The sequence below is a fragment of the Methylohalobius crimeensis 10Ki genome (assembly GCF_000421465.1).
Lineage (GTDB): Bacteria > Pseudomonadota > Gammaproteobacteria > Methylococcales > Methylothermaceae > Methylohalobius > Methylohalobius crimeensis.
Genome location: NZ_ATXB01000001.1, coordinates 565,269 through 1,026,641, shown reverse-complemented (window position 1 = coordinate 1,026,641; position 461,373 = coordinate 565,269). Strand labels below are relative to the sequence as shown.

The following is a 461,373-nucleotide window of genomic DNA, read 5'->3' as shown; positions in this document are numbered from 1 at the left end:
CAGCCGATTGGGCAAGTCGGTCAAATGATCGAACCGCGCCAGTCGTTCCATCCCTTCTTGCCGCACCGACAGCCGCGACAGATCGGAAAACACCGCCACGTAATGGCTTACCTGCCCGTCGTCGTCGGTCAAGGCGCTGATGTGCAACCATTCCGGATACTCCGAACCGTTTTTGCGCCGGTTCCAAATTTCCCCCTCCCATTGGCCATTCTCGTGCAGCGATCGCCACATCCGGCGATAGAAGGCTTTGTCGTGATGGCCGGAACTGAAAATTTGAGGGGTTTTACCGACCAATTCCTCGGACCGGTAACCGGTGATCGTGGTCAAGGTTTGATTAACCATCAAAATCCTGGTGTCCGCATCGGTCACCAGGATCGCCTCGGCGCTTTGATTGAACACCTCGGCGGCGATCTTCAATTGCATTTCATTCTCGCGTTGCCTTTCCCTCTCCCGGCTGTTTTTCACCGCCACCGCCAAGATGGTGGCAAACTCCTTGACCAGCGCCTCGTCTTCGGCGGAAAAAGGCGTCTCGTCAAGGCGGTCGCATAAATAAACCCTGCCGTAACATTCTCCCCGATGCTCGATCAACGCCGCCACCAAGGATCGCATCGGCGGATGCCCCTGCGGAAATCCGACCGCCCCGGGATGTTCGGCCATATTCTCCAAGCGCAGCGTACCCGTTTTGCCCAAAACATCGATGCTCAACAACCCTTTTCCCTCCGGAAGCCGACCGATTCGATCGGCCGCCTCGGAACCCAACCCGGCATACACGAAATCCTCGATATCACCCTTTTCGTCGAGCAAGGCGACCGCGCCGTAGCGGGCACCGATCAATCGTCTCAGCATTTCGATACCGTGCTGAACCACCTCCCGTTCCGCATAGGTGTAGACCACGGTTTGCAGCAATTGCTTGGAGGCGTTTTGGAAATCCCTCAAATGACTGGTGTGATCGACCAAACGCTGGTGTTCCTCTCGACATCGCGCAAGCAAGCGCCGGCCATCCCGGCTCAACTGAAATTCCCGGGCCAGGGATGCCTCCAATAGGCTCAACAGGGTCACCGCTCCGACGAAACGATCGTCTTCACCCAAAACCGGCAAAGCCCCTACTCTCTCTACCTCCAAACGGCGTTTCGCCACTGCTACCGGCGTATCCGGCTCCAGTGGAGAAGGCGCCGGCTTGGGCAAAAGGTCGACTAGAATCCGGTCCGGATGAGCCGCCACTTGTTCCGCGGTCACAAGCCCTAAAAAAATTTCCAACTGGTGGGAGGTTTCAAAAACCGCAAATACCGAATAGTCGGGCAGCTGCTGCAAAACCGGTCGATCTTCGGGAGCGGCGTAGATCACCTGGCCGCTTAAAGCTTCACGGACACAAAGCGGTTGGGTAAGAGAAAAAAAATTGTTTTGTATATCCATATACTTTAGATTCGAAACCTTCTTGCCAAGTTTCGCAATTCGATGGCCAAGTGGGTCAAATCATCGCTGGCGGACGCCGTTGACTCGGCCTCACCGGCAATCCGGTCGGTTACTTGATGAATTTCCTCCACACTGCGTTTGATTTCATCGGATACGTGAGACTGCTGTTCCACGGCGCTGGCTACTTGGAGATTTCTATCCTTGATATCGACGATCCGCTCGATCACCCGACTCAAATTATCGGCCGCGGACTCCGCCCGGCTGACGCCCTGTTGTGCTTGTTCCCGACTGGCGCCCATCACCTGGACGGCTTGCCGCGAACCTTCTTGCAAGCGTTCCACCAATTGCTGAATTTCATGGGTGGAATTTTGCGTACTGGAGGCCAATTTACGCACCTCGTCCGCCACCACCGCGAATCCGCGCCCTTGCTCTCCGGCTCGGGCCGCCTCGATGGCGGCATTGAGGGCCAAAAGATTGGTCTGATCGGCAATATCGCGAATCACGCCCACCACCATGCCGATGGCATCGCTCTCCTCTTCCAATTGTCGAATCACCGCTGCAGCTTGCTCTATCTCATCGGCCAAAACGGTGATCACTTGCGCGCTCTCCCGACTGGTATCGACCCCTTCCTCAATCACGTCATTGGCGTTTTCCGCCACATCCGCCGCATGCGCAGCGTTTTCAGCGATATTATGGATGGTCTGATTCATTTCATCCATGGCACGGACCAAAACATTGGTGGAATCCCGCTGACCTTGCAAGATCCGACTGGTGTTCTCGGACGCCGTGTGATTTTGTTCGGCCCTCGCCGCCATTTGCCGGGCCATTTCCTCGAAGCGCCCCTGCATGGTGCGTATCCGCGCCTGCATGGCCAAAAACGCAGTCTCCAGTTGCGCGGCCTCGTCGCCGCGTCCGGTATATACCAAACAAGCGACGGGATCGTCGATAAACCGGCGCGACCGGGTCACGACTTTTTGCAGCGGCGCCGAGACATAGCTGCACAGGCCCCAAGCTGCAATCGCGGTAAATATCCATGCTGACCAAAACCAGACCGGCGATCCCCACTGATAAGCGGCGGCAGGGAAAAGCAGCAAAATGCCAAAGCCGAGACTCGGTTTTCCACCCATTCCCAGCCGCCAACGCGGCAATGATTTACCTGCGCGGATTCGCCGGTATAAATTTTCAGCGCGGTGTTTCCACTCGCTTCTGGGACACACTCTAACCGATTCATAGCCGGTGATTTGCCCATCTTCGATGAGAGGAGTCACGAATGCATCAACCCAATAATGATCACCGTTCTTGCAACGGTTTTTAACCAATCCCATCCAAGATTTGCCCGCCCGAATCGTATCCCAGAGGATTTGGAACGCCTCCGGAGGCATATCGGGATGACGGATGATATTGTGGGCCTTGCCCATCAACTCTTCTTCAGAAAACCCGGCGATCTCGATGAAATCGCGGTTGACATGAGTAATCCGGCCTTTGAGATCGGTGCTGGATATGAGTTCCCGCTCATCGCCGAAATGCCTTTCCTGGTTGGTGACCGGCAAATTGCGCCGCATGTAGCCCCCTTCAAACTGAATATCCCGTTAATTTATATGGGAATTATGGAAGAAGGCACGGCGATTGCTATAAGAAATATCCTTAAATTTCAGGTTCCACCAAGCCGCAACGAACCGCCAATAAAACCAGATGGGCAATATTGGGAAGATCGAGCTTTTTCAAAATCCGGGTCTGATGGACGCCCACCGTTTTGGAACTTAAGTGGAGCAAGCTTGCAATCTCGTTCACCGACCGACCCTGGGCCAATAGTTGAAACACTTCGAATTCACGCGCCGTCAAACGCTGGAGCAGTTCATGGGGAGGGAAGGAAACCGCTTGTTCCAGACGCGATTCCACGTATCGCTCACCTTGCATCACGCGGCGCACTGCTTCCATCAATATCGGCGGACCGCAGCGCTTGCTGAGATAGCCCCGGGCCCCTGCTTCCAAGGATTTTCTTACGAGAAGAGGGTTATCGTGAATGGTGAATACGAGCACCTTGGCATCCGCAAGCCGTTGCCGGATCCGCCTAAGCACCGCCAGGCCGCTCACGTCCGGCAGACTGATGTCGAGCACGGTGATATCGGGCCGACAGGCAATGAAGGCCTGATACGCCTCGCTGCCATCGCTGGCCTCGGCCACCACCTCGGTATCCGGCGCGCTTTTCAAATAACACCGGTAACCCTGGCGCACCACCGGATGATCATCCACCAACAGCAGCCGAATCGGCCTCATACGAATCCTTCAAAGGCAATTCAATCGCCACGCAAACTCCTTGATTGAGAGGGCTTTCGAGCAAAAAAGTCCCGCCCAGCGCCTCTACCCGTTCCCGCATGCCCGCAAGGCCTAATCCTTTAGGAGAAAGCTGCACCGGCAAGCCCTTTCCGTCATCGCAAACCGTCAAATGGACAACTCGGCGATCGCGGGGCGGGGGAAAATAGCGTCGGCATAAATTTCGGGGAGAATCGGGCAAATGGCATATACATATTTTCACCTGGCGAGCTTCAGCGTGGCGGATCACATTGGTCAAGCATTCTTGCACGAGCCGATACAAGGCGAGTTCCCGCTCCTCATCCATTTCCTCGAGACTGCCGTAAATCTCCAATCCGAACGTCATCCCGGGATATTGACTCTGGTATTCTTCGATGAGCCCCCTCAGCGCTTCCTCCAGACCCAAATGATCCAGAAGTTCCGGGCGCAATCGATGTATCATGCCACGCACCACACAATAAAGATGATCCATCAATTGGTTGATGATATCGATCTGGCGTTGGAGCTGCGGCTGATTGTTGCCAAAAACAGCCAAGCAATCCAGATTCGCCCGCAAGGCGGCCAGGTATTGCCCCAGCTCGTCGTGCAATTCCCGGGACAAATAGCGTCGCTCCTCTTCTTGCAAGGAAAACAGCCGCCGAGTCAGACGCTGATTTTCCTCCAACAAAACCTTGAGTATTCGCGAACGCGTGACCGCACCCATGAATTCCCCCAGCCGGTTCACTACCGGGAGATACCAACAATCCAACTCTTCCATGCGCCGATACACTCGCGCGAGAGGCGTGTTTTCGGGTACGGGAGACGGCGCTAGCTTGGGAAGCAGATCGGCAAAAATCCGGTGCGGTTGTTCCGCAATTTCCTTGGCCGAAACCAAACCCAGGAAGCGTTGGGGATCGTCCACGGCAAATACCGCGTATACGGTTTTCGCGAGGTCCTGATCAATTTGAGGACGCGCCTCCTCCGATACGCACACCAACCGGGTTGTCAGGGCATCGCTTGCGGTAAGGAACATCAATCGGTTTCCGGATTATGATTTTCGGTTCGCTCCCGATCGATCATCCGAGCATCGAATAAAACTTCCGTATCGATTTCCAAATGCAAAATCTCCTCCTCTCCCATCATCGGTTTGACCTGCTCCAGAACGAAGGCGATCAGTTCCTGCCGAGGAAAGCGTCGCAGTACCGCCTGACGCACGATAATGTCGCTGATCACCTCGTCGTCCAGCTCGATATGGACGAAAGGGGTCGCCATCAATAAGTGCAGCGCTTTGCGAATCGCATAACAGCCGATGGAGGCTTTGCGACCCAGCACCACCCCATGGCGGACCGGAGGAATCTGGAACTCTCGGACTTTAATGTGTACCTGGCGCTTGGTCCGTAAGTTTTTATCCGAATTTTTTGTCCGAGCGTCGGTTTTCCCATTCATGATCTTGCCTTCTTCAACGCTTCCAGCAAATACTCCAACTCCGCATCCAGCGGGGCCTCCAAGCGGAGGCGGGAACCATCGGCCGGATGCGGCAATTCCAAACGCCAGGCGTGTAAAAACAAGCGTTTGAGCCCCTTTCCCCGCCAACGGCGATTGGCTTCTTCGTCGCCGTAGCGGGTATCGCCGAGGATGGGATGTCCCAAGTAGGCGGCATGCACCCGAATCTGATGCGTCCGCCCGGTCAGCAGCCGAGCCTCCACCAGGGTGGCCTCCGTGAACCGCTCCAAGGTCCGAAATTCGGTCCGGGACGGTTTTCCCTCCCGATCTACCTTGACGAATCGCTCCCCGCCGCGGAGCACGAATTTACGCAGCGACACGTCGACCATCTCCCGAGGCCGCCGCCAAACGCCGTTCAACAAGGCGAGATAGCGCTTGTCCACCCGGTCTTCGCGGAAAATCCGATGCAATTCCCGCAATGCCTGTTTTCGCTTGGCGATCAAAAGACAACCGGAAGTGTCCTTGTCGAGTCGGTGGACCAATTCCAAAAACCGCGCCTCCGGCCGAACCTGGCGCAAGCCTTCGATCACGCCTCCCTGAAGCCCGCTTCCGCCGTGAACGGGCATGCCCGAAGGCTTATTGATCGCCAGCAACTCGTCGTCTTCGTACAGGATGCACTCTTCCAATCGCCTTCCCATCATCTGGATCTCGGGACTTTCCTCCTCTCGCGCCCGGGCGGGAAGCGTCATCGGCGGCAAGCGGATCCGATCTCCGGCGCGCAGCCGGTAATGCGCCTTGATCCGCCCCTTATTGACTCGCACCTCTCCTTTACGCAATAAGCGGTAAATCCGGCTTTTGGGCATCCCTTTCAGCCGAGTGATTAGAAAATTATCAATTCGCTGTCCCGAGTCATGGGTATCGATCTCGATGAATCGCGGCCCGTTTTCTTTGGCTTGCTCAGTCATGTCCACCTTGTGGCCTTCCCGAAGGGGATGCATGGATTTTGCGCTTTCCCGCGTTTATAATGAATACTACGATGCGTCATTGATTCCTCACCATAATATACTTGATGAAACGACTCGACCGGGCACCCAGACAACCGGGAGTGGCACCGGCAGGGGGCCCGGGCGGAGCTTCTACCCTCCCTGCCCAGAACAAAGCGCCGATCCTCGAGTCATAAAAGAATAAAGCCTGTGACAAAAGGCGCAAATCGATTTTTATTGGGTTCAAATCATCACCTGGATAAACAAACATATAATACGAATGAAAGAAACCTCTGGAAGCAGGGTCAAGCGGAGAACTCCAGGGCATGGTTCGAGCGCGCCCGACAAAGCTGCGCTCACCACTCTTTCCGCGGACGCCATTCCGTCCCTACCCGCTTCCAACTCATTCGCTCGGACGCAAAAGGAATATCAGAATGAAAAGAATGCTTATCAATGCGACGCAGCCGGAAGAGCTGCGCGTCGCTCTGGTAGACGGCCAAAAGCTTTACGATTTCGACATCGAGGTTCCCTCCCGAGATCAAAAGAAAGCCAACATCTATAAGGGCACCATCACTCGGATCGAACCCAGCCTGGAAGCGGTATTCGTCAACTACGGCGCGGACCGCCACGGCTTCCTGCCGTTCAAGGAAATCGCGCCGGTCTATTTTTCCCATCCGCTAGGCCCGGATCAAAGTCGATCCGAGATCAAGGATTTGATCCGCGAAGGCCAGGAATTGGTCATCCAAATCGAGAAGGAAGAGCGCGGCAACAAAGGCGCCGCCCTGACCACCTATATCGCCTTGGCCGGCAGTTATCTGGTGCTGATGCCCAACAATCCCCGGGCCGGCGGCATTTCACGCCGGATCGAGGGAGAGGCCCGTGGCGACCTGCGGGAGATCATCGCTTCTCTCGACCTACCCGAAGGCATGGGCTTGATCGTCCGCACCGCGGCCAGCGGCAAAAGCGCCGAAGAATTGCAGTGGGACCTCAACTACCTGCTGCAGCTTTGGGAAGCCATCGAACGTTCCGCCGAACAGCGGTCGGCACCCTTTTTGATTTTCCAGGAAAGCAACGTCATCATCCGGGCCCTGCGCGACCATTTGCGCGCCAATATCGACGAGATTCTCATCGACAATCCGTCCAATTACCGGATGGTGCGCAACTTCCTCCAGCAAGTCATGCCGCACTTTATCGGCAAGGCCAAACTCTACGAGGATACCGTGCCGCTGTTCAGCCGCTTTCAGATCGAAAGCCAGATCGAACTGGCCTATCAGCACGAAGTGCCTCTGCCTTCGGGCGGAGCGATCGTCATCGATCATACCGAAGCGCTGACCTCCATCGACATCAACTCGGCCCGCGCCACCAAAGGCGGCGACATCGAAGAAACCGCCCTCAACACCAATCTGGAGGCGGCCGAAGAGATTGCCCGCCAGTTGCGTCTCAGGGATCTGGGCGGGCTGTTTGTGATCGACTTCATCGACATGATCTCGATGCGCAACCAACGCGCCGTGGAGCAAAAACTTCGGGAAGCGGTGAAAAGCGATCGGGCCAAGATTCAGACCGGTCGCATCTCGCGCTTCGGCTTGATGGAAATGTCGCGCCAAAGGCTGCGCCCGTCGCTGGGAGAATCCAGCCTCATCCCCTGCCCCCGCTGCCAAGGCCAAGGCACGATTCGCAGCACCGAATCGCTGGCGCTGTCGATCCTGCGCATCGTGGAAGAAGAAGCCATCAAACCCAATACCGGCCGGGTGGTGGTCCAACTTCCATTGGAACCGGCGACCTACCTCCTCAACGAAAAACGCGAGGCGCTGGAGCAAATCGAAAAGCGCCACGAGGTGAGCATCATCATCCTCCCCTCCAAGCACCTGGAAACGCCGGCCTACGAAATCCAACGCATCCGTGCCGGCGAAGAAACCGAGCAGCCCAGCTACACCCACATCCCACAGGAGAAAGGCGAAGTCCCTGCCTTCGTCACCGAAGGTGCGCGTAAGATCGAGCAACCGGCGGTCAGGGATTTCCTTCCCACCACGCCGGCCCCGATCCGCAGCCGGGCTTCTTCGGCCGAACTGATCAAACGGTTTTGGCAGAAGCTCATCGGCGGCGCCCGACCCGCCGAATCCCCGCCGGAACCACCCGCTCCCCAAGCCGCCCTTCCCCCGCCCCGGCGCACCCCGACCCAAGGGCAACCCAATGGCCGACGCCGGGGACGGCGACCTCAGAATCAAAGCCCGCGCCGGGAAAGCGCTCGATCAGCGGCGCCGCCCAAAGCTGCAACCGAAGGAGACAATCTCTCTCCCAAGCTATTGGATTCGGGCAAAGAGGAAAACGGCACGCCGCCCAAACCCCGGAAACGCCCCGGGAACCGTCGCGGTTCGTCCCGGAGACGGCGCGGCGGCCGGCGCCAGAGCCCACGCACGGCACCGGAGCAATCGGCCAATAGCAATCAGCCTCCTGCAGAGTCGGAACACGCGGAAAAGGGCACGCCCGCCACCTCCAAGTCCAAGGAGGTCAACAAGCCGGCATCTGAAGCACCGCCTAAATCCTCGGGAACACCGGCGGAAAAGAACGTGCGCCGGCCGAGGAAAGCCGAGAGGGAGACGGCAGAACCGTCCAAACCTCAAGCAAAGTCGGAGCCGGCGGGCACCAACGAAGCCCCGCCGAAGGGGGAAAAGCAAAAGTCACCGCCCGCCGATTCTTCCAAAGAGAACGCCGACCAGACGGTCAAGCGGGTACCGGAACCGGAACCCGGCGATATGGACTGATCAGGCATAGAGGCTCAACAGGCGGCCGCCGATTTTCACCGACGGCCGCCCGCCCTCTTGGCCTGATTCTGTAGATGCCATATTTTCCGTTTCGCGTCGGTAATGCCGGGGCGAAGAGCCGGACTGCTCCTGCCGGGTCTGGGAATGGTTCCGATCTTCGAAAGACTGTGCGGCCACCTCCACATGATCCAGCTGCAATTGCTGCGTATTGAATAACTCTCGCAAACGCGGCAGCGCCGACTCGATGGCTTCCCGCACCGCCGCATGGGAAGATGCGAATTGAACGCTGGTCTGATCTTCGTGTACTTGAACTCTGACCTCTACCGGTCCCAATTGGGGCGGATTGAGGCGCATCTCGGCGGCCTGAACCGATTTACCGCGCATCCAGATCAGCCGCTGGCCCAACTCGTCGGCCCATTCGGGATGATCCAAGGGACGCTGTAACTCCAGCCCGACGCTCTTCGAATCCGTCGCCGCTCCATTGCCTCCCGGGGCTCCGAGCGCCGGACGCACTGAACCGTCCGCACCCAGGACCGAGGGCTGCTCCATCGACGGGGAATGGCGCAGGGAGGACTTGGTCGCTTCGCTCAAGACAGCGGGCTCTCCGGCGGTTTTGCCGGAATCCGCGTTCCCCTCGCTTTGTTTGCCGATCTCCGTGGCGTCGGCCTTCGCCTCGCCAGCCACATCCCCGGATGAGGAAGACGCGGCTCGAATCGCCTCGAAACCTCGCGCCATCGAGGAGGACGAAGCGCGCTTCTCTTCTCGCACAGTGACCGCATCCTCGGCATCGATCTCCGCTTCAAAATACGCCAGTTCCTGAGCAACCGGGCGGGACACTCGGGCGCCTTCGACCCCGGTCTCGGACGCCCCTTCACCGGCGGCCATCTGGTTTACCAATTCGCGGATTTCCCGCTTGATCCGCTCAATTAGATCGGGTGCATCCGAAAGCGGCAATTCCCCACCGCCAGATGCTCGCTCCTGCATTCCGAGCCTGGCGCTCGATTCATCCGGTAGGCCTCCTGATTGGTGAGATTTTCGCCCCGATTCGATCGCCGCCTCGGCTAACTGACCGACGAGTAAAAGCATTTTCTCGCCGACTTCGCTCTCCTCCTTGACGCTTCCCTCCTCTCCTCGAAACCGACCCGACGATTCCAGGCGATCGCTTAAATCTTTCAGTTTCGCCAGCAAGGCGTCCATTTTGCCAAGCTGTTTCGGAGCGGAGGATTCCGTGACGCCCATGCGGCCTTCCTCGCCGCGAGGCATTTGGCCCGTCTCCCTGGCCGTGGTCACGCTTTGCGCGGACAATCTTTGCAGCGACGCCACCAACTGATCCCGTATCGCCTTCAGATCCTCCAGAAGCATGCCCTTCTCTCCGCCGGGTGCAGAGGAGTCGAGCCGCAACCGGCCCCGCTCGAAGGCTTGTGTCCGGCCATTCATCAACTGCTCGGAAACCATTTTGGCCAGGGACTCGGGGTTCCGCGGATCTTCCTTGCCGGATGCGGCAAACAACCGATTCAAAATACCGTCAAACACCGCTCCAAAGTCTTCCGACTCCGCCCCCGCTTCCTTGGGGACTTCCGAAGATCTTCCCGCTTGAGGCAACCATTCCGTCAAAACCGAAGCCAACCCGCCGCTCAAATCCAATTGCATGATCTCATTCTCCCCAGCGTTTACCCGCCAAAATATAAGCAAACATCAAGCCATTCCCACCTCAAACTTGAAGATGGATCGCGCTCAGTCTCTTTTTTGCCGCTTGATCGCGGCGCGATCGTCCAATTCAACCTGGATTCGCCGCTCCCGCGCCTCTTGCTCTCGGCGGCGCAGATCGGCATGCACCTTTCCGATTCCGCGATGACGGCAATAAATTCGCTGCCAGCGTTGTTCCAAGGCGGCATATTCTTGCCGCAGTTGTTGCAACGCCGCCTCCTGTTCCTCGATCGCCCGCCCCAGATTGCTCAAGAAGGCCCGCAACTCGCCCAAGTGGAGGGCGCTGATGGCTCCCTGTTCCTGTTGGTAGCGTTCAGCATATTCCGTCCGGAAGCGGCATAGGGACTGCAGCTGTGCTTCGGACTCCTGCAATCGACGGCCGACGTCAGCCAGATGCTTGGCGACCTGTTTTTCCTCCCTGGCGGTCAGTTCCGCCAATTGCTCAAGCCGACGAACGCGGGTCATATAACCTCATGCTCAAACAGACAAATCGGCCGGCAATAGGGATTGCAAGGCGGCCGCACTGTCGTTCAAATCCACCGCTTCATTCATACTTTGCTGAAGAAATGGGGTGATCTTCGGTTGCAAAGCGATCGCCTGATCGATGCGCGGGTCGGAGCCCCGTTGATAAGCCCCCACGGCGATCAAATCCCGATTGCGCTGATACAAGCCGTAACATTTCTTGAGCTTCCGGGCGGCCTCGAGCTGCGCCTCCGGAGCGATATCGGCCATTACCCGGCTGATGGAAGCCTCGATGTCGATCGCCGGATAGTGACCCGCCTCCGCCAATTCCCGCGACAACACGATGTGGCCGTCCAGAATCCCGCGGGCGGCGTCGGCGATGGGATCGCTGGCATCGTCCCCCTCCACCAGCACCGTATAAAAGGCGGTGATGGAGCCGGTGCCTTCCTCGCCGCAGCCGGCGCGCTCCACCAGACGCGGGAGCTTGGCGAACACCGAGGGCGGATACCCCTTGGTCGCCGGCGGTTCGTCGATCGCCAGGGCGATCTCCCGCTGGGCCTGGGCGTAGCGAGTCAAGGAATCCATCAACAACAGAACGTCTTTACCCTGGTCGCGAAAATGCTCGGCGATGGCGGTCGCCAAGAACGCACCGTGCAGGCGCATCAAGGGCGGCTGATCGGCGGGAGTGGCCACCACCACCGCGCGCGCCAATCCCTCCGGACCCAAGATCTTGCGTACGAAATCGTTGACTTCCCGCCCCCGCTCACCGATCAAGCCCACCACCACCACATCGGCCGAGGTGAAACGGGTCATCATTCCCAGCAGCACGCTCTTACCCACCCCGGTACCGGCGAATAATCCCAATCGCTGTCCCCGACCCACCGTCAAGAGCGCATTGATGGCCCGAACTCCGACGTCCAGGGGATCTTCCACCGGTTGGCGCAAAAGCGGGTTGAGCGGGCGTCCCTGCAGAGGCCGTGTGACTTCGTAGGCCAGCGGACCTTTTCCGTCGAGGGGATGACCGGCGCCGTCGAGCACCCGCCCCAACAGTCCCGTGCCGACCTTCGCGGCGCAGGCGCTACCGCTGGGAATGACCCGACAGCCGGGCTCCAATCCGTGGACATCGCCTACCGGCATCAGATAGAGACGCTCGTCGGCGAATCCCACCACTTCGGCTTCGATTTTGGCGCGATCGGCGGTTTCCACCCAGCAGCGCTCCCCCACCGGCGCCTGACAACCCACCGCTTCCAGAGTCAACCCCACCATGCGCGACAGTTTGCCCTCCACCGTCACCGAGGGAGGACGCTCCAACCGACCGCGCACCGCCCGAAGCCGCCGGGACCATTCTTGGGTACGCTGGGGAGAAGGCGTTGGCGCCGGACGTTCCACCGTCGGCGTCGGATCCTCAATCGCCGCCGACATTTCCTACCTCCCGATCCTCGGCGCGCTCTCCTCCCAAGGCGGCGGCGATCACCGTCGCCATGCGGGTTTCCACGGTGGCATCGATACGGGACACCTCGGTTTCCACCCGGCAACCTCCCCGGCTAATCAGCGGCTCCTCGACGATCCGCCAGGGCACATTGGCCTCATCGAGATGCAATGCCGATCGAACCAATTCGGCATCCTGGGGATGCATGAACAAGGTCACTTGGCGCTGGGACATGGGAAGTGCGGCCAGCGCTTCCCGCACCACTGCGACGATCTGGCCCGGATCTGTTTTCAATTCCCGCCTCACCAGGTGTTTGGCAACCGTCATCGCCAGCGTGGTCAATTCCTTCTCCACCTGGTCGTCCACCTGGGCCAACGGCTCGCTCAAGGCTCCCATCAACTGGCCCAGATACGCCACCTCGTTGTCCAGCGCCCGCTTCGCCTCCGCCCGGCCTTCCGCCGCTCCTTTTTCTCGACCCTCCCGGTAACCTTGCTGAAAACCCTCGTTATAGCTTTCCTTGTAGCCGTCCTGACTCCCTTTGTCGTAGCCTTCCCGATAGCCGGCCTCGCGTCCCGACCGAACCGCTTCCTCGAAGACCTGTTGGTGCATGGCCGCCAAACCTTCGGAAGCGGCCGACTCGGCCGGAGGTTTTTCCTGCCCTTCCTCGGCGTCGTTCAAATCTTGCCGCAAAATCGCGACAAAATCCTTGGAGAGTTGCGAATCGGAGGGGGAATTCTCCAAGGAAGGGGATTCCGGAACCACTTCCGGCCATTGCAGCGGGGCGGCCGTCTCAATTTCTTCGGAAGAAAATGGGTTCTTAGACGAGCTCATCTCCCCCTCCGCCTAACATGATTTCTCCGGCATCCGCCAAACGCCGGGCGATTTGCAAAATATCCTTCTGGGCCGCTTCCACTTCGCTCAGCTTGGCCGGAGGCGCCGCCTCCAGATCGTCCCGCAGCATTTCCGAGGCCCGCCGCGACATGTTGCCGAAAATTCTTTCCTTGAGGGCTTCGTCGGTTCCCCGCAGGGCCAGCAGCAAGGTATCGGTGGACACCTCGCGCAACAGAGTTTGAGTGCTGCGATCGTCGAATTGGGCCAGATCTTCGAAAACGAACATTTTGTCCTGGATCTGCTGCGCCAAATCGGGCGCTTTTTCCTCCAGTTGCTCCATGATGCCGTTCTCGATCCCGCTTTCGGTGACGTTGAGGATTTCGGCGGCTCTCTCCACACCGCCGATATTGGAAGACTTGAGATTGGTCTTGCCCATCAATTGCTCCTCCATGATCGCATCCAGTTCCTTGAGTGCGTCCGGTTGCACCGCCTCGAGTCCGGCTATCCGCATCACCGTGTCGTAGCGCATGTTGTCGGGCAAATACTCCAGCACCGCCGCGGATTGGCCGGCGTCCAGCAATGACAACAAAATCGCGACGATCTGGGGATGTTCGTTGCGCAGCATTTCGGCGATGGCGCGCGGCTCCATCCACTTAAGCTGCTCGATTCCGCGGCTGTTGCGGTTGAGCAGGATCCGATCGATCAGTAATTGTGCCTCGTCCTCGCCCAAGGCTTCCATGAGGACGCTGCGGATATATTCCTCCGGTCGCACGCCGATGGACGTTTGCCCGCCGATGTGTTCCAGGAACATCTCCACCACTTCCTCTACCGCATCGGTGCGGATATCCTCCAGTCTCGCCATGGCCAGGCTGACCATGTGCACGTCCTTGGGTCCCAGACGCCTCATGACTTGGGCCGCGTTTTTATGCCCGACCGCCAGCATCAACAAACCGGCGCGATCGATTCCGTTTAATTCCTTATTTTCTGCCATCTTCGCTAATCCAGTTCTTGATGACCTGCGCGACCCGATCCGGATCGTTTTCGATCAGGCGATGGACAAATCCGAGCCGCTTTTCATAAGTTTGCGGACCCGTCAGGCGCAGCAATTCCTCGCTCTCCTGCTCCAGGGTCGAAGGCCGATCTTCCTCATCGATTTCACTCTCGACTTCCGCCTTGATCTCGGTTCTCGCCTGCTCGCTCGTTGGTTTTTCCGGCGGCGGAAACAGCGCCCGCAGGAGCGGCCGCAAAACCGCGAATATCAAAATCAATACCACGATCAGAGCCGCCAATTGCTTACCCAGATTCCAGAGCCAGGGCTGTCGCCAAAGCGGTAGCGGCGGCGGGGGGGCAATGGCCTCGTTGCCGCGGAAAGCCACGTTGGTGACCGTCACCTGATCGCCGCGGTCGGCATCATAACCCACCGCCTGCTGCACCAGGGCAACCAGGCTATTGAGTTCTTCCCGAGTATAGGGGCGATGAGTCACTGTGTCGTTTTCCCCGGGCACTTCGATGTTGTCCACCGCCACCGCCACGGTCAGGCGGCGAATCTCGCCGCGGGACTGGCGGATATGATTGATGGTGCGGTCCAATTCGTAATTACGGACGCGCTTCTTATGAAATTCTGTCGGCGCGGATTTTTCCCCCTCGCCGGTTTGTGCCTCGGCGGCGGTCTCTTCCGGGGCGGTGCCCGCCGCCGGTGGCTGATTGGTGAGGGCACCCGGCACGCCTTGCGCACCCTGGTTGCGCGTCTGCCCTTCCTCCAGCTGCTCGCTGCGCAAAGCGGAGGGATCGGGGTTGTAAAGCTCCTCGGTTCGCTCCGCCTTGGTGAAATCGATATCCGCCGCCACCTGGGTTTGCAGAGATTCCCGCCCCACCAGCGGACTCAACAGATTCTCGATCCTTTCGGCAAGGTAGCTCTCCACTTTTTTCTTGTATTCAAACTGCTTGTCGGTGAGGGACAGATCATCCTCGTCCGGCTCGTCGGAATTGAGCAAATGCCCGTATTGGTCGACTACCGTCACCTGTTCCGAAATCAAACGCGGTACGCTGGAAGCGACCAGATGCCCGATCGCCTGCACCTGTTCACGCCCCACCTCATGACCCGGAATCAATTGCAGCACCACCGATGCGCTGGGAGGTTTGCGCTGGCGAACGAAAACCGATTCCTTGGGGAGCGCCAGATGCACCCGCGCCGCCTTTACCCCCTCGAGGGTCATGACGGAACGCGCGATCTCTCCTTCCAAAGCCCGTTGATAGCGGGCCTTTTCCAGCGTCCGACTGGTCCCGAAACCGGATTCCTTTTCCAGGATTTCATAGCCGCCTTCATCCCGGCGAGGTAAACCTTGCGCCGCCAACCGCAGCCGCAGCTCGTGGACCGCGTCCGCCGGCACCATGATGGTTCCGCGGCGGCGGTCGATTTTATAATCCGCCTCAAGCCGGTCCAAGGACTCCAGAATTTCTCCGGCTTGGTCCTCGTTCAAATCGATATAGAGCGGCTTGTAGTCGGGGGTCTGGGCCCACAAAAGTACCGCCACGGCCAAGGCGACAACCACGGCGATGAGTGACACGAACCCCAACTGCCGCTGCCAGGACAGTTCCCGCCAGCTTTGCAGAACCGAATTCGGCGATGGTGATTGGTTGCCTTCCTCCACCGACATCAGCGCCCCTTCCTTGGATCGGGTCATTTGTTTACTCTCCGTGGATGCGGGAACGCCGCTGTGATTGCTGTCCGCCAATTCCATGCTTCACTTTGGTTATCAAGTTTATTCGCCTGTTCGCGGTAGCGACCGGGAAAAGCTCACATTGGCATGTTCATGATGTCCTTGTAGGCTTCCACCAACTTGTTGCGCACCTGGACCATGGCCTGGAAGGATACGTTGGCTTTTTGCAGGGACACCATGACTTCCGCCAAGGGAACATCTTCCTCTCCGCGCTCGAAAGCTTCGCTCAAATTACCCGCCTGTTGCTGGGTTTCATTGACCGTATCGATCGAATCCTTAAGCAGAGCGGAGAAATCCGTTTCGGCCGCTTCCCGGTTGGGCTTGCTCGGTCCCGGCTGATCTTGCAGCACCCGCATTTGCGCCAGAATGCTGTTGATATCGGTTTGACTCATCGGCTTTTACCTCGTCCATACCCGCTTAACTTTTGATGCGCCCCATTCATAGCGCGCACCCTCCGGGCGCCGCTTCGCGGCGTCCCGTTCTGCTCCCGGCAGAACGGTCAGGCATATGTTTCGCAGTTTTCATGCCATCCATATGCGACGCCAAATGCATCAACCCGGCACCGAAACGCCGGCTTCGCGCATTTTGGCGATCTTGTAACGCAGGGTTCGGGGACTGATGCCCAAGCGCTTGGCGGTGGAGCTGCGGCTACCGTTTTCTTCCCTCAGCGTGGTCAAAATAATTCGCTCCTCGGCGCAGCGCACGCTCTCCTCCAATTTAGTCGCTCCGTTTCCACCGCGACCGCCGGCCTCGGAGAGCATGGGTTTTATCCCCTCTACACAGGTGTCGTTTTGATCAAGGATAGTCCGGGAATCCTCGGCCGACACGCAATCCGGCTCGTCGAAGATCAAGTCCGAAGGCCGAATCCGGTCGTCACCGGTCAAAATCAAAGCGCGTTGGATCACATTCTCCAACTCGCGCACGTTGCCAGGCCAGGGATAGGATTGCAGCTTCTTCACCGCCTCCTCCGACAAGGACGGCAAGCGATTGCCGTCGGCATGCCGCTTCAACAACACCTCCGCCAAGGGGACGATATCCCGGCGGCGGTCGCGCAGGGGGGGGATCTGCAGGGGAAATACGTTGATCCGATAAAATAAATCTTCCCGAAATCGACCCGCGGCGACTTCGTCGCGCAAGTTACGGTTGGAGGTCGCCAACACCCGGACGTCCAGCTTCAGGATTTGACGCCCCCCGATCCTTTCCACTTCACGCTCTTGAAGCACCCGCAACAATTTGGCTTGAAGCGCGGGGACCATCTCCGAGATTTCATCCAGGAGAATGGTGCCGCCGTGAGCCATTTCGAGCTTGCCGGGAGTGGATTGGTAAGCACCGGTGAAAGCTCCCTTCTCATAACCGAACAACTCCGCTTCCAGCATCTGATCGGGTATCGCCGCGCAGTTAATGGCGACGAACGGCCTCCCTTGCCGGTAGGAATGCCGGTGCAAATAACGGGCGAGCACCTCCTTGCCGGTGCCGGATTCGCCCAAAATCAGCACCGTCGCATCGGTGGGCGCGACCCGCCGGGCCAACTCGTACATCCGCCGCATGGCCGGAGCGGCCGTCGACTCGCAATGGGAGTGGGTGGATAGGGAAATATAGCGTTCGACCTGCTTTTTCAGCACTTCCGACGAGAACGGCTTGACCAAATAGTCGCAAGCGCCGGCTTGGATGACACGCACCGCCTGCTCGATGGTGCCATAAGCGGTCATCAACAAGACCGGCAACTCCGGCCAGCGGCGTCTAATATTCTGCAACAGGGTGCGTCCGTCCATGGGCGCCATCTTGACGTCGCTGAGCACCAGCTTGACCGGATACTTGTCCAATTGAGCCAAGGCATCGCCCCCGTCCACGGCGCATCGCACCCGATAACCGGCCAATCCCAGGGTGTCGCACAAGGCTTCGCTCAGCGTCCGGTCGTCCTCCACCACCAGGATATCCGATTCAAACCGTTCGGAAGCTGATCCCGTCATCGCTTACCTCCTGTTTCCGGCCCGACCGTCGTGATACCCACCCGGCAGAGGGGCATCTTCCTCCGCCGGCGGCAAGTGGATGTGGAACGCCGCTCCGCCCCCGGGCGAAGTATCGCAGCGCATAAAACCTCCGAGCGCGCGAACGATGCCGTCGACCACCGCCAATCCCAACCCCGTCCCGCTGGCGCGGGTGGTAAAAAAAGGCTCGAAAATACGCGCTCGAACCGCCTCATCCATGCCCTCGCCGTCATCGATCACGCTCAGAACAATCCATTCGCGCGCGCGCTGCGCGCGGATCTCTACCCGGCCGCGTTCGCTTACGGCTTCGAAGGCATTGTTGAGGAGGTTAAGAATCCCCCCCTCCAAAACCTCCGCGTTCCCTCGAAACCGCTCGCCGCCGAAAGTCTGATTGTTGAACACCAACTCGACCGAAGTCGGAACAAAAAGCGGTTCGGCCGCTTGCCGAAGACATTGCAGGAAATCCTCCACCGAAACGCTCTCGGTGGCCAAGCGCCCCTTGCGAGAGTAAATCAGCATGTCGTTGACCTGGCGTTCCAGATGATGAAGGCGATCCACAATCTTGCCGGCGAAACGGCGGCGCCTCTCCTCATCCACTTCATCGCCCTGCAGGTGGGATGCATAGAGAATGGCCGTCGCCAAGGGCGTTCGCACTTGATGGGCCAGTTCCGCGACCATTTCTCCCATGGCCGAGAGGCGCTTATGTTGATCCAGCAATTCCTGCAGGGTACGCATTTCGCTCACGTCGGCGAGCAGCAAAATTTGACCCCGGCCGCTTTCCAAAGAACTTTCCGACTCGAAAAGCTGGGAAGCAGAAATACTGACGGTTCTGCCATTGGTTAAGCGCCGTTCGTGAGGATTGTCGCTTTCCTCGGCGAAACGGCTGGCGCTGATGTCCGTCCAAAACTCTCCCACCAAAGGCGCTCCCAACAATTGCACCGCGGCGGGATTGGATTCGTTGATACGACCTTGGCCATCGAGCACGATCACGCCGCCCGGCAAGACCTCGAGCAAGCGTTGCAGCTTGGTGGCCAACTTCTCCTTTTCGGTCAGCGCTTTTAGGCGCTCGCTCCGGGCCGCGGCCAATTCCCGGTTGAGCCGCGCAACCTGGCCCTCCAGTTCGCGATACGAATCGGTCAAGGTCCGGGAAAGCTGATTGAATAACTCGAAGGCGTCTTGGAGTTTTCTATATTCCGTTTCCTTGCCGTGGCTTCCGTCGGCTATCCGGATTGCCTGTCGTGCCGATTTGCGAAGTTCGATCACCGTCTACTCGCTTATTCGTTCGTCCACTTTCCGAACGTAAATATTGCAAGGACGATGCCAATAAATAAATATAAGTTACATCAAAAACTTAAGGGCAGGGACTCCAAGAACGATCGGTTCGCGTTCCCCTACGAAAGGACCGATTGGCGTCGTTTCGTGACGCCCGGGTGGTTCTAAGTCGGAAATTTGACACCCGCCAAGCCGGCAGGCAGATCCGGCGCGCCTCTTTCTCACTCTTCACGCAAGTTATATTTGCGCAACTTCTCCACCAAGGTGGTGCGGCGCATCTTCAAGCGCTGAGCGGCATGGGCGACCACCCCTTGAGACTCCTCCAGGGCTTGGCGGATCAAGTCCTTCTCCAGCGCACTCAAGTGTTCCTTCAAATCCAGCCCCTCCTCAGGTAAGCGGATTTGGGACGTCCCGGTTTCGATGCTCGCCGCTTGGCGCCCGGAACTCCCCTCCTCCGCCGGTTGATCCTCGGCGATACTCGGGGGCGGGGAATCCCTCACAGTAGGCTCGGCCTCTCCGCCGATCCGAGGCAAGATCTTTTCCGGCAAATCTCCCACATCCACCACGCCGTAGGGATAAAGCACCGTCAAGCGCTCGATCAAATTGGCCAACTCGCGGACATTGCCGGGCCAATCATAGTGTTTGAGCGTTTCCAGAGCGGCGGCGGTCAATCGAATGGAACCGCGTTTTTCATATTCGATTCGCGCGATCAGATCCGCCACCAGCGAGGGGATGTCTTCGCTGCGTTCCCGCAGCGCCGGCACTTCGAGGGGAAACACGTTGAGGCGATAATACAAATCCTCCCGGAAACGCCCCGCCCCGATCTCTTCCTCCAGATTTCGATGCGTCGCCGCGATGACCCGCACATCGCAGTCCACGGACCGGCTGCTGCCGACCCGCTCGAAGCAACGTTCCTGAAGTACCCGCAATAATTTGACCTGCATCGCCAAGGGCATGTCCCCGATTTCATCCAGGAACAGGGTTCCCCCTTCGGCCATTTCGAAGCGTCCTTGACGCGAGCTCAAGGCACCGGTGAACGCGCCTTTTTCGTGCCCGAACAATTCGCTTTCCAACAGTTCCCCGGGAATGGCTCCGCAATTAACCGGAACGAAGGGCTTGCTGCGGCGAGAAGAATGATAATGTAAATTGCGCGCCACCACTTCCTTGCCGGTCCCCGACTCGCCCAGAATCAACACGGTCACTTCGGTGTCGGCAACCTGTTCGATCAACCGCCAAGCCCGCTGTATCGCGGTACTGGTTCCGCTCAAACTGCGAAACAATTCCAATGGCCGCCGCTTTTCCGCTACCTCCCGAGTGGAAAGATGGCCGCTGCGCGGCGCGGTCCCGTTTCCATCGATTCTATCCCGGCGCCCTCGCAACCGATGCATCAATGCCATCAATTGCGGATAGGTGGTCGGCCAATCCAGCGTTGCAGTAATCTCGCTTTCCACCGGCGAGGGCAAGGGGGTCCCATCATTCCGTTTTCGCATGATCACGAGCGGAACATCCGGCGTAGTTTGGCGCAATACCCGCACACTTTGAGCCAACCCCCCGCCGCTTATCAGGATGGCAGCGTAATAATCCCCCCCTTCCATCAACGCCGACTCCAAAGCAGCCGGCTCCGCCAGGCGGACCGAATATTCGCTATACTCCAGAATAAACTGGATTTGGCTTTGCTCCTCCCCCTCGGGCGCCACGAGCAATATGGATGGTGCTTTCATCGCTGCGATAAGGTTATATGGCATCGGAGGGAGGAAAGTAAATCAGCCCCCTTCGAATGTCAAAATTTTGCCGCATTCATTCCGAGGGCGAAGCATCCCAACTTGACATCCTCTTACTCAAGCCTTAGAAATCTTCACTCGTATAACAAACACGGAGTAAATCTCCCCTTGAACGATATCCCGCTGAGCGTATTATTCGGCGCATTAGCTGTTTTAATCCTGCTGTCCGCCTTTTTCTCCAGCTCCGAAACCGCCTTGATGGCGCTCAACCGCTATCGGCTCCAGCATCTAGCCAAGAAAAAGCAAGCCAGCGCACTCCGCGCGCGCAGGCTTCTGGACCGTCCCGACCGGTTGATCGGCTTGATCCTGTTGGGCAACAACTTCGTGAATATCCTGGCTTCCTCCCTGGCCACGGTAATCGCTCTGCGTATTTACGGAGAAGCGGGGATCGCCATCGCCACCGGTGCTTTGACCCTGGTGATCCTGATCTTCGCGGAAGTCGCCCCCAAAACCGTCGCCGCCACCCATCCGGAAAAGGTTTCCTTCTTCGCCGTCTGGATTCTTCTGCCACTGCTCCGGCTATTCTATCCCTTGGTGTGGCTCGTCAACCTGCTGGCCAACATCGTGCTGTTTCTGTTCGGCATTCGGCTCAAACACGGCACCAGCGACCTTCTGTCCACCGAGGAACTGCGCACGGTGGTCGCGGAAGCCGATGCCCGCCTGCCGGGGCGTTATCGCAATATGCTGCTGACCATTCTGGATCTGGAAAGCGCCACCGTGGAGGACGTCATGGTGCCACGGCAGGATATCCAAGGCATCAACCTGGACGACCCCATCGAAACCATCCTCGAGCAGATTAAAACCAGCCGCCACACCCGCTTGCCGGTGTTCAAGCAGAATTTCGACAGCCTCGTCGGCGTACTCCATATCCGCAGCCTGCTTCCCTTAATTTCCACCGAGCTTCCCACCAAGGAAACCATCTGCCAAGCCCTCGATGAAATTTACTTCGTGCCCGAAAACATGCCGTTGCACCAGGCCCTGGCGGATTTTAAGCGGCAACGCAAACGCCTTGCCCTGGTGGTGGATGAATACGGCGATGTCCAGGGATTGGTGGCCTTGGAGGACATCATGCAGGAATTGGTCGGGGAATTGACCGGGCATCCCAGCCAAGTCAAAAAAGAGACCGAGGAAAGCTATCTCGTCGATGCCGGCATCTCGGTGCGGGAACTCAACCGTATCACCGGTTGGCACCTGCCCACCCGCGGCCCCAAAACCCTGAACGGCTTGATCATGGAGCACTTGGAAATGATCCCTACTTCCGGAACCAGCCTTAATTTGAACGGATTCCAAGTGGAAATTCTGGAAATGGAAGGCAACGCGGTCAAACAGGTTCGCTTCCATCTCGCCAAATAATCGATCCGTCGCTGCCGATCACATTTTTGGCGAACTCAATCGTCTATACTTGCACAAAAAAGATCGAGCAACGAGGTCCCAATGGCGAAACTGACGGTAAGCTTCAAAGGCAAGTTGGTCCGAGCTCACCAATTCGACAGCGGCGTCGTCACCGTCGGGCGGGATCCCGACAATACCATTTGCATCGACAGCCTCGCCATCGCGCCCAAGCACCTGATCATCGATCTTGAGCATCTCGACGGTCCCCGCTTGATGCGCGAGGACGAACGCTTCCCGGTGGAAGTCAACGGACACGCCATCGACCGGCACCGGCTCGCCTCGGGGGATGTCATTCACCTGGGCAAGCACACGCTTCATTACGTTGCCGAAAAAGCGGGCGCATCGGGCGGCGATATCCAGGCAAAAATGCCACCGAAGCAAGTGGAGGCGAGCCTCCAGATCCTCAACGGAAAAAACATCGGCCGGGTGATCCCCTTGAAACGCGCGCTGACCAGGCTGGGTTCCGACGGTTGCATTGCGGTCATCGCGCGCCGTCAAAACGGCCATTTTCTGTCGAGCCTCGAAGGCGGCGACCAAATCAAGGTGAACGGCGATCCGTTGGGGACCCGGACGCTCCTACTCAACCCCGGCGACAGGCTGACGATCGCCGCCAATTTTTTCATTTTTCACGGCGGATAAATCGGCCGCCTTCCCACCGAGTCTTGGCGGCCTTATTACAAGGCGCTTCCCATCCGCGTCTCGTCCACGAAACGCTCGGTTCCCTCGTCAATCTCCCGACTACGGCGCCCGGCTACGGCATGAACGTAGAGCGATTTGACGTCCACCGTTTTTTCGGCCGGCGGCGGCAAGGGAATTTCATATTTCACCGGTTTGTCGTGATCGGCCAACAATAGATCGGGGTTGAACACGCTGTCGAACTTCCACAAGGATTGGAAAAAATTGGTCTGCCCCCGCAATAGAAGCCCCGCCGTGGTGCCGAACATGTCCACCAGAGAGCGCCATCCCATGTGTTTCTGCGCCATCACCCGCTGAGTTTCGACCAGTTCCCGATAAAACTCGTCCAATGGCAGCTTGGTGGGAAGCACCACATGCTGAATATCGAACAGCCGATAATCGCGGCTGATCAGCTTGCGGGATTCGGTATGCCAGGTTTCGGTGCCGGGATAGGGGGTGTTGACGCTGATATTGACGATCTCCGGAATTTCCATGCACCACTCCCGAACCGCCCGGAACCGCTCCTTGTCCCAATCCGGATCGGCGATGAGATTGACGGCCACGTGAATCCCCAGGGAACGGGCGAACTCCAACGCCTCGAAATTGCGGCCCAAGGGGACGCGTTTGCGGAATTTTTTCAACCCTTCCTCATCCAGGGCTTCCAGCCCCAAAAACATGTATTCCAGGCCCAGTTCCTTCCAAAACTTGAACACTTCCTTGTTGCGCAGGAGCACATCCCCGCGTGTCTCCAGATAATATTTTTTCTTCAGCCCCTTGCGGGCGATGGCTTCACCGATTTCAAAACCGTGCTTGGATTGAATGAACGCCACATCGTCGACGATGAAAATCCCCCGTTGATCGATGGATTCCAGTTCCTCCACCGCCACCTCCGGACTCAGCTTCCGATAGCTGCGACCGTAAAATGTCCAGGCGCTGCAAAAGGAGCAATCCCAGGGACACCCGCGCGAAAACTCGATCGACGCACAGGGATCCAGGGTGCCGATGAAGTATTTTTTGCGGTGACGCAATAGGTCGCGTGCCGGGCGAAAATCCTCCAGCCGCTCGACGAATCCGGGAGGCGGCCCCTCTCCGTCGAGGGTCACCGCGCCGGGAATTCGAGTGACAGCGGTGGGATCGTCTGCGACGACCGCGAGAAAATCGGCGATCACCGCCTCGGCTTCGCCCTTGAGGATGCAATCGATGGCGCCGTCGGCATGCGCCAGGAGGGTTTGCGCGGTAAACGAAGCGCTGTGACCGCCCACGAACACGAAACAGGCGGGCCATTTGACCTTGGTCGCTTTAGCCAGATCGACGATCTCCGGCACGTTGGCCAAATAATTACAGGAAAAGGCCACCACATCGGGCCGCCAGTCCTCGATCAGTTTGAAATAATCTCGATGATTTTCCACTTGGAGGTCGATCAAGCGTACTTGATGGCCCGCCTTACGCGCCGCGCCAGCGATGATTTCCAGACCGAGGGGCTCCAAGCGCAAAAAAACCTTGGTGTACATCAAAGGGCCCGGGTGGACAGCTAAGAATCGCATAGCTCCCTCCTGTTTTTATTGATTGACAAGGGTTTTCCAAAACCGCCAAGAATTGTGACCCGCGGTTATGCTCGGACGTTCCACCGTAGGGCCCGGGAATCCAATGCCGCTTTTTATATCACCAAGCGTCCCTTCTCCCTTGCCACCGCCCGGATTCGATCCTGGCGCAGTTCGCGGCCCAGCGCCTCCCCCCGCAGGCCCTTGGCCAGCAGCGGAGCGGTTTCGACCGCCATCGCCGCGCGCCGAAACGCCCGCCACCAGTCGGCCTGGGGATAGGGACGGTCCTCCAAGCCTTTGCGACCCAAGGCGTCGGCCATGCAGGCCAGCAAGAATTGCTCGAAGTCTTGATTGTCGTGGAAAGCATTCACGCCAGACAGAACATCCACGATGGTGCCCGGGCGCAATTCGCGCACCCGGTGGCAATGACCGTGATAACGCATCACCCGTTCCGCCAATCGGTAGTAGGCCTTTGGCGCCTTGAAGCGTCGGCACAACTCCGCCAGCGGTTCCAGTCCCCGGGTTTCATGGCCCCGGTGTCCGGGCCAAATGTCCGGCGGGGTCAAACCCTTGCCCAAATCATGCGTCAGGGCGGCGAAGCGCACCACCGTGTCGGGGGTCAACCGTGCCGCCTGATTCACGACCATCAAGATGTGAACACCGGTATCGATTTCCGGGTGCCATTTCGCCGGCTGGGGCACCCCGAACAGGCGCTCGATTTCCGGAAACAGCCGCGCGTTGGCTCCGCATTCTCTCAGCACCTGGAAAAACACCGCCGGCGTGTCTTGTTCCAAAGCCTTGATCAACTCCTGCCAGACCCGCTCCGGGGTCAAGGTTTCCATCTCCCCCGCGCCGACGATCCGGCGCATCAATGCCATGGTTTCCGCCGCCACGCTAAAACCCAGACCGGCAAAGCGGGCGGCGAAGCGGGCGACGCGAAGAACCCGCAGGGGATCCTCGGCAAAAGCCGGTGAAACGTGGCGGAGGATTCGATTCTCCAGATCGCGCGCGCCCCCATAGGGATCGATCAAGCGCCCTTCCGCGTCCATGGCCATGGCGTTGAGGGTCAAATCCCGGCGCCTCAAATCCTCCTCCAGGGTGACATCGGGGGCGGCATGGACCACGAACCCGCGATGGCCCGGCCCCACCTTACGCTCGGTCCGAGCCAGGGCATACTCCTCATGGGTTGTCGGGTGCAGAAACACCGGAAAATCCTTACCCACCTGCTGAAAGCCGCGCCTTTCCATGGATTCGGGGGTTTCCCCCACCACCACCCAATCGCGCTCCTTCACCGGCAACCCCAAAAGTTGATCTCTGACCGCGCCGCCGACTAAATATACCTTCATGCCTCTCCTCGAGGGATTTACTAACCGTCCAGGTTAAAGTATTTTAGCGTTTTACTGTTTTGTCTTGCGCCCCATGCGGCAGATTTACCAAGCCGACGACATCCTAGAAGCCAATATCGTCAAGGGAATGCTCGAACACCACGGGATCGACGCCCATATCCACGGCCAGCATCTCCAGGGAGGAATCGGCCTTTTGCCGGTCACCGGCCTGATCTCCCTCTGGGTTGAGGACGACCAAGTTTCCGCCGCCCGCCAATTGATCGATCAATATCTCGTCTCCTGATGACAGGCCGGCGAGGGAGCGTCCGGCTACTCCTGCTTTTAGCCGCAATCATTTGGAACGGCATGCTTTCGGCCGACGATCCCAAACCGGATATCCGCATCGAAGGGGTGGAAGGAGAACGACTCGCCAATATCGAGGCACAATTGTCGCTGCTCGATGAAAGCTGCGATTCTCCCAGGTGGCGTGTGGAAGATTCCTTTTCCTTGGCCAAACGCGAAATCGGCAAGGCGCTGCGGGCATTGGGGTATTATCAACCGGTCATCCGCACCGATTTTTCTTTCACCCCGGAGTGTTGGCAGGCCGAGATCTTTGTCGAACCCGGCCCTCGGATCGAGTTGGCCGAGGTGGATCTGAAAATTTCCGGAGAGGCCGCCGACGATCCGAAGTTCCAGGCAATCCTCCAAAATCCCCCCTTGAAAGCGGGAGATCCGCTCCATCACGGCCGCTATGAGAATTTGAAAAGCCGCCTCATAAATCTGGCCGAACAGCGCGGCTACTTCGACGGCCGCTTCTCCGTCCATGAATTGAAAGTCGATCCCTCCCGGGGGCTTGCGTGGATCCGGCTTCACTACGACTCCGGACGGCGCTATAGGCTGGGGGAAATCGAGATTCGGCAGGACATACTGAATCCCGACTTCGTCCGCCGCTATCTCCCCGTCAAAGCCGGGGAACCCTATAGCGGCGCCCAGATGGCCGAAACCTACCAAGCGCTGGCCGACAGCGAATATTTCGCGGATGTGGAAATTCGCCCCGCGCGAGAGGAGATCCGCGAGGGGCAAATTCCGGTAACTATCCGGCTCTTTCCCCGCAAACAGCATTATTTCAAGATCGGTGCGGGATTCGACACCAACACCGGTCCCCGCTTGTCCCTGGGTTACGAGAACCGCCGCGTCAACCGCCGCGGCCATCGGCTGGAGATCAACGGACGGGCTTCCCCGGTACGCTCGGAACTCAGCGGTCGCTACCTGATCCCCTGGACAAACCCGGTTCAGGAAACCTTGAGTTTGCAAGGCGGTTATTTACACGAAGAGACCGATACCCTGCGCACCGACAGCGCCGTATTCGGCGCCCACTTCGTCCATCCGCGTCGGCGCTGGACGGAACAATTCGGCCTGGATCTGAAATACGAAAGCTCGAACATCGAAGGCGACGAAAACCAATCCTCATTGCTGCTGATCCCCGCGATCCGCTGGAATCGGGTAAAAGCCGACGACCGCCTGCGCCCCAAACGAGGCTGGAAAATCGATTTGTCATTCGAAGGCGGCAGCAGCCTGCTGGGCGACCCGGTCCACTACCTTCAAGCGCATACCTATACCAAGGGGGTATATCAACTGCCCTGGCGGGGACGCATCCTATCGCGGCTCGAAGCCGGCGCCACCTGGACCGACCGCTTCGCCAACCTGCCCGCCAGCAGTCGTTTTTTCGCCGGCGGCGACACCAGCGTGCGCGGTTACGGCTACAAACGCTTGGGCCCCGAGAACAACGACGGCGACGTCGTCGGCGGCCGCTATCTGGGGGTGGCCAGTCTGGAGTACGAACAGATGTTTCTGGAAAAGTGGGGAGCCGCGCTGTTCATGGACGCAGGCAATGCCTTCACGACTTTTGACGAACCGGTCAAAATCGGCGCCGGTCTGGGTATCCGCTGGTATTCGCCGGTGGGTCCCATTCGAGTAGATCTAGCCACGCCGGTAAACGACGGCGACTTCAAACTGCGCGTCCACGTATCCATGGGACCGGAGCTCTAAGGCGATGAAACGGTGGCTTTACTTTAGTGCGATCGCGATTCTCATGATCCCGTTGACCGCCGCCGGTCTCTTGGGACTGGCGGCGACCCAAACCGGTACCCGCTGGATCGCCCACACCGCCGTCCATATCGTTCCCGGAGAACTGACCATCGGCAAGACGCGCGGAACCCTCTTGCGCCACCTCGAATTGGATCAGGTCCGATATCGGCTCCCCCCCTATGCAATCGATTTAGACCGTCTAAGTCTGACCTGGCACCCCAAGGATTTGTTTTCCAAGCGCTTGACGATCGAGAAAATCGTCGCCACCAGCTTGCGTTACCGGGGTGAGACGGAGGCGGAGCCGGAGACCGCGGAACCCTCCCCCCTCACCCTGCCCACCATTCGCTTGCCCGTCGCCGTTGCGATCCGCCACGCCGAATTGAACGACGCGGTCATCGTCCAAGGAAAGATGCATCAGACGATCGAGCAGATAAGGCTGGCCGCCGAGTTGACGGAAGACCGGCTCGTCCTACAGACCCTCGAGGCTCGAGCTCAACCCTGGACACTCATTGCCAGCGGAAAAGGGCGGCTTCAGGGGGACTACCCCTTGACCCTGAATGTCGACTGGCGCGGCAAGATCGAAGAAAACGTCTTAAACGGAAAGGGAACGGTGACCGGCAACCTGCGCGAGCTCGTCATCGATCATCGACTCACGGCGCCTTTCCAGGTCGTAACCCGCGGCAAGGCGAACGTGGTGGATCCGGAGCTTCCGTTTGCTATTCACGGCGACTGGAAGAATCTCGCTTGGCCGCCCGATGCCCCAAACTACCAAAGTCCGCAAGGTGACTATCGCGCGGACGGAACGCTCAGCGATTACCGGATCGCACTGAACGCCCTCGTGACCGGCAACACCATACCCGAACTCAAGCTCCGCCTCCAAGGCCGCGGAAACACCGAATCCTTGGCGCTGAAATCGCTCGAGGTGCTTCCCCCCGAAGGCCAACTGACCGCCACCGGTCAAGTGAGCTGGTCGCCGGCCTTGGCTTGGGAGCTTTCCCTGGAAGGGCGCGATCTAAATCCCCAATCTTTCGTTCCTGAGTGGCCCGGGGATTTAGAGCTGCAGGCCTCGAGCAGCGGAAAGTTGGAGTCCTATCAACTTCAGCTCGATGCCCGATATGCAGGCAAAACCATTCCCTCGCTCCAGCTCCGCCTCAACGGCCAGGGCAATGCCGAATCCCTGGCGCTGAAGTCGCTCGAGCTGCGCCCCCCTCAAGGCCGGTTGAACGCCACCGGCGAAATCGGCTGGTCGCCGGCGCTGAGCTGGGATCTTACCCTGGAAGGGCAAGATCTGAATCCGCAACCCTTCGCGCCCGATTGGCCCGGCCATCTGGAATTGGCGGCATCGAGCAACGGCAAGTGGAATAAAAAACGGCTTTTCACGCTTCAAATCGACCACCTTCGCGGCAGTTTGCGTCAGCAACCGGTGGACGCCGCCGGCGCCGTCGAATTCCGAAACGGCAAATGGCGCTTCGATCAGTTCAATGTCAAAAGCGGCGCCAACCAACTCCGGATCACGGGCAGTTACCAAGAAACGCTCGACCTGAACTTCGCCTTCGACGGCCCCCGCCTGCATGAGCTTTGGCCGGATCTCGGCGGGTCTCTGACAGCTCAGGGACAAGTGACGGGAAAACCCGACCTTCCCAACATCCGAGCCGAGGCCCGGGGCCGGGATTTGATCTGGCAGGAATATCGCCTGAAATCGCTCCAAATGTCTCTCCGTTTCGACCCCGACGATCCCGCCTCTCGAGGCGATTTCCGCCTGCGCCGATTGCAACTTCCCGATCAACGAATCGAGCGCTTGGATCTGGCCGCCCGAGGCGGATTCGATCAACATCGATGGAATCTCGAGCTGGAAACTCCGCAAGGCAAACTGGCAACGGCTTTATCGGGCAGTTACCGCGACGGCATCTGGCAGGCGCGTATCGACGACGGCATCAGACTAACCAGCTCCGAAGGCAGGCGGATCGAATTGCTCCCCCCGAAAGCTTCGACTGCCGGCGACGGTATTTTCGAGGCCGACTGGCGGTTGAATTTCAACGCCCGTCCGATCGGTCTCGACAGCCGGCTTCAATTGGAAATCCCCGATCTCGCCAAGCTGGCGCCGTGGCTGCCCCAAGTGGCGGAGCCCGAAGGGCAAATCTCAGCCAATCTGCATATGGACGGCCCGATCAGCAATCTAAAGCCGCAAGGCCGACTGCGATTGACCGGCGCCGCCGCGACCATTCCGCCGGCCGGCATTCGCCTCACCGCCATCGAAACCACCATTCGCGGCGACGAGAAGCGCTTGAACCTGAAAGGAAGCCTTCAATCCGGCGAAGGCCGCGCGGATTTTTCCGGCTGGGCCCAATTGCCGGGAAAACTTCACTTCATGCTGCGCGGTCAGAATCTACAAGTGGCGAGACGCACCCAGGCCAAGGTCAGCGCCTCGCCGGATCTGGTATTCGACTTGTCCGATCAAACCGCACGCCTGGAAGGGACAGTCACCATTCCCGACGCGGATATTCAGCTCAAGGAATTGCCCCGGGGAAGCGTGACGGTGTCCGAAGACGAAGTCATCGTGGGAGCCGATAGCCAAACCGCGCCCCCGCCTTTCCAGCTTACCAGCCGGGTGGAAGTCATTTTGGGAAAATCCGTACGCCTTGAAGGGTTCGGCTTGAAAACGGGCTTGGCAGGCAGTATGGAAGTCCGCAGCCGCAATGCCCAAACCAGCGCCTACGGAGCGATCGATCTGGAGGAAGGCACCTACAAGGCCTACGGACAGAACCTGACCATCGAAAAAGGCCGGTTGATCTTCAACGGCCCGGTGGACCAGCCTTATCTCGACCTCAAAGCGGTTCGAACCATCCCCGACGAGGACGTCACCGCCATCCTGGAGGTGCGCGGCCCGGCTCAAAACCCTATCCTCAAGGTCAGAAGCCAGCCGCCCTTGCCGGAAACCGAAGCCCTGGCCTATCTGTTGACCGGCCGTTCCTTCAAGAGCAGCGGCCAGAGCGAACAAGCCATGATCGCCAAGGCCGCCTTGTCCATGGGAGTCGACCTGGCCATTCCCTGGATCAAGCAATTGGGTTTGGACGAAGTGGAGATGAGAAGCGGCACCACCCTCGAAGAAACCTCCCTCGCCCTGGGAAAGTACCTGACGCCCGACCTCTATGTGGGGTATGCTTTCAGCTTGTTCAACGGGATCGGAAAGGCGCTGCTGCGCTACCGGATCAATCGCTTCTTCACCGTCGAAGCGGGCGCCGGAACCAGTCAAAGCATCGATCTTTTCTACACCCTTGAATCCGACTGATTCATCCACATATTTTACAGAGGACAGCCATGACCGGAGTACGCACGCTTTCATTGATCGCCTTGACCCTGCTGCTGGCCGCCTGCAGCAAGGTCACCCCGGAAAACTATCAGAACCTGGAGTTGGGCATGGATTATCAGGAAGTGGTCAAACTTCTGGGCGAACCGGACGAATGCGAAGCGGTGCTCAACGCCGAAAGCTGCACCTGGGGCAAGCCGAAAAAAAACATCAAGGTCCGCTTCATCAGCGACAAAGTGGTACTGTTCTCGAGCGAAGGCTTGTAAACCGCATCGATGGAATTCAAGGATTATTACAAAACCTTGGGCGTCTCCCGAGACGTCGGCCAGGATGAGATCAAGCGCGCCTATCGCAAGCTGGCGCGCAAGTATCATCCGGACGTGAGCAAGGAACCCGACGCCGAGGCGAAATTCAAGGAAGTCGCCGAGGCCTACGAGGTGCTCAAGGATCCCGAAAAACGCAAGGCCTACGATCAAGTGGGCCGCCAATGGAAACCTGGCCAGGGGTTTCGTCCACCGCCGGACTGGGAGGAACAATTCGGTTTCGGCAAAAGAGAACATCCCCGGGGCGGATTCGGGGATTTCAGCGAATTTTTCGAGTCCCTGTTCGGCGGCGGTTTCCGCTCCCATGCCCGCAGCGTTCGGATGCGGGGAGAGGATCTGCACGCCAAGGTGCATATCGACCTGGAGGATGCCTACCGCGGCACCACTCAAACCATCACCCTGAACATCCCCGAAACGGACGCCGATAGCGGCCGGATCGTGGAGAAGCCCAAGCGTCTGCACGTCAAAATCCCTCAAGGGATTCAAGCGGGGCAGAAAATCCGCCTGACCGGACAGGGTGCTCCCGGAATCGGCGGGGGACCGGCCGGCGACCTCTACCTGGAAATCCACTTCAAACCGCATCGTTTATTTCAGGTGGAAAAGAAAGACCTGTACTTGAATCTTCCCATCACCCCCTGGGAGGCGGCACTGGGCGCCAAGGTGGCGGTGCCGACGTTGTCCGGCAAGGTAACGCTGACCATTCCCGCGGGATCGCAAACCGACAAAAAACTTCGCCTCAAGGGCAAAGGACTGCCGGGAACGCCGCCGGGGGATCAAATCGTGGTGCTGAAGATTCACGCCCCGCCGGCAGATACCGGCGCCCAGCGACGCTTCTATGAGGAAATGGCCGAAAAGCTTCCGATGAACCCACGCCAGGGTATGGGAGTGTGAGTATGCGGGAGGAAAAGGTACTGTCCGGCGTGGTGCTGGACGAGCATTTCCGCCTGACGCTGGTGGAAATCTGCCGGGTTTGCGAAATCCAACCTGAAACGGTGATCGAACTGGTCAACGAAGGGGTGATCGAGGCGGAAGGACTCCAACCTTCCGAGTGGCGCTTCGACGCCGCCGCCTTTCAGCGACTCAGGATCGCGCTACGCTTGGAGCGGGATCTGGGAGTCAATCCCGTCGGCGCAGCTTTGGTGCTGGACCTTCTGGAAGAACTGAACCGGCTGCCGCGCAGCCGGTTCTGATTATCTAAGGCGCCTGATTGGTAGGGGCGACCGGCCGGTGATTGGTAGGGGCGACCGGCCGGTCGCCCCTACTAGGTCTTGAACTGCCCGACAATCTCGGCAAGCTTGCCGGCCTGTTCCTGGAGCAAGGTGACGGCCTGACGGGTCTCTTCCATCTTGGCATAGGCCGACTCCACGCCTTCGTTGACCCGGGCGACGTTTTGGTTGACCTCCTCGCCGACCATGCTCTGCTCTTCCACCGCGCTGGCGATTTGCGCGTTCATTTGCTTGACTTCGTCGATCATGCCGGTGATATTTTCGAGCACCGTGTTGACGCTGTGGGCCTCTTCCCTGCTCGCATGCGCCTGCTCCTTGCTTTCGGTGATCACCTCCACCGCCTGGCGCGATCGGTTGCGCAGACGCTCGATGGTCTGCTGGATCTCGGCGGTGGACTCCTGAGTCCGGGAAGCCAGGGTACGGACCTCCTCGGCCACCACCGCGAATCCGCGTCCTTGCTCTCCGGCCCGGGCCGCTTCGATGGCGGCGTTCAAGGCCAAAAGATTGGTCTGATCGGCAATGTCGCCGATAATCTTCAGCACTTCGCCGATGCTGTCGCTATCGCCTTCCAATTCCTTGAGCACTTGCGCCGCCTTGTCCACTTCCGAGGTCAGCCGGTCGATCTTGCCGATCGCCGTCTGCACCACCTCCTGCCCCGACTTGGCCTCCGTATCGGTGGATTGGGACGCATCCGCCGCCTTGGTCGTACTGCTGGCGATTTCCTGCACCGCCACCGCCATCTGCTGCATGGTGGCGGCCACATGACTGAGTTCGTTCCGTTGACTGGCCGCCCCTTCCTCGGTGACCGTGGCCAAGCGATTCAAATTTTCGGTTTCCTGGGCGAGATACTGACTGCTGTCCTTCAGGGTCAGCATCATCTTGCGCAGCTTCTTGACGAACTGATTGAAGCTATGCGCCACCCAGGCGAATTCGTTCTTGCCTTTGACTTCCAAGCGGGCGGTCAAATCTCCCTCGCCTTGGGCGAAGTCCTGCAACCTCAAGCCCAAAACGGTCAAGGGGTCGACCACCATCCGTTTGGTGGCGAAAAACAAACCGCCGGCAACGATCAAGACGACCATAAAGATCAAGCCCGCCCCCTTGAATACATTGGCGGCGATGATACTATCGGTCTCTTCCATGGAAGAGATCACCTCGAAAGCCCCATGCAAATCGCCGGCTTTTTTGCCGTCCATGGGATAGCCGAGGATGTCCCGCCCGTCGTTTCGGCCCCACAGATTTTGCGAGTTCCTCGGATCCCCGTGACAAATCAGACATTGTTGCTGTAAACGCACCGGCCTAAAATATCGCAGAGCTTCGGTTCGCTCGTCGAGCACCTGGTATTCGGTCGCTTCGGGATGACGGGTGAAGTATTGCAAGGCCTCTGCTTCCAGCGCGTCTGGAACGTTTTTTGGGTTGCGCGGATTCTCGCGCGGTGTACGCAGCTCGATGCCGTTTTCCTCCGCCCTGGATTGAATCACATGCCAAGACATCACCACCGGGACCGTGGATAGAATCTTCGCCCTCGCCTCGGCCTCCGGCAGGGTCTTAAACTCGCGCAACATCTCGGGAGTGAATGTCCCCACCTCCCATTGAGTGGCCATTTCATTGCGTACCGATTCGGCGATCATGAGCACATTTCTGGCCTTCCGCACCTCGGCCTCGATCGCCGTAGAATGTTGCTGATAGGCATAAGCCCAAAGCAACCCTGCCGCTCCCAGCAGCAGGAGGCCTGCCACCACCCATACCAAACGCATGCCCACGGAATTCCAGTTCATAACCTCTCCTCCTTTCTTAAACCGGTATCTTCCGGCTCTAGTTCATATATAAATGTGTTAAGTCTGTTACAAACTATAGCCCAAGTTTTTTTTCCTTTACCGGTTAGGAGCAAAGAGTCGGTATATAGTCGATGAGAAACCACCACCTGCTGCCTATCGGGCGCGCAGCCTCCAAATTCATTTCCGGCCAATTTGTCAGGAATCACCTTGGCTTTATTCCTCAGGGGTCTTGGAATCCGCCACCCGAATCCCTTTCAGACTCTGAAACGACACTTGGCGCGCGGTTTCCAAAAATTCCTTCAAATAGGCCAGATCCCCTTCTTTTTCCCTTAAGGCCGCATAGAGCGTCCCCCAAATCGGCTCCGGCCCCAGCGGCCTTGCCGCTACATAATCTCGGGCCAGGTATTCGGCCAAGGCCCAATTGGGCAACACGCACACTCCGCGGCGACTGGCCACCAGTTGCAACATCATCGCGGTCAACTCGCAGGTTCGCTGACCGGCCGGCTGCCCACCGGCGGGGTCCAGGAACTTGGAGAAGACATCCAGGCGCTCCTTTTCCACCGGATAGGTAATCAAGGTTTGCTCGCTCAGATCCCGAGGTTCGATCCAACGCTTGGCCGCCAAAGGATGGTTTTTGGCCATCGCCAGCATCGCCTGAAAAGCGAATAAGGGTATGTATGCGATGCCGGCGATGGGCTGGGGATCGGAGGTGATGACCAAATCCACGTCCCCTCTAACCAATGCCGGCAATGGTTCGAAGCTGAACCCCAAAGTAAGGTCCATTTCCACGTCCGGCCAGCTTTCCCGATAGACGTCCATGGTGGGCAAGAGCCATTCGAAACAGCTGTGACACTCGATGACGATGAACAGCCTTCCCGCCTGACCGCCGCTGAGACGGGCCAAATCCCGTTCGGCCGCCTGCATCGCCGGCAACACCTGATCCGCCAAGATCAATAGGCGCTGACCGGCAGGCGTGAACGTGAGGGGACGGCTTTTGCGGATGACCAGCGCCGTCCCCACCCAATCCTCCAGCGCCTTGAGCTGGTGCGACAAGGCCGATTGAGTGAGATGCAGGCGCCGGGCGGCGGCCACCAGGCTGCCGGTCTGTTGAAGCATTTTTAAAGTGCGTAAATGTTTGATTTCGATATACATGAATATTTATCAATTTATACTGAGAAACTATCAATTGAGTTCATAAACTTATCTGGCCATACTTTTGCTCTTTAATGTTGAATTTATCTTTTTTTGCCACTTTCGAGGAGCATTATATGACCACCACCCACAATCTCGGTTTCCCCCGCCTCGGGCTCAGGCGGGAAATGAAAAAAGCCGTCGAGGCCTATTGGCAAGGCACCATAAACGCCGACCAACTGGCGCGCACCGGCCGAGACCTCCGCCGACACCACTGGGAGATTCAACAACAGGCGGGCATCGATTGGATTCCGGTGGGGGATTTTTCCTGGTACGACCATGTGCTGGACACCAGTTGTTTGTTGGGCTGTGTGCCCGAACGCTTCGCGCATCCCGGCGGCGCGGTGGCTCTGGACACTTATTTCCGCATGGCCCGCGGCCGCGCGCCCAGCGGACAACCCCGGCCGGCGTGCGAAATGACCAAATGGTTCGATACCAATTATCACTACCTGGTGCCGGAACCGACCCCGGATCAAGCGTTTTCCTTGTCCTCGGAGAAACTGTTCGAGGAATTCGCCGAAGCCCGGGAAATTCTGGGGGATAAAGCCAAACCGGTGCTCCTGGGACCGTTGTCTTGGTTGTGGCTGGGCAAATGCCACGCCGAGTCCTTCGACAAACTCACCCTGTTACCGCGCCTATTGCCCGTCTATGGCGAAATCCTCCAACGGCTCAAGGATCAGGGCGCTCAATGGATTCAAATCGACGAACCGATCCTGGCGTTGGACCTGCCCCCTTCGTGGCTGACCGCCTTCGAGCAGAGCTATCACCAACTGCAGATCAAAGGGCTGAACCTCCTGCTTGCCGTCTACTTCGGCCCCTTGGCGGGGAACCTGAAAACCGCCTGCAGCCTACCGGTAGCCGGGCTCCACGTGGATGCGGTGCGGGCGCCGGAGGAACTGAGCCGGGTCGCCGATTGGCTGCCGGCGCACAAAGTCCTGTCGGTGGGGATCGTCGACGGCCGCAACGTTTGGCGCAGCGATTTGGACGAGGCCCTGGAGGCCTTGGCTTCTCTCCACGATCGCCGGGAGTTGTGGCTGGCGCCTTCCTGCTCCCTGCTCCATACCCCCGTGGATCTGGACGCGGAAACCGGGATCGACGCCGAGCTGAAAACCTGGCTCGCTTTCGCGGTGCAGAAACTGGAAGAACTGACGCTCCTCAAACAGGCATTGGACCACGGTCCGGAAATCGTCGCCGACCCATTGGAAGCAAGTCGCCGGGCCATTGCTTCCCGGCGGGCCTCCAAACGGGTCACCGATCCGGCGGTCCGTCGGCGGCAGGCGGAAATCACCCCGGCCGCAGAACGGCGTGCCAACCCCTATCCGGTCCGACGCGAAGCGCAACGGGCCAAGCTCGATCTGCCCCTGCTGCCCACCACCACCATCGGCTCATTTCCCCAAACCCCGGAAATCCGAGCCCGGCGCCGGGATTTCAAGCAGGGTGAAATCAGCGCGGACGATTACACCGCCTTTCTAAAGAAACAGATCGCCTTCTGCGTGCAAAAACAAGAAGCATACGGATTGGACGTCTTGGCTCACGGGGAACCGGAACGCAACGACATGGTGGAATATTTCGGCGAACAGTTGGAGGGTTTCGCCTTCACCCGCAACGGCTGGGTACAATCCTACGGATCGCGCTGCGTCAAACCGCCGATCATTTACGGCGACGTCTCCCGCCCGCGGCCGATGACGGTGGACTGGATCCGTTACGCCCAATCCCTGACCCCCAAACCCATGAAAGGCATGCTGACGGGGCCTGTGACCATGCTGCAGTGGTCGTTCGTGCGCGACGACCTGCCGCGCCGGGACACCTGCCTGCAGATCGCCTTGAGCTTGCGGGACGAAGTGGCCGATCTGGAAGCGGCCGGCATCGGGGTGATCCAGATCGACGAGCCGGCCCTGCGCGAAGGATTGCCTCTTCGGCGTAAAGATTGGCCGGCCTATCTCGACTGGTCGGTAGGCTGCTTCCGCATCGCCTCCTCGGGCGTGCGCGACGAGACTCAGATCCACACCCATATGTGCTATGCCGAATTCAACGACATCATCGAAAGCATCGCCGCCCTCGACGCCGACGTCATCACGATAGAAGCGACCCGCTCGAAAATGGACCTTCTGGACGCCTTCGCCGGCTTCGAATACCCCAACGAAATCGGACCGGGCGTTTACGATATTCACTCCCCCAACGTTCCCAGCGCCGAGGAAATGGCCACCCTGCTGGAACTGGCCGCCGGGAAAATCCCGCTGGAACGCCTCTGGGTCAATCCCGACTGCGGCCTCAAGACCCGCCAGTGGCCGGAAGTGGATGCTGCCCTGGGCAATATGGTGGAAGCGGCGCGCATTCTGCGGCGCAAATATTCTTAAATCTTGACCGGGCGGCATCGGCCGATGCCGCCTATCCTTCCCTAATACCTTGCCATCGTCGACGCTGATGCAGTCTGTGACATGATTGTTTTTAGCCTGCCCTAGTCGGCTCATCATATTTGGTAGAATCGATATTTTCGACCTAGCTGTAATGACTACAATAGTGTTGAAACCACATTAGAGACTCTCATGGAAACATCGGTCCGGGAACTCAAAGCCCATCTTTCCGAGTACCTTCGCCGCGTTGCAGAAGGCGAAGAAGTGACTGTCAAAGTGCGCGGCAAACCTGTGGCGCGCCTCACTCCAATCCTCTCTCCGAAACCCGAGCAACTTGAAAACGAAGCTGTCGCTCGCCTGGATGCATTGCCGTGGATCAAGGCCGAAAAACGAGGGGCAGTACGAGGATCGGATCGGCCTATTGCCTGGCCGGAAGACCAAAAGCCATTGTCCGAAATCGTCGCGGAAGAAAGGGAGTGATTCTATACCTCGATACATCCGCCTACCTCAAGCTCTATGTCCAGGAAGCGGAGTCCGATTTTTTGCACGCGGACGATTTCGTCATCCGGCGTGCCGGCGACTTGGACGAACAATTCTCTCTGCGGGCTACGACAGTATTCATTTAGCCGCGTCAAAAGCGATCTGGCGCACCCTGCCTGGAGTGGATTTCCGAGTAGCCGTATTTGATGGCCAGCTTACTCGAGCAGTCAAGGCGCTTGGAATGACCCCGCTCGACTAGAAGAAAGTTGCTACATTTATACTGCAAGGAATAGAAAATTTTATGCCGGAGTGTTTGAAACCCGCACGTGATGAAATTCTTCGCCCATTCAACGGATAATGTCGACCAATCGGACTGGCAACCCCTGTCTTCCCACCTAACAGCAGTCGGAAAACTCGCCGCCGAAAAAGCGGAAAGATTCGGAGCCGCTGACTATGCGCGTATCGCTGGTCTATTGCACGATCTGGGAAAATATACAGAAGCATTCCAGAAACGACTGACCGGCGACTTTCCGAAAGTCGATCACTCCACATGGGGAGCGTGTGTCGCCTGCCAGCGCTATGACCAGATCGGAAAACTGCTCGCCTACAGTATCGCTGGTCATCATGCCGGACTGGCGGACGGACGCGAATCGGGCAAACGTGGCTCACTCGCCGAACGCCTGAAAGCCAAGGGGCTCCCGGAATTATTGCCGGACTGGCAGCAGGAAATCGAATTGCCATCCGCCGATTCCTTGCTTTCGCCGAAGGGATTCCGACCTCACCGAAAACGCCAGATTTTCCAACTGGCTTTCTTGACCAGGATGATTTTCTCCTGCCTGGTAGACGCGGACTTTCTCGATACCGAAGCGTTTTATCGAAAACTCGACGGCAAAAGGAACCTTCGCGATGTAGAAGTCCCGGATCTAACTGAACTGCGGGAGGCATTGAAACACCACCTTTCCCAATTCAAACCCGATACGGCCGTTAACGAAATTCGCGCTGACATTCTTCGGCACGTTCAAGCCAACGCCATCCTCGAACCCGGCATTTTCTCTCTGACTGTCCCCACCGGCGGCGGCAAGACGCTAACCTCCCTTGCTTTCGCGCTGGATCATGCGATTCGACATGGATTGCGCAGGGTCATCTATGTCATTCCGTTTACCAGCATTGTGGAGCAAAACGCCGCCGTTTTCCGCGAAGCGCTCGGCGAACTCGGTGAACAGGCAGTGCTCGAACATCACAGTGCCTTTATCGATGACGATAGAAAAAAGCCGGAGTCCCGAGAAAAGCTCAAACTGGCCATGGAAAACTGGGATGCGCCGATCGTGGTGACGACCGCGGTTCAATTCTTTGAGAGTTTATTCGCGGACCGGCCGGCAAAATGCCGCAAACTGCATAACATTGCGGGCAGTGTCGTGATTTTGGATGAAGCCCAGGTGCTTCCCTTGAAACTGCTGCGTCCATGCGTGACCGCCCTCGACGAACTCGCCTGCAACTACCACACCAGCATCGTGCTCTGCACCGCCACCCAACCCGCGTTGAAATCCCCCAAGTTCAAAGACGGCTTCGAGGAAGTGCATGAACTGGCACCGGAACCGGAGCGGATATTCCGTCGCCTCGAGCGCGTACAGGTGCGACATGTCGGGCTGAAGAGCGATGCTGAATTAGCCGAAGCAATGGCCGACCACGAGCAGGTGCTGTGCATCGTCAACAACCGCCGCCACGCGAGAGCACTCTATGAATCCATCTCGGACCTTGCCGGTACTTACCATCTCACGACTTTGATGTGCGCCAAACACCGTAGCCAAGTGCTTTCGGAAATCAAGCGAAAACTCGTTCAAGGCAAACCATGCCGGCTTGTCGCAACCTCCCTCATCGAAGCAGGCGTGGACGTGGATTTTCCCACCGTATTGCGCGCGGAGGCGGGGCTGGACTCCATCGCCCAGGCGGCCGGGCGCTGTAACCGCGAAGGCAAGCGCCCCGTGGAAACCAGCGAAGTATTGATCTTTTCGACCGGAGATGAATGGAAGCCTCCTTTGGAGCTCAAACAATTCGCTCAGGCGGGACGGGAAATATTCCGACACCACGCCGATGGTCCGCTTTCCTTGCAGGCGGTGGAAAACTATTTCCAAATGCTCTATTGGCAGAAAGGCGAGCAGGCATTGGACGGACACGATTTGCTCGGGCGATTCAAGGAAGGCAACATTGACGGCCTGCCCTTCGAAACCGTCGCCAGCAAATTCCGAATGATTGAGAACACGCAAATGCCCGTTGTCGTTCCGTTCGACCAGACCGCCCGGACGGCATTACGCGATTTGGAGTACGCCGAACACGCTGGGGCCATCGCACGAGATTTGCAACCCTATATCGTCCAACTGCCCCGCCAAGGCTACGACGCCCTACGAATGGCGGGCGCGATTCAGCCAGTGGCCGAGGCCAAATTCGGCGAACAATTCATGCGACTCGTCAATGAATCTCTTTACGATAAACGGGTGGGACTGACCTGGGATGATCCCGTGTTTATCCGTGCGGAAAAGCTGGTTTTCTGAGACGGTTTGAAAAGTCGCTGCAAACGCAGCGTGGATAGTGGGAGGAAAAATGGCATATGGCGTACGACTATTGGTCTGGGGCGAGCGGGCGTGCTTCACCCGTCCGGAGATGAAAGTGGAGCGCGTCTCCTACGACGTGATCACGCCTTCGGCGGCCCGCGGGATTCTGGAGGCGATTCACTGGAAGCCCGCCATCCGCTGGGTGGTTGACCGCATCCACGTCCTCAAACCCATTCGTTTCGAGTCCATCCGCCGCAACGAAGTGGGTAGTAAAACATCCGCGCGCAATGTCGGAACGGCGATGAAGGCGGGCCGTACCGACGGCTTGGCCACCTATGTGGACGAAGACCGGCAACAGCGCGCGGCAACGGTCCTGCGCGATGTGGCGTATGTGATCGAGGCCCACTTTTCCCTGACCGACAAGGCGGGCCCCGAGGACAACGAAGGCAAGCACCTGGATATCATCAATCGAAGAACCCGCAAGGGTCAGTGTTTCCACCGGCCTTATTTGGGGACTCGGGAATTTCCCGCCCATTTCAAGTTGCTCGAACCCGACGAACCCGTGCCGGAGACGCATGAATCGCTCCAGGGAGAACGGGAGCTCGGCTGGATGCTGCACGACATCGATTTTGCAAATGAGATGATGCCCCGATTCTTTCGTGCTCGTATGTGCGACGGGTTGATCAAGATACCGGCCTTTCAAGCGGAGGAGGTCAAGGCATGATCCTTCAAGCGCTAAATAGTTACTACCAGCGTCTAGCAGATCGCGAACAGATGCCTCCATTCGGTTACAGCGAAGAAAGAATTAGCTATGCCCTGGTTATTTCACCTGATGGAAGTCTGGTAAATGTGGATGATGTCCGCGATTCGTCCAGCAACAAACCAAGGACGAGAACTATAAGAGTCCCGCAAGAATTGGAGGAGAGAACCTCCGGCATTAGGCCACATTTTCTTTGGGACAAGTCGAGTTACGTGCTGGGGGTAACCGCAAACGAGACCAAATGCGCTGAAAAGCATGCAGCCTTTAAACAGCTCCATAAGAAAGTCCTAGAAGGTGAGTCTGATGAGGGACTTCACGCATTATTGGCGTTTTTAGAGAGATGGGAGCCGCATAAATTCCAGGCACCCTTTTTTAATAAAGAAATGCTGGATGCCAATTTCGTTTTTCGCTTGGATAATGAGCGGGAATACCTACACGAACGACCTGCTGCCAAGGATATCCGTGAGCGCCTGTTAGCAATCAGTGATGCCGAGCAGGGGGAGTGCCTTGTAGCAGGCAGACAAGCACCACTTGCCCGGGTACATCCCCGTATTAAGGGCGTTGATGGAGCACAAACCTCTGGAGCATCGATCGCATCATTCAACGATGATGCGTATCTCTCATACGGGGGAAAAAAGAACGATACAGGCACCAATTCCCCTGTTTCTGAACAAGCCGCGTTCGCGTATACAGCCGTATTGAATCACCTTCTCCGAAGAGATGATCACAACCGCCAGCGCCTGCAAATCGGTGACGCCACGACCGTATTCTGGGCAGAAGCGGATAGCAAAGAAAAAAGTGAGGCAGCGGAACTTACTTTTGCGGATATGCTGAACCCACCGAGTGACGACACTCAGGAAGCGGCCAAACTGCGCCCAATTTTGGAGGCGGTTTCCAAGGGCAGGCCTCTTAACGAGCTTAACCCGCAACTTGATGAAAATACAACGATCTATGTTCTTGGTCTTGGTGCACCAAGCAAATCTCGACTGACAGTTCGTTTCTGGGAGATAGGCAGCCTCAATCATTTCGCACACCGATTGGCGGCACATTACGACGACCTGCTACTTGAACCACGGCCTTGGAATATAGAACCTGCTGCATGGCGCTTGGTACAAACAACCGCACCGTTCAGAAAGGATAAGAGACCCAAAACTACCGATATCCCATCACAACTCTCCAGCGAGGTCATGCGTGCCATTCTCACCGGCTCGCGTTATCCCCGCAGCTTGCTAACGAACATAATCATGCGATTTCGCGCAGACGGAGATATTTCCGGCCTGCGCGTAGCCTTGTGTAAAGCCGTCTTGACACGCGATCGCCGCCTGGGCGTAAAAGCAATCAACGAGGAGATTCCCATGAGCTTGGATAAGCAATCGACCAATCCCGGCTACCGGCTGGGCAGACTATTCGCGGAACTGGAGAACGTACAAAAAGCCGCACTTGGCTCGAATGTCAACGCGACCATTCGCGACCGCTACTTTGGCGCCGCCTCGGCCACGCCCGCATCCGTATTCCCCGTCCTGTTGCGTAACACTCAACATCACCTGGGACGGCTGCGCAAAGACAAACCGGGACTCGCATTCACGCTGGAAAAAGAAATTGGAGAAATCATGGACGGCCTGGGTACCCAGTTTCCCCGCAGCCTGCGCATCGAGGACCAGGGCCGTTTTGCCATCGGCTATTACCATCAATCCAATGCCCGCTTTGCCGGTAAGGATAAACGAGCTGAAGACGAAACCGAAATCGACACCGAAGAATAAGGAGACCCAACGATGAATCCCATCAACCACCGCTATGAATTCGTTTACTTGTTCGATGTCACCAACGGCAACCCCAACGGTGACCCGGATGCCGGCAATCTGCCCAGATTGGATCCGGAAACTAATTGCGGACTTGTTACAGATGTTTGTCTAAAGCGGAAGATAAGGAATTTTGTGCAATTAATCGGCGAAGGGGGTCAGGATATCTTTATCCAAGAGAAGCGTCCATTAAACCCATTGATCGCAGAGGCATGTGAGGCGAAAGAGCAACCGAGTTTCAAAAAGAAAAATGGAAGCTGGGATAAGGACAAAGCTAAAAGCCGTTCTGCTAAAGACATTGGAGATCTGCAACGTTGGCTATGTAATAAATATTATGATGTCCGAACTTTCGGTGCCGTTATGTCGACGGGACCTAATGCAGGACAGATACGGGGTCCAATTCAATTTGGCTTTGCCAATAGTATCGATCCAATTGTCCCGCTCGAGGTGTCCATTACTCGCGTTACCGATGTGGATAAAGAAGAAGGTGAAATGGGCCGCAAACACATCGTCCCGTATGGCCTCTACCGCGCCCACGGTTTTGTTTCCGCCAAGCTCGCCGAACGCACCGGATTTTCTGAAGACGACCTGGAGCTTCTTTGGAACGCCCTGATCAATATGTTCGAGCACGACCGTTCCGCTGCGCGCGGAGAGATGGCGGCACGCAAGCTACTTATTTTTAAGCATGAGAACGCCATGGGTAACGCGCCAGCCCATATCTTGTTCGACAGCGTTAAGGTTGAACGCAGCAGCGGTGAGCCGGACACGCCAGCGCGCAACTTCGGAGACTACCAAGTCATTATTGATAGGGCAGCCATTCCATCTGGCGTGGAGTTAATCGAACGTCTTTGAAGCGTGTGGACGATTATCTCGCCATCTCCGCCCTGCAGCATTACGCCTACTGCCCTCGCCAATTCGCCCTAATCCATATCGAACAGGCATGGTCGGAGAATCGGTTGACAGCGGAAGGCAGACTCTTGCACGAACGAGTCGATGCAGGATATGCGGAACAACGGCGCGGTGTGCGCTACGAGCGCGGTGTTTTATTGGTCTCTCATCAACTGGGGTTGACCGGAAAAGCGGACTTGATCGAAGTTCACTCGCCAAATGAGGGCAAACAGGAGTCACCCCGGTATTTCCCGGTCGAATACAAACGCGGCCGACCGAAAATCGAGGACTGGGACCGCATTCAGCTATGCGCTCAAGCACTTTGCATCGAGGAAATGCGAAATACGCAGGTGACCGAAGGGGCGATCTGGTATTGGCAGGTTCGGAGGCGCAAGCCGGTCATCATCGACGCAGCCTTGCGACAAACCACTTTGGACGTCATCGAAGCCGCAAGGAGAATGCTCCTATCCGGTGAAACGCCTCCACCGATCGATGAGCGACGTCGATGCAAAGCGTGTTCCCTGGCGGAACTATGCAACCCCAAAGCGTTTGCCCGCGATCGCTCCGTATCCTATGTCAATGCGATCTTTCAGGAGTCGGACGACCCCAGCGAGGATAGCCAGGAATGAAGAAACTCCTGAATACGCTCTACGTGACCCGGCAAGAAAGCTATCTCCATAAAGAACGGGAAACCATCGTCATCAAGAATGGCCCCGACAAACTGGCTCAATTTCCGGCACTTGCCATCGGCAACATCTTCTGTTTCGGCCAAATCTCCGTTTCCCCATTTCTGATGGGCTACTGCGCTGAGCAGGGAATCGGCTTGGCGTTTTACACGGAATACGGACGCTTTCTTGCCCGCGTCCAGGGGAAGCCGACAGGCAACGTACTTCTTCGGCGCACCCAGTACCGCTGGGCGGATGATCCCGACAAAGCTACCGACGTAGCTCGTTTAATGGTGGCCGCCAAGATCGCCAACTGCCGATCGGTGTTACTGCGGGATTTACGTAATCATGGCGAAAACTCATCCCTCAAACAGGCGGCCAAAAAGCTTGCGGTCAGTTTGCGCCAAGTCCAAAGCGCCCACAGCGTAGAAACAACCAGGGGCATAGAGGGGGAGGCGGCAAACAGCTATTTTTCCGTATTCAATGAACGCCTGCGTGGCAGTCATTTTAGATTCGACGGACGCATACGCCGGCCGCCCACCGATCCGGTTAATGCCCTGCTCTCTTTCGCCTACTCCCTGGTGACCCAGGAATGCGTTTCCGCCCTGCTTGGCGTCGGGCTCGATCCCTACGTGGGTTTTCTTCACAGCGACCGGCCGGGACGCCTCAGCCTTGCACTCGATCTGGTGGAGGAATTTCGTGCTTCGTGGGCGGATCGATTCGTCCTGACGCTGATAAACCGCCGCCAAGTTTGTCCGGAGGACTTCGAAACAGAAGCCGGCGGCGCTGTTCGTCTCACCGAGAAAGCGCGGAAAGAGCTGCTCGTCGCTTATCAGGAACGCAAGCAGACGGAAATTATGCACCCTTATCTACATGAGAAGGTACCTATCGGCCTGTTGCCGCATTGTCAGGCAATGCTGCTGGCGCGGCATGTCCGGGGAGATACGCGATATTATCCACCTTATCTGGTGAAATAAGCCATGTTGGTACTGGTCACTTACGACGTCAACGTTACCAGTGAAACCGGTCAAAAACGCCTACGTCAGATTGCGAAGGTCTGTCTGGATTACGGGATGCGTGTACAGAATTCTGTGTTCGAATGTGAGGTGACGCCTGCGGAGTTTACCGTTCTGAAAACCAAGCTCATGGAAATATTCGATCCCGAACTTGACAGTTTGAGGTTCTATTTTCTCGGCAAGAAAGGACGCAACAAAGTCGAGCACGTTGGCGCCAAAGTTGTTCAGGATCCGATTGGCGATGCATTGATTTTATAACGCGCTAACCATCGGTTCTCATGTCCTTCCAGGAAGGTTAGCGACACTGTAATCAGTTGAATATAAAAGGTTTTAGAAATCAATATTCGTCCATTCGCTCTTTAACAACTTGGAAACCTGAGTTTAGCGCTCCAAAGCCTTTTTTATTTTCTTATTCAGAAGGTTAGAATTGAACGGTCGCGCCCCACGCGGGCGCGTGGATTGAAACATACCGTCGCGATCGTTTCTCGCGGCAGCACTGGTCGCGCCCCACGCGGGCGCGTGGATTGAAACGGCTTAATGGGAGTATATGCATGAAGCTAAATCCCGGTCGCGCCCCACGCGGGCGCGTGGATTGAAACAATTATTTCTTTGGCGTGGTCATCACCATGGCGGGTCGCGCCCCACGCGGGCGCGTGGATTGAAACTTTTACTGGGAGGCTTATAAATAGCACTACGTTAGTCGCGCCCCACGCGGGCGCGTGGATTGAAACTCCGTCCACGTCATCCAGGAATCGGTCGTAATCCGTCGCGCCCCACGCGGGCGCGTGGATTGAAACACCTTGCTCCAGTCACCCGTTAGGAGTTCATAAGGTCGCGCCCCACGCGGGCGCGTGGATTGAAACCTACTACCTGATTAAAGCCGTCGTCGTTACGAACGTCGCGCCCCACGCGGGCGCGTGGATTGAAACACTACATGATCGAGCCGGCCGAATGCCTCACATCGGTCGCGCCCCACGCGGGCGCGTGGATTGAAACAGCTCTTAGTGCTCCCAGCGTCAGCCCGCTGCTCAGTCGCGCCCCACGCGGGCGCGTGGATTGAAACGGAGAGTCTGTTCCGGTTTACCGAGCCGAAAACAGTCGCGCCCCACGCGGGCGCGTGGATTGAAACACCGCCTTGTTTTTCGGCGAGGTGACGATTATTTGTCGCGCCCCACGCGGGCGCGTGGATTGAAACCTCTTACGTTACGGCTGGAAATCACCGAGCGATCGGTCGCGCCCCACGCGGGCGCGTGGATTGAAACACAGATAAATACCATCTTTGCTGACCCCTACGCCCGTCGCGCCCCACGCGGGCGCGTGGATTGAAACCCTTTACAAAAGACAACCTTTCCGATTTTTAGATAGTCGCGCCCCACGCGGGCGCGTGGATTGAAACCGCCGTGAAACAGAATGTCGGGATCGAGTCCTGGGGGTCGCGCCCCACGCGGGCGCGTGGATTGAAACTTGGCGGACGCCGCGGCGCGCTCGGCCGACTCCTGTCGCGCCCCACGCGGGCGCGTGGATTGAAACTTTCTTGGTCATGGATTAGCTCCTAGTCGTTGGGGTCGCGCCCCACGCGGGCGCGTGGATTGAAACTCGGATCGCGCGCTGGAGGTCCTCCAGCGTTGAGTCGCGCCCCACGCGGGCGCGTGGATTGAAACGCCCCGACCCAAGCCCCCGCCGGTCCGCTATCGGAGTCGCGCCCCACGCGGGCGCGTGGATTGAAACCGAACGCTGTCACATCGAGCGAATAACTCGTTCCGGTCGCGCCCCACGCGGGCGCGTGGATTGAAACCGGCAGAGGAAATCGAACAGCAGCTTGCCACCACGTCGCGCCCCACGCGGGCGCGTGGATTGAAACAGGCATCCTTGCCCACGAAGGCGGCCTTTCCCAAGTCGCGCCCCACGCGGGCGCGTGGATTGAAACTGGTACATTGGTGCGGTCGCGGGCGCGCTAATTCCGTCGCGCCCCACGCGGGCGCGTGGATTGAAACGATGTGCTGGTGGTCGGCACAATCCTGCATTACGAGTCGCGCCCCACGCGGGCGCGTGGATTGAAACTCGGCTGAGGTCGCCAATCGCATCAGCAGCATCTGGTCGCGCCCCACGCGGGCGCGTGGATTGAAACGAACTCCATCCCGGCGGCTTCCTCAAGCAACGCCTGTCGCGCCCCACGCGGGCGCGTGGATTGAAACGTTCAGGATCTGTCGCACTTGGACGTGAGCCGGAGTCGCGCCCCACGCGGGCGCGTGGATTGAAACTTCATAGTCATCCAGCGTATTCGAATTGCCACGTCGCGCCCCACGCGGGCGCGTGGATTGAAACACCGAGCCGGCGAGCCGTAGCGGCGAGGCAGACGGTCGCGCCCCACGCGGGCGCGTGGATTGAAACCGCCTGGAGTTGTCTACCTCCTCCCCTGTCCACGTCGCGCCCCACGCGGGCGCGTGGATTGAAACTCAAGCGGGAGCGGCAGCGGGCATTGTGACCGGGTCGCGCCCCACGCGGGCGCGTGGATTGAAACCGCCAATACTGGACGGAGAAATGCAACCTATTGAGGTCGCGCCCCACGCGGGCGCGTGGATTGAAACGAGCTATTGGTGGCTGAGCATGGCCTTGAAACCGGTCGCGCCCCACGCGGGCGCGTGGATTGAAACTTGCACGCGCGCCAAGGTCTCCTCAATCTCGCCTGTCGCGCCCCACGCGGGCGCGTGGATTGAAACGTCAATCACTTGGATAGCTGCGTCCGGGTGATATGTCGCGCCCCACGCGGGCGCGTGGATTGAAACGCTGCATTTCAGCAGAACGTGCCATCCAGATCGAGGTCGCGCCCCCGTGGGCGCGGGGATGGAGGGCTAATTACACTTACCCTTCCCGCCGATACCACTCCATCAATTCCCTCGCCGCCTGCCAACCGGCATAGACGATCACCGGCGCAACCAATGCTTCCGGCCAGCCTACCCGGCCCGGTGTATGGTCCACCAGAACCATCAGAAAGCAGCTGGCCACCAAGAGCATCAAGGACGTAAGCACGCGTCCGAACATCAGCAATCCCCCGTGGCTCTTTCCAAAGACTTTGATTTGGACTCGAAACTTACTCCAGGATTCCTGATCCACCCGCCTTGGATCGCTCCGGCATTACTCGAATGCAAGACCAACCATGTAGATATAGGCTGCAATTCAAAATATTTCTCCGTTTCTAGATCCCAGCCATACCTTGTTCCCGCAACAGCGGCATCAACGCCAGCAGCAACTGCCGCTCCCGCTCCATAATCCGCTGCCGCATCCCATAGGGATAGCGGTCCACACACGCCGCGGCAATATCCAGACAACACATAAATACCGCTTGCCCCTTATCTTGGGATTCGGAGCGCCGATGCATTCGCCGACAGGCGATTTCGCGCAGGGACGCCAATAAATCCCGAGGCGGCCTTTGTTCTCCATAACGCCTCAGGAAATCCTTCAAATCCGCCGGGGTGACCACTTCCGCCCCCACAATCTCGTTCAACTCCTCCATATGGTCCAAGGCAAAATCGGACAGGATGCGCAACTCTTCCCGTTGATTGTGGCCATCCGCCCAAATCATCTCCACCAGAGGGATCAAATCCAGAAAATAGATGTCGCTTTCCTTCAGTCCATAGGTGTCGCACAAGTGATTCAATTCGATGGATTCCATGACAAATAAGCTCCCAGCAAACTCCGCCAAGCCGATGATATTGCTTAAGGATAGCCGAGAAACTTAAACCAAGTGCTTTACTTGGGAATTATTCAGGACTAGAATAGTCCTAATTAAAAATTACTTGAAACCATGTTACGCCTGAGCAAACTCGCCGATTACGCCATCGTGATCGCCAGCCACAGCGCCCGGGAGCCGGAGCGAACCTACACGGCGGCGGAAGTCGCCGAGACCGTCAATATCGCTTTGCCCACGGTGCAAAAGGTTTTGAAACACCTGGGCCGCGCGGAAATTTTCCGATCCGAACGCGGCGCCCACGGCGGTTATCGCTTGGCCCGGCGACCGGAAGACATCCACATCGCGCAAATCATCGCCGCCCTGGAGGGCCCGATCGGCCTGACCGAATGCAGCTTGGCGGAAAACCACTGCCAGCAATCGGATGACTGCGATATTCGCGGCAATTGGACGCTCATCAACCGGGCCATCCGCACCGCGCTGGAAACGGTCACCCTGGCGGACATGGTCAAGCCCGCCCCGCGGGAGATGCCTATTTCCCTCAGCGGCCTTCGCGCCAACGTCCGCTGATTCATTTTTGGAGAGTACCCATGGCAGCAAACAGCACCGAACTGGAAAAACTGATCCGCCGGGAATACAAGGAAGGCTTCATTACCGACGTGGAGGAAGAAAGCCTGCCCCCCGGACTGAACGAGGATATCATTCGCGCCTTGTCGGCCAAGAAACGCGAACCGGAATGGATGTTGGACTGGCGCCTCGAAGCCTATCGCAATTGGCTGAAGATGGTCGAACCCCATCATTGGGCGCACGTCAGCTATGAGCCGGTGGATTATCAGTCCCTCAGCTACTATGCGGCGCCCAAGTCCCCCGACGATGCCCCCAAAAGCCTGGACGAGGTCGATCCCAAACTGCTGGAGACCTTCGAAAAACTCGGCATCCCGCTGCACGAGCGGGAAAAGCTGGCGGGAGTGGCGGTGGACGCGGTCTTCGACAGCGTCTCGGTGGCCACGACCTTCAAGGGCACCCTGGAAAAGGCGGGGGTCATCTTTTGCTCCATTTCCGAAGCGATCCAGAAACACCCGGACCTGGTGCGCCAATACCTGGGCACGGTGGTGCCCGCCGGGGACAATTTCTTCGCCGCCCTCAACTCGGCGGTGTTTTCGGACGGTTCCTTCGTCTACATTCCCAAAGGGGTGCGCTGCCCCATGGAGCTGTCCACCTATTTCCGCATCAACGCCGCCAAAACCGGGCAGTTCGAACGCACCCTGATCATCGCCGAGGAAGGCTCCCACGTTTCCTATCTGGAGGGATGCACCGCGCCCATGCGCGACGAAAACCAGCTCCACGCGGCGGTGGTCGAATTGATCGCTCTCGAGGACGCCCAGATCAAGTATTCCACGGTGCAGAATTGGTATCCGGGCGACGAGGAAGGCCGCGGCGGCATCTACAATTTCGTCACCAAACGGGGAGACTGCCGAGGCGACCGGTCCAAGATCTCCTGGACCCAGGTGGAAACCGGCTCGGCCATCACCTGGAAATATCCCAGCTGCATCCTCCGCGGCGATGATTCGGTGGGCGAATTCTATTCGGTGGCGGTCGCCAACAACTATCAACAGGCCGACACCGGGACCAAGATGATCCACATCGGCAAGCGCACCAAAAGCACCATCATCTCCAAGGGGATTTCCGCCGGCCGCGCCCAGAACACTTACCGGGGACTGGTTAAAATCCTCAAAAACGCACAAGGCGCGCGCAACTATACCCAGTGCGATTCGCTCCTGATCGGGGATCGCTGCGGCGCTCATACCTTCCCCTACATCGAGGTGAAACAACCCAGCGCGGTGATGGAGCACGAGGCCACCACCTCGAGGATCAGCGAGGACCAATTGTTCTACTGTCAGCAGCGCGGCATCTCCGCCGAAGACGCGGTCTCGATGATCGTCAACGGTTTCTGCAAAGAGGTCTTCAAGGAGCTGCCGATGGAATTCGCGGTCGAGGCCCAGGCGTTGTTGGGCGTCAGTTTGGAAGGGAGTGTTGGATAAAAAACAGGCTCTGAGGTAGCACCATGACCAAACTTTTGGAAAAAGCATTCGCAGAAGCGTCGAAATTGCCGGAGTTGGAACAGAATGCTCTGGCTCACTGGCTGATCGAGGAGGTGCTGGCCGAAAAAAAATGGGAGGTCACTTTCGCGGAATCGGAAGATGCCCTGGCGAAATTGGCGGAAGAAGCCCTTGCCGAACACGAACAAGGCATCACCGAACTACTGGATCCCGATCGACTGTGAAATCCCGGACCACGAAAAAATTTCGCCAATTGCTGGCCGAATTGCCTGCCGAGATTCGAAGACAGGCGAAGGAAGCCTATTTCCGATTTCAAGATGATCCCTATTATCCGGGATTGCGTTTCAAGCGGGTCCACTCGAAAAAATCGATCTATTCGGTGCGCATCACTAAAAATTACCGGGCAGTGGGAATTCAACAGAATGATGAAATGATCTGGTTCTGGATAGGTTCCCATGCAGACTATGAGAAAATTCTCGAACAATTTCTGAAGCATTGAACTCATGAGCAACAATCCCCTTTTGAAAATCGAAAATCTTCACGCCTCCGTGGGAGGCAAACCCATCCTGAAGGGCATCGACTTGACCGTCGACTCCGGAGAAGTGCACGCCATCATGGGCCCGAACGGCTCCGGCAAAAGCACCTTGGCCAAGGTATTGGCCGGGCGCGAAGGTATCGAGGTCACCGGGGGCCAAGTGTGGTATCAAGGGAAAGACCTGCTGGCCATGCCCGCCGAGGAGCGGGCCCGCCAAGGGACCTTTCTGGGATTCCAGTATCCGGTGGAAATCCCCGGGGTCAGCAACATCTATTTCCTCAAGGCCGCCCTCAACGCGGTCCGAAAATATCGCGGGGAACCGGAAGTGGATGCGATGGATTTCCTCCAGCTGGTGAAGGAAAAGATGCGGTTGATGGATATGGAGGAACAGTTCCTGTACCGCGCCATCAACGAGGGGTTCTCCGGAGGCGAGAAAAAACGCAACGAGATCCTGCAGATGCTGGTGTTGGAACCGGCCCTTTGCATCCTCGACGAGATCGACTCCGGTCTCGACATCGACGCCCTCAAAATCGTCTCCCAAGGCATCAACGCCCTGCGCTCCCCCGAGCGCGGCTTCCTCATGGTGACCCACTATCAACGGCTGCTCGATTACGTCCAGCCGGACGTGGTCCACGTTTTCTCCGGCGGCCGCATCGTCAAATCCGGCGGTCCGGAGCTGGCCCGGGAACTGGAAGCCGAAGGCTACGGCTGGATCGAACAACCCACGGAGGCGCTTCCGTCATGACCATGCCCGCATCCGTCACGCCTTACCAAAGCCGCGCCGAGTCCCTGGCGGCAAGCAGCCCCGACTGGCTGGCCAAGCTGCGCCGCGGGGCATTGGCCCGGTTCGCCGAGCAAGGATTCCCTTCCCTTCGCGAAGAGGAATGGAAATACACCAATGTGGCCCCCATCGAGCGCAAGCGCTTCCCCTTGGCGGAAGCGCCGGGCCAGGTCGACCCGGCGTGGGCGCAAGACAAGCTCTTGCCCGATTGCTGGCATCTGGTATTGATCGACGGCCACTTTGCCCGCGATCTTTCTTCCCTGCCGGAGCGGACCGGAGAAACGGTCATTTGCGATTTCAACGAGGCATTGGATCGGCATAGCGAATGGCTGACCCAAGGGTTCGGACGGGCGGTGGACGTCGACCACGGCTTCATCGATTTCAATACCGCCCTGTTTCAGGGAGGCGCATTCATTCATCTGAGCGCCGGCGCCCGGTTGGAAAAGCCGATCCAAATCCTCCACCTCCAGACCCAAGCCGCCGCGGCAGCGAGCCGGCATTTGATACTCCTGGAAGAAGGCGCCGAGGCCACGGTGATCGAAACCTACGCCGGTTCGGATGCCGGCCTCACCGCCCACATCGGCGAAGTACTGCTGGAGAAGGAAGCCCACCTGCAGCATTTCAAGATCCAGGAGGAAGCCGAGCGAAGCTTTCACTTCGGCGGTCTGTACGTGAAGCAAGCCCCCCATTCGCACCTGACGCAAAATCAATTCGCCCTGGGAGGTTTTCTCGCCCGCAGCGAAATCCACGTCACCCTGGACGAGGGCAGCGCATGTCATCTGGACGGGCTACACTGGGCTCGCGGCCGCCGGCATCTGGACAGCCATACTCGGATCGTTCATGCCGCCCCTAACGGCACCAGCCGGGAAAATTACAAGGCCCTGGCGGATGACTCGGGCCACAGCGTCTTTCAAGGCCGGATTCTGGTCCAGCCCCATGCCCAAAAAACCGATTCGGCGATGCATAATCGGAATCTGATTCTTTCCGACAAAGCCGAGGTGGACAGCAAACCCCAGCTGGAAATCTATGCCGACGATGTTCAGTGCGCTCACGGCGTCACCGTCGGTCAATTGGATGACGACGCCCTGTTCTATCTCGAGACTCGCGGTCTCGATGCGGACGCGGCGCGACAGCTTCTGATCTACGGCTTCGTCAACGAGCTGATCGAAGCGGTGCCGGTGATGCCCTTGCGCGCATACTTGCATCGACAGCTGGACCCTCAATTCAACGCCATCGATTTGAAAAACCCGCTATGAACCAAACCGCACCCCACGTAACCCCGGCTTATCCGATCGAGCGCATCCGCGCCGATTTCCCCGCCTTGCATCAAGAAGTGCACGGCAAACCGCTGGTTTACCTGGATAATGCCGCCAGCGCGCAAAAGCCGCGTCAGGTGATCGACACCCTGGCCGAGTTCTACGCCCGGGATTTCGCCAACGTCCACCGCGGCGTCCACACCCTGAGCGAACGCGCCACCGCCCGCTACGAGGGCGCGCGCGACAAGGTCCGGGGGTTTCTGAATGCCGCCCGGATGGAAGAGATCGTCTTCGTGCGCGGCACCACCGAGGCCATCAACCTGGTGGCGCAAAGCTACGGCCGGACGAATCTGAAAGCCGGCGATGAGGTGCTGATCACCGCCATGGAGCACCATTCCAACATCGTCCCGTGGCAGATGGTCTGCCGGCAAACCGGCGCCAAGCTCAAGGTCGCCCCCATCAACGACCAGGGCGAGTTGATTCTGGACGAATTCGAAAAATTGCTGGGACCGCGCACCCGGGTGGTGGCGGTCAGCCATATGTCCAACGCCCTGGGCACCGTCAATCCGGTGGAGGAAATCATCGCAATGGCCCACGCCCACGGCGCCGTGGTCCTATTGGATGGGGCTCAAGCGGCGCCGCATATACCGCCGGTGGATGTCCAGGCTTTAGACTGCGACTTCTACGCATTCTCCGGGCATAAGCTTTACGGTCCCACCGGCATCGGCGTCCTCTACGGCAAGTGCGAACTGCTCGAGGCCATGCCGCCGTGGCAAGGGGGCGGGGAGATGATCCGCAAGGTGACCTTCGAGGAAACCGAATATAAGGCCCTGCCCTACAAGTTCGAGGCCGGCACGCCGGCGATCGCCGAAGCCGTCGGCTTGGGCGCGGCGATCGATTACATGGATAGCATCGGCCATGCCGCCATCGTCGCCCACGAGCAAGAACTGCTCCGATACGCCACCGAAAGAGCTCTCGAAATTCCGGGGCTGAGAGTGGTCGGCACCGCCGCCCATAAAGAGTCGGTCCTTTCCTTTACCCTGGACCGGGTCCATCCCCACGATATCGGCACCTTTCTCGACCACTTCGGGGTGGCGGTCCGGGCCGGCCATCATTGCGCCATGCCGGTGATGGATTTCTTCCAGGTACCGGCCACCGCGCGGGCGTCGTTCGCTCTGTACAATACGCACGAGGAAGCAGATCAACTTATCTACGCCATCAAGGAAATCATCAAGGTATTCGGTTAATGCTGGACGAATTGAGAGATCTTTATCAGGAAGTGGTCTTCGATCACAATCGCAACCCCCGCAATTTTCGGGTAATCGAGGACGCCGACCATAAAATCGAGGGCTACAATCCCCTCTGCGGCGACCGGCTCACCCTCTACATCAAGCTGGACGGCGACACCATCGCCGACATCAGCTTTCAGGGGCAGGGCTGCGCCATCTCCACCGCTTCGGCCTCCCTGATGACCGAGATCGTCAAGGGGAAAACCCTGGCGGAAGCGGAAAAACTGTTCGATGCCTTCCACAAAATCGTCACCGGCCAGAGCGACGACCTCAAGCTGGAAGGGCTGGGCAAACTGGCGGTGCTGGCGGGCGTGCGCCAGTATCCTTCGCGAATCAAATGCGCCACCTTGGCTTGGCACTCCCTGGAGTCGGCCTTGACAGGCGAGGCAAAATCGGTCAGTACGGAGTAGAAAGCATGTCCGATTGGGTCGATGTATGCCAAGCCGATGCGTTGAAACCGGACGAACACGCCGTCGTGGATCTGGAAGGCACGGAAGTGGCGGTATTCAATCTCGACGGTCAATTCTACGCCATCGAGGACGTCTGCACCCACGACGGCGCCGAAGTCGCCAGCGGGGAATTGGAAGCGGACGTGATCGTCTGTCCCCGCCACGGCGCGCGATTCTGCATCAAAACCGGCGAAGTTCTATCTCCCCCCGCCTACGAGGATATCCACACCTTCCCCGTACAAGTGGAAAACGGCGTCATCCAGGTGCGCGACGACCGCTGGGATTAGTGAGTCTCGACGACGCCATCCTCGATGGGTTGCGCCAAAACCATCCGGCGTAGTGCTTGTGGCACTCGGGTCAGGCGTCCGGTATGAGGAAGCAATTAAATCCGATCCGTTCATAACCCTCCTCGGCCATGAGGATGTCCAAGGAAAGCGTGGCGAGATCGTCGGCAAGGGGATCGATCGGCGGCTGCTTTTCCCGGTTCATCATCTTGAGGTAGGTTTTGCATTCGGTGCAGGCTTCCGCCTTGACGGCCTCGTCCGAACCTTCGATGCCGTAATACGCCACATCTTTACCGGAACCGCAGTTGACGCACTGGATGCGGGGCCGGTTCCATTGGGTGCCGCACAGACCGCAGCAGAGATAGCGCAAACCCTGCACATCGCCGCCGCTTCGGAGCACGCTGGCCACCGGCAGGGAGCTGCAAACCGGACAGAGATGGGCGAATTCTCCCGGGCCGATGCCTCGCCCATCGATCCGGCCCGCCAGCACGGTCCATCGGACCTGCAGGGCCGCAGCCACGAACGGGGCGAGCCCGGAATCGAGATTTTCGAAGTCGGCGCTTAAAAGCCGTTCCGCCCAACCTTCCAACACCTCGTCCGAAGCCGCGCGGAGACGATCGCGTATCGCGGCGAGCGGCTCGTCATTGGGGGCGAGCCCTCCGGCGATGGCGCGCAATACCGCCCGCCAGGCCGGGCCGTGGGACCGGTTCGCGATGTCCAGGGGGCATGTGCGGGCGGACACATCCGGCGGGGGCGTCAGGGACGATTCCTCGACTTGACCGTGCTGCAAATCCGACAGCTCCGCCATCAGCGTCAGATAACCGGCCAGGGAGGGATGGTTTGTGGCGAGCTGCCGCAATCGGTCGGCGCGGGCGCGGAACAGGGTTTGCGGCGTAGGCAAATGCAAATGGATGGAAGGGATTTCCGGGGCCGGACTTGCCAAGGAATTCAACGCCCCTCTCCCTTCATCACCCGCTTGTACCAACCCCGATGGTGCTTAGCGGCCCAGGCCCGGGTGACGGTGCCGCGGACCATCGCCCCGACGCTGCCCTTTATCCAGATGGCGGCGTAGATGTGGACGATAATGCCGGTCATGATGATGAAGGCCGAGACGGCGTGCAGCAGCACGGCGATGCGTACGATGTCGATGGCGAAGTAGCCGGCGAACCAGGGGCGCCAGATGACGATGCCGGTGACCAGCAGCACCGGAATGGTGACGACCATGGCCCAGAAAAGCACTTTCTGGCCGGCGTTGTAGCGATCCACCTCCGGCAGCCGGTCCTCGCGATTTCTGAGCACATCCTTGATGCGCTTCAGCCAGCCGAAGTCGTCGTGAGTCAGGAAGTTGTGATGCCAGAACTGCAGCGCCAGCCCCGCGAAGGAGACGAACATCACGATGCCGATGTAGGGGTGCAGAATGCGCGTCCAGGTCGGCCCGCCGAAGAACTGGGTGAACCAGAACATGGACGGATGAAACAGCGCCAGCCCGGAAAGGCTCAGCAGAATGAAGGTGATGGCCGTGACCCAGTGATTGAATCGCTGCAGCGGCGTGTAGCGCTGGATCAAATTGGAGGAATGCTGACCGCTCATGGCTGGTCATCCTCTTCCTCGGTTTCGTTGGGACCGACGGTGACGTAGTGGAAGAACCCGGCCAGGATCGTGAAGCACATCGCGGCGGTGGCCAGCGGCTTGAAGATGCCTTTCCACAGGCCGACCATCGCGCTGATGGTCGGATTCTTGGGCAACTCGTTGTAGAGTTCCGGCTTGTCCGCGTGCTGCAGCACATACATGACGTGGGTGCCGCCCACGCCTTCCGGATCGTAGAGCCCGGCGTTTTCGAACCCCCGCTCCTTGAGATCGTCGATACGCTCGTTGGCGTGGTGGATCATGTCTTCCTTGCTGCCGAAGACCAGGGCCTGGGTCGGACAAGCCTTGATGCAAGCCGGTTCCAGCCCGATCGCTACGCGGTCCGAACACAAGGTGCACTTGTAGACCTTGCTGTCGGTTTTCGACAAACGCGGGATATCGAACGGGCAGCCGGCGATGCAGTAACCGCAGCCGATGCAGTTTTCCTGGTGGAAATCGACGATGCCGTTGCTGTACTGAATGATGGCGCCGGGCGAAGGACAAGCTTTCAGGCAGCCGGGATCGGCGCAGTGCATGCAGCCGTCCTTGCGGATCAGCCATTCCAGGGTGCCGTTCTGTTCGGTCTCGGTAAAGCGCATCAAGGTCCAGCTGTTTTCGGTGAGATCGTGGGGATTCTGATAGGAGCCGACGTTGGTGCCGATTTCCTCGCGCACATCGTTCCATTCCTGGCAGGCCGACTGGCAGGCCTTGCAGCCGATGCACTTGCTGACGTCGATGAGCTTGGCCACCTCCGTCATCTGCCGCTGCTGCGGACTGGGTGTGGTGGTGGCGGAGCGGCGGACGATGTCCAACGATTGCAGTGCCATGATGCTATACCTCCGTGCTGCCTTTCAGTACGCGCATCAGCCAGGAGGTCCGGGGCATCGCGCCCGGCCCCTTTTCGGCTTCCGGTCGTTCCCCGGGCTGTTCGTCCGGCGCTGGGATTGGGGGCAACGGCGTACTCGAGGCTTTTTCCACCTTGACCAGAAACGCCTTGAACTCCGGCGTCTGGGTGTTGGCATCGCCCAGATAGGGGGTCAGGTTGTTGCAGAAAAACCCCTTGCGGGTCAGGCCAATGATGCCCCAGTGGACCGGAATGCCGATCTGATGCAAGGTCCGCCCGGCGACGGTCAAGGGTTGGATGCGCTTGGTGACCACGGCCACGGCTTTGACGAAGCCCCGCTTGGAGCGCACCACGACGGCTTCGCCATTGGCCACGCCGAGCTCCCGGGCGAGGGCCTCGCCGATTTCCACGAACTGTTCCGGCTGCAGCGAGGCGTTGATGCGCACGTGGTCGGTCCAGGTGTTGAAAAGTTCGGTGATGCGATAGGTGGTCGCGACGACGGGGTATTCCTCCTTCGTGCCGAGCATCGCTCTGTCTTCCGGGAACACCCGGGCCACCGGATTGCTGATCACCTCGGGATGCAAGCGATTGGACCCCACGGGGCTCTCGAACGGTTCGTAATGCTCGGGAAACGGCCCGTCGGCCAAGGCGTCGACGGCAAATAGCCGGCCCACGCCTTCCGGGATCATGACGAAAGGCATCATGTCGCTGCCGGGCGGAACGTCCGCCTTGTAATCCGGAACGTCCAGGCCGCGCCATCGGCTGCCGTCCCATTCGATGATCTTGCGGGATTCGTTCCAGGGCTTGCCGGTCGGGTCGCAGGATGCGCGGTTGTAGAGTATCCGGCGGTTGTCCGGCCACGACCACGTCCAGCCCGGCGCGATGCCCATCCCGGCCGGGTCGGCGGTCTCGCGACGCGCCATCTGGTTGCCTTCCTCGGTCCAGGCACCGCTGAAGATCCAGTTGCCGCAAGCGGTGCTGCCGTCGTCCCGCAGCTGGGCAAAACCGGACAGTTGCTGGCCGGCCTTGATCAAGACCTTTCCCGGATCCTCGGGATCGGCGATATCGTCGATCGCGTAGCCGTTGTATTCCCTGGCCAGCTCCTCCGGCATCGGTTCCTCCGGTCGCCGGTAGGGCCAGTGCAAGTTCAGGACGGGATCGGGAAACGCGCCGCCTTCGGCGCGATACATGGCCTTCAGCCGCAAGTAGAGATCGGACATGATCCGGATATCGTTGCGGGCTTCCCCCGGCGGCTCGGCCCCTTTCCAGTGCCACTGCAGCCAGCGCGAACTGTTGACCAAAGCGCCGTTTTCCTCGGCGAAACAGGTGGTCGGCAGGCGGAACACTTCGGTCTGAATTTCCGCGGGATTCACGTCATGATATTCGCCGTGGTTCCGCCAGAATTCGGACGTGTCGGTGGCCAGCGGGTCCATGATCACCAGGAATTTCAACTTGGTCAGAGCTTCCGCGACTTTGTCCTTGTTCGGATAGGAGGCCAGGGGATTGAAGCCCTGGCAGAGGAAGCCGTTGACCTGACCCCGGGCCATGAGATCGAACATGCGCAGGCTGTCGTAAGGCTTGTCCAGCTTCGGCATCCAATCGTAGCAATAGTCGTTGTCCTGTGTCGCCGCCCTGCCGAACCAGGCTTTCATAAGGCTGGTGTGGAACTTGGGCGTGTTGGACCAAGAGCTCAATTGGTCCGGACGCAGCGGTTCGAGGGTCCGCTTTTCCAGATAGGCGGCCCTGGTGGTTTCGTGATCGCGCGGAAGGGTCATGTAGCCCGGCAACATCTCGGACAGCAGTCCCAGGTCGCTCAGGCCCTGGATGTTGGAATGGCCGCGCAAGGCGTTGACGCCGCCGCCGGACATGCCGATATTGCCCAGCAAAAGCTGGATCATGGCCATGACACGAATGTTCTGCACGCCCACCGAGTGATGGGTCCAGCCCAGCGCGTAGAGACTGGTCAGGGTGCGATCGGTGACGGCGGTGGAAGCGACCCATTCGCAAACCTTGAGGAAGGCGTCCGTGGGCGTGCCGGTGATGTCGGTAACCACTTCCGGCGTGTAGCGGTCCACATGGGCTTTTAGCAGATTGAACACGCAGCGGGGGTGCTGCAGGGTCTCGTCCACCCGGGCGAAACCGTTTTCGTCAAGCTCGTAGGCCCAGGTCGTGCGGTCGTAGCGCGCCTCGGGATTGTCAGGCTCGTAGCCGCTGAACAAGCCATCCTCGAAACGGAAATCCTCGCGCACGATGAAGGCGGCGTTGGTATAGGCCTTTACGTAGGCGTGGTTGACGGCATCCTTTTCCAGCAGATGACGGATCACACCGTTGAGGAATGCGATATCGGTACCGGCCCGAATGGGCACGTACAAATCGGCGACCGCCGCCGTGCGCGTGAAGCGCGGGTCCACGACGATGAGCTTGGCCTGGTTCTTCGCCTTGGCCTCCACCGCCCATTTGAAGCCCACCGGATGGGCTTCCGCCGGATTGCCGCCCATGGCGATGATCACATCGGCGTTCTTGATGTCCATCCAGGTATTGGTCATGGCGCCCCGACCGAAACTGGAGGCCAGGGCCGATACCGACGGCGCATGGCAGATGCGCGCCTGACTGTCCAGCATCACGATCCCCAAGGCGCGCGCGATCTTGCCGGTCAGATAGCCGGTTTCGTTGGACGCCGCCGAGGCCGCTAGAAAGCCGACGGAAGCCCAGCGGTTGACCGTCTGGCCTTGTGCATTCCTGGCGATGAAATTGCGATCCCGGTCCTCTTTGACCCGCTCGGCGATGCGCCCCATGGCCCAATCCCAGGAGACCCGTTTCCATTCATCGCTTCCGGGGGCGCGGTATTCGGGGTAGCGCAGGCGCGAGGGGCTGTGCACGAAATCCAGGAGTCCCGAGCCCTTGGGGCACAGGCTGCCGCGGCTCACCGGATGGTCCGGGTCACCCTCGATGTGGATGATGTCGGCCTTGGCGTTTTTCGCCTTGTCGCCGAGGCTGTACATGATGAGGCCGCAAGCCACCGAGCAATACGGGCAGGTATTGCGGGTTTCCGTGGTGCGCGTCAGCTTGAATGCGCGCACTTCCGCCAGCGCTTCCCCCGGCGAAAAACCCAAGGCCGCCAGCGTGGAACCTCCGAGCGTTGCGGCACTCAGTTTGAAAAACTGGCGCCGTGTGACTTGCATGGTTGCCCACCTCCCCTAACGGAAAAGCCGACTAAAATGGACAGGAATTGCAACGTTTTCTTCCCGTCCATCTCAATAGCGACCGTACTCCATGCCGATCTGTTTGGCAAGGCTTTTTGATCGCTCCTTCGGTCTCCGAGGATGGGCGAATGTAGGGGCGACCGGCCGGTCGCCCCTACTTAATCCAGAATTCTCCCAAGCGGTCCAGCCGTTTTGACTTCTTGAGGAATTTGCGCCGCAGTTTCTCCTGCCGCCGCTCCAATAGGCGAAGCAGATAACCGATCACCGCCGCGGTGTGCTTGGAGCGCTTCTCTTGGGTTTCCAGATAATCCCGCAAGCGGTGCATTTGCACCGCCGCATCGTTGTAGTCGCCCAGGAGGGTCTGTATTTTCTTGAGGCCACCAATCGCCTCCTTGGCCCGTGGATCGTCGGTTTCTTGTTGCGCAAATTCCAGCAGGTAGCGCAGCTTTTTGCAGGCGATGCGCAGCCGGTGCATTTCTTGCGGCGAACTCTTGGCGGTGATTTTTCGGGCGCGCTTCAATACTTTGCCTATTCGGCGTTCAACTTTTCGCTCAATCGCCGATTCCAGAGCCCTGTCTTTCCGCCCCTTTTCCGAAAAGCCTGAATCGGCGGCCAGATCGACTGAATCCGCAACCAACCAGTGCTCCCAATCGGACTTGAGCTTTCGGTAGGTCGGAGCGGCAAGCAGCGCCGACACTTCTTCGTGCGCCTGAAGCCGGCGACCTTCCAGGTCCTTGCGAATACCTTCCAAACCCGGCTGCAGGAATGCCGGCAGCCAGGTCCGGTAGGTCGCCAGATCCGCGAGAAACACGTCGGCATCGCGCGCCGGGTTGGTGGCCCGGGCAACTTCCGCCATGTCCTCGCGCAGCGCCGCCAAGTCCTCCAACAGATAATCGCGCATCTCTCCCAGAAGCGCCCGGCTGCGGCGCAGAGCCACGCGGAACTTATGCAGGCACTCGGGATCCCGATTCTCCGAAAGATCCGTTTCCCGGGCCGTCAACGCCCGATATTGGCCGTCCAGATAGCGGCGCACCGCCTCCCCCACGGAAACATAAGACTTCATGATTCAACCACCCATTCCAGTTTTTCCCGGCAATGCTTGCAAACATAGGTCCGCTCGCCTTCTTGGATGCGCCGGTGCCGGATACTGGTGAGATCATGCTCCCGGCAGCCGCAGCGATAAGTGAACCGTTGCAGGCGCCGCACTTGGGCATGAGTCACATCGTAATCGTGACAGCGACGAGGTTCAAGGCCGAATAAGGCCATGATCGATTGCCATTCCTCTCCATGGGGTTGGATCTTCTTGCCGTACACCCAATACGCCACCGCGTGCGCCAGTTCGTGGGCCACGGTCACCCGCAGGAAGTGTTCGCGGTTATCGCGCATCAAGACGGCATTGAAACGCAAACGGACTTTCCCCTGGCGTATTTGCATCTGGCCGGCGGCCTGCCCCTTGAGATCGAACCCGACCTCGAATCCGGGCAGGATCCGCCACTGGAAACGTCTGGCGGCAATCGCCAAAAGTTCGCCCAAACGTTCATAGACCGCCGCCATTTGCGCGCTATCGATCTGACTCACATTCCGCTCCTCTAAGACAAGCCCCGTTATAATAAAACTTACCGCCGCCAAACCCGTCAATTAAGGTAGAATTTCAGAATTTAATTTTTTGGAGATTTCATGGAAACACTGGAAATCAATACCTTGACCCGCAAAATCGAAGACCTCCAGGGCCGGACCGATGCCCTGAGGGGGTATCTTTGACTACGAGGAAAGAAAAGAACGCCTTGAGGAAGTGCTAAGGGAGCTCGAAGACCCCGAAGTCTGGAGCGATCCCGACCGGGCCCAAGCGTTGGGGAAGGAAAGAGCGCAACTGGATGAAATCGTCCAGACCGTCGACCATCTGACCCAAGGGCTCGAAGACGCCGGCGAGCTGTTGGAAATGGCCCTGGATGAAGCCGACGAAGACACCGTGGCCAGCATCGCCGGAGACTTGGAGAACTACGAGAAAACCGTTGCCGAGCTGGAATTCCGGCGGATGTTTTCCGGGGAAATGGATCCCAACAACGCTTTTCTGGATATTCAAGCCGGCTCAGGCGGCACCGAGGCGCAGGACTGGGCCGATATGTTGATGCGCATGTATCTGCGCTGGGCCGAACGCAAAGGCTTCCAAGCCGAAATCATCGAACTGTCGCCGGGGGAGGTCGCCGGCATCAAGAGCGCCACCCTCAAGGTGGAAGGTTCCTACGGCTACGGCTGGCTGCGCACCGAAACCGGGGTTCATCGGCTGGTGCGCAAGTCCCCGTTCGATTCGGGGAATCGTCGCCATACGTCCTTCGCGGCGGTATTCATCTCCCCGGAAGTGGAGGAAGACATCGACATCGACATCAATCCGGCGGATCTCAGAATCGATGTGTATCGCGCTTCGGGCGCGGGCGGCCAGCACGTCAACCGCACCGAATCGGCGGTCCGGATCACCCACCAGCCCACCGGCATCGTGGTCCAATGCCAAAACGACCGCTCCCAGCACAAGAACAAGGCCACCGCCATGCAGCAGCTTCGCGCCAAACTGTATGAACTGGAAATGCAAAAGCAACGGTCCGAGCAGCAGCAGTTGGAAGAGTCCAAGGCCGATATCGGTTGGGGGAGCCAAATTCGATCCTACGTCCTCGACCAGTCCAGAATCAAGGACCTGCGCACCGGCGTGGAAATCGGCAATACCCAAGCGGTGTTGGACGGCGACCTGGACGCCTTCATCGAAGCCAGCCTCAAAAGCGGACTGTAACCTCAAACCATCGACGACATGACTGATAAAAGTACGCAAGATTTGACCGCGCAACGCAGAGCCAAGCTCGCCGCTTTACGTGAAGCGGGCATCGCTTATCCTACCGACTTCCGGCGCGACAGCGTCGCCGCCGAGCTTCACGCCAGATACGGCGAAGAAGCGCCCGAGCTCTTCGATCAGACCCCTTTGCGGGTACGGGTCGCCGGGCGCATGATGACCCGCCGGATCATGGGCAAGGCCAGTTTCTGCCACCTCCGGGATTACTCCGGACAAATGCAACTCTACGTCACCCGGGACGGACTGCCGGAAGGCCTTTACCGGGAATTCAAGAAATGGGATATCGGCGATATCGTCGGTGCCGAAGGGGTTCTGTTCAAAACCAAAACCGGCGAGCTGAGCGTCAAGGTGGATGAAATCCGCCTTCTGGCCAAGTGCCTTCGTCCTTTACCGGAGAAATATCACGGTCTGACCGACCAGGAAATGCGCTACCGCCAGCGCTACCTCGATCTCATCATGAACGAGGTGACGCGCCGGACGTTCCAAATCCGCTCCCAGCTGGTGCAAGAGATGCGCAGATTTCTGATCGAACGCGATTTCTTGGAGGTGGAAACGCCGATGATGCAGGTGATCCCGGGAGGCGCCGCCGCCCGGCCGTTCGTCACCTATCACAACACCCTCGACATGCAGCTGTATCTGCGTATCGCGCCCGAGCTCTACTTGAAGCGCCTGGTGGCGGGAGGATTCGAGCGGGTATTCGAAATCAACCGGAATTTCCGCAACGAAGGACTTTCCACCCAGCACAATCCGGAATTCACCATGCTGGAATTCTATCAGGCCTATGCCGAATACAAGGACTTGATGGATCTGACCGAAGTGATGTTCCGGGATCTGGCGGAGACGGTGCTGGGCAGCGAAAGAATCGTCTATCAGGACCAGGAAATCGATTTCGGCAAATCCTTCCAGCGGTTTACCTTGCTCGAGTCCTTGATTCGCTTCAATCCGGGCCTGGCCTCCGAGGACGTGGACAACCTGGAGTCGGCCCGCCGAGTGGCGGAAAAATTGGAGATCCCCATTCTGCCGGGCTTCGGTTTGGGCAAAATCCAAACCGAAATCTTCGAGAAAACGGTGGAGCCGAAACTGCTCGACCCCACCTTCATCACCGAGTATCCGGTGGAGGTTTCTCCGCTGGCCCGTCGCAACGACAAAAATCCGGAGGTCACCGATCGCTTCGAGCTGTTCATCGCCGGCCGCGAAATCGCCAACGGTTTCACCGAGCTCAACGACCCGGAGGAACAGGCCGAGCGCTTCCGCAGCCAGCTCGAAGCCCGTGCCGCGGGAGACGAGGAAGCGATGCACTTCGACGAAGATTACATCACCGCGCTGGAACACGGAATGCCGCCCACCGCCGGGGAAGGCATCGGCATCGACCGGTTGGTGATGCTGTTCGCCAACGCCCCCTCCATCCGCGACGTGCTGCTTTTCCCGCACATGCGGCCCAAAGCGTCCAGCCCATCGTCGGATCAAACGGAATAACGCCGCGCTTTGGGAGTCAGGGCACCTTGGCAAGGTGCCCTGACTTTAAATTTTGATAAAGTCTGAGCCGCCATGGCCGAATTCAATTACAGGGGTATCTCAACTAAACTCGGTTTTATGCAATCACCCATGCCTGCTCTATTCGCTTGATGTCCATGGTCTCATCGACAGATCCTTTCGCCATGTCCGAGGGGACCTCTCCCGCCGTTTCCGACCGCTTCCTGCGGCATTGCTATCGAGCACTGAAGGAAAATCAACTGGTCCTCCCGACCATTCCGGATATTTCCATCAAAATACGCCGAGCCATCAACGACCCCAAGGCCAACAACGCCAGAATCGCCCGGGTCGTGCAGATGGATCCGGTCATCACGGCGCGGCTGATCCAAATTTCCAACAGCCCCCTCTATCGAGGACGGCGGCGCATCGAGAGTTGTCCTCAAGCGCTTACCCGGCTCGGGCTGAAAGTTGCCCAGCGCCTGATTACCAGCTTTGCCCTCAAGGCGGTTTTCAAGGCTAAAAGCCGTGTCGTCCAAAAGCGCATGCAGGAATTGTGGCAGCACAGCAGTTATGTGGCCGCCATCTGCGCCGTACTGGCGCACAAGACGCCCGGCTTCGATCCGGATCGGGCCATGCTGGCCGGCTTGATTCACGATATCGGGGCGGTGCCGGTCCTCACCTTCGCCGATAAGCACATGGACTTGCTGGAAAACACCGAGGAGCTGGCTTATACGATTGACAAACTGCGCGGCCCTGTCGGGTCGGCCATTATGCGAAAATGGGGGTTTCCGGAGGATTTCGAAGCGGTCACCGTGGCGTGCGAGGATTGGTCTCGCGACAATATACCGCAGCCGGATTACGTGGATTTGGTGCTCGTCTCCCAATTGCACAGCTTCGTGGGGACCCCGAGGCTCCATCAATATCCCCGCATCGATGAAATCCCGGCCTATCGCAAGCTCCTGGCCGGACGCCTGGATGCCGAAACCAGCCTCAATATCCTGGAATTGGCCAAGGAAGAAATCTGGCAGATTCAGAACATGTTATCGGTTTGATCCGTGAATATCGGGTTGCCTCGAATCACCCTGACCCAGACGCCCGACCCCGGTGCCTTAAAGCTTTCCGCGATAGGCCTGAGAGCCGGTGAGCGCCTGGAAGCTCGGGTCCTGGCCCAATCCTCTCCCCGGCAATTGCTTCTGGAGGTGGGAGGTCGCCGTCTCCAGGCCGAAACCAACCTGCTGTTACGCCCGGGGGATCAATTACGCCTGGAGGTGGTTCGCGCAGGTCCCCAGCCGCATTTAAAAGTCCTGGCTCACCACCGCCCCGAATGGACCGATAAATCGGCGCTGCGCCATGCCTTGCCCCGACAAATACCGCTGGATCGGGCGCTGCAAAACCTAAAAGAGATATTCGATCGTCCCCAATCCCAAAGCTTGCTCCCCTCTTCGCTGCACAGCCAGCTCAAAACCCTGATGCACTCCCTTCCTCGGCTAACCGCCCTCACTCAAGCCGATACCCTGCAAGCGGCCATCCGACGAAGCGGTCTGTGGGCGGAAACCTTGGCCGCCTCGCCGCACTCGCCGTCCACCGGCAGCGGCGATCTGAAAAGCCATTTACTTCAATTGGCCGTCAAAATCAGCGGCCACGTCACGCAAACCGACACCGCTTCACCCGTTGCCGGTCAACTCAAGGGGCCGCCTTCCGGGCCTCCATCGCCAACCGCTCAGTCGGAATTATTGGCGGAATTGGGGGAAAAGGTCTCCGGAGCCCTGGCGCGGATCGTACTGGATCAGCTCGCCTCGCTGCCCAAGCCGGATAACCCGACGCTCACCTGGCATTTCGAAATTCCGTTTCGGACGGGCGAATTCGTCGATACGCTTCGTTTGACCGTCCACGGAGATAAGACGGCCTCCAAGGATCCTCGCGAGAAGGCGCCTTGGGCCGTCGACCTGGAAATGGAGCCACCCGGCCTGGGACGCATTCGGGTAAAACTGGTGCTGCAAGGGGAAAACATCAGCAGCTATTGGTGGGGAGAACAAGTGCATACCGCCCGCTTGCTCGAACGCCATATGGATACCTTGGCGCAACGTTTTCGTTCCGCCGGCCTCCAACCGGAGCGTTTGCAGACCCTCGCTGAAATTGAGGCTCAACCGATTTCGGAGGCGATTATTAAAGGCCCCCTATTGGATGAAAAGATATGAGCGACAAACGCTTGTTTAATCCACGCGACATTGCCGTCGCCTTACGCTATGACGGGACTTCAGCGCCGCGCGTCGTCGCCAAGGGCCGCGGCGAGACAGCCGAACGGATTACCGAGACGGCCGAGGAACATCAGGTCCCGTTACATGCCGACCCTCGGTTGGCGAGCGTTTTGGCCCAAGTTCCATTGGGAGATGAAATCCCGCGCGAACTTTACCTCGCGGTAGCGGAAGTGATCGCATTCGCCTATTGGCTCAGCGGAAAGGAGACTTTGCAGAAGAAAACCAGCGCGCGGGATCAAGCATCCGAATAGCTGCCTTTGCCGGCAACCCCGTCGGCACGGTGCATTCGAATCAACAATTCCGCTTCTTCGCGGCTAAAGCCCCACTCGCTCACCAGCTCTTCCACATCCGCGCCCTCGCGAATGCGCTCGATGGCGGTTTGATAGGTCGATCCTTGTTCATGACCCGCCTCCTGAGTCCATTGCTGAATCCCTTCCAGACGTCCGGACAACTCCAGAAACCGTTCGTCCATCCTCACCGCCGCCGCACACAGACCGGCCAGATCACGCTGAAGCCGCTCCTGGTTTTTTTGCCACTGATCGACTCGCCGTACCAAACGGCTCTGGCGTCGCCATAATCCGATCAAGATTCCGGCCAGGCTGAGCACGGCACAACTTAAGATCCCCAACGCTAGGTAAAAAATGGGCCCATCCATCAAGCATATTCATCAACATGAGGAGACTCGCCATCTTCTTGGACTGCTGGGCTTTGTTCTCCCGGTTGAGTCCCCGACGGATCGATCACCGGATCGGGACGATCATCGGGCGTTCTAGATCGCGATCTATCGTGAGAATCAATATGCCCGATCGGGGCGGTTTTTTCCAACGGTTTAACCGGCGACATGGTCAGAAGTGTCAATTTTTTTGACATGGGCGATCATAATCATTTCCCACCCCAGCTATATCTTTCAAAAAAACATGTTATATCAAAAAGATAAGATATATGGCACGAGTTATGCTTTGATAAATAACAATAAATTCTTCAGTGACAGATCATGAAAGCACCATCAGCAAATCATCATGCGATGCATCGCAACGATGCCTTTGATAAGTGTAATACATTCTGCAAATCCAGTTTTCCGGCTAGGCTTTTTATCCAACCGATTATCCTAGCCTCATTAACGCTGTGGGCCGCTCCGATTCTCGATGAGCCGGAAAAGCGCTTAATCGCGGATGTTTTTGCTCGTCCCCCCCTAACCCCGAATAGACAACTTGAAACCACACAATGGGAGATAGATACGACCTTGCCTCCGGAAGCGGTTTCCGATGGATCGATTTTTTTCGTATCCGACGGAAGTTTTCAAGAAGCGGCGCTCGATGATTTAGCACCGGCAGCCAGCACGGAATCCGCTTTTACCATCCTGGCCACATTACAGAACCCTCAAAATAGACTTTACCTGGATTATTCGGGGGTTTTTTCCACCGCTCAAACCTTTTCCCATACGAACGCGATCGCTGCGAATTTCTCCAACCCAATCGCTCCGAACGCTCACATCGCCACTGGTGGCAGCTCGGTCGACGTCTCACCCACTCCCTTTCTTTACAACGGCGGGGTCAATATCGCCACCATCTCAAATAGCCATAACACCAATGCATTCGCAAACGCCAGCGAACCCCTCATCGCGAAAGCGGTGACCGGTAGTCAAGGAGCGGTCACGGGGATCGGCATTCAGACCGACGCCACCTGCCAACCGGAGACGGATACCAATACTTTGCTGAATATCGCTTGGAATGCCCATCAATTGGATCTCCAGGCCCATCCTACCGTCGCGTTCGCCATTATGAGGGATACGGTGAACGTGATTCAGCAGGTTGGAGATCAAGTCTCCATCAACACAGTGGGGTTTGTCATTTATGTGGAAAACGGCGAAACGACCCGGATTCCCATCGGTTCGCCGAACAGCCATCAAAGCATTGAAGATTGGTTTCAGCAGAACCTGAGCCAATCCGAGGAAGGGGTAAGCCTGAACGGCGGCTCTTCTCCACTCAACGTTCCAGTCGTTCTGATGGACCCTTGCAATCCCCAAAACAGCACCGTGGTGAGCATTCAGAACACCCATACCGAGGGCTCCTACGAGGCTCCGCCAAGAGCGGTCCCTCAAGTTGCCGAAAAGGCTGGCTACATCCCTCCAACCTCTAGCTCGGGACCCAATATTCATTGGAATCCGAACACCAATCTCCTTTCCTTCGACCCGGTACCGATCAATGTTTTAACTGGCGGACCTCGAAATACCGTCAGCCCTCGCTACCGAAACGACCCCTTGAACGGCGGCACCCTGGAAATCGATCCCTTGCTCCGCTTCACCAACCATGATGGCCGGGAATATTTCACCGGGGACGAGCTGCGTATTTTCGACAAGGACGGAAACTTGCTGCTGCAAACCACTCTGCCCACCTTGGTATATGAAGATACCTTGGGGGACGAACAAGGCTTCAACCTGTTCGGGCCGATTCTAAATATCGAACAAGCCCAAACAGGTCAATCAGACTGGCTGGACGAATTCCTAAGCGAACTGACCCCGGATTCCGATCTGATTCCGGAACTTTTCGTCGGCCTGGATTTCACCGATGAAGACCTGTGGGAAGAGGCCTTCGACCAACCCGGCAAAGTATTTCTCTCTTTCGCCGGTCTCGCACAGGTGCCGGCACCTGCGCCGTTGATGCTGCTCCTCATCGGCCTGCTCGTCCTCTTCAAAAATCGACGTCTATCTTACAAAAGGCATGTTGAATCGCAGCGGCACTGATACGTTGATGAAATAATCCGGGGCGTCTTCCGTCAAACCGATGCCACCGAAGACGGAAAGCAAAAATCCTCTTCCAAGAATCGACGAAGCTCCGAACACGAAAGAACTGGAAACCCGATCGCTTCCCTTAATGGTGCGGCCATTCAATTTAACTTCATCGATAAAGCTCTGTTCTATGGAGATACTCAGGGACGTTTCGGGACTAGCCGCCAAAAGCGCTCCCACTGAAAACCCAAACCGATCTCCGGGATTATTGTTGTTTTCGTCAAACGCCCCCTCATAGAAAAAACTACCCGTAAAGGCTAAAGGATCCTGACGCTTCAAGGCGGTTAACGAACCTCTTAGACGGTGAAAACCGCCCCCCAACTCCACGCCGTCGTGGATTCGTCTGCCGGTTGGTGCGAACCAGGTCAAACGCGCGATCAGATCCGGTCGCCATTTTCTTTCTCGAAACAGAGTCTTGGCGATACCGACCTGAATATCGCCCAAGTGGGAGGCCGAGTCTTTGCGTTCGGTAGATTGCCTCGTATTGAAACTCGGTGTATTAGTAAGGGTCCGATCCACTATGGTATAAGGAATACTCAGCTCTAGCTGAGCATCCATGGGCAATCCCAAACGAGAAAAGATACCTGAATTAAACCGATCTTGCTTGATTTCTCGGCTCCCCACCCCCTGCAACTGTCCCTCCTCATTGACAAACAAGATGGGACGATCAAATTCCTGACGTGTATACACGAAAAAAGGCTGGATTTCAGCACGGCCGAAAGGCAATAGCAGCGCCCCGACCTGGGTCAAGGTACGCTCCAAGGCATGTTCCGCCGCCTCTTCATCGACTTCAAACGAGCCTGCTCCCCCTTTTTGTTTTTTTGGCTTCGGCGGCGGTGTCGCTTGGGCTACTTTATGGTCCGTGGCTGGTTTCTTCTCAACCTCCTGATGGCGGCGGGCTTGCTCGGTTGGGGGTGAATCCTTTCTCGCTTTTTCACCAACCAGTTTCTCCAGATGGGTCACCCGGCGCTGCAAATCAGAAATTAATCGGTCACGTTCTTCCAGCTTCTCCAACAGCGTTTTTACGGGGGGATCGGAATGATCCACCCCCCATGCGGAAAATGTGAAGCAAGCCAATATCCCCGCTCCTGCCAGCTTCCTCAATTTTTTCACGATTTTTCATTCCTTTTATCTCAGCATCACGAAATCTTCAGGGCGCGGCGCCAACTGATTGGGCGGATCCCCCCCATCCTCTCTTTGCACCATAAAGCCTACCTGTCCGAATTGAGGGTAATCAATCCACGCATCCACGAAGCGACGGACGGTCATGGTTCGATTTCCCCAAGCGGGATCGGCCAATAATACTCGATTCCCTCGCATTCCACGAAAAACCACAAAATGATTATAGCCGTGCAGATTGAGAGGAACGATCATTGGAGCCTTTTTGAGCAGCCCTTCTAGATCCAGTTTACCGTAACCGACGCCTTTATAACCACGGGCATCCACATAGCGCTTCAAATCCAACAGGGAAAAACCCTGGCGGATCTGAACCAGGCGCGGATTTTTCAAATATATTTCCCGTTTAATCAAACCTTTTGCAACTTCTTTTTCCGATACCGAGTCTCCATACTGATAATTGAGCAAGGTCGCCAAGGTTGCGGCACCACAGCTCAAGTCCCATTTTTGAATGACTACATGCTCATGACGCATTTCCAGCAAGGACTTGACCGTACGTCCCTGTCCGGGCAAAGTCCACATTAACAGAGCCAACCAAACAACAACTCCTCGCCATCCCCAATCGCTAAAGAGACGCTTTTTCATGACGGTTTGTTCGAATCGGTATTCAAAACTTCTAGTAATGGCTTGATATGTTTGGCATACCGCTGCCACCGTTTCACCGACTTGGTATAGATGGGTTGGCGAACTTGCCAGACACTGGCAGTGGAAACATTGCGTCGGGTTTTGTGGAAATTTAGGCAATTATCCTCCCACTCGAGGCCGATGAAGTCGATGATACGACGGCTTTCCCGTTGCGGAGTGTCCACTAGACGCTCGTATTCGACCTCCAATATCGGCATGGGAAGGACGGATTTCCAATGACGAGCGATTCGTTCTGTCTCCAGGTAAAATTTTCCTGAATCTCTGAGATCAGTAGAGTACGGAACTTCATCCGTGAATCTTTGAAAGAAACAGGATAGACAGATATCCTTGGGATCGCGCCGGCAGTAGATGATCTTGGCATTTGGGAACATCATCGCGATCAGACCCAATTGCCAGATATTGTTGGGCATTTTGTCGGTGATCCGCTCCGTCGGCCCAGCCAAATGGGTAACGTAGTCCAAATACTCATTGGCCGCACCTTTTACCATTTCGTGATCCAACCGGGATATTCCTTCAGGATAGAGGCCACACCCCAGCCGTTCTTGAAGCTTAGCTACGATCTGGCTGATCTTTTTGAGCTCGCCGGCGCCGAAAGCACGGGAATGGCTGGCGATGATTTGCTCTACCAGGGTAGTGCCTGAGCGAAACATGCCTACGATGAAAACCGGAACCTCGGACTCACTTGCCCGCGGCACGTCGCCAGAGAAAAAACCTTGTGGAAAGGCTTCTATGATATTGTCGACGTATTTTGAAAATTGATCCATGTCAAGGGCTTTATTGCGGGAATCCAAATCCGCTCTCCATAAGCGATTGGCTTCGGCATAATTCATGAATGCTCGATCGAAATCGCCGATGTCATCATATGACTTACCCAAGGCAAAATGCAGGGGAATGCGCTGAATAGGCAATACATTCGGGTCCTGCAACAAGGACTCGATCTGCTGGATTTCCTCGCCCTCGGCCTTGATCTTGTAGCAATTAACCAAATGCCGATAGGCTTCTCCCTGTTTGGGCAGAATGCGGATCGCTTCTTTAAAACATTTTGCTGCCTCGGTCATCTTCCCCTGCTGTTGCAGCACCACCCCCAAATTACTGTGGGCGCTTGGATGGTCAGGATTGAGTTCTAATGCCTGGCGAAAATAATTCACCGCCTCCTCTGGCTGGCCTCTATTGAGGTATACCGCCCCCAAGTTATTGTATGTATCCGCGTGATCTGCATTTATGGCCAACGCCTGGCGAAAATACTCTTCTGCTTCAACCAATTGCCCATCATTCAGGTAGGTCGTACCCACATTATTGATGGCCTCGACAAACCGGGGATGGATGGCCAATGCTTTGCGGAAGCATTCCCGCGCATCCTCGAATTGATTGTAGCTTAAGTAAATCTGGCCAAGGTTGTTGAGCGCCTCGGAGGAGTCAGGCTTGACAGTCAATGCCCGCTCCAGATATTGGACCGCCTCGGCCAACCGGGAATCCTTGAACAACAAGCCGCCCATGTTGTTATTGGCATCGGCGTGATCCGGATTAATCGCCAAGGCTTTCCGGAAATGCTCCACGGCTTCTTCGGGTAAGCCTTGACGCATCGCCACACTCCCCAGATTGTTATAGGCATCGGCGTAATCGGGACGGAGGGCTAATGCTTTGCGAAAATAATCGGTCGCTTCCTTCAATTTCCCTTCATTAAGGGAAATAACCCCCAGATTGTTGAGTACTTCAGGATTGGTAGGTTTGACTGCTAACGATTGACGGAAACATCCACCGGCTTCTACCATACGCCCCTTATGCTGGTGGATGAATCCCATATTGACCAGAGCTTCGGGATGGTTTGGGTTAATCGCTAACGCTCGAGAAAGGAATTCTGCCGCTTTTTCGAGGTCGCCTTGAGCCATATGAATGATTCCCGAGTTGGTTTGGGCATCGGCATGCTTAGGTTTGATGGACAATACTTGCTGAAACTGTTCACCGGCCTCCATCAAGCGACCTTGATTCATCAAGATAATACCGAGATTATTACCAGCATCGACGTGCTCAGGCTGGTTTGCCAGCACTTGCCGAAAACAATCTTCCGCCTCCGCAAGTCGTCCTTGACCTAGCAGAATCACGCCCAGATTGTTAAGCGCGTTAATGTGATCCGGATCCAGTTCGAGGACCTTTCGAAAACATTCGCCAGCCTCCTCAAGGCACCCTTGGTTCAAAAAAACGATCCCCAAGTTATTGCGCGCATCCGGGTAATCTGGCTGGACAGACAAGGCCTTGGCAATCCATTCCACCGCTGCTCGATGATCGCCCTGTCGCGAAGCAACCACCCCGATAAAATGAAACGCTACCGGATGGTCTGGACATTGCGCCAAGACCTGTCGATACAAGATCTGGGCTTCTTCAAGCTGCCCATGATCAAGCAATTGTCCGGCCTGCTTAAGTATTGCTTCCGGATCCTGGGTTACCGCCGGCTTGTCAAACGTATGTTGATGATCCATTTTCATAAGCAAAACCGATTTTTGCGTCTATACTTTTTGATGTGGGGGGCGTAACTCTATCGTCCTAGAGCATTTAGCCTTTGGCTTTAAAAACCTCGCCGCAGTGATCCTGCGGCGAGGTCTTGCCCTCCACACTGCTTAAGGGCGTAACTCTATCGTCCTAGAGTTCAATTGACAGCAGCAGCGGCTCCGCTGGCAGAAGTTGCTGCTGCACCGCCTGTTCCCCCCGCACCGGTTACGGCGGAGATACCAATGCTGGTATCACTAGATTGACCTAATGCGAAGACATAGGTGGTAGTGGAAGTGGACGTCGCAGCAATAGCCGAGGTAGCACTCAAAACGCTACCCGATGCGGCCCCCAGGGCCGAGGCGGCAGCTACCGCAATAGGCAGGACGGTGGCACCCGCTGTGATGCCATCCATCTGGGTATCGCTTAACGCCAGGGGTTGAGCATTCACGCCTCCGGCAATTGCCAGCACAGAAGCTCCCGCCACGAGAGAAGTTACAGTCTTCATTTTCGATTCTCCTGTATTAATTCAGATTAAATGTTCGCTTCAAAGCGCCGTTACTGCGATGCCGAAGCCGAAGCTGCGGCCGCAACAGACACTGTCGGCAGCAGTTGCCCCCCTTGGGTGGGGATGGCGGGCAAAGCCACCACATAAGCGATAGTGGAAGTAGAGGTGGCCGCGAGAATCTGACCAACTGCTGTTGCTGCAGCAGTGGCAGCGGCACTACCTGCAGCAGTCACCTTATCCATTTGGGATGCATCCAACGCTACCGGCTCACTTGCCGATACAGCGCCGGCAGCGGCCAGCATCGCGCCTGAAACAACACTGCTTACCATTTGCTTTTTCATCTCAATTTCCTCCTGATAAGGATTGAAGGTTAGACACATCCGGTCCTGGCATATAAGGACCGGAGACCTGAAGCCGCCCAGCCACCCGGCTGGAGGGCTGCAGATTCTGATTACGGGAAGTAGCCCAGCCCGACGATTCCGACTTCTACGGCTGCCCCCGAACTTATTTCAAGAAAACCGACTTCGGTGGTCGAACCCAGCGAGATCGTCATGGTGCCGTCCTTGGATCCGGAATTGTTCGCATGAACTATCGGTTCGACCGAAGTTTCGGTCGTGGAGCCTTCGCCTATTCCGACGGCAATGGCCCCTCCGCCTGCCCCTACCGCAGATCCGGAGATCCCTGAGTCCGGGTTGGAAACGCTCGACACCGCAGCGGTATTAGTGTTAGTGAGCGCAATAATGGGAGAGGTGGCCGTCGCGTTTGCAGTGACCACCGCCACGCCTCCAGCACTAATCCGGTCCATCTCAGCACCTGTCAATAAGGTTGGCCCTATAGGATCGGCCATTGCAGCAGACGCTATTAATCCAGCACCTGCACCTAAAGCTAAGACTTTATTCATGGCAAACCTCGGATAACAGAAAAACATGATATTTTTGACATCTTTATTTCTATCTCCATTTCTATCTCCCAGAGACGATGGGATGCCCTTCATCAAATAATCTTGCATACTGCATGCCAATAATTTTCACCCAAACTGTAACTTACTGTTTTTTTAAAAGAAAATACACCTATAATCCATATCAACAGAGTCTTTTTTTAAGAAATTTCTACAATCATGCTTATAGCTATGTAAAAAACCCTGACATATCTCTAACGGAATACATGCTTGCAGCGCCAAACAATAATTATTTATCAAAATTAAACAATAAAAATCAACACATTGATTTAACTGGATTTTCTCATAAAACCCAACCAAAGACTTTGGTCAAATACCTACTGTAATCTGTAAAAAAAAATGACATCGGAAGATGTGATTTCAATTTTTGATATAAATCAATTTCTACCCTTATATCGATACTCTTAATACAAGCCTTTGATTTTAATGGATTCAAAATATAGCCCAAGACAAAAACAGCTATAAATTAATTCTGACACTGTAAGCAATTGCTTACACATATATCCCCATTTTTTCTTAAAAAGAAATAATTCAAAACGTTTTCCCCACTCCTTGTCTGTTTTTTTTACATAGAATTTTTAAACAACTTCGCAAGCCAAAAAGTTAAAAAAACAACTTTATTAAACCCATTAGACAACCCCCCATAACTAATAGCATCGGCCAAGCTCTTTACTAAAACCTCGACAAAAGAAAAACTTCGACTTGGCTTGATATTTGCTTTTACAAAAAGGGAGGGGTAGTCATTTTTTGAAGCGTCTGATCGACATGACGCTTTCGCAAATAAGGTTATGAGCTTCTACCCGCCTTACCGGCTCCGAAAGCGGGAAATATCAACTTTATTGCCATCAACCTTCTACCCCGTAATTCGTGCCTACATTACAAGCAAACTACTTGGCCGAGCTAAATAATTAGCCAGCAACCGAAACTCGATTGATATGGAGGAATCCATGAGACATAAACATCTTCTTTTGCTCTCTCTGACCCTTGGCTCTTTTTGGTCCATGCCTTCCCAGGCATTGACACTTCCACCGATAGGCGGAGGAGGCGGAAGCACACCTAGCGCACAGGGCGTCATAATGGCGGTGTGCAAGCCCGTAGCCTCTACAGATTCTACTTCGGGATCTTGTTCTTCTTCAGGGGAAGGTTCCAGTAGCTGCTCAAGCAGTGCCGGAAGCGCAAGTGCCCCGACACCGAGCCGAATCACGGCGATGGAATTCGGGCCCAATGTGTCCCAAGACACCCAAACGGTTCTAGAAAATGAAATCGGAAACCCATGCACGAATTTCCTTGAGGAAATCGATTCCAGCCAATGCGCTTTTACTTCCGGAAATCCCATGAATATAATCTGCAAACTTCCATAATAAACACTGTTGCCATTACAAAATCCAGCACAAAAAAGCAGGTAGTCCCTGCTTTTTTGTGCTATTTTCCTAAATAACGACTTAAACGGATAAACACTCAAATTTACAGGAAAACTGTAATGAGTTTCTCACATCCTAGCGTTATACTTACTGCCATATGGATTCTGGCAATCTTTTTTAACATTCCCATTCAGGCGAAAGATTCAAGGAATTCCTCCACGATCAGTTCCCCGGCTTATTCGACATCCCACCGATGGATTTGGTATGACGGCAACCAGAGACGTACATTCTGGCTTGCCTCCAGTGAAATCGCTGTTTTCTCTAAAACACGACACATCCAACCAGAAGAGTGGCCTCGGTTAATACAGGTTTTTCCAGATGCAAGTCTGATCGAAGCAAATGAACTCTATGCACGAATTCACCTGTCAAAACCATTGATTCGAAAAGAATTCGACCGGCTGCTCAAGCAGAGTCCATCCTCTGAAATCGAACGGATTGCCCCTGTGTTTCATCCGTCTCCTGAAACTAGGAAGTGGGGTTTTGTCCTCCTACCGGAAGTCATCGTTCAATTTACTTCTTCGAAATCTGCCAAGGAAGTTAAACGCTGGGGAAAAAATTATGACTTGTCACTCAAACGCAAATTATTGCCGAATAATACCTTCCTCTTTTCCTGCACCGGCCTGGACTGCATAAGGAAATCTCGGCAAATATACGAGCAGGACTCCTCGGTGCGTTATGCCTACCCGAATTGGCTTCGCCCTCGCCAAACACGCCTTGTCTTTAATGCTGATTTGCAAATCGAAAAAACCGCCACGCCGAAAATCGCAGTTCAAGGACAACCGCTAACCTATTTAATTACGATAAAGAACAACGGCCCCGATACCGCCAGAAACATTCATATAACGGATACACTTCCGTCAAGCACGACGTTCATATCGGCAACCGCTTCCAATGGCTTTTGCTCCGGCTCGGTCACCGTTGAGTGCACTATCGGTTTTTTGAAAAATGGCGGAACTGCCACGATAAGCCTGCAGGTCATTCCGACAGCAAGCAAGGAAATTACCAATACGGCTCAGATATCAGCCATTGGTAACGACCCCAATCCGGCCAATAACGCTGCCACGATCACGACTTCGGTTCCCCCCGGCGAGGACAACGACGAAGCAAGCTGGAACGACCCTCTATTCCAGGACCAATGGCACCTGGACAACACCGGCCAAGGCGGAGGAATGCCCGGGGCCGATATCCATATCACGCCAGCTTGGGCCGAAGGGCTTACCGGCGAGGGCACACAAATCACCATCGTCGACGACGGTTTGGAAATTAATCACGAAGATCTCAAGGCCAATACAGCTTCCGCGCCCCATTATGACTATGTGGGAAACGACGGAGATCCCACTGCCGGTAAACATGGGACTGCTGTGGCCGGAATCGCCGCCGCCAACGGCGATAACGGACTGGGAATCGTTGGCACCGCCCCTAACGCCGATCTTATCGGGCTAAGATTACTCGGCGCGACCAGCGACACCAATGAGGCTGCTGCATTGAATTATCGCCCTGACATCGTCGATCTATCCAATAACAGCTGGGGACCGCCGGACGGAGGTGAACTACTGGCGGGACCCGGCCCCCTCACTGAGACGGCCATCGCCGACGGAGCCACCAACGGCCGGAATGGCAAAGGTATCGTTTACTGCTGGGCGGGCGGCAACGGTGGAGACAACGACAATTCCAACTACGACGGATACGCCAATTTACGCTACACCATAGCGGTCGCCGCTTCCACCAACGAGGGGACACGGGCATTTTATTCCGAAAAAGGCGCCAACCTGCTTGTTAACACGCCTTCCAGCGGAGGCACTTTAGCGATCACCTCCACCGACCGATCCGGATTTTCGGGCTACGATTTCGGCAACTATACCGACGCATTTGGCGGCACTTCCGCCACCAGCCCTCTCGCATGCGGTGCGCTGGCTCTCTTGCTGGAAGCCAACCCCAATTTAAGTTGGAGGGATGTTCAACACATCCTGGCCACAACCGCCATACAAAATGACCCTCAAGATCCAGATTGGACGGAGAACGGCGCCGGTTATCCCATTAATCATCAATTCGGCTTCGGTCGGATCGACATCGCCGCAGCGGTGGAAACCGCTCGCAACTGGCCCCTCCTGGGAGATGAAATCACATTAAATGAGAATGCGTCACCGAATATTCCGATACCCGACGACAACCCCGGCGGTGTCAGTTCCCATGTGGAAATCTCCCAAGATATTCGGGTCGAATCGGCGGAAGTGATTTTCAATGCGGACGACCATCCTCAATGGGGGGATTTGGATATTCGCCTGATTTCGCCCGCCGGCACCGTTAGCGTGCTAGCCGAGCAACATGACTCGGGCAGTAACACCTCCCATTACTCCAACTGGCGCTTTACCTCCGTCCGCCATTTAGGCGAATCCTCTTGGGGTACCTGGACGCTCGAGGTTCGGGATCTGGCGAGCGGAAACACCGGCACCTTCCAAGCCTGGCGCCTTAATCTCTATGGTTCAGATTCTGGCGCACCGCCACCTCCTACCGAGGAAGCCGACCTCTCCATGACTCTGACAGATGAGCCCGATCCCGCAAGCATAGGTGAAATACTAACCTACACGGCGACGGTCGTTAATCACGGACCCGATGCTGCCACCGGCGTGACCGCTTCCCTTTCATTGCCAAGTCAGCTGGAGCCAGTGGAAATATCTACCAGCCAAGGCAATTGCACAGGCGAAATAAACACCTCCTGTATATTAGGAAACATAGCGACCGGAGAGCAAGCCACAATCACCCTCATTACCACTCCCACCAATGCCGGCGGCATCAGCGTGAGCGCCACTGCAACCGCCGACCAACCAGATCCGATCCCAGACAATAACAGCGCGACCGAAGCCACTACGGTTGATAGCAAGCAAATAGGCCACCTTCTGGCGGTACGGATTATTGGTACGGGCAGGGTAATCAGCGAACCTGCCGGTATCGATTGTCCAGAAGACTGTATGGAAACTTATCCCGCCAATACTTTTGTGACTCTAACGGCGGATCCCGCCGCAGGAAAAGAAGTCCTGTGGCTAGGGACCTGCAGCGGCACGCAACATACCTGTAGCGTCGAGATGACAGCCAAAAGAAGTGTAACCGCCTGGTTTCGCTAGAGCAATTCGTTAAAAAGTTTCCAGCTCGGCGATTTCCTCTTCGGTCAGGAATTTATTCAAGTCCACCAGGATCAAAAGATTCCCACCCCGACTGGTAACGCCTTGAATATACCGCGCGCTGTCTTCATTACCGACATTGGGAGCGGTCTCGATCTCCGTGGCGCGCAGCTCCACCACCTCGGCTACACTGTCCACCAAGATGCCGATGACCTGTTCGGCGGACTCGATAATGACGATCCGGGACATTCCATCGCTGGGCTTGGGCGGCAAACCGAAACGACTCCGAGTATCTACCACGGTCACCACGTTGCCGCGCAGATTGATGATCCCGATCACATAATCCGGCGCCCCAGGAACCGGCGCGATCTCACTGACCCGAAGCACTTCCTTCACTTGCATCACGTTGATGCCATAGGTTTCGTTCCCTAGTCGGAACGTCACCCATTGGAGCAGCTCGTCTTCGTTTTTTTCTCCGCCATTTCTCTTATGTTCCGCTGCATCTGCCATCTCAGGTACCTCCACCTCGTCCGGACTGCAAATCTTGCACTAATCTTGTCAAATCGATCAGGGGACATGGCTCTTTCAACGTCATCCCCAGCAACCAGGGGCGACGATTTCGGTCGGCGCGCCAACGCACTCCCGCCGGCAACCAAACGGAGAGCTCTTCTACTTTCCGGCAGACCAGAACCATATCGCCCACGGTAGGAAACAATAGCCCCCCATACGGTCCGCCGATGGATTTACCCGGCAAGATCCATTCCGCCGGATCCACCGCCCACATCTCGCGCTCGCCGACACTCACCCGCCCCATCGACCAATCGGGCCCCTCGGCTTGAGTCTCGATCTCACCTTCCCATTCAATCGCATCTCTAAGCTGCTGCTTCGGCACGGCGAAACGTACATTTCCCAGCCGGAACAACTGGACCGAAAATTCTTCTCGTATCCAATCGGGGCATCCTTCCGGTAAGGCGGGAGAGACCTGCAGCGGCCGGGAGTCCGTTTCGGTCAGCAAACCTTCAAGATAGTCGGCCAATACTTGCTCTTCCATCTTCATATCGATAGGGTCCCAGTTTGTTCTCCATAGCGTTTCGAGCCCATGCCTTTCTTCTCCTGCCTCCCCCCATGCTTTTTCAAGCCAGTCTCCTCGCTGTCACTGTCATCCAATCGCAATAAGGATTCCAACAAGTCGCCATACGCCTTCGCCGCCCGACATGAGGAACGATATAAAGAAACCGGCAAATGCGCCTGACTGGCCTCTCGCACTTTGGTATCGAGGGGGATGACGCCACCCCAGACATTTTCTCCGTAGCGATCCTTCAGGGCCTGCAGACTATCCGCGGAAACCTTGGGCCGCCGGTCGTACAAGGTGGGGACGATGGTAAAGGGAAGCGGCTGCTTGCGCGATCGTCCGATCATTGCCAGTGTCCTCTGCATACGTTCCAAGCCCCGCAGGGAGAGAAAGTCGGCCATCACCGGGATGATCAAACGGTTACACGCGGCCAGCGCATTGACCATCAACACCCCCAGCATCGGCGGACTGTCGATCAATACATAGTCGTAATGATCCACCAGTCTGAGCACGGCCTGGCGAATCACCAGGCCGAATCCTTCCACCGTTCCCGCCTGACGTTCGACGGTGGCCAACGTCATCACCGCGGGCAGCAGATCCAGCTTCTCCACCGATGTGGATTGCAGGCGGGCCGTCGGATCGGGCGGCTTACCCGCGGCCACGTCCTGAAAAAGCTCGTAGACGCCCGCGCCGGCGCTTTCCAGCGAGATGCCGAAATAGCTGGTCAGAGAACCGTGGGGATCCAAATCCACCACCAGCGTCCGCAGGCCGCGTGCGGTCAGCAATCCGGCCAGGCTTGCCGTGGTCGTGGTCTTGCCGACCCCGCCTTTTTGATTCGAAATCGCCCATACGTGCATCGATCGCCTCATTCGCTTGTTTGCTGCGGCGCGCTCGCCGCCAATAATCGCCCCCGTTCTCCGGCCGTCACTTGATAACGCGCCAAGTTTTTGGCTTGCAGCACCATCACCACACGTCGGTTGCGATAGCGCCCCGCTGCCGTCGCATTACCGGCCACCGGATGATTTTCCCCGTACCCGATTGCCGCCATACGGCGGGAAACGATCCCGTAATCGGCCAATCGCCTTACCACACTGGCCGCGCGCGCCGCCGACAATTCCCAATTAGACGGAAATGCTCGGGTATGAATGGGAACGTTATCGGTGTGGCCTTCGATATAAATGGGATTGGCCGGCATCTGGCGAACGATCTCGGCCAGCTTGGTCAACACCGGATCGGCTTCGTCGGAAAGCTCCGCACTCCCGCTGGGAAACAAAATCCCGCTTTTCATTTCCACCGCGATCCAATATTCATCGCGCTCCACCGTGACCAGATCGTCATCGATATAGGGAGCCAAGACCTCCTCGATCTGCTTCGCCAATCGCTGTAGGTTGGCCGATTCCGACACACCATCCACCTGAATGGGATCGCTGGTGCGCGGAATTTCTCCCACCTGGATTGGATCCGGCACTTTCCGCACCGACGCTTTTCGGTCCTTGAATACTTTTTCCAGCGACTCGGACAATACTTTGTACTTACCTACGTTCACCACGGAAATGGCATACATGACCACAAAAAAAGCGAACAGCAAAGTAATGAAGTCGGCATAGGAGATCACCCAGCGCTCAGGGGAATCCGATGCTTCTTCCAGCCGTCGCCGTCGTAAGCTACGCAAACTCATTCCAAAAATCCGCTCAGTTTGATTTCGATGTTGCGGGGATTTTCCCCTTCGGCAATGGCGATGATTCCTTCGATGATCAAAATTCTGCCCAGCGTCACGGCACGCACATGGGCCTTGAGCTTATTGGCAATGGGCAGGAACACCAAATTGGCCACCCCCACCCCGTATATGGTCGCGACGAAGGCGGTGGCGATCCCTTGCCCCAGTCTTTCCGGATCGGTCAAATTCTGCATCACCTGGATGAGCCCCAATACCGCACCCAGGATGCCCAAAGTAGGCGCATACCCGCCCATGGCTTCGAACACCTTGGCCGCATGCACCTCCTGCTGTTCCTTGGCATCCATCTCCAATTCCATCGCGTCGCGAATCACTTCGGGTTCATTGCCATCCACTAAAAGCTGGAGCCCTTTGCGGACAAAGCCGTCCGGTTCGCGATCGAGCTCGTCTTCCAACCCCAGCAAGCCTTCTCTTCTGGCCAAGGCGCTCCATTGCGCGATCTTGCGAATCCGCTTTTCCAGATCGATTTTAGGGGGCACCATCACCTGTTTGACTCTTTTCAGCGCACGCCAAAACAAATGCGGCGGCGTTTGCAGCAATGCCGCCCCCAGCGTCCCCCCCAATACGATCAATATCGCCGGTCCGTTGAGTAAGAAGGCGAGATTGCCACCCTCCAGCAGGTTGCCACCGATAATGGCACCCACGCCCAACAACAACCCGACCAAGCTCAGGGGATCCACAAGCTACATCGCTCCGAATAAACCGGCGATGGTCTCCAGGGAGAGCACCTGATCCACCACCCCCGCTTCCACCACCGCCTTGGGCATTCCGTAAATCGTGCAACTGGCCTCGTCCTGGGCCCAAATCTGGCCCCGGACGGCTTTCAAACGCTGGGCACCCAGCGTCCCGTCCATGCCCATTCCGGTCATCACCACCCCCAAAACCCGGCCACGGAAATGCTCGGCCACGGAGGAAAACGTGACGTCCGCGCTGGGTTTGTAGGTCTCCCCTGGATGGCCCGGACGAATCAGGATGCGTTTGCCCGAGATCAATTCCATCTGCAAACCGCCCGGCGCCAACAGCGCCACCCCCGGCCGAAGCCAATCTCCGTCCACCGCCTGCCGAACCTGGATCGCGGACAATTGATTCAAGCGTTCGGCAAAGCTGGGGGTGAAATGGCCCGGCATATGCTGGACCAGCAAAATCGGAAACCTCACCGAGGCCGGCAATTTCGGCAGGATTTTCTGTAACGCCAGGGGACCGCCGGTGGAAGCGGCGATGACCAACAGCTGCACTTGCTTTGCCTGGGACTCCAGTGCCGATCGCGGCTCCTGGCGGGGGCTAGATGCTTTCGGATTGACTGCGGGAACGGCGGACCGACGAACTTGGGAGCCCAGCACCCGCACCCGGTGGCGCAAGACCATTTTGGCCGCCTGGCGGTCATTATGGATATCCTCCAGCCGCTTGGGGATGAAATCCATCGCGCCCGCTTCCAGAGCCGCCAGGGTGGCCTGGGCGCCGGCCCGGGTGAGCGCCGACAACATCAGGATCGGGGTAGGACGCCGCCGCATGATCTGTCTGACCGCTTGTATGCCGTCCATGACCGGCATTTCCACGTCCATGGTGATCACATCCGGCTGAACGGTCACTGCTTTGCGTACCGCCTCCGCGCCGTCCCGCGCCACCTCCACCACTTCGATATCCCGATCTTCCTCCAGAATCTCGGCGATGCGCCGACGCATGAAGGCGGAATCGTCCACCACCAAAACTTTCACGGTCATCGGACGTCCATCAGGCCGCATACTTTTGCATCAGACCGGGCACATCCAGAATCAGGGCGATCATCCCGTCGCCGGTGATGGTAGCCCCGGCCAAACCGTGCAAGCCGTGGAGTTTGGCACCCAAGGCCTTGATCACCACTTCTTCCTGGCCGACCAAGTGATCCACCACGAAGCCCACGTAACGTCCACCGACATTCACCACCACCACATGTCCCGATTCATCCTCGTTCAAGCGGCGATCTCCTTGGATCAACCAATCCTTCAGATAAAACAAGGGCAAGGTACGATCCCGGACGATCACCACTTCCTGCCCATCCACCACATTGGTTTTCTTCAAATCCAAGTCCATGATTTCGACCACACTGGACAAAGGCAGCGCAAAAGGCTGGTTATCCAACTTGACCATCAAGGTGGGCATGATCGCCAGAGTCAAAGGCACCTTGATGGTGATCTTGCTTCCCTTGCCCTTGACCGAATCGATCTCCACCGTGCCGTTCATCTGATTGATCCGGGTTTTGACCACATCCATGCCGACCCCGCGACCGGAGATATCGGAAATTTCGGACTTGGTGGAAAAACCGGGCATAAAAATCAGTTGACAACACTCCCGCTGGTCCAGACGCGCTGCGGTTTCCGCATCCATCAGCCCTTTTTCCACCGCCTTTCGACGCAGCACATCGGGATCCATCCCTTTGCCGTCGTCCTCTATGGTCAGCTCGATCCGATCCCCTTGCTGGGCGGCACTGAGGATCACCAGCCCTTCTCGAGCTTTACCCATCTGCTCGCGTTCCTCGGGAGTTTCAATGCCGTGATCCACCGAATTGCGCACCAAATGGACGAGGGGGTCGGCCAATGCTTCGACCAAATTCTTATCCAGATCGGTCTCTTCTCCCCGCATCTCCAACCGGACTTCTTTATCCAGATTGCGGGCCAGGTCGCGCACCACCCGCGGAAACCGGCCGAACACGCGCTTGATCGGCTGCATCCGGGTCTTCATCACCGCTAATTGAAGATCGGATGTGACCACATCCAGGCTGGCCACCGCCTTGGCGATATCCTCATTATCCAGGGCGGACCGCAAGGTTTTGAATCGATTGCGCACCAACACCAGCTCGCCGACCATGTTCATGATCTCGTCCAGGCGTTGGGTATCCACCCTCACCGTGGAATCCACCCGGGAAGGCCTGGAATCCGCCGAGGGCTTCCCCTGGTCGCCGGACACCGCTTTCAATGCCGGTTTGGCTTGCGTCTGAATCTCTCCCTTCCCCGATACGCTTGGGGCAATATCCTTGCCATCCGATGCCAACGGCTGGATGGGAACGCCCCGATGTTGGCCGGGACCGTGGAGCTGATCGAGAAGTGCGTCGAACTCCTCGTCGGTGATATGCTCGCCCGCCGCTTCCTCGCTCGTATCGGCCGCCTCCGTCGGCGCAGCCGATTTTTTGCCCGGCGCCCCGCTGGGGCCGTGGAGGACATCCAAAAGCTTTTCGAATTCCTCCTCGGTGATATGCTCTTCCTGGTCGGAAGCGCTGTCGTCGACCGTCTCTTGATGGGGCTTATTCGCATCTGAAAGTTCGTCGCCTTCCCCACCATCGGCGCCTTGCAAAAGCGCCTCGAATTCAGCCTCCACCGGATCTTCTTCCTGATCTCCTCCCGAGTCGGTAGGGACTTTGTTTTCTTCCCCTGGTGGATCGTAGGTTCCCTCGCTTGTCGCGCCATCCTCTCCCCCGCCGGGAAAGTCGGCGGCATCGGTCGCCACGAGTCGCTGCAAGGCCGCCAAAAGATCCGGATCGGCAGGCGCGGGTTCTTCGCCTGCCCGGATGCCTTCCAGCATCGCATTGACCCCGTCCAAGGCTTTGAGCACCGCATCCATCAAATCCGGATCGACCTTGCGCTCGCCTTGGCGCAAGACGTTGAATACGTCCTCGGCTCGATGGCACAAATCCACCAGCGGCGTAATCCCCAGAAAACCCGCTCCGCCCTTGACGGTATGAAAGCCGCGAAAGATCGTATTGAGCAGATCCGCGTCCTCCGGCGTGTCCTCCAGGGCCACCAATTGTTCCCCCATCTGTTCCAGAATTTCGCCGGCCTCGATGAGGAAATCTTGGAGAATTTCGTCGTTGGGATCGATTGCCATGGGCGTTCCTAAAATCCGAGACTCGAAAGGAGATCGTCCACATCGTCCTGACTGGTGACGGCGGTCCGGTCCACTCCGGGAACCACCGGTCCTTGCGCGTCGGTCGCAGATTCTTGAGCGAGCTTTTCGGGAGCCGACTTTTGCTGAGTGGCGGTTTGCAACTGCATCGCCCCCTCGCTCAGGGCGGAGAAGCGGATCAGCTGAATCAAGCTGCCCTCGATCTGCTGGACCAGGTCGATCACCCGGCGGATGATTTGCCCGGTCAGATCTTGGAAACTCTGCGCCATCACCACCTCGTTGAGTTGTCCCTGAAATTGCTGCATGCCCTGATTCAGGTCTTGCAGAAATACGGTGATTTCGCGGCTGAGTTCCTTGAACTCCTCATAGGGCATTTCACGCTGCAAGAACCTGTCCCATTGGCTGGACAAGGTTTTGGTCTTGGTCCCCAAATCCGCAGCCATCGGCAGAATCTCGTCCGCCGCGTTGAGCGTCGTGGTGGCCGCTTGTTCGGTCATCGAGATCACATAACGCAGCCTTTCGCGGGCATCGGGAATATCGTTTTCGGTCAAATCGGACAATTTGGAATCCGTCATGAAACCGGCCATGGCATCGTGCAGTTGCCGGGTAAGCCGGCATATTTCCTGAAACATTTTGCTCTCGCGCAGCCGCCCGATTTCCTCATCCAGAATGCGGTCGGCTTCCGCTTCGTCCCCCCGTTCCAGGGCGGCAACGACGGCGCGGGCCTGTTGCAGGCGCGCCTCCAGGGAATCGTCATGATGATCGGCCACTTTTCCCCCCCTTCTTAGGCTTGTAAGCGCTCAAACATTTTTTCCAGTTTTTCCTCCAGCGTCGCCGCGGTGAAGGGTTTGATGATATAGCCGTTGACCCCCGCTTGGGCGGCCATGACGATCTGATCGCGGCGGGCTTCGGCGGTCACCATGAGCACCGGCAGCTCGGCCAATTTTTCGTCCGCTCGCACCGCCTTGAGCAAATCGATGCCGGCCATGCCGGGCATATTCCAATCGGTGACGAGAAGATCGAACTCTCCGGCCTGGAGTTTCGTCAACGCCGCCTGCCCCTCTTCCGCTTCGGCGATGTGGCTGAAGCCCAGTTCGCGCAGCAAGTTTTTGATGATCCTCCGCATGGTGGCGAAATCGTCCACCACCAGAATTTTCATGTTTTTATCCAAAACACAACCTCACTCATCCGTTATCCTCTCGTTCTTATAACTATAGTCAATCAACCAGTCAGCCAATCGCGCATTCGGGCGCGCAGACGCAACATCGCCTGGCTGTTGATTTGGCAAATCCGGGATTCGCTCACCCCCAATACTTCTCCGATCTCGCGCAGATTCATCTCTTCCTCGTAATACAAGGAGATGACCAAGCGCTCGCGTTCCGGCAAGCCGGCAATGGCGTCGGTCAAAGCCTCCTTGAAGCACTCCTGGGAAAGTAAATCGACCGGGCCGGTTTTTCCGTCGTCGTGCCCCTCCCAAAAGGCATCCCCTTGCTCGGCAAGCTCCTCCACACTGAACAAGCGACATCCGGCCGCATCCTGCAGGGCTCGATGGTATTCCTCCTGAGTCATGCCCAACTCCGCCGCCACTTCAGTATCCCGGGCATCGCGTCCGACGCGCCGCTCGATGCGATACATGGCCTCGGAAATTTCGCGGGCCTTGCGGTGCACCGAGCGGGGCGTCCAATCGTAACGCCGCAATTCGTCCAACATCGCGCCCCGAACGCGAATGCCGGCATAAGTTTCGAAGCTGGCCCCCTGATTGGAATCGTATTGGCGCACGGCCTCCAACAATCCCACCATGCCTGCCTGGACGAGGTCGTCGAGTTGGACGTTCGCCGGCAGACGGCCTTTCAGATGATGGGCGATGCGTTGTACCAAGGGCGCGTACTGTTGCACCACCGCACCCAGATCCAATGCTTGCGCCGCGTAGGCCGCCACTCCTTTCACGCCCATTCTTCCGCACTGTAGTGAATCATCCGTTCGACAAAAAACTCCAGTTGCCCCGAAGGGGTATTTGCCACCGGCCACTGTTCCACCTTGCGCGCCAAGGATTTCAATGCCAAAGCGGCAGGGCTGGAAGGGAAAGCGCTGAGGACCGGTTGTTGTATCTGAACCGATTTGCTCACGGCTTCGTCCTTGGGCACGGCGCCGAAATAATTCAAGCTGACATCCAGATACCTTTCGGTCACCCGATATAATTTCTCGTACAGCATCCGCCCCTGGGAGGCCGTCCGCACCTGGTTGCACAAGATCTGAAAGCGGAATAAGCGGTAATCCCGGCTGAGCAATTTGATGAAAGCATAGGCGTCGGCAAGGGAAGCGGGTTCGTCGCAGACGACCACGACCACTTCCTGGCAGGCGCGCGCGAAGTTGACCACCGGGCCGGAAATGCCCGCGGCGGTATCGACGATCAATACCTCCAAGGGGACGCGCAACTCACTGAAGGCACGGATCAACCCCGCCTGCTCGGCAGCCGACAGTTCCGCCATCCGCTGCAGTCCGGAAGCCGCCGGTACGATTTTGAGACCGGCCGGCCCGTCCACCAAAATTTCATCCAAGGTGAGCATACCGTCGATCACATGGGACAAATTATGGCGGGGATGCAATCCCAACAAAATATCCACGTTGGCAAGCCCCATGTCGGCGTCCAACAGCGCCGTCGCCCGGCCTTGCTGGGCCAAGGCCACCCCCAAATTGACGGCAACGTTGGTTTTGCCGACCCCCCCCTTGCCGCTGGCCACCGCAAATACTCGCACGGGCTGCGGAAGACTCATACGCCGAATTCCGGCGGCTTGATCCGAATTATGCGCTTGCATGGGCGATCCAATCCTCAACATCAAAATCCATATCGGCAGCTTGCAGAGAAAACCGAGCGGCATCGAAACATCGGCGAATCAGGGTCTCCGATCTCGCCGGATGCAAATCTTCCGGCACCTGTTGACCGTCGGTGAAAAATGCCGCCGGCATGCCTCTTTCAATCAGGGCTGACAAGGCCGGACCCAGGCAACCCGTTTCATCAAGCTTAGTCAAAATACAGGCCCGGGGTCGGCATCCGGCAAAGGCATCGATCGCTTCATACAGGCTGGACGACTGGGCGGTGGCCGACAAAACGAGGTAGGTTTCGATCGCCATGTCCGTATCACGCAGCAAAGCGAAGCGTTCCGCCAAGCGAAGATCTCGCGGACTCATTCCCGAGGTGTCGATCAAGATCAGTTTTTTATCCAGGAAGCCGCGCAAAATCGACTGCAGTTCTTCGGAGTTGCCGGCGACACGAATCGGCACGCCGAGAATCCGGGCATAGGTGCTGAGCTGTTCGTGGGCGGCGATGCGATAATTGTCGGTCGTCACCAGGGCAATTTGGCGAGGACCGTGTTTCAGCCGGCAGCGAGCGGCCAATTTGGCGATGGTGGTGGTTTTCCCGACGCCGGTCGGTCCCACCAAGGCGGCGATGCCACCGTATTCCAAAAGCGGATCGTCGTAAACCGCCACCTGTTCGGCCAGCATCTGCCTCACCCGACCTAAGGCGTCTTCCAAGTCCTCGTGAGTTCCCGCACGCTTGGCCAAATCCAGCGCCAAAGATCGGGCGAACCCGAGTTCGTTGAGGGCGCGCAGAAGGTCGAGCCGAGTGGGATGGTCGCCCATCGCCTCGCGCCAAGCTTCGCGGGAAAGATGGCGATCCAGCAGACGGCGCATTTGTTGCAATTCGCGCCGGAGCGAAGCAAAGGATTCGGCCGCCGGCTCACTGCCAGGGGGCTCGATCCTTCCCCCGGCGGGCCGCCTTTCCATCCCGGTCGCCGCAGGCGCGGAAGAACTTTCCCTCGGTGTCTTTGCCGACCGCGGCGTAGATGAGGCGGGCGCTGGTCGGCGACGAATTTTGTCCCGGCCGGTGGCATCGGCTACCGCCCCATACCCTCGGGCGGAGAAAGCTGGTTGGGGAGTGACGGGCGATCTCGGCGGCGTCTCGACGGAGGGTTTGGATTCGCGGGATGCCGACCTGTCTTGGGCGACCGTTTCCATATCGAAATCCAGGGTGGCGATGATCTCCACACCCTGATCGGTCCTGCGGTTGGATAAAATGACCGCATCCGAACCCAATGCCTCCTTCACTTGTTGCAGCGCCTGCCGAGTATCCGGCGCTAGAAAACGCTTGATCTTCATCCCTTTTCCACCTCATCGTTTCAAGTTTGCTGGCCGACCACACCGACCACCTTGATTTGTTGGTCTTCGGGCACTTCGTTATAGGCCAGTACATGAAGCCCCGGGATACTGTGGCGAACGAAACGCGAGAACCAAGCCCGCAACAACGCCGATACCAACAATACCGCCGGCTTGCCGGTTGCCTCCAAGCTTTGGGCCTGCTGTTCCAACAGTTGGTGCATGCGTTGAGCCAGGCCCGGCTCGATGCCCGCTCCTTCGGCGCCGGCGTTCTGTAAAGTTTTCTGCAACAACTGTTCCAACTCCGGATCCAGCGTGATCACCGGCAATTCATACTCCAAACCATTGATTTTCTGAACGATGGCCCGTCCCAAGGCAGTCCGCACCGCGGCGGTGAGAGCGTCGGAATCCTGACTGATACCGCCGTGCTCCGCCAAAGTTTCGGCAATGGTGATCATGTCGCGGATGGATATCTTCTCCTTGAGGAGCCGTTGTAGGACTTTTACCAACACGGTGAGGGGAATGATTTGAGGCACCAGCAGTTCCGCCAGCTTGGGCGCCACTTTGGCCAAGTTGTCGAGCCATTGCTGCCCCTCTTCATGGCCGAACAACTGGTGGGCGTGGTCCTGAAGCACCTGGCTCAAGTGGGTGGCGACCACCGTTTCCGAATCGACCACCGTGTAACCCAGAGCCTGGGCGTGGTCTTTTTGCGCCGAGTCGATCCACACCGCATCCAGACCGAAGGCCGGATCCTTCCCTTCCACCCCTTGAATCGAGCCGAACACCTGTCCCGGATTGATGGCCATTTCCCGATCCGGATGAATCTCGGCTTCCCCCGCCGTTACGCCCAGAACCTGTAGCCGATAGGCATTGGGCGCCAAATCCAAATTGTCGCGAATATGCACCGACGGAATCAGAAAACCGAGCTCCTGCGACAGCTTTTTGCGCACCCCTTTGATCCGGCTCATGAGCTGCCCGCCTTGTTGCTTATCCACCAGGGGAATCAAGCGATAGCCGACTTGCAGTCCGACCCGATCCACCGGCATGACATCTTCCCAACTCAGATCCCGCACTTCCGGTTCCGGCGGAGACGACTCGGCCTCCAGGTCCTCGCTGGCCTGCCGGCGGCCGCGCTGGGTTAAATACCAGGCGCTCCCCCCCAGTATCGAGGCCAAGATCAGGAACGGCAGATTGGGCATCCCGGGAATCAGCCCCAAGGAACCGATGACGCCGGCGCTGATGGCCAGGGGTTTGGGGTGATCGAGGAACTGGGCGCTGAATTGCCGGCCCACGTCTTCGTCGCTATTGGTAACCCGCGTCACCAAAATGGCCGAGGCCACCGACAGCAACAAGGAAGGAATCTGCGCCACCAGCCCATCGCCGATGGTCAGCAGAACGTAGCGCTGCAGCGACTCGGTGATGGACATTTCGTGCTGGGCCATGCCCACCACCAGCCCCCCGATGATGTTGATGAAGAGGATCAAGATGCCGGCGACGGCGTCGCCGCGCACGAATTTGCTCGCCCCATCCATGGCGCCGTAGAAATCCGCCTCCTGCGCAACCTCCGCCCGCCGGACCCGGGCCTCGTCCTGGGAAAGCAAACCGGCGTTGAGATCGGCGTCGATGGCCATCTGTTTCCCGGGCATGGCATCCAAGGTGAAGCGGGCGCTGACTTCCGATACCCGGCCGGCCCCCTTGGTAATCACCACGAAATTGATGATCACTAGAATCGCGAATACCACCAGCCCCACGGCGAAATTGCCTCCGATGACAAAAGCGCCGAACGCCTCGATCACCCTGCCGGCGGCATCCGGGCTGGTATGCCCCTCCAGCAACACCACCCGGGTCGAGGCCACGTTCAACCCCAAGCGGAGCAATGTCGCCACCAATAGAACCGTCGGAAACACCGCGAAATCCAGGGGGCGGGCGGTGTAGATCACCACCAGCAAAATGATCAGCGAAAAGGCGATGTTAAAGGTAAAAAACAAATCCAATACGAACGCCGGCAGGGGCAGCACCAGCAGCATCAGCATCAGCAGAACCAGGATCGGCGCACCTAGGCCGAGACCGCCGATCCCTTTGAGCCGGCGCATAATCGCGGATGGATTCATGTGTTCAGTCTCCCTGGTCAATTTTCCTGTAGATATTCTTCCGGCACGGGCAAATCGGACGGCGGTGCAGGTGATTCGTGGGGCGTTCGAGCCGTCTTCAGCTGGTATACATAAGCCAATACTTGAGCCACTGCCAGATAGAGGGCTTCGGGGATCTCTCGCTCCAACTCGGTACTGTGATACAAAGCCCGTGCCAACGGCGGCGCAGCCACCAGGGGAACGCCGGCGGATACCGCCTTGTTGCGGATTTGCGCGGCAATCAGATCGACCCCCTTGGCCACCACCCGCGGCGCCCCGCCGCGGGTCTGGTCGTATCGGAGCGCGACCGCGTAATGGGTCGGGTTGGTGACCACCACGTCGGCCTCGGGGACTTCCTCCATCATGCGCTGCTGGGAACGCTCGCGCTGAAGTTGTCGGATTTTTGACTTCACCTCGGGACGGCCCTCCGACTCCTTCATCTCATCCTTGATCTCCTGCAAGGTCATTTTGAGCTTGCGGCGATGATCCCAAAGCTGATAGGGGACGTCGATGCCGGCCAACACCGCCAGCGAAGCGCCGAGCAAGAGGGTCGACCACCATAAATCCTTCAACCCGTCGGCGACCGCCGCCGCCAGATCCTCCCCCGCCAAAGCCAAAACATCCGCCTCGAGGATCCGCAGGATTCCGTAAGCGACCGACCCCAGCAAGAGCATCTTGAGCAGCGACTTGGCCAACTCCATCAAACCGCGCACGCCGAACATGCGTTTCAATCCTTCCGCAGGATTGAATTTGCTGAATTTCGGCTGCAGACTTTCCCAGCTGAACAGCCAACCGCCCAAGAGGAGAGGCGCGGCCACGGCGGCAACCACCATGATTGCCAACAACGGCGTCAGCAGCAGCAAGGCATCCAACAGAGCCGCCATGGCGTGTTCCAGCACGGCGCCGGGTTGAAACAGGGTTTCCCGGGGGAGGCGGAAATTGGTGGTCATTACCTGAGCCAGCCCCTTGGCCATATAGCCGCCGAACACGCCGCATCCGAGTATTCCCGCCATCAGAACGACGAAAGTATTGAGTTCTCGCGAACGGGGAATCTGCCCTTTCCGGCGTGCGTCGTCCAACCGTTTCTGGGTCGGTTCCTCGGTACGTTCTTGTCCGCTTTCCTCGGCCATCCTAGATCCTGAGCAATTTTCGGATCAGCTCGTAGACGGCCGGCAGTTCTCCGGCGAACTGTTCGAGTACCAGAGGAAAAGTCACCCAGATCAATCCCAACCCCAAGCCCAGGGTGATGGGAAAACCCACCGAAAAAATGTTGAGCTGCGGAGCCGCCCGGGTCGCAACTCCCAGGGCGATATTCACGAAAAGCAGCGCGATCACGATAGGCAGCGACAAAAGCACACCACCGACGAAGACATTGCTGCTCCAACCGATAAGCGTCCAAATATCGTCGCGATCGAACCCCGACAGCCTCACCGGCAAAGTCTGGAAGCTTCCCGCCAACAAATCGATCAAAAGTAGATGACCGTCCAGACCGAGAAACAACAAGGTGCCGAATAGGAGGTATACCTGGGAAACGATGGGTACCTGTACCCCCAACTGGGGGTCGATCATGGCGGCGAACCCCAAACCCATGCTGTAGGCGATGCTTTGTCCGGCGAATACCAAAACGGCGAAGGCCATCTGCATGATAAAACCGGTCGCGGCGCCGATTAAAATTTCCCGCACCGCCACCATGACGGCCTGCAAGCCAAGTAAATTCAACGACGGAACCGGTGGTAGGGTGGGCATGACCACGGCGGTGACGGCGACCGCCAAAATCACTCTAACCCGCAGCGGCACCGAATGGTTGTTGAGCACCGGCAGGGTCATAAAAAGCGATCCGATACGCAGAAACGGCCAGAAAAAACGCCCCAACCAATCGATCAGCTGCGCATCAGTCCAGTGCATGGCCAAAATCTGTTGCTCTTCGTAAGAGGAACCGGAGGGAACGCCCCGAAACTCGCTGTAAATACCTCCGTGTACGCTCGTATCGCAGCCTCCCTGCTGCGAACGGTTCCGGAGCGTTCCCTCCGGCTCCCAATAAATGCCTGGAATGACTAAAGGTCATCATTTCCTAGCCGATCAAGGAGGGAATACTCTCAAACAACGCCCGGGTGTATCCCACCACCAGACGCAGCATCCAGTGCCCCGCCACCACCAGGACGATGGCGACCACGATTAGCTTGGGAACGAAGGTCAAGGTCATTTCATTGATCTGGGTGGCGGCTTGAAACATGGCGATCAACAAGCCGACGGCCAGCACGGCAATCAGAATGGGAGCGGCCAGCTTCAAGGTCACCCAGAGCATTTCATGGGCGACGGTCATGACGGTATCGGCGTCCATCTCCCTACCCCGTATAAAAACTCGCCGCCAGGGTTTCCATCACCAAAGCCCAGCCATCCACCAAAACGAACAACATCAGTTTGAACGGCAGGGAAATGATGACCGGCGACAACATCATCATCCCCATGGACATCAACACACTGGCCACGACCAAATCGATGACCAGAAACGGCAAAAACAGCAGAAAGCCGATCTGAAAGGCGGTTTTCAGCTCCGAGGTCATGAAGGCCGGCACCACCAAGGTCATGGGCGCCTCTTCTATCGAGGTCAAATCCTCCCGCCCCGAGAGCCGCACAAACAAGGCGAGATCGGTTTCCCGCGTTTGCCGCAACATGAATTGGCGCACCGGCACCAGCGATCGCCGCAAGGCCTCGCCGGCTTCGATCTTTTCCTCCAGGTAGGGAGCCACGCCGGTTTGGTAGGCTTTATCGAACACCGGCATCATGATGAAACCGGTCAAGAGCAGGGAGATTCCCAGCAATATTTGGTTGTTGGGCGTCTGTCCCGTTCCCAATGCCTGACGCAGAATGGCCAGGACGATCATGATGCGGGTGAATGCAGTCATGGAAAGCAGCAATGCCGGGAGCACCGTCAAGGCGGTCATCAAGGCCAGCACCTGGATGCTGATGGAATAGGTCTTCCCCCCATCCCCCGAGGAAATCACTTGCACCGCATCCATCCCCGGTGCCGCAACCACCGCCAAGGGGGCAAGCGCCAATCCGATTCCCCACCAAATTCTCATGCGTCTTTCCCCCGCTGGGCCAAAGCCTGCCTGAGCTGTTTGCCGAACCCGCCCGCTTCCGCTTGCGACAGGCGTCGATCCCCTTCCAGGACATGCAAGGTTTGTACCCGGCCGGGCGCCACGCCCAAGACCAACTGGGTTTCTCCCAATTCGACCACGACCATTCTTTCCCGATGCCCCAGGGACAAACCGCCCAGGAGGCGAATTTGCCCACCGCCGGGCGCGTTCCAACGATTCAAGCGCTGAAGCAGCCACAGGCATGCAAAAACCAGGATCAATACCAGCACCAAGCCTCCCAGCCATTGGCCGGCAAGCGCGGGATTCAAACCGTGCGGGGTCGGTGCCGCCCACGCGGCGGGAGCCACCCAGCAGCTGACGAACGGCCATTTTTTGTTCATCGCAACCTACGCACCCGTTCCGCCGGGCTGATGACATCGGTCAAGCGGATCCCGAAGCGGTCGTTGACCACCACCACCTCACCGTGGGCGATCAAGGTACCGTTGACCATAATGTCCATCGGTTCGCCGGCAAGCCGATCGAGTTCCACCACCGAGCCCTGATTCAGCTGAAGCAGATTGCGGATGCTGATGCGCGTTCGGCCGATCTCCATGGAAAGCGTCACCGGCACGTCCAAGATGACATCCAGGTTGAGATCTTCCGAAGTCGATCGGCCGCTCGGTTTGTCCTGCTCGAAACGATCGTAGGTGGCCGGCGTATATTCCTCATCGCCGGAGGATTCCTGTTGATTGGTCTGCTCCGCCAGCGCCGCCTCCCAATCCTCCTCCAGAAGTTCGCCGTCCTCGCCCGTGGAATCCTCTGGTTGGGTTTCCCGGATCGATTCCCTGGGTTCAAGCTCTTCGTTATCACTCATCGACCTCTCCTTTCCCTTGCGCCTGTTCGCCTAACAGCGCGGGGGGCTTGGTCTCCGGCCCCCGCGCGACCTTATGTTCGATCTTGACCGCGTAACTGCCGTCGGCCACCCCCACCTGACCCAAAAACAGAGGGACCTCTTCGGAACACAACATCACCTGCTCGGGGATATCCACAGGAATAATGTCGCCGGGTTCTAAGTCCAGTACCTGAGCCAAAGTCATTTGCTTCTCCAATAAAATGCCGCACACCTCCACCGAGCTGTCCATGACCTCGTAGTGCAGCGCTCTTCGCCAGCGCTCATCCACATCCCCGCGATCGCTCTGAATGCTGTCCAGCCGATCCTTAATCGGCTCGAGCATGGCATAAGGCAAGGCGACGTGAAAATCCCCACCGCCACCTTCCAATTCGATGTGGAGGGTGGAATTGATGACGATATCGGAAGGACTCACGATATTGGCGAATTGCGGGTTGACTTCCGATTGGACGTACTCGGGTTTAATATCCATCACCGGTTTCCATGCCTCCTGGAGGTCCCTGAATGCCAGATCCAGGAGGATACGAATGATCCGCATCTCCACCGCGGTGAACTCGCGCCCTTCCACTTTGTTGTAGAACTGCCCTCTACCGCCGAAATAATTGTCCACCGCGGTGAATACCAGCATGGGATCCATGGCGATGAGCGCCCTTCCCCGCAGGGGATGGAAACGGATCAAATTGAGATTGGTGGGCACGAATTGACTGTGCACGAATTCCGAAAACTTGAGCACCCGGGCACCGACGACGGTGACTTCCGCGGTTCGCCGCAATAGATTGAATAGACTGATCCGAAAATGCCGGGCGAAACGCTCATTGACCATATCCAGGGTCGGCATCCGTCCCCGGACGATGCGATCCTGACTGGAAAAATCGTAAGATTGAATCTCGTTCTGGGAAAACGCCGGCGGCTCCTCCTCCGTTTCAACCTCTCCTTCATCGACGCCGTGAAGCAGAGCGTCGATTTCCTCCTGAGAAAGCAGATCATCCAGAGACATGACCTACTGCATCACAAACTGGGTGAAAAACACCGACTCGATCCTTCCGCCGCTTTCCGTGCGGAGTTCGAGCACCTTCTGAATTTCCCCGGTAATTGCTTGCCGCAACGCTTCCTTGCCCTCGACGGATTGCAAATCTTGCGGCCGATAACGCCCCAAGAGCAACAACAAATTATTGCGAAGCATGGGCGCGTGTTTTTCCATCGCTTGCGCGGTTTGCTCGTCGTAGGTGAGCACGCTGAAACCGATTTGCAACAACTGCGCATCGCTGTCGGCGGGGAAATTAACCACGAAAGGTTCGAATTTATAAAATTTGGCGTCCTTGGACGGTTGCGATTCGCCGGAATCGACTTCTTCCTCGGCATTCGATTTCGCCGAATCTTTGCCGAAATGCAGCATGCCGTTTAAATACAGGGCGGCGCCTCCTCCCAGCAAAAGGATCGCGACGACACTCGTGATGATGAGCCATTTTCGCGAGGATTTTTGATCCTCGCCCAAATCCAAATTGTCCTTTTCTGCCATATCTAACACCTCCCGAAGATATTTTTAGCAAGAAAAAGGCCAATAAAGTATTTTTTATTTTTCAATAACTTGGAAGATAAGAGGCAGAGAGCGTCGGGACCGAGTCAAAAATCCGGCATGAGGTGGACTTCCGCCTCTAGGGATGAGGAGAGAAATGCAGGGATGAAATGGGATCGGAAGGTACGCTTTTGCTCAGAGGAATCCGGGAACGCCGACATCCCGGATTCCTTTACTTGGGTAAGAAGTGGTTTTTTAGGAGGCCAACCCCAATTGATCCAAAAGGGTTCGGGCTTCCTCTTTTTGTTGCTCGCTGCCACGGGAAAAGACATCTTCCAGGATTTCCTTGGCTGCATCCACATCCTCCATGTCCACATAGGCCCGAGCGAGATCCAACTTGGTATCCAATTCGTCCAGATCACTTAAATGGTAATCATCCTCGGCGCTCGATTCGTCTTCCTGAAGACCTTGAGTTTCCTGATGATCATCGCCGGCGATAGTTTGCTTGGACTCGGCGTCATCTTCTTCCGATGAGTCCAAGTCAAAATCGAACGCCAATCCATCGGCATTCTCATCTTGTTCGCGAGATTCGGGCGAATTGGCCTGGTTTTCAACCGATTCCAGATCCAAATCCCCCAGATCGAAATCCAAACCATTGGAATCGTCGCCGGCTTCGTCCTCGGCTTCGGTTTCCGATGCCTGCTGTTCGGTCGGTTGATCGGATTCGGTGGCAATCTCCTCCTCCGGCATACCGGTTCCGCTATCCGAGGCTGCGAGATCGAAATCCAATCCCGCTTCCGCTTCCGCTTCCCTTGCCAAACCGGAATCCGAGTCTTTATCGTCCAAACCCACCGCCGGGCTTGGGTCTTCGTCACGATTCGATGGGGCCGACGCCTGCGCCTGTTCCGCAAACAAGGACGACTGGGGACATAGCTCCCGCCCCATTTCCGCTACCTTTTCCCAAAAATCGGTGTCCTGGTCGGCGCCGTCGGCTTGCAATTCCTGCGCATAGACATCGTAAGCCTCGGAATCTTCTTTCGCATAGAAGATTTCCAGTAATTTCAAGCGCAGATCGGAACGTTTCGGGTTCTCGTCCAAAACCTGCTTGATCAGATCTTCCGCTTGCTGGTAGCGGCCATATGCCAGATAAACGTCGGCTTCCGCGATCGGATCGACCGAAGCGCTTTCCCCTTCCAGAATATCGAAATCGCTGGGAGTGAACTCGCTCAGGAAGGAATTTTCGGCCACTTCCATCCCGCCCATTCCCGGCGCAACCTCCGCCGGCACCGCCTCGGTAACGCCTTCGACAGATTCCGAATCCGCCTCCACCAAGAGGCTGTCGGCCTGCTCCGCGGCCGCCTGACGCCGCCGCCAAATCATCCATCCGGCGATACCCAGCAGAATCAGACTGCCGCCCCCCAGAGAAAGATAAAACGGTTCGTCCAGCATCTCCCCGGGAAAAGACGGAGATTCACTGACCGGATTTGCACGAGGGGGCTCCGGCGCTTTAGGCGCGGGCTTGGACGGCTTGGTTTCGGCGGATTGATCCTTTGTCTTTGGCTCCACCGTGTCGGGTTTGGCTGCCTTACCGGGCGCACCGGCGGACGTCCCGCTCGACTTTTCTGACGGTTCAACCGGGGCGGGCATTGATCCGGCAGAGGCTTGCTCCTCCACCGGCGCGACAGGCTCCTTTTCTACGGTGGATGCTTCGGTTTCCTCCGAATTCGACTCCGGAGCGGATGGCGCGACCGCCTCGGCCCCTTCCTCCACGTCGACAATCACCGCCTCCGGCGCTTGCCCTTGTTTCTCAGCTTGATCCTCTCCCGGCTGCTGCAGGGCCTGCATCCGAGCGCTTTTTATTTCCACCAGGGCCGCTATCTGCTCTTCCAGGGCTTCTAGCCGGTCCCGCAGGGCTTGATTCTCCTCCTGCAAGGATTCGACCAGGGCCTGGGTTTCGGAATCGACCGAACTCGGACTTTCCACCACCGGGACTTCCACTTGCGAAGACTCCAGCTCCTCCTCGGCGGGAACCTCCAATTTCAGCTGGCCCTGTTCGATCTGGTCGATGGGTTGATTTTGAGCAATCGGGTTTTCTTCCGGCCGCGCTTCCGATTGGGCTTGATTTTCTTGCTCTTGAGCCGATTCGGTGGCGGCGGGATCGCCGGCCGTGCGCGTTGCCATCCAAGCGTCATAGTGGCGCCGAAACTCGCGTCTGGCCTGAGCGGGAGATAACTCGATCAAAGTCTCCCGGTTCGGTTGCTTGAGCGTGACGCCGGCTTTTAAAGCGTTGACGTTGGCTTCCAAAAAGGCATCCGGATTGGTCTTGAACAAAGCCATCGCCATCTGTTCGGTGGTGATCGAAGGATCCGGTTTGAGCTGATTGGCGATCGACCACAAAGATTCGTTGCGTTGCACCGGCCCATAACCATCGCTTTTTCCGATCGGTGTCGTCGCTTCGGTGGGAGCAGCCGGTTCAGCGGAAGGAGATGCCGCGCTGGGCGCGGCTTGGGTCACCCGGACGGTATCCTCAAAGGTAATCGGAGGATCCAACAACACCGTGAACTCGCGCAGCATGCGGCCCTGGGGCCAATCCACCTCCAGCAGGAAATCCAAAAAAGGCTCCCGGATTACTTCGTTGGAGGTGACTTGAATAACAACGGAGCCATCCGCTCTGCGAGTGGGCTTGAAGCGCAAATTCGACAAGTAGTAGGGCCTGGGCAGGCCTGCTTTGCCGAAGGCGGCGGAGGGAGCCAGATTGACCCGGATTTGGGAGACATCTTCGCCGGAAGAAACTCGAAGCGGAATCTCCGCCAAGAGTCTTTGATTAAGCGCCGAGTGCAACTTAATCTCGCCCACACCGATGGCATTAACGCCGGCCGGCGTGATCACACCCACCACCGCCAGGGTCTTCGCGAATTTGCGCACGTTGGTCTCCTTTGAACTAATCTTGCCTTCCCTGTAAGAATAGCTCAAATATATTTTTTGACCAGGAGCTCCGCAATTTGCACGCTGTTGAGTGCGGCGCCTTTGCGCACATTGTCGGCGACCACCCAGAAATTCAGGCCGCGGGAATGGGAGATGTCCTCCCGGATACGCCCCACATAAACGGGATCTCTGCCTGCGGCTTCGGTCACCGCGGTCGGATAACCGCCCGCTTCGGGACGATCCATCACCACGATTCCCGGCGCCTGCTCCAGCAGCCGGCGCGCCTCGTCGGCGCCAATTTTGTCCCGCGTTTCCAAATGGACCGCCTCCGAGTGGCCGTAGAACACCGGCACACGCACGGCGGTGGGATTCAGCTGAATGGAGTCGTCCTCCATGATCTTCCGGGTCTCCCATACCATTTTCATTTCCTCTTTGGTGTAGCCGTTGTCGAGGAATACGTCGATATGAGGTAATACATTAAAGGCGATTTGCTTGGGATAGACCTTGGGCTCGATCGGCTTGCCGTTGAGCAACTGGGCGGTCTGCATGGCCAACTCCTCGATCGCCTCCTTACCCGAACCGGATACCGCCTGATAGGTGCACACATTGAGTCGTTCGATGCCGACCGCATCATAGATGGGCTTCAAGGCCACCAGCATCTGAATGGTGGAGCAGTTGGGGTTGGCGATTATACCCTTCTGCTTGTAGGCTTCGACGGCGTCTGGATTGACTTCCGGCACCACCAGGGGAATGTCGTCGTCGTAGCGAAACTGGGAAGTGTTGTCGATCACCACGCACCCGGCCTCGGCGGCCTTGGGCGCATATTCGGCGGAGATGGAAGCGCCGGCGGAAAACAGGCCGATCTGGGCTTGGCGAAAATCGAATTCGGCCAAATCCTGCACCACCACTTGTTTATCGCCGAATTGAACCCGCTTTCCGGCCGATCGGCTGCTCGCCAATGCGTAAACTTGATCGATCGGAAAATTCCGCTGTGCGAGAATTTCCAACATCGCCTCGCCTACCGCACCGGTAGCGCCGACGACCGCAACGCTGTAAGTCTTGGCCATAATTTCCTCCGTTCGTCAGTTTGCCCGGGCTCTAAGCGCGGCCACCACCGCATCCCCCATTTCCGCAGTGCTGACCCGACGCATCCCCGGGGAGTCGATATCCGCGGTGCGGACGCCTGAATCGAGCGCCGCCGCCACGGCCCGATCGATCCTGTCGGCAGTGGTCTCATCGTGAAAGGTGTACCGGAACAACATGCCCAAGGAAAGAATCGTGGCAAGGGGGTTGGCCAGATTTTGACCGGCGATGTCGGGCGCGCTGCCGTGGATCGGCTCGTACATGCCCTTGCCCGCCTCGTTCAAGGACGCCGAAGGCAGCATGCCGATGGAACCGGTCAGCTGCGCCGCACAGTCGGAGAGGATATCCCCGAACATATTCGTCGTCACCATCACGTCGAACTGTTTGGGCGCCCGCACCAACTGCATGGCGGCATTGTCCACGTACATGTGGGACAAGGCGACGTCGGGATATTCCTTGCTCACCTCGGTCAACACCTGGCGCCATAGTTCGGTGCTCTCGAGCACATTGGCCTTGTCCACCGAACACAACCGACGGTCGCGCTGCATGGCGGTCCGGAACGCCGCATGAGCGATGCGGCGGATCTCCGACTCGTTGTAAATCAGGGTATTGACCCCGACCCGCTCGCCGTTATCCAAAGTGCGGACTCCGCGAGGCTTGCCGAAGTAAATCCCCCCGGTCAATTCGCGCACGATCATAATATCCAAACCGGAAACCACCTCCGGCTTCAGGGTCGAGGCGTCGGCAAGTTGGGGATACAGAACCGCCGGGCGCAGATTGGCGAACAGGTTCAACTCCGAACGCAGTCCCAGCAAAGCCCGTTCCGGACGCACCGAATAATCCAAGGACTCCCAGCGGGGGCCGCCCACCGCGCCCAGCAAAACGGCATCGGCGTCCTTGGCCAGGGACAAGGTGGCGTGGGGCAGCGGATGGCCCTCGGCGTCATAGGCGACGCCACCCACCAAGGCATCTTCGGTTTCCATGGCTACGCCAAAATCTTGACGCAGGCAATCGAGCACCTTCAAAGCTTCGCGAACGATTTCGGGTCCGATGCCGTCACCGGGCAAAACAGCGATTTTTTTGGTCATAAATTTCCGTTAATTCAAGGTTGCAGAAGCAAACAGCCACGGTGCTTCCTCGCGGCGTCGATCTTCAAAGCGGCGGATCTCATTCGCATCCCGAAGGGTCAGATCGATGTCGTCCAAACCTTCCAACAGGCGCTGCCTGCGGGACGGGTCGATCTCGAAATCAAAAACGGCGCCGTCGGGCAAAGTGATGGTCTGGGCGTGAAGATCCACGGTCAATTCGTAGCCGGGACCGACTTCCTGGAACAATCGATCGATTTGCTCCGTATCCAAAACGATGGGAAGCAAACCGTTCTTGAAACAGTTGTTATAGAAGATGTCGGCGAAACTGGGCGCGATGAGGACGCGAATACCGTAGTCGGCAAGCGCCCAGGGCGCGTGCTCGCGGGACGATCCGCAGCCGAAATTTTCGCGGGTCAGAAGAATCCGGCCGTGGGCGTATTCCGGCTGATTGAGCACGAAATCCGGGTTTCTCGGCCGGTTGCTGCAATCCATGTCGGGCTCGCCCCGATCCAGGTAACGCCATTCGTCGAACAAAAACGGGCCGAACCCGGTCCGGCGAATGGATTTCAGAAATTGCTTGGGAATGATGGCATCGGTGTCCACATTGGCCCGATCCAAGGGAATCACTTGGGAGGTAAGACGTTGGAACGCTTGCATGACTTAAAAATCCCTCACATCGACGAAATGACCGGCAATCGCTGCCGCCGCCGCCATAGCCGGACTCACCAAATGGGTGCGGCCGCCATAGCCTTGACGTCCTTCGAAATTGCGGTTGGAAGTGGAGGCGCAGCGCTCGCCCGGTTCCAAGCGGTCGGCGTTCATGGCCAGGCACATGGAACAGCCCGGATCGCGCCACTCGAAGCCCGCCTCGCGGAAGATCCGGTCCAAGCCTTCCGCCTCGGCCTGGGTCTTGACCCGGCCGGAGCCAGGCACCACCATGGCCAATTTGATCGAAGACGCCACTTTGCGGCCTTCGACCACCGCGGCGGCGGCGCGCAGATCCTCGATGCGCGAATTGGTGCAGGAACCGATGAAGACTTTGTCCAGGCGGATTTCCTGAATCGGCGTGCCCGGCTGGAGATCCATATAATCCAAAGCGCGCGCCATGCCTTTGCGTTTGGTCGCATCCGGTTCCGCCGCCGGATCCGGCACCGCCGCACCGACGGGAGCCACCATTTCCGGCGACGTTCCCCAGGTCACTTGGGGCTCGATCTCGCCGGCCTCCAATTCCACCACCTGATCGAAGGAAGCGTCCGGGTCGCTATGCAGGGTCCGCCAAGCGGCCACGGCGCGATCCCACATTGCTCCTTGCGGCGCCAAGGGCCGGCCGGCCAAGTATTCGATCGTGGCATCGTCCACGGCGATCAGACCCGCGCGCGCGCCGGCTTCGATGGCCATGTTGCAGATGGTCATCCGCCCTTCCACGGACAGGGCCTGGATCGCTTCACCGGCGAATTCGAGGGTATAGCCGGTGCCTCCTGCGGTTCCGAGACGGCCGATCACCGCCAGAACGATGTCCTTGGCGGTCACGCCGGGCCCCACCTGGCCATTGACCCGGACCAGCATATTCTTGGCTTTTTTCATCCACAGGCACTGGGTCGCCAGGACGTGTTCCACTTCGGACGTCCCTATGCCGAAGGCCAAAGCCCCCAAAGCCCCATGGGTGGACGTGTGGGAGTCCCCGCAAACCAAGGTGGTCCCGGGCAGGGTGAAGCCCTGTTCCGGACCCACCACGTGCACGATGCCTTGGCGCGCATCCGCCATGGAGAACACCGGAATGCCGAATTCGGCACAGTTGTTTTCCAACGTCTCCACCTGAAGCCGGGAAACGGGATCGGCGATGCCGCGATTGCGGTCTTTCGTGGGAACGTTATGATCGGCCACCGCCAAGTTGGCCCGGGGATTCCACGGTTTGCGGCCGGCCAGGCGCAAGCCTTCGAAGGCCTGGGGCGAGGTGACTTCGTGGATTAACTGGCGGTCGATGTAGAGGAGCGAAGTGCCGTCTTCGGCGGTCCGAACCTGGTGTGCATCCCAGATTTTATCGTAGAGCGTTTTTCCCATCTGCAGTCCTGCGCTTCAATGCAACAAGTCATTTTAGGATTTCGGGCCTGGATTCACAATCGATAGGCCCGTACCACTTTCAACTATCGGCGGATTCATGGCGAATCTAAAAATAGGATCTGTCGATATTTACCACAGCTCCTAGCGGATGCTGAAGTCGGTCAATGTCAACCGGTCCTAATTAGATGCAATATTTTCGACCCGGCAACAAGGGATAAAGTTGCGCCGGGCCGGATCCGGGAAGTCTTATTCGCCTGCCAGAATTTGGAAGATCTGGTCGCGAATGGATTCCACGCTCCCCGTGCCGGAGACGGTGGAGAAGCGGACCTGCCCCGTTTCCGCACGCTGGCGGTAGAAATCCACCAAAGGGGCGGTCTGGGCATGATAGACCTCCAAGCGCTTTCGGACCGTTTCTTCTTTGTCGTCGTCGCGCTGAATCAAGGCTTCCCCGGTGACATCGTCCTTCAAGTCTTCCTTGGGAGGATTGTACATGAGGTGATAGACCCGTCCCGAGGCGGGATGAACCCGACGGCCGCTGAGGCGCTTGACGATCTCCTCGTCGGGCACTTGAATTTCAATCACGTTGTCCAAGTTGACACCCATTTTCTCCAGGCCTTCCGCCTGCGCGATGGTACGGGGGAAACCGTCGAGCAGAAAGCCGTTGTCGCAATCGGATTGGGCGATGCGCTCGGCGATCAGATTCAAAATGATATCGTCGGGCACCAATTCGCCGGCATCCATGATGGCCTTGGCTTTGCGGCCCAATTCCGTTCCCTCCCGAACCGCCGAGCGCAACATGTCTCCGGTGGAAATCTGGGGGATGCGGTAACGCTGGCAAACGAATTGCGCCTGGGTTCCCTTGCCGGAACCGGGCGCCCCCAAAAAGATCAACTTCATTATGACTCCCGATGTAATGACGGACTTTTAATCGCTTATGCCAAAGGGTTGGGCGCTTCAGGAAATTACCTCTAATCCACCCATATAGGACCTCAGTGCTTCCGGAACACGGACGCTACCGTCGGCTTGTTGGTAATTTTCCAAGATTGCCACCAGAGTTCTGCCCACGGCCAAGCCGGATCCGTTCAAGGTATGCACCGGTTCGGGCTTGCCCGTTTCCGGATTACGCCAGCGCGCCTTCATGCGTCGCGCCTGAAACTCGTGAAAATTACTGCAGGAAGAGATTTCCCGATAGCGGTTCTGCCCCGGCAACCATACTTCCAGATCGTAAGTCTTGGCGGCGGAAAACCCGGTATCTCCCGCGCACAAGAGCATTTTTCGATAGGCCAGCCCCAAGCGCTTGAGCACGACCTCGGCATGACCGGTCAATGCCTCGTGGGCCCCGGCTGAATCATCCGGCCGAGCAATCTGCACCAATTCCACCTTATCGAACTGATGCTGGCGGATCATCCCGCGCACGTCCTTCCCATACGAGCCCGCCTCGGAGCGAAAGCACGGCGTGTGGGCGACGAATTTCAAGGGCAACCGCTCGGCATCCACGATTTCTTCGCGGACCAGATTGGTCACCGGCACTTCGGCAGTGGGAATCAGATACCAAGGCGGATCGCGATGGGTCTTGAAGAGATCCTCCTCGAATTTGGGCAATTGGCCGGTCCCCTGCAGGGTTTGCTCATTCACCAAATAGGGAACGTACACTTCGCTATAGCCGTGCTCGAGGGTGTGAACATCGAGCATGAATTGAGTCAACGCCCGATGCAAGCGCGCCACCGCCCCTTTCATGACCACAAAGCGCGCGCCGGTGATTTTGGCGGCCGCGTCGAAATCCAAATAGCCGAGACCGGTTCCCAAATCCACGTGGTCGCGCGGCTGGAAATCGAAGGTGGGCGGATCTCCCCAGCGACTGATTTCAACGTTTTCCTCTTCCCCGCGCCCTTCGGGGACCTCCGACGCCAAGATATTGGGCAGGCCGAGTAGAAATTGATCCAGTTCATTCTGAACCGCGGTCAACGCCTGTTCACATTCCTTCAGTGCATCGCCCAAACGTCCCACTTCGGCCAGCAAAGGCTGTATATCCTTGCCTTCCGCCTTGGCCCGTCCGATGGCTTTGGAACGCAGGTTGCGTTCGTTTTGCAGATCTTGGGTTCGGACTTGCAGTTCTTTGCGCTTTTCTTCCAGCGCCGAATAGGCTTCCCGATCCAGCTGGAAGCCCCGTCGGGCCAATTGATCGGCCACTTTAGCGGGGGATTGGCGCAATTGTCTTGGATCCAACACCGTTCCTTACCTCTTCCCTTTGGCTTGAGAGGCGGCCTGGTTGACCCGCTCGCGCAAGTCCTTGCCGGCCTTGAAATGGGGCACGTGCTTGGCCGGCAGGGCCACCGCCTCCCCCGTGCGGGGATTGCGACCCATGCGCGGCGGCCGATAACGCAGGGTAAAACTGCCAAATCCGCGGATTTCTATTCGCTTCCCTCCCGATAAGGCATCGCTCAAATAATCGATGATATTCTTAACCGCCAACTCCACGTCTTTAGCATTCAGCTCGATGCCCTTTTCTGTCTCCAATCGCTCGACCAGGGTTTCGATCAATTCGGATTTGTTCACAGGACTTCCCCCCAAATAAAGAGGGGGCGGTGGGCCGCCCCCTCGGCGTTCAACCCCCGGTGGGAATTATTCCTTTTCCTCCATCTGTTCCTTGAACAGATCGCCCAAAGTAGGCGCTCCCGCCGGTTGCTGAGTATAGTCCTTCAGCGCCGCTTTTTCCTCATCCTCATCCTTGGCTTTGATCGACAACAGAATCATCTTGCTCTTCTTGTCGATACCGATGAATTTGGCATCGATCTCGTCTCCTTCCTGAAGCAAGCTTCGCGCGTCCTCCACCTTATCCCGTTTGATTTCGGAAGCACGCAGATAACCCTGCACGCTTTCGGCCAGTTCGACCACTGCGCCCTTGGCGTCCACTTCCTTGGCCACCCCTTTGACCACGCTGCCGCGCTCGTGGGCCGCCAGGAAGTTCTGGAAGGGATCCTGTTCCAGCTGTTTGATGCCGAGAGAGATGCGCTCCCGCTCCGGATCGATCGCCAGAATCACCACTTCGATCTCGTCGCCCTTCTTGAATTCGCGGATGGCTTCCTCGCCCGGCTCGTTCCAGGAAATGTCGGAGAGGTGAATCAAGCCATCGATGCCGCCTTCCAGGCCGACAAAAATCCCGAAATCGGTAATCGACTTGATCGCGCCGGTAATTTTTTCGCCTTTCTTGTGGAGTGCGGCGAATTCTTCCCAGGGATTGGGCTTGCATTGTTTCATGCCCAGCGAAATGCGACGGCGCTCCTCATCGATATCGAGCACCATCACTTCCACCTCGTCACCCATTTGAACCAGCTTGGCCGGATTGACGTTTTTGTTGGTCCAATCCATTTCCGAAACGTGGACCAAGCCTTCTACGCCGTCTTCCAACTCGACGAAGCAGCCGTAGTCGGTCAGATTGGTCACCTTGCCGATCAGGCGGGTCCCCTGCGGGTAGCGGCGAGCGATGTCCTTCCACGGATCTTCGGTCAGCTGCTTCAAGCCCAGAGAGACGCGCTGCTTTTCCTCGTCGAACTTGAGCACCTTGACTTCGATTTCGTCTCCCAGCTGAACCACTTCCGAGGGATGACGGACGCGCTTCCAAGCCATGTCGGTGATATGCAGCAGACCGTCGATTCCACCCAAGTCGATGAAGGCGCCGTAGTCGGTGATGTTCTTGACGATCCCCTTGACCACGCCTTCTTCCTTGAGCTTCTTCATCAGCTCTTCGCGCTCGGCGCTGTACTCCTGCTCCACCACCGCGCGGCGCGACAGCACGATATTGTTGCGCTTGGGATCCAGCTTGATCACCTTGAATTCCAGGTCATGGCCCTCCAGGTGGGTGGTGTCCCGAACCGGCCGGACGTCCACCAGCGATCCCGGCAAAAAGGCCCGCAGCGGACCCAGTTCCACGGTGAAACCGCCGCGCACTTTGCCGGTGAGGCGACCGGTGACGGTTTCGCCCTCTTCGTGGGCTTCCTCCAGCTTTTCCCAAGCCCGCAAGCGTTTGGCCTTTTCCCGCGACAACAGGGTCGATCCGCGCCCATCCTCGACCAAGTCGAGGGCGACCTCCACGTCGTCGCCGACCTCGACCTCCAATTGGCCGCTATCGTCTTGAAACTGCCATTTGGGAATGATGCCTTCCGATTTCAAGCCGGCATCCACGATGACCGCGTCCTGGGTGACATCCACCACCCTGGCATGGAGCAAGGTCCCCGGACGCATTTCGGTTTTCGCTAGACTCTCTTCGAATAATTCCGCAAAGCTTTCGCTCATGTTGACTACTTCCACGCCCCGCTCACGCCGGGCTACAAAAAACGATCGATTCGTTCTGATTAAACTTCACCGCCGATTAAACAACCGCGGCACCTCAAATTATCTCCGGTATCTCAAGGCAACAACGCCAGGACCCGGTCGACCACCTCTTCCACCGACAAGGCGGATGAGTCGATCTCGACCGCGCCCTTTGCCGCCACCAACGGTGCCTCCTTGCGCTCCCGGTCACGCCGATCCCTTTCTTCCAAGTCCTTGATTATTTGATCAAGATTAACATCTAAACCCTGGCCTTTCAACTGAAGAAAACGGCGCCTGGCCCGCTCCTCGGGCGTCGCGGTCAAAAATACCTTATAGGAAGCCTCGGGGAACACCACCGTGCCCATGTCGCGGCCGTCGGCCACCAAGCCCGGCGATTTTCGAAATGCCCGTTGTTTTTCCAGCAATGCCCGGCGCACCGCGGGAAATGCGGCGATTTTCGAGGCCACCCGGCCGCATTCCTCGGTATACAGGGAATCGGTCACATCCCGGCCGTCCAATTGGATTTGGACGTCTTCATCGCAGATAAATTCCAAATCCATTTCCGAAGCGACCCGGGCGACCGCCTGTTCATCCCCGGTATCCGTGCCCCGGGTCATCACCGCCCGAGCCAGGGCACGATAGATGGCACCGCTGTCGAGAAAATGCCAACCTAAACGCTTGGCGATGGTCCGGCTGACCGTCCCCTTGCCCGCGCCGCTGGGCCCGTCGATGGTAAGCACCGGAATCGGATCAGGCATGCCGTACCACCTCCACATTCAAACCCAAGCGGCGGGCGAGTTCGGTAAAACCGGGAAACGAAGTATTGACGTTGGCGCAATCGTCGATTTCAATGGGACCGGAGGCGCGCAGGGCGGCGATGGCAAACGCCATGGCAATGCGATGATCGCCGTGGGAGGCCACTCGGCCGCTGCCGATTCGACCGCCGCGGACGATCATTCCGTCCGGCGTGGGGCAGGCGTCGATACCCAACGCGCCCAGGCCATCCGCCATGACCTGGATGCGATCGCTCTCCTTGACCCGGAGCTCCGCCGCGCCGGTCAGGACGGTTTCCCCCTCGGCGCAAGCCGCGGCGACGAACAGCACCGGAAACTCGTCGATGGCCAAGGGCACCAGCTTCTCCGGAATTTGAATCCCTCGAAGAGGCCGGGAGACCACCTTGAGATCGGCCACCGGCTCTCCTCCCACCATGCGTGAATCGAGCACTTCGATTTTGGCCCCCATCAGGCGCAGGATATCGATCACCCCGGTCCGGGTGGGATTGATCCCCACGTGCTCCAGAACCAACTCCGAATCCGGCGCGATGCTCGCCCCCACCAGAAAAAACGCCGCCGAGGAAATATCGGTCGGGACATCCAGCTCGGTGGCGGTCAGTTTGCCGCCGCCTTGCAGAGTGACCCGGCTGCCCTCCCGGCGTAACGGATAACCGAATCCCGCCAGCATGCGCTCGGTGTGGTCCCGGGTCGGGGCGGGCTCTTCCACGGAAGTTTCCCCTTGTGCATACAGACCGGCCAACAGCAAAGCCGATTTGACCTGGGCGCTGGCCACCGGCAGGCGGTAATCGATGCCGTGCAGCGACTGCTTCCCGAAAATCCGGATCGGAGCGGTACCTTCGGCGGTGGTTTCGATTGTCGCCCCCATTCGCCGTAAAGGCTCGGTGACCCGCCGCATGGGACGGCGCGAAAGGGAAGCATCGCCGGTCAGGACCGAATCGAACGGCTGACCGCTCAACAAGCCGCACAACAGTCGCATGGACGTGCCGGAATTGCCCAAATTCAAAGGTTCCGACGGCGCCTTGAGGCCGTGCATTCCCGCCCCGTGGATGGTCATTCGGCCGTCCACCGGGCCTTCGACGGTCACACCCATTTGCCGAAAAGCCCCTAAGGTCGCCAAGGCGTCTTCCGCCTCCAGAAAACCGCTCACCCGGGTAACGCCCTCGGCGATCGAGCCCAGCATCACCGAACGATGGGAGATGGACTTGTCGCCGGGCACCCGCGCCCGCCCTCGGAGCGCTCCCCCCGGCGCCGCTACGTAATCGATTTTCATGGTCATGATGTGTCCCTGTATCGGTCCAAAAAACGCTGCCGGGCCGATCTGGCTTCGGCAAAATAATGCAGTATCGCCGACCGGTCACCGCCTTCCAACAGATGTCCGAAATCGTGCAATTCGCCCTCGAAACGGCGCAGCAAAGCCGTAATCTCCGCGGCATTGGCCAGGCAGATATCCGCCCACATATCGGCATCGCTGGAGGCGATGCGGGTGAAATCCTTAAACCCTCCGGCGGCGTATTGGAAGATTTCGTCTTTTTCGTCTTTACGGCCGAGCAGATGCGTCAGCGCATAAGCGACCACATGGGGCAGATGGCTGGTGGCCGCCAGGACATGGTCGTGATGGGTCACGCTCATATCGTGCACTTCCGCTCCCAGCGCCTGCCAAAAACCGCGCACCCTTTCCAGCATGCGCACGTCGGTTTCCGGCACCGGCGTCAATATCAGCCGTTTGCTCTCGAACAGATCGCCGAGCGCCGCTTCGACCCCGCTGAGCTCCCGGCCGGCGATGGGATGGGCGGGAACGAAATTGGCCGGCATCTTCCCGAATACGTGCTCCGCGGCACGGACCACATTGGTTTTGGTGCTGCCCACGTCGGTATAGAAAGCTTGTGTTGACCAGACCGGGGCCAACGCTTCGAAAACCGCCTGAACCTTTCCCACCGGGGTGGCGATGACCACCCCGTCGGCCTTGTATACGCCCTCGGCCGCCGTCTGAAATCCTACGTCGATGGCACCCAGCGCTTTCGCCTGACGCAGAGTCCCGGGATCTCGGTCCACGCCCACAATTTCCCGCGCCAAGCCTTTCGACCGGGCGGCCAGGGCGACGGAACCGCCGATCAGGCCGACGCCGATAATGCACAGCCGATCAAGCACCGGTCAATACTCGATCCAGCGCTTCGATAAAAACGCCGTTTTCCGCTCGGGTGCCCACGGATACGCGCAAATGATCGGGCAAAGCGTAACCGGCCAAAGGTCTGACGATCACGCCTTCGCGCAGCAAGGCGTCGAAAACCGGACCGGCGTCCCGGCCCACATCCACGGTCACGAAATTTCCCGCCGAGGGAATAAACGCCAATCCTCGAGCCCGGAAGGCTTCGGTTAACTGGGCAAGGCCCGCCCGGTTCATCTCCCGGCTCGATTGCAAATACGCCTCGTCGTCCAGCGCCGCTTCGGCCGCCGCCAGCGCAAGGCTATTTACGTTGAACGGTTGACGGACGCGATTCAACAGATCGGCCACTTCGGGACGGGAAATCCCGTAACCGACCCGAAACCCCGCCAAACCGTAGGCTTTGGAGAAAGTGCGCGTAATAATCAGATTGGGAAAGCGGTCGAGCCAAGGCAGGGTATCTGGATAATCGTTCCCCTCGGCGTATTCGAAATAGGCCTCGTCCAACACCGCGATCACCCGTTCCGGCAGGGCCTCGAGAAAATCCTCCAACTCGTCCGCGCCGACCCAGGAGCCGGTGGGATTGTTGGGATTGGCGATGAACACGACCGAGGTGTCCTCCGCCACGCGCGCCAACATGCCCGCCAGATCGTGGCCGTAACGGGGACCGCGGCTGCCGTCGTGGGCCGGAGCGATACGCGCCGCCGCCCCCACCGCCTGGGTGGAAATGGGATATACCGCAAACGCATGTTGCGCAAAAACCGCACTCCGCCCGGGGCCCAAAAAAGCCCGGGCGACTAGATCGAGCACATCGTTGGAACCGTTGCCCAGCGTGATCTGGGCCATTTCCACCCCCAGCCTGGCCGCCAGTTTCTGCTTCAACTTGAAACCGTTTCCATCGGGATAACGGGCACTCTCGGAAAGCGCCATTTGTACGGCTGAGAGCGCACCGGGACTGGGTCCCAAAGGGTTTTCGTTGGATGCCAATTTGACGATGCGCGCAGGGTCCAACCCCAACTCTCGCGCCAATTCCTCGATCGGCTTGCCGGGCTGATAAGGCGTCAAGCCCGTTACCGGCTGCATCGCCAAGGCAGCAAAATCACACGACATGGGAATACCTCAAATTCAAATCACCGCCCTCGGATAAGACCCCAGCCACTTCACCATCTGCGCCCGTTCCTCCAGCGCCGTCAATGCTTCGGTCACGCGCACATCGTCACGGTGGCCTTCGATATCGATGAAGAACACATATTCCCACATGCCTTGCCGACTGGGACGCGATTCGATCTTGCTCATGCTGATTCGGTGGTCGGCGAAGGGTTGCAACAAGCGGTACAAAGCGCCGGGCGCATTGCGCGTGGAAACCACCAGGGAAGTCTTGTCGTCCCCGGTGGGGCCGACGGGTTGTTTACCGATGACCAAAAAGCGAGTGGTGTTATCGGGGTCGTCCTCGATACTGGATTCGAGCACATCGAGCTCGTACAGCCGGGCAGCCACTTCGCCGGCGATGGCGGCGCTATTGGGAACAATCGCCGCGAGCCGGGCACCCTCGGCGTTGCTGCTGACCGGGGTACGCTTGGCGTGGGGCAGGAAACGGTCGAGCCATTCTCGGCACTGGGCGAGGGATTGTTGATGGGAAAATACTTCTTCGATCGCCTGCAACTCGGCGCGACGACTCATCAGATTATGGTGAATGCGCAGCACCACCTCGCCCGAGATCAGCAAGGAAGTGTTGAGAAAGCTGTCGAGGGTATGGGTGACCACCCCTTCGGTGGAATTTTCCACCGGCACCACGCCGTAGCCGCAAGCACCGCCCGCCACTGCCCGGAAAATCTCATCCACGGCCGGCAGCGGCAAGGCCGCGATGGCCTGACCGAAATGCTTGTAGGCCGCCTGCTGGGTGAAGGTGCCCTCCGGTCCCAAAAAAGCCACCTGAAGCGGCTTTTCCAAGGCCAGGCAGGCGGACATGATTTCGCGGAAAATCCGTACCGCCACATCATCGTCCAAGGGCCCCGGATTTTTCGCTTTGATCCGACGCAGCACCTCCGCTTCCCGGTCGGGCCGATAGAAACAGTCGTCGTCGCCGGCAGCCCTTTTCACTTCCGCCACTTGCAGGGCCAGCTCGGCGCGTTCGTTGAGCAAGCGCAGCAGTTCCGCATCGATGGCGTCGATTCGGCGACGCAGCTCCCTTAATTTGTCCCCCGTTTTCATTCGCTGCTCTAGGAATTGTCGACATTCGCAGGTAGCACCGGAGAGGGCGTTCCGGAACGTCCTCCCCGGCTCTCACCATGAACGCTGGATTTACTCAATGTCTACACCCTAACTGTGACAAAAAATTTTATTTTATCACCCGCGCCGAAAGCACGCCCTCGAGCGATTGGATGCGATGCACGACTTGCGGATCCACCGGTCCTTCCGCGTCGATGAGGGAATAGGCCGCCTCGCCTTTGGATTTATTCAAAAGCTCCAGAATATTGATCTCGGCTTCTCCCAGACACGCGGAGATTTTGCTCACCATCGCCGGGATATTGGCGTGGGGAATGGCGATGCGGGTGGTATCGGGGGCGCGCGGCAGGATCACTTCGGGGAAATTGACCGAATGGCGAATGTTGCCGTTTTCCAGATAATCCCGGACTTGGTCGGCCACCATCACCGCACAATTTTCTTCCGCCTCGTTCGTGGAAGCGCCGAGATGAGGCAAGGCGATCACTTTGGGATGATCTTTCAGCCGAGCGGAAGGAAAATCGGTCACATAGGCGTGCAGCCAGCCGCTATCCAGCGCTTCGAGCAAAGCCTCCTCGTCCACCAGTTCGCCGCGGGAGAAATTCAGCAAGACCGCGCCTTGCTTCATTTTGCGCAAGCGCTCGGCATCGATGGAATGGCGGGTTTGGTCCGTCAGGGGGATATGCAGGGTGATGAAATCGCAGATGGAGAGCAACTCATCCAGGCTGGACGATTGAATCACCGAGGACGACAACTGCCAGGCCCGCTCCACGGTGACGTAGGGATCGTGGCCGCTGACATACATGCCCAGAGCCAAGGCCTTATTGGCGACCCGCACGCCGATCGCGCCCAAACCGACCACGCCGAGCATCTTGCCGCTCAACTCGAAGCCACGGAAGCGTTTTTTGCCCGCTTCCACCTGCCGGTGGAGAGTTTCGTCCCCGCCTTCCAGGTTCCGGACGTATTCCCACGCCTGGCAGATATTGCGGGAGGCCAGCAGCATCCCCGCCAACACCAACTCCTTGACCGCATTGGCGTTGGCGCCCGGGGTGTTGAACACCACGATGCCGCGCTGGGTGCATTTCGCCACCGGGATGTTATTGACTCCGGCCCCGGCGCGACCGATCGCCTTGAGCGCCTCCGGCAAGGGTTCCCCGTGGAGTTTGTGGGAACGAAGAATGATGGCGTCGGGGTGCTGGATCTCCGAAGCCACTTCGTATTTTTCCCGGGGGAAACGCTCCAGCCCGGTGACGGCGATATTGTTGTAGGTGCGGACTTTGTAATCAGCCATAACGTCGTTCAAACTCCTGCATGAAATCCACCAGCGCCTTGACTCCCTCGATGGGCATGGCGTTATAAATACTTGCGCGCATCCCCCCGACCGAGCGATGGCCTTTGAGATTCACCAGCCCCCGCTCCGAGGCTTCCTTCAAGAAGGTCGCATCCAACGCCGGATCGGCCAGGGTGAACGGCACATTCATCCGCGAGCGGTAACGGGGATCGACCGGGTTGCGATAAAAGTCCGAGGCTTCGATCGCTCCATAAAGCAATTCTGATTTCTCGATATTGCGCCGTTCGATGGCCACCAAGCCGCCCTGTTCCCGCAACCATTCCAGGACCAATCCCACCAGATACCAGTTATAGGTGGGCGGGGTATTGAGCATGGAACCGGCTTCGACTTGTTTGCGGTAATCCCATATGGAAGGGGTGCCGGGCAGGGGATCGCGCAACAGGTCTTTGCGCACGATCACCACGACAATACCGGCTGGCCCCATATTTTTCTGGGCGCCGGCGTAGATCAGCCCGAAACGGTTCACCGCCACGGGGCGCGACAAGAAATCGGAGGACATATCCGTCACCAACGGACAATCCGCTTCCGGGACGAAGGGGAACTCCACTCCGCCAATGGTTTCGTTGGTGGTGTAATGGAGATAGACGCCTTCGGGATCGACCCTCCAGGATGCCGGATCGGGAATCGTGGTGAAATTTTCCGCCTCGCCGGTGGCGGCGATGCGAACCTCGCCATACTGCTTGGCTTCCGCCGCGGCCTTCTTGGACCAGGAACCGGTTACCACGTAATTCATCTTGCGCTTATCGTCCAGCAGGTTCATGGGGATGGCGGCGAATTGGCCGGTCGCCCCGCCCTGCAGGAAAAGACAATGATAATCTTCCGAAACGCCCAGCAACTCGCGCAAATCGGCTTCGGCGGTTTCCGCGATTTGCTTGAAATGGGGGCCGCGGTGGCTCATTTCCATCACCGACATGCCGCTTCCCCGCCAATCCAGCATTTCCTCCCGCGCCCGGACAAGTACCGCTTCCGGCAATACCGCTGGCCCCGCGCTGAAATTGTACACTCTCATGGTTTTATTGTTCCTCCAGCAAACTTTCGATTCGATCCACGCCCACCAACTTCTCGCTTTTGCTCAGGCGAATGATGCGCACCCCTTGCGTATTACGCCCCAACACCGAGATCTCGCTGACCCGGGTGCGCACCAGCGTACCGCCGGTGGTGATCAACATAATTTCATCGTCATCCTGAACCAGCACCGCCGCCACCAAGGCGCCGTTGCGCTCGGAAGCCTGGATTGCGATCACCCCCTGGCCGCCGCGTTTGTGACGGGGAAATTCGTCCAAGCGGGTGCGCTTGCCGTACCCTTTCTCGGTCACGGTCAGCACCGTGCCTTCGGTTCCGATGAGCAGCGCGATCACTTTTTGTCCTTCCGGCAACTTCATTCCGCGCACACCGCCGGCGGTGCGCCCCATGGAACGCACCTCGGACTCGTTGAAGCAAATCGCCTTGCCGCCGCTCGAAAACAGCATCACGTCCTGCTTGCCGTCGGTCAGGGTGGCCTTGACCAACACATCCTTGGGCTTGAGGTCGATGGCGATCTTGCCGTTGCTGCGCAAATGCTCGAATTCCTCCAGCGGCGTCTTTTTGACCACGCCCGCGGCGGTGGCCATGAAGATGAAGGCCCCGGCGGAAAAATCGCGCACCGCGAGCACCGCGTTGATCCGCTCCGCTTTCTCCAGGGGAAGCAGATTCACGATGGGCTTGCCGCGCGAGATGCGGCTCGCCATGGGCAGTTCGTAGACCTTCAATCCGTACACTTTGCCCAAGCTGGAAAAGCATAACAGTGTGTCGTGGGTGTTCGCGATATGGAGCCTTTCGATGAAATCGGCTTCCTTGGTGGCGGTCGCGGATTTGCCCTTGCCCCCGCGCCGTTGGGCCTGGTAGACCGACAAGGGCTGAGCCTTGATGTAGCCGGCGTGGGTCAGGGTGACCACCACGTCTTCCTCGCTGATCAAATCCTCCACCGACAGGCTGCGCTGCTCCTGAAGAATTTCAGTGCGCCGCTCATCCCCGAATTGATCGCGCAGGGCGACCAATTCTTCACGAATCACTTCCAACAGACGCCGGTCGCTCCCCAGAATCTCCAGCAGCTCGTCGATCTTGTCCAGCAAGCTCTGGTATTCGTCGATGATCTTGTCCTGCTCCAAGCCGGTCAGGCGGTGCAGGCGCAGATCCAGAATCGCCTGGGCCTGGACCGGAGACAAGCGGTAACCATTCTCGGCCAGGCCGAAGCCTTCCGCCAAATCCTCCGGCCGGGTACGCGCCGCGTCGGCGCGCTCCAGGTAGGAACCCACGACTCCCGGCGACCATACCCGCGCCAACAATTGTTCCTTGGCCTCCTTGGGGCTGGGCGCGGCCTTGATCAGGGCGATGATTTCGTCGATGTTGGCCAAAGCCACCGCCAGGCCTTCCAAGATATGCACCCGCTCGCGGGCCTTGCGCAACTCGTACAGGGTCCGCCGGGTCACCACTTCCCGCCGGTGGTCGACAAAGGCCTCCAGCACTTCCTTCAAATTCAAGCATCGCGGCCGCCCGTCCACCAGGGCCACCATGTTGATCCCGAAGACGTTCTGCAGCTGGGTGTGTTGATAAAGATTGTTCAAAATCACATCGGGATGCTCGCCGCGCTTGAGCTCCACCACCATTCGCATGCCGTCCTTGTCGGATTCGTCGCGCAAGCCGGAAATGCCTTCCAGCTTGCCTTCCTTCACCAGCCCCGCAATTTTCTCGATCAGCCGGGCCTTGTTGACCTGATAGGGCAATTCGGTCACGACAATGCTCTGGCGGCCGCTGTCCTTGCTGGTCTCCACATGGGAGCAGGCCCGAAGATATATACGGCCGCGCCCGGTGGTGTAGGCCTGGCGAATTCCCTGGGCACCGTTGATCACCGCGCCGGTCGGAAAATCCGGCCCGGGAATATGGCCTATCAACTGCGTGACGGTGATCTCCGGCTGCTCGATCAAGGCCAAAACCCCGTTGATGACTTCGACCAGGTTATGGGGCGGAATATTGGTCGCCATGCCTACCGCGATGCCGGCCGAACCGTTGATCAAAAGATTGGGGAGCTTGGCCGGAAGCACTTCCGGCTCTTTTTCGGATTCATCGTAGTTGGGAACGAAATCGACGGTTTCCTTGTCCAGATCGGCGAGTAGCTCGTGGGCGATGCGGGCCATACGAATTTCCGTATACCGCATGGCCGCCGGCGGATCTCCGTCCACGGAGCCGAAATTGCCTTGCCCGTCCACCAACAGGTAGCGCATGGAAAACGGCTGGGCGATGCGCACGATGGTGTCGTAAACGGCGGCATCTCCGTGGGGATGATATTTACCGATCACGTCCCCTACTACGCGGGCCGATTTTTTGTACGACTTGTTCCAATCGTTACCCAGTTCGTGCATGGCGTACAAAACGCGCCGATGAACCGGCTTGAGGCCGTCTCGAACATCGGGCAGCGCCCTACCTACGATCACGCTCATGGCGTAATCCAGGTAGGATTGTTTCATCTCATCTTCGAGATTGACGGGAAGAATTTCTTTGGCGATTTCGGACATGGCAGTGTTGTTCCGCTACCGCAGGGGCGAATGTTTATTCGCTCCTGCGGGGGCATTGATTAATTTCTGTTGATAAATTTTGTAATTATATCATCCCATTGCCGGAAAGATGCGACTAAACAAAGCGCATTTTCTCCGTCAAGCTTTGATGAAGTTATTCCGGTAGTATTTCAGTTCCTCGATGGACTCAAGAATGTCCGCCAGGGCCTCGTGGGCGTTCCGCTTCTTGAATCCCTGCTTGAGATGGGGCGCCCATAGCCCGGCCAATTCCTTGAGCGTGGAAACATCCAGATTACGATAATGGAAATAGGCTTCCAGTTGCGGCATCGCCCGATACAAAAAACGTCGATCCTGGCAAATACTGTTGCCGCACATGGGGGATTCCCCCGGCGGCACCCATTGCTTCAGAAATTCCAGCGTCTGAATCTCGGCCTCGCGCTCGTTCACCCCGACTCGACGCACCCGGTCGATAAGTCCCGATTCGCCATGATGCTTCTGATTCCAACTATCCATCGTCGCCAGGACGGCCTCCGGCTGCCGAACCGCCAATACCGGCCCGGTGGCCAATACATTCAAATGCTTGTCCGTAACGACAGTGGCGATTTCGATGATGACGTCCCGATCCGGATCCAGACCGGTCATCTCCAAATCGATCCAGATCAGGTTGTCTTTGGGGTGGGTCATACAATTATTTCCAGGCTGAGATTATTGTCAGATACAGCCGCAAAGGCTAAGCTGTTCTGTCAGTTTTTGCAAAGTCGACCGTCTATTCATGAATAGCTTCACGATCATTTTTCTGCTCGCTTTGACCGTATCCTTCGCCGTTGAAATCTGGCTTGCCCGGCGTCATGCGCGCCATGTGAGCGCCCACCGCGACCAGGTTCCGGAGGCGTTTCAAGAGGCCATCAGTCTTAGCGCTCATCAAAAGGCCGCCGATTATACGTTGGCCAAGCTCAAAATCCAGAATGCCGGCCGACTGCTCAACGCGGTCTTGCTGCTCGTCTTTACCGTGGGCGGCGGCATCGCGGCCCTCGATCGCGGATGGATGCAGTTCGAGCTCGGCCCCGTCACCCACGGCATCCTGCTGATCCTGTCGGTGATGTTTTTGACGGCGGTGGCGGAACTACCGCTCTCCCTTTATCAGACATTCGGGGTGGAGGAAAAATTCGACTTCAACCGTACCACGCCCCTGCGATTCATCAAGGATTTAGGCCTTCAGACGGTTTTGGCATTGGCCATCGGCGCTCCCCTTCTGGGAATCGTTTTATGGGTCATGGACAGTACCGGCCGCTGGTGGTGGCTGCTCGCCTGGGCGATTTTGATGGCTTTCTCCCTCTTGATGAGCTGGGCCTACCCCACCTTGATTGCCCCTCTGTTCAACCAATTCACTCCCCTGGAAGATCAAACCCTCAAGGCCCGCATCCAACGATTGCTGGAACGCTGCGGCTTTCACAGCAAAGGGATTTTCGTGATGGACGGCTCCACTCGATCCGGCCACGGCAACGCCTATTTCACCGGGCTCGGCAGCAATAAGCGGATCGTGTTTTTCGACACTTTGATGGAAGCTCTGAAACCGGAAGAACTGGAAGCGGTGCTGGCTCACGAACTGGGACATTTCAAGCGCCGCCACGTGATTAAAATGCTGATGACCAGCGCCCTCTTGAGTCTGTTCGGCTTCGCCCTCCTCGGCTGGCTGGCCGAGCAACCGACATTTTACCAAGGACTGGGCGTGCCGAGGGCCACCCACGCCGCAGCTCTTCTGCTATTCATGCTGATCATGCCGGTATTCACCGTCTTCCTGCAGCCCTTGATCGCGGGTATTCAACGCAAATACGAATTCGAGGCGGACGAATTCGCCGCCTCCATGACCCAACCTCAGCCGCTGATCCGCTCGCTGGTGAAGCTCTATCGCGACAACGCCGCCACCCTGACCCCGGACCCCTTATACGCGGCCTTCCACTACAGCCATCCCCCGGCGGCGATTCGGATCGAGCATTTAAAGGCGACGCAAAAGACTTCCGGATGACCCGCGCTCCGAAGATCCGCCCACGCATGAATCCGCCCCGCACCGGTCGAGTGGTCGCCCATTTCGGCAAGAAGTGGGCGGTGGAGGAAGAAGCGGGACGGATTTACCTTTGCCATCCTTTGCGCCGCAGCCAAGAGCCTTGCGTCGGCGATCGGGTTCACTGGGAAGCCGCCGACGCCCAACACGGCCGCATCCTCGAGGTTCTGCCTCGGGACACCCTCCTCACCCGCCCCGGCCGCGGCGGCAAAACGCGTCCGGCGGCGGCCAATGTCTCCCAGGTTCTGGTGGTTCTGGCGCCCGAACCTCCCTACGATTTACTGCTCGTGGATCAATACCTGGTGGTGAATGAAAACCGGGGCATCGATACCCGCCTGCTTTTCAACAAGTCGGACTTGCTCACGAAAGCGTCACGAAGAGGCGTAGATGCGAATCTGGCGCCTTATCGCGACCTGTATCCGCTTTTATTTATCAGCGCCGAAACCGGTGAAGGTATGGAAACTCTCAAGGCCACTTTAAAAGACAAGATCTCCATGCTGGCCGGCCAGTCGGGAGTAGGGAAATCCTCCCTCTTGAAAAATTTGCTCCCCGACTTGGATGTTCGCATCGGCGGCTTATCCGACGGCACCCGGCGTGGCCGCCACACCACCACCAGCGCCATGCTGTTTCATCTGCCGGGCGGCGGCGATCTCATCGACACCCCGGGCGTGGCGATCTTCGGCTTGGCCGATATCGATTCCCGCCAATTGGCCGAGGGCTACAAGGAATTCCGGCCCTTCATTTCTTACTGCCGGTTCAACGATTGCCGGCATGTGGACGATTTGGGATGCGCGGTCAGAGAGGGCGTGGAAAAAGGAGAGATCAGCAGAGCACGCTACCGGCGCTATTTGAAATTGCTGGAAAAACTGCCCCGGATATCTTAAACCACCCGTCGACCTTGAAACGCGTGTACCAACGTGTTGGCGTCGAGATACTCCAACTCGCCGCCGACCGGCACCCCGTAGGCGATGCGGCTGACCGATATCTCGAAGCGGCGAGCCAAATCGGCGATGTAATAAGCGCTGGCCTCCCCCTCCACGGTGGAGTTGGTCGCCAGAATCAACTCCTTTACCTCTCCCTCGGCCAAGCGCTTCTCCAGCAAGTCCAATCCCAGCTCTTCCGGACCGATGCCGTCCAAAGGCGATAGCCGTCCGTGGAGGACGAAATACAGACCTTTATATACCGTGGCCCGATCGATCGCGAACACGTCGGCGGGCGTTTCGACCACGCACAACTGGGACCGGTCGCGGCCCGGATCGGCGCAAATCCGGCAGGTTTCCAGTTCGGTGAGCGTCCGGCAGGAACGACAACGGCGAATTTTCTTCAATGCCTCGTCCAGGCGCTCCACCAAGCGCCGGGCACCTTCATGGTCGTGCTGCAGGAGGTGGAACGCCATGCGTTGAGCGGATTTTGGACCGACCCCGGGCAGACAGCGGAGCGCCTGCATGAGTCGCTGGAGACAATCGCCTCGCTCCATGCCGAAATCAGGTGCTATTGATATTCGCGGCGCTTGAATTATGCCGAAACAAATCCATATCGACCTATGGCCTAAAACGGCAAATTCATCCCGCCGGGCAATTGGAAACCGCCGGCCAGCTCTCCCATTTTCTCTTCCTTGAGCTTGGCTACCTTGTGGACCGCATCGTTGACCGCCGCCGCGGTCAAATCTTCCAGAATTTCCTTGTCCTCTTCCTTGATCAAGCTGGGATCGATGGCCAAGCGCAACACCTCGCGCTGGCCGTTCATCACCACCTTGACCAAGCCGCCACCAGCCTCTCCCTGCACTTCCGCCTTGGCCAACTCTTCCTGAGCTTGCTTGAATTTTTCCTGCATTTCTTGAGCCTGTTGCATCAAGGCTCCCAATGGGTTTTTCATCCGCACATCCTCCAAATGACTGTTACTTCACCGGCTTCACCGTACCCGGCACGACCCGGGCGTCGAAGGTTTCCATCAAGGTCCGAACCGTCTCGTCCTCGGCGATGGCCTTTTCCGCCGCGGCCAACTCTTCTTCCTGGCGCCGCCGATGCAGCATCGCCGGCGTCTCGCTACCGCTTCGGCCGACTTGAATCTCCAGTTTCACCGACTGCTTAAGGACCGCCTGCAAAGCTTGCTCCAACCGCGCATGCCAGCGGTCGTTCTTCAAATGCTCGAAACCTTCGTCCAGCATCAACACACAGCGGCGATCGTCCAAATGCTGCATCACGCAGTGATGGGCCAACTCTTTGGCCATGCCGGACAAACGCATGCGCTCCAGCAAAGCGGCCCATTCCAATGATCCAGCGCCCTCCAAGGCGGGCGGGTCTTCCGCCGGAACGGCTTGCTCCCGGGTTTCGACCTCAGAGGTCGGTACCGAATTCCCCGCCTTCCGGCCCGGGGAAGCCGAAGCCTTCGGCGCCGGCACACGCTGCTCCGCCACTTCCATCGGCCGAAACGCAAGCATTCGTAAAAGAATCATCTCCAAGCCGGTGCGCGGATCCGGTGCCCAGGGCAAATCCTTTTGCCCCATCAAGCCGATCTGATAGTACAACTGCACATCCTCGGGTGACAGCGCTTCCGCTTGGGCCAGAATCCACTTCCGTTCCTCGTCTTGATCGGCGGTTTCCGGTAATTGCTGGGCCAAGGCGATTCGATGGAACAAACTCAACAACGCTTTCAACACTTCGGCAAAATCCGGAGCCGCCTCTGAAAGTCGGATCACCTCGGCCATCACGGCCTGCGCATCTCCCGACACCAGCGCTTCCACCATTCCCTTGAGGGAATGCCGGGCCACGCCGCCCAACATGCCTTCCACATCCGCCGCCCGGACTCGACCGCCCCCGTAGGCGATGGCCTGATCCAGCAGGCTCAAGGCATCGCGGAGACTGCCTTCGGCCGCACGGGCCAACAAGTGCAGCGCTTCCCCGTCGAAATCCAACGCCTCGGCTTCCAGCACCTGAGTCATACGCGATTCGATCTGATCCGCAGGCAGCTTTTTCAAGTTGAACTGGAGACAGCGCGACAGCACGGTCACCGGGACTTTTTGCGGATCGGTGGTGGCAAGCAGGAATTTGATGTGCGGCGGGGGCTCTTCCAGAGTCTTTAACAAGGCGTTGAAACTGTGCCCGGAGAGCATATGCACTTCGTCGATCAGGTAGATCTTGTAACGCCCCCGGCTGGGAGCGTACTGAGCGTTTTCCAGCAACTCGCGGGTATCTTCCACTCGGGTGCGGGAAGCGGCATCCACTTCGATGAGGTCGACGAAACGCCCCTCGTCCACCGCCAGGCAGATCTCGCAGCGACAGCAAGGTTCGCCGTCCAGGGGCTGCTCGCAGTTGAGCGCCTTGGCCAAAATCCGGGCAATGGTGGTCTTGCCCACGCCGCGGGTGCCGGTGAACAAATAGGCGTGATGCATGCGGTCGTGCGCCAACGCGTTGCGGAGCGCCCGGACCACATGGGACTGCCCTGTGATCTCGGAAAAGCGGCGCGGCCGCCACTTGCGGGCCAGGGCTTGATAGCTCATGGGGAAATCTTTAAATATTAGGGCGGCAAGCCGCACCAGCCACACCCCGGCACACGAGTCGGCTGCTACCGTTGCTCCCTTCCGGGCCTGGCGGGGTTTACAGCCTATCGTTGCGAGGGGACCGACACGGCCCACCATCAATCGTTCCTCCCGGCATGCCGTGCCGGGAAACACCCTATTATCCCGATCTGATTTCCGCATTGCAAGTTCGACAAAGAACCGCCAAGTCACCACTGAAACGTAGCCGTATTCCATGCCAGCGGAAAAAAGCCTATCATCCTTCTTCAAAGGCCGAAGTCGGCGGACGATCCGTGAGGATATAAAGGACCGACCCCATGAAAGCCGAAAATTCTTTTGCGTTTAACCCAACCGGTCCGCTCATCGCAATGTTTGCGATATGGATAACGTTGAACGGATGCACGTCACCCGACAAATCGACCCTTCCCCGGCTTCGCTGGTACGTGTTCGACGAACCGTCGGGGACTTTCGCCGAGGCGGCCAAACATTGCTCGTCAGCCTCCGGCGGGGCATACCAGATCAAGCTCGTCCCGCTGCCGGCCGATGCCGATCAGCAACGGGAACAATTGGTGCGGCGCCTGGCGGCGAGCGATTCCGATATCGACATCATCGGCATGGATGTCATCTGGACGGCGGAATTCGCCCAGGCCGGCTGGATCTTGCCCTGGACCGCCGACAAGGCCGCAACGGCGAGGCAAGGACGTCTCCAGCCTTCCATCCTAAGCGCGACTTATCAAGGCAGACTTTGGGCGGCGCCTTTTACCGCCAACGCCCAATTGCTTTGGTACCGGAAAGACCGAATCGAGCATCCGCCCCGAACCTGGAACGAGATGATCCGCATGGCGGAGGCTTTCGGAGAGGAGGGAGCAGTGTTGGCCCAAGGCGAACGCTACGAAGGCTTGACCGTCTTTTTCACCTCGCTGCTCGCTTCCGCCGGTGGATCGGTTCTGGATGAAACCGGTCGGCACGTTGCACTTGCTCAACGCCCCACCCGGCAGGCGTTGGCGATCATGCAACGGCTCGCCGACTCACCCGCCTCCGACCCCGCCTTGTCCACCGCCCGCGAGGATCAAGCGCGATTGAGATTCGAGACCGGGAAGGCGGTCTTCATGATCAACTACCCCTTCGTCTGGCCGAGCGCCAATCAGAATGCGCCCGAGGTGGCCGTCCACATGGGCTGGGCGCGCTGGCCCGGGGTGACAGAAGACAGACCCAGCCGGGTGGCCATCGGCGGTATCAACCTCGGTATCGGCGCCTATTCCCGCCATCCCGAACTCGCTTTTCGCGCAGCCACTTGTCTCGCCGGACAAGCGCATCAAAGAATGGCGGCGATTCGCGCTGGCTTGCCGCCGACGATCGAAGCCCTCTACGACGCCCCCGAAGTCAGGGCGAAACTCCCATTCGCCGATTTGCTGCGGGCTACCCTCAAAGACGCAGTGCAACGCCCCCCGACTCCGCTTTACAATGACATTTCCCTGGCCATCAGCCGCACCCTGCATCCGATGAAGGCGATCGTCCCCGATCGAGACATTAAACGCCTGCGCGCGGCGGTGCGCCGCGCCTTGCGCTCGGAGGGACTGTTGTGAATCGGCAGCAGCGGCTGGGATGGTGGCTTTGTCTACCGGCGGTCGGTGCAATGCTGCTGGTGACCGCCTACCCTCTCGCCTACGCCTTCTGGTTGTCTCTCTACCGCTACGATTTACGTTTTCCGGAGCAACGGGCATTCGTCGGCGGGGCCAACTATGCCAGCGTGTTGACCTCGGAAGTGTGGTGGCAAGCGCTGGCCAATACCGTCCTGATTACCGCGGGCTCGGTGATGATGGAATTGATGCTGGGATTCGCCCTGGCGCTGCTCATGCATCGCACCCTGTTTGCACGGCGCACCGTACGCACCGCCATTCTCGTCCCCTACGGCATCATTACGGTGGTCGCCGCCTTGGCCTGGAAATTCGCGTTCGATCCCACCACCGGATTTATCAACGCCTTGCTTAACTTGGACCAACCCTGGCTGAACGAACGCTGGTCGGCGTTTTGCGTGATCATCGCCACCGAAGTCTGGAAAACCACGCCTTTTATGGCCCTGCTGCTGATGGCGGGACTAACCTTGGTACCCCAGGACTTGCTGCAAGCGGCGCGAGTGGACGGCGCATCCAGAATCCAGCGCTTTTTTCAAATCACCCTGCCCTTAATGAAACCGGCGGTGGCGGTGGCGTTGCTGTTTCGCACCCTGGACGCTTTCCGCATCTTCGACACCGTGTTCGTCCAGACCCGCGGCGCCCACGGCACGGAGACGGTTTCCATCGTCGCCTACCATACCCTGATCGCGCGCCTCAATCTGGGCTTGGGTTCGGCGGTGTCGGTATTGATCTTCGCCGGCGTCAGTTTAATCGCCATCGGCTTTATCAAAGGCTTCAAAGCCCCGCTCATACACCGGGAGGACTCCCAATGACTTCCGAATCCAACGCCCTGGAGCGGATATTTTGGATTTTCGGCAGCCTGATCGTTATCGTCTACGCGCTGATTCCGGTCGCCTGGATCTTGTCGCTCTCCCTCAAGCCCCCCGCCGATCTGAATGATCGGCGTTTTATCCCCAACTCGATCACCTTCGAGCATTATCGAGCCATCTTTCAAGACCTCCAGTTTCCGCATGCCCTCTGGAACTCCCTGGGCATCGCGTTCCTGTCCACGCTGCTGGCGGTCGTTCTCGGGGCGATGGCCGCCTATGCCATCGTACGGCTGGACTTTCCGGGCAAACGGGTGGTCCTCGCCGGCGCCCTGGCCATCGCCATGTTTCCGCCTATTTCTATCATCGGACCGCTGTTCGAAATGTGGCGAGCGATCGGCCTTTTCGATACGTGGCCGGGACTCATGCTGCCTTATATGACTTTCACCCTCCCCCTGTCGATTTGGACTTTGTCGGCATTTTTCCGCGACGTTCCTTGGGATCTGGAAAAAGCGGCGCGGATCGATGGAGCCACCCGCCTCCAGGCTTTCACGCATGTAATCGCTCCCATTGCAGCCCCCGGCGCGGTCGCGGCGGGGCTTTTGATTTTCATCTTCGCCTGGAACGACTTTTTGTTCGCCATTTCCCTGACATCGACCAACAAGGCGCGCACGGTCCCCGTCGCCATCGCCTTTTTCACCGGCAGCTCGCGGTTCGAACTGCCCACCGGTTCCATCGCCGCCGCCTCGGTCGTGGTGACCGCCCCCATCATCCTTCTGGTCCTGATCTTTCAACGCTGGCTCGTCACCGGCCTCACCGCCGGAGCGATCAAAGGGTAAATGGGGTTATATTGCATCATTCCACATTCAAGATCCGGTAAGTCCCCGCCGGGACACGCTGTAAATACCTCCGTGTACGCTCGAATCGCAGCATCCCTGCTGCGAACGGCCCCGGCGGGGACTTACCGGATCTCAGCCTCCTCATCAAATAAAACATCAACCAAATACGGATATGGCGGAAATCCAACTTGAAGGCATCACCAAGCGCTTTGCCGACGGCACCGAGGCGGTGAAAAATGTCAGCTTCACCATCCGGGACGGTGAATTTTTCATTCTGGTGGGACCCTCGGGGTGCGGCAAATCCACGTTGCTGAACATGATCGTAGGTTTGGAACGGATCTCCGAGGGAAGACTTTTACTGAACGGCCGCTGCATCAACGACCTCGACCCCAAGGATCGCAACATGGCCATGGTCTTCCAAAGCTACGCCATCTATCCTCACATGACGGTGCGCCGGAACATGGCGTTTCCCCTGAAGATGGCGAAACGATCGAAGGCGGAAATCGAAAGACGGGTGGAGGAGGTAGCGCGCATTCTGGAGCTGACCGAATTGCTCGAGCGCAAGCCGGCCAATCTGTCCGGCGGTCAACGCCAACGAGTGGCCATGGGCCGGGCCATGGTCCGAGATCCCGAAGCGTTTCTGCTGGACGAACCCTTGTCCAACCTGGACGCGAGGCTGCGCGTCCAGATGCGCACCGAAATCGCGCGCCTGCAGAAACAGCTTGGCACCACCATGGTATATGTCACCCACGATCAAACCGAGGCCATGACCCTGGGCGAACGGATCGCCGTCTTGGAGCGGGGCGAAGTACAACAAATCGGCACCCCGAGAGATCTTTACGAGCGTCCGGCAAACCGCTTCGTTGCCGGATTCATCGGTTCGCCCACCATGAACTTTCTGCCCGCAACAATCGAAAATGGCCGTCTCCAGTTGCCGATGGTCGAATTGGAACTGCCCGACTGCTTCCGGAAACATCGACCACCGATTCAAGGCCCCGTGATTGCCGGCATCCGACCGGAGCATCTTTTAAGCACGCCGCCCCGGGATAAATCGAGTCCAAGTTTCCGGCTCCCGGTGGAGCTGGTCGAGTGGCTGGGTGCCGATTTGTTCGTCCATTTACCCTTAAGCGTGGACCGCCGCCCGCCGCACGAAACCCGGCTCCCGGAAATCGGTCAAAGCTTCAAGTTCTATTTGATCGCCCGACTCGACGCATCCATTCAAGTAAATAAAAGCCAGCCCATCGAATTATGGCTGGCTCCCGACAAACTGCATTTGTTCGACGTCCATACGGGCGACCGCCTGATCGCCTCCGCATGACGACCGAGCTTTTTTGCTAGGCGGCGCTGCCGTTAGACGATTCCAGCGCTCATTGAGAGCTGGAGAGCGCGTTCTCTCCGGCTTACCCTGATGAACCAGGATTGTTGAGCATACCGGGAGACGGTTGGACTTTCCTTTCCGAACCACGATAATATCGAAGATTCTCATCCAACGGAGGTTGAATTCATATGAGCCGAGTACGCGTTTTATCCCAAGCCGAAACCCGAGCTGTCGCGACCAACAAGGTCCTACGCAACACCTATGCCCTATTGGCCATGACCCTGCTGTTCAGCGCCGCAACCGCGGGCCTGTCCATGGTATTGAATCTACCTCATCCAGGCATGATCGTGACCTTGGTGGGGTATTTCGGATTGTTGTTTTTAACTCAAAAATTCAGCCAAAGCGCCTGGGGCCTGCTGTTCGTCTTCCTGCTGACCGGTTTCATGGGGATGACCCTGGGACCGATCCTGAGCATGTACTTAAAGTTCATCCCCAACGGCCACCAAATCGTGATGACGGCGCTGGGAGGCACCGGCGTGATTTTCCTGGGAATGTCCGCTTACGCCCTGACCTCGCGCCGGGATTTCAGCTTTTTGAGCGGATTCTTGTTCGCCGGCATCCTGGTCGGTTTCCTGGCGGGGCTGGGGGCGATTTTCTTCCAAATGCCGGGGCTGGCCCTGGCCGTATCGGCGATGTTCGTGCTGCTGATGGCGGGCTTGATTTTGTTCGAAACCAGCCAGATCATTCACGGGGGCGAAACCAATTACATTTTAGCCACCGTCACGCTGTATGTCGCCATATACAACTTGTTCACCAGTCTGTTGCATTTGCTGGGTTTTATGGGAGAGGAATAATAAAATCCATTCTTAAGCCGGCAGTTGAAAAGGCTATGCAAACCACAATCGCATAAATCAACCTTTATTGGAGGCCTCGCTATGATTCTTTTAACTGCATCTCTGGCCGTTTTCACAGTGGTGGCCCTGCTGGGCCTGACCATCGCACTGGACCTGTTCCGGGGCTATCCGGTGGACCGGCGCGTCGTTCTCACCCACGCCGGCTTGGCGGTTTTCGGGGCGGCTTTGGCCGTCGGCGCGGCGCTGCTGGGGGATAAGCGCGTCTATGTCAATATCGCCTTGGTGGTGGTCATCGTGATCTTGGGCTTCCTGGCGGCGAGCCGGCGCTACAAAACCGGCCAAGTCCAGAAGGGACTGATCGTCGGCCATGCCAGCATGGCGGTGATCTGTTATCTGATTCTGGCCGCGGTTGTATTCGGGCTCAATCTGATGGGCTGAGTCGCGTCGCGGCAGAGCTAAGAACGACAAATCAATGCCTGGATTCCCAAACCCGGCCTCGGCCGGGTTTTTTATTCTTCCTCCTCTCCGTGAGGAAGATGGCCGCCCCGCCAAATGGAAATCAGCAGCCACACACCGCCGATGCCGGCACCGGCGAACCCCAACACCCCCAACATGGGCAAACCCCACAAGGTGGGCCCGCCGGAAACGGTCATCACGATGGCCGAACCGATGATGAGCGAAGAGGTCACCATCCCCACCGTCAGACGACTGGCGGCCCGATCGATGATCCAGCCGAAATAACCGAGCTGGTTGAGATCGACGTTAAAACGGAGATTACCACTTTTGAGCGCCTTGATCAGGCGCCGCATATCGTAAGGAAAAGCGGCGAGGATATCGAACACGTCACTGGCGGTCCGCCATCCCCGCTTGAGCACGATATCCGGCCGATAACGCATCATCAACGCTTTGCGCACATGGGGAGTCGCCGCAGCGATCAAATCGAAATCCGGATCCACCTGCCGCCCCATGCCGTCCAAAGTCAAAAGCGCTTTGAAAAGAAGCGCCAAATCGGGCGGTAATACCAAATGATAAGTACGCATCAAAGCGGTCAAATCACCGAGGATATTAGCGATTTTAAGCTGCTTCAATGGCAAGCCATGATAGGTATCGATGAAGATATCCAAATCGATCAACAGGGCGTCCATATCCACTTGGGCGTCGCTGGCCCAATCCAGTAGCACGTTGGCGGCGCCGCGTACGTCCCGATCGATCACCGCGGCCAATAGGTCGACGATCTGATGCCGGCGCGTCTCGGACAAACGGCCCACCATGCCGAAATCAATGAAGGCCATCCGGTTGCCGGGCATGAAAATGATATTACCGAAGTGGGGATCGGCATGAAAGAAGCCGTCCATGAGAATCATCTTCAACACCGCATCGGTGCCCCGCCGAGCGAGGATCTTGCGGTTCAGACCGGCGGCTTCCGCCCGCTGTAGACTGCGAGCGGGAATCCCTTCGATGAACTCTTGAACATTGATGCGTTCGGAACAGCAATCCCAATACATTTTAGGGATCACGATCGATTCGTCGCGGGCGAAATTGGCCGCCATACGTTCGGCGTTGTGGGCCTCGTTCTCCAAGTCCATTTCCCGCCGCAAGGAAGCGGCGAACTGGTGGACAATCTCCAACGGCCGATAGCGGCGCAACTCCCGCACTTCGCTTTCAACGATCCGGGCCAAGCGCTCGAGCAGCCTGAGATCGGCTTCCACCACATCTTCAATTTCCGGCCGGCGGACCTTGACGATCACTTGCTCGCCGCTGAACAGTTGAGCCCGATGCACTTGCGCAATGGAAGCGGCTGCCAGCGCCTCGGTTTCGAACGCGGCAAACACTCGATCCACCGGTGCCCCCAAGGCCTCCTCCAATTGCGGCCGCAATTGCTTATAAGCCATGGGGGGGACTTGATCCTGAAGCCTTTCGAACTCGTCGATCCAGTCTTCCGGAAAGAGATCCACTCGGGTCGCCAGAATCTGGCCCAGCTTAATGAAAGTGGGCCCCATTTCCTCGAGCGCCCGGCGGATTCGCTGGGCCGTGGTCAGTTGAACGATTTCCTCGACCGCCTTCCAATGCAGCGCCTTGCCCGCCTGCTCGAAGGCGTGGGCGAGTCCCAATCGACGGACAAATCCGGCGAAGCCGTACCGAATTAGAATGATGGCCAGATCATACAGACGACCGAAATCATGGACAGCACTGACCGCTTCCCAAAGCATTTAGCTTAATCTTGCTTAGGTTTTTTGGCCTGCTGCTTTTTTTGGGACTGCCGATCCAAAGTGTCGGCAATCCCTGCCAAAAATCCGCTGGCGATGGCCGCCAGTTGAGCCCCGGTGGATCGGGCGGTTTCGACGCCCGCCTTGAACCCCCACTGGCCGGCTTCCTGAAGCTTGCGCGGCAAAGTTTCCATGACCTGAGTTAGATACCCACCCACGCTGGTGCCGCTGTGGCGGGCATGCCGGACCAAATCGGTCAAGATTTCCCGGCTTTGCTCACCCCCTCGTTTGGCCACATCGGCCAAGGTATCGATATAAAGCTTTTCCAATTCCACCAACTGGTCGAATGCCTGTTTGACTTCACGCTCGGTAAACTCATCCGCGCGGCTAGCCGCCTCCTCTAGGGAGAGTTTGGACGCTTCGGCAGCCTTGACCAGACCGTCTTCCAGCCCTTTGAGCGCTTCCTCCAGGCTCTGCCGCGCTCGCCCTCCATGGGTTTCCATCCCCTCGCTGGCTCCCTTCACTACCGTCTCGACGACGGTCTTTACTTGGCCTCCGTCCAATTTACCCTCGGCCAGAGCCTCCACGGTCAAACGGCGCACCTTTTCCCGAATGGACGCTTCACTCTCCACCGCCTCTTGGACCGAAGACTGCAAGTCCTCCATCGAACTTTGACCCTCCTGCAGAGGGGGAACCTCTGGGGCTCTATCCTTTTTCTCGCTAGATTCGCCGGCAGCCGGCTGGGCCTCTTCTTTAACTCCCTCGGAATCGGTAGAATTATGTGAACTCATGATTGTTTCCCCGATATTTTGTCAAGTTCCTGATTCGCTTCGAAGCTATGGTCGCCAAATCCTCTCCAAACTGCAAGCATACCCGGTGGCTCGACCGCATAATCCAGTTACAATAACAAACCCTCTTTCCAGGCTGTCATCTAGCATGTTAAAAAACCCCTTACGTCGGCGTATCCTAGGCGCCATTTTGATCTTTCTCGGCGCTTTATTGATGTGGTTGGCGCCTGAAATATGGTTCGGAATCGTCATGGTCCTGATCGCCATCGCGCTGGAAATTCTCGGAGTGGCTTTGGAACACAAAAAAAACTCGAAACAGCTCTGACGATCGACATAACCGCCGATTTGGGCGTACAAAGCACACCCGCAAAAAAGGCGAGCCATGGATGGCGAGCATCACAAATCGGCAGGATAGCCGATTTGGACGCACAAGGTGCGCCCCGCAGAGGGAGCGAGCCATGGATGGCGAGCATCAAATCGCTTGCATGCCTCATCCATGCGTTGGATAATGGCAACATTCCGTTAGTTTCGCGCCAACTTCCAGTACTTGTACGGACGCCATGATCGATCATAAACAGTATCCCTTCCTCAGCCGCCTCAATTCCCCCCACGATCTGCGTCAGCTGGACGAGGAGGAATTGGAGAGGCTGGCCGAAGAGCTCCGGCATTACCTCTTGGAAAGCGTCAGCCGTTCCGGGGGACATCTGGCCGCCGGGCTGGGCACGGTGGAGCTGACCATCGCCCTGCATTACGTTTTCCAAACCCCTTATGACCCCCTCGTCTGGGACGTGGGCCATCAAGCTTACCCCCACAAAATCCTCACCGGACGCCGCGACCAACTTGGGACCATCCGCAAGCACGGCGGACTGTCGCCGTTTCCCAAGCGCACCGAGAGTTCCTATGACGCTTTCGGCGTCGGCCATTCCAGCACCTCCATCTCCGCCGCCTTGGGGATGGCGATCGCCGCCTCGATGGACGAGCGCGACCAACACGCGGTGGCCATCATCGGCGATGGAGGATTGACCGGCGGGATGGCATTTGAAGCGCTGAACCATGCCGGTACCCTGGACGCCAATCTGCTGGTCATTCTCAACGACAACGAAATGTCCATCTCCCCCAACGTCGGGGCGATGACCAACTACTTCTCCAAAATTCTCTCCAGCAAGCTTTACACCACGGTGCGCGAGGGCGGCAAGCAAATCCTCAAGCAGGTGCCGGAAGTGTGGGAGCTGGCCCGCCGCGCCGAGGAACACGTCAAGGGCATGGTTGCGCCCGGGACTTTGTTCGAGGAATTGGGATTCAACTACATCGGCCCCATCGACGGCCACGATCTGGAACATTTAATCGCCACCCTCAGAAATATCCGAGGACTCCAAGGGCCTCAATTCCTTCACGTGATCACCAAAAAAGGCAAGGGATATCTGCCAGCAGAACGCGATCCGGTCGCCTATCACGGGGTGAGCCCTTTCGACCCCAGCCAGGAAACCTTGAAGAAAGCGCCTTCCAAAGGCATGACCTACACCCAGGTATTCGGTCAGTGGCTGTGCGACATCGCCGAACGCGAACCGAAACTGGTGGGAATTACGCCGGCCATGCGCGAGGGTTCCGGCTTGGTGGAATTTTCCGAACGCTTCCCCAAACGCTATTTCGACGTGGGAATCGCCGAACAGCATGCGCTCACCGTGGCCGCCGGCATGGCCTGCGAAGGATACAAGCCGGTGGTGGCGATCTATTCCACCTTCCTGCAACGAGGATACGATCAGTTGATTCACGACGTGGCGGTGCAGAACCTTCCGGTGTTGTTTGCCATCGACCGCGCCGGGCTGGTGGGCCCCGACGGCCCCACCCACGCCGGCAGCTTCGACTTGAGCTTTCTCCGCTGCATTCCCAACATGGTGGTGATGGCCCCTGCGGACGAGAATGAATGCCGCCAAATGCTGACCACCGGCATCGAATACAACGGACCGGCGACGGTGCGTTATCCGCGCGGCACCGGCCCCGGCATCAAGGTGGAACGGGAATTGTCCACTTTACCCATCGGCAAGGGAGAAATCCGGCGCGAAGGAAAAAAAGTCGCCTTGTTGGCCTTCGGCTCGATGGTGGCGCCGGCTTTGGACGCGGCCGAAGCGCTGGATGCCACGGTTGCCAACATGCGCTTCGTCAAACCGCTGGACGAAGCACTCGTCCTGGCACTGGCCCGGGATCACGAATATTTGGTGACAGTGGAAGAAAACGCCATCATGGGCGGCGCAGGCAGCGCGGTTAACGAATGCCTTGCCGCCCACCGCTGCCTGATGCCGATTTTGAACCTGGGGTTGCCGGATCGCTACATCGAACACGGCAGCCGCGACGAGCTCTTGGCCGGCGTAGAGTTGAACGGCGAGGGAATCCAACGCAATATCGAGCGGTTTCTGCAAAAGAAAAATCACCTACAGGTCATCGCGTGAATCCATTCGATTGGCGATCCAGGCTAGGGGAAAAAATCCGCAATATCCCGGATTTTCCCGAACCCGGCATCCAGTTCAAAGACATCACTCCCCTGGTCAAGGATCCGACCGCGCTTCGGTTGGCAATCCACCATTTGATTCATCCTTTCGTGAACCTGTCGGTCACCGCCGTCGCGGGCATGGAGGCGCGCGGCTTTATTTTCGGCAGCCTCGCGGCATGGGAATTGGGGGTGAGCTTCGTACCGCTGCGCAAGCCCGGCAAGCTGCCCTACGACGTACAAAGCGTTTCCTACGCCCTGGAGTACGGGGAAAGCACATTGGAAGCCCACGTCGACGCCGTGAGCCTCGGCGATCGGGTACTGTTGGTGGACGATCTACTGGCTACCGGCGGAACCGCGCAAGCCAGTTGCGAACTGCTGGAAACCCTGGGTGCTCAAATAGTCGGTCTCGCTTTCGTCATCGAACTGGAAGCCCTCAAAGGCCGGGAACGCTTGGCCGGTCAGAACATCCACAGCCTGCTCCCTTTATGATTTGAGTGACTCGTTTCACAGCGTGTTTTGGCGCGCTCTCTCGACAGCGCCCCTCCCGGAAGTCTGCGAAGTCTGCCGATCGTCACTGGCATAGACCCGCCCCTTCCAGCAGCTTCGCACACCACGCCAATAGCGCCAGGCCGAATCCCAAGTCATCGCCAGATAAAAGGTTCCAATAACAGGTAATGCCAAGCCCCAAATTGGCGACAGGCGATAAAAACGCAAGATAGGCTGGTAGGAAAAGGCCATCATCCCCCATGCCAGCGCTCCCAGCCATCTCGTTTCCGGCACGATCAACGCCGCCGCCGGCGCCCAAAACATACCCCCCATCATTACCGTGCACAAAAGCAGCAGTAACAACGAGTAATGTAACTGAGTAAAAGCGGTACGCGCCACCATTTCCCAAATCACAACCGGATTTTCGCAGACCCGCCGACTCAGCACGCCATGGGAAAGGCCGATCCAAGTGCGGTATCCGCGCCGCTTGACCTGTTTCGCCAGGGTGCAATCGTCAATCAATGCATCTTTGAGACTGGCGAATGCGCCGCAGGCACGCAGAACCTCCGTGCGAGCCAGGATGCACCCACCCGCTGCGGCGGAGAAACGCCGCGAACCGGAATTGGCCAAAGCAAACGGATAAAGCTGCTTAAAAAAATAAATAAAGGCGGGAAGCAAAAATTTCTCCCAAAACCCGGCGGTTCTGAGCCTGGCCATGATGGACACGAAATCCAGGTTCTCGCGCGCCCGCTTATCGAGCAAGGCGTGCAACATGCCTGGCACAAGCCGGATATCGGCGTCGAGCAGCAATACCTTGTCCGTCCGAACCTCACGCAACCCCTGTTCCAGAGCCCAAAGCTTCCCGCTCCAACCTTCGGGCAGCGGCCTTCCAGGGATGACGGTCAACTGTACATGATCAACTTGACCTGCGACGGAGGCGGTCTCGTCTTCGGAATTGTCGTCCACCACGATGACCTTGAGCCCGGGCGCCTGGGAAGCCAACGCCTCGAGTGTCCCCCCGATTAGCTCGGCTTCGTTACGCGCCGGAATGAGAACGGTCAAGTCTTCATGGGCAATAAGAGCGGAATCATCAGGCGCAAGCACCTCGCGAGTCCGCCAAGACTGCCACGGAACAATCAATAAACAACCCCAGAGAACAGTGGCCGCTGCGACCACCCAAGCAAACCCATCCATGGCGACGGAACGGTTTACTTCATTGCTTCGACCGGGTCGGTCAGCTGCCGATTTTCCTCGCGCTCATAGACCGGAACCGGCTCGGGCGTCATTTCCCCTTCGGTACGCGGCCCCGACAAAGCGACCCAAGCCGCCCGAAGAGGATGCGTCAAAGCGTCTTCCACCGCCGTGGGTTCATAGCCGCAATGGGCCATACAATTGGCGCACTTGGGGTTTTGGGAGGTCCCGTATTTCTCCCAGGGAGTGGTTTCCATCAATTCCTTGAAGCTTGCGGCATAACCTTCGTCGGACAACAAATAACACGGTTTTTGCCAGCCGAACACATTACGCGTCGGATTGCCCCAAGGCGTGCAGGCATAAGACCGGTTGCCGGCAAGAAAATCCAGATACAGACTCGAATGGTTCAAGCGCCACTTTTTACCCTCGCTTTTGCCGAGGCGGAACAAACGCCGGAACAGCTCTTTGGTGTCCGAATTGCGGATGAAAATGTCTTGGCGCGGGGCATTCTCGTACTGGAAACCGGGCGAGATGGTGGCCGCTTCCACGCCCAGATCCATGCAGAAATCTAGAAATTCGGCGATTTCCTCGGCGTTTTCCCCCTGAAACAAGGTGCAATTGACCGTGACCCGGAACCCTCGGGATAAAGCCTCCCGAATGGCGTCCACGGCCCGCTCGAACACGCCTTCCTGACAAACCGACGCGTCGTGACGCGCCTTCAAGCCGTCCAAGTGCACGGAGAAGGTCAAATAAGGAGAGGGAGTGTAATCTTTCATGCGCTTCTTCAATAACAGCGCATTGGTGCACAAATAGATAAATTTCTTGCGTTGGATGATGCCCTCCACGATCTTGGGCATGTCCTTGTGCAGCAAGGGTTCCCCGCCGGGAATCGAAACCACCGGCGCGCCGCACTCATCCACCGACTGCAAACATTCCTCTACGCTCAGCCGCTTCCGTAGGATATCATCGGGGTGATCGATTTTGCCGCAACCGGCACAAGCCAGATTACACTGAAACAAAGGTTCCAGCATGAGTACCAATGGATAGCGGCGGACCCCCTTGATTTTCTGGGTCAGAAGGTAGCGGGCGATGGCAAATTTCTGCCTAAAAGGAATGCTCATTGGGCCTTCTCCTTAGAGTTTCTTGGTATCGTCCGATCGTATTCCCGACTATTTAGCTATGTTTAAGGACTAAAAGCAAGCCCTTGTGATAGACGGGGGGCTTGGGCAGCCTCAGCTTGTTGCCCAAAAGCCACAATCCATTGCGCCTTGACCGGAGAATCAGGAATGCTAGTTTAACCGGATTAGACAAAAATACAACATATCTTGACGGTATAGGCAAAATCCATAGAATGGACCGCATTTCAGCAATTTTGCCCGGTCATCCAAAATCTTTGGGGGAGAATCCAGCAGTTTATGAATGGCACCACAACTCTCGGTGAGAGTAAAGATCTCGATCGCCTCACCGACGATGCCTTCCAGGCCTATTTGCTCGATGGGGTCTCCCGCACCTTCGCCCTGACCATTCCGCAACTGCGAGAACCCATTCATCAGGTGGTTGCCAACGGCTACCTACTTTGTCGCATCGTGGATACCATCGAGGACGAGGCCACGCTGAACCGGGAGACGAAACGTCGCTTGTGCGAACGTTTCGTGTCGGTGGTGGAAGGAAACGAAGATCCGGTGGCATTCTCCCGGGATTTCGGCGCCCGCTTATCCAAGCGAACCCCCGCGGAAGAACACGAGCTGATCCAGGTCGTTCCACGGGTGATCGCCATCACCCACCGGTTTTCCGAGGCTGATCGCCAAGCCCTCGCCCGCTGCGTGGCGATCATGGGTCATGGCATGGCCGAATTTCAGGATCGCGACTTGAGCGCCGGCGTGGAGACACTTGCGGACATGAATCGCTACTGTTATTTCGTAGCGGGCGTGGTGGGAGAAATGCTGACCCAGGTATTCTGCAACCATTCTCAAGAGCTTTCCGGCCGGCGGGAACGCATGATGTCGCTGGCGGTTTCCTTCGGTCAAGGATTGCAGATGACCAACATCCTCAAGGACATCTGGGACGATTTAAATCGTGAGGTATGCTGGCTGCCCCGCGAGATCTTCCAATCCCACGGTTACGATCTGGGCGATTTGCGCCCCGGCCATCAAGATCCGGCTTTCGTCGCCGGCTTGCAGGATCTGCTCGCCATCGCCCACGGCCACTTGCGTAACGCCTTGGAATATACCCTGCTCATCCCTGAATACGAAACCGGCTTGCGCGATTTTTGTTTGTGGGCCTTGGGAATGGCGGTACTGACCTTGCGCAAGATTCATCGCGATCCCTATTTCAGTCGCTCCGATGCGGTCAAAATTACTCGCCGCAGCGTAAAAACCACCATACTCACCACCCGCATGTGTCATCGCCATGACGCATTACTGCGGTGGCTGTTCGACTTTGCCAGCCGGGGCTTACCCGGGCCTGCGCCCGCGGACCAGATCGAGCTGCGCCCCCCCGGCATCTGTGTTCACCTCGTCCCTTTCCGTGTAACCAACCATCAAGAGGCCAATCGATGACTCAGCCATCCACCGTCACTCAAAAAACGCCCGGCGAAACATTCGAGAGCCTGTTGGAACAGGCCGTCGCCAAGGCCCGGGACGCCTTGCTCGAGCACCAGCACGAGGACGGGTATTGGTTGTTCGAATTGGAGGCCGACTGCACGATTCCGGCCGAATACATCTTGATGATGCACCACATGGACGAAGTGGACGAGATTCTGCAAGCCAAACTGGCCAATTACCTGCGCGCCCGGCAACAGGAAGATGGCAGTTGGTCCCTCTACACCATCGGCCACGGCGATATCAGCTGTTCGGTTAAGGCCTATTACGCCCTCAAGCTGGCAGGAGATTCCCCGGACGCCCTCCATATGCGGAAAGCCCGCGAATTCATCCTGAACAAGGGAGGGGCGGCGAAAGCCAATGTATTCACCCGGATCATGCTGGCCATGTTCCAGCAGATTCCCTGGCGCGGGGTACCATTCGTCCCGGTGGAAATCATGTTGCTGCCCAATTGGTTTCCTTTCCATCTGAACAAGGTCTCCTATTGGTCACGCACCGTCATGGTACCGCTGGCCATTCTGTGCTCGCTCAAGGTCAAGGCGAGGAACCCCAAAAACATCTCGGTACGAGAGTTGTTCGTCACACCGCCGGAACAGGAAACCGGTTATTTCTCCCACGTTAAAACCCCACTGGGAAAATTCGTCCTGTTTCTGGAGCGGATCGGGATGCGGCTGGAGCCGTATATCCCCTTCCGGATCCGCCAGCGCGCCCTGGAAAAAGCGCTCCATTGGTTCCTGGAGCGGCTCAATGGGGAGGATGGCCTGGGAGGCATCTTCCCCGCCATGGTCAATGCCTATGAGGCGATGGACGCGCTCGGCTTTCCCCCGGAGGACCCGCGTCGCCAGATCGCCAAAAAGGCGCTTCAAAAGCTTTTGGTGCATCGGGAGGACGATTCGAAGCATCCCGGCGGGGAATCGTATTGCCAACCCTGCCTGTCTCCCATTTGGGACACCGGTTTAAGCCTGCTCGCCCTGCAGGAAACCCAGCGGGCCGAAGACGATCCTCACACCGCCCGCGCCATCGACCAGGCACTGGATTGGCTGGTCGACAAGCAACTGCGGGACGAACCCGGCGATTGGCAGGCGCGCCGCCCTCACTTGGAGGGCGGCGGCTGGGCCTTCCAGTTCGACAACGCCCATTATCCCGATGTGGACGACACCGCGGTGGTGGCCTACGTCCTCTTGCAAAGCGACCGCCCGGAGCATCGCGAAGCCGCCTACCGGGCAATCCGCTGGATCGCCGGGATGCAGTCCAAGAACGGCGGCTACGGTGCGTTCGACCCGGATAATATGTATTATTATCTCAACCACGTCCCCTTCGCCGATCACGGCGCCCTCCTGGACCCTCCGGAGGCGGACGTGAGCGCCCGATGCGCCATGGTATTGAACGCTGCGGGCGAGGAAGTGCCCTATTTCCGGCAAGTCGTGCAAAAGTGCCTGGATTTCCTCTGGAAAGAACAGGAACAAGACGGCAGCTGGTTCGGCCGTTGGGGCACCAATTACATCTACGGCACTTGGTCGGTGCTGGTGGGTATCGAACACTGCGGCATTCCCCAAGACGACCCGCGCATCCGCAAAGCGGTGGCATGGCTGAAAAGCATTCAACGGGAAGACGGCGGCTGGGGAGAAAGCAACGACAGCTACGAAGACCGTAAGGACCCCGCCATCCGCGGCCGTTTCCATACCAGCATGGCGTGCCACACCGCTTGGGCGCTGCTGGCCTTGATGGCGGCCGGGGAAACCGAAAGCGACGCGGTTCGAGATGGCATCGACTATCTACTCCGGACCCAGGAGAATAACGGTCTGTGGCGGGACGCCTACTTCAACGCCCCCGGCTTTCCGCGGGTCTTCTACCTGAAATATTACGGATATGATAAATTTTTCCCGCTCTGGGCATTGTCCCGTTACCACAACCAAATCGCGGGCAGGTGCTAGGAATCGTCGTAGCCCTCCCCGCCGAATGCCGCACTTTGACCCGGCAGCGCGCATCCGTGGGGCAACTTGTCCGATTGGCGCCCACCGCCATGATTCAAGTGGCGGGGATGGGGGCCGAACGAGCATTGGCGGCGGCCGATCTTTTGTATCGCGCCGGCGCCAGCGCCGTTCTCAGCTGGGGGGTTGCCGCCGGCCTGCAACCGGGATTGACGGCGGGCACTCTTATTTTGCCCCAATGCTTTCTTCTTCCCACAGGGGAAGAGGTTACGGCTGATCCCCACTGGTGGTCGAACCTTCGCCGTAATCTGGCCGACTCCCCCTCGTTGACGACCGCCCCTCTGGCAAGCAGCGACCGCATTGTAAACACGCCGGCCGACAAGAACATTCTGTTCGAAACCACCGGGGCCGCCGCAGTGGATATGGAAAGCGCTTTCCTAGCCCGTTGGGCGATTCAAAAACGGATCCCTTTTGCCGCCTTGCGGGCAATCTCCGATACCGCCGGCACCGCCCTTCCCGGCTCCGTATTGGCCGCCGCCGGAGACCAAGGCGACGTTTCCATCCCTCGTCTTTTGGGGCAGTTACTCCGCCATCCCGGGCAGATTCAGGATTTGATCACCTTGGGCCGACAATTCAATGCAGCCCGGCTGCAATTAAACCGGACAGGGAAACGGCTCGTCGGCGCCAACCGATTCTGCCTGCCATGATCTCATACTTACGTTCTATTGCGGCCAGTGCTGCCCGATGGGTCTTGCTAATCCATCCCGTCTGGCTGTTGATCGGGTTGATCCTGGGTGCGGGAATCAGCGCTTATTACGCCGCCACCCACCTGAGCGTGGATACCGACACCGCCAAAATGCTGGACCCCGATCTGCCGTTCATGCAGCAACGCGACGAGGTGGAAACGCTTTTTCCGCAAGACAAGAACTCCATTCTATTGGTGGTGGATTCGCCCATACCGGAAGTCAGTGAAACCGCGGCTCGCCGCCTTAGGGCCCTACTCAGCCCCCATTCCGAAGCCATCCAATCGGTTTATCTGCCCACCGTTCATCCATTCTTCGACCGTCAGGGTCTGCTTTACCTGGAAACCCCCGAACTGGAAAGCCTGGTGGGCGACTTGGCCAAGGCCCAGCCTTTCATCGCCCAACTATACGAAGATTTCAGCCTGAAAAGCCTCGTGTCCCTGCTTGCCAAGGCGCTCCGTTACGAGGAACAGCTGCCCGTTTCCTTGAACCCGGTGGCGATTAAAATTACCCAGGCCATCGAAGCGGTGACCGCCGGGCAACCTTATCTTTTGTCGTGGCAGAACTTGCTGTTCGAGCCCCGGCAGGCGATCGGCCACACCATGCAATTCGTGATCGTTTCGCCGGTATTGGATCACGACCAGATGCTGCCGGCGAAAAAGCCGGTGCAAGTGATCCGAAACGCCATCGACCAGGTCAAAGTCATCGACGGCATCCCGGTGAAGGTGACCATGACCGGGGAACCGGTATTGGAATACGAGGAACTGATCAGCATCAGCCGTGGAACCGAAATCGCCGGCATGGTCTCGTTTGTCTTGATCTGTCTGGCCCTGTTAATCGGCTTTCGCTCCTGGAAACTTACCCTGGCCACCCTGATTACTTTGACCATAGGGCTGGCCTATTCGGTCGGCTTCGCCGCGCTGACGGTGGGTTCGTTGAACCTCATTTCGGTGGCTTTCGCGGTACTCTACATCGGCATCGGGGTGGATTACGCCACCCATCTGGCACTTCGTTACCGAGAATACCTGCTGGAAGACGCCTCGACCGGGGAAGCGCTTTTCCATAGCCTGCGCACCGTATCCCCCTCCCTGTTCATGTGTGCCCTGACCACGGCACTGGCCATGTACGCTTTCATTCCCACCGCCTATCGCGGTATTTCGGAATTGGGCATCATCGCCGGGTCGAGCATGTTCATCGTGGTGCTGGTGACCCTAACCATCATGCCCGCTTTATTGGCGCTCCTGCCGCTAAAACGACCGCAAAACGCCAAACCGCACCGAACTTTGTTTTTGCCCCCCGCATTGGCAAGCTTCCCCCAGCGGCATAGTCTGGCCATCAAGCGTCTATCGTTCTTTCTGCTTTTGGCCGCCCTAGGGCTCGTCTGCGGCGTCGAAGTGGACTTCAATCCGGTCAACCTGCGCGATCCCAACAGCGAGTCGGTGCAAACATTCAAGGAGCTGCTGCGTACCCAGGAAACCTCCCCCATGTTTTTGACCACGCTGGCTGAAGGCGAAGCGGAAACCAAGCTCCTGGAAAACCGCCTCAAGCAGTTGTCGACAGTGGAAGCCGCGGTGTCGGTCTTCGACCTGATTCCTTCCAATCAGGAAGAAAAACTGATGATCATCGACGACATGGCCCTTTTTCTCGGCCCGCAACTCCAACGTCCCCTCAAGCTGAAAGCGGGCGCCACCACGCTCTCCGACCTGCGCAATTTCCTCAAAGAACTGAACCGACAGTCGGACACCACTGCCATCGAACCCGAGATCTACCGCCGGCTGACCCAATCCCTGGACCGTTTCATCGAACGTTGTCGAAGCTTGCCGAAGGCGCAGTGTCAAACTTTGGTAGACCGGCTGCAATTCAGTCTTTTGGCCACCTTTCCCCGAGTGATGGGCAAGTTGAGCGAAGGCCTGAACGCCAGTCCATTCGGTATCGAGGATTTGCCCGAGGACATGCGCGCGCGTTGGGTTGCCCCGCCGAATATTTACCGCATCGACCTGTTTCCAACCCATGATATGAACGTCCTCGACAATGTCCGCGAGTTTGTTCGCGAAGTGCGCGAGGTCTATCCCCAGGTCACGGGTTTGCCGCTTATCTATATCGAATCCATGCAGGTCATCGTCAATTCATTCATTCAGGCCTTTGCGACCGCGGTGATCTTGATTACCCTGCTGCTTTACCTCATTTTGCGCAACGGCCGGGATGTCTTTTTGGTCCTGCTGCCCCTGGTGACGGCCACGGTTTTCACCGGCGCCGCCACAGCGATAATCGATCTGCCCTTCAATTACGCCAATATCATCGCCCTTCCCTTATTGTTCGGGCTGGGGGTGGACAGCGGCATCCACATGGTCCACCGCATGCATCAACTGCCCGAAGACCGGTCGATCCTGACCACCAGTACCGCGCGCGGCATCTTTTTCAGCGCTTTGACGACCCTGTTCAGCTTCGCCAGCCTGGGGCTGGTTTCACACGTGGGCATCGCCAGCATGGGTAAACTGTTGGGGCTGGGACTGACCCTCACTTTGCTGTGCACCTTCTTCATTCTGCCCGCGTTTGCCCACGATTCCCCCCGTTCCGACTCGAAAAGCTCCGAAGGAGACATTTGACGCCATGACACTATCCATCGCCGAATTGATCAAAACCCATCGAGGCGAAAACTTCGCCCTCCATGAGCGATATCTCAACACCCAGATGGTGCGCGTCCTTCAAACCATCGGCTACGACCGAACCTACACCCACGCCCGGGGACCGTACCTTTACGACCAGGAGGACAACGAATACCTGGATCTTCTGAGCGGTTTCGGCGTCTTCGCCCTGGGACGCAACCATCCGACCATCCAGTCCGCCCTCCGCGAAGTCCTGGATCTGGATTTGCCCGACCTGGTTCAGATGGACGTTTCCATCCTCTCGGGCCTGCTCGCGGAAAAACTGGTTCAGGTCACCCCCGAACCGCTCACCAAGCTGTTTTTCTGCAACTCGGGGGCCGAGGCGGTGGAGGCGGCGATCAAATTCGCGCGCTATACCACCGGCCGCAGCCGGATTCTCTACTGCGAGCACGCTTTCCACGGACTGACTCTGGGAGCGCTGTCCCTCAACGGGGAAGAAGTCTTCCGCCAAGGTTTCGGCCCCTTGCTGCCCGACTGCGATGCCATCCCCTTCAACGATCTGGAGGCCCTGGAGCGGGCGCTCAAGGAACAACCCACCGCCGCCTTCATCGTCGAGCCCATCCAGGGCAAGGGGGTCAACCTTCCGGATGACGATTATTTGACCGAGGCCGCCCGCTTGTGCCGCAAATACGGCGCCCTGTTCATCGCCGACGAAATCCAGGCCGGCCTTGGCCGCACCGGCCGCCTCTGGGCCATCGAGCACTGGGGGGTGGAGCCGGATATGCTCCTGATGGCCAAGGCGCTGTCCGGCGGGTTCGTCCCGGTGGGCGCGGTCGCCATGACCGCTCACGTCATGGACAAGGTGTTCAACCGCATGGACCGCGCGGTGGTTCACGGTTCCACCTTCTCCAAGAACAATCCGGCGATGGCCGCCGGCCTGGCCACCCTGAGCGTCATCGAAGAAGAAAAGCTCCTTGCCAATGCCGCCCGACAAGGCGAGGCTTTGATCGGTGGATTGAACGCATTGACGGATAAGTACGAATTCTTCCAGGCAGTCCGCGGCAAGGGACTGATGCTGGCGTTGGAGTTCGGCAAACCCCGGAGCCTGAAGCTGAAAACCGCTTGGAGTCTTCTCGAGACGGCCAACAAGGGATTGTTCAGTCAGATGGTCACCATCCCCTTGTTCAAACGCCACCGGATTCTCAGCCAGGTGGCGGGCCACGGGATGAACGTAGTCAAGTTCCTCCCCCCGCTGGTCATCGGTGCGAAGGACGTGGAATGGATCGTCTCCGCCATGGACGACGTCCTGGCCGACTGTCACCAGGTTCCCGGAGCGATCTGGGATCTGGGCAAGACTTTGGCCGGCCATGCCATGAAAGCCCGAAAAACCGCCTAGCGCACAGCCCTAGGCAGCAACTCAAGGTATTACGATGCGCGCCAAATTCCTTATAATCACAATGGTAATTTCTTTGATTCCGGCAACGGTCCTTCATGCTCACGCGGTGGTGATCCGTTCCTCCCTGGACAGTCGACCGCCGCAGCCCAATCAGGCCGCGCCGGTATCGTTGATATTCAATTCCGAAATCGAAACCAGCTTATCGAGCGTCAAGCTGGTCACTCTAGGAGATCGCAAACAAGCTGTACCCATGCGCCACGGCAAGCAGCGCGGCGAAATCGTGGTTGAGCTCCCTCCCTTGGCTCCCGGAGAATACGCGCTCCAATACAAGGTTTTCGCCGCCGACGGTCATTTGACCGAAGACGTGGTCAAATTTTTCGTTCAGGAGGACAACTAACCATGCCCACCCTCGCTACCGGCGGACTGGAAGGCCTGGCCAATTTTCTCGACGATTTCATGGGCGGAGTCGAATTGATCAGCTTTTCCATTGCTTTGGGGGCGCTGATCTGGGTCCGTCTTGTTCTGCCCCAATTGGACCGTTCGACGACTCCGGCAGAATCCGATCAAGAAGCCTCCATGAGCACACTGATCGGCCATGGTCTTCGCTGGCTCTATCTCGGGGCTTATGTGCTGGCCGTCAGCCATGCCATCGCCTTGTTGGCCAAAGCCTGGGTGTTGCAGGAAACCCTGGGCCATTTGCCCTGGGCGGCTTACATGGGAACGACCCAATTTCAGGCCGGCTTCTTGAGAATGCTGTTCAGCATCGGCTTGGGCATCGCCACCCAAAATTTGCATCGGCATCCCCAAGATCCGATCCGCTGGCGCGTGGTCATGGGACTCATGGCGGCGGTGGCCCTCTGCGGCGCGTGGTTGACCCACGGCGTGGGCCGATTCGAGAACCGGGAAATGTTGATGCTGTTCACCCTCATCCACCAAATCGCCGGCGCGGTCTGGTTCGGAGGGGTGGTTCAACTGATCGTATTTTGGCGGGTCGCTCGCCATTCTCCCCCGCTGCGCTCGCTTTGGCCTCAAGTACTGCGCCGTTTCTCCAGTCTCGGCTTGATCGCGGTGGCCACCTTGCTGTTTACCGGCCTTCCCCTCGCCTGGAGCTACGTGAACAGCCTCACCGCGCTGATCGGAACCGGCTACGGAAGTTTGCTACTCACCAAAGTCGTCCTTTTGGCGGTGGCTTTGGGACTCGCCTGGCTCAATTATCGGGCGGGAAAACGCTGGGAAAAGGGACACTCCGGCCCCGCCTTGCATAGGACCATTCCCCATATTATCGAGGCCGAGTCCTTCATTCTGGTGAGTCTACTGTTCGTGGCCGCGACCCTCTCGAGCCAACCGCCGGCGGTCGACATTCCTCATCTGACCGTCTCGCCGGCGGAAGTTTGGAACATGTTCAGCCCCAAATGGCCTCAGCTGACCTCTCCCACCCATGAAGAACTGCTCATCGGCGAGGTTCAGCGCGCCACCATCGTGGGCAAGGAACCGCCCATCGCCGCCTCGGCTTGGTCGAACTTCAACCATAACGTATCCGGCCTATTCTTGACGGTGATGGCGTTGATCGGCCTGATCGGCTATTTTCGAAAGACGCCCTGGCCACGCTATTGGCCGGCGGGGTTCATCGGCTTGGGAATTTTCCTGTTCTTCCGTTCCGACGCCCAGGCGTGGCCGCTCGGCCCCCTGGGTTTTTGGGAAAGCACTTTCAGCGACGGGGAAATCCTTCAGCACCGGATCGCCACTTTATTGGCCTTCGTTTTGGGAAGCTTGGAAATCCGTGCGCGAACGAATCCCAATGCCCGCCATCTGCGCTACATGTTCCCTATTCTCTGCGCATTCGGGGGGATTCTTCTTCTCACCCATTCCCACGCCGGCTTCGAACTCAAAACCGAATATCTGATTCAATCCACGCACACGGTTATGGGTCTGCTCGCCGCTCTGATGGCGGCCTCGCGATGGCTGGAATTGAAGCTCGAACCGCCCGCGGCCACTTGGGCGGGTATCGCGGCGATCGGATCGATGGGATTGATCGGACTGATATTGATGTTCTACGACGAACCGATCTATTGATTCGCTGCGAGGTGCGCTCTCCGGCTCCCCATGACCGTTGGCATGACTATCCGAACGACGCGCGCCGGCGTGAAGACTTCCGCCGGCGCTTGATTCGACAGCCTCGCTCGGCTTATAAGGCCATCTAACAGTCTGTTTCAAAACTCGATATACCGTACAAGCCTAGAGCATGATGCCCCCTTAATTCCCTCTCCGTCCGGGAATGACTCAAGAAGCGTCCCTTCTCCCGCTGGCGGGAGAAGGTTAGGATGAGGGTAGATCTAATTGAAATGAAAGACTTTTTTATTTAACCACCCTCACCCCTGCCTCTCCCGCCAGCGGGAGAGCAACCGTGTTTAAAGTCAAGTGTTTTGTGGCTGCCAAGGGGTATTATTTTTCAACATGGCATTCATGATGGTGAGCAACTTCCTCATGCAGGCGACGATGACGACCTTGGGCGGTTTGCCGGCGTTTTTGAGGCGTTCTGCAAAGGCGCGGATGACCGCATTACAGCGTATCGCCGAGATCGTGGCCATGTATAGCACGGCGCGAACCTCGGAGCGACCACCCCAGATGAAGCGCTTGCCGCGATACTGGCCACTGTCGTTGGCCATCGGCGCCACGCCGACCAGCGCGGCAATCTCGCGCCGGTTGAGGGTGCCCAGCTCCGGGCATTTTGCCAGCAACGTGACAATGGTCACCGAACCGACGCCGGGAATGCTCTTGAGCAGATCGTCCTTGGCCCGCCAGGCGTCCGACTCGCGCAACCGCCGGGTCAGGTCCCGGTCGTTCTGGTCAATCTGCTTGTCCAGCCAGGTGATATGCTTTTTCAGACTGGTTTGCAGCGGTTTCGTCGTGGCCCCATTCAATCGGAGGACCTCTTGAACCCGGATGCCGATCAACTGCCGCCGCCGATCCACCAGATCGTCCAAAGCGCGGGTGTCCGCATCCTTGAGCGGACGCGCCTGGGGACGGATGGCCCGGGCAAACGCCGCCAGCACCCCGGCATCCACCCGATCGGTCTTGGCCAGCCGGCCACTGGCCTTGGCAAAGTCGCGCACCTGGCGCGGATTGACCACCGCCACCGGCAATTCCTTACCCGCCAAGGCAGACGCAATCTGGGTTTCCAAACCGCCGGTGGCCTCGATGACGATCAAGGTCGGCCCGATCTCTTGCAACTGCAAAACCAGCTGATCGATCCCCTTGGCATCGTAGGCCACCTGCCATACCTGACCTTGAGGCTCGACCGCCCCATCCAGCGTCGCTTTCGACACGTCAATACCAACAAACTGTTCTGCATTCATTTCGTTCATGATTCCCAACCTTGCAAAAATACGGGCTTATCTGCCCAAGCAACCGTCCGGGGTATCCATGAAAACCGGTGCGACGCTCATCGCTCTCCCACGGGCTTGGTGTCCCAAGGGAGTTTCGAACTGCCGCACCGGGCCAGACATAAACCTACTCAAACAACCACTGTCCAGCAACACAAAACATACAAGGGGGATAATGGCATGCGCATTTACTCTGACCCTCGCACGAGTTTTGAAACAGACTCTAAAGGTTACCCCTCTTTTCCGCCTTTGGCGTAATTGTCGATCTTCTCATCCAGTTTGGCCAATAAACGATCAAACCCTTCTTTGGCGAGAATGTCGGCGAATTGCCCCCGCTTCAACGCTAAATCGCTAACCCCGTCGTAACGCACATCGATAATTTTCCAGCCCTCCCGGGTGGGACGTAGGATATAGACGAATTCCACGTCTTCCCCTTCGGGGACTTCCAGCATCGCTCTCACGACCCGAAAACGCGTCCGAAACGGCTCCTCCGACAGAATATTGAATTGTTCATTGGCATAATCATCAAACTGCGCAGCATAAGAGGCAATGCCGTATTCGGTCATTTTGGCGATAAAGGTTTCTTTTTCCTCCTTCGTCAGCCGACTCCAATGGGAACCCAAAACGTAACGGGAAATGGCGGAAAAATCGTAGACCTGCTCAACCACCGGCTCGAGCAATTGATAACGCCCCGAATAACCTAACGCCTTGGCCCGCCGCATGATCTCCAGCAAAGTTTGATTGAGTTTCGCCACCACCGCAGTGGCCTTCTCCGTCGAGGAAGCGGCCTCTTGCGCTTGCGAAGGAGGCTGGGAAGATTCTTCTTCGACGGATTGCCCCTCATCCTCCGATTCTGCAGGAGATGCGGCCTCCGATTCCGGTCCGTTCTCAGCCGGCTCATTTTGCATCGTAGCGGAACCCTCCTCCGCCGGCGCCCCATCCGCCTGCTGCGGCCCGGCCATCAAAATTCCAGGCAAGAAAATCCCCAACACCCCCAACCATTGAATCGGTCGCATCGAAATTCCTCCATCGCATGTTAATTATCGCCGCGCTCGGATTTGTTCTAGCGGCGCCTGGCAGAGTATTTTACTGTTTCCACGCAATGGTTTGGACCCAATGGCACATCCGTCTCATATCATCGGATTCGACGACACGCCCTTCGCGAAAACACACCGGGGGGACGTGACCGTGGTGGGGGCGATCTTCACCCTGACCCGGCTGGATGGCGTGGTATGCGGAAAAGTGCGCCGAGACGGCGCCAACGCCACCCAACGACTGGCCACGCTCGTTTCGGAAAGTCGCTTTCGAGATCACCTGCAACTCATCATGCTGCAGGGCATCGCCTTGGGCGGTTTCAACGTGGTGGACATCCACCGCCTGTTCGACGAAACGGGGCTTCCCGTCATGGTGGTCTGCCGAAAGCGTCCCGATCTGGCCGCCGTCCGACGCGCTTTAATGGAAAAGGTATCCGGCGGCAAACGCAAGTGGAACCTGATCCAAAAGGCGGGAGAGCCGCAACCGATGGCCGGGGTCCATGTCCAGCGGGCGGGAATCGACGCCGAAACCGCCCTTCGGGTCATCGGCTGCACCGCCGTTCACAGCACCGTTCCGGAACCGCTTCGCACGGCGCACATCATTGCCAGCGGCATCACGCCACGCCGGAGCCGACAGCGGGTGTGACTCGTTCATCAAACTTTCATGTTTCGATGGGATAATAAGCCACAAATCCGTTGTTTGATGCGCATAGAAAAAGCGCTTTGCTTTTGAAATGTTTCTATTATGGAAACAAAGAATTACGAATTCTCAAGATTGTAAATGAAATTACAAAACCTATAATTTAGACAAGGGTTACATTAAGCCGGGGCAATGCCATGATCAACACACTGGAACTCGTACTGCTTTCCGCTTTTGTATCGACTGTCATCTTCTCGATCAGATTTTGTATTCATCATTATCGTAAAAAGTGACTGGTTACTTCCTCCTCCTCTAGCGTTAAACCTCCTTTCTTGCACTTGACGCTGTTGACCCGCCTTCGAGCGGGTCTTTTTTTGTCCGCCAGAACCGCATGGATCGAATCAGCCTCTTTCAGCCAAAGGCGCGATGCCCACCGCTTTTCGCACTTCACGCATGAAAGGCACCGCCACTTCCCGCGCCTTGGCCGCTCCTTCCCGGAGTTGACGCTCGATTTCGCCGGGATGCCGCAGCAAATCCTCGTAGCGCTCGCGGGCTTCGCCGAAATGGGCGTTCAGATATTCGAACAAAAATTGTTTCATTTCTCCCCAGGCAATCCCTTCCCGATACCGCTGGCGCAGCTGCTCCACTTCTTCCGGGGTGGCGAAAGCCTGATAGATGCTGAACAGCGTGCAGGTGTCCGGATCTTTCGGCTCACCCGGCTCCAGGGAGTTGGTTTTGATCTTCATGATCAATTTCCGCAATCGTTTTTCCGGAGCGAAAATGGGAATGGTATTGTTGTAGCTCTTGCTCATTTTGCGCCCGTCCAGCCCTTGCAGGACGGAAGTCTCTTCCCGCACCACCGCTTCCGGCAACACGAAATGCTCTCCGTAAATGTGATTGAAGCGGGCGGCGATGTCGCGGGCCATTTCCAGGTGTTGGATCTGGTCCTTGCCCACGGGGATTTTTTTCGCCTTGAAAAGTAAAATATCGGCGGCCATCAATACCGGATAGCTGAACAGCCCCATGGTGATGCCCTTGTCCGGATCCTTCTCCCCCGCCTCCTGGTTTTCGGCCACCGCGGCTTTATAGGCATGGGCGCGATTCATCAAACCCTTGGCGGTGACGCAGCTGATCACCCAAGTCAGCTCGGTGATTTCAGGCACATCCGACTGGCGATAGAACACGGCGTTGGCGGTATCCAAACCCAGCGCCAACCAGGTGGCGGCGATCTCCAGAGTGGATTGCTGGATGCGCTCCGGCTCCTGGCACTTGATCAAAGCATGATAATCGGCGAGAAAATAAAACGGCAGTACATTCTGATTATGGCTGGCATCGATGGCCGGCCGGATCGCTCCGACATAATTGCCCAGATGGGGCGTACCGGTGGTGGTGATCCCGGTCAGGGTGATTTCTTTGCTCATGATTCCCTCACGTTTAAAACCTGAGGACCATTATAATAAAGTTTTTTTATCCCACAGCCCTTGGAGTCGCCCTCCTTCTATGACCTGGACCATTCAAGACGCCAAAGAGACCTATGCCATTCGCCACTGGAGCGACGGCTATTTCGACATCGCCGAAAACGGCCATCTGCTCGCCTGTCCCCGCCGCGACCCCAAGCAAGGCCAAGTCGATCTGGAGGAAATCGTCCGACAGGTGGGGCGGGAAGGACTGTCCCTCCCGGTCCTGGTCCGCTTCAATGATATACTTCGCGACCGGGTCTCCCGCTTGTCCGAAGCTTTCGCCGCCGCCCGGACCGAGTACGACTACCGCGGACAGTACACCCCGGTCTACCCCATCAAAGTCAATCAACAGCGCAGCGTGGTGGAAGCCATTCTCCACAGCCAGGTACCGCGCATCGGCCTGGAATCGGGGAGCAAACCGGAATTGCTCGCCCTGTTGGCCCTGGCCCCCTTGGGTACCACGGTGATCTGCAACGGTTACAAGGACCGCGCCTATGTCCGTCTGGCGTTGATCGGCCAGCGCTTGGGTCTCAAGGTGTTCATCGTGGTGGAAAAACTTTCGGAACTGCAGCTGATTTTGGAGGAGGCCGATAACCTGGGGATCGAACCCCGACTGGGGGTCCGCATCCGCCTGTCCTCGGTCACCACCGGAAAATGGCAAAATAGCGGCGGGGAAAAAGCCAAATTCGGTCTGACCGCCGCCGACGTCCTGCGTCTGATTCAACGTTTGGAACAGCGCCAATGCTTAAACCGGCTCCGGCTGATGCACTTCCACGTGGGTTCCCAGGTGGCCAATATCAACGACCTCAAAATCGCCCTGCGGGAAGCCGGCCGTTATTACGCCGAACTGCGGCGCCTGGGAGCGCCCATCGCCGTCGTCGACGCCGGCGGCGGTTTGGGCGTCGATTACGAAGGCACCCATTCCAACAGTTTCTGCTCGATCAACTACGGCCTGGAAGAATACGCCCACAGCCTGGTGCGCGCGCTGGCCGAAGTGTGCGCGGAAACCGAACTGCCCCACCCGGAGATCATCACCGAATCGGGCCGAGCGCTGACCGCCCACCATGCGGTGCTCATTACCGACGTCATCGAAGTGGAGCATACTTCGGAGGCCGAACCCCCCGCCGATGAGGAACCGCCGGCGGTGGTGGCCGACTTGCGCCGCGCCCTGGACCGCTTGGCGCAGGACGGACCACTCAGCACTTTCCACGACGCCCAATTCGACCTGCGCGAAGCCCGGACCCTTTACTCCCAAGGGCAACTCTCCCTGGCCCAATTGGCGGAGGCGGAACAGCTCAATATCGCCATCTGTTACCAGATCCGCGCCAAGCTGGATATGCGCCTGCGCACCCATCGAAATCTTTTGGACGATCTCAACGATCGCTTCGCCGACAAGGTTTTCTGCAACTTTTCCGTCTTCCAATCGATGCCCGATGCCTGGGCGATCGATCAGATTTTCCCGATCCTGCCCTTGCAGCGATTGGACGAAGCGCCGACTCGCCGCGGCCGGATCATGGATCTGACCTGCGATTCGGACGGCAGTCTCAAGTCCTACGTGGATCGACAAAGCATCGAAACCACCCTGCCCCTGCATAAGATTCATCCGGGAGAACGGTATTTGATCGGTTTTTTCATGGTGGGTGCCTACCAAGAAATCCTGGGGGACATGCACAATTTGTTCGGCGACAGTCATTCGATCAACGTGGAACTGGACAGCCAAGGAGGTTGGCGCTTGACCGATCCGGCCCGAGGCGATCATGCCGCCGATCTGCTGCGGTACGTCCATCTTCCCCCGGAAAGCTTGCAGCAAGCCTTTCGCCGGAAACTGGCACAAGCCGAACTTCACCCGGCCCAGCGCAAATTGTTCGAACACGAACTGATTTCGGGGCTCAACGGTTACACCTATTTGGAGGATTGATCATGCGCAAAGTCGGAATCATCGGCCTGGGCGCCATGGGAGCGCCGATGGCCCGCAATCTGGCCCGAGCCGGATTGCTGCAAGGCATATGGAATCGCACCTTCGACAAGGCCCGGGAACTCGCTCAAGCACTGGAGGTTCCAGCCGCCGCCACGCCGGTGGAACTGGCCCGGCAATGCGACGTCATCATGCTCTGCGTATCCGCCGACCGGGACCTGTTGGAAGTCGTGGACGCCTTGGCGGACGGCCTGCAGCCGGGAAGCGTGGTGGTGGACCATTCCACCGTCGGCGTCGATACCGCCCGCCGGGCGGCGGAACAGGTGGCCGGCTGCGGCGGGGAGTTTCTGGATGCCCCCGTATCGGGCGGCGTGGAGGGCGCGCGCGCCGGCACCCTGGCGATCATGGCGGGCGGCAGCGAAACCGCCCTGAACAAAGCGCGTCCGGCGCTGGAAGCGATCGGCGGCCTGATTCAGCACATGGGCCCGGTGGGAAGCGGCCAAGCCACCAAGGCAGTCAATCAAATCCTGTGCGCCGGCATCAACCAGGCGGTTACCGAGGCGCTGGCTTTCGGCCAAAGCCAAGGCTTGAATCTGGACCGGGTAATCGAAGTGGTTTCCCGAGGAGCCGCCGGCAATTGGTTTTTGGAAAAGCGCGGTCCCACCATGATCCGCAATACCTTCCACCCGGGCTTTAAACTCGCCCTCCACCACAAGGATCTGCAAATCTGCCGGCAAATGGCCGAGCAAGCCGACGTTAACCTCCCCTTGACCGCCCGAACCATTGCCGATTACGAACGGCTGATGGCCGAAGGTCATGGCGACGAAGACATCTCCGCCCTGTTTCGGCTCAAGCAATAACGCGGATGCGATTGAAGCCTATTCATAAATGGGTCACCTTGGGGCTCCAGACGATTTTGCTCGTCGGGGTGGTACTGGCCATCTGGGAACAGCGTTGGTCGACCGCAGCCACGACGACAGTCATCATTTTAGCCACCCTTGTCCCTTTGCTCCTGGGCAAACGCTTCCGGGTTTTCATTCCGCCGGAGTTCGAACTCCTGGCGACGCTATTCGTCTTTGCCTCCCTCTTTTTGGGCGAGATGCGAGGTTACTATGTCCGGTTCTGGTGGTGGGATATCGTCCTCCACACCGCTTCGGGTTTTTTGTTCGGAATCATCGGATTTTTGCTCGTCTACGTCCTGAACGAGAAAAAAGAAATCGATCTCCACATGAATCCCGGCTTCGTCGCCCTGTTCGCTTTCATGTTCGCACTGGGGATAGGGGCGCTTTGGGAGATCTTCGAGTTCGGGATAGACCAATTTTTCGGGATGAATATGCAAAAGGCGATGCTGGGCGATTCGTCGGGCCTGACCGACACCATGTGGGATTTGATCGTGGATGCGGTGGGAGCCGCGGTAATCGCGATTATGGGGTACGGCTATCTGAAAACTGCGGGGACTCGTTCGTTTTTGGAACAATGGATCGAGGCGTTTGTGGAAGCTAATCCGCACTTCTTTCGTCGGGACCGATAAGGGAGAAATCCGCATTGACGCGGCTACGAAAAGCGTGCGGAAAGATCCGGATCACGCACGGAGCTTGTCCGGAACCATCTATTGGTTGCCGACGCGATGGCTGAGACGCTCGGTCAGCCGCCGCATGGCCGGTGAAGCATCGTCCGGCGATAAATGGACGTTGATCAGACTGGGACAGCCGGTTTCGGCCAGGGCGCGGGCCAGTGCCGTTTCAAAAGCGTCTTCGGTCTTGGCATCATAGCCGTGCAGCGGCCCGAACACCTCTCCGAGGCGATCGAAGCGCCATGCCGCGATGTCGTTGAAAGGACCTTCCAGGATATTGCGTTCCGTGCTGTAGCCTGCGTTGTTGAAGACGATGATGATCGGAGCCAGGTTGAGCCGCGCGTGGGTGGAAAGCTCCGTCCCGGTCATCTGGAAGGCGCCGTCGCCCACCAGGATGAGCGCGCGCCGGTCGGGCCGCGCCACCTGTGCTCCGAGCGCCGCGGGAACAGCGAAGCCCATGGTGGTGTAGTAGGCGGAGGCGAGGAATTCACTGCGCTCGCACACCCGCAACTCGATGGCGGCAAACAGGCAGTCGCCCACATCGCTGACCACAATCATTTCCGGGGTCAGGGCGCAATTCAGCCGGGCAATAAGGCGTGCCGTGGTCATCGCCTGTCCGGGGACAGGAAAAGCCGGGCCGCTGTCGACGAAGGGCTGGCTGGGCAATGCCTCGCGCCGCGGCGAAACCTGACGGGCAAGCGCGCCAATAAAGTCCTGAAGTTGAACGCGCGGATAGCGGTGGTAGCGGATGTTGACTTCCCCCTGGCTCGCGCGCACCAGCCGGTGCGGATCGAGATTGGCCGTATAGACGCCGGTGTCCACGTCATTGAGGGTCACGCCGAGCATAATGAGCACATCGGCCCGTTCGACCATCTGGCGCGTATGCTCCGAACTCGCCGCCCCTTCGTAGACGCCGATGTAAGCGGGATGTCTTTCGCCGACCACCGATTTTCCGGTCAGCGTCGCGGCCACCGGGAGCCCGGCACGCACGACCAGGTCCACCAGCGCGTCCTGCAATCCGCATCGGTGGACTTCGACGCCGGCGATGAGTACCGGCGATTTGGCTTGGGCCAAGAGTGCCAGGGTTTCCGCCACCGCCTCGTCCAACGTGGCGGCATCGCTTGTCTCTTGGGGGGTCGCCTCCGCCACGGCGGGGAGCGGCACACCGGCCACCGTCACCCGATCCCGGGGCAGTTCGATGTATACCGGCTTATGTTCGCGCTGCGCTGCGGCGATGGTGCGATCGATCTGGCGGAAGGCGGTGATCGGATCGTCGAGGACGGTGGTGGCGCAAGTGATGCGATCGAAGATCTCCCGTTGGAAGGTGTAGGGGCCGAAACGATGATGCAGCAAAGGGTCTTCCCGCTGTTCCCACACCCCGGGCGCGCCGCTGATGACCACCACGGGGGAGGATTCGGCATAGGCGCCGGCAACGGCGTTGACCACATTGAGCGCCCCCACGCCGTAGGTGATGGCCATGGCGCCGATGCCCTGGCAGCGGGCGTAGCCGTCGGCCGCAAAGGCGGCCGTGTCTTCCCGGGTAGTCCCGATGTGCCGCACCGGCCCTTGGGAGATCTGTTCGTAGAACTTCAGGATGTAATCGCCCGGCACGCCGAAGATATGATGGGCACCCGCCTCATGGAGCCGCTGAAGCAGATACTCGCCGATGCTGGTCGTGGAGTTTCTGGTGGCCATGTCGCCTCCTGTTTCCTGATTCACTCAGCCCATCCGATCTTGCCCTGCGATAGAAAGGCGAAACTTTCGCTGCTTAGGCTGCACGTCGGGGCCGGTAAGGATGACGACGTTTTCATCCCACCATGATGCATTTCGACCCACCCCTCTCGTCAGGCACCGGCGTCCCGTTCGGTCGACTGCATAGGAAATTCAATGGCACTTTCCCACAGATCGTCGTCACGACGTTACTCCAAGCCGATTTGTTTGGCAAGATTTTGTATTCGTTTCGCCGGGATCCAAGGATGGGGGGTCCGTGCTTGTGTGATCGTTGGTTGGAAACGATGTGCCTTGACTTCCGGCTGCCTTGCTTCCGCGCCCCCGCCGAGGGCTTTGTACATGGCGATGAGATTGGTGGACGCCGCCGCTTCCGAACGTGCCAACTCGATTTCTGCGACATAGAGTGCCCGCTGGGCGTCGAGCACGTCCAGAAACGATATCACGCCTTCATGATAACGCAGTTGCGAAAGCCGGACCGATTCGCGAAGATCAGCCACCGAGCGACCCAGAGTCTGGCGCCGGATCTCCTCCTTGAGATAGCGGGTCAGGGCGGTCTCGGTCTCCCGGAGCGCCTCCAGCACCGCCTTTTCGAAAGCCAGATAAGCTTCCCGCTGGCGCGCCTCGGCCAGGTCGATTCCGGCACGGATGCGGCCGAAGTGGAGCAGCGGCTGCAGGAGGTTGGCGGCGACGCCGTAGGAGAAGGCGGCCGATTTGAACAGGGATTCGATATCGGTGTTATGCAGCCCCAGGAAAGCTGAAAGCGACACTTTGGGAAACAGTTCGGCAATGGCCGCGCCTTGGAGGGCGGTGGCGGCGGCAAGCCGGCGCTCGGCGATACGCAGATCGGGACGATGGCGGATCGTCTGCGCCGGCGTCGCCAGAATCGCATGCCCCGGCGCCACGGGGACATCTCCCGGCTGCTCCAGTTCGGCCGCCAAAGCCCCGGGCTGACGGCCCACCAGCACTTCCAGCTGCCGCTGCACGGCAACCAATTCGGCTTCCAGGGCGGGAAGCTGCGCCGCCGTGGTCTCGGTCTGGGCCCTCGCCCGCACCACGTCGTGGCGCGTTCCGGCACCTTCGTTGAACAGTAATTCCGTGAGCTTCAGGGTTTTTTGCTGCGCCTCCAGGTTGGAACGGGTAATACGCAGCTGGTATTGCAGGCTTCGGTATTCGATATAGCCGCGTGCCAGGTCGGAAGTCAAAGTCACCAAGGCTTGGGCGTACTCGTCCTTGGCCGCGTCCAAATCGGCGGACGCCGCTTCCAGGCGGCGGTGCTGGCGGCCGAAGAGATCGATTTCCCAGATGGCGTCGAAACCGAGTTCGAACAAATTGAAACGGATCCCCGGAGCGAAGCCGGGAAAAGGGTTGTCGTTACGCTGGGCGCCGACCGCCACATCGACCTTCGGAAACAATTGGGCCCCGGTGCCGCGACGCTCGGCGCGGGCCTGCTCGATGCGCGACAGCGCGATCTGGAGGTCCAGGTTTTCATCCACGGCCTGCTCCATCAGGCGGTCGAGGCCGGCATCGCCGAAGCTTTTCCACCAATTCTTCAGGGTTTCTCGGTCGACCGGCTTCAAGTCGTCCGCCCTCCGTTCAGCCTGCCACCGGTCCGGAACGGCAGGCGCCGGTTCCTGATAGTCCGGCCCCACGGTGCAGCCTGCCAGACCGCACAGTGACAGCAGCCACCCGGCCTTAGGCTTCATAGCCGTGTCCTTTGAGGAACAAAGAAACCGAAGCATCCACCAGGCGCTCCTTTTCCGCCTCGCTCAAGCCCGGCTGCAGTCCGAGCAGACAGCGAAAGTGCTCGTCGCCCTTCAGCATACCGAACAGCAGCCGACTCGACGTATCCACGTCCGGAACGCGCAAGGCGCCGCGCCGGTCGAGCTCACGCAGGTAGGCGGCGAACTGACTCAGTACCGGCTCGGCACTGGAGCCATAGACCAACTCGCCCAGCTGCGGAAAGTGCTGCTGCTCCGCAATGATCAATCGGTAAAGACTCAGAGACTCGCTACGGTAGACGAGTTCTACGAAGGCGCGTGCGATGGATTTGAGCCCGGCCGCCGGCTCGTAAAATTCAGTGTGAGCGTTGGAAAGGGTGCCCAGCAGCGTATGGCACTGTGCGGCGATCACCGCGGCGAACAGATCCTGCTTGCCGTTGAAATGGCTGTAGAGGGTCGGCTTGGACACCGGCGCGGCTTCAGCAATGGCTTCCATGCTCGCGCCGCTGTAGCCATGGGCGATGAAGGCGGCTTTGGCCGCCCGGAGAATAGCTTGTCGTTTTGAATTGGAGACGGTGCTCACGGCCTTTCCGGAAAATCGAGTTGCATCGGAACGAAAACAGTAATTAAACTAAACTACACCGTTTAGTATATCAAACACCGATCATGCGCGCCCTCGTTTCAAGAAAAACTCTGCTTATTCTAACTCTCGTGACAGCCGCGGCGACGGCGGTCGTATTTTATTGGCTTGAGGCGATCCATCCGTTCGAGACCACCGACAACGCCTATCTCAAGGCGCATATGAGTTTGATCAGCCCCAAGGAAACCGGCTACGTCAAGGAGGTTCTATTCGAGGACAATCAGAAAGTGAAGCCGGGCGATCTCCTTGTGGTCATCGACGACCACGATTTCCGCGCCCGTGTCGAGCAAGCGGAGGCGCAGGTACTGGTGGAAACGGCGCGCATCGAAACTCTGGAAAACGACAAGCACACCCAGAGCGCCAAGATCCGCCAGACCCTGGCGGAGATAGCCGTGGCGGAGGCGGATCTGGAGCGGGCCGCAAAAGACTTGAAGCGAATCCGCAACCTGGCCGCGGAAGGGGCGGTTTCGACCCAGACTCGCGACAGTGCCGAGGCCGCCCACAAGCAGGCACTGGCGCGGCGGGACAAGGTCCTTTCGGCGCGGCAAGAGGCGGAAAGCCAGTTGACCGCTTTCGATGCCCGGATCGCCGAAACCCGGGCCCGGCTGAAGGCGGCCGAAGCCGCCCTGGAGCTTGCACGCATCGATCTGGAGAACACCCGCATCGTAGCTCCCATCGCCGGCACCATCGGCAACCGCAGCGTGCAGGTCGGGCAACTGGTCAAGCCGGGCAGCATCCTCGCCTATCTGATTCCGGCCGACGGCGTCTTCGTCGAAGCGAATTTCAAGGAAACCCAGATCGCCCGGATGCGGCGAGGGCAACCGGTAGAGATTCACGTAGACGCCTTCCCCGACCAGCCTTTCGAAGGGACGGTAGAGAGCTTCGCGCCGGCCTCGGGGGCTGAATTCAGCCTGTTGCCGCCGGAAAACGCCACGGGCAATTTCACCAAGATCGTGCGCCGCATCCCGGTGAAAATCCGGTTCCGGCCCGAAACCGACCTGGGCCGCCTCTGGCCGGGGCTTTCCACTGTGGTCAAGGTGAAGGTGCGCTAGGACCATGGGGGCGGCGAAATCGGCGGCTTCCGAGCCACAGGATAGGACCGAGCCCCCGCTCGAAGAAGCGCTTGCGGAACGGGAGCTCACCCCGCAGCAGTGGATCGGGTTCTTCGCCATGGTGTTCGGGATCTTCATGGCGATCCTGGACATCCAGATCGTCGCCAGCTCCCTGGAGCAAATCCAGGCCGGTCTCTCGGCGACCCGGGACGAGATTACCCGGGTACAGACCGCCTACTTGGTGGCGGAGGTGGTGATCATTCCCCTCTCCGGCTGGCTCGCACAGGCTTTCTCCACCCGCTATTTATTCGTTCTCTCCTGCGGCGGCTTTACGCTGATGAGCCTTGGTTGCGCAGTGGCCTGGAACCTCCCCGCCATGGTGGTATTCCGTGCCTTTCAGGGGCTTTTCGGCGGCGCCATGATCCCTTCCGTGTTTGCGGTCATCTACACCCTGTTTCCACCGCGTCTGCAACCGGCGATGACCATCGTCGTCGGCATGGTGGTAACCGTCGCGCCTACCGCGGGACCGGTGCTGGGCGGCTTTCTTACTGAGGCGGTCTCCTGGAAGGCGCTGTTTCTCATCAATCTGTTGCCGGGGACGGCGGTGTGTCTGGCGATCTGGCTGTTTCTGCGGGTGGACGAGCCGGACTGGAAGCTTCTGGAGCGGATCGACTTTCCCGGCATCCTCTGCATCGTGCTGTTTCTCGGCAGCCTGCAGTTCGTGCTGGAGGAAGGCGTCAAGGAGGAATGGTTCGAGAGCCGGGAAATCGTCTGCTTCACTCTCCTGGCGGCCATCGCCGGCATCGCCATGTTGTGGCGCGAGTTGACCACCGAGCATCCCATCGTCGACCTGCGCGCCTTCCGCAACCGAAATTTCGCGGTAGGCTGCATGTTCAGCTTCATCCTCGGCATCGGACTGTTCACCCTCCTCTACCTCATGCCGGTCTACCTGGCCAGCGTCAAGGGCCTTAACAGTCTACAGATCGGCCAGTACCTCATGGTGACCGGGCTGTTCCAGTTCGTCTCGGCATTCGTCGCCGGCCCCTTGGCCAAGCTCATCGACTCCCGGCTGATGCTGGCCTTCGGACTTCTCCTGTTCGGTGTGGGAAGCTGGATGAACGGCAACCTCACCCACGAGGCGGGCTACTGGGAGTTCTTCTGGCCCCAGGCAATGCGTGGATTCGCTCTGATGATGTGCTTCTTACCGATCAATTCGCTGGCCCTCGGCACCCTGCCGCCGGAGGAAGTGAAGAACGCCAGCGGGCTCTATAATCTCATGCGCAACCTGGGCGGGGCCATCGGCCTGGCCGTTGCCAACACCCTGATGATCCAACTGGAAAAAGGCTACTATGCCCAACTGAGCGAGGCGGTCACGGCGGGCTCGGCTCAAGCACAGACCCTTTTGGGAATCCTGCAGGCGCGGATGCTAGGTGCGGGAATGGCGGACAGCGAGATGGCTGCGCTCAAGCAGATCCACCTCCTGGTGATGCGGGAAGCCGAAGTGCTCACCCTCAACACCCTGTTCCATATTCTGGGTGTGGTTTTTTTCTGCGCGCTTCTGATGATGCCTTGGGTCAGAAAGGTGGCAGCCTCCGCATAAGACTTTAAATCACACATCATGGCCTTCAAGGGATCTGAAGGCTAACCGTCTCCGGGGCCAGGCAATGACGCACGTCGCACGCCTGAAGCTGGATCTGTAATGGGATCGGCCCGGCGCCCCGTTGGGTAACGGGCACCTCGATGGTCACGCTCTCTTGATACAGGGATAAGGGTTTATCGACAAACGGCAACGTCACATCGATCGATTCGGGATAACGAACCTGTCCCAGTCGCCAGTCTCTTCCAGCTTGGGCCAAATGTAATCGGGTGGGAACCTGATCCCCTTCGCAATCCGGTCCGTTCACATGCCAGCCGGATGCAATCCGAAGAGCGACCTCGGCCCGATTATCGACCAACCGACCCGTTATCCGGACCGCGCCGCCGGCCGCGTATTGCAGGGAGCCGGTCTCGCCGTCTTCCCACTCGCGCACCGCCCCCAGCAGATAGCTGAACCCGGCCGGACTCCGGCGGATCTGAGGTGCCAATGCCGAGCGCAGGGCATCGAAGCGGGTTTGGTAGGAAAGTTGAGGTGCACGCCGATGCAGGCGCGCCAACACTTTGGCCGCCACCGAATTGCCCGACGGCAAGGCGCCGTCATAGGTATCCTTGGGCCGCACCATCAGCGGTTCTTGGGCGCCGCGATTCATGAAAAAGGCGCCTTGGGTCTCGTCCCAGAAGTCCTCCAATAAACTATCCGTCAGCGTCCGCGCCCGCTGCAACCATTCGAAATCATCGGTCGCATCGTACAGGGCGAGCAGGCCTTCCGCGAAGCAGGCGTAATCTTCCTGCAAGCCTTCCCCGCCCACTCGCCCCTCCAGGGATGCCCGTCCAAGCCGCCCTTCCCTGTAATGCCGATTCCACAAGAATTCGGCCGCGCGCTCGGCCCCTTCGAGGTAGCGGGACTCATTCAGCAAGCGGCCGGCTTCGGCCAGGGCGCAGATCATCATGCCGTTCCAGGCGGTGACAACCTTGTCGTCGCGCAAAGGCGGCACGCGTTCGGATCGGACTTGATAAAGTTTCCGCCGGATATGCTCCCATCGTTCCCAGAGGACGTCCAACGCCACCCCTTGGCGGCGGGCGAATTCGTCCAAGGGTTCCGGCAAGTGCAGGACATTGCGTCCCTCGAAATTCCCCGCCTCGGTGACGCCGAACAGTTGGATGGCCAGCTCGGCATCCTCTGCCGGCAATACCGCCCGGATTTGATCCGGCGTCCAAACGAAGAACTTACCTTCCTCGCCTTCGCTGTCGGCGTCGGTGGCCGAATAAAAACCGCCCTCGGGGGTGGTCATCTCGCCCAGGACGTAATCGTACGTCTGGCGCGCGACGTGGGCGAACCAGCGATTGCCGGTCAAGCAATAGGCTTGGGTGTAAGTTCGGCTCAACTGCGCCTGGTTGTAGAGCATTTTTTCGAAATGGGGCACGTGCCAAGCGGCATCGACCGAGTAGCGGTGAAAGCCGCCGCCGATTTGGTCGTATATTCCGCCGCGGGCCATGGCGTCGAGGCTCCGCGTCAAGCCGGTCAGCACCTCGGAATCATAGCTGCGCCACGACTCGTCGACGAGCAGAAACAGCCAGGGTTCGTTGGGGAATTTAGGCGCCTCGCCGAATCCCCCATGACGCGGATCGAAGTGTTCCAAAATCGCCTGAACCGCCTGACCGGCCGATTCCCCATCCACCGAGCCGCCCCCGCCGGTGAGATGCATCCGCTCGACCGCCTCGGTCACGGAGTCGGCTTGGGCTTCGATTTCGGCGCGTTGCTTACGCCAGGCGTGAGCGATCCGTTGCAGCAATTGCCGAAACGCTTCCGGGGGAAAATAGGTCCCGCCGAAAAACAGCTTTCCGGCCTCGGTCAAAAAGGCCGACAGCGGCCAACCGCCCTGGCCGGTCAGCAACTGAACCGCGTGCATATAGGTGGTATCCACGTCGGGACGCTGTTCCCGATCCACCTTGATCGGCACGAACTCGCGGTTGAACAGGCGAGCGATCTCGGGATTCTCGAAGCTCTGCTCCTCCATCACGTGACACCAATGACAGGTGGAATAGCCGATGGAGAGGAAAACCGGCTTGTCCTCGCGCTTGGCCTGCTCGAACGCCGCTTCTCCCCAGGGATGCCAATCCACCGGGTTATGGGCGTGCTGCAGGAGATAGGGAGAATCTTCCAGAATCAGGCGGTTGGTGTACTCGGGACAGCCGTCGGGACGGAAATGACGGGTTCGGGGACGATAACTCGGCCCCCTGGCGGCCAACGCCTCCCGCAGTTTCTGCTGCAATTCGGGGGTATAGGTCACCGCTTCGGCGTGGGGTACGGATGCGCTCATGCTTCTTAAAAACCTAGCTTTTCAGTCAAGTTTAACATGTCTTGCGCCCCATCCAAAAACAACAAGACACAATGCTAATAAAGAAACAATAACGGGAACAAAGCAATATTTATACGGTCTCTGGAAACGAGTGTTCATTATTTACCTCCTCCTCATGGGGCATCGTCCCCATGTTTCTCCCCGCCTCCGGGCGGGGATTTTTTTTGCCCGCGATTCAAAACTGACCGGAAATAGACAACACCACTTGATTTCCGTGGCCGGTTTCCTTCCGCCGTAGCCCGAAATTATGGGCATAATCCAGCGTCAACACCGTCTCTCCGAAAAATCCGGTCACCAACCGTCCGCCGACGAAAGGCATCTCCGTATTCTGGCGGTCGATCCTGCCCTTCAAATCGCGCTGGGTATTCAAATAGCCTATTCCCCCATACACACTCAAGGCGCTGAAAAAGGTCAGCTGATAACGATATTCTCCCTCGACGATGGCATACCGATCGGGATAAAACTCCAGCAGCGCCGACCCCGGCAAAATCGGAAAGCCGGTGCTGTGGTATTCCTGCCCCAAAGGATTGAAGCCGCCCATGGGGCGGGTGCTTGGGGTATGACTGAAGCGGTCCATGTGGGGTCCGATTCCCAGATGCACGTTGCCGAGCAATCGGTGCCTCGAGCTGGACACAAAAGGCACTCCGCTCACACCCAGAAAATAAGCGCTGAACCAAGCGTAATCGTCCTCGCTTTCTCGATGGCCCTGCTTTTCTCTGTCTTGAGGCAAGCCCCAGTCCCGCCAGCGAAAACGATGGCCGTAAAAGGCCTCTCCCCCCAGGGTAAACCCTTCCTGGGGCAGGCTGAGAAGGTTGCGCGTCAACGCATCCCAGCGCAAACGCAAATGGACTCGCGTCTCAAAAGTGCTGGAAGGATCGCGGAAACCGTTACCGGCGGCGGAATCGGCGAAATATAAATAGCCCGGCTCCACGGTGAGATTGACCGCGGCCATATTATCGTTGTGATAAGGAGCTACCTGCCTGCGCCAACCGAGACCGAATCCCGGCCGAACATAGCCCCACATGACTTCCTCGTCGCGTTGCCTGCGCCCGTCGACGATTTCATTTTGCTGAAAAGGGACGGTGAAGTTCTCGAAGGTGGTGATCCATTCAAAATTGCCGCGGAACTTCTCGGCATAGAAGAGGGTGTTGTAAAACAGAGCCACATCGCCGTAAAACAATTTATGCGCATCGGGGCGATCCCAAAAATACAGGGCACCGAAAGGTTCCACCAAACGCGAGGAAGGGGCCGGAATATTCAGGTTCATTCCCGCAAACCAAGCCCGAACATGCCGCCGATCGATGTCGGGCACATGGAGTTCTTTCCCAAAAATCCGAGTACAAAAACCATTCCCCGCCGGAATGGACTGTTCCGCCGCTTCTTCCATCGTCAGGCAAGTCGAATCGGTTTCAGCATGCAACTGCAGGCTCAACAAGCACAACCCGATCCACCCGAACCCAATCAGTTTTTTCAACACCGCTCCCTGCCTTGTCGTCAATGATTATCAAGCTCTAAGTATACGGCTTGCCTGCTTCTCTTCGAAGGAGAGGAGCAGACGCCTACGGAATGATCCGCTTCTGCCGTCGGTAATAACCCTATTTCAATTCAGCTGGAACGAACATCTCGTTAATCTGACTGTAGGACCCACCCGGTCGCGTGCCACCGCAAAGGGCGTACAAACGGCCCTTTACCGCAACCGCAGCCAATCCATGGCGAGACGTGGGTAACGGCGGCAGGGGCACCCAGCTATTTTCCCGGGGCCAATAAGCTTCGTTCTCCTGGAACGTCCCCTGTGCGCCCTCTCCGCCGACGACCACCACCATGTCCTCCAATACCGCCGCAGCGATGCCGCTTCGCGGCGTAGGCAGCGGTGCCACCTCCCGCCACCGGTGGGTAGCCGGATCGTAAACCTCGGCAACCCCCAGGTTGCGCTTGTAATCCAGATTGACGCGGCCGCCGATCGCATACACCCGACCGTCCCAGGACGCGGCCGCCAGATGATCCCGGGGCTTGGACAAGGAAGGACCGGATTGCCAGGTATCGGAGGCGGGGTCGTAGATTTCCACCACCGGCAGGCTGGCTTCGCCGTCATAACCGCCGATAGCAAAAATCTTTCCGTCCAAGCGTGCAACCGCCAAGGCCCCGCGGGCGGTCGGCATGGATCGGCGCCGGATCCAACGCTTGTCGTCCGGCGAATATTCGAATACCGTATCCACGGGATTCCAAACCGAGGTCATAGACGGGGCGAAGCCGCCGAAGACGAAAAGACGCCCAGCGGTCGATACGGCGGCCGCGTGATGGAGCGGTTCGGGCAAAGGGACGGCCTGTTCCCATCGATCCTCGGCCGGATCGTACACCTCCACCGCATCGGTCACGCTCAGTTTGAGAAGATTGCCCAATCGCAACGGGGAAAAACCGCCGATGACATAGATTTTTTCGTCGAGCACCGCGGCGGTCACTTCGGTTCGAGGGGTCGGGGCCGGCGCGACTTCCCGCCAAGCACCGGTGGAGAAGGGAGGCGTTTCGGCCGCAGCGGCGATTTTTATCCAGGGGAATAGAAAAAGGCATAATACGCATAACCGAATGACGTGAAAATTGCGCATGATGGCACCTCTTAAGCCAAAGCCATGGACCGGATTGTAAAGGAAAAGGCTGCCTGGACTCACGCTAATTCCCCCCATGCAAGACGAGCAATGCGTGCACTTCCTTCAATGGGCCTTGTCTCGGTTGCACCTGCGCTGGCCGGGATTCCGACGAGTGCACCGACAAGTGTGCAAACGCATCGATCGGCGGATAAAAGACCTGGAACTGGAAGACATCGCCGCTTACCGGGCTTTTTTGAATGCGCATCCCGAAGAATGGAGCCGACTCGATACGCTGTGCCGCATTACCCTCTCTCGCTTTTACCGGAATCGGAAGATATTCGCTTGTCTGGAACAGACGGTGCTTCCCACCTTGGTAAGACTAGCCCATCGCCGCGGCGATACGGAACTTAGAGTCTGGAGTGCCGGCTGCGGCAGCGGGGAAGAGGCCTATACCCTGACTATCCTGTGGCGCTTAAAACTGCAGCCCTGTTTCCCCGACACCGGCCTTTCCATTGTCGCCACCGATGTCGATCCCGTCTTGCTGCAGCGCGCCCGACGCGCGCGTTATGCTTTCAGCAGTCTAAAAGAACTGCCTTCAGCTTGGCGCGACGAGGCTTTCAGCCGCAACGGCGATTTCCTTCTCAAGAAGGATTACCGACCCTACATCACTTTTATGCGGCAAGATGTTCGCGAGCAATCTCCCGAGGGCCGCTTCGATCTCATCCTATGCCGCAACCTCGCTTTCACCTATTTCGATGAAGAACTGCAGCGTAAAGTGTTAAGGCGCATACAGGGTGCTCTCCACCCAGGCGGAACCCTGATACTCGGAAAGCATGAACAGTTGCCCGAAGGGTCGGAAGGATGGTGCTCCTGGTTCGATCGATATCCAATCTATCGAAAAAAGTGGCCACAAGCGGCTGCGTGCAGGAGAATGACCGAGCCGAGGTGACGAACGGATCGAGTCATGACGAATTCCACTTCTCCCCTCCTGCTTCTGACCGGCACGCCCGGGATCGGCAAAACCACGCTGATAAAACATATCGCAGCACAGCTCGGCGGTCATTTCATCGCCGGCTTTTACACCCAGGAGATCCGATTAAAAGGACACCGAGCGGGCTTCGAACTGATCGGCTTTTCCAGGGAATCCGGAGTGATCGCCCATGTGGATTTCGACTCACCCGACCGGGTCGGCCGCTACGGCGTCGATGTAGCCACTATCGACCGCTTGGCAGAATCCAACTTTATTCTGGACGGCGAACTCTATCTCATCGACGAAATCGGCAAGATGGAATGTCTGTCCCCGGTCTTTGTGCGCCGAGTCGAACGGATCTTGAATTCGGGCAAGCCGGTAATCTCCACCGTCGCCAAGAAAGGCGGCGGATTCATCGAAAAGATCAAACAGCGGCCGGGGCGCGAAATGTGGGAAGCGACCCATGACAATCGAGACAAGTTGGTAGAACGGGCGCTGACCTGGCTGCGTCAACAAAAAATCACCTCATGACGTCCGCTCCCTTTCTGACCGAATCGCTTCGCCGGCACGTTTATCGCCTGGCCGACGAAATCGGAGAGCGTAACGTATTCCATCCCTTGGCGTTGAAAGAAGCCGAAAATTATCTCGCAGACACTTGGCAGGCATGGGGTTTCCCGGTTCAACGCCAGGTCTATGAAGTGGAAGGGGTGCCTTCGACCAATCTGGAAGTCACCTTACCGGGCCGAGATCATGATCAGATTCTTCTGGTCGGCGCTCACTACGACTCGGTCCTCGGCTGCCCCGGAGCCAACGACAACGGCAGCGGCGTTGCCGTTCTGCTGGAACTGTGCCGGCTGCTGCAATCTTTATCTTTGCCCCGAACCCTCCGTTTCGTCGCCTTCGTCAACGAAGAGTCGCCGTTTTTCTTTACCCGCAGGCAAGGCAGCTGGCAGTATGCGAAAACTGATACCGCTTTTTATCGCTATTCCTGCTATCACCGTTCCTGCGACACACCGGAAAAGCTCGACTACGAACGAATGGCTCGAGTCACTCATGGCCTTGCCGGGGCGTTGAGGCGACTGTCACAAGAGGGGATTTGAGCTTGTCTTTGCCCCGTTTTTTGTCCTCTGCCAAAATAAAAATATTTACCGTTTAAATCAGGAAGATTCGACCATCATGCCCCGCTACCGAACCGCCCCTTTGGCCACTTCCCAAATGCCGCCCGGCATTCCTTACATCGTCGTCAACGAGGCGGCCGAGCGCTTCAGTTACTACGGCATGCGTGCCATTTTGGTGGTGTTCATGACCCAGTATTTGGCCGATTCCATGGGGCGCCCCGATCCGATGACACCGGACGAAGCCAAGGGCTGGTTTCATTTGTTCGTCTCCGCCGTCTATCTGACGCCGGTCCTGGGAGCGCTGCTGGCGGACGGTGTAGGGGGGAAATACCGAACCATCGTGACCCTTTCCCTGGTCTACTGCCTGGGCCATTTCGTCCTCGCCCTGGATACCACCCGGATCGGCCTACTGATGGGACAAACTTTGATCGCCCTGGGGGCGGGAGGTATCAAACCCTGCGTTTCGGCGCATATGGGCGATCAATTCGGCGCCACCAACCAGCATCTGCTCAGCCGCGCCTTCAGTTGGTTCTATTTCGCCATCAATCTGGGCGCATTCACCTCCATGCTGGCCACCCCCTACCTGCTCCACCATCAGGGACCGGCCGTCGCCTTCGCCGTCCCGGGTGTCCTGATGGCCTTGGCCACCTTGACCTTCTGGAGCGGCCGTTACCAGTATGCGCATATTCCACCGCAAGGTTTCGGCTTTATCCGCCAAGTTTTCAGCGGCGAAGGATTGCAGCTTCTGGGTAAGCTGAGCCTGATTTACCTGTTCGTGGCCATGTTCTGGGCGCTGTTCGACCAAACCGGTTCGTCCTGGGTGCTGCAGGCCCAGCAGATGGATCGGAAGCTATGGGGTTATGAAATTCTGCCATCGCAAATCCAAGCGGCCAATCCGCTTTTGATTTTGCTTTTGGTGCCGCTGTTTTCCTATGGGATCTATCCGTACCTGGCGCGTATCGTCAAGCTCACCCCTTTGCGCAAAATCTCGGCCGGCATGTTCGTTACGGTCCTCGCCTTCGCCCTCTCCGCTTGGCTGCAAATGCGCATTGACGCCGGCCAATCTCCGCACATTGCCTGGCAGCTTTTGGCTTATTTGATCCTGACCTCGGCGGAGGTCATGGTCTCCATCACCTGCTTGGAATTTTCCTACACCCAAGCCCCCAACGCCATGAAATCCTTCGTCATGGCCTTTTTCATGATGTCGGTGGCGGCCGGCAACCTGTTCACCAGCGCGGTCAATTTTTTCATCCAAAATCCCGACGGCACCAGCAAACTGGAAGGCGCCGAGTATTTCTGGTTCTTCACCACCACCATGCTGGTCACCGCTTTGATGTTTCTGTTGGTGGTCCGCTGGTATCGGGAAAAAACCCATATTCAACCGGAAATACCCTTGGAAAGATTATGAGTCTGGAACCTTCTCCCGCCAACGATTTTCTGGCAGAACATATTCAGCGCCTCACCTCAAGTTACCATCGCCTGACCGGGCGGGATCTGGTCGAGCCGAAACTGGACCCAATCGCCGCCGCCCGCTGGCTGTATCGTGACGCCCCCTTCGCTCTTCTCTCCCACGACACCCGGGATGATCCGGTCTTCAACTATGCCAACTTGACCGCCCAAGGTCTGTTCGAAATGAACTGGGGGCAGTTCACCCGCCTGCCGTCGCGTCTTTCCGCGGAGCCTTTGGCGCAAGCAGAACGCCGGCGTCTGTTGGAAGAAGTCTCCGCCAAAGGCTACATCGACGACTACAGCGGCGTGCGCATCGCCCGCAGCGGCAAGCGGTTTCGCATCGAAGGGTCGACGGTGTGGAATGTGTACGACGAAAACGACGCATTCTATGGGCAGGCGGCGCGCATCGAGCATTGGCAGACCGTTTCCGACGATCGCTAAACAGACTTCAGAGACTGTTTACAAAGCTATCTCAAAGTGGGGTCCGGCGGCTTGCCCTCCGGGACGCCGTAACCCCGTTCCTGGAGGCTCGAATCGCGACCGTCCGGGTCGTGAACTTCCTCCGGACAAGCCGCCGGACCCTATTCCAGATCAGTTCGGGTCGACGTTGTAAACAATCTCTAAAGAATGGATTTTTCGTGGCTACCTCGATCTGGGGTATGATGAAAATCCACGCGCAAATCCGGCGAGTCACGACTTCGAGTCAATGGATATCGAATCCAAACCAAAGGTAGTCTTCGTCACCGATCGGAGCAAGCTGCATCAGCAGGCGGCACTGGCGGCCGCCCCATCGAAGGCGGAAGTCATCATGCTCCGGCGACCCGACCGCCCCACTCTCCGCCGTCACCTGGCCACGGCGGACATCCTCGTCAGCGAGCGTCAGGGAACGGTGGACGGGGATGCCATGGCCTCCGCCCCCCGGCTTCGATTGATCCAACGGCTGGGTTCCTTCGTCCACGATATCGACTTGGAAGCCGCCCGTTCGCGGAATATCGCCGTCTGCCGCCAACCCATCCGCTCCTGCATGGCGGTGGCCGAACACGCGCTGCTCCTCACCCTCGCCTTATGCAAGCAATTGCCCGAAGTCACCGCCATCGCCCTGGAAGCAGGCGACTGGCGACCGGTAAGGCAAACCGACGAGGACACCTTCGCCTTCAACTGGTCCCGGCGGAAACATTTGCGCTTCTTATTCGGGCAGCGGGTGGGAATCCTGGGCTTCGGCGAAATCGGCGCGGAACTGGCCCGGCGCCTTCAAGGCTTCGCCCCCGAGAGGGTGTATTACCACAAGCGCCAACGCTTGCCCGCCAGCGTGGAAGCGGATTTCAATATCACCTACGCCGAGGCGGATGCGCTTCTGAAATCCAGTCAAATTCTGATCGTCCTTCTGCCCTATCATCCGGAAACCGAGCATTACCTCAATGAGCAGACCCTGACGACCCTGCCGCGCGGGGCAGTCTTGGTGGGCTGCGGCAGCGGACGGGTCATCGACGAGGCGGCCTTGGCCCGCGCCTTGGAATCCGGTCATCTGGCCGGTGCGGCGTTGGACACTTTCGAATGGGAACCTCTCACCTCCGACAATCCGCTTTTGCCCCTGGCCCGCGATCCCCATCAAAACGTCATCCTGACCCCCCACACCGCTGCCGGCACTCTGGAACTGGCCCAGGAGGAGCGGCAAGAAGACTGGGAAAACGTGCGCCGACTGTTGCAGGATCGGCCATTACTGTATCGGGTTGTGTAAGCTTATCAACCAACGAGGTCATCTCATGCCCAATAAATCGACATCGAATCCCAAAGCCCGCGCCATCGGCATCAACCATGTCGCTTTGGCGGTAGGCGACCTCCAGGAAGCCCTCGATTTCTACAGTCAACTTGTTACCTTCGAACTCCGAGGCCGGGGCGATGGGCACGCATTCATCGACTTGGGCGATCAATTCATAGCATTGTTCGAAGCGCAAAACACGTCAGTAGACCAAAATCGCCATTTCGGACTGGTAGTCGACGACAAGGCGTTGGTGAAACAAAGGCTGAATGCAATCGGCGTGGAAATGCTTCCCGGTCCGTTTCTGGATTTTCGCGATCCTTGGGGAAACCGAGTGCAAATCGTGGAATATCGGGAGATCCAATTTACCAAAGCACCGCAAATCCTTGCCGGCATGGGATTGTCCCATCTGAAAAAATCGTCCGAGGCGATTGAGGCGCTGGCAGACAAGGGAATGGCGGAAAAAAAACCGTAGCCGTCTCGCTCGGAATGCAAAGGTTATCTTATTTATTATAAACTGACACGCCAATTCAGAGAATTATCTTTCAAGCTAGAAAACATAAGGAGATCGGCAACAGAAAGGGGATGGCGGAGCAGAAACAACCGATACGGGAACCTTTCCGGACGGAGGTTGATTATGTTGGGAAGCAATAAAAACGGGCAAGTCACGCTATTGACCGCAATCCTTTGGCTGGGTATGGCGACGGCAAGCCATGCCGGAGAACCGTTGACCCGAATGTGCTGGAGCACCGGACCCAGCATTTGGGTGCTGAATGTGGGGAGTTTTTCGAACGAAACTTTCGAGGTGCATGGCTACCAACTCCTTCCGGAGGGTACCTGCGGCAGTTCCAATAGAGTGCCCTTGACCGGCACCGCCACTATTTCCGAAAGCTTCGTGACCGTCGGCCTGTGGGGGGCGGCCAACGAGCCCGGAATGTGTGTGGGCGTATCGTTCAAGATTCTGCTCGATCCGGAGACTCTGGCCGGAAATGGAGCTTGGTGGAATCAATCCGGATTTTCAGGAACCACCTCCCTTACTCCCATCGACTGCAAGGGGGCCAAGGCCAGCCAAAAAAATTCTAACTTGGAAATCCCCTATCTTATCCAACCCCGGCGAACCGATTCGTAGCAAGCCAGCATACACCGAAGAAACCTATTCCCCCATCGTCTCCAAATTGGCATACCCCAGCATCAGCCACTTTATCCGCCCGCCTTTCGGTAAGACGACACCCCATCGTCCGACTCCCTAATTTTTACCAGACATCTTCCAAATGCTCGGAAGGAATCTCTCGCAGAAAACGAGATTTTCCAGAATGACTTTCCTGGTCGTAGATCTCCTCAATAAAAGGGGACTCCTCTCCCTTTTCCGTCAATATGTACAAATCGTGTTCGGCGCGCGTCAAGGCGACATAAAATAGTCGCCTCTCCTCTTCAAGCACGGCGTGCGGCGTGACGCCGAACAGTTTAAATAGGAAATTGTCGGGATGAAGCTTCGGGAATTGCCGCTGCGTGGCGTCCAGGATAATGACCCTGTGCGCTTCCCGGCCTTTCGATCGATGCGCAGTCGCCGTGGCGATGCTTTTCTCCAGGTCCGCCGCGATTTCCTTTCGCAGGGCGCACAAGACTTCAATCAACCGATCCTTAAATTGATCCAACTCGATGCCATAGACCTTGTTGGTCCGAGCCAGCAACATGGTTGTTTGGTCGGGCGCCTCGAGAATGATTTCCGCACACTGTTTCAAAGCTTGTGCCTGCTTTAATGCGCGTTCCGATGGGTTCCTCCCTTCGGGCCGGGGTGGAAGGTAGAGTGCATCCGACTCACGTTCCTGCTGGAACGGTTCGCCCTGCCGGAACTCGATCCAGACATCGCCAAGATATTTGATCTCGATCTTTCCTTCTGCCGACCGACTGACCTTTGCCGGGCTACCCCGGCCGTCCATGAGACGGTTTCCCGCACCGACCACCGCCCGATCGCTCCGGTAGTTGGTCGTGACCCCCACCGACTCGGCACCGGGAAAATAGTCCGCGAATCGCTCGAAAAAACGGGGTTCCGCACCCGCGAAGCCGTTGATGGCTTGCCAATCGTCTCCGACCGCCACCAGGCGAATGTCGGGTTTGGCCTTCAGGATGGCGTTCAGCATCCTGAAGTACAGCTCGGAAAAATCCTGATATTCGTCCAGAAGAATCCATTTCAGATAGCTGATTGGAAACATGCAGCCTTGGCCGAGGTGAATGCTGGCCGACGCTCCGCGCGCTTCCACTTCTTCGACGGCCTGCACGAGCAAGTCATCGAAATCCATCGCCTGCCGCTCCTCCAACACTGCCTCGTATTCACGGTAGGCGCGCAAGGCGAGTTGATGGAAAAGCCGGGTGCGAGGCTCCCTGTCAGGCGCCTCCGTGAAGCGCCGCACTACTTCGTTGGGCGTCCAACCGCGCTTCTTGGCGCGCTGGATAAACTGCTGGAAGAGCTTTGCCATACGCGAAATCGCAAAATCATTCTCGAAGACGCGACGCACAATCTCCTCTTTTGGCAGTCGCCTGCACGGAATACCGGCACGCTGAAGAATGCTTCCCAATCGACGCTCGAATGCCTCGCGACCTTCTCGTATCAGGCCGGCATGTGTTTCGAGCAGTGGTATGCCCCTGGATTGCCAAAACCTTCGTTTGGCGTGAATCTGTCGCCGGTATTGATCCGTCGAAATATCCCAGTGTTCCGGCACCTCCGCGGAGCGGTCGTCCGGGTCGATCGCCCAGTGTTCGAGGATATAGTCCCTGCCGTTTGCGACAATCGAGAAATCCGGCCTGTAGGCCCCGCCATCGAGGAAATCGCTTTTCCATTGCCAGGCTCGCTCGTAGCGATACTCGATGCCATGTTCGAACAAAAAATCGGCGATGAATTTCTCCCCGTTGGACTTCACCCGATCGCCTCCCAGAGTCACCATCTCCATCGCACGACGGAAAACGAAATACTCATTAGGCGGCAGGTCTCTTCCAAGGTCTTTAACCTGTTCCAATTCTTTGCGAAAGAATTCCACCATCGCCTCCTTGAAGGCAGGGTTCAGAATCCTTTGCATCATGCGCTGGACAAATCTGCCCTGTTCGCGCTTGGACGGATGACCGCCGGCGTCGAAAAGAAGTTTCTTATTGGGTTTGACGAGTTGGTACGCCAAGCTGTGGAAAGTACGCGCGTTCTCAAAATCCGGAACCTCAGCCATTCTTTGAACGCGACTTCTGACTTCGGCTGCGGCGTCCTTGTTGAACGCCAGAATCAAAACCTGATTCGGATCAAGCTTCTCATCCCGGATCGTCAATACCGCGCGAGCGCACAAGGTGCGTGTCTTTCCCGAACCGGCGCGTGCCTTGATCAGAAGCCGGGATTCCGGCCGCGCAAGGGCCTGTTCCTGCTCTTCGTCCAATTGGATGCCGATCGGCGCGAGATGATTGCGGATTTTGGGTAATTTCCGGGCGATGAACTTTTCCATGGAAAAATGGACGCTGGGGGGTCGATTGATATAGAGCATGTCCAACTCCGCCAGTGCCCCCCTGTGGTAGGTTTTTTTGAAGCGTTGGATGAATCGCGCTCGGATTTTCCTGGCCTCGTAGTCGGAACGATTCCACCAATCGGAGCAGCGTTCCTGATACAGGCGATCGGCCTCAACATACTTGGCGGCATCAAGCAAATCACGGACTTGTTCCCGAAGCCTCTCGCGGGCCGCAGCGAGCTTGCGCGCCTCTTCTTCGGCGGCCTTTCGCGCTTGTTCATCTTGGGCATGCTTTACAGCCGCCTCATAGTCGCTTCTGGGCCACCATTCTCCACATCGTTCCTGGTAGAAGTTCTCCGCACCATCGCGGTCCCCAGCTTCTAAAAGCATGAAGACCCACTTTTGAAGTAGTTTAGGTCGCAATATGGCAAGGGAATCACTCAATGAGTCACATATGCGTATGAGGCCATTGATACCTTGTTCTTTCTTTTTTAATACGTCGTATAGGGCTTTACCAGCGCGTACAGTAGGACCACCTTTTTTTTGGTATGCACCCCGTTTGAGCTCTTTAAAATATTCGTTAATTGATTCATCGGTTTTTATTTTCTGAGTGATATCGCCTAGTCGCTTAACAAAAACAACTTTGATGTTGGCGAGTTCTGCAGAAAATTGCTGTGATTGATCAACAAGCTCGTTGAATCTCACAATGTCTTGTGCATCCCAAACTCGGGTACATAGAAGTTGTCGGATGGATTCTACATAGCGTTCGTATTCAGTCAGTCTCTGACGGAATGAAATCTTTCTGGTAATCGTTGTCATCCATATCACTCCCGGTTCGAAGGAAGTGTCGGATTCACTAATCAAGGGCTAGTTGTTTCATTGCTCACCCTGACAGCAAACTGTTCAGATATGGGCACGACGCTAGCATCCGGCACATCCGGTCGTAACGCCACACGGCTCGACCATTCCGACACGTTTCCCTTACAACAGGAAAAGGTTCTCATTGTTTAAAACAATTATTTTTTAGGTATAGGTATAGCCAGGATTTTTCACTTTCACAAGGATGTATCGTTTTCAGATACTGCTACCAGTTAGCTTGACACGTTTGTGAAGCATCAAGGCAAGGCGCATGCAGATAAAGGGATGACGTCAGACTGAAGCTGTGCTTTCCTTGAATATATACCCAAAAGCTGCACACTTTCTCCTATCCACCAACAAGATTACTCAACCGCCTCCAGATTGGCATATCCCAGCATCAGCCATTTTTTTCCAGCGTCGTCGAAATTCACCTGGACGCGGGTATTTTTTCCCTCCCCTTCGCATTGGAGCACGACCCCTTCGCCGAAAGCGGTGTGCTTGACCCGTTGCCCGAGGCGCAGGCCGCCTGCGGATTCCCCGTCTTCGGTTGGCCGGCTGTCGCCCTTCTTCCGGGCGTACTGCGCCCCCACCGGATGATTCACCGATTTTTGCCGGACTTCTTCCAGATACTCGGAAGGAATCTCGCGCAGGAAACGGGATTCGCGGGGATAGGTTTCGCGCCCGTAAAGCCTTCGGCATTCGGCATAGCACAGATACAGGCTTTCCATCGCCCGGGTCATGCCCACGTAGCACAGACGCCGCTCCTCCTCCAGTCGGGAGTCATCCTCCAGCGATTGCATGGAGGGAAACAGACCTTCCTCCATTCCCACCATGAACACCAAGGGAAACTCCAGCCCTTTCGCCGCATGGAGCGTCATCAACTGAACGCTGTCCTCGCCCGCGTCGGCCTGGGCTTCGCCGGCTTCCAATGCCGCATGGGCCAAAAACACGCCCAGCGGACTGTCGTCGTCCTCCACGTCTTCACTGTCGAAAGTAACAAATTGGCGGGCGGCGTTGACCAGTTCTTTCAGGTTTTCCACCCGGGCCTCGCCCTGATCCCCCTTTTCCTTGCCGTAATGCTCGATCAAGCCGCTGCCTTCCACCACGCGCTTGACCTGATCGGCAAGCGACACGTTCCGGGTGGTTTCGTCCAGGGCGTCGATCAACTGCAAAAATTTGTCCAGGCTGCCCCTGGCCCGCGCCGCCAGAGCCCGCGTCCGGCACAGGTCGCTCGCGGCCCGCCACAGCGACGTCTCGCGGGACCGGGCGTGGTCGCGGATCGTATCGACGGTGCGCTGGCCGATGCCGCGGGTGGGAAGATTCACCACCCGCTCGAAGGAGGAATCGTCGTCGCGATTGGCGATCAAACGCAGATAAGCCAAGGCGCTTTTGATCTCGGCGCGCTCGAAGAAGCGCAAGCCCCCGTAGACCCGATAAGGAATGCCAGCCGCCACCAGGCGCTCTTCGAACAGGCGCGACTGGGCATTGGAGCGGTAGAGAATCGCCGCCTCGCTCCCGCGCCGCCCCTTTTCCAGCCATTGCTGGATGCGATCGACCACGAAGCGCGCTTCCTCCTGATCGTTGAAGGCGTCGTACACTCGAATCGGATCGCCCTTGCCGCCGGCGGTCCAAAGTTTCTTGCCCATCCGGCCTCGATTGTGAGTGATGAGCGCATTGGCGGCATCGAGAATATGGCCGGTGGAACGGTAGTTCTGCTCCAGGCGCACCAGGCGATGACCCGGGAAGTCCTGGCGGAAGGAACGGATGTTTTCCACCCGGGCGCCGCGCCAGCCGTAGATGGATTGATCGTCGTCGCCGACCACGAACAGATTGTCGTTGTCTCCCGCCAAGAGGCGCAACCAAGCGTATTGGATGGTATTGGTATCCTGGAATTCGTCCACCAAAATATGGCCGAAACGGCGCCGGTAATGCGCCAGCAGGCTTTCGTGGTCGCGCAGGAGTTCGTGCGCCCCCAACAGCAAGCCGCCGAAATCCACCAAGCCGGCGCGGCGGCAATGTTGCTCGTAGGTCTGATAGATGGCCAGCATCTGGCGTTCGAACAGATCGCCGGCCACGATGTATTCGGGCCTCCGGCCTTCGTCCTTGTTGGCGTTGATGTACCATTGGACCTGGCGCGGAGGCCAGCGGCCCTCGTCCAGTTTCATTTCGCGCATGAGGCGCCGAATCAGACGATATTGGTCGGCGCTGTCGAGCACCTGGAAGCCGTCCGGCAACCCCGCCTCCTTGGCATGCCGGCGCAACAAGCGATGGGCGAGGCTATGGAAGGTGCCCAGCCACATTCCCCGGGTTTCGATCCGGAGCAAGGCCTCCACCCTTCCGCGCATTTCACGGGCGGCTTTATTGGTGAAGGTGACCGCCATCAGGGCATGGGGAGGAATCGCTTCCACCCGCGCCAGCCACGCCAGGCGGTGGACCAGCACCCGGGTCTTGCCGCTGCCGGCCCCGGCCAGGACCAGCATCGGTTGCAGCGGTGCGCTGACCGCTTCCCGTTGAGCGTCGTTAAGAGGGTCTAATATCGAGGTAATGTCCATGGGAACGCTATTTTACCGGATCTGGTCTACGGGTTTAGGTATACTAAGGCGAGTTTTTCAACGGAGACGTTCTCATGACATTTGATTTCAAACGCATGCTCAAATACGAACGCAACGTCGGCGACCGGGATCAAAATATCCGTTACGGCACCGGCAGCTTGGCCATCGCGGTTTCCTTGTTTTTAGGCAGCGTGCCCCTGCTCCTGCTGGGCATCGCCTTGCTGGCTTCCGGCTATACCCGCTTCTGTCCGCTGTACGCCGGACTGGGGAGAACCACCGCGGGCTCGTGCTGCGGCGGTAAAGCCAAAGCCGCGCAAGAAGGCGGCCATTCCTGCTGCGGCGGGGACAAACCCCAGGCTCATCAGCACTGATCCCGCCTTCTTTGAGTTGTCAGCGCAGGGACGCGCTGCTTCAATCCTTCCGCCGATACTCCCCCTCGATCGTTCGGGGTCCCTGTTCGCCGGGACCGCCGGGGCGACCAGATACCCTTTGAACCAGCCACTTGTTGAGCAAATAGCGGGCGATCTTGCGCCGCGTTGCCGGAAACAGGCACAGAAAACCCAAAAAGTCGGTGAAAAAGCCGGGGGTCAGAAGCAAAGCGCCCCCCACCAGAAGAATCGGCCCTTCCACGATTTCCAGCGCCGGAATTTTGCCTTGCGCCATACTCTGCTGGAGCCGGAACCAAGTGTGGAACCCCTCGATCCTGAGCAGCCAGGCGCCCAAAACGGCGGTAAACACCACCATGGCGATGGTGGGCAACGGCCCGATGATCCCGCCGATCACCAATAGAAAGTAGATCTCGATCAAGGGGATGACGAGAAAAATCAGAAACAACAGTCGGAATGGATGCATAAATTTGAGTATGATGAACGAATCGATTTTTTCCATTATGGCACTTTTTCCCATGAGCTCGCAGTATCGAATCGTTTATTGCACGTGCCCCGATACGGATCACGCCGGTCGATTGGCCCGGGGACTGGTGGAAAACCAACTGGCGGCGTGCGTCAATATCGTTCCGGGACTGACTTCCGTCTATCCCTGGCAAGGAAATGTCGAGACCGACAGCGAAGTATTGTTGTTGATCAAGACCCGCGCCGACCGCTACCAAGCGGTGGAAACCTTCATCCAAACCCATCACCCCTACGAACTTCCGGAGGTCGTTGCGGTCTCCATCGATCAAGGAAGCAAAGGTTATCTGGATTGGATCAGCGAATGTCTCAACGCGAGTCGGTAGGATTGGGAGTTTTCCAGAAAGCACCGGATGCCATTGATATTCCCGGTGCGCGCAATTCCACTTGGCGCTCTAAATATCAACAGGGCTTACGCTTGTTTTTATTAAGCGGGTGTTTGGCACTGGGGCTGGTTTGGCCGGCGATCGGCCAGAGCGGGCCGCTGGATGCTTTATCCGACTCGGCTAAATCCCTGGGATTGAACCTGTTTCAGGATGAACTCCTGCCCGCCGACCAGGCCTTCCGGGTTGCGGGGGAAGTGGAAGATCCCCGAACCCTGCGTCTGGACTGGCAGATCGCCGAGGGGTACTACCTCTACCGCAAACAATTCAAGGTGGAAAAGCTCGTCGGCGGGGTTCGGCTAGGGGATTTAAAACTGCCTCCCGGCGAATCCAAGGATGATCCGGAATTCGGGATCACCGAAGTGTATCATCGGCAGGTGACCGGTTCCTTGCCGCTGCAGCGTTTGGAATCGGCCGCAACCGAATTGAAAATCCAGGTGCGTTATCAAGGCTGCGCCGAACGCGGCGTCTGTTATCCTCCGATCACCAAAACCCTGACTTTTTCCTTGCCGGCGGAGCCCACCTCCGCATCATCGACCGCCGCTCTTTCCCAACCGCCTCTGGCCGAGCAAGACCGCATCGCCCAAACCCTGAAAGATCAAAGTTTTTGGTTCACGCTGATCAGCTTTTTGGGCTTCGGCGTGCTGTTGGCGTTCACGCCCTGCTGCTTTCCCATGCTGCCGATTCTTTCCGGAATCATCGTCGGTCACGGCCATCGAATCACCACCGCCCGCGCTTTCGGCCTTTCGACCAGCTACGTCTTCGCCTCGGCCCTCACCTACACAGTGTTCGGAATTCTGGCCGGCTTGTTCGGCGCCAACCTGCAGGCGGCGTTTCAAAACCCTTGGGTGATCGCCGCCTTCAGCGCCTTGTTCGCAGGGCTGGCCTTATCCATGTTCGGCCTGTACGAACTCCAAATGCCTTCCGCCTGGCAATCCAGGCTTGCGTCGTGGCGCGGCACCCATGGCGGCAGCTTCGTCAATGCCGCGGTGATGGGAGTCCTGTCGGCTCTGATCGTCGGCCCTTGCGTGGCCGCGCCCTTGGCCGGTGCCTTGATCTACATCGGCCAAACCGGGGATGCGGTCTTGGGAGGCGCCGCCCTGTTCGCCATGGGGCTCGGGATGGGCCTGCCCTTGATCGCCGTCGGGACCTCGGCGGGCAAGCTGCTTCCCCGGGCCGGGCTGTGGATGACCACGGTCAAGGCGGTGTTCGGCGTACTGCTGTTGGGCGTGGCCATTTGGCTTTTGGATAGGATTTTACCGCCGTCCGTCATGTTGTTTTTATGGGCACTCTGGCTGATCTTTCCAGCCATTTATCTGGGCGCCGCCAGCCCCCTGCCCGAAAACGCGCCCCACAACCGCAAGCTGGGAAAAGCGCTGGGGGTGGTGATGCTGACCTACGGGATTTTACTGCTGATCGGCGTCGCCACCGGAAGCCGCAACGTCTTCCGGCCGCTCGAACCGCTCACCGCCCGGATCGCTCCCACCGCCTCGGCGGAGACCGATAGCTTCCGCCGGATCACTTCCCCCGAGGAACTGGACACAATCCTCCGCACGGCGGGGGGGCGCTGGACCCTGGTCGACTTTTACGCCGACTGGTGCGTTTCGTGCAAAGAATTGGAAACGGTCACCTTCGCCGACGCCAAAGTTCTTCAAGCCTTGACGAAAATGGTCTCGGTCCGCGCCGACGTCACCGCCAACGGACAAACCGAACAAAATCTACTGCACCGCTTCGACTTGATCGGCCCGCCGGCGCTGCTGTTCTTCGACCCCGAAGGCCGCGAATGCAAATCCGCCCGCCTGATCGGCTACATCCCCCCGAAACGTTTTCTAAGTCATCTCGCCAACCTGGAACGATACTGCTAGTTTCTGTTGACATTTGCAGCAGGCACCGGGGAGGATCTTGGGTTCGCCCCGCCACGGCTCGCCCTGAAATCAACGCGTTCTAGACAAATCCGGCCTATTTCTGCAGAATAACCCCCGGTTTTCAACCCGTTCGCAGCACGATGGCGCAAATTACTGTCCTCAACGGACCCAACCTCAACTTGCTCGGCACCCGGGAGCCCGAGATCTACGGCACCGACACCTTGGCCGATATCGACAGCCGCCTGCAGCGGATCGCCGCCTCTTGCGGCCATTCGCTCGATTGCCGCCAAAGCAACGCCGAACACGTTCTGGTGGATCAGATCCACGCGGCTTGGTCCAATCAGGTGGATTTCATCCTCATCAACCCCGCCGCTTTCACCCATACCAGCGTCGCGCTTCGCGACGCCTTCCTGGCCACCCGGATCCCGTTCATCGAGGTTCATCTGTCCAACGTGCATGCACGCGAACCCTTCCGCCGCCATTCGTACCTGTCCGACATCGCCCGCGGCGTTATTTGCGGCCTGGGTCCTCAAGGGTACGAATTCGCGCTTCACGCCGCCATCCGACAATTAAGCGAGAACTAATGGTTATGGATATTAGAAAAATAAAGAAGCTGCTAGAGCTGCTCGAGGAATCCAGCATCGCCGAAATCGAAATTCACGAGGGAGAAGAATCCGTCCGCATCACGCGGGTCAGCGCCTCCACTCAAACCGTCGTCCAGGCACCGCCTTCGGCACCCGCCCCATCGCCGGCGCCTTCCGCCCAGCCCGAGGAAAGCGCCGCTCCCGAGGAGGAAAAATTTACCGGTCATGCGGTGCGCTCGCCCATGGTGGGAACCTTCTACCGCGCCCCCGCACCGGGCGCCAAGCCCTTCGTCGAAGTGGGACAACGCGTCAATGTGGGCGACACCCTCTGTATCATCGAAGCGATGAAGATTTTGAATCAAATCGAGGCAGACAAATCCGGGGTCATCCAAAAAATTCTGGCGGAAAACGGCCAACCGGTGGAATACAACCAACCCCTGTTCGTGATCGAATAACCGCCTCTGACAAGGATTTACCATGCTCGATAAGATTGTGATCGCCAACCGGGGCGAGATCGCCCTGCGTATCCTGCGTACCTGCCGGGAACTGGGCATCCGCACCGTCGCCGTTCATTCCGAAGCCGACCGCAACCTCAAACACGTGCTGATGGCCGACGAAACGGTCTGCATCGGCCCGCCGCCCTCCGCGGACAGCTATCTGAATATTCCGGCCATCATCAGCGCCGCCGAAGTCACCGACGCCGTCGCCATTCACCCCGGCTACGGTTTCTTGTCGGAAAACCCCGACTTCGCCGAACGGGTCATTCAAAGCGGCTTCATCTTCATCGGCCCCCGCCCCGAAACCATCCGCCTGATGGGGGACAAGATTTCCGCCAAAGAAGCCATGCGCCACGCCGAAATTCCCTGCGTCCCGGGCTCCGACGGTCCCCTGGATGAGGATTATCTGGAGAACCTGCGGCTGGCCAAGGACATCGGCTTTCCCGTCATCATCAAGGCTTCCGGCGGCGGGGGCGGACGCGGCATGCGCGTGGTGCACTCGGAAGCCGCCCTGATGAACGCCATCACCATGACCAAGGCGGAGGCACGCAACGCCTTCGGCAACGACGAAGTCTACATGGAGAAATTCCTGGAAAAGCCGCGCCATGTCGAATTCCAGGTCTTGGCCGACAGCCACGGCAACGCCATCCATCTGGGCGAGCGCGACTGCTCCATGCAGCGCCGTCATCAGAAGGTCATCGAGGAAGCCCCCGCCCCCGGCATCACCGAGGCCCAGCGGCGCGAAATCGGCGAGCGCTGCGCCGAGGCCTGCCGCGAAATCGGCTATTTGGGCGCCGGCACCTTTGAGTTTCTCTACGAGAACGGCAAGTTCTACTTCATCGAAATGAATACCCGGCTCCAAGTGGAGCATCCGGTCACCGAGATGGTCACCGGCGTGGATCTGGTCAAGGAGCAGATCCGCATCGCCGCCGGCGAACCCTTGGCTTACACCCAAGAGGACATCGTCCTCCGAGGACACGCCGTGGAATGCCGGGTCAACGCCGAAGACCCCGATAACTTCATGCCTTCGCCGGGAATGATCGAGCAACTTCACCTTCCCGGCGGTCCCGGCATCCGGACCGACACCCACATTTACGCCGGCTATCAGGTTCCCCCTTACTACGATTCCATGATCGGCAAATTGATCGCCTACGGGGACAGCCGCGCCAGTGCACTGGCGCGGATGCGCACCGCCTTGACCGAAACGGTCATTACCGGGATCAAATGCAACATTCCGCTGCTGTCCCGAATCGTCCACGATAGCGCATTCAGAAGCGGCGCTCAGACCATTCATTACTTGGAAGACATGCTCGGCATGCGCGAATAAACCGTGTCCTGGCGTCAACTCTCCTTTACCCTTCCCCGCGAAGCGGCCGATGCGGTCGCCGATTTTCTGGAACAGCGGGAAGCGCAGGCGGTCACTTTCGCCGAGGAAGGGGCCGAGGAACTGTTCGAACCCCCTCCCGGCGAAACGCCGTTATGGAAACATACCCGCCTGACCGCCCTGTTCGATATGGAAGCCGACACCCGCAAGCTGGAGGCCGCCTTGATTGAACGCTTCGGCGACCGTCTCCAAAGCTTCCGGCATGAGATCCTGCCGGACCAGCCCTGGGAACGGGCCTGGTTGGAACACTTCCGCCCCCTCGACTTCGGCAGATTATGGGTTTGTCCCGGCGACCAACCTCTTCCCGACCCCGAAGCGGTTCGCCTGATCCTGGATCCGGGCCTGGCGTTCGGCACCGGCACCCATCCGACCACCGCCATGTGCCTTAAGTGGCTGGCGGAAAACGAGCCGGACGGCAAAACCGTCATCGACTACGGTTGCGGTTCGGGCATTCTGGGGGTGGCCGCCCTGCTTTTGGGTGCCGATCGAGTTTACGCTTGCGACATCGACCCTCATGCCCTGACCGCCACCCTGGAAAACGCGCGCAAGAACGGAGTAGCCGAACGGCTGACCTGCTGCTATCCTCAAACCATGCCCAAGCTAACCGCCGATATTGTCATGGCCAACATTCTCGCCGGCCCTTTGATCGAATTGGCCGAAACCCTCACCGCCCTCACTCGCACCGGCGGCAGCTTGGTATTGTCGGGTATCCTGGCGGACCAAGCAGAGGCGGTGCAGCAAGCCTATCAGGCGGACTTCGATTTCCAGTCGCCGTTTGTGGAAGCCGGATGGACCCGCCTGCTCGGTATCAAGCGTACTTGATCCATGTACACCCGCTGCCCGCATTGTCGGACGGTCTATCAAATCAACGTAGCACAATTGCGTTCCGGGCGTGGCGAAGCCATTTGCGCCCGCTGTAATATTATTTTCGGAGTGCTGGAGTATCTGGGCGAGGATCTGGAAGAAGCGTTCGCCGATCATACCACCTGTCTCCTGGAACTCCCCCTCTTGAAAGCCGACCGCGCCGTTGCCGTGGCTCCCGAGCCATCGCAACCGGAGGCGCCCCCGGAACGAGCTCAAGCCGAGGCGGCCACCGAGCCGCAAATCACCCTCCCGGAAACGCACCTCGACGCCTCGCTGGCGGAAACGCCCCCCAGTCTATCCACCGACCGCTATTGGCAGGTGGGCGCTGTCGCGTTGGGACTCCTTCTGATCATCCAGATCTTTGTATTTGAACGCGAGCGCATAGCCCAGGAACCGCATTTGCGCCCATTGCTCGCCGGTTTCTGCCACTGGCTGGGCTGCGAGTTGCCGCCGTTTCGAAATCTGGACGCAATCGAGGTCGTCGATCGGGCCTTGTATCCGTCCAAGAACGCCGCCAACGGCTACGAATTCCATCTGGTGATCGTCAACCACGGGCCCTACCCCCAACCTTATCCCCTGCTCAAATTGACCCTGACGGCCTTGGACGGAACCGCCATCGCCCAACGCATTTTCAAACCGGAGGAATATCTGTCCGCTGTCCCCGCCCCCATGATGCCCACCCACCAATTGATTTTCGTTCATCTCACGCCGGCCGCTCCCCACCGAGCGGTGGGCGGCTTCCAATTCGAGTTTTTGTAATGCGAACGCCACGCGTGGAAATCGAATACTGCACCCGTTGTCATTTTCTGCTGCGCGCCGCTTGGCTGGCCCAGGAACTGCTCACCACCTTCACCGAAGAAATCGGCGAGGTGGCGCTGCAACCGGGCGCCGGCGGCATCTTCGAGGTGCGTCTGGAAGGCACCGTGTTGTGGTCGCGCCAACGGGAAGGGCGCTTCCCCGAAGCCAAGGAAATTAAACAGCGATTGCGGGATCGGATCGCCCCGGAAAGGCCCCTCGGTCACAGCGATCGATAAATTCAAATGCCTCGATCCCCGAAACCTCAGGCGCTCTGACATTTGCAGGGGGTCGTGTAAAATAGGGGTTATTTATTTTCTCAGGCAGGAGCATTCATGGCCGATCCTTCCCGCAGCGCAATCGAAGAAGCGCTCAAAACCCACATCGACCCCCACTTGGAGAGCGATCTGGTCTCGGCTGGCGCGATCGAGGACATCCTCGTCGAAAACGGCAGGGTTATCCTCAAGATCGACCTGGGTTTCCCCGCTAAAAGCTACGTCCCCCAGATAGTCGCCGCCCTCACCGAAAAATTGCGCCCCGTCCCCGGCATCGAAAAAGTGGATATCCAGGTGGATTGGAAAATCCTCGCTCACGCCGTCCCCCACGGCCGCCAGTCCCTTCCAGGGGTCAAGAACGTGATCGCGGTTGCCTCCGGGAAAGGCGGCGTGGGCAAATCCACCGTCGCCGCCAATTTGGCCCTGGCCCTGGCCCGGGAAGGCGCTCGGGTAGGCATTCTCGATGCCGATATCTACGGCCCCAGCATCCCGCGCATGCTGGGCGTGGGGGGCCAGCCGGAGACGCGCGACGGCAAAACCCTGGAACCGATGGAAGGCTACGGCCTCCAAATCATGTCCATCGGTTTTCTGGTGGACACGGACACCCCCACCATTTGGCGGGGGCCCATGGCCACCAGCGCGTTGCAACAACTGCTCGGGCAGACCCACTGGAAAGACCTGGATTATCTGATCGTGGATATGCCGCCGGGCACCGGCGATATTCACCTCACCTTGACCCAGCAAATCCCCCTCGCCGGCGCGGTCATCGTCACCACGCCCCAGGACATCGCTTTGCTCGACGCCAGCAAGGGATTGAAAATGTTCGAAAAAGTCAAAGTGCCGGTGTTGGGAATTGTCGAGAACATGAGTTTTCACATTTGCAGTCAATGCGGCCATGAGGAATCCATCTTCGGTCACGGCGGCGGCGAGAGATTGGCGCAGAAATACGGGGTGCCGCTGCTCGGCTCGCTTCCCTTGGATATCAGCATTCGCGAGAACGCCGACGGCGGGCACCCCAGCGTAGTGGCCGAACCCGACGGACGAATCGCGCAAAGCTACCGCGGCATCGCCCGCAACATGGCGGCTCGCTTGGCCCGGCGCCCCAAGGATCTGGCCGGCAAGTTCCCCAAAATCGTGATGGAGAACGGTTGATGTCGATTAAATCCGACCGCTGGATTCGCCGCATGGCGGAAACCCACGGCATGGTCGAGCCGTTCGAACCCAAGCAAATCAGCGAAGCCGGCGGTGAGCGGATCATTTCCTACGGCACCTCCAGTTACGGCTACGATATCCGCTGCGCGGACGAGTTCAAGGTGTTCACCAATATCAATTCCGCCATCGTCGATCCGAAAAATTTCGATCCGGCCAGCTTCGTGGACATCAAATCCGACGTGTGCCTGATTCCCCCCAATTCCTTCGCCCTGGCGCGGACGGTGGAATACTTCCGCATTCCCCGCAACGTGCTGACCATTTGCATGGGGAAATCCACCTACGCCCGGTGCGGAATCATCGTGAACGTCACCCCCTTGGAACCGGAATGGGAGGGGCACGTGACCTTGGAGTTTTCCAATACCACGCCCCTGCCGGCCAAAATTTATGCCAACGAAGGCGTAGGTCAGGTCCTGTTCTTGGAAGCCGACGAAGTATGCGAAACCTCTTATCTCGATCGCGGCGGCAAGTATCAGGGCCAGACCGGCGTCACCTTGCCCAAGGCCTAAGCAAAATAAGGAGAGTCCCCACGTGAGCAACCCTCCCGTCAATACCATCCTCATCACCGGCTGTTCCAGCGGAATCGGCTACGTCACCGCCCTGGGATTGAAAGAGCGCGGTTACCAGGTGTTCGCTTCGGCCCGCAAACCGGAGGATATGGAACGGCTCAAAGCGGAGGGGTTCGAGGCGGTCCAATTGGATCTGGACGACAGCGCCAGTATCCAGGCGGCGGTGACAGAAGTTCTGGAACGGACCGGGGGCACTCTGGACGCGCTATTCAACAACGGCGCATGGGGACAGGTGGGCGCGGTGGAAGATCTCAGCCGCGACGTTCTGCGGGCCGAGTTCGAGACCAACCTGTTCGGCACCCACGAACTCACCAACACGGTCCTCCCGATCATGCGCCGCCAGGGACACGGCCGCATCCTCTACAACAGCTCGGTGTTGGGTCTGATCGCCCTGCCCTACCGCGGCGCATACAACGCCAGCAAGTTTGCCCTGGAAGGTTTGGTGGATACCTTGCGGCTGGAGCTTTCCGGAACCCGGATCTATCCGGTCTTGATCGAACCGGGCCCGATTCTGACCAAGTTCCGCGATAACGCCTACCGCAAGTTCAAGGAAAACATCGACCCGGAACCCAGCCCCTATCGAGAGGTCTATCGAAAAATGGAGGAAAAACTGACCGCCGACGGCCCGGTGGTGCCGTTCACCCTGCCGCCGGAAGCGGTGCTGCAGAAAGTCATTTACGCCCTGGAAAGCCCGCGGCCCAAAATCCGCTACTACGTCACCGTGCCCACTTATTTGTTCGGCTTCCTCAAGCGGGTTCTGCCCTTGCGCGCGCTCGATTGGGTATTACGCAGAGTCTGACCATGACCGATTCGAAATCTCACGGAATGAACAATCCTTCCCGCCGCATCGAAATCATGGACACCACCCTCCGCGACGGAGAACAGACCCAAGGGGTGTCCTTTTCCCCGGAGGAAAAAATCAGCATCGCCAAGGCTCTGCTGGAGCGGGTCCGGGTGGACCGCATCGAAATCGCCTCGGCCCGGGTATCGGACCGGGAAAAGGAAGCGGTCACCCAAATCAACGCCTGGACACGAGAGGCCGGCTTTTCCGATCGGGTCGAAGTGCTTGGCTTCGTCGATCATACCCGCAGCGTCGATTGGATCATGGAAACCGGCGGCGGAACCATCAACCTCCTGACCAAAGGCAGCGAAAAGCATTGCCGCACCCAATTGGGCAAGAACCTGGAAACCCATACCCAAGACATTTTGGAGACGGTCGCCTACGCCCACACCAAGGGACTCATCGTCAACGTCTATCTGGAAGATTGGTCAAACGGCTATCGCGACAGTCCGCAGTACGTATTCGCCTTGATGGATAACCTGCGCGGCGCGGGCATCCAGCGCTTCATGCTTCCCGACACCCTGGGGGTCATGACGCCGGAAGAAGTGTACGCCAGCATCCACGACATGTGCGTCCGCTATCCCGAACTGCATTTCGAGTTCCACCCCCACAACGATTACGGCCTGGCGACCGCCAACGTGATGGCGGCGGTCCAGGCCGGCGCCGCCGGGGTGCACTGCACGGTCAATTGCCTGGGGGAACGGGCCGGCAACGCTTCCCTCGCGGAAGTGGTGGTGACGCTGAAGGACAAACTGGGGGTCGAACTGACGGTGAACGAATCCCAGCTGGTCCGCATCAGCGATATGGTGGAACGCTTCTCGGGTAAACGAGTTTCCGCCAACGCGCCGATCGTGGGCGCCGACGTATTCACCCAAACCGCGGGCATCCACGCCGACGGCGACCATAAGGGCAATCTTTATCAAAGCCGGCTGAAGCCCGAACGCTTCAGCCGGGTACGCAGTTACGCCCTGGGCAAGATGAGCGGCAAAGCCTCGCTGCGCAAGAATCTGGAACGGCTGGGCATCGAATTGACCGCAGAGCAGGAACGTCACGTCCTGAAACGGATCGTCTCGCTGGGAGATTCCAAGCAGACCATCACCACCGACGACCTGCCCTTCATCATCGCCGACGTGCTGGAAAGCGAAAGTTACCAGCACATCCGACTGCTCAATTACGCCATCACCAGCGGTTTGGATCTGGAGTCCACCGCCAGCATCCGGGTGGCGGTACGAGGCGAAGCGCACACCGCGGCCGGCAAGGGCAACGGCGGCTTCGACGCTTTCATCGACGCCCTCAATCAGGTGATGGCCCATTACGACTATACCTTGCCTCCGTTGCTGGATTACGAAGTGCGGATTCCCAAGGGGGGCCACACCAACGCCTTGACCGAATGTATCATCAGCTGGGACTGCGAGCATCGCACGCGCGTCACCCGCGGGGTCCACGTCAACCAAGTATTCGCCTCGATGCTGGCCACCCTGAAGCTGATCAACATCGAGCTCGAGGAGCGGCAGACCCCCTGAGCGGACACAGAGGTCCGCCCCTACAGCGCTCCCCGCTCGCGCAGGAAATCCGCCAAAACCTCCGCCAATCGGCGGTAACCGGGTTCGTTGGGATGGATCAAGTCGGACTTGAGTCCCTGATCGGAAAGAATGTCCGCCAACACGCCGTCCACATAAGGAACGCCCAGCTCATCCGCCAATTGCGGATAAAAGTCGGCGCTCGCCAACAAAAGGCCCGGCTTCGGCACGCCCACCAGAATCACCGGAACCCCTTGTTCCTTGGCCAGCGAAACCATGCGGCTTAGATTATCCCGGGTGCGCATTTCCGAGCGACGACGCAGCATATCGTTGCCCCCTTCGATCAAAATAAGCAAATCGGGCCGATACGCTTCCAACAAGCCCGGCAATCGCTTCAAACCCTCGGCGGTGACTTCTCCCGGAACGCCGGCGTTGATCACGGTGCGGCCGGTGAGCGCTTCCAGCACCGCGGGATAACTGGCCTCAGGCCCCACGCCGGTGCCATAGGTCAAACTATCGCCGAAAGCCAAAATAATCCCCGTCTCGGGCACCGACGACAATCTCTCGGATTGCTGGCAGGCGGCGAGCATCCCGATCAAAAAAGCCATTCCGGCCAATCGGCGGAAATGGCAAGCCTGTATCCACTGCAATGACTGCATAACACCTACCCCAATGCTTCCAACCTTATTAGATTAGCTCATTCCCCTTCGATCCGGCCATATTGTTAATAATAATTGTTTACATTTAAAATGAACAAAAACCGGATTGAGAGGAAAACATCAATGATCACACGCGCACCCTACACTTTGGTTGAACCGCGCCCAGGCTTTCCGAAAGTTCGGCGTGAAGAAAACCCTGGAGAACCGCCCGGCCACTACCGGAAAACCAATCCAAGCCGTCGCCGCCAGCCAGGCACCGATCAAGCCTCGGCGCCGCGCCTGCGCTTGGAATTGTCGGCTCAAACCCTCTTGCGATTATTGGAAAACTCCCAGCTTTGCGCCGCCGATTTCCGTTGCCTGGACTGCGAGACGCATCGCTGCGTGCGCCGATTGCTGGTCGAAAGTTGCATTCACAAGCTGCAAGGGGATTATCATGAGCGCTGAGCAAACACCGAAACGGAGGTTGCCATGAGCACGCTGAACCAAGACAAAGTCATCGAACTGCTCAACCGGATTCTGGAGATGGAGCTGGCGGGGGTGGTCCGCTATACCCATTATTCCTTCATGGTGTTCGGCTACAGCCGCATCCCCATCGTCTCCTGGATGCAGGCGCAAGCCGACGAGTCCCTCGCCCACGCCCGTGAAGCGGGGGAGTTGATCACCCATTTCGGTAGCCATCCTTCCCTAGGCATCGGCCCCTTATTGGAAACCCACAAGCACGACATGGGGGATATTCTGCGCGAGTCCCTCCAACACGAACGTGAAACCCTCAAGGTTTATCAGGAACTACTGACCCTGGTGGATGGCGAATCGGTGCTACTGGAGGAATACGCGCGCCGCATGATCGCCCAGGAAGAGTTGCATCAGGGCGAGGTGGACAAAATGCTGCGCAAGCCCGGAGACATCCAATCCTATACCCGCAAGTGAAAGGAGGACGATAATGAACGATGAAACCATGAACATGGCAATGCGCAAATTTTTGAAGAAATTCGGAGTGAGCTCTCAACAGCAAATCGAATACGCGCTTTTCGAAGCACTCGAGAAAGGCCGACTCAAGGGCACGGAAACTTTGTCCGTCAAAGCCCGGCTGGAGCTTCCCGAACTGGGACTGGTTCACGAAATCGACGGCGAAATTCCCTTGGAATAATCTGATTCGGGGGCCGGATTTCCCGGCCCTCTTGCCCGAGACACCCCGAGCGCGTAGGCTTATGCATACCACACCGCTCAAGACGAGAGCAAGGCATGAAGTTCATTTGGTTTACGGTCGCCGCCATCATCCTCACGGCGAACGCCGCGTATGCGAATCGAATCGTGCAATTGGATTTGGAAGGGCCCGTCAGTCCGGCCACCGCCGATTATATCGAACGCGGCCTTGACCGAGCCATCGACGCCTCGGCTTCGCTGATTATCCTAAGCATCGACACGCCGGGCGGCCTGGATGCCTCGATGCGCCAAATCATCAAACGGATGATCGCCTCTCCGATTCCCATCGTCGCCTATGTAGCTCCCAGCGGCGCCCGCGCCGCCAGCGCCGGAACCTACATCACCTATGCCGCCCACGTCGCCGCCATGGCGCCGGCCACCAGCATCGGCGCCGCCACCCCGGTCCAATTGGCCGGTCCCGGCAGCAGCCCCTTGCCCTCGAAGGACAAGAAACCGTCCGACGATCAGGGAGAAACGGCCCCTTCCACGGGCAACGCCATGCAACACAAGATGGTCAACGACGCGGTGGCCTACATCAAAGGACTGGCCAAATTGCGTGGCCGCAACGCCGAGTGGGCGGAGAAAGCCGTGCGCGAAGCCGCCACCCTCACCGCGGAAGAAGCCCTGCAACAGAATGTCATCGATCTGGTCGCCGGCGATGTGGGCGATCTGCTCAGGCAATTGGAGGACCGCAAAGTCGTGGTATTGGGGCGGGAAATCACCTTGCAGACTTCCGGGCTGCCCCTGAAAAAATACGAACCGGACTGGCGCACCCGCATCCTGACCCTATTGACCGATCCCAACATCGCCTACATTTTGATGCTGCTGGGCATTTACGGGCTGATCTTCGAATTCTCCAATCCGGGCGCCATCGTTCCCGGCGTTCTGGGATCCATTTGCTTGCTGCTGGCCCTGTTCGCCTTTCAGGTTCTGCCCATCAACTACGCCGGCTTGGCATTGATCGTCCTCGGGGTCGCCCTAATGACGGCCGAAGCCTTCGTCCCCAGCTTCGGTATTTTGGGAATCGGAGGCGTCGCCGCTTTCACCCTCGGCTCCATCATGCTCATCGATACCGGCGTGCCCGGTTTCAGCATCCACTTGGAACTGATTTTGGGTTTCGCCATCACCTCCGCCCTGTTGTTCGTGCTCGGCCTGGGCATGGTTCTCAAAGCGCGGCGAAGGCCGGCGGCGACCGGCTCCGAGGAAGTACTGCATAAAATCGCGGTGGCCTTGGAAGATTTCGACCGGGAAGGCTGGGTGCGTCTCCACAGCGAACGTTGGCACGCCATCAGCGAAAAACCGGTGCGCCGGGGAGAACAGCTCAAGGTATCGCGTCTCGACGGCCTGACCCTATTTGTCACACCACTGCGGGAGGAAGATGTCCCATGAATGCTCTCATCGTCGTCCTTGTTCTGCTTCTGCTGTTCATCCTCAGCGCCATCCGGATTCTGTGGGAATACGAGCGCGGGGTAATCTTTCTCCTCGGCCGCTTCTACAAGGTGAAGGGACCCGGCCTGATTTTGGTGATTCCCTTCATTCAGCGGATGAAGCGGGTAGACATGCGCACCATCGTGATGGACGTGCCGCGCCAGGACGTTATCTCCCACGACAACGTCTCAGTGCGGGTGGACGCGGTACTCTACTTCCGCGTGATCGACTCGGCCCGGGCGACGATTCAGGTGGAAAATTACTACGATGCCACCAGCCAACTCGCCCAAACCACCTTGCGCTCGGTCCTGGGCCAGCACGAACTGGACGAAATGCTGGCCGAGAGGGACAAGCTCAACGCCGACATCCAAACCATCCTCGACGAACAGACCGACGCCTGGGGCATCAAGGTGGCCAACGTGGAAATCAAACGGGTGGATCTGGACGAAAGCATGATCCGCGCCATCGCCCGCCAAGCCGAAGCCGAACGGGAACGGCGGGCGAAAGTCATTCACGCCGAAGGTGAAATGCAGGCGTCGGAAAAGCTGCTGGCCGCCGCCCGCACCTTATCCAAGGAACGCCAGGCGATCCTGCTCCGCTATTTCCAAACCCTGATCGAAATCGCGGGCGACAAATCCAGCACCATCGTCTTTCCGCTGCCGATGGAAATACTCAATCTGTTGAAGAAGGAAAACGGTAAAGAATGATCGCGGTATTGCAGCGCGTCACTCATGCTCGAGTCACGGTGGTCGGGGAAACGGTGGGAGAAATCGGCCGCGGATTGCTGATTTTGGCCGCAGTGGAAAAAGGCGACACCCCGGCGGAGATCAAGCGGATGGCCCAGCGCCTTCTGGGCTATCGAGTCTTTCCCGACCGGGAAGATCGAATGAACTTGAACGTCGTCGATAGCGGCGGGGAGTTGCTGCTGGTGCCGCAGTTTACGCTGGCCGCGGATACCCGCAAGGGCAACCGCCCCAGTTTCACGCCGGCCGCCGATCCCGATACCGGTCGACAGCTGTTCGAACAATTGGTAGCGGCGATCGGAACCCGATACTCAAAAGTATCCACCGGCCGCTTCGGCGCCAACATGCAGGTGAGCCTGACCAACGACGGTCCAGTTACCTTTACCCTCCGAGTGCCGCCATCGGTCGATCCTTCGCCGAATTGACGGCGGAGAGTCCATAAAGCGCGCCCCACCCGGCTCAACTACCGGGTCGTCGGGCGCGCGGCAATTGCGTTTTATTCCGGCTGAACCAGAACCTTGACGGTGGCCACCACATCCGGATGCAGCTGCAGATCGATTGGATGCTCGCCGGTCTGACGCAGCGGACCTTCCGGAAGATTCACTTCTTGCCGGGTCACTTCCACCCCGGCGGCGGTGACCGCCTCGGCGATGTTCTGGGTGCCCACCGATCCGTACAGCTTGCCCTCGGGACCGGCCTTCTGGGTAATCACCACTTCCAGCTCGGCCAATTTGGCCGCACGCGCCTGAGCCGCGGCCAGGGATTCGGCGGCTTTCTTTTCCAATTCGGCGCGGCGCTGCTCGAATTCGGCGATGCGTTCCGAAGTCGCCCGCACAGCCTTGCCCTGAGGAATCAAAAAGTTTCTGGCATAACCGGGTTTTACCTCCACCCGGGTGCCCAAATCACCCAAATTGGCGACTTTTTCCAGCAGAATCACTTCCATCGTCGTTTTACCTCAATCTCAATTTAATTCCCCGCCGGCATGAACCGGGCGCGCCAATCGAACCAGGCGTCGGTGAAACCGACCAGCGCGATCGGCGCGAACACGTGGGGAACGAATAACATCAATACATACAACACAGCCAGCAATACCTTCTGACCGCGTCCGGCAAGAATCGCGTGGAGCACGGCGGTTCCCGCCACCACATAAAGCACGCCCAGGACCACGAGCAGATTGACCACCGCCTCGTAGCCTTGACCCGTCAACACCACAGCCGCACCGGCCAGGCCTAAGGCCAGGTAAACCGAGGGTTTATGCAGACGCATGGTCAAGAACTCGCTCCGAAAACCGCCCGGGTTGAACAGCAACGATTGCCACCAACGCCCCAGCAATAAGCTCAACGCCAAGCTGGATACCATACCGGCGGCCATGACTCCCGTCATATAGCGGGCGATCGTATCCACGCGGGTCTTCCACTGGTCCGGGTCCAATCCGGCCTGGACCCCCAGGGAGCCGAAGACTTGTTGAATCCTTTCCTGCCAAAAGGCGGCCGGGGCGGGGCTGACCAGATAAATGAACACCACGCCGAGCAAACCCAGCAGGGTGACCGCTTCCAGGGTCCACCCCAGATCGCGGCTCTGGCGCAGCACCAGGGCCGCCCCCCATACGGGCAGCCAAAGCATCAAGCCGTAACCGACCGGCAAGATAAAGTTGCCCAGCACAATGGCGCCCAGAAGTCCCGCCGCCAGGGCGCCCGCCACCAAGGTATTGAGCCCCTCGCGCCATCCCATGCGCAAGCTGACCAAGGCCACCACCGCCGCCGCGAGCAAACTCAAGGGCGGCAACAGCAAGGACAGCATCAGGCACGTCGCCGCCACGGCAATGGCCTGCATGCGGCCGTGCATAATGAAAGTGGCCAGAAAGCGCATGGGACTGGAAAGTTGCGCGGTTACTTGTGGGAGTCGCAGTAAGGCAGAAGCGCCAAATACCGGGCCCGTTTGATCGCCGTGGCCAGTTGCCTTTGATATCTCGCGCTGGTGCCGGTGATGCGGCTGGGTACGATTTTACCGGTTTCGGTGATGAAATCCTTCAGAGTGTCGAGATCCTTGTAATCGATCTCCTTCACGCCTTCCGCGGTGAAACGGCAATATTTCCGCCTTCTAATATAACGTGCCATAGTTTGCCTCGCTTGCGTTAGTCTTTAATCGGGATCATTCGGAATCTTTGTTTTCCTTGTCGGCGTCCGTTTTCGTACGCTCCTCGTCCTTGTCGCCGGACCGTTCGGATTTGCGCTCCGAATCGCCTTCCTTGGCCAGCAACGAGGGTTCCGTGACGGCCTCCTCGCGCCGGATGATCAGATCTCGCAGAATGGCGTCATTGAAGCGGAAATGATTCTGGACCTCTTCGATGGTCTTCTGGTCGCACTCAATGTTCATCAAAATATAGTGCGCCTTGTGCAGCTTCTGGATCGAATAGGTGAGCGGTCGCCGGCCCCAATCCTCCAACCGGTGGATTTTGCCGCCGTTGTTCTCGATCATCGCCCCGTAGCGCTCCAGCATAGCCGGGACCTGGGGGCTTTGGTCCGGATGGACCAGAAATACGATTTCGTAGTGTCGCATAAATAGCTCCTTACGGTTTAAAAACAGCTTTCCACCCATGGCAGTAAAGCAAGGAGCGAATGACATCATTCGCTAAAATCAAACAGGTAATTTTACCCATACTAGCGAAAGATCACAACGATTACGCCGCCCTTCTGAGGCGCTCAAACTATTATATCGAACAGGCCGCCTGATAAATCACGACGTCGTCCTCGGACTGCAACCGACAACGACAACCGTGGGGAATCAAAAAAGACTGCCCTCGGAACAAGCGCATTTGACCGGTTTCCCAGTTCACCCGGACGCTTCCTTCCAAAACGATGCCCAAGCGCAGCGGACCTTCCGAGGAGTAAGTCCGACCGCAAGACAAATCCAAACAACTTAAGACGAATTCGTCCACCGGGGCCGGATACGCCGCCCCTCCTTCTTGATGGCGGGAAGAGAGGATCTCCGCTTTTTTGCCCTCGAATTTCACAATCTCCAACAAAGCGGGGACATCCACATGCTTGGGGGTCAAGCCGCCGCGCAATACATTATTGGAATTGGCCATGACTTCCACCCCCACTCCTTCCAGATAGGAATGGAGTTCGCCGGCATGCTGAAAAATCGCCTCGCCGGGCCGCAGGCAAAGAAAATTCAGAAGATAGAGGGAAAACAGCCCCCGATCGTGGTGCGCCCCCTGGGAGTAAAGTTCATCCGCCCGCAGCAGCCAATATTCGCGGCGGTCCTTGGGAAAAGGTCCCTCCCACCGCAATCGCGCCACCACAGGGGCCAGCATTTCGTCCACGACCGATTGCGGTAAGGTCATCAAATGATAGTAGAATTTTTTCAGCCCCTCATCCCTAAAGCGCTCGGCCAATCCCCGCCACTCCGGAATGCTCGCCAACTGATCGGCGATCTCCGACTCCGGACGGAAGCCCTTCAGGGCATAGAAATCGGTCAAGGCACACAATAATTCCGGCTTATGGTTGCAATCGCGGTAGTTGCGCCGCGGAGAATCCAGAGGGATCTTCAAGCGATGCTCCCGAGCGAAGCCCGCTTCGGCCTGATGTTTATCCGGGTGAACCTGAATCGACAGAGGCCGGCCGGCGGCCAGGATTTTCATCAAAAACGGCAACTGCCCTTGATATCTAATTTTCGCATCCGCTCCCAGCAAGCACTCCACCGCCTCCGGCAGCAGATCCGACAAAGAAACCCGGGTGCGGCCGATCACCGCCTGAGCGGGTAAATCCGGATGGGCGCCGATCCAGAGCTCCGCAAACGGATCACGGTCGGGATTGGTCTTGCCCAGCAATCGAGGAATGAAATCGAAATCCCCCCAAGCGTATTGCTGCACTCCGCAGAAGAGAGGGATCGGCCTGGGGCGCCGCACCAAAGATGCGATCGCGGCACCGAGCCGATCCAGTTCGAGTTCCGTATCCATTCAGACAGATCCTGGTTCCGGTTAAATCGCAATCACCCGCGATACTCAATCGATATCATCTCACTCAATATCATAGCCGGGTTCAAGCGCTTTGCCATGAAATTTACCGGCGATGCGCCAAAACTTGCATTTTTTCTATTTCCCCATTACCATAACCGACTTTCGTTTTGGGGCCGTTAGCTCAGTCGGTAGAGCACCGCACTTTTAATGCGATGGTCGTTGGTTCGAATCCAACACGGCCCACCAATAAAATCAAAGCCTTACGTGAAAGCGTGGGGCTTTTTTTATGTCCGTGGGACACTGACGGGACACTTGGAAAAAAAGATACCCCTTAAGCCGTGTTGTATCGTGACGTTCAGCGGTTTGTGATAAGCTACCAGAAATGAAAAACCCGGAAGGTGTTGCAGCACCAACCGGGTAAACCTACCACCAACCGATATAGGGGTATCGGCCATGGCAAGTATCGAAAAGCGTACCACAGAAGCCGGGGAAACTGTCTACCGCGTCAAGGTTCGACTGAAAGGGTATCCCACCCAAACCGCCACCTTCAAACGCCTGACAGACGCCCGTAAATGGGCGCAAAGCACGGAAGCCGCTATTCGGGAAGGTAGACACTTCAAGACGGCGGAAGCCAAGAAACACACCCTTTCCGACCTGATAGCCCGATATGAACGGGACGTTATCCCCACCAAGAAGCCCAAACAGCAAGTTGAATATGCCCGGCATTTACGCTGGTGGAAGGAACGATACGGCTATCTGCTGCTGGCCGACGTAACCCCCGCCACCATTTCCGAAGGCCGGGACGCCCTGCTATCCGAACCCCATGCAAAGGGTGGAAGGCGTGCACCGGCCACCGTAGCCAAGGCCCTAGCAGTCCTATCCCATGCTTGTACGGTTGCCGTGAATGAATGGGGGTGGCTTCAAGACAACCCCGCCCGCAAGGTGAAGAAGCCCACCTTCAATAATGGCCGTGTCCGCTTCTTGGACGATAACGAACGCGCCCGCCTGCTGAAAGCCTGCAAGCAATCAAGCAACCCCTATCTTTACCCCGTGGTGGTACTGGCCCTATCAACCGGCATGCGGCAAGGGGAAATAATGAACCTTGAATGGCATGACGTGGACTTGGCGAAGGGTTCCATTGTCTTGCACCACACCAAAAACGGGGAGCGACGCCGGGTGGCGTTGGTAGGCCCCGCGCTGGAAGTGTTGCGGGAACATTCCAAGGTTAGACGACTGGATAGCCCCCTGGTATTCCCCGGCAATACCGGAAAGCCCGCCCTGCTGCGCAAGCCTTGGTTGAATGCCCTAAAAGAAGCCGAAATAACCGACTTCAAATTTCATGACTTGCGGCATTCATGCGCTTCCTACTTGGCCATGAACGGGGCGACCCCAGGCGAGATAGCCGAAGTGTTAGGACACAAAACCCTGGCCATGGTGAAGCGGTATTCCCACCTATCGGAAACCCACATCCGGGGGGTTCTAGAAGACATGGCGCAAAAAGTATTCTGATACGTCCTGCTACACTTGCTACATTGCTACACATCCCCCGCAACCCCAGTAGCCATGCGGCCTGCAGCGATTTCCCCGGTTTGCTACGCCGTTGCTACACCTGCTACACCACATAATCAGTAAGGTTTTTATGGCACTTTCAGACTTCGAAAGCGATTTCATTCCCCTGCTTGAACGGGGCGAACTGACGCCCTACGAAGCTGCCCGCCTATGGCACGGCGATAACGACAAAGCCCGCTTCGACTTCCAGCGGTTGCTTGAAAACGCCTGCAAGCGTGGCGCGTTGAAGCCTTCCCGCGTCATCGAACCCCGCCCAATGGCACGCCATGGGTGGGAACACGTCAAGCTTGGTGGCGCGTTCTACGTGGGGCGGGAAACGCTGCGGGCATTCTTGAAGAAACACGACACATTGCCGCCGCCGGATACCCAGCTTTTCAAATGGCTGATAGCTGGGACGGAAACGCCTGGATATAAGATTAGGGAAGCAGCTTTTCTTTTGTGGGCCAAAAGAAAAAACCCCGACATACAGAAAATGACGCGCGAAGAAATATTCGAAAAGCTTCAATTCGATAACGACACCTTCGATAACGACACCTTCGATAACGACACCTTCGAAAAATTCCGTGAATTTTGGAGGGAATTAATTAAGCGCCACCCCCGATTCAAAAAGAACGCAGGGCGTCCGAGCAAAAAACCATAATTATGGGAAACCCACTTTCCCCAATTATTTTTTATCCCGCCAAAGCCCGCATACACCGCGCCATAAAATTAGGGGAAAATATATTCCCCCAATTATCCCCAATTTATTTTCAGAAAAAGGCTAATAGCATTGCCCGCGTCATTAACGAAAACGTGGGTAAACAACAATGCCTGAAACAAGACTCATCCCCCTAACAAAATGGGAAAACTTCCATCCATGGCCGAGCACCGGCGGTTTGCGTCATTTGGCGTTCTACCGCGATAAAAACGGCTTTGCCCCAGCTTTCGTCAAGGTCGGCCGAAAACTACTTGTCGACGAAGCCCGATTTTTCGAATGTGCCCGCCGGGCTGGGGGGGCGGAATGAACCAAACCACCCTTTACGGAAACGGCGACTTGCCGCCCGTGGTGCTTCAATACCCCAGTGCCGCCACCTTGGACGGCTTCGCGCTGGGGATGCTGCTGTCCGGACGACTGCTGGATAGCCCCGCATTCATTCGGACAACGGGTTCATGGCGCTTAGGTGCCGTAATGCACCGATTGCGCGGCATGGCTTGGCCGATAGAAACGATTGACGACGTGGCATTTCCTACCGCAAACGCGCCGTCTGAACGTCACCGCCCAGTTGCCCGATACAGATTGCCTGGATGGGCTATCACCATGGCCGGGACGCGCGGGCAGGAATTTTCAGCACGCAGCTTGGGGCTCTGGGGGTGGCGCGCATGAAACATGTATTTGACCTGGCGCGCCGCCAAGTACCTCCCGAACATGTATTTGCGCGGTATTTGCCCGAGATGAAGCGCAAGCAGAACGCCCAAGGATGGACGGACGGCGGACTATGCCCGTTCCACGACGACAACCGACGGGGAAGCTTTCGGGTGAACCTACGTACGGGTGGGTATAAGTGCTTCAGTTGCGGGGCTTCGGGTGGTGACACGATAAGCTTTGTCGCCCAATTCCACCGCATCCAGCCCCTGGACGCGGCCAAAATTCTAGCGGGAAGGGGGTGACTATGGACGGGATACCCCAAACATACGAAGGAAAGCGGTTTCGCTATGCCTGGCGCTACACCCAGGACGGCAGGACGTTGGGATTGGTGGCGCGCTATGACAAGCCCGGCGAAAAAAAAGTGGTGGTTCCATTCTTCAAGCCCAACGGCCAAGGCTGGAAACCGGGGGGGCTGCCTACCCCCCGGCCACTTTTCGGGATGGACACGATACGCCCTGGCAAGACGACTTTCGTTTCCGAAGGCGAAAAAGCCGCCGCCGCGTTGCATTCCTTGGGGCTGCCATGCGTGACTTCGCAAGGTGGAAGCCAGGCCGCCGCCAAGGCCGACTGGAAGCCGCTTCGGAATGCCGGACGTGTCATCATTCTACCTGACGCGAACGAACCGGGGGAAGGCTATGCAAGGGACGTTTGCAAGGCGCTGAGCGGCTTAGACAAGCCACCAAAGATACAGCTTGCCCGGTTGCCCGGCCTGCCTGAAGGCGGGGACGTGGTGGACTTCATCCAAGCCCGGTATGACGGCTGGGACGGCTTTTCACCCATCGATGAGGCGGACGTGGAAACGCTGCGGGAAGTGGTTTTCGCTGCCGTCAAGAAAGCCATGGAAGCGCCGCCGAAGGAATGGTTTGAAACTGCCCTGTCGGAATGGCCCGAACCCCAGCCCTTGCCGAACGATGGCAGCGAACCGGAACGATACCCCATCGAAATGCTTCCAGAACGCTTACGGGTGGCCGCCCAGGAACTGGAACGAAGCGCCTACGTCCCCGCATCAGCACCGGGCACCGTTGGCTTGGGTATGCTCGCCGCCGCCCTGCGCAAGTCCGTCATCGTCCAAGAGAAACGCGCGCTGCGACATTTTCCAACGTTCTTTATGGCGCTGGTCGCCGGAAGCGGGGAACGGAAATCGCCGGTTTTTAAGGCGTTGGAACAACCCGCCTTGAAATGGCAGGAAGCGAAGGGACCGGAATGGGAAGCCGAATTGGCGCGGGTAGCCGCCCACAATACCGCCCTGGACGACTTGGCCACCCAAACCCGACGGGACGCCAAAAAGGAAAAGCTGGGGCTGGACGTTCTGGCGCGCGACTTGGCGGACATTGAAGCGCAGCGGAAGAAACCACCCCCGGCTCCAAGGTTATGGACAAGCGACACGACGCCGGAACGCCTATTTCAGTTGATGCACGACCGCGATGGGGCTTTTTCTGTGCTATCGGGCGAAGGTCGAAAAATCGTTAACAATCTTCTTGGGCGCTATGAAAACGGCGGAACCGCCGAAGGCATTTACCTGGAAGGCATTTCGGGCGATACCATAAGCCGCGATAGGGTGGGCGGCCCCGGCGACATGCCAGACGAAAGGGTGATTCTCCACCCAGCGCTGAATGTTTGCGTCTATATCCAGCCCGACAAATGGGCGCAGCTTGCCGGACACACCACCATGCGCGGAAGCGGGCTGCTGGCGCGGATATGGCCCGTCGGCTTGCCTTCCCTGGCGGGCTACCGCCTAGAGGAACCCGACGACGACGGCATCGATGAAACAAAGCTGGAACCATTCTTCGACGTGGTACGCGCCGCCTTGGAAATAGAAGTTGGCACCAAGCCGCACGTGATACGGCTGGACGACGAAGCCCAGGAAGCACGGCGGGAACTGCACAACGCGATTGAAATTGAAATGCGGGACGGTGGCGCGTTTGCGGACTACAGGGACGTGGCAAGCAAGTTCACAAGCCAGGTCGTCAAGCTGGCCGGACTTTTCAGCGTCCTGGAGAACCCGGACGCGCTGAAAGCGGAATACAGCTACGTTTCATTGGGCACGTGGGACCGCGCGGAAGTGTTAGGCCACTGGCACCTGACCGAGGCAAAGCGCATGTTGGGAATGGCCCAAGGCACCGACGACGCCCGCCGCGCCCGTGCTGTGGTGGACTGGCTTCGGCAAAGCGGAAAGGAAACCGTCACCGCCCGGCAGCTTCAGCAATTCGGCCCAAGCCCACGTCCCAGGGCCGAAGAAGCAAGGGAAACGATGGCGATGCTCTGCGAATTGGGGTGGCTGAAGTTGGCCCCGCCGGAAAGGGATAAGCCGGGGGTGGTGTACCGCGTCCACCCTAAGCTGTCGTAGCTTTTGCAGCCGTGTAGCAGGCGTAGCAGACTGTAGCAAATTAGCTTGCTACGCCTTCAGCCCTAGGGGAATGCGGGCTACAGGGGTTTTTGTGGGACTGTAGCAAGTGTAGCAGGGCTTTTACGCAAACATTCGGGGAATTTCCCATCCATTGCCAAAAACCGACGCCGTGTAAGCCGATATAAGCGTCGAAACGAAGGCACCCAGGGGGGGTGGGCTACCCCAAGAAACCGCCATCACCCCAACCCTTCACTATCAACGGTGACAGATAAACCCACCACCGATGCCGTCACTTTGACCGAATAAGCAATGGCATTACCGCCCTGGTGGATAGCCAATTCCAGACTATTAGGGAAAGCTAATATGCTGCTGGCCCATGGGGGACTGAAAAACTTTCGAAAACCGCGCTGGTAGCTCGCCGCGCGGCTCTCGATGAGAACCAGGGACCCTCTGATAATCATTTTCATTCAGGAAATAATGCCTTCAATATCAATCACTTACGGCTTTCCGCTATCCGTATTGCCACCCCCGCTAGACAGTAGCCCCCACCTTCCGAAAGGCGTTCGAAAGCCTTGCACGGAAACGCAAATTGCGGACACTGAACACCCCGCCGCCAAACCACCCAAGCCCTGGAAGCCTTGCCTGGTAAGGGTTTACCCCATTGTCCCATGGGACACTGACGGGACACTTGTACACAAAATAGGGCGATATTCGGCAATACGACACCACACAAGCAATAAGATAAGTTACTGTTTATCCAAGAATTGTTACGTGGTGGCGTATACGGGGAATGGGCGGTATCCCACTTTTAATGCGATGGTCGTTGGTTCGAATCCAACACGGCCCATCATACATTCTCCCTATCTCCTCCCATATCAAACTAACCCGATCCTCTCGGGTGCTGTAGCCACCGTTATCTTCGTTAGGATGCGCCGACAAAGGAAACGCATCGTTCGCGATTTGCAGTCATGCTGAAATATTCCCTGCCCGCTCCATACGGACGGTATGCAACTGCAATAATGGACTATACTTTCCATTATATTATGACCACCACTGGTCACTAACGATTGGGCACCCCTCATCCAAGGCTTCGCTTTCATGAATGAAATAACCTTCCTGAGACGCAAAAGTCCGCTTGCCTTTACCGTTATGCTGAATTTATTGCCCATTCTTCTTCTCACCCTTGGCTTTCCATTGCTCGGTATCGACTTTGAGGAAATCGGTCCCCGCCTCATCGAAGAATTGACGAAAGACCCATTACAGTTGGTGCTGTTGGGCGGTTCCGGCGTGGCGGCTGTGGCGATATTTCCATTTCAACGGCGGTATCAAAATTCGGCTCGCTTGTTTGTGGATGGACAAGGAATCCGTTTCAGTTCGGGGCTTCCTGCATGGCTGGGTCGCCAACTCGAACGTGACTGGCCGCTGAGTTGGAACGAGGTGAAAGGCGCGGTTCTTCACCCAGGCGTGCAAAGAAATGCGATGGAGTTGATACTGACCGGACGAGACGGCAAACGGCGACGGATTCGTCCCGAAATGTGGCGCGCCTCGAGTGACCGGGAAAAATATATCCCGCTACGGCTGCGCAGGCTGACGCGGGACGATTTGCAAGCGGCCCTGATTAAGCACCTCTTGTTGCGCCAGGTACGAGCGGCGGGGATTCCGGTAGAAATCGCCGCGCGACCGCCGACCAAAGTGCGCGGCAGCGACTTGACCAAAGTCCCGGAAGCGATGCTGGCCATCGGCGTATTGGCACTGCTTTCTCTCTACGGCATTGTGGACGGATATATTCTCGCCCCCTATATATCTGTCGATCCGCTGCCTTGGGAATTGCTCCTGGGAAGCGGCGCGATCGTAGCCGGGTCGACAGGTCTCCTCCTCAGAGACACCGGGCTGTCCAAACTCGAAGTGGTGGTATTTGCCGCGCTGGTCGGAGTCGGCGGTGCCCTGGCGGCCTATCCGGGAGCGCTGCGCGTCAACGCTGCCACAGACGAAATCGGCCCCCGCAACCGAGGATTTCAACTTCAGGAGGGCTCGATTCTGAAAGCCGATGATCCCCGGCTTCCCCAAATCCGGGCGCCGCTGGATCGGGAATTCTGGACGAATCAGACAATCGGCAGCCGCTGGGAATTTCGGTTGTATAGGGGCATCTTGGGATTTTGGCAGTACGAGCGGAAGCCGATTTTGGAGCGAATTCGTGCCTATCATCTCGAGAAAAACAAGAGGAGGTGACCTGGAGAAACGTCTTTTTTTGGCATTGGAAATCGAATAGGCAGGCATACGGAAAGCAATTGGAATATATTCACAGGCATTTGAAGGCGCTGACCTGGAAACTTGTAATTCTCTAATTTCTCCACAGCATAACTGTCGCATGATGGGTAGAGGCGATAGCCAAAATCCAATCTTGTCCAATCCTCTGGTTTCGCTGCGCTCTACCCATCCTACGCGGGCTTCTTTCACTGGCTGCACAGTCCTAGTCAAACTTGAATTGAATAGCGACATCAATCACAATGAATTTCCGATAGTTGGAAACAACATCGGCATCGAGTCGAACGATGTTGAACAAGATCTTTTTTCGCTTTCCGCAACTTTGGGCGATATTTCAACATGAACCGCTCGAGTGCCTCCTCCTTCTTCGCATGCTCCTTGCTGGGAGTAGTGCGGCGTCTGGTCTTTCTCCTGCTGATTGTTACGCACCCCACCATCACAATAGCCGACTCACCCTCTTTGTATTCGCGCGAATTATGGAAAAAAGGGGTGCGTTACGAACTCGGGCAAGGCGTGAGGAGCGATTACAAACGAGCTTATAGATATTACTGCTATGCGGCCAAATTGGGTAATCCCAGTGCGTTCTTTAGTATCGGATGGCTGTTCATGGCTGGCAAGGGGTTGAAGCGCGATCTGGCGGTTGCCTTAGGTTGGTTCGAACAGGCTGCCGCATTGGGTGATGCACAAGCGGCAAGAATACTTAAAAAGTATGGTTCCATCCAACCCAAATATGATTCGCGTTGCTCTTTCAGGAAAACCAATATCACCAAGATCCAGATAACAAATTGGGTGCGGTCCATCGCGCCCCAATTCAAGGTTGACCCGGAACTCGTGCTCGCCGTGATCAATGCTGAATCTGCTTTTGACCCCAACGCGTTGTCCGCGAAAAATGCTCGGGGACTGATGCAGTTGATTCCCGCCACCGCAAAACGGTTCGGTGTCAGGAACGTTTGGAATCCTGTCGAAAATATCAAAGGCGGTTCAGCATATTTAAACTGGCTACTACGGCATTTCAAAGGTAACGTGAGGCTCGCATTGGCTGCTTATAATGCCGGCGAAAATACCATTCAAAAATACCAAGGAATCCCCCCTTATAAAGAAACCCAGAATTACGTGCGCAAGATAATTGCAACCTATGGAAAAACACGCCACCCAATTCCACCCCCGGTAAGGGAATAGATCGATCCAATAGTTTGTAAAAATGGGTAGAAGCGATAGCCGAAACCCATCTTGAACCAATCCTCTATTCATCGATAGGTTTAGCTATCTTAGCCATAAGAAGCTCCCAATCCCGACAATCATACTCCCAGCGGTAACATTGATGGCTCGAATCGATTTTGAGTTTCTAAAACCAAACCCGGCCCTATCCGCCATAAATGCATAGAAAATCTTCGGCCCACCGACTGCGACGGTAGCGATTGCCAAAATAATGCCGGTATCCAAAAAAGAAAGGGTGGACACATCCACAAATGCCGAAAAAAAACCGAGGTAAAACAAGATCACTTTCTGGTCGGCCAGTGTAATCAGCAGACCTGTCAGAAAGCTCGAAGGCATGGCGGTCCTAACTCTTCCTTCCACTCCCCCGGCATTGGGTTTCGATAGGCAAAGCATGACCCCCAGCCAAATCAGATACGCCCCGCCCAGATACTCGATCAAAGCAAAATGACTGCCCATCCAATCCGTCAGAAGCGACAGGCCGTAGATGGCAACGAGTATAAAAACGATGTCGCCGACCACAATGCCGGCGGAGGTCAGAACGCCGTGGGAAAAACCCAGCGTCGCGGATCTGGCCGAAACGGCCAAGACGCTAACGCTCGGAGCCAGTGCCCCGAGAACCATGATGCCAGCCAGGGTGGCCATGTTGGTCAAGGTCAGGCTAGTTTCCATCGGAAAAAGAGTACGCTTCTTTTGAACAATCATTCATAGCTTCACGCCGCAGTAATTCAGGAGCGAGACCATGAGAAAATAGCATCCGACGGTGATTACGATGGAAATACCCATGCTGAGATAGAAGTTAACGCCATGCTTCAATAATAGCGGCAATGTCACGAATAGGGCCAATGAAGGGAGAACCAGCCAGAACACGCTCGAGGCCAGTTCGCCGACCTTGGCGACGTCCCGAGTGTCGATATAAAGCCAGATCATTCCGAGCACCGAAACTAGTGGAATCGAGGCCAGGATGGCGCCAACCAGCGAGCTCCATTTGGCCACCTCGGATATCGCCACGATCAGGAGCGTCGTGACCGCGATTTTGACCAAATAATAAGTCAAATTGCCTCTTTCCTCCTTATGAGATGCCGGCTTGCAGCATGTCGAGTGTGTCGAGTCCCGTCTTCAGCCAATGTTGACCATACCCTGCTGCAATGAGCAGCGCAACGAGGAACGCCGCTTGCGGTTATGTCTGTTGCTGGTATTGTTAGGAGCTCCGTCGAAGCTCCGCCAGTCCCGAGGAAATCACCCGTATCGACGAACGCATCAGGAGCCACAGAAGGCCCAGCGCGACCCCGATATCGGGCCAGCCCGATCCGGTGAGCCAGACCGCGCTGGCGGCCACGAACACGGAAAGATTGGTGGCGATGTCGTTGCGCGAGCACTCCCACACCGAACGCATATTCACGTCTTCGTGGCGATGTCGCCAGAGCAGGTAAAGGCAGAGGGAATTGGCGACCAGGGCGAGCAGGCTGAATGCGCCCATGACTTCAAATATGGGGATGCTGGGGACATAGAGTTTGTAGACGATCTGGGCGGCGACGGCACACGCCGCCAGGAAAATCAACCCGCCCTTGAATAGCGCGACCCTGGCTTTTGTCGCGGCGCCCCTGGAGACGGCATACAAACTGAGGCCGTAGGTCAGGGCGTCCCCGAGGTTGTCCAAGCTGTCCGCCAGTAAAGCCGTCGACCGGCCATAAAGCGCCGCCGCCACGATGACCAGGAACATGAGGACATTGATGGCGAGCACCACTCGCAGGGTGCCCCGCTGCCTTTGCCGAAGGGCGTCTAGCGCACAATTGTCGTCACAGCAACCGCTCATTACGAAAGCCTCACTGAAAAAAGGGGCGCTTCCTAAATTCGGGCACCCCAACCCTTATTACGGGTGTTATAAAGCTTATTGAAGACTTATAATTCATGCTATGAATACGCTCAAATGGACGGTCAGAGCAACTCGGCAGCTTCGCAAAATCAAGGATGTCACCATACAGAAGCGCATTTATCGCGAAACACAGACGCTGCGCGATTTCCCGAACTGCACAGGCGTTAGACGCCTGACTAATCATGATTATACCTACCGACTTCGAGTGGGCAATTGGCGAGTGTTCTTCGAGTTCGACGGGGAAATCAGAGTTGTTTCGACTGAAGAGGTGAGAAAGCGCAATGAACGAACCTATTAAGTTCCAGACCATTCTTGGCTCGGACGGCAAGCCGGCCTTTGTGGTGATCCCCTATGAAGAGTTCCGGAAGCGGTATGACCTCGAGCACCCGTTGATCCCCAACGAGGTGGTCGGGATGATGGTTGAGGATAACCTGACCCCGATACGGGCCTGGCGCGAGTATCTGGGGCAGACGCAAGCGGAAGTCGCCAGGCGTATGGGGGTCACTCAAGCGGCGTTCGCCCAACTTGAAACCTCCAAACGCCCGCGCAAATCCACCCTGCGCCGAGTAGCGGATGCACTCGAACTTTCCTTCGAACAATTGGATTTTTAACCGCCACTTTCTCCAGGCCGACAACCCCATATGCCGTCCTCCTCACCTTCCGAACCCAGCGAACCGCGCGAGCATCTGTCCGGCGCGATCGAGCGGGTCACTTTCCACAGCGAGGAAACGGGATTCTGTGTCTTGCGGGTCAAAGTCCGGGGGCAGCGGGATCTGGTGACCGTCGTCGGTCTTGCTGCGAGCGTCACGCCCGGGGAATACCTGGACGCCTTCGGCCATTGGATCAACGACCGCAACCACGGCCTGCAATTCAAGGCGGATCATCTGAAAATCGTTCCCCCATCCACCCTAGAAGGCATCGAAAAATACTTGGCCTCAGGGCTAGTCAAGGGCATCGGTCCCCATTTCGCCAAAAAATTGGTCCGCGCCTTCGGGGAGGCGGTGTTCGACGTGATCGAGCAAACCCCCGAGCGCCTGGAGGAACTGGAAGGCATCGGCCCCAAGCGGCGGGAACGGGTGATGGAAGCGTGGGCCGAGCAGAAGGTGATCCGGGACATCACGGTATTCCTCCAGTCCCACGGCGTGGGCACTTCGCGGGCGGTGCGCATTTACAAGACCTACGGCGACCGAGCCATCGCCAAAGTCACCGAGAATCCCTACCACCTGGCGCTGGACATCTGGGGGATCGGCTTCAAGACCGCCGATCGCCTGGCCCGGAAGCTCGGCATTCCCGAAGACTCCATGCTCCGGGCGCGCGCCGGGGTTCGCCATGCCCTGCAGCTATGGTCCGAACAGGGTCACTGCGCGGCACCTCGGGAAAAACTGGTTTCCGAAGCGTGCCAACTGCTGGAAATTCAGGAAGCGACCATCGCCGAAGCCATCGACGCGGAACTGGCCGACGACAATCTGACGGCGGATGCGACAAGCCCCGATGAGGCCGCCCGATCCGGGGAACTGATTTACCTGACGCCCCTCTATCGTGCGGAAGTCGGTTGCGCGGAGCATCTCAGGAGACTGATGTGCGGCATGCCGCCCTGGGGGAAAATCGAAGCGGCAAAAGCCATCCCCTGGGTGGAGGAAAAAACCGGGCTGACCCTGTCCGCCTCCCAGCGCCAGGCGGTGGCCACCATGCTCGACCACAAGGTGAGCATCGTCACCGGCGGTCCCGGCGTCGGCAAGACCACCTTGGTCAACAGTCTGCTCAAGATCCTCCGGGCCAAGCATATGTGGGTGCTGTTGTGCGCCCCCACCGGACGGGCGGCCAAGCGGCTGAGCGAAACCACCGGGATCGAGGCGAAGACGATCCACCGTCTGCTGGAATTCGACCCCAAGGCCTATCGCTTCAAGCACGACGACACCCATCCCCTGGAGGGGGATCTGTTGGTGATCGACGAGGCCTCCATGATGGATGTGGTGCTGATGAATCAGCTCCTCAAGGCCGTGCCGGATCGCGCCGGCGTCCTCGTTGTCGGCGACGTGGATCAATTGCCTTCGGTCGGCCCCGGCGCGGTGCTGGCCGATCTGATCGATTCGGGCGCGATCGCCACGGTGCGGCTCACCGAAATTTTCCGCCAGGCTTCCCGCTCGAGAATCATCGTCAACGCCCACCGGATCAACCGGGGCGAATCGCCGATCGCCAAGCGCGATTCCAGCAGCGATTTTCATTTGATCCACGCCGATTCGGCCGAGGATCTGTTCGCCAAGCTGATCCAGGTGGTGACCGAACGCATCCCGCGGCGCTTCGGTTTTCATCCCATCGACGACATCCAGGTCCTGGCGCCCATGAACCGCGGCGGCCTCGGCGTGCGCGCCCTCAACGCCGAACTCCAGGCGCGGCTGAACGGGGAAAGCGGGCCCAAAGTGACCAAATTCGGCATCGACTTCGCCCCGGGAGACAAGGTGATCCAGCGGGTCAACAATTACGACAAGGAAGTATTCAACGGCGACATCGGTCGCATCGACCAGATCGACCTGGAACAAAGCCTGGTGGCGGTGAATTTCGACGGCCGCCGGGTGGAATACGACCTGTCCGAACTGGACGAAGTCACGCTCGCTTATGCGGCCAGCATCCACAAAGCGCAAGGTTCCGAATATCCGGCGGTGGTGATTCCTTTAGGAATGCAGCATTACCTCCTGCTGGAACGGAATCTCCTTTATACCGCGGTCACTCGGGGCAAAAAGCTGGTGGTGGTGATCGCCGAGCCCAAGGCCCTGGGCATGGCGGTGCGCAATCGCAAGGCCGGGCGGCGAATCACCCGCTTGGCGCGGCGCCTGGAGGATGCCTAGGCCGCAGTCGCAGGACGTGCCGCGCCGGCCCGGGCAGGAACGGCGCTTCCCTACCCTCGGCCCAGTCGGCATAGCCGTCGGTGTAATACGGCGACAGAGGATGGCCGCTCTGCCCGCCGGGCATGTGGAACAAGCCCTCCGATTCGTGTCCCGGCGCCACCGCCATCCGCATGGAAGCGCCGAAGCTGGGCGTCTGCACCCGCGGCATATGGCGGTCGCCCGGCAGCGGCAAGGGAGGAAGATTCAGCCAGGCGCCGAGCAAAGCGGATTGACGACCGAGGGGATGACGAATCTGCACGGTGTTGTAGGCACCCCAGGTGTATTTCTGCGGCGCCGCTTCGGCGGCGGCGATGACGGCTTGGGCGGCATCTGAAAGCAGCTCCCGCCATGAGGCGAAGCGCGGATTGAGCAAGTGAGGCGGCCGCATGCTCACCATCCGCCAAAGGGGTCCTTCGGTTTGGGGAATCGCGCTCCAATCGAATGTGGGATCGGCTTTCACGCAAGCGGCGGCGAAGGGGGCGAAGGCGCGTTCATAGACTGCGTTGCGGAAGGCGCGCACCAGGCGGTAACCCACCGAATCCGCCGCGGCGCGGCCGCTGTCGATTTGCACCGCCTCCATCACCGCCGGCGGCGCTTCGGAAAGGCGGGACATGGTTTCCAAGAACAACCGCCGCCAGCGTTGAAGAAACAGTGCCCGATCGTCGAGCTGGATGGACAGCATATCCGCCTCGGCGAAATGCTCGCCAGCGCGCAGATCGTCGCGGATCTGAGCGGCACGGGCGCCCAGATAATAACCGCCGTTGCCCAGGCGGGCATAGGCGTCTCCGGACACGGCGCGGGCGTTGGCCGACCAAAGCCGTCCGCCGTCGGGCTCCACGATTTGGGGAATCTCCGACGGGGCGAGCCATCCATCCCAACCCAGTCCCGCGCGCCAACTGCGGGGACGGCGGGTATCGCCCGGCGAGCGGCGCGGAATGGGTCCGGCCAAAGTCCAGGCGATGGCGCCGTCGGCATCGGCCAGGAGGATATTCTGAGTCGGGATTCGAGTGCGCTGGGCGACGGCCACGCCTTCCCTCACATCGTCGACCCGTTCCAAGCCGAGCAGGCCGAGGTCCATGGGGACATGTTCGTGCGCCACCCAATGCAGGGCGAGTTCCCGACCCCGATGGTCGCGGCCGATGACCGGCCCCCAGCGGGTCTCGCGGATAATGATTTGCTCATCGGGAACCCCGCGGATCCGGATGGTCTCCTCGTGGCGCACAAAGGGTTCGGGACCGTCCGGAGTCAGATAGGCATCCGGGTAATCCGGAATCGAATCGATCGCCACCAGGTCCATGAGATCGATGTAGCTGTTGGTAAAGCCCCACGCCACCTTGCCGTTGCTGCCGGCCACCACCAGCGGCGTCCCCGGCAGGGAAACGCCGGTCACGCGCCGTTCGGCGCCGTCTTCTTCGAGTACCAGCGACAAGCGATACCAGGTATTGGGCAACCCCAAGGGGAGATGCATGTCGTTGGCGACCATGGCGGCGCCGCTCTCGGCCAATACCCCGCTCACCGCCCAGGCATTGCTGCCGGGCCCGGGGCGCCGTTGCGAGGCGGACAGGAAAGACGACGCTTGTTGTACACCGAGATCGACAATGTCCGATCCCGGCATGAGCGGAACAAGCATCCGACCGCCGTCCAGGGGCGCATCCCAGGAAGTCCCGAGAGGGGCGAGGAATGCGTACAATTCAGGTCCCCAAACGTCGTACAGAACGCCGAGGGCGGTCTCCCTCTCCAGCGCCTCCCCTTGGAGTACCAGATACATGGCATAGCCCGTCAGCAAGCCGTCTTCCACCGCCCAAGGTCGCGGGCGGGACATCAAGAGAAGATATTCCGGAGGCGCCGCGGTGAGTTCTTTTAAACCGGCGTTCACTCCTTCGGCATAGGCGCGCAGAATCTTTCGTTGAGATCGAGGGAGCAGTTGCAGCGCTTGGCGCGCCCGGGCGCGGAAGCGATGCACTCGGGCGGCGCGATCCGCTTCCAGCGCCGCCGACCCGAACAATTCCGACAATTCGCCCCCCGCCCGGCGCCGCAGCAGATCCATCTGAAAGAATCGGTCCTGGGCGTGCAAAAATCCGGTCGCGAAGGCCAAATCGGCCCGGCTCGCGCCTCGTACGGTCGGCACCCCGTGGGCGTCGCGCTTAATGCTTACCGTCTTCTCCAGGCCGGTCGCCACGCTAAGCTCACCGTCCAGGGTGGCCAAGCCGGCGCGCAACAAACCGAACGCCACACCGATCCCGATCACCGCCAACATGACGATCAACCATAGCAAACGTCGAAATAGAACCATCCCGGTCGCCCTTCGTCATAATTTATTCGGAGACCGAGGACAACTTGTCCCCTGCCTCGGTGGATCAGCTACAATAGCCTGAATAATTTTAGTGCACATCGTTTAAGAACGACGGACGACTTATGAAGCAAAGCCTGCAGTTACGCCTGGGCCAGCAGCTTACCATGACTCCTCAGCTGCAGCAGGCAATCCGTTTGTTGCAGTTGTCTTCCATAGAACTCAAGCAGGAAATTCAGGAGGTGCTGGAGTCCAACATCATGCTGGAGCTGGCGGACGAAGACCGCACTTCCGGCCAGGACGGGAACACCTCTTCCGCCCCGGAGGAGCCGCGTACCAAACCTTCCGAATCGATTCCCGAGGAATTACCCTTGGATGTAGGGTGGGAAGATGTCTACGACAACGTATACTCCACTCTGGGGCCGGATGAATCGGACAGCGATTTCCTTTTCCAGCGGAGCACCCCGGAGAGCTTGCACGAACATCTGGAGTGGCAGATGGAAATGGCCCACTTCAGCGAGCGGGATGCCATTATCGCCACTGCGATCATCGACCTCATCAAACCGGATGGTTATTTGGAAAGCTCGGTGGAAGAAATTCACCGGAATTTGGCCCAGCAATTGACGGACCTGGAACTCGACGAGGTCCAAGCGGTTTTGCACCAAATTCAAAATTTCGACCCAGCCGGGGTGGCGGCCTCGAACCTGAGCGAATGCCTGGCGATCCAGTTGCGGCAATTGCCCGAGGATACGCCCTGGCGGGAACAAGCCTTGCACATCGTCGACCAGCATTTAGAAGCGCTAGGCAAGCAAAACGCGTCCGCTCTCAAAAAAAACCTGGAACTGGACGATCGCCAACTGGAAGGCATCCTGGAATTGATTCGCTCCCTCAATCCTCGCCCGGGGACCGCCTTCGATAGCGAAGAAGCCCAGTACGTCATTCCGGATGTCTTCGTATTCAAGCAAAACGGCCGCTGGGAAGTGTCGCTCAATCCGGAAATCGCCCCCAAACTGCGCATCAATCCGTTTTATTCCAACATGATCAAACGGGCCGATCGCAGCGAGGATAACGTCAGCATGAAGACCCACTTGCAAGAGGCGCGCTGGTTCCTGCGCAGCCTGCAAAGCCGGAGCGAAACCTTGCTCCGAGTGGCCCGCTGCATCGTCGATAGACAGAAAGAGTTTCTCGAACACGGCGAAATCGCCATGAAGCCGATGATCCTGCGGGATGTGGCGGAGGAACTGAACATGCACGAATCCACCATCTCGCGAGTGACCACCAACAAATACATGCATACCCCCAACGGCATCTACGAGTTCAAGTTTTTCTTCTCCAGCCATGTGTCCACCCAATCCGGCGGGGAGTGTTCGGCCACGGCCATCAAGGCGTTCATCAAGGAGTTGGTGGAACACGAAAACCCCGCCAAACCCTTGAGCGACTTGAAAATCGCCGCGCTCCTCCAGGAAAAGGGCATCAACGTGGCCCGCCGCACGGTGGCCAAGTACCGCGAGTCCATGCATATCCCCTCGTCCAGTCAACGCAAGCGCCTTCTGTAATGGAACTGATCATCGTCAGCGGTCTGTCCGGTTCCGGCAAGAGTATCGCCCTCAGCACCCTTGAGGACTGCGGCTACTATTGCATCGACAACCTGCCGGTGCGGCTGATCGAACCCTTCGTGCGGGAATTCGGAAGCCAGCCCGGAAAGACCGCCATCAGCATCGACTGTCGCAATCTCAGCGGCGACGTCAATCTGTTCTGTCAGGTACTGGAGATCTTCAAGCAATTCACCATCCCCTATCGCATCCTGTTCCTCAAGGCCGCCCCCCAGATCCTGCTTAACCGCTACAGCGAAACCCGGCGCAAGCACCCTTTGAGCCATACCGCCGACCTGCCGCCCGCCGACGCCATTCAACGGGAAAACGCTTTGTTGGAACCCATCGCCGCCCAGGCCGATCTGATGATCGATACCAGCCACACCAATATTCATCAATTGCGCGAACTGGTTCGTGCCCGCTTGGGTGAAAAAGACAGCCAGCAGTTGTCCTTGTGCTTCACCTCATTCGGCTTCAAGCAAGGCATTCCCTTGGACGCCGACTTCATCTTCGACGCCCGCTGCCTGCCTAACCCCCATTGGGAGCCCAAGCTTCGTCCCCTCACCGGTCGCGACCGGCCGGTGGCCGAATATCTGCAAAGTCTTCCCCTGACGGGCGCATTTCTCACCCAGATTCAAGCTTTTCTCGATCATTGGTTGCCGCACTTCCGGGATCAGAACCGCAGCTATCTCACCGTTGCCATCGGCTGTACCGGCGGCCAACACCGCTCTGTCTATCTGGCGGAAAAGTTGGGGAATATTTTTTCCTCCTCGCCCTATTCGGTACTGGTGCGCCACCGGGAACTTCCCTAAACTGCCTCCATACCCGCTACCGGGAGGATTGACCATGCGAAATCTATTTCCTACCTTATTCATCGGATTGATTCTGATATTTCTATCTTTCAACGGGAGCGCCAATATGACCTCTTCCTCCAAGCCGAAACACTCCCCGGAAAAGCTCCAAAAGGCCACCTTCGCCGGCGGCTGCTTTTGGTGCCTGGAAGCCGATATGGAAAAAACCGAAGGGGTGGTGGAAGTGGTTTCCGGTTATACCGGAGGAGACGTGGAAAACCCCACCTATGAACAGGTATCCAATGGCACCACCGGTCACCTGGAAGCGGTCCAAGTCCGCTTCGATCCGGACAAAATCGGCTACGCGGAACTGGTGGAGGTATTCTGGCGCCACGTCAATCCCACCGATCCCGGCGGTCAATTCGTCGACCGCGGCCCCCAATACCGTACCGCGATTTTCTACCACGACGAGGCGCAAAAACGCATCGCCGAGGACTCCAAACGCGCCCTGGAAGCCACGGGCCTCTTCGACCGCCCCGTGGTCACCGAGATCCTGCCGCTGACGAAGTTCTACCCGGCCGAGAACTATCATCAGGATTATTACCGCACCCACCCCATTCGCTACCGGTTCTACCGGCTAAACTCGGGGCGCGACCAATATCTCCACAAGACTTGGAACGAGGAAATGGATAACAGCGATTTTCAAAAACCTGCTTCCGGGGAGTTGAAACGACAGCTGACCCCGCTGCAGTATGAAGTGACCCAGGCAAACGGCACCGAACCGCCTTTTAAGAATAAATACTGGGATAACAAGCGCGAGGGCATCTACGTGGATATCGTTTCCGGCGAGCCCTTGTTCAGCTCCCTGGACAAATTCGATTCGGGTACCGGCTGGCCCAGCTTCACCCAGCCCCTGGAGCCGGACAACATCGTCGAACGCGAGGACCGAAGCTGGTTCTCGCGCCGCACCGAAGTACGCAGCCGGCATGCCGATTCCCATTTGGGTCACGTATTCAACGACGGTCCGCCGCCCACCGGACTGCGCTACTGCATCAACTCGGCGGCGCTGCGCTTCATTCCCAAGGAGGAACTGGAAAAAGAAGGCTACGGCCAGTACCTGCGCCTGTTTCAATCGCAGGCCCAATCAGGCAACCACGAGGAGTAATCGATGGCCACTATTTTCGAGAAAATCGTCAACGGCGATCTTTCCGCCGACATCGTCTACCGCGACGAGCAAGTCACCGCCTTCCGGGACATCCGGCCGGCGGCCCCTACCCATGTCTTGATCGTCCCCAACCGATCGATCCCGACCCTCAACGACGTTCAACCCGAGGATGAACCGCTCTTGGGCCATATGCTCTATGTGGCGAAGCAATTGGCCCAACAGGAAGGCATCGACGATGACGGTTACCGCTTGATCATCAACTGCAACCAACACGGCGGCCAGGAAGTTTTTCACCTCCATTTGCATCTGCTCGGCGGGCGATCCCTGGGGCCGATGGTGATGCGAAAATAAACATTCAGTGCCGGAAATGACGAACGCCGGTGAATACCATGGCGATACCGGCTTCGTCGGCGGCGGCGATCACCTCCTTGTCGCGGATCGAACCACCCGGCTGAATGATCGCGGTCACCCCGGCTGAGGCGGCCGAATCCACGCTGTCTCGGAAGGGGAAGAAAGCCTCCGAAGCCATGACCGAGCCGGCGACCGTCAAGCCCGTTTCCTCGGCTTTTTGAATGCCGATCCGGGCCGACCATACCCGGCTCATTTGTCCGGCGCCGATGCCGATGGTCCGGCCTTCCCGGGCGTAGACGATGGCATTGGACTTGACGTATTTGGCCACCCGCCAGGCGAACAATAAGTCTTCCAACTCCTGAGGACCGGGCTGACGCCGGGTGACCGGCTGGAGCGTTTCCCGGTCGACCACGGCGATATCCTTGTCCTGGACCAACAACCCTCCGGAGATACACTTGAACTCAAGCCCCTTCTGCAGCTTCTGCCACATCCCGCAAGCCAAAACGCGCACATTGGGCTTGGCGGTGAGCGCCGCTTGGGCCGCTTCGGTCACGCTGGGGGCCAGGATCACCTCCACGAACTGGCGCTCGAGAATCGCGTGGGCGGTGGCTTCGTCCAACGTCCGGTTGAAAGCGATGATTCCGCCGAAAGCCGACATGGAATCGGTGGCGTACGCCAACTCATATGCCTTGAGCAGGCTATCCGCCTGGGCCACGCCACAGGGGTTGGCATGTTTGACGATCACACACGCCGGCCGGCCAACGTTGAAGGATTTCACGCATTCGAGGGCACCATCCGCATCGGCCAGATTATTGTAGGACAAGGGCTTGCCTTGAATCAGGCGGGCATGGCCGAGGGTGCCGGCAGGAGGTTCGTCGATCCGATAAAGCGCCGCTTGTTGATGAGGATTCTCGCCGTAGCGAAGATCGCGCGCTTTGCGCGCACTCAGATTCAACGTGGCCGGCATGCCCGAATCGGCATGAATGGCTTTTTCCAAATAGGCGGCGATGGCGCTGTCGTAGCGAGCGGTGTGCTGGAAGGCGGTGGCGGCCAGCTCCGGGCGCAGCGCATCGGGAAGGACGCTCAGATTGAGGCGAAGTGCCTCCAATACCCGATCATAGTCGGCGGGATCCACCACCACGCCCACTTCGGCATGATTTTTGGCCGCCGCCCGAATCATGGCGGGCCCACCGATGTCGATATTTTCGATCGCGGTGTTGAAATCGCAATCCGGTCGTCGGATCACGTCGGTGAAGGGATATAAATTGATCACCACCAGATCGATGGGTTGGATGCCGTGTTCGGCCATGACCGCATCGTCCACCCCGCGCCGACCGAGAATGCCCCCGTGGATTTTGGGATGCAGCGTCTTGACCCTTCCGGCCATGATTTCCGGAAACCCCGTATAATCGGCCACCTCGATCACGGAAACCCCGTGCTCCTGGAGCAGCCTGGCGGTCCCTCCGGTGGAGAGGATCTCGATTCCCAGCCCCCTCAAGCCTTCACAAAATTCGACAATACCGGTTTTATCGGTCACGCTCACCAGCGCGCGCTTTACCTTGTGCATTTCATTCGATCCCATATGATTGCATTTTCTTGCGCAGGGTGCTGCGGCTCATTCCCAGCACCTGGGCGGCCTTACTTTGATTGCCGCCAGTGTGATTCAAGACGGTTTCGAGCAAGGGCTTTTCCACTTCGGCGATGACCATGGCATGCAAACCCGCCACCATTTGGCCGTCGAGTTGGGTGAAATACTGTTCCACGGCGATCCGCACCTGGTCCTTTAGGACAATGCCTTGCCCCGATCCCTGTTCACTTGTCACGCTTTCCTCCATTTGTTGTACTGCATTCCTTTCCCGACGCAGGCGCTTCATCTACCCGGCCCATCGCTAGCTAAACGAGGAAACACGATTACACTCCTCCACAGCTCGTCCAAACTTGGGCGGCTCCCCGTATCGGGCGTCCTTCGATAGCTATAAAAAAGACGGGGTTCAATTCCTTTCCCGAGAGACATCGGAGGACAGCAATCGGAGCCGTTTAGTCCCCCATTCCCGAAGGTGCGTCACCGGATGCACGCCCGCCGGATCGAAGGGACTCACCAAAACGGCTTTGCTTTTATCATTTTCGTCGAAAGGGAGCCGCCAACCTAAACCCGCCCCCGATCACGCCGGGGATCAATCAGTTTAGCCCAACCCGGAAGCAAACCTCAAACGCTGGAGAAATGGCGATTCAGAGTGCGTAATTGCGCCCGTAAAAAATTTCCGCCATCTCCTGGCGCACCTTTTCCTGCACTTCCTCGCGCTCGTCTTCCGTCAGCAAGACGTCATCCGGAGCAAACAGATAATCGTCCAGGTTGAACTCCTTCAACATCATCTTGGTGTGAAAGATTTTTTCTTGATAGACGTTGACATCGATCATTTGATAACGCGCCTTGGTATCCTCGGCGAGAAAGCTTTGGATCGAGGTGATCTCGTGATCGATGAACAGCTTGGAGCCGCTGACGTCGCGGGTGAAACCGCGCACCCGATAGTCCATGGTGACGATATCGGATTCGAAGCTGTGAATCAGATAATTGAGCGCCTTCAGCGGCGAAATCCGGCCGCACGTGGAAACATCGATATCGGCTCGGAAGGTACTGATACCGAAATGGGGATGGCTTTCCGGGTACGTGTGAACGGTAATGTGGCTCTTGTCCAAATGAGCCAGTACCGTCTCCGGCAAAGGACCGGGCGCCTGGGTGTTGGCTACCTTGTAACCGACCGGATCCTCGGAAATCAGCATGGTGACGCTCGCTCCCTGGGGATCGTAATCCTGGCGTGCGATATTGAGGATATGGGCGCCAATGATATCGGCCACGTCGGTGAGGATCTGAGTCAAGCGCTCGGCATTGTAGGCTTCGTCGATGTATTCGATGTATTTTTGCTGATTGGCGGGGCTGGTATAGCAAATATCGTAAATATTAAAGCTCAGGCTCTTGGTCAGATTGTTGAAACCGTGCAGTTTCAATTTTTCCATCGATGTATCAAACTCCATCAAGTAATTGGATCTTCAGGATGCCCCCGCAACCAAGCCGGGTTGGACGCATAATTTGCGCCCCGTTGGGTGCGAAGCCAAGGATGGCGGACCATCAACGAGCGGGATCGACGACCTCGAAGTCATGGCTGACTTCAGCCGCTTTGCCCAGCATGATCGAAGCCGAACAGTACTTTTCCGCCGACAACTGCACCGCCCGACTCACGGCTGCCTCGCTCAGTCCTTTCCCCTCCACAATGAAATGCAAATGAATCCGGGTAAATACTTTGGGCGGATTCTCGGCCCTTTCTGCGCTCACCTCCACCCGGCAATCGCTTACCGGATGACGCCCTTTGCGGAGAATATGGATCACGTCGAAAGCGGAACAACTGCCCACGCCCAAAAGCAGAAGCTCCATCGGCCGAACGCCCAAATTGCGGCCGCCGTGCTCCGGCGGCCCGTCGATCACCACACCGTGGCCACTGCCGGATTCCCCCAAAAACAAAACATCTTCCACCCATTTGATCCGTGCTTTCATCGCCGTGTTGCCCATTATGAAAAGGGGCTAAAAATAACATAAATTACTTAGAGACCATACCAATGCTGGAAAATTCTATTTTGGTCGACTCACCGCGCCCTTGGCTACATGAAACCGATCATCAATTCACCCAATTATTTCCTGTGGGAAAACCTTGCAATAACCTTCCCAAAAACGCATATTCAGCAAGGCAGACAATCCTTCACGGGAGGGCGACATGCAAAGGTTAGTACTACTGATTCCAGACGTGAACCTGGCCGGAAAAATCGTCGATGAATTATTGGTGGCCCGGGTCAAAGAGGATGAAATCCACATCATCGCCAAAGAAGGCGTTCCCTTGGACAATTTGCCGGAAGCGGGCCTAGCGGAGAAAACCGATCTGATTCCCTCCATCAAACGCGGCCTGGCCTCCGGTTCGGCCACCGGACTGCTGGCCGGACTGGCGGCGGTGTTGCTGCCCACCGGAATCGTGGCCGCCGGCGGCGCGGTGATCCTGGCTACCACGCTGGGCGGTGCGGCCATGGGGGCCTGGTTCTCCAGCATGATCGGAATATCCGTTCCCAGCGAGGAAATGCGCAAATACGAAAAAGCCATCGAAGCGGGTGAATTGTTGATGTTGGTGGACATTCCCAGATCGCGCACCGACGAAATCGTCCAATTGATCCGAAGCCATCACCCCGAGGCAGAGATCAAGGAAGCCGAATATATCCCGCCGATGCTGCCGGAAATGTCGGACGATTGAGACAAGGCAAATCCTTTCCTGAGCTTGGCGGGAATATTGACCGTTTTCCCTCGGATCCCCGGGGGAGGAATCCTCCTTTTTTATTACCTCTCTTAAACGGCACTTAGGCGGTTGAAACTTTTGAATAGGCGTAACGGGGCGGATAGAAACAAAAAAGCCCGCCGTTTAAAACGGACGGGCTTTTTCCAAATTGGCGTCCCCAACGGGATTCGAACCCGTGTCGCAGCCTTGAAAGGGCTGTGTCCTAGGCCGGCTAGACGATGGGGACAAATTTTTTTCTCTTGGTGGAGCCAGCCGGGATCGAACCGGCGACCTCTACAATGCCATTGTAGCGCTCTCCCAGCTGAGCTATGGCCCCTCACGAGAGAAAGGAATTATATAAACTGATTCAGCTCTTGTCTAGGGGTTAGCGATATTTTTTTCGATATATTCAATCGCCGCGGCGATTCGGTTGAGGGTTTTTTCCCGTCCCAATAGATACAGGGTGACGTCAATAGGCGGCGATATCGCTGTCCCGGCCAAGGCGACCCGCAAGGGTTGGGCGACTTTGCCCAGCTTCAGACCCAAGGTTTCCGAGGTTTCCACCACCACCCGATGCAGCCCTTCCTGCTCCCAATCGGCCAAACTTTGAAAACCTTCATGGAGTTTCTGTAAAGGCGCCACGGCACTCGGTTTGAAATTTTTCTTCGCCGCCTTTTCTTCGTACTGCTCGAAATCTTGATAGAAAAAAGCGCTGTTTGCCGCCATTTCCCTGAGGGTCTTGCAACGTTCCCGCTGAGCCACCACGACCGCCACCGGATCGGGGCCGGCTTCTGCCGGATCGATTCCCAGCTTACCCAGGTGCCAACGCAGGTGGTTGGCCACGTGCTGCGGCTCCGCGCGCATCAGGTATTGGTGGTTGAGCCAGAGCAGCTTGTCGGGATTGAAGGTGGAAGCGGATTTGTTGATATCCTTGATGTCGAACAGTTCGGTCATTTCATCGACCGTGAAGATCTCCTGATCGCCGTGGGCCCAACCCAGGCGGACCAGATAGTTGAGCAGCGCCTCGGGCAAATACCCCTGCTCGCGGTATTCCAGCACACTCACCGCTCCGTGCCGCTTGGACAAACGAGAACCATCCTCGCCCAGAATCATGGGGACGTGGGCATACTGCGGGGGCTCCGCTCCCAAAGCGCGCATGATGTTGATCTGGCGCGGGGTGTTGTTGAGATGGTCATCGCCGCGGAGGACATGGGTCAGCCCCATATCCAGATCGTCCACCACCACAGTGAGATTATAAGTGGGCGTGCCGTCGGAACGGGCAATCACCAGATCGTCCAATTCTTTATTGTCGAACACCACCCGCCCGCGGACCAAGTCGTCGATGATAACCGCTCCTTCATCCGGGTTGCGGAATCGTATCACCGGCTCGACGCCGGGCCGCGGTTCGCTGCGGTGACGACAACGGCCGTCGTAACGGGGCTTTTCCTTGCGCGCCATCTGCGCCTGACGCATGGCTTCCAGCTCTTCCTTGGTGCAGTAGCAACGATAAGCCTTGCCCTCGTCCAAAAGCCGCTGAATCACTTCGCGGTAGCGGGGAAAGCGCTCGGTCTGAAAGTGGGGCCCTTCATCGTAGTCGAGTCCCATCCAGGTCATCCCTTCCAGGATGGCGTTGACCGATTCGCGGGTGGAACGTTCGCGGTCGGTGTCCTCGATCCGGAGAATGAAGCGGCCGCCGTGTTTGCGCGCATACAACCAGTTGAACAAGGCGGTTCGGGCACCGCCGATATGAAGGTAGCCGGTGGGGCTGGGGGCGAAACGGGTGCGTACGCTCATGCAGATTCCATCCTCGGGTTAAAATCCGTCTATTTTAACAGAACCGGACGACCTTCAGCGTCGCTCGAGCGCCTTGACCACTGCTTTCAGGGGTGCCAAGCGGGTGAGCGCTCGAAAAACCGGACGATCGCCGATCAGACCGACACAGCGGAAGGACTGGAACTCGCCCGCCTCCTCGCAGTCCGGCGCCACCAACACATGCAGCACGTCGTTGCTCCGGATCGCGGTCACCGCTTTTCGATCCACGCTGATCTCATGGCGGGTATAGACCATCGGCTCGATCTCGAAATCGTGGCCCCTGAGGCGGGCCCGCTCCAGCAAGGCGCAGGAAATAAAACTGACCGGAAACATTTCCGGAAATTGAACTCGCCCTTCCAGTTCATCGAAATACCGAGCCGGATCCACCAAAGATCCCAGGAGAAAATTCTTGGCGTTGGCGGTCGTCATGTACTTGCGCTTGAGAAAATACGGCGTGCCGGGGAGTTCGCCGCGATCGGGCTCGGCTGTCAAGGGCGGCAACTCGCCCAGTTCGAGATCGGGAAGTATCAAGGGCTGCCGGGACAATTTTTGGTACCCCATCAACACCACCCCCTGGGCGCTTCGAATCAACACCCGGTTGCTGAGCACTCCCCGCCCATCGTCCCATTGGGAGGGTTTGATCACGAGCTCGAACGATTGACCGGGTTTAAGGGCGGCGGCGAAATGGATCTGGTAGTTGCTGAAACGCAAGGCACGCAGCAACTTCGAGTCTTCCTGCGCGCGCCGATAGGCGGCGACCGCTTCGGCCAGCCAAGTCTCGGTCTGAAAACCCATGACCACCGGCCCACCGAAGGGGTTGCCGCGCAGGCGCCGCCATTTGCCCAGGTCGTGGAACAGGTTGAAATCATCGGTGGCAAACCGGGCCACATCGATATGAAGCTGGGAAAATCCGGCGCACTCCGCGATCATGTTATGCTCACCCCTCACTCGAACGACCTATCTTCAAGCATAGCAGAGAGCGGGATTGCTCCGGCACGGCGAATCGACGACAATGGAATTTTCTCACCCCCAGGAGTCGCCGCCATGACCCAACCGCTCCTGTTCGCCCTCCAAGCCTCCCGCGAATACGGCGCCCGGGTCGCGGCCCATTTGGGCATCGATTTGGGAGCGCACGAAGAACGCGCCTTCGAGGACGGCGAGTTCAAAATCCGTCCCCTGCAAAGCGTGCGCGGACGCCATGTGTTCGTCTTGGCATCCCTGTATTCGGACCCCGATCTGAGCGTCAACGATAAGCTGCTGCGTCTGTTAATGTTCACCGGCGCCCTGCGCGACGCCTCCGCCCGGGAAATCAGCCTGATCCTTCCCTATCTGGCCTATGCCCGCAAGGATCGCCGCACCAAATCCCGCGATCCCCTCAGTCTCCGCTATCTGGCCGAAATGATCGAGGCGGTGGGAGCCAACCGAGTGGTGTGCCTCGAAGTCCACAACCCCGCGGCCTACGAGAACGCTTTCCGCCGGGTCGCCGAACACTTGAAGGCGACCTCGGTGTTTTTGCGCCACCTGATTCCCGAACTTCGCTCCGAGCCGGTCGCCGTGGTATCCCCCGACGCCGGCGGTTACAAGCGCGCCCAGGACTTTCGCGAGCAACTGGCCCGGGCCTTGGACAGGGAAGCGAGCGAGGTGGAACTGGCCTTCGTGGAAAAAAAGCGCAGCGCCGGCGAATTGACCCACGGCCGGCTGGTGGGCTCGGTCACCGAAGGCACGGTGATCATCATCGACGATCTGATCGTCACCGGCCGTACCCTCGTCCACGCGGCCCGCGCCTGCAAGGCGCAAGGCGCGAGCCGGGTGTTGGCGCTGGCCACCCACGGCGTGTTCCACCCCTCGGCCGACCAGATTCTAGCCGATCCAGCCTTGGATCGAATCGTGGTAACCGACACGGTACCACCATGGCGCATCCAGGGCGATCAAGTCAAAAATAAACTTACCGTCCTTTCCGCCACCGATTTAACCGCTCAAGCGATTGAAGCCATGCATACCCACGGATCGCTGACCCAGTTGATGGAAGGAATTGTCGAAAGCGATACGTAAATTGCATTGACGCCCACCATTTCCTTAGTATGATACTCAACTATAAAGACCCAGAAGGACGCTCATATGAACGATAAACAACGGGTCGCCCACCACGCCGCCACGCAAATCCGGGACGGCATGATCGTCGGCCTGGGTACCGGCTCCACCGCCGACTGCTTCATCGAAGCCTTGGCCCGACGCCACCGCGAGGAAAACCTTCGCGTCACCACCGTGGCAAGTTCCCTGATCAGCACCGTCAAAGCGCGGAATGCGGGACTTCCTCTGGTCGGACTGGAACAACTGACGCGACTGGACGTATACGTGGACGGAGCCGACGAAGTCGCCCCGGACCTGACTTTACTCAAAGGCCGCGGCCAGGATCTGGTCCGGGAAAAAATCCTGGCCCGCGCCGCCGATCTATTCTGGGTCCTGGTGGACCCGTCCAAACAGGTGGACCGAATCGGTGAACGTTTCCCCATCCCGGTGGAAGTGATGCCGTTTGCCTGGCAACTGGTCCGAACCGGACTCGAAGCGGCCGGCGCCCATCCCGAACTGCGCCTTAAGGACGCCGGGGCGGCGGTGACCTCCGCCGGCGGCGTGGTACTCGACACCCGTTTCGATGAAAAACTGCCCCCCACCGCCGTCGACCGCCTGTTGAACGATCTTCCCGGTGTGCTCGAGCATGGCATCTTCCGCGAATTGGCAAGCACCGTATTCATCGCCGCCGACGGCCGGATCGAAGAACGCCGGCCCTGATTCAATTAACCAGAGAGGAGAAAACCATGTTATCAGCGAATCAACCCGCCCCCGACTTCAGCGTTTCCAATCAAAACGAAGAAACCGTCAGTCTCGACGATTTTCGCGGTCAAAAAAATGTGGTGTTGTATTTCTACCCCAAAGACGACACTCCCGGCTGTACCATTGAAGCCAACGAGTTCACCCAATTGGCCGATGAGTTTGCCCGCTACGACACCGCGGTGGTAGGCGTCAGCAAGGACCCGTGCGATATGCATCGAGCCTTTATCACCAAATATGGACTGAAGGTGGATTTATTGGCCGATACCGACGGCAGCTTGTGCGAGCGTTACGGCGTTTGGCAAGAAAAAGAAAAAGCCGGCGTCAAGAAGATGGGGATCGTCCGCTCCACCTTCCTCATCGACAAGAACGGCACGATCGTGGACGCCGAATACGGCGTCAACCCCGAAGGGCACGCCGCGGCGGTATTGGAAAAAGTCAAAAAAATGGCCGCCTGACGATACTCATCGCCTCGGACAATACCCCGCCGCCAGTTGCAGATAGCGCCCCGCCCGTCGTTGCCAGCGGGACCATTTGGACGGCGGGGCCTCCCGGGTCCGGGCAAGCAGTAACCGTGCCCTCAAGGTCGCCCGGTAAGCCATGTAAAAACCCCTCACCGCAGGCGGCACATCGTCTTTGCAATACCGTCCAAAATCCTCCAGGAACCAATCTCCCACCTGCCCATACCCCATATAATCGCATTCCATTGCCAGATAGGCGGTCTCATCGGCGCAATCCAAAAGCCGCAACTCCCGGCTGAATTCGAGGCAGTCGATGATCTTCGGCCACGCCGATTCGAAGCACACGTGAGCCGGTTTGAGATCCCCGTGCCCTTCCACAATTCGACCTCCGGCCACGCGATCGTCGAACCAATTCGCCCAGCGTTCCAGAAAGACCAGTTGGGCCTCGCACATGGCGTTTTCATTCATGCCCGGCAAAGCATGGCGCAGCGTTTCCAACTCGCGGCAATTGAGCAGAATCGCCTCGCAGTAGCGACGCCGATAGGCCTCACCGTCGAGTTGCGCCGGACGGACGCGATAAAAATCGGTCAAGCATTCCGCCAAGGCCTGCAGATGACGCCGCTCCAAACAGCCGTTCTTGAGCAGGGTGTCCAGCATCCGTTCTCGAGGCAAACGCCGCATCCAGACCAGAAAATCCAGGATTTCCCCGTGTCCGCCCAAGATCGGCCTGCCGTTGACGCCCTTGGTCAGAGGGAGAATGTCCAGATAGACGTCCGGGGCTAGGCGGCGATTGAGATGCAACTCCTGACGGCAATAGAATTCGCGCGCCTCAAGGGTACTGAAATCCAGATAGGGATAACGGACCGGCTTTTTCAGCTTATAGACATAGCGGTCGGTCAAAAACACCCATGCCATGTGGGTTTGGATCACTTCCACCCGGCCAGGATGATCCGGATAGCTCTCGGGGCGGGATAAAAAGGCCAGCTTGACCTTAAGAGCCGCGTCCACGAGAGCCCTCCATCGCGGTGGCGACGATCATCTCATGGGCCCAATCGAGAACGGCCCGGACTCTCGGGACCAGGAGAGCGCGGGCCTGGGCGTAAGTCAACCAACGGAATTCATGGTGCTCGGGACGGCCCAACTCGGGGTTGACCGGAAGATATACCTTGTCATGCGGGGATGCCGCCACATAATAACGGGCAACTTTCCCGCGCCCGTAGGAAGGCGTCTGATAGTATGCCTCCCCCCAATCGAACGCCAGATCCGCCAGGCCGGTTTCTTCCTTCACTTCCCGGATCGCGGCCTGTAGCGGCGTCTCACCGGGTTCGACCAATCCCTTGGGAAAATCCCAATAACGATACGCCCGCAAAAGCAGATATTGAGGGGTGTGATCCTTAAATCTCACCACAGCTACGCCGGCGGCAAGATGTGGGGGGCGGTCGGTGTCGATTTGATTCCGGCTCATGCCGCCTATGATGGCGTGCTAGACGCCGCTTGCCAAGTTCTATTCCGCAGAACAAAAAGCCTTCCCGAAGGAAGGCTTTGGTTACCGTTCAGCGGCGTGCTTTCTAGTTGCGCTGCCCACCGGCCCGGGAAATATTGAGCTGTTTGCCCGCCACCCAGGTCTTTTTCAGCATTTGGAAAACTTCCCGCGGCATGCCCTCGGGCAAATCCACCGTGCTGAAATCCTCCTGAATACTGATTTTGCCGATAAAACGGCTCTCCAGGCCGGCTTCATTGGCGATCGCCCCCATGATGTTGCCGGGCTTGACCCCATGCCGGCGGCCCACTTCGATCCGGTAGCTGGTCATCCCGATATCCGACCGGCGGGACTTGCGCTTCAAGGTCACCCGCTTGTTGGAAACTTTCTCCACAGCCGGCAATTCCTCCTTCACCAGCAGGGATTCTCCTTCCTGGAGCAAAGTCGCCAGCGCGGCGGCAATATCGATTGCCGGTACCTCGCGCTCCTTCTGATACTGCACCAACAGATCCCGGTAAAAGCGCACGTCTTGATTCGCCAAAATGTCGGTGATGCGCTGCTGGAACCGGACCACCCGCTGTTGATTGATGGTTTCCGTGGTGGGAAGGTCCATCGCTTGGATCTTTTGTCGCGTGGCCCGCTCGATCGCCACCAACTGGCGCTTTTCCCGCGGCGTCACGAACAGAATCGCCTCGCCCATGCGACCGGCGCGACCGGTGCGGCCGATGCGATGCACGTAGGATTCGGTATCGAGCGGCACGTCGTAGTTGATCACGTGAGTGATGCGTTGCACATCCAAGCCGCGCGCCGCCACATCGGTAGCCACCAGAATATCGAGCCGGCCGTTTTTCAGCTGCTCCACGGTCCGCTGACGCTGATTCTGGGGGATGTCGCCGTTCAACGGGGCGGAGGTGAAGCCGCGGGCGGCCAGTTTTTCCGCCAATTCCACCGTCTGGGTCTTGGTACGCACGAACAAGATGGTGGCGTCGAAATCTTCCACCTCCAGAACGCGGGTCAATGCTTCCAACTTGACATGCGGATTAAGAAGACAGTAGCGCTGACGGATGGTTTCGGCGGTGGTGGTCTTCACCCGGATCTTGATCTCCTCCGGATCGCGCAGATGACGTTGGGCGATCTTGCGGATAGGGCTCGGCATGGTGGCGGAGAATAAGGCCACCTGACGCTCGACCGGCGTCTGCTCGAGAATCCAGTCCACGTCGTCGACGAACCCCATGCGCAGCATTTCGTCGGCTTCATCCAAAACCAGGGTTTTCAAACCCTCCAGGTTCAAGGTACCGCGACGCATATGGTCCATGACCCGCCCCGGCGTTCCGACCACCACATGCACGCCGCGTTTCAAGGCTCGGATTTGGCGCCCGTATTCCTGCCCGCCGTAAATCGGCAGGATGTGGAGGCCATCCATGCCGGCGGCATAGGTTTGAAAGGCTTCGGCAACTTGCAGCGCCAACTCCCGGGTCGGTGTGAGCACCAACACCTGGGGATGGCTTTGATGGAGGTCGAGACGAGTCAGGAGCGGCAAGGCGAACGCCGCGGTTTTGCCGGTTCCGGTTTGGGCCTGAGCAATCACGTCCCGGCCGGCCGCCACATGGGGTATGGTAGCCGCTTGGATCGGCGTGGGAGATTCATAACCCACAGCTTCCAGTGCGCTCAGCACCGGTTTGGACAAATTGAGATCGCGAAAACTTAGCGTGTTTGTATCAGACATGGAAAAATTACCTTAGGTCTATAGACGGACAAGCAGCTCGATGCAACTACGCCGCTTGTGTCTTTAAAGGCGCCAAGGCATCGGAAACCACTGCAAAATGATCAAACCGGCAGGTCTATGGTGGGACAGGCTCGGAAGGAACGATAAATAATACCATTTTTGACATAAAAAAGCCCGCCTGAATTTAGGCGGGCTCCTCCCATGCCGTGAACTCATCGATTGGAGCCCAAGGCCACCGGTCGGCATACCTGGCATTTCAATTTCCTAACGGCGAAAGAAACCGCCCTTTGACTTCCTCAATGGAAAATCGCCTCTACGGAAAAACCTTCATCTTTCAGCATCTCGCGCAGCTTTTTGACCGCTTCCATTTGGATTTGGCGAACCCGCTCGCGGGTGACCTCCATCTCGCGCGCCACTTGCTCCAAGGTGGACACTTCATAACCCCAGAGGCCGTAGCGCCGCAATAACACCTCGCGATGCTTGTCCGGTAGGTGCCCCAGCCAACGCCCCACATGCGCTCTGATCGCATCGTTTTGAATTTGCTCTTCCGGTCCGTCCACCGCCTCGTCGGTCATCGCGTCCACGAGCGGCTTATCCGACTCTTTGCCGTAGGCCACGTCCACCGAACTGGTCCGTTCGTTCAGCTTGAGCATGCGTTCCACGTCCTTGACCGGTTTATCCAGATATTCGGCGATATCCTCGGGACTGGGATCGCGATTCAATTTCTGCGCCAATTGGCGCATCGCCTTAAGGCAGACGTTCATTATGAATGGGCAAGCGGATAGTCCGGGTTTGACTCATCAACGCCCGCTCGATGGTTTGACGAATCCACCAGGTGGCGTAGGTGGAAAAGCGGAATCCTCGCTCGGGATCGAATTTCTCCACCGCCCGAATCAAACCCAAATTGCCCTCCTCGATCAAATCCAAAAGCGGCAAACCCCGATTCAAATAACGGCGCGCAATTTTGACCACGAGGCGCAAATTGCTCTCGATCATGCGCTTTCGCGCCGCTTCATTGCCTCTGCGGGCTAATGCGCCATAATATTTTTCCTCTTGGGCAGACAACAATTCGGATCGACTCAATTCATTCAGATAAAATTGGGTTGCGTCGAACTGGATCGAAGGCTCGACTGAAATCTGCTCTTCGGAAAAATCGCCCTCTTCCCACTCGGGAAGCTGGCCATTAGTAGGATGCGCCTCCGCATCCCCGGCTTGCATGCCTTCCACCGCCCAAATGGGGTGTCCTGCTGATTTCTCCGATTTGTCGTTGTCCAGCAACTCTGCCATTTCAACCATCTTCAAGGTCATATCCCCATACCCCCTCAGTCAAGATCAGTCAGCGTTTCGGCAAATACCACAGCGGATTGACCGGATCTCCCCGCCTGCGGATTTCGAAATGCAGCACGGACCGATTCCCTGCGGCGTTACCGACTTCCGCGATCACCTGCCCGCCTCGTACCTTCTGCCCTTCCTGAACCAAAAGCCGGCGATTATTGCCGTAAGCCGATAAATATGTTTCCCCGTGCTTAATGATCACCAGGTTGCCGTAACCGACCAAACCGCTGCCGCTATAGACCACTTTGCCTGAAGCGGCAGCCTGAACCGATCGATCCTTCGAAGCGGCGATGTCGATTCCCTTGCTGCCGGTCTGGGCAAAATTCCTGGCAATCGTTCCTTTTAACGGCCAGCGCCAACGGACCTTTAATTTTTTTTCAGTTTTTTTCGGAGACGGCGAAGAAACGGGTTTTTTCTTGACGGGAGCAGGCCGGGAAACCTTTCTAGGCGCCGGGGGTATGAGGCGCAACATCTGTCCCGGATAGATGGTGTAAGGCGGGGAAATGTCGTTCCAGCGGGCTACGACTTTGAAATCCCGTCCGCTGCGACGGGCGATGGAATATAATGTATCTCCCTTATGAACACGGTAAAATCGAGTATGAATGGGGGGGCGGTCCGGCCGTTTTGGGGGGCCGCTGCAAGCCACCAAAAAAACCAGCGTTAATAGACCGGAACCGACTGCCCATCGGCTTCCGAGGAAATAGCGGCGGACTCGGCGGAAAAATCCGAAACCGCGCGACTCAACCCTACCAATCTTGCAAATCTTACCCAAGTCTCCTATTCTTTAACGCTTTTCTGTGGATAGACGGGGCCAGGTGTATCGGCCGAATCAACACTGCAACCCGAGTGCCGGTCCCCTTGTAACATGGCCCTTTATAGCTTATCCAAACGAGGTCGAATATGAATCATAGCGGATTGCCACGCAAGCAGGGTTTGTACGATCCCCGCAATGAACACGACGCCTGCGGTGTCGGTTTCGTCGCCGACATCCAGGGCCGCAAAAGCCACACCATTGTCGAGCACGGCCTGGAGATCGTCACCAATTTAACTCACCGTGGTGCCGTGGGAGCCGACCCTCTGGCGGGTGACGGCGCCGGCATCTTAATTCAAATGCCGGATCGATTCCTGCGTGAGGAATGCGCCGGGCTCGGCATTTCCCTGCCCAAAGAAGGGTATTACGGCGTCGGCATGGTGTTTCTGCCGCAAGGGGAAGCGAACCGTCGCCAGTGCGTCCAAATCCTGGAACAATTCATCGCCGCCGAAGGCCAGACTGTTCTCGGATGGCGGGACGTACCCACCGATAACAGCGGCATCGGCGACTCGGTCAAAAAAGTCGAACCGGTCGTATGCCAAGTGTTCGTGGGCCGCGGAGACAATTGTCCGGACCAGGCCGCCTTCGAGCGCAAATTGTTTGTCATCCGCAAGCAAGTGGAAAACCACGTCCGCACCCAAGGCGTGGAAGATCCGGCCATCTTTTACGTTCCTTCCCTATCGTCGCGCATCATCGCCTACAAGGGGATGCTGCTCGCCGCGCAGGTGGGCGACTACTATCCCGAATTGCGCGACGAGCGCATGGTCTCGGCCCTGGCCTTGGTTCACCAACGCTTTTCCACCAACACCTTCCCTTCTTGGGAACTGGCCCAACCGTTCCGGATGATCGCCCATAACGGCGAAATCAACACCCTCCGCGGCAACATGAATTGGATGGCCGCCCGTCGCCACGCGATGCAATCGGACTTCTTGGGAGAAGATCTGGACAAGCTTTGGCCCCTGATCGCCGAAGGCCAGTCGGATTCGGCATGCTTCGACAATGCGCTGGAATTGCTGGTGGCCGGGGGATATCCCCTCGCCCATGCGATGATGCTGCTGATTCCCGAGGCTTGGGCGGGCAATCCGCTCATGGACGACAAGCGGCGCGCCTTCTACGAATATCACGCCGCCCTGATGGAACCGTGGGATGGGCCGGCGGCCATCGCTTTCACCGACGGTCGCCAAATCGGCGCCACCCTGGACCGCAATGGCCTGCGTCCGGCGCGTTATCTCATCACCGACGACGGGATGATGATGATGGCCTCGGAAATGGGCGTTCTCCAGGTTCCGGAAGAAAAAATCATCAAAAAATGGCGCCTGCAACCGGGCAAAATGCTTCTGCTCGACTTGGAAGAAGGCCGCATCATCGACGACGCCGAGCTGAAGACGGAACTGGCCGACCAAGCGCCATACCAGCAATGGCTCGACCGAACCCAGATTCAGCTGGAAAATCTCTCGCCGGAAGTGCCCCCCATGGGCCCGGACCAAGACACCTTGCGCGAACGGATGCAGGCTTTCGGCTATACCCTGGAGGACTTGAAAGTCTTCCTGCAACCCATGACTACCAGCGGCCAGGATCCGGTCGGATCCATGGGCAACGACGCCTCTTTGGCGGTCCTGTCCCAGCGTCCGCGCCTCCTCTACGAGTATTTCAAGCAGGCTTTCGCCCAGGTTACCAACCCCGCCATCGACCCCATTCGCGAAGAATTGGTCATGTCGCTGGTAACCTTGATCGGCCCGCGTCCCAATCTATTGGGTCTGAACGAGGGCGGGGAACACATGCGGCTGGAGGCATATCAACCGATCCTTACCAATGCCGATCTGGAAAAGATACGCTACATTGAACCCCGCACCCACGGCGCGTTCCGTACCCACACTTTGAGTTTCTGCTACCCGCTCGCCGAAGGCGCGGACGGGATGCCCCAAGCATTGGAGGAACTTTGCCGGCAAGCGGAACAGGCGGTGCTCGAGGGCAACAACATTCTGATTCTCTCCGACCGCGCGGTGGACGCCGCGCATCTGCCCATTCCGGCACTGCTGGCCACGTCCGCGGTCCATCACCACCTGATCGACAAGGGGCTGCGCACCGAAACCGGCCTCGTGGTGGAAACCGGCGAAGCACGCGAAGTGCACCACTTCTGTGTCCTGGCCGGCTACGGCGCCGAAGCCATCAATCCCTATCTGGCATTCGACGCCATTTCCCACTTGCGCTTCTCCCTTCCCGAGCCCATCAGCGAGGAAGAAGCTCAGAAGCGCTACTGCAAGGCGGTCGCCAAGGGGATTCTCAAGGTGATGTCGAAAATGGGCATTTCCACCTATCAATCCTATTGCGGCGCGCAAATCTTCAACTCCCTGGGGCTCAATCAGGATTTCCTCGATCGCTACTTCGCCGGCACCACCAGCACCGTCGAAGGCGCCGGCATGGAGGAAATCGCCCAGGAGGCCCTGCAACGCCATCAACGCGCTTTCGGAGATTCGTTGGAACTGCGCGAATCGCTGGATGTGGGTGGAGAATTCGCCTACCGCCTGCGCGGTGAAACCCATGCCTGGACGCCCGATACCATCGCCAAGTTGCAACACGCCACCCGCAGCAACAATCAGGCGACCTACGACGAATACAGCCGGCTGATCAACGAACAGAATGAGCGTCTTTACACCCTGCGGGGTCTGATGCGCTTCAACTTCGATCGGGATCCGGTGCCCTTGGAGGAAGTGGAGCACGCCGGCGAAATCGTCAAGCGCTTCGCCACCGGCGCCATGTCGTTCGGTTCCATCTCCTGGGAGGCCCATACCACCCTCGCCGTGGCAATGAACCGGATCGGCGGCAAATCCAATACCGGCGAGGGTGGCGAGTTGCCGGAGCGCTTCAAACCGCTGCCCAGCGGCGATTCCATGCGCTCGGCCATCAAGCAGGTCGCCTCGGGCCGGTTCGGCGTCACCACCGAGTATCTGACCAATGCCGACGACATCCAGATCAAGGTCGCCCAGGGAGCCAAGCCCGGCGAAGGCGGTCAGCTGCCCGGCCACAAAGTGGATCAGATCATCGCCAAGGTGCGTCACTCCACCCCGGGGGTCGGCCTGATCTCGCCCCCGCCGCACCACGATATTTATTCCATCGAGGATCTGAAGCAGCTGATCTACGATCTCAAGTGCGTCAATCCCAAGGCCCGGATCAGTGTCAAGCTGGTTTCCGAAGTAGGCGTGGGCACGGTCGCCGCGGGGGTCTCCAAGGCCCACGCCGACCACGTCACCATCGCCGGCTACGATGGCGGAACCGGCGCTTCGCCCTTGACCTCCATCAAACACGCCGGCCTCCCCTGGGAAATCGGCCTGGCCGAAACCCATCAAACCCTGGTGCTCAACAAGCTGCGCGACCGTATTTGCGTGCAGGTGGACGGCGGTTTGAGGACCGGCCGGGACGTGGTGATCGGAGCCCTGCTGGGCGCGGACGAATTCGGATTCGCCACCGCTCCCCTCATCGTGGAGGGCTGCATCATGATGCGCAAGTGCCATCTCAATACCTGTCCGGTGGGGGTCGCGACCCAGGATCCGGTGCTGCGGAAAAAGTTCGCCGGCAAACCCGAATACGTGGTCAATTTCTTCTTCTTCGTCGCCGAGGAAATCCGCCGGATCATGGCCCAGTTGGGCTACCGCAGCTTCAATGAAATGATCGGCCAGTCCGATCGGCTGGATATGAGCGAAGCGATCGATCATTGGAAAGCCAAGGGATTGAACTTCGCCAAAGTCCTGGCCAAACCCGAAGCCGGACCGGGCGTGGCGGTCTACAACCGCACTTCCCCGCCCCACGAGATCGACCAATCGCTGGATCACAAGCTCATCGCCGCCGCCCGGCCGGCTCTCGAGGAACAAAAGCCGGTGCAAATCGATATGCCGGTGCGCAACACCCATCGTTCCGTGGGCGCCATACTCTCGGGCGAAGTGGCCAAACGCTACGGCCACGAAGGATTGGCGGACGACACCATCCACATCAAGCTCAAGGGAACGGCGGGCCAGAGCTTCGGCGCCTGGCTGGCGAAAGGCGTCACCCTGGAACTGGACGGCGAAGGCAACGACTACGTCGGCAAGGGCCTATCCGGCGGCCGCATTATCATCTATCCGCCCACCGAAACCCCGATCGTGGCGGAGGAGAACATCATCGTGGGCAACACCGTTCTCTACGGCGCCATCAGCGGTGAGTGCTTCTTCCGCGGGGTCGCGGGCGAACGCTTCGCGGTGCGCAACTCCGGCGCCGTCGCCGTCGTCGAGGGCGTCGGCGACCACGGCTGCGAATACATGACCGGCGGGATCGTGGCGGTGCTGGGCGAGACGGGCCGCAACTTCGCCGCCGGCATGTCGGGCGGAATCGCCTATGTCCTGGACGAGCGCGGCGACTTCGAAAAGCGCTGCAACCAGGCCATGGTGGAACTGGAGCCGGTATTGGCCGAGGACGAAGCCCTGGAAACGCTGGAGCACCAAGGCGGGGATTTGGAAACCCACGGCTGGGTCAACGTCGCCCACGACATGACCCGCTTCGACGAGCAGCGACTCCGCGCGCTGATCCAAACCCATCTGCACTATACCGACAGTCAGCGTGCCCGGCAGATCCTGGAGCATTGGTCCGACTACCGGAGCAAGTTCGTCAAGGTGATGCCGGTCGACTACCGGCGGGCACTCCAAAAGCTGCAGCAACAAAAGCAAAGTTCACAGATGCGGATGACCGCCTGATCGACGCTTTTTGATCCGGACCCGGTGATTTTCCGGGTCCGCCCCATTCCGGAATCAACAGATATTTAGGATCGAAGAGGTAACTCCATGGGTAAACCCACCGGTTTCCTGGAAATTCAGCGCCGCGATCGCGGTTACGCCCCGGTGGCCGACCGGGTCCAACATTTCCACGAATTTTCCATCCCCCTGCAAACCGATGAGCTGTCCGAACAGGGTGCGCGCTGCATGGACTGCGGCATTCCCTATTGCCATAGCGGCTGCCCGGTGAACAACCTGATCCCCGACTGGAACGATCTGGTGTATCGGGACAAATGGCACGAAGCCATCCAGCAGCTCCATCGCACTAATAACTTTCCCGAGTTCACCGGCCGCGTCTGTCCCGCGCCCTGCGAGGCGGCTTGCACCTTGAATCTGGAAGACGACCCGGTCACCATCAAAACCATTGAATGCAGCATCGTGGACCGCGCCTGGGAGGAAGGCTGGATCCAGCCCGAGATTCCCGAGGCTCGCACCGGCAAGCAAGTCGCCGTGGTTGGTTCGGGGCCGGCGGGTCTGGCCTGCGCCCAACAACTGGCGCGGGCGGGGCATCGCGTGGTCGTGTACGAAAAGAACGATCGGATCGGAGGACTGCTGCGTTACGGCATCCCCGACTTTAAAATGGAAAAACGACACATCGACCGGCGCATGGCCCAAATGCGCGCCGAAGGCGTCGTGTTCCGCCCCAATACGCACGTGGGCGTGGATGTTTCCATCCAATCGCTGCAGGAGCAATACGACGCCCTGGTCCTGGCCGGCGGTTCCGAAAAACCGCGGGATCTGGACATTCCCGGACGGGAGCTGAAAGGGGTTCACTTCGCCATGGACTTTCTGCCCCAGCAGAATCGGCGCGTGGCGGGCGACGAAATCCCCCACAAGAAAGCGCTTTTTGCCACTGGCAAGCGAATCATGGTCATCGGCGGCGGCGATACCGGTTCCGACTGTATCGGCACCTCCATCCGTCAAGGCGCGGTTTCCGTCACCCAGTTGGAAATTCTCCCCGAACCGCCGGAAAAGGAAAACAAGCTCCTCACCTGGCCCTACTGGCCCAACAAATTGCGCACTTCATCCTCCCATGAGGAAGGCTGCGAGCGTCTGTTCAGCGTCAGCACCAAGTCCTTTGAAGGTAAGGACGGTCAGGTGACCAAAGTACATTGCGTCAAAATCGAATGGCACCAGAACGAAGAAGGCCGTTGGCAAATGGAGGAGGTGCCGGGCAGCGAGTTCACCCTCGACGCCGATTTGGTGCTTTTGGCCATGGGCTTCGTCCATCCCGTTCACGAAGGGATGCTGGAAGAATTGGGAGCCGAACTGGATCCGCGCGGCAACGTCAAGGCCGATACCGACAACTACCGCACATCCATCGACAAGGTATTCACCGCGGGCGACATGCGCCGGGGGCAATCCCTCGTCGTATGGGCGATCCGGGAAGGCCGGCAGGCCGCGCGGGCGGTGGACGAGTACCTGATGGGACGCACCGAACTTCCGCTGTAAGTCCATTTAAGCATCCCACCCACTGAGAGAACGCGGGGCAGGATTTCTCCTCCCCGCGTTTTTTGTTTGGGAAGGGGTAGATGCTAAGGCGAGAGCGCTTTCCAAATGGCCGTCCAGGTATCCAACAAATACCATTCCAGCGACTTTTCCAAGCCCCCGTCCAGACGCAACTGGATCATGCGGGCGATAGTGCCGTAAAAACAAGCGCTCGCCACCTTCGAATCCATCCGCCGCAACTCCCCCCTCTCTATGCCATCCTGCATGATGGAAGTGAGCCGCAAAAACGGCTCGGACAGGCTCATGGGACGGTTATCGGCCCGAAATTCCTGATGCCTCACCGACACGATAAAGCGCATGACCTCCGGCGCGTTTTCGGTCAAGGTAAAAAACAATTCGACGATTGCCCGCAAGCGTTCGAAGGCATTATCGGTTTTGCTGCTTATCTCCCCGATCGAATCGTTCATACTCTGTAGAACGTCCTGATACAAGGCGTCCGCTAGCGATTCCTTATTCTTGAAATAATGATAGATCGTCCCCGTGCTGACATCGGCCGCTTGCCGAATATCAGCGATCGAAGTGTTGAAGTATCCCTTATCGGTGAACAACTTCAACGCAGCTTGCATGATTTCGTCCTTGGGGTCTTTCTTGTCCATGATTTCCGCAACTACCGTCACCATATTATTTTTATCGCTTCCATCGTAAATATAAAGGTTATTTTATTCTTTTCGATCAGTCTTGGTAAGCGATTAGACCGAATGTTCACTCTATTTTTCTTCCCAATCGGCGGAAACGACCAAATGCCGGAAAGGGTCCGAACCGACACTTTCCGCGACTAAATGATACCGATTGACGATATGGTGCTGAATCCTGCGCACTTCCTTGGGTTGCGGCGCCAACTCCACCGACATGGATTCCTCCATGACTTTCCGCACGGCCATTTCGGCCTCCTGGATCGCGGCGTCAATGTTCTCGCCGCTTTCCCGGGGCGCCTGATCGAAAACGCGATTCAACAAGCGCCTAATCTGAGCGGTGGAATTCTTCTTGACGCAGTGCAAGGGCAGGCCGGTGGCCTGAAGGATGCGGCGCAGCCGGGCATCCTCGGAACGGGAGCGCAAGGCCAAGATCATATCGGCCCGTTCCGGCCTGGACACCGTTCGGGCATCGAAGCGGAAACTCCGAATCACCCGTTCCACCAGATCCCGGCTGACGGCATACGGATAGACCCGCACTTCCCCCTTAAGCGCCTCGGGGGATAAGGCGTGTGAATCGCCCACGTCGGATGCACCCGGGCCGGCCAACTTGACTTCCCCACTGGGCGTCCGCCGAATCCCGCCGGCTTCTTCGCCCCGCAATATGGCATCCATCGCCACCGCGGTATCGGTATGGACAATCAACTCGTCGCGGTCCAGCAACTCCACTACCTGCTCGAAAGTAGGCGGAGCCTTGCGTTCGCTGACGGTTTTCCGAGTTCCCCGAAAGCGGGCCTCCTCATCGCCCAGAGTGACACTCTGTACGCCACCGACCAAATCCGCCAGGGTCGGGTTCTGCACCAGATTGAGCAAAGTGTTGCCGTGCGCGGTGCCGATCAACTGCACGCCGCGTTCGGCGATGGTGCGGGCGGCCAAGGCCTCGGCCTGGGTGCCGATCTCATCGATAATGATCGCTTCGGGCATGTGATTTTCCACCGCCTCGATCATTACCGCATGCTGCCTGTCGGGATGGGGAACTTGCATCCGGCGGGCGCTTCCGATAGCGGGATGGGGTATATCCCCGTCGCCGCCGATCTCGTTGGAGGTGTCGATGACCACCACCCGTTTGCCGAGATCGTCCGCCAACACCCGGGCCACTTCCCTGAGCTTGGTCGTCTTGCCCACCCCGGGACGGCCTAAGAGCAGAAGACTGCGACCGGACTCGACCAAATCGCGGATCAGATCGATGGTGCCGGTCACCGCTCTGCCTACTCGCAAAGTCAGGCCGACGATTTCGCCCTTGCGATTGCGGATGGCCGAAATCCGGTGTAGCGTTCCTTCGATACCGGCACGATTGTCGGCGCCGAATTCACCCACTTGATCCACCACGTAACCGATCTCCGCCCGGCTCACCGGCGTATCGGCCAGCATAACGGCTCCATCCACATACCGCGCCTGAGGGAAACGCCCTAAATCCATGACGATTTCCAATAAACCGGCATCAGGCGAGCGATTCAACTGCATCCGCAACGATTCCGGCAAGGTCTTCAAGAGCCATTGAAGCTCGTCATTGGCAAGGGGGAGATTCATAGGCGTAACCGAGGACTGTGTTAGCATGGCTGTTGGTGCGCGCTGCATTATTTCAAGGGCCCTGGGGCATGTAAATAGAGTTGCCCTTGAGACGCTACCCCTCCATCAGAGTTCAAATTGACCGGGAGTTAAAGCATGAGCCCTCTTTATTTGTGCTTCTTGGCCGCCGGCCTTGGGAGTCTCTATGCGCTGGGATGCGCCTTCTGGGTATTACGCCAGCCGCTGGGAGGGAAAGCGCTTCGAGAGCCCTACCTGGCCATTCGCGAAGGGGCTGCGGCTTTTCTGCGCAATCAATACGGTATCATAGCCGGCGTCGGCACGGGGCTGTTCCTCATCCTCTGGTGGATTCCCCAGTTCGGTCCCTCGACCGCTACAGGATTCGCCGTGGGCAGTCTTTGCTCGATCGTCTCCGGCGTACTGGGAATGACCATCGCGGTACGCGCCAACGCACGCACCGCCGCCGCCGCCCAAACCCGTTTGTCCCGGGCGTTGCAAATCGCCTATCGCAGCGGATCGGTGACCGGCTTTCTGCTGGGCAGTCTCGCCTTGGCGGCGGTCGCCGGATTCTATCTATACCTGCGCAGTGGCCCCCAACCGGATAATCTGACTCCCCTGGCGGGCCTGGGCTTGGGTGCCTCGCTGGTCAGCATCTTCGGCCGCCTCGGCGGAGGGATTTTCACCAAGGCGGCGGACGTGGGCGCGGACTTGGCCGGCAAACTGGAACAGAATATTCCCGAAGACGACCCTCGCAACCCGGCGGTGATCGCCGACAACGTGGGCGATAACGTGGGGGATTGCGCCGGAATGGCCGCGGATGTGTTCGAAAGCTATAGCGTCAGCCTGGTGGCGGCTATTTTGGTCGCCGCCAGACTAAGCCCCGATCCGATGCTCCAGTCCTACCCGCTCGCTCTGGGCGCCGCCGCTCTTTTGGCTCAAATCCTGGGCGGGCAATGCCTCTGGCTATCCAAACACGGCGGCGTCGGCCTTGCCCTGCTTCGGGCAGTGGCCATCAGCATTCTGTTGACCGGTTTCGGTTATTACTGGATCGGCAGATATTTGCTCGACGAGCACCTCCAACTGAGCGGAAACTTGTATGCCGCCACCTTGGTCGGTTTGAGCGTGGGGTTGGGGTTGGTCGTCAACACCGCCTTTTTCACCGGCTTGCGTTTCCGCCCCGTGCAGCGGATTGCGGCCGCGTCGCGCCAAGGACACGCCACCAACATCATTACCGGCTTGGCGGTCGGGATGAAATCCACCGCTTTCCCGACTTTGCTCATCGCGGCGGCGATCATCGTCACCTATCATTTGCAAGGGGTTTACGGCATCGCCGTGGCCACCGTCGCTTTATTGGCCCTGACCCCGATCGTCACGGCCATCGATGCTTACGGGCCGGTCGCCGACAATGCCGGCGGCATCGTGGAAATGGCAAAACTGCCCAAGACGGTGCGAAGCGGCACCGATGCCCTCGATGCCGCCGGCAACACCACCAAGGCGCTAACCAAGGCGTTTACCATCGGCGCGGCGGGACTGGCGGCCTTGACCTTGTTCGCCACCTATCAGCTGGAATTCGAGGCGCTTGGCGTGACCTTGAGTTTTTCCCTGGATAATCCTTATGTGATGGCGGGCCTGTTCATCGGCGCCTTATTGCCGTTTTGGTTCAGCGGGATGGCGCTGGACGCGGTGGGGAAGGCTGCGATCAAAATCGTCGAGGAAGTACGCCGTCAATTCCGCAGCAACCCCGGTCTCCTGGCGGGAACGGCCAAACCGGACCATGCCCATGCCATCGCCATTCTTACCCGGGTGGCCATCGTGAGTATGATTGCGCCTGGATTATTGCCCATCCTCGCCCCGCTGCTTGCCGCCTGTGCCGCCCTCTGGGCACCTTCCGGAAGCATGGCGGTCCTGGTGGGAAGCATGCTCATCGGGGCGGTGGCCACCGGGCTGATTCTGGCCCTATCCATGGGGACCGGGGGCGGCGCCTGGGATAATGCCAAAAAATACATCGAGGCCGGCCATTTGGGCGGTCGAGGTTCGCCGGCTTACCAGGCGGCGGTTACCGGCGACACCGTGGGCGACCCCTATAAAGACACCGCCGGCCCCGCCATTAACATTATGAGTAAAGCCCTCAGCCTGGCGGCGGTGTTGCTGACCCCTTTCTTACTATAACGCCGGAGCGGTCGATCCGGATGACGGCGGAGCGGATTCATCCCCATCTTGCTGTTTGGCCGGGTGCTTAAGCGTAGTCATCATCGCCGACAATGCCCGGTCCATCAGCGGAACCTTGCCATCGATGATCCTGGCGCCGCCGCGGCGCATCTCGGCCGCCAAGCCGTTCAAGGTGTATTCGGCCACCTTCATCCCGCGGCGGTTAACGAATACCCGCAAACCGGTCACCTTGCTGATCCAGGACAATTTGACCCGCAGCGTTTTGCCTTGAGAGTCGGTCAACTCGAGCCAATCGCCCACTTCCATCCGACTCGCCCGATTAAGGAATTCGTCCTCCTCCTCGGCAGATTCCGCTTCCGAAATCATGATGATTTCTTCTTCGACCTCAGCGTCCCGGAAATCGGTCAATTCCCCCAAGTCCAGGTCGTCCACCTCCGGCAAATTGGCGGAAACGGCCTCCAGCTCGCGCTCGATGCGGGGGTCGACCGAACCTCCCTCCGGACTCAGCAAAGCTTGATGAACGGATTCCAATTCCTTGAAAAAGAGGGCGATCTGTTTGGGATCCAGAGAGATGCCTTCCAATTCATGCCGCAACGCCCGCAGCAACCCCGGAATCCGCTGCCCCATCCGCTTGCGCTCAAGATTGCTTTGCGGTGCGGACAAGGTCCACAGCAAAGTATTGGTCAAAGCCAACTTGGCCTGCCATTCATCGGGGGATTTTTCTTTCCTTAAACAGGATAACAACAAAACATCCTTCCAATGGGTCGTCATAAAGTGTTTCAAGCGGGGAGAAAGCGCCCGATCCCGCAAGCGGGCGGCGATTTCTTCGGCGACCTCCTTCTTGGCCAAAAGCAGATGTTCCTTACTTTGGGTCGCCTGCCGGGCCCGCTCTTCGAGCCGCTGACTGCGTTGCCCTTCTTGCTCCATGAACTGGCTAAATTCCTCGAGCACTTCCCCGAACAAACCGACATCCTGAGCAAACTCGCCCAGAATACGCGCCACGGTGGAATTGATCTGCCGAAATACCGGATTTTGCTCCAACTCCTCGTCGCCGGATAGGCTGATGCCGGCATGAGCCAATTGGTTCAAGAGCAGGCGAGCAGGATGAGTTTTTTTGGAAAAGAACGACTTATCCAGAATCGCGACCTTCACGATGGGGATTTGCAATCGCCCGATGAGCGCCTTGACCGTTGCCGGCAAATGACGATCGTCGAGGATAAAGTCGAAAATCATGCCGATCATATCGATGATATCTTCATCCATCTGGGCGAGGGTGCGTTTGTCGCCATGATCCGCTTTCAAGCGATCGGCAAGAACTTGTTTGAGATTGGCATCCTCCCCGCCCTGCAACGCCTCGGTGAGCTTGGCCGTCACCTCCGGATCCTGAAGCGCCGATAAGGTCCCCAACACTTCCCGGGTTTCGCTGACCACCATACCGGGTTCGGAGACATTGGCGGCCAAGGAAGGAAGCCCCGCTTGGGAGCGCCAGGCGGACAGCAAAGTATGCATGGCCTGGATCGCCTGAATATAGGCGGTTTGATCGGAGGGGGCGGTATACTCCGACGATTTCCCGGATATTTGTTCATTGGAATGTCCCGACGAACGGGTTTTGGATTTCTTGGGTTTCCGGGGAATTTCCGGCAGCACGCCGTGCTTGGCCAAAGCCTCGTTGAGGAGATCGTAGACACCTTCCAGTTCGCCGATCACAAAACGTTCGTAGAGTTTGAATAAAATCAGCTTAACCTTGAGTTCCAGCGTCAACGGTCGTAATACGTCGGCAAAACCGTGCCCCAATCGATGGGGCGCCACAGGGTTTTCCTCGCCCCCCACTTCGGCACGTCCCAGCACCTTGGCAAAGCGTTGGTTGAGGGCGTATAGATCCCGATGGTGAATCGTGTTGCCCTTATTGATCAGGGTCGAAACCGCCAATTCTTCTTCCAGATCTTCGTGCTCCACCAGCGCGAAATCATCCTCGTCCGGCGACTTGGATTGAACTTGCGAGGCGCTCACCGGCCGGCTTGGCGATGTCCAAAACTCGTCGTACCCTTTGAGTACCGCGTGGAGATAACTGCGTTCGATCTGCTCCCGCTCGCGGCGAAGGTATCGCATCGCTTCAAAGTACATTTCCTGCTGGGTACTGCTGACGGCCTTATCGGACAAAGTGAACAACTCATCGTCCACCTTGCCGAAAAAGCGTACTAAAATAGGCTTGAACTCTTTCTGAAACAGGGAGCGGCACTCGGCTACCAAAACTCCGATTTTGACATGCTGAGCCCGACTAGCCGCGTTGAAGTCGATGACTTTCCTTTCAGCGTTCATGGCGCACTCTCCAGATAACGATTCGTTTAGGACACGACGGGTTGCTTATTGTGGTTAGCGCAACGTTGGGCTTAAGCTTAATCTCGCCCTTTGGAGCAAGCCGTGATTGAAATCGCAAAATGGCAAACGAGGCGGAAAGGATTTACCAAAAAAGAGAAATGATTGACAAAACGGGAACAAATTGGACGATCCGGGGCGGTTGGCTAAAGTCCGTCAAACAAGTCCCCAGTCCCAACCAGGATGAACGCCCCTCGGGAGAAATATCCCTCTTGGTGATTCATTGCATCAGCCTTCCTCCGGGCGAGTTCGGCGGCACCTATGTGGATCGGCTATTCACCAACCGGCTCGACTTCAACGGTCATCCCTATTTCGCCGAGATCGCCGGTCTCAAGGTTTCGGCCCATCTGCTGATCGACCGACGCGGACACGCCACGCAATACGTTCCGTTTCACCGCCGCGCCTGGCATGCGGGCGTGTCGTGCTTTCAGGGGAGGGAGTGCTGCAACGATTTCTCCATCGGTATCGAGTTGGAAGGCGTCGAGACCTCTCCTTACACCGATGCCCAATATGCCACGCTGGGCAGGGTCATCCACACTTTACTGGAGACCTATCCCGAACTTTCCCCGAATCGCATCGTCGGCCACAGCGACATCGCGCCGGGACGGAAGATCGATCCGGGACCCGGCTTCGATTGGAAGCGCTTGAGCTACCTTCTCCGAAGCCGGGCTGAAAGAAGATGTCAAGAATCTTGATCTTCCAGTAATTCCGGCCGACTGGCCTGCTGTTCTCCATCGACTTCGACCACGTAATCGAAATCCTCCTGGGCGTAGCGTTCGTTGAGCCGCCCCAGAATATAACGGACCACCTTCATATCGTCGTTGGGGCCTTGAATATAGCAGGGCTTCCCTTCGCGACCATATTCGTATTCGGTTTCACATTGGGCCGGATCGGCGTCTCCGAACAGTTTTTCCGCCCGCCAATAGTCCTCGGCCGGCTCGAAACCCACCTCCTCGGCATAGGCCACCGCGCCTTGCAGAAGCTTGCGCGCGCAGCACGGATCGACCGGCTTGATACCCTGTTCTTCATGGGTCTTGGTCAACATCGGCTTGAGCTTGCCCAGATAATCGGCCTTGCGCATGACGGTGAAAAACGCCTCCTTGACGCCCAGGCAATAAACGTCCACCACGAAAGCGCTGACCGCCACCTCGGCGTAAGAGGTTTCCCGGGCGAACAGCACGCTTCCCATGCCTACTTCATAAACGCTGTCGCCCAGCAGACAATCGAGCACTGGATACTCGATATATTTTTCCGGTCGGAGGCCCTTGCCTTGCCCCTTGTTTCTGGTCGTCGCCTTTTGCTTGCGCTTTTGCACCTTGCGTTGCAATTTCTTTTGCCGTCTCTTCGCGTCAACTGCCATTGTGTTCCTCACCTATACGCGTTTCCATCGGTCGCCGCCAACCATGCCAGAGAAGCAGCGCCACTCCTACGGTAATCGCCGCATCGGCCAGATTGAAAGCGGGCCAGTGCCAGTGGCGATAATACACATCCAAAAAGTCGATCACATACCCGTGCCAGGCGCGATCGATGAAATTACCCAGCGCACCGCCCAGAATCAACGCCAATCCGGCGGCCTGAATGCGCTCGTCGTCCTTCAGTCGCCACATCCAAATCAAAATGACGATGCTCGCCGCCACCGCCAGCCCCAGAAAAAACCAGCGCTGCCAACCCCCGGCACCGGCCAGAAAGCTGAACGCCGCGCCGGTATTGTGGACCCGGGTCAAACGGAAAAACGGCAAGATTTCGATACTCTCGTGCAGCCGGAGGATCGCCGTTACCCACAACTTGGTGAGTTGATCGAGGCACACCACGACCGCCGTCAATGCCAGCCAACGAATTTTACCCCGACCGATCACCCCTTACTCCTGATTCAAAGATTCTAATCAAAAGGTCTGCGGGTATCCGGTTGGAAGGTCTTCGCGGCAAGACAAATCGGCAGGAAAGCCGATTTGGACGCACTTTAGTGCGCGCAAAGCGTGCAAGCCATGGATGGCGAAGCATCAATGCCGCGATGAAGCCCCCACGGAGGGGGTTCACGGCGTCCTCCCAACCGGATACCCGCAGACCGACACCCTAAGCATAGCGTCGGCTTTCCCCCGAACCGGCCACATTTTCCACGCACCGCCCGCAAATCTCGGGATGATCGGGATGGCTGCCCACATCGCTGCGGCGATGCCAGCAACGGATGCACTTGGGATGGGAAGACGGCTCGGCCAGAATTTTCAGATGCGCGATCTCTTCCGCCGGTTCGGCGCCGGCCGGTGCTTCCGCCAACGGCCGCACTTCGGCTTGGGAAGTGATCAAAACGAAGCGCAACTCGTCTTCCAATCGGGTCAACAAGTCATAGTATTCGCCTTCGCAGTAGATGGTCACCTCGGCTTCCAGGGAAGCGCCGATACCCCCGCGTTCACGCAGTTTCTCCAATTCTTTGGAAACCTCTTCGCGCACCGCGATCAGTTCGTCCCAAAACTTCCGGTTGAGGGGAAACGCCTCCGGCAGGGATTCAAGACCTTCATACCAGGTGGCGAGAAAAACCGAAGCCTCTCGCTCCCCCGGAAGGCACTCCCAGATCTCCTCGGCGGTAAAACTCAAGATGGGCGCCAACCAGCGTACGAGCGCCTCGGCAATCCGATACATGGCGGTCTGGGTCGAACGCCGGGCGAGGCTGTCTTCCTGACAGGTGTACTGGCGGTCCTTGATGATATCCAGATAAAAACCGCCCATATCCACCGCGCAGAAATGGTGCACCTTTTGATAGACCTGGTGGAACTGATAGTTCTCGTATGCCCGAATCACTTCCTGTTGGAGCAGCCAAGCCCGATCCACCGCCCAGCGGTCGAGCGGCAACATATCCTCGTAGGTCACCGTGTGACGAGCCGGATCGAAGCCGGTCATATTGCCAAGCAGATAACGGGCGGTATTGCGCAGACGCCGATAACCATCGGCGGTGCGCTTCAAGATTTCATCCGATACCGCCATCTCGCCGCGATAATCGGTGGCCGACACCCAAAGTCTCAGCACATCGGCGCCGAGCCTGTCCATGACGGTTTGGGGCGCGACCACGTTGCCGCGGGATTTGGACATCTTGTAGCCCTTCTCGTCCACGGTGAAGCCGTGGGTCAATACCGTGCGGTAAGGCGCCCGGTCATTGATCGCCACCGAAGTCAGCAGGGACGATTGGAACCAGCCGCGATGCTGATCCGAACCTTCCAGATAGATATCCGCCGGGAAGCCCAGTTCGCCGCGGCGGCCGAGAACGCATTCGTGGGTGACCCCCGAATCGAACCACACATCCAGGATGTCGGTGGTCTTTTCATAATGATCGGCCTCGTCCCCCAAAAGCTCCCGGGAATCCAGCTCGAACCAAGCGTCGACACCGCCGGTTTCCATCCGTCGGGCCACTGCTTCGATCAACTCGACGGTGCGCGGGTGGGGCTCGCCGGTCTCCTTGTGAACGAACACGGCAATCGGCACCCCCCAATTACGCTGGCGCGAGATGCACCAGTCGGGCCGGTTTTCCACCATCGACTCGATCCGTGCCTGCCCCCAGTCGGGGATCCAACCCACCTTCTTAATCTCTTCCAGTCCGCCTTGGCGCAGCCCGTCCCTGTCCATCACGATGAACCACTGGGAAGTCGCGCGGAAGATGATAGGGGTCTTATGCCGCCAGCAATGGGGGTAGCTGTGCTCGATCACTTCCTCGTGCAGGAGCGCGCCCTCCCCTTTGAGCATCTCGATCACGTGATCGTTGGCGGTGAACACGTGTTCGCCGGCGAATAGCTCGGTTCCGGGCAAGAAACGGCCGTCTCCGCCGACGGGATTGTCCACCGGCAGATCGTATTCCCGACCCACGGCATAGTCTTCCTGACCGTGGCCGGGGGCGGTGTGGACCGCGCCGGTGCCGGCCTCCAGAGTGACGTGTTCCCCCAGGATAATCGGCACCTTGCGGGCATAGAAAGGATGCTGCAGTTTCACCCCCTTCAGATCCCGGCCTCGGCAATAGGCGATCACCCGATACGACTCGATCCCGTAACGGGCCATCACGTTCTTGAGCAGCCCCTCGGCCACCAGGAGACGCTCCGAGCCGTGCTCTCCGTCGCACTGAACCAAGGCGTACTCCAGCTCCGAATGCAGAGCGACCGCTTGGTTGGCGGGCAGGGTCCAAGGGGTGGTCGTCCAGATGACGACGGATACCGGCCCCTCGCCGGGGTGCCCCGGGACGTGATGGCAACGTTCCAAAAAGGCAATCTCGTCCGCCACCTTAAAGCGCACGTCGATGGCGGGAGAACGTTTGTCTTCATATTCCACTTCCGCTTCCGCCAACGCCGATCCGCAATCGGTACACCAGTAGACCGGCTTGGCTCCGCGGCCGACATGCCCGCGGGCGTAGATTTTGCCCAATGCCCGTAGAATATCCGCCTCGAATTCGGGCGCCATGGTCAGGTAGGGATGATCCCAGTCCCCCAGGCCGCCGAGGCGGATAAAATCTTCGCGCTGCAGATCCACCTGCGATCGGGCATATTCGCGGCAGGCTTTCCGAAACTCCGCGGGAGACACCTTGACCCCGGCTTTGCCGACCTTCTTTTCCACCATCAGCTCGATGGGCAGACCGTGACAATCCCAGCCCGGCACATAGGGGGCATCGAAACCGCTCAAGGTTTTGGACTTGACGATAAAATCCTTGAGGATCTTGTTGACCGCATGGCCGATATGAATCGGACCGTTGGCGTACGGAGGGCCATCGTGAAGGACAAACTTGGGACGTCCGGCGAAATGCTCGCGGACTTTCCGGTACAGATCCATCGTCCGCCAACGGGTGACTCTCTCCGGCTCGCGCTTGGCCAGATTGGCGCGCATGGGAAAATCGGTCTTGGGTAAGTTCAGCGTATGTTTGTAATCCATCAATTCTTCCCAGATCTAAGGAATCTCTAAAGGTGGATAGCCTATTCCTTTGTGTTTTTTTCAAGCAACATCCTGGCCTTGGCCGCATCCTGTCGAATTTGCTCGGTCAGCGCTTCTACCGAGGCAAAACGCATTTCCTCGCGTAGTTTGTGATGAAAGCAAACTTCCAAATAGCGACCGTACAGATCGCCGTCGAAGTCGAACAAATGCACTTCCAAGAGCACCCGATTGCTCCCGTCCACGGTGGGGCGCACCCCCACGTTGGCGACCCCGGGCCAGGGGCGGTCGTCCACGCCCTTCACGGTGACGGCGAACACACCGCTAATAGGGGTCTTGCGGCGCTGCGGATTGAGATTGGCGGTGGGGAACCCCAAACTCCGTCCTTGCCTGCGGCCGGCGACCACCCGGCCGCACATGGAATAATGCCGCCCCAGCATACGTGCCGCCAGGTCCATATCCCCGGCCTCCAACGCCTCGCGAATCCGGGTACTGCTGACCCGCATGCCACCCACCTCGACAGTGGGCGTGGCGCTGACTTCGAATCGATAGCGGACGCCGGCCGCCTCGAGCAGAGCGAAATCCCCTTCGCGGTTGCGACCGAAACGGAAATCATCCCCCACCACCAGATACTTCACCCCCAGTCCTTTGGCGAGCACTGTTTCGATGAAATCCCAAGCCGGAAGGTTGGCCAAGTAACGATTGAAACGCAACAATAACACTTGGTCCACCGGCAATTCCCTCAAATGCATCGCCTTCTCGCGCAGACGGGTCAGGCGTGCCGGCGCCCTTCCCCCAAGGAAATACTCCAATGGTTGGGGTTCGAACAATATCACCGTCACCGGCCACTCCAATTGCTCACCTTGGCGAGCGAGGGCTCGAATCAGATGCTGGTGGCCCAGATGCACCCCGTCGAAATTGCCGATGGTGGCCACGGTACCCGGCGGCGGGGGACGATGCAAGGTTCGGATCAAGCGTATTCCGGCAGTCGCAAGTGAAGCGGGCATTTTAACAAAATCGTCTCTCTTACTGAGGCGGAAGGGTTAAATCCAGTGGTCGGCCATCGTCGAACGCTTCCCACACCGCTAATAAGCGGTTGAATAGTATAATTACAAAAATTCGCATTCCGGGGAAACTTATGCTCGCTCCCGCGCTGGAACGCAGACGCCTGTTGTTGCTTTTTCTACTGTATCTCGGCTTTGTCGTTTATGGCAGTCTGATTCCCTTTGAGCTTCGTCCCTTGACCCTCGATCAGGCGATCGCCCGATTTCACAACATCGCATATTTAAACTTGGGTGCTGCCTCCCGGGCCGACTGGATTGCCAATATCGTCCTCTATGTCCCGCTCGCCTTTCTCGGCTGCGGTGCCTTATTGGGGTTGCGTCAAACCCACCGGGAATCCGCCGCTATCCTCGTCTTTGTATTTGCATTCTGCATAGCGCTGGCAGTGGCCGTGGAATTTACCCAACAGTTTTTTGCCCCCCGGACCGTCTCCCTCAACGACTTGCTGGCGGAGACTCTCGGTACCGCCGCAGGTATTGGGTTGTGGTTGTTCGGTCGCCGCCATATCGTTTGGCTTCTGGATTCTTTTACTCGCGGCGGTCGAGAATCGGTGCAAGGGGCCGCCATTACTTATGCCTTTTTTTATTTCATTCTAGCCTTATTTCCCTACGATTTCGTGGTCTCCGGCGATGAACTGCTGTCCAAATTGGCCTCTGCCAACGTCGGTTGGGTAATCGCCCCGGCCTGCGGCGGCATTCATTACGTCGCCCGATTGATCGGAGAACTTGTGGCAATTGCCCCGCTCGGTCTGTTACTGATTCTAATCAGACCTTATTTCGCATATCGGTATCTTTTTTTTATCGGCCTAGGTTTCGGCTTGGGGCTGGAAATTCTCCAGATTTTCCTCATTTCCGGAACCGCTCAGGGGGCATCCGCTTTAATGCGCGGAATTGGGTTGTTTGCCGGCGGCATGACGGGGCAACTTATGCTCCGCTGGGGGGTGGATACCATGGCGCATCTGCTGCGCCGGACAATTCCTTTATTTGCTCTGCCTTATATTCCGACCCTGGCCGCCGTCAACGGCTGGTTTACTTCCTCCTGGCTTTCCTTGCCCCAGGGACTGGCAAAAATTGCCGGTTTGCGTTTCATCCCTTTTTATTATCACTATTTCACCTCCGAACCGACCGCCATGGCCAGCTTGCTCGCCAATGCGGCCATGTACGCTCCGATAGGGGTGGCGCTTTGGGCTTGGCGACGCAGCAGCCGCCTGCCGGATCGGGGAGGGGCAAAGCCTGCCGCCCTCGCTGCTGCCGGGTTGGCGCTCCCTTTGGAAATGGGAAAATTATGGCTGGAAGGCCGGCATCCGGATTTGAGCAATCTTCTCATCGCTGCCGCTTCCACCGCTTTCAGTTACAGCTTGGCAGCATGGTTGGGAAGGATAACGAGTGGAAATACCCGCCCAACCGTTGTCGAAATCAAACCGTCCGCGCCACCATGCGCCCGCACCATTCAGCTACCTTCCGCCATAGCGATTTTCTTCGGCGCAGTTGTGTTGGTCGTAGCGATTGCCAGTTTCTGGCTCTCGCCTCTCTCAATGGCTTGGTTTGTCGGTCTACTGAGCTACGCACTCATCCTTTGGCGTTATCCGCTTGCCTGGTTATTCGCCATACCCGCGCTGCTGCCAACCTTGGACTTTGCTTCGAATCATGGCCGCCTTTACTTGGACGAGTTCGACTTGGTGGTGCTGCTCACCTTGGCTGTGATTCCGCTTCGCCTTGGCGGTTTTCCATTACGTCCCTGGCCAAATGTCTTTTTAAAGACGGCGTACGTATTGCTATGGTTGAGCTGGATTTTTGCCACCTATCACGGCTTGAAAACCGCCATCAAAACCCCGACTTTACCCAGCTCCCATTCACCCTTCATGGCCTGGCAAGTGGGCAAGGGATTGCTCTGGGCTCTACTGCTTGTCCCTTTGTTGCGCCGGATTCCTGAAACGGATCTTCCCCGAGCCAGAAGCCTTGTATGCTATGGCTTGCTAACTTCCTTGGCGATAGTAGTCGGAGTGGTTTGGTGGGAACGTTACCTGTTCGTGGGGCTGATCAATTTCGAAAGCGTCTTTCGTGTCACCGGAACATTCTCCAACATGCAAACCGGAGGCGCCTATATTGAAGCCTTCCTGGCCTTCGCCTTTCCATTTTTAGTGATATGGGCACTGACCCAACCTCACTGGTTGGCTCGATTAGCCGGAATCGTGCTCGGAGGAATGACCGGCTACGCCATGCTGGTCACCTTTTCACGCGGCGGCTACGCCGGCATGGCAGTTGGACTGTTGACGGTCGTCATCGGTACCGCATGGAGACACGCCGGAAAATCTCGCCGTTGGATGGCTCCCGCCATCTCGGGAATGATCATGGCGGCAGTGGCCGTTCCGATTGTCGGCGAAGGCTTCGCCCGTTACCGCCTGGAACGTTCGGCCGAAGATCTGGACACTCGATTGCGGCATTGGCGCCAGGCCTTGGCACTGACCGATCAATCATGGTTGGCACAACTTACCGGAACCGGATTTGGGCGCTACCCCACCCATTATTTGCTTTACGCCGACTACAATGAACCGCCGGGCGGATACGCCATTCGAGACGAGGAAGGCAATCGTTATTTGCACCTGTTACCGGGCGAGTCGGTCTATTTGGACCAACAGGTGGCGATGGCGCCGTTCACTCGTTACCGCTTAAACGCCCGCGTCCGCGTACAGAACCCAGGAGACGGCCTGACCGTCCCGATATGCGAAAAAGCGCTTCTCTATTCCTTCCAGTGCCAGTGGTTCAAGCTCACCCCGGACTCGCCTCCCGACGCTTGGAAGCGAATGGAAATCAGCCTGAACTCCGGCAGCCTCGGTAGTGGAGGCCCTTGGCCTCACCGCCCGGTCAAACTATCCCTATATAACGCGGGCGACCATCCCATCGATGTTGACGATATTAGCTTCAGCGATCGCGCTGGTCGAAAACTGATTGAGAACGGCAGTTTCCAACAAGGCATCAATCACTGGCTGTTCGTCACCGATCGGGATCTCGCCTGGCACATCCATCAAGCGGGAATCGAAGTCTATTTCGCCCAAGGCTGGCTCGGCTTGATCGCCTTGGCATTGCTGCTTTTCGGTACCGTCAGGATTCTGATCCCGAACTGGCGGCACGGCCAATCTTGGGCGCTAGCGTTCGGGGGAGGGCTGGCGGGGTTTGTCACCGTCAGCTTGCTGGGCAGCACAATGGACGCGGCGCAGAGTATGTTGTTGTTTTATTTTCTAATTTATTGTGCAATTTGGCTAACGAAGTTAGCCAAATCAACCCATGGTTAACCTTTCTCTTGCTGTCAAGAATTTTTACGGATTTCTTGCTTTAGCAATAGAATTCGAACAAAAGAATCTCAAGCCACTGATATTAAATTAATTTTTGTTTTGGCGTTATTTTTGCCTTTTAAAATTAACCATCAAAAATTTAAGGGGGCTCCATGAAAATTCACCTTCCTGTAACGGCAGATATCATCTTATTGTCCTTGGTTAGTAGTGCTGCCATGGCAACGTCTTGTACCGGTCAACCCATGAGTGAGACAGAAATTCTCAATACTCTGAACAGCCGCTCAATCGTTGCCATCAACCTAGATACAGGAGAAGAATGGAAAGAAGAACATTGCCCCAATGGAAAGCTTTATAAGGTAGGCGACCCAAAAAATCTAGCCGTGGACCCCAGAGCCCTAAAAGGAAGCTGGAGCACCTCGAGCATAAACATTAACTCTACAAGTTCAATAGGTTTAGTAAGTTATACCTACGATAGCCAGAATCCCTTAACCTACACATTCACTATGTTTAAGGACAACACGACCATCATGTTCTGCAGCCTAGGTCTCAACCCTCAACAAGTCGGGGTCATCCAGAGCACTGGCGGATTGTCTGGAAGTTGCTAACAGGATTCAAAGCCATGAAAAATAAATACAAATTGTCGTTGCCATTGTTGTTCACATGTATCATTTGGTTAGCTCCTGCAAACTTGGTCAAGGGCATGCCGGTCACCATCGACAATGGTACTCCAGATCTGATAGATGCAAAGCCCAGTGATTTTGATTACACACCTTCTTTATTCGGCCTTCAAAAACAAAGCGCCGATGACTTCTTGCTGACAGATGAGACCACCATAAACAGCATAGAATGGTGGGGAATTTACTTTTCATCCAACACTGCCTCAGCTAGCGACAACTTCACCATCCGCATCTTCCCTGATACCGCCGGCGTTCCGGCCAGTACAACTTCGATTTCCCCTTTGATCGGGACCTTGACCCAGACTGATACCGGCGACGACTTTACCGTTTCTTCATTATTTTTCAATGGTACTTTTGATGTATACAAATACTCACTGACATTGGATACCCCGCCCAACCTGGCCACAGGCTCCTACTGGTTATCCATCGTAAATGACACCACAAACGAAATCGACGACTGGTTCTGGTCGACCTCCAATGCCAGCGGAAACGCCCACGGTAGGGTTAACGATGGTGACTCATGGACATTCGGCATCGGTAACGAGATGGCCTTTAACCTTCAAGGTTCTGTCACTTCGAACACAACCAATCCGGTTCCAGAACCTAGCATTCTGACCCTTATCTCTTTGGGATTGCTTGCGATTCGGCGCCGTTTGTTTTCTTCCTGACTCAATCCCGGCCCTCCGTAATCTCTACGAAGAGCCGGGCCTTGCGGCCACCCCCGACACATGCCTCAGCCGCAGACCAACCAAGAGAAGGCCGCCGCCATAGACCACTCCTCCCAGACCGATCCACAGAACCAGTTGTCCCAGCCGAGTTTCTAGATTCAGATTCTCCCAATCCAGATTTTCTGTGCCGTAATACAGTACCGCTGCCATCACCCCATTCGCCACGATCACTCGCAGCAAAAACAACCACCAGCCCTTGGCCGGCCGGTACACCTCCTCCTTGCGCAGGCGTTTGAAAAGCAAGCCGGCATTAAGCGTCGCCGCCAGGGAAGTGGCCAGGGCCAAACCCGCATGAGCCAGATAGCCGATCAGGCTGAGGTTGAGAATCAAATTGGCAAGCATCGCATACACCCCGAAACGAACCGGCGTCCGGGTATCCTGCCGGGAAGTAAAACCCGGCACTAGAATTTTGACGAGGATGAATCCGATCAAACCGATCGTATAGGCCATCAAACTGAGGCTGGCCATGTGAACATCGTGGGCGGTGAAGGAACGGTATTGAAACAGGGTCGCCAAAATCGGCTCGGCCAATACGAATAATCCCACCGCCGCCGGTAGTCCGATCAGCGCCACCCAGCGCAATCCCCAATCGATGGCGGTGGAAAACGATTCCCTCCGACCGGCGACCCAATCCTTGGAAAGGTTGGGCAGAATCACCGTCGCCAGCGCAATGCCGAATACCCCCAGAGGAAATTCAACCAGTCGGTCGGAATAATACAGCCAGGAAATACTGCCGGAAGGCAGAAAGGAAGCCAGCAGGGTATCGATGAGGAGATTGATCTGGGTCACCGACACCCCGAACAGCGCCGGCAACATGAGTTTGAGAATCTTGCGCACGCCGGGATCGTGAAAGCCGTAACGGAGGCGCGGCAACAACTTCAAGCGCCAAAGCGGAGGAAACTGGAACACAAGTTGCGATACACCGGCGGCAAATACCCCCCAAGCCAAGGCGGTAATCGGCTCGGGCAGCCGAGGTGCGAGCCAGAGAGCGGCGGATATCAGACACAGATTCAACAAGACCGGGGTGAAGGCGGGTACCGCGAAGCGGTTAAACGTGTTGAGAATGCCGCCGGCCAGCGCGGTGGAGGAAATGAAAAACAAATAAGGAAAGGTAATCCTCAGCATATCCACGGCCAGTTCATATTGCGAACCGGCCCAAGCGAACCCCGGCGCAAATACCAGAATGATCCACGGCGCCCCGATCACGCCGAACAATGATACCGCCATCAGCACCAGCGCCAGGGAACCGGCGGTGCGATTGAGAAATGCCTTGAGAATGACCCGCCCGCGATTTTCCTTATATTCGGCCAATACCGGTACGAACGCCTGCGAGAAAGCGCCCTCGGCGAATAGGCGGCGGAAGAAATTGGGAATCTTGAACGCCACGAAGAAAGCGTCCGTGGTGGCATCGGCCCCGAAAATCATCGCGATGACCACATCCCGAACAAACCCCAAGACCCGGGAAACCATCGTCATTCCGCCGACAACGGCGGTGGACTGGAACAATCTGCCGCTCAAGAAAACGCACTCCCCTACATTTGCACAAAAGTGGAAAGTATACGCCCCGAAATTCCGCATCAATAGCCATCCCTGTTAATATAATTGGATTTTGCATCGCATTTTCGAGGAAGATCCGTCATGCCCGTTAGCACCGATCGCGACGATATCGAGCAATACCTGAAGACCCTGACCGAAGACCTGGAACACGGCAAAGAACAGGAACTTAAACAGCTCCTGCAAGCATTGACGCCGGCGGAAATCGCCGATCTGTTGGAAGCGCTTGCGCCCGCCACCCGCTTGACCGTCTGGCGTTTATTGCCCGCCGATACCGGCGGGGCAATCCTCGTAGAACTGCACGACGAGGTCCGCGTCGGCTTGATCAAAGCCATCGAAAAAACCAACCTGGAAGATCTGGTCCAGGCAGCGGGCACGCTGGATCCGGACGATCTGGCCGATATCGCCAGGGAACTGCCGGAGCAAGTTCGCGAGCAGGTTATTCAAACCCTGAGCCAAATCGATCGCAACCGACTGGAGCGAATTCTGTCCTATCCGGAGGGTTCGGCCGGCAGCTTGATGCACACCGACGCGATCACGGTACGCTCCGGTGTCACCCTGGATGTGGTCCTGCGATACCTGCGCCGCCGCGGAGCGCTGCCGGACCTGACGGATACCCTGTATGTGGTGGACCGCAGTGATCGATTGGTGGGGACCTTAACCCTATCCACCCTGATCACCGGCGATCTGCAAAAAACCGTGCAGGAGCTGATGACCACCGAAGTGGACACCATTACCGCCCAGCTCCCCGCCTCGACGGTGGCGGTGCAATTCGAGCACCATGACTGGGTATCGGCCCCGGTAGTGGACGAAAACGGCGTTCTCCTGGGCCGAATTACCGTGGACGACGTGGTGGACGTCATCCGCGACGAAGCGGATCATACCTTCATGAGCCGGGCCGGCTTGAGCGAAGAAACCGACATGTTCGCACCGGTTCAAGAAAGCGCCAAGCGGCGTGCGGTATGGCTGGGCGTCAATCTGGTCACGGCCATCCTGGCCGCGAGTGTCATCGATCTGTTCGAGGAGACCATCCAAAAAGACGTGGCCTTGGCGGTCCTGATGCCGATCGTCGCCAGCATGGGCGGAATCGCCGGCACCCAAACCCTCACCGTGGTCATTCGCGGCTTGGCATTGCGCCAGGTGGGCACCACCAACCTCTTCGCGCTGTTGAACCAGGAAGTCGCGGTCGCATTTCTGAACGGCGTGGGTTGGGCGATTATCGTGGGGCTCATCGCGAGTATTTGGTTTCAAACCTTCTATGTCGGCTTTTTGATCGCTTTGGCCATGGTCATCAATCTGCTTTGCGCCGCGCTGGCCGGCGTGACCATTCCCATGGCGCTGGACAAAGTAGGGATCGATCCGGCTCTGGCCGGCGGGGTGATGCTCACCACCGTGACCGACGTGGTGGGCTTCATGGCCTTCCTGGGCTTGGCGACCTGGTGGCTGGCTTAGAACCGAATATTGGCGCATTCCAATGAGGATAGATACTTAAAACATTCACTGGAGTGCTTATGGGCATTGGAAAATTCTTCATCATTGTAGGCGGCATCCTCGTGGTGATGGGACTGATCCTCGCCTACGCACCGGGACTTTTCAATTGGTTCGGACGACTACCGGGCGACATTCGCATTCAGGATGAGCATAAATTCATCTTCATTCCCATCACCTCCATGATTATCGTCAGTCTGCTATTGACTTTGATCATCAACTTGTTTTTCCGGCGGTAATCGCCAATCGCGGGGAACGAGATTGCAGCCGAATCGCCGCCCCGGGACCTATCTGCTCTGGTTGCGCAGCGAATCGGAGGGCGAATGCCGAATCGGCAGACTCGGCCAACTGATGCTGACAAAAGGCTACTACGCTTACGTGGGCAGCGCGCTGGGTCCCGGCGGTCTGGCCGCCAGAATCAAGCATCACCTGGCTCCGATCCGGCGCCCCCACTGGCATATCGACCACCTGCGACGAGCGGTTCAAGTCAGTGAAATTTGGTATGCCGAAGGGACCCAACGACTTGAGCATCAGTGGGCCGCAAAGCTGCACCGGCTCCCGGAAAGCCGACTGGCCCTACCCGGCTTCGGAAGCTCCGATTGCCGCTGCCCGGCGCATTTGTTTCAATTTCGGGATTTGCCTCCGAAGCGGCTCCTTTCCCTGGAGTCCGAAACAGGGCTGCATGTTGGAAAGTGTCCTGATAGGCCGCGGCGCAATGAAGTTCAGGCGGCCTGGACGGGAATGGCGTGACCGGTTCGAACGACGCGGTTGCGCTCGTCGAGGTAAAGCAAATCGGGGCGGTAATCGGCAAGCTCATTTTGATCGAGCGCCGCATAAGCGCAGATAATGATCATATCGCCGGGAGCGGCCCGTCTGGCCGCCGCACCGTTGACGGAAATCACGCCCGAGCCGGCTTCGGCCCGAATCACATAGGTCACGAAGCGCTCACCGTTGTTGACGTTGTAAACGTGAATCTGCTCATATTCGCGAATCCCCGCCCGCTCCAGCAAATCGCTGTCAATGGCGCAAGAACCTTCGTACAGCAATTCGGAATGAGTCACCCGGGCCTGATGGAGCTTCGCCTTTAGCATGGTTACGTGCATAGTCGGCATATACTCGGGTTGATGCAAGTAGGCAAATTATCCCGCATTCCCGGCTTCTCTTCAAGGTTCCCTCTCTCTATGCAACAGTGATCATCAATTGACTTATCCCAATTCCAGGGAGAAAATGAATAATTTTTTGGAACAGCCTTTTTGGGAACCGCCACGCGCCATGACAAATTCCTCGGACATCGTCGTTCAAATCCGCGACCTGGTGTTTTCGCGCGGGCGCCGCAAGATCTTCGACGGCGTGGACCTGAATATTCGGCGCGGCTCGGTGACTTCCATCATGGGGCCTTCCGGCACCGGCAAGACGACCCTGCTCAAGCTCATCGGCGGCCAATTGCGGCCCGACACCGGCAGCATCGTGGTGGACGGTCAGGAGGTTCCCGCACTCTCGCGCGGGCATCTGTATGAAGTGCGCCAACGCATCGGAATGCTGTTCCAAAGCGGCGCGCTGCTCACCGATCTGAGCGTGTTCGAAAACGTCGCTTTCCCCTTGCGCGAGCACACCGATCTGCCCGAAACCATGATCCGCACGCTGGTTCTCATGAAGCTGGAAGCAGTGGGGCTTCGCGGCGCCCATCGCTTGATGCCGTCGGAACTGTCCGGCGGGATGGCGCGGCGGGTGGCCTTGGCCCGGGCGATCGCCTTGGACCCCATGATGATCCTGTACGACGAGCCGTTCACCGGCCAGGATCCCATCTCCATGGGTATCCTGGTGAAATTGATCCGCACCCTCAACGATGCCCTGGGACTGACCAGCATCGTCGTTTCCCACGACGTTCGGGAGGCCGCCTCGATTTCCGACTACATTTACGTGCTCTCGGGGGGGCACGTGGTGGGCGAAGGCCCGCCCGAGGAACTGGAAAAGGCTTCGTCCCCCTGGGTCGATCAATTTCTCCACGGACTTCCCGACGGCCCCGTCCCCTTTCACTATCCCGCTCCCGAGTATGGCGAGGATTTAATTCAATGTTAGGCGCACTGGAAAAACTGGGACACACCACCCTGTCGAGCTTCGCCAAAGTCGGTCGGGCAAACCTGTTTTTTCTCCAAGCCCTGACCGGTAGCCCGGATCTGTTGCGCCGGCCGGGGCTTTTGATTCATCAAATATACGCGGTCGGGGTACTAAGCATCCTGCTGATCTCCCTCTCCGGTTTGTTCGTCGGCATGGTGCTGGGCCTTCAGGGCTACAATGTCTTATCCGATTTCGGTGCCGAAGAATCCCTCGGTGTCATGGTGGCCGCTTCCTTGGTGCGGGAGTTGGGACCGGTGGTGACCGCGCTGCTGTTCTCGGGGCGAGCCGGTTCCGCCTTGACCGCCGAAATCGGCCTGATGAAAGCCACGGAACAATTGTCGGGCATGGAAATGATGGCGGTCGATCCCATGCGCCGGGTCATTACGCCCCGGCTCTACGCCGGCATCCTCTCCATGCCGCTACTGGCCGGATTGTTCACCTATATCGGGGTTTACGGCGGTTATTTCGTGGGGGTGAGCCTTCTCGGCGTCGACGAAGGCTCGTTCTGGTCCCAAATGCAGGCCACCATCGATTTTCAGGAAGACATCATCAACAGCATCGTCAAAAGCCTGGTGTTCGGGGTCATCGTAACCTGGATCGCGGTATTCGAGGGCTACGACGCCATCCCCACCTCCGAAGGGGTAAGCCGCGCCACCACTCGTTCGGTAGTGTATTCCGCCTTTGCGATTCTGGGATCGGATTTCATCCTCACCGCGCTGATGTTCGGAGAATAATATGACCAAAACAAGAATCATCGAAATCTGGGTTGGCCTGTTCGTCGCCGCCGGCCTGGCCACCTTGTTTATGCTCGCCATGAAAGTCAGCAATTTGACTGAATTCCGCGACATGGACCAAGGCTATCGATTGCTGGCCAAATTCCGGAACATCGGCACCCTGAAAATCCGCGCCCCGGTCAAGACCGCCGGCGTGGTGATCGGCCGGGTGGCGGACATCCGCTTGGACCAGGATCGCTACGAAGCCGTCGTCGAAATGCAAATCACCAACCCCGAGTACAAGTTACCCGAAGATACCATCGCCAGCATCTACACCTCGGGCTTGCTGGGGGAGCAATACATCGCCCTGGAGCCGGGCGGAAGCTTCGATTACCTCAAACCGGGCGATGAGATCGAAATCACTCAACCGGCCCTCGTCCTGGAAGAGTTGATCGGTAAATTCATGGTCAAAACCACCGAGAACAGCGGTACCAATGAGTAAAATTTCGCGCCGCAATCCCTCGAATGTGCGCCTCGAGAACACCGGCCCAGGCCAGATGAAAGTCGAAGGAGATCTGATCTTCGCCACCGCGACCGCGCTTTGGAAGATTTCCCAACGCCGAATGGCCGCCGCTGGCGGCGATATCACCATCGATCTGGCCGGGGTCCGCCGCGCCGACAGCGCGGGGCTTGCCCTGCTGGTGGAATGGCTGCGTCTCGCCCAGCGGCAAAATCGGCGAATCCATTTTGCCCACCTCCCCAAGCAACTCCTGACCATGGCCAAAACCTACGACCTGGAGTCATTGCTGCCCATCGCCCATGGATAAATTGGTCATATCCGGCAACCGTCGATTGGAAGGCGAGGTCCGCATTTCCGGAGCGAAAAACGCCGCCCTGCCGATTCTGGCCGCAGCCCTGTTGGCGCAAACGCCGGTGGCTGTGGACAACGTCCCCGAGCTGCACGACATTACCACGATGCTCGAGTTGCTGCGCGGTTTGGGGGCCGCCTCCCGTTGGCACAACGACACCAGCGTGGAGATCAATGCCACCCACCTGAACAACCCACTCGCTCCTTACGAGTCGGTCCGCACCATGCGCGCCTCGATTCTGGTTCTGGGCCCGCTGCTGGCCCGTTGCGGCGAAGCCTTGGTCTCTCTGCCCGGCGGTTGCGCCATCGGCGCCCGACCGGTGGACCTGCATCTAAAAGGCCTCGCCGCCCTGGGAGCGGACATCCGCATGGAAGGCGGCTATATCCACGCCCGCGCCCGGCGTCTCAAGGGCTGCCGGCTGGTGCTCGACCAGGTCACCGTCACCGGCACGGAAAACCTGCTCATGGCGGCCGTTCTGGCCCAAGGCAAAACCGTCATCGAAAACGCCGCCCGGGAGCCGGAGGTCACCGATCTGGCCCGTTTCCTGGTGAAGCTGGGGGCGAACATTTCCGGCATCGGCACCGATGTCCTGGAAATTCAGGGGGTGGAGTCCCTAGGCGGCAACCGTCCACGATATACGGTCATGCCCGATCGGATCGAAACCGGCACCTATCTGACCGCCGCCGCGCTAACCTGCGGCCGCATCCGAACCACGCGCACCTGCCCCCAGATTTTGGACGCGGTCTTGGAAAAACTGCATGAAGCCGGGGCGGCCATCGATTCCGGTCCGGATTGGATCGAACTCACCATGTCCGACCGGCCCCGGGCGGTTTCCTTCCGCACCGCCCCCTATCCCGCCTTTCCCACCGACATGCAGGCCCAACTCATGGCCATGAATTGCATCGCGGAAGGGGTGGGCATCATCACCGAAACCATTTTCGAAAACCGTTTCATGCATGTTCTGGAACTGCGCCGCCTGGGCGCCGACATCACCATCGAAGGCCATACCGCCATCTGTTCCGGCAAAAACCGGCTCCAGGGCGCACCGGTCATGGCCACCGATCTGAGGGCCTCGGCCAGTCTGGTGCTGGCCGCTTTGGCCGCGGAAGGTGAAACCGTGATCGATCGCATTTATCATATCGACCGAGGATACGAACACATCGAGGACAAGCTTTCCCGTTTGGGAGCGACCATCCACCGCATTGAAGGATCATCCGTTCCATGTTGACCATCGCTGTCTCGAAAGGCCGCATCTATAAGGAAGCCCTCCCGCTTTTGGCGCAAGCGGGAATCGAGCCGACCTGCGATCCGGACACTTCGCGCAAACTCATCTTGCCCACGTGCCGCGACGACGTTCGTCTGTTGATCATTCGCGCCACCGACGTTCCCACCTACGTGGAATACGGCGCTGCCGACGTGGGCATCGCCGGCAAGGACGTATTGGTGGAACACGGCGCCGGGAGCCTGTACGAACCGTTGGATCTCGGCATCGCCCGCTGCCGCATGATGACCGCCGGCAAAGTGGGAGAAACCTGGGACGCTCGGCGCATCCGGGTGGCCACCAAATACGTCAACACCGCCAAGCGTTATTTCGCCGACCGCGGCATTCAGGCCGAGGTCATCAAGCTTTACGGTTCCATGGAACTCGCCCCTCTGGTGGGCCTGGCCGAATGCATCGTGGATTTGGTGGATACCGGCAACACCCTGCGCGCCAACGGCCTGGAACCGCGCGACTTGATCATGGACATCAGTTCGCGCCTGGTGGTCAACAAGGCGGCGATGAAGATGAAACACGCGCCCCTCAAGCAGCTCATCCGCGACTTGGAGGCGGCGGTCAACCCGGAGGTGGCGACATGAGCTTGAACATCCGGCGCCTGAACGGCGACGACCCTGGATTTGCCGAACAATTGACGCAACTGGTGGCTTGGACTGCCGACTTCGACCAAAACGTCCACCAAACCGTTCTGGAAATTCTAGGTCGGGTTCGACAGGAAGGCGACGCCGCGGTGCTGGCCTATACCCGCCGCTTCGACCGTTTGGACCGCCTTTCGGTCGCCGAGCTGGAGTTTCCCCGAGCCCGCCTGGAGGAAGCCCTGACGACACTTCCGACCGAACAGCGACAGGCCTTGGAAAATGCCGCCGCCCGCATCCGCGCCTATGCCGAGCGGCAAAAACTCGCTTCCTGGCACTATCGAGACGAGCTGGGCAACTTGCTGGGCCAGCAAATCACCCCGCTCGATCGGGTCGGCCTGTATGTGCCCGGCGGCAAAGCGGCTTATCCGTCGTCGGTGCTGATGAACGCGGTGCCGGCCAAGGTGGCGGGCGTGACCGAATTGATCATGGTGGTCCCCACCCCGGGCGGCGAAGCCAACCGGCTGGTCCTGGCGGCCGCCGCCGTCGCCGGAGTGGATCGCGTATTCCGCGTCGGCGGCGCCCAAGCGGTGGCCGCCCTCGCCTACGGCACCGAGACGATTCCCCAAGTGGACAAGATCGTCGGTCCCGGCAATATCTATGTGGCCACCGCCAAGAAACTGGTCTTCGGCCAAGTGGGCATCGACATGATCGCCGGACCCTCGGAAATCCTGATCATCGCCGACGGCACCACCGATCCCGATTGGATCGCCATGGATCTCTTCTCCCAAGCCGAGCACGACGAGGACGCCCAGGCGATTTTGCTCTGCCCCGACGAGGCCTATCTCGATCGGGTCGCCGCCAGCATCGCCAAGCAGTTGCCCGGGATGGAGCGGCGCGCAGTCATCCGCACCTCCCTGGAAAAACGCGGGGCCCTGATCAAAGTCCGCGATCTGAACCAGGCCTGCGAGATCGCCAACCGTATCGCGCCGGAGCATTTGGAGGTTTCCGTCGCCGACCCGGAAGCGCTTCTGCCCGAACTGCGCCATGCCGGAGCGATCTTCTTGGGCCCCCACACCGCCGAAGCCCTGGGTGACTACTGCGCCGGTCCCAACCACGTGCTCCCCACGTCGGGCACGGCCAGATTTTCTTCCCCCTTGGGGGTTTACGATTTTCAGAAGCGCACCAGCCTGATCGGCTGCACCGCTCTCGGTGCCTCGCCGCTGGCCGAAACCGCCCGGATTTTGGCGAAAGGCGAAAGCCTGACCGCGCACGCCCGATCGGCCGAATACCGGATAAAACCATGACCTTCAAACCACAAGATTTTTTCCGCCCCGAAATGCTGGCCGAAACGGCCTATCCCGTCCCTTCCGCGGCGGGAATGATCAAACTCGATGCCATGGAAAATCCTTACGACTGGCCCGAAACCATGATTCAAGCCTGGCTCGATCATTTGCGCCGAGCCCGCCCCAACCGCTACCCCGACCCCAAGGCACCGACGCTGAAAGCCGCCTTGCGCGATTACGCCGGCGTCCCCGAAGAGGCGGACATTCTCCTGGGCAACGGCTCCGACGAGATCATCCAGATCCTTTTGCTGGCCTTGGTGGGACAGCCCCAAGCCGCGGTGATGGCGCCGGAACCCACCTTCGTCATGTACCGGCAAATAGCGCGGTGGTTGAATTTGGATTTCATCGGCGTGCCGCTCAAGTCGGATTTCCACTTGGATCGAGACGCCATGCTGGCCGCCGTGGATCGGCACCGCCCCAAGGTCGTTTTTCTGGCCTATCCCAACAATCCCACCGGCAATTTGTTCGACGAAAACACGATTTCGGAAATCATCCGCCGAACGCCGGGACTGGTGGTTTTGGACGAGGCTTACGCGCCGTTCGCCCGGTCCACGTGGATGGACCGGATCGGTGAGTTCAGCAATTTGCTGGTGATGCGGACCCTGTCCAAATTGGGTTTGGCGGGCCTGCGGCTGGGGTTTCTCGCCGGCAACCCGGAATGGCTCGAGCAGTTCGAAAAACTGCGCCTGCCCTACAACATCAATGTGCTGACCCAACTCACAGCGGAGTTCGCCCTCTCCCAAGGCGAGCTTTTCGAGCAGCAAACCAGCCGTATCCGCATCGACCGGGAAACCCTCTCAACCGAATTGGGAAAACTTCCCTGCGTGGAATCCTTTCCCAGCGCGGCCAACTTTATCTTGTTCCGGGCAGCGGAAGCGGATCGCGTATTCACAGCCCTGCGGCAACAAGGAATACTCATTAAAAACCTCAACCCCGCGGGCGGTCTGCTCCGAGACTGCCTGCGGGTAACGGTGGGCACACCGGAGGAAAATCGAGCATTCCTCGCCGCTTTGCGCGCCGCTGTCGCCCATTAACGCTTCCGAGACACTCGGCCCGCCCAAACGTTGACCCTACTGGCAAATGACGTCAAAATCACGCACCGACAGCGGGTTAGTAAACTAGAAGATCCCGCTTCAGGAGGAGGAAAACCCTGCATGAGTGAAAACCCTATCGATTTGGAAAAGCGCCGCTTTCTGACTCAGACCGCGGCGGTTCTGGGAGCGACCGGAGCGGCATTCGCCGCGGTTCCCTTCATCAGCTACATGAAGCCCGGCGCCGGCACCCTGGAAGCCGCCGGTCCCATCGAGGTGGACATCACCAAGTTGGAGCCGGGGCAAATGATTCGGGTGGAATGGCGAGGCCAGCCGGTCTGGGTGCTCAAACGCACCGAAGAAATGCTGGCGACCTTATCCCAATTGGAGCCCAAGTTGCGAGATCCCGATTCGGATGAATCCATCCAGCCGGAAAACTGCAAAAACCCCTACCGCTCCATTCAACCCGAAGTTTTCGTCGCGGTGGGCATCTGCACTCATCTGGGATGCTCCCCCACCTATCGCCCGGAAGTCGGGCCGCCGGATCTGGGCAAACAATGGCTCGGCGGTTTCTTCTGCCCGTGCCACGGCTCGCGCTTCGATCTGGCGGGGCGGGTATACAAGAAGGTCCCCGCACCCACTAATTTGGTGGTTCCCCCTTACCGCTATGCCAGCGACACTCGCATTATCGTCGGCGAAGAACAGGAAGAGACCCGATCATGAACGAATGCAAACACTGCTCTAACAAGCTCATCGCCTGGATCGACGAGCGCTTCCCGCTCACCAAGGTCTGGAACGAACACCTCGCCCAGTACTACGCGCCCAAGAATTTCAACTTCTGGTATTTCTTCGGCTCGCTGGCGCTGCTGGTTCTGGTGAACCAGCTTCTGACCGGCGTTTGGCTGACCATGAATTTCAAGCCGGACGCGATGATGGCATTCGATTCGGTGGAAGCCATCATGCGGGATTTCAACTGGGGCTGGCTGATTCGCTATATGCATTCGACCGGCGCCTCCATGTTTTTCATCGTGGTCTATCTGCATATGTTCCGCGGTATGATGTACGGTTCCTATAAAAAGCCGCGGGAATTGGTGTGGCTGCTGGGCATGAGCATGTTTCTGGCCCTGATGGCCGAAGCCTTCATGGGGTATCTCCTGCCGTGGGGCCAGATGTCCTACTGGGGGGCCAATGTGATCATCTCCCTGTTCAGCGCCGTGCCGATAGTGGGCGAAGATCTGGCCACCTGGATCCGGGGGGATTTTCTGGTTTCCGACGCCACCCTCAACCGCTTTTTCTCCTTTCACGTAATCGCGATACCGCTGGTCCTGGTGGCCCTGGTTTTCCTCCATCTGGTCGCCCTGCACAAGGTGGGTTCCAACAACCCGGACGGGATCGAGATCAAAAAGCACAAGGATAAAAACGGTATCCCTTTGGACGGCATCCCTTTCCACCCCTATTACACGGTCAAGGATTTGTTCGGTGCCACCCTCTTTTTAACCGTGTGCGCTTGGATCGTATTCTATGCCCCGGAGATGGGGGGATATTTCCTGGAGGACGCCAACTTCATTCCGGCCGACCCGCTCAAAACCCCAGAACATATCGCGCCGGTCTGGTATTTCACCCCGTTCTACTCCATCCTGCGGGCGATTCCGAATAAATTCGGCGGCATGCTGGCCATGTTCGCGTCGATCTTCATTCTGTTCTTTATTCCCTGGCTGGACCGTTGTCCGGTCAAGTCGATCCGTTACCGGGGAAAATCCTACAAAATCGCCTTGGCCACCTTCGTCGTCAGCTTTATCGGCTTGGGTTATCTGGGAACCATTCCTCCCACCCCCACCGCCGCCATGTTCGGGGTCGCATTTACCTTGATCTATTTCGGCTTCTTTTTGCTGATGCCCATCTATACCCGCCTGGAGGTGACCCTCCCCGTCCCCGATCGTGTCACCTGGCCCAAGCCCTACCGGGAACGGGAAGGCTGGCATTGGGATCAAGTCCGCAAGGCCGTCGCCTACCTGCAAGCCACTGCCCCCTATCAAAAAATGGCCGGGCAGTGGCAGCAGATCCTGGAATGGATGAAAAACAACAAAATTCTGAGTAAATTTCTATGAAACGTTTTTCGGAGTATGCAAATCGACTGTCTCGCCGAGCGCTATTGTTGGCGTTTCTCATTTGGCCCGCTTGGTCGGGGGCGGAACAGACCGCGCCCCTGGAAGAACCGGACATCGATCTATTCGATATCGATTCCCTGCGCCGTGGCGCCGAACTTTACGCGGACCGCTGCGTCGGCTGTCACTCCCTGAAACATCTGCGCTACCAGCGCCTCAAAAAGGATCTCAAGCTCAGCGACGAGGCCTTCAAAAAATTGTTCCCGTGGCTGAAACGTCCTATCGGCACCGTGACCTCGGGGATGACCGGCGAAGATTCGGAGCGCTGGTTCGGTGTCGCCGCGCCGGATCTGTCCGAACGCGCCCGCGCGTTGGGAACCGACTGGATCTACACCTACCTGCGTACTTTCTATCGGGACGACTCACGCCCGTTCGGGGTCAACAACTGGGTGTTCGAGGACGTGGCCATGCCCCATGTGCTTTGGGATCTGCAAGGCGAGCAAAAGGCAATAACCCGAACTATTGACGAAACCCCGGTCATCGTGAAGCTCGAATCCGTGAAGCGGGGTTCCATGCCCCCCCGGGAATTCGATCGCGCCGTGGCCGATTTGGTGAATTTCCTCACCTACGCAGCCGAACCGGCCCAATTGGAGCGTCGCCGAATCGGCAAATATGTGATCGGCTTCCTGCTCGTACTGGCTTTCGTCCTGTATCGGCTGAAGAAAGTCTACTGGAAAGACGTCCACTGATTGGTGTGGTATAATGTTTTTTCCTAAAACCCCGCCGAGGGGCCATGTGTAAGCAGCCAACATCGTTCACGGTAACGCAGTGATGACCCTATACTGCTCCCCCATCTGCCCCTATAGTCATCAAGTGCGTTTCGTCTGGTGCGAAAAAGGCATCCAGGCGGAGATTGAATTCGTCGATCCGGCCAATCTTCCCGAAGATGTCATCGATCTCAACCCCTACGGGGATACGCCGACATTGATCGACCGGGATCTGGTGCTTTACGAGCCCATCATCATCATGGAGTATCTGGACGAACGCTTTCCGCATCCGCCCCTTCACCCCATGGAGCCGATGGCGCGGGCGCGGGCCAGGATGCTGATCCACCGCATCAACCGGGAATGGTATCGGCTCCTTGAGGAAATTCAGGCGGCCAAGGACAAAAAGGCGGCGCGAACTCGCAAACTGCTTCGCGAGGACCTGATCGCCGCCGCGCCTTTGTTTGCCGCCAAGCCCTATTTCTTCAGCGACGAATTCTCTCTCGTCGATTGTGCTTTGGCGCCTCTCCTTTGGCGCTTGCCTTTGCTCGGCATCGAGTTGCCCAAAGAAGCTCAGTCCATTCATAGTTATGCTCAACGCATCTTCGCCCGTCCGGGATTCCAAAAAAGTCTGAGCCCCCAAGAAACGGAAATCGCCGAATTGCCCCAACTTCTCTCCGCTTGATTATGACCGCATTACGTCCTTACCTGATCCGCGCCATTTACGAATGGATTGTCGATAACGACATGACACCCTACATTCTGGTGGATGCCGAAAGTGAAGGGGTCAACATCCCCCGCCAGTTCGTGCAAGACGGCCGGATCGTATTGAATCTGCACCCCGAAGCAGTGGTCAATTTGCTGATGGGAAACGAAGAACTCAGCTTTCAGGCCCGCTTCGGCGGCACCCCCACCCAGGTCCAATTGCCCATCCACACCATTCAAGCGATCTACGCCAAAGAAACCGGCAAGGGAATGGTCTTCGACGAAGAGATGGACAGCGATTCGCCCCCGCCCGAACCCACACCGGCCAAGGAAAAAGAAAAGAAACCCAAGCGCCCGACCCTGAAAGTGGTCAAATAAATCTCATTTCCGTCCCGGTGGATAGATGGAAGTCACCTTCCCCGATCCGCCTCCTTCGCCCATCGGCAGGATCCGGGCCACACCCCGACGCTCCACCTGATCGATACGAATAATTTCGTGCAGGGGGATGAAACTGCGCTTGACGTTTTCGAATTCGGTTTTGAGTTTTTCCTCGGAAGGATCCACCACCAAAGTGCTCGCCTCGCCGAACACAAAGTCCTCCACCACGACAAATCCATATAAATCGCTCTGATAGACCTGTTTGGCGTAGACTTCGTAAATCTGATTTTGATTGATGAAGATGACCTTAAAAACCTGTTTCGCGGGCATGGAAATTCCTCGTGTTTGGCCGTGGATTCTAACACAACTCCGCCACCAGGCCGGCGGTAACCGCCGCCAACCGACGGGTCGAGGAAAATATCCTCAACTGTCTCTGCCACCCCACCCCGCCCTCTAAACGCCGCTGAAGATGGGATAAATAGGGACGCTGCCGGGGATTTGACCTGGCCAGCAAAATTTGCAACAAAGATTCAATCATCGCCCTCAGGGAATGTACGCCCCCGACATCGTCCACCCAACCGGCATCCTCCCCCCGAAGGGTCGCTTGAAAATAATTTTCTTTTTCCAGCCACCAGGGAAGTAACCGCGGCAACCCCGGCGGACGGGCATCGGTCGGGGTATCCAGAAGAAAATCGGCGAGGACCTGAATGAAGGCGGCCAGAGCGATGGCATCCCGTAGATTGGATTGGGCATCCATCACGCGCACTTCCAAGGTGCCCAGGTGGGGACGCGGCCGCAGATCCCAATGAATATCGTGAATGTTCTCGAATATTCCCGCCCGCCGGGTAAGCGCGAAAAAATCGCAAAACTGCTTCCAATCGGAAAAGGTGGGCGGAATCCCGAAGCTCCGCTCGGCCGCCAGGATGCGTTGGCGATAGCAAGCGAAGCCGGTCTCGTAGCCACGCCAGAAAGGCGAATTGGCGCTGAGCGCGATGAGGATCGGCAAATAGGGTTTGAGCTCGCGCATCAAGGTCAAGGCGGTTTCCCCGTCCGGGACCCCCAAATGCACATGGTTGGCGAAGGTGATTTGATTGCGCGCCATGTAACCATAAACCGACTTCTGCCGCAGATAACGCGGCAACGGGGTGATCAGCCCGAGACGCCGGCAAAAAGGATGGGTGCCTGCGCCGCACAGAACCAAGTCGAGTTCGCCGCAGCGACGGCTCAATTCCGTCAGCAGCGAGCGCAAATGGGCCTCCAGTTGGCGCAAATCGGAGCACACCTTGGAGGCGATCTCAACGCAGCTTTGAATCAGCTCCGGTTGAATCCAGGCCATTCCGGGAAAAGCTTCCAAAATCGGAATCGCCCGATCGGCCAGATCGAGACGATGACGGTCGAGAATTTGCAGCTCCCATTCCAGGCCGAGGGTGGCTCGCTTCGATCCTTGGAACGCCAAGGACTTATCCGGCATAGGTGCGCAACGCTTCCCAAGCTACTTGAGCAAAATAATCCGCCCCCACCTTGAGCACCGCTTCATCGATGTCGAAAGCCGGACTGTGCAAAGGAATGTATTCGTTCTCCCGCAGACGGGCCCCGAAACGCACGTAGCAGCCGGCAAGCTGCTCCAGGTAGAAAGCGAAGTCTTCCGATCCCATGCTGGGGTGCTCCATGGGAACCAGGTGTTTTTCCCCGACCACCTCGGCGATCGCCCGGCGGGCGATCCGGGTTTCCAGGGGAGAATTGACCACCGGCGGATAGCCCTCCCGGATCTCCAGGTCGATTTCGGCTTGGTGCAATTCGGCCAGCGCCTTGACCATGCGCCGCATTCCCGCATGAAGATGGCCTCTCGCCTCCGGCCAAGTGGTCCGGAGACTCCCTTCGAGAATGGCTTCCTCGGCGATGACGTTGGCGGCACTCCCCCCCTCGACGCGTCCGATCGTGACCACGGACGGGTGCAGCGGATCGGTCTCTCTGGAAATCAAGGTCTGGAATGCGGTGATCAAAAACCCGGCGATCACCACCGCATCGATGGCTTCGTGGGGCCGGGCGCCGTGGCCGCCGCGACCTCGAATACGTATGGTGAAACCATCGGACTGGGCGGTCACCACACCTTCGCCCACCATGATTTCCCCGACTCGATAATGGTGGGTCACGTGGCCGCCGAAGATCGCCCGAACGCCTTGGAGCGCTCCGGAACGGATGATCACCCGCGAGCCGCCGCCCTTTTCTTCGGCCGGTTGAAAAACCAGCAACACACGACCCGGCGGAGACGCCTCCTGAAGCAAGTGCGCGGCCCCTAGCAGCATGGCCATATGCGCATCGTGACCGCACGCGTGCATCTTGCCCGGGATTCGGGAAGCAAACGGCAGGCCGGTTATTTCCGTGCCGGGCAAGGCATCCATCTCGGCCCTAAGGGCCACCGTCGGTCCAGCGGGCGCACCTTCGATCCGGCCGATAACGCCACCGCCTTTTCCTTGATAGTCATAGGGAATGACTAGCCGATCCAATTCGGCCATGATCTTTTCCGCGGTCGCGGTTTCCTCGAACGCCAGTTCCGGCTCGCGATGGAAAGCACGCCGCAATTCCACCCAATGAGGATATAAAGTATCGATACGTGCCCGATCAAACATGGCTCGCTCCCGGTTTCACCGCTCAGTCCACGATATCACCTTTCCACGCCAACCACCTCAAGTTTGGCATACTTGGCTCAACATAGACTAGACTTAGAAGCAGCCCGATGAACGAAGACGGAACGATTATGCAGCCATTAGCCAGCCCAATGAACGCAAATCCGCGCTTTATGGAAGCCTTTCTGCATTGCTGCCACCGCCGCCGCTATCCCGCCCGCAGTCATATCATCAAACCGGGGGATCCCGGCGATACGCTTTATCACATCATCGAGGGATCGGTCACCGTCAGCCTTCAGGAAAAGGACGGCCGCGAACTGATTTTAGACTACCTCAACCGGGGCGAATTCATCGGCGAAATCGGCGTTTTCATGGGGGCGAATGTCCGCACGGTAACGGTCAGAACCCGCGAGCCATGCCTGCTGGCGGAAATCAGCTATAAACGTCTCGAACAATATCTGGAAAACGAACTGGCCCCCTACGCGGTGGATTTGCTGCGCATCTTGGGAGCGCAGGTTTCCCGAAGGCTTCTGCAAACCAGCCGCAAGGCGGGCCACCTCGCATTTCTCGACGTCACCGGCCGGATTGCGCGCACCCTGATGGATCTATGCAAGGAACCGGACGCAATGACCCATCCCGACGGGATGCAGATCCGGATCACCCGTCAGGAGCTGGGCCGGGTCGTCGGTTGCTCGCGGGAAATGGCGGGCCGGGTGCTTAAAATCCTGGAGGCGGAGGGCTTGATTCACGCCCACGGCAAAACCATCGTGGTTTACGGCATGCGCTGAGGTTTATCCGCGAAACCGGTCCTTGCGCCGCCTCACCTCGGCAAATACCGCCACCGCCGGATCGCCGCGCATTTCCAAACGCGCCTGAAACGCCGGATCATCGACCCGAAGGAAGGGATTGGTGGCCTTTTCCTCGCCCAGCGTGGAAGGAACCGTGGGAAGTCCCTCCGCACGCAAAGACTCCACTTGGCGCACCCGATCCAGCAAGGGAGGATAATCGGGTTCCAGCGTCAGCGCGAAGCGGGCGTTGCTCAAGGTATATTCGTGCGCGCAATAGACCCGCGTGGAATCGGGCAGATCGCGCAGCTTGTCCAGGGAGTTCCACATGTGCTCGGGGGTCCCCTCGAACAATCGGCCACAGCCCAAGGCGAACAAAGTATCGCCGCAGAACAAGGCGTCCTCCTCCGGGAACCAATAAGCGATGTGCCCCCGGGTATGGCCGGGAACCTCCAACACCGTCGCCCGCGCCGCGCCCAATTCCACGATGTCGTCCTCGATCACCTGCCGATCGATACCGGGAATCCGGCCCGAATCGCCCCGAAATCCCACGATCTTGCAACCGGTGGCCTCTTTCAGGGCCAGATTGGCGCCCACGTGATCCCAGTGATGATGGGTGTTGAGGACATGGGTCAACCGCCAGCCGCGCGTTTTCAACGCCGCTAGAACCGGTCCGGCTTCGGCCGGGTCCACCACGGCCGTCCGATCGGATTCGGGCTCGTGGAGCAGGTACACATAGTTATCGCTCAAAACCGGCAACTGTACAATTTCCAGCATCGGTTCAACCTCCGTATGCTACGTATTTCAATGGATTCTGCGATCCTCCTTGGCGAGGATGTTATATTTTATATATGGCTAATTTTCGAACTCACCTTATCGGGGCAACTTTGATCAGCGGGGCGGCCGTGACGGCGACCATTGCCGTCGAACTGGCCCCCATCGATCAGTCTCCCACTTTGATGGGACTGGGGATGGCCGGCGGGATTCTGCCCGACATCGACGCCGACAATTCCACCCCGGTGCGGCTCGCATTCAGTCTCCTGGGGCTAATCTGCGCTTTTCTGGCTATTTTCTATGCCCTGGAGCATTTTCGCTTCAGCATCGGCGAATTGTTCGTTCTCGGCCTGGGGGCGTTTCTGTTGATCCGTTACGGGATTTTCGAGTTCTTTTTGCGTCTGACCGAACACCGGGGCGTGTTCCATTCCCTGCTGGCGGTCGCGTGTTTCACCCTGGCGGGGGCGAGCGCTTCCTTTAATTTGTTTAGCTTTCCGCCCCAACTGGCTTGGCTGCACGGTCTGTTCCTGGGCATGGGCTATCTCACCCATCTGATTCTGGATGAATTGTTCAGCGTCGACCTCAGCAATAGCCGCCTGAAACGTTCCTTCGGCACGGCGCTCAAGCTTTTCCACTACCGGGACCTCAAGGCCTCCCTGTTGATGGGTATGGTGACGCTCGGCTTGACCGCCACCACCCCGGATCCGGGACTGCTTACCAATCTGGTGAGCGAAAATCGTCTGTTCGCCCCGATACGCGAGCATTTCTGGCCCAGCGAGGGACGTTGGTTCGCCGATCTTTGGCAACGCACGCCCCGGGCAAGACAGGAGTTGGGATTAATCGATCGTTAGTACCACCTTGCCCAGCGGCGCCTGGGTCTCCAGATAGCGCTGCGCTTCGGCCGCCTCGGCCAGGGGGAAGGTCTTGGCCACCTGAACCTCGAGCTTATTTTGATCGAACAGCTCGGCGGCGCTTTTCAGAATGTGTCCCTGGTGCGCTTGCCATTCGGGCAATTCCAACAGCACCGGGGTCAACATCATTTCCAGGGAGATTTGAAGGTTGCGCACCCTGGCATCGGTCCAGTCGACTTCCGGCGGCGGCAAGAGAATCGTGACCAGTTCGCCGTATACCCGGCAGCAGGCGCAACTCTGGGAGAAGACCCGATCCCCGACAGTGTCGAAGACAATGTCCACACCTTCGCCCCCTGTCCATGCGCGAATTTCGTCCACCACATCCGCCTCCCGATAACGAATGGGGAAATCGGCACTCAAGCGGCGCACGAAATCCTCCTTCTCTTGGGTACTGATCGTGGTCGCCACCTCCGCCCCGGCCAGCTTGGCCAATTGGATCGCGATATGCCCCACGCCGCCGGCGCCGGCTTGAACCAACACTTTCATGCGGTTTTGCAATTGCACCCGATCGAACAAGGCCTCCCAAGCGGTGAGCAGCACCAATGGAACCGCCGCCGCCTGGTGAAAATCCAGCGATTTGGGCTTATGCGCCACCAGCGCCTCGTCCACCACCGCATATTCCGCGTAGGTCCCCTGACGGCCATTGAAGCCGGCCTGGCAAAAGTAGACTTGATCCCCGGCCTGAAAGCGCTCGACATCTTCTCCCACCGCTTCCACCACGCCGGCTCCGTCACATCCCAACACGGCCGGCAGGGTGACCGGAAAGCGGTCCAATGCCTGGCGCACCTTGTAATCGATGGGATTGAGTCCCGCCGCCTTGAGCCGGATCAAAACCTGATTCGGCTTATCCAGCTTAGGCATCTCGATCTCCGCCAAATGTAATGCTTCGGCGCCGCCCGCCTGTTCAACTAAAACTGCTTTCATCGCGTCTCCTCCAACTATCCGCTAAGAAATCGGTCCCCTGCCCGGTGACATCCACCAGGCCACCATGCCGGCCCCGCCAAAGCTGGCGGGCCCGTGTGAGAATCGGCGCCAGTCCTTCGGCCAGGTCGTAATCCGACCATTCTTCCGGAGGCACCCAGGCGGCCGCTAAGGCATCGTCGGCGGCACGGGGTGGAGGCCCTTCGCCATCCACAAACCCCAGAAAATCGACGATCAGGTAGTGGAATCCTTCGATTCGCCGCTCCACCATCGCCGCAATCGGCCCCAGCCGAACCTCCTCGATTCCGGTCTCTTCCCGCACTTCCCGCAGCACCGCCGACGTCAGCGCTTCCCCCGCTTCCAGCCGTCCGCCCGGTGCGTGCCATTTGCCTCGAGCCGGGGGACGCGCTCGCCGGATCAACAATACCCAACCGCGCCGATCGAATATCAGCGCGCTTACTCCCACCGCGGGCACCGGTTCGTGCTTCATGCCCGGTGCCGATAGCCATAGAGCCAGCGGGCGGTACGCCCACCGATATTGCGCACCGAGTGCGGGCTGCCCGCGGGAATAAACAGCTCTTCCCCCGGTTCGGGGTGGTAGACTTTGCCGTCCACTTCGAACGCCATCTCTCCCTCCACCACGATCACCAATTCATCCACCGAGTGGACGAAATCTTCCCAGCGCTGTCCCGGCGAGTCCACCCACAGATCGCAGCTGAAGCCGCGACGCTTCCAATCTTGGGCGATCTTTTGCCTTTCCGTTTCGGGAATCATCTTAATCCTCCTCGCACATTTGCAGGAAACGCTGTAACTGCTGCAAATCGAACGGCCAGCCAAGCTCCCGACCCGTCACGCGGCAACCGACCACCGGAATTTTGTCGCCCAGGCGTTCCACCAGGGTATCGTCCAAGGCGATGTCGATCCAAGCGGATTCGACGCCGGCGCGAACCAGCAAATCCCGCGCCTGCTCGCACAGATGACAGGCCGCGGTGCCGTATAAGATCCAGCGGCGATTCATTCTAACCACCCGGAACCGTCAGTGGACGGCCGTTGTCCCCGGCATCCAGGCCGAGAATGAATGGCGCGGCGCGCCGGGCCCAGGCCTTTGCGCCGGGATACTGCCGGGCGAAGTCGCCGAAGCAGCTGTCCAGCATGTCGGTGTGAATGATGCCCGGATTGAGGGCTACCGCGGCCATGCCGCCGGGAAGCTCCTGGGCCAGGGATTGGGTCAGCCCTTCGATCGCCCATTTGCTGGTGCAATATGGCGCCACTTCCGGGGAAGTGGCACGTCCCCAGCCGGAACTGAAATTGACGATCACGCCGCTTCGACGCTCGAGCATGGCCGGCAGGAAGTATTTGATCACGTGAAAAACGCCTTTGATGTTCACATCGACGACGGCGGCGAATTCTTCCGTCGGCACTTGCCACAAGGGGGCATTGGCGTTGATCAAGGCGGCGTTGTTGATCAGAAAATCCGGGCCATCCCTACCGTCGAGCAAGGTATCGGCCCAAGCCGACACGGCTTGGGGATCGGCCACATCCACCACGGAAAAGCGCCCCTGCGGCCATTCGGACTGCAATGCTTCCACCGCCCGGCGGTTGCGGCTGCAACCCCAGACCCGATATCCCAAGCGGGAAAATTCCTCGGCCAATGCACGGCCCAGGCCTTTGCTGACGCCGGTAATGAGTAGGGTCGGTGTGTCGGACATGATTTCTGATCGTGTAATTGCTTGCAATCGGATAATATTGCCTGAAATTGGAACCGAATTTAACCGTCTTTAACCGATTCAATTCGATGCGGACTTCTTCCCAAATTTCCTGGGCCCTCTACGATTTTGCCAACTCGGCCTTTGCCACTACGGTGATGGCCGGTTTTTTCCCCCTGTTTTTCAAACAGTATTGGCACGGCGGCGGTGCCACCGAAAGCACCTTTCAATTGGGGCTTGCCAATGCCGCCGCCAGCGGCCTGATTCTAATCACCGCGCCGGTGCTCGGGGCCATCGCCGATCAGGGGCGCCTTCACAAAGCCTTTTTGACCTGTTTCGCCCTGCTCGGGATAGGTGCGACTTTTTTCCTCGCCCTCCTGGGGCCCGGCTTGGCCCTGGCCGCCTTGTGTCTCTACGGGGTGGGCTTGCTGGGATTTTCCGGCGCGAACATCTTTTACGACTCCCTCTTGATGGAAATCGCCCAGCCCGATGAATACGAGCGGGTCTCCAGTCTGGGATTCGCCCTCGGCTATCTGGGCGGCGGTCTGCTGTTCGCCTTCAATGTGTGGATGGTGATGAAGCCCGAATTTTTCGGCCTGGCCTCACCGGAACAAGCCATTCGCTTCTCTTTCGCCAGCGTGGCCGTCTGGTGGTTGCTCTTTTCCCTCCCCCTCCTTCTCCGCGTTCGGGAACGGCCGCTCGACCAACCCCGAAAGCAACTCATCCGCCGGGGATGGGGCCAATTCATCCAAACCCTGCGCAATATCCGCGCCCACCGCCCCGCCTTCCTTTTCCTGCTCGCCTACTGGTTCTATATCGACGGGGTGGATACCATCGTCCGGATGGCGGTGGACTACGGCTTGGGAATCGGCCTCGACTGGCAGGCATTGATCCTCGCCCTGCTTCTGGTTCAGTTCATCGGCTTTCCCGCCGCCATCGTTTTCGGCCAACTGGGTACCAAAATCGGCGCCAAGCGCGCCATTCTATTGGGTCTTTTGGTCTATATCGGCGTCACCGTATTCGCCGCCGGACTCGACAGCGCGGCCGAATTCTACTCTCTGGCGGTCATGATCGGCTTGGTGCAAGGCGGCGTTCAGGCCTTGAGCCGCGCCTGTTTCGCCCATTTGATTCCGAAGCAATACGCGGCGGAATTTTTCGGTTTCTACAACATGCTGGGCAAGTTCGCCGCCGTCATCGGGCCGGTTCTGGTCGGGGTCACCGGCTATTTGCTGCAAGACCCCCGCGCCGGCATCTTGAGCATTTTGATTCTATTCATAATCGGTGCCGGCTTACTGATGCGGGTGCCGGAAAAGTAACATGAATCCAAGTTTGTTTCTCCGATGCCCTTATGGCATGGTGATTCCCATTCATTTGGACCATTAGGGAACGCATTTATGTCTGAACAACGCAAGCTTCGCTGGGGGATCTTGGGTGCATCGCGGATGGCGGGCACCATGCTGCCTTTTTTAATCCAGGCAAGCAATGCTCGCTTGACCGCCATCGCCAGCCGCCGGCCGGGAGCGGCAACCGAGCTTTTGGCCAAGGCCGCTCCCCAGCTAATCAATGAGGTTAAAACCCTGGACGATCCCCACCGGCTTCTCCAAGATCCCGACGTGGAGGCGATCTATTTGCCCATGGCCAACGAGGAACACGGCCAGTGGGCCCTGCGCTGCCTGGAACACGGCAAACACGTGCTGGTGGAAAAACCCATGGCGCTTACCCTGGAAGACATCGAGGCCATTGCGCAAACCGCCCAAAGCCGCCGGCTCAAGGTCATGGAAGGCTTCATGTATCGCTTCCACCCGCAACATAGCCGGGTGCGTGAAATCATCGCCGCAGGCACCATCGGCGAGATTCGCACGGTACGCACCACCTTCTCCTTTCTGATGACCCCGCAGCGTCTGTACCGGGTTTCCCGCCCTGTCGAGCAAGGCGGCGGCGCCATGTGGGACATCGGCTGCTACGCCATTCACACCGCTCGCATGTTCTTCGATACGCCGCCCTTGAGGGCCTTCGCCCTGGCCAATTACAACGAACACGGCGCCGATATCGGCGACAGCGGGGTTTTCGACTTCGGCGAGGGGCGCTACGCCCAGTTCGACTTCAGCTTCCAACGCGCCCGGCGGGCCGAATACGAACTCATCGGCACCCGGGGCGGCATCAAATGCCACAACGTTTGGGCCAAGCCGGGGGACGTTCCGATCCTTTCCTGGTGGACCGAGGCCGGCAAGCAGTGCGAAGAGCGCCTACCGTCGGCGAATCATTTCCGCCTGGAGATCGAGCACTTTTCCGACTGCGTTCTGAACGACCGCTCCCCCGCGCTCGACATGGAAGACGCCCAGACTAATTGCCGCGCCATTACGGCAACCCTTGAATCCATTGGGGAGAAACGGGCCATCGAGCTGAGATAAACGAAAAAGGCGAGGTATAGGCCTCGCCTTTCTTGAATTGGTCGACGGCATCAACAAAACGGATTACTTAGATTATTGATATTTAATCAACAAATTTTCTTATAGAAAAGCCATGCCCCCAAACATGCCCCACTTTAATACGGTGCTACCCAATCATCGTTACTCTGGCGACACGCTGAGAAAGCCATACCCCCACGATACAAGGATGAGGTAGGCCAGGGTTCGGGTGGCTTGATGCTATCGAGGTAAAACGGGTAGCGGATGGCGGGGCCTCCCATCGGATAATCTCCGAAACCCCGCACGACGCTCCGATCTTACGACCGTGCTACGGCCGGGAGAATTTCACCGTGTCACATCCGCTTTGTCCATTATGACCCAGAAACGGGCAGTTGAGAACTCGATACGGTTCGTTTCCGGGGCAGTTTAAAAGCACTGCTGGCTCAGAAGCGTTAGCGGTTGATGCAGGAGGGGCGCACGCGGCTTTCATTATTAGACCCGGTTTCCGCATGGAGCTCAAATGCCACGAACGAAGTGTGATATAGGCTTGGGTGTTTAAGTAAGGTTAAATCAGACTTAAAGGCCGATTTCAGAAGGGGATGCAGAAACCCGAAATTACCCGGCAAATCCCACTTTTACCCGAAATATTTTAACCCTAAGCGGTATCCGGCTCTAATTAAGCCAAGGTGTTGTGGCAAAGTCTTCCGGCAGCCGATGAGGGTATACCTGGGGCCAAAGGTTCCGTCGGTGGTCAGGTGGCCACCGCTCAGCGCCCAAGAAGCGGCCAGGTGCCGCCTCAATTACCCCATCGCAATGGCGCCAGCCATGACCCGACCCTCTAACGCCCTAGGCGCACCACGCTATGAACGCAGCGGTGTGTGCCATGGCTGGCATAAAACCCCGCCCCGCCATCGGTCCAAAACGGTTTCGATATGAGCTCGATGCTCGGGTCAAGGCAAGCTTGATTGTCTCCGACCTTTCCGGTGATTATCAAGTATCTGGTATATGCGGGCGTGGGATAACCGGTATCTCCGCGAAAGATCGTCGATATTACGGCCGTTGAACTCGCGCATTATCTGCTCGTCCCGCAAGGCGGTGCGTATCGAAACGCCCATCGGGAAATACACTTGGCGACCGCCACACACATCCGAAACGGCTTCAACTGCCTCCTTGGCTATATCGAAAGCCTTTTCGGAATCCAACCCTTTGCGCTCCAGCCGCGAAACCAAGTGGTCGAGCAATTCCTTCAACCGGCTCGGCCAATACGGTAAGCGTTCCGTCATTCTTCAAATACCTGGATGTTAATATCAATCCTTTGATTTTAAGCAAATGGCCATCCATGGCCTGGTTGAATCATTTGAAATTCGCCAGATCAATACCGGAATCCGTCAAGCGGCCGATCACTCGATCCGCGCCATTCCCGGACAAGTGCCACTCCACGCTTGCGGCATCGAAAAAGCCAACCTCAGCGCCGTCGAGCGCATTTTGTCTAATCGAGGGTAGACCAAAATGCGGGAGCCCCGTAGGCCATGGAACCACGGGAACCTTGAGACCGATGCGAAGTTCGTTCGACGCTGCCGCAAGCCGGGAAATCGTGAGGTACTTATCAGCCAAAGCGCGGCCGGCCTTGATGTAATCCGCGCCCGCTTTATCAAACTCGGCTTCAAAATACTCCCGAAGCAGCGGCCCTGCCTCGGCTTCGAGTTTGTCGAGACGCTTCTTTTCGGCATCGAGCACGCGGGTCAACCCGTTAATCGCTTCTCGTGCCCTGGCAACCTTAGGTGCTTCCGCCTTCCTTTGCGCCTCGATATCGATTTCGGCTTCCTGAATTTCCTTATCGATGGAATCCACTTGCTTTTGGGTCGCTTCGCCCAGGGAAACCGCCGCAAGCACATCCTCACGCGCCTCCTTCAGCCGGCGGAGTTCGGCCATATCCGGTTCGGCGTTCTCGATGATTCGCCGGTTTTCCTCGATCGCCGCTTGGGTCTGTTTAATCCGATTCCGAGTTTGCTCAAGCAATTCCTGGTGGCTTTGCAGGTCTTTGATGGTCGTCATGTTGCTTTACCTCAAGTGGGTTTTTGCGAAATATCCCCATGCCCTTTTGCAGGGGGCGGTATGTCGATCCACGTGGTGGACCAATTTCATGTCTCGCCGCCGCCACGCCAATTCCCTCAGGGGAAGGCCGCAGCGGTCGCAATAGACAAGCTTTCGAAATTCATGCTTATCGGCCTCGAAAATCTCACGGGTTTTCAATGCACTCGCTCCATATCCATGCCGACAAATTCGGCGCGCGCCGTCCGCATGGCTTTCCGGAACGCTCGATAAGCATTGGAATCGTTCAAAATATCCGTCACGCAATCCCGGCAAACACAGAAACCCGCCTCATAGTGGATGAGTTCGTTATCATGCATTTCCCGGCACCAGCAACAAAAGCCAGTTACTCCAGCGCTTTTGGATAATGCCGATTCAAGCCTTTTCTCGTTCATGGCGCTCACATTTGGGTTTGAAGTGGTCACAGAATCTTTCCCGCCCCGGGATCGACGCCGGCGCGCCGCATTGGTGGGCGCCGGTGTCGGTCCGGCCACACGTTGGGCAGAGGCTTATGGCGGTGTTCGGGTCCGGTGGCGCCTGTTCCGGCCGCATGCCGTATTCGGCCGCGCACCTCAGCCAGCGATCCAACGCCCCGGCGTCGGTGGCGGCCTGGTGGCACACAAGGGCCCGGTCTGCCGGGTCGTGCTCCTCGATGGCGTCGAGCCACGTTTCCAGCGTCCAGCGGATCCGCCAGGGCAGCGATTCATCCGGGCCCGAATTGGCGGATTCCAGTTCGGCGATGATTTCCCGCTTGTGGGCCTGGAGGTAGGCACGCTGATCATCGGTGAGTTTGCTTACCGGGCTCACCATCACCCTGCCGTCGATAATCGCCAGATCGAAACCGGCATTCTTCATTTTCTGGATGGCCTGGGCGGTATTCATGGCTCTCCCCAATCGTCATTAAAGTGACGTTTTCCACCGCCGGAAAAATCCGACTTGCCATTTTTCATGGTGGAAACGGTGGAAACGGTGGAAAGACCGCGTCCCGCCTTGGGTCTGGATCTTCCACCGTGACTTCCCCCAATGGTGGAAACGGTGGAAGAAGCAGGGCCGCACATTTCCGATTTCCCCCATTCTTCCACCGTTTCCACCATTTCCCCCATGGACGGTGGAAGACCTTGAGCCCGCTCTGGCTCTGGCGTTTCCACCGTTTCCACCGTTTCCACCGTCAAAATCGAGGAACGAATACTGAAAACGCGGACACGATCCCTACCGACACCGATCCGATTCCCGGTTCGGTCTGCCCGTTCCTTCTTCAACACCTCCAGCTGGTCCAACAGATCAAGGGTGGCCTTCTGGTTGGCACCGGCCAAGGCCTCCTTGAACGCTTCCCGGGTGAAGTGATAGCAATCGCCTCGAAACCAGCCGGCGCGCTCCTTGGGAGGGTCGTTGTCCTCGCGTTCGAACCTTGCTTCATGCCGTAGGATGAATGCCTGAAGATTCACAATCCCCCGTTCCCCTTCGGTGGCGGCGGAATGTCCGGACTGCCAGGTTCGATAGGCCAAGCGCGCGGCCTCGATGGCTTGGCCAGGCCTCCAAGGCAGAAGGCCATGCTTAATGGCCAGCTCGCCGGCACAGGCGGCCAGGGCGAAGCGTTTTCGGACGCGCACCGCCTCCGGGGTGGCCGCGGGACCAATGGCCTCGGGGTCGAAACCGCGCCAGGCTTCGGCCATTTTTTCCGTAGTGACGGACTCAATAAACCGGGGGCCGGCATGGCCGAAATGGTGGGCGAATGCCTGTTTCAGATGATCGACCTCCCCACCATCGCGGAACAGGGGTGCGCCATCGATGGGGACATCCGCCAAGCGCACCAGCTGCCCGCCACGCACCTGCCGGCCTTCCTGGGCGGCGTATTCGGCGGCGGGCAGTTCGCCGGCGCTGAGAATCAGCACGCGCCAGGATTTGGCGCGCCGTAAACCACCTCCGACATTGGCGCGCCGGCGTCCGGAACCGGACATGATGCGGTAAATGGTGCGGCCGAAATCCCGGGTTTCCGATTCGCCGATCTCATCGACGATCAGCGGCAAATCGTTGAAGCATTCGGCGGTGGCTTCCAGTCCGTTATCGGTGGCGTTCCATCTTTGAATATAGGCGGCCGCGCCGCCGGCTTGCTGAGGGTCCGCGCTGTTGCCCCAAACGCTGGCGGCGGCTTGCAATAAGGTGGTCTTGCCCCGACTGGTGTTGCCGTGGAAGTGAAAACCGCCGGCCTCCACTTCGACCAGGTGACGCATGGGGGCGGCCAGGGCGGCGCAAACGGCAAAACGCACCAGGGAAGGGGCCTCGGCCACTGCCCATTGCCAGGCGTCGAACGTACCGCCGCGGCAAAAGGCATCGGCGGCGGTGTGCTGGTCGTGGGGTTGGTAGACGATCCGCTCCCCCTCGGGCGCCTTCAGGGTTCGATCCGGCAGCACGAAGGCCTGCCCGTGCCAACCGGTGACGGTGGCGGCGGTCAGGCGATCCTTAGGCGCGAAGGCCACCAGATATTGAAGTAAGGGGGTTTCCTTTCCGGAGACGATGGGAAGCCCACCCTCGGCCAGCAGTTGGGCGATTTCCCGGCCGCCGGTATGAAACATACTGGCGGGGATGGCGCGCTCATGTCGGTGGCCGTCGTGGTCCTCCCAAACCACCAGCCGCCCCCAGGATTCGCGCCTGCCGTCGCGGCTCAAGGCCTCCACCCAGATCGGCCGATGGGCCAGGGGTTGGGGTTCGCCCTCGTCCCGAAGACGGAATACACCCCGGCGGTTGAGTAGGTGGCCGAAGGGGGCGGGGGGAATCCCCACTGCTTGCGCCACAGCCCCCTGTATTTGGGTTTTGACCGTCTCCAGTCCGGCGATTCCAGCCAGGTCGTTGAAATCCGTCGGCCTGGTGTCGGTATCCACCGCGCTGAAATCCGGCACACACCACGCCGCGCCAACGGCATCGGCGGCCCCTCGCGCCTTGGCGGCGCCCGGGTTGCCCTCGGTCCACTGGTCGTTGTCGCCGGCAATGACGATACCCGCCTTGGGGTATTGCTTCCGCAGGGCCTCGGCCACCGGTTTAAGATTCCCCGCGTCGAAGGCGGCAAAGGTCGGTAGACCGGTCGCCTCGTGGAGGCTGGCGGCGGTGGCGAAGCCTTCACAGATCACGATGCACTCGGGGGATTCCGGCAAGATGAGCGGTATGGGGAAGAAACCGCCGCGCTTTTTCCCGCCAGGGAGAAAACGTTTGTCCCCCTCACCGGTGATGGTTTGCAGCGTCCAGAGGGTGCCCCCGGCATCGATGCCCGGTATCACTAGCTTATCGCCGTCCATCTTCGCGCCGTTTGGCCTGATCCGCTTCCGTTCCAGATAGGGATGATCGGCTTCGGCGGGTTTGGCTTCCCGCCATCGGTTCGATGCCCGGACGCTGACATCGGATTGCCGGCGTTCAATTTCCTGTTGCCGTTGTCGCTGGATTTCATTCAACCGATTGGCGTGGGCGCGGCGTTCCTCCTGGTTCATTTCGGCGCGGTCCTTGGCGCACCAGCTTTGTGTGATGCCAGCGCGCCAGCAGCCGAAGGCGCCGGCCGGAATGCCATCCAGATGGAGCACATACCAGCCGGCGTCATCGTCCCGCTTGCCGGTGGTGGGAAAACGGTGAATCCGGCCGTCCGCATTAACTTGTTCCGGTGCGGGCAAGCCCGAATCCAGGATGGCGCGGCGGAATCGTTCGGGCGTATCGGGGGATAATGGGTTAAAATATTCAGTGTTGGTCATGGCTTGGTCTCCGTGATCGCGTCTGGCTCTATCTTGGAACAAAGCCCCATCCTTTGGGCAGGGATGGGGCTTTTCATTTGCCTGGGGCCCGCTATGCCGGGGTTTCCCACGCCGCTTCCAGCATCAGGCGGATATCCGCCAGCTCTCGCAGGATGGCATCGGATGCCCAGGCAACCATCCGCGCTTCCAAGTGGGTTTGCTGAAACTCCGCCAAGCCGGCGACATCGTGCAGCAACCTAGTAATCTCATCGGCCCGGTTCAAGGTTTCTTCCAGACTGAATTGAACCTCGTTGACGGGATAGCGGCTCCTGGCCAGCTTCAAAAGGAGTTCATCGTTCAACGGTTGTCTCATTGCGCCATGCCCTCCGCGCGAGTGTGATTTTCCGCGCCTCCTCTTAGCTCGGCGGCCAAGTGCAAGACCAGGTTCCGCCGGGAATCGCTGAGCAACCGCCGCGCTTCGCCGGCGTTGCCATGATCGAATCCTGATAACTGGTCATCGATCTCCTGGAGGGAGATGAGTGCATTTTTGAGCGTATCCAGGCGACTCAAGTAATCGTTCGATGCTTGTTCCAGGCACATCATGCTTCACCTCCCGCCCGCATGGCTGCTTGTGCCTCTTTCATAGCCATGGCGGCCAAGCGCAGCAGCTCCACGACGGTTTTGACCGATCCATGCCGCGCCTGGGGGTACAGATCTAATTCGGCGGCCATACCCCGGGCATCGTTGGCGAAATGGTGCAACTCGCTCAGTAGTTCCCCGATTTGTGCATCGTCCAGGTCGCGTGATCCGCGAACTACGCCGATGCCGTTACAGGTAACGCAGGTGGTAGGGGTGGTATGGTCTCGCGCGGTGGTCGCCGACTTCAACGGAGACGGAACTTCCCGCCCGTCGCGGGTCAGCCAGGGGTATTCATCGCCGTAGTAACCGGCTCCGGTCTGGTCGCACTCGATGAAGCCTTGGCGGTCGTGGGCCTCGAACTCACGTTTCGCTTGTTCGAAGGTCAGGCCGCTAATGATCGCCAATGGGCCACCGGGATAGGCCGCTCCGGTCGAGTCGTAGCCGCGATAATAGGTGAATGTTAATTGGGTGGTGATGGTGGTGCGCGCGGTGGCGCGGGTGGTGGGATTCGGCATGGTTGCCTCCACTGATTTTGAGTTTTCAGGATGGCCACCAGTAGGGTGGCCGGGTCTCACTCTCGGTTCAGTGGAACCGCCGCCATTATTCCCGTCGGAACGGTCTTGTATTCCTGGCTGTCGACCCGACCGTAAAAACTGGCCGGTAAAATTTCCGGTAGGCAACAAAAAACCGCCTGACGGGGCGGGGTGGCCGCCACTGATTTTGAGAGTCCTTTCAGCATACCCCCGCCCCGGTTCTTGTGTCAACGTACGGTGGTTCATTTGGTCACCGCCCCCCCCCCTTTCCCTGGGGTTCATGACCAGGCCAGGCGGCTATCAGCTCTTCTTCCAGGTGCTTGATTTCGGCATCGATGGCACGCCGGTGGATAAGCAGGGCGCCAAAACGCTGGAGTTTTCGAATGTACTCCGGGGCCGTGACTCGGTTAGGGTCGGGGAAATCAGGCAACAGATTCCGAAATCCGGATCGAAGATCAAGGCAGTACCGGTTTACGGTGTTCTTTGAAACCTTGAAGCCCTGGTTGTTCAGCCAGTCACACAACTCAAGATCGCTGTATTGCTTGCTTAAGATGCGTTCATCCAGCTCCGTCAAGACTTCATCGGGAATACTGTCGAATATTCGCTTCCTTGCCATTACGCTGCCCCTTCCATCCTTTGGGTGGCGGCCTGTTTGTCAAGCCATGCCTCCAAGTCCGAGAGACGCCAACCGGAGACACGCGGCCCCAGTTTGACACGCCTCGGGAATCCCTGAAGATCACGCTCCCAGCGGTAAACGGTGGATAGCGCCACCCCCAAAAAGGCGGCGGCATCTTTGGGGCGGAAGATTGCGCTGCTGTGGGTCGTAGTCATGCTGCCTTGATCCTGTAAAGGTGGACACAGGCAGTCATGATAAACAGCGGGAATAATGTTGTCGGTGGGCGTTCTGCCTTCTCAGAAGGGGAGAACAGCCCGGTTGATTACCTTTTTCTGAGCCAACCCCTTACCGTTTCTGCCGTTACGGCTTGATCGGTATCGGGATTGATGTCGGGATATTTAATATTCACGCAGGCGGCAATAACGGCACTGGGAACGGTGCCATAGAAAGGCTTGAGACGCCCTGCCAAGTGGCGCCCAAAGGCGCGTAAATTCACGCACCGGGCATTAGCTCGCCCAGTGTTAGGGCGGGGTTCACGTTTTGGCTCGTCAGCTTTTTCGTCGGCGTAGTTGGCCAGCCGGCGAAGGATGGGGGGCAATTTCTGGGGTCTGAGAAATGACAGGAAGCTCAAGAATAGATCGGCACTCATTTCTTGATGTTCATCCAAAAACTGCATCGCTTCCGGAATCACTCTTAGGATATTGGCCGCCGATTCTTCGTCGAATAGATCGGTCGCCGATGGCCAATGCGGTACCAGGGATTTTTCCAATAAATCGGCCAATTCCCTGGCCTTTGCAGCCACGTCATTGGCATGTATCAGACGTTCTTCTGATGGCGTTCTGTCCCAGTCGGTTAGATCTTGGAATGTTGCGACACAATGCAATAGGAATACCAGATTGGCTTCCGATTCTTCGCAAGGAGCTACGTTTTCTGGAGGCTCAAAGATATAATTACAAAAATCGGCGACCCTCTTCCCACCATGCCCCGCTCCACCTCTTACCCATTCAGAAATCTTCTTTTGATCGTCGCCCGGTTTTATCAGACGGTTACAAAATTCAATTTGATCGGGCAATGTAACCAGAGACGACAAATACCAATCGATAAACGGCTTCTTCTTTTCCACTCGCGCACCTCGACGCATACCTCAACGATGGGGCGCCGGTGCAGGCCGGGTGAGGTGGCCCAGCTTTTCGGGAGCTACCCTAGCGCCGGCGGAACTCAGTTAAGCTGCTTTCTGGGGTTGGGCTTTGGGCTTGGGGACGGTGCGCCCCATGTTCCGGCAGGCTTCCAACCAGGATTCAATAGCGTCCTCCATTTCCCGCATTGCCTCGGTGGGAGTGTCGCCGAAAGCTGAGCACCCGGGCAAATCCGGGGCAACTGCGATATAACCGCCATCCTCCTCGGACCAGAATACTTCGATCAGGTACTTATGTTTCATTGCCGTACTTCTCCATCATCTCGATCAACTGCTTGGCCTGGTATGGGGCAATGTGTCCGTTGCGATTTTGGAAGTTGAGCAGCACCGACTCATCCGGGCGGCCATAGGTACAATGGGAACCGCGTCCACCCTTGCGGGCAAAGCCCAGCATTTCAGCCACCTTGCAAGCATCCTCGAAGCGCACCGCCCTGGGATTGCGACGGATAGCCGCCATCAGCTTTTCCCTACGGGTCATGCCTTTACCTGCCGGATCGGCACCACATTGCCCCCAGCCCTCAGGCCGTCCAAATAATCGGCCCAAGCCTGCAACATCTCCCGGCGCTGTTCCAGGAAGCGGGTGCGATTGTAGGCGCGCCCCAGGGTATCGGGAACGGCGTGGGCCAGCTGGTGTTCGATCACTTCCGGCCGATAACCCAGTTGTTCATGTAACAACGTGCGGGCGGTGGCGCGCCAACCGTGGCCGGTAAGTTCGTTCCTGGTATCGATCCCAAGACGCTTATAGGCGGCGTTGATGGCGGCCTCGGACAAGGGCTTGAGGGGAGAACGGCCGCCGGGGAACACCCACCCGCCGACCAAGTGGCCGGTCAGTGGGCGTATTTCCTCGATCAGCTCCACAGCCTGGCCGGACAGGGGAACCAGGTGTTCGGTTCCGGTCTTGCTGGTGGTGTAACGCCATTCGGCTGCTTCCATGTCCAGGTCCTCCCATTTCATGGTACGCAGCTCGCCCGGACGGACGAACACCAAAGGCAGCAAGCGGATGGCCACGCTAACCACCGGGCTACCGCTGAAAGCGTCTATCACGCGCAACAGATCCCCCACCCTGACCGGATCGGTCGGCGCGGCCATGTGGCGGGTCTTGACCGGCGGCAATGCCCCCTTCAAGGCTGGCGTGGGATCGGCGAACACCACCCCGACCGCCATACCGTACCGGAATACCTGGCCGATTACTTGAATGCAGCGATGGGCGGTTTCCAGAGCGCCACGCTTTTCATGGATGCGCGCCACCGCCAGGATGTCGGGGGCGCTGATGTCGGTGAGTGGCCGGCGGCCGATATAGGGGAAAACGCATCGATCCAACATGCCCCAGGTACGCTTTCGGTGGGATTCGCTCTTGTTGTCCAGATGGCGTTCTTTCCAGTCGCGGGCCACGGCTTCGAAGCTGTTGGCGGCCAATGCTGCTTGTTTCTGCTTTTCCATCTGGCGGGCTTGGCTAGGATCGATGCCGGCATCCAGCAGCTTTCGCGCCTCGTCTCGTTTCTGCCGGGCCTCCTTCAGGGAAACATCGGGCCACGATCCCAGGGACAAGCGGTTTTCCTTGCCGGTACCAGGCCTCCGGTAACGAAACCGCCATTTCTTACTGTCGCTGGGTAAAACCTCCAGATACAACCCCTTTTCATCGTATACCTTATAGGACTTGTCCCTTGGTTTGGCGTTTTTGATCTCGGCAACGGTCAGTGCCATGGGTAGCCTCTCGCGAATGGTTACCGATTCGATTCCTCAAAACAGTATGCCCCACCCTTACCCCAATATGCCCCCAAATCTGCCCCACTTTTGTGGGGGCAAGTGTGGGTCGTAGTGAAACGTCATGAGAATAAGACTACCACAAAAAAGCCCGCTGGAATGCGGGCTATGAGACGTTCTGAAATTTCATGAGAAGTCTATTTGGTCGGGACGGCAGGATTTGAACCTGCGACCCCCACAACCCCATTGTGGTGCGCTACCAAACTGCGCTACGCCCCGGATAATCTGCTTATTATACTATAAAATCACTCCGATTCTACAGGCGGATTTTCATCCGATACCTGATTGGAATAAGCCTCGATCCGACCCTTGAGCTTTTGTCCCGCCTTGAAGGTCACCACCCGGCGCGCGGTCACCGGAATTTCTTCCCCGGTTTTGGGGTTGCGTCCCGGACGTTCGCTCTTGTCGCGCAAATCGAAGCTGCCGAATCCGGATAATTTGACCGCTTTTCCTTCCTCCAAAGCATGCTTGATATCTTCGAAAAACAGATCCACCAACTCCTTGGCATCCTTTCGATTCAAGCCGATATCCTCGAATAATCTTTCCACGATGTCGGCCTTGGTCAGTGTCATCACTCCCCCCTCAACCTAGCCTGGAACTTGTCCGCCAACTGTTGCAGAATTTGCGCTACGGCCTGCTCGATATCCGCATCGGTCAGGGTTTTTTGGGGATCCTGAAGAACCAGCCCCAATGCCAGACTCTTTTCCCCCTCGGCAAGCCCTTTACCTCGATAGACATCGAATAAAAGCACCTCTACCCGAAGCCCTGAGACAACCTCGGAAACCGAATCGATCAAATCCTGGGCAACGATGCGTTCGGGCACGACCAAGGCCAGATCTCGGCGGACGGAAGGATATTTGGAGAGCGGCTGGAAGGTGGGAACGTTTTTTTCCTCCAACACCACCCCGTCCAGTTCGAACAGAAACACGCTCTGATCGAAGCCCAATGCCTCCGCCAAGGCGGGATGGAGCATCCCCAACCACCCCCGATGCTGTCCACCTTGCCGTTCTACCAGTGCAGCCGTCTGCCCCGGGTGAAGCGCCGGATGCTCGGCGGCACAAAAACGGAAGTCATTTTCCCTACCGGCCAAACTCAGCAGTGCCTCCACTTCCGCTTTGGCATCGTAAAAGTCCACCAAGCGGACAGGTTGCGACCATTGCTCGGGAGCGACCGGCCCGGTCATCAGTGCGGCAAGTCGTTTCTCCTGCCGAATGTTTCCCGATTCCAGATAGAATCGAAGCCCGGACTCGAACAGACGGACCCGTGGTTGCTGGCGGTTGAGATTGTAAAGCGCCGCGTTCAATAGCCCGGTCCACAAGGTGGTCCGCATCACCCCCATTTCCGAAGACAAGGGATTGGCCACGGCGACCGGTTCCAGATCGGGCGCCAATTTATCTTGCAGGCTTCGATCCACGAAACTATAAGTGATCGCTTCCCGAAAACCGTGATCGGCGAGTAGATCCTGAATTCTGGCCAAGGATAAGCGGCCCTCGGGCGCCGGCTGCACATGGTCGGGCAAGGCGGGGGTTCGAACGGGTAATTGCGAATAGCCGTACACCCGAGCCAATTCCTCGATCAGATCCGCCTCGATGGCGAGATCGAAGCGGAAACTCGGCGGCTGAACGCGCCATTCATCGGCGGATAATTTTTCCACTTGGCAGCCTTCCCGCCGCAAAATGTCCTCGATCTCATCGGCCTCCAGGCGCATCCCCAGCAACCGCTCTACTTGTCGGCTGCGCAGCCGAACCGACGGGCGCTCGGACAAATGGGCCGCCGAGGCCACTTCCGTCACAGGCCCCGATTCACCGCCGGCAATCTCGAGTATCAAGCGCGTCGCCCGCTCCATTGCTCGAGCTTGCAAAGCCGGATCGATCCCCCGTTCGAAGCGGTGGGATGAATCGGTATGCAAGCCGTAACGCCGTGCCCGGCCCATGATCGCCTCGGGCGCGAAAAAGGCGCACTCCAAAAAGATATCTCGGGTGGAAGTGCCGACCGCCGAATCCTGTCCTCCCATGACCCCGGCCAAGGCCAGAGGATGTTCGTCATCGGCAATCACCAGGCTGTCGGCGGTCAATTCGATTTCCTGATCGCCCAGCAGGACCAACTTTTCACCGGGACGGCCCATGCGCACCTGGATACCGCCCCGGAGACAAGCGGCATCGAAGGCGTGGAGCGGCTGTCCCAACTCCAAAAGCACGTAATTGGTGATATCCACCAGCGGGCCGAGGCTGCGGATACCGCTTCGGCGGAGCCGCTCTTGCATCCACAAGGGCGTAGACGCGCCGGCATCGACTCCCCGAATCAATCGGCCCAAATAGCGAGGGCAAGCGGCCTGAGCTTCGTCTTCGACCCGAATCGGCAGGGTATCGTCGCAGGCGGGCGCCACGGGAGCGGCCGCGACCGGCCGCCAGTCGATTCGGTTGAGCAGCGCCGCCTCGCGGGCCACGCCCTCCACGCTCAGGCAATCGGCGCGATTGGGCGTCAGATCCACATCGATGACGGTATCGTCCAACTGCAAGTACGAACGGATATCCTCTCCCACCGGCGCATCGGGCGGCAATTCCCACAGCCCCTGGGAAGACTCGGCCAGCCCCAGTTCGCTGGCCGAACAAAGCATGCCATAGGACTCCACCCCCCGCAGTTTGGATTTTTTGATCTTGAATCCGCCGGGGAGCTGGGCGCCGATGACTGCCAAGGGCGCTTTCATTCCCTCGTAGACATTGGGCGCCCCGCACACGATCTGGAGCGGTTCTTCCGCTCCCGTGGACACTTGGCATACGCGGAGCTTGTCCGCGTTCGGGTGGGAGCTCAGCGCAACCACTTGGGCCACCACCAAACCGGAGAAATCCGGCGCTGCCGGGTCCACACTGTCGACCTCCAGACCCGCCATGGTCAATTGCTCGACCAAGCGAGCCGTGGAGACCGGGGGATCGACGTATTCTCTAAGCCATGCTTCGCTAAAGCGCATTCGGGTAGGAATTTAGTGAAATTGTTCTAAAAAGCGCAAATCGTTTTCGAAAAACAGGCGCAGATCGTTGATGCCATAACGCAACATGGCCATCCGCTCGACGCCGAGCCCGAAGGCGAAACCGGTGTAGGCGTCCGGATCGATACCGGCGGATTCGAACACCCGCGGGTGAATCATGCCGCAACCCATCACTTCCAACCAGCCGCTTTGACCGCAGACCCGACAGCCCACGCCGCCGCACATGACGCAACCGATGTCCACTTCGGCCGACGGTTCGGTGAAGGGAAAATAGGAAGGACGGAAACGGACCTTCACATCCTGCTCGAAAAAGGCGCGCAAAAATTCGTCCAGCACACCGCGCAAATCGGCGAAGCTCACCCCATCGTCCACCATGAACCCTTCCACTTGATGGAACATGGGCGTATGGGTCAAATCCGAATCGCAGCGGTAAACCCGGCCCGGCGCAATCACCTTGAAGGGCGGCCGGCCGGACTTCATCACCCGGATTTGCACCGGCGAAGTATGGGTACGCAACAAACGATGCTCGTCGATGTAGAACGTATCGTGCATCGCCCGAGCCGGATGATGGGCGGGAATATTGAGCGCTTCGAAGTTGTGGTAATCGTCTTCGATTTCCGGGCCCTCGGCGATTTGGAAGCCGACGCTGGCAAAAATCCGCTCAATTCGACGCTGAGTCAAGGTGACCGGATGCACCCCGGCGACGTGCTGACCGCGACCGGGAAGCGTGACGTCCAGGGTCTCGGCCGCCAAGCGGGCATTCAGCGCTGCCCGCTGCAAGCTTTCACGCCGGGCTTCCAGGGCTTTCTGGAACGCTTCGCGGGCTTCGTTGACCGCCTTGCCGGCCGCCGGCCGTTCTTCGGGGGACAGCCGGCCGAGTTCCTTCATACGCTGGGTGAACAGTCCCTTCTTACCCAGATAATGCACCCGAACCCGATCCAGGGTGGCCAAATCTTCCGCCTCGACCAAGTCCTGTTCAGCTCGGCGAAGCAGTTCGTCCAAATCTTCAGACACCAACGATTCAGCCCTGGGCGATTCGAGCCAGTTCGGCGAATGCCTCCTTGTCGTACACCGCCATATCGGCGAGTACTTTGCGATCGATATCGATGGATGCCTTTTTGAGGCCCCCCATCAAGCGGCTGTAGGACAGATCATGTTCACGCGCGGCCGCGTTGATCCGGGTAATCCACAGGGCACGGAATTCCCGCTTGCGTTGCTTACGGTCGCGATAGGCGTATTGGCCGGCTTTGATGACCGCCTGTTTGGCGACCCGATAGACCCGGCTGCGCGCACCGTAATACCCTTTGGCTTGATTCAGTACCTTCTTGTGGCGACGACGCGCCGTGACTCCACGTTTGACTCTTGGCATAGGACCCTCTTTCCAGAATTAAGCGTACGGCAGAAGCTGCTTGGCTTCGCGCACATCGGCAGCGCTCAGATAAGCGCTTTTACGCAGTTGGCGCTTCCTTTTGGTGGCTTTCTTGGTCAAGATATGGCGCCGGTTGGCGTGGTTCCGCTTGAACTTGCCCGAACCTGCGCGCGTAAACCGTTTGGCCGCACCCCGGTTGGTTTTCAATTTTGGCATCGTTTGCTCCTTAAATCGTAACTTTCACTTTTTCTTGGGGGCCATCACCATCACCATTTGCCGCCCCTCCATCTTGGGGCGCTGCTCGACGACCGCATGGTCCTCCAGTTCCCGCTCGATCCGTTCGAGCAGTTCCATCCCCAATTCCCGGTGGGCCATTTCCCGCCCCCGGAAACGCACCGTCACCTTCGTCTTGTCCCCGTCTTCGAGGAATCGAATCAGGTTGCGCAATTTAATTTGGTAATCGCCTTCACCGGTACCAGGACGAAACTTGACCTCCTTGACTTGAATCTGTTTCTGCTTCTTCTTAGCCGCCTGGAGCTTCTTGCTTTGCTCGAAGCGAAACTTGCCGTAGTCCATGATTCGGCAGACCGGCGGATCGGCCTGGGGAGCGATCTCCACCAAGTCCATGCCGGCCTCCTCGGCGGCGCGCTTGGCTTCCCCCAAGGGCATAACGCCGACTTGTTCGCCATTCGCATCGATCAGCCTGACTTTTGACGCCCTGATCTCGTCATTACGACGAACGTCTGTTTTCGCAGCGATGTTGCTACCTCCTCAAATACTTATTCGTCCAAACCGATGGCGGCCTGCTTTGCCGCAATCTGTGCTTGCAACCATGCCGATAACGCTTCCAAAGACTTGGCCCCCAAATCCGTGCCCCGCTGAGTGCGCACCGCAACTTGACGTCCCGCCATTTCCTGATCCCCGACGATCAGCAGATAAGGCACTCGGCGCATGGAATGCTCGCGGATTTTATAGCCGATCTTCTCGTTTCTCAAGTCCGTTTCCACTCTAAGTCCCTGGGCGGCGAGATAATTCTCCACCTCCCGCGCATAATTTTCCTGATGATCGGTGATATTGAGGATGACCGCTTGAACCGGCGCTAACCAAAGAGGAAACAGCCCGCCGTAATGTTCGATCAGGATGCCGATGAAACGCTCCAACGACCCCAAAATCGCCCGGTGCAACATCACCGGCGTTTGTTTCGTGCCGTCCTCGGCGACATAGCTCGCCCCCAGTCGGCCGGGCATGGAAAAATCCACCTGAATGGTTCCCAATTGCCAGACTCTTCCCAAGCAGTCCTTCAGGGCAAACTCGATCTTCGGGCCGTAAAACGCCCCTTCGCCGGGCTGCAATTCCCAGTCCAATTCCTTGCGGTTGAGGGCCTCTTCCAAGGCATGTTCGGCCTTGTCCCAAATTCCGTCACTGCCGACCCGATTTTCGGGGCGCGTGGATAGTTTAACCAACACCTCGTCGAACCCGAAATCGCGATAAGTCTCGAACAGCAGATCGATGAAGGCCGACACTTCGCTTTGAATCTGAGCTTCGGTGCAGAAAATGTGAGCGTCGTCTTGAACGAAGCCGCGCACCCGCATCAGACCATGCAGGGTGCCGGAAGGTTCGTTACGGTGACAGGAACCGAATTCGGCCATCCGCAAAGGGAGATCGCGATAGCTTTTGAGCCCCTGATTGAAAATCTGCACATGGCAGGGGCAATTCATCGGTTTAACGGCGTAGTCGCGATTTTCCGAATGGGTGGTGAAAATCATGTCGCCGAATTTGTCCCAATGCCCGGAACGCTCCCACAAACTCCGATCCACCACGATCGGGGTTTTCACCTCCTGGTAGCCGTGTTGGCGCAATTTTTCCCGGATGGACTGTTCCACGATTTGATAGATGCGCCATCCCTTGTCGTGCCAAAACACCATCCCGGGCGCTTCTTCCTGCAGATGGAACAGGTCCAGTTGTTTGGCCAGGCGGCGATGATCGCGTTTCTCCGCTTCTTCCAAGCGGTGCAGGTAATCCTTCAGCTGCTTTTTGTCCGCCCAGGCGGTACCGTAAATGCGCTGCAGCATTTCATTGCGCGAATCCCCGCGCCAATAGGCCCCGGCCACCTTGGTCAGTTTGAACGCCTTGAGCTTGCCGGTATCGGGCACGTGCGGCCCGCGGCACAGGTCGATGAAATCTCCCTGCCGGTAGAGAGAAATCTCCTCGCCTTCGGGAATGGCTTCGATAATCTCCGCCTTGTATTTCTCCCCCTGCTCGCGGAAGAAGTCGATCGCCTCCTCCCGGGGCATTTCCCGCCGCTCGACGGGCATCGCCTGCTTCGCCAGCGCTTGCATCTTCCGCTCGATCTTTTCCAGATCTTCGGGGGTGAAGGGGCGTTGAAAGGCGAAATCGTAATAAAAGCCGTCTTCCACCACCGGCCCGATGGTCACCTGGGCCTCCGGGTACAGCTCCTTGACCGCCTGGGCCAATAAGTGAGCGCTGGAATGACGCACCACTTCCAGACCTTCTTCCTCCCGGGGGGTGATGATTTCAACGCCGGCGTCGCGTTCGATCGCAAAGCTCAAATCCACCAGCCGACCGTCGACCTTTCCGGCCACCGCCGCCTTGGCCAACCCCGGACCGATGGCCTCGGCGACTTCTTTCACCGTCACCGGATGGTCGAAAGCCAATTGTTTCCCGTCTGGAAGCGTAATCGTGGGCATGGTTTTTTAGCCAAAAAACAAAAAGCACCGCCAAGCGATGCTTTGGAGTTTAATGGTAGGCGCGATTGGATTCGAACCAACGACCCCCACCATGTCAAGGTGGTGCTCTAACCAACTGAGCTACGCGCCTGCAATCAAGATGGTTGATTATCCTATAATTCGCTTCCCCTGTAAAGAGAAATCAATTCACCCGGTGGGAAGGGACTGAGGGACCTGTCTTCCGGGAAGCCGTCAATTACAGCAGGCGACGATCCGGTTCGAACGGTTGCTCCCTGGCTCGCCCCACGACCTCGGCAAAGCCGGGATGAGCCGGGTTGAGGAGCAAATTCCATTCGCGGGGAACGATCACACTGGGGACCGCCAGCGCCAAACTGGCGTGCTCTTTCAACCAACTGTCGCCGATTTCGGCCGTTTCCGGCGGTGCCGGATCATCTCGCCAGCAATCGGGCAGGTTTTCAGACGCGAGATAAAGAATTTCCCGATCCGGCAGCGCCAACTCGAACAGCACATAATGCCGAAGCAAGCGGTGGTCATCCAAATGCACCAGCATCTCCAATATCGCCAAGGATTCGGAAACCGCCAAATAAATGCAAGGATTTCCCCGGCTGTTCCAGCGCCCGCCGAACCGTTTCGCACCCTCGCCGTCGAAAGCCTGGGCGGCCCATTTTCGCTTCACCAAGCGATAGGCGGTTAGATCGCTCAAGTGAACACGCCGTGTTCCAAGCGGCCGATGAGATCCAACACGGCTTCGGTTTCGGCCGAAGTCGCCAGCATCTCCATGGGGCGGCGCCCTCCCAACCCCCGGATCGGCTTGTTCAGCCAGGCGTTTGCCGCATCCCTGTCCCCTTCGAACAGGTCGGTGGCCGCTTTCAGCACCTCGGCGAGTCGGTATAGCCGGTCACTCTCGTCTTGATTGAAGCGCCCGGCTTTCGCCCGCCGCTGCAATGTCGCCGGGGCGATCGCGGCAAACTTCGCCAACGCCTTTCTATCCAGCCCGGCAAGTTCCGCGAGCCTCCCGAACACGGCATAGGGCAAGCCTCGGCGCAGCGCTTCATGCAGCCGATTGCCGCGCGGCGGGATTCCCAAGGACCGCCAGAAATCGGCACCGCTTGGCGCGGCGGGGTAGTACAGCCTTAAAGCATGAGGCATAAGACAACTACAACAACCAAATGACTCTGGATGAATGTATCAGGTGATTGAGTCAGAATCAACGCCTCCCCCAGGCCGGAGCCACCGCAGCATCCTGGTTGCAGGCTCAAAGAATAATCGAAAATTCTCCCGATGATTTCGGGCGATCGCCTCCGGCCGCCCACATTGCAACGTTCGTTCTCGCCCCTTCTCGAAGCGCACTCAAAAGACCCGTTGCCGATGCAATCTTTCCAATCGCCGCCGAGCCTCGCGCAAATGTTCTTCCCAATGCAGCACATAACCGGTATACCAAAGGATCAAAGAAGGCAAGGGATCGTGATCGTCGGCATCGTATAAATCCAATCCGCGACGCAATTCGAAATATAGATCGGTAAAATCGTCCGCCAAGCTGCCGGACAAATCGACCGAACCGTCATCGCCATCTCCGGGCAACGCATATTCGTCCCAATCCCCCAGGAACGCTTTCAGCCGACAAAACATGCGGAAGCGATAGTCGAGATCGGGCAAAACAAAAAAACCGTAACCGGCCTCCAGTTCCAGTTGCTCCATGCCTGCTTCGATCTGCGGCAACAAATGATTCATTTCCCTGAGCCAAGTCGTCGGCGAATACACCTCCAAATGGTCCACCAGCAGACAAAATGCCCGAATTACTGCAACCAGACTGGTATAATTATTCAATTTCACGTTTCGGCATCCACCCCGAAGATCGATCTATCTGGAAGTTTAGACCATCTATTTCCGCTTCCCGACGGCTGATATCTTGATCACTTCATCGCTTATTCCCGTACTCTCCATCTCCGGACACGACCCTACCGGAGGCGCAGGCATCCAGGCGGACATCGAATCCATCCTCAGCCAGGGATGCCACCCCCTGTCCGTGGTTACTTGCCTCACCGCCCAAGACACCCGCGATATTACCCTGCTATCGCCTCAATCGGCGGCCAACCTGACTCAACAAATCGATGTGCTTTTCAGCGATATCCCTATCCGAGCGGTCAAAATCGGCTTACTGGGATCGGCCGAGATCGCGCAAGCGATCGTCTCCGTGCTGCGCACCCATCAACCCGATATCGTCGTCATCGATCCGGTTCTGAGCACCGGCGGCGGCAGCTCCCTGGCCGATGACAACTTGATTCAAATCATTCGGGAGCAATTACTTCCCCTCGCCACCGTGTTGACCCCCAACCGCGGGGAAGCTCAGCGCTTGAGCGGGCAACGCGAAACCTCCGCCTGCGCGGAAGCGCTATTGGCAACCGGCTGCCGGGCGGTCCTCGTCACCGGCGGCGACGAGGTTACGCCGCTGGTTTACAATACCCTCTATCATGGCGGCGGCCGCAAAACCTTCACCTGGGAAAGACTTCCCCAGAGCGCCCACGGGAGCGGCTGCACCCTTGCTTCCGCCTTGACCGCACTGCTCGCCCAGGACATGCCGCTGGAAGAAGCCGTCCGCAAGGCGCAACAATACACCTGGAACTCGATCAAATACGGCTTCCGGCTCGGTCATGGGCAAATACTTCCCTACCGCTTGTTCTGGAGTTGACATGTCATCGCCGCTTCCCGCCCGCGGGCTGTACGCCATCACCGCAGATCCTCACGATTGCGACCGCCTACTGCCTCAGGTCGAGGCGGCCCTGAAAGGCGGCGCTCGAATCCTCCAGCTGCGCGACAAACACCGCCGCCTGGCCCCCGCCGAAGCCCGCCTCTTGCTGAGATCATGCCGCGCCCATCGGGTTCCCCTCATCATCAACGACGACATCGAGCTGGCCCGCCAAATGGGTGCCGACGGCGTCCATCTGGGCCGCGAAGATACCGACCTCCAGCGGGCACGAACCCGATTGGGACCGGACGCCGTTATCGGCGCCTCCTGCTACGCCGACTTGGACCGGGCCGTCGCCGCCCGGAAAGCCGGGGCGACATACGTGGCGTTCGGCGCCTTCTTTTCCTCCCCGACCAAGCCCCACGCCACGCCGGCACCTCTGGACTTGCTCACCACGGCCAAATCCCGCCTCAACTGTCCCATCGTCGCCATCGGCGGGATTACGCCGGAAAACGGCTCGGCGCTTTTACAGGCGGGGGCCGATTATCTGGCGGTGATTCACGGAGTTTTCAGCCAATCCGATCCCGAAAAAGCCGCTCGACGCTATGCAGATTTATTCGAAACCCATGCCGAGCTTCCCTAGATCGCGCCGCGATTTCATCCGCATGCTGTTGTGCCTGGGCGGGGGATTACTGTTGCCGTCCGGGCGGGCGGCGGAAAAATCCGCCTCGGATCGCGCCCTCGAACGTCTTACTCGAGGCAAGACAGCGGAATTCCACCGAGGCGTGGAACTCGTCGTCCCCACCACCCCCGAAACCCGGCTGGCGGTTCCGGTTATCGTACACAGCCGGCTGGCGGGAACGGATCTGATCGCCCTATTGGTAAGCGGTAACCCGGAATCCTTGGCGGCGCGCTTCGATCTCGCCCCTCCCATGCACCCCTATATCCGAACCCAGCTAAAGATTGTCGAGGATAGCGAGGTGATCGCCGTCGTCCGGGCGGCCGGACGCTATTTCCAGCAGCGCAGCAAAGTCAGCGTGAGCGAAGGCTGCGACTGATGCGAATCCAACACCGCAGCCTGCGGCTTCCGGACGGAACCGTGGAAATCCGCCTTTTGCTCTCGCCCAGCGAGACTCGCGCCAACCGGGCAGATCGCCCGACGGGGTGCTTGAAGCGCCTGGCGCTTTATTTCAACGGCAAACGGATCATGGCAGGGAGCCTGGGCAAGGGCGTCACGACGGACCCCTTGCTCACTTTTCGACTGAACGCTAGCCGCCCCGGCCAATTACTCGAAATCCATTGGCGGGATGATCGCGACAACCAAGGGCGACTCACCATCCAGCTTCCCTAAAAGCACATTTCAACATAGTGCTTTGACATTGGCGTGGGGAGCGCTCTAAGACGGATCAGAACTCAAGCGGGCGCCAGATCCTCTCCGGCAGCATCCACTTGCCATAATTTTTCCAGCTGGTAAAACGCCCGGGTCTCGGGCAACATCACGTGGACGATGACGTCGCCGGCGTCCACCAAAACCCAGTCGCGGGCATGCTGCCCTTCCACTCCTAGCGGTTTCATGTGATGCTCGGACAGTTTTTCCACCACATTCTCGGCCAAGGCGCGAACGTGGCGCTCGGAAGTTCCCGAGGCGACCACCATGTAATCGGTGACGCTGGTCTTGCCGCGCACGTCGATCGTGGCGACATCCTTCGCCTTGAGGTCGTCCAAGGCATCCAGTATCCAATCCAGCAATTGCTCGGTTTCGATCATAGTATCTGTATTTAAGACAAGGGATTCCGATAATACCCCTTACGGCGAATCAAGGCCAATACACCGGGGGGCAAAAGATAGCGGGGATCGCGTCCGGCCGCCAAACATTGACGAATAAAGGTCGCGGAAATATCCAACTGGGTAACCGGTTGAAAATAAATCTTCCCGGCCGGAGTGGCTGGCAAACCGGGCTTTTCCTCTGATACTCGTACCGTCACTTGATCCTTCAAGGGAGCAGGCCAGCGGGAAGAATAGCCCGGGCGGGTCATTACCACCACATGGGCCAAATCGAAAATCGTCTCCCAGCGGTGCCAAGCGGGCAAATCCCGGAAAGCATCCAAGCCCAGGATCAGACACAACGGCCGGTCCTCCACTTCCGCCCGCAGCGAAGCGAGCGTATCGACCATGTAGGAAGGACCGGTGCGTTCCAGCTCGCGAGGATCGAGCACGAATTCCGGGGGAGCATCCGTCAACGCCACCTCCAGCATGTGCCGCCGCGCCTCCGAAGGGACCGACGGCCGCTGCCGGTGAGGCGGCAGGCGGCAGGGAATGAAGCGCACCTGGTCCAAAGTCAACGCCTCCTTGACTTCCAAAGCGGTGCGCAGGTGGCCGTAATGAACCGGATCGAAGGTTCCGCCGTAGACGCCGATCACGTGCGAATCTGCCCGTCTCCCAGCACGATGAATTTCTGCGTGGTCAAGCCCTCCAACCCCACGGGTCCGCGGGCGTGAAGTTTGTCGGTGCTGATCCCGATTTCGGCGCCGAGACCGTATTCGAAGCCGTCGGCGAAGCGGGTCGAGGCGTTGACCATCACCGAACTGGAATCCACTTCGCGCAGGAAGCGGCGGGCCCGGCTGTAATCCTCGGTAACGATGGCGTCGGTATGGCCGGAGCCGTATCGTTGGATATGATCCATCGCCTCGTCCAAGTCGGCCACCACCCGAACCGCCAGAATCGGCGCCAGGTATTCGGCCCCCCAATCGGTCTCGTCGGCCGGTCGGCAATCGGGCAAGATGGAACGAGTCTCGGCGCAGCCCCGCAATTCCACCCCCGCTTCCCGGTACTTTTCCGCCAACGGCGGCAACACTTGGGCGGCGATGCCCTCGGCCACCAGCAAGGTTTCCATGGCGTTGCACACGCCGAAACGCTGGGTCTTGGCGTTGCAGGCAATGGCGACCGCTTTATCCGAGTCGGCGCGGTCGTCGATGTAAACGTGGCAAACCCCGTCCAGGTGCTTGATCACCGGAATTCTGGACTCGGCCACGATCCGCTCGATCAATCCCTTGCCGCCTCGCGGGATGATCACGTCCACATGGCGATCCATTTGCAACAGCGCACCCACCGCGGCGCGGTCGGTGGTTTCGATCACCTGCACCGTCGTCTCGGGCAACCCCGTCTCCGCCAAACCCTCCCGGATACACGCGGCCAGCGCCTGGTTGGAATGAACCGCCTCGGACCCGCCGCGCAAAATACAGGCATTACCCGCCTTCAGACATAAGCCGGCCGCATCGACGGTGACGTTGGGACGCGATTCGTAAATGATCCCGATCACCCCCAACGGCACCCGCATTCTGCCCACCTGAATCCCCGAGGGACGGTAGCTCAGATCGGCCACTTGTCCCACAGGATCGGGCAAGGCGGCGATCTGGCGTAATCCTTGGGCCATGGCGTCGATGCGGGAATCGGTCAGTTCCAAACGATCCAAAAGCGCCGGACTCAGCCCCCGCTCCCGACCGGCGGCCAGATCCCGGGCGTTTTCCTGTTGGAGCCGGTGCCGCCCGGATTCGATGGCAGCGGCCACCGACGTCAACGCCCGGTTCTTGGCGCCGGTATCGGCTCGCCCGATTTGGCGGGCGGCGGCTCGAGCTTGTTGTCCCAAGGTCTGGATGGATTGAAGAAGCTCCTGCGTGCTCATATCATTCATACAAAAGTTTTTCTGGATTACCCGGTGTCGCATCACCGCTGGCCAGCGCCAGACAGACATCCCGAAGCTGCTCCCAGGCATCCCCCCCGACTCGGCCCTTGATGACGGCGTCGATGCGGGCGGCGGATTTTATCGCCGCGTGCAGCTGGAACCGACTAAGACGCTTCAACGCCCGCTCCAGTTGGATTCTACGCCGCTCCCAAAGACGCAGGCGGCGGCAGCTTGCTGTTATCGGCACGCCTCGGCGCCGATCCTCCCCAAGCTGCAGCAAAAGACGCAACTCGCGGGTAATTGCCCATAATACCACGGCCGGCGCCATGCCTTCCGCCCTCAGCCCCGCCAAGGTCCGATCAACCCGGTGCACTTGACCCGACAACAAGGCCTCGGTCAAATCGAACACGTCGAAGCGGGCACTGTCGGCCACGGTCTCCGCCAACAGATCGGCGTCCACTTCTGCGCCCCCGTAAAGCACATACAACTTGTCGATTTCCTGCGCCGCGGCCAGGAGATTGCCTTCGGTCCGGACGGCCAACAGCTGAATCGCCTCGGGATGCAGCCGCACGTCTCGGGATTTGGCACGATGGGCCAACCATGCCTTGAAATCGCGGCCCTCGGGGGAACGCGTCTGAACCGCCACACCGGTCGCCTCCAAGCGAGCGAACCAGCGTTTTTTCTGCTCTCCGGACGCCAGATTCTCCAAGGTCAGCAGAAGCACGGTGGCCTCGGGAGGCCGCTCGGCGTAATGGGTCAATACGCGCGCGCCCTCCTTGCCCACCTTACCTTCCGGCACCCGCACTTCCAGCAGCCGATTGGCTGAAAACAAGGACAGGGCGTCGGCCTCGCCAGCCAAGAGATTCCAATCGAAACCGGGCAATACCGCGTAGACCTGACGTTCTTCGAAGCCTCGCTCGCGGCAGGCACGGCGGATCATGTCGGCCGCCTCGGCCAGTTGGAGCGGTTCGTCCCCGTATAGGAGATAAATCGGCGCCAGCCCGGATTTCAGCTGAGCGGCAAGTTGACTGAATTTAACCTTCACTCGGCGCCTCCAAAACCTTCCGCAAGCGCCGCATGACGGTATGCACCGCCTCCCGTCGCATCTCTTCCCGGATGATCGCTTCCTCCTCGGCCTTGCCGATCACCTCCACCTGGGGATTGAGATAGATCCGGTGAAGGGCGAGAGGTTGCATCGGCACCAGCACTTTGCCGTCGGGCGTGCGGGCCTCGAAGCGGAGGCGGTAGATCAATTCGAATTCGATCGCCTTGCCGTTCTCATCCAAAGACAATTCCCGCCGATCCTCGCGAATCTCCGGAATCACCAGCACCGTGGCGGCCTCCTGCGGATCGGCGACCAAGCGGCCGCCCGAATAAGCCAAAATCTGCTGCATATAGCTCGCGAACGGATGGTTCAAGGGAATGCCCAGCAAGGCAATCACCCGTTTTTCCGGCGGCAATTCCACCGCCCCGCGCAGATGAAAACCACAGCCTCCCAGGAGTCCCAACCACAATAACAGGAACACCCCTTTCCAATTGATTCGGCAGCACATCGATTCGATTCGTTTTTCCAATGATTTAACCGAGTCAGTATAATACCGTCTTTTAACCGATCAACGAGCAACGTGGTGGAAGCAGCAGCCGATTCCCTCCCGACCTTCCAGGATATCATCCTGAATCTGCAAAATTATTGGACCCGGCAAGGGTGCGCCCTGCTTCAACCCATGGATATGGAAATGGGGGCCGGCACCTTCCATCCCGGAACATTCCTGCGCGCCATCGGCCCCGAACCTTGGCGCACCGCCTACGTTCAGCCCTCGCGCCGTCCCACCGACGGCCGTTACGGAGACAATCCGAACCGCCTGCAGCACTATTACCAATTCCAGGTACTGCTCAAACCCTCCCCCCTGGAGATCCAGGATCTGTACCTGGAATCCCTGCGCGCTCTGGGGCTCGATTTGCTCGAACACGACGTCCGTTTCGTGGAAGACAACTGGGAGTCCCCCACCCTAGGGGCCTGGGGACTGGGCTGGGAAATCTGGTTGGACGGCATGGAGATCACCCAGTTCACCTACTTCCAGCAAGTGGGGGGCCTGGACTGCCGGCCGGTCGCGGGAGAAATCACCTACGGCCTGGAACGGATCGCCATGGTCCTGCAGAACAAGGAAAGCGTGTACGATCTGGTGTGGGCGAAAAACGGCAACCAAATCACCACTTACGGCGACGTCTTCCACCAGAACGAGGTGGAAATGTCGGCCTACAATTTCGAACACGCGGACGTGGCGTTCTTGCTGCAAAGCTTCGACACCCACGCGAGCGAATGCCGAAAATTGCTGGAGCTGGAACTCCCCCTGCCCGCCTACGATCAGGTACTCAAAGCCTCGCACACCTTCAATCTGCTGGACGCGCGGCACGCCATCTCGGTCACCGAGCGCCAGCGCTACATCCTGAAGGTGCGCGAACTGGCACGCGGCGTGGCCCAGTGCTACTACCAGCGGCGCGAAAAGCTCGGCTTCCCGATGTTATCCAAGGAGGAAAATTGATGGTCACGCGCGATCTGCTGTTCGAACTGGGTACCGAAGAACTGCCTCCCAAAGCCTTGCGCACCCTGATGGAATCCCTGCGGGACGAAGTGGGCACCCGCCTGGAAAAAGCCGAACTAGCCTTCGACCAGATTCAAGCCTACGCCACCCCCCGCCGGCTGGCCCTGATCGTGCACCAGTTGGCCGAACATCAACCGGACCGCATCGCGGAGCGCCGCGGCCCGGCGCTGAAAGCCGCCTTCGACGCCGACGGCCGGCCCACGCGCGCGGCGCTCGGCTTCGCCCAAAGCTGCGGCGTGGCGGTGGAGGAATTGGAGACCCTCAAGAACGCCAAGGGCGAATGGCTGCTGTGCCGTCTGCATCAGTCCGGAGCCCCGGCCGCCGAATTGATTCCCGAACTTCTGCGGCAAGCCCTCGCCGCCCTGCCCATCCCCAAGCGCATGCGCTGGGGCGAGCGGGAGGATGAATTCGTGCGGCCGGTCCACTGGGCGGTATTGCTGTTCGGAGAAGAGTCGATCGAAACGGAAATTCTGGGAGTGAAAACCGGTTCCCGCACCCGAGGCCACCGCTTCCATTGCCCCGAGCCGATTGCGCTTTCCCACCCCGCTCATTACGGCCAACTGCTGCAAAGCCGCGGGCGGGTCATCGCCGACTTCGACGAACGCCGCCGCCATATTCACCGCCAAGCCTTGAAACTGGCCCGGGAAGCCGGCGGCACCGCCCATATCGAAGAAGACTTGCTGGACGAGGTCACCGCCCTGGTGGAATGGCCGGTGGGGTTATTGGGATCGTTCGAGGAACGTTTTCTGTCCCTGCCGCGGGAAGTGCTGATCACGGTCATGCAATCCCATCAAAAATATTTTCCCGTCCTGGGCTCGGACGGCAATTTGCAGCCGCGTTTCATCGCCATCGCCAATCTCGACAGCAAGCGCCCCGAAACGGTTCGCGCCGGCAACGAGCGGGTCATCCGGCCACGCCTTGCCGATGCCGAATTTTTCTGGCGGCAGGATCTCAAAGTGTCTCTCGAAGACCGGCTCGACCAACTGGCCGGCATCGTTTTTCAGCGCAAACTGGGCACGCTCCTGGACAAGACCCGGCGACTGGAAAAATTGGCCGCCTATTTGGCCGATCGCCTCCATGCCGATGCCGGCAATGCGGTGCGCGCCGCAAGGCTCGCCAAGACCGATTTGGTCACCGACCTGGTGGGGGAGTTTCCGGAACTTCAGGGCGTCATGGGCCGCTATTACGCTCGGGCGCAAGGAGAAGATCCGGAGGTGGCGGCCGCGCTGGACGAGCAGTATCGCCCCCGCCAAGCCGGCGGAATACTGCCGGAGACCGTGACCGGCCAAATCCTGGCGCTGGCGGACAAGCTCGATACCTTGGCCGGGATTTTCAGCATCGGGCTCGCTCCCAGCGGCGCCAAAGATCCCTATGCCCTTCGCCGGGCGGCCCTGGGAGTCCTCCGCATCGTGCTGGAAGGACGCCTGGATTTGAGCCTGCCCGCGCTGCTGGAGAAAGCCGCCGAACTTTATCCACACGACTTCGATCGGGCGGAAACGATCAGCACCCTCTACGAATTCATGCTCGACCGGCTCAAAAATTATCTGATCGATCGGCAATTCACGCCCGATGAATTCGAATCGGTGGCCGCCCTCAAGCCCGAAAAGCCATTGGATTTCTTGCATCGCATCGAGGCGGTTCACGCCTTCCGCCGACTGCCCGAGGCCGAGAGTCTGGCGGCGGCCAACAAGCGGATTCGGAACATCCTGCGGCAAAGCCAAATGACAAGTTTCGCGCCCGTCGACCCCGCCTTGCTTCAACACGAAGCCGAACAAGCGATGCACCGGGCCGTCGAGCAAGCCCACGACCAAGTCGAACCGTTCCTGGCCCAACGCGATTACACTTCAGCCCTCCGACACCTGGCGGAGCTCAAGGAAACGGTGGATGCCTTTTTCGATCAGGTGATGGTGATGGCGGAGGACGAGGCGCTTCGCCGAAACCGGCTGAACCTTCTGGCCGCCACCTCCGAGCTCTTTCTTCAGATCGCCGATATTTCCCGGCTGCAAGGATAAGGCCATGGGAAAAGCGACACCGGGCATTTATTTGCGTTCGGCCCTTTTTCTGGCGGTCCAATCGGCGATCACCTTCGTCCTCACGCCCGTCGTGCTCGGGGTATCCTTCCTCTCCAAGTACGAATATCGCTATCTTTGGGCGCGCTGGTGGGCGCGCCTCCAGATTCTGGCGGTCACTTACATTTGCGGCCTTAAGGTGGAGATCGAAGGGCTGGAGAACATTCCGTCCCAAAGCGGCGTGGCGCTGAGCAAGCATCAGTCCGCTTGGGAAACCTTGATGTTGTTTCTGCTCTTTCCCAAAACCGTCTACGTACTCAAGCGGGAGCTTCTAAGCATCCCCTTCTTCGGCTGGTGCCTGGCCCGCTACCATCACATCGCCATCGACCGCGGCCAACGCCGGGCGGCGATGGCCGCCCTGCTCAAGCAGGGAAAACAGCGACTCAAGGAAGGACACTGGATCGTCATCTTCCCGGAAGGCACCCGCGTCGCTCCGGGGGAAAAACGGCGCTATGCCGGCTCGGGCGGTATCCTCGCCCAGCGCGCCGGCGTTCCGGTGGTGCCGGTGGCCCACAACGCCGGAGAATTCTGGCCGCGCAACAGTTTCCTCAAGTATCCCGGAACGATCCGGCTCAGAATCGGCCCGCCCCTGGACGGGCAAACCCTCTCCGCGGACGAGATCAACCGCCAGGCGGAAGCATGGATCGAGGCGCAGATGGCGGAAATATCCCCCCAACCTCCGCGTCCTTGACGGCTTTGGAGCGATCCGCTCCACGCCACCTCCCATCTCCACCCCCATAAAATACAGGGGCAATCCCAGCGAGAATTGCGAATTCCGTCACAAAAAAAGCGGTCTGGAACCCTCTATCTTATATGTGAAAGGGCTCACGCTTAATGCCCTTCGTTCATTCTTCTGTTTGACAGAAATAACAACTAGATGGCGTGAATAAAAGAGAGAGGTATGTACTATGAAACAATTTATCTTGAATTTGTTACGGGACGATGAAGGCGCCAGCGGTATCGAATACGCCTTGGTGGCCGCCATGGTGGCAATCGCACTGGTGGCCTTCGTCGACCCTATCAGCACCGCTATATCTAATATCTTCACTTCCATTGAATCTAAATTGACGTCTGCCGGTAGCGGTAGTTAAAGCTCGGCCGAGTATTTGATGAACTTGCTTGGCTTGGCACTGGTGGTGGGGGCTTGGGGCGCCTTCTGCGGCGGTTATGACGCGGCGCTGCGCCGAATCCCCAACATTCTCACCCTGGGCGGCCACTTGGCGGGGGCGGGAATGATCGCCGCGACCGGCCACGGATGGCTGGGCGATCCCTGGACTTCGTGCCTCAAGGCCTGGGCATTGGCACTGGGGCTGACCTTGCCCGCCTACGCCCTGCGCTGGCTGGGCGGGGGGGACGTCAAGTTACTCACGGCCATGGGACTGCTGGGGGGAATGCAGGTGCTGTCGACCACTTATGTGGTGGGAGCGCTGCTCGTGGCCGGCGGGCTCATCGCGTGGCGTACCCTCCAGTCCTGGGGGTGGGTATGGGCAAGTCCAACCGGGAAAGGACGGAATCTGCCTTTCGGTTTGGGGCTTTCGGTCGGATTCGAAGTGGCGCTGGCAAGTAGGACTTTCGATGCGGGTTGGTTCTGATGCGAGGGAAGATCCCGGCGGCTGATGCTCAGCGGCGAAGGCAACGCGGCGCGGTGGCGATCGAATTCGCCCTGTTGTTCGTCATCTTCTTCACGCTTTTCTACGCCATCGCCAGTTACTCCGTGCCCTTGGCCTTGATGCAAGCATTCCAATACGCCGCGGCGGAAGGCGCGCGTGCGGCGGTCGCGGTGGAGCCGGAGAAGTTTAGCGACCTGACCTCTTATCAGGATGCCGTTGTCGACCGTGTGCGCACTGCGGTGGTGGACCGCCTGGAATGGCTGCCCGAGGTAGCCCGCCAGGCGGTTCTCGGAAATGACGGGGCCAAGGTGGGAGTTGCTTTCGATAACGACGTGGTCACCGTTACCGTCAGTTTCCCCGATTACGGCAATCAACCGCTGATCCCGATGTTGAACCTTCCGGGAGTAGGGGCAGTCCCCAAACTGCCCCAAAATCTCGCCGGCACGGCCTCGCTCCAGCTCTAGTTCAGTCGCTGAATTACATCACAAATAGAAAATAACGGCATGGGCAGTTCGATTTTACGGATACTCGCCGGATTATTGGCTCTCGGGGCCATCCTGGTCGGTTACTTGGGCTATCAAGCCAGCCACCAGCCACCCGAGAAGCCGACACCGGTCAAAGCGGAAAAAAAGGCGCCGGAAGTCGTGCCGGTGGTGATTGCCGCCCGCGGCATTTCGGCGGGCCGGGCGATCGTCGAGGAAGACCTCAAAATCGAGAAGCTTTCGTCGACGCCGGACGGGGGATATAGCGAAGTCGCCCCTCTGCTGGGCCACGCCCCTGCAGTCGACATCCCGGAAGGAGCATCGGTCCTGTCCAACCATTTTCCCACCTATAGCCGGTTGGCGAAGGCCTTGGAAGCCGGAGAACGGGCGGTCGCGGTCAAAGTGAACGAAGTGACCGGCGTGGGCGGATTCGTCCAACCCGGCGACCGCGTGGATGTGTTGTTTTATCTGCGGGGCAACAACGAGACGGGAAGAAACAGCTCGGCCCAAGTGATGTTGTCGGATGTGCGTGTCCTCGCCTTCGGCAACATACTGGTCTCCGACAAGCAAGCGGAAACCGACACCAATTCGAAAAACGGCTGGGTGGACAAGGCCAAGCGCACCGACGAGAAAAAACCCAGCGGCAAGAAAAGCCGCACCGCCGTCCTCGCGGTCCCCGAATCAGCGGCAGCAAAGCTTTTGCTCGCCGAATCGGCGGGCAATCTGAGACTTGCTCTAAAAGGCGTCCATGCAACTCGACCTCCCGGAAGGACTGCCAGTCAGAAACACTTCTTGGTGCTCAAGCAATTGGTTGGCCAACAAAGCGAACCGACAACGTCGCCCCGAGCGTCCGGCCGGAAAGCCCGGCAAGTCAAAATATATTGCGGGGACAAGGTGACCTACGGCGGGTGTCCTTGATGTTGGCAACACGCGTCCCACCCCGCACGAACCAAATGAGCGGCATTGAACCTGCCGCGAGATTTTGCCGCTCCATGCTGGCACTCTTCCTTCTGCTGGCTGCCGCTTTGGCAAACGCCGGGGAGGCAAACTTACCCGTCATTTCCATAGAATCCGGAAAACAACTGAGTTATGCCTACGAGCACCCGATCAAGCAAGTGGCGATCGGCGATCCGAAGGTCGCCGAAGTTCAAGTCACCGGCAAAAGCCGGATGCTGATCACCGCAATTCAACCCGGCTCCACCAGCTTGCTTCTCTGGCACAACGACGGCGACGGTAAACCCGACCTTACCGCCGAGGTGCGCGTCACCGAACCGATCAGCCTGAAGCGACACGCGCTCGAACGACTCGCCCCCTCCGAATTGGAAGTCACGGAAGCCGGCGACAAACGCATGCTGTCGGGGGAAACCCGCTCCCTGCCCACCCACGATCAGGCCCGCCAAGCCTTGGGACTTAGCCACGCATCGGAAAAGCAGGACGCTTCCACGATCGATGCCACCCATCCGGGATTCGACAGTCAGGTGCAAATAGACATCAAGATCGTCGAAGTCAGCCGCCAACGGCTGCAAAACGCCGGTCTGTTTCTGAGCAAAAACAGCGCCAACGCCACCTTGGTGCTTTCCAACCCCGGCAATCTGAGCGGTATCGAATCGGCCGCGGACGGGGCCTTCTCACTGCTGTCGAGCGGCGGCTTCCTGCCTCAGGCGCAAGCCTTCAATTTCGCCTACGGCAACGCCAAGCAAGGCATTTTGGGTGTGATCTCGGTCCTGGAAAACAACGGTTTCGCCTATACCCTGGCGGAACCTTCGCTGGTGGCGATCAGCGGGCAAAGCGCCAGCTTCCTGGCAGGCGGAGAGTTTCCGATTCCCGTCCAAGCGGGAGGATCGGTGGCAGGCGCCATCACCGTGCGATTCAAGGAATTCGGGGTGCGCCTCTCCCTGACCCCTACCGTGCTCGATCGTAACCGCATTGCCTTGAAAGTCGCCCCGGAAGTGAGCGAATTGGATTTCAACGCCGGCATCGAGAGTGGCGGGGTTTCGGTCCCCGCATTGAGGGTCCGCCGCACCGACACCACCATTTCCCTGGGTGACGGCGAAAGCTTCGTCATCAGCGGCCTGGTGAATCGGAATACCTTGGCTAGCGTCGACAAAATTCCATGGCTGGGCGACATTCCGATTCTGGGAGCGTTTTTTCGCTCCACCCGCATCGACCGCAACGACAAGGAATTGATTATGGTGGTTACCCCGCATTTGGTTCAGCCGTTGGCCAAGGAGGCCCCCCGCCCCCCGCTGCCGGGGGAACGTTTCCGCGCCTACGATCCGGATTTCTTCGAAACCTTTTTTCAAGAGACGGGAGACTTTTTCGATAAACCCCCGGTAACGGGATTTTCACGCTGAGCCATGACTACTAGCATTCCGCGCAAACGCAGTTTCGTCGCCGTCACCGATCGGCCCGAGTACACTCGCTGGCTGCACGGGATACTCAAGGACGAAGGCGAACTGCTCACCGCCGATCAGCCCTCCCTGGAGCGGGTGTGTCAAATCATCGACCTGACCGGTGCGCAACTGGTATTCGTGGCCCTGGCACCGCAAACCCTCCGGCACGACACCGCCCTGCTCGAGGGCCTCGTGGCGATCAAGCCCCTGTTGGGGGTGGTCGCCATGGCGGACCAAGCGGACAGCCAACTCCTGCTCGCCGCCATGCGGGCGGGAGCGAAGGATTTCATCACGCCCCAGACCCGCCCGGGAGACGTGATCAACCTGGTGCATCGGATCCAAGAACGGAGCCCGGCACCGTCGGCCGCCGCCCCTTCCATAGGCAGCCTCACCGCCCTAATCAGCGCCCGTCCCGGCACCGACACGCCGATGCTGGCCCTCCATCTGGCTCTGGCCATGCAGAACCGGGAATCGAAACGCGACACCCTCCTGCTCGACTTGGGCAGTCCGCCCGGCGACAGCCTGCTATATCTAGGCATCAATGCTTCCTACAGCTTCATCGACGCGGTCAGGAGCCTGCGGCGCCTGGACTCGGTACTCATCGACAGCGCCTTCGCCAAGCATCACAGCGGCCTGCATTTGCTGGCGCTCCCGGAAGACGCCGACGCCATCGGAGAAATCACCTCAGCGGATATCTACGTTCTGCTCGGCATGTTGCGCCGCTATTTCTCCAGGATCGTGGTCAATTTAGGCGGCGTGCCGTGGTCGGACTTCCTCTATCTGCTGCTGAGCAACGCGGACGATATTCTGGTGGTGATCGAGCAGAGCGTTCCCAGTTGCAAGCAAAATATGCAATTGGTGCGGGAAGTGCGCGAACACAAAATTTCCATGGATTCGGTGGGGCTGGTGGTCGACCGCTACCTTCCCAAGTTGCCGCCCGATACGGCAAGCTTGTCGCGCGGCTTCGACCTGCCGGTCCATGCCACCCTGCCGCCATCCGGCATGGCGCGACTGAACATGATGAATTCGGGGGAAAGCCTGTTCGAATGCGCTCCTCGCGACCCCTATACGACGGCGGTGCGCAATCTGGCCGCCAAACTGACCGCCGACAAGGAGGCCGACGGGAAAAACGCAAAGGGAATCGGACGCCTGATCAAAGCCGCCGGCGGTTGGCTTGGCGGAAGGAAGAAATAAGCCATGGATTTCATGAAATATCCCAACTACGACTTCACTCTTAAACAGAGCGAGGATTATCAAGATCTCAAATATGTGCTCCATCGCCATCTGATCGATCATATCGAGGAGGAGCAGGTTCCGCTGAATGAATGGAACGCCGAGCAAATTCAGCAATACGTGCACGACCACGTCTCGCGCTACGCAAGCCGGCATCAGCTCGCAGTCACCAGTTACGATTTGGACGACCTCACCGAAGAGATCATCCACGAACTGACGGGCTACGGACCGCTTCAATCCTTGCTTGCCGACGATCATATCAGCGATATCATGGTGAACGGTGCCCGCCACGTGTTCGTGGAACGCAACGGCAAGGTACAGCAGGCCGACGCGCGCTTCATCGACGACGACCATGTCCTGCGGGTGATCCGGCGCATCCTGGCCCCGCTGGGACGGCGCCTCGACGAATCGAGTCCCATGGTGGACGCGCGCCTCCCGGACGGCAGCCGGATCAACGCGATCATTCCTCCCTTGGCGCTCGACGGCCCCTGTCTCTCGATCCGCAAGTTCCGGCAGGACCCGTTACGGGAAGCGGATTTGCTGGCCTATGGCTCGGCCAACGAAGCGATGTTGGATTTTCTGCGCAAGGCCGTGGATTACCGTTGCAATATCCTGGTAAGCGGCGGCACCGGAGCGGGGAAAACGACCCTGCTGAACATCCTGAGCCGCTTTATCGGCTCTCAAGAACGGCTGGTAACCATCGAAGACGCGGCGGAATTGCAGCTCGACCACAATCATGTGGTGCGCCTGGAAACCCGCCCGCCCAATGTGGAAGGGGTAGGCGAGGTGCGTCCGCGCGAATTGGTCCGCAACGCCTTGCGGATGCGCCCCGACCGCATCATTTTGGGCGAAGTGCGCGGCGAGGAGGTGCTGGACGTTCTGCAGGCGATGAATACCGGTCACGACGGTTCCATGAGCACGGTACACGCCAACAGCGCCCGCGACGCCTTGGTTCGCCTGGAGATGCTGGCCGGGCTGGCCGGTTTCCGGGGGGGCATCGAGACCCTGCAGCAAATGATCACCTGCGCCATCGACATGATCGTGCACATCGCCCGTTTCTCCGACGGTTCCCGCCGGATTACCTCGATCATGGAAGTGACCGGGGTACGCGACAATCAATTCCTGCTCAACGAATTATTCAGCTACGATCGCAGACGCGACGCTTTCGTCAACGGCAACTCCCACCCCTCCGGCCCCAAGTTCACGGATCGAAAACCCGCCTTTTCCATTTTCGACGGTGGCAGCGTGTATGGATAGTCCTATTCTGTGGAGCTATCTCATCGCCGCCCTCTTGATCGCCGCGGCACTGTGGCTGTATCGGCAAAGCCAACGAAAAAACCTGGAGGAAAAGGTGGACCGGCGTCTCGCCGAATGGAATCCGGCCGAACGCCAAACCGCCCCCCGGCGAGGGCGGACGCCTTTCCCTACATTCAAGCCATTGTTCTGGCGAGCCGGCATCGAAATCCGCGAAGGACATTTGCAAACGGGATTCATGGGACTCGTCGCACTTTGCGTCGGCGGCGGTTGGGCGCAAGGCGCTTGGCTTGCCTTGTCGGCGCCGCTCATCGCCGTCCTCGCCTGTTACCTGTGGCTGGAGTTTCGCGCCCGCAAACGCATCTCGTTGATTTTGGTTCAGCTTCCTTTGTTTCTCGATCAAGTCCTGCGCGGCCTCGGCACCGGCCGTAGCATGGACGGCGCGCTCAGTCTAGCCGCCATGGAAACGCCGGCGCCACTGAAGGAAGTCATCGAACGGGTGCTGCGTACCAACCGACTGGGCGCCGATCTCGGCATCGCCATTCAGGAATCCGCCGAGCTCTACCGGATCGATGAACTCCACTTGCTAGCGCTGGCGGTCAAAATCAATCGACGTTACGGCAGCAGCGCCCGCGAATTGCTACAAAACGTCATTCGCATGATCCGTCAGCGCGAGACGACGCAGCGGGAATTGCGCGCCCTCACCGGAGAGACCCGAATCAGCGCCTGGGTGCTGGGTTCTCTTCCCCCGGGCATGGCGGCTTATATGATGGCCATGAATCCGCGCTATCTATCCGGGATGTGGCAGGACCCTTCCGGCCGCATCCTATTGTTGGTCGCGGTGAGCTTGCAGATCATCGGGGCGATCATCCTCTGGCGCATGGTGAAGAGCGTATAGGAGCAATTGCAATGACTGTATGGTATGCCTTGGGCACCGGCGCATTTCTGATCGTGGCCAGCGCCTTGCTGCTGGTGGCGGCCAGCTCAAGCAGCGGGAACAAGCACTCTCTGCAGCGCTTCAACAGCCTTCTCAAGCAGGGGACGGGCGATCACTCGAAAGTCGGCGCCGTCAAGACGATGACCCGGTTTGCCGCATTGGACGAGGAAATAGTGCGCTTGCTGCAACAAGCCGGCTGGTACAAGGGACGCAAGCGATTCCTGTTCGGTCTGATGGCCTGGGGTTCACCGGCGGTGCTCATGGCGGCGACCGGCGTATATGCCTTCACTTCCGTCGGGATGCCGACATTGCAAGGAATCGCTCTGCTGTTCATGGCTTTCGCGGCGGGTTTCTTGCTCCCCCGCTACGTATTGCGTTTCCGGGCGAAAGCCCGCCGCCATGCCCTCGCGCGGGAAACGCCCACCGCCATTTATTTACTCATCATGCTCTTCGACGCCGGCCTTTCCACCGAACACGCCCTGAAAGTAATTCAGGACGAAGGCACGGTGTTGATGCCGCATCTGACCGATGAACTTGCCGGAACCCTGCAACGCATCGACGCCGGCCATGACCCCGCGGACGCGCTTGGAACCCTTGCCGCCCCCTTGGACGTGGACGAATTGACCGATACCGTAGCAATCTTGAAACAGGTTACCCGGTACGGCGGCAACATTCGCGACTCCCTGGTGAAGCTGGCTCGGTTGATCGAGGAACGCCAGCAATCCGCCTTGCGTGAGTATGTCAATAAATTATCCGCCAAAATGACCGTAGTGATGATGGTTTTCCTATTTCCCGCTTTGCTGATCTTTCTTGCCGGCCCGGGCTTCCTGGCCCTGGCGCGCGGATTGATGGAGGTCTACGGTGGTTAAATGGACGCCGCTCATTTGCCTGCTCGCCCATCTCTTCGTGGGTTGTGGCCTGCAAAGGCCGTCTCTGTTTGCCCGGGAAAACGCGACCGCCCCGCCTTCCGCAAGGGCGTGCCGGAGTGATACCGATGCCGACAAGGACCTCAAACTGGACCTGATCCGGAAGCTCATGGACGAAGGCAAACTGTACGCGGCGCTGGCTCATCTGGATGCCGTCCGTTCCAAGACTCCCCAGGCCATCTATCTGCGCGCCGAAATCCTGCGCCGGACCGACCGCGCCGATCAGGCCATTCCTTGGTATCGGCTACTGCTCGACAGCTGCATGGGGGGATGGGGCCGGCACGGACTGGGACTGATCGCCGGACGTGCCAACCGCATCGGCGAAGCGCTCGACCACTTGCAGCGGGCCAAACAGTCCCTGCCGACCGTGGCCCGGGTACGCAACGATTTGGGTTATGCCTTGCTGCGCGCCGGCCGTTACGCTTCGGCCCGCAACGAGTTTTTGACCGCCCTAGAATTGGACGGCGGCAATTCCCTGGCTGCGACCAACCTCACCATGCTGCTTGCGCTCATGGGCCACGACCGGGAAATGCGGGCCTTCGCCGCGCGCATGCACATGGATGGCGCGACCTTGAACCGGCTTCGCGCGCAAGCGGAGGCGCTCAAAGCCGCCGGCCCACCGCGACCCCCGAGCAAACCGAATCCGACCGAAATTCATTAAACCTCCGGAGGTGAAACCATGCGCCCATTCCTGACCTTGAGCATACTGATTGGCTGCCTCTCGATCGACTTCGCCGCGGCGGCCGATCCTCCGCCGCAAACCTCCTCCCGGATCCTCGGCGAGGACACCCGCCGCTGGCTCGAACTTCAACGCAGCGGCGCCTCCGCTTCCGAGACGCCTCAGAGACTCCCCGCACCGGCCGCCACCGCCGCCTACAAGCGCTATGTGGACAGTTTCAAGCACGAGATCCCGGAATTTTTCAAAATCGAGCGCGGCACCCATGGCGGCAGGTCGAATTAGAACCGACCCGAGACCAGCCAGGATGAAAAGTATCCCCCGTCACCAACGCGGCGTCATCGGAATTTGGGGTGCATTGACCCTGGGACTCGCGGTGCTGTTCACGGTCTTGTCGGTGGATACCGGTCGAATCATGATGGAACAGCGACGATTGCAGAAAATCGCCGATGTGGCGGCCTTGGACGCAGCTTCCCAAACGGGTGCCTGCGGCGACGGGACTCATGCTCCGGTTCAGGCGGCGGCACAGGCCAGCGCCGACCGCAACGGCCTGGGTCCGGACGGAACCTTGGAGGTGATGCTGGGCGATATTTTGACGAATGCCGATGGCGTCAGAACGTTTCAGGCCACCGACCCAGACATCGCCATGGCCGTGCAGGTGACCGCCGGAAACTCCGTACCGGCCAGCCTGGTGGCCGGCGGCATCTTCGGCGAAACCGTGAATCTCCGGGCATCCGCGGTCGCCAGACGCCAGGCCCTGGCGGGCTTTTCCGGCGGCAGTTTGTTGGCCTCCATCAATAGCGAAGACTCGGCTCTATTGAATGCGTTGTTGGGAGGCGTGCTCGGATCAAGCGTCAATCTCGAACTGGTTTCCTATAACGGCATAGCAAACATTCAGACGTTAACGCTGGCCGACCTGGTGAACGCGACGGCGGGCGTAGGGACGGTGAACGAACTGCTGGACGCCGACTTGGGCTTGAACCAATGGCTGCAAATTTATGCCGATGCGGTGAACGCTTCCGGAGTAGCCGACGCCACGGTGATCGCGGCCATGCAAACCTTGGCCAACGCCGCAGTCTCCAACCTTTCCGCCAATTTCGGCGACATCCTGGCAGTGACGGCACCCAATCAGGAAGAAGCCGCCAACGCTTCAATCAACCTTCTCGATCTCATCACTACCACCGCTTTGGTGGCAAACGGTCAGAACGCCCTGTCCTTGCCTCTGAACGTCAGCTTGCCGGGGGGGTTGCTCAATGTCCAGACCACGCTCGAGGTCATTGAACCGCCTCAAATCGTCATCGGTCCTCCGGGAAAGGACGAAGACGGCAATTGGCGTACCCAAATGCACACAGCCCAAATTCGTCTGCTCACCCCCGTGCACAGTACCATCGACCTGAACGTTGCGGGGCTGGCCGGCGTGCGCGCTGAGGTGGACCTAGCGTTGCAATTAAACGTTGCCCAGGGAAGCGCCTGGCTCGAGAGAATCCAGTGTCGGCGGATCGGTAACGGAGGGTCCGTCGCCACCATAGGCGCTCAGCCGGGCATTGCTTCGCTTAACTTAGTTCGAGCCGTCGACCCGACCGCGCCTGGGGCGAGAATCGATGTATCTGCCCTCCTGTTGCTTACTCGTGTTTCCGTAGCCACCGTGACGGTGAATGCCGACCTGCCCCTGCAAAATTCCGACTCGACTCAATTGCAGTTCGAAGTGGACACTTTTGACGAGGAAAACAGCCTCCCCATGACGCAACGGGCTTCCAGCAGCATCGGCGACAGTCTGGGAAACGCTCTCGGAAGCGGCGACAACTTGAACATCGATGTCAAACTGCTGGGGGCAATTTCCCTGCCTCTTCTGGATACGCTCATCGCAGACGCTTTGCTCGGACAGTTGCTCGCACCGCTCCTTAATCAATTAGGCACAACCATCCTGGATCCGCTGCTGCGGCTGTTAGGGATCGAACTTGGCTCGCTTGACGTGCAGCTGTTCGAATTGGATGTGGATCAGCCCGCTTTACTGATTTGAGATTATCCCGACCGATAGGCCTCTTTCCTCGGTACGGCGGGACGACCGACTGGGCCACGAATTCCATGACTCGCTCCAATATGCCTCCGAACGCACTGGGCACGCTCCCGGACCCGTTCATGGCATCAAGCCGCCGGCATTTCCTCCCGACCGTCGACGGCAGGATCGTACCAGACCACCCGATTTCGCCCGCTCGCCTTCGCTCGATAAAGCGCCTTGTCCGCGGCCCTCACCAACTCGAGCGGATTGGTTTTCTCGTCCGCGAAAACACTCGCCCCGCCCATGCTGATGGTTACGTGTCCATGGGGAGAGTCGGCATGGGGCATGGCGTATTGCTCGACCACGATGCGCATTTTTTCGCAGAGATCGAAAGCATCATCGCGGGCGGTATGATTCAGCAACACCACGAATTCCTCGCCGCCGTAGCGGGCTACCAAATCGGTTATCCGCCGCGCCGATTGGAAGAGCGCCTGGGCGACCTGGGTCAGGCAACGATCCCCTTCCTGGTGGCCGTAACGGTCGTTGAATTTCTTGAAAAAATCCACGTCCACCATGACTAAGGAGATGGGCGCACCGACGCGGCAGGCGCGGCGCCACTCCAACTCCAGCGCCTGATCGAAGCGCCGACGGTTGGGGATGCGGGTGAGTTGATCTTCCCCTGCCGCGCTCTCAAGGCCGAAATGAACCAAGACCCCATCCAATAATTCACCGTGGATGGTTCGAACCGAGAACAGCAAACTGACCGCCATAAGCAGCACGACCGGAATCATTCTCTGCAAAGACGCTTCATCCGCGAGGATTAACGCCGCCAACAAGGGGCCCGTGATTCCGGTCAAAAAAGCGGCGAAAGCGGACGGAAGCGCCGCCAACCGGGGCATGAAAGTCGCGGCAATCACCCCGAGCGTCAAAATGATCAGATTTTTCGTGGCCAAAGACAAACCGGGGAACAGCAATGCCGTCATCCCGAAACTGATTCCGCCGGCACCGGCCGCCACCACGTGCGGGACAATCGTTCCGCCGGTAACCGTCAGATTGGCGAGACGCCGCAGGGTGGCGCGTCCCACAAGCCACTGCCATAAACCGCCGGCCGCCACGACCACCGACCACACGAAAAAGAGGGGACGGGACAATTCGAACCAGAGAAACCAGGCGAGCAGGGACGCAAAGGCGCAATGGACGGCGAAAATCGCGTTGGCCCGTCCGTAGAGTTGCAGCAGGAGGCGGGTAAATAGCTGATGGGGATCGACCATGATCTACACTTGAGATATTAAAACGATGTTTTGCAGCCTTTCCCACATAAGAAGGTATTCACAGCGTGTCCCGGAACGCCCTCCCCGGCTTCTGAGGGCTTGATACCACTGATGACGCTCGCCAACATTACCCCGCCTCACGCCCCTTTCTTCCCCGCGCGCCCATGACTTGGATCGTCGAACCGTTTAATTACACCTTTCGACGCGCCCCGGGAAAAAGCGGGATTAAATCACTCAAGCATTCGGGCCTATTTTTCCCGGATGTAATCGTAGATGTTGAGATAATCCTGACCGGGATGTTTCCAGGAGTAGTCGTAGCGCATGGCATTTTTCATCAACTCCCGGAAATGCTCCGGATAATCGTAGTAACAACTGATCGCCCTGCCGAGAGCGGATTCCAGGCCGCTGTAATCGTAGTCCTTGAACACATAGCCATTTCGCTCATGGAGGGGGCGATGGGAAAAGTCCTTGTCGTGGACGGTGTCGGCCAGGCCGCCAATCTCCCGGACAACGGGAATGGTGCCGTAACGCATGGCAATCAACTGGGTGAGTCCGCACGGCTCGAAACGACTCGGCACGAGGACCATATCCGCCCCCGCATAGATGAGATGGGCCAATTCCTCGTCGAAACCAAGTTCGATATGGCAGTCCGGGCTTTCATTGAGCTGGTGCTTCAAGCCCCAGAAGTAGCCGTTGATCTGTTCGTCGGGGCTGGAGCCGAGTAGAACGAATTGACCGCGCTGATGGAAGGTGTAGAAGATGGCGTGACGGACCAGTTCCAAGCCCTTTTGAGGGTCCAGGCGCCCGATGAAGGCGACAATCGGCTTTTCGTTGTCGGCGAGCAGGAGCCGATCGCGCAGGGCTCTTTTGTTTTGGTACTTGTCGTCCAGGCTGTCGAAACCGTAGTGCACCGGAATATAGCGGTCGATTTCCGGATTCCACACGTGGTAGTCGATCCCGTTCACCACCCCGCCGTATTTTTGATGATGAATATGGAGGGTCGGTTCCAAGCCGAAGCCCTGCCCCTCATCCTTGACCTCCATGGCATAGCGCGGCGACACGGTGGTGATGAAATTGGAGTACACCACCCCGCCTTTCATTAAATTGAGGGCGTGCGGATTATGGTTGTCCTGGAGCCGGTCGTAATGGAAATAATATTCGGGACGATTGAGGCCGGCGGCATGAAGCACCTCCGCGCCCGTCACCCCCTGATGCTTGAAATTATGAATGGTATAACAAACCCGCGGATGCCCCATCCCCAGGAATTTGTAGATCTCGTACAGGAACACCGGCACCAAGGCGGTCTGCCAATCGTGGCAATGAATGATGTCCGGATTCTTGCCGGACTTCAATAAAAACTCCATCGCCGCCCGCGAGAAAAAGGCGAACCGCAATATGTCGTCGTGGAAACCGTAAATACATCCCCGGTTGAAGAAATTGTCCTGGGAATGGGGTTCGATGAAGAAGCATTTGCGTCCGTGGACAAAACCGAAATAAACGGTGCAATGAATCGCTCCGCCGTACCAGGGCACCCAGAGATCCTGATAGGCTTCGGTCATACCCCAAACGTGGTCGTAGCGCAGGCTATCGTACTTGGGCAGGATGATTTCCACGTGATTGCCGCGAATTTCCATCTCGTTGCTCAAACCGAACACCACATCCGCCAACCCCCCGACCTTGGCGACCGGGGCGAGCTCGGGAGTGACATGCACGACAAACAAGGAAGGTATGGCATTCATTGCAGGCTGCGGCTCACTAGGTTCGGGCGCCGGCTCGGGCGTGGAGCGTTCGGGTTCGGGTTCGGGTTCGGCCCGGGACACGGCGGGTTCAACGGGCTCCGGCTCCCGCTTCGCTGCGGGCTCCTGAGCTTCTGGTGCAGATTCGGCGGGTGAAAAGGCGACTCCGCCCTCTTCCTGATCCACCTCTTTCGGAATGCCGGGAGCCGGCGGCGTGGATTGACGCGCCGTTTCTTTTTTCTTCTCGGAGGGAGAAGCAGCGCTCTGATCGGTCGCTGTTTCTTTTCGGCTCGCCCCGTCGCCCTTGGCTTTTTCCGAGGCTTTTGACTTTGCCTCTTTCGATGGGCTCGAATCGTCAAGGGAAGCGGCCGACCCTCCCGTCACCTCCGAGGATTCCGAAGCGGGGGATTTACCGGCCGCCTTGGATGGAGACGTTTGACTCCGCGACCGTGCATTGCCGGTTTTCTTTTTCTGGTCGGTCTTCTCCGCGGGCTTACGAGACGATGTTTGTTTCTTGTTTTGATGAGTGCTGCGACGCGGGGTCTTTTTGGTCATAGGGTTCTACCAGAGTTATCGACACGATTCCAAGATTCGCCAGGCCGCTTCTTTCTCGAGCAGAGCGGCGCCTCCTCAAGTAGTTTAAGCCATCCGTCGCATCAGGGAAACGCGGGGTTAAGACGTCACCAAGATCCGCCCCATTCCCGGAGCCAACTCGAACTCGAAAGGCGTGGGCAAATAATCCAGCGCCCATTGCGGTGAAAGGTCGTGAAGCGGCTTTCGGCTTTGAATGTATTGGTACAAATCGTCGGTGTAGAAATATTCGCGGCCGTGGAGGTTTTTATTGAGGATGATGAGCGCTTCTCCCCCCCTTTGGGAAGCGGCTTTCCACAACAATAAGATGGCCGGATTGGGATGTCCCTGAATCTGGGTGATGCTTTCTTCTTGAAACACCCGATGCCGACTTTTGACGCGGTTGATATGACGGATGAAATCGCTGATATCCACCTCCGTTTGTTCCCAATCCCGGGGCTTGGTATTGACCACGTGCAAGGGTTTTTCGAAGCCGAACTCATAGCCGATGGGCATCATCACCCCAGCGGAAAACAGGGCCGAGAACAGGTAGCGCTGCTTGAGGGCGTCCACGTTCCGCCCGGATTCGGCGTACAACCTGGGCGTATCGTGGCTTTCCGGAAAACCGATGGAAGGGACGGTGTCCCGGGTCAGATCGTATTGCTCCATCAGCCAGGGGCTGGAGAAATCCCAATACTTGGAACTGTTGTAAATATAATCGAAACCGGCGCTGGCGGTCTGCTTGGTTTCATCGACGCTGCAGCCCAAGGTTTCGGCGATGAAAACCACCTCCGGATGGGCGCGCTTGACTTCGCCGATCAGTTTGCGCCAGAACTTGGCGGGAATCTGATAAGCGGCATCGCAACGGAATCCCTTGAAACCGAGCGCAATCAGATGGTCGACCACGGAGCGGCAATAGCGATACAAGCCTTCGGGATCCGAGGTATGCCGATGGTCGAAACTGGCCAGATCGCGCCAGACGACTTTTTTTCCATCCTCCATGCACGACGGGTGCGCGATGCGCCCCTTTTCCTTGACGAACCACTGGGGGTGTTCTTTCAACAGGGGGGAATCGTAGGCGCAGTGATTGATCACCAAATCCTGCATCATCCGGAGGCCCAAGTCTTCCGCCCGCCCCACCATCTCCCGGATCTGATCGTCCGGCGATTGGTCCGAGCGCTTGTCGGCCAAGGCGGGGTTAATTTGGAAATAATCCTTGATGGAGTAAAGACTGCCGGAACGGCCCGGTTTCTGGATGGGGTTGACGAAAATCCAGTTGAATCCGAGATCGGCGGCGCGTTCCAAGTGTGGTCGCCAATGCGAGACCGGGCCGGCGAGCAAGGGAAATAAATTATAGATGCGCATACACACTCCGTTCGGCGGTTACTTGGGTCGACTTAGGCGAAGCGTAACCCAAACGACGGCGATTTGTCTTCCCAAAGGCGCCACCCTTGAGCAAAATAGAATTTCCCGGTCTGGGCGAGAGCGCCTCCCCTTCCAGCCCGATTAACTACCGCCATCGCCCCAAAGCACCTGCGCGGCGCTCAGGGCGGCCGCCACCGCCGTCTCTACCCGCAAGATCCGCGGCCCCAGCCGCGCCGGCACAAACCCCCGATCCTGCGCCCGCCGGCATTCTTCCGGACTCAGCCCACCCTCGGGACCGATCAGCAAAATTAACCGTCCTTTCGGCGGTGCCAGATCCGGGAATGGAATACCGCCGGGATCGAGCAGCACACCGCCGTGCCAGGAGTCGAGCCAAGCATCAAAACGCTCAGGCGGGCCGATCTCGGGAATGCGGTTGCGACCGCACTGCTCGCAGGCGGCGACGGCTATTTTCCGCCAATGCTGGCGCTTGCGCTCCGGCTTGCCCCCCTTGAGCTGGACATTGCCATGCTCGGTCAGAAGGGGGAAGATCTCGGTCACCCCCAACTCCACCGCTTTTTGAACCGCCCAATCCATCCGCTCGCCTTTGGCGACCGCCAAGCCCAATTGAGTCTGGAGCGGCGACTCCGCCTCTCGCGCCCGCTTGGCACCGATCTTCAGGCGAACCTGGCGGCGGTTCGCGGCGAGCAGTTCAGCACCGTACTCCCCGCCCCGACCGTTGAATACGGTCAAAGAAGCGCCCGCCCGAAGACGCAGCACATTGGCGAGATAATGGGCCCGTTCACCGGTCACCGCAAGTTCAAGACCGGTTTCCAGCGGCTCGGAAAGGTACAAACGGGAAACGCGCACTCAATTCAAGGATTCTCGAGGAGGCGGCATCTGCAAATGGAAGCCCTCGGTTGCCAAATGTTCCATAACCGCCGCGACATTTTCCCGCGCGAGCTTGCGCTCGGGTGACAACTCCAATTCGAAGACGAAGACGGGATTGACGAAATAAGCCATCAACTCCGCCGGCACATCGGAAAAATCACCCCTTTCCCGAAGGTACAGATACATTTCGTCTTGTTTGCGGGAACGATAAATATAGCACTTCATCGGGGAACCAAATCCAGATTGCGGCAAATGGCCAGGGTGGGTTCGGCCCGATTCAGGGTGTAAAAATGCAATCCCGGCGCACCGCCTTGAAGCAATTTGTCGCAGAGCCCCGTCACCACGTCCACCCCGAAAGCGCGAATGGACTCCAAGTCGTCGCCGAAAGATTCCAATTGCTTACGGATCCAGCGGGGGATTTCGGCCCCGCACAGATCCGAGAAGCGCGCCAATTGTTGATAGTTGGTGATCGGCATGATGCCCGGAACGATGGGAATCTCGATCCCCTCGCGCCGGCAGTCCTCGAGGAAATAGAAATACGCGTCGGGATTGTAGAAATACTGGGTGATCGCCCCGTCGGCGCCGGCTTCCACCTTGCGTTGGAAGGCCCGCAAATCCGCCTTGTAGCTGGCGGCTTGGGGATGGGCCTCGGGGTAAGCGGCCACCTCGATATGAAAGTAATCGCCGGTCTCGGCGCGGACAAACTTCACCAGCTCGCTGGCGTAGCGGAAATCGCCGTCGGCGCGCATGCCCGAAGGCAAGTCTCCCCTGAGCGCGACGATCCGTCGAATGCCGTTTTCTCGATACTGAGCTAAAATTCGGCGGATTTCCTCTTGGCTGGAACCGATGCAGGATAAATGAGGCACCGCTTCGAGGCCGGTTTCCCGCCGAATCTCCAAGACCGTTTCCAGGGTTTTGTCGCGCGTGCTGCCGCCCGCCCCGTAGGTGACCGAAAAATACACCGGATCGAGGCGGGCCAGGGCATGATAGGTATCCCGAAGCTGAGCGGCGATCTTGGCCGAACGGGGCGGGAAAAATTCGAAACTGAGATTGGTCTTCATCAATACCGATAATGGTCGGACTTGAACGGCCCGGCCACCGGCACCCCGATATACGCGGCCTGGGCTTGGGTCAGACGGGTCAATTTGGCCCCCAGCTTATCCAGATGGAAGCGTGCCACCTTCTCGTCCAGAGCCTTGGGCAGCACGTAGACTTTATGCTCGTATTTGCCCGGATGGCTCCACAACTCGATCTGGGCCATGACCTGGTTGCTGAAGGAATTGGACATCACGAAGCTGGGATGCCCGGTGGCGCAACCCAGGTTCACCAGGCGGCCTTCGGCGAGCAGGATGATCCGCTTGCCGTCGGGAAAGATCACATGGTCCACCTGCGGCTTGATGTTTTCCCATTCATACTGGTGCAGGGAAGCCACATCGATTTCGTTGTCGAAGTGACCGATGTTGCAGACGATGGCGTTGTTTTTCATCGTCAGCATGTCGTCGTGAGTGATCACGTGATAATTGCCGGTGGCGGTGACGAAAATGTCGGCCACCGATGCGGCCTCTTCCATGGTCACCACCCGGTAACCTTCCATCGCCGCCTGGAGGGCGCAGATGGGATCGATCTCGGTCACCCAGACCGTCGCGCCTTGGCCCCTTAAGGACTGGGCGCAGCCTTTCCCCACATCGCCGTACCCCAGCACCACCGCGATCTTGCCCGCGATCATCACGTCGGTGGCGCGCTTGATGCCGTCCAGCAGGGATTCGCGGCAACCGTACAGATTGTCGAACTTGGATTTGGTGACCGAATCGTTGACATTGAAGGCCGGGCACTTCAGGCTGCCCTCGCGCATCATTTCATACAGGCGGTGAACACCGGTGGTGGTCTCCTCCGACACGCCGCGCACGTTTTCGAGCAACTCGGGATGTTTTTCGTGCATCACCTGGGTCAGGTCCCCGCCGTCGTCGAGCAGCATATTGGGGCGCCAATCGTCGGGACCAAAGATAGTCTGCTCGATGCACCACCAGTATTCCTCCTCGGTCTCCCCTTTCCAGGCGAACACGGGAACGCCGGTGGCGGCGATGGCGGCGGCGGCGTGGTCCTGGGTGGAAAATATATTGCAGGAGGACCAGCGCACCTCGGCCCCCAGTTCCACCAGGGTTTCGATCAGCACCGCGGTCTGAATGGTCATGTGCAGACAGCCGGCGATGCGTGCCCCTTGCAGGGGTTTCTGTCCGCCGTATTCCTTGCGCAGGGCAACCAGACCGGGCATTTCCGTCTCGGCGATTTGGATTTCCTTGCGCCCCCAGTCGGCCAAGGAGAGATCGGCGACCTTGTAATCGGATTGCAGATGGGTCACAGGTTGATTCATTGAAAACTCCCTCGATTGAATCCGGTTTAAATTCAGCTGCGCTGCGGCAAGCCGGCGGCTTCCCGCAGCATCTCGGCTTTATCGGTACGCTCCCAGGTAAACTCTTCCTCGGTGCGGCCGAAATGCCCGTAAGCGGCGGTTTTGCGATAAATCGGCCGAAGCAGATCCAGCTCCTGGATCAGCCCCTTGGGGCGCAGATCGAAATGTTCGCGCACGATCTCCACCAGACGCGATTCGGCAATCCGCCCCGTGCCGAAGGTTTCGATGGTGATCGAAGTGGGTTCGGCCACGCCGATGGCATAGGACACCTGAATTTCGCAGCGCTGCGCCAGGCCGGCGGCGACGATGTTCTTGGCCACGTAGCGACCCATGTAGGCGGCGGAGCGGTCCACCTTGGAGGGATCCTTGCCGCTGAAACAACCTCCGCCGTGGCGGGCCATCCCGCCATAGGTGTCGACGATGATTTTGCGGCCGGTCAGGCCGCAATCGCCCACCGGCCCGCCGATGACGAACTGGCCTGTGGGGTTGATGAAAAAGCGGGTGTTCGGGTGAATCAATTCGCGAGGAATGACCTTGAGGATCACCTCGTCCATCACCGCCTCGCGAATGTCCTGCTGGGAAATGTCCGGCGCGTGCTGGGTAGACAGGACCACCGCCTCTACCCCCACCGGCTTGCCGTCCTCGTAACGGATGGTGACTTGACTCTTGGCATCGGGACGCAACCAGGGCAAAACGTTGGATTTGCGGATCTTGGCCTGGCGCTTCACCAGTTCGTGGGCGAAATAGATCGGGGCGGGCATCAAGCCGTCGGTTTCATTGCAGGCATAGCCGAACATCAGGCCCTGGTCGCCGGCGCCTTGTTCCCGTTCCTCCGCTTCGTCCACCCCCATGGCGATATCGGGGGATTGCTTACCGATGGCTTGGAGGACGGCGCAGCTTTGCCAATCGAAACCAATGGACGGATCATCGTAACCGATGTCCTTGACCACTTGGCGGACCAATTGCTCGGAGTCCACCCACGCGCTGGTGGTGATCTCGCCGGCGAGCAGAACCATCCCGGTCTTGACCAGGGTTTCGCACGCTACCCGAGCCCGGGGGTCCTGGGCCAACAGTGCATCCAGCATCGCATCCGACACCTGATCGGCGATTTTGTCCGGATGCCCCTCGGAAACCGATTCAGAGGTAAAAATAAAATCTTGACTCACTACAACTCAACCCTTTTCTGGTATGTTTACACCGTTACGGCCCATCCCACTCCCTTGACCGATAAGCGTTTTTTCGAGCGCATTCGCGTCCAAATCGGCTATCCTGCCAATTTTTACGCCATTATGCCAATCCAAAATCTCGGCTATTCTAACTTAATTGGGATCGTCAGAGGGAACCGAGCCTGTGATTAAATATCAACGGCAAGTGAACGGAATTCATATTCGATTCAATCGCTGCAAGTACCATATGTCATGTCATCCAAACCAACGACAAGGAGAATCAAGATGCGCAAATTCATCGCTTTCATCGGCGTCGCGGCTTTGGCGGCCGGCTGTACCACCAACCCCTACACCGGCGAAACCCAAGCCAGCAAAACCGTGATCGGCACTGGCGTCGGAGCCGCCAGCGGAGCGGCCTTGGGCGCCATCGGCGGAGCGATCGCCGGCGGCGAAGCCGGCAAAGGGGCGGCCATCGGTGCCGGCGTGGGAGCATTGGCGGGCATGGGGGTCGGCGCCTACATGGACCGCCAGGAGGCGATTCTACGCCAGAAACTGGCCGGCACCGGCGTCCGGGTCGTCCGCGAGGGACAGAACCTGCGTCTGATCATGCCGGGCAACATCACTTTCGCCACCGATTCGGCCGACATCGCGCCTCAGTTCTACACCACCCTCAATGCGGTGGCGCTCGTTTTGAACGAATTTCCCGAAACCTTGATCGAAGTCACCGGACACACCGACGCCACCGGTAAAGCCGAATACAATCAACGGCTGTCCCAGCAGCGCGCCGGCAGCGTCGCGCAATACCTGATCGCCCAGGGAGTCGCCCCCAATCGGACACTCGCTCAAGGCGCGGGTGAAAGCATGCCGATCGCCTCCAATGAAACGCCCACCGGACGAGCCCAAAACCGCCGCGTGGAAATACGTATCCGCCCCATGACCCGATGACCGCACTTTCCGGATGGGGTCGAACGACCCCATCCATTCGCCCAATTTTCGATTGCTTTATCCTTTCATAATCCGGTAACTTGAACTTATTATCTTAAGCGGTTGACTCAACCATCCGGATTCAACCCGACATGACAAAGATCCGCATTCTGGTCGTGGAAGACGAAACCGCTCTCCGCGACATGCTTCAATTGGTGCTGGAACAGGCCGGATTCGAAGTGCTGCCGGCCGAGAATGTCCAGGCCGCGCTTCAAGCAATGGGCGGCCAGCTGCCCGATTTGATTCTGCTGGACTGGATGCTGCCCGGCTTGAGCGGCGTCGAGTGGGCCAAGCGGCTGCGCCGGGACGCCACTTACAGCGACCTACCCATCATTCTTCTCACCGCCCGGGGAGAAGAGGAGGACACGGTCGCCGGGCTCGACAGCGGAGCCGACGATTACATCACCAAACCGTTCTCGCCGCGCGAACTGATCGCCCGCATCAACGCGGTATTGCGGCGCTTCGGCAAGGGGGAGAAACCCGGCCTGGTCCAAATCGGCGGCATCCTGCTCAACCCCGACGAGCATAAAGTCGAAATCGACCATCAACCGCTCAACCTGAGCCCCACCGAATACCGGCTCTTGGAGTTTTTCCTCATCCATCCGGACAAGGTCTACAGTCGAAATCAATTGCTGGACCGCGTCTGGGGCCGCGAAACCTACATCGAGGAACGGACCGTGGATGTGCATATCCGCCGCCTACGTAAGATTTTGGCCGACTACGGCCGCGACGCCATGATCCAGACCGTGCGGGGATTCGGATACCGCTTCACTGCCCAGACCCAAGCCTAAGCCATGCGTCAAGCCCTGCGATCGGAATTCAGACTATTTACGTGGGGCTTGACGGCCGCTCTCCTCATCGGCTGGCTGGAAGATTACCCGCTGACGGTCGTCGGTCTCTTCTTTCTCGCGCACCTCATCCGCCACCTTTATTACAGTCATGCTTTGCTTTCCTGGGTTCAAGGTCGGGAGAAAGCGCTTCCGGAAGGCAACGGCATGTGGACCGAGGTATTTCACCGATTGCGTTTGATGCAGCGTCGCCATCAGCGCCGCAAACGCCGGCTGGGAAAAATCCTCAAACGCTTCCGTCAGGCCACCGAGGCGTTGCCGGATGCGACCGTGGTTTTGACCGACGACTTTGAAATCGAGTGGTTCAACAAGGCCGCCGCCCGCTTGTTGGGATTTCAAAGCCGGGATAAGGGACTGCGCGTGGACGGCTTGATTCGCCACCCCGGCTTCGTGGAACACTTGCAGCAACGCCGCTTCGATCAATCCCTCACCATCTCCGCCCCGGACAGCGAAAGAACTCAACTGGAAATTCGAATCGTTTCCTATATGCCGGACCGCTACCTGCTCTTGGCCCAAGATGTCACCCAGATTCGCCTGCTGGAACGCCAGCGGCGGGACTTCGTCGCCCATGTCTCCCATGAGCTACGCACGCCCCTCACGGTGCTCAAAGGCTATTTGGAAACCCTGGAAGACGCCGAGGCGGCGGTCACCCCGCCCTTCCAACCCTTGTTGCAGCGGATGGACGAACAGATCCGCCGCCTCCAATACCTGATCGACGACCTGCTTTATCTGAGCCGCCTGGAGACCACCAAGCACACCCCCACCCAGGAACACCCCGTGGACGTGGCCCGGCTGCTGTCGGATATTTGCGACGAGGTCGACCAATTCCAGGGACAACACCCGGCGATTCAAGTACGCATCGAATCGGAGAAATTCGTCCTAGGAAACGAGCAAGAATTGCGCAGCGCCTTCACCAATTTGGTCGTCAATGCGGTCAAATACACGCCCGCCACCGGGCGTATCGCCGTGCGCTGGTACGACACGGATCAAGGGGTATGCCTGGAAGTGGCCGACACCGGCCCCGGCATCCCCGCCGAGCACATTCCCCGTTTGACGGAACGATTTTATCGGGTGCCCGAAGCGGAACTTCGCAACGCCACCGGCACCGGCCTGGGACTGGCGATCGTCAAGCACGTGCTGAATCGGCATAAGGGGCGCTTGGAAATCGAAAGCCAACTCGGCCGCGGCAGTGCATTTCGATGCCATTTCCCGCAGGAACAGGTGGCGCGAGGCGAGACGCTCGAAGCCTCATGAAATCGGTCTGCGCCCAACGCTGGGCGAAATGGATGCGGGCGGTCATCCGTGCAATCGCCAAACACCGCTCTTGCAGCGCTGGCAATCTCTTGGCCAAACGGACCGGTCTGCTCGAATTAAAGCTTCAAACACCGGTCCCGCCCCGCCTGCTTGGCCCGATAGAGGGCATTGTCCGCCCGTTCGAACAGGGAAGCCGGCGTATCGTCCGCGCACACACCGGTCAGCCCGCAAGAAATCGTAATCGGTACCGGCTTGCCGCGGCTGTTGAAACCGCACTCCTTGATCAACCGGCGCAATTTATCCGCCACTTGCATGCCGCCATCCAGCTCGGTACCCGGCAACAACATGAGAAACTCCTCGCCTCCGTACCTACCGACGAAATCTACCGACCGGATGCCCTCGCGCAAAGTTTGGCCGACGATGCGCAGGGTCTTGTCCCCCGCCCGATGGCCGAATCGATCGTTGATGCGTTTGAAATGATCGATGTCCCATAGGAGCAGACAAAAGGATTGACCGAAACGCTTCCACCGCGAAAATTCCTGGCTCAAACGTTCATCCACCGCTTTGCGATTGGCTAGACCGGTCACCGAGTCGTAAAGCGCTTGTTGATGCGCCACTTGCAAACGCTGGTGAAGTCCCTGGGACTCCTGCTCCATTTCCGTCAGCCGTTCGGTCAACGCGGTGATCTGCCGTGCCATTTGTTCGTTTTTGCGGGCCTCCGCCTCGCGGAACGTCTGTATGTGGGTGGCCAAAGTGTCCAGCCGCTCGGTGATGACAGCCTTGAGCGCTTCCAGGCTGGTCTCCTTGAGGGTTTGGCGACGCAGATGATCGACCTGTACCGACAAAGATTCATTCCAGGCGTCGCTGCCGTTCTGGAAGATTCGGTCGAATTCCTGAGCCTGTGCCTCCAGCACCTGCAATTTATCGGTCAACTGGCCCAGAAAGTCTTCGATTTCCGCTCTTTCCTCCAAGACTCGGGCATTGATTTCAGCCAATAAACGGGCGGTTTCATCCAAGCCCGCCTCGATCGGGCAGCCTTGACGGAGGGATTCGGTCAAACGTTCGCCGGCCTCGGTCAAGGGGGGCGGGACTTCGATTTCTTCCAGGAGCTGCAAAAGGTGCTCCCGCAATTTATTCCCATCCGCTTTTCCTTCGAGAACCGCTTCCTTCCGCCCGAACCAACGCCGCAGAGTGCCCCAACCACTGGGGGTACCGCTCGCCTGCTCGTCACCGAATACATTCTGTAAGCTATGTAACAGAATCCGCGTGTCGGGAAAAGACATCTCACGCAGTCGGTCCAGGCGGGCTTTGACAGCGGCGCTGGGCGCACATTCGGAGAGCAGATCGAACAGGAACGCTTGTTGCGATTCCGTAACCCCCGCCTCGGATTGCTCGCCGAGACGGAAAAGCGTATCCGACAAGGCATCCAGTTCTTCCAAGCGGTGCGGGTCCAGAACGCCGCCGCGCAGCACGTCACGCAGACGCTGCAAATGGGGAACGAGGTGGGTGCGGTCTCTTTCACAAGCCAGGCTCAACCGGACCAGCACCCGCACCAAGCGTTTTTCGGCTCGATCCCAGCGGTCCTGCTGCTGATCCAACTCTTGGGCCAGCAGCAGGCATTTATGCTTCCATTTATCCTGATCCGGCACCTATCGCCTCAAGCGGCCAGAGGCAAGGCTGCGGGCAATGTGAACTCCATCCCGACCGGTAGATGATCCGAGCATACGAAATCGTAGGCCTGTATTTGTTTCACCGTCAGATTCGGACTGATCAGAATGTGGTCAAGCTTGCGCAAGGGCTGCCAACTGGGAAAGGTTCGCAAATGGGGAACCGGATCGGTCAGGCCGGTCCGCGCCAGAAAACGGCGCAATTCGGGGGCCTTGGTCCCGCAATTGAGATCTCCCATGACGATGACATGGTCGGTGTCGGCGATATATTCGGCGACGAAATCGAGCTGGCGCCGTCGCGCCCGTGGGCTCAACGCCAAATGGAGGACGCAAACGAGCAAACCGTCCTCCTCCTGACCGAAGCGCGCCCAGATAGCACCCCGCCCGGGTAGACCGGGCAACGGCGTTGCATGCACCGAATCCGGTCGCATCCGGCTCAGAAAGCCGTTGCTGTGGAGAGCGACCCGACCGATGCGGCGGTTGACCTGATTGTGCCAATACGGAAAACCCGCCTGCCGCGCCAAATATTCGGTTTGGACGACGTAATGACTGCGGGAGCCGCCTCCGTCTACCTCCTGCAAACCGACAATATCGAAAGGCCGCAAAAAATCGGCGATCCGTTCCAGCGTCGCCAGTCGCTTGTCGCTGGGCCACAGATGCTGCCAACTTTTAAACAGGTAATCCTCGTACCGGCGCGTATGGATACCGGTCTGGATGTTAAAACTGGCTAGTTTCAGGGTCCGCCCCATCGTTTTTCTCCCCCTCGTCAGCACGACCACGGTCGGTCAGTTGTCGCCGTTCTTGCTCGACCAATTTTTTCAATACGGTAATCATGTTGTCGTAGGATTTGGCGGTCCGCCCGGTCACCTTATACTTGCCGTTGACCACCAGGGCCGGCACGCCGGTAATCCCGTATTCTGCCGCCACCACTTCGGCTTGGCGCATTTTCATGTCCACCGCGAAAGAATGGAATGCGTTTTTGAAAGCTTCCCGTTCCACCCCGTGATCGACGAAGAATGTGGCCAATTCCTCCTCGCCGGACATGGATTTTTTGTCCACATGCATGGCCTTGAAGAAATCACTGTGGATTGTGTCCACCATCCCCAGCACTTCGGCGGTGAAATAGGCACGCGCCTGAGGTGCCCAGTTGCGGCCGAAGATCACCGGTTGGCGCTTGAACGCCACATCGTCGGGTTTGTCCTTGGCCCAATCCTCAAGATAAGGATCGAAACGATTGCAGTGGGGACAGCCGTACCAGAAAAATTCGATCACCTCGACCTTGGCCGGATCTTCCGTGGAGCGGGGCGGATTCAAGTTCTCGTACTCCTGAGCCGCCAAACCGCTGGCCAGACACCATCCCAGAACGATCATCCAAAAATGACGCAGCATAAAGTTTCCTCTTATCTTCCAATAAAGTTAGACCCATTTATTTCAATCCGGCGATATACGCCGCCACCGCCTTCATCTCGTCCTCGTTCATCCGGGCGGCGATGTCTGCCATCGGCGTCTTGTCTCCCCGGTTCCCGGCGGCGGAATCGCTCAACGCCTTGACCGTGTAAGCGGCATATTGGCCTTTCAAGAGCGGAAAGCCGGCCGGAGCGTTGCCTTCTCCGCCGGGGCCATGGCAAGCGGCGCAGGCGGGGACATTCTTGGCCGCTATTCCGGCCCGGTAAATGCGTTCCCCTTGGGGGGAGGTCTCGCCGGCTTCCGGAGTGGGCGTTTGACGCGCGAAATAGGCGCTTAGTTCGGCGATGTCCTCGTCGCTCAGCGATGCGGTGACGGCGTTCATGGCGGGAATCACCCGAGTCTGATCCTTGAAGTAGTGCAGCTGTGTTTCCAAATACTTGGCGTTTTGTCCCGCCAATTTGGGGAACAAGGGCGTCGCCCCTTTCCCGGCCTCCCCGTGACAACCGGCGCAAACGGCGGCTTTGTCCTCGGCGGCTTGAATAGGAAAAGTGGCAATCAGCCCCATCGCACAGATCAATGTTAGTATAGTTTTCATAGTTCCTTCCTAGACATGGATAGTCGGTAGCTGGATGGCGAACATTGTACCCATTTTGCCGCTTCGGTACCGTTATCGTTTATTTTTCCAAAGCCCATGAACCCTTTGTATCATCGCACTCGTTTCCTGCTCAGTACCTTGGATTTCGCCGCCGTCCCCGACACGGGTTTCGAGGTCGCCTTCGCCGGGCGCTCCAATGCCGGCAAATCCAGCGCGCTTAACGCCCTCACCCGACAAAAAGCCCTCGCCCGCACCAGCAAGACCCCGGGGCGCACGCAGCAGTTGGTGTTTTTCGAAGTGGATGACAGCCGTCGTCTGGTGGACCTTCCCGGTTACGGGTACGCCAAGGTATCCGCCCGGATTCAAGCCCGCTGGAGCCGGTCCCTGGAGGATTACTTCAGACAGCGTCGGTCGCTCCGGGGGATCTTCCTGATCATGGATATCCGCCACCCCTTGAGCGAGTTCGACTGGCGGATGATCGAGTGGTGCGCGCACTACGAGCTGCCGCTGCATATTTTGCTGACCAAGGCCGACAAGCTCAAATACGGCCCGGCCAAGAACACCCTGCTTAAGGTTCAAAAGACATTGGCGGAATCCCTTCATCCTCCCAGCATCCAGTTATTTTCGGCAAGCAAAAAAACCGGCATCGACGAAGCCCACGCCGTACTCGATCGCTGGCTCCAGACTCCCGGGAATCCCATTCAATAAGGCGTCTTTGTAGACATTGAGGGATGGCTTTCGAGGAACGCCGTCACCCCCCTTGTGGGGGCTTGATGGCGACCATCCGGGTCGCCAACATCCTCGAAAGCCATCCCTCAACGTCCATAGCAACGGTTTTAAAAAAAACCCCGAAGCCAAGGGGGAAGGGCTTCGGGGTCAATGATGCTCCGGCTTGGGGGGGCCGGAGCCGCTCGCTACTCACAAGGGAGGAAATGAGTAGGTTAGGCGTCGTTCCCGACACTTGTTTTATTAGAGAAACGAACAGGATAAAAGTTCCTCGTTCAATGTGCTTCGTCCCAATTGTCACCCATTCCCACTTCCACCTCCAAGGGCACTTGAAGCTCGGCGGCCTCTCGCATCCGCCCCCCGATCTCGGCAACCGCTTGCTCTACCCGGTCCTCGGCCACTTCGAACACCAATTCGTCGTGAACCTGCATGATCATCTTGACACCCCTTCCGGATGCCCGAATCCAGCCGTCCACATCGATCATGGCCCGCTTGATGATGTCGGCGGCGCTTCCCTGCATGGGCGCGTTGATGGCGGTGCGTTCGGCGTACTGGCGGCGTTGGGGGTTTCTCGATTTAAGCTCCGGCAGATGCAGACGACGTCCGAAAATCGTCTCCACGTAACCCCGCTCATAAGCCGAGCTTTTGGTCCGCTCCATATACTCGCGCACGCCCGGATAGCGCTCGAAGTAGCGATCGATATAGGCCTGGGCCTCGTCGCGGGGCACACCCAACTGGCGCGCCAAACCGAAAGCGGACATGCCGTAGATGAGACCGAAATTGATCGCCTTGGCGCTGCGACGCTGCTGGGAACTCACCGCCTCCAATTCCACCCCGAAGACTTCGGCGGCCGTGGCGCGATGAATATCGGCGCCTTCGGCGAAAGCATTCAGAAGGCTCGCATCCCCGGACAAATGGGCCATAATGCGGAGCTCGATCTGAGAGTAGTCGGCCGCCACCAGCTTGCATCCACGGGGGGCCACGAAAGCCCGCCGGATACGACGTCCTTCCTCGCTCCGAATGGGAATATTCTGCAAATTGGGATCGGAGGAGGACAAGCGACCGGTGGCGGTCACCGCTTGATGATAGGAGGTGTGAACCCGGCCGGTGGCGGGATGAATCTGGGCGGGCAGGCGGTCGCTATAGGTGGACCGGAGCTTGCTCAAGGAACGGTGCTGCAAAATCAGGCGCGGCAATTCGTACGTTTCCGCCAGTTGCTGCAATACTTCCTCGGAAGTGGAAGGCTGCCCCTTGGGCGTTTTCTTCAACACCGGCAAATTCAGCTTCTCGAAAAGAATCTGCTGGATCTGCTTGGGAGAAGCCAGATTGAAGGCCTCTCCGGCGATGCAACAGACCTGTTCTTCGATCTCGTCGCAGCGACGCTTCAGTTCCTCGCTCAAGCGGGCGAGTTCGTCCCGGTCCACATGCACGCCGATGCGCTCCATCCGCACCAATACCGGCACCAAAGGCATCTCGATTTCTTCGTACACGCGCTTGAGCCGGGTATCGGCGGCGAGCTTGGGCCATAGCGCCTGATGCAGGCGCAGGGTGATGTCGGCGTCCTCGGCCGCATAGGGCACCGCTTGTTCCAGTCTCACCCGGGGAAAGGGGATCTGCTTGGCCCCCTTGCCGGCCACCTCTTCGTACAGGGTGGTTTTGATCCCCAGATAAGTCATGGCCAGAGAGTCCATATCGTGGCGAGTGGCGGTGCTATTGAAGACATAGGATTGCAGCATGGTATCGTGGGCGATCCCCTTGAGCTCGATGCCGTGATTGGCGAGCACGTGGGCGTCGTATTTGAGATTCTGCCCCAGCTTGGCCACATCGTCGGCCGTGAGCAGCGGACGCAGCTTTTCCAACACTACTTCCCGATCCAGCTGCCGGGGGGCGTCGGGATAGTCGTGCCCTAGCGGCACGTAGGCGGCCCGGCCCGGCCGGACCGCGAACGACACCCCCACCACCCGCGCGTCCAGATAGTTGAGATCGGTGGTCTCGGTGTCGAAGGCAAATAGGGGTGCCCCCTTCAAATCGGCCAGCCAAGCATCCAGCGAATCGGCGGTGCGCACTTCCTGGTAATCGGCCGCAGCCGCTTCGGCAAAATCGCCATCCCGAGTGGATGGCAAATCCAGTTGGCGCAGCCAGGTCATGAACTCGAAGCGCTTGAGGCATTCCATCAGCTTGACATTGTCGGGAGATCGGCGCCGCAAATCCGCCGGTCGCCTATCCAAAGTCACCTCGCTGTGGACGGTCGCCAATCGTTTTCCCAAGGCGAGATTGTCCAGATGCTCGCGCAAACGTTCCCCCACCTTGCCTTTGATTTGACCGGCGTGGGCGACGACCTCGTCCAGAGAGCCGTATTGATTCAGCCATTTGGCGGCGGTTTTGGGGCCCACGCCGGGCACGCCTGGAATATTGTCGGAAGTATCCCCCACCAACGCCAGGTAATCGACAATCCTTTCCGGCGGAACGCCGAATTTCTCCCGTACGCCCGCCGCATCCAGCCGGGTTTCGGACATGGTGTTGTCGAGCATGACCCGATCCCCCACCAGCTGAGCCAGATCCTTGTCGCTGGTCGCCACCACCACGTGGTAATCCTCTGCCGTGGCTTGTTTGACCAGAGTGGCGATGACGTCGTCGGCCTCCACCCCGCCCTCGACGATCACCGGGATGCCCATCACTTCGATCAATTCTTGCAAAGGCCCTACCTGAGCTTTCAAATCCTCGGGCATGGGAGGACGGTGGGCCTTATAGGCCTCAAATAAGTCATTGCGAAAAGTTTTGCCCGGCGCATCGAAGATCACCGCGAAATAAGGCGTGGGATAGGTTTCCAGTAGCTTGCGCAGCATATTGGCGACGCCGTAGACCGCCCCGGTGGGCTCGCCCCGGGAATTGCTCAAGGGCGGTAGGGCGTGATAAGCCCGGTAAAGAAAGGAGGAACCATCCACCAAAACGAGCGTTTTATGGTTTTCGTTCATGAATTTATTAAGTCCGATCGAAAAAGCCTATCTTAAAAGATGATACTCGCATCCCTTTACCGCGTTCTGCTATATTTGCCCAATGACACATCCTGCATCGAACCCTGGCTACGTGGACACGCCCGAGGCGCTCGAACGCTTGTGCGACACTTTGGCATCGAGTCCTTGGCTGGCCATCGACACCGAATTTTTGCGCGAATCCACCTATTACCCCCGATTCTGCCTTCTCCAGATCGCCGGCGAAACCGCCTTGGCTTGCGTCGACCCCCTGAAACTCGACGATCTGACCCCGCTTTGGGATCTGATTTACCGCCCCGATAAGCTAAAAGTCTTCCATGCCGGCCGTCAGGACTTGGAGATTTTCTACCATTTGCACGGCCGCTTGCCCGAACCCGTATTCGACACCCAATTGGCCGCCCCCTTGCTGGGTTATCCCGATCAGATCGGCTACGCCCAACTGGTGACCGAAATCCTGGGCGTCCAGCTGGAGAAGGGACACAGCCGCACCGACTGGAGCAAGCGCCCCCTGAGCTCCCGGCAGATCCGCTATGCCGCCGATGACGTCGCTTATCTCGGCCCCTTGTTTCTCAAGCTGCGCAAGCGCCTCACCCAATTGGGACGCTTGGCATGGTTGACAGAGGATTTTCAGACCCTCACCGATCCGACCACCTACGCCAACCCGCCCGAAGAAGCCTGGCGCCGGATCAAAGGCGCACGCAAACTGAAAGGCCGGCCCTTGGCGATCCTCAAGCGCCTGGCGGCCTGGCGCGAAAAGACCGCAGTGGCGGCCAACCGCCCCCGCGGGTGGATCGTGAAGGATGAATCTCTCATTCACATCGCCCGGCTGCGTCCGGAGACGCCCCAAGAATTGGCTCAACTTCGGGGGATCGACGCCAAGTTTGTCAAACGCCACGGCGAAACCCTCTGCCGCTTAGTGGCCGAAACCCGTGCCGCCAGCCAGGATGAAGCTCTGGCGCGTCCGCTGGCGCGAACTGTCGAACAGGAAGTTCTGCTGGATCTGTGCAGCGCCGTGGTCCGCTTGCAAGCGGCCGAACAGGCGATCAATCCCGCCGCCCTGGCCTCGCGTAAAGACTTGGAACGCTTCCTGACCAGCCCCGAAGATTCCAAGCTTTGCCGCGGTTGGCGCCGACAGCTGATCGGTGAGGCGTTGCAGGATTTCCTGGCGGGGAAAAAATGCTTTCAAGTGCAAAAGGGGCAACCTGCTTTGGAGGAAGTACCGCCGTGACCTTTCCCCTTTTGATTCAATCCCTCCTCAAACCTTCGGTTTACGATTACCCCACCGAATCCCTCCAGTGCCTCGAAACCCATATCTCTTGGATCATCCTCACCGGCCCCTACGCTTATAAAATCAAAAAACCGGTGGATTTCGGCTTCCTCGATTTCTCAAATTTAGCCAAGCGGCGCTTCTACTGTCAAGAAGAGCTGCGCCTCAACCGGCGCTTGGCCCCTCAACTCTACCTGGAAGTCCTCCCCGTTACCGGCAGCCCCGATTCACCTCGCTTCGGCAACGATGGCGAACCCTTGGAATACGCCGTCAAAATGCGTCAATTTCCGCAACAGGACTTGTTGGTCGAACGCGCCCAGCGGGGGGAACTGCAAGAAGATCAGATCGCCGCTTTGGCCCAGAGGATCGCCCGTTTCCATCAAACCGCACTCCCGGCAAAATCAGACTCCCCTTACGGCGATCCGGAAACCATCCACGAAGCCGTCCGGGAGAATTTTTCCCAGATCGACCGGACCGATCCGGAAAACCACATGATTCTGACGGAATTGGCCGACTGGACCGAAACCGAATTCGAGCGGGTACGCCCGTTCATGACGACCCGCCAACAAGCGGGCCGAATCCGAGAATGCCATGGCGATCTTCACCTGGGCAATATCGTGCTGTGGGAAGACCGGCCCTTGCCGTTCGATTGCATCGAATTCAATCCGGCCCTCCGTTGGATCGATCCCATCAGCGAAATCGCCTTTACCGTCATGGACCTTTGCGCCCGCGGATTCAAATGCTTGGGATTCCGTTTCCTGAACGACTATCTCAGCCTGACCGGGGATTACGCAGGTCTTCGGCTGCTCCCCTATTACCTGGTCTATCGAGCCATGGTGCGAACCAAAATCGCCTATTTGAACGTCCGGCAGCATCCGGAAGAGGCGGTGCACCAAGACGATTTCAACCACTATTTGAGGCTGGCCCGGATGCTCTGCCGGCGGGAATCGCCCATTCTATGCATCACCCATGGTTTTTCCGGCAGCGGCAAATCTTACCTCGGCCAGCAATTGGCGGCTGAGGCGGGGGCGTTGCACTTGCGTTCGGATGTGGAACGCAAGCGGCTGGCGGGATTGGAACTCGACGCCAGGGCCCAAGCGGACATTGGCGGAGAGATTTACCGAGCGGATTTTACCGATCTCACCTACCGAAAATTAGGGGAACTTGCCCGCACCCTTTTGACCGCCGGCTTTCCGGTCATCGTGGATGCCACTTTTTTGAACCGCACCTACCGCCGGAAATTCAGGGCATTGGCCCGGACATTGGAGGTCCCGTTCCTGATTTTGGATTGTACGGCGCCGGAAGCGACCCTGCACCAACGCATCCGAAAACGCATCGAAACCAGCCGGGATCCTTCCGATGCCGATCTGAAGGTCTTGGCGCATCAGCTGCACCACCACGACCCCCTGGACGAAGCCGAACGAGCCGTCTCCGTCGCTCTCGATACCGGCCAGGAAAATAGCTTGACAACCGCCTTGGCGGCTATCGCCTCCGCCAATTCCTAGCCGCCCTTTCGTCTCCTGAGCTCCCCTCCCAGGTTTTACCAAAGGCGTGCGCTCCCAATGGGCGCAACCCACCCTAGGATTTGAACGAACCGGGATCCAACTGATGCCGATTCAACAAGCGATAAAATTCGGTCCGGTTGCGCTTGGCCAGCTGCGCCGCATGGGTCACGTTGCCGTGGGTGATTTGCATCAGCCGAATCAGATACTCGCGTTCGAAGCGCCGTTTGGCTTCCCGCAAGGGGGGCAGGGTATCGCCGCCGGCATCGCCGCTGAGCGCCTTCTGGACCAAATTTAATGAAATCAACGGCGTATTGGTCAAGGCGATGCATTGTTCCACCACATTGTGCAATTGACGCACATTGCCCGGCCAATCGTAACGCACCAAATACTCGAGAGCCTCGGGCGAGAACCCCTTGACCAGATTGCCGTATGGAATCGCCAACTGTTTGATGAAATGCGCGGCCAGCAGGGGGATATCCTCCGGTCGCTCACGCAGCGGAGGAACCCTCAAGGTCACTACATTGAGGCGGTAATACAGATCTTCGCGGAAATCGCCGGAAGCAACCGCCTGGTCCAAATCCACGTGGCTGGCCGAAATAATCCGAACATCCACCGGAAAAGTCTCGGTACTCCCCACCGGCCGCACCGACATTTCCTGGATCGCCCGGAGCAGCTTGACTTGGAAGGACTTGGGCATATCGCCGATCTCGTCCAAAAACAGCGTGCCGCCGTTGGCGGCGCGGAACAAACCTTGATGATCCCTGACCGCTCCGGTGAAGGCGCCCTTTTTGTGGCCGAACAATTCCGACTCGAATAAATGTTCGGGAAGCGCGCTGCAATTGACCGCGATAAACGGCTGATCAAAACGGGGACCCGCTTGATGAATGGCTCTCGCCAAAAGCTCCTTGCCGGTACCACTCTCGCCGTGAATATAAACGCTCGCGCGACCTTGAGCCACCCGCGCTACCTGGTTGAGCAAATCCTCCATCGAAGGGCTCTGGGTATAAATTTTGCCGCGCCAGGTCTGCTCCGACTCTTCATTCCGGGAGGTTTCCGAGCCCAGGCAAATCTCCATCGCCTGGGTGACTTGACGCACCAATTCCTTGTTATCCACCGGCTTGGTTAGAAAACCGAACACCCCTCGCTGGGTGGCATCGACCGCATCGTTGATGGTCCCGTGGGCGGTGAGAATGATGATCGGCAAGGTCGGACGGCGCGCATGAACGGCTTCGAACAGGGCCATGCCGTCCATGTCGTCCATCATCAAATCGGTTACCACCACATGGGGCCGAAACAATTGTAATTGGGCCAATGCGTTCTCCCCGCTGGTCACCGGCTTGACGGCGAGACCGGCCGCACTGAGACGCATGGTCAACAGACGCAAAAAGCTTTGATCGTCGTCAACCACCAAGACTCGGTTACGTGAATCCTGCATTCGTTTAGGGTATCTCCGTTGGGTTCAAACTTTGTTCGATCGCTTTCAATGCTTCCAGCTTCGATTGGGCATCTTGAAGCGATTCATTACATTCGCGGAGGCGTCGCGTGAGATTTTCGTTGATTTGCTTCCATTTCTGATTCAGCTTATGGGCCAGCTCTGCATTATATCGGTCCGCGCTATACAGACGTTCCGAGATGATTGCGTGGTAGCTAAGAAAACGCCGGGTCTGAAGGTCCTGCACTTGGGCTATCCCCGTTTTGAACAAACCGACCGCCTGCTGCAACTCATTCCCTCCGCAATCGGAAACCACCAACAAAGCCAGGGCTAAATGAAGCTGAACCGCCGCATTCGGGCTGATTTCATTGAAACGCTGCAACCATTCACATTCAGCCCGACGTTGAAAAGAGGGAAGTTCGGCGAGATAGGCCGCATATCCCACTAATTCGGGCAAGGTCTGAAGCTCATAATTGGGCTCGTTAAGCATCGATTCCGTCAATGAATGCGGGCCGGTGCCTGTGTTGGGTCGAACGGGATGCTGGGCGGCACATCCCGGCAAAAGACTCAAGGCGATACACAATAATCCCACCCGCAACAAGGGGTACTTATCCAAGCCGATCTCCATTCAATGGAATGACCACCCGAAAACAGGTCCCGGTGCCCGTGGGAGGATCCAAAATCTCCACTTGACCGTGGTGCATGACCGCACACTCGTTCACGATCGTCAACCCCAAGCCGGTTCCTTCGATGCCCAATTTGCGTCCGGTGGCCCCTTGATACAAGGCATCGAAAACCCGCTTACGCTCTTCCGAGGGAATCCCGGGGCCCTCATCGCCAACCTCGAAATACATCATTCCCTCTTTTTGGAATAAGGCAACTTTAATCTTGCTTCCGCGAGGTGAATATTTGACCGCATTGGATAACAAATTATCAACCATGGAGCGCAACAAATCGGCAAACCCGTTCAACTTCACCGACGCCAGGCGGCTTTCCAGGCGAATCTCGTTGGCTCGTAAGCGGACGCGATAATCATCGATGACCTCTTCCACCAAGGACTTCATATCGATTTTCTGAGGACGAATTATTTCCTCCAAGCGCTGAAGCTGGCTATAGCGGATCAAATCCTCGATCATGCGATAGAGTTTGCCGGCGTTATCGGAGAGAATTTGGACGATCTCCGCCTGCTCCGAGGTCAATTCCCCGACTACTTGATCGTCCAGCAATTCGATTCCTTCATGGATATTGGCCAAGGGGGTCTTTAATTCGTGGGAGATATTGCGCATAAAACGCTGCTTTTCCGCCTCCAACATCCGCAGGCGAGTCCGCAGCCAATCCAACCGCCTCCCGAGCGCTTCCAGGTCGCGCGGTCCCTGCACGCTGATCGGCTGCTCGAAGTCCCGGTCCCCCAGATTGCGGATGGCGCCATCCAATTGGCGAATGGGACGAATGATGAGGAAGCTGAAAAATACCAGCAACAATACGGCCACGGGCAGCAAGATCCGCAAATGCCGAATCGTCTGTTGGCGGGATTGTTGAGACTGTTTTTCCAGGGCCTCCAAATTCATCCCCACCGCTTGAATGCTCAGCTGCCAGATTTGATTGGCCAACTGCCGGAGATAGGGAAACTGATCCGCGGCGGCCATTTTTATCGGCATCTCGAGGCGCGGATCCAATAAGGTGGTGTACAAGTCGAATTCATAGCCTTCCAATTTGGCCAATAGACGGTTCAAATCATTTTCCTGCACCATTTCCCGAAGCCCCCGAAGCTCGGCTACGAAGTTTTCTCGGGAAGCACGATAACGGTCGAACAAAGCTTCATCGGATAGCACCAGGTATTGTTTGGCGCTGCGCTCCATCGCCACCAAATGCTCCAGCAACACCCGACTGCCATGGGTCGAGCGAACCGATCGATACACCGCTGCTTGGCTGTAACCGGTGAGTTTTTCCAAAGAGTATAGAGCCGACCCCAGCGCCAACAGCAAGGGTAGCAGGACCAGGACAAAACTCACCAGGAGCAGGGTGAATAGGGAAGGAAATCGGTAACGCTTCACGACAACGGAAATGCCAGGACATCGGTGAGGGCCGTCAGACCGAGCGCCAACATCAAAACCCGGTCGACCCCCATAGCCACCCCCGAACAGTCCGGCAAGCCCGACTCCAGTGCGGCGAGCAAATCATCGTCCAGCGGCGGCAAAGACAAACCGGTGCGGCGACGGCGGGACAGATCCGCCTCGAAACGGCTACGCTGCTCCACCGGATCGGTCAACTCTCGGTACCCGTTGGCAAGCTCGATGCCATCCACGAACACCTCGAACCGCTCCGCCACTCGAGGATTTTCGGATTTCAATCGGGCCAGCGCCGCCAAAGGCGCCGGATAGTCGTGGACGAACACCAATGTTCTCCGAGGCAAGCGCGGCTGGATCACATGGGAAAAGAGAAAATCGAGCCACAGAGTGCGATCCTCCCCGCATAACGAAGCCGCTTCCGGAAAACCCAAGGCTTCCGCGCGGCGCTCAAATCGAACCAACGGGGCTTCCCAGGAGACGCCGATATGCGCTTCAAATAACGCTCCATAGGCATGATACTGCCGCCCCCCGATCGCATCGCCCAGCAACTCATCCAGCAAACCAGCGACTTCCTCCATCAGGCGAGGCAAATCGAAGCCGACCCGATACCACTCCAGCAGGGTAAATTCGGGATTGTGCCAACGTCCCGCTTCGCCGCGACGAAATGCTTTGCAGATCTGATAGATGGAACCGGATCCCGCCGCCACTAGGCGCTTCATGGCGAATTCGGGCGAGGTCTGCAGATACAAACCGCCAGTGTCCGTCGCAATGCTCGCCAAATGCGGGTCCAGCGCCGTGGTAAACCAAAGCTGAGGGGTTTCCACCTCCAGCACGCCGGCCCGCCGGAAGAACGCACGAATCTCATCCAACATGGCGGCCCGCCGATGGAGTGCCCGCCAGTCGCAGCCGGGACGCCAAGCGGCCTTATTTTCCAACGCGGGAGACGTAGTCACCGGTGCGCGTGTCGATTTTGAGGATTTCATCCGTCTGGATGAACAACGGCACCCGGACCACGGCGCCGGTTTCCAGGGTTGCCGGCTTATTGCCTCCGCCGGAGGTATCCCCCCGCAGACCGGGATCGGTTTCCACCACTTGCAGCTCTACGAAGTTGGGCGGCGTGACCGAAATCGGGGCGCCGTTCCAGAGGGTGACGGTACAAAGGGCCTGCTCCTTGAGCCATTGCTTGGCGTCCGCCACCGCTTTGCCGTCTGCGGCGACTTGTTCGAACGAATTGGGATCCATGAAATACCAAAATTCGCCGTCGTTGTAGAGATATTGCATTTCGGTTTCAACGACATCCGCCGCCTCGAGGCTCTCGCCGGATTTAAAGGTTTTCTCCAGCACTCTACCGGTGATTAGATTGCGCAGCTTGACGCGGTTGAATGCTTGGCCCTTCCCGGGTTTGACGAATTCGTTTTCGATGATCGAACAGGGATCGCCATCCAGTAGCACTTTTAACCCTGCTTTGAATTCATTGGTACTATACGTCGCCATGTGGAACACATCCTTTTTCGAAGTTTAGAAAGACAGTGAATCCCATTATACCGCAAGCCCCCCCCCTCTCCGCTTGGCAACGGGAATTGGCGGAAGGGTTCCGTTCACCCGCCGAATTGCTCGACTTCCTCGAACTGCCCCGGCACGCGTTCGACGCGGAGGCGGCGGCCGCTTTCCCTTTCCGCGTCCCGCGAGAGTTCGCGGCGCGCATGCATCCCGGCGATCCCGACGACCCTTTATTGCGCCAAGTCCTGCCTTGCGCCGAAGAAACCCATCACACGCCCGGATTCGTCAGCGATCCGGTCGGCGACAACCAAGCCAAGTCGGCACCGGGTGTCCTGCACAAATATCATGGCCGGCTGCTTCTCGTTACCACGGGCGCCTGTGCCATTCACTGCCGCTATTGTTTCCGGCGCGAATTCCCTTACCAGAACGATCAACTCACGCCCAGCCGCTGGCAACCGGCGCTGCAATACATCCGCAACCAACCTGCGGTCACCGAGATTATCCTGAGCGGGGGCGATCCTTTGATGCTGAGCAATGCCCGTTTGGCCCAATTGATCGAAGCTTTGGCCGCTATTCCCCACCTGCGTCGAATTCGCCTTCACAGCCGCTTGCCGATCGTCCTGCCCAGCAGGATAGAGCCGCAATTGTTGGAAGTTTTAACCGGATCTCGTCTGGATTGCGTAATGGTCGTCCACGCCAATCATCCCAACGAAATCGACGACCGGGTGGCGCAACACATTCACCAGCTCCGCCGCCGTCTCATCCCCGTGTTCAACCAAAGCACCTTGCTGCGGGGAATCAACGATGACATAGAATCTTTGGTTGCCCTGCAAGAGGCCCTGTTCGAAGCCGGCATCCTACCTTATTATTTACATTTGCTCGACCGCGCTCGCGGCACGGCGCATTTTGAAGTCCCCGAAACAACGGCCAAATCCCTCCACGAACAGCTGCGACGCCGCCTGCCCGGTTACCTTGTCCCGCGCCTAGTCTTCGAACAAGCGGGCGCCCCCTATAAAATATACTTATAAATCATATAACTACAAAAAAAACCGAATCTCATTCGACGATAGGTATTGAATTTTTTATCCAGCTTGGTTATAAAAAGCTTGTGCGCTAAGCACTAATAAGTATCGAAACATATATGTAACGAGGAGGAAAACATGAAAAAGACACTCGGAATCATGGCGGTCCTTATCGCTACCTTGAGCATGGTCGGTTGCGGCAACTCTCCCGACGGTGACAGGCAGCGGCTCTCCAGCACCACCGTTGCCCCTAAGATTTTGGGTTAACACCGGATCTGAACGCCCAAATATAATAAAAATTAGGCTTTTCGATTCCTTCCCAACCCGGGTTCTGCCCGGGTTTTTTCATGTCCATCAGACACAACCCGCCCCGGTCCCTTTATAATGGTGCCGTTTTCGTATCAAAGACGAGGGATCTCCATCATTGAATGCCGGCCATTTCATCGAACGCCTTGAGCAGATCGCACGCTCGGCAAACGCTTCATCGCTCTCTCGGGGTCTTAAAGGTCTGGAGAAAGAGAGCCTACGGATTACCACCGACGGTCGCATCGCTCAGAGCCCGCACCCCAAGTCTCTGGGCTCTGCCCTGACGCACCCCCACATCACCACCGACTATTCCGAAGCGTTACTGGAACTCATTACCCCGCCCGAAGCCGAAAGCCGGTCGACCTTGGATTTTTTGGACGCCATCCATCGTTTCGTCCATCAGCGATTGGCCTCGAATGAAATCGCCCTTGCCACGAGCATGCCCTGCGGCTTCGAGCACGATGACGATATCCCCATCGCCCGCTATGGCACGTCCAACATCGGCCGCATGAAATACGTCTACCGGATGGGGCTGGCTTATCGTTACGGCCGCGCCATGCAAGCGATTGCGGGCCTCCACTTCAACTACTCCCTGCCTGAAGGCTTATGGCCCATTTTGCAGGAAGCATGGGAAGATACCCGCCCCTTGCGAAGCTTTCAGTCCGACACCTACTTTTCCTTGATCCGCAACTTGCAACGCTACGGCTGGTTGCTACTCTATTTGTTCGGTGCCTCTCCCGCGGTATGCAAAGCTTTTTTGGCTTGTCGAGGGGAAGTGCCGCCGGAATTCGTCGAATTGAGCCCGAACACCTATTGCCTCCCTTACGCTACGTCGCTCCGAATGAGCGACATCGGTTACAAAAACCAAACCCAATCCAACCTTTACATATCTTGCAATAACCTCGAGGAATACGTTGCAAGCCTCTGTCACGCGGTCGAGACCCCCCACCCCCCTTATCAGGCCATTGGCGTCAAGGTCGGCAATGAATACCGCCAGCTCAACGCCAATATCCTTCAAATAGAAAACGAATATTACAGCTCGGTTCGGCCCAAACAAATCGCCGAGCGGGGGGAAAAACCCACAATCGCTTTGAAACGAAGAGGCGTCCGGTATGTGGAAGTGCGGGCCCTCGATCTGAATCCCTATGAACCGCTGGGGATCGACCTCGAGCAGATTCATTTTCTGGAAGCCTTCTTATTGTATTGCCTGCTCCAAGACAGCCCTCCCCTAAGCCGCGAGGAAAATCAGACGATCCAGGCCAATCTGCTCGCCACCGCCCAACGCGGCCGGGATCCGGCACTAACTCTCAGCCGAAACGGCGATACCATCGCCCTGCGCCAATGGGCCGAATCCATAAGCAAGGAGATGGAACCTCTATGCCAATTATTGGACGCCTCCTTGCCGACCAATCGCTACCAAACCGCCCTGGCGCAGCAGCAGGCCCGGATCGAGGACGCCAACCTAACCCCTTCGGCGAGAATTTTGTCGGAATTACGTGCCAACGAAGAATCTTTCGCCGCCTTCGCTCTACGTCGCTCCACGCAACACGCCGCTCATTTCCGTGACAGCCCCCTCCAAGGCGAGCGCTTGCTTCAGTTCGAACACCTTTCCCGGCAATCCATGCAGGAACAATACCGCGTGGAAGCCGAGGATCGAATGAATTTCGATGATTTTTTGGAACACTATTTCAGCCAAACTTGTCAAGATACTACATGACTCATTCAGAATTCGATCTAAAGCACTGGCAGCAGGCGCTGTCCGGCAAGGGACCGCGCCCTATCCTGCGCACCGCACTGACCCATTTCGACCATATCGCCCTGGCCTTCAGCGGCGCCGAAGACGTGGCCTTGATCGACATGGCCTGCCGCATACGGGATGACATCTCGGTATTTACCTTGGATACCGGCCGCCTGCACCCGGAAACCTACCGCTTCATAGAGCAGGTAAGAGAGCGCTATCCCATTCGGCTGGATATTTTATCCCCCGACGCGGAGGCCCTTCGGGAACTGGTTCAAAACAAGGGCTTGTTCAGCTTTTATCGCGACGGTCACCAAGAATGCTGTCATATCCGCAAGGTGGCCCCTCTGCAACGGAAACTCGCCACGTTGGATGCGTGGATCAGCGGTCAGCGCCGCGATCAAAACCCCGACACCCGGCAACGTATTCCGGAGGTGGCGTTGGATCCGAGTTTCCAGGGCAAAAGCGGAAGTTTGATCAAATTCAACCCCCTCGCCAATTGGACTTCGGAGCAGGTTTGGGATTATCTCGAAGCATTCGATGTTCCCTTCAACGAACTCCATCGCCGAGGCTTCCGCAGTATCGGCTGCGAACCATGCACCCGCCCCACCCTCCCGCATCAACACGAACGCGAGGGCCGTTGGTGGTGGGAAGAAGGCGCTAAAAAAGAATGCGGTATTCACCGCAAACCGGAATAGCTTTTGTTTTGACTTAAATAAAATAAGCGCTTAATGGCAGGGCAGACCGATCCCTTCGAACAAAGCGTCGATATCGCGCTTGTCCTTGATTTTCATCGCCTGTTCCACCCTGTCTCGAGTCAAATGGGGAGCGAACAGCTCGATAAAGTCATAGATATAGCCGCGTAGGAACTTATCTTTTCGTAAACCGATTTTGGTCACGCTGGGTCCGAATAAATGGCCGGCTTCCAGCGCCACCAGGTCCGAATCGGTCGCGGGATCGTATGCCATCCGGGCAACGATCCCCACCCCCAAGCCCAAACGCACATAGGTTTTGATCACATCGGCGTCCACGGCGGTCAACGCCAAGCGGGGCTGCAACCCCTGCTGGGTAAAGGCTTCGTCCAGCCTGGAACGGCCGGTGAAGCCGAATACATAAGTGATCAGCGGCCATTCGGCCACATCCTGTAAAGTAAGCGGCTCTTTTTCAGTCAAAGGATGGTCTTTTGGAACCAAAATGCAGCGGTTCCATTGATAGCAGGGCAACATGATCAAATTATCGAACAACTCCAAGGCCTCGGTAGCAATGGCGAGATCCACCACCCCTCGAGAAACCAAGTCGGAAATCAGCATGGGCGTGCCCTGGTGCATCGTCAAAGTGACTTTTGGATAGCGCGCCATGAAACGATCGACCACCCGGGGCAATGCATAGCGGGCCTGAGTATGCGTGGTGGCGATGGTGAGAGAACCGGAGCGTTCGTCCCGATATTCCTGGGCAATTTGTTTAATATTCTCGGTTTTATTCAGAATCTCTCCGGCCAACGCCACGATCAACTGGCCCGCCGGCGTAATCTCGGTCAACTGCTTCCCGTTACGCACAAAAATGGGAATACCCAGCTCGTCTTCGAACAAACGGATCTGCTTGCTGATTCCAGGTTGAGAAGTAAACAGGCTCTCCGCTGTCGCAGAGACATTGAGCCCGTGATGAGCGATCTCCCATATATAACGGAGCTGCTGTAGTTTCATATTCTTAATCAGTCTAATAATATAGATACTTATACTTTATAAGTATAAAGCTGTGGCTTCATAATGCAATGACTTACCTAGCCGTATCGGCACGGACGCCATACGGCTTTCAGCTAATGGAAAAGCGTCAACAACACTTGAACCGATTTTGCATGGATATTCTGCATATTCTAACGGGTGCCATCGTGGGGTTTATCATTGGGTTAACCGGCGTGGGGGGCGGTTCTCTCATGACTCCGATCCTGATCCTGGGATTTCAAATCAACCCCGCGGTGGCAGTAGGTACCGATTTGCTTTATGCCGCTCTCGCTAAAGTCAATGGCGTATTTTTCCACCACCGTCAGCGCACGATCGATTGGAAAGTCGTTCTTAGATTAAGCTGCGGAAGTCTGCCCGCCGCATTACTCACGCTCCTCATGCTCGGCAAATTAAAACGACTGGGATACGATTTCGAACATTGGATGACGCTTACCTTGGGCATCATGCTAATATTAACTGCCTTAGTGGTCTTTGCCCGCCAAAAATTGCTGCAATTATTGCAAAAAGGCTTACATCGACAAAACCCATTGATTACTCAGCTTAAACGCCATCGTGGGACGATTACGATCCTGACGGGAGTGGCGTTAGGTTTTTTTGTCACCCTTTCCTCGGTGGGGGCGGGGGCAGTGGGCACCGCTATTCTATTTTTGCTTTACCCCAACACAAGAACCGTCATGATTGTGGGAACCGACCTCGCCCATGCCGTGCCGCTCACAGCGATTGCCGGGATAGGGCATTGGCAGATCGGGAGCGTCGACCTTGAGCTATTAAGCGGACTAATAATGGGAGGATTGCCAGCCATATACTTGGGAAGCCTGGTGGGTAGAAAACTGCCTGACAGAATCCTACGTCCCGTGCTTGCCTTCATCCTCCTTGGGCTGGGACTACACTTTAGCTTGAGAGTGGTATAATTTCACGCCATCTTAACGAATTAAATTTAGGATCGAGATCATGACGTTTGTGATTACCGAAAACTGCATCAACTGTAAATATACCGATTGCGTCGATGTCTGCCCTGTCGATTGCTTCCACGAAGGCCCGAACATGCTCGTGATCGATCCGGACGAGTGCATCGATTGCACCCTATGCGAACCCGAATGCCCGGTCAATGCGATTTATTCGGAAGACGAAGTGCCGGAAGAACAACAAACGTTTATTCAGTTGAATGCCGAATTGGCCAATCAATGGCCTGTCATTACCGAGGTGAAAAGTCCGCTTCCCGACGCGGAGGAATGGAATGACAAACCGGATAAGCTCACGTTGTTGAAAAAAGAATGGTGATCAAAAAAGCCGGGGTGACCCCGGCTTTTTTGATTGCTTATTTGTAATTCCCTGCGGTTATTCTTGCTCTTGCAGATCCCCGCCAACAGGCCGATCCACCAATTCGACATAAGCCATGGGTGCCGCGTCTCCGGGCCGATGGCCGCATTTCAAGATGCGAATATAGCCCCCGGGGCGCGTTTGATAACGCGGCCCCAACTCGCCGAACAACTTGGTTACGCATTCTTTATCCCGCAATCTGGAAAACGCCAATCGGCGCCGGGCGGTGCTATCCTCCTTGGCCAAGGTAATCAAAGGTTCGGCGACCCTGCGCAATTCCTTGGCTTTCGGCAAAGTAGTCTTAATCAGTTCATGCCGAAACAAGGAAGCAGCCATATTACGAAACATAGAACGCCGGTGACTGCTAGTACGATTTAAATGTTTTCCCGCTTTACGATGACGCATTACCACTACCCCTACAAAATCCTTAAGATGCCTTCACTTTGTCTTCTTTCCTGCTTTCCTCCGGCCGCTTCAGATCTTCCGGCGGCCAGCCTTCCAACCGCATCCCCAAGGACAGACCTTTGGAAGCCAATACATCCTTGATTTCAGTCAAAGACTTTTTACCCAGGTTGGGGGTTTTAAGCAGCTCAACTTCAGTCCGCTGTACCAGATCGCCAATGTAAAAGATATTTTCTGCTTTCAAACAATTGGCTGAACGCACAGTCAATTCAAGATCATCCACCGGACGCAACAAAATCGGCGCGAATTTCGGGCCTTTTTCTTCCGGTTCTTCCCGTTGTTCTTCCTGCAAATCCACAAAGATGGTCAGATGATCGCGTAGGATCTTGGCCGCACGCTTGATGCAATCCTCCGGATCCACCGTACCATTGGTTTCCAGCTCAAGCACCAAGCGATCCAAGTCGGTGCGCTGGTCTACACGGGTGTTCTCGACTCGGTAGGCCACTTTGCGAATCGGACTAAAGGAAGCATCCAAGCGCAATACGCCAATCGACTGATCCTGCTCGGTACGCATTTCCGCAGCCGGCTGATATCCGCGACCCCGCGCCACCCTGAGGGTCATATTCAGTTCGCCCACATCGGTCAGATGAGCGATCACCAAATCCTTGTTGATGACATCCACATCGTGACTGACGCTGATATCACTGGCCAATACCGGTCCGGGACCTTTTTTGGTCAGTTTCAATTCCGCCGACTCACCTTCGTACAGCACGACCGCCAATTGTTTGAGGTTCAGCAGAATGTCGACCACATCCTCCTGTACGCCTTCAATCGACATGTATTCGTGCAAAACCCCCTCGATTCGGACATCGGTGACCGCACAACCTGAAATCGAGGACAGAAGCACCCGACGCAGAGCATTCCCGAGAGTATGCCCGTATCCACGCTCAAGCGGCTCAATCGCAATCTTGGAGCGATGTTGATCCGCTTCCGTTTCAATGCTAACGATACGAGGTTTATGGGAATTTAATAAAACATCAAGCATAATTTTTGAATCAACCGCTTAAGTTACTTGGAATAGAGCTCGACCACCAACTGTTCCTGAATGTCGGAACCCAGATCCGCACGGTCAGGCAGTGATTTGAATGCGCCCGACATGTTTTTTGTATCCACTTCCACCCATTCGGGAAAACCGTATTGTTCGGCAACGGTCAAAGCATCTTGCACGCGCTGCTGCTTTTTGGCTTTTTCCCGGACGGAAACCACGTCCCCGGGTTTCACCTGATAGGACGGGATATTCACCACCGCGTCATTGACCAGGATTCCTTTATGCCCCACCAATTGGCGCGCCTCGACACGGGTGGAAGCAAAGCCCATCCGATAAACCACGTTATCCAGACGGCCTTCCAGCAAAAACAATAGATTCTCGCCAGTGGAGCCCTTCTGCCGCGCGGCTTTCTTGTAATAATTCCGGAATTGGCGTTCAAGCACTTGATAGATACGCTTGATTTTTTGCTTTTCCCGGAGCTGCATCGCATAGTTGGACAAACGCGCTCTGCGCCGTTGACCGTGCTGACCGGGGGGCTGATCCAGTTTGCACTTGCCTTCCAGCGATTTTCCGCGGCTCTTCAGAAACAGATCGGTGCCTTCCCGGCGTGCCAATTTGCATCGTGGACCTGTATATCTTGCCATCGGTTTTCCTCCTTACACGCGGCGTTTTTTAGGCGGACGGCATCCGTTATGGGGGATCGGGGTGACGTCGGAAAGCTGCACGACCCGAAACCCCAGATTGTGCAGTGCACGTACCGCCGATTCGCGGCCCGGACCCGGCCCCTTCACCTGGACATCCAAATTCCGCATGCCGTATTCCTTCACCACGTTGCCGGCCCGCTCCGCCGCCACCTGCGCGGCAAAAGGGGTGCTCTTGCGGGAACCTCGAAATCCGCTGCCTCCCGCGGAAGCCCAGGCCAATGCATTTCCTTTGCGGTCGGTGATGGTGATAATCGTGTTGTTAAAGGATGCGTGGATATGCGCAATCCCGTCGGAAATTTCCTTGCGAATCTTCTTTCGACTACGACTCGGGGCCGCCATTAACAATTACCTCTAGTAAACTCGTTGGATAAATGAATTATTTGCGCACGGGCCGCCGCGGACCCTTACGAGTCCTCGCATTGGTGCGGGTTCTCTGGCCTCTTACCGGCAACCCACGCCGATGGCGAAAGCCGCGGTAACAACCGAGATCCATCAAACGTTTAATATTCATGGAGACTTCGCGTCGCAAATCCCCTTCAACAATGTATTTGCCCACCTCGGACCGGATCCGATCGACTTGTTCTTCCGTCAAATCCTTTACCTTGGTGGCCGGGTCGATTTGGACCGTCTCGCAAATTTCTTTTGCCCGAGAACGGCCGATACCATAAATGGACGTGAACGAAATGACGACATGCTTATGAACCGGGATATTGACTCCAGCGATACGCGCCATGCACTTAGTCTCCTACTGCCGATATTCTCTAACCAATTAACCTTGGCGTTGCTTGTGCCGGGGTTCTTTACATATAACCCGAACGACGCCGTTGCGACGAATCACTTTACAGTGACGACAAATTTTTTTCACAGAAGCTTGAACTTTCATCTTGCGCTCCTAAATTCTTTTAGCGGGTGAATCCGGTGGAAGGGGCCCCTTTGCCCTTCAGGTTCGCTTTGCGCATCAGGCTTTCATACTGCCCCGACATCAGGTGGGTTTGCAGTTGCGCCATAAAGTCCATGACCACCACCACGATAATCAAAAGCGAAGTCCCACCAAAATAAAAAGGGACATTCCAATACAAAATCAAAAAATTGGGCAGCAAACATACCAAGGTGATGTAAATCGCACCAATCATGGTCAATCGGGTCATGACCGAATCGATGTAGCGTGCGGTATGGATGCCCGGTCTGATTCCGGGAACAAAGGCACCGGATTTTTTCAGATTCTCGGCCGTTTCCTTCGAATTAAAAACCACCGCAGTATAGAAAAAACAGAAAAATATGATCGCCGCCGAATAGCAAAGAATATACAACGGTTGTCCCGGCGACAACGCCGTGGCCACGTCCTGAAGCCACCCCATGCCCTTCGCGTTGGCGAACCAACTGGCCACCGTGGCGGGAAACAGAATGATGCTCGATGCGAAAATCGGTGGAATCACCCCGGCCATATTGAGCTTAAGCGGCAAAAAGCTCCGCTGCCCACCGTACACCTGACGGCCCACCTGTCGCTTGGCGTAGTGAATGGGAATCCGCCGTTGGCCTTTTTCCACAAACACCACGAAGGCGGTCACCGCCAATGCCAGGGCAAATAAAATCACGACCGTGAGGGGCGTCATTTCACCCGTTCTGGCCAGCTCCAAGGTGCCGCCCACCGCCGACGGCAATCCGGCCACGATCCCTGCAAAGATAATCATGGAGATGCCGTTGCCGATGCCCCGCTCGGTGACTTGTTCACCCAGCCACATCAGAAATACCGTACCGGTCACCAAGGTGACCGCCGTAATAAATACAAACTGAGGGCCCGGATTGATCACTACGGGCAAACCGCCCGCAGTTTGGTTTTGCAGCGCGATGGCAACCCCGACGGATTGAAAGGTTGCCAGGAATACCGTGGCATAACGGGTATATTGGGTGATCTTGCGCCGGCCCGATTCGCCTTCCTTCTTCAGCTGTTCCAACTTAGGGACCACCACGGTCATCAGCTGAATAATGATCGACGCCGAGATATACGGCATAATCCCTAAAGCGAAGATACTCAAGCGCTTCAAGGCACCGCCGGAGAACATGTTAAACATGTCCAGAATCGAACCGCCTTGCTGCTCGAACATCATCGCCAGTGCTTTAGGATCAATCCCCGGCACCGGAATGTGCGCCCCGAGACGATAAACCACCAAGGCGCCCAATAAGAAGAGCAGCCGCTGGCGGAGTTCCGTCAACTGGCCGAATCGTCCCAGCATCGCCGAACTTGGAGTACTCACGAATCCTCCACTTTGCCACCTGCCGCCTCAATCGCTTGGCGGGCGCCCTTCGTCACCGCCAGGCCTTTTACTGTCAACGGCCGATCCACTTTCCCCGAAGCAATCACTTTTACATTTTTGACGATGGAAGTGATTATGTTCGCTTTACGCAGGGCTTCCAGATCCACCACGTCACCGGGCAGTTTGTTCAGCTCGTGAAGGCGCACTTCATCCGTAAGCCGTTGAGAGCGTGAACGAAAACCAACTTTCGGCAAGCGGCGATGCAAAGGCATTTGGCCGCCTTCGAAGCCCACTTTATGATAGCCACCGGAACGAGCTTTTTGCCCCTTGTGACCGCGCCCGCAAGTTTTACCCAAAGTGCAGCCAATTCCTCGGCCTACCCGCTTGCGTGATTTCTTGCTTCCCGGCGCAGGTTTGAGCGTATTCAGATACATTAGCCAACTTCCTCAACGTTCAACATATAGGCCACTTTATTGATCATGCCTCGGATCTCGGGAGTATCTTCCCGTTCGACGGTCTGGTGGATGCGCTTGAGCCCCAATCCACGCAGACAATCCCGATGCGATTTCAAACGACCTATTTTACTGCGTAACAAGGTAATTTTTAGCTTTTTTTCCGCCATTGTCTCAGCCCAGGATTTCTTTAACGGTTTTTCCACGCTTGGCGGCCACATATTGGGGGTCCTGCATTTCCGCAAGACACTTGATCGTCGCCCGAACCACATTGATGGAGTTGGTCGTACCGATACACTTGGCCAATACGTTATGCACGCCCACTGCCTCGAAAACAGCCCGCATGGCGCCACCGGCAATAATTCCGGTCCCCTCGGCGGCGGGTTGGATATAAACCTTGGCCGCACCTTCGTTCGCGGTGACCGGATACTGCAACGTATCTCCGCGCAGTTTCACCTGGACCATGTTCTTGCGCGCCTGCTCCATCGATTTTTGAATCGCTACAGGGACCTCCCGGGCTTTGCTCAAACCGTACCCGACTCGCCCATTGCCGTCCCCGACCACCGTCAGCGCGGTGAATCCGAACTGGCGACCACCTTTGACCACTTTGGCCACCCGGCGTACCGCAACCAGTTTTTCCTGTAGCTCGCCGCCCGTCTGCGTCGTTCCGTTTGCCATAACTTATCTCTGCTCCTAAAACCTCAAACCGCCCTCACGAGCAGCCTCCGCCAAAGCCTTGACTCGACCGTGAAACAAAAATCCGGAGCGATCGAAAGCAACTTTCTCGATACCGGCGGATACCGCTTGTTCCGCGATCGCCGCACCCACCGCCTGGGCAGCCTCGACATTCCCGGTATTTTTAACCTTACCCCGAATTTCAGCTTGCACCGTCGCGGCACTCGCCAATACTTTGGCACCATCCGCCGTCGTAATCTGCGCGTAAATATGTTTAGGCGTCCGATGCACCGTCAAACGGTGAACGCCCAAGCGGTGAATACGTCCTCTGGACTTCGCCGCACGCCGCATACGCGATGCTTTCTTATCCATGGGTTATATACCTCTACTATTTCTTCTTCGCTTCTTTCCTGACTACATGTTCGTCAGCATATCGAATCCCTTTGCCCTTGTAAGGCTCGGGGGGTCGATAGGCGCGAATCTCCGCTGCCACCTGCCCCACTTTTTGCTTATCAGCGCCTTTGACGGCGATTTCCGTTTGGCTGGGGGCTTCAAGGGTGATTCCGTCGGGTGCTTCGTAAACCACCGGGTGGGAAAAGCCCACGGTCAAGTTCAATTTCTTGCCTTGCACTTGGGCGCGATAGCCCACGCCTTGCAGTAACAGTTTTCTTTCGAAACCCTGGCTGACCCCGGTCACCATATTGTTGATCAACGCCCGCATGGTGCCGGCCATCGCCACGGCCTGCTGGGCATTCAGGCGTGCTTGCAGCTGGATCACCTGATCTTCGATCTGCACCTCCACCGAATCGTGGACCCGCCATGATAAATTGCCCTTCGCGCCCTTGACCGAGAGATCCTGGCCCTGAAGTTTTACTTCCACCCCTTGGGGAATGGTAATTGGTTTATTTGCTATTCTGGACATAGTGCTCTCAATCCTTGCCCCAGATCAGGAAACGATACAAATCACTTCGCCGCCGATTCCCTGCTTACGCGCAGTCTTATCGGTCATCACGCCTTGCGAGGTGGAAACCACGGCAACGCCTAGTCCACCTTGCACCTTGGGCAGTTCACCCTTACCCCGGTAAATCCTACGTCCAAGCTTGCTGTACCGTTGAATGCTTTCGATCACCGGCTGGCCCTCGAAATATTTCAACTTCACGGTTAAGGTCGCTTTTCCGCCGTCGCGCTCGACGCCAAAATCCTCAATGTATCCTTCATCCGCAAGCACCCGGCAAATCGCCTCTTTCAGCTTCGACGACTGCATTGCCACGGTCGCTTTACCGACCATTTGCGCATTCCGGATGCGCGTCAACATATCCGCGATCGGATCGCTCATACTCATACTTCCGCCCTCTTACCAGCTTGCTTTGGTGACGCCCGGCACATCTCCACGCATCGCCAATTCCCGGAGTTTATTCCGTCCCAGGCCGAACTTGCGGTAAAACCCATGGGGACGACCGGTCAGCACGCAGCGGTTATGCACCCGCACCGGACTGGAATCGCGTGGCAGTTGCTGCAACTTCGTTTGGGCTTCCATTTTGGCCTCAAACGAAGCCTCGGGATCCTTCAGGATTGCTCTCAATTCGGCTCGCTTGGCAGCGTATTTGGCCGCCAATTTCCGACGCCGCTGTTCCCGCGCAACCATGGATTTCTTAGCCATTAAACTCAGCTCCTAAATGGGAAATTAAACATCTCAAGTAGTGCGCGCCCTTCTTCATCGGTTTGCGCACTAGTAGTAATCGTAATATCCATTCCCCGCAGCGCGTCGATCTTATCGTAATCGATTTCCGGGAAAATGATCTGCTCCTTGACCCCCATTGTATAGTTGCCGCGCGCGTCGAAGGACTTCGGACTCAGACCACGAAAATCCCTGATTCGGGGAATCGACACATTGATCAAACGATCTAGAAATTCATACATCCGTTCACGACGCAACGTCACTTTGCAGCCGATCGGCATGCCTTCGCGAATCTTGAAACCCGCGATCGATTTGCGCGCGCGTGTGACCACACCTTTCTGACCGGCAATCAAGGCCAAATCTTGAAGTGCGTTATCGATGATTTTCTTGTCGGTGACCGCAGCGCCCAAGCCCATGTTGAGGGTGATTTTAGTGATCTGCGGCGCCTGCATCACAGACTTGTAGCCGAATCGCTTGACCAGCTCCGGCACGATTCGTTCTTTGTATTCCGTTTCTAATCTCGATTTAGCCATACCACTGCCCTTAGACGTCAATCACTTCGTTGGTGGATTTGAAAAAACGCACCTTGCGGCCATCTTCTAAGAAACGAAAACCAACCCGGTCGGCCTTTTCAGTCTGGGCATTGAAAATGGCCACATTGGAAACGTGAATGGGCATTTCCTTTTCGACAATTCCACCGGTAATCCCACGCGACGGCATTGGCTTCTGATGCTTTTTCGCCACGTTCACGCCTTCCACGACCAGGCGATTATTCTCCAGAACCCGCCGAACCGTTCCGCGTTTACCCTTGTCCTTACCGGCCACTACGATGATTTCGTCGCCTTTCTTGATTTTACGCATTTCCTTGAACCTACCTGCTTACAGTACTTCCGGAGCCAGTGATATGATCTTCATGAACCGCTCAGTCCGGAGTTCACGAGTCACCGGTCCAAAAATACGAGTACCGATGGGCTGCATTTGAGTATTAAGCAACACCGCCGCATTCGTATCGAATCGAATCAGCGAACCGTCGGGGCGACGAACCCCCTTTTTGGTCCGCACCACCACCGCGTGGTAAACATCGCCTTTCTTTACCCGGCCGCGCGGTATTGCGTCTTTCACACTGATCTTAATGATGTCGCCGATATTGGCGTAACGTCGATGCGACCCGCCCAATACTTTAATGCATTGTACTTTCTTGGCACCGCTGTTATCCGCCACTTCGAGCTTTGTCTGCATCTGGATCATGATTGCTCCCCTTCTCCCGCCTCGATATCAGGCTTCATTTCGCTTTTTCCAAAACCTTGACCAGCGTCCATGCCTTACGCTTCGACAATGGGCGGCAAGAAGTAATGGCGACCCGATCGCCTGCCCGGCACTGATTGTCTTCGTCGTGGGCGAGCAATTTAGTGGAGCGCTTGATATATTTTCCGTACAAGGGGTGCTTGACCATGCGCTCCACGTGGACCGTGACGGTCTTGTCCATTCTGTCGCTGACCACTCGGCCGACCAGTGTCCGCAATTTTTCCTGATTCTCGCTCATATCTTTATGCTCTCGCCATTTCGCCCAATATCGTCTTAACCCGCGCCATATCGCGGCGGACTGTCTTCAATTGATCCGGCTGGCTCAAAGCACCGGTGCCCTTCTGCATGGTCAGATTGAAATATTCTTTATGCAGATCCGTTAACAGACCTTGCAGCTCCTCTTGATTCTTTTCTCGCAACTCGCTCGCCTTCATCACATCACCGTCCGCACAGAAAATATGGTTTTCACCGGCAATTTGGCCGACGCCAACCGGAACGCCTCCCGGGCAACGTCTTCGGGAATACCCTCGATTTCATACAGCATCATCCCGGGCTTCACCTCGGCCACCCAGTACTCCACGCTGCCTTTACCTTTCCCCATTCGGACTTCCAAGGGTTTTTTGCTGATCGGCTTATCCGGAAATACCCGAATCCACAGCTTTCCGCCCCGGCGCACATGTCGGGTAATCGCCCGCCGTGCCGCCTCGATTTGACGCGAGGTAATGCGGCCCCGGCCAGTCGCTTTGAGACCGTATTCGCCGAAGCTCACCTTGTTGCCGCGTAGCGCCAGACCCGTGTTCCGGCCTTTCTGCTGTTTCCGATATTTGGTTCGTTTAGGCTGAAGCATGCCGCACTCCTTAAACTATTTTCCTTCGGACCGAGCGGTCTGCTCGAACACTTCGCCCTTGAAGATCCAAACCTTGACGCCGATCACCCCGTAGGTGGTTTGCGCCTCGGCGAAGCCGTAATCGATATCCGCCCGCAAAGTATGCAAGGGCACTCGTCCTTCTCGGTACCATTCGCTTCGGGCGATTTCCGCCCCATTCAACCGGCCGCCCACGTTGATTTTGATGCCTTCGGCTCCCAGGCGCATGGTATTTTGCACGGCGCGTTTCATCGCCCGACGGAACATAATCCGTTTCTCCAATTGCTGCGCTACGCCTTCAGCCACCAATTGCGCATCGAGCTCCGGCTTGCGAATCTCTTCCACATTGATCTGGAGAGGAATCCGCAATTTGGAAGCGACTTCCCGACGCAATTGATCGATATCCGCTCCTTTCTTGCCGATGACCAGACCGGGCCGGGCAGTGTGAATGGTGATCTGGGCGTTATTCGCGGCGCGGTTGATTTGGATACGGCTTACCGATGCGTGAGCCAGCCGTTGTTTGATGAAACCACGCACTTCCAGATCCTGGTGCAGAAGCACGGGATAGTTCTTGGAATTGGCGTACCAGCGCGAATTCCAATCCTTGATATTTCCCAGCCGTATCCCAATTGGATGAACTTTATGTCCCATAATTACTCGCTTTCAGCTACTTTGACGGTGATATGACAGGTACGTTTCAGAATCTGGCTGGCGCGCCCTTTCGCCCGCGCCTTAAAACGCTTCATGGTCGGCCCTTCGTCCACTTGAATCGTGGAAACTTTCAGCTCGTCCACATCCAGGCCTTCGTTGTGCTCGGCGTTGGCGATAGCCGATTCCAGTACCTTTCTGACCAATGCCGCCGCCTTCTTGTTGCTGAACCGCAAGGCATCCAATGCCTGATCCACCGACAGTCCGCGGATCTGATCGGCCGTTAAACGACATTTCTGGGCAGAAACCCGCGCGTAACGCAATTTTGCTGCTACTTCCATTGCGACATCACCCTTTATCTTGATTTCTTGTCTGCCGCATGACCGCGATAGCTGCGGGTCGGAGCAAACTCTCCCAATTTATGCCCTACCATGTTTTCGGAAATCAATACCGGAACATGTTGGCGACCATTATGGACGGCGATCGTCAGACCGATCATTTCGGGCATGATCATGGAACGCCGAGACCAAGTTTTAATCGGTTTCTTACTTTTGCTTTCGATCGATTGCTCGACCTTTTTCATCAGATGATGATCGATGAACGGACCTTTCTTTACCGAACGTGGCACTGGCTTATCCTCTCAACGTAAACTTACTTCTTCGTCTTCCGCCGCCGTACAATCATCGCGTCGGTGCGTTTGTTGCGACGAGTCTTGGCACCCTTGGTCGGCTGCCCCCAAGGGGAAGTGGGGTGCTTGCCTTTATTCCGACCTTCACCGCCGCCGTGGGGATGGTCCACCGGGTTCATGGCCACACCGCGCACGGTGGGACGCCGGCCACGCCAGCGGCTTGCTCCCGCTTTCCCCAAAGCAATCAGGCTGTGCTCTGAATTGCCGACTTCGCCGATCACCGCCCGGCAGTCGATGTGAACTTTGCGCATTTCACCGGAACGTAGCCGTAAAGTGGCGTACACCCCTTCCTTTGCCAGCAGCTGAACCGACGCACCGGCGCTGCGCGCCAACTGGGCACCTTTCCCCGGCTTCATTTCAACGCAATGAATGTGGGTACCCACCGGAACATTGCGCAGCGGCATCGAGTTGCCCGCCTTGACCGGGGTTTCCCGATCGGAAAGGATCTCGTCGCCGACCTGCAAGCCCTTGGGCGCAACAATGTAGCGCCGTTCGCCGTCGCGATACAAAATGAGTGCCAAATGGGCGGTTCGATTGGGATCGTATTCCAGCCGCTCCACTTTCCCCGGCACCCCGGTTTTATCGCGTTTGAAATCGATGACGCGATAACGCCGTTTATGCCCGCCTCCCTGATGACGGGTGGAGATTCGACCCGCATTGTTGCGACCGCCCGACTTGGACAGCTTTTCCACCAGGGGCTCGTACGGATCGCCCTTGTGCAATTCTCCGGTTTTGACGCGGACGGAATAACGACGCCCCGGAGAAGTCGGCTTGCTTTTGACAATTGCCATGATCTGTTCCCTTAACTCAATACTTATCGTCAGACCATCAAGAAATCGAGAGATCGATTTCGTGGCCCGGCTTCAATCGCACGTATGCTTTTTTCCAGTCGGACCGCTTGCCCGCCAGTCGCCCGAATCGCTTGGCCTTGCCCTTCATGTTCAACAACTGAACCGAATCGACTTCCACTTCGAACATCAGCTCAACCGCTTTTCTCACCTGAAGCTTGGTGGCGTCCTTACGTACTTTGAATACAAATCTGTTCTCGTTGTCCGCCAGCCCCGTGCTCTTTTCCGAAATGACGGGCGCCAGCAAGACTTTCATCAATGCCAACTGATTCATCCCAAGCGCTCCTCTAATACCTTCGCCGCAGCCGATGTCACCACCACCTTGTCCGCCGCCACCAAGGACACCGGATCGACCCGGCCGGCTTCGCTTACCTGGATATCCGGAATATTCCTCACTGCCAAGGTGAGCATGGGATCCTTCCGATCCACCAGGATCAGAACACGTTGCCGCTCCGCAAGCAGACCGTAATCCTTCAGCTTCTCTGCAACCAGCTTCGTTTTGGGTTCCGCCGGAATCAAGTCTGCACTCACCTGCAGCCGGCTTTGACGCAGCAATTCCGACACGATGGTCCGCATTCCCGTCCGGTACATTTTTTTATTCAACTTCATGTGGTACTCACGGGGCGATGCGGCAAAGGTGGCTCCACCCCCGCGCCACAACGGACTGCGAATAGTCCCCGCACGAGCCCGACCGGTGCCTTTTTGGCGCCAAGGCTTTTTACCCCCTCCGCTAACGGCGGAACGGTTTTTCTGGGCCTTCGTTCCGGTACGGCCATTATTCAGATAGGTGGTCACCAATTGGTAGACCAGGGCCTCGTTATACTCGTACCCGAACACGTCCCCCGATACCGGTACCGGTTGCGCGGAATCCTTCTCGCTGATGACTGGAATTTCAACACTCATGGCTTTTCCTGCTTACTTCTTTACCGCGGGCCGGACAAAAACATCGGCGCCTTTATGGCCGGGGATTGCGCCTTTAATCAAGAGCAGGCTCCGCTCCTTGTCCACGGACACCACCTGCAGATTCTGCACCGTCCGACGGACATTACCCATGCGTCCGGCCATTTTCTTGCCTTTAAAGACTTTACCCGGGGTTTGGTTTTGACCGATCGAACCCGGCACCCTGTGGGACACGGAGTTCCCGTGGGTCGCATCCTGGCTTCTAAAATTGTGGCGCTTAATGGTTCCGGCAAATCCTTTCCCCAGCGTCAGGCCGGAAACATCCACGTACTGACCTTCCTCGAAGACATCCACGCCGAAGGCGGAACCGACTTCCAACCCTTCCCCTTCGCCGTCTTCCATGCGGAATTCCCAACAGTTGCGCCCCGGTTCGACGCCGACCTTGGCGAAGTGACCGGCTTCCGGCTTGGGGAGACGTGAAGGCTTCCGATTGCCCGTGGTGACCTGTACCGCCCGATAACCGTCGCGCTCCAAGGTCCGCAACTGGGTAACACGATTTTCCTCCACTTGAACCACGGTTACCGGCACGGACTTTCCATCCTCGGTAAACACGCGGGTCATTCCGTATTTGCGCCCGACTAATCCAATCGCCATGGCAAGCTTCCTCAATTCAACTTAATTTGCACGTCGACACCGGCCGCCAAGTCCAGCTTCATCAGCGCATCGACCGTTTTGTCGGTCGGCTCGACGATATCGATCAACCGCTTATGAGTTCTGATTTCGTATTGGTCCCGCGCATCCTTATTGACGTGCGGCGAAATCAGGAGCGTATATCGTTCTTTTCTGGTCGGCAGAGGGATGGGGCCCAACACCTGGGCCCCGGTCCGCTTCGCAGTCTCGACAATCTCATAGGTGGATTGCTCGACCAGGCGATGGTCGAACCCTTTCAACCGAATTCGAATACGTTGTCGCTTATCCATGAGCTTTACTCGATGATTTTGGAGACGACGCCGGCACCGACGGTCCGACCGCCTTCCCGGATCGCAAACCGCAACCCGTCCTCCATCGCAATCGGGGCAATCAGTCTCACCGTGATCTTCACATTGTCTCCGGGCATCACCATTTCAACCCCTTCCGGCAAATCCACCGAGCCGGTCACGTCCGTGGTCCGGAAGTAGAATTGCGGCCGATAGCCGTTGAAAAACGGGGTGTGGCGTCCGCCTTCTTCCTTCGACAACACGTAGACTTCCGCTTCAAAATGGGTGTGCGGGGTGATGCTGGCGGGCTTGGCCAGCACTTGGCCGCGCTCCACTTCGTCACGCTTGGTGCCCCGGAGCAGCACCCCCACGTTGTCCCCGGCCACCCCTTCGTCCAGCAGCTTGCGGAACATTTCCACGCCGGTCACGGTGGTCTTGGTGGTGTCCTTGATCCCCACGATTTCAATTTCGTCGCCCACTCGGACTTTGCCGCGTTCCACGCGACCGGTCACCACGGTGCCACGGCCGGAGATGGAAAACACGTCTTCGATCGGCATCAGGAAGGGCTGGTCCACCGGCCGCTCGGGCTCGGGAATGTATTCGTCCATCGACTCCATCAGCTTGATGATCGACGGCACGCCGATGTCGCTTTGATCCCCTTCCAGGGCTTTCAAGGCGCTGCCGATGGTCACCGGCACGTCGTCGCCGGGAAATTCGTATTGGCTCAAAAGCTCCCGAACTTCCATTTCCACCAGCTCCAGCAGTTCTTCGTCGTCCACCATGTCCGCCTTGTTCAGGTAGACCACGATGCACGGCACGCCCACCTGACGCGCCAGGAGAATGTGTTCCCGCGTCTGCGGCATCGGTCCGTCCGCCGCCGATACCACCAGAATCGCGCCGTCCATCTGCGCCGCCCCGGTGATCATGTTCTTCACGTAGTCCGCGTGACCCGGGCAGTCCACGTGCGCGTAGTGGCGATTCGAGGTCTCGTACTCCACGTGCGCCGTGGCAATCGTGATCCCTCGCTCCCGCTCTTCCGGCGCGTTGTCAATCTGGTCGTATGCCCGAAACTCCGCCCCCTGATAGGTCTCCGCCGACATCTTCGTCAACGCCGCCGTCAACGTCGTCTTACCATGGTCCACATGACCAATCGTCCCCACATTCACATGCGGCTTCGTCCGCTCAAACTTCTGCTTGGCCACTACTTCACCTCACTTAAAATTCTGATTTGCCCAGAGTCTACGCAGATGCTTTCTTGATAATCGCTTCGGCGACGTTCGCCGGGGCTTCCTGATAGTTTTCGAAATGCATGGAGTAAGTCGCCCGCCCCTGGGTCTGCGAACGCAGATCGGTGGCGTATCCGAACATCTCCGCCAAAGGAACCTCACAACGAATCACCTTGCCCGAAGGCGTATCATCCATGCCTTGCACCATACCCCGCCGACGGTTGATGTCGCCCACCACGTCGCCCATGTATTCCTCGGGCGTCACCACCTCGACCTTCATGATCGGTTCCAGCAACACCGGATTGGCTTTTTTGGTGCCGTCCTTGAACGCCATGGAACCGGCGATCTTGAACGCCATTTCATTGGAGTCCACATCATGGTAGGAGCCGTCATACAGGGTGGCTTTGATATCCACCATCGGATATCCCGCCAGCACGCCGCTCTCCATGGCTTCCTGAATGCCTTTGTCCACCGCGGGGATATAATCTTTGGGCACCACGCCGCCGACAATGGAATTGGCGAACTCGTACCCGCCGCCACGCTCTTGGGGCTCGAGGCGCAACCAGACATGACCGTACTGACCGCGGCCGCCGGTCTGACGAACGAATTTGCCTTCCTGCTCGACCGTACTGCGAATAGTTTCCCGATAGGCCACCTGCGGCGCACCCACATTGGCTTCCACCTTGAACTCGCGCTTCATCCGGTCGACGATGATCTCCAGATGCAGCTCACCCATGCCCGAGATGATGGTTTGACCCGATTCCTCGTCGGTATGAACGCGGAAGGAGGGATCCTCTTGCGCCAGCTTTTGCAGCGCTACGCCCATTTTTTCCTGGTCGGCCTTGGTTTTGGGCTCTACCGCCACCGAAATCACCGGCTCGGGGAACTCCATTTTCTCGAGCGTCACCACGCTCTTCTGATCGCACAAGGTATCCCCCGTGGTCACGCTTTTGAGGCCGATGGCGGCGGCGATGTCGCCGGCGCGCACTTCCTTGACCTCTTCCCGGTTCTTGGAGTGCATCTGTACCAGGCGCCCGATCCGCTCGCGCTTCTGCTTGAGCGGATTGAAAACCGTATCCCCGGAATTGACCACACCGGAATAGACTCGGAAAAAGGTCAAGGCGCCGACGAAGGGGTCGGTAGCGATCTTAAAAGCCAGCGCAGAGAAGGGCTCTTCGTCGTCGGCGCGACGAACCACCGTCTCACCCGATTCATCCACCCCTTCCACCGAACGAACTTCCACCGGCGAGGGGAGATATTCAATCACCGCATCCAGCAGCGCCTGCACGCCCTTATTCTTAAAGGCGGTTCCGCACAAGGTCAGGACGATCTCCCCGGCGAGAGTGCGCGCACGCAGACCGCGCTTGACCTCTTCAGTCGAAAGCTCGCCGTTCTCGAGATACTTTTCCATCAATTCTTCGTCGGCCTCGGCGGCCGCCTCGACCATCTTCTCGCGCCATTCCTCACACTGAGCCGCCATTTCTTCGGGAATCTCCTTTTCCTCGAACCGGTTACCCAGGGTTTCTTCGTCCCAATAAACGGCTTTCATTTTGACCAGGTCGACCACGCCCTGGAAATGATCTTCGGACCCGATCGGCAATTGGATGGGAACCGGAAATGCACCCAGCCGCGTGCGAATCTGATCGATCACGCGCAGATAGTCGGCTCCCTGGCGATCCATCTTGTTGACAAAGGCCAGACGCGGCACTTCGTACTTATTCGCTTGCCGCCAAACGGTTTCAGACTGGGGCTCGACCCCGCCCACCGCGCAAAATACGGCGCAGGCGCCATCCAGAACCCGCAGCGAACGCTCGACTTCGATGGTGAAATCCACGTGCCCGGGGGTATCGATGATGTTGATACGATGCTGAGGGAACTGTTGATCCATGCCGTTCCAGAAGCAGGTGGTCGCCGCCGAGGTAATGGTAATGCCGCGCTCCTGCTCCTGTTCCATCCAGTCCATAACCGCCGCGCCGTCGTGCACTTCACCGATTTTATGCGACACTCCGGTATAAAAAAGGATGCGCTCGGTGGTGGTCGTCTTACCGGCATCGATGTGCGCCATGATGCCGATATTGCGATATCTATCGATTGGAGTCTTACGTGCCACAGCTTGAAACCTTTAATTAATTACAAAATTACCAGCGATAATGCGAGAAGGCCTTGTTGGCTTCCGCCATGCGATGCGTATCTTCACGTTTTTTGGCGGCAGCCCCCCGGTTCTCGATCGCCTCCAGCAATTCGCCGGCCAAACGCTGGGGCATGGTTTTCTCGCTGCGCTTGCGCGCCGCGTCGATCAACCAACGCATCCCCAAGGAGCGGCGCCGATCCGGACGCACCTCGACAGGCACCTGATAGGTAGCGCCACCCACCCGACGGGATTTGACCTCCACCAAGGGCTGAATATTCTCGAGCGCCTGCACCAGAACGCCGAGCGAATCCTCGTGACCTTTGCTCTCGACGATATCCAAGGCACCGTAGACAACTCGTTCCGCCAATGACTTCTTGCCGCTAACCATCACCATGTTGATGAATTTGGCCACGGTCTCGCTGCCGAAACGAGGATCCGGCAATACCTGCCGCTTTTCTGCTGACCTTCTTCTCATTGCTGCCTACTTTGTGAAGATTAACTTTTGGGTTTTTTGGCACCGTACTTGGACCGGGACTGCTTGCGGTTATTCACACCCGCGCAATCCAACGAACCCCGAACCACGTGATAACGCACCCCGGGCAAGTCCTTAACCCGTCCGCCCCGAATCAAAACGACCGAGTGCTCCTGAAGATTATGGCCTTCCCCGCCGATATAACTGGTTACTTCGGCGCTATTGGTCAAACGCACACGCGCCACTTTCCGCAACGCGGAGTTGGGCTTCTTGGGCGTCGTCGTATAAACTCGGGTGCAGACTCCGCGTTTTTGCGGGCAACTCTCCAATGCGGGAACATTGCTTTTTTCCCGCTTGCTCACCCGAGGTTTTCTAACCAGCTGATTAATCGTGGCCATACCTTAAATTACTCCCTACAACCTTCGAACGGCACTCAGTGGAATACAATGCACAGAAGCACTATCGCCCTTAAGTTGCTTCACTCAAGCAGATCAAAAACTTAAGCGCGCCGCTAGCTTCTAGCTGAAAGCCGGGTATTGTAGATTGTATAAGGCCGGCTGTCAACTAAGTCAGCCAGCCTTATCAAATTGGCGGCTATACCGCCTCTGACATCAAGGATTCAGGGCTTTTTTCAGGGCCTCTTCCACCTTCTCCGTATCGAGCACCTCGGCTTCCCGGGCTTCCGGCGCTTGAGCCAAGACACGCTTGCGCTTCCGCTCGCGGTGATACGCCAAGCCGGTACCGGCGGGGATCAAGCGTCCCACGATCACGTTTTCTTTCAGACCGTGCAGGTCGTCGCGCAATCCTCGCACCGCGGCATCCGTCAGCACGCGCGTGGTTTCCTGGAAGGAGGCCGCGGAAATAAAGGATTCGGTCGCCAGGGACGCCTTGGTGATCCCCAGCAGCACCGGCTGGAATATGGCCGGCCGCTTATCCGACTTTTCCATCGCTTCGTTGTCTTCCAGTATCCGCGAGCGCTCCACCTGCTCTCCCAGCAGGTATTGGGTATCGCCCGGATCGGTGACCTCCACTTTGCGCAGCATCTGACGAATGATCACCTCGATGTGCTTGTCGTTGATCTTCACCCCTTGCAGGCGATACACATCCTGGATTTCCTTGACCAAGTAGGCGGCAAGCTCTTCGACTCCGCGCAAACGCAGAATGTCATGCGGGGTGAGCTCCCCTTCGGCGATGGTCTCGCCCTGCTCCACCCGCTCCCCTTCGAAAACGGTGATGTGGCGCCACTTGGGAATCAGCGTTTCGTGCGGATTGCCTTCGTCGTCGGTGATGACCAATCGACGCTTGCCCTTGGTTTCCTTGCCGAAGCTTACTGTGCCGGTCGCTTCCGCCAGAATCGCCGGATCCTTGGTCTTGCGCGCTTCGAACAGGTCCGCCACTCGCGGGAGACCGCCGGTGATATCGCGCGTTTTGGAAGACTCCTGGGGAATCCGCGCCAGAATGTCCCCCACTTCCACCCGATCGCCGTCCCGGCTGTTGATGATGGCGCCGCCCGGCAGGAAATATTGGGCCGAAATATCCGTTCCCGGAATATGGACATCGTCTCCGTTTTCATCCACCAATTTGATCATCGGGCGCAAATCGCGACCGGAGGCGGGACGCAGTTTGGGATCGATCACCACTCTCGAAGTCAAGCCGGTAATCTCGTCCGACTGTTCGCGCACGGTAACTCCCTCGATGAAATCCTCCAGTTTGACGATCCCATTCATCTCGGTGAGCACGGGGTGGGTATGGGGATCCCAGGTGGCCACCACATCTCCCATCTTGACTTCGGAGCCGTCGTCCACGTTGAGGATCGCGCCGTAAGGGGTCTTGTAGCGTTCCCGCTCGCGTCCGTACTCGTCGATGACGCTGACCTCGCCGGAGCGCGACACCGCGACCAACTTGCCTTCCTTGTTGCGTACCGTCTTCAGGTTGGTGAGTCGGATGGTACCCGAGGATTTGACCTCCACGCTGCTGATCGCGGCAGATCTCGATGCCGCCCCGCCGATATGGAAGGTCCGCATGGTCAACTGGGTGCCCGGTTCGCCGATGGACTGGGCGGCGATGACGCCCACCGACTCGCCCACGCTGACCAAATGCCCGCGCCCCAGATCCCGGCCATAACATTTGGCGCAGACCCCGTAGCGGGTCTCACAACTGATCACCGAACGCACTTCGATCTGTTCGATGCTGTGCGCTTCCAGTACTTGCACGTAACGCTCGTTCAACAGGGTGCCCGCGGGCACCACCACTTCGTCGCTGCCGGGCTTGGTCACATCCTTGGCCGCCACACGACCCAGCACCCGTTCGGACAGGGGCTCCACCACGTCGCCGCCTTCGATGATCGGCACCAAGGTGATGCCGTGGGTGGTGCCGCAATCGGTCTCGACGATCACCAAATCCTGCCCCACATCCACCAGACGCCGGGTCAGGTAACCGGAGTTGGCGGTCTTGAGCGCGGTATCCGCCAGTCCCTTCCGTGCGCCGTGAGTGGAGATGAAGTACTGAAGTACGTTCAAGCCTTCGCGGAAATTGGCGGTAATCGGAGTTTCGATGATGGAGCCGTCGGGCTTGGCCATCAAACCGCGCATGCCGGCCAGTTGGCGAATCTGGGCCGCCGAGCCGCGGGCGCCCGAGTCGGCCATCATGAATATCGAATTGAACGATTTCTGGGTGACCTTATTGCCTTCCGCATCCGCGACTTCTTCCTGTCCCAGCGCACTCATCATGGCCTTGGCCACCTGCTCGTTGGCATGCGACCAAATATCCACCACTTTGTTGTAGCGTTCGCCGTCGGTCACCAGACCCTGCTCGTATTGACGCTGGATCTCCATGACCTCCTGTTCCGCGGCCTGGATGATTTGCTCCTTCTGGGGCGGGATCACCATATCCTCGACCCCGAAGGACACCCCCGCACGGGTGGCATAGTAAAAGCCCAGGTACATGAGTTGGTCGGCGAATACCACCGTGGCCTTCAAGCCCAGGTTGCGATAACTGATATTGATCACATTGGAAATGGCCTTTTTGGTCATATCGCGATTGATCAAATCAAAGGGCAAGCCTTCCGGAACGATGTCCCAAATCAAGGCGCGGCCGGCGGTAGTCTCTACGATCCGACGCTGCTCGGTCCAACCGCCGTCTTCCTGCTGGATCTTTTCGTCTATGCGCAGTTTAACTTTCGCGTGCAGGCTGACCACTTTGTGGTCCAACGCCCGTCGCACTTCATCCACGTTGGCGAACACCATGCCTTCGCCAAGTACGTTGACCCGTTCGCAACTGATGTAATAAAGCCCGAGCACCACGTCCTGGGTCGGATGAATGATGGGTTCCCCGTTGGCGGGCGAAAGGATGTTATTGGAAGACATCATCAAAGCCCGCGCCTCGATCTGAGCTTCCAGGGAGAGAGGCACATGCACGGCCATCTGGTCGCCGTCGAAGTCCGCGTTGAAGGCGGTGCAGACCAACGGATGCAACTGGATTGCCTTACCCTCGATCAAGACCGGCTCGAACGCCTGAATCCCCAAGCGGTGCAGGGTCGGCGCCCGGTTCAACATAACCGGATGCTCGCGGATCACGTCATCCAAGACGTCCCAGACCTCGGGCTCTTCGCGTTCGACCATTCGCTTGGCCGCTTTGATGGTGGTCGCAACCCCGCGCGCCTGGAGCTTGCCGAAGATGAACGGCTTGAACAGCTCCAAGGCCATTTTTTTGGGCAAACCGCATTGATACAAGCGCAAAGTCGGCCCCACCACGATCACCGAACGACCAGAATAGTCCACCCGCTTGCCTAGAAGGTTCTGGCGGAAGCGGCCCTGTTTGCCTTTGATCATGTCGGCCAGGGACTTGAGCGGCCGTTTATTGGTGCCGGTAATGGCGCGGCCGCGGCGGCCGTTATCCAACAGGGCGTCCACCGCTTCTTGCAACATGCGGCGTTCGTTGCGCACGATGATATCGGGCGCGTTCAGCTCCAACAGTCGGCGCAGGCGATTATTGCGATTGATCACCCGCCGATACAGATCGTTGAGGTCGGAAGTGGCGAAACGCCCCCCGTCCAAAGGCACCAAGGGCCTGAGATCCGGCGGCAGCACCGGCAGCACGTTGAGAACCATCCATTCCGGACGGTTGTTGGAATTGAGAAACGCCTCGATCAGTTTGAGCCGTTTGGACAACTTGCGGATCTTGGTTTCCGAGCTGGTGCTCTCGATCTCCTCGCGCAATTTGGCCACTTCGACCTTGAGGTCCATGGATTTGAGCAGATCTTGCACCGCTTCGGCGCCCATTTTGGCCTCGAAGTCGTCGCCGTGCTGCTCGACCGCTTCCAGATATTCGTCATCGGTGAGAAGCTGACCGCGCTCCAAGGGCGTCATGCCGGGATCGACCACCAGGAACGACTCGAAATACAGCACCCGCTCGATCTCCCGCAAGGTCATGTCGAGCATGAGGGCGATCCGCGACGGCAGGGATTTCAGGAACCAAATATGCGCCACCGGGCTGGCCAGTTCGATATGCCCCATGCGCTCGCGGCGGACTTTGGCCAGGGTCACTTCGACCCCGCATTTTTCGCAGATTACCCCCCGATGCTTGAGGCGCTTGTATTTGCCGCACAAGCATTCGTAGTCGTTGATCGGGCCAAAGATCTTGGCGCAGAACAGCCCGTCACGCTCCGGCTTGAACGTCCGGTAGTTGATGGTTTCCGGTTTCTTGACCTCGCCGTAGGACCAGGAACGGATCATGTCAGGAGAAGCCAGGGCGATACGAATGGCATCGAATTCCTCCACCTGACTCTGCCTTTTCAAAAATTTGATCAGATCTTTCAAAGCTTCAACTCCCGCTTGGATTGTGAACTTGGAACCGTCGGATTTAATCCTGCTCCAGCTCGATGTTGATCGCCAGGGCGCGAATTTCCTTCACCAACACCTTGAACGATTCGGGCATGCCGGCCTCCATTCGGTAATCGCTATCCACGATGTTCTTGTACATCTTGGTCCGGCCGGCCACGTCGTCCGACTTGACCGTCAGCATTTCCTGCAAGGTATACGCCGCACCGTAGGCTTCCAGCGCCCATACTTCCATTTCCCCGAAGCGCTGGCCGCCGAACTGGGCCTTGCCGCCCAGGGGCTGCTGCGTGACCAGGCTGTAAGGGCCGGTGGAGCGGGCGTGCATCTTGTCGTCCACCAGATGGTTGAGCTTGAGGATATACATGTAGCCCACCGTCACCTCACGATCGAAAAGCTCGCCAGTCCGACCGTCGTAGAGCCGGGCCTGACCGCTTTCGGGCAAGTCGGCCAGTTTCAGCATCGCTTTGATTTCGTCCTCGGCCGCACCGTCGAATACCGGCGTCGCCATGGGAACCCCGCCTTTAAGGTGGCGGGCCAGCTCCAGAATCTCCTCATCGGAGAGGGAACCCAGGTCCTCTTTATGGCCGCTTTGATTGTAAACCTGGTCGAGGAATTCTCGCAGTTCTTGAACCCGGGCTTTCGCTTCCAGCATCTTGCCGATTTTGATACCCAAGCCCCGGGCCGCCCAACCCAAATGGGTTTCCAGCACCTGACCGACGTTCATCCGCGAAGGCACCCCCAGGGGACTGAGCACGATATCCACCGGCGTTCCATCATCCAGATGGGGCATGTCCTCTACCGGGACGATTTGGGAGATCACCCCTTTATTGCCGTGGCGTCCGGCCATCTTGTCGCCCGGTTGAATCCGGCGCTTGACCGCCAAATAGACCTTGACCATCTTCAGCACCCCAGGCGGCAAATCGTCCCCCATGGTGATCTTGGCCTTTTTCTCCTCGAAGCGCAGATCCATGTCTTTGCGCTGCTGGGCCAATTGCTCGGCAATCGTCTCGAGCTGGACGTTCACGTCTTCGTCCTGGAGTCGGATGGAAAGCCATTCCTGCGACTTCAATCCGTCCAGATAGGCGTCGTCTACCGAATCGCCGTTTTTCAGCCCGCCGGGCCCCGATTCGGCCGTTTTCCCCAGCAGCAGCTGACGCACCCGCTGATAGGTATCCTGCTCGAGAATCTTGAACTGGTCGTGCAAATCCTTGCGCACCTTCTCCAGCTGGGCCTCTTCGATGGACTTGGCGCGCGCATCCTTTTGCACCCCGTCGCGGGTAAAGACTTGGACATCGATCACCGTTCCCGCCATGCCGGAAGGCACGCGCAGGGAGGTGTCCTTCACGTCCGATGCCTTTTCGCCGAAAATCGCGCGCAACAGTTTTTCCTCCGGTGTCAACTGGGTTTCCCCTTTCGGAGTCACCTTCCCCACCAGAATGTCGCCTTCCTTGACTTCGGCCCCGATGTAGACGATCCCGGATTCATCCAGCTTGGCCAGCGCCGCTTCTCCCACGTTGGGTATGTCGGCGGTGATTTCCTCCGGCCCCAACTTGGTATCCCGGGCGACACAGGTTTTTTCCTCGATATGGATGGTGGTGTAACGATCCTCCTGAACCACCCGCTCGGAAATCAGGATCGAGTCCTCGAAGTTATACCCCTGCCAAGGCATGAAGGCAACCAACAGGTTCTGACCCAGCGCCAATTCCCCCATATCGGTGGACGCCCCGTCGGCCAGAATGTCGCCGCGGGCGACCTGGTCCCCCGGATTGACCAGCGGCTTTTGATTGATGCAGGTGTTCTGATTGGAGCGGGTATATTTAATCAGATTGTAGATATCGACCCCGGGTTCCCCGGCCTCGGTTTCCTCGTCGTTGACCCGCACCACGATTCTGGCCGCGTCCACCGAAACGATCTCCCCGCCCCGACGGGCCACGACCGCGGTCCCCGAGTCCCGCGCCACGATGCGCTCCATTCCGGTTCCCACCAGAGGCTTTTGGGAGCGCAACATGGGCACCGCCTGACGCTGCATGTTGGAGCCCATCAACGCGCGGTTGGCGTCGTCGTGCTCCAAGAAAGGCACCAACGCGGCCGCCACAGATACGATTTGCTTGGACGAGATGTCCATGTACTGAATCATTTCCGGCGAGGCCAAGGTGAACTCGTTCTTATGCCGGCACGAAACCATCTCGTCGATCAAGCGGCCGTCCTGGTCCAGCTTGGCGCCTGCTCGAGCGATCATGTAATTGCTCTCCTCGATGGCCGAGAGGAAATGAATCTCATCGGTCAAGCGACCGTTTTCCACTTTACGATAGGGGGTTTCCAGAAATCCGTAATGGTTGGCCCGGGCATAGACCGCCAAGGAATTGATGAGACCGATATTGGGACCTTCCGGGGTCTCGATCGGACACAGCCGGCCATAGTGGGTGGGATGCACATCGCGCACCTCGAAGCCCGCGCGCTCGCGTGACAGACCGCCCGGACCCAAAGCCGAAACCCGACGCTTGTGCGTCACCTCGGACAGAGGATTGTTCTGGTCCATGAACTGGGACAACTGGCTCGAACCGAAGAATTCCTTGATCGCCGCCACCACCGGTTTGGCGTTGATGACCTCTTGCGGAGTAAAGCCTTCGCTGCTCGCCAAAGTCAGGCGTTCCTTCACCGCGCGCTCCACCCGCACCAGACCGATCCGGAACTGGTTCTCGATCATCTCGCCCACACTTCGGACACGGCGGTTGCCCAAGTGGTCGATATCGTCCACTTGGCCCTTGCCGTTGCGGATACCGATCAGCTCCTTGAGCACGTCGATGATGTCGTCCTTGGTCAGCACGCGAGGACCGGTTTCGTCTTCGCGCCCCAGGCGCAGATTGAGCTTCATCCGGCCCACTTCCGACAGATCGTAGCGTTCTTCGGAGAAGAACAAATTGTGGAACAGCAGTTCCGCCGCTTCCTTGGTGGGCGGCTCGCCCGGACGCATCATCCGGTAAATCTCGACCAGCGCTTCCAATTGGGTGGTGGTATGGTCGATCTTCAAAGTATTGGAGATATAAGGCCCGCGATCCAACTCGTTGACGTACAGGGTCTGAATCTCAGAGATGCCGCAATCGAGCAACTGATCGAGCAGTTCACCGGTAATCTCCGTATTCGCCGCCGCCACCAGTTCACCCGTCTTCTCGTCCACCACGTTGTGGGCGAGTATCCTTCCGTAAACATATTCGCGAGGCACTACCAAGCGGGTTAGATCGGATTTCTGCATTTGCCGGATATGCTTGGGAGTGATCCGACGTCCTTCTTCGACCACCACCGTGCCGTCGTCCAACTTGATGTCGAAGGGCGCGATTTCGCCCCGCAGACGCTGCGGCACCAGGCTCAACACGATTTCGTCCCGACTCAATTGGAACGCATCGGTGTCGAAAAACCTTCGGATCATTTGCTCGTTGTCGTAACCGATCGCACGCAGCAAAATCGTAGCCGGCAGCTTACGCCGCCGATCGATGCGAACATAGACGATGTCCTTGTGATCGAATTCGAAATCCAACCACGATCCCCGGTAGGGAATGACCCGGGCGTTGAACAACAATTTGCCGGAGGAATGGGTCTTGCCTCGGTCATGATCGAAGAACACCCCGGGCGAGCGATGCAGCTGTGAAACCACCACGCGCTCGGTTCCGTTGATCACAAAAGTGCCGTTCTCGGTCATCAAAGGCAGTTCGCCCATGTAGACTTCCTGCTCCTTGATATCCTTGACCACTTTGGCGGAAGCCGGCGAATCCTTGTCGTACAGAACCAGACGCACTTTCACCCGCAACGGCGCCGCAAAAGTCGCGCCCCTGAGCTGACATTCCTTCACATCGAAGGTGGGCTCCCCCAGCCGATAAGTCACGTACTCCAAAATCGCATAACCGTTGTGGCTTTCGATCGGAAACACCGACTGGAAGGCCGCGTGCAATCCTCGATTGGCGCGCTCCTGAGGGCGCTTCTCGGCTTGTAGGAAATGCCTATACGAGTCGATTTGGATGCTTAGCAGATAGGGGACATCGAGAACTCCGGGACGTTTTGCAAAGCTCTTGCGAATGCGCTTTTTCTCGGTGAAAGAATAGGCCATAGCGGTTCCTTAGATCCTGCAAAGTTGAAAGCCTGGTGGATTTTGAACAACCCACCTGCTAAATTAAGTGACAAAAACTTGTGGGATGGATATTTCAGTTGACCAATAGCCCTGCTTAAATTATTCAAGACGCTTGCTTCATATAAGCTGCCTCATATAATCTACAGAATCGGTAATGTTTACGGGTATTCAAGCGGGAAAAGGCCGGCAGCCGTAACTGCCAGCCATTTCTAGAAAAAGCAGTGCGGATCGGCGATTATTTGATTTCGACAGAAGCGCCTGCCTCTTCCAATTGCTTTTTAATCTCTTCAGCTTCTTCCTTGCTCACGGCTTCCTTAACCGCGGCCGGAGCGCTTTCCACCAAGGCCTTGGCTTCCTTGAGACCCAAGGAGGTGATCGCGCGCACCGCTTTAATTGCGCTGACCTTATTGGAGCCGGCACCGGCCAAAATGACGTCGAATTCGGTTTGCTCTTCGACCTCAGCGCCCGCTTCGGCGGCTCCGGCCATCGGCATCGCAGCCACCGCAGCGGCAGCGGACACGCCGAATTTCTCTTCCATGGCGGAAATCAGATCCACCACTTCCATGACGGTCATGTTGGAAACCGCATCCAAGATTTCTTCTGTAGACAAAGCCATTATTCTCTCCAAAAACAATTCAACAGTTGCTAGGATTCAACCCAACGCCAGGCAACATTCGCCCGACGCATTCAGCCGTTGGGTTCTCACGCCGCTTGTTGCTTTTGATCGCGCACCGCGGCGAATGTCCGTACCAATTTCGCGTGGGGTTCTGCCAGAGTCCTGGCCAATTTTTCCACCGGCGCCTTCATCACCGACATCAGCATGCTGATCGCTTGTTCCTTGGTAGGCAGGCTGGCCAGACGTTCCAATTCCTCCGAACCATACAGATTGCCTTCCACGGCGACCAGCTTGGGTTTCAACTGTTCGTGCTCTTTGGAAAAATCCCTGATCACACGGGCAGCCGAACCCGGCTCTTCCAGTGAAAACGCCAGCAGCAAGGGACCGACCAAGCCTTCGCTCATACAGGCGTAATCCGTCCCTTCCAGCGCTCGACGCGCCAGCGTATTTTTCACCACGCGAAGGTACACTTGAGAGTCCCGGGCTCTTTTACGCAGCTCGGTCATATCCGCCACCGTCAGACCACAATATTCCGATGCAATGGCAGAATGGGCTTGAGCGGCGACTTCCGAGACCTCGGCCACGACGGCTTTTTTCTCTTCCAGTCTCAGTGCCACGTATTACCTCCGACGTTCCACCCCCGACATTCGCCAGGGGATCGATGTTCGCATCCGACAAAATCGGATGCCCCGTTAACGGCTCCCCGTACTTTGTATTCCGGTTCACCGTCTGCGCAGGCCATTAAGCGCCGAAGCACACCTGCGGTCTTTGACGATTACCGGACCTTACCGGCAATCCAAAGCTGGTTATAATTGGTTTAAACGGTTCAAATCTTCAAGCTGGATAGATCTACCGGAACACCAGGGCCCATCGTCGTGGACAGGGCGATTTTCTGCATATACACCCCTTTGCTGGAACCCGGTTTAGCTTTCTTCAGATCCGCCAACAAGGCTTCCAAATTTTCACGCAAGGCATTGTCGTCGAAATTCACTTTGCCCAGGGTGCAGTGAATAATCCCGGCTTTATCGGTACGATAGCGCACCTGCCCCGCCTTGGCGTTTTCGACCGCAGAGGCCACATCGGGAGTCACGGTTCCCACCTTGGGGTTGGGCATCAATCCCCGCGGCCCCAATACCGGCCCCAACTGACCGACGACACGCATGGCATCGGGCGTGGCGATCACCACGTCGAAATCCATATTGCCCTGTTTGACCGAATCGGCCAAGTCCTCCAGGCCCACGATATCGGCGCCCGCCTCCTTGGCCGCATCGGCGTTGGCGCCTTGAGCGAAAACGGCCACCCGGACCGTCTTACCCGTCCCGTGAGGCAACACCGTCGCACCTCGGACCACTTGATCGGATTTACGCGGGTCCACGCCCAAATTGACGCTCACATCCACCGATTCGGCAAACTTCACCGTAGAAAGTTCTTTGAGCAACTTCAGCGCCTCTTCGACGCTGTAGGCCTGGGTGGGATCCACTTTTTCGCGGATCATTTTCATCCGCTTGGATAACTTCGCCATTATGCCCCCTCCACATCGATTCCCATGCTGCGCGCCGTGCCCGCAATGGTCCGCACCGCCGCGTCCATATCGGCCGCAGTCAAATCGGGTTGTTTGATCTCGACGATCTCTTCCAATTGTTGCCGGGTCACCTTGCCGATTTTGTCCGTATTCGGCGTGGAACTGCCCTTGCCCGCGTTGATCGCCTTCTTCAACAAATAGGATGCCGGCGGGGTTTTAATGATGAACGTGAAGCTCCGGTCACTATAGACGGTGATAATAACCGGCAGGGGGAGGCCTTTTTCCATGCTTTGGGTCTGAGCGTTAAACGCCTTACAGAACTCCATAATATTCACCCCGTGCTGACCCAAGGCCGGGCCCACCGGAGGACTGGGGTTGGCTTCTCCCGCTTTTACCTGCAATTTGATATAAGCCTGAACTTTCTTTGCCATGTTTCACTCTCCTGTTGGGTACAAACGCTTCGCAGCTCCCCGATATATTCAGTCAGACTTTTTCCACCTGACTAAAATCGAATTCTACCGGCGTCGAACGCCCGAAAATCAGAACCGACACCCGCAGCTTGTTCTTCTCGTAATCCACTTCCTCGACCACGCCGTTGAAGTCCTTGAAGGGACCTTCGATGATTCGCACCACTTCGCCCACTTCGAACAGCACCTTCGGCTTGGGCTTGCTCAGCCCCTCCTCAACCCGCACGAGAATGGCTTCCGCCTCCTTATCGGAAATCGGCGCCGGCTTCTCCGCCGTTCCGCCGATGAATCCCAACACGTTTGGCACACTGCGCACCAAATGCCAGGTTTCATCGTTCATTTCCATCTGCACCAGCACATAGCCGGGAAAGAATTTGCGGTCGGTCTTACGCCGCTGCCCCATCCGAATTTCGATTACTTCTTCGGTAGGCACCAGGATCTTGCCGAAATCCTGTTCCAGCCCGGCCTGTTTGACACGCTCCTCCAGGGAGCGCTTTACCTGATTTTCAAAATTGGAATAGGCATGAACCACATACCAACGCATGGCCATCTATTACCAACCTCCTTGGCCAGTGAGTAAGCGCACCAACCACAAGAACAGGGAATCCAAGAGCCACAGGATCAACCCCACCACAAGCACCATGACCGCCACCATTATGGTGGTGTGGATGGTTTCTTGACGCAGAGGCCAGACCACCTTGTGAACTTCCGCCCGGGAAGACTGAAAAAAAGACAGAAAACCCTGGCCGGGCGCCGTCGTAAAAAACAAGCCCGCGGACACCAAAGCCACGCCAACCATCGCCAGCGTCCGATACAACAGGGAATACTCGATGTAGTAATAAAATCCCGCAATACCGGTTACCAGTAAAGCAACCGTCAAGATCACCTTGATCCAATCGAATGCGGAAAGTGACGACTGGGGAGAATGCGCCTGTGCTGTCATGAAGTGCTTACCTGTTCAGGTAGGAGGGCTATAAACGAAAAATGGCAGGCCAGGAGGGACTCGAACCCCCAACCTGCGGTTTTGGAGACCGCTGCTCTACCAATTGAGCTACTGACCTGTGACTACTTCAACTTTAACGTGTACGGCCGCCGCCGATCGCAACGGCGCCTTACTTGGTACTTTATCAATGGTTACTCGATGATTTTGGAGACGACGCCGGCACCGACGGTCCGACCGCCTTCCCGGATCGCAAACCGCAACCCGTCCTCCATCGCAATCGGGGCAATCAGTCTCACCGTGATCTTCACATTGTCTCCGGGCATCACCATTTCAACCCCTTCCGGCAAATCCACCGAGCCGGTCACGTCCGTGGTCCGGAAGTAGAATTGCGGCCGATAGCCGTTGAAAAACGGGGTGTGGCGTCCGCCTTCTTCCTTCGACAACACGTAGACTTCCGCTTCAAAATGGGTGTGCGGGGTGATGCTGGCGGGCTTGGCCAGCACTTGGCCGCGCTCCACTTCGTCACGCTTGGTGCCCCGGAGCAGCACCCCCACGTTGTCCCCGGCCACCCCTTCGTCCAGCAGCTTGCGGAACATTTCCACGCCGGTCACGGTGGTCTTGGTGGTGTCCTTGATCCCCACGATTTCAATTTCGTCGCCCACTCGGACTTTGCCGCGTTCCACACGACCGGTCACCACGGTGCCACGGCCGGAGATGGAAAACACGTCTTCGATCGGCATCAGGAAGGGCTGGTCCACCGGCCGCTCGGGCTCGGGAATGTATTCGTCCATCGATTCCATCAGCTTGATGATCGACGGCACGCCGATGTCGCTTTGATCCCCTTCCAGGGCTTTCAAGGCGCTGCCGATGGTCACCGGCACGTCGTCGCCGGGAAATTCGTATTGGCTTAAAAGCTCCCGAACTTCCATTTCCACCAGCTCCAACAGTTCTTCGTCGTCCACCATGTCCGCCTTGTTCAGGTAGACCACGATGCACGGCACGCCCACCTGACGCGCCAGGAGAATGTGTTCCCGCGTCTGCGGCATCGGTCCGTCCGCCGCCGATACCACCAGAATCGCGCCGTCCATCTGCGCCGCCCCGGTGATCATGTTCTTGACGTAGTCCGCGTGACCCGGGCAGTCCACGTGCGCGTAGTGGCGATTCGAGGTCTCGTACTCCACGTGCGCCGTGGCAATCGTGATCCCTCGCTCCCGCTCTTCCGGCGCATTGTCAATCTGGTCGTATGCCCGAAACTCCGCCCCCTGATAGGTCTCCGCCGACATCTTCGTCAACGCCGCCGTCAACGTCGTCTTACCATGGTCCACATGACCAATCGTCCCCACATTCACATGCGGCTTCGTCCGCTCAAACTTCTGCTTGGCCATAAGAACAAATCCCCTTCGCTCTGCCGTAATATTATTGGAAAAATGGAGCCCATAACCGGACTTGAACCGGTGACCTCTTCCTTACCAAGGAAGTGCTCTACCGACTGAGCTATATGGGCTATAAAACCGCGTTTCTCACCTAACCCCCAACTGGAGCGGGTGATGGGAATCGAACCCACGTCATCAGCTTGGAAGGCTGAGGTTCTACCATTGAACTACACCCGCGGAAACTTCACTTAATTTGGTGGAGGGGGGAGGATTCGAACCTCCGAAGGCTGAGCCGCCAGATTTACAGTCTGGTCCCTTTGACCACTCGGGAACCCCTCCTATGCAAAGAGTTGGTAATTGTTGACTATTTAATCGCTCGTGTCAACCACCCACCCCATATTTCGCCACCTGAATCACTCTTCCTCAACGCTGTGAAGAAGGTTCATGGCCTTCTCCGGCCCTTCCTCCATGAATCTGGGCAAGCAATCGGCCGCGCGCGCCAACCCCGCTCGTATTTCGGCGCCATCATCTTCCCCAGGGCGCCCCAGCACATAATCGACCACCGATCCGTGCGTAGGTCTCCCGATGCCGATCCGCAATCGGTAAAACTGTTTCGATTTCAGGTGCTCGACGATATCCCGCAGACCATTATGGCCACCGTGACCGCCCCCCCATTTCAATCGCACTTTTCCAGGCGCGAAATCCAATTCGTCGTGGGCGACCAAAAGCCGCTCCGGCGAAATTTGATAATACCGGCAATAGGCCGCCACCGGACCGCCACTTCGGTTCATGTATTGCCCCGGCTTGAGCAGGTGCACCACCTCGCCCCGACAATGGAGTTTGGCCGCCCACCCCCCGAAGCGGGGCTGCCAAACAAAACTAACCTCGCAACGGCGAGCCACCTCGTCCAGCAACCAAAACCCGGCATTGTGCCGGGTTTGGAGATAGCGAGAACCGGGATTGCCCAGCCCCGCCAGCAACGACAAACGACTCATTGCCCCGGCACGAACAATCAGTCTTCCTCTTCGCCCTCTTCTCCAGCTTCCGCGGCCTCGGGCGCCGCCGTCGTCGGAGGTTGGATGGTCACCACCGGAACCGCGGCCCCTCCTTCATGGGCCAATTCCACGATATGAACCCCTTTGGCAACCACCAAATCCCCCAGATGCAGGGTTTCGCCGAGATCCAAATTGGTCAAATCGGCTTCGATATATTCAGGCAACAGATGAGGAAGACAGGTCACTTCCACTTCGGTCAGGTTATGCAATACGACACCGCCCTTCTTGACCCCCACGGAAGTCTGTTCTCCCAAGAAATGGAGGGGCACGTGAACTCGCACTTCCTCGTCGGCCTTGATCCGCTGAAAGTCCATATGAATCACCAATTCCTTGCTGGGATGACGATGAACTTCCTTGAGTACCGCCTGCACTCCGCCGCTACCGGGGAGATTGAGGGTGAGAATATGGGAAAACACCGCCTCTTGCTTGAGGTTCCTATCCACTTGGCTTTGAGCCAACGACAGCATGACGGGCGTTTCTCCCGCGCCATACAAAACCGCCGGGATTCTCTTCTCCCGCCGTAGCCGCCGAGCGGCACCCGTGCCTGCTTTGGGTCTTATCTCGGCTTCAAATTCGAAACTTGCTTCCATCTCAACGACTCCAACAAATCAATCCACATACAGGGAACTGACCGATTCCCCGACCGCGATGCGGCGGATGGTTTCGGCCATCATTTCAGCGATGCTCAACTGACGGATCTTGCCGCAGGCCAACGCCTTCGGCTGCAAAGGAATGGTGTTCGTCACCACCAACTCATCCAATGCCGACCGGGAAATATTTTCCACCGCCGGACCCGACAAAACTGGATGGGTGCAATAGGAAACGACCCGAACCGCGCCGTGATCCTTGAGCGCGTTCGCCGCTTGACACAAGGTACCCGCCGTATCCACCAAATCGTCGACCAAAATACACGTCCGCCCGGCCACATCCCCAATCAGATTCATCACCTGCGTCTCATTGGCGCGCGGACGGCGCTTATCGATGATCGCCAAATCCGCATCGCCGAGACGCTTGGCGAGAGCTCGCGCCCGCACCACCCCGCCCACGTCGGGGGAGACAACGATCTGATCGGGGTACTTCCGGCGCCATATATCCCCCAACAGCAGGGGCGATGCATAGACGTTATCCACCGGAATATCGAAAAAACCTTGCACCTGATCGGCATGCAGATCCACGGTCAACACTCGATCGGCACCCGCGGAAGTAATCATCTTCGCCACCAATTTGGCGGTAATCGGCACCCGGGCGGAACGGGGGCGACGATCCTGGCGGGCATAGCCGAAATACGGAATGACCGCCGTCACGGTACCGGCCGACGAGCGCTTCAGCGCGTCTATGATCACCAGCAATTCCATGAGATTTTCGTGGGGCATCTGAGTGGACTGGAGCACGAAAATCTCCCTTCCCCTCACATGCTCCTCGATCTCAACCGCAATCTCGCCGTCGCTAAAGCGATCGACCGAAGCCAACCCCAATCGCATATTGAGGTTCTCCGCAACATCCCGGGCCAGAGGCAAATTGGAATTGCCCGCGAAGATCATGAAACCCGCATCGTTCACGCGGTCACCCTTGGTCTGTCGATCAGGAGAGAAATGAAACTCGGAATCGGAAATGGCTGGGGCGCCAGGATTCGAACCTGGGTATGCGGGGATCAAAACCCCGTGCCTTACCACTTGGCGACGCCCCATTTAAACCTTCACTTAATCGATTCTGCCGCTTGGCTCAACTTGTCCAGCAACGGCGACCTATTCAATCCGCGCGCAAGATACACCTGCCAACGAGACTGCAAGGATTGCAGTGCCGCTTGAGCCTCCTTTTGGCCGGAAAACGCTGCAAACACACATGCCCCGGTACCCGTCAAGCGCGCCTCAGCGTATCTGGAAAGATACTGCAGCGCAGCGGCAACCTCGGGATATAGCCTTGCCACCACCGGCAAGCAATCGTTCGCCCGCTCTCCCGCAATAAAGTCGGTTATTGTTACAGAAGAATTATTTCTTGTCAAATCAGGTGCGGCAAAAATCTTTCCGGTCGCCACCTGACACGCCGGCAAGACGATCACATACCAGGGACGGGGCAACTCCACCGGGGTCAACTGTTCCCCCACGCCTTCGGCCCATGCCGCCATCCCCTTGATAAACACCGGCACGTCGGCGCCCAAACCCACCCCCAGCTCGATCAATTCCTGCTCCGTCAGCCCCAGATCCCACAAGACATTCAGCGCCACCAAAACCGTCGCCGCATCGGAACTGCCTCCCCCCAGGCCACCCCCCATGGGCAGGCGCTTATCCACCGAAATCCGAACCCCCCTCCGGACACCGCACGTCTCTTGAAGCAGGCGAGCCGCGCGCACGGTTAAATCGCTCTCCTGCGGCACGCCTGGCAGAGGATTGACCAAGATCACCTCGGAACCCGGCAGCCATTCAAAGGAAATCCAATCGCACAAATCGATGAATTGAAATACCGTCTGCAGCAAATGGTAACCGTCCTCCCGACGGCCGATAATGCGCAGCATCAAATTCAATTTGGCCGGCGCCGGCCAATCCTTAAGCGTGTCCCGAGTCAACCTCGATCTCCCAACGATCCACAATTAATTTCAAACGCACATCCAAGGGGCCGCTCAACACCAACTTGACCGGCAGCACCCCATCACCGACCGCACGATACTCGAGGTATTCGATCTCCCAGCCTTTCTGCCTCAAACGCCGCAGACGGCCGCCGGCATCATACTCAACTTTAGCCGCCCCGGAAGCGGGCAAGCCGCGCACCCAACAGTGCAAAAGCGGCAGCGGCACCGCCACCCCCAACACCTGTTCCAGGAGCTGCTCCGGCCGACTGGATACCTGAATTCGACCATCCGCTCCTTCAATCCGAATCCAGTTGGGCCATACTTCGATCACCGCTCCGCCCTGACCGAAGGGCCCGGAGACCACCAAGCGATCGTGGCCTTTTCGATAATCCCAGCGCACCCCCCCGTGCCAGCTATCCTCCTCCCCACGCACACCGATGCGACCATGGAGACGCCAATGATCGAGACTGCGCAACCATGCCAGTTCGACCTGATCCGCCACCGGCAAAGGAGGCTGCTGCCAGGCCGAGCAGCCCGCCAAGCCGATCAGAAGCGACAAGCCCAGTCTTGCCCGAAAGCTCACGGCTCCAGGCGGTCCCGAAAACGATCGATCAGGGACTGAATTCGCTCGTCCTCCTCGGGCGCCTGGCGGATGATTGCACGCCACAGACGGCGCGCCTCCGCCTTTTGCCCCAGCGCCCAATAGGCTTCCCCCAGATGAGCGGCGATCTCCGGATCGGGATGTTCCTCGTAGGCGCGCTTCAGATATTCCACTGCTTTGGAATAATCTTCAAGTTTGTACCAAAGCCAGCCGTAACTATCCAGAATCGCAGGATTGTCCGGCGCCAACTGAATCGCCTGCTCCAAATACGCCCGCGCCTGCTGGATTTGGCCGGTGTATTCCAGCAAGGTATAACCCAAGGCATTGAGCAAATTGGGATCGTCGGGACGCTTGGCGATGGCCGCACGAAGGTCGGCGATCGCCGAATCCGCCTGCCCCATCCGCTCGGCTAGCAGCGCCCGGGCATAAAGCAGGTCCGGATGACCGGGGAAATCTCCCAAACCGTGGGTCAAAGTCGTGAACGCGGCTTGATAATTGGCTTGATTGGCCTGAATCTCCGCTTCCAACAAATACAATTGCAGCTTGCGCTCGGGAAAGCGATCGCGCAGCCCGTCCAGTTGCTGCAACGCTTCTTCCGGCCGGCCCAACTGGGTCAGCAAAGCCACCGCATTGACTCGCGCATCGAAAACCAACTCTCCTTCCTCGATTCGGTCGAACCGGGAAAGCGCCTCTTCATAACGGCCTCGGCGGAGCGCGATCCGCCCCAAATAAAAATAGGCCTCGTCGCGCCATTTGGGCTGTTGGGTCAAACGCTTCAAGGAACGTTCGGCCATTTGGTCACGACCTTGTTGAAGATTGACCAAGGCGTGGGCGTACAGGGCATCGGGGTTATCCGGTTCCTGGCGTAGAATTCGATCGAGCGCTTCCAAGGCCTCATCGAACGCACGCTGCTTCAACAACAGTCGCGCGTACAATAAACGGAGCTGAACGTCTTGGGGATGCTTTTCCACCAAATCTTTCAAAATTTGCTGAGCTTTGCTTTCCTCGCCCAAATGGACCAAAAGCTGACTCTGCATCAAGCGCAATTTGGGCCAATCGGGTCGCAGCTCGGCGGCTTTCGAGACTTGTTCCAAAGCCAGTTCGATCTGGCCCTGGCGGAGGGCCAGCATGGCATAGGCGTAAAGGATTTCGGGCGACTGAGGGTAACGTTCGCTGACCGCCGCCACCACATCCAGCGCCAGCTCCTTAGGAATACTCTGATCCACGAAGCGTAGTATTTCCAGCAACACCTCGGGCCGATCGTCCCCGGCCGATTCGAGCAATTGGGAAAAATGCTCGATGGCCGATGCTTTTTTTCCTTCCTGCAAAGCCAACATCAATGCCGCCTTGCGGGCGTCCAAGGAGTGCGGCGCGCGATCCAGCCATAAGGTTACCGCTTTGTCGGCGCTTTCGGCATCCTTAAGATAGAAAGCGATTCGGGCGGCCCTTTCCGCCACCCAAGGATCGGGAATTTTTTCCGCCGCTTTCATATAATTCTCGAGCGCCAAGGCATAATTCTGCTGCTGGCCGGCAATCTCGGCGGTCATCAGCAAATAGAGAACTTCGGCTTTGTCGGTGAGGCCGTTCCCGGGTAATTGGCGCAATTGCTGCGCTCCCGAAGGCCCAAGAGGAACGTCGCGGGCCTGGTGGAATCGGGCACAGCCGGCCACGGTTACTCCCAAAAACCCCAACACAACAAAATTCCGTAACAACAATCTAAGGACAGACAATTTCACTCCTTATTTCAGGTGACCGGCGTTTCGGCTAAACATGCATATTGGTTTAATTATATTTTGTTTTTAAAATTAAGAATAATCGGATACAGGATTTGCATGCCGCATGATTTTACTCGCTCTTGGACTTAACCACACCACCGCCCCCATCGCCATACGCGAACAGCTCGCTTTTCCCGCCGACCGTTTGGGCGAATGGCTGCACGGGCTGCGGACCTTGCCCGGCGTCCGGGAAGCGGCCATCCTCTCCACCTGCAACCGGACCGAGCTGTATTGCGCCACCGAACAGGCCGACCGCCATCTGTTGGTCAACTGGCTGGCGCAGACCCAAAACCTGACCTCCGACGTATTCGAACCGTATCTCTACGTTCACACGGACGCGGAATTCATCCGCCATCTGTTTCGGGTCGCGTGCGGCCTGGATTCCATGGTTCTGGGCGAACCCCAAATCCTGGGCCAGATGAAAACCGCTTATCGCACCGCCCACCAAGCCGGCACCTTGGGCAAGACCTTAAACCGCCTGTTTCAGCACACTTTCAGCGCCGCCAAGAAGGTTCGCACCGACACCGCCATCGGCACCAGCCCCATTTCGGTCGCTTTCGCCGCCGTGCGCCTGGCCCAACAAATCTTCGACGATCTGGGCGAACAAACCGCCCTTCTGATCGGCGCCGGCGAAACCGTCGAATTGACCGCGCAACACTTGCACCAGCAGGGCATCGGGCGCATCATCGTCGCCAACCGGACATTCGACAAGGCCCACACCCTGGCTTCCCAATTCGGCGGCTACGCCATCGCCTTGCGGGAGCTTTCCGCTCATCTGCACGAGGCCGACATCGTGGTCTCGTCCACCGCCAGCCAACTGCCGATTCTGGGCAAAGGCGCGGTCGAGCGGGCGATCAAACAGCGCCGCCACAAACCCATGTTCATGGTGGACCTGGCGGTGCCGCGCGATATCGAACCGGAACTCGACCGCCTGGAAGACGTCTATCTGTTTACCGTGGACGATCTCAAGGGGATTGTCGAGGAAAATCGCCGCGCCCGGCGCGAAGCGGCCTTGCAAGCCGAGGAAATCATCGCCATGGAAGTGGAGCACTTCCTCGCCTGGCTGCGCTCCCAAGGGGCGACCGATACCATTCGCAGCCTACGGTCCCAAGCCGACCAGCTGCGCGAAGAAGCCCTGGCCAGGGCAAGACGCGCCCTGCGCCAAGGCGCTTCTCCGGAAGAAGCCCTGGCGCTTCTCGCCCACACCTTGACCAATAAGCTGCTCCACAATTCCTGCGCCCAACTCAGACAAGCCGGCATCCACGAGCGCCATGATTTGGTCGCCGCCGCCCGGGAACTCTTCAAACTCAATTGACCGCCGTGCAAAATTCCATCCGCATCAAACTGGACAAACTCAGCGACCGCTTCGAAGAAATTACCGCCCTGCTCAGCTTGCCGGAAACCCAATCGGACGCCGATCGATTCCGCGCGCTAAGTCAAGAATACGCCCAATTGGAGCCGATCGTGGCGGCCCATCACGATTATCGCAAAACCGCCGCCGAACTGGAGGAAGCGGAGGCTTTGCTGGAGGAAAAAGACCCCGAGCTCAGAGCCTTGGCCCAGGAAGAAGTGGGCCGAAACCAGAGCCACCTGGACGAACTGGAGCAAACTATCCAAATTCTTTTGCTGCCCAAAGACCCTCACGACAACCGCAATATCTTCCTGGAAATCCGCGCCGGCACCGGCGGTGCGGAAGCCGCATTGTTCGCCGGCGATCTCCTCCGGATGTACACCCGTTTCGCGGAAAAATGCGGCTGGCGGGTGGAAACCTTGGCCGAAAGCCCGGCGGAATACGGCGGCTACAAGGAAGTGATCGCCAAAATCGCCGGGCCCGACGTCTACGCGCGCCTCAAATTCGAGGCCGGCACCCACCGCGTCCAGCGGGTACCGGAAACCGAATCCCAGGGGCGCATCCATACCTCCGCCTGCACCGTGGCGATACTGCCCGAAGCCGAAGAGGTGGACGCGGTGGAGATCAATCCCTCGGAACTTCGGATCGACACCTATCGCTCCTCGGGCGCGGGCGGTCAGCACGTCAACACCACCGACTCGGCGGTGCGCATCACCCACTTGCCCACCGGGATCGTGGTGGAATGTCAGGACGAACGTTCCCAGCACAAAAACAAAGCCCGCGCCATGACCCTCCTCAGAGCCCGCCTCCTGGCCGCCGAACAAAACAAGCGCCAAGCCGAACAGGCATCCTCCAGGCGGCTTCAGGTGGGGTCCGGCGATCGCTCCGAACGCATTCGCACCTACAACTTTCCCCAGGGCCGGGTGACCGATCACCGCATCAATCTTACCTTGTACAAACTGGATGAAATTCTCGCGGGTAACCTGGAGGAACTGGTCACCCCGCTCGTCCAACAGCATCAAACCGACCTGCTGACGGAAATGACCAACGCTTGAAGCGTCCGACCGACCATGACCACCATCTCCGAACTACTCCGCCAAGGCAGCGATCATTTAGGCGCGACTTCCGCATCCCCCCAACTGGACGCGGAACTGCTTCTGGCTCACGCCACGGGAAGCGCGCGCGCGCACCTGCGGGCGTGGCCGGAAAAAACGCCCGATCCTGAGCAGCAAACCTATTTTCGTCAGTTGCTGGAGCGCCGCCGAAACGGCGAGCCGGTGGCTTATATTCTGGGACGGCGGGAGTTTTGGTCGCATGAATTCTTGGTCGGGCCGGGTACACTGGTTCCCCGCCCGGATACCGAACTCTTGCTAGAACAGGCGCTCCTCCTGCTGCCGATGGGCCAATCCGCCACCGTGGCCGATCTCGGTACCGGTTCGGGGGCGATCGCCCTATCCCTGGCCCTGGAACGACCGCAGGTCCAGCTGATCGCCACCGACACCTCACCTGCTGCCCTGGCCTTGGCCCGGATCAACGCCCGCCGCCTCGGCGCATGCAATGTGACCTTCCTGCAAACCGATTGGTTGACCGGTCTGGCGCCGGACAGCTTGGACGGCATCGTCAGCAATCCGCCCTACATTCCCGCCGACGACCCTCACCTGCAGCAGGATATCCGCTTCGAGCCCGCCGCCGCCTTGATCGGCGGCAACGACGGCCTGGACGCCTACCGCCGGCTCATTTCCCAAGCTCGCCGCCGCCTCAGGGCCGGCGGTTTCATCCTGTTGGAACACGGCTACGATCAATCTCGCGAGGTGGCCGATTTGTTGGCCGATGCCGGTTTCTCCCGGATTCGCTGTCATCGCGACCTGCAAGGTCATCCCCGCGTCACCCAAGCCCTATGGAGCCCTTGAATGTCCCCCCAACCCGTTCTTCTTCCACGGTCCCTGGTCAACCAACTGCTTCACCAAGCCCAAAGCCGCCCCGATTTCGAGGTTTGCGGCCTGGTCGGCGCGCACGAGGGTCATCCGACCCATGTGTATCCGGTGACCAATGCCGCCACCGACCCCCGGCGGCATTTCCGAATGGACCCCCAAGGTCAGATCGAGGCCATGAAATCCCTGCGCGAACGAAGCGAAACCCTGTTCGCCATCTATCATTCCCATCCCCACGCCGATGCCTTTCCCTCCGACGAGGATTTGGAATGGGCCGCCTATCCGGAAGCCCTTTATCTGATCATCTCCCTCAACACCAAAGGGGTGCTGGAAATGCGCGGTTTCCGTCTCGTTGACAGCAGGATTGAGGAGGTCTCGCTGGCAATGGAAGAAAGGATGTGAAACCGCCGCTTCGGATCGACGGTTCGATGGGGGAAGGCGGCGGGCAAATCCTTCGTTCCGCCCTGGCCTTGTCCCTTCATCTGCAGCGTCCGATTCATCTGATCAACATCCGCGCCCAGCGCCGTCCTCCCGGCCTGCGCCGTCAGCACCTCACTTGCCTTCTGGCGGCAGCGGAGCTGAGCGGGGCAACCCTCGAGGGGGCCCAAATCGGCTCTCAGGAAATCCACTTCACCCCCGGCCCATTGCGCCCCGGGCGCTATACCTTCGATATCGGCACCGCCGGCAGCACCACCCTTCTGCTCCAGGCAATCCTGCCGCCCTTGCTTTTGGCCTCCGGCCCCAGCCATTTGACCCTGCATGGCGGCACCCACAATCCCCAGGCCCCGCCCTTCGATTTCCTCGGCCAAGTGCTTTTGCCCCAGCTTCAGCGGATGGGGGCCCGAGTGCGGCTGCACCTGCAGCGTCCCGGTTTTTATCCCCGGGGAGGGGGGATTTTGGCGGCGGAAATCGAACCGGTCTCCCGGCTCCATCCCCTGGAACTGACCGAACGGGGAGAAATCCAAGAAATCGCGGCCCAAGCCGTGGTCGCCGGCCTGCCGCGTCATATCGCGGAGAGAGAGTTGAAAGTCCTGGCCGAACGCCTCGATCCGCCGCCGGCCCGATCGGAAATCGTGGAACTCAGTGAATGCGGGATCGGCAATATCGTCACCGCGACCGTGCGTTGCCGCCATGTCACCGAACTGTTTTGCGGTTTCGGCGAGCGCGGCGTGCGGGCGGAGAAAATCGCCGGGGCCTTGGCCGGCGAGGTGCGAAACTACCTGGACGCACAAGTCCCGGTCGGCCCCCATCTCGCCGATCAGCTATTGGTTCCCCTGGCGCTGGCGGGCGGCGGCCGATTCATCACCCTACCCCCGACCCGTCATACCACCACTACGATCCGAGTGATCGAAGCTTTTCTACCCTGGAAATTCTCTCTGGAACAGCAATCCCCCACCCATTGGCAGGTGGGCCTTCCTCACCAATAACGCTCGATGGTAATCTGCCCCGGTTGTTTGCGCCGATTTTCCTCGAACCCCCGGGAGGTCAGCAGCTCGACGGTTTCCTTGACCATGGACGGATTGCCGCAGATCATCACTTGGCTGTCTTCGGGACACAGGGAAAGACCGGCTTCCGATTCCAGCGTCCCGTTCTCGATGGCACTGGTGATCCGGGCGCGAAGGGTGCCCGGCGACGCCTCCCGAGTGACACAGGCCAGGGAAACGAAACGGTCGGGATATTGGCGCCGGAAGGTCTGAAGGGTCTCCCGGTAGGCCAGTTCCACCCGGGTCCGGACCCCGTGGACCAGGACGATCCGCTCGAACCGCTCCCATGGCATAGACGTTTTGAGCATGGAAATAAATGGCCCCAGCGCCGTGCCGGTCGCCAAAAGCCATAAATCGCGTCCCTCCGGCACCTGACTGAGGGTGAAAAGCCCCGCGCCCTTGCGCGCCACCCAAACCTTGTCGCCCGGCGCCAGATCCGCCAGGCGGGGGGTCAAGCGCCCCTCGGGAATCTCGATGAAATAGAAATCCAAAGGCTTCTCGTCCGGCGCGTTGACGAAGGAATAGGGCCGGCCGACGAATTCCCCATCGATCACCAGCCCCAGCCGCCCGAACTGGCCCGCCTCGAAAGGTTCAATCTCCGCCTCCACCCGCAACGAGTAAAGCCGGTCGGCCCAGGTATACAACTCGATTACCCGCCCTTCGCACCACTTGCGCGGATCGACCGTCCCCGTCATGACAGCAACTCCTTCAGATCTCGATAACGTTCTTTCATCTCCCAAGCCTCGGCCACGGCGGGATAAGTGATCCATCCCTGATATGTGTTCACCGCGCGCGCCGCCCCGGGATCGACAACGAAGGATGCCAATCCCTCGGCGGCCAATTTCCGGATGGAGGGCAAGGTCTCGCGCGTCAGGGCCAAGGTGGCGGCGCGGGGATAGGCGCCGGGCATGTTGGCGACGCAGTAGTGAATTACATCGTGACGGACAAATACCGGATCGCCGTGGGTGGTGGGGTGGGACGTCTCCACGCAGCCGCCCTGATCGATGCTTACATCCACGATCACCGAGCCTTGCGGCATGGTCTGCACCATCGCCTCGCTCACCACGTAAGGGGCCCGGGCACCGGGCACCAGCACCGCGCCCACCACCAGATCCGCATCGGCGATCTCCGCCGCGATCGCTTCCGGGGTGGAGAGAAAATAGCGAAAAGTGGGACCGAATTTTTCCTTGAGCTGCTCGCCGCGCTCCCGGCTCAGACCGGCCATCGCCACTTCAGTCTTCATGGCGCACGCCCGCTGGGCGGCGTGCTGGCCCACCACGCCGTCGCCGATGATGACCACCTTGCCGTAGCCGATATCGAGCACATTGGCCAAAAGCGTGCCCCGACCGCCATTGAAGCACGCCAGGTAATACGCCCCCATCAGGGTCGCCATATTGCCCGCCACGCCGCTCATGGGCGCCAAAAGCGGCAAGCCTCCCACCTTATCTCCCAAGGTCTCGTAAGCCACCGCCGTGGTTCGAGTCTCCAGGAGGGTGTGCAAAAGCGCCCGTGGCGTGGCGGCCAGGTGGAAATAGGTGAAAACTATCTGCCCCCGCAGAAAACCGTATTCGGCGGGCTGGGGCTCCTTGACCTTGAGCACCAATTGACCGTCCCACGCCTCGGCGGCACTCCCCAAACGGGCGCCGGCGGAGCGGTAGACTTCGTCGGAAAAGCCGGAACCCTCGCCGGCGCCCCGCTCGACCGTCACCGGATGTCCCGCTTCCACCAGCACTTGGGCGCCCTCCGGCGTCAAGGCCACCCGGTATTCTTCGGTCTTGGTCTCTTTCGGCACCCCGATTCGCATCATTCCAACTCCAATGCCGCCTTGCGAATGGCCGCCTCGTCGTCGCGGACCAGATTCTTGCTCACCGCGCGGGCCACCAACTTCAGGCTCGCCGGCGTCATGTGCTTGCGCAGCATTCCCAAAAACTCGGGGGCGGCCACCAGCACCAATTCCTCGAACCGGCCGGTGGCGCGCATCTTCTCCAGATACTCGGCGATTTCCTTGGCGAATACTTCCGCCTCGTGCTTTTTAGGATCGACCTCGCTTTCCATCAAATGACGCGCCTGCCCCATCCGATCATGGACATGCCCGGCGTTATCGGCGTTGATATCCAACACCCGGGAACGGGCCTTCGGATTGGCCATGCCTTCCCATTCCCGCATCGGCTTGACACGGCTTTCGGCCAGGAAAACACGCGCGCGGCTGCTTTCCGCCGCCACTACCCAAGTTTTCTTCATGTCCTTTCTCCTATCCAGCGTTGTGGTTGCTCCATCCGGGCTTCCATTGTACACAGCCCCTGTTCAGGCCCGAAGCATGTGGCTTCGCGCCCATTCCTGAGCCCCGATCAATACGGTATCCGAATTCAACACCACTTTCACCGAAACCTTTCGCAGCATCTCCTTGAATCGTCCCTTGGCGGCAAATCGAGCCATGAATCCGCCCTCCTGCAGGATCGGCAAACTTTTCGGCGCGATCCCGCCGGTCACATAGACACCACCCAAAGCCAGGCTTTTCAAAGCCAAATTGCCGGCTTCGGCCCCATAAATCCGGGCAAACCAAGCAAGCGCCCGATAACACAGCACATCGCGCCTTTCGACGCCCCAGCGACCGATGACCGCCGCCGGATCCTCTTCCAGCATGGCAGCGGCCACTTGGAGATTTTCGCTGGCGGGGTCCTGAGCGCGCAGAAAATGATAAATGGCCACCAAACCGGAACCGGATAGAATCCGCTCGTAGCTGACGTGTTCGGGGTAGCAGTCGCGCAACCACTCCAGTAAGCGGTCCTCGGACACATCCAAGGGCGCGAAATCGCAATGACCGCCCTCGGTGGCAACCACCAGCGGATCCTTTTCGGGGTGCAAAATCAGCGCTTCCCCCAAGCCGGTACCGGCGGCGATCACCGCCCGGTTGGCCTGGTCACGCCGCCGGGCGGCCGGATTCAATTCGACCAATTGGGTTTCCGGAAGATGAAGAATGCCGAAGGCCGCCGCTTCCAGATCGTTGAGAAGCTGTACCGGCGTCCCCTCCAGCAAATCGGACAGCCTCTTCGCATCCAACCGCCAGGGCAGATTGGTGGTCCGACACACCCCGTCCTCGACGGGTCCGGCCACCCCGAAACAGGCGGCGGCAACCGGCCGGTCGTCGCCCTGCACGAACTCGGACAGAAGATCCTCGAAGCGGTCGTAATCGGCGCTGGCGAACCGCGCTTCCCCCAGCACGCGCAATCCTTCCTCGGAAAAGCATGCCAGCCGCAGCAGGGTCTTAGTGCCGCCCACATCGGCGGCCAGCACGACCGCTTCGCTCATTCTCCCTGCAACGTCGCGATCACGGTGCGGCGCCCACCGCGGTTACGATGCTCGCCCAGATAGATTCCCTGCCAGGTACCCAAACGCAGGCGTCCCTCGCCGATGGGAATGGTCACCGACGGCCCCAATAAAGAAGCCTTGATATGCGCCGGCATATCGTCCGGCCCTTCCAAGGTGTGCTCGTAATAGGGGGCGTTCTCGGGAACGAAATGGGTAAAATGCGCCTCCATATCGGCGCGCACGCTGGGGTCGGCGTTTTCGTTGATGGTCAGGGAGGCGGAGGTATGGCAGATGAAAAATTGCGCCTGACCCACCCGGAAGTCACGCAATTCCGGCAGATGCTCCAACAGTTCCCGGGTAATAAGATGAAACCCCCGGGATTTAGGCGACAAGACGATTTTCTTTTGAATCCACATATGGAACCCCCGGGATCGGGATGGGTAATGGCGGAGAGGGAGGGATTCGAACCCTCGGTACGCTTGCGCGTACACCTGATTTCGAGTCAGACCCGTTCGGCCACTCCGGCACCTCTCCAAATAAATGCGGCGGATTCAGGAATTATGACTCCTTGTGTTTCTTAAAAAATCAGCGTTTTCAAGAAATTATCGCATTCAATATCGCGCCTGCTCGGCCCGAAGCGACCATAGAATACATGATGTGTCGGGATCTTGTCACATTTTGGTTTTGTTGCAAGGGACAGGCAGGCTTGTTCACGCCGCTTGCCGACGTGGCTGTGCGACCTTTACTCGTCTTGGCGCTTGCGACCGGTGAACATGGCTTTCACCAGATTTTCACGGTGGACGAAGCTCGCCAGCAACACCCCACCGATATGCACGATCACCAGGGCCAAAGTAAAGTTGGCGAGAAACTCGTGCAACTCCTCCCAAAAATCTTCGGCTTCTTCCAGCGCTTGTTCATTGGCGAATGGCGAGGACGGAGAAACTTCTCCCGTGAAGCGCGCCAAGGGACCGGTGCCTTCTTCCAGCGCCAGAACCTCCATACCGCTCCAAACCGTTGCGGCAAGCATGACCAACAACACGACCACCATCGCGCCTCCGGCCGGGGTGTGGCCGAGATAGTGCCGACCGCTCCGCAAAGTGAGCAAGTCCCACGTGTAACGAACGACGGCAACCGGCGAGTAGATGAAGTCGCTGAAACGCGCGTGCCGCGGCCCGATCAACCCCCAGAGGACGCGCACAATCACCACCGCGCCCACGGTGTATCCGGCCCAGGTATGGGTCGTCAGAAAATCCTCTTCGGTAAAATACGCGACAAAGAACGCGACCACCAAAACCCAGTGCAGGATGCGCACCAACGGGTCCCAAACATACACCATCCGGTCGGTTTGGCCTGCCATATTCTGACTCCATTTAAGTTCTAAGCAGATCACATCTATCCGGAGATGGCACGCACCGTTTTATGCCTGCCGGATCGAGCACCACTTCAGGATATATCCCTACTCTACAAAGCACCCTCCTGATCCGCAACAAAACCAGACAAGTTCAATGGAATTTGAGAGATGATGTTACCCAATTTCGAAATTTCTCTAGAACGCCTATAATCACTGAACCCCCTGACAACCGGAGAAAATTCATGCATGTCACCTCTGAAGATGCCCAAAAGATCATTCAAGGCGCCCTGAAAAAGGCGGAAGAAACCCAAACCCGGATGTGTATCGCCGTGGTGGATTCCGGCGGCACGCTCAAGGCTTTCTACCGAATGGACGACGCCTGGGTCGGCAGCATCGATATCGCCATTAAAAAAGCCCGCACGTCGGTCTATTTCGGCATGCCGAGCGGCGAAATCGGTCAGCTGTCTCAGCCCGGCAAACCGCTCTACGGCATCGAGCATTCCAATGACGGGCTGATCACCTTTCCCGGAGGCGTGCCGATCGTCGATGACAACGGCTTCATGCTGGGAGCGGTGGGCGTGAGCGGCAGTTCGGTGGAAAATGACGACATCGTGGCCCGCGCCGGCGCCAAAACCATCGGCGTCTGCGATCTTCCCGAACATCCGTGGCGCACCTGATCTTTCTCGAACTGCCATTGCCAAACCCCTTTCCGCTCCTTGCCAAGGGATATAAAACCCTAACCTCGCCTTGCCGGCCCGACGAGCCGGCAAGGTTGCAACCGAACCACTAGGACTTCGCGTGCCTCCCATCATCTCAGTAAGAGGTCTCAGCAAAACTTATGCCTCGGGCTTTCAGGCGCTGAAAGACATCCATCTCGAAATCCGGCGCGGCGAAATCTTCGCCCTGCTCGGTCCCAACGGCGCCGGCAAAACCACACTGATCAGCATCGTTTGCGGAATCGTCAGACCGAGCGGAGGCGCCGTCACGGTCGACGGGCATGACATCGTTGCCGACTTCCGCGCAACGCGGTCGAAAATCGGCCTGGTACCTCAGGAACTGTCCACCGACATGTTCGAAACGGTATGGGCCACGGTGAGCTTCAGCCGCGGTTTGTTCGGCAAGCCCGCCAATCGGCGCCACATAGAAAAAGTCCTGCGCGCGCTGTCCCTGTGGCACAAGAAAGACGCCCAGATTCAAACCCTGTCCGGAGGCATGAAGCGCCGGGTGATGATCGCCAAGGCGTTGTCCCACGAACCGAGCATTCTGTTTCTCGACGAACCCACCGCCGGGGTCGACGTGGAGCTTCGGCGTGAAATGTGGGACATGGTGCGCGATCTGCGCGCCAGCGGCGTCACCATTTTTCTCACCACCCACTACATCGAAGAGGCCGAGGAGATGGCCGATCGCATCGGCGTCATCCACAACGGCGAACTGATCGTGGTGGAAGAGAAAGCGAGGCTGATGGAAAAACTCGGCAAGAAACAGCTCGCCATTTATCTGCAGCACCCGCTCGATCACCTGCCGGAGGAACTGGCAAGGTTCCCGCTGGAGCTCTCTCACGACGGGACCGAGCTGATATTTACCTACGATTCTCGCCATGAACACACCGGCATCGCGGATCTCTTGCGGCGCCTGAACGAGCACGGCGTCGACTTCAAGGATCTCCGGTCCCGTCAAAGTTCGCTCGAGGAAATTTTCGTCAATCTGGTGAGGTCGCGGCCATGAATTGGTACGGCATCAAAGCGATTTATCGATTCGAGATGGCGCGTACCGGCCGCACCCTGATGCAAAGCATCCTTTCGCCGGTCATCTCGACTTCGCTCTACTTCGTCGTATTCGGCTCGGCCATCGGCTCGCGCATGATCGAGATCGACGGCATCAGCTACGGGACCTATATCATTCCCGGACTGATCATGCTGATGCTGCTGAACGAAAGCATTTCCAACGCGTCGTTCGGCATCTATATGCCGAGGTTCATCGGCACGATCTACGAAATCCTGTCCGCGCCCATTTCCGCAGTGGAAATCGTCGCCGGATACGTCGGGGCCGCGGCGACCAAGTCGGTGATCGTCGGCTTGTTAACCCTGGGGACGGCACGCTTGTTCGTGGATTACCACATCGCCCATCCGTTTTTGATGTTCGGCTTTCTGTTGCTTACCGCGTTGTCATTCAGCCTGTTCGGCTTCATCATCGGCATCTGGGCGGACAGTTTCGAAAAGCTGCAGATCATTCCGCTGATGATTCTCACCCCGCTGACTTTTCTGGGCGGGACCTTCTATTCGATTCACATGCTACCCTCACCTTGGCGAACCCTATCCATGTTCAATCCGGTGGTCTATCTGATCAGCGGTTTTCGCTGGAGCTTCTATGAAGTCGCCGATGTGGATATCCTCATTAGCTTGGGCGTGATTCTATCGTTTCTGCTGGTTTGTCTCTTCGCGATTTGGTTAATTTTCAAAACAGGGTATCGGTTGAAAGCTTGAGGAAGAGGAAAAGCTGTCACAGAAATGAGCAAATAATCCCGCAAAAGTTAGTTATCTAATACGGATTCAGATTTTAAACAAAACCCCATCCCACTTCATAAAAATTTTAGATAAAATAAAAACTATAAAGCTAAAAAGAGGAAAGATAGCGCTAATAGCTATGAGATAATAACCAGAAACACCGAGCCGCAAAGAAATACTTAGAAATACAACCGACAAACAGAATAGCTTCATAACGACACTCGGTTTTTCACATAAACATATTGAAATCAATACAAAGGCCAACAAAATAAACCATAATTCGTATTCTGTAAAATATACAATCATTGGGACAAACCCCACACAAACCACAACAACTATAGCTACAGGATCGATGTCTTCAAATCCAAATATTTGCTTATTCTTTCCATCCATCATCACATATAAACGATAAATGTATTTTGAAAAAATAATTATTATTAGGCAAGACATAACATAATATATCATTTAAAACTCCAGACATCTTTCAATTGGCTCCGTGCCAGTTGTAGAATTATATGACAATGCCAGTGTAAGCATCCAAAATATAAAGCTTGCTCTTTTACCAACTTCTACTCCAATCGATGTCAAAATACCCAACCCAGCAGAAAAACCAGCCCAAAAGCACCCAGCCTTCTGTTGCGCTGATACCTCTATTAAAATGTATGTCATTATAACTACAGATAATACGGCACTGAGAATTCCGAGCAACCCTCCACCAAATACCAACAACATAGCTGATGGCAATAAAATACCCATGAAGGAGCCTTGCAGAAACAAATACCCTCCATTTCCTCCACCTGCAATTTTATAAGCCCCATCTCCAGTCACCGGATCGACGATGACATAGCCCGCACCCGACCAACCCGGCACGCTCACCGCATCCGTATGGGTAATTACCTCCTTCCCGTTATTCAAAGCGTTTCGGATTTCGTCCATGGTGTCTAAATGATGATGGATATTAGGCAGTATGGCCGATTGATTGGCCTGGGTGATGTGGTAGATGCGCTGGCCTTGGGCGTTGGCCTTTTGCAGGGCTTTGACGGCGGAAATGGCTTCACCCGGGTTCTGGTCGTTGACGAACATCTGTTCCGGCACGGCATGTTCCAGCGCCGAGCTGAGAATGCCGGTTTGCAGAGTGAACTGTCTTTGCCGCTCGGCATCGCCGTCGTCGGTGGCGCTGATCTTGACCAGGGGGATGTCGAATACCACGCCGCCGGGCTTGAGGTTTCTCGGCGAGCCGAAGAAGTAGTCGACATTGGGCTCGTAGCCGAAGGTGCCGGTGCCGGCCGCGAGGGTCTGGTGGCCTCCCGTTCGCAAGCCCAGGATATGGCTCAGGGCGGTGAGTTGGGCGTAGTAGCCCAGTCCCCCGGCGTGGAACAGGTCGCCCAGGAGCGCCTCCCGGGTCAGGGCGCCGATTTGGGCCTGGTCGGCGCTTTCCAGCACCGCTTTGGTCTGCTCCAGCTTGGTTTTCACCGCTTGCAGCTGGGCCGGGGAGACGCTGCCGGCGTAGGCGTTGACGGCCAAGTAGGAACCTACGATGACTTTGTAGGTACGGGGGCTTTGCAGTTGCCCGCGCCCTGCAAAGCGCGTGGCGGTGACGAAGTCGAGTTCTTCGCCGAGCCTCATGGCGCTGCCGGTTTTCACCACTTGGCCATTGACGGCCAGTTCCGGCACCACGTTGACCAGGTAGGCCGGGATGCTGGTCGGCAGCTGGCTGATGTCGGTGATCTCGCCTTCCGGCAAGAGCGACAGCAGGGCCTGTTCGTCGGCTTCCGTGGCGGGCTTGAACGAAAGGGTGATCTTTTCGTTGTTGACCCGGGCGAAGGGGAGGCTCACCGGGTCGATCAGGTCGCCGAGGATGTCCTTGCCGAAGGCCCAGGTGATCGTCTGCTGAAGCTTCGCCGGCAACTTGTCGTAACGGCTGCCGGCGACGACGATCCGGTTGGGCAGGCCGGAGGGCAGCATCGGGTATTCCTGGATGATGGTTTGGCGTCCGCCGATGACGTCGCCCACCGTGGGGTCGGTGAGGTTCTCCTGGATGTAGGCTTCGAGCTGCTGCTGCGCCTGAGTCTGCGCGTTCTGCAGAATGGTCGGGTCGAAACCCGTGACCCAGCCTTCCGTTTCGTTGACGGTGCCGCTGTCGATGAAGCTTTGCGCCAGCTGCTCGGGGTCGATGCCGCTGATGGCGACGGCATCCAGGCCCTTCTTGAATTCATACTGCTTGTAGCTGGGGTCCAGCGCCACCCAGGCGTCGGCATCCCGGTTTTTGGCGCCGCGCGAGGGCATGTAGTCGATGGCGGCTTCCACCCAGACGTGTTCCAGACGCACCTTGCTGATCTGGCCGCCGCTGATGATGGAAGTGACGGGAATGCCGCCGGAAGAGGCGAATGTGGCGGCGGCGGTGACGTCAGTAAAGCCTCCGGCCCAGTTCTTGAATTCGTCAGCCGGGACATCGATGGTGCCGTGCACGTAGCGGGCAGGAATGCCCGAGGCACGCAGCAGGGCGATGGTGAGCCCGGCGATGTCCATGGCGTTGCCGCGCAGGGCGGAAAGGGTCAGTTCGGCATTTTGGATGCCGCCCCAGGTGGGCTGCCATTGGACGTTGTTTCTGACCCAGTGGTAGATCTTGACCGGATCGTGATTGAGCTCGGCCGCTTTGTCCTTGATGGCCCGGGTCAGGACGATTTCGGGGCTTTCTGCTAAATAGGCCGGGTTGTCGGCTCCGACTAGCTTGTCAAAGCTGAAGTCGCCCAGCGCGGCCAGATTGATAAGCGGGGTATCGATCAGGCCGGCCTGAATAAAGTCGGCTTTTTTTTCCCGAGGCTTGCGGTTGGGCTGCGGCTGCAGACGGGTGTTGGGCAGCTGATTGGGGTCGAATGGCTGCTGACTGCGTTGGTTCCGTTTGGCTTTCAGCCGGCGTTTGGCGTTTTGGATATGGATCAACCGATTGTGGTCGTCGCTGCTGGCTTCGATGCCTTCCAACTCATCGATTAGGCTTTGCAGTTCCCGGCGGTAGTTGTCGATCATGGCCCGATGGCGCTCCAAGACGACCGGCGCCAGTTGGTGGTCGAGGATGTGCCGTTCGATTCGCGCAAAGTCCTTTCTGGCTGCGGAATCGAGTTGCTTGAGCGTATTTCGTAGTTGCTTAATATCACGGCGCTCCGCACTGACACCCTGGTGTCTTAGCAATTTATCTTCCGCGCTTGCCAATTTGCGCTCAATCAGCTGCAACGTCCTGGACAGCTTGGATTCCACGCCGTCACTGTGACCCGGCGTGCGCGGAGGGGCGGGCGTATTATCGGATCGCGCCGCCGCGATCGTGGGCTGCAGAATGAGCATGACGAAAGCAATGAGCGCCGACGCGGCGGTGCCGCGCATGAAGCGGGAGGTGTGTCGCATGCTGGCAAGGAGGGGAATCTGCATAATCGATTGGTTTCCTTGTTGGGTTCTTATAGTTCAATGTGAATGGATACGGTGCGGATCGCGCGGGCCACGGCTTCCCGCAGCGACTCGCTCTCTGGCGTGGCGATGGGAATCAGGGCATCGGCGGCGCGAAGGAGCGACGACAGCGCCGCCGGCCAGTCGCCCGCAGCGCTGTCGTTTTGCGCCCATTGCAGATATTTCCGCACCTGTTTGTAGGCTTGGCCCTTGATCGGTGCGGCCAAGGCATACGCTTCCTCTACCGTGATCAAAGGCGCCGGCGCCAGATCCAGGGTCAACGCCTCTTGGTCCTCCCAGTCCGGAGCGGCGCCGCTTTGGATCAGCGCGTCAATTGGCACCGGCACGTCCGGCAGTTTGAGCCAGGCGTGGAAAGTGACATGGCCGCCTTCCGCCAGATCGAAAGGCCAGATAAGTGCATCGGCGTCGATTTCGGCGCCGCGGGCATCCACCACGGTGACGCCTTCCGGCAAGGAGAGGATCACTTGTCCCGGGGTCGCGATCCCCTGATTGTCGAGCGCCACGCGCACCGGATATACGACTTGGGTTAAGTGCGTCAAATCGTCCGGATGGACATAGGCCAGAGCGTCGAGCATAAGCTCGCCGTAAAGACCATCCGCGCCGGTCAACGAGGCCTCGGCCAATAGATCGATGCCGGCGTAGACCGTTCTGCCCAGGCCGTATTCGTAAGCCGTCACGGCGGGTTCGCCGGTCGCCATTCCGTCGGCGCTGAAGTAACCGATCGCCGTGGCTCCTTCCAGGCTGGCTCGGAGGCTTCGGTCGACCAGTTGAAATTCGGCGTCTCCAGACGATGCAACCGGGCTGTCGAGCAAACCGACGCCGGTCATCCCGGCGTACTTGCCGTGGAACGTCACCCCCAGCGCCTCGTCGATCCTTCCCTGACGCTGATCGTGGCCACCGGCCTCCACCAACCCCTCGCCGCGATAAACCGCTTCGCGCAATTCTTTCTGTACACTTTCTGCCAGCTTGACCTGTTCGGACAGCAGCAGGTAGGCCACATAGCCGCCGCTTCGGAGTTCCCGGGCGAAGTCGTCGGACCGGGTCACGACGGTATAGGACCAACCCGCCTCCGTCAGCAGGGTTTCCAGAACCGTGCGCTGGATAGGCAGGTCGGGACGATGGTTGGGTCCCAAGGGGTCATTGCCGCCCTTGGAAGGGCCACGACCTTTTTGGGGCACCTCGTCAAGGAGCACCAGCACGCGACCGCGGTCGCCACTCGTCAGCTGCCCTTCGATTCGGATCGGCGGCTCCAAGACCGCAAAAAATGCCACGCCGATTTGGCGGCTGGTCTCTTCGATTTCCGCAGTCAGCACGCAGGCGTACTCGCCTACTGCCAGGTCGTCCGTGGAAATCTCGCGGAGATCGACGAGGGTGCCCTCACCTTTCAGATCCACCAACCGAGAACCTCCTTCGACGACATGCTCATCGGTGAGACGGACCAATTGACTCACCAGTTTGACACCGGCCAAGTCGGATGCAGCGAGATTGGTCACCTGCTCCGAACACTGCACCGGATCGCCTTGATAAACCCGGGTCGGTGCAGCTTCGACGCTTCCGGTCAAGCCTTGGACCGCCTGCCGCTCTACGGTGAAATCGGTCGTTCGCGTCGCCAAGAGCGCATGGCTGAAGTCGTCCAGCACCTCCCAAGTGATCGAATAGATACCGGCCGGGGCGTCGGCCAAGGTCAAGGTGAAGCCGAGATCCCGCAGTCCCTCTGGAACCAATTCGCCGACATCGCCGTGATTGGTATAAATCACCGTGCCGGAGGGATCGGCAACGGTCAGTACGCCTCGCGTCGGTGGCTGAATGACATTTTCGCTGACATTGGCCACCCGTCCCTCGATCAATACTTGATCCCAGGCTTCGTAGACCGGTTTGTCGGTCAACACCCGTGCGTCGATCACCGGCGCCTCGCCATGATCGATGGTGAACGGCGCGGTTTTATAATCGAGCAAGCGATCTTGGGCGTCCAAAAGACGCGCGTGGACCGCATATTCACCCACCAAGGTAGTTCCGGTTCCCCAGTCGTCGGTCATCGGCAACTGTTCGCCGGAAACCAATCCGGTGAATGAATGGGGATCGAGAACCGCGAGGGAATCGCTCGATCCCGCGGCCCGAATCGCCAATTCGACGCGACCGTCCGCCACGGTCGTCCCCGTATTGTCGACGGCGACATCGATAGCGACGGTATCGTTAGCTTGGTAGTTGGTGCGGTCGGTGCCGAGGGTCAACTTCATCTCGCTCTCCGCCCGAACCGTTGGTATGGGCAGATCGACACGAATCTTTTCTTCGTTGAAGGAGTTCTGAAATTCGATGTAGGCTTCCAGCGCCACCGGCCGTTCCTCGCCCAAGGCCAAATCGACGAGGGTCAGGTCGAAATCGAGCTGCCGGCTGCTCGAAGTCACTCCGAGAAGCTGCCAACGGTACTCGGTGTGGCCGCTGGTGTCGGTGGATTGCTCCGAGGGTGCAATGGAAGGCGCCGACAATGTCGAATTTTCGGGAAATGCCAGATGCAGATCCACATCGATGCCGCCCAAACGCTCCAAGGCGACGGGTAAATAAGTCACGACCAAACTGGTCGCCGCCAGGCGCGTCGTCAGGATTCTATTGGCACTGCGCCAGGAGTGATCGCTGAGCTGACTCGACAGGAGATATTGGATGGTATTGCGCACCAGGGGATCGTTCTTCGAGGGGTCGGTGTAATCGAGGGCGATGCCGACCAAGGCCGTCACCATGGAATCGCTTCCCCAGCCGACATAGCGGCCCCAGCCGCCGTCCGCTCGCTGACGTTTACGTAGCACCTGTTCGATGGTGTCGATGGCCGCGTCGATTTCCGTCTTCAGCGCTTCGTCCGCAACCACGCGGCGGGCTTCGGCCAGTCCGGTCAGCCTCATGGCCTGAACGATGTTGTCCGAAGTATTGTCCCCATAACGGGCCAGGAAGTAATTCGCCGCACGGGCGACTTCCTCGGCAAAATTTGGCAACAATGTGGTCTCAAGAGGTATGGTCTGAAGTTTCAGCAAAGTGTTGCCATTGGTGCTCACGGCAAACGTCCGCCCGCCCATCACTGCTACCCCGCGCAGGGTATTGCCGGATGCCAAACGCTCCACCACGCCGCGATCGCTGAGATGATTGAGGGCATCCGGGGTAAATTGTCCCTCGCTCGAATAGGAAGCGGTCGAGAAATAGAATTCTCCCAAACTATTTCGATCAATCCAGATCGGCCGGTATTGGAGACCGTTGGTAAAAATCGACGCTGTGCCGCCGGAATCTACCTTGACGATATTGAAACCGCCGTAGTTGGCAACGAATGCATTGCCTTCTTCATCGAGTGTCAGCCCATAAGGACGATTGAGGACGCCTCCCCCGGCCCACACCGTCGACTGGCCGGTAGCGGTCACCTTCAAAATACGACGATGGCTATAGTCCGCTACATAAAGAAGCCCGTCGAAGCCGATCTCCACATCGGTGAGCACCCCGCTTCCCGACAGCAGGGTGTCGACGGTACCGTCCGGATGCCGGCGAATCAGCTTGCCGCCCCTGCCGGAGACGTAAATTATTCCGTCGGCGTCGATGGCAAGGCCGAAGCCGTCGATAGGCAAGCGATCGCCGACCGTCTCAGCGACGCCCGTATCGGGATCGATCCGAACCAGGTCGCCCGTCTGCTTGATGGCATAGAGATAGCCGTCCGGTCCGACTTCCAAATCCCGAGGTTTGACACCTGGCCCAAGCCCTGCTACCTCATCGAGACGATAATCGTCGATCTGCACGACATCGATCTCAGCGGCAGCATTGAGCAACCGGGTATACGCCTTGACTGTCATAGCGGTATGGGCATCGCTGGAATACCACCAGCCGCCTTTTTGATCCGGACTCCACCAGGTTCGATTGCCTGACCGCGACTTGCGCTCGTAGAGATGTTCGGCAGCTTTATATAGAGTTCTAAAACTGGTTTCGATGTCGTCCCAACCTGAAAGCGACCATGCCCCCAAAGCGGTCTGGGTACGCGTCTTGTGAGGGCGACTGGAGCGCAACCCGCCGTCGTCCTGTCGGCTGCTGGCAATCGTGTTATAGAGACTGACGGCGGAAGCCTCATCGCCCAAATTCTTTTGGAAAGCCGCGGCTACCCCCACCAAACTCTGCGTCTGGATATGGCAGCCCATGCAGCGGTTGCGCCGCTGCCAGGCCATGGCTTCGCGGGCTGTGTATTCTCCGCCGGTTTGTACCGCTTTGCGCACGGCAAAAAACAATGGGTCGGTGGTACTTCCGAGAGCGGTATCGACGCCGTCCAGGGTCACGGTACCCCGCACCGTCCGGGTACCTTCCGGGACGACGGCCTTATCCACGGCAAAGGTACCCGTCGCCTTATCGCCCACGTAAAAATTGCCGCGGATTTCACCGGCGATACTTGGCTCTGCAGATTCGATGCGGATATCCAGATTACCTTCAGCTGTTGGAATCCATTCGCCGAAGCTCACCAGCTTATGATTGCTGACCGCCAACCGGCCGAAAGAGGCACTTGCCTCGTGCACCACATTGCCGCTCGCGGGATTCTCAATGACCAATGTCAGCGCGAGATTCTCAAGAGGCACGTTGCCGCTATTGACAACCAGGGCATCGAGCTTCACCGGCACTTGGGTTCCCGCTTGGGTCAGCGGCGGCTGCAGCCCGAGGGTCCCGTCGAAAGCGGCACTCGGATGAACCGTACCGTAAGCTCTATCTTTGGCCAGCACCACACCGGTAGGCAGCGAGCGGCTGACGGTACCGGGTTCGACCACTCGCAGGATGAGTTGGTAGTCGCCCGGCGCAGCTTGTGCGACAGGCCATGGGATGTCGAGCGTTTTGACCTCCCCGGGTGCAAAACTGAATTGACTCTCCGTTTGAGTGGTGCCGGGGATATAAGGCATAACCGTTGCCATCGGTTCTTCAGCCCCATTGACCATTTCACCGATGACCAAAACATCCTGCGCCTGGTCTCTCAAATTGCCGATCTCCGCTTCGAATATCACGGTTTCGTCAGCACCGACCGATTCACTCAGAGCCATCAGCGAAACCACCTGGAAACGCTCCTTCGCTGGATCGTCGGCAAGCGGCTCAAGGTCAATATCAAGCATATAGACCCCGTGGGCGGACAAGGTCAGCTGCCGGGCGGTTTCCACGTACCCCACCGCACTCGCCCGAAGGGAGAACTCGAGCGCATCAATGCCCACGATTTCAAACCGCCCTTCCCTGTCGGTCTGTGCCAAAAACCCTTGATCGCCCGACAACCAGACGTTGGCTCCCGCGATCGGTTCCCCCGTCGATTGATTTTTGACCACGCCGGTCAATGTAGTGGTTGGGGCATTCGGATCACCCTCTTCAGGAGGCAATAAAAAGTCCTGCTGAAATTCACCATAACCACTGGCCGAAAGCGTAAATGTCCGCTCAACATAGCCGGGGGCGGAAAAGACGAGCTCAAAATTCAGCACCTCCAACTCCGATAAAGTGAAGACACCGTTAAAATCGGACTGTACGGCAAGCTCCGTCCCCAATCGTTTGATCGACGCACCGCTGATCGGCTGTCCCGTCACCCCATCAATCACCCGACCATGGAGTGTCAGCGAGAACGGCGCGATAGCGTCACTGAGGTGGTAAAGGCGCAAGGTGCCAAGTTCCCCTGAAGCGCCGGGATTGAATACGAAGAAAATAATTTGACCACGGTAGCCATCGGCCGTTAGGGTGGCTTGGTACGATCCGCGTGCCAACGAGGGAAGCTGGAAGTTACCGTTGCCATCCGTACTTGCCGATATCTCTCCATTAAGCGCGATTCGGGCATCGGCGATTGGCGAGCCTGTCGCGCCGTCGACCACTCTCCCTGTCACGTTGCCCGGTGCCTCATCCAAAAACGCACCCGTCCTCACGAGCGTCTGCCGCAGTGCCAAGACTTCGCCGGCAACCGCATGCACCTGGCCGGAAGCCGTGACATAACCCGTCTTTTCGACAGTCACTTGATAATCGCCGGGGGCGATGCCAACCAATTCAAAGGCACCGCGGGCCCCCGTGGTTGTGGTATAAACTTGTGCACCGATCAAGCTCACCGTCGCACCGGATAAGGCACTTTGATCATGGCTATCTGTAATAGAACCGGTGACGATGCCGCTTTGGGGACTATAAGCCAGAAGCAACTGCCCCGCATTCGACTCCTGATCGGCGAAAACGGTCACCACATTGGTGACGGACAAATAACCCTCTTTTTCCGCGACCACGGTTTCCGTTCCCGCAGGCACACCCGTTAAATGGAAATAGCCATCCTCTCCGGTCACAACACGAAATTCCGGACGCGAAGCCAAAAAGACTTCCGCATTGGCGACCGGCGCCTCGCTTCCCGATGTCACCACACGACCGCCGACGCTTCCGTCTAGGTTAGATTTCACCTCCGCTGAACTGAGCTGGTAAAGCCACAAAGCCCGCAAAGCCAGTGCAGTGGAAAAGACATCATCGGACCAGCTGCCGTTGGTTCTTTGCCGTGCCGCAAGGGCGTCTGCGGTGGATTGAAGCGGGGTAATATCGGTAGCGCTGACAATCAACGCCATCAGAGCGGTTGCGCTTGCAAAGTCCTCACTCCACAAACCGTCGGCGCCCCGTTTGGAGAACAAAAAGCTGCGCGCTGCGGAGATGGCTTCTGCTACGTCCTGAACGCTTGTCCTGTATGGTGCCAGCGCGTGAAGAACCAATCCGGTGACGTAGACGCTGGAAGCATTGTCTCCTTCGCGCCAGCCGCCGTTGGGCCTTTGCGCATTCAGTAAAAAATCTAGAGCACGCCATGCGATTTCATGACTGTTATAACCTGCAGCATTCAATGCCTCGAGCGCGAAAGCAGTATCCAGCGCCGTACTAGAGTAACCTTCTAACTCGCCGAATCCGCCGCCCGGATTGGCGTTGTCGATCAACGACTCAACCGCTTCGGCAACGCCGAAACCGGCATCGGCTTGCATGAGAATCAGACGGCTGAGATGCTCGGTGCTTGGATAGCTATCGCTTTCCAGAAATTGGCGCGCTCCGGGAATCCCCGGCTGTGACGGCTTATCCAGGTGGAAAAAAGTTCGTAGGGTTTCCGCAGTTGCCTGGAATGGGGTAGCAAGACTAGAAGGTCCCGTATAGCTTCCGTTGACCTGAGCCTGTGTCGCTAGCCAGTTGATGCCACCATCGGCAGACACCGCTTTGCCTCCCCACACCAGCAATAAAGTCAACAGAATTACATGGCTAGTAACTAAGTTCCGTCGCTTATGAGTCGACTTCATTTGCCTAAGTATGCAATATGCATAGAAGTTATAGTGATTGGCGATAAATCCCATTTCTTCGTCATTTTTTTTCAGTTTTCCCAGTCAAAGCGCCAATCGCGATTTTTGTCCCCGATTAGGCGGACAAGCGAACAAGCCAGGAGAAGGATCAGGTTAGCCCTATCAAACCGGCAACTGGCCACTCAATTTTTTGCTTAATCCGAGTTTAAAAAAATTTTACAAATCGGAACCTTGAGCTATATCTCACTTTGCCAATTCGCGGTCCCTGGGAATTCGAAAACGCGACACTATCCACAAAAGTTCGTTGTACATCGTGGCGAAAACGTATATTGGTTGCGGAATCCAATGCAGAAGATCACCGGCTACATTACCGTTTTCGTTTCCGGAAAACTGCGCTTGGTCCTCCGATTCGTCAACCAGAACGCCATCGACGTGAACTAGAAGGATTATCACTGAGGAATCTTGGCTGGCGATGCAGACGTCGGGGGACCTGTGGGAGATTAGAGATTACCCAGAATCCCGAACGACTCGACACTTAACCTGGAATCGCTGCAGGAAAGCGTCTGACCGGCTTTTGCCGCGGGAAGCGGTATTGGAATATCTGGAGGATTTACGCCACCGGAAAGAGGATGAAACCGCCTATCTGCAAAAGGAACCGGCCAACCACCGCCGATTGCACAAATCGGTCAAAACTATTCGAGCAAGCCGAAACCTTGAGCAAGGGGAGTTGCAATCGTATGCTTGGCTTCAAGCAACGCCATAGAACCAAGAAAAAAGCCTTACCGGATTGACCCAGTAAGGCTTCGATGTCATTGGTGGGCCCTGAAGGACTCGAACCTTCGACCAAGGGATTATGAGTCCCCTGCTCTAACCAACTGAGCTAAGGGCCCACAAAATCGGCGATTACTCTTCCAGGAAGCTGCGTAATGTATCCGAACGGGAAGGATGCCGCAACTTGCGCAGCGCCTTGGCCTCTATCTGTCGAATCCGCTCGCGAGTGACATCGAACTGTTTGCCAACCTCTTCCAAGGTATGGTCCGTATTCATGTCGATGCCGAAGCGCATACGCAATACCTTTGCTTCCCGCGCGGTAAGGCTGGACAAAATGTTCTGCATCGACTCGCGCAGGCCTTCCACGGTTGCCGACTCCACCGGCGACAACACCTTCGCGTCCTCGATGAAATCGCCCAAGTGAGAATCCTCATCGTCGCCGATCGGGGTCTCCATGGAAATCGGCTCCTTGGCGATTTTGAGCACCTTGCGCACCTTGTCTTCCGGCATTTCCATCCGTACCGCCAACTCTTCCGGCGTCGGCTCGCGCCCCATTTCCTGGAGCATCTGGCGCGACACGCGGTTAAGCTTATTGATCGTCTCGATCATGTGCACCGGAATGCGAATGGTGCGTGCCTGGTCGGCAATCGAACGGGTGATCGCCTGCCGAATCCACCAGGTCGCATAGGTGGAAAATTTGTACCCGCGCCGGTATTCGAACTTATCGACCGCTTTCATTAGGCCGATATTGCCTTCCTGGATCAGATCCAAGAACTGCAAGCCACGGTTGGTGTATTTCTTGGCGATCGAGATCACCAACCGCAGATTGGCCTCGACCATTTCTTTCTTGGCTCGACGCGCCTTGGCCTCGCCGATGGAGACGCGCCGATTGATGTCCTTGATCTGGTCGACCTTTAGAATATTCGCCTTTTCGATCGCGGCGAGCTTACTCTGCAGGCGCGCGATTTCGTCCGCCGATTCTTTGAGCGTATCGACATACGGCGCATCCGCCTTCAAATGTTGTTCGAGCCATTGGGGATCGGTCTCATGACCGACGAAGGTCTGGATAAACTGTTTTCGCGGCATCCGCGCCTGTTTGACGCAGAGGTTGAGAATTCGTCTTTCGTGGGCACGGACTTCCGCTACCACCTTGGCCAAGATTCGGCTCAACTCCTTGAAGAACTGGGGCGTACGGCGGAACTCCATGAAAATCTCGGCCAGCGCCGCGTAGGCTTCCTGGGTGCGCTTATCCTCATAACCGGATTCCTTGAGGCTCTTGAGCACCTTTTTATAACGGCTCTTCAACAAGGCCAACCTTTCTTGAACCTCCTCCATGTCCGGCCCGGTGTTTTCCTCGGCAACCTCGTCGTTATCCTCATCGTCCTGGGATGAAGACATGGCTTTGTTATCGATGCCATCACCGCTCGGATCGCTCAGATCGAGGAACTCGGAAATCAGGTCCGTTACCTTGACTTCTCCTTCCACGACCCGATTGAAAGATTCCAGGAAATGGTCCATGACCGCCGGAAAACGGGATAAAGCCTCCGCCACTTGGTTTTGACCTTCCTCGATCCGCTTGGCGAGTTCTAACTCCCCTTCGCGGGTCAACAGCTCGACCGTCCCCATCTCGCGCATATACATACGCACCGGATCGGTGGTGCGGCCAAGCTCGTTATCCGCCGCCACCAGGGCGGCAGCTACTTCGGCGGCTTCTTCATCGTCGCTTACCACGACATCGGGCAGCAATTGACCGTCATCGGGGGCTTCTTCCAGCACCTCGATGCCCATATCGTTGATCATGGCGATAATGTCTTCCACCTGATCGGGGTCGACTATATCTCCCGGCAAATGGTCATTGACCTCGGAGTAGGTCAAATATCCTTGGATTTTGCCCCTGGCGATCAGTTCTTTAATTTGGGACTGTTGCTGCTCTCGATTCATAAATTCAACCTATCGATATATTAATCGGGTCGGCAGAGGGAAACCTTCAATTATAACGCTATTGAATGTCAACTAACAACGGTGATCCTTGGGACCCTCCCATCAAAGTAAGCAACTCGGCCTTCTCTTCCTGGGTTAAACCTTCTCGATCCGCTTTGCCCAGCAGCGCTTTCAGACGCAACTTGTCGATCTTTCTGTTGAGAGCGGTCACCGCATCCAGCAATTCCCTCTGGGGATCTTCTATGGATTGAAACGCTTCCTGGCTCAATAGTTCCTGCAAATGAGATAAATGGGGGTTGGCTTGAAATTTTTCCAGTAAAACCGTGGAATTAATTTCTGGAGTCATCTCTAAGGTTAGCACCAATTGAGCCAATAGCTCGCCGTGACGGCCAATTTTGGCCGCTTCGCGAAATCCGTCTGGCAAACAAGCGAAGGCGCGGGGGTGATGCACCAACAAGGCCGCGACCCGTTCCTCCACGCGTGGCTGCCGCAGACGCGGAAGACGCTGAATGGACTCGTTTCTTTCAGTACGCGTTTCGACCTCCCGGCTTCCCGCAAGTTCCTTCAAGCGGGCTTGCATCATTTGCCGGAAAGCACCTTCCGGCAAGCGTTGCAACAAGGGTCGAGCCTGCTTCAGCAAAGCGGCCCGATCTTCCATTTGAGACAAATCCAAATCCTCACTCAGGCCGCGAAAGAAATAGCTCGACAGCGGCTCCGCCTGACGCACGCGCTCCTCAAATGCTCGCGCGCCTTCTTTACGAACCAGGGAATCCGGATCTTCCCCTTCCGGCAACCATAAAAAAGTCACCTTGCGTCCCGCCTGAAGCTGCGGCAAAACCGCCTCCAAGGCGCGCCGAGCCGCTTTCCGACCGGCCGCATCGCCGTCGAAGCAAAACACCAATTCTCCGGCGTGATGAAACAGCAGCCGCACATGATCGGAGGTGGCGGCGGTGCCCAAGGTAGCCACCGCATAAGGAATCCCTTGCTGCGCCAGGGCGATCACATCCATGTACCCTTCCACGACCAGGATTCGAGACGGGCGTCCACCGACCTGCAACATCTCGTACAAACCGTAGACTTCCCGGCCTTTATGAAACACCGGGGTTTCCGGCGTGTTCAGGTATTTCGGTCCTTGCTCCCCCAAGGCACGACCGCCGAAACCGAGTACTTGACCTCGGCGGTTGCGGATCGGAAACATGATTCGATCGCGAAAACGGTCGTAATGGCCGCGCCCCTCCTTGGCAATCGCCAAGCCCGCCTCCCCCAATAACTGGGCGTCGTAGCGGCGACACAAGGCTTCCCACTCCGGCGGCGCATAACCGACCCCGTAGCGGCGGGCGATTTTGCCATCCACCCCCCGCCGGCGCAGATATTCGACCGCCGAACAGCCTGTCTCCCGCAACTGGCGGGCGTAAAAAACCGCCGCCTCCTGATTGACGCGGTAGAGCGCCTGTAATCGTTGGCGTTCGGCTTCGTCCTTTTCCCGGCCCGCGCCGTTTTCGCGCGGCACCGTCAATCCATAGTGCGCCGCCAAGGTTTCGATCGCCTCCGGAAAGGTCAAGTGATCGTACTCCATCAAAAAACCGATGGCCGATCCGGAAACGCCGCAACCGAAACAATAGTAAAACTGCTTGTTGGGACTGACGCTGAAACTAGGCGTTTTTTCGTCGTGGAAAGGACAACGGGCCACAAAATTGCGACCCGTTTTCTTGAGCGGGACCCGGGCGTTGATGATTTCGACGATATCCGCCCGGGCCAAAAGTTCGTCGATAAAGCTTTGTGGAATACGCCCCGCCATCGCTATGGGCACATGGGACAAGCGGGGTCATCCCCGGGTGAGCGCCGCTTTCACTTTGGCACTCACCTGGCCCAAATCGGCTCGCCCCTGCAACTGAGGTTTGAGCTTGGCCATGATTTTCCCCATATCCCGAACCCCCTGAGCGCCGACTTCGGCCTTGGCGTGCTCGATCAGGGCGTCGATTTCGGCCTCGCTCAAAGGCGCAGGCAAGTAGGACCGAATCACCTCCAGCTCCGCTTGCTCTTTCTCCACCAGATCGTCGCGTCCCGCCTCCTGGTACTGGGCGATGGATTCGCGCCGCTGCTTGGCCATTTTGTCCAACACCGCTAAAATCTGGGAGTCGTCCAATTCGATGCGCTCATCCACCTCGCGCTGCTTGATGGCGGCCATAATCAGGCGGATGGTGCCGAGACGCACCTTGTCTCCGCCCTTGAGGGCGTTTTTCATATCCTGTTGGAGATGCGCCTTGACGTCCATCTCAGGCAACCGAACGCCCCCGACGCAGGTTTTCCAAGGCGTAGCGCTCGCGCGACAAGCGTTTCAGATGGCGTTTGACCGCGGCGGCGGCTTTGCGTTTGCGCGCTTCGGTGGGTTTTTCGTAATGTTCCCGCCGGCGAACTTCCGACAACACACCGGCTTTTTCGCAAGCCCGTTTAAAACGACGCAGGGCGATATCGAAAGGTTCGTTTTCTTTCACTCTAACACTGGGCATCTAATCTCCTTCGATTCGATAAGGTTAAATTCAGTTACTATTTGAAAGACATTTAAACATTAAATTATACTCATAAAATCTCACACCATCCACCAAATTCCGACACCGCATTTTGGAGCGACAAAGCGATTTGGAACTGCGTCCGTTTTCCGCCGGCGCGATGAAACAGCGCATCGTCTTCTGGAGCGGTACGATCTTGGTAGGGTTGTGCATCAGCGCCCTCTCCCTGTTGAGCGAGCAAACCGCGGCCGAATTTCGGCAATTCGTACACCATTGGCCTTGGACCGTCTTCCTGGTTTGCCCCTTGGGCATGGCCGCGATTGTCGGGGTGATGGAATATTGGTTTCCCGGCTCCGAGCGCAGCGGCGTTCCGCAAGTGAGAGCAGCCCTTACCATCCAAGACGATTTGACCCTGCGTAGCCGTCTGGTTTCCCTCCGCATCGCCGCAGGCAAAGTCATCTTGACCAATCTAAGCCTGTTGGCGGGAGCCTCCGCCGGGCTGGGCGGGCCGGCGATACAGATCGGCGCATCCATCATGACCTCCCTGGGCCGACTGGCCCGCTTTCCTCCGCACTATCTGGAACGCGGTTTTATCTTGGCCGGCAGCGCCGCGGGATTTGCGGCCTTGTTCAGCGCGCCCCTGGCCGGCATCATGTTCGCCATCGAAGAGCTGGGGCGATCCCTGGAGGAACGCATCGAGAGTCTGGTGCTCACGGCGATCATCTTTGCCGGCATTACCGCCTATGTGATTCTCAATCAATATGTCTTCCTCGACACCGCCGAAGTTCAACTGATGGATCTTCGAAATTGGTGGGCTATCCCGGTCTGCGGCGTGCTAGGCGGTTTTTGCGGAGGCGTGTTCAGTTGGCTGCTGGTTCAATCCTACCGCCGCATAGCGCGGCTCGGCCGCTGGCGTCAGATCGGATTGGCCCTGGCTTGCGGTCTGGTGGTTGCTGGCCTGGGATACGCCTCCCAAGACCTCACCTTCGGCACCGGCTATCCCATGCTCAAGCAGATCCTGACCCATCCTGAAAACATGCCGCCTTTATATCCCCTGCAAAAGGGAGCCGCCGTATTCGCCACCGCCCTAAGCGGCGTACCGGCCGGCCTGTTCGTCCCTTCCCTGACGGTGGGGGCGGGACTGGGCGCCGACCTGTCCCATTGGTTGCCTTTAACCGACCCTTTGGTCATGATCCTCCTCACCATGACCGCCTATTTTTCCGGCATACTCCAGAGCCCCATGACCGCGTTCGTGCTGGTGATGGAGATCACCGACACCCACAACCTGCTGCTTCCGATGATGGCCACGGCTTTCATCGCCGCAGGCACATCGCGCTTATTGAATCCCGCGCCGCTCTACCAAACCCTGACCGAAGGCTATGTACTTCAACCCCCGCCGCGGACTTAAACGACTCGTCGTGTTGGGCCTCGCTGTCGCCCTAACCGTCGCTATGGGATGGGGGCTCTTGTCTCCGAAAAGACCGCCCGACCTCACTCTTACCACGATCCAGGGGGAAAAATTTCACCTGCACGAACTACGGGGCCAGCCAGTCTTGTTGGCGTTTTGGGCCACGGATTGTCCCGCCTGCCTGCGAGAAATCCCCATCCTGCAGGCCATTCAGCAAGATTACGGTCCGCGCGGTTTGAAAATATTTGCGGTGGCCATGCCCTACGACCCACCCAGCCGGGTGGTCGCCTATACCCAAACCCACGCCCTCGGCTATCCGATCGTGCTGGATCCTGTCGGAACAATCGCCGATACCTTCGACATTGCACTGATTCCCAGCTTGATTTTGATCGCTCCGGACGGCACCCTCATCATGCAGCACACCGGCCTGCCGGATACGGTCGGCCTCCGCAACCTCATCGAAGAACAGCTTGAACGAGGAGAAGCATAATGTGGCTCAAGGCTTTCCATCTGATTTTTATGGTGACCTGGTTCGCCGGACTGTTTTATCTCCCCCGCTTGTACGTCTATCACGCCATGGCCGAAGATGATACCGGCCGCGAACGCTTCAAGATCATGGAGCGCAAACTTTATTTCGGCATCATGACCCCGGGGATGGTGCTGACTTTCCTCTTCGGCTTCTGGATGCTGTACGATTACGCCTGGGCCGTATACGCAAGCCGAGGCTGGCTACACGCCAAATTCGCCCTCCTCGCCGGGCTGGTGGTTTATCATTTGGCCTGCGGCAAGTGGCTATTGGATTTCAAGCACGACCGCAATCGCCATAGCCACCTGTATTATCGCTGGATCAACGAAATTCCCGTTTTGTTCCTGTTCGTCATCGTGATTCTGGCGACGGTCAAGCCATTCTGACATCCCACGAATCGACTATGATTAAACAAAGAGCCTCGTCACGCGACGAGGCTGGATTTTTGGTAATTGAGATTGCCGGAAACAACACCCACCCCCGAATCTGAGAGGCAAAAATGAAGCATTGGCTGGGTTGGATGTTATTTTTTAGTAGCATTACCTCCCCTTATAGCAGCGAACTGACAGTACCTTTGCATGATCCCGGTAGCGGCACCTTCTACGTGACCGGAAAGTTGGCCAATTTGGCACCCACCCAATTCCTGCTCGATACCGGCTCCAGCTATTCGAGCATTGACCAAGCAACACTGGGCTTATTACAGCAACAAGGAGAAGCCGAATACGTCCGCTCCCAAACCGGATTTCTCGCTAACGGAAACCGGGTTAACGTCCCCCTCTACCGGATTCAGCGCTTAGCGATCGGAACCTCCTGTCGGCTGAAAAATATCGAAGTTGCCGTCTTTCCGCAAAGCCAACGACCTATTCTGGGATTAAACGTCTTGAGCAAACTGAGTCCTTTTGTCATTTCCGTCCATCCGCCCCGTCTAACCATCCAGGGGTGCCATCCCATTCAGACATCGAACGAAAAGCCTAGGCCTTCCCTGGCAAGTTCTCCCTAAATCATTATTGAGGCGCTCAATTCACTCCATATCACCTTTCTCTTCATACATTCGCTTCTCCTGCTCCTGCTCAGGCGTCGTAGCCGCTTCAAATCGGGCAAATTCCGCCGCATCCAACATGCCGTCCTGGTTTTTATCGATGGCACTGAAGTCCCGTGTCAGTTCCGGCTGTTTCATGGCTTCATCCATACTGATCTGCCCGTCCCCATCGGCATCCAGGTTCTGGAAGGTGGAGCCGGCCCAGGTGGCAGAGGAAAACAAAACCATTGCCAATCCAATTTTTAAAACGCTCATCACGATCTCCTATTAGCAGTTCAACCGTTGCCTCCTTAAAAAAGCACAATCAATGCCAAGCAAATTATTTATTTTAATATCAATAGGTTAAAACAAAATCTTTTGGCCAGACGAGCATAAGACCGTCGTCGACCCACGACACGTTTCCTTTCCTTTAAAATAAGCGCTTGAATGATCACGATTTCCCTTGTAACCATTACCCGACATTGCCCCCGATCCCTATTGCATGCCCGGACAACTCTGCTAAATTGATGCCCACCGCTAATCACACAGTTTGGATTACTATTAAAAAATGACTCTCACTCCGCGCCTCGGTTTTCTAGTCGGTTTCTTATTCGGCGCCACTTTGCTGGCGGTAGCGGCCTGGTTCCAATTCGTGGAAGATTTGCAACCGTGCCCCTTATGCATTTCCCAGCGGGCATTCGTACTGGTCACCACCCTGGTATTGTTGGCGGGGGCGATCCATAACCCGGCCTCACGAGGACGAAAATTTTACGCCGCCGGCGCGGGTGCAATCGCGTTGGGCGGTGCGGCGGTCTCGGCCCGCCACGTGTGGCTGCAAAATCTGCCCGAGGAGGAAGTGCCGGCTTGCGGCCCCGGTCTCGCTTACGTGTTCGAACACTTTCCCTTGACCGAGACCCTTCGCCTCTTGGTCAGCGGAACCGGCGAATGCAGCGAGGTTTTATGGACCTTCCTGGGACTCAGCATTCCCGCCTGGACGCTGGCGGCGTTCTTGTTGCTGACCGGCTGGTCGGTATGGAACGGCTGGTGTAACGAAGATTAGCCCATCCCCAAGCGTTGATGCAGCGGGCTCCGCCGGGGGAAATGGGCGCGCAGGAATGCCATCTGATCGCTGAGAATCCTGCGCCCTTGAAGGTATATGTATTCGGCGTGGGTGGGCGTGAAGGGAATCGCCAACAATTCCATGCCCGCCTGCTCGGGGGTTCGGCCGGCCTTGTGATTATTGCAGCGCTTGCAGGCAGTCACCACGTTGGTCCAGATATCCGCCCCGCCCTGGGTTAGGGGAGTGACGTGATCGCGGGACAAATCCCGGTGCAAAAGGCGCTGACCGCAATAGAGGCAGATATGATTGTCGCGTCGAAACAAGGTTCGGTTGGTCAAAGGAGGCGTATAGGCCGGATTGTGATGCTTGGCCTGGGGACCCTGGCCGTAAGTGGCGATGATCGAATTGACCTCGATGACGCTTTGTTCTCCACTGCGGGCATTCACCCCCCCGTGTATCCGGTAGAGGGAAGTACCGCAACTGTATGCCACCTGCTCAAGATAATACAATTTGACCGCTTCCTGATAACCGATCCACTCCAGCGGCATCCCGGAAGTGTCGGCGCGCAGCACCTGCAAAGACAAAAAGCTCATATTGCCTCCATCCCGATGGTATTCGACAAAAGTCCTGCCAAGTCAAGAGTTATGCACATGTCTCGAACCTGCGCCGCCGTCTTGTAACAATTCCGGGAACATCATCGCAACCACATGACAAGCATTTGTTTTTATTCATATTTACGACCTGTCTAGAAATTTTACAATTTGATAAAAGGCAAGCGCCTATGCGCCTCACAGATCGATTTCAGCATCTTTTCCACAAACTTATCCACATGATCTGTGAATAAAACTTGCGCCAAAAATTGTTTCCTATGACGATAAAAACCGTTTTACCAGCGCGATAATACTTCAAAATTCGACCTTTCTGAAAGCCCTGAATTCGCAGCGCGAAGAAATCGTTAGTCTATGGTCACCATTCTCAAAGTCGCCGTTCCCGCCCCCATCCCCACGGTCTTCGATTACCTCCCTCCCCAAGCGGCCTACCCAGAGCCTCCTCTTCCGGGCACGCGGCTCATAATCCCATTTGGACGCAAGCACCGAATCGGCATCTTGCTCGGCGTGGACACCACCACTGACATCGATCCGAAGCGTCTTCGGCCGGCGGTGGAATTTTTGGACCGGGCGCCGCTTCTGGGAGCCGACGATCTGGCATTGCTGCGCTGGGCGGCGCGTTATTACCATCACCCCATTGGGGAAGTGACCCTAAGCGCATTGCCGAACCTCTTGCGCCAGGGAAAACCGGCCCGTCTCCACACCGGCATTCAATTGCGGCTAACCTCCGTCGGACAAACCGCCAGCCCCTCGGCCCAAGCCACCAAGCAAGCCGCCTTGCTGAGCTTACTGCGACAATATGACGGAATGTTGACCGCCACCCACTTGTCCGATTTGACCTGGGATTGGCGTGCCCCGGCAAAGGCGCTTGCAGACAAAGGCTGGCTGTCCATAGAAGCGGAAACCCTTGAAGCTGGAGCAAACCTTCCTCCGTCCTTCCAACCCAATCCCGCCCAACAGCAGGCCATTGATGCGGTCACCCAAGACTTGGATCGTTTCCGGGCGTATCTGCTGGAAGGTGTGACCGGAAGCGGCAAGACCGAAGTCTATCTGGGAATCATCGAACAAACGATCGAACTGGGTCGCCAAGTATTGGTCCTGTTTCCGGAAATCGCCTTGACCCCGCAATTGGAAACCCGCTTCCGCCGTCGCCTGACCTGTCCCATCGGCGTGTTTCATTCGGCCTTGAGCGACACTCAGCGTCTCAACGCCTGGCTTCGCTTTCAGCGGGGCGAATTACCCATCCTTCTGGGCACCCGATCGGCGGTATTCACGCCCATGGCCCAACCGGGCTTGATTCTGATCGACGAGGAACACGACCCTTCACTCAAACAACAAGAAGGATTCCGCTTTTCGGCGCGGGACGCGGCGGTGATGCGGGCGCGGCGATTAAACATTCCGATCGTGCTGGGTTCGGCCACTCCGTCCCTGGAAAGCCTGTACAACGTCCGGCAAGAACGCTACCTCCGGTTGCATCTTGCCCGGCGCGCCGGCAGTGCCCAAGCGCCCACCCTCCAACAAGTGGACATCCGCAATAGGAAACTCCGGGCGGGACTGGCCCCGGCGACGCAAAAGACAGTTCAAGCCACCTTGGCGCGCGGAGAACAGGTGCTTCTGTTTTTAAACCGGCGCGGCTTCGCCCCCGTCCTGACCTGTCACAACTGCGGCTGGATCGCCGTTTGTCCGCGCTGCGACGCCCGCCAAGTCATCCATCGCCGCGACCGCCATCTGCGCTGCCATCATTGCGGCAACGAAGGGCCCCTGCCGACCCGTTGTCCAGATTGCCGCTCCGAGGATTTACGCGCCCTCGGCCAAGGCACCGAGCGCCTGGAAACCGAACTGAGCGAATTGTTTCCCGATAACCGCATCGCCCGCATCGATCGCGACGCCACCCGCCGCAAAGGCAGTCTGGATAAGCTCATCGAAGCCGTCCACGCCGGAGAAATAGATCTGCTTTTGGGCACGCAAATGCTGGCCAAAGGCCATCACTTTCCCAACGTCACCTTGGCGGTCATCGTGGACGCCGACGCGGGGCTTTACAGCACCGATTTCCGCGCTCCCGAACGGATGGCGCAATTGATCGTGCAAGTGGCGGGCAGGGCCGGACGAGCCGACAAGCCGGGACAGGTACTGATCCAGACCCGCCATCCGGATCACCCTCTCCTGACCGCCCTGCTTCAGGGCGGGTATTCGACATTCGCCAATCAAGCCTTGGAAGAACGCCGCCAGGCGAATCTCCCTCCCTACACGCAGCAGGCATTGCTACGGGCGGAAGCCAACGACCCGGCTATTCCTCTCCAGTTCCTGGAACAAGCGGCGAACTGCGCCCACTCGCTGAGCGGACCCGACATGCTGATTTTGGGGCCGGCTCCCGCCCCCATGCCCAAACGCGCCGGCCGCCACCGCGCCCAGCTGCTCCTCCAAGCCACCGCGCGCGCGCCCTTGCATCGTTTGCTGGATGGTCTCCTACCCCAGCTGGGAGACCTCCCCAATGCGCGCAAAGTCCGTTGGTCCCTGGACGTGGATCCTTTGGATTTATATTGAAATTGTCGGGCCGTGATGCAAGACACATCGAGCTCGCCCGAGAATTCCACGCATTGCCTGATGTAGCCACTTTGTACTTATATTAAAATATTTCTGAACTCAACACCTTAGCGAGCCCTCCTCGCAAGATCCATCCATCGGCAACCCATTAACCCGAATTTGAACGGACAACCAAATTTCCTAATGCAGCGGATATGGAAGAGATCGGATTCGTGGAATCATCGATCTCCGCTGTCGATCGACGCAAGCCACCACCGGTTCTCCGTAACCCTCGGCACTGACGGCCGCCAACCTCGATGAGCAAAGCCACTGCTCCCGAAACGAGCGCCCTGGGCCGGGTCTTGCGCAACTTCCTGCATCTGCTCGGAGGACGCAGCGCCGCGGGCATACTCGCCTTTGTCGCCACGCTTTACAGCGCGCGGGTGCTCGGCTCGGCCGAATTCGGCACCGTGGTTCTGGTTCATGCCTATGCGTCCCTCTGGCGTGGTTTGGTCAATATCAAGCCGTTCGAAGCCATCGTGCGCTACGGCGTTCCCTTACTGGAAGAAAAAGATCGCCACGGCCTGGGACGTCTTCTCCGGATCATGCTGCTGATCGACTTCACCAGCGCGATTGCGGGAACGGGGTTGGGCATGGCAGCGGCCTACTTCGCCGCCGATCTCTTTTCCTGGCCCGAGGGAACCGCCCGCATCGCGGTCTGGTATTGCCTGGTGCTGCTCGCTTCGGGGACGGCCACCGCCAACGGGATTCTCCGAATCTTCGATCGCTTCGATGTCATTGGCCGGGTCCACATCGCGGCCAGCATTGTCCGGCTCGGCGGAATCCTCGGCGTCACCGCCGTCTTCGGTGCCACGATTCCAATGATTGCAGGCGTGTGGGCCGCGGCGCTCGGAACCCAATATCTGACCATGCAGTGGCTGGGGTGGCGGGTGATCAGAACCCAATTACCGCGAGAGGCGCTGTTCGGCCCCTTCGAATTCCAACGCGTCAGCGCCGAGCACCCCGGCATCTGGCGCTTTCTCAACATCGTCTACTGGCAAAGCTCGCTCGACCTGGTGCCCAAACAAGTCGGTACCTTATTCGCGGGCTGGCTCCTGGGAACGGAAGGGGCCGCGCTCTACCGCATCGCGCGCGAATTCGCCAAAATGGTTTCCAAGCCGGCGCTATTCGTGCGCCAGGCCGTTTATCCCCACTTGGCGCGCCTGCGGCATCGAAACGACGGCGAGTTTAATCGGGTTCTCTACCATCTCATTGCCATCATGGCCGGTCCTGCAATTATTTTGACGGGATTGTCCATTTGGCAGGGAGATCGATTGCTGGGCCTCACGGTCGGACAAAGCTACGCCGCCGCCGGCGTGTTGATGAGTTGGCTTATCGCAGCGGCGGTACTGGATCTCGTCGGCGCCCCGCTGAGACCGGCCGCTTATACCCTCAACCGCGCCGGCGCGGTCTTCCGGCTGCAATGTGCCGCTTCAATCGCTTATATTGCCTTGTTCGTGACTCTCTCCCAAGTCCTCGGCTTGATTGGCCCGGGCGTGGCGACCTTGGCCATGCAGAGTTTATCCTTAGCCGGGATGACGATCATCGTCCGGCGCCCCACAACGCGTTTGGAAAAGGCTTAACAATAATCCAGCAACCAAGTACGGAAGCGTAAATGATTGAAAACTTGCAAGCCCATAATGACGGCGACCGCATCGAGTGCGATATCGCCATTGTCGGTGCGGGCGCCGCGGGCATCACCCTTGCCCGCGCGCTCGCCAACGCCGGATTGGGCGTCTGTCTACTGGAAAGCGGGGGACTCGACTTCGATGCCGCCACCCAAGCCCTCGCGCAAGGAAAAAATGTCGGCTCGGAGTACTACGACCTGGTCGATTCACGGCTGCGTTTATTCGGCGGGACCACCAGCATCTGGGGCGGCCGCTGCACCCCGCTTCAGGACATCGATTTGCAAACCAGACCCTGGGTGGCGGAAAGCGGCTGGCCGCTGACCCGCGAACAACTATCGCCGTATTACGACCGGGCGTGTCGCGACCTGGAACTCGGCGACGGCCTCGGCGAGGAAGAGCGCTGGGAGGACACGACCCTCCGAGGCTTCGGTCTCGATGCCCAGTCGTTCAAGACTCGGCTGTGGCGGTTCGACGACGTCGCCGAGCGCTTCAACGCGGCGAAATGCAAGGACATCATCGAATCGCCTTCCGTGCGCATCCTGCTCAACGCCACGGTGACCCATATCCAAGCCAACGCCCATGCCAGCGCCGTCGAGCGGCTCGAAGTCAAGACCATCGGCGGGCTGCGAGCCGAGGTGGTCGCCCGCGACTACGTCCTGGCGACCGGTGGGATCGAGAACGCACGTCTTTTGCTCGCTTCCAACGACGTGGAAGCCAACGGCATCGGGAACCGCTTCGACCAAGTCGGCCGCTACTTCATGGAACACCCCCACGGGCGCGCCGGCATCCTCGAGCCGCGTCGGGGATTCGCTGTATGGGCGGCTTTTCAGCGCCGCTTTCATGCCGACCGATGCGCGACCGCGCCGGTATTACTGCCGAGCCCGGCGCTGCAACGCGAACGGGGAATCCTGAACAGCGCCTTGACTTTCAAGCTGCAGCGCGATCCCAGTCGAGGACTGCCGCTGCGCAAACGCCTCTATCAACATATCAAGCACGAGTTCCACCCGACCGCCACCAACCGCAACCTGTGGCATCGCTACCGGGCCACGCGCAAATGGATTCAGCGCCGGTTGCGAAAACCGGTCGAACGGATTCATTATGCGCTGGGACGCAAACGCGTTCACGTCATGGTGCGCGCCGAGCAAGCCCCCAATGCGGATAGCCGCGTCACCCTCGATCAAGCGCGCGATGCGCTCGGCATGCCGCTTGCTAAACTGGATTGGCGGTTATCGGAAATCGACAAACGCTCGGTGGCCGAGCTGACCGCTCAGCTGGACGCCGATTTCCGCCGCGTCGGCATCGGCAGGCTGGATATGGCGGACTGGCTCCGGGAGCCGGGCTCAGCGTGGCCGGTCGATCCCACCGTGAGCAACCACCCGATCGCCGGCTACCATCATATGGGCACCACCCGAATGAGCAGCGATCCCGCGCACGGCGTGGTAGACGCCGATTGCCGCATCCACGGTTACGCCAATCTTTTCGTGGCGGGAAGCTCGGTATTTCCAACCGGCGGTTGGGCGAATCCGACCCTCACGATCGTCGCTCTCGCCCATCGGCTTGCCGATCACCTCATTCGGCGCCAAAAAATACCTGAAAAATCAGCGGATCGGTGATCGCTTGGAATCGATCCCCATAGGCACGACTTCCATTCAGGGACCCGGCCGACCAATATAATACCCCTGCACATAATCCACCTGAAGCTCGCGCAGTAGCCGCAAGGTGGACGCATCTTCAACCCCTTCCGCGATCACTTTTTGACCATAGCCGTGGGCCAAGGTCGTAATTGCCTGGACGAACGCCCGATCTCGCGGATCACTGGCCAATTTGCTGATGAACGAACGATCGATCTTCACGTAGGCGATGGGTAGATGCTTCAAATAATGAAAGGATGCGAAACCGGCACCGAAGTCGTCGATTGCAAAGTGAAAACCCAATTCGGTCATCTCATCCATCACCTTGCGCGCCGCCGTGATATCCGTGATGGCCGCCGATTCAGTCACCTCGAACAGTAGTTGCCGCGGATTCAATAATCCCTCTTTAACCGCCGCTTTCAATGGCTCGGTCCACTGGACGTCGGTGAGGGCGTTGGCCGACAAATTAATCGACAAGATGGGCCCTTCCCGGTGTGCCTTGGTCTTGGTCAGCACCCGAAGCGCTTCTTCGACGACGAATCGATCGATCGATTGGATGAGGCCGGAGCGCTGGGCTGCATCGATAAACGCACCGGGCAGGACCAAAGTATCGTCTTCTTGCTTGAGGCGCAGCAAGGCTTCGTGATAGAAAACCGCTCCACTCACCGTGTCCGCGACGGGCTGAAAATGGAAAAGGAGGCGCTTGTCGTTCAACGCTCGCGTAATGACGTCCTTCCAATAGACCCGCTTCCCTACCCCTTCGCGAGCCTGATCCTCGAAGGAGAAAACGTGGAACCGCCCCCTGCCCGACTGCTTGGCGGCGTACATGGCCAAGTCCGCGCTGGCCATTAAATCCTGAACCTGGTCGCCGTGTTCCGGAATCATGATGATCCCGATGCTCGCAGAGATCCGATAAGTCTTGCCGGCATAGTGAAACGGCGCTGCCATAAGGCCTTCGTTCAATTCCTGAGCGAACTTCACCGCTCCCTCGGCCCGGGTATCGGGCAGCAAAACCGCAAATTCATCCCCCCCCAGGCGGGCAACCACGTCGGAACGTCTCGCCCGCTCCTTCAACAGCTTCGCCAGCATCTTTAACAGCGCATCCCCTGCCGCGTGACCACTGCTATCATTGACATCCTTGAAGTGATCCAGATCGAAAAAGATCAACGCGCCGATCCGTGGCGTTCGCGCCAGTTCGGCCAAAGTTCGCTCCAATTCTTCCTGAAAGCGGTGCCGATTAAACAAACCAGTAAGGGGATCGTGATTGGCCAACCAGGACAATCGTTCTTCGGCGCGCACGCGGTCGGTCACATCCAGACCCACCGATAGAACGGCGATTTGGCTGGCATGAGTTTCCCGAAGGCGCGTGTGGACCCAAACGATGTTGCGCAACGTACCATCGCGGCAACGGAGTTCGGTTTCATGCTGAAAGCGTACATCTCCCTCCCCGGGGCGCTGTTGCATCCATGCCAGCACATCATCCGCAGAATCTTCGTAATGGAGTAGCGATGAAAATGATTTACCACAAATTTCTGCTGGAGAAGATCCGGTCAGTTTTACCCCTTGTTCGTTGATCGTTTTGATGATGCCGTTCTGAGTCTGAGTCACGATAATCACATGGGCAGCATTGAGCAGACCGCGGACGAAGTCACGTTCATCCGATAGTTCCCGGTTTTTTATGGCCAGTGCTTCGGCCTGACTTTCCAGTTGGTGCGACAGGGTGGTTGCCGTCTCATCCAGAACGTCGATTTCATCGTAAAGGTTGATTCTTCGATGCCGGGCAAGCAAAGACGCGCGCGCATCGATATAGCGTCCTCGAGCCAGTAAAGGAAGCGTATTCGCCAAACGTTTTAGACGCCGGGTGGGAGCGCGAATTAGTAACAGAAGCATCAGCTCCCCGATGACTGCGATGGCGCCGGCCTGGAGCAAAACGCTCATGGTCGAGCGGTGGATCCTGGAAAAAGCATCGGTCACGTCGGAAACCAGAATGACGCGTCCGTTAGGCGCTTCGATAAGCTCCCTAAGCGGTATTTGGTGGAGCGCATAAATCGACTTATGCCACTGAACGAATACGCCCTTGCCCAATTTGTCCGGATTGGTGTACTGGGTCGCCAAATAGGTCAGGAAAGGACGGAGGGTTTCCCGGTTGGTAAGCGCCACATTGCGTCCCGGCCACGTTTGTGGCGAGTTTTTTTGCCCCTCTTCGAGGACGAAGATCCCAATATCGGTGCCGGTCACGGCGCGGAAATCGAGAACGAGATCGGCGATCGATTGAGTAAGCCCTACCACGCCGGCATTTTGCCCCTTGGAAAGCACCGGCACCAAGGCACGCAACACACATTCTTTATAACAAGTTAACAGAGCGCTTGGAGCTTCCCGTTCCCGTACCCGGATGACAAAAGGGGCGATTTCAGATACCGAAAGACGGGGTGACTCGGATTGCGGCCATTGCCAGACGAACCGCCCTCCGTCATCGAACAGCTGAATACTTTGCAAATCGAGTTCGTATCGGATCGTGGTTAAACGGGAAAGGCTCTCCTTGGGTAACAATTCTGCATCGCTGGCCGGAGAAATTCGCGAGTAATCCATCGACATCGCCACCACCGACCCTAAGCGCTGCAATCGATCCGCAGACCGCTTCAACAGTCCACGCATTTCTTGCTCCATGGTGACAAAGCGTACTTGCAACTGCTCGTTAAATTGCTCGCGGAGATAGAAGTAATTCAAAAAACCAAAAGTTGCCGTCAACGCCACGATGAGCAGGCTGAGATGGAAGAATCCTTTCCAGTGCAGACTGACGAATCGATGGATTCTTTTAGGAGCTCGCTTTTTCCTTTTCGGTGGTTGATGCATAAGACGGAATCAGAACTACTCAAAAACGGAATGACGCCATCAAGGTAAATAAATGCCAATAACGATCCCCCCCCCCGCTTCTGAGTTCCGGGTTATCCTTCTCCGACGCCCACGCTGTCCCGTCGATGTAATGATATTCCCCTACCAACAGCCAGTGACGCGCCAACTCCCAACGAGCGCCAACGGTGAGATCCCGAGCAAAAAACCGGTGTCGCGGTAGGCCGGTCAATTTGGAGGTTTCGCGGCCGTCGCGATCATCCACGTTGGCGAAAAAAACATCGTAGCGTGCCAACAGCGACCATTTGGGATTGAGGCGATACTGTCCCTGCACGTAGAAACTTTCCGACGTGTTTTTTAAGGTGTCCCCCCCCGGCGTAAACCCACTGCGCTCAGTAATAACGCGGCCGTATTCGGCGGTTAGGGTCCAATTTTCCGCGTTGTATTGCATTGAGGCCAAGGGATATTGAGTTGTTAAGGTGCCGGAGGATACCCCTAAGGTCGATGAATGAAAATCCCGGTCCAAATCCACAATCGAGAACATCAGACGAAACCGACCCGCCAACCACTCATAAGTGGCGCGACCGATCAACATGGGTCGCCCGTTGAGGTCACCTTGAACATCGGGTATGCCGGTCAGAAATTCCGCTGCTCCTCCCGTCTCGTCGAGGGGATCGGCCACCAGAAACTCCGTACTGATGGCGTGGTCACCGTGAGCGTACCGCCCATAAAGCAGTCCGCCATCCGAGGAGATCATCGCTTGCCTCAGTGCAAGGCTGTCAAAATACACCGACTGCGGGAGGAGGACCCCGGGGCGCGTCCAAACCACGTCCCGGGTGTCGTTGTAGAGACCGAAAGGGTTTTTGACCCGCCCCAGCCGTATCCCCAAGGTACTGGTTTCTCCCAAGGGGACATAGTAGTCGAGCTGAGCGAAATCGAGCCGCACCCCTTCCTCGTCGGAAGCTCCCGCCTGACGGAACAGGCCCTGGGCCGAAACCAGCAATCGGTTCCAAGGGCGCAGGGAGACATTGAGACCCACCTCGGTAAAATCAAAACTGCCGCCATCCCGGCTGCTACCAAAGAAGTCATTGCCTTCGGTCAAGATATAGCCTTGACTTAGAAACCCGTGCACTTGCCAATCGATGAGTTCCTTATCCGCCAGGGCCTGCATCCAAGGTCCCCACAGGCAAATCAACGCGATGAAACGAATCTCTTTACTCATAAACGTTCGTGCATTTATTATTCTTTTCACGAAGAGCCCTCTGTTGAATCACGTACCCGATGGCACCCGAGGTCGCATCGAGTCGAGTAGCCATCTCCTGGATGCTTTCTACTTGAATCGGTGTTTGCCCCGTTCCCGAGTAGACGAGTCGATCCCAGGCAGCGCGCAGCTGATAGGGATAGACACCCAAAACCTCTTTAGCGAAACGTCGGTGTACCGGATTGTCGTCCGGCAGGACGAACACCTTGATAGGAGTGCCATCCGACCAAGAGCGCTGCCGCATAAAGAAAATTTCACGAATACTCTCGCTAGACAGATTCGTAGCCCGCCCCTCCGAATCACAAACCTGAACCTCGGGTTCCGCAAAAACAAAAGCGGGCCAGCCGCCATACATCACAATCGACGTGTTCAGCAGAAGCCAAGCAAGCTTAACTATGACATCCTTTTTCCAGGCAAACTTCAGGATTTCCGGGATCCGTCCAATGCGCCTGGCGGGAAGTTTTGAGGCAGGATTAGCGGGAGAATGGCGAAGCTCAACCTCTATCCGGTGGTTCGAAATCCGGAAAGGCAATAAACGCGCAGCCGGTCTACGCGGGGTTTGCTGGCACATGCCCCCACCGGCAATTGGATGAAAAATTATTTTTTCGGGACATCGTTAGCCGGGCCCTACTCAGATACCCGCTTTAGTAACTTGGCCCCTGCTGCGTGAATGAGGAAGGTGGTTGGTTTGAATACCATCGGTTCGATAGCGAGCGGATTCATAGCCCCAATCGAGGTTACCGCGCATCCAAGAGCGCAAAATTTCGACGTAGCGGCGAACACCTTGGGCGTGACGAGTCGGGAATAAGGGAAGACGTTCTTCCAAAGCAATGAACTTTCGGACTTCCTCGTTACACATTTCCGTTGCCCGGACCACCGCCTCCTGCAGATCCAACTCGTGTTCGTAGCTCAGTGCAATAACTAAATTGTGAATATCTTCTTGTTCCAATTCCTTTTGCAAGGAAAGGACATCATTGGACCAGCACACGACATTGTTGGCCATCAATGCCAACTGTTCGATCGCAGTGTGTTTTCGAATCTCGAGCGGCAAAGAAATGCGCTCGATAATCTCGATCAGCTCAATATCCGTATACAAGCCACCGGTATAGGGACGCATCTTTGTATACGTTGCTACATCGGGATAAACCTCCCGGGAACGATTTTTCGCTTCCCAGACGGAAGACTCGAAATACTCTTCGACACTGTGAATAAATCGGGCTTGCCAAGACAATGAACCCCTCGCCCGCATACGCGACCAGAGATCTTGCAACGCTTTGTCCAGCCCCCCGTCTTCCGTGGAACAGGGGCACCCCATGAGGATATTGAGGAAGCGTTCGTGCAGAAAGGTCAACTTGGCGGGATCTTTGCCGACTCCCGTCTCGTCGCACTGATCGTCGCGAATAAACAACCAGGTATTCCAATCGGAGACCAACTTGAGTTCTTCTTCCGCAGCAGTGGGATAGGCTCGGGCCGCCAGCCAGCCGAAGCGAGACGCCGCCAACCGGCGGAAAGCGTCGTCATCGACCACCAATTCGAACCGCCGAACCCAGTCCAGGGTATGCTGATGGGCGATATCGGCGTATGGATTAACCCGCTCGGGAAAAGGACAATAAAACTCGGGTACATAGATAAGTTGGGACGTCATGCTCTCCCCCACAAGTGGTATCAAATTTTGTTATTTTCCGGGCAGTCATTGAGCGCAGCTGGCCAGTCCGGTCGTAGCCTGACGCTCTGTCAGAATGCGTCTTTGCGCCCCCATTGCCTTCTTTTTGGACAGTAGGTTTCTAAAGCGGGCTTTGTTTGCTTCCATACCTAATGTAGCTTACAAACTTTCAGCCGACCCGCCCCTATTTTCTTCTATTTGGATTTCCCGGCAAAACGCCTTCACTGCTTCTCGTCCAGGAATCCCGGGTCGGGCTCCCATTTGGGTGCAGCACAAAGCCGCCGCAGCGCTGGCGAAACGCAACGCATCCGCCCACGGAACCCCCTCGGTGACAGCAACGGCAAATGCGCCGTGAAAGGTATCCCCCGCGCCGGTCGTATCCACTGCATCGACCGGGAACACCGACATTTCACCATACTCATTTCCGCGCTGCCAAATCAAACCTTCCTCGCCTAAAGTGATGACCGCCGCCGGCGATTTGGCCGCCAGCTCCTCCAGCGCACGGCGAGGTTCATCGCACCCCAACCACTGGGCGGCGAATTTCCGCGAGGCGATCAGATAATCCACCTCGAACATGAGCCGGCGGGTACCCTCGTGCAGCGAACCGGCGTCGAGTACCGTGGCCGCACCTCGATCTCGAAAATGGGGCAACCAATGACAAGAAACATGGGGTTCATGACCGTCGAACAGAACGACTTTGGCGTCGAGCCCGGACAGATCCACCGCGTCTGCCGCAAGCGGGCGGGTGGCGCCGCGGTAATTGACCAGGGCCCGTCGTCCGTCAGGCTTCACCAGGATCGTCGACAAGGGGGTGGGCGAATCGCCGCGGCAGATCCAGTTATCATCCACCCCGTCTTGAATCAACTCGCGCCGATGGGCTTCGCCGTACAGATCGCGTCCCAAATAACCCGCAAACGCCGCCCGGCATCCAAGCCGTGACACCGTAACCGAGGCGTTGGCGGCCGGTCCGCCGCCGCAGGCGATCAATCCGGTAGCGGTACATTTTTCGTCCGGACCGGGATGATGGGGGACGGAAAACACCAGATCGTAGGCGGCATGCCCGATACAAATTACATCCACTGCTCGCATCGCTTAATCCCAACGAAACAACCAAAAGACCCAGCCCAACAGCGTCTTGGGCTCCTTTTCCAATGTCGGTTCGGTGTCGCCGTAATTGAGAGCGTAGATACGGGCCGCCTGATCGGCCAGATCGTCCATCGTCAGTTTACGGTACGCCTGCTCCATGATCTTCAAAGCGTGCGGTATCGCGGTGGTGCGAGGGTAATCCCCCACAATTCGAGCGGCTCGGTTGGCCGCCGCCTGATAAGCCTCCCGTTCCATGTAGAATTGCGCCACGCGCAACTCGTGCATCGCCATCAGATTGAATAAGGCGTTTTTGCGCTGCTCGGCTTCCTGGGCGTATTCGCTATCGGGAAACTTCTCCAGCAAGGTGACGAAATCCTGATGGGCGTCCTTGAGCGGGTTGACATCGCGCTTGGTCAGATCAATGGGCAAATAGCGCTCGACGAAACCCATGCTGCGATTGGTATTGATCAAACCGCGCAGGTAGTAGGCGTAATCGAGCCGTTCGTGGGTGGGATACATTTTCATGAAACGGTCCAGGGTGGCCAAACCCGATTCGGTCTCCCCCTGCTTGTAATGGGCGTAGGCCAAATCCAGCAATACCTGGGGGCCGTAACGACCGAACGGAAAGCGCGACTCCAGCGCTTGATACAATTCGATCGCCCGGGTATAAGCGCTCGCATCCAGTTTTTCCTTGGCCTGGCGGTACAACTCCTCTTCCGGAAGCACCTCCACCGGCTCCGGCTTGTGTTCGAACAGTCCCTCCAAGGTCCCACACCCGACCAAGGCCAAACACAAGCTTAATATCCACATCAGCCGCATGCTGCTATCCCCTGAGCCTCAAAAATCCTACGAGTATATGCGAAAATGGGCCGATATTTCCGCTATGATCTCACGCGAGGCTGCAAAATTGAATTTCCTTGAACTGCGGAAATTGGTATCCTGCATCCTCCCGAAATGATGCCGCGCATCATCACATCGAAGATTTATGCTGCAAAAAATCCTCATCGCCAACCGCGGCGAAATAGCCGTCCGGATCATTCGCGCCTGTGCCGAAATGGGGATTATATCGGTGGCGGTCTACAGCGAGGCGGACCGCCATGCGCTCCATGTCAAAAAGGCCGACGAGGCCCACAGCCTGGGCGACGATCCCCTGGCCGGCTACCTCAACCCCCATAAACTGGTCAACCTGGCCTTGGAGACCGGCTGCGACGCCATCCATCCGGGCTACGGCTTCCTGTCGGAAAACGCCCAGTTCGCCGAGATCTGCGCCCGCCGAGGCATTCAATTCATCGGTCCGGATGCGGACACCATCCGCCGCATGGGCGACAAAACCGAAGCCAGAGCGCTGATGCAATCGGCTCGGGTGCCGGTGGTACCGGGCAGCGAAGGCAACCTGAAGGACGTGGACGAAGCCTTGGCGTTGGCGGGCAAGATCGGCTATCCGGTCATGCTCAAGGCCACCTCCGGCGGCGGCGGCCGAGGCATTCGCCGCTGCAACGACGAAGCCGAACTGAAACGCAACTACGAACGCGTGGTTTCCGAAGCCACCAAGGCGTTCGGCTCGGCCAAGGTCTTTCTGGAAAAATGTATTGTCAATCCGCGTCACATCGAAGTCCAGATTCTGGCCGACCGCCACGGCAACGCGATCCACCTGTTCGAACGGGACTGCTCGATCCAACGCCGCAACCAGAAATTGATCGAGATCGCCCCTTCCCCCCAGCTCAGCGAAGAGCAACGCCGGACGGTATGCGAGCTGGCGGTCAAAGCGACCCGCGCGGCGGGTTACGAAAACGCCGGGACGGTGGAATTTCTTCTCGACGCGGAAGGCCATTTCTACTTCATGGAGATGAATACCCGCATCCAGGTGGAACACACCATCACCGAGTCCATCACCGGGGTGGATATCGTCGAGGAACAAATCCGCATCGCTTCCGGGTTGCCGCTGCGTTACAGCCAAGACCAGGTGCAGAAACGCGGTTTTGCGGTCCAATTCCGGATCAACGCCGAGGACCCGCGCAACGAATTCCTGCCCAGTTTCGGCCGCATTACCCGTTACTACGCGCCGGGGGGGCCGGGGGTGCGCACCGACACCGCCATCTACACCGGCTACGACATCCCGCCCTATTACGACTCGATGATCGCCAAGCTCATCGTCTGGGGATTGACCTTCGAAGACGCCATCGCCCGAAGCCTGCGCGCCCTGGACGACATGGACATCAGCGGCATCAAAACCACCCGTCCCTATTACCGGCAAATCCTCAACCATCCGGATTTCCACGCGGCCCGCTTCGACACCAGCTTCGTCGAGGCCCACCCGGAACTGAGCCGCTACTCGGAGAAACGTAGCAAAAGCCACATCGCTACCGCCTTGGCGGCCGCCATCGCCGCCCACGCCGGACTGTAAGGAGCAGCCATGAGCAAAGTACACATCACCGACCTGATCTTGCGCGATGCCCATCAGTGCCTAATCGCCACCCGCATGCGCACCGAAGACATGCTGCCGATTTGCCCCCAATTGGACCAAATCGGCTACTGGTCCCTGGAATGCTGGGGAGGAGCCACCTACGACGCCTGCATCCGGTTCCTCAAGGAAGACCCCTGGGAACGTCTCAGGCAATTGCGCCAGGCGCTCCCCAACACCCGCCTGCAGATGCTGCTGCGCGGGCAAAATCTGCTCGGCTATCGCCATTACGCCGACGACGTGGTGGAAGCGTTCGTGGCCCAGGCGGCGGCAGGCGGCATGGACGTGTTCCGCATCTTTGACGCCCTCAACGACCTGAGAAATCTGGAAACCGCCATCGCCGCGGTCAAGCGCGCCGGCAAACACGCCCAGGGAACCCTTTCCTACACCGTCAGCCCGGTCCACAGCGTCGAAGGATTCGTGGAGCAAGCCAAGGAACTGGCCAAAATGGATTGCGACAGCATCGCGATCAAGGACATGGCCGGCCTGCTCACTCCCAAGGTAACCGCCGACCTGGTGCGGTCGATCAAACAAGCGGTGAGCCTTCCCCTCCATCTCCACTGCCACGCCACCTCGGGTCTGGCGGAAATCTGTCACATCAAAGCGGTGGAAAACGGCTGCGATCATATCGATACCGCCCTCTCCTCCTTCGCCGGCGGCCCCAGCCATCCGCCCACCGAGAGCTTGGTGGTCGCCTTGGACGATTTGGGCTTTGATCCCGGCCTGGATTTGCCCGCCTTGGAGGAAATCGCCGCCTATTTCTGGGAAATCCGCTGCAAATACCAACGCTTCCAGCCGGAATACATCGGTCCCGATCCCCGGGTCCATATTCACCAGGTCCCCGGCGGCATGATTTCCAACCTTCACAATCAACTGCGGGAACAGGGCGCCCTGGACCGCTTGGACGAAGTCTTGGCGGAAATTCCCAAGGTGCGCGAGGACTTGGGCTATCCGCCTTTGGTGACCCCCACCTCCCAGATCGTGGGCACCCAGGCGGTCATCAACATATTGAGCGGAGGCCGCTATCAAACCATCACCAACGAGGTGAAACGTTACCTGCAGGGCGGCTACGGCAAGCCGCCCGCGCCGGTCAACGAAGCGCTCCGGCAAAAAGCGGTGGGCAAGGAAGAGATCATCGAATGTCGCCCTGCCGATCTGCTGAAGCCGGAAATGGAAACCCTCCGCGAACAGATCGGGGAATTGGCCCAATCCGAAGAAGACGTCCTCACTTACGCCCTCTTTCCGGACGTGGGTCGCCACTTCCTGGAACAGCGTGCCGCCGGCACCCTGCAGCCGGAACCCATCGAACCGGTCACCGAAGCCGCCGCCACCCAGGCGGCCCCCACCGAATTCAACATCCATCTCCACGGGGAAACCTATCACGTCCGGGTCACCGGCGCCGGTCCCAAACAGCAGCCGGAAAGACACTTCTACATGGTGGTGGACGGCGTGCCGGAAGAGGCCGTCATCGAGACGCTGGATGAAGTGGTCCTCAGCGGCGGCACCGAAGGGGCCGTCCCGCGCCGCCTCAGCAGCAAGCGCCCCAAAGCGGAAAGCGAAGGGGACGTGACCCTGTCCATGCCGGGCAATATCGTCGAAGTCCTGGTCAAGGAAGAGGATACGGTCAAAGCCGGCGATCCGGTTTTGATCGTCGAAACCATGAAGATGGAAACCGAGGTCCAGGCGCCGATTTCCGGCAAGGTGACGGAAATTTATGTGGTCAAAGGGGATTCGGCGACACCGAAGGAAGCTTTGCTGCATATTGAACCCTGACCGATCCCCCCAGTAATCGCTATGAACAAGCTGTCCCGCTGCCGGGGGACAGCTTTTTGATCCCCCCTCATCCTTGCCTTTTCCCGCCAGCGGGAGAAGGGACTAAAACTCTCGCGATATACTCCGAACTAACCGCCCCCTCTCCCGCTGGCGGGAGAGGGTTGGGTGAGGGTGGAATGAATCAGAAAAAAATCTTAACTTCTCCGCCCAAACGGATTGGAGTCCTTCCAACCCCGCTTTCATCCATCGGTCCATGGCCTCGACTTTGTGGGATCGGAACCTCAAGGGGCTGGCATCCGGCTCGGTTGCGAAAAGAAAAAGCCAGATAACAAACGATGCCGCCGTGCTTAATAAAAAAACTAAACTTTAGACAAATCAACGGCCTCCATTTTGAAATGGCGATTGAAAAATTGCATCTGCAATACTTGACGTATCTGTTGATAGCAAATCCCACGATCGCGCTAGCCGATCCTTCGCCGGAACACACCTTACCTCCCATGATCGTTACCCCGTCTGATTCCGAAACAAATGGTGCCGAACCCCCTATCCTGGACGAAACACGCGCCACCACACGCTTGACGCAAAAAGATATACAGATTGCCCATGAACGCAGTATCGACGAGGTACTGCGCGGACAAGCGGGTATCGGGATCACCCAGGGCGGCAGCTTCGGCTTCGGATTAATCCAAGCCCGGGGGGTTAGCGGGCAAGGCATGCTGACCCTGGACGGCGTGCCGGTGCCAGATTCGCTACCCGGCGTGGTCAATATCAACGCCGTTCTGCCGGACGGCATGGAACGCGTGGACATCCGGCGCGGTTTCGCTCCGGCCTCGCGGCCGTTTTCCGCCTTGGGCGGCGCAATCGATTTAACTTCGCGCACCGCCCGCGACAATAGCCTCGATCTGCGCGTGGAAGGCGGTAGCTTCGGCTTTCTTGGCGAAACGCTGCGCGCCAACCTGGCAACGGAAAGCGCGCGCCTTGCGGTGTCCGCAAACCGCTCGGATGCGTTCGACGGCGCTTATCTCGCCCAACAGTCCAACGGCAACCCGGAACGCGATCCGTTCCACTCCACCCAGGCGTTGATGAAAACCGGCGTGGATCTCAGCGACAGCGTTACTTGGGAAGGGTCGTTGCTGTACCGCAATTCGTGGACTGCATTGGACGGCTACGGCATCCGCGACGGGAGGCTGGCCATAGTCGATCAAGATGACTCGTTTCTCGACGAGCAAAACTGGATGGCGCAAAACCGTCTCCGGGCACAATTGAGCGACGATTGGCATAGCAGCCTGCAACTGGCTTATACGCGTTCCGACAACCATGGCCGGATCTCCGGGTTGAATGTGGGCTATACCACCGAACTTTATTTGGCCCGCTGGCTTAACGAACAACGCGTCTGGCGGGGGCAAAACGAGGATGCCGTCCATTTGGTCTGGGGCGCGGAAGGGCGCTACGAGTGGGCGGAGGCGCCGACTTTCGGTCCGCCGCCCGACTTTGAACCGGGTGCGCCGTTCGACGAAAACCGCAACCAGCAAGCCGGTTTTCTGGAAACCCGTTTTGCCTACGGCGATTTCAACGGTGATGTTGGCGTTCGCTACGAAAGCTACAGCCGCTTCGACGCGCAAGTGTTGTTCCACGCCGGCGCGGCTTGGCAAATTTCGGACACGCTGAAGTTGCGCGCCAACGGGGGCAACGGCTTCCGCATTCCCAGCTATGCGGAAAGGCTGTATCCGCTGCTAGGCAATCTTGCGCTTAAACCGGAACGCGGCGCGGGCGGCGACCTCGGCTTGAAATGGCAGGCATCGTCGATGCTCGAACTAAGTCTTACCGGCTTCTACGGCCGTTACGACGACTTGATCGTCGTCAGCTGGGTGCCGCAGCCCAGCGCCGCGATTCCCTGTGCCGGCGAATGCATCTCCAATGTCGCCAACGCCACCATTGCCGGCCTGGAAGCCGGCGGCGAAATCGCCTTCGACGATCAATGGCGCGGCGGCGTCTCCTACACGTATACCGACGGCCGCAATCTCGACAATCACCGCCGGTTGCCGCTCCAGGCGAAAAGCAGGGTCCGAATGTGGGGCGAATGGCGGGTCCCCGGCATCCCGTTGACTTTATGGGCCGAAGGCGTGTACCGGAGTCTCATCTATAGCGACCTGGACAATACGCTCGACGAGGAGGACGCTTTCCGGCTCAACCTTCACGCCGACTACCGGTTATCCGAAAAATTTAACCTTTATGTGCGCGGAGAGAACGTCAACGACGATAGAACGCCCGATCTTTACAATTACGACCGTAGCGGTACGGCGGTCTATGGCGGCTTGGTATGGAAAATATTATGAGGAACCGTCCGCCATGACTGAACTCTCCCACCCCCCTTCCCTCCGCGACGGTCACGTTGGTTTCCCCCCGATCGGCGGTGAGGCCTTTATGGCCAAACGGAGCAATTGAATCCGGGAGCCGGCGCCGGTCTTCGGCGGATTCCGAGGGGGTCAGTTCGAAAATCTTGGCGATCCCTTCGAGGTTCACGACCTGCGACAAGCCGAGTTCCATCAGAAACACAGCCACACCCTGCAGATCGTCGCGGTCCGGAAGACCGTCGTCGCGCAGGGGGATCACCTCGGCCAGCAACTGTGTTTCAAGATCTCCCAGTGGCACTTGCCCCCCGTCGCTTTCGCCATTGGCGGTCGCGGTGTCGATCGCATCGCAGATCCGTTGCTGCAACGCCGCGTCTTGATCGGCCTGTAGCGCCCGAATACGACCCTTGGGCTTCAACCAGACCTTCCCCGGTAAGCGTTCACGAGGGGGCAAAGGCAACGGTTGTGGTTTGGGGATAGGTAACCGGAAGGTGACCTTTCCTTCGGTCATGCCCTGGGTACAGATGGTCCGCAGCGCTTGATAGACACTGACGCCTAAGCGTTTGTTGGCCAGATCGTAGTCGTTGTAGCCGCCATGCCGGTCGGTGACGAGAATCCCGTTGATATCCCCCAGCAGCACATTGGCGGCGCCCTTGCCTCGGGAATAATGAGTCAGGAAGTAGGCCGCCTGATCGGTCGATAAGGACCACAACCAATACACGCTTCGGTGCCGGTAAAGAAGTCAAATAGGGTCAGTTCTCACAACCCAATATTCTGCGCTATACAATGGCTAGACCTTTAAGATTGGAATTTACAAGTACCCTACGTGGGCCCAAGTGTTCACAGGGAGCTAGTCTCGCATTTTAATATTGGAATGTGAGACCTGACCCATTTTTTCTGTCCCTGTTTTCTGGGCATGGCCGGCTTAAAGCCAACGCCTATAGAAACCGAACAAGGTGAACTCGCCCGCTCACCCTATACGACTGGGAAAACACTGCGTTTGCTATAATTATCACAAGAAAAATGCGCGTCTTCGTTCATGCCTCCCTCCCCTGATCAAATCCTAAGCTCGGTCTTCGGTTACGACAGCTTCCGCGGTCACCAGGAAGCGATCATCCAGCACCTCCTAAACGGCGGAGACGCCCTGGTGCTGATGCCCACCGGAGGCGGCAAGTCGCTTTGCTATCAGATTCCCGCGCTCATCCGCCCCGGCGTCGCAGTGGTAGTCTCGCCGCTCATCGCCCTCATGCGCGATCAGGTGGAGGCGCTGCGCCAGCTCGGGGTGCGCGCCGCCTATCTCAACTCCACCCTGGAGTGGGAGGCCGCGCGCCGGATCGAAAATCAGCTGCTGCGAGAAGAGCTGGATCTGATCTATGTGGCCCCGGAACGCCTGCTGACCGAAGGCTTCCTGTCTCTGCTCGCGCGCACCCGGCTGGCGCTGTTCGCCATCGACGAGGCCCATTGCGTCTCCCAATGGGGCCACGACTTCCGCCCGGAATACCGTCAGCTCACCGTATTGCACGAGCGTTTCCCCGAGGTGCCCCGGTGCGCCCTGACCGCCACCGCCGACGAACCGACCCGACGAGAAATCGTCGAGCGCCTGGGACTCGAACAGGCCAAGGCGTTCACCTCCAGCTTCGACCGGCCCAATATCCGTTACCAAGTGGTGCCCAAACAGAACGGCCGACGCCAACTGCTGGGTTTTTTGAAAAGAGAGCATCCCACCGACGCGGGCATTGTCTACTGCCTGTCCCGCAAGCGCGTCGAGGAGATCGCGCGTTTTCTTTCCGAGCAGGGCTTCACCGCCCTGCCCTACCACGCGGGCCTGCCCGCCGACCGGCGCCAGGAACACCAGGCTCGCTTCCTGCAGGAGGACGGCGTGATCATGGTGGCCACCGTCGCCTTCGGCATGGGAATCGACAAACCCGACGTGCGCTTCGTCGCGCACCTGGAACTTCCCAAAAGCCTGGAGGGATATTACCAGGAGACCGGCCGGGCCGGGCGCGACGGGCTTCCCGCCGATGCCTGGATGACCTATGGCTTGGCGGATGTGATCACATTGCGCCAGCTGCTCGCGGCATCCCAGGCCGAAGAACGGCACCGGCACGTCGAGCGGATCAAGCTCGAGGCCATGCTGGGCTATTGCGAGTCCACAAGCTGCCGCCGCCAAGTGCTGCTGGGGTATTTCGGCGAACGTCTCCCGCAGCCATGCGGCAACTGCGATGTCTGCCTGGAGCCCATGCCCACTTGGGACGGTACCGAGGCGGCTCGCAAGGCGCTTTCCTGCGTCTACCGCACCGGCCAGCGTTTCGGCGTCCAACACCTGACGGATGTCCTCTTGGGGCGGATGACCGACCGGATTCAAAGCTTCGGTCACCACAAGCTGAGCACCTTCGGGATCGGCACCGAGCTCGACGAGGGTCAATGGCGCTCCGCGTTTCGCCAATTGGTTGCCGCCGGTCTGCTCACGGTGGACCTGGAGCGCCGGGGCGGATTGCGCCTCACTTCGGAATGCCGCCCTTTGCTGCGCGGCGAAACCACCATTCATTTTCGCCGGGACTCGGCTCCGAAAAAAACGCGGGCACAGCCGTCAAGCCTTCCATCGGGATTCGAGGATCCGGACACCCAGACATTGTGGGAAAGCTTGCGCGCGCAGCGGTTGAAATTGGCCCGGGAGCAAGGCGTTCCGCCCTACGTCATCTTTCACGATGCGACGCTCCGGGAGTTAGTCGTCAACCGCCCCCGGAGTCTGGCAGAATTGGGCTGTTTGCCCGGCATCGGCGAGCGCAAGCTGGAAGCGTACGGACGGATATTCCTTGAGGTCCTGCGCGCCCACAAGGAACGCTGGGGCCGGTCGAGTTAATCGACGCTAACCATTGTCGGGAAAAGCTTAAACAAGCTTGAAGAGGATGCCGGTCAGCATGGCCAGTTGCGCGATGGCCAGCCCCACCATCCATTTGATCAGTTCCGATTTGGTTTCGGCGAGTTCCTGACGCAATTCGGCCTTGATGGTTTGCTGCTCTTGCCTCAGAGTGGTCTCCAAGGTTTCCAGACCCTTCCTCAGATTGACTTCAACCGTTGCAATTTCCTGGCATAGATTGGTCTCAACCGTTCGCAGGTGACTCTCAACGGTTGCGATATCTTTGCGCAGATTGGCCTCAACTGCTTGCAAGCCTTTGCGCAGACTGCTCTCAACGGTTTGCAGATTGGTCGCTACGGATTCCAGGTCTTTGCATAAATTGGTTTCCGTCGTTTCCAAATCGCGCCGAGGGGTGTCGATTTTCGTATTCAATCCCTGGACCGCGTCCCGCAGGTCCTGCTTGGTGACCAGATCACGCGTGTCCAGGGCTTCGGACAAACCTTCGGTAATGGCCTCGGCCTGGGCTTCCGGTATCCCGGAAGCCTTGAGTTTTTTGACGAGAGCGTGAGTGTCGAGCAGCACGGTCATGACTGAAGTATAAGTCCTTCGCAACAAATTGACATGCATTAAAATGACGTTTTTTTGAACTGAGGGACAAGCGGACAATGGGCGTGAAAGCGATAGAATTGAGCGAAGGCGAGCGGGAAACGCTGCGGGCGATTATCAAAAAAGGCGTGGATTGGCGGGAGCGTGACCGAGCGGAAACGATCTTGGCCTTGTCGGAGGGGCGGACGGTGGCGGAGGTTGCGGAAACGCAAGGGGTGAAGCCGGAAACGGTGCGGGTGCGGCGGCGGAAATGGCTGAAAAGAGGTTTTGCGAGCTTGCCGGACCGGCAACGCAGCGGGGCGCCCAGCAAACTGACGGACGAACACCGCGTGCAGTTGAGGTGCTGGGTCGAGGCGGAGCCGTTGACGGCGCGCGTCCTACTGACGCGGCTGGAGCGGGAATTTGGCGTGAAGATCGGCGCGACGACGCTGCGCAACGAATTGAAGCGCCTGGGCTATGTCTGGAAGCGCACGCGCTACTGTTTAAAAAAAAGCGTGATGAAGGACGTTTTGAGCAAGCCCAGCGGGATATCGCCGAACTGATGACCCAGGCCCAGGCGGGTGCAATCGAACTGGCTTACGTGGACGAGGCGGGTTTTGCGCCGCAACCGCCGAACCGCTCGGCGTGGACGGCGAAAGGCGAGACGCACGCCGTTGCACCCAAGCGGGCAAAGCGTCTGAACGTGATCGGCGCGTTACTGTCGTCGGGCAGACTGTTTATGACCAAACTGTGGTGGAACGTCAGCGGACTGTACTTTTTTGCCTTCCTGATGGCGCTCGTGGAGCGTGTCAAGAAGCCGTTGGTGGTGATTTTGGATAACGCCTCGATCCATACCGCCAAGTCCTTGCAGCCATATTGGGAACTGCTGGAAGAAAAAGGGTTGCGTTTCTACTTCCTGCCCCCTTATAGCCCGGAGTTGAACCGCATCGAAATGTTATGGCGTAAGATGAAATACGAATGGCTCCCGTTCAAGACGTTCACGCCGGAAGAACTCGAACAGGCAATCGGTGAAATCGGGGCCGGTTTTGGCTCGGAATACATGCTGACTTTCTGATAAGCACTTATCATCCGTACCGAATCTGGGGAGAAACCCTCAATGGGCGAATGCTTCTTGAAGCCCTTCCAACCCCGTTTTCATCCAGCGGTTCATGGCCTCGACCGCCGCTTCGTCGCTGAGATGCTCGGGCGGGAAATTGCCGGTGTCGCCGCGGTAGTAGCGCGCCTTCCAACGCACCGTCACGGTGCCGTCGCCGTTGTCCTCGGTCTCCATGCGGGTGGAGTAGGAACTGACCGGCAGCGCCTTGACGTTGGGGTCTCCCTGGCGCAGATAGACGATGTGATTCTGCTCGTTGACCTCCAGAATCGCCTCGCTGAACCGCTCCCCGTTTTCCAGCTCGATCACCCGCTCATCCCCCGCGTCGTTCACTTCACAACGTTTCGCCAAGGGGTGCCAATCGCACAGAGCGGCCGGCGCCTTGACCTTTTCCCAAACCTCGTCGAATGACGCCTTGATCACCACTTCGTGATCGGATTTCTGGGGCGTGGGACCGTGCGCCCACGCGCTGGACAAAAACAGGGCTTGCAGGGCACCCAGGAAAATCAGCGTCAGGGGTAAGGTTGTCGATTTTTGCATTTTCGGGTTCTCCTTGTTTTAAGGTTTGCGATTAAAGCGATCGAGCCATCCCGTCAAGGCATACAGAGACAGCAGGAAAAACAGCGCGAGCAAGATCAACGCCGGCCCGAGATCCACCTTCCCTGGCGTACGCAAGGCGAAACCGGCCCGATCGAAGACTGCCAGTGGATTTTCGATCTCGCTCAAGGGTCGATAGGTCAGACCGGCTTGCCCGGCCAATTCGCGCAAATAAGCGTCCTTGCGCGAGGACAGATGTTCGCTGCCCTCTATTCGCTCTCCTCCGAACGGGGCGTTGCGGGGGTGGTAGCCGGGAAGATCGCTATAATCCCGGCTGGGTATCCCGAAGGTGGAACGGTGCGGGACGTCTTCGGGTTGATAGAAACCGATTTGCTTGCCGGTTTCGTCGAATTTGGGAATGGGAGTGAGCCGGCTTCCGCCCGCGCCCACAATCATTCCGCCAACCTCGCCCCGCAATCGACTGAAATCCGGCTTATAACGCGAATTGATCGGCGGCGCTTCGTGTCCGTCGGTGACGAACAACAAGGCGCTGTCTTGCAATTCGGCATTCTTACGCCACAACTTCATCGTGTCTTCCAACCCTTGGGCGATCCGGCTGTCGGCGGCCCAGGCCATCCGCCAGTCGAGATGGGCGATGACTTCGTGAAGCTCGTGGTAGTAACGGCAGACCTCCACCGGCATCATCAGCAGAGTGCTGCGCCGCTCGGTGAATACCCCGATCCCGAGGCGCGAACCGCACGGCAGGCGCCGCAGCCATTCGCCGAGGCCATGCCGGACATAGTCCAAACGGCTGACCGTCGTGTTTCCGATCTGCCGGTCCCGGGTATTCATGCTTCGAGTGATGTCCACGATCGCGACCAGATCGTAGACCGAACGCTCGGTTGGCCAATGGGGGCGCGACAGCGCCACACCCAGCACCAACACCGCCGAGACCAGCATCAGCAAACGCCAATCTCCAAACCGCCGCATCAGGGAAGCCCCCTGGGAAATCCGGGCACCCGGGTCCAGAGCGCCTCGGGCGGCTTCTTGCTTTCCTTCTGCGCCGCTTCCGGACTTTCGATCTGCGGCATCAAACGGATCGCCACCTCCAAGTTGTACTTGGCCGCCCATAAGGCGGGTTGTAGTCGAAGCGCCTCCCGATAGGATCGTTTGGCCAATTCCACCAAGGGGGCGGCTTCGTCGAAGTTGACATCTTCCAAGAAGCCGAGCGCGCGGCGAAGATAGAGGTTGCCCAGATTGTAATGGACCGCCGGCATAAGACGGGCGGGAGAGATTTCCAGCAGACGGCTGAAGATTTCCAATGCCTCCTCGTATCGGTTCTTGGCCGTCAAATGATTGGCCCAGGTCAGCTGCAGCGCCGGCCGCGCCGAGGATGAGGGAGTTTTTCCTTGCCCCTGGCGTATATTTTCCGCCTGCTGCGCTGCCTCCGATTGACGCCAATACTGCCAACCGAAAAACCCGCTGGCGACCAGCCCGATCAGCGCCGTCGCCGCAAACAACTCAAATCGCCATCGCTTCATCGAGCTTCACTCCCTTTGGCAATCAACAGCAATGCCACCCCTATCAAGGCAAGCCAGTAAAAAGGCGTGGCCAGCTTCCGCCGGGGCCGCTTTTCCAGGTAATGGAAAGGGTACTTTTCCAAGCGTTCGATGGTGTCGATGGCACGGCGCAAACCGCCGGCGCTTTCCGCCTCGAAGGCGCGGTAGGGAACGCCCAAGCTCTGAAAATATCGGTGCAAATAATATTCCGGCCGGGCATGGGGATTGTCCTGGGTGGAATCCTCGGGTTTGTCGTGAATCCCGGGACTGTCGGCGCTGCGCAGAAAAATCCAGTAAAGCCGGATGCGATGGCGCTTGAAAGCGACCCGCAATTCGTTTTGAATTTTGGGCTCGATCACCGCGGCGCCGTCGAAGACGAAGACGATCGCTCGGGAACCGCTCAGCGGCTGGTTCTCGAAATAACTCAATGCGCGCGCCAAGCCTTCGGCCACATGGGTATAGCCCAAGCCCGGCAGTGCCGCGGTGGCGATCGCGGCATAGTTGGGCTCGCGCTCGGCGGTCAACGGTCCCATGTACAGGGAGCCGGTGCTGAAACCGGCGACCCCGACCCAATCGTGGGGACGCTCCTCGAGAAAATCGCGTAGCAGCCGCGCCGCCGCCTGTCCCTTGGACTCCTCGTCTCCGCTGGGAGCACGCCCGGCGAAGGTATCGTCCATGCTGCGGCTGCGATCCAATAACAGCACCAGATGCGCGCCGCGTCCGATCCGTTCGATGGTCTGCTGCGGAATAAACGGACCGGCGAGGGCAATCACGCCGGATAAAATGCTCAGGCTGCCCAATAACGGCAAAGCGATACGGATACTCCGCGACCACGCGTCCACGGGCAGAAGCGCCAACCAGGCGGAAGGTGCGGGCCGCAGCGGAGAGCCCCACCAGGGCAAGAGAGCCAACGGAAGCAGCACCAGCCACCGCGGCGACTCGAGATTAACCACCCAATCCACCATACCTCAACTCTTGCCAAACCAATCGCCGCACCAGATGATTCAAACGCCTCGGGGAAAATCGTTCGGCTTGTTCGCCGCCGGTGAAGAACAAGGCCTCCGAGGCGTGGGCAAAGGCTTCGATTTCCGGTGCCATTCCCCGAAACTGGGGGTAGCGTTGCAAAAATTCATCCAATCTTCCCCACCAGCGACCGTCCCAATAAGCGTCGAATGCCCGATGAAGAATCAAGTAGGCACGTTGCAACCCTTCTTCTTCGCCGCGAAGCTTGTGCAACTCCCACCAAGCGCGACAAAAAGGCCTAGGTTGGGTCACTTGCCAAATGCCCAAGTGCCAGGCCAATCCGGCCAATCCGAGCGAGAACACCAAGAGACTGAACCACCAGCGATAGCGCACCGAATCCATATCGAAGGACGGCTGAAGCACCCCTTGCATGAGGGCCTTGCCCTCGGCGGTTTGAATTTCCCGAAGCGGCGAAAGCGTCAAGCGCCATGCCGGCAATTCCATCTTGTTTTCTTGCCCGCCGATCCGCAGCGGCAACGTCCAAGCGGGGATTTCCACCGACTCGGTGGTAAAAGGAGCGTAATCGACCTGATAGGTCAAACACAGGCGATCCGGTTCGATCCAGCGGGCGTTTCGGATCAACAGCCAACGGTTGAGTCTTACCGGCCAACCATCGCCTTTTTCTTGCAATCCACGGTTGGAGGGACCGAGTTCGCTCTCTCCCCTTTGAGAAGAAACACCGAGTTGGACGGGTTCCCTTTTCGGAACCGCCGCACGCCAGCACCGCTCCACCAGATCGCCAATGAAATAGCCGTAATCCCGGTAGGGCAAGGGCGTCACCTCGACCGGCTCGGCGCCGGCCATACCGGCAAACAATAAGAAGACCAAAAGAAAAACAAATCGCATATTACAGTCTGTTTCAAAACTCGACATAGCGTGCAAGCCTACGAGGTACGACAGCCCCTTAATCCCATCTCCGTTCGGAAATGGCTCGACTAAGGTCCCTTCTCCCGCGTGGCGAGGATGTCGCAAAAGTGTGATTCCCTTCTCCCTCTTGGAGGGAGAAGGCTAGGAAGAGGGTGGATTTAGAAATGAAAGACATTTTTTGATTTAAACCCCCCTCACCCCAACCTTCTCCCGCCAGCGGGAGAAGGCGCTTTTGCGACACCTTCGCCAACAGAGACTATTCATCGCCGGGTGATTAGGTCGTGTCGAAGTAACGCTGTAACGCGACCGGATCATAGCGATCTTCCATCCACAACGGCCGCCGACCGGCCGCCCGAAACAAGCGGGTGAGGTGGTGGCGTCTCTCTCCATACGTCTGCCGCAGGCGGCGCCGCCAACCGGGGCGCAGCACGATGAGCGTCTCCCGCCCAGTTTCGGCGTCGCGCACCCTTTTCAGGCCCCAGTTCGGCCAGTTTTCGTATTCATTCCTGCTCCAAACGACGACCGGCACGACGAAATGCCCGGCCAGTCGAATCAACGCCAATCGGATCAACCGGTCCGGCCAGTGGAAATCGGATACCAGAAAAACCAGCGAACGATGTGTCGGCAGATGACGGGGCAACATCGATACGCCGTCGGCGCATCGACCACCCCAAGGATCGCTATGTATTCGTGCCCGCCAGCGGGGCAACCATCCCACGCCCATCAAAGGCGGCATAAACAATTCCCGACGGGTGCTCTCGGCAAAACCGACGAATCCGATGCGATCCCCCAAGCGCCTCGCTCCCCAAGCCAGCGCAGTGGTCAAGTCGGTCAATATTTCGCGCTTCCCCGCCTCGACGCCCATGGAGGCGGACAAGTCCGCGGCGACCATCAATTTGGCCGCGCTGCGCTGCTCGAAAATCCGCACGTGGAGATTGCGATAGGGATCCAGCAGGCTGCGGCGTACGTCCAAACGGCGCAAATCCGGATGGCGGAGAAAGTCGGTCACCCCCATGAACAATTGACCGCTCCCCGCCCTCATGCCCCGATGGGCCCCGGGACGCACCTCCGTCATCGGAACGGGAATCCGGTAATGGGCTTCCGGAATCTTTCTCATCCGGCCGGCGTCACGACTCGGTTTAGAATCGACTCGATCAGCGCCGGCATCCACTCACCGCGCTGGGCCTCGAACACCGGTTGCAGAAAAATCCGATGCGCCATCACTGGCGCAAACACCGCTTGCACATCTTCCGGCACCAGTGCCGAGCGTCCGGACAGCCAGGCACGGACCCGGCTCGCTCGCACCAGGGCGCTGATCGCACGAGGGCTGGCGCCGGACAAAATCAACTCGTCCATATCCACACCGGGCAAGGCGATTCCAAATTCCGCCGGTTTTTCCGTCGCCCGCCACAGATCCAGCACATACCGGCGCATCGCCGAACTGGCCTCTACACCCTCCTGGATAGCCGCTGCAATCCGATTCAATTCCCGGTGATCCAAGACTGCCCGGGCAATGACTTCCAGCAACCGGTCCACATCGTGGAAGCGCGGTTCGAACGCCAAGGCTTCGCGCACCTCGGTATCGGCGGGTGCGGTCACGTTGACCTCCATGAAAAAGCGATCCCGGGCCGCCGCCGGCAATTCGAAGGTTTCCTCCCGTTCCACCCGGTTGCGATCGGCGAACACCTGCAGATGGGGAAAGTGAAATTCGCGCTCGAATGCTGTCACGCTGCGCTCGGCCATCACTCTGAGCAGCAAGGCGTGAACCTGAGAACGGGCGCGGTTAATTTCGTTGAAAAAAAAGATGGCCAGGTCGTCCTCCTGGCGCAGCAAGGGGCCGGGATCGACCCGGGGACGCCCGCTTTCGTCCAGACGGGTATGGTAGATCAGATCGGTGGGAAGCAAATCGACGGTTCCCTCGATGCGTTCGTAGGCCCCGCCCATGCCCTTGGCCGCCGCGCGCAGCAAAGTGGTTTTGCCGACCCCCACATCCCCTTCGAGCAACACGTGGCCGCGGGCGAAGATGGCGGTCGCCAGGTTTTCGATGACCCCGGTCTGGCCCAGAATCACACGGGCCAAGACCGCCTGCAAATCCTCGGCGCGCCGGCGCCAATCGGCCAGAAATTCGTCCTGATGGTCGAGCATAGAACCAGATCAACCTGCCAGTGAAGGTTTCGCAAAAGCGCCCTCTCCCGCTGGCGGGAGAGAGTTAAAGAACGTCCTTGTTCGCAATGCCTCCTGGGCTCAAAGGGGACTGGATCAGCCGCCGATTTCGTCCACGTCGTAAACGAATTTTCCGGTTTTCTTGAGATGCTGCCAGCGTTGCTTATTGCGCTGGTTCATCGCCTCGATCGACTTGCTTTGCTTGCTCAATTCGGCCGGGTCGTGTTTGGGATCGTAGCGGGTGCCCGCCACCTTTTCCGGATAGCCGGGCTTGGGTTCCCAACAGACGCCGGGTTCCTTGCAATTGGTGCCGCTATAGGCCATCGCGGAGCCGGCGGCGGTTGCCAGGACGACGGCAAGTAAAGTACTGGTCATTTTCATGGGTTACCCTCCTTTATTTAATTTTGGGGTTTGACGTGAATCAGCTTCTGGTCTTCGGATGCCTGTCCGCTGGCGCCGGATTCCGGACAAGTCTTCCATTCGATCTTGCTCGGCTTGCCTTGATAAATGCTGCGCAAGAAAGCCATGATTTTGAGCATCTCGTCGATTTCCAAATTGACATATTGGGGCCCCATCATGCCCTGGGCGCCGCCGAATAAAATTTCAAACAGCCCTTTGTCGGTCAGCCCGGCGGGATAGGTCCAATAGTCGTCCGCCAAACCGGGACCCAATTTGCCTTCGGCCTCATGTCCGTGGCATCCCGAGCAAGCCGACAGAAACAGGCTATGGCCTTCCTCCACGGCCTGATTGTCACAGTTGTAGGGGTTGTCTCCGGACTCGAGGAACGCCTCCACCGCCGGGCTTTTATCTTTCCAATCCTGGGCCACCGACAAATCCAAGGGCATCCCCTCGATCGCGTGTCGAAAGGTGACTTCCGAGTGGGCCGTTCCCGTTCCAAGCAACACGGCGGCCAAGGCCGTTGCAAGTGAGATTCTTCTCCTAGGCATCTTTTCTCCTGAACTCAATAATGATTGTTGTATTCAATGGGAAGCGGTTTGGGTCCGGGGAGGCAACAAAGGCATTCCTTCCCGCTTCAAAATGGCCTCGATTTCCTTTCGCTTTTGAGCCAGTGCCTCATCCAACGCCCGGCGCAACGCTTCGTCGTCCTTGCGTACGCCTAAAGCCACGCTGTAGTGATGGGGCACCGCCTCCCCTTTACGATCGCTTTGCCGATCGGGTACCAAATGCATTTCCAGCGGCTGCCTGCTTTGCTTGATGTAGCGCGCCGCGGACGGCCCCCACATCGCCGCCACCTGCGCCTTGCCGGAAGCCACGTCCCCCACCAGACGG

General features: G+C 58.0%; 445 protein-coding genes, 12 tRNA genes, 1 other RNA gene, 1 pseudogene and 1 CRISPR repeat array (2 of these 460 running past the window's edge). Of the genes and pseudogenes, 184 read left to right on the top strand and 275 right to left on the bottom strand.

Annotated features, from left to right (window positions below; all coding sequences use genetic code 11):
- The 6 genes from H035_RS20710 to rluC form a co-directional block, all read right to left on the bottom strand.
- Nucleotides 1–1,413, bottom strand: the 5' portion of a protein-coding gene (locus H035_RS20710; protein ID WP_022947957.1) for an EAL domain-containing protein. It extends 1,278 nt beyond the left edge of the window; 1,413 of the gene's 2,691 nt are visible here — the first part of the coding sequence; its start codon is at nucleotides 1,411–1,413; the stop codon falls past the left edge of the window.
- A gap of 5 nt (nucleotides 1,414–1,418) precedes the next feature.
- Nucleotides 1,419–2,975, bottom strand: coding sequence for a methyl-accepting chemotaxis protein (locus tag H035_RS0105280; RefSeq protein WP_022947956.1), 1,557 nt, complete (start codon nucleotides 2,973–2,975; stop codon nucleotides 1,419–1,421).
- 82 nt (nucleotides 2,976–3,057) lie between these two features.
- A complete protein-coding gene (locus H035_RS0105275; RefSeq protein ID WP_022947955.1) occupies nucleotides 3,058–3,690 on the bottom strand; it encodes a response regulator in 633 nt (210 codons plus the stop codon).
- Entirely contained in the window at nucleotides 3,659–4,738 is a 1,080-nt protein-coding gene (locus H035_RS0105270) for a histidine kinase (RefSeq protein ID WP_022947954.1), read from the bottom strand. The genes H035_RS0105275 and H035_RS0105270 overlap by 32 nt, the downstream gene beginning before the upstream one ends.
- Entirely contained in the window at nucleotides 4,738–5,151 is a 414-nt protein-coding gene (locus tag H035_RS18295; protein WP_022947953.1) for a hypothetical protein, read from the bottom strand. Before H035_RS18295 ends, H035_RS0105270 begins: the two co-directional genes overlap by 1 nt.
- The gene (gene rluC, locus H035_RS0105260; RefSeq protein WP_026596290.1) at nucleotides 5,148–6,113 is read right to left on the bottom strand and encodes a 23S rRNA pseudouridine(955/2504/2580) synthase RluC; all 966 of its coding nucleotides are present in this window, start codon (nucleotides 6,111–6,113) and stop codon (nucleotides 5,148–5,150) included. Before rluC ends, H035_RS18295 begins: the two co-directional genes overlap by 4 nt.
- 452 nt (nucleotides 6,114–6,565) lie before the next feature.
- Here rluC and H035_RS18290 point away from each other — a divergent pair, with 452 nt between their 5' ends.
- The gene (locus H035_RS18290) at nucleotides 6,566–8,893 is read left to right on the top strand and encodes an Rne/Rng family ribonuclease (protein WP_022947951.1); all 2,328 of its coding nucleotides are present in this window, start codon (nucleotides 6,566–6,568) and stop codon (nucleotides 8,891–8,893) included.
- Here H035_RS18290 and H035_RS22145 read toward each other — a convergent pair whose 3' ends face one another.
- The 10 genes from H035_RS22145 to H035_RS0105205 all read right to left on the bottom strand — a co-directional run bounded on the left by H035_RS22145 (nucleotide 8,894) and on the right by H035_RS0105205 (nucleotide 21,023).
- A complete protein-coding gene (locus H035_RS22145; RefSeq protein WP_022947950.1) occupies nucleotides 8,894–10,543 on the bottom strand; it encodes a flagellar hook-length control protein FliK in 1,650 nt (549 codons plus the stop codon).
- Between the two features lie 84 nt (nucleotides 10,544–10,627).
- Nucleotides 10,628–11,065 (bottom strand): flagellar export protein FliJ, encoded by a 438-nt coding sequence (fliJ, locus tag H035_RS0105245; RefSeq protein WP_022947949.1) that lies wholly within the window; start codon nucleotides 11,063–11,065, stop codon nucleotides 10,628–10,630.
- Nucleotides 11,066–11,077: 12 nt separating this feature from the next.
- Nucleotides 11,078–12,484, bottom strand: a complete 1,407-nt coding sequence (fliI, locus tag H035_RS0105240; RefSeq protein ID WP_022947948.1) for a flagellar protein export ATPase FliI — start codon at nucleotides 12,482–12,484, stop codon at nucleotides 11,078–11,080.
- Entirely contained in the window at nucleotides 12,468–13,322 is an 855-nt protein-coding gene (gene fliH, locus H035_RS20700) for a flagellar assembly protein FliH (protein WP_022947947.1), read from the bottom strand. The genes fliI and fliH overlap by 17 nt, the downstream gene beginning before the upstream one ends.
- Complete coding sequence (gene fliG, locus H035_RS0105230; protein WP_022947946.1) at nucleotides 13,309–14,313, bottom strand: flagellar motor switch protein FliG; 1,005 nt, start codon at nucleotides 14,311–14,313, stop codon at nucleotides 13,309–13,311. The genes fliH and fliG overlap by 14 nt, the downstream gene beginning before the upstream one ends.
- The gene (fliF, locus tag H035_RS0105225; RefSeq protein WP_084684936.1) at nucleotides 14,300–16,006 is read right to left on the bottom strand and encodes a flagellar basal-body MS-ring/collar protein FliF; all 1,707 of its coding nucleotides are present in this window, start codon (nucleotides 16,004–16,006) and stop codon (nucleotides 14,300–14,302) included. The genes fliG and fliF overlap by 14 nt, the downstream gene beginning before the upstream one ends.
- A 113-nt stretch (nucleotides 16,007–16,119) precedes the next feature.
- Nucleotides 16,120–16,434 carry a flagellar hook-basal body complex protein FliE gene (fliE, locus tag H035_RS0105220; RefSeq protein ID WP_022947944.1) on the bottom strand — a complete coding sequence of 105 codons (315 nt, stop codon included), beginning with the start codon at nucleotides 16,432–16,434 and terminating at the stop codon, nucleotides 16,120–16,122.
- 159 nt (nucleotides 16,435–16,593) lie between these two features.
- Nucleotides 16,594–18,012: a sigma-54-dependent transcriptional regulator gene (locus H035_RS0105215; RefSeq protein ID WP_022947943.1), complete on the bottom strand. Its 1,419-nt coding sequence runs from the start codon at nucleotides 18,010–18,012 to the stop codon at nucleotides 16,594–16,596.
- Nucleotides 18,013–18,015: 3 nt separating this feature from the next.
- Nucleotides 18,016–19,293 (bottom strand): sensor histidine kinase, encoded by a 1,278-nt coding sequence (locus H035_RS18275; protein ID WP_022947942.1) that lies wholly within the window; start codon nucleotides 19,291–19,293, stop codon nucleotides 18,016–18,018.
- A 230-nt stretch (nucleotides 19,294–19,523) separates the two neighbouring features.
- Entirely contained in the window at nucleotides 19,524–21,023 is a 1,500-nt protein-coding gene (locus H035_RS0105205) for a sigma-54 dependent transcriptional regulator (RefSeq protein ID WP_040574347.1), read from the bottom strand.
- Between the two features lie 168 nt (nucleotides 21,024–21,191).
- Between H035_RS0105205 and H035_RS0105200 the strand changes: the two genes are divergently transcribed.
- Both H035_RS0105200 and H035_RS0105195 read left to right on the top strand, forming a co-directional pair.
- A complete protein-coding gene (locus H035_RS0105200) occupies nucleotides 21,192–22,436 on the top strand; it encodes an HlyC/CorC family transporter (RefSeq protein ID WP_022947941.1) in 1,245 nt (414 codons plus the stop codon).
- An 81-nt stretch (nucleotides 22,437–22,517) separates the two neighbouring features.
- Nucleotides 22,518–23,114, top strand: a complete 597-nt coding sequence (locus tag H035_RS0105195; RefSeq protein WP_022947940.1) for an FHA domain-containing protein — start codon at nucleotides 22,518–22,520, stop codon at nucleotides 23,112–23,114.
- A 35-nt stretch (nucleotides 23,115–23,149) separates the two neighbouring features.
- Here the strand turns inward: H035_RS0105195 and hpnR are convergent, their stop codons facing one another.
- Together hpnR and H035_RS0105185 are read right to left on the bottom strand one after the other, a co-directional pair.
- A complete protein-coding gene (hpnR, locus tag H035_RS0105190; RefSeq protein ID WP_022947939.1) occupies nucleotides 23,150–24,694 on the bottom strand; it encodes a hopanoid C-3 methylase HpnR in 1,545 nt (514 codons plus the stop codon).
- 113 nt (nucleotides 24,695–24,807) lie between these two features.
- Nucleotides 24,808–26,037, bottom strand: coding sequence for a multifunctional CCA addition/repair protein (locus tag H035_RS0105185; RefSeq protein WP_022947938.1), 1,230 nt, complete (start codon nucleotides 26,035–26,037; stop codon nucleotides 24,808–24,810).
- 73 nt (nucleotides 26,038–26,110) lie between these two features.
- Here H035_RS0105185 and H035_RS18270 point away from each other — a divergent pair, with 73 nt between their 5' ends.
- From H035_RS18270 to H035_RS0105155, 6 genes are all read left to right on the top strand, one after another.
- Nucleotides 26,111–26,320 carry a putative signal transducing protein gene (locus tag H035_RS18270; protein ID WP_022947937.1) on the top strand — a complete coding sequence of 70 codons (210 nt, stop codon included), beginning with the start codon at nucleotides 26,111–26,113 and terminating at the stop codon, nucleotides 26,318–26,320.
- Between the two features lie 62 nt (nucleotides 26,321–26,382).
- Nucleotides 26,383–28,065 (top strand): autotransporter assembly complex protein TamA, encoded by a 1,683-nt coding sequence (locus H035_RS0105175; protein WP_051149741.1) that lies wholly within the window; start codon nucleotides 26,383–26,385, stop codon nucleotides 28,063–28,065.
- A gap of 4 nt (nucleotides 28,066–28,069) precedes the next feature.
- Entirely contained in the window at nucleotides 28,070–31,393 is a 3,324-nt protein-coding gene (locus H035_RS0105170) for a translocation/assembly module TamB domain-containing protein (protein WP_026596286.1), read from the top strand.
- 29 nt (nucleotides 31,394–31,422) lie between these two features.
- Nucleotides 31,423–31,677, top strand: coding sequence for a DUF3862 domain-containing protein (locus H035_RS0105165; RefSeq protein ID WP_022947934.1), 255 nt, complete (start codon nucleotides 31,423–31,425; stop codon nucleotides 31,675–31,677).
- 9 nt (nucleotides 31,678–31,686) lie between these two features.
- Complete coding sequence (locus tag H035_RS0105160) at nucleotides 31,687–32,625, top strand: DnaJ C-terminal domain-containing protein (RefSeq protein ID WP_022947933.1); 939 nt, start codon at nucleotides 31,687–31,689, stop codon at nucleotides 32,623–32,625.
- Between the two features lie 2 nt (nucleotides 32,626–32,627).
- The gene (locus H035_RS0105155) at nucleotides 32,628–32,924 is read left to right on the top strand and encodes a chaperone modulator CbpM (RefSeq protein WP_022947932.1); all 297 of its coding nucleotides are present in this window, start codon (nucleotides 32,628–32,630) and stop codon (nucleotides 32,922–32,924) included.
- Between the two features lie 71 nt (nucleotides 32,925–32,995).
- Here H035_RS0105155 and H035_RS0105150 read toward each other — a convergent pair whose 3' ends face one another.
- Together H035_RS0105150 and H035_RS0105145 are read right to left on the bottom strand one after the other, a co-directional pair.
- Nucleotides 32,996–34,735 carry a methyl-accepting chemotaxis protein gene (locus tag H035_RS0105150; protein ID WP_022947931.1) on the bottom strand — a complete coding sequence of 580 codons (1,740 nt, stop codon included), beginning with the start codon at nucleotides 34,733–34,735 and terminating at the stop codon, nucleotides 32,996–32,998.
- 213 nt (nucleotides 34,736–34,948) lie between these two features.
- Nucleotides 34,949–35,887, bottom strand: coding sequence for a LysR family transcriptional regulator (locus tag H035_RS0105145; RefSeq protein WP_022947930.1), 939 nt, complete (start codon nucleotides 35,885–35,887; stop codon nucleotides 34,949–34,951).
- A 116-nt stretch (nucleotides 35,888–36,003) separates the two neighbouring features.
- On the opposite strand from H035_RS0105145, the gene metE reads away from it, so the two are divergent.
- From metE to cas2, 10 genes are all read left to right on the top strand, one after another.
- Nucleotides 36,004–38,283 (top strand): 5-methyltetrahydropteroyltriglutamate--homocysteine S-methyltransferase, encoded by a 2,280-nt coding sequence (gene metE / locus H035_RS0105140; RefSeq protein WP_026596284.1) that lies wholly within the window; start codon nucleotides 36,004–36,006, stop codon nucleotides 38,281–38,283.
- A gap of 189 nt (nucleotides 38,284–38,472) precedes the next feature.
- The gene (locus tag H035_RS18265) at nucleotides 38,473–38,760 is read left to right on the top strand and encodes a type II toxin-antitoxin system Phd/YefM family antitoxin (protein WP_022947928.1); all 288 of its coding nucleotides are present in this window, start codon (nucleotides 38,473–38,475) and stop codon (nucleotides 38,758–38,760) included.
- Complete coding sequence (locus H035_RS21960) at nucleotides 38,757–38,906, top strand: hypothetical protein (protein ID WP_022947927.1); 150 nt, start codon at nucleotides 38,757–38,759, stop codon at nucleotides 38,904–38,906. The genes H035_RS18265 and H035_RS21960 overlap by 4 nt, the downstream gene beginning before the upstream one ends.
- A gap of 183 nt (nucleotides 38,907–39,089) precedes the next feature.
- On the top strand, nucleotides 39,090–41,309 hold the full coding sequence (locus H035_RS0105125) for a CRISPR-associated helicase/endonuclease Cas3 (protein WP_022947926.1): 2,220 nt from the start codon (nucleotides 39,090–39,092) through the stop codon (nucleotides 41,307–41,309).
- 49 nt (nucleotides 41,310–41,358) lie between these two features.
- The gene (gene cas5c, locus H035_RS0105120; RefSeq protein ID WP_022947925.1) at nucleotides 41,359–42,033 is read left to right on the top strand and encodes a type I-C CRISPR-associated protein Cas5c; all 675 of its coding nucleotides are present in this window, start codon (nucleotides 41,359–41,361) and stop codon (nucleotides 42,031–42,033) included.
- On the top strand, nucleotides 42,030–43,829 hold the full coding sequence (gene cas8c, locus H035_RS18260) for a type I-C CRISPR-associated protein Cas8c/Csd1 (protein ID WP_040574346.1): 1,800 nt from the start codon (nucleotides 42,030–42,032) through the stop codon (nucleotides 43,827–43,829). The genes cas5c and cas8c overlap by 4 nt, the downstream gene beginning before the upstream one ends.
- 12 nt (nucleotides 43,830–43,841) lie before the next feature.
- The gene (gene cas7c, locus H035_RS0105105; protein WP_022947922.1) at nucleotides 43,842–44,720 is read left to right on the top strand and encodes a type I-C CRISPR-associated protein Cas7/Csd2; all 879 of its coding nucleotides are present in this window, start codon (nucleotides 43,842–43,844) and stop codon (nucleotides 44,718–44,720) included.
- A 5-nt stretch (nucleotides 44,721–44,725) separates the two neighbouring features.
- The gene (gene cas4, locus H035_RS0105100) at nucleotides 44,726–45,385 is read left to right on the top strand and encodes a CRISPR-associated protein Cas4 (RefSeq protein WP_026596282.1); all 660 of its coding nucleotides are present in this window, start codon (nucleotides 44,726–44,728) and stop codon (nucleotides 45,383–45,385) included.
- Nucleotides 45,382–46,398, top strand: coding sequence for a type I-C CRISPR-associated endonuclease Cas1c (gene cas1c, locus H035_RS0105095; RefSeq protein ID WP_022947920.1), 1,017 nt, complete (start codon nucleotides 45,382–45,384; stop codon nucleotides 46,396–46,398). The genes cas4 and cas1c overlap by 4 nt, the downstream gene beginning before the upstream one ends.
- 3 nt (nucleotides 46,399–46,401) lie before the next feature.
- The gene (gene cas2 / locus H035_RS0105090; RefSeq protein ID WP_022947919.1) at nucleotides 46,402–46,695 is read left to right on the top strand and encodes a CRISPR-associated endonuclease Cas2; all 294 of its coding nucleotides are present in this window, start codon (nucleotides 46,402–46,404) and stop codon (nucleotides 46,693–46,695) included.
- Between the two features lie 176 nt (nucleotides 46,696–46,871).
- Nucleotides 46,872–49,223: direct repeats of the CRISPR family, unit length 32 nt; unit sequence GTCGCGCCCCACGCGGGCGCGTGGATTGAAAC.
- Between the two features lie 76 nt (nucleotides 49,224–49,299).
- On the opposite strand, the gene H035_RS18255 is transcribed toward cas2, so the two are convergent.
- Together H035_RS18255 and H035_RS18250 are read right to left on the bottom strand one after the other, a co-directional pair.
- The gene (locus H035_RS18255) at nucleotides 49,300–49,479 is read right to left on the bottom strand and encodes a hypothetical protein (protein ID WP_022947918.1); all 180 of its coding nucleotides are present in this window, start codon (nucleotides 49,477–49,479) and stop codon (nucleotides 49,300–49,302) included.
- 154 nt (nucleotides 49,480–49,633) lie between these two features.
- On the bottom strand, nucleotides 49,634–50,110 hold the full coding sequence (locus tag H035_RS18250; RefSeq protein ID WP_022947917.1) for a hypothetical protein: 477 nt from the start codon (nucleotides 50,108–50,110) through the stop codon (nucleotides 49,634–49,636).
- A gap of 132 nt (nucleotides 50,111–50,242) precedes the next feature.
- On the opposite strand from H035_RS18250, the gene H035_RS0105075 reads away from it, so the two are divergent.
- Genes H035_RS0105075 through H035_RS0105035 form a run of 9 tightly spaced genes read left to right on the top strand, consistent with a single transcriptional unit; the run spans nucleotide 50,243 to nucleotide 56,782 of the window.
- Nucleotides 50,243–50,695, top strand: coding sequence for an SUF system Fe-S cluster assembly regulator (locus H035_RS0105075; RefSeq protein ID WP_022947916.1), 453 nt, complete (start codon nucleotides 50,243–50,245; stop codon nucleotides 50,693–50,695).
- A 20-nt stretch (nucleotides 50,696–50,715) separates the two neighbouring features.
- Nucleotides 50,716–52,167 (top strand): Fe-S cluster assembly protein SufB, encoded by a 1,452-nt coding sequence (gene sufB, locus H035_RS0105070; RefSeq protein ID WP_022947915.1) that lies wholly within the window; start codon nucleotides 50,716–50,718, stop codon nucleotides 52,165–52,167.
- A gap of 23 nt (nucleotides 52,168–52,190) precedes the next feature.
- A complete protein-coding gene (locus H035_RS0105065; RefSeq protein WP_022947914.1) occupies nucleotides 52,191–52,409 on the top strand; it encodes a hypothetical protein in 219 nt (72 codons plus the stop codon).
- Between the two features lie 29 nt (nucleotides 52,410–52,438).
- The gene (locus H035_RS0105060) at nucleotides 52,439–52,684 is read left to right on the top strand and encodes a ParE family toxin-like protein (protein ID WP_200861528.1); all 246 of its coding nucleotides are present in this window, start codon (nucleotides 52,439–52,441) and stop codon (nucleotides 52,682–52,684) included.
- A gap of 4 nt (nucleotides 52,685–52,688) precedes the next feature.
- On the top strand, nucleotides 52,689–53,465 hold the full coding sequence (gene sufC / locus H035_RS0105055; protein WP_022947912.1) for a Fe-S cluster assembly ATPase SufC: 777 nt from the start codon (nucleotides 52,689–52,691) through the stop codon (nucleotides 53,463–53,465).
- Nucleotides 53,462–54,757: a Fe-S cluster assembly protein SufD gene (gene sufD / locus H035_RS0105050; RefSeq protein WP_022947911.1), complete on the top strand. Its 1,296-nt coding sequence runs from the start codon at nucleotides 53,462–53,464 to the stop codon at nucleotides 54,755–54,757. The genes sufC and sufD overlap by 4 nt, the downstream gene beginning before the upstream one ends.
- The gene (locus H035_RS0105045; protein WP_022947910.1) at nucleotides 54,754–56,004 is read left to right on the top strand and encodes a cysteine desulfurase; all 1,251 of its coding nucleotides are present in this window, start codon (nucleotides 54,754–54,756) and stop codon (nucleotides 56,002–56,004) included. The genes sufD and H035_RS0105045 overlap by 4 nt, the downstream gene beginning before the upstream one ends.
- Entirely contained in the window at nucleotides 56,004–56,456 is a 453-nt protein-coding gene (gene sufU / locus H035_RS0105040; protein ID WP_022947909.1) for a Fe-S cluster assembly sulfur transfer protein SufU, read from the top strand. The genes H035_RS0105045 and sufU overlap by 1 nt, the downstream gene beginning before the upstream one ends.
- Nucleotides 56,457–56,461: 5 nt before the next feature.
- Entirely contained in the window at nucleotides 56,462–56,782 is a 321-nt protein-coding gene (locus H035_RS0105035) for a non-heme iron oxygenase ferredoxin subunit (RefSeq protein WP_022947908.1), read from the top strand.
- Nucleotides 56,783–56,852: 70 nt separating this feature from the next.
- Here H035_RS0105035 and fdhE read toward each other — a convergent pair whose 3' ends face one another.
- The 6 genes and pseudogenes from fdhE to H035_RS0105005 all read right to left on the bottom strand — a co-directional run bounded on the left by fdhE (nucleotide 56,853) and on the right by H035_RS0105005 (nucleotide 64,030).
- Nucleotides 56,853–57,731: a formate dehydrogenase accessory protein FdhE gene (gene fdhE, locus H035_RS0105030; RefSeq protein WP_022947907.1), complete on the bottom strand. Its 879-nt coding sequence runs from the start codon at nucleotides 57,729–57,731 to the stop codon at nucleotides 56,853–56,855.
- The gene (locus tag H035_RS0105025; protein WP_022947906.1) at nucleotides 57,728–58,369 is read right to left on the bottom strand and encodes a formate dehydrogenase subunit gamma; all 642 of its coding nucleotides are present in this window, start codon (nucleotides 58,367–58,369) and stop codon (nucleotides 57,728–57,730) included. Before H035_RS0105025 ends, fdhE begins: the two co-directional genes overlap by 4 nt.
- Nucleotides 58,366–59,232, bottom strand: coding sequence for a formate dehydrogenase subunit beta (gene fdxH, locus H035_RS0105020; RefSeq protein WP_022947905.1), 867 nt, complete (start codon nucleotides 59,230–59,232; stop codon nucleotides 58,366–58,368). The genes H035_RS0105025 and fdxH overlap by 4 nt, the downstream gene beginning before the upstream one ends.
- 139 nt (nucleotides 59,233–59,371) lie before the next feature.
- Nucleotides 59,372–62,431: pseudogene (gene fdnG / locus H035_RS18245) on the bottom strand (formate dehydrogenase-N subunit alpha); the annotation flags it as partial.
- Between the two features lie 175 nt (nucleotides 62,432–62,606).
- Complete coding sequence (locus H035_RS0105010; RefSeq protein WP_022947903.1) at nucleotides 62,607–63,515, bottom strand: CHAD domain-containing protein; 909 nt, start codon at nucleotides 63,513–63,515, stop codon at nucleotides 62,607–62,609.
- Nucleotides 63,512–64,030: a SprT-like domain-containing protein gene (locus tag H035_RS0105005; protein ID WP_152485969.1), complete on the bottom strand. Its 519-nt coding sequence runs from the start codon at nucleotides 64,028–64,030 to the stop codon at nucleotides 63,512–63,514. The genes H035_RS0105010 and H035_RS0105005 overlap by 4 nt, the downstream gene beginning before the upstream one ends.
- A gap of 99 nt (nucleotides 64,031–64,129) precedes the next feature.
- Here H035_RS0105005 and prfB point away from each other — a divergent pair.
- From prfB to H035_RS0104975, 5 genes are all read left to right on the top strand, one after another.
- Nucleotides 64,130–65,234, top strand: a protein-coding gene (gene prfB, locus H035_RS0104995) for a peptide chain release factor 2 (RefSeq protein ID WP_152485968.1) whose coding sequence is annotated in 2 segments (ribosomal slippage) — nucleotides 64,130–64,210 and nucleotides 64,212–65,234 — 1,104 coding nt in all. Because the reading frame shifts where the segments join, the coding sequence is not laid out codon by codon here.
- A gap of 18 nt (nucleotides 65,235–65,252) precedes the next feature.
- Nucleotides 65,253–66,767, top strand: coding sequence for a lysine--tRNA ligase (gene lysS, locus H035_RS0104990; RefSeq protein ID WP_022947901.1), 1,515 nt, complete (start codon nucleotides 65,253–65,255; stop codon nucleotides 66,765–66,767).
- Between the two features lie 182 nt (nucleotides 66,768–66,949).
- Nucleotides 66,950–67,816 (top strand): HDOD domain-containing protein, encoded by an 867-nt coding sequence (locus tag H035_RS0104985; RefSeq protein WP_022947900.1) that lies wholly within the window; start codon nucleotides 66,950–66,952, stop codon nucleotides 67,814–67,816.
- Between the two features lie 3 nt (nucleotides 67,817–67,819).
- Complete coding sequence (gene fliK, locus H035_RS0104980) at nucleotides 67,820–68,962, top strand: flagellar hook-length control protein FliK (protein WP_022947899.1); 1,143 nt, start codon at nucleotides 67,820–67,822, stop codon at nucleotides 68,960–68,962.
- Entirely contained in the window at nucleotides 68,959–69,273 is a 315-nt protein-coding gene (locus H035_RS0104975; RefSeq protein WP_022947898.1) for an EscU/YscU/HrcU family type III secretion system export apparatus switch protein, read from the top strand. Before fliK ends, H035_RS0104975 begins: the two co-directional genes overlap by 4 nt.
- Here the strand turns inward: H035_RS0104975 and H035_RS0104970 are convergent.
- Nucleotides 69,258–69,677: a DUF2802 domain-containing protein gene (locus tag H035_RS0104970; RefSeq protein ID WP_022947897.1), complete on the bottom strand. Its 420-nt coding sequence runs from the start codon at nucleotides 69,675–69,677 to the stop codon at nucleotides 69,258–69,260. The two genes, H035_RS0104975 and H035_RS0104970, sit on opposite strands and share 16 nt — an antisense overlap.
- The gene (locus tag H035_RS21735; RefSeq protein WP_152485967.1) at nucleotides 69,677–69,892 is read right to left on the bottom strand and encodes a hypothetical protein; all 216 of its coding nucleotides are present in this window, start codon (nucleotides 69,890–69,892) and stop codon (nucleotides 69,677–69,679) included. Before H035_RS21735 ends, H035_RS0104970 begins: the two co-directional genes overlap by 1 nt.
- A 373-nt stretch (nucleotides 69,893–70,265) precedes the next feature.
- On the opposite strand from H035_RS21735, the gene H035_RS0104965 reads away from it, so the two are divergent.
- Nucleotides 70,266–71,765, top strand: coding sequence for a hypothetical protein (locus H035_RS0104965; protein WP_022947896.1), 1,500 nt, complete (start codon nucleotides 70,266–70,268; stop codon nucleotides 71,763–71,765).
- Here H035_RS0104965 and H035_RS18240 read toward each other — a convergent pair.
- The 6 genes from H035_RS18240 to H035_RS0104930 form a co-directional block, all read right to left on the bottom strand.
- Entirely contained in the window at nucleotides 71,727–72,923 is a 1,197-nt protein-coding gene (locus H035_RS18240; RefSeq protein WP_022947895.1) for a hypothetical protein, read from the bottom strand. The genes H035_RS0104965 and H035_RS18240 overlap by 39 nt on opposite strands.
- Nucleotides 72,924–72,938: 15 nt before the next feature.
- Nucleotides 72,939–73,571 carry a C39 family peptidase gene (locus tag H035_RS18235; RefSeq protein ID WP_022947894.1) on the bottom strand — a complete coding sequence of 211 codons (633 nt, stop codon included), beginning with the start codon at nucleotides 73,569–73,571 and terminating at the stop codon, nucleotides 72,939–72,941.
- Entirely contained in the window at nucleotides 73,568–76,114 is a 2,547-nt protein-coding gene (locus tag H035_RS0104950; protein ID WP_084684832.1) for a tetratricopeptide repeat protein, read from the bottom strand. Before H035_RS0104950 ends, H035_RS18235 begins: the two co-directional genes overlap by 4 nt.
- A 161-nt stretch (nucleotides 76,115–76,275) precedes the next feature.
- Entirely contained in the window at nucleotides 76,276–76,623 is a 348-nt protein-coding gene (locus H035_RS0104940; RefSeq protein ID WP_022947891.1) for a hypothetical protein, read from the bottom strand.
- 50 nt (nucleotides 76,624–76,673) lie between these two features.
- Entirely contained in the window at nucleotides 76,674–76,964 is a 291-nt protein-coding gene (locus H035_RS0104935; RefSeq protein ID WP_022947890.1) for a hypothetical protein, read from the bottom strand.
- A 110-nt stretch (nucleotides 76,965–77,074) separates the two neighbouring features.
- A complete protein-coding gene (locus H035_RS0104930; RefSeq protein WP_022947889.1) occupies nucleotides 77,075–77,632 on the bottom strand; it encodes a hypothetical protein in 558 nt (185 codons plus the stop codon).
- Nucleotides 77,633–79,061: 1,429 nt separating this feature from the next.
- Here H035_RS0104930 and H035_RS20695 point away from each other — a divergent pair.
- Nucleotides 79,062–82,124 carry a S8 family serine peptidase gene (locus H035_RS20695; protein WP_022947888.1) on the top strand — a complete coding sequence of 1,021 codons (3,063 nt, stop codon included), beginning with the start codon at nucleotides 79,062–79,064 and terminating at the stop codon, nucleotides 82,122–82,124.
- 9 nt (nucleotides 82,125–82,133) lie between these two features.
- On the opposite strand, the gene H035_RS0104920 is transcribed toward H035_RS20695, so the two are convergent.
- The 39 genes from H035_RS0104920 to orn form a co-directional block, all read right to left on the bottom strand.
- Nucleotides 82,134–82,631 carry a chemotaxis protein CheW gene (locus H035_RS0104920; RefSeq protein WP_022947887.1) on the bottom strand — a complete coding sequence of 166 codons (498 nt, stop codon included), beginning with the start codon at nucleotides 82,629–82,631 and terminating at the stop codon, nucleotides 82,134–82,136.
- Between the two features lies 1 nt (nucleotide 82,632).
- Entirely contained in the window at nucleotides 82,633–83,178 is a 546-nt protein-coding gene (locus H035_RS0104915) for a hypothetical protein (protein WP_022947886.1), read from the bottom strand.
- Complete coding sequence (locus H035_RS18225) at nucleotides 83,175–84,050, bottom strand: ParA family protein (RefSeq protein ID WP_022947885.1); 876 nt, start codon at nucleotides 84,048–84,050, stop codon at nucleotides 83,175–83,177. The genes H035_RS0104915 and H035_RS18225 overlap by 4 nt, the downstream gene beginning before the upstream one ends.
- Nucleotides 84,051–84,058: 8 nt before the next feature.
- Complete coding sequence (motD, locus tag H035_RS18220; protein ID WP_022947884.1) at nucleotides 84,059–84,871, bottom strand: flagellar motor protein MotD; 813 nt, start codon at nucleotides 84,869–84,871, stop codon at nucleotides 84,059–84,061.
- A complete protein-coding gene (locus H035_RS0104900) occupies nucleotides 84,868–85,608 on the bottom strand; it encodes a flagellar motor protein (RefSeq protein WP_022947883.1) in 741 nt (246 codons plus the stop codon). Before H035_RS0104900 ends, motD begins: the two co-directional genes overlap by 4 nt.
- A gap of 3 nt (nucleotides 85,609–85,611) precedes the next feature.
- Nucleotides 85,612–86,649, bottom strand: a complete 1,038-nt coding sequence (locus tag H035_RS0104895; protein WP_022947882.1) for a protein-glutamate methylesterase/protein-glutamine glutaminase — start codon at nucleotides 86,647–86,649, stop codon at nucleotides 85,612–85,614.
- A gap of 10 nt (nucleotides 86,650–86,659) precedes the next feature.
- Complete coding sequence (locus H035_RS0104890) at nucleotides 86,660–88,786, bottom strand: chemotaxis protein CheA (RefSeq protein ID WP_022947881.1); 2,127 nt, start codon at nucleotides 88,784–88,786, stop codon at nucleotides 86,660–86,662.
- An 8-nt stretch (nucleotides 88,787–88,794) separates the two neighbouring features.
- On the bottom strand, nucleotides 88,795–89,574 hold the full coding sequence (locus H035_RS0104885; protein WP_022947880.1) for a protein phosphatase CheZ: 780 nt from the start codon (nucleotides 89,572–89,574) through the stop codon (nucleotides 88,795–88,797).
- Nucleotides 89,575–89,588: 14 nt separating this feature from the next.
- Entirely contained in the window at nucleotides 89,589–89,963 is a 375-nt protein-coding gene (cheY, locus tag H035_RS0104880; protein WP_200861527.1) for a chemotaxis response regulator CheY, read from the bottom strand.
- Between the two features lie 62 nt (nucleotides 89,964–90,025).
- Nucleotides 90,026–90,751: an RNA polymerase sigma factor FliA gene (locus H035_RS0104875; protein ID WP_026596277.1), complete on the bottom strand. Its 726-nt coding sequence runs from the start codon at nucleotides 90,749–90,751 to the stop codon at nucleotides 90,026–90,028.
- A complete protein-coding gene (locus H035_RS0104870; RefSeq protein ID WP_022947877.1) occupies nucleotides 90,748–91,620 on the bottom strand; it encodes a nucleotide-binding protein in 873 nt (290 codons plus the stop codon). Before H035_RS0104870 ends, H035_RS0104875 begins: the two co-directional genes overlap by 4 nt.
- Entirely contained in the window at nucleotides 91,607–92,962 is a 1,356-nt protein-coding gene (flhF, locus tag H035_RS0104865) for a flagellar biosynthesis protein FlhF (RefSeq protein ID WP_022947876.1), read from the bottom strand. Before flhF ends, H035_RS0104870 begins: the two co-directional genes overlap by 14 nt.
- Nucleotides 92,963–92,982: 20 nt before the next feature.
- A complete protein-coding gene (gene flhA / locus H035_RS0104860; RefSeq protein WP_022947875.1) occupies nucleotides 92,983–95,070 on the bottom strand; it encodes a flagellar biosynthesis protein FlhA in 2,088 nt (695 codons plus the stop codon).
- 17 nt (nucleotides 95,071–95,087) lie between these two features.
- A complete protein-coding gene (flhB, locus tag H035_RS0104855; protein ID WP_022947874.1) occupies nucleotides 95,088–96,218 on the bottom strand; it encodes a flagellar biosynthesis protein FlhB in 1,131 nt (376 codons plus the stop codon).
- A 1-nt stretch (nucleotide 96,219) separates the two neighbouring features.
- Nucleotides 96,220–96,993 (bottom strand): flagellar biosynthetic protein FliR, encoded by a 774-nt coding sequence (gene fliR, locus H035_RS0104850; RefSeq protein WP_022947873.1) that lies wholly within the window; start codon nucleotides 96,991–96,993, stop codon nucleotides 96,220–96,222.
- Between the two features lie 166 nt (nucleotides 96,994–97,159).
- Nucleotides 97,160–97,429, bottom strand: a complete 270-nt coding sequence (gene fliQ, locus H035_RS0104845) for a flagellar biosynthesis protein FliQ (protein WP_022947872.1) — start codon at nucleotides 97,427–97,429, stop codon at nucleotides 97,160–97,162.
- A 4-nt stretch (nucleotides 97,430–97,433) separates the two neighbouring features.
- Nucleotides 97,434–98,171: a flagellar type III secretion system pore protein FliP gene (gene fliP, locus H035_RS0104840; protein WP_022947871.1), complete on the bottom strand. Its 738-nt coding sequence runs from the start codon at nucleotides 98,169–98,171 to the stop codon at nucleotides 97,434–97,436.
- Complete coding sequence (gene fliO / locus H035_RS18215; protein ID WP_022947870.1) at nucleotides 98,168–98,569, bottom strand: flagellar biosynthetic protein FliO; 402 nt, start codon at nucleotides 98,567–98,569, stop codon at nucleotides 98,168–98,170. Before fliO ends, fliP begins: the two co-directional genes overlap by 4 nt.
- On the bottom strand, nucleotides 98,566–99,042 hold the full coding sequence (fliN, locus tag H035_RS0104830; protein WP_022947869.1) for a flagellar motor switch protein FliN: 477 nt from the start codon (nucleotides 99,040–99,042) through the stop codon (nucleotides 98,566–98,568). Before fliN ends, fliO begins: the two co-directional genes overlap by 4 nt.
- Nucleotides 99,035–100,075: a flagellar motor switch protein FliM gene (gene fliM, locus H035_RS18210; RefSeq protein ID WP_022947868.1), complete on the bottom strand. Its 1,041-nt coding sequence runs from the start codon at nucleotides 100,073–100,075 to the stop codon at nucleotides 99,035–99,037. The genes fliN and fliM overlap by 8 nt, the downstream gene beginning before the upstream one ends.
- A 3-nt stretch (nucleotides 100,076–100,078) precedes the next feature.
- Entirely contained in the window at nucleotides 100,079–100,597 is a 519-nt protein-coding gene (locus tag H035_RS0104820; RefSeq protein ID WP_022947867.1) for a flagellar basal body-associated FliL family protein, read from the bottom strand.
- Between the two features lie 252 nt (nucleotides 100,598–100,849).
- Nucleotides 100,850–103,519, bottom strand: coding sequence for a FimV/HubP family polar landmark protein (locus H035_RS0104815; protein ID WP_022947866.1), 2,670 nt, complete (start codon nucleotides 103,517–103,519; stop codon nucleotides 100,850–100,852).
- A 44-nt stretch (nucleotides 103,520–103,563) separates the two neighbouring features.
- Complete coding sequence (locus H035_RS0104810) at nucleotides 103,564–104,586, bottom strand: aspartate-semialdehyde dehydrogenase (protein WP_022947865.1); 1,023 nt, start codon at nucleotides 104,584–104,586, stop codon at nucleotides 103,564–103,566.
- A 15-nt stretch (nucleotides 104,587–104,601) separates the two neighbouring features.
- Nucleotides 104,602–105,690 carry a 3-isopropylmalate dehydrogenase gene (leuB, locus tag H035_RS0104805; RefSeq protein WP_022947864.1) on the bottom strand — a complete coding sequence of 363 codons (1,089 nt, stop codon included), beginning with the start codon at nucleotides 105,688–105,690 and terminating at the stop codon, nucleotides 104,602–104,604.
- 9 nt (nucleotides 105,691–105,699) lie between these two features.
- Entirely contained in the window at nucleotides 105,700–106,347 is a 648-nt protein-coding gene (gene leuD / locus H035_RS0104800; protein ID WP_022947863.1) for a 3-isopropylmalate dehydratase small subunit, read from the bottom strand.
- A gap of 3 nt (nucleotides 106,348–106,350) precedes the next feature.
- Nucleotides 106,351–107,751 carry a 3-isopropylmalate dehydratase large subunit gene (gene leuC / locus H035_RS0104795; protein ID WP_022947862.1) on the bottom strand — a complete coding sequence of 467 codons (1,401 nt, stop codon included), beginning with the start codon at nucleotides 107,749–107,751 and terminating at the stop codon, nucleotides 106,351–106,353.
- A 246-nt stretch (nucleotides 107,752–107,997) separates the two neighbouring features.
- The gene (adk, locus tag H035_RS0104790) at nucleotides 107,998–108,648 is read right to left on the bottom strand and encodes an adenylate kinase (RefSeq protein ID WP_022947861.1); all 651 of its coding nucleotides are present in this window, start codon (nucleotides 108,646–108,648) and stop codon (nucleotides 107,998–108,000) included.
- A 57-nt stretch (nucleotides 108,649–108,705) separates the two neighbouring features.
- Entirely contained in the window at nucleotides 108,706–109,980 is a 1,275-nt protein-coding gene (gene serS, locus H035_RS0104785) for a serine--tRNA ligase (protein ID WP_022947860.1), read from the bottom strand.
- A 6-nt stretch (nucleotides 109,981–109,986) separates the two neighbouring features.
- On the bottom strand, nucleotides 109,987–110,307 hold the full coding sequence (locus H035_RS0104780) for an integration host factor subunit beta (protein ID WP_022947859.1): 321 nt from the start codon (nucleotides 110,305–110,307) through the stop codon (nucleotides 109,987–109,989).
- A 66-nt stretch (nucleotides 110,308–110,373) separates the two neighbouring features.
- Nucleotides 110,374–112,044 carry a 30S ribosomal protein S1 gene (gene rpsA, locus H035_RS0104775; RefSeq protein WP_022947858.1) on the bottom strand — a complete coding sequence of 557 codons (1,671 nt, stop codon included), beginning with the start codon at nucleotides 112,042–112,044 and terminating at the stop codon, nucleotides 110,374–110,376.
- A 113-nt stretch (nucleotides 112,045–112,157) separates the two neighbouring features.
- Nucleotides 112,158–112,820 carry a (d)CMP kinase gene (gene cmk, locus H035_RS0104770; RefSeq protein ID WP_022947857.1) on the bottom strand — a complete coding sequence of 221 codons (663 nt, stop codon included), beginning with the start codon at nucleotides 112,818–112,820 and terminating at the stop codon, nucleotides 112,158–112,160.
- The gene (aroA, locus tag H035_RS0104765) at nucleotides 112,813–114,132 is read right to left on the bottom strand and encodes a 3-phosphoshikimate 1-carboxyvinyltransferase (RefSeq protein WP_026596276.1); all 1,320 of its coding nucleotides are present in this window, start codon (nucleotides 114,130–114,132) and stop codon (nucleotides 112,813–112,815) included. Before aroA ends, cmk begins: the two co-directional genes overlap by 8 nt.
- Nucleotides 114,129–115,004, bottom strand: a complete 876-nt coding sequence (locus H035_RS0104760) for a prephenate dehydrogenase (protein ID WP_026596275.1) — start codon at nucleotides 115,002–115,004, stop codon at nucleotides 114,129–114,131. The genes aroA and H035_RS0104760 overlap by 4 nt, the downstream gene beginning before the upstream one ends.
- Nucleotides 114,997–116,127, bottom strand: coding sequence for a histidinol-phosphate transaminase (hisC, locus tag H035_RS0104755; RefSeq protein WP_022947856.1), 1,131 nt, complete (start codon nucleotides 116,125–116,127; stop codon nucleotides 114,997–114,999). Before hisC (H035_RS0104755) ends, H035_RS0104760 begins: the two co-directional genes overlap by 8 nt.
- A gap of 15 nt (nucleotides 116,128–116,142) precedes the next feature.
- Nucleotides 116,143–117,228: a prephenate dehydratase gene (pheA, locus tag H035_RS0104750; protein WP_022947855.1), complete on the bottom strand. Its 1,086-nt coding sequence runs from the start codon at nucleotides 117,226–117,228 to the stop codon at nucleotides 116,143–116,145.
- A 127-nt stretch (nucleotides 117,229–117,355) separates the two neighbouring features.
- On the bottom strand, nucleotides 117,356–118,531 hold the full coding sequence (locus tag H035_RS0104745) for a 3-phosphoglycerate dehydrogenase family protein (protein ID WP_022947854.1): 1,176 nt from the start codon (nucleotides 118,529–118,531) through the stop codon (nucleotides 117,356–117,358).
- Entirely contained in the window at nucleotides 118,524–119,600 is a 1,077-nt protein-coding gene (gene serC, locus H035_RS0104740) for a 3-phosphoserine/phosphohydroxythreonine transaminase (protein WP_022947853.1), read from the bottom strand. Before serC ends, H035_RS0104745 begins: the two co-directional genes overlap by 8 nt.
- A 4-nt stretch (nucleotides 119,601–119,604) precedes the next feature.
- On the bottom strand, nucleotides 119,605–122,142 hold the full coding sequence (gene gyrA / locus H035_RS18205) for a DNA gyrase subunit A (protein WP_022947852.1): 2,538 nt from the start codon (nucleotides 122,140–122,142) through the stop codon (nucleotides 119,605–119,607).
- Nucleotides 122,143–122,280: 138 nt separating this feature from the next.
- Nucleotides 122,281–122,826 carry an oligoribonuclease gene (gene orn, locus H035_RS0104730; RefSeq protein ID WP_022947851.1) on the bottom strand — a complete coding sequence of 182 codons (546 nt, stop codon included), beginning with the start codon at nucleotides 122,824–122,826 and terminating at the stop codon, nucleotides 122,281–122,283.
- Between the two features lie 88 nt (nucleotides 122,827–122,914).
- Here orn and H035_RS0104725 point away from each other — a divergent pair, with 88 nt between their 5' ends.
- Complete coding sequence (locus H035_RS0104725; RefSeq protein ID WP_022947850.1) at nucleotides 122,915–124,168, top strand: M48 family metallopeptidase; 1,254 nt, start codon at nucleotides 122,915–122,917, stop codon at nucleotides 124,166–124,168.
- Entirely contained in the window at nucleotides 124,165–125,088 is a 924-nt protein-coding gene (gene rsgA, locus H035_RS0104720; RefSeq protein WP_022947849.1) for a ribosome small subunit-dependent GTPase A, read from the top strand. Before H035_RS0104725 ends, rsgA begins: the two co-directional genes overlap by 4 nt.
- Here the strand turns inward: rsgA and recR are convergent.
- From recR to ffs, 4 genes are all read right to left on the bottom strand, one after another.
- Nucleotides 125,085–125,681, bottom strand: a complete 597-nt coding sequence (recR, locus tag H035_RS0104715; protein ID WP_022947848.1) for a recombination mediator RecR — start codon at nucleotides 125,679–125,681, stop codon at nucleotides 125,085–125,087. The two genes, rsgA and recR, sit on opposite strands and share 4 nt — an antisense overlap.
- A 71-nt stretch (nucleotides 125,682–125,752) precedes the next feature.
- Complete coding sequence (locus H035_RS0104710) at nucleotides 125,753–126,079, bottom strand: YbaB/EbfC family nucleoid-associated protein (protein ID WP_022947847.1); 327 nt, start codon at nucleotides 126,077–126,079, stop codon at nucleotides 125,753–125,755.
- A 22-nt stretch (nucleotides 126,080–126,101) separates the two neighbouring features.
- Nucleotides 126,102–127,703 (bottom strand): DNA polymerase III subunit gamma/tau, encoded by a 1,602-nt coding sequence (dnaX, locus tag H035_RS0104705; protein ID WP_026596272.1) that lies wholly within the window; start codon nucleotides 127,701–127,703, stop codon nucleotides 126,102–126,104.
- A 30-nt stretch (nucleotides 127,704–127,733) separates the two neighbouring features.
- Nucleotides 127,734–127,830: signal recognition particle sRNA small type (ffs, locus tag H035_RS21220), an RNA gene on the bottom strand.
- Between the two features lie 280 nt (nucleotides 127,831–128,110).
- Between ffs and H035_RS0104700 the strand changes: the two genes are divergently transcribed.
- The 6 genes from H035_RS0104700 to H035_RS0104675 all read left to right on the top strand — a co-directional run bounded on the left by H035_RS0104700 (nucleotide 128,111) and on the right by H035_RS0104675 (nucleotide 133,613).
- A complete protein-coding gene (locus H035_RS0104700; RefSeq protein ID WP_235044541.1) occupies nucleotides 128,111–129,307 on the top strand; it encodes an ABC transporter substrate-binding protein in 1,197 nt (398 codons plus the stop codon).
- The gene (locus H035_RS0104695; RefSeq protein WP_022947844.1) at nucleotides 129,304–130,170 is read left to right on the top strand and encodes a carbohydrate ABC transporter permease; all 867 of its coding nucleotides are present in this window, start codon (nucleotides 129,304–129,306) and stop codon (nucleotides 130,168–130,170) included. The genes H035_RS0104700 and H035_RS0104695 overlap by 4 nt, the downstream gene beginning before the upstream one ends.
- Nucleotides 130,167–131,003: a carbohydrate ABC transporter permease gene (locus H035_RS0104690; protein WP_022947843.1), complete on the top strand. Its 837-nt coding sequence runs from the start codon at nucleotides 130,167–130,169 to the stop codon at nucleotides 131,001–131,003. The genes H035_RS0104695 and H035_RS0104690 overlap by 4 nt, the downstream gene beginning before the upstream one ends.
- 172 nt (nucleotides 131,004–131,175) lie before the next feature.
- Complete coding sequence (locus tag H035_RS0104685) at nucleotides 131,176–132,321, top strand: ABC transporter ATP-binding protein (RefSeq protein ID WP_022947842.1); 1,146 nt, start codon at nucleotides 131,176–131,178, stop codon at nucleotides 132,319–132,321.
- A gap of 188 nt (nucleotides 132,322–132,509) precedes the next feature.
- A complete protein-coding gene (locus H035_RS0104680) occupies nucleotides 132,510–133,175 on the top strand; it encodes a Bax inhibitor-1/YccA family protein (protein WP_022947841.1) in 666 nt (221 codons plus the stop codon).
- Between the two features lie 81 nt (nucleotides 133,176–133,256).
- A complete protein-coding gene (locus tag H035_RS0104675; protein WP_022947840.1) occupies nucleotides 133,257–133,613 on the top strand; it encodes a hypothetical protein in 357 nt (118 codons plus the stop codon).
- Nucleotides 133,614–133,684: 71 nt separating this feature from the next.
- On the opposite strand, the gene H035_RS0104670 is transcribed toward H035_RS0104675, so the two are convergent.
- Nucleotides 133,685–135,385, bottom strand: a complete 1,701-nt coding sequence (locus H035_RS0104670; protein ID WP_022947839.1) for an ABC1 kinase family protein — start codon at nucleotides 135,383–135,385, stop codon at nucleotides 133,685–133,687.
- 5 nt (nucleotides 135,386–135,390) lie between these two features.
- Nucleotides 135,391–136,047, bottom strand: a complete 657-nt coding sequence (locus tag H035_RS18200) for a DUF6781 family protein (RefSeq protein ID WP_022947838.1) — start codon at nucleotides 136,045–136,047, stop codon at nucleotides 135,391–135,393.
- A gap of 271 nt (nucleotides 136,048–136,318) precedes the next feature.
- Here H035_RS18200 and H035_RS22140 point away from each other — a divergent pair, with 271 nt between their 5' ends.
- From H035_RS22140 to H035_RS0104650, 3 genes are all read left to right on the top strand, one after another.
- Nucleotides 136,319–136,495 carry a hypothetical protein gene (locus H035_RS22140; protein ID WP_022947837.1) on the top strand — a complete coding sequence of 59 codons (177 nt, stop codon included), beginning with the start codon at nucleotides 136,319–136,321 and terminating at the stop codon, nucleotides 136,493–136,495.
- A 235-nt stretch (nucleotides 136,496–136,730) separates the two neighbouring features.
- Complete coding sequence (dxs, locus tag H035_RS0104655; protein WP_022947836.1) at nucleotides 136,731–138,617, top strand: 1-deoxy-D-xylulose-5-phosphate synthase; 1,887 nt, start codon at nucleotides 136,731–136,733, stop codon at nucleotides 138,615–138,617.
- Nucleotides 138,614–139,147, top strand: coding sequence for an adenine phosphoribosyltransferase (locus tag H035_RS0104650; protein WP_022947835.1), 534 nt, complete (start codon nucleotides 138,614–138,616; stop codon nucleotides 139,145–139,147). Before dxs ends, H035_RS0104650 begins: the two co-directional genes overlap by 4 nt.
- A 15-nt stretch (nucleotides 139,148–139,162) precedes the next feature.
- Here H035_RS0104650 and H035_RS18195 read toward each other — a convergent pair whose 3' ends face one another.
- Nucleotides 139,163–140,338, bottom strand: coding sequence for a glycosyltransferase (locus tag H035_RS18195; protein ID WP_022947834.1), 1,176 nt, complete (start codon nucleotides 140,336–140,338; stop codon nucleotides 139,163–139,165).
- A 14-nt stretch (nucleotides 140,339–140,352) separates the two neighbouring features.
- Entirely contained in the window at nucleotides 140,353–141,456 is a 1,104-nt protein-coding gene (gene hpnH, locus H035_RS18190; protein ID WP_022947833.1) for an adenosyl-hopene transferase HpnH, read from the bottom strand.
- Nucleotides 141,457–141,750: 294 nt separating this feature from the next.
- Between hpnH and H035_RS18185 the strand changes: the two genes are divergently transcribed.
- The 7 genes from H035_RS18185 (at nucleotide 141,751) to H035_RS0104605 (ending at nucleotide 151,684) form a co-directional block, all read left to right on the top strand.
- Nucleotides 141,751–142,893 carry a phytoene/squalene synthase family protein gene (locus H035_RS18185; protein WP_022947832.1) on the top strand — a complete coding sequence of 381 codons (1,143 nt, stop codon included), beginning with the start codon at nucleotides 141,751–141,753 and terminating at the stop codon, nucleotides 142,891–142,893.
- On the top strand, nucleotides 142,890–144,869 hold the full coding sequence (shc, locus tag H035_RS18180) for a squalene--hopene cyclase (RefSeq protein WP_022947831.1): 1,980 nt from the start codon (nucleotides 142,890–142,892) through the stop codon (nucleotides 144,867–144,869). Before H035_RS18185 ends, shc begins: the two co-directional genes overlap by 4 nt.
- Nucleotides 144,863–145,573, top strand: coding sequence for a phosphorylase family protein (locus tag H035_RS0104625; protein WP_022947830.1), 711 nt, complete (start codon nucleotides 144,863–144,865; stop codon nucleotides 145,571–145,573). The genes shc and H035_RS0104625 overlap by 7 nt, the downstream gene beginning before the upstream one ends.
- 44 nt (nucleotides 145,574–145,617) lie before the next feature.
- Nucleotides 145,618–148,215: an MMPL family transporter gene (locus H035_RS18175; RefSeq protein WP_022947829.1), complete on the top strand. Its 2,598-nt coding sequence runs from the start codon at nucleotides 145,618–145,620 to the stop codon at nucleotides 148,213–148,215.
- A gap of 4 nt (nucleotides 148,216–148,219) precedes the next feature.
- Nucleotides 148,220–149,611, top strand: a complete 1,392-nt coding sequence (locus tag H035_RS0104615; RefSeq protein ID WP_022947828.1) for an aspartate aminotransferase family protein — start codon at nucleotides 148,220–148,222, stop codon at nucleotides 149,609–149,611.
- A 73-nt stretch (nucleotides 149,612–149,684) separates the two neighbouring features.
- On the top strand, nucleotides 149,685–150,008 hold the full coding sequence (locus H035_RS0104610) for a copper resistance CopC family protein (RefSeq protein ID WP_235044540.1): 324 nt from the start codon (nucleotides 149,685–149,687) through the stop codon (nucleotides 150,006–150,008).
- Nucleotides 150,009–150,010: 2 nt separating this feature from the next.
- A complete protein-coding gene (locus H035_RS0104605) occupies nucleotides 150,011–151,684 on the top strand; it encodes a copper resistance D family protein (protein WP_022947826.1) in 1,674 nt (557 codons plus the stop codon).
- Nucleotides 151,685–152,025: 341 nt separating this feature from the next.
- Here H035_RS0104605 and H035_RS0104600 read toward each other — a convergent pair whose 3' ends face one another.
- Both H035_RS0104600 and H035_RS18170 read right to left on the bottom strand, forming a co-directional pair.
- Nucleotides 152,026–152,967, bottom strand: a complete 942-nt coding sequence (locus tag H035_RS0104600) for an IS110 family RNA-guided transposase (protein WP_026596270.1) — start codon at nucleotides 152,965–152,967, stop codon at nucleotides 152,026–152,028.
- A 257-nt stretch (nucleotides 152,968–153,224) separates the two neighbouring features.
- Nucleotides 153,225–154,010, bottom strand: a complete 786-nt coding sequence (locus H035_RS18170) for an ABC transporter substrate-binding protein (protein ID WP_022947824.1) — start codon at nucleotides 154,008–154,010, stop codon at nucleotides 153,225–153,227.
- Nucleotides 154,011–154,110: 100 nt separating this feature from the next.
- On the opposite strand from H035_RS18170, the gene H035_RS0104590 reads away from it, so the two are divergent.
- Nucleotides 154,111–154,674 (top strand): endonuclease dU, encoded by a 564-nt coding sequence (locus tag H035_RS0104590; RefSeq protein ID WP_022947823.1) that lies wholly within the window; start codon nucleotides 154,111–154,113, stop codon nucleotides 154,672–154,674.
- 395 nt (nucleotides 154,675–155,069) lie between these two features.
- Here the strand turns inward: H035_RS0104590 and H035_RS0104585 are convergent, their stop codons facing one another.
- Nucleotides 155,070–156,089 (bottom strand): tryptophan--tRNA ligase, encoded by a 1,020-nt coding sequence (locus H035_RS0104585; RefSeq protein ID WP_022947822.1) that lies wholly within the window; start codon nucleotides 156,087–156,089, stop codon nucleotides 155,070–155,072.
- Nucleotides 156,090–156,168: 79 nt separating this feature from the next.
- Here H035_RS0104585 and speA point away from each other — a divergent pair, with 79 nt between their 5' ends.
- From speA to H035_RS0104570, 3 genes are read left to right on the top strand one after another with little or no spacing between them, the layout of a single operon-like run.
- The gene (gene speA / locus H035_RS0104580) at nucleotides 156,169–158,046 is read left to right on the top strand and encodes a biosynthetic arginine decarboxylase (RefSeq protein WP_022947821.1); all 1,878 of its coding nucleotides are present in this window, start codon (nucleotides 156,169–156,171) and stop codon (nucleotides 158,044–158,046) included.
- Nucleotides 158,047–158,048: 2 nt separating this feature from the next.
- On the top strand, nucleotides 158,049–158,903 hold the full coding sequence (locus H035_RS0104575) for an NAD(P)-dependent oxidoreductase (RefSeq protein WP_022947820.1): 855 nt from the start codon (nucleotides 158,049–158,051) through the stop codon (nucleotides 158,901–158,903).
- Between the two features lie 5 nt (nucleotides 158,904–158,908).
- Nucleotides 158,909–159,574 (top strand): DUF2238 domain-containing protein, encoded by a 666-nt coding sequence (locus tag H035_RS0104570; RefSeq protein ID WP_022947819.1) that lies wholly within the window; start codon nucleotides 158,909–158,911, stop codon nucleotides 159,572–159,574.
- A gap of 78 nt (nucleotides 159,575–159,652) precedes the next feature.
- On the opposite strand, the gene H035_RS0104565 is transcribed toward H035_RS0104570, so the two are convergent.
- The 3 genes from H035_RS0104565 to H035_RS0104555 all read right to left on the bottom strand — a co-directional run bounded on the left by H035_RS0104565 (nucleotide 159,653) and on the right by H035_RS0104555 (nucleotide 163,648).
- The gene (locus H035_RS0104565; protein ID WP_022947818.1) at nucleotides 159,653–161,311 is read right to left on the bottom strand and encodes an alpha-keto acid decarboxylase family protein; all 1,659 of its coding nucleotides are present in this window, start codon (nucleotides 161,309–161,311) and stop codon (nucleotides 159,653–159,655) included.
- A 224-nt stretch (nucleotides 161,312–161,535) separates the two neighbouring features.
- Nucleotides 161,536–163,050: an efflux transporter outer membrane subunit gene (locus H035_RS18165; protein ID WP_022947817.1), complete on the bottom strand. Its 1,515-nt coding sequence runs from the start codon at nucleotides 163,048–163,050 to the stop codon at nucleotides 161,536–161,538.
- Nucleotides 163,040–163,648, bottom strand: a complete 609-nt coding sequence (locus H035_RS0104555; RefSeq protein ID WP_022947816.1) for a TetR/AcrR family transcriptional regulator — start codon at nucleotides 163,646–163,648, stop codon at nucleotides 163,040–163,042. Before H035_RS0104555 ends, H035_RS18165 begins: the two co-directional genes overlap by 11 nt.
- A gap of 128 nt (nucleotides 163,649–163,776) precedes the next feature.
- On the opposite strand from H035_RS0104555, the gene H035_RS0104550 reads away from it, so the two are divergent.
- Together H035_RS0104550 and H035_RS0104545 are read left to right on the top strand one after the other, a co-directional pair.
- The gene (locus H035_RS0104550) at nucleotides 163,777–164,757 is read left to right on the top strand and encodes an HlyD family secretion protein (RefSeq protein ID WP_235044538.1); all 981 of its coding nucleotides are present in this window, start codon (nucleotides 163,777–163,779) and stop codon (nucleotides 164,755–164,757) included.
- 4 nt (nucleotides 164,758–164,761) lie between these two features.
- A complete protein-coding gene (locus H035_RS0104545; RefSeq protein ID WP_022947814.1) occupies nucleotides 164,762–166,357 on the top strand; it encodes a DHA2 family efflux MFS transporter permease subunit in 1,596 nt (531 codons plus the stop codon).
- Between the two features lie 25 nt (nucleotides 166,358–166,382).
- On the opposite strand, the gene H035_RS18160 is transcribed toward H035_RS0104545, so the two are convergent.
- The 3 genes from H035_RS18160 to H035_RS0104530 form a co-directional block, all read right to left on the bottom strand.
- A complete protein-coding gene (locus tag H035_RS18160; RefSeq protein ID WP_022947813.1) occupies nucleotides 166,383–168,674 on the bottom strand; it encodes a DUF255 domain-containing protein in 2,292 nt (763 codons plus the stop codon).
- 214 nt (nucleotides 168,675–168,888) lie between these two features.
- Nucleotides 168,889–170,187, bottom strand: a complete 1,299-nt coding sequence (locus tag H035_RS0104535) for a hypothetical protein (protein ID WP_152485965.1) — start codon at nucleotides 170,185–170,187, stop codon at nucleotides 168,889–168,891.
- 121 nt (nucleotides 170,188–170,308) lie between these two features.
- Nucleotides 170,309–171,316, bottom strand: a complete 1,008-nt coding sequence (locus H035_RS0104530; protein ID WP_022947811.1) for a Kelch repeat-containing protein — start codon at nucleotides 171,314–171,316, stop codon at nucleotides 170,309–170,311.
- Nucleotides 171,317–171,392: 76 nt separating this feature from the next.
- On the opposite strand from H035_RS0104530, the gene H035_RS0104525 reads away from it, so the two are divergent.
- From H035_RS0104525 to H035_RS0104490, 8 genes are all read left to right on the top strand, one after another.
- Nucleotides 171,393–172,247 (top strand): CheR family methyltransferase, encoded by an 855-nt coding sequence (locus H035_RS0104525; RefSeq protein WP_022947810.1) that lies wholly within the window; start codon nucleotides 171,393–171,395, stop codon nucleotides 172,245–172,247.
- Nucleotides 172,248–172,262: 15 nt separating this feature from the next.
- On the top strand, nucleotides 172,263–172,799 hold the full coding sequence (locus H035_RS0104520; RefSeq protein WP_022947809.1) for a nucleoside-triphosphatase: 537 nt from the start codon (nucleotides 172,263–172,265) through the stop codon (nucleotides 172,797–172,799).
- Nucleotides 172,796–173,368 (top strand): M28 family peptidase, encoded by a 573-nt coding sequence (locus tag H035_RS18155; RefSeq protein WP_022947808.1) that lies wholly within the window; start codon nucleotides 172,796–172,798, stop codon nucleotides 173,366–173,368. Before H035_RS0104520 ends, H035_RS18155 begins: the two co-directional genes overlap by 4 nt.
- A 76-nt stretch (nucleotides 173,369–173,444) precedes the next feature.
- Nucleotides 173,445–174,794: a POT family MFS transporter gene (locus tag H035_RS18150; protein ID WP_022947807.1), complete on the top strand. Its 1,350-nt coding sequence runs from the start codon at nucleotides 173,445–173,447 to the stop codon at nucleotides 174,792–174,794.
- Nucleotides 174,791–175,276 (top strand): MEKHLA domain-containing protein, encoded by a 486-nt coding sequence (locus H035_RS0104505; RefSeq protein WP_022947806.1) that lies wholly within the window; start codon nucleotides 174,791–174,793, stop codon nucleotides 175,274–175,276. Before H035_RS18150 ends, H035_RS0104505 begins: the two co-directional genes overlap by 4 nt.
- Nucleotides 175,277–175,541: 265 nt before the next feature.
- Entirely contained in the window at nucleotides 175,542–176,573 is a 1,032-nt protein-coding gene (locus H035_RS20690) for an NAD(P)-dependent oxidoreductase (RefSeq protein ID WP_022947805.1), read from the top strand.
- A gap of 25 nt (nucleotides 176,574–176,598) precedes the next feature.
- Nucleotides 176,599–177,069, top strand: coding sequence for a VOC family protein (locus H035_RS0104495; protein ID WP_022947804.1), 471 nt, complete (start codon nucleotides 176,599–176,601; stop codon nucleotides 177,067–177,069).
- Between the two features lie 162 nt (nucleotides 177,070–177,231).
- Nucleotides 177,232–177,723 carry a hypothetical protein gene (locus tag H035_RS0104490; RefSeq protein ID WP_022947803.1) on the top strand — a complete coding sequence of 164 codons (492 nt, stop codon included), beginning with the start codon at nucleotides 177,232–177,234 and terminating at the stop codon, nucleotides 177,721–177,723.
- A 124-nt stretch (nucleotides 177,724–177,847) separates the two neighbouring features.
- Here H035_RS0104490 and H035_RS0104485 read toward each other — a convergent pair whose 3' ends face one another.
- The gene (locus tag H035_RS0104485) at nucleotides 177,848–180,895 is read right to left on the bottom strand and encodes a UvrD-helicase domain-containing protein (protein WP_084684829.1); all 3,048 of its coding nucleotides are present in this window, start codon (nucleotides 180,893–180,895) and stop codon (nucleotides 177,848–177,850) included.
- A 401-nt stretch (nucleotides 180,896–181,296) separates the two neighbouring features.
- The gene (uvrD, locus tag H035_RS0104480) at nucleotides 181,297–183,486 is read right to left on the bottom strand and encodes a DNA helicase II (RefSeq protein WP_022947801.1); all 2,190 of its coding nucleotides are present in this window, start codon (nucleotides 183,484–183,486) and stop codon (nucleotides 181,297–181,299) included.
- Nucleotides 183,487–183,560: 74 nt separating this feature from the next.
- On the opposite strand from uvrD, the gene H035_RS18140 reads away from it, so the two are divergent.
- Entirely contained in the window at nucleotides 183,561–183,857 is a 297-nt protein-coding gene (locus tag H035_RS18140; protein ID WP_022947800.1) for a YgaP family membrane protein, read from the top strand.
- Nucleotides 183,858–183,897: 40 nt separating this feature from the next.
- On the opposite strand, the gene H035_RS0104470 is transcribed toward H035_RS18140, so the two are convergent.
- Entirely contained in the window at nucleotides 183,898–184,374 is a 477-nt protein-coding gene (locus tag H035_RS0104470) for an FxsA family protein (protein ID WP_022947799.1), read from the bottom strand.
- Between the two features lie 16 nt (nucleotides 184,375–184,390).
- Here H035_RS0104470 and cutA point away from each other — a divergent pair, with 16 nt between their 5' ends.
- From cutA to H035_RS0104410, 12 genes are all read left to right on the top strand, one after another.
- The gene (gene cutA, locus H035_RS0104465; protein ID WP_026596264.1) at nucleotides 184,391–184,720 is read left to right on the top strand and encodes a divalent-cation tolerance protein CutA; all 330 of its coding nucleotides are present in this window, start codon (nucleotides 184,391–184,393) and stop codon (nucleotides 184,718–184,720) included.
- On the top strand, nucleotides 184,699–186,642 hold the full coding sequence (dsbD, locus tag H035_RS18135) for a protein-disulfide reductase DsbD (RefSeq protein ID WP_022947797.1): 1,944 nt from the start codon (nucleotides 184,699–184,701) through the stop codon (nucleotides 186,640–186,642). Before cutA ends, dsbD begins: the two co-directional genes overlap by 22 nt.
- Before the next feature lie 140 nt (nucleotides 186,643–186,782).
- Nucleotides 186,783–187,226, top strand: a complete 444-nt coding sequence (gene aroQ / locus H035_RS0104455; protein ID WP_022947796.1) for a type II 3-dehydroquinate dehydratase — start codon at nucleotides 186,783–186,785, stop codon at nucleotides 187,224–187,226.
- Between the two features lie 5 nt (nucleotides 187,227–187,231).
- Nucleotides 187,232–187,681 (top strand): acetyl-CoA carboxylase biotin carboxyl carrier protein, encoded by a 450-nt coding sequence (gene accB / locus H035_RS0104450; RefSeq protein WP_026596263.1) that lies wholly within the window; start codon nucleotides 187,232–187,234, stop codon nucleotides 187,679–187,681.
- A gap of 22 nt (nucleotides 187,682–187,703) precedes the next feature.
- The gene (gene accC / locus H035_RS0104445; protein WP_022947794.1) at nucleotides 187,704–189,050 is read left to right on the top strand and encodes an acetyl-CoA carboxylase biotin carboxylase subunit; all 1,347 of its coding nucleotides are present in this window, start codon (nucleotides 187,704–187,706) and stop codon (nucleotides 189,048–189,050) included.
- 3 nt (nucleotides 189,051–189,053) lie between these two features.
- Nucleotides 189,054–189,929, top strand: coding sequence for a 50S ribosomal protein L11 methyltransferase (gene prmA, locus H035_RS0104440; protein ID WP_022947793.1), 876 nt, complete (start codon nucleotides 189,054–189,056; stop codon nucleotides 189,927–189,929).
- Nucleotides 189,930–189,932: 3 nt separating this feature from the next.
- The gene (locus H035_RS0104435; protein WP_022947792.1) at nucleotides 189,933–190,730 is read left to right on the top strand and encodes a zinc-ribbon and DUF3426 domain-containing protein; all 798 of its coding nucleotides are present in this window, start codon (nucleotides 189,933–189,935) and stop codon (nucleotides 190,728–190,730) included.
- Nucleotides 190,730–191,005, top strand: coding sequence for a SelT/SelW/SelH family protein (locus H035_RS0104430; protein WP_022947791.1), 276 nt, complete (start codon nucleotides 190,730–190,732; stop codon nucleotides 191,003–191,005). Before H035_RS0104435 ends, H035_RS0104430 begins: the two co-directional genes overlap by 1 nt.
- 96 nt (nucleotides 191,006–191,101) lie before the next feature.
- Complete coding sequence (gene apbC, locus H035_RS0104425; RefSeq protein ID WP_022947790.1) at nucleotides 191,102–192,193, top strand: iron-sulfur cluster carrier protein ApbC; 1,092 nt, start codon at nucleotides 191,102–191,104, stop codon at nucleotides 192,191–192,193.
- A complete protein-coding gene (gene dcd, locus H035_RS0104420; RefSeq protein WP_022947789.1) occupies nucleotides 192,193–192,759 on the top strand; it encodes a dCTP deaminase in 567 nt (188 codons plus the stop codon). The genes apbC and dcd overlap by 1 nt, the downstream gene beginning before the upstream one ends.
- A 22-nt stretch (nucleotides 192,760–192,781) precedes the next feature.
- Nucleotides 192,782–193,618, top strand: coding sequence for an SDR family NAD(P)-dependent oxidoreductase (locus H035_RS0104415; RefSeq protein ID WP_022947788.1), 837 nt, complete (start codon nucleotides 192,782–192,784; stop codon nucleotides 193,616–193,618).
- 2 nt (nucleotides 193,619–193,620) lie between these two features.
- Nucleotides 193,621–195,183 carry an alpha-isopropylmalate synthase regulatory domain-containing protein gene (locus H035_RS0104410; RefSeq protein ID WP_321162844.1) on the top strand — a complete coding sequence of 521 codons (1,563 nt, stop codon included), beginning with the start codon at nucleotides 193,621–193,623 and terminating at the stop codon, nucleotides 195,181–195,183.
- 20 nt (nucleotides 195,184–195,203) lie between these two features.
- On the opposite strand, the gene H035_RS0104405 is transcribed toward H035_RS0104410, so the two are convergent.
- On the bottom strand, nucleotides 195,204–195,839 hold the full coding sequence (locus H035_RS0104405) for an arylesterase (protein WP_022947786.1): 636 nt from the start codon (nucleotides 195,837–195,839) through the stop codon (nucleotides 195,204–195,206).
- 123 nt (nucleotides 195,840–195,962) lie between these two features.
- Here H035_RS0104405 and H035_RS18130 point away from each other — a divergent pair, with 123 nt between their 5' ends.
- The 6 genes from H035_RS18130 to dtd all read left to right on the top strand — a co-directional run bounded on the left by H035_RS18130 (nucleotide 195,963) and on the right by dtd (nucleotide 199,638).
- Entirely contained in the window at nucleotides 195,963–196,283 is a 321-nt protein-coding gene (locus tag H035_RS18130) for a hypothetical protein (protein ID WP_022947785.1), read from the top strand.
- Nucleotides 196,284–196,307: 24 nt separating this feature from the next.
- Entirely contained in the window at nucleotides 196,308–196,766 is a 459-nt protein-coding gene (locus H035_RS0104395) for a ferritin-like domain-containing protein (RefSeq protein ID WP_022947784.1), read from the top strand.
- A 13-nt stretch (nucleotides 196,767–196,779) separates the two neighbouring features.
- Complete coding sequence (locus H035_RS0104390) at nucleotides 196,780–196,986, top strand: DUF6494 family protein (protein WP_022947783.1); 207 nt, start codon at nucleotides 196,780–196,782, stop codon at nucleotides 196,984–196,986.
- Nucleotides 196,987–197,081: 95 nt separating this feature from the next.
- Nucleotides 197,082–198,431: an NfeD family protein gene (locus H035_RS22580; protein ID WP_022947782.1), complete on the top strand. Its 1,350-nt coding sequence runs from the start codon at nucleotides 197,082–197,084 to the stop codon at nucleotides 198,429–198,431.
- Nucleotides 198,428–199,177 carry a slipin family protein gene (locus H035_RS0104380; protein ID WP_022947781.1) on the top strand — a complete coding sequence of 250 codons (750 nt, stop codon included), beginning with the start codon at nucleotides 198,428–198,430 and terminating at the stop codon, nucleotides 199,175–199,177. Before H035_RS22580 ends, H035_RS0104380 begins: the two co-directional genes overlap by 4 nt.
- Nucleotides 199,174–199,638: a D-aminoacyl-tRNA deacylase gene (dtd, locus tag H035_RS0104375; RefSeq protein WP_022947780.1), complete on the top strand. Its 465-nt coding sequence runs from the start codon at nucleotides 199,174–199,176 to the stop codon at nucleotides 199,636–199,638. The genes H035_RS0104380 and dtd overlap by 4 nt, the downstream gene beginning before the upstream one ends.
- Before the next feature lie 71 nt (nucleotides 199,639–199,709).
- Here dtd and rplI read toward each other — a convergent pair whose 3' ends face one another.
- The 5 genes from rplI to manA all read right to left on the bottom strand — a co-directional run bounded on the left by rplI (nucleotide 199,710) and on the right by manA (nucleotide 203,174).
- A complete protein-coding gene (gene rplI / locus H035_RS0104370; protein WP_022947779.1) occupies nucleotides 199,710–200,156 on the bottom strand; it encodes a 50S ribosomal protein L9 in 447 nt (148 codons plus the stop codon).
- A gap of 23 nt (nucleotides 200,157–200,179) precedes the next feature.
- On the bottom strand, nucleotides 200,180–201,046 hold the full coding sequence (locus tag H035_RS0104365) for a DUF2232 domain-containing protein (protein WP_152485964.1): 867 nt from the start codon (nucleotides 201,044–201,046) through the stop codon (nucleotides 200,180–200,182).
- A gap of 56 nt (nucleotides 201,047–201,102) precedes the next feature.
- Nucleotides 201,103–201,330 (bottom strand): 30S ribosomal protein S18, encoded by a 228-nt coding sequence (gene rpsR, locus H035_RS0104360; protein WP_022947777.1) that lies wholly within the window; start codon nucleotides 201,328–201,330, stop codon nucleotides 201,103–201,105.
- Nucleotides 201,331–201,364: 34 nt separating this feature from the next.
- Nucleotides 201,365–201,772 carry a 30S ribosomal protein S6 gene (gene rpsF, locus H035_RS18125; RefSeq protein ID WP_022947776.1) on the bottom strand — a complete coding sequence of 136 codons (408 nt, stop codon included), beginning with the start codon at nucleotides 201,770–201,772 and terminating at the stop codon, nucleotides 201,365–201,367.
- A 151-nt stretch (nucleotides 201,773–201,923) separates the two neighbouring features.
- Nucleotides 201,924–203,174, bottom strand: coding sequence for a mannose-6-phosphate isomerase, class I (gene manA / locus H035_RS18120; protein ID WP_022947775.1), 1,251 nt, complete (start codon nucleotides 203,172–203,174; stop codon nucleotides 201,924–201,926).
- 170 nt (nucleotides 203,175–203,344) lie between these two features.
- Between manA and H035_RS0104345 the strand changes: the two genes are divergently transcribed.
- The 5 genes from H035_RS0104345 (at nucleotide 203,345) to H035_RS0104320 (ending at nucleotide 208,495) form a co-directional block, all read left to right on the top strand.
- Nucleotides 203,345–203,420: transfer RNA gene (locus H035_RS0104345), tRNA-Lys, on the top strand.
- 207 nt (nucleotides 203,421–203,627) lie between these two features.
- Nucleotides 203,628–204,683 carry a tyrosine-type recombinase/integrase gene (locus H035_RS0104340; protein ID WP_022947774.1) on the top strand — a complete coding sequence of 352 codons (1,056 nt, stop codon included), beginning with the start codon at nucleotides 203,628–203,630 and terminating at the stop codon, nucleotides 204,681–204,683.
- 91 nt (nucleotides 204,684–204,774) lie between these two features.
- Complete coding sequence (locus H035_RS0104335) at nucleotides 204,775–205,383, top strand: hypothetical protein (protein ID WP_152485963.1); 609 nt, start codon at nucleotides 204,775–204,777, stop codon at nucleotides 205,381–205,383.
- A 719-nt stretch (nucleotides 205,384–206,102) separates the two neighbouring features.
- Nucleotides 206,103–206,390, top strand: coding sequence for a CHC2 zinc finger domain-containing protein (locus tag H035_RS21730; protein WP_200861526.1), 288 nt, complete (start codon nucleotides 206,103–206,105; stop codon nucleotides 206,388–206,390).
- 2 nt (nucleotides 206,391–206,392) lie between these two features.
- Entirely contained in the window at nucleotides 206,393–208,495 is a 2,103-nt protein-coding gene (locus tag H035_RS0104320; RefSeq protein WP_022947771.1) for a YfjI family protein, read from the top strand.
- A gap of 236 nt (nucleotides 208,496–208,731) precedes the next feature.
- Here the strand turns inward: H035_RS0104320 and H035_RS0104315 are convergent, their stop codons facing one another.
- On the bottom strand, nucleotides 208,732–208,962 hold the full coding sequence (locus tag H035_RS0104315) for a hypothetical protein (RefSeq protein ID WP_022947770.1): 231 nt from the start codon (nucleotides 208,960–208,962) through the stop codon (nucleotides 208,732–208,734).
- Nucleotides 208,963–209,593: 631 nt separating this feature from the next.
- Here H035_RS0104315 and H035_RS0104310 point away from each other — a divergent pair.
- On the top strand, nucleotides 209,594–210,724 hold the full coding sequence (locus H035_RS0104310) for a hypothetical protein (protein ID WP_152485962.1): 1,131 nt from the start codon (nucleotides 209,594–209,596) through the stop codon (nucleotides 210,722–210,724).
- A gap of 375 nt (nucleotides 210,725–211,099) precedes the next feature.
- Nucleotides 211,100–211,939: a lytic transglycosylase domain-containing protein gene (locus tag H035_RS18115; RefSeq protein WP_022947768.1), complete on the top strand. Its 840-nt coding sequence runs from the start codon at nucleotides 211,100–211,102 to the stop codon at nucleotides 211,937–211,939.
- 84 nt (nucleotides 211,940–212,023) lie between these two features.
- Here the strand turns inward: H035_RS18115 and H035_RS0104300 are convergent, their stop codons facing one another.
- The 3 genes from H035_RS0104300 to H035_RS0104290 form a co-directional block, all read right to left on the bottom strand.
- The gene (locus H035_RS0104300) at nucleotides 212,024–212,680 is read right to left on the bottom strand and encodes a LysE family translocator (RefSeq protein ID WP_022947767.1); all 657 of its coding nucleotides are present in this window, start codon (nucleotides 212,678–212,680) and stop codon (nucleotides 212,024–212,026) included.
- Nucleotides 212,681–213,031: a DUF3147 family protein gene (locus tag H035_RS0104295; protein ID WP_022947766.1), complete on the bottom strand. Its 351-nt coding sequence runs from the start codon at nucleotides 213,029–213,031 to the stop codon at nucleotides 212,681–212,683.
- 145 nt (nucleotides 213,032–213,176) lie between these two features.
- Nucleotides 213,177–213,791 carry a cation transporter gene (locus H035_RS0104290; protein WP_022947765.1) on the bottom strand — a complete coding sequence of 205 codons (615 nt, stop codon included), beginning with the start codon at nucleotides 213,789–213,791 and terminating at the stop codon, nucleotides 213,177–213,179.
- A 100-nt stretch (nucleotides 213,792–213,891) separates the two neighbouring features.
- Here H035_RS0104290 and H035_RS21210 point away from each other — a divergent pair, with 100 nt between their 5' ends.
- From H035_RS21210 to recD2, 3 genes are read left to right on the top strand one after another with little or no spacing between them, the layout of a single operon-like run.
- On the top strand, nucleotides 213,892–214,149 hold the full coding sequence (locus H035_RS21210) for a type II toxin-antitoxin system RelE family toxin (protein ID WP_084684827.1): 258 nt from the start codon (nucleotides 213,892–213,894) through the stop codon (nucleotides 214,147–214,149).
- Nucleotides 214,133–214,462 (top strand): helix-turn-helix domain-containing protein, encoded by a 330-nt coding sequence (locus tag H035_RS0104285; protein WP_022947764.1) that lies wholly within the window; start codon nucleotides 214,133–214,135, stop codon nucleotides 214,460–214,462. The genes H035_RS21210 and H035_RS0104285 overlap by 17 nt, the downstream gene beginning before the upstream one ends.
- A 30-nt stretch (nucleotides 214,463–214,492) precedes the next feature.
- The gene (gene recD2 / locus H035_RS0104280) at nucleotides 214,493–216,697 is read left to right on the top strand and encodes an SF1B family DNA helicase RecD2 (protein WP_022947763.1); all 2,205 of its coding nucleotides are present in this window, start codon (nucleotides 214,493–214,495) and stop codon (nucleotides 216,695–216,697) included.
- On the opposite strand, the gene H035_RS0104275 is transcribed toward recD2, so the two are convergent.
- Nucleotides 216,663–219,029: a penicillin acylase family protein gene (locus H035_RS0104275; protein WP_022947762.1), complete on the bottom strand. Its 2,367-nt coding sequence runs from the start codon at nucleotides 219,027–219,029 to the stop codon at nucleotides 216,663–216,665. The genes recD2 and H035_RS0104275 overlap by 35 nt on opposite strands.
- A gap of 122 nt (nucleotides 219,030–219,151) precedes the next feature.
- Here H035_RS0104275 and H035_RS0104270 point away from each other — a divergent pair, with 122 nt between their 5' ends.
- The 4 genes from H035_RS0104270 to H035_RS0104255 all read left to right on the top strand — a co-directional run bounded on the left by H035_RS0104270 (nucleotide 219,152) and on the right by H035_RS0104255 (nucleotide 222,925).
- Entirely contained in the window at nucleotides 219,152–220,582 is a 1,431-nt protein-coding gene (locus H035_RS0104270; RefSeq protein WP_022947761.1) for an RNA polymerase factor sigma-54, read from the top strand.
- On the top strand, nucleotides 220,582–221,430 hold the full coding sequence (gene rapZ, locus H035_RS0104265) for an RNase adapter RapZ (RefSeq protein ID WP_022947760.1): 849 nt from the start codon (nucleotides 220,582–220,584) through the stop codon (nucleotides 221,428–221,430). Before H035_RS0104270 ends, rapZ begins: the two co-directional genes overlap by 1 nt.
- 106 nt (nucleotides 221,431–221,536) lie before the next feature.
- Complete coding sequence (gene msrB, locus H035_RS22710; protein WP_200861525.1) at nucleotides 221,537–222,574, top strand: peptide-methionine (R)-S-oxide reductase MsrB; 1,038 nt, start codon at nucleotides 221,537–221,539, stop codon at nucleotides 222,572–222,574.
- A 3-nt stretch (nucleotides 222,575–222,577) separates the two neighbouring features.
- The gene (locus H035_RS0104255; RefSeq protein ID WP_022947758.1) at nucleotides 222,578–222,925 is read left to right on the top strand and encodes an HIT domain-containing protein; all 348 of its coding nucleotides are present in this window, start codon (nucleotides 222,578–222,580) and stop codon (nucleotides 222,923–222,925) included.
- Between the two features lie 4 nt (nucleotides 222,926–222,929).
- On the opposite strand, the gene purH is transcribed toward H035_RS0104255, so the two are convergent.
- The 4 genes from purH to H035_RS0104235 all read right to left on the bottom strand — a co-directional run bounded on the left by purH (nucleotide 222,930) and on the right by H035_RS0104235 (nucleotide 226,475).
- Nucleotides 222,930–224,492, bottom strand: a complete 1,563-nt coding sequence (gene purH / locus H035_RS0104250) for a bifunctional phosphoribosylaminoimidazolecarboxamide formyltransferase/IMP cyclohydrolase (RefSeq protein ID WP_022947757.1) — start codon at nucleotides 224,490–224,492, stop codon at nucleotides 222,930–222,932.
- Between the two features lies 1 nt (nucleotide 224,493).
- Nucleotides 224,494–224,748, bottom strand: a complete 255-nt coding sequence (locus H035_RS0104245; RefSeq protein ID WP_235044537.1) for a helix-turn-helix domain-containing protein — start codon at nucleotides 224,746–224,748, stop codon at nucleotides 224,494–224,496.
- A gap of 406 nt (nucleotides 224,749–225,154) precedes the next feature.
- On the bottom strand, nucleotides 225,155–225,940 hold the full coding sequence (gene speD, locus H035_RS0104240; RefSeq protein WP_022947755.1) for an adenosylmethionine decarboxylase: 786 nt from the start codon (nucleotides 225,938–225,940) through the stop codon (nucleotides 225,155–225,157).
- Nucleotides 225,941–226,052: 112 nt separating this feature from the next.
- Nucleotides 226,053–226,475, bottom strand: coding sequence for an OsmC family protein (locus H035_RS0104235; RefSeq protein WP_022947754.1), 423 nt, complete (start codon nucleotides 226,473–226,475; stop codon nucleotides 226,053–226,055).
- A 217-nt stretch (nucleotides 226,476–226,692) separates the two neighbouring features.
- Between H035_RS0104235 and H035_RS18110 the strand changes: the two genes are divergently transcribed.
- Entirely contained in the window at nucleotides 226,693–227,217 is a 525-nt protein-coding gene (locus H035_RS18110; protein ID WP_022947753.1) for a hypothetical protein, read from the top strand.
- A gap of 191 nt (nucleotides 227,218–227,408) precedes the next feature.
- Here the strand turns inward: H035_RS18110 and H035_RS0104225 are convergent.
- The 4 genes from H035_RS0104225 to H035_RS0104210 all read right to left on the bottom strand — a co-directional run bounded on the left by H035_RS0104225 (nucleotide 227,409) and on the right by H035_RS0104210 (nucleotide 229,980).
- Nucleotides 227,409–227,485 (bottom strand) — tRNA-Glu (locus H035_RS0104225).
- 14 nt (nucleotides 227,486–227,499) lie between these two features.
- Nucleotides 227,500–227,575, bottom strand: a tRNA-Ala gene (locus H035_RS0104220).
- A gap of 41 nt (nucleotides 227,576–227,616) precedes the next feature.
- The gene (gltX, locus tag H035_RS0104215; RefSeq protein ID WP_022947752.1) at nucleotides 227,617–229,032 is read right to left on the bottom strand and encodes a glutamate--tRNA ligase; all 1,416 of its coding nucleotides are present in this window, start codon (nucleotides 229,030–229,032) and stop codon (nucleotides 227,617–227,619) included.
- 54 nt (nucleotides 229,033–229,086) lie between these two features.
- Nucleotides 229,087–229,980, bottom strand: a complete 894-nt coding sequence (locus H035_RS0104210; protein WP_022947751.1) for a hypothetical protein — start codon at nucleotides 229,978–229,980, stop codon at nucleotides 229,087–229,089.
- A gap of 114 nt (nucleotides 229,981–230,094) precedes the next feature.
- Here H035_RS0104210 and H035_RS0104205 point away from each other — a divergent pair, with 114 nt between their 5' ends.
- From H035_RS0104205 to H035_RS0104195, 3 genes are all read left to right on the top strand, one after another.
- Complete coding sequence (locus H035_RS0104205; RefSeq protein ID WP_022947750.1) at nucleotides 230,095–231,102, top strand: ribose-phosphate diphosphokinase; 1,008 nt, start codon at nucleotides 230,095–230,097, stop codon at nucleotides 231,100–231,102.
- A 66-nt stretch (nucleotides 231,103–231,168) separates the two neighbouring features.
- Nucleotides 231,169–231,840: a ribose-5-phosphate isomerase RpiA gene (gene rpiA, locus H035_RS0104200; RefSeq protein WP_022947749.1), complete on the top strand. Its 672-nt coding sequence runs from the start codon at nucleotides 231,169–231,171 to the stop codon at nucleotides 231,838–231,840.
- A gap of 26 nt (nucleotides 231,841–231,866) precedes the next feature.
- On the top strand, nucleotides 231,867–232,337 hold the full coding sequence (locus H035_RS0104195) for a peroxiredoxin (RefSeq protein WP_022947748.1): 471 nt from the start codon (nucleotides 231,867–231,869) through the stop codon (nucleotides 232,335–232,337).
- Nucleotides 232,338–232,343: 6 nt separating this feature from the next.
- Here H035_RS0104195 and H035_RS0104190 read toward each other — a convergent pair whose 3' ends face one another.
- The 6 genes from H035_RS0104190 to H035_RS0104170 all read right to left on the bottom strand — a co-directional run bounded on the left by H035_RS0104190 (nucleotide 232,344) and on the right by H035_RS0104170 (nucleotide 237,353).
- On the bottom strand, nucleotides 232,344–233,348 hold the full coding sequence (locus tag H035_RS0104190) for a phosphotransferase (protein WP_022947747.1): 1,005 nt from the start codon (nucleotides 233,346–233,348) through the stop codon (nucleotides 232,344–232,346).
- The gene (locus H035_RS18105) at nucleotides 233,332–233,805 is read right to left on the bottom strand and encodes a bis(5'-nucleosyl)-tetraphosphatase (RefSeq protein WP_022947746.1); all 474 of its coding nucleotides are present in this window, start codon (nucleotides 233,803–233,805) and stop codon (nucleotides 233,332–233,334) included. The genes H035_RS0104190 and H035_RS18105 overlap by 17 nt, the downstream gene beginning before the upstream one ends.
- Nucleotides 233,806–233,908: 103 nt before the next feature.
- Nucleotides 233,909–235,546, bottom strand: a complete 1,638-nt coding sequence (locus H035_RS18100) for a DEAD/DEAH box helicase (RefSeq protein ID WP_022947745.1) — start codon at nucleotides 235,544–235,546, stop codon at nucleotides 233,909–233,911.
- A gap of 296 nt (nucleotides 235,547–235,842) precedes the next feature.
- On the bottom strand, nucleotides 235,843–236,310 hold the full coding sequence (locus tag H035_RS22850) for a sigma-70 family RNA polymerase sigma factor (RefSeq protein ID WP_051149738.1): 468 nt from the start codon (nucleotides 236,308–236,310) through the stop codon (nucleotides 235,843–235,845).
- Nucleotides 236,294–236,833: a sigma-70 family RNA polymerase sigma factor gene (locus H035_RS22845; protein ID WP_321162843.1), complete on the bottom strand. Its 540-nt coding sequence runs from the start codon at nucleotides 236,831–236,833 to the stop codon at nucleotides 236,294–236,296. Before H035_RS22845 ends, H035_RS22850 begins: the two co-directional genes overlap by 17 nt.
- A 49-nt stretch (nucleotides 236,834–236,882) precedes the next feature.
- Nucleotides 236,883–237,353, bottom strand: coding sequence for a murein hydrolase activator EnvC family protein (locus H035_RS0104170; protein WP_235044536.1), 471 nt, complete (start codon nucleotides 237,351–237,353; stop codon nucleotides 236,883–236,885).
- 428 nt (nucleotides 237,354–237,781) lie between these two features.
- Between H035_RS0104170 and gltB the strand changes: the two genes are divergently transcribed.
- Together gltB and H035_RS0104160 are read left to right on the top strand one after the other, a co-directional pair.
- Nucleotides 237,782–242,416 carry a glutamate synthase large subunit gene (gltB, locus tag H035_RS0104165; protein ID WP_022947743.1) on the top strand — a complete coding sequence of 1,545 codons (4,635 nt, stop codon included), beginning with the start codon at nucleotides 237,782–237,784 and terminating at the stop codon, nucleotides 242,414–242,416.
- 87 nt (nucleotides 242,417–242,503) lie between these two features.
- On the top strand, nucleotides 242,504–243,946 hold the full coding sequence (locus H035_RS0104160; RefSeq protein ID WP_022947742.1) for a glutamate synthase subunit beta: 1,443 nt from the start codon (nucleotides 242,504–242,506) through the stop codon (nucleotides 243,944–243,946).
- Nucleotides 243,947–244,029: 83 nt separating this feature from the next.
- Here the strand turns inward: H035_RS0104160 and H035_RS0104155 are convergent, their stop codons facing one another.
- The gene (locus H035_RS0104155; protein ID WP_022947741.1) at nucleotides 244,030–244,623 is read right to left on the bottom strand and encodes a TetR/AcrR family transcriptional regulator; all 594 of its coding nucleotides are present in this window, start codon (nucleotides 244,621–244,623) and stop codon (nucleotides 244,030–244,032) included.
- A gap of 87 nt (nucleotides 244,624–244,710) precedes the next feature.
- The gene (locus H035_RS0104150; protein WP_022947740.1) at nucleotides 244,711–246,225 is read right to left on the bottom strand and encodes a R3H domain-containing nucleic acid-binding protein; all 1,515 of its coding nucleotides are present in this window, start codon (nucleotides 246,223–246,225) and stop codon (nucleotides 244,711–244,713) included.
- A gap of 135 nt (nucleotides 246,226–246,360) precedes the next feature.
- Here H035_RS0104150 and H035_RS0104145 point away from each other — a divergent pair, with 135 nt between their 5' ends.
- On the top strand, nucleotides 246,361–248,391 hold the full coding sequence (locus H035_RS0104145; RefSeq protein WP_022947739.1) for a sodium-translocating pyrophosphatase: 2,031 nt from the start codon (nucleotides 246,361–246,363) through the stop codon (nucleotides 248,389–248,391).
- Here H035_RS0104145 and H035_RS0104140 read toward each other — a convergent pair.
- Complete coding sequence (locus tag H035_RS0104140; protein ID WP_022947738.1) at nucleotides 248,386–250,710, bottom strand: DUF1631 domain-containing protein; 2,325 nt, start codon at nucleotides 250,708–250,710, stop codon at nucleotides 248,386–248,388. The two genes, H035_RS0104145 and H035_RS0104140, sit on opposite strands and share 6 nt — an antisense overlap.
- A gap of 158 nt (nucleotides 250,711–250,868) precedes the next feature.
- On the opposite strand from H035_RS0104140, the gene ampD reads away from it, so the two are divergent.
- The gene (gene ampD / locus H035_RS0104135; RefSeq protein ID WP_051149818.1) at nucleotides 250,869–251,462 is read left to right on the top strand and encodes a 1,6-anhydro-N-acetylmuramyl-L-alanine amidase AmpD; all 594 of its coding nucleotides are present in this window, start codon (nucleotides 250,869–250,871) and stop codon (nucleotides 251,460–251,462) included.
- Here ampD and H035_RS18090 read toward each other — a convergent pair.
- From H035_RS18090 to ribF, 4 genes are all read right to left on the bottom strand, one after another.
- A complete protein-coding gene (locus H035_RS18090) occupies nucleotides 251,450–252,127 on the bottom strand; it encodes a hypothetical protein (protein WP_022947736.1) in 678 nt (225 codons plus the stop codon). The two genes, ampD and H035_RS18090, sit on opposite strands and share 13 nt — an antisense overlap.
- Nucleotides 252,117–252,620 carry a signal peptidase II gene (gene lspA, locus H035_RS18085; RefSeq protein WP_040574598.1) on the bottom strand — a complete coding sequence of 168 codons (504 nt, stop codon included), beginning with the start codon at nucleotides 252,618–252,620 and terminating at the stop codon, nucleotides 252,117–252,119. Before lspA ends, H035_RS18090 begins: the two co-directional genes overlap by 11 nt.
- Nucleotides 252,621–252,840: 220 nt before the next feature.
- The gene (gene ileS, locus H035_RS0104120) at nucleotides 252,841–255,669 is read right to left on the bottom strand and encodes an isoleucine--tRNA ligase (RefSeq protein ID WP_022947734.1); all 2,829 of its coding nucleotides are present in this window, start codon (nucleotides 255,667–255,669) and stop codon (nucleotides 252,841–252,843) included.
- Nucleotides 255,670–255,710: 41 nt separating this feature from the next.
- Nucleotides 255,711–256,673 (bottom strand): bifunctional riboflavin kinase/FAD synthetase, encoded by a 963-nt coding sequence (gene ribF / locus H035_RS0104115; RefSeq protein WP_051149736.1) that lies wholly within the window; start codon nucleotides 256,671–256,673, stop codon nucleotides 255,711–255,713.
- 131 nt (nucleotides 256,674–256,804) lie between these two features.
- Between ribF and H035_RS0104110 the strand changes: the two genes are divergently transcribed.
- The 3 genes from H035_RS0104110 (at nucleotide 256,805) to H035_RS0104105 (ending at nucleotide 261,365) form a co-directional block, all read left to right on the top strand.
- The gene (locus H035_RS0104110; RefSeq protein WP_022947732.1) at nucleotides 256,805–260,020 is read left to right on the top strand and encodes a VanZ family protein; all 3,216 of its coding nucleotides are present in this window, start codon (nucleotides 256,805–256,807) and stop codon (nucleotides 260,018–260,020) included.
- Nucleotides 260,021–260,172: 152 nt separating this feature from the next.
- Nucleotides 260,173–260,625, top strand: coding sequence for a hypothetical protein (locus tag H035_RS21725; RefSeq protein WP_152485961.1), 453 nt, complete (start codon nucleotides 260,173–260,175; stop codon nucleotides 260,623–260,625).
- Between the two features lie 14 nt (nucleotides 260,626–260,639).
- A complete protein-coding gene (locus H035_RS0104105; RefSeq protein WP_022947731.1) occupies nucleotides 260,640–261,365 on the top strand; it encodes a DUF7901 domain-containing protein in 726 nt (241 codons plus the stop codon).
- Between the two features lie 24 nt (nucleotides 261,366–261,389).
- On the opposite strand, the gene murJ is transcribed toward H035_RS0104105, so the two are convergent.
- Nucleotides 261,390–262,943, bottom strand: a complete 1,554-nt coding sequence (gene murJ, locus H035_RS0104100; protein ID WP_022947730.1) for a murein biosynthesis integral membrane protein MurJ — start codon at nucleotides 262,941–262,943, stop codon at nucleotides 261,390–261,392.
- A 120-nt stretch (nucleotides 262,944–263,063) separates the two neighbouring features.
- Between murJ and mgtE the strand changes: the two genes are divergently transcribed.
- The 3 genes from mgtE to H035_RS18080 are packed head-to-tail and all read left to right on the top strand — an operon-like array spanning nucleotide 263,064 to nucleotide 265,217.
- On the top strand, nucleotides 263,064–264,431 hold the full coding sequence (mgtE, locus tag H035_RS0104095) for a magnesium transporter (RefSeq protein ID WP_022947729.1): 1,368 nt from the start codon (nucleotides 263,064–263,066) through the stop codon (nucleotides 264,429–264,431).
- Nucleotides 264,432–264,490: 59 nt separating this feature from the next.
- Nucleotides 264,491–264,706 carry a DUF2905 domain-containing protein gene (locus H035_RS0104090; RefSeq protein ID WP_022947728.1) on the top strand — a complete coding sequence of 72 codons (216 nt, stop codon included), beginning with the start codon at nucleotides 264,491–264,493 and terminating at the stop codon, nucleotides 264,704–264,706.
- A 22-nt stretch (nucleotides 264,707–264,728) separates the two neighbouring features.
- Nucleotides 264,729–265,217: a GIY-YIG nuclease family protein gene (locus tag H035_RS18080; protein WP_022947727.1), complete on the top strand. Its 489-nt coding sequence runs from the start codon at nucleotides 264,729–264,731 to the stop codon at nucleotides 265,215–265,217.
- Here H035_RS18080 and panD read toward each other — a convergent pair.
- Nucleotides 265,190–265,570: an aspartate 1-decarboxylase gene (gene panD / locus H035_RS0104080; protein ID WP_026596253.1), complete on the bottom strand. Its 381-nt coding sequence runs from the start codon at nucleotides 265,568–265,570 to the stop codon at nucleotides 265,190–265,192. The genes H035_RS18080 and panD overlap by 28 nt on opposite strands.
- Nucleotides 265,571–265,739: 169 nt before the next feature.
- Here panD and H035_RS0104075 point away from each other — a divergent pair, with 169 nt between their 5' ends.
- The 13 genes from H035_RS0104075 to H035_RS0104015 all read left to right on the top strand — a co-directional run bounded on the left by H035_RS0104075 (nucleotide 265,740) and on the right by H035_RS0104015 (nucleotide 276,347).
- Nucleotides 265,740–266,546: an ABC transporter ATP-binding protein gene (locus tag H035_RS0104075; protein WP_026596252.1), complete on the top strand. Its 807-nt coding sequence runs from the start codon at nucleotides 265,740–265,742 to the stop codon at nucleotides 266,544–266,546.
- Entirely contained in the window at nucleotides 266,540–267,319 is a 780-nt protein-coding gene (mlaE, locus tag H035_RS0104070; RefSeq protein WP_022947724.1) for a lipid asymmetry maintenance ABC transporter permease subunit MlaE, read from the top strand. The genes H035_RS0104075 and mlaE overlap by 7 nt, the downstream gene beginning before the upstream one ends.
- A 1-nt stretch (nucleotide 267,320) precedes the next feature.
- Nucleotides 267,321–267,800, top strand: coding sequence for an outer membrane lipid asymmetry maintenance protein MlaD (gene mlaD, locus H035_RS0104065; protein ID WP_022947723.1), 480 nt, complete (start codon nucleotides 267,321–267,323; stop codon nucleotides 267,798–267,800).
- Nucleotides 267,793–268,125: an STAS domain-containing protein gene (locus H035_RS0104060; protein ID WP_022947722.1), complete on the top strand. Its 333-nt coding sequence runs from the start codon at nucleotides 267,793–267,795 to the stop codon at nucleotides 268,123–268,125. Before mlaD ends, H035_RS0104060 begins: the two co-directional genes overlap by 8 nt.
- Nucleotides 268,118–269,395 carry a UDP-N-acetylglucosamine 1-carboxyvinyltransferase gene (gene murA / locus H035_RS0104055; RefSeq protein ID WP_022947721.1) on the top strand — a complete coding sequence of 426 codons (1,278 nt, stop codon included), beginning with the start codon at nucleotides 268,118–268,120 and terminating at the stop codon, nucleotides 269,393–269,395. Before H035_RS0104060 ends, murA begins: the two co-directional genes overlap by 8 nt.
- Nucleotides 269,389–270,024, top strand: coding sequence for an ATP phosphoribosyltransferase (gene hisG / locus H035_RS0104050; protein ID WP_022947720.1), 636 nt, complete (start codon nucleotides 269,389–269,391; stop codon nucleotides 270,022–270,024). Before murA ends, hisG begins: the two co-directional genes overlap by 7 nt.
- Complete coding sequence (hisD, locus tag H035_RS0104045) at nucleotides 270,021–271,325, top strand: histidinol dehydrogenase (protein ID WP_022947719.1); 1,305 nt, start codon at nucleotides 270,021–270,023, stop codon at nucleotides 271,323–271,325. Before hisG ends, hisD begins: the two co-directional genes overlap by 4 nt.
- The gene (gene hisC / locus H035_RS0104040) at nucleotides 271,322–272,398 is read left to right on the top strand and encodes a histidinol-phosphate transaminase (RefSeq protein WP_022947718.1); all 1,077 of its coding nucleotides are present in this window, start codon (nucleotides 271,322–271,324) and stop codon (nucleotides 272,396–272,398) included. The genes hisD and hisC (H035_RS0104040) overlap by 4 nt, the downstream gene beginning before the upstream one ends.
- Before the next feature lie 120 nt (nucleotides 272,399–272,518).
- Entirely contained in the window at nucleotides 272,519–273,118 is a 600-nt protein-coding gene (petA, locus tag H035_RS0104035) for a ubiquinol-cytochrome c reductase iron-sulfur subunit (RefSeq protein WP_022947717.1), read from the top strand.
- Nucleotides 273,115–274,503: a cytochrome b gene (locus H035_RS0104030; RefSeq protein ID WP_022947716.1), complete on the top strand. Its 1,389-nt coding sequence runs from the start codon at nucleotides 273,115–273,117 to the stop codon at nucleotides 274,501–274,503. Before petA ends, H035_RS0104030 begins: the two co-directional genes overlap by 4 nt.
- The gene (locus tag H035_RS0104025) at nucleotides 274,500–275,249 is read left to right on the top strand and encodes a cytochrome c1 (RefSeq protein ID WP_022947715.1); all 750 of its coding nucleotides are present in this window, start codon (nucleotides 274,500–274,502) and stop codon (nucleotides 275,247–275,249) included. The genes H035_RS0104030 and H035_RS0104025 overlap by 4 nt, the downstream gene beginning before the upstream one ends.
- An 82-nt stretch (nucleotides 275,250–275,331) precedes the next feature.
- Nucleotides 275,332–275,949, top strand: coding sequence for a glutathione S-transferase N-terminal domain-containing protein (locus H035_RS0104020; protein ID WP_026596249.1), 618 nt, complete (start codon nucleotides 275,332–275,334; stop codon nucleotides 275,947–275,949).
- A gap of 2 nt (nucleotides 275,950–275,951) precedes the next feature.
- Nucleotides 275,952–276,347 carry a ClpXP protease specificity-enhancing factor gene (locus tag H035_RS0104015; RefSeq protein WP_022947713.1) on the top strand — a complete coding sequence of 132 codons (396 nt, stop codon included), beginning with the start codon at nucleotides 275,952–275,954 and terminating at the stop codon, nucleotides 276,345–276,347.
- A gap of 3 nt (nucleotides 276,348–276,350) precedes the next feature.
- On the opposite strand, the gene H035_RS0104010 is transcribed toward H035_RS0104015, so the two are convergent.
- The 3 genes from H035_RS0104010 to H035_RS0104000 are packed head-to-tail and all read right to left on the bottom strand — an operon-like array spanning nucleotide 276,351 to nucleotide 278,977.
- Nucleotides 276,351–276,677 (bottom strand): DUF1820 family protein, encoded by a 327-nt coding sequence (locus tag H035_RS0104010; protein ID WP_022947712.1) that lies wholly within the window; start codon nucleotides 276,675–276,677, stop codon nucleotides 276,351–276,353.
- 28 nt (nucleotides 276,678–276,705) lie between these two features.
- On the bottom strand, nucleotides 276,706–277,818 hold the full coding sequence (locus H035_RS18075) for a carboxylate-amine ligase (RefSeq protein WP_022947711.1): 1,113 nt from the start codon (nucleotides 277,816–277,818) through the stop codon (nucleotides 276,706–276,708).
- On the bottom strand, nucleotides 277,808–278,977 hold the full coding sequence (locus tag H035_RS0104000; RefSeq protein WP_022947710.1) for a M20 metallopeptidase family protein: 1,170 nt from the start codon (nucleotides 278,975–278,977) through the stop codon (nucleotides 277,808–277,810). The genes H035_RS18075 and H035_RS0104000 overlap by 11 nt, the downstream gene beginning before the upstream one ends.
- Before the next feature lie 149 nt (nucleotides 278,978–279,126).
- Here H035_RS0104000 and crp point away from each other — a divergent pair, with 149 nt between their 5' ends.
- Nucleotides 279,127–279,762, top strand: a complete 636-nt coding sequence (crp, locus tag H035_RS0103995; protein ID WP_022947709.1) for a cAMP-activated global transcriptional regulator CRP — start codon at nucleotides 279,127–279,129, stop codon at nucleotides 279,760–279,762.
- 3 nt (nucleotides 279,763–279,765) lie between these two features.
- On the opposite strand, the gene gloB is transcribed toward crp, so the two are convergent.
- Nucleotides 279,766–280,536 (bottom strand): hydroxyacylglutathione hydrolase, encoded by a 771-nt coding sequence (gene gloB, locus H035_RS0103990; RefSeq protein WP_022947708.1) that lies wholly within the window; start codon nucleotides 280,534–280,536, stop codon nucleotides 279,766–279,768.
- A gap of 74 nt (nucleotides 280,537–280,610) precedes the next feature.
- Between gloB and H035_RS18070 the strand changes: the two genes are divergently transcribed.
- Nucleotides 280,611–281,384: a metal-dependent hydrolase gene (locus H035_RS18070; protein ID WP_022947707.1), complete on the top strand. Its 774-nt coding sequence runs from the start codon at nucleotides 280,611–280,613 to the stop codon at nucleotides 281,382–281,384.
- Here H035_RS18070 and H035_RS0103980 read toward each other — a convergent pair.
- Genes H035_RS0103980 through H035_RS0103960 form a run of 5 tightly spaced genes read right to left on the bottom strand, consistent with a single transcriptional unit; the run spans nucleotide 281,370 to nucleotide 284,074 of the window.
- The gene (locus H035_RS0103980) at nucleotides 281,370–282,368 is read right to left on the bottom strand and encodes a zinc-dependent alcohol dehydrogenase family protein (RefSeq protein ID WP_022947706.1); all 999 of its coding nucleotides are present in this window, start codon (nucleotides 282,366–282,368) and stop codon (nucleotides 281,370–281,372) included. The genes H035_RS18070 and H035_RS0103980 overlap by 15 nt on opposite strands.
- On the bottom strand, nucleotides 282,349–282,855 hold the full coding sequence (locus H035_RS18065; RefSeq protein WP_022947705.1) for an NUDIX domain-containing protein: 507 nt from the start codon (nucleotides 282,853–282,855) through the stop codon (nucleotides 282,349–282,351). Before H035_RS18065 ends, H035_RS0103980 begins: the two co-directional genes overlap by 20 nt.
- The gene (locus H035_RS0103970) at nucleotides 282,852–283,139 is read right to left on the bottom strand and encodes a cupin domain-containing protein (protein ID WP_022947704.1); all 288 of its coding nucleotides are present in this window, start codon (nucleotides 283,137–283,139) and stop codon (nucleotides 282,852–282,854) included. Before H035_RS0103970 ends, H035_RS18065 begins: the two co-directional genes overlap by 4 nt.
- A 1-nt stretch (nucleotide 283,140) precedes the next feature.
- The gene (locus H035_RS0103965) at nucleotides 283,141–283,383 is read right to left on the bottom strand and encodes a glutaredoxin family protein (RefSeq protein WP_022947703.1); all 243 of its coding nucleotides are present in this window, start codon (nucleotides 283,381–283,383) and stop codon (nucleotides 283,141–283,143) included.
- A gap of 1 nt (nucleotide 283,384) precedes the next feature.
- The gene (locus tag H035_RS0103960) at nucleotides 283,385–284,074 is read right to left on the bottom strand and encodes an SDR family oxidoreductase (RefSeq protein WP_022947702.1); all 690 of its coding nucleotides are present in this window, start codon (nucleotides 284,072–284,074) and stop codon (nucleotides 283,385–283,387) included.
- Nucleotides 284,075–284,160: 86 nt separating this feature from the next.
- On the opposite strand from H035_RS0103960, the gene H035_RS0103955 reads away from it, so the two are divergent.
- Nucleotides 284,161–285,387: an MFS transporter gene (locus H035_RS0103955; protein WP_022947701.1), complete on the top strand. Its 1,227-nt coding sequence runs from the start codon at nucleotides 284,161–284,163 to the stop codon at nucleotides 285,385–285,387.
- Between the two features lie 78 nt (nucleotides 285,388–285,465).
- On the top strand, nucleotides 285,466–286,482 hold the full coding sequence (locus tag H035_RS0103950; RefSeq protein WP_022947700.1) for a Gfo/Idh/MocA family protein: 1,017 nt from the start codon (nucleotides 285,466–285,468) through the stop codon (nucleotides 286,480–286,482).
- 947 nt (nucleotides 286,483–287,429) lie between these two features.
- Here H035_RS0103950 and H035_RS18060 read toward each other — a convergent pair.
- From H035_RS18060 to H035_RS0103815, 26 genes are all read right to left on the bottom strand, one after another.
- Nucleotides 287,430–287,729: a Mor transcription activator family protein gene (locus H035_RS18060; RefSeq protein ID WP_161624002.1), complete on the bottom strand. Its 300-nt coding sequence runs from the start codon at nucleotides 287,727–287,729 to the stop codon at nucleotides 287,430–287,432.
- 103 nt (nucleotides 287,730–287,832) lie between these two features.
- The gene (locus H035_RS0103940; protein WP_022947698.1) at nucleotides 287,833–288,534 is read right to left on the bottom strand and encodes a hypothetical protein; all 702 of its coding nucleotides are present in this window, start codon (nucleotides 288,532–288,534) and stop codon (nucleotides 287,833–287,835) included.
- Nucleotides 288,535–288,728: 194 nt separating this feature from the next.
- Nucleotides 288,729–288,890: a hypothetical protein gene (locus H035_RS21955; RefSeq protein WP_022947696.1), complete on the bottom strand. Its 162-nt coding sequence runs from the start codon at nucleotides 288,888–288,890 to the stop codon at nucleotides 288,729–288,731.
- Nucleotides 288,891–288,945: 55 nt separating this feature from the next.
- Nucleotides 288,946–289,452: a hypothetical protein gene (locus tag H035_RS18055; RefSeq protein ID WP_022947695.1), complete on the bottom strand. Its 507-nt coding sequence runs from the start codon at nucleotides 289,450–289,452 to the stop codon at nucleotides 288,946–288,948.
- Nucleotides 289,449–292,304: a DUF927 domain-containing protein gene (locus tag H035_RS0103920; RefSeq protein WP_022947694.1), complete on the bottom strand. Its 2,856-nt coding sequence runs from the start codon at nucleotides 292,302–292,304 to the stop codon at nucleotides 289,449–289,451. The genes H035_RS18055 and H035_RS0103920 overlap by 4 nt, the downstream gene beginning before the upstream one ends.
- A 91-nt stretch (nucleotides 292,305–292,395) precedes the next feature.
- Nucleotides 292,396–292,656: a hypothetical protein gene (locus H035_RS0103915; protein ID WP_022947693.1), complete on the bottom strand. Its 261-nt coding sequence runs from the start codon at nucleotides 292,654–292,656 to the stop codon at nucleotides 292,396–292,398.
- Nucleotides 292,653–292,886, bottom strand: a complete 234-nt coding sequence (locus tag H035_RS0103910; RefSeq protein WP_022947692.1) for a hypothetical protein — start codon at nucleotides 292,884–292,886, stop codon at nucleotides 292,653–292,655. Before H035_RS0103910 ends, H035_RS0103915 begins: the two co-directional genes overlap by 4 nt.
- Entirely contained in the window at nucleotides 292,883–293,437 is a 555-nt protein-coding gene (locus tag H035_RS0103905; RefSeq protein WP_022947691.1) for a hypothetical protein, read from the bottom strand. The genes H035_RS0103910 and H035_RS0103905 overlap by 4 nt, the downstream gene beginning before the upstream one ends.
- A 268-nt stretch (nucleotides 293,438–293,705) precedes the next feature.
- Nucleotides 293,706–294,071: a DUF3486 family protein gene (locus tag H035_RS18050; protein WP_022947690.1), complete on the bottom strand. Its 366-nt coding sequence runs from the start codon at nucleotides 294,069–294,071 to the stop codon at nucleotides 293,706–293,708.
- On the bottom strand, nucleotides 294,071–294,286 hold the full coding sequence (locus tag H035_RS0103895; protein ID WP_022947689.1) for a helix-turn-helix transcriptional regulator: 216 nt from the start codon (nucleotides 294,284–294,286) through the stop codon (nucleotides 294,071–294,073). The genes H035_RS18050 and H035_RS0103895 overlap by 1 nt, the downstream gene beginning before the upstream one ends.
- 107 nt (nucleotides 294,287–294,393) lie before the next feature.
- Nucleotides 294,394–295,194, bottom strand: coding sequence for a hypothetical protein (locus tag H035_RS0103890; protein WP_022947688.1), 801 nt, complete (start codon nucleotides 295,192–295,194; stop codon nucleotides 294,394–294,396).
- Between the two features lie 99 nt (nucleotides 295,195–295,293).
- Nucleotides 295,294–295,509, bottom strand: coding sequence for a type II toxin-antitoxin system HicB family antitoxin (locus tag H035_RS0103885; RefSeq protein WP_022947687.1), 216 nt, complete (start codon nucleotides 295,507–295,509; stop codon nucleotides 295,294–295,296).
- Nucleotides 295,499–295,744 (bottom strand): type II toxin-antitoxin system HicA family toxin, encoded by a 246-nt coding sequence (locus H035_RS0103880; RefSeq protein ID WP_022947686.1) that lies wholly within the window; start codon nucleotides 295,742–295,744, stop codon nucleotides 295,499–295,501. The genes H035_RS0103885 and H035_RS0103880 overlap by 11 nt, the downstream gene beginning before the upstream one ends.
- Complete coding sequence (locus tag H035_RS0103875; protein WP_022947685.1) at nucleotides 295,741–296,970, bottom strand: tyrosine-type recombinase/integrase; 1,230 nt, start codon at nucleotides 296,968–296,970, stop codon at nucleotides 295,741–295,743. Before H035_RS0103875 ends, H035_RS0103880 begins: the two co-directional genes overlap by 4 nt.
- A gap of 202 nt (nucleotides 296,971–297,172) precedes the next feature.
- Nucleotides 297,173–297,249 (bottom strand) — tRNA-Pro (locus H035_RS0103870).
- A 26-nt stretch (nucleotides 297,250–297,275) separates the two neighbouring features.
- Nucleotides 297,276–297,602: an integration host factor subunit alpha gene (locus H035_RS18045; protein WP_051149735.1), complete on the bottom strand. Its 327-nt coding sequence runs from the start codon at nucleotides 297,600–297,602 to the stop codon at nucleotides 297,276–297,278.
- Nucleotides 297,602–299,998 carry a phenylalanine--tRNA ligase subunit beta gene (gene pheT / locus H035_RS0103860; RefSeq protein WP_022947683.1) on the bottom strand — a complete coding sequence of 799 codons (2,397 nt, stop codon included), beginning with the start codon at nucleotides 299,996–299,998 and terminating at the stop codon, nucleotides 297,602–297,604. The genes H035_RS18045 and pheT overlap by 1 nt, the downstream gene beginning before the upstream one ends.
- Before the next feature lie 12 nt (nucleotides 299,999–300,010).
- Nucleotides 300,011–301,018: a phenylalanine--tRNA ligase subunit alpha gene (gene pheS, locus H035_RS0103855; protein WP_022947682.1), complete on the bottom strand. Its 1,008-nt coding sequence runs from the start codon at nucleotides 301,016–301,018 to the stop codon at nucleotides 300,011–300,013.
- Between the two features lie 19 nt (nucleotides 301,019–301,037).
- Nucleotides 301,038–301,385, bottom strand: a complete 348-nt coding sequence (gene rplT, locus H035_RS0103850) for a 50S ribosomal protein L20 (RefSeq protein ID WP_022947681.1) — start codon at nucleotides 301,383–301,385, stop codon at nucleotides 301,038–301,040.
- 18 nt (nucleotides 301,386–301,403) lie between these two features.
- Nucleotides 301,404–301,601, bottom strand: coding sequence for a 50S ribosomal protein L35 (rpmI, locus tag H035_RS0103845; RefSeq protein ID WP_022947680.1), 198 nt, complete (start codon nucleotides 301,599–301,601; stop codon nucleotides 301,404–301,406).
- Nucleotides 301,602–301,625: 24 nt separating this feature from the next.
- Nucleotides 301,626–302,144 (bottom strand): translation initiation factor IF-3, encoded by a 519-nt coding sequence (gene infC, locus H035_RS0103840; protein WP_084684825.1) that lies wholly within the window; start codon nucleotides 302,142–302,144, stop codon nucleotides 301,626–301,628.
- Between the two features lie 20 nt (nucleotides 302,145–302,164).
- Nucleotides 302,165–304,093 (bottom strand): threonine--tRNA ligase, encoded by a 1,929-nt coding sequence (gene thrS, locus H035_RS0103835; RefSeq protein ID WP_022947678.1) that lies wholly within the window; start codon nucleotides 304,091–304,093, stop codon nucleotides 302,165–302,167.
- 53 nt (nucleotides 304,094–304,146) lie between these two features.
- A tRNA-Val gene (locus H035_RS0103830) sits at nucleotides 304,147–304,223 on the bottom strand.
- 105 nt (nucleotides 304,224–304,328) lie between these two features.
- Nucleotides 304,329–304,796, bottom strand: a complete 468-nt coding sequence (locus H035_RS0103825; protein WP_022947677.1) for an RES family NAD+ phosphorylase — start codon at nucleotides 304,794–304,796, stop codon at nucleotides 304,329–304,331.
- On the bottom strand, nucleotides 304,793–305,242 hold the full coding sequence (parS, locus tag H035_RS0103820; protein WP_026596244.1) for a type II RES/Xre toxin-antitoxin system antitoxin: 450 nt from the start codon (nucleotides 305,240–305,242) through the stop codon (nucleotides 304,793–304,795). The genes H035_RS0103825 and parS overlap by 4 nt, the downstream gene beginning before the upstream one ends.
- Before the next feature lie 201 nt (nucleotides 305,243–305,443).
- Nucleotides 305,444–305,926, bottom strand: coding sequence for a DUF5063 domain-containing protein (locus H035_RS0103815; protein ID WP_022947675.1), 483 nt, complete (start codon nucleotides 305,924–305,926; stop codon nucleotides 305,444–305,446).
- A gap of 76 nt (nucleotides 305,927–306,002) precedes the next feature.
- Between H035_RS0103815 and thiD the strand changes: the two genes are divergently transcribed.
- The 4 genes from thiD to H035_RS0103795 are packed head-to-tail and all read left to right on the top strand — an operon-like array spanning nucleotide 306,003 to nucleotide 308,130.
- Nucleotides 306,003–306,782, top strand: coding sequence for a bifunctional hydroxymethylpyrimidine kinase/phosphomethylpyrimidine kinase (thiD, locus tag H035_RS0103810; RefSeq protein ID WP_022947674.1), 780 nt, complete (start codon nucleotides 306,003–306,005; stop codon nucleotides 306,780–306,782).
- Between the two features lies 1 nt (nucleotide 306,783).
- A complete protein-coding gene (gene thiE, locus H035_RS0103805) occupies nucleotides 306,784–307,422 on the top strand; it encodes a thiamine phosphate synthase (RefSeq protein ID WP_022947673.1) in 639 nt (212 codons plus the stop codon).
- Nucleotides 307,406–307,837 carry a thiosulfate oxidation carrier protein SoxY gene (locus H035_RS0103800; RefSeq protein ID WP_022947672.1) on the top strand — a complete coding sequence of 144 codons (432 nt, stop codon included), beginning with the start codon at nucleotides 307,406–307,408 and terminating at the stop codon, nucleotides 307,835–307,837. The genes thiE and H035_RS0103800 overlap by 17 nt, the downstream gene beginning before the upstream one ends.
- Nucleotides 307,837–308,130: a thiosulfate oxidation carrier complex protein SoxZ gene (locus H035_RS0103795; protein WP_022947671.1), complete on the top strand. Its 294-nt coding sequence runs from the start codon at nucleotides 307,837–307,839 to the stop codon at nucleotides 308,128–308,130. The genes H035_RS0103800 and H035_RS0103795 overlap by 1 nt, the downstream gene beginning before the upstream one ends.
- Before the next feature lie 62 nt (nucleotides 308,131–308,192).
- Here the strand turns inward: H035_RS0103795 and rsfS are convergent, their stop codons facing one another.
- From rsfS to H035_RS0103770, 5 genes are read right to left on the bottom strand one after another with little or no spacing between them, the layout of a single operon-like run.
- Complete coding sequence (rsfS, locus tag H035_RS0103790) at nucleotides 308,193–308,546, bottom strand: ribosome silencing factor (protein WP_022947670.1); 354 nt, start codon at nucleotides 308,544–308,546, stop codon at nucleotides 308,193–308,195.
- 11 nt (nucleotides 308,547–308,557) lie between these two features.
- Nucleotides 308,558–309,199 (bottom strand): nicotinate-nucleotide adenylyltransferase, encoded by a 642-nt coding sequence (nadD, locus tag H035_RS0103785; RefSeq protein WP_022947669.1) that lies wholly within the window; start codon nucleotides 309,197–309,199, stop codon nucleotides 308,558–308,560.
- Nucleotides 309,196–310,461, bottom strand: coding sequence for a glutamate-5-semialdehyde dehydrogenase (locus H035_RS0103780; protein ID WP_026596240.1), 1,266 nt, complete (start codon nucleotides 310,459–310,461; stop codon nucleotides 309,196–309,198). The genes nadD and H035_RS0103780 overlap by 4 nt, the downstream gene beginning before the upstream one ends.
- A 1-nt stretch (nucleotide 310,462) precedes the next feature.
- Entirely contained in the window at nucleotides 310,463–311,506 is a 1,044-nt protein-coding gene (holA, locus tag H035_RS0103775) for a DNA polymerase III subunit delta (protein WP_022947667.1), read from the bottom strand.
- Nucleotides 311,496–312,035, bottom strand: coding sequence for an LPS-assembly lipoprotein LptE (locus H035_RS0103770; protein WP_152485960.1), 540 nt, complete (start codon nucleotides 312,033–312,035; stop codon nucleotides 311,496–311,498). Before H035_RS0103770 ends, holA begins: the two co-directional genes overlap by 11 nt.
- Before the next feature lie 54 nt (nucleotides 312,036–312,089).
- Here H035_RS0103770 and glyQ point away from each other — a divergent pair, with 54 nt between their 5' ends.
- The 15 genes from glyQ (at nucleotide 312,090) to H035_RS0103695 (ending at nucleotide 326,664) form a co-directional block, all read left to right on the top strand.
- The gene (gene glyQ / locus H035_RS0103765) at nucleotides 312,090–313,004 is read left to right on the top strand and encodes a glycine--tRNA ligase subunit alpha (protein WP_022947665.1); all 915 of its coding nucleotides are present in this window, start codon (nucleotides 312,090–312,092) and stop codon (nucleotides 313,002–313,004) included.
- Nucleotides 313,004–315,076, top strand: coding sequence for a glycine--tRNA ligase subunit beta (glyS, locus tag H035_RS0103760; RefSeq protein WP_022947664.1), 2,073 nt, complete (start codon nucleotides 313,004–313,006; stop codon nucleotides 315,074–315,076). Before glyQ ends, glyS begins: the two co-directional genes overlap by 1 nt.
- A 4-nt stretch (nucleotides 315,077–315,080) precedes the next feature.
- Entirely contained in the window at nucleotides 315,081–315,824 is a 744-nt protein-coding gene (locus H035_RS0103755) for a lysophospholipid acyltransferase family protein (RefSeq protein WP_022947663.1), read from the top strand.
- 217 nt (nucleotides 315,825–316,041) lie between these two features.
- The gene (locus H035_RS0103750) at nucleotides 316,042–316,224 is read left to right on the top strand and encodes a Flp family type IVb pilin (RefSeq protein ID WP_022947662.1); all 183 of its coding nucleotides are present in this window, start codon (nucleotides 316,042–316,044) and stop codon (nucleotides 316,222–316,224) included.
- Nucleotides 316,225–316,242: 18 nt separating this feature from the next.
- Entirely contained in the window at nucleotides 316,243–316,725 is a 483-nt protein-coding gene (locus H035_RS0103745; protein WP_022947661.1) for a prepilin peptidase, read from the top strand.
- Entirely contained in the window at nucleotides 316,725–317,207 is a 483-nt protein-coding gene (locus tag H035_RS0103740) for a TadE/TadG family type IV pilus assembly protein (RefSeq protein WP_022947660.1), read from the top strand. The genes H035_RS0103745 and H035_RS0103740 overlap by 1 nt, the downstream gene beginning before the upstream one ends.
- Nucleotides 317,208–317,246: 39 nt before the next feature.
- Nucleotides 317,247–318,143 (top strand): Flp pilus assembly protein CpaB, encoded by an 897-nt coding sequence (gene cpaB, locus H035_RS18040; protein WP_022947659.1) that lies wholly within the window; start codon nucleotides 317,247–317,249, stop codon nucleotides 318,141–318,143.
- Between the two features lie 74 nt (nucleotides 318,144–318,217).
- Nucleotides 318,218–319,579, top strand: coding sequence for a type II and III secretion system protein family protein (locus H035_RS0103730; RefSeq protein WP_022947658.1), 1,362 nt, complete (start codon nucleotides 318,218–318,220; stop codon nucleotides 319,577–319,579).
- Nucleotides 319,580–319,582: 3 nt separating this feature from the next.
- The gene (locus tag H035_RS0103725) at nucleotides 319,583–320,812 is read left to right on the top strand and encodes an AAA family ATPase (RefSeq protein WP_022947657.1); all 1,230 of its coding nucleotides are present in this window, start codon (nucleotides 319,583–319,585) and stop codon (nucleotides 320,810–320,812) included.
- Nucleotides 320,813–320,815: 3 nt separating this feature from the next.
- Nucleotides 320,816–322,108 (top strand): CpaF family protein, encoded by a 1,293-nt coding sequence (locus H035_RS18035; protein WP_022947656.1) that lies wholly within the window; start codon nucleotides 320,816–320,818, stop codon nucleotides 322,106–322,108.
- Entirely contained in the window at nucleotides 322,101–323,003 is a 903-nt protein-coding gene (locus H035_RS0103715) for a type II secretion system F family protein (protein ID WP_022947655.1), read from the top strand. The genes H035_RS18035 and H035_RS0103715 overlap by 8 nt, the downstream gene beginning before the upstream one ends.
- Before the next feature lie 11 nt (nucleotides 323,004–323,014).
- Nucleotides 323,015–323,911 carry a type II secretion system F family protein gene (locus tag H035_RS0103710; protein WP_022947654.1) on the top strand — a complete coding sequence of 299 codons (897 nt, stop codon included), beginning with the start codon at nucleotides 323,015–323,017 and terminating at the stop codon, nucleotides 323,909–323,911.
- On the top strand, nucleotides 323,904–324,629 hold the full coding sequence (locus H035_RS18030; RefSeq protein ID WP_022947653.1) for a tetratricopeptide repeat protein: 726 nt from the start codon (nucleotides 323,904–323,906) through the stop codon (nucleotides 324,627–324,629). The genes H035_RS0103710 and H035_RS18030 overlap by 8 nt, the downstream gene beginning before the upstream one ends.
- An 18-nt stretch (nucleotides 324,630–324,647) precedes the next feature.
- A complete protein-coding gene (locus tag H035_RS0103700) occupies nucleotides 324,648–324,929 on the top strand; it encodes a DUF3613 domain-containing protein (RefSeq protein ID WP_022947652.1) in 282 nt (93 codons plus the stop codon).
- Between the two features lie 22 nt (nucleotides 324,930–324,951).
- A complete protein-coding gene (locus H035_RS0103695) occupies nucleotides 324,952–326,664 on the top strand; it encodes a TadG family pilus assembly protein (protein WP_022947651.1) in 1,713 nt (570 codons plus the stop codon).
- A gap of 125 nt (nucleotides 326,665–326,789) precedes the next feature.
- Here the strand turns inward: H035_RS0103695 and H035_RS0103690 are convergent, their stop codons facing one another.
- The 8 genes from H035_RS0103690 to metK form a co-directional block, all read right to left on the bottom strand.
- The gene (locus H035_RS0103690; protein ID WP_022947650.1) at nucleotides 326,790–327,914 is read right to left on the bottom strand and encodes a GGDEF domain-containing protein; all 1,125 of its coding nucleotides are present in this window, start codon (nucleotides 327,912–327,914) and stop codon (nucleotides 326,790–326,792) included.
- 248 nt (nucleotides 327,915–328,162) lie between these two features.
- Nucleotides 328,163–330,205: a glycogen synthase GlgA gene (gene glgA, locus H035_RS0103685; protein ID WP_022947649.1), complete on the bottom strand. Its 2,043-nt coding sequence runs from the start codon at nucleotides 330,203–330,205 to the stop codon at nucleotides 328,163–328,165.
- A gap of 117 nt (nucleotides 330,206–330,322) precedes the next feature.
- Nucleotides 330,323–331,585 (bottom strand): alpha-amylase family glycosyl hydrolase, encoded by a 1,263-nt coding sequence (locus H035_RS0103680; protein WP_022947648.1) that lies wholly within the window; start codon nucleotides 331,583–331,585, stop codon nucleotides 330,323–330,325.
- Between the two features lie 141 nt (nucleotides 331,586–331,726).
- Complete coding sequence (locus H035_RS0103675; RefSeq protein WP_022947647.1) at nucleotides 331,727–332,452, bottom strand: 16S rRNA (uracil(1498)-N(3))-methyltransferase; 726 nt, start codon at nucleotides 332,450–332,452, stop codon at nucleotides 331,727–331,729.
- Complete coding sequence (locus tag H035_RS0103670; RefSeq protein ID WP_022947646.1) at nucleotides 332,453–332,698, bottom strand: YcgL domain-containing protein; 246 nt, start codon at nucleotides 332,696–332,698, stop codon at nucleotides 332,453–332,455.
- On the bottom strand, nucleotides 332,695–333,534 hold the full coding sequence (gene metF, locus H035_RS0103665) for a methylenetetrahydrofolate reductase [NAD(P)H] (protein WP_022947645.1): 840 nt from the start codon (nucleotides 333,532–333,534) through the stop codon (nucleotides 332,695–332,697). The genes H035_RS0103670 and metF overlap by 4 nt, the downstream gene beginning before the upstream one ends.
- Nucleotides 333,534–334,844: an adenosylhomocysteinase gene (gene ahcY, locus H035_RS0103660; RefSeq protein WP_022947644.1), complete on the bottom strand. Its 1,311-nt coding sequence runs from the start codon at nucleotides 334,842–334,844 to the stop codon at nucleotides 333,534–333,536. The genes metF and ahcY overlap by 1 nt, the downstream gene beginning before the upstream one ends.
- A 32-nt stretch (nucleotides 334,845–334,876) precedes the next feature.
- Complete coding sequence (gene metK / locus H035_RS0103655) at nucleotides 334,877–336,049, bottom strand: methionine adenosyltransferase (protein ID WP_022947643.1); 1,173 nt, start codon at nucleotides 336,047–336,049, stop codon at nucleotides 334,877–334,879.
- A 285-nt stretch (nucleotides 336,050–336,334) separates the two neighbouring features.
- Here metK and H035_RS0103650 point away from each other — a divergent pair, with 285 nt between their 5' ends.
- The 3 genes from H035_RS0103650 to phoR all read left to right on the top strand — a co-directional run bounded on the left by H035_RS0103650 (nucleotide 336,335) and on the right by phoR (nucleotide 339,135).
- On the top strand, nucleotides 336,335–336,994 hold the full coding sequence (locus H035_RS0103650) for an OmpA family protein (protein WP_022947642.1): 660 nt from the start codon (nucleotides 336,335–336,337) through the stop codon (nucleotides 336,992–336,994).
- A 131-nt stretch (nucleotides 336,995–337,125) separates the two neighbouring features.
- On the top strand, nucleotides 337,126–337,824 hold the full coding sequence (gene phoB / locus H035_RS0103645) for a phosphate regulon transcriptional regulator PhoB (protein ID WP_022947641.1): 699 nt from the start codon (nucleotides 337,126–337,128) through the stop codon (nucleotides 337,822–337,824).
- A 3-nt stretch (nucleotides 337,825–337,827) separates the two neighbouring features.
- Nucleotides 337,828–339,135: a phosphate regulon sensor histidine kinase PhoR gene (gene phoR, locus H035_RS0103640; protein ID WP_051149734.1), complete on the top strand. Its 1,308-nt coding sequence runs from the start codon at nucleotides 337,828–337,830 to the stop codon at nucleotides 339,133–339,135.
- Nucleotides 339,136–339,251: 116 nt separating this feature from the next.
- On the opposite strand, the gene H035_RS20675 is transcribed toward phoR, so the two are convergent.
- The 4 genes from H035_RS20675 to H035_RS0103620 are packed head-to-tail and all read right to left on the bottom strand — an operon-like array spanning nucleotide 339,252 to nucleotide 342,804.
- On the bottom strand, nucleotides 339,252–340,784 hold the full coding sequence (locus H035_RS20675; RefSeq protein ID WP_051149733.1) for a diguanylate cyclase: 1,533 nt from the start codon (nucleotides 340,782–340,784) through the stop codon (nucleotides 339,252–339,254).
- An 8-nt stretch (nucleotides 340,785–340,792) separates the two neighbouring features.
- The gene (locus tag H035_RS0103630; protein WP_026596232.1) at nucleotides 340,793–341,551 is read right to left on the bottom strand and encodes an endonuclease/exonuclease/phosphatase family protein; all 759 of its coding nucleotides are present in this window, start codon (nucleotides 341,549–341,551) and stop codon (nucleotides 340,793–340,795) included.
- On the bottom strand, nucleotides 341,520–342,191 hold the full coding sequence (locus tag H035_RS18020) for a thiol:disulfide interchange protein DsbA/DsbL (protein ID WP_022947639.1): 672 nt from the start codon (nucleotides 342,189–342,191) through the stop codon (nucleotides 341,520–341,522). The genes H035_RS0103630 and H035_RS18020 overlap by 32 nt, the downstream gene beginning before the upstream one ends.
- A gap of 37 nt (nucleotides 342,192–342,228) precedes the next feature.
- Nucleotides 342,229–342,804 (bottom strand): c-type cytochrome, encoded by a 576-nt coding sequence (locus tag H035_RS0103620; protein ID WP_026596231.1) that lies wholly within the window; start codon nucleotides 342,802–342,804, stop codon nucleotides 342,229–342,231.
- A gap of 96 nt (nucleotides 342,805–342,900) precedes the next feature.
- Between H035_RS0103620 and yihA the strand changes: the two genes are divergently transcribed.
- Nucleotides 342,901–343,512: a ribosome biogenesis GTP-binding protein YihA/YsxC gene (gene yihA / locus H035_RS0103615; protein ID WP_022947637.1), complete on the top strand. Its 612-nt coding sequence runs from the start codon at nucleotides 342,901–342,903 to the stop codon at nucleotides 343,510–343,512.
- Between the two features lie 293 nt (nucleotides 343,513–343,805).
- Here yihA and polA read toward each other — a convergent pair whose 3' ends face one another.
- Nucleotides 343,806–346,505: a DNA polymerase I gene (gene polA, locus H035_RS0103610; RefSeq protein ID WP_022947636.1), complete on the bottom strand. Its 2,700-nt coding sequence runs from the start codon at nucleotides 346,503–346,505 to the stop codon at nucleotides 343,806–343,808.
- Between the two features lie 82 nt (nucleotides 346,506–346,587).
- On the opposite strand from polA, the gene rnd reads away from it, so the two are divergent.
- On the top strand, nucleotides 346,588–347,751 hold the full coding sequence (rnd, locus tag H035_RS0103605) for a ribonuclease D (protein ID WP_022947635.1): 1,164 nt from the start codon (nucleotides 346,588–346,590) through the stop codon (nucleotides 347,749–347,751).
- Nucleotides 347,748–349,295 (top strand): bifunctional aminoglycoside phosphotransferase/ATP-binding protein, encoded by a 1,548-nt coding sequence (locus H035_RS0103600; RefSeq protein ID WP_022947634.1) that lies wholly within the window; start codon nucleotides 347,748–347,750, stop codon nucleotides 349,293–349,295. Before rnd ends, H035_RS0103600 begins: the two co-directional genes overlap by 4 nt.
- Nucleotides 349,296–349,368: 73 nt before the next feature.
- Here the strand turns inward: H035_RS0103600 and H035_RS0103595 are convergent, their stop codons facing one another.
- The 5 genes from H035_RS0103595 to efp are packed head-to-tail and all read right to left on the bottom strand — an operon-like array spanning nucleotide 349,369 to nucleotide 354,290.
- Entirely contained in the window at nucleotides 349,369–350,730 is a 1,362-nt protein-coding gene (locus H035_RS0103595) for a sigma 54-interacting transcriptional regulator (RefSeq protein WP_022947633.1), read from the bottom strand.
- Between the two features lie 4 nt (nucleotides 350,731–350,734).
- Nucleotides 350,735–351,343, bottom strand: coding sequence for a hypothetical protein (locus H035_RS0103590; RefSeq protein WP_022947632.1), 609 nt, complete (start codon nucleotides 351,341–351,343; stop codon nucleotides 350,735–350,737).
- Complete coding sequence (locus H035_RS18015) at nucleotides 351,336–352,781, bottom strand: HAMP domain-containing sensor histidine kinase (protein ID WP_022947631.1); 1,446 nt, start codon at nucleotides 352,779–352,781, stop codon at nucleotides 351,336–351,338. Before H035_RS18015 ends, H035_RS0103590 begins: the two co-directional genes overlap by 8 nt.
- Nucleotides 352,778–353,749, bottom strand: coding sequence for an EF-P lysine aminoacylase EpmA (gene epmA, locus H035_RS0103580; RefSeq protein WP_235044535.1), 972 nt, complete (start codon nucleotides 353,747–353,749; stop codon nucleotides 352,778–352,780). The genes H035_RS18015 and epmA overlap by 4 nt, the downstream gene beginning before the upstream one ends.
- The gene (efp, locus tag H035_RS0103575) at nucleotides 353,721–354,290 is read right to left on the bottom strand and encodes an elongation factor P (RefSeq protein ID WP_022947629.1); all 570 of its coding nucleotides are present in this window, start codon (nucleotides 354,288–354,290) and stop codon (nucleotides 353,721–353,723) included. Before efp ends, epmA begins: the two co-directional genes overlap by 29 nt.
- 35 nt (nucleotides 354,291–354,325) lie before the next feature.
- On the opposite strand from efp, the gene epmB reads away from it, so the two are divergent.
- The 4 genes from epmB (at nucleotide 354,326) to H035_RS0103555 (ending at nucleotide 358,060) form a co-directional block, all read left to right on the top strand.
- Nucleotides 354,326–355,324: an EF-P beta-lysylation protein EpmB gene (gene epmB, locus H035_RS0103570; protein ID WP_022947628.1), complete on the top strand. Its 999-nt coding sequence runs from the start codon at nucleotides 354,326–354,328 to the stop codon at nucleotides 355,322–355,324.
- A 132-nt stretch (nucleotides 355,325–355,456) separates the two neighbouring features.
- A complete protein-coding gene (locus tag H035_RS22575; RefSeq protein WP_022947627.1) occupies nucleotides 355,457–355,585 on the top strand; it encodes a hypothetical protein in 129 nt (42 codons plus the stop codon).
- 157 nt (nucleotides 355,586–355,742) lie between these two features.
- Nucleotides 355,743–357,341 carry a glutamate--cysteine ligase gene (gene gshA / locus H035_RS0103560; RefSeq protein ID WP_022947626.1) on the top strand — a complete coding sequence of 533 codons (1,599 nt, stop codon included), beginning with the start codon at nucleotides 355,743–355,745 and terminating at the stop codon, nucleotides 357,339–357,341.
- Complete coding sequence (locus tag H035_RS0103555; protein WP_022947625.1) at nucleotides 357,338–358,060, top strand: phosphoadenylyl-sulfate reductase; 723 nt, start codon at nucleotides 357,338–357,340, stop codon at nucleotides 358,058–358,060. Before gshA ends, H035_RS0103555 begins: the two co-directional genes overlap by 4 nt.
- 30 nt (nucleotides 358,061–358,090) lie before the next feature.
- Here the strand turns inward: H035_RS0103555 and cysB are convergent, their stop codons facing one another.
- A complete protein-coding gene (cysB, locus tag H035_RS0103550) occupies nucleotides 358,091–359,065 on the bottom strand; it encodes an HTH-type transcriptional regulator CysB (protein ID WP_022947624.1) in 975 nt (324 codons plus the stop codon).
- Nucleotides 359,066–359,181: 116 nt separating this feature from the next.
- Here cysB and H035_RS0103545 point away from each other — a divergent pair, with 116 nt between their 5' ends.
- Nucleotides 359,182–360,015 carry a sulfite exporter TauE/SafE family protein gene (locus H035_RS0103545; RefSeq protein ID WP_235044534.1) on the top strand — a complete coding sequence of 278 codons (834 nt, stop codon included), beginning with the start codon at nucleotides 359,182–359,184 and terminating at the stop codon, nucleotides 360,013–360,015.
- A 40-nt stretch (nucleotides 360,016–360,055) separates the two neighbouring features.
- Nucleotides 360,056–360,385, top strand: coding sequence for a ferredoxin FdxA (fdxA, locus tag H035_RS0103540; RefSeq protein WP_022947622.1), 330 nt, complete (start codon nucleotides 360,056–360,058; stop codon nucleotides 360,383–360,385).
- Between the two features lie 57 nt (nucleotides 360,386–360,442).
- Here fdxA and rplQ read toward each other — a convergent pair whose 3' ends face one another.
- The 52 genes from rplQ to H035_RS0103285 form a co-directional block, all read right to left on the bottom strand.
- Nucleotides 360,443–360,829 carry a 50S ribosomal protein L17 gene (gene rplQ, locus H035_RS0103535; protein WP_022947621.1) on the bottom strand — a complete coding sequence of 129 codons (387 nt, stop codon included), beginning with the start codon at nucleotides 360,827–360,829 and terminating at the stop codon, nucleotides 360,443–360,445.
- Between the two features lie 22 nt (nucleotides 360,830–360,851).
- Nucleotides 360,852–361,871 carry a DNA-directed RNA polymerase subunit alpha gene (locus H035_RS0103530; protein WP_022947620.1) on the bottom strand — a complete coding sequence of 340 codons (1,020 nt, stop codon included), beginning with the start codon at nucleotides 361,869–361,871 and terminating at the stop codon, nucleotides 360,852–360,854.
- 23 nt (nucleotides 361,872–361,894) lie between these two features.
- A complete protein-coding gene (gene rpsD, locus H035_RS0103525) occupies nucleotides 361,895–362,518 on the bottom strand; it encodes a 30S ribosomal protein S4 (RefSeq protein ID WP_026596227.1) in 624 nt (207 codons plus the stop codon).
- A gap of 12 nt (nucleotides 362,519–362,530) precedes the next feature.
- Nucleotides 362,531–362,917 carry a 30S ribosomal protein S11 gene (gene rpsK, locus H035_RS0103520; RefSeq protein WP_022947618.1) on the bottom strand — a complete coding sequence of 129 codons (387 nt, stop codon included), beginning with the start codon at nucleotides 362,915–362,917 and terminating at the stop codon, nucleotides 362,531–362,533.
- Nucleotides 362,918–362,954: 37 nt separating this feature from the next.
- The gene (rpsM, locus tag H035_RS0103515) at nucleotides 362,955–363,311 is read right to left on the bottom strand and encodes a 30S ribosomal protein S13 (RefSeq protein ID WP_022947617.1); all 357 of its coding nucleotides are present in this window, start codon (nucleotides 363,309–363,311) and stop codon (nucleotides 362,955–362,957) included.
- 36 nt (nucleotides 363,312–363,347) lie between these two features.
- Nucleotides 363,348–363,461: a 50S ribosomal protein L36 gene (gene rpmJ / locus H035_RS21200; RefSeq protein ID WP_084684820.1), complete on the bottom strand. Its 114-nt coding sequence runs from the start codon at nucleotides 363,459–363,461 to the stop codon at nucleotides 363,348–363,350.
- Nucleotides 363,462–363,480: 19 nt separating this feature from the next.
- The gene (gene secY, locus H035_RS0103510; protein WP_022947616.1) at nucleotides 363,481–364,812 is read right to left on the bottom strand and encodes a preprotein translocase subunit SecY; all 1,332 of its coding nucleotides are present in this window, start codon (nucleotides 364,810–364,812) and stop codon (nucleotides 363,481–363,483) included.
- A gap of 17 nt (nucleotides 364,813–364,829) precedes the next feature.
- Nucleotides 364,830–365,267, bottom strand: coding sequence for a 50S ribosomal protein L15 (gene rplO / locus H035_RS0103505; RefSeq protein WP_022947615.1), 438 nt, complete (start codon nucleotides 365,265–365,267; stop codon nucleotides 364,830–364,832).
- Nucleotides 365,267–365,455 (bottom strand): 50S ribosomal protein L30, encoded by a 189-nt coding sequence (gene rpmD / locus H035_RS0103500; RefSeq protein ID WP_022947614.1) that lies wholly within the window; start codon nucleotides 365,453–365,455, stop codon nucleotides 365,267–365,269. Before rpmD ends, rplO begins: the two co-directional genes overlap by 1 nt.
- Nucleotides 365,456–365,459: 4 nt before the next feature.
- Nucleotides 365,460–365,963 (bottom strand): 30S ribosomal protein S5, encoded by a 504-nt coding sequence (gene rpsE, locus H035_RS0103495; protein WP_022947613.1) that lies wholly within the window; start codon nucleotides 365,961–365,963, stop codon nucleotides 365,460–365,462.
- A gap of 15 nt (nucleotides 365,964–365,978) precedes the next feature.
- A complete protein-coding gene (gene rplR, locus H035_RS0103490) occupies nucleotides 365,979–366,332 on the bottom strand; it encodes a 50S ribosomal protein L18 (RefSeq protein WP_022947612.1) in 354 nt (117 codons plus the stop codon).
- Nucleotides 366,333–366,348: 16 nt separating this feature from the next.
- Complete coding sequence (rplF, locus tag H035_RS0103485; protein WP_022947611.1) at nucleotides 366,349–366,882, bottom strand: 50S ribosomal protein L6; 534 nt, start codon at nucleotides 366,880–366,882, stop codon at nucleotides 366,349–366,351.
- Between the two features lie 24 nt (nucleotides 366,883–366,906).
- Nucleotides 366,907–367,296, bottom strand: a complete 390-nt coding sequence (rpsH, locus tag H035_RS0103480) for a 30S ribosomal protein S8 (protein WP_022947610.1) — start codon at nucleotides 367,294–367,296, stop codon at nucleotides 366,907–366,909.
- 18 nt (nucleotides 367,297–367,314) lie between these two features.
- Nucleotides 367,315–367,620 (bottom strand): 30S ribosomal protein S14, encoded by a 306-nt coding sequence (gene rpsN / locus H035_RS0103475; RefSeq protein ID WP_022947609.1) that lies wholly within the window; start codon nucleotides 367,618–367,620, stop codon nucleotides 367,315–367,317.
- Nucleotides 367,621–367,625: 5 nt separating this feature from the next.
- A complete protein-coding gene (rplE, locus tag H035_RS0103470) occupies nucleotides 367,626–368,171 on the bottom strand; it encodes a 50S ribosomal protein L5 (protein ID WP_022947608.1) in 546 nt (181 codons plus the stop codon).
- Between the two features lie 10 nt (nucleotides 368,172–368,181).
- Nucleotides 368,182–368,499, bottom strand: coding sequence for a 50S ribosomal protein L24 (rplX, locus tag H035_RS0103465; protein WP_022947607.1), 318 nt, complete (start codon nucleotides 368,497–368,499; stop codon nucleotides 368,182–368,184).
- Between the two features lie 18 nt (nucleotides 368,500–368,517).
- A complete protein-coding gene (rplN, locus tag H035_RS0103460; protein ID WP_022947606.1) occupies nucleotides 368,518–368,886 on the bottom strand; it encodes a 50S ribosomal protein L14 in 369 nt (122 codons plus the stop codon).
- Nucleotides 368,887–368,920: 34 nt separating this feature from the next.
- Nucleotides 368,921–369,181, bottom strand: a complete 261-nt coding sequence (gene rpsQ, locus H035_RS0103455; protein ID WP_022947605.1) for a 30S ribosomal protein S17 — start codon at nucleotides 369,179–369,181, stop codon at nucleotides 368,921–368,923.
- Between the two features lie 4 nt (nucleotides 369,182–369,185).
- A complete protein-coding gene (gene rpmC, locus H035_RS0103450) occupies nucleotides 369,186–369,377 on the bottom strand; it encodes a 50S ribosomal protein L29 (RefSeq protein ID WP_022947604.1) in 192 nt (63 codons plus the stop codon).
- Nucleotides 369,377–369,790 carry a 50S ribosomal protein L16 gene (gene rplP, locus H035_RS0103445; RefSeq protein WP_022947603.1) on the bottom strand — a complete coding sequence of 138 codons (414 nt, stop codon included), beginning with the start codon at nucleotides 369,788–369,790 and terminating at the stop codon, nucleotides 369,377–369,379. Before rplP ends, rpmC begins: the two co-directional genes overlap by 1 nt.
- A 15-nt stretch (nucleotides 369,791–369,805) precedes the next feature.
- Nucleotides 369,806–370,459: a 30S ribosomal protein S3 gene (gene rpsC, locus H035_RS0103440; protein ID WP_022947602.1), complete on the bottom strand. Its 654-nt coding sequence runs from the start codon at nucleotides 370,457–370,459 to the stop codon at nucleotides 369,806–369,808.
- Nucleotides 370,460–370,461: 2 nt separating this feature from the next.
- On the bottom strand, nucleotides 370,462–370,797 hold the full coding sequence (gene rplV, locus H035_RS0103435) for a 50S ribosomal protein L22 (protein ID WP_022947601.1): 336 nt from the start codon (nucleotides 370,795–370,797) through the stop codon (nucleotides 370,462–370,464).
- A gap of 14 nt (nucleotides 370,798–370,811) precedes the next feature.
- The gene (gene rpsS / locus H035_RS0103430; RefSeq protein WP_022947600.1) at nucleotides 370,812–371,084 is read right to left on the bottom strand and encodes a 30S ribosomal protein S19; all 273 of its coding nucleotides are present in this window, start codon (nucleotides 371,082–371,084) and stop codon (nucleotides 370,812–370,814) included.
- A gap of 23 nt (nucleotides 371,085–371,107) precedes the next feature.
- Nucleotides 371,108–371,935 (bottom strand): 50S ribosomal protein L2, encoded by an 828-nt coding sequence (gene rplB / locus H035_RS0103425; RefSeq protein ID WP_022947599.1) that lies wholly within the window; start codon nucleotides 371,933–371,935, stop codon nucleotides 371,108–371,110.
- Between the two features lie 37 nt (nucleotides 371,936–371,972).
- Complete coding sequence (rplW, locus tag H035_RS0103420) at nucleotides 371,973–372,266, bottom strand: 50S ribosomal protein L23 (RefSeq protein ID WP_022947598.1); 294 nt, start codon at nucleotides 372,264–372,266, stop codon at nucleotides 371,973–371,975.
- Entirely contained in the window at nucleotides 372,263–372,895 is a 633-nt protein-coding gene (gene rplD / locus H035_RS0103415; RefSeq protein WP_022947597.1) for a 50S ribosomal protein L4, read from the bottom strand. The genes rplW and rplD overlap by 4 nt, the downstream gene beginning before the upstream one ends.
- Nucleotides 372,896–372,907: 12 nt before the next feature.
- A complete protein-coding gene (gene rplC, locus H035_RS0103410) occupies nucleotides 372,908–373,546 on the bottom strand; it encodes a 50S ribosomal protein L3 (protein ID WP_022947596.1) in 639 nt (212 codons plus the stop codon).
- An 11-nt stretch (nucleotides 373,547–373,557) separates the two neighbouring features.
- A complete protein-coding gene (gene rpsJ / locus H035_RS0103405) occupies nucleotides 373,558–373,872 on the bottom strand; it encodes a 30S ribosomal protein S10 (protein WP_022947595.1) in 315 nt (104 codons plus the stop codon).
- 5 nt (nucleotides 373,873–373,877) lie between these two features.
- Nucleotides 373,878–375,071 carry an elongation factor Tu gene (gene tuf, locus H035_RS0103400; RefSeq protein WP_022947583.1) on the bottom strand — a complete coding sequence of 398 codons (1,194 nt, stop codon included), beginning with the start codon at nucleotides 375,069–375,071 and terminating at the stop codon, nucleotides 373,878–373,880.
- 37 nt (nucleotides 375,072–375,108) lie between these two features.
- On the bottom strand, nucleotides 375,109–377,205 hold the full coding sequence (fusA, locus tag H035_RS0103395; RefSeq protein WP_022947594.1) for an elongation factor G: 2,097 nt from the start codon (nucleotides 377,203–377,205) through the stop codon (nucleotides 375,109–375,111).
- A gap of 28 nt (nucleotides 377,206–377,233) precedes the next feature.
- Nucleotides 377,234–377,701 carry a 30S ribosomal protein S7 gene (rpsG, locus tag H035_RS0103390; protein WP_026596224.1) on the bottom strand — a complete coding sequence of 156 codons (468 nt, stop codon included), beginning with the start codon at nucleotides 377,699–377,701 and terminating at the stop codon, nucleotides 377,234–377,236.
- A gap of 20 nt (nucleotides 377,702–377,721) precedes the next feature.
- Nucleotides 377,722–378,096: a 30S ribosomal protein S12 gene (gene rpsL, locus H035_RS0103385; RefSeq protein WP_022947592.1), complete on the bottom strand. Its 375-nt coding sequence runs from the start codon at nucleotides 378,094–378,096 to the stop codon at nucleotides 377,722–377,724.
- Nucleotides 378,097–378,309: 213 nt separating this feature from the next.
- The gene (gene rpoC / locus H035_RS0103380) at nucleotides 378,310–382,503 is read right to left on the bottom strand and encodes a DNA-directed RNA polymerase subunit beta' (protein ID WP_026596223.1); all 4,194 of its coding nucleotides are present in this window, start codon (nucleotides 382,501–382,503) and stop codon (nucleotides 378,310–378,312) included.
- 55 nt (nucleotides 382,504–382,558) lie between these two features.
- On the bottom strand, nucleotides 382,559–386,638 hold the full coding sequence (gene rpoB, locus H035_RS0103375) for a DNA-directed RNA polymerase subunit beta (protein ID WP_022947590.1): 4,080 nt from the start codon (nucleotides 386,636–386,638) through the stop codon (nucleotides 382,559–382,561).
- Between the two features lie 256 nt (nucleotides 386,639–386,894).
- Nucleotides 386,895–387,275, bottom strand: coding sequence for a 50S ribosomal protein L7/L12 (rplL, locus tag H035_RS0103370; protein WP_022947589.1), 381 nt, complete (start codon nucleotides 387,273–387,275; stop codon nucleotides 386,895–386,897).
- A gap of 86 nt (nucleotides 387,276–387,361) precedes the next feature.
- Nucleotides 387,362–387,892 (bottom strand): 50S ribosomal protein L10, encoded by a 531-nt coding sequence (gene rplJ / locus H035_RS0103365; RefSeq protein WP_022947588.1) that lies wholly within the window; start codon nucleotides 387,890–387,892, stop codon nucleotides 387,362–387,364.
- Between the two features lie 209 nt (nucleotides 387,893–388,101).
- Nucleotides 388,102–388,797, bottom strand: a complete 696-nt coding sequence (gene rplA / locus H035_RS0103360; protein ID WP_022947587.1) for a 50S ribosomal protein L1 — start codon at nucleotides 388,795–388,797, stop codon at nucleotides 388,102–388,104.
- Nucleotides 388,797–389,228 (bottom strand): 50S ribosomal protein L11, encoded by a 432-nt coding sequence (rplK, locus tag H035_RS0103355; RefSeq protein ID WP_022947586.1) that lies wholly within the window; start codon nucleotides 389,226–389,228, stop codon nucleotides 388,797–388,799. The genes rplA and rplK overlap by 1 nt, the downstream gene beginning before the upstream one ends.
- Before the next feature lie 52 nt (nucleotides 389,229–389,280).
- Entirely contained in the window at nucleotides 389,281–389,814 is a 534-nt protein-coding gene (gene nusG, locus H035_RS0103350; protein WP_022947585.1) for a transcription termination/antitermination protein NusG, read from the bottom strand.
- Between the two features lie 3 nt (nucleotides 389,815–389,817).
- On the bottom strand, nucleotides 389,818–390,207 hold the full coding sequence (gene secE, locus H035_RS0103345) for a preprotein translocase subunit SecE (RefSeq protein WP_022947584.1): 390 nt from the start codon (nucleotides 390,205–390,207) through the stop codon (nucleotides 389,818–389,820).
- A 42-nt stretch (nucleotides 390,208–390,249) separates the two neighbouring features.
- Nucleotides 390,250–390,325: transfer RNA gene (locus tag H035_RS0103340), tRNA-Trp, on the bottom strand.
- A gap of 73 nt (nucleotides 390,326–390,398) precedes the next feature.
- A complete protein-coding gene (tuf, locus tag H035_RS0103335; RefSeq protein WP_022947583.1) occupies nucleotides 390,399–391,592 on the bottom strand; it encodes an elongation factor Tu in 1,194 nt (397 codons plus the stop codon).
- A 43-nt stretch (nucleotides 391,593–391,635) separates the two neighbouring features.
- A tRNA-Thr gene (locus tag H035_RS0103330) sits at nucleotides 391,636–391,711 on the bottom strand.
- Between the two features lie 32 nt (nucleotides 391,712–391,743).
- Nucleotides 391,744–391,817, bottom strand: a tRNA-Gly gene (locus H035_RS0103325).
- Nucleotides 391,818–391,834: 17 nt separating this feature from the next.
- Nucleotides 391,835–391,919 (bottom strand) — tRNA-Tyr (locus H035_RS0103320).
- 74 nt (nucleotides 391,920–391,993) lie between these two features.
- Nucleotides 391,994–392,575, bottom strand: coding sequence for an aminoacyl-tRNA hydrolase (gene pth, locus H035_RS0103315; RefSeq protein WP_022947582.1), 582 nt, complete (start codon nucleotides 392,573–392,575; stop codon nucleotides 391,994–391,996).
- Nucleotides 392,576–392,592: 17 nt separating this feature from the next.
- Nucleotides 392,593–393,225, bottom strand: a complete 633-nt coding sequence (locus tag H035_RS0103310) for a 50S ribosomal protein L25/general stress protein Ctc (protein WP_022947581.1) — start codon at nucleotides 393,223–393,225, stop codon at nucleotides 392,593–392,595.
- Between the two features lie 18 nt (nucleotides 393,226–393,243).
- Entirely contained in the window at nucleotides 393,244–394,176 is a 933-nt protein-coding gene (locus H035_RS0103305) for a ribose-phosphate diphosphokinase (protein WP_200861559.1), read from the bottom strand.
- A 71-nt stretch (nucleotides 394,177–394,247) separates the two neighbouring features.
- Nucleotides 394,248–394,322: transfer RNA gene (locus H035_RS0103300), tRNA-Gln, on the bottom strand.
- A gap of 9 nt (nucleotides 394,323–394,331) precedes the next feature.
- Nucleotides 394,332–395,198, bottom strand: a complete 867-nt coding sequence (gene ispE, locus H035_RS0103295; RefSeq protein WP_022947580.1) for a 4-(cytidine 5'-diphospho)-2-C-methyl-D-erythritol kinase — start codon at nucleotides 395,196–395,198, stop codon at nucleotides 394,332–394,334.
- Complete coding sequence (gene lolB / locus H035_RS0103290; RefSeq protein ID WP_022947579.1) at nucleotides 395,179–395,784, bottom strand: lipoprotein insertase outer membrane protein LolB; 606 nt, start codon at nucleotides 395,782–395,784, stop codon at nucleotides 395,179–395,181. The genes ispE and lolB overlap by 20 nt, the downstream gene beginning before the upstream one ends.
- Nucleotides 395,781–397,532, bottom strand: a complete 1,752-nt coding sequence (locus H035_RS0103285) for a tetratricopeptide repeat protein (RefSeq protein ID WP_152485957.1) — start codon at nucleotides 397,530–397,532, stop codon at nucleotides 395,781–395,783. Before H035_RS0103285 ends, lolB begins: the two co-directional genes overlap by 4 nt.
- 109 nt (nucleotides 397,533–397,641) lie before the next feature.
- On the opposite strand from H035_RS0103285, the gene hemA reads away from it, so the two are divergent.
- From hemA to rtcA, 5 genes are read left to right on the top strand one after another with little or no spacing between them, the layout of a single operon-like run.
- The gene (gene hemA / locus H035_RS0103280) at nucleotides 397,642–398,892 is read left to right on the top strand and encodes a glutamyl-tRNA reductase (RefSeq protein ID WP_022947577.1); all 1,251 of its coding nucleotides are present in this window, start codon (nucleotides 397,642–397,644) and stop codon (nucleotides 398,890–398,892) included.
- A gap of 5 nt (nucleotides 398,893–398,897) precedes the next feature.
- A complete protein-coding gene (prfA, locus tag H035_RS0103275) occupies nucleotides 398,898–399,983 on the top strand; it encodes a peptide chain release factor 1 (protein ID WP_026596219.1) in 1,086 nt (361 codons plus the stop codon).
- A gap of 15 nt (nucleotides 399,984–399,998) precedes the next feature.
- A complete protein-coding gene (prmC, locus tag H035_RS0103270; protein ID WP_022947575.1) occupies nucleotides 399,999–400,838 on the top strand; it encodes a peptide chain release factor N(5)-glutamine methyltransferase in 840 nt (279 codons plus the stop codon).
- Entirely contained in the window at nucleotides 400,839–401,261 is a 423-nt protein-coding gene (locus H035_RS0103265) for a Mov34/MPN/PAD-1 family protein (RefSeq protein WP_022947574.1), read from the top strand.
- A complete protein-coding gene (gene rtcA, locus H035_RS0103260) occupies nucleotides 401,258–402,286 on the top strand; it encodes an RNA 3'-terminal phosphate cyclase (RefSeq protein ID WP_022947573.1) in 1,029 nt (342 codons plus the stop codon). The genes H035_RS0103265 and rtcA overlap by 4 nt, the downstream gene beginning before the upstream one ends.
- Here rtcA and H035_RS0103255 read toward each other — a convergent pair.
- From H035_RS0103255 to H035_RS0103225, 7 genes are all read right to left on the bottom strand, one after another.
- The gene (locus H035_RS0103255) at nucleotides 402,277–403,038 is read right to left on the bottom strand and encodes a ferredoxin--NADP reductase (RefSeq protein ID WP_022947572.1); all 762 of its coding nucleotides are present in this window, start codon (nucleotides 403,036–403,038) and stop codon (nucleotides 402,277–402,279) included. The genes rtcA and H035_RS0103255 overlap by 10 nt on opposite strands.
- The gene (ald, locus tag H035_RS0103250; protein WP_235044533.1) at nucleotides 403,035–404,150 is read right to left on the bottom strand and encodes an alanine dehydrogenase; all 1,116 of its coding nucleotides are present in this window, start codon (nucleotides 404,148–404,150) and stop codon (nucleotides 403,035–403,037) included. The genes H035_RS0103255 and ald overlap by 4 nt, the downstream gene beginning before the upstream one ends.
- Nucleotides 404,147–404,584 (bottom strand): host attachment protein, encoded by a 438-nt coding sequence (locus tag H035_RS0103245; RefSeq protein ID WP_022947570.1) that lies wholly within the window; start codon nucleotides 404,582–404,584, stop codon nucleotides 404,147–404,149. Before H035_RS0103245 ends, ald begins: the two co-directional genes overlap by 4 nt.
- A gap of 63 nt (nucleotides 404,585–404,647) precedes the next feature.
- Nucleotides 404,648–405,652 (bottom strand): glucokinase, encoded by a 1,005-nt coding sequence (glk, locus tag H035_RS0103240; RefSeq protein ID WP_022947569.1) that lies wholly within the window; start codon nucleotides 405,650–405,652, stop codon nucleotides 404,648–404,650.
- Nucleotides 405,649–406,068 (bottom strand): secondary thiamine-phosphate synthase enzyme YjbQ, encoded by a 420-nt coding sequence (locus H035_RS0103235; protein WP_022947568.1) that lies wholly within the window; start codon nucleotides 406,066–406,068, stop codon nucleotides 405,649–405,651. The genes glk and H035_RS0103235 overlap by 4 nt, the downstream gene beginning before the upstream one ends.
- 28 nt (nucleotides 406,069–406,096) lie before the next feature.
- Nucleotides 406,097–406,186 (bottom strand) — tRNA-Ser (locus tag H035_RS0103230).
- A gap of 208 nt (nucleotides 406,187–406,394) precedes the next feature.
- Nucleotides 406,395–407,009: a cytochrome b/b6 domain-containing protein gene (locus tag H035_RS0103225; protein ID WP_022947567.1), complete on the bottom strand. Its 615-nt coding sequence runs from the start codon at nucleotides 407,007–407,009 to the stop codon at nucleotides 406,395–406,397.
- Between the two features lie 236 nt (nucleotides 407,010–407,245).
- On the opposite strand from H035_RS0103225, the gene H035_RS0103220 reads away from it, so the two are divergent.
- From H035_RS0103220 to H035_RS0103210, 3 genes are all read left to right on the top strand, one after another.
- Nucleotides 407,246–407,680 carry a GlcG/HbpS family heme-binding protein gene (locus H035_RS0103220; RefSeq protein ID WP_022947566.1) on the top strand — a complete coding sequence of 145 codons (435 nt, stop codon included), beginning with the start codon at nucleotides 407,246–407,248 and terminating at the stop codon, nucleotides 407,678–407,680.
- Nucleotides 407,681–407,801: 121 nt separating this feature from the next.
- Entirely contained in the window at nucleotides 407,802–408,728 is a 927-nt protein-coding gene (locus H035_RS0103215) for an ABC transporter ATP-binding protein (protein WP_022947565.1), read from the top strand.
- Nucleotides 408,725–409,486, top strand: a complete 762-nt coding sequence (locus H035_RS0103210; protein WP_022947564.1) for an ABC transporter permease — start codon at nucleotides 408,725–408,727, stop codon at nucleotides 409,484–409,486. Before H035_RS0103215 ends, H035_RS0103210 begins: the two co-directional genes overlap by 4 nt.
- 66 nt (nucleotides 409,487–409,552) lie before the next feature.
- Here the strand turns inward: H035_RS0103210 and H035_RS0103205 are convergent, their stop codons facing one another.
- The 8 genes from H035_RS0103205 to rpsU all read right to left on the bottom strand — a co-directional run bounded on the left by H035_RS0103205 (nucleotide 409,553) and on the right by rpsU (nucleotide 425,468).
- Nucleotides 409,553–409,972: a hypothetical protein gene (locus H035_RS0103205; protein ID WP_022947563.1), complete on the bottom strand. Its 420-nt coding sequence runs from the start codon at nucleotides 409,970–409,972 to the stop codon at nucleotides 409,553–409,555.
- Nucleotides 409,973–412,930, bottom strand: a complete 2,958-nt coding sequence (locus tag H035_RS18010; RefSeq protein ID WP_022947562.1) for a transglutaminase-like domain-containing protein — start codon at nucleotides 412,928–412,930, stop codon at nucleotides 409,973–409,975.
- A gap of 26 nt (nucleotides 412,931–412,956) precedes the next feature.
- Nucleotides 412,957–420,162 (bottom strand): carboxypeptidase regulatory-like domain-containing protein, encoded by a 7,206-nt coding sequence (locus H035_RS0103195; protein ID WP_161624000.1) that lies wholly within the window; start codon nucleotides 420,160–420,162, stop codon nucleotides 412,957–412,959.
- Between the two features lie 897 nt (nucleotides 420,163–421,059).
- A tRNA-Ile gene (locus H035_RS0103180) sits at nucleotides 421,060–421,136 on the bottom strand.
- Nucleotides 421,137–421,149: 13 nt separating this feature from the next.
- Nucleotides 421,150–422,958 carry an RNA polymerase sigma factor RpoD gene (gene rpoD / locus H035_RS0103175; protein WP_022947558.1) on the bottom strand — a complete coding sequence of 603 codons (1,809 nt, stop codon included), beginning with the start codon at nucleotides 422,956–422,958 and terminating at the stop codon, nucleotides 421,150–421,152.
- Between the two features lie 58 nt (nucleotides 422,959–423,016).
- Nucleotides 423,017–424,768: a DNA primase gene (gene dnaG / locus H035_RS0103170; protein WP_235044595.1), complete on the bottom strand. Its 1,752-nt coding sequence runs from the start codon at nucleotides 424,766–424,768 to the stop codon at nucleotides 423,017–423,019.
- A gap of 15 nt (nucleotides 424,769–424,783) precedes the next feature.
- Nucleotides 424,784–425,233, bottom strand: a complete 450-nt coding sequence (locus H035_RS0103165) for a GatB/YqeY domain-containing protein (RefSeq protein ID WP_022947556.1) — start codon at nucleotides 425,231–425,233, stop codon at nucleotides 424,784–424,786.
- 1 nt (nucleotide 425,234) lies between these two features.
- Nucleotides 425,235–425,468 (bottom strand): 30S ribosomal protein S21, encoded by a 234-nt coding sequence (gene rpsU, locus H035_RS0103160; protein WP_022947555.1) that lies wholly within the window; start codon nucleotides 425,466–425,468, stop codon nucleotides 425,235–425,237.
- Nucleotides 425,469–425,580: 112 nt separating this feature from the next.
- On the opposite strand from rpsU, the gene H035_RS0103155 reads away from it, so the two are divergent.
- The 4 genes from H035_RS0103155 to H035_RS18005 all read left to right on the top strand — a co-directional run bounded on the left by H035_RS0103155 (nucleotide 425,581) and on the right by H035_RS18005 (nucleotide 428,402).
- Nucleotides 425,581–426,876: a chloride channel protein gene (locus tag H035_RS0103155; RefSeq protein WP_022947554.1), complete on the top strand. Its 1,296-nt coding sequence runs from the start codon at nucleotides 425,581–425,583 to the stop codon at nucleotides 426,874–426,876.
- 58 nt (nucleotides 426,877–426,934) lie between these two features.
- Entirely contained in the window at nucleotides 426,935–427,366 is a 432-nt protein-coding gene (locus tag H035_RS0103150; protein WP_161623999.1) for a TlpA disulfide reductase family protein, read from the top strand.
- Nucleotides 427,363–427,788, top strand: coding sequence for a protoporphyrinogen oxidase HemJ (hemJ, locus tag H035_RS0103145; RefSeq protein WP_026596215.1), 426 nt, complete (start codon nucleotides 427,363–427,365; stop codon nucleotides 427,786–427,788). Before H035_RS0103150 ends, hemJ begins: the two co-directional genes overlap by 4 nt.
- Nucleotides 427,789–427,901: 113 nt before the next feature.
- Nucleotides 427,902–428,402, top strand: coding sequence for a retropepsin-like aspartic protease family protein (locus H035_RS18005; RefSeq protein ID WP_022947551.1), 501 nt, complete (start codon nucleotides 427,902–427,904; stop codon nucleotides 428,400–428,402).
- Between the two features lie 21 nt (nucleotides 428,403–428,423).
- On the opposite strand, the gene H035_RS18000 is transcribed toward H035_RS18005, so the two are convergent.
- Entirely contained in the window at nucleotides 428,424–428,696 is a 273-nt protein-coding gene (locus H035_RS18000) for an EF-hand domain-containing protein (protein WP_051149731.1), read from the bottom strand.
- Between the two features lie 292 nt (nucleotides 428,697–428,988).
- Here H035_RS18000 and H035_RS0103130 point away from each other — a divergent pair, with 292 nt between their 5' ends.
- Entirely contained in the window at nucleotides 428,989–429,480 is a 492-nt protein-coding gene (locus tag H035_RS0103130) for a disulfide bond formation protein B (RefSeq protein WP_022947549.1), read from the top strand.
- On the opposite strand, the gene H035_RS0103125 is transcribed toward H035_RS0103130, so the two are convergent.
- Nucleotides 429,477–430,073 carry an HNH endonuclease gene (locus tag H035_RS0103125; RefSeq protein ID WP_022947548.1) on the bottom strand — a complete coding sequence of 199 codons (597 nt, stop codon included), beginning with the start codon at nucleotides 430,071–430,073 and terminating at the stop codon, nucleotides 429,477–429,479. The genes H035_RS0103130 and H035_RS0103125 overlap by 4 nt on opposite strands.
- Nucleotides 430,074–430,442: 369 nt before the next feature.
- Between H035_RS0103125 and H035_RS0103120 the strand changes: the two genes are divergently transcribed.
- From H035_RS0103120 to H035_RS0103110, 3 genes are all read left to right on the top strand, one after another.
- Nucleotides 430,443–432,632, top strand: a complete 2,190-nt coding sequence (locus H035_RS0103120; protein ID WP_022947547.1) for a primosomal protein N' — start codon at nucleotides 430,443–430,445, stop codon at nucleotides 432,630–432,632.
- A 296-nt stretch (nucleotides 432,633–432,928) separates the two neighbouring features.
- Entirely contained in the window at nucleotides 432,929–434,254 is a 1,326-nt protein-coding gene (locus tag H035_RS0103115; protein ID WP_022947546.1) for a lipopolysaccharide biosynthesis protein, read from the top strand.
- Between the two features lie 32 nt (nucleotides 434,255–434,286).
- Nucleotides 434,287–435,912 carry an FAD-dependent oxidoreductase gene (locus H035_RS0103110; protein WP_022947545.1) on the top strand — a complete coding sequence of 542 codons (1,626 nt, stop codon included), beginning with the start codon at nucleotides 434,287–434,289 and terminating at the stop codon, nucleotides 435,910–435,912.
- Nucleotides 435,913–435,948: 36 nt separating this feature from the next.
- Here H035_RS0103110 and H035_RS0103105 read toward each other — a convergent pair whose 3' ends face one another.
- From H035_RS0103105 to H035_RS17980, 6 genes are all read right to left on the bottom strand, one after another.
- Nucleotides 435,949–438,783, bottom strand: a complete 2,835-nt coding sequence (locus H035_RS0103105) for a bifunctional diguanylate cyclase/phosphodiesterase (RefSeq protein ID WP_026596214.1) — start codon at nucleotides 438,781–438,783, stop codon at nucleotides 435,949–435,951.
- 19 nt (nucleotides 438,784–438,802) lie between these two features.
- Nucleotides 438,803–440,002, bottom strand: coding sequence for a hypothetical protein (locus H035_RS0103100; protein WP_022947543.1), 1,200 nt, complete (start codon nucleotides 440,000–440,002; stop codon nucleotides 438,803–438,805).
- Nucleotides 439,995–440,612, bottom strand: coding sequence for a hypothetical protein (locus tag H035_RS22365; RefSeq protein ID WP_022947542.1), 618 nt, complete (start codon nucleotides 440,610–440,612; stop codon nucleotides 439,995–439,997). The genes H035_RS0103100 and H035_RS22365 overlap by 8 nt, the downstream gene beginning before the upstream one ends.
- A gap of 60 nt (nucleotides 440,613–440,672) precedes the next feature.
- Nucleotides 440,673–441,686, bottom strand: a complete 1,014-nt coding sequence (locus tag H035_RS17990) for a terpene synthase family protein (protein ID WP_022947541.1) — start codon at nucleotides 441,684–441,686, stop codon at nucleotides 440,673–440,675.
- Between the two features lie 177 nt (nucleotides 441,687–441,863).
- Nucleotides 441,864–442,793 (bottom strand): carbohydrate kinase family protein, encoded by a 930-nt coding sequence (locus tag H035_RS17985; RefSeq protein ID WP_022947540.1) that lies wholly within the window; start codon nucleotides 442,791–442,793, stop codon nucleotides 441,864–441,866.
- A gap of 3 nt (nucleotides 442,794–442,796) precedes the next feature.
- Nucleotides 442,797–443,600 carry an outer membrane protein assembly factor BamD gene (locus H035_RS17980; protein ID WP_161623998.1) on the bottom strand — a complete coding sequence of 268 codons (804 nt, stop codon included), beginning with the start codon at nucleotides 443,598–443,600 and terminating at the stop codon, nucleotides 442,797–442,799.
- Nucleotides 443,601–443,775: 175 nt separating this feature from the next.
- Between H035_RS17980 and H035_RS0103075 the strand changes: the two genes are divergently transcribed.
- The 3 genes from H035_RS0103075 (at nucleotide 443,776) to H035_RS0103065 (ending at nucleotide 449,360) form a co-directional block, all read left to right on the top strand.
- The gene (locus tag H035_RS0103075) at nucleotides 443,776–445,194 is read left to right on the top strand and encodes an acetyl-CoA carboxylase biotin carboxylase subunit (RefSeq protein WP_022947538.1); all 1,419 of its coding nucleotides are present in this window, start codon (nucleotides 443,776–443,778) and stop codon (nucleotides 445,192–445,194) included.
- A 9-nt stretch (nucleotides 445,195–445,203) separates the two neighbouring features.
- Nucleotides 445,204–447,024, top strand: a complete 1,821-nt coding sequence (gene oadA, locus H035_RS0103070; RefSeq protein WP_022947537.1) for a sodium-extruding oxaloacetate decarboxylase subunit alpha — start codon at nucleotides 445,204–445,206, stop codon at nucleotides 447,022–447,024.
- A gap of 395 nt (nucleotides 447,025–447,419) precedes the next feature.
- Nucleotides 447,420–449,360, top strand: coding sequence for a TonB-dependent receptor plug domain-containing protein (locus tag H035_RS0103065; RefSeq protein WP_022947536.1), 1,941 nt, complete (start codon nucleotides 447,420–447,422; stop codon nucleotides 449,358–449,360).
- Here H035_RS0103065 and H035_RS0103060 read toward each other — a convergent pair.
- Nucleotides 449,275–450,087 (bottom strand): IS66 family transposase, encoded by an 813-nt coding sequence (locus H035_RS0103060; protein ID WP_022947535.1) that lies wholly within the window; start codon nucleotides 450,085–450,087, stop codon nucleotides 449,275–449,277. The two genes, H035_RS0103065 and H035_RS0103060, sit on opposite strands and share 86 nt — an antisense overlap.
- A gap of 327 nt (nucleotides 450,088–450,414) precedes the next feature.
- On the opposite strand from H035_RS0103060, the gene recQ reads away from it, so the two are divergent.
- Nucleotides 450,415–452,238, top strand: coding sequence for a DNA helicase RecQ (gene recQ / locus H035_RS0103055; RefSeq protein WP_022947534.1), 1,824 nt, complete (start codon nucleotides 450,415–450,417; stop codon nucleotides 452,236–452,238).
- Between the two features lie 27 nt (nucleotides 452,239–452,265).
- Here recQ and H035_RS17975 read toward each other — a convergent pair whose 3' ends face one another.
- Entirely contained in the window at nucleotides 452,266–452,823 is a 558-nt protein-coding gene (locus tag H035_RS17975) for a coiled-coil domain-containing protein (RefSeq protein ID WP_022947533.1), read from the bottom strand.
- 77 nt (nucleotides 452,824–452,900) lie between these two features.
- On the opposite strand from H035_RS17975, the gene H035_RS17970 reads away from it, so the two are divergent.
- Nucleotides 452,901–453,383: a helix-turn-helix domain-containing protein gene (locus H035_RS17970; protein ID WP_051149723.1), complete on the top strand. Its 483-nt coding sequence runs from the start codon at nucleotides 452,901–452,903 to the stop codon at nucleotides 453,381–453,383.
- Nucleotides 453,383–453,895: an IS630 family transposase gene (locus H035_RS0103040; protein WP_051149724.1), complete on the top strand. Its 513-nt coding sequence runs from the start codon at nucleotides 453,383–453,385 to the stop codon at nucleotides 453,893–453,895. Before H035_RS17970 ends, H035_RS0103040 begins: the two co-directional genes overlap by 1 nt.
- A gap of 39 nt (nucleotides 453,896–453,934) precedes the next feature.
- Here the strand turns inward: H035_RS0103040 and H035_RS0103035 are convergent, their stop codons facing one another.
- The 10 genes from H035_RS0103035 to moxJ form a co-directional block, all read right to left on the bottom strand.
- Nucleotides 453,935–454,474 (bottom strand): SRPBCC family protein, encoded by a 540-nt coding sequence (locus tag H035_RS0103035; protein ID WP_022947532.1) that lies wholly within the window; start codon nucleotides 454,472–454,474, stop codon nucleotides 453,935–453,937.
- 18 nt (nucleotides 454,475–454,492) lie between these two features.
- A complete protein-coding gene (locus H035_RS0103030; protein WP_022947531.1) occupies nucleotides 454,493–455,461 on the bottom strand; it encodes a vWA domain-containing protein in 969 nt (322 codons plus the stop codon).
- Entirely contained in the window at nucleotides 455,461–456,012 is a 552-nt protein-coding gene (locus H035_RS21950) for an MxaK protein (RefSeq protein WP_022947530.1), read from the bottom strand. Before H035_RS21950 ends, H035_RS0103030 begins: the two co-directional genes overlap by 1 nt.
- On the bottom strand, nucleotides 456,009–456,995 hold the full coding sequence (locus tag H035_RS0103020) for a vWA domain-containing protein (protein ID WP_022947529.1): 987 nt from the start codon (nucleotides 456,993–456,995) through the stop codon (nucleotides 456,009–456,011). Before H035_RS0103020 ends, H035_RS21950 begins: the two co-directional genes overlap by 4 nt.
- Nucleotides 456,976–457,899, bottom strand: a complete 924-nt coding sequence (locus H035_RS0103015) for a hypothetical protein (protein ID WP_022947528.1) — start codon at nucleotides 457,897–457,899, stop codon at nucleotides 456,976–456,978. The genes H035_RS0103020 and H035_RS0103015 overlap by 20 nt, the downstream gene beginning before the upstream one ends.
- A gap of 295 nt (nucleotides 457,900–458,194) precedes the next feature.
- Nucleotides 458,195–459,037, bottom strand: coding sequence for a DUF58 domain-containing protein (locus H035_RS17960; protein ID WP_022947527.1), 843 nt, complete (start codon nucleotides 459,035–459,037; stop codon nucleotides 458,195–458,197).
- Entirely contained in the window at nucleotides 459,034–460,065 is a 1,032-nt protein-coding gene (locus H035_RS0103005; protein ID WP_022947526.1) for an AAA family ATPase, read from the bottom strand. Before H035_RS0103005 ends, H035_RS17960 begins: the two co-directional genes overlap by 4 nt.
- Before the next feature lie 114 nt (nucleotides 460,066–460,179).
- Entirely contained in the window at nucleotides 460,180–460,464 is a 285-nt protein-coding gene (locus H035_RS0103000) for a methanol dehydrogenase [cytochrome c] subunit (RefSeq protein WP_022947525.1), read from the bottom strand.
- A 17-nt stretch (nucleotides 460,465–460,481) separates the two neighbouring features.
- Nucleotides 460,482–461,030 carry a cytochrome c(L), periplasmic gene (moxG, locus tag H035_RS17955; protein ID WP_084684816.1) on the bottom strand — a complete coding sequence of 183 codons (549 nt, stop codon included), beginning with the start codon at nucleotides 461,028–461,030 and terminating at the stop codon, nucleotides 460,482–460,484.
- A gap of 33 nt (nucleotides 461,031–461,063) precedes the next feature.
- Nucleotides 461,064–461,373, bottom strand: partial view of a methanol oxidation system protein MoxJ gene (gene moxJ, locus H035_RS0102990; protein WP_022947523.1) — the final stretch only. 545 nt of this gene lie beyond the right edge of the window; 310 of the gene's 855 nt are visible here — the last part of the coding sequence; the start codon falls outside the window, past its right edge; the stop codon is at nucleotides 461,064–461,066.

Coding starts and splice junctions, on each gene's coding strand:
- H035_RS0105280 (WP_022947956.1), bottom strand. CDS start 2,975: ATGCGGCGCAATTTGCCGGTCACCAACCAGGAAAGGCATTTCGGCGAT.
- H035_RS0105275 (WP_022947955.1), bottom strand. CDS start 3,690: ATGAGGCCGATTCGGCTGCTGTTGGTGGATGATCATCCGGTGGTGCGC.
- H035_RS0105270 (WP_022947954.1), bottom strand. CDS start 4,738: ATGTTCCTTACCGCAAGCGATGCCCTGACAACCCGGTTGGTGTGCGTA.
- H035_RS18295 (WP_022947953.1), bottom strand. CDS start 5,151: ATGAATGGGAAAACCGACGCTCGGACAAAAAATTCGGATAAAAACTTA.
- rluC (WP_026596290.1), bottom strand. CDS start 6,113: ATGACTGAGCAAGCCAAAGAAAACGGGCCGCGATTCATCGAGATCGAT.
- H035_RS18290 (WP_022947951.1), top strand. CDS start 6,566: ATGAAAAGAATGCTTATCAATGCGACGCAGCCGGAAGAGCTGCGCGTC.
- H035_RS22145 (WP_022947950.1), bottom strand. CDS start 10,543: ATGCAATTGGATTTGAGCGGCGGGTTGGCTTCGGTTTTGACGGAATGG.
- fliJ (WP_022947949.1), bottom strand. CDS start 11,065: ATGACCCGCGTTCGTCGGCTTGAGCAATTGGCGGAACTGACCGCCAGG.
- fliI (WP_022947948.1), bottom strand. CDS start 12,484: ATGTCGGCGGCGATTGAGGATCCGACGCCGACGGTGGAACGTCCGGCG.
- fliH (WP_022947947.1), bottom strand. CDS start 13,322: ATGAGCTCGTCTAAGAACCCATTTTCTTCCGAAGAAATTGAGACGGCC.
- fliG (WP_022947946.1), bottom strand. CDS start 14,313: ATGGCAGAAAATAAGGAATTAAACGGAATCGATCGCGCCGGTTTGTTG.
- fliF (WP_084684936.1), bottom strand. CDS start 16,006: ATGACCCGATCCAAGGAAGGGGCGCTGATGTCGGTGGAGGAAGGCAAC.
- fliE (WP_022947944.1), bottom strand. CDS start 16,434: ATGAGTCAAACCGATATCAACAGCATTCTGGCGCAAATGCGGGTGCTG.
- H035_RS0105215 (WP_022947943.1), bottom strand. CDS start 18,012: ATGACGGGATCAGCTTCCGAACGGTTTGAATCGGATATCCTGGTGGTG.
- H035_RS0105205 (WP_040574347.1), bottom strand. CDS start 21,023: ATGAAAGCACCATCCATATTGCTCGTGGCGCCCGAGGGGGAGGAGCAA.
- H035_RS0105195 (WP_022947940.1), top strand. CDS start 22,518: ATGGCGAAACTGACGGTAAGCTTCAAAGGCAAGTTGGTCCGAGCTCAC.
- hpnR (WP_022947939.1), bottom strand. CDS start 24,694: ATGCGATTCTTAGCTGTCCACCCGGGCCCTTTGATGTACACCAAGGTT.
- H035_RS0105185 (WP_022947938.1), bottom strand. CDS start 26,037: ATGAAGGTATATTTAGTCGGCGGCGCGGTCAGAGATCAACTTTTGGGG.
- H035_RS18270 (WP_022947937.1), top strand. CDS start 26,111: ATGCGGCAGATTTACCAAGCCGACGACATCCTAGAAGCCAATATCGTC.
- H035_RS0105175 (WP_051149741.1), top strand. CDS start 26,383: ATGCTTTCGGCCGACGATCCCAAACCGGATATCCGCATCGAAGGGGTG.
- H035_RS0105170 (WP_026596286.1), top strand. CDS start 28,070: ATGAAACGGTGGCTTTACTTTAGTGCGATCGCGATTCTCATGATCCCG.
- H035_RS0105165 (WP_022947934.1), top strand. CDS start 31,423: ATGACCGGAGTACGCACGCTTTCATTGATCGCCTTGACCCTGCTGCTG.
- H035_RS0105160 (WP_022947933.1), top strand. CDS start 31,687: ATGGAATTCAAGGATTATTACAAAACCTTGGGCGTCTCCCGAGACGTC.
- H035_RS0105155 (WP_022947932.1), top strand. CDS start 32,628: ATGCGGGAGGAAAAGGTACTGTCCGGCGTGGTGCTGGACGAGCATTTC.
- H035_RS0105150 (WP_022947931.1), bottom strand. CDS start 34,735: ATGAACTGGAATTCCGTGGGCATGCGTTTGGTATGGGTGGTGGCAGGC.
- H035_RS0105145 (WP_022947930.1), bottom strand. CDS start 35,887: ATGTATATCGAAATCAAACATTTACGCACTTTAAAAATGCTTCAACAG.
- metE (WP_026596284.1), top strand. CDS start 36,004: ATGACCACCACCCACAATCTCGGTTTCCCCCGCCTCGGGCTCAGGCGG.
- H035_RS18265 (WP_022947928.1), top strand. CDS start 38,473: ATGGAAACATCGGTCCGGGAACTCAAAGCCCATCTTTCCGAGTACCTT.
- H035_RS0105125 (WP_022947926.1), top strand. CDS start 39,090: ATGAAATTCTTCGCCCATTCAACGGATAATGTCGACCAATCGGACTGG.
- cas5c (WP_022947925.1), top strand. CDS start 41,359: ATGGCATATGGCGTACGACTATTGGTCTGGGGCGAGCGGGCGTGCTTC.
- cas8c (WP_040574346.1), top strand. CDS start 42,030: ATGATCCTTCAAGCGCTAAATAGTTACTACCAGCGTCTAGCAGATCGC.
- cas7c (WP_022947922.1), top strand. CDS start 43,842: ATGAATCCCATCAACCACCGCTATGAATTCGTTTACTTGTTCGATGTC.
- cas1c (WP_022947920.1), top strand. CDS start 45,382: ATGAAGAAACTCCTGAATACGCTCTACGTGACCCGGCAAGAAAGCTAT.
- cas2 (WP_022947919.1), top strand. CDS start 46,402: ATGTTGGTACTGGTCACTTACGACGTCAACGTTACCAGTGAAACCGGT.
- H035_RS18255 (WP_022947918.1), bottom strand. CDS start 49,479: ATGTTCGGACGCGTGCTTACGTCCTTGATGCTCTTGGTGGCCAGCTGC.
- H035_RS18250 (WP_022947917.1), bottom strand. CDS start 50,110: ATGGAATCCATCGAATTGAATCACTTGTGCGACACCTATGGACTGAAG.
- H035_RS0105075 (WP_022947916.1), top strand. CDS start 50,243: ATGTTACGCCTGAGCAAACTCGCCGATTACGCCATCGTGATCGCCAGC.
- sufB (WP_022947915.1), top strand. CDS start 50,716: ATGGCAGCAAACAGCACCGAACTGGAAAAACTGATCCGCCGGGAATAC.
- H035_RS0105065 (WP_022947914.1), top strand. CDS start 52,191: ATGACCAAACTTTTGGAAAAAGCATTCGCAGAAGCGTCGAAATTGCCG.
- sufC (WP_022947912.1), top strand. CDS start 52,689: ATGAGCAACAATCCCCTTTTGAAAATCGAAAATCTTCACGCCTCCGTG.
- sufD (WP_022947911.1), top strand. CDS start 53,462: ATGACCATGCCCGCATCCGTCACGCCTTACCAAAGCCGCGCCGAGTCC.
- H035_RS0105045 (WP_022947910.1), top strand. CDS start 54,754: ATGAACCAAACCGCACCCCACGTAACCCCGGCTTATCCGATCGAGCGC.
- sufU (WP_022947909.1), top strand. CDS start 56,004: ATGCTGGACGAATTGAGAGATCTTTATCAGGAAGTGGTCTTCGATCAC.
- H035_RS0105035 (WP_022947908.1), top strand. CDS start 56,462: ATGTCCGATTGGGTCGATGTATGCCAAGCCGATGCGTTGAAACCGGAC.
- H035_RS0105025 (WP_022947906.1), bottom strand. CDS start 58,369: ATGAGCGGTCAGCATTCCTCCAATTTGATCCAGCGCTACACGCCGCTG.
- fdxH (WP_022947905.1), bottom strand. CDS start 59,232: ATGGCACTGCAATCGTTGGACATCGTCCGCCGCTCCGCCACCACCACA.
- H035_RS0105010 (WP_022947903.1), bottom strand. CDS start 63,515: ATGAAGTCTTATGTTTCCGTGGGGGAGGCGGTGCGCCGCTATCTGGAC.
- lysS (WP_022947901.1), top strand. CDS start 65,253: ATGACTGATAAAAGTACGCAAGATTTGACCGCGCAACGCAGAGCCAAG.
- H035_RS0104985 (WP_022947900.1), top strand. CDS start 66,950: ATGTCCGAGGGGACCTCTCCCGCCGTTTCCGACCGCTTCCTGCGGCAT.
- H035_RS0104975 (WP_022947898.1), top strand. CDS start 68,959: ATGAGCGACAAACGCTTGTTTAATCCACGCGACATTGCCGTCGCCTTA.
- H035_RS0104970 (WP_022947897.1), bottom strand. CDS start 69,677: ATGGATGGGCCCATTTTTTACCTAGCGTTGGGGATCTTAAGTTGTGCC.
- H035_RS21735 (WP_152485967.1), bottom strand. CDS start 69,892: ATGTCAAAAAAATTGACACTTCTGACCATGTCGCCGGTTAAACCGTTG.
- H035_RS18235 (WP_022947894.1), bottom strand. CDS start 73,571: ATGAAAAAGCGTCTCTTTAGCGATTGGGGATGGCGAGGAGTTGTTGTT.
- H035_RS0104950 (WP_084684832.1), bottom strand. CDS start 76,114: ATGAAAATGGATCATCAACATACGTTTGACAAGCCGGCGGTAACCCAG.
- H035_RS0104940 (WP_022947891.1), bottom strand. CDS start 76,623: ATGAAGACTGTAACTTCTCTCGTGGCGGGAGCTTCTGTGCTGGCAATT.
- H035_RS0104935 (WP_022947890.1), bottom strand. CDS start 76,964: ATGAAAAAGCAAATGGTAAGCAGTGTTGTTTCAGGCGCGATGCTGGCC.
- H035_RS0104930 (WP_022947889.1), bottom strand. CDS start 77,632: ATGCAAGATTATTTGATGAAGGGCATCCCATCGTCTCTGGGAGATAGA.
- H035_RS20695 (WP_022947888.1), top strand. CDS start 79,062: ATGAGTTTCTCACATCCTAGCGTTATACTTACTGCCATATGGATTCTG.
- H035_RS0104920 (WP_022947887.1), bottom strand. CDS start 82,631: ATGGCAGATGCAGCGGAACATAAGAGAAATGGCGGAGAAAAAAACGAA.
- H035_RS0104915 (WP_022947886.1), bottom strand. CDS start 83,178: ATGAAGATGGAAGAGCAAGTATTGGCCGACTATCTTGAAGGTTTGCTG.
- H035_RS18225 (WP_022947885.1), bottom strand. CDS start 84,050: ATGCACGTATGGGCGATTTCGAATCAAAAAGGCGGGGTCGGCAAGACC.
- motD (WP_022947884.1), bottom strand. CDS start 84,871: ATGAGTTTGCGTAGCTTACGACGGCGACGGCTGGAAGAAGCATCGGAT.
- H035_RS0104895 (WP_022947882.1), bottom strand. CDS start 86,649: ATGACCGTGAAAGTTTTGGTGGTGGACGATTCCGCCTTCATGCGTCGG.
- H035_RS0104890 (WP_022947881.1), bottom strand. CDS start 88,786: ATGGCAATCGATCCCAACGACGAAATTCTCCAAGATTTCCTCATCGAG.
- cheY (WP_200861527.1), bottom strand. CDS start 89,963: ATGAAAATTCTGGTGGTGGACGATTTCGCCACCATGCGGAGGATCATC.
- H035_RS0104870 (WP_022947877.1), bottom strand. CDS start 91,620: ATGCAAGCGCATAATTCGGATCAAGCCGCCGGAATTCGGCGTATGAGT.
- flhF (WP_022947876.1), bottom strand. CDS start 92,962: ATGAAGATCAAGCGTTTTCTAGCGCCGGATACTCGGCAGGCGCTGCAA.
- flhA (WP_022947875.1), bottom strand. CDS start 95,070: ATGAATCCATCCGCGATTATGCGCCGGCTCAAAGGGATCGGCGGTCTC.
- flhB (WP_022947874.1), bottom strand. CDS start 96,218: ATGGCCGAGGAAAGCGGACAAGAACGTACCGAGGAACCGACCCAGAAA.
- fliR (WP_022947873.1), bottom strand. CDS start 96,993: ATGCACTGGACTGATGCGCAGCTGATCGATTGGTTGGGGCGTTTTTTC.
- fliQ (WP_022947872.1), bottom strand. CDS start 97,429: ATGGACGCCGATACCGTCATGACCGTCGCCCATGAAATGCTCTGGGTG.
- fliP (WP_022947871.1), bottom strand. CDS start 98,171: ATGAGAATTTGGTGGGGAATCGGATTGGCGCTTGCCCCCTTGGCGGTG.
- fliO (WP_022947870.1), bottom strand. CDS start 98,569: ATGAACAAAAAATGGCCGTTCGTCAGCTGCTGGGTGGCTCCCGCCGCG.
- fliN (WP_022947869.1), bottom strand. CDS start 99,042: ATGAGTGATAACGAAGAGCTTGAACCCAGGGAATCGATCCGGGAAACC.
- fliM (WP_022947868.1), bottom strand. CDS start 100,075: ATGTCTCTGGATGATCTGCTTTCTCAGGAGGAAATCGACGCTCTGCTT.
- H035_RS0104820 (WP_022947867.1), bottom strand. CDS start 100,597: ATGGCAGAAAAGGACAATTTGGATTTGGGCGAGGATCAAAAATCCTCG.
- H035_RS0104810 (WP_022947865.1), bottom strand. CDS start 104,586: ATGGCCAAGACTTACAGCGTTGCGGTCGTCGGCGCTACCGGTGCGGTA.
- leuB (WP_022947864.1), bottom strand. CDS start 105,690: ATGACCAAAAAAATCGCTGTTTTGCCCGGTGACGGCATCGGACCCGAA.
- leuD (WP_022947863.1), bottom strand. CDS start 106,347: ATGCAAGCGTTCCAACGTCTTACCTCCCAAGTGATTCCCTTGGATCGG.
- leuC (WP_022947862.1), bottom strand. CDS start 107,751: ATGGGAAAAACGCTCTACGATAAAATCTGGGATGCACACCAGGTTCGG.
- adk (WP_022947861.1), bottom strand. CDS start 108,648: ATGAAGTTGATCTTTTTGGGGGCGCCCGGTTCCGGCAAGGGAACCCAG.
- rpsA (WP_022947858.1), bottom strand. CDS start 112,044: ATGAGCGAAAGCTTTGCGGAATTATTCGAAGAGAGTCTAGCGAAAACC.
- cmk (WP_022947857.1), bottom strand. CDS start 112,820: ATGCCTGATCCGATTCCGGTGCTTACCATCGACGGGCCCAGCGGCGCG.
- aroA (WP_026596276.1), bottom strand. CDS start 114,132: ATGACCATGAAAATCGATTACGTAGCGGCGCCGGGGGGAGCGCTCCGA.
- hisC (WP_022947856.1), bottom strand. CDS start 116,127: ATGTCGTGTGATTTTGCTGCCTTGGCGATGCAGCCGGTAACGGGCTTG.
- pheA (WP_022947855.1), bottom strand. CDS start 117,228: ATGAAAACGGGGGACAAATTAAGGGAGCTGCGTCGCCGAATCGACGCC.
- H035_RS0104745 (WP_022947854.1), bottom strand. CDS start 118,531: ATGGCTGATTACAAAGTCCGCACCTACAACAATATCGCCGTCACCGGG.
- serC (WP_022947853.1), bottom strand. CDS start 119,600: ATGAGAGTGTACAATTTCAGCGCGGGGCCAGCGGTATTGCCGGAAGCG.
- gyrA (WP_022947852.1), bottom strand. CDS start 122,142: ATGTCCGAAATCGCCAAAGAAATTCTTCCCGTCAATCTCGAAGATGAG.
- orn (WP_022947851.1), bottom strand. CDS start 122,826: ATGACCCACCCCAAAGACAACCTGATCTGGATCGATTTGGAGATGACC.
- H035_RS0104725 (WP_022947850.1), top strand. CDS start 122,915: ATGAATAGCTTCACGATCATTTTTCTGCTCGCTTTGACCGTATCCTTC.
- rsgA (WP_022947849.1), top strand. CDS start 124,165: ATGACCCGCGCTCCGAAGATCCGCCCACGCATGAATCCGCCCCGCACC.
- recR (WP_022947848.1), bottom strand. CDS start 125,681: ATGGAGCGAGGCGATTGTCTCCAGCGACTCATGCAGGCGCTCCGCTGT.
- H035_RS0104710 (WP_022947847.1), bottom strand. CDS start 126,079: ATGAAAAACCCATTGGGAGCCTTGATGCAACAGGCTCAAGAAATGCAG.
- dnaX (WP_026596272.1), bottom strand. CDS start 127,703: ATGAGCTATCAAGCCCTGGCCCGCAAGTGGCGGCCGCGCCGCTTTTCC.
- H035_RS0104690 (WP_022947843.1), top strand. CDS start 130,167: ATGACTTCCGAATCCAACGCCCTGGAGCGGATATTTTGGATTTTCGGC.
- H035_RS0104685 (WP_022947842.1), top strand. CDS start 131,176: ATGGCGGAAATCCAACTTGAAGGCATCACCAAGCGCTTTGCCGACGGC.
- H035_RS0104680 (WP_022947841.1), top strand. CDS start 132,510: ATGAGCCGAGTACGCGTTTTATCCCAAGCCGAAACCCGAGCTGTCGCG.
- H035_RS0104675 (WP_022947840.1), top strand. CDS start 133,257: ATGATTCTTTTAACTGCATCTCTGGCCGTTTTCACAGTGGTGGCCCTG.
- H035_RS0104670 (WP_022947839.1), bottom strand. CDS start 135,385: ATGCTTTGGGAAGCGGTCAGTGCTGTCCATGATTTCGGTCGTCTGTAT.
- H035_RS18200 (WP_022947838.1), bottom strand. CDS start 136,047: ATGGAGGACTTGCAGTCTTCGGTCCAAGAGGCGGTGGAGAGTGAAGCG.
- H035_RS22140 (WP_022947837.1), top strand. CDS start 136,319: ATGTTAAAAAACCCCTTACGTCGGCGTATCCTAGGCGCCATTTTGATC.
- dxs (WP_022947836.1), top strand. CDS start 136,731: ATGATCGATCATAAACAGTATCCCTTCCTCAGCCGCCTCAATTCCCCC.
- H035_RS18195 (WP_022947834.1), bottom strand. CDS start 140,338: ATGGATGGGTTTGCTTGGGTGGTCGCAGCGGCCACTGTTCTCTGGGGT.
- hpnH (WP_022947833.1), bottom strand. CDS start 141,456: ATGAGCATTCCTTTTAGGCAGAAATTTGCCATCGCCCGCTACCTTCTG.
- H035_RS18185 (WP_022947832.1), top strand. CDS start 141,751: ATGAATGGCACCACAACTCTCGGTGAGAGTAAAGATCTCGATCGCCTC.
- shc (WP_022947831.1), top strand. CDS start 142,890: ATGACTCAGCCATCCACCGTCACTCAAAAAACGCCCGGCGAAACATTC.
- H035_RS0104615 (WP_022947828.1), top strand. CDS start 148,220: ATGACACTATCCATCGCCGAATTGATCAAAACCCATCGAGGCGAAAAC.
- H035_RS0104605 (WP_022947826.1), top strand. CDS start 150,011: ATGCCCACCCTCGCTACCGGCGGACTGGAAGGCCTGGCCAATTTTCTC.
- H035_RS0104600 (WP_026596270.1), bottom strand. CDS start 152,967: ATGAATGCAGAACAGTTTGTTGGTATTGACGTGTCGAAAGCGACGCTG.
- H035_RS18170 (WP_022947824.1), bottom strand. CDS start 154,010: ATGCGACCGATTCAATGGTTGGGGGTGTTGGGGATTTTCTTGCCTGGA.
- H035_RS0104590 (WP_022947823.1), top strand. CDS start 154,111: ATGGCACATCCGTCTCATATCATCGGATTCGACGACACGCCCTTCGCG.
- H035_RS0104585 (WP_022947822.1), bottom strand. CDS start 156,089: ATGAGCAAAGAAATCACCCTGACCGGGATCACCACCACCGGTACGCCC.
- speA (WP_022947821.1), top strand. CDS start 156,169: ATGACCTGGACCATTCAAGACGCCAAAGAGACCTATGCCATTCGCCAC.
- H035_RS0104575 (WP_022947820.1), top strand. CDS start 158,049: ATGCGCAAAGTCGGAATCATCGGCCTGGGCGCCATGGGAGCGCCGATG.
- H035_RS0104570 (WP_022947819.1), top strand. CDS start 158,909: ATGCGATTGAAGCCTATTCATAAATGGGTCACCTTGGGGCTCCAGACG.
- H035_RS0104565 (WP_022947818.1), bottom strand. CDS start 161,311: ATGGCCACCAGAAACTCCACGACCAGCATCGGCGAGTATCTGCTTCAG.
- H035_RS18165 (WP_022947817.1), bottom strand. CDS start 163,050: ATGAAGCCTAAGGCCGGGTGGCTGCTGTCACTGTGCGGTCTGGCAGGC.
- H035_RS0104545 (WP_022947814.1), top strand. CDS start 164,762: ATGGGGGCGGCGAAATCGGCGGCTTCCGAGCCACAGGATAGGACCGAG.
- H035_RS18160 (WP_022947813.1), bottom strand. CDS start 168,674: ATGAGCGCATCCGTACCCCACGCCGAAGCGGTGACCTATACCCCCGAA.
- H035_RS0104530 (WP_022947811.1), bottom strand. CDS start 171,316: ATGCGCAATTTTCACGTCATTCGGTTATGCGTATTATGCCTTTTTCTA.
- H035_RS0104525 (WP_022947810.1), top strand. CDS start 171,393: ATGCAAGACGAGCAATGCGTGCACTTCCTTCAATGGGCCTTGTCTCGG.
- H035_RS0104520 (WP_022947809.1), top strand. CDS start 172,263: ATGACGAATTCCACTTCTCCCCTCCTGCTTCTGACCGGCACGCCCGGG.
- H035_RS18155 (WP_022947808.1), top strand. CDS start 172,796: ATGACGTCCGCTCCCTTTCTGACCGAATCGCTTCGCCGGCACGTTTAT.
- H035_RS18150 (WP_022947807.1), top strand. CDS start 173,445: ATGCCCCGCTACCGAACCGCCCCTTTGGCCACTTCCCAAATGCCGCCC.
- H035_RS0104505 (WP_022947806.1), top strand. CDS start 174,791: ATGAGTCTGGAACCTTCTCCCGCCAACGATTTTCTGGCAGAACATATT.
- H035_RS20690 (WP_022947805.1), top strand. CDS start 175,542: ATGGATATCGAATCCAAACCAAAGGTAGTCTTCGTCACCGATCGGAGC.
- H035_RS0104495 (WP_022947804.1), top strand. CDS start 176,599: ATGCCCAATAAATCGACATCGAATCCCAAAGCCCGCGCCATCGGCATC.
- H035_RS0104490 (WP_022947803.1), top strand. CDS start 177,232: ATGTTGGGAAGCAATAAAAACGGGCAAGTCACGCTATTGACCGCAATC.
- H035_RS0104485 (WP_084684829.1), bottom strand. CDS start 180,895: ATGACAACGATTACCAGAAAGATTTCATTCCGTCAGAGACTGACTGAA.
- uvrD (WP_022947801.1), bottom strand. CDS start 183,486: ATGGACATTACCTCGATATTAGACCCTCTTAACGACGCTCAACGGGAA.
- H035_RS18140 (WP_022947800.1), top strand. CDS start 183,561: ATGACATTTGATTTCAAACGCATGCTCAAATACGAACGCAACGTCGGC.
- H035_RS0104470 (WP_022947799.1), bottom strand. CDS start 184,374: ATGGAAAAAATCGATTCGTTCATCATACTCAAATTTATGCATCCATTC.
- cutA (WP_026596264.1), top strand. CDS start 184,391: ATGAGCTCGCAGTATCGAATCGTTTATTGCACGTGCCCCGATACGGAT.
- dsbD (WP_022947797.1), top strand. CDS start 184,699: ATGTCTCAACGCGAGTCGGTAGGATTGGGAGTTTTCCAGAAAGCACCG.
- aroQ (WP_022947796.1), top strand. CDS start 186,783: ATGGCGCAAATTACTGTCCTCAACGGACCCAACCTCAACTTGCTCGGC.
- accB (WP_026596263.1), top strand. CDS start 187,232: ATGGATATTAGAAAAATAAAGAAGCTGCTAGAGCTGCTCGAGGAATCC.
- accC (WP_022947794.1), top strand. CDS start 187,704: ATGCTCGATAAGATTGTGATCGCCAACCGGGGCGAGATCGCCCTGCGT.
- H035_RS0104435 (WP_022947792.1), top strand. CDS start 189,933: ATGTACACCCGCTGCCCGCATTGTCGGACGGTCTATCAAATCAACGTA.
- H035_RS0104430 (WP_022947791.1), top strand. CDS start 190,730: ATGCGAACGCCACGCGTGGAAATCGAATACTGCACCCGTTGTCATTTT.
- apbC (WP_022947790.1), top strand. CDS start 191,102: ATGGCCGATCCTTCCCGCAGCGCAATCGAAGAAGCGCTCAAAACCCAC.
- dcd (WP_022947789.1), top strand. CDS start 192,193: ATGTCGATTAAATCCGACCGCTGGATTCGCCGCATGGCGGAAACCCAC.
- H035_RS0104410 (WP_321162844.1), top strand. CDS start 193,621: ATGACCGATTCGAAATCTCACGGAATGAACAATCCTTCCCGCCGCATC.
- H035_RS0104405 (WP_022947786.1), bottom strand. CDS start 195,839: ATGCAGTCATTGCAGTGGATACAGGCTTGCCATTTCCGCCGATTGGCC.
- H035_RS18130 (WP_022947785.1), top strand. CDS start 195,963: ATGATCACACGCGCACCCTACACTTTGGTTGAACCGCGCCCAGGCTTT.
- H035_RS0104395 (WP_022947784.1), top strand. CDS start 196,308: ATGAGCACGCTGAACCAAGACAAAGTCATCGAACTGCTCAACCGGATT.
- H035_RS0104390 (WP_022947783.1), top strand. CDS start 196,780: ATGAACGATGAAACCATGAACATGGCAATGCGCAAATTTTTGAAGAAA.
- H035_RS22580 (WP_022947782.1), top strand. CDS start 197,082: ATGAAGTTCATTTGGTTTACGGTCGCCGCCATCATCCTCACGGCGAAC.
- H035_RS0104380 (WP_022947781.1), top strand. CDS start 198,428: ATGAATGCTCTCATCGTCGTCCTTGTTCTGCTTCTGCTGTTCATCCTC.
- dtd (WP_022947780.1), top strand. CDS start 199,174: ATGATCGCGGTATTGCAGCGCGTCACTCATGCTCGAGTCACGGTGGTC.
- rplI (WP_022947779.1), bottom strand. CDS start 200,156: ATGGAAGTGATTCTGCTGGAAAAAGTCGCCAATTTGGGTGATTTGGGC.
- H035_RS0104365 (WP_152485964.1), bottom strand. CDS start 201,046: ATGCAGGCCATTGCCGTGGCGGCGACGTGCCTGATGCTGTCCTTGCTG.
- rpsR (WP_022947777.1), bottom strand. CDS start 201,330: ATGGCACGTTATATTAGAAGGCGGAAATATTGCCGTTTCACCGCGGAA.
- rpsF (WP_022947776.1), bottom strand. CDS start 201,772: ATGCGACACTACGAAATCGTATTTCTGGTCCATCCGGACCAAAGCCCC.
- manA (WP_022947775.1), bottom strand. CDS start 203,174: ATGGATACGGAACTCGAACTGGATCGGCTCGGTGCCGCGATCGCATCT.
- H035_RS0104340 (WP_022947774.1), top strand. CDS start 203,628: ATGGCAAGTATCGAAAAGCGTACCACAGAAGCCGGGGAAACTGTCTAC.
- H035_RS21730 (WP_200861526.1), top strand. CDS start 206,103: ATGAAACATGTATTTGACCTGGCGCGCCGCCAAGTACCTCCCGAACAT.
- H035_RS0104320 (WP_022947771.1), top strand. CDS start 206,393: ATGGACGGGATACCCCAAACATACGAAGGAAAGCGGTTTCGCTATGCC.
- H035_RS0104315 (WP_022947770.1), bottom strand. CDS start 208,962: ATGAAAATGATTATCAGAGGGTCCCTGGTTCTCATCGAGAGCCGCGCG.
- H035_RS0104310 (WP_152485962.1), top strand. CDS start 209,594: ATGAATGAAATAACCTTCCTGAGACGCAAAAGTCCGCTTGCCTTTACC.
- H035_RS18115 (WP_022947768.1), top strand. CDS start 211,100: ATGAACCGCTCGAGTGCCTCCTCCTTCTTCGCATGCTCCTTGCTGGGA.
- H035_RS0104300 (WP_022947767.1), bottom strand. CDS start 212,680: ATGATTGTTCAAAAGAAGCGTACTCTTTTTCCGATGGAAACTAGCCTG.
- H035_RS0104290 (WP_022947765.1), bottom strand. CDS start 213,791: ATGAGCGGTTGCTGTGACGACAATTGTGCGCTAGACGCCCTTCGGCAA.
- H035_RS21210 (WP_084684827.1), top strand. CDS start 213,892: ATGAATACGCTCAAATGGACGGTCAGAGCAACTCGGCAGCTTCGCAAA.
- H035_RS0104285 (WP_022947764.1), top strand. CDS start 214,133: ATGAACGAACCTATTAAGTTCCAGACCATTCTTGGCTCGGACGGCAAG.
- recD2 (WP_022947763.1), top strand. CDS start 214,493: ATGCCGTCCTCCTCACCTTCCGAACCCAGCGAACCGCGCGAGCATCTG.
- H035_RS0104275 (WP_022947762.1), bottom strand. CDS start 219,029: ATGGTTCTATTTCGACGTTTGCTATGGTTGATCGTCATGTTGGCGGTG.
- H035_RS0104270 (WP_022947761.1), top strand. CDS start 219,152: ATGAAGCAAAGCCTGCAGTTACGCCTGGGCCAGCAGCTTACCATGACT.
- rapZ (WP_022947760.1), top strand. CDS start 220,582: ATGGAACTGATCATCGTCAGCGGTCTGTCCGGTTCCGGCAAGAGTATC.
- msrB (WP_200861525.1), top strand. CDS start 221,537: ATGACCTCTTCCTCCAAGCCGAAACACTCCCCGGAAAAGCTCCAAAAG.
- H035_RS0104255 (WP_022947758.1), top strand. CDS start 222,578: ATGGCCACTATTTTCGAGAAAATCGTCAACGGCGATCTTTCCGCCGAC.
- purH (WP_022947757.1), bottom strand. CDS start 224,492: ATGCACAAGGTAAAGCGCGCGCTGGTGAGCGTGACCGATAAAACCGGT.
- speD (WP_022947755.1), bottom strand. CDS start 225,940: ATGGAAAAATTGAAACTGCACGGTTTCAACAATCTGACCAAGAGCCTG.
- H035_RS0104235 (WP_022947754.1), bottom strand. CDS start 226,475: ATGAAAGCACGGATCAAATGGGTGGAAGATGTTTTGTTTTTGGGGGAA.
- H035_RS18110 (WP_022947753.1), top strand. CDS start 226,693: ATGCAAAGGTTAGTACTACTGATTCCAGACGTGAACCTGGCCGGAAAA.
- gltX (WP_022947752.1), bottom strand. CDS start 229,032: ATGAGCGTACGCACCCGTTTCGCCCCCAGCCCCACCGGCTACCTTCAT.
- H035_RS0104210 (WP_022947751.1), bottom strand. CDS start 229,980: ATGATCGCGGAGTGCGCCGGATTTTCCCAGCTTCATATCGATGTGGCC.
- H035_RS0104205 (WP_022947750.1), top strand. CDS start 230,095: ATGACCCAACCGCTCCTGTTCGCCCTCCAAGCCTCCCGCGAATACGGC.
- rpiA (WP_022947749.1), top strand. CDS start 231,169: ATGAACGATAAACAACGGGTCGCCCACCACGCCGCCACGCAAATCCGG.
- H035_RS0104195 (WP_022947748.1), top strand. CDS start 231,867: ATGTTATCAGCGAATCAACCCGCCCCCGACTTCAGCGTTTCCAATCAA.
- H035_RS18105 (WP_022947746.1), bottom strand. CDS start 233,805: ATGAGCCGGAATCAAATCGACACCGACCGCCCCCCACATCTTGCCGCC.
- H035_RS18100 (WP_022947745.1), bottom strand. CDS start 235,546: ATGTCTGATACAAACACGCTAAGTTTTCGCGATCTCAATTTGTCCAAA.
- H035_RS22850 (WP_051149738.1), bottom strand. CDS start 236,310: ATGAACGTCTGCCTTAAGGCGATGCGCCAATTGGCGCAGAAATTGAAT.
- H035_RS22845 (WP_321162843.1), bottom strand. CDS start 236,833: ATGGCAGAGTTGCTGGACAACGACAAATCGGAGAAATCAGCAGGACAC.
- H035_RS0104170 (WP_235044536.1), bottom strand. CDS start 237,353: ATGTTGCGCCTCATACCCCCGGCGCCTAGAAAGGTTTCCCGGCCTGCT.
- gltB (WP_022947743.1), top strand. CDS start 237,782: ATGAATCATAGCGGATTGCCACGCAAGCAGGGTTTGTACGATCCCCGC.
- H035_RS0104160 (WP_022947742.1), top strand. CDS start 242,504: ATGGGTAAACCCACCGGTTTCCTGGAAATTCAGCGCCGCGATCGCGGT.
- H035_RS0104155 (WP_022947741.1), bottom strand. CDS start 244,623: ATGGTGACGGTAGTTGCGGAAATCATGGACAAGAAAGACCCCAAGGAC.
- H035_RS0104150 (WP_022947740.1), bottom strand. CDS start 246,225: ATGAATCTCCCCCTTGCCAATGACGAGCTTCAATGGCTCTTGAAGACC.
- H035_RS0104145 (WP_022947739.1), top strand. CDS start 246,361: ATGAGCCCTCTTTATTTGTGCTTCTTGGCCGCCGGCCTTGGGAGTCTC.
- H035_RS0104140 (WP_022947738.1), bottom strand. CDS start 250,710: ATGAACGCTGAAAGGAAAGTCATCGACTTCAACGCGGCTAGTCGGGCT.
- ampD (WP_051149818.1), top strand. CDS start 250,869: ATGATTGACAAAACGGGAACAAATTGGACGATCCGGGGCGGTTGGCTA.
- H035_RS18090 (WP_022947736.1), bottom strand. CDS start 252,127: ATGGCAGTTGACGCGAAGAGACGGCAAAAGAAATTGCAACGCAAGGTG.
- ileS (WP_022947734.1), bottom strand. CDS start 255,669: ATGGATTACAAACATACGCTGAACTTACCCAAGACCGATTTTCCCATG.
- ribF (WP_051149736.1), bottom strand. CDS start 256,673: ATGCCCGCTTCACTTGCGACTGCCGGAATACGCTTGATCCGAACCTTG.
- H035_RS0104110 (WP_022947732.1), top strand. CDS start 256,805: ATGCTCGCTCCCGCGCTGGAACGCAGACGCCTGTTGTTGCTTTTTCTA.
- H035_RS21725 (WP_152485961.1), top strand. CDS start 260,173: ATGAAAATTCACCTTCCTGTAACGGCAGATATCATCTTATTGTCCTTG.
- H035_RS0104105 (WP_022947731.1), top strand. CDS start 260,640: ATGAAAAATAAATACAAATTGTCGTTGCCATTGTTGTTCACATGTATC.
- mgtE (WP_022947729.1), top strand. CDS start 263,064: ATGCCCGTTAGCACCGATCGCGACGATATCGAGCAATACCTGAAGACC.
- H035_RS0104090 (WP_022947728.1), top strand. CDS start 264,491: ATGGGCATTGGAAAATTCTTCATCATTGTAGGCGGCATCCTCGTGGTG.
- panD (WP_026596253.1), bottom strand. CDS start 265,570: ATGCACGTAACCATGCTAAAGGCGAAGCTCCATCAGGCCCGGGTGACT.
- H035_RS0104075 (WP_026596252.1), top strand. CDS start 265,740: ATGACAAATTCCTCGGACATCGTCGTTCAAATCCGCGACCTGGTGTTT.
- mlaE (WP_022947724.1), top strand. CDS start 266,540: ATGTTAGGCGCACTGGAAAAACTGGGACACACCACCCTGTCGAGCTTC.
- mlaD (WP_022947723.1), top strand. CDS start 267,321: ATGACCAAAACAAGAATCATCGAAATCTGGGTTGGCCTGTTCGTCGCC.
- H035_RS0104060 (WP_022947722.1), top strand. CDS start 267,793: ATGAGTAAAATTTCGCGCCGCAATCCCTCGAATGTGCGCCTCGAGAAC.
- murA (WP_022947721.1), top strand. CDS start 268,118: ATGGATAAATTGGTCATATCCGGCAACCGTCGATTGGAAGGCGAGGTC.
- hisG (WP_022947720.1), top strand. CDS start 269,389: ATGTTGACCATCGCTGTCTCGAAAGGCCGCATCTATAAGGAAGCCCTC.
- hisD (WP_022947719.1), top strand. CDS start 270,021: ATGAGCTTGAACATCCGGCGCCTGAACGGCGACGACCCTGGATTTGCC.
- hisC (WP_022947718.1), top strand. CDS start 271,322: ATGACCTTCAAACCACAAGATTTTTTCCGCCCCGAAATGCTGGCCGAA.
- petA (WP_022947717.1), top strand. CDS start 272,519: ATGAGTGAAAACCCTATCGATTTGGAAAAGCGCCGCTTTCTGACTCAG.
- H035_RS0104030 (WP_022947716.1), top strand. CDS start 273,115: ATGAACGAATGCAAACACTGCTCTAACAAGCTCATCGCCTGGATCGAC.
- H035_RS0104025 (WP_022947715.1), top strand. CDS start 274,500: ATGAAACGTTTTTCGGAGTATGCAAATCGACTGTCTCGCCGAGCGCTA.
- H035_RS0104020 (WP_026596249.1), top strand. CDS start 275,332: ATGACCCTATACTGCTCCCCCATCTGCCCCTATAGTCATCAAGTGCGT.
- H035_RS0104015 (WP_022947713.1), top strand. CDS start 275,952: ATGACCGCATTACGTCCTTACCTGATCCGCGCCATTTACGAATGGATT.
- H035_RS0104010 (WP_022947712.1), bottom strand. CDS start 276,677: ATGCCCGCGAAACAGGTTTTTAAGGTCATCTTCATCAATCAAAATCAG.
- H035_RS18075 (WP_022947711.1), bottom strand. CDS start 277,818: ATGCCGGATAAGTCCTTGGCGTTCCAAGGATCGAAGCGAGCCACCCTC.
- H035_RS0104000 (WP_022947710.1), bottom strand. CDS start 278,977: ATGTTTGATCGGGCACGTATCGATACTTTATATCCTCATTGGGTGGAA.
- crp (WP_022947709.1), top strand. CDS start 279,127: ATGAACGCAAATCCGCGCTTTATGGAAGCCTTTCTGCATTGCTGCCAC.
- gloB (WP_022947708.1), bottom strand. CDS start 280,536: ATGCTGGAAATTGTACAGTTGCCGGTTTTGAGCGATAACTATGTGTAC.
- H035_RS18070 (WP_022947707.1), top strand. CDS start 280,611: ATGGCTAATTTTCGAACTCACCTTATCGGGGCAACTTTGATCAGCGGG.
- H035_RS0103980 (WP_022947706.1), bottom strand. CDS start 282,368: ATGAAAGCAGTTTTAGTTGAACAGGCGGGCGGCGCCGAAGCATTACAT.
- H035_RS18065 (WP_022947705.1), bottom strand. CDS start 282,855: ATGAAGCACGAACCGGTGCCCGCGGTGGGAGTAAGCGCGCTGATATTC.
- H035_RS0103970 (WP_022947704.1), bottom strand. CDS start 283,139: ATGATTCCCGAAACGGAAAGGCAAAAGATCGCCCAAGATTGGAAGCGT.
- H035_RS0103965 (WP_022947703.1), bottom strand. CDS start 283,383: ATGAATCGCCGCTGGATCTTATACGGCACCGCGGCCTGTCATCTGTGC.
- H035_RS0103960 (WP_022947702.1), bottom strand. CDS start 284,074: ATGTCCGACACACCGACCCTACTCATTACCGGCGTCAGCAAAGGCCTG.
- H035_RS0103955 (WP_022947701.1), top strand. CDS start 284,161: ATGCGGACTTCTTCCCAAATTTCCTGGGCCCTCTACGATTTTGCCAAC.
- H035_RS0103950 (WP_022947700.1), top strand. CDS start 285,466: ATGTCTGAACAACGCAAGCTTCGCTGGGGGATCTTGGGTGCATCGCGG.
- H035_RS0103940 (WP_022947698.1), bottom strand. CDS start 288,534: ATGACGACCATCAAAGACCTGCAAAGCCACCAGGAATTGCTTGAGCAA.
- H035_RS21955 (WP_022947696.1), bottom strand. CDS start 288,890: ATGCATGATAACGAACTCATCCACTATGAGGCGGGTTTCTGTGTTTGC.
- H035_RS18055 (WP_022947695.1), bottom strand. CDS start 289,452: ATGAATACCGCCCAGGCCATCCAGAAAATGAAGAATGCCGGTTTCGAT.
- H035_RS0103920 (WP_022947694.1), bottom strand. CDS start 292,304: ATGACCAACACTGAATATTTTAACCCATTATCCCCCGATACGCCCGAA.
- H035_RS0103915 (WP_022947693.1), bottom strand. CDS start 292,656: ATGAGACAACCGTTGAACGATGAACTCCTTTTGAAGCTGGCCAGGAGC.
- H035_RS0103910 (WP_022947692.1), bottom strand. CDS start 292,886: ATGATGTGCCTGGAACAAGCATCGAACGATTACTTGAGTCGCCTGGAT.
- H035_RS0103905 (WP_022947691.1), bottom strand. CDS start 293,437: ATGCCGAATCCCACCACCCGCGCCACCGCGCGCACCACCATCACCACC.
- H035_RS18050 (WP_022947690.1), bottom strand. CDS start 294,071: ATGGCAAGGAAGCGAATATTCGACAGTATTCCCGATGAAGTCTTGACG.
- H035_RS0103895 (WP_022947689.1), bottom strand. CDS start 294,286: ATGACTACGACCCACAGCAGCGCAATCTTCCGCCCCAAAGATGCCGCC.
- H035_RS0103885 (WP_022947687.1), bottom strand. CDS start 295,509: ATGAAACATAAGTACCTGATCGAAGTATTCTGGTCCGAGGAGGATGGC.
- H035_RS0103880 (WP_022947686.1), bottom strand. CDS start 295,744: ATGACCCGTAGGGAAAAGCTGATGGCGGCTATCCGTCGCAATCCCAGG.
- H035_RS0103875 (WP_022947685.1), bottom strand. CDS start 296,970: ATGGCACTGACCGTTGCCGAGATCAAAAACGCCAAACCAAGGGACAAG.
- H035_RS18045 (WP_051149735.1), bottom strand. CDS start 297,602: ATGACACTGACCAAGGCCGACATCGTGGAAAGATTATTCGAGGATATC.
- pheT (WP_022947683.1), bottom strand. CDS start 299,998: ATGCGCTTTAGCGAAGCATGGCTTAGAGAATACGTCGATCCCCCGGTC.
- rplT (WP_022947681.1), bottom strand. CDS start 301,385: ATGCCAAGAGTCAAACGTGGAGTCACGGCGCGTCGTCGCCACAAGAAG.
- rpmI (WP_022947680.1), bottom strand. CDS start 301,601: ATGCCAAAATTGAAAACCAACCGGGGTGCGGCCAAACGGTTTACGCGC.
- thrS (WP_022947678.1), bottom strand. CDS start 304,093: ATGCCCACGATTACGCTTCCAGACGGGAAACAATTGGCTTTCGACCAT.
- parS (WP_026596244.1), bottom strand. CDS start 305,242: ATGCCTCATGCTTTAAGGCTGTACTACCCCGCCGCGCCAAGCGGTGCC.
- thiE (WP_022947673.1), top strand. CDS start 306,784: ATGTCATCGCCGCTTCCCGCCCGCGGGCTGTACGCCATCACCGCAGAT.
- H035_RS0103800 (WP_022947672.1), top strand. CDS start 307,406: ATGCCGAGCTTCCCTAGATCGCGCCGCGATTTCATCCGCATGCTGTTG.
- H035_RS0103795 (WP_022947671.1), top strand. CDS start 307,837: ATGCGAATCCAACACCGCAGCCTGCGGCTTCCGGACGGAACCGTGGAA.
- rsfS (WP_022947670.1), bottom strand. CDS start 308,546: ATGATCGAAACCGAGCAATTGCTGGATTGGATACTGGATGCCTTGGAC.
- H035_RS0103780 (WP_026596240.1), bottom strand. CDS start 310,461: ATGAGCACGCAGGAGCTTCTTCAATCCATCCAGACCTTGGGACAACAA.
- glyS (WP_022947664.1), top strand. CDS start 313,004: ATGGTCACGCGCGATCTGCTGTTCGAACTGGGTACCGAAGAACTGCCT.
- H035_RS0103755 (WP_022947663.1), top strand. CDS start 315,081: ATGGGAAAAGCGACACCGGGCATTTATTTGCGTTCGGCCCTTTTTCTG.
- H035_RS0103750 (WP_022947662.1), top strand. CDS start 316,042: ATGAAACAATTTATCTTGAATTTGTTACGGGACGATGAAGGCGCCAGC.
- H035_RS0103745 (WP_022947661.1), top strand. CDS start 316,243: ATGAACTTGCTTGGCTTGGCACTGGTGGTGGGGGCTTGGGGCGCCTTC.
- H035_RS0103740 (WP_022947660.1), top strand. CDS start 316,725: ATGCGAGGGAAGATCCCGGCGGCTGATGCTCAGCGGCGAAGGCAACGC.
- cpaB (WP_022947659.1), top strand. CDS start 317,247: ATGGGCAGTTCGATTTTACGGATACTCGCCGGATTATTGGCTCTCGGG.
- H035_RS0103730 (WP_022947658.1), top strand. CDS start 318,218: ATGCTGGCACTCTTCCTTCTGCTGGCTGCCGCTTTGGCAAACGCCGGG.
- H035_RS0103725 (WP_022947657.1), top strand. CDS start 319,583: ATGACTACTAGCATTCCGCGCAAACGCAGTTTCGTCGCCGTCACCGAT.
- H035_RS18035 (WP_022947656.1), top strand. CDS start 320,816: ATGGATTTCATGAAATATCCCAACTACGACTTCACTCTTAAACAGAGC.
- H035_RS0103715 (WP_022947655.1), top strand. CDS start 322,101: ATGGATAGTCCTATTCTGTGGAGCTATCTCATCGCCGCCCTCTTGATC.
- H035_RS0103710 (WP_022947654.1), top strand. CDS start 323,015: ATGACTGTATGGTATGCCTTGGGCACCGGCGCATTTCTGATCGTGGCC.
- H035_RS0103700 (WP_022947652.1), top strand. CDS start 324,648: ATGCGCCCATTCCTGACCTTGAGCATACTGATTGGCTGCCTCTCGATC.
- H035_RS0103695 (WP_022947651.1), top strand. CDS start 324,952: ATGAAAAGTATCCCCCGTCACCAACGCGGCGTCATCGGAATTTGGGGT.
- H035_RS0103690 (WP_022947650.1), bottom strand. CDS start 327,914: ATGGTCGATCCCCATCAGCTATTTACCCGCCTCCTGCTGCAACTCTAC.
- glgA (WP_022947649.1), bottom strand. CDS start 330,205: ATGACCAAAAAGACCCCGCGTCGCAGCACTCATCAAAACAAGAAACAA.
- H035_RS0103680 (WP_022947648.1), bottom strand. CDS start 331,585: ATGCGCATCTATAATTTATTTCCCTTGCTCGCCGGCCCGGTCTCGCAT.
- H035_RS0103670 (WP_022947646.1), bottom strand. CDS start 332,698: ATGAAGTGCTATATTTATCGTTCCCGCAAACAAGACGAAATGTATCTG.
- metF (WP_022947645.1), bottom strand. CDS start 333,534: ATGAAGACCAATCTCAGTTTCGAATTTTTCCCGCCCCGTTCGGCCAAG.
- ahcY (WP_022947644.1), bottom strand. CDS start 334,844: ATGAATCAACCTGTGACCCATCTGCAATCCGATTACAAGGTCGCCGAT.
- H035_RS0103650 (WP_022947642.1), top strand. CDS start 336,335: ATGCGCAAATTCATCGCTTTCATCGGCGTCGCGGCTTTGGCGGCCGGC.
- phoB (WP_022947641.1), top strand. CDS start 337,126: ATGACAAAGATCCGCATTCTGGTCGTGGAAGACGAAACCGCTCTCCGC.
- phoR (WP_051149734.1), top strand. CDS start 337,828: ATGCGTCAAGCCCTGCGATCGGAATTCAGACTATTTACGTGGGGCTTG.
- H035_RS0103630 (WP_026596232.1), bottom strand. CDS start 341,551: ATGGGGCGGACCCTGAAACTAGCCAGTTTTAACATCCAGACCGGTATC.
- H035_RS18020 (WP_022947639.1), bottom strand. CDS start 342,191: ATGCTGCGTCATTTTTGGATGATCGTTCTGGGATGGTGTCTGGCCAGC.
- H035_RS0103620 (WP_026596231.1), bottom strand. CDS start 342,804: ATGAAAACTATACTAACATTGATCTGTGCGATGGGGCTGATTGCCACT.
- yihA (WP_022947637.1), top strand. CDS start 342,901: ATGAACCCTTTGTATCATCGCACTCGTTTCCTGCTCAGTACCTTGGAT.
- polA (WP_022947636.1), bottom strand. CDS start 346,505: ATGAACGAAAACCATAAAACGCTCGTTTTGGTGGATGGTTCCTCCTTT.
- rnd (WP_022947635.1), top strand. CDS start 346,588: ATGACACATCCTGCATCGAACCCTGGCTACGTGGACACGCCCGAGGCG.
- H035_RS0103595 (WP_022947633.1), bottom strand. CDS start 350,730: ATGCAGGATTCACGTAACCGAGTCTTGGTGGTTGACGACGATCAAAGC.
- efp (WP_022947629.1), bottom strand. CDS start 354,290: ATGGCGACGTATAGTACCAATGAATTCAAAGCAGGGTTAAAAGTGCTA.
- H035_RS22575 (WP_022947627.1), top strand. CDS start 355,457: ATGAAAAAGACACTCGGAATCATGGCGGTCCTTATCGCTACCTTGAGC.
- H035_RS0103555 (WP_022947625.1), top strand. CDS start 357,338: ATGACTCATTCAGAATTCGATCTAAAGCACTGGCAGCAGGCGCTGTCC.
- cysB (WP_022947624.1), bottom strand. CDS start 359,065: ATGAAACTACAGCAGCTCCGTTATATATGGGAGATCGCTCATCACGGG.
- H035_RS0103545 (WP_235044534.1), top strand. CDS start 359,182: ATGGAAAAGCGTCAACAACACTTGAACCGATTTTGCATGGATATTCTG.
- fdxA (WP_022947622.1), top strand. CDS start 360,056: ATGACGTTTGTGATTACCGAAAACTGCATCAACTGTAAATATACCGAT.
- rplQ (WP_022947621.1), bottom strand. CDS start 360,829: ATGCGTCATCGTAAAGCGGGAAAACATTTAAATCGTACTAGCAGTCAC.
- H035_RS0103530 (WP_022947620.1), bottom strand. CDS start 361,871: ATGCTTGATGTTTTATTAAATTCCCATAAACCTCGTATCGTTAGCATT.
- rpsD (WP_026596227.1), bottom strand. CDS start 362,518: ATGGCAAGATATACAGGTCCACGATGCAAATTGGCACGCCGGGAAGGC.
- rpsK (WP_022947618.1), bottom strand. CDS start 362,917: ATGGCGGCCCCGAGTCGTAGTCGAAAGAAGATTCGCAAGGAAATTTCC.
- rpsM (WP_022947617.1), bottom strand. CDS start 363,311: ATGGCGCGTATCGCTGGAGTCAATATCCCGGTTCATAAGCATGTCGTC.
- rpmJ (WP_084684820.1), bottom strand. CDS start 363,461: ATGAAAGTTCAAGCTTCTGTGAAAAAAATTTGTCGTCACTGTAAAGTG.
- secY (WP_022947616.1), bottom strand. CDS start 364,812: ATGCTGGGACGATTCGGCCAGTTGACGGAACTCCGCCAGCGGCTGCTC.
- rplO (WP_022947615.1), bottom strand. CDS start 365,267: ATGTATCTGAATACGCTCAAACCTGCGCCGGGAAGCAAGAAATCACGC.
- rpmD (WP_022947614.1), bottom strand. CDS start 365,455: ATGGCGGAAAAAAAGCTAAAAATTACCTTGTTACGCAGTAAAATAGGT.
- rpsE (WP_022947613.1), bottom strand. CDS start 365,963: ATGGCAAACGGAACGACGCAGACGGGCGGCGAGCTACAGGAAAAACTG.
- rplR (WP_022947612.1), bottom strand. CDS start 366,332: ATGGATAAGAAAGCATCGCGTATGCGGCGTGCGGCGAAGTCCAGAGGA.
- rplF (WP_022947611.1), bottom strand. CDS start 366,882: ATGTCCAGAATAGCAAATAAACCAATTACCATTCCCCAAGGGGTGGAA.
- rpsH (WP_022947610.1), bottom strand. CDS start 367,296: ATGAGCGATCCGATCGCGGATATGTTGACGCGCATCCGGAATGCGCAA.
- rpsN (WP_022947609.1), bottom strand. CDS start 367,620: ATGGCTAAGAAATCCATGGTTGCGCGGGAACAGCGGCGTCGGAAATTG.
- rplE (WP_022947608.1), bottom strand. CDS start 368,171: ATGGCTAAATCGAGATTAGAAACGGAATACAAAGAACGAATCGTGCCG.
- rplX (WP_022947607.1), bottom strand. CDS start 368,499: ATGCGTAAAATCAAGAAAGGCGACGAAATCATCGTAGTGGCCGGTAAG.
- rplN (WP_022947606.1), bottom strand. CDS start 368,886: ATGATCCAGATGCAGACAAAGCTCGAAGTGGCGGATAACAGCGGTGCC.
- rpsQ (WP_022947605.1), bottom strand. CDS start 369,181: ATGAGCGAGAATCAGGAAAAATTGCGGACACTGGTCGGCCGAGTGGTC.
- rpmC (WP_022947604.1), bottom strand. CDS start 369,377: ATGAAGGCGAGCGAGTTGCGAGAAAAGAATCAAGAGGAGCTGCAAGGT.
- rplP (WP_022947603.1), bottom strand. CDS start 369,790: ATGCTTCAGCCTAAACGAACCAAATATCGGAAACAGCAGAAAGGCCGG.
- rpsC (WP_022947602.1), bottom strand. CDS start 370,459: ATGGGACATAAAGTTCATCCAATTGGGATACGGCTGGGAAATATCAAG.
- rplV (WP_022947601.1), bottom strand. CDS start 370,797: ATGGAAGTAGCAGCAAAATTGCGTTACGCGCGGGTTTCTGCCCAGAAA.
- rplB (WP_022947599.1), bottom strand. CDS start 371,935: ATGGCAATTGTCAAAAGCAAGCCGACTTCTCCGGGGCGTCGTTATTCC.
- rplW (WP_022947598.1), bottom strand. CDS start 372,266: ATGAATCAGTTGGCATTGATGAAAGTCTTGCTGGCGCCCGTCATTTCG.
- rplD (WP_022947597.1), bottom strand. CDS start 372,895: ATGAGTGTTGAAATTCCAGTCATCAGCGAGAAGGATTCCGCGCAACCG.
- rplC (WP_022947596.1), bottom strand. CDS start 373,546: ATGGCGATTGGATTAGTCGGGCGCAAATACGGAATGACCCGCGTGTTT.
- rpsJ (WP_022947595.1), bottom strand. CDS start 373,872: ATGGATAAGCGACAACGTATTCGAATTCGGTTGAAAGGGTTCGACCAT.
- rpsG (WP_026596224.1), bottom strand. CDS start 377,701: ATGAGAAGAAGGTCAGCAGAAAAGCGGCAGGTATTGCCGGATCCTCGT.
- rpsL (WP_022947592.1), bottom strand. CDS start 378,096: ATGGCCACGATTAATCAGCTGGTTAGAAAACCTCGGGTGAGCAAGCGG.
- rpoB (WP_022947590.1), bottom strand. CDS start 386,638: ATGGCCTATTCTTTCACCGAGAAAAAGCGCATTCGCAAGAGCTTTGCA.
- rplL (WP_022947589.1), bottom strand. CDS start 387,275: ATGGCTTTGTCTACAGAAGAAATCTTGGATGCGGTTTCCAACATGACC.
- rplA (WP_022947587.1), bottom strand. CDS start 388,797: ATGGCGAAGTTATCCAAGCGGATGAAAATGATCCGCGAAAAAGTGGAT.
- rplK (WP_022947586.1), bottom strand. CDS start 389,228: ATGGCAAAGAAAGTTCAGGCTTATATCAAATTGCAGGTAAAAGCGGGA.
- nusG (WP_022947585.1), bottom strand. CDS start 389,814: ATGGCCATGCGTTGGTATGTGGTTCATGCCTATTCCAATTTTGAAAAT.
- secE (WP_022947584.1), bottom strand. CDS start 390,207: ATGACAGCACAGGCGCATTCTCCCCAGTCGTCACTTTCCGCATTCGAT.
- tuf (WP_022947583.1), bottom strand. CDS start 391,592: ATGGCCAAGCAGAAGTTTGAGCGGACGAAGCCGCATGTGAATGTGGGG.
- pth (WP_022947582.1), bottom strand. CDS start 392,575: ATGAGTCGTTTGTCGTTGCTGGCGGGGCTGGGCAATCCCGGTTCTCGC.
- H035_RS0103310 (WP_022947581.1), bottom strand. CDS start 393,225: ATGGAAGCAAGTTTCGAATTTGAAGCCGAGATAAGACCCAAAGCAGGC.
- H035_RS0103305 (WP_200861559.1), bottom strand. CDS start 394,176: ATGATCTTCGCGGGCAATTCCAATTTGCCTCTGGCCCGGGATGTTGCG.
- hemA (WP_022947577.1), top strand. CDS start 397,642: ATGATTTTACTCGCTCTTGGACTTAACCACACCACCGCCCCCATCGCC.
- prmC (WP_022947575.1), top strand. CDS start 399,999: ATGACCACCATCTCCGAACTACTCCGCCAAGGCAGCGATCATTTAGGC.
- H035_RS0103265 (WP_022947574.1), top strand. CDS start 400,839: ATGTCCCCCCAACCCGTTCTTCTTCCACGGTCCCTGGTCAACCAACTG.
- H035_RS0103255 (WP_022947572.1), bottom strand. CDS start 403,038: ATGACGGGGACGGTCGATCCGCGCAAGTGGTGCGAAGGGCGGGTAATC.
- ald (WP_235044533.1), bottom strand. CDS start 404,150: ATGATGCGAATCGGGGTGCCGAAAGAGACCAAGACCGAAGAATACCGG.
- H035_RS0103245 (WP_022947570.1), bottom strand. CDS start 404,584: ATGAAGAAAACTTGGGTAGTGGCGGCGGAAAGCAGCCGCGCGCGTGTT.
- glk (WP_022947569.1), bottom strand. CDS start 405,652: ATGAGCGAAGCGGTCGTGCTGGCCGCCGATGTGGGCGGCACTAAGACC.
- H035_RS0103235 (WP_022947568.1), bottom strand. CDS start 406,068: ATGTGGATTCAAAAGAAAATCGTCTTGTCGCCTAAATCCCGGGGGTTT.
- H035_RS0103225 (WP_022947567.1), bottom strand. CDS start 407,009: ATGGCAGGCCAAACCGACCGGATGGTGTATGTTTGGGACCCGTTGGTG.
- H035_RS0103220 (WP_022947566.1), top strand. CDS start 407,246: ATGCATGTCACCTCTGAAGATGCCCAAAAGATCATTCAAGGCGCCCTG.
- H035_RS0103210 (WP_022947564.1), top strand. CDS start 408,725: ATGAATTGGTACGGCATCAAAGCGATTTATCGATTCGAGATGGCGCGT.
- H035_RS0103205 (WP_022947563.1), bottom strand. CDS start 409,972: ATGATATATTATGTTATGTCTTGCCTAATAATAATTATTTTTTCAAAA.
- H035_RS18010 (WP_022947562.1), bottom strand. CDS start 412,930: ATGCAGATTCCCCTCCTTGCCAGCATGCGACACACCTCCCGCTTCATG.
- rpoD (WP_022947558.1), bottom strand. CDS start 422,958: ATGAATCGAGAGCAGCAACAGTCCCAAATTAAAGAACTGATCGCCAGG.
- H035_RS0103165 (WP_022947556.1), bottom strand. CDS start 425,233: ATGGACGTCAAGGCGCATCTCCAACAGGATATGAAAAACGCCCTCAAG.
- rpsU (WP_022947555.1), bottom strand. CDS start 425,468: ATGCCCAGTGTTAGAGTGAAAGAAAACGAACCTTTCGATATCGCCCTG.
- H035_RS18005 (WP_022947551.1), top strand. CDS start 427,902: ATGAAGCATTGGCTGGGTTGGATGTTATTTTTTAGTAGCATTACCTCC.
- H035_RS18000 (WP_051149731.1), bottom strand. CDS start 428,696: ATGAGCGTTTTAAAAATTGGATTGGCAATGGTTTTGTTTTCCTCTGCC.
- H035_RS0103130 (WP_022947549.1), top strand. CDS start 428,989: ATGACTCTCACTCCGCGCCTCGGTTTTCTAGTCGGTTTCTTATTCGGC.
- H035_RS0103125 (WP_022947548.1), bottom strand. CDS start 430,073: ATGAGCTTTTTGTCTTTGCAGGTGCTGCGCGCCGACACTTCCGGGATG.
- H035_RS0103120 (WP_022947547.1), top strand. CDS start 430,443: ATGGTCACCATTCTCAAAGTCGCCGTTCCCGCCCCCATCCCCACGGTC.
- H035_RS0103115 (WP_022947546.1), top strand. CDS start 432,929: ATGAGCAAAGCCACTGCTCCCGAAACGAGCGCCCTGGGCCGGGTCTTG.
- H035_RS0103110 (WP_022947545.1), top strand. CDS start 434,287: ATGATTGAAAACTTGCAAGCCCATAATGACGGCGACCGCATCGAGTGC.
- H035_RS0103105 (WP_026596214.1), bottom strand. CDS start 438,783: ATGCATCAACCACCGAAAAGGAAAAAGCGAGCTCCTAAAAGAATCCAT.
- H035_RS0103100 (WP_022947543.1), bottom strand. CDS start 440,002: ATGAGTAAAGAGATTCGTTTCATCGCGTTGATTTGCCTGTGGGGACCT.
- H035_RS22365 (WP_022947542.1), bottom strand. CDS start 440,612: ATGTGCCAGCAAACCCCGCGTAGACCGGCTGCGCGTTTATTGCCTTTC.
- H035_RS17990 (WP_022947541.1), bottom strand. CDS start 441,686: ATGACGTCCCAACTTATCTATGTACCCGAGTTTTATTGTCCTTTTCCC.
- H035_RS17985 (WP_022947540.1), bottom strand. CDS start 442,793: ATGCGAGCAGTGGATGTAATTTGTATCGGGCATGCCGCCTACGATCTG.
- H035_RS17980 (WP_161623998.1), bottom strand. CDS start 443,600: ATGTGGATATTAAGCTTGTGTTTGGCCTTGGTCGGGTGTGGGACCTTG.
- H035_RS0103075 (WP_022947538.1), top strand. CDS start 443,776: ATGCTGCAAAAAATCCTCATCGCCAACCGCGGCGAAATAGCCGTCCGG.
- oadA (WP_022947537.1), top strand. CDS start 445,204: ATGAGCAAAGTACACATCACCGACCTGATCTTGCGCGATGCCCATCAG.
- H035_RS0103065 (WP_022947536.1), top strand. CDS start 447,420: ATGGCGATTGAAAAATTGCATCTGCAATACTTGACGTATCTGTTGATA.
- recQ (WP_022947534.1), top strand. CDS start 450,415: ATGCCTCCCTCCCCTGATCAAATCCTAAGCTCGGTCTTCGGTTACGAC.
- H035_RS17975 (WP_022947533.1), bottom strand. CDS start 452,823: ATGACCGTGCTGCTCGACACTCACGCTCTCGTCAAAAAACTCAAGGCT.
- H035_RS17970 (WP_051149723.1), top strand. CDS start 452,901: ATGGGCGTGAAAGCGATAGAATTGAGCGAAGGCGAGCGGGAAACGCTG.
- H035_RS0103040 (WP_051149724.1), top strand. CDS start 453,383: ATGACCCAGGCCCAGGCGGGTGCAATCGAACTGGCTTACGTGGACGAG.
- H035_RS0103035 (WP_022947532.1), bottom strand. CDS start 454,474: ATGCAAAAATCGACAACCTTACCCCTGACGCTGATTTTCCTGGGTGCC.
- H035_RS0103030 (WP_022947531.1), bottom strand. CDS start 455,461: ATGCGGCGGTTTGGAGATTGGCGTTTGCTGATGCTGGTCTCGGCGGTG.
- H035_RS21950 (WP_022947530.1), bottom strand. CDS start 456,012: ATGAAGCGATGGCGATTTGAGTTGTTTGCGGCGACGGCGCTGATCGGG.
- H035_RS0103020 (WP_022947529.1), bottom strand. CDS start 456,995: ATGGTGGATTGGGTGGTTAATCTCGAGTCGCCGCGGTGGCTGGTGCTG.
- H035_RS0103015 (WP_022947528.1), bottom strand. CDS start 457,899: ATGCGATTTGTTTTTCTTTTGGTCTTCTTATTGTTTGCCGGTATGGCC.
- H035_RS17960 (WP_022947527.1), bottom strand. CDS start 459,037: ATGAGAAAGATTCCGGAAGCCCATTACCGGATTCCCGTTCCGATGACG.
- H035_RS0103005 (WP_022947526.1), bottom strand. CDS start 460,065: ATGCTCGACCATCAGGACGAATTTCTGGCCGATTGGCGCCGGCGCGCC.
- H035_RS0103000 (WP_022947525.1), bottom strand. CDS start 460,464: ATGAAAATGACCAGTACTTTACTTGCCGTCGTCCTGGCAACCGCCGCC.
- moxG (WP_084684816.1), bottom strand. CDS start 461,030: ATGCCTAGGAGAAGAATCTCACTTGCAACGGCCTTGGCCGCCGTGTTG.